Below are 461,373 nucleotides of genomic sequence, written 5' to 3' on the forward strand. Positions count from 1 at the left end.
GGATGCAGATGCTCTGAATATTCTGTCAAAAACATCTGGAAATCTTAAACTGATTCCTCAAAAATCTATTATTACGCCTCATCCGAAAGAATTTGAACGACTGTTCGGAAGTACAGAAAATTCTTTTAAAAGACTTGAACTTGCTATAGAAAAATCAAGAGAGTTGAATATTTACATCGTACTGAAAGATCATCATACACAAATTATTACCCCTCAGGGAAAAGTGTATTACAATATTACAGGAAATGCGGGGCTTGCGAAAGGAGGAAGTGGTGATGTTCTTACGGGGATATTGACTTCATTGTTGGCCCAGCAATATTCTGAAGAGCATGCTTGTATCTTAGGAGTTTGGCTTCATGGAAAAGCGGCAGATTTGGCTTCCGAAAAGTATTCCAAAGAATCGATGCTTCCAACGGATGTTATCCATGAATTGGGCGGTGTCTTTGCAGAACTGGATCGGAAAAAGGCCAGAAACCTTTAAACACGGAAATTATGAATTGAAAATATCAGTCTGAAACAAAAAAAGGACAAATTCGCAGCTTGGCAAATTTGTCCTTTTTTATTCGCTTTTTTCGCCTTATCAGCGATGTAAGCAATATTTTAAAATTTATTCCGGTTTTCCGTTCTCTTCTTCAGTGATTTTGAACTTCTTTGAAACAATCATAATAACTACCCCTGCAATCATAAACGGAATAGAAAGAACCTGTCCGGTGTTTAAGTTTCCTATCTGGATAAATTCATCTCCCTGTGGTTCTTTAAGGAATTCAACAAAGAAACGGATGGCCCAAAGAATGATGAAGAACAGACCGAATAACCATCCTTGCTGATATTTTTTATCCGTTTTTCTATATAAGATCCATAGCAGGATGAAAAGAGCAACATATCCTATTGCCTCAAATAACTGGCTTGGATAACGAGGTACAGTAAGACCGTATTCACTGCTCTGCTGAGGGAAAAGTAAAGCAAAAGGAGAATTAGCGTCTGCAGGCTTACCTAAGATTTCAGAATTGAAAAAGTTCCCCATTCTTACAAATGCACCTCCTAAAGCTACAACAATACCCAATCTGTCATATACCCAGAAAGGATTTTTCTTAATGATTTTAAAAGAATAATAAAGAGTAGTGAAGATCAAGGCGATAGTAGCTCCATGGCTTGCTAGCCCTGAAAACCCTGTAAATTTAAATCCATTTTTAGTACTGATAGGTAAAAATACACTCCAGAAGTCCTGCTTAAACAATTCCGGCTGGTAAAAAATAACGTGGCCTAATCTTGCTCCCAGAATGGTTCCTATCAAAGTCCATGTGAAAAGAGGTTCCAGGTATTTTTGATTTACATTGTCAATCTTGAAAATTCTTGTCATGAGAATATATCCGAACCCAAAGGCAAACACAAACATGAGGCTGTAAAAATGCAGCGTGAAACCACCTATTTGGATTCCTTTAGAAGGATCCCATATTTTAAATGGAGTTTTAAGTTCTACTTTATCAGAATCTGTAATCGGTTTTGCCGATTTTACAGCATATTTAAATGTCGTGATGTTATCTTTGTTAGCAGCAGTTTCAATCAGTTTGAAATTTTTATCAAAAAACTGATACTTTGAATCCTTGAATTTTGCCAAAGTCGAAATCCCATAATTGTAATAAGCCGTCTCAAAATTAGCCTCATTCAGGATAACGACAACATTATTATTGATAGCTCTGTCCGGAAAAGCAGTAAGATCTCCAAACTCTGTAGTAGAAAAGATCTTTACAGGAACATTATTTCCGTTGATATCCAAAGTTCCATCAGATAAACCTCCGGGGTATTCCTGTGCTACAAGACACTGCGTAATCAATGCAAATAGTACCAGATAAATTCTGAAAAAAATAGTATTCATTTTTCTATTGATTTAATCGTTTGATTTTTTAATGATGATGTTTCGGCGGAACAGGGTCGTATCCGCTTCCTCCCCAGGGGTGGCAGCTCAAAATCCTTTTAAATCCCATCCAAAAGCCTTTAAATAAACCATGAACCTTAAGCGCTTCCAGCATGTAGTGTGAGCATGTAGGTTCGTAACGGCAGTTTTTGGGAAGTATAGGCGAGATAAACCACTGGTAAAATTTTATCAAAATTACCAAAGGAAATGTAATGATTTTATTGAATGTAAGTTTCAAAACAATGCAAAAATAGCGTAAAAAAATGAAAATTAGTTTAATTTTGTTAGAAGTTTCGGAGTTCGAAAATCTGAAATATGGATCCTAAAAAATAAAATTACTTTGAATCAAAATATTCCATTAGCTGAAAAATTAAGACCCAAAAATCTGAGTGAGGTACTGGGACAGGAGCATCTTACCGGCGAAAAAGGAACCATCAGGAAAATGATTGAAAATGACACCCTGAATTCCTTAATCTTTTGGGGACCTCCCGGAACAGGAAAAACAACGCTGGCAGAAATAATCTCTGAACAGTCAGGCAGAAAGTTCTATAAACTTTCGGCTGTTTCTTCCGGAGTAAAAGATGTGCGTGATGTAATTGATGATGCTAAAAAACAGAACTTATTTTCTGGTAAACCTCCTATTTTATTCATAGATGAGATTCACCGTTTTAATAAATCCCAGCAGGACTCATTGCTTCATGCAGTAGAAAAAGGATGGATTGTTCTTATAGGAGCAACTACAGAAAACCCAAGTTTTGAAGTGGTTTCCGCATTGCTTTCCAGAAGTCAGGTCTATGTTTTAAAAGCATTAAGCTATGAAAAGCTTGAAGAACTTGTTGACATTGCTTCTGCGAGATATAATAAAGAGGAGGGAACCGATTTTAAAATTCTTGAAAAAGAAGCCTTCATTCAATATTCTGGAGGAGATGCCCGAAAACTGATCAATTCGGTAGAACTTGTTCTGAACCAATATAAGAATTCTAAGGTAGAGGAAATCATCAATGCAGATGTTCTTGAGGTGCTTCAGGAAACCATGGCTCTTTATGATAAGAATGGAGAACAGCATTATGATATTATCTCAGCTTTTATCAAATCGATGAGAGGAAGTGATCCAAATGGTGCCGTTTATTGGCTGGCAAGAATGATTGCGGGTGGGGAAGATATTAAGTTTATTGCAAGGCGAATGCTTATTCTGGCTGCTGAAGATGTTGGACTGGCTAATCCTAATGCTTTGGTGATTGCGAACAATTGTTTTCAGGCGGTAAACGTTATCGGAAACCCTGAGGCAAGGATTATTCTCAGTGAAACAGCGGTGTATCTTGCGGTATCTCCTAAGAGTAATTCGGCTTACATGGCTATTAATGATGCCCTGGCGTTGGTGAAGCAAACCGGGAATCTTCCGGTTCCTCTTCATTTGAGAAATGCTCCAACCAAATTGATGAAAGATCTTGACTATGGAAAAGAATACAAATACGCCCATTCTTACGAAGGTAATTTTGTAGATCAGGATTTTCTTCCCGAAGAAATTAAAAATATTAAGTTATATGAGCCCGGAAACAATTCTACGGAAAAGAAAATCTATGAAGAATTAAAGAAAAAATGGAATCATAAATATTAAAATAAAAAAGGCTATCTCACTTTTGAGACAGCCTCTTTTGTTTATATCTTGATTGGAAATTACTCAGTGGTGGAAATGAATAACGTCTTTTTGCCATTATAATTCTTTTCCTCAGTTTTTTTCTTGATTTGTGGGTAGATTAAGGTTTTTGTATCATTAACTTCCACACCGTCAATAAAAACAGGAGTATCCTGTGAAATTCCATACTGAACATTGATATCTGCCAATGACATGATGTCAAATATATTTTTTCCGTCCTTAAATTTATATTCAGCCACTCCTTTGGTAAATAATTTACTGTATTTTTTCAGATTCTGAGGAAGACTTGCCGGGGTGCTATATACTTTCGAAACCTGTACTAAGGATTTTTTTGTATTGAACATATCCACTGTTCCGATAACATTATCGGCAATAGCAAACTTTGGAGCAACTTTTTGCTGTGCTACTAAAGCCACAGACGATAGTAGTAAAAAAGAATAGAGTAATTTTTTCATAATCAGAATAAGTAAATATTAAAAACGAGATAAATATAGTTATTTTTTATAAAATGTGAACGGAATGTTCCATTGTTTTAGGTTCTGCTTAGTAATAAACTTATTTTCTATTGATTATGAGTCTTTGTGGTCTTCAAATTCCTTCTTTTTGTCAACCATGTTTTTAATGATATTTTTAAGGCGCTGAAAAGTAAAAGAGCTTAGTAATAAAATAACTCCAAGGGCAATAAATGCACTGATTCTTGAAATATTGTCCATCTGCCATACGTCGTAAGCATAAAGTTTTAAGATCATTAGTCCTATCAGTGCAAAACCAATCTTGTTGTATTCCTGAATGTCTTTTTTCAACCCTATATAAATAAAAATACTGGCAAGAACAGCCCATATTATCGGAAGGTAAAGAATATTAAAATGTTCTTTGGCTGCATAAGAATGAAGAACGTCCTTAGAAACTGTTATAACATAGGAGTGATGAAGTTCACAGCTTACAGAAATGATGGTTGCCAGAGAAAGTATCCAGTAAGAAATGGTACGTTTATGAAATTCTGAGGAAGGAATAATACGGAAACATACATATATAAAAGGAATCCATTGAAGCAAATGCAGCAGATAAAAACCGGTAGATAATTTCCCGGATAGAATAGTGTCCACAACGTTTGAGGTGGCTATTGATATATTGATTGCGGCAAGAAGGAGCAAAACATAGAGTAAAACCGTTTGAACTTCACTTCGGATCTCCAGTCGGTTTTTAAAAGCTAATAATACGAAAATATAATAAATGCTATATAATAATCCTGTAGTAAGAACTGCGGACCATGGCATTTCGGAAAGATGACATATAATTTCCAGAAGGAAGGTTGTGTAGATGACTCCGTAGCTGGCTACGGTAATAAGATCTTCAAAGAAACTGTTCTCTTTTTCCTTTGTACTGTTTTTTAGTAAATATAAATTAATAATACTTGAAGCGATGGTAAATGAACTCGTAAGGAAGACACGATTAAAGATAATAGTATAATGTTTTACCCCAAGATAATCTGTCCATGTAATAGTTTGAGCGATCAATACCAGAGGAAAAAGAATATAAAAACAGATTTTGAAAATCTGGTGACAGGTTTTTTTCCAGATGAAAAGAAGTAAAGTAGCTTCTATTGCCCAAATGCTGGTGATGAGGTGAGTTTTGAACTGAATAGCAACAGCTGCTGTGATCAGACTGGTTGTGATTCCTGCAAATACTGCATACGGTATTTCGAAACTTTTTCGTCCGTATTCTCTAAAAATAAGAATAGAATTGATTACTGCAAGAATAAGAGGGAAAATAATCGCAGGTTCATACTGTAGTTCATTAAAAATATAAATCGGACCTAAAATACTTGAAAAATTAACGAAAGCAAGCATTAAAATATCAGCCGTTGAAAGCTTACCTTTCTTAATATAATCCTGTAAAGCAAAAATATAAAAGATGGCATAACTGATCATATAAAAAACAATCGCTAAAATCTCAGGATCATCCGTGGTCCAGTAAAGAAGATAACAGGTTGTAAAAATATAAGCGGTCAAGCCAACACTTTTCCAATGTTGAAGGAAAGATATGATAAGCATTCCTATATTTAAAAGACTCAGGTAAATAAACAGGAAAGGATAATTGCTCTCTCCCGTGCTGATCATCAATGGAGCGGTAAACCCACCAATCAACGAAAAAATAATGAGAACTTCACTTTTATAATAATAAGATAGAATGATAGAAGCGGCCGTAATCAAACTTGTGATGACAAAAGCTGTGTTCTGAGCAAAAAGATGATATTCCCGGAATGCGATGGTTACAGTGAAATAGAGAACAGCAATTCCACCTCCCGTAATAATAGAAGCAAAAGTTGTATAATTTTTTCTGAGGAAATGCCCAATAAGGATGATGACTGCTCCGGTAAAGAATCCAATTCCGGCTCTTGCAATTTCTCCGATCCAGTTTTTGTCTATCGCGTACTTTACAAAATAACCAATTCCGAGAACAAGAGTGAAAATACCAATAATGGTAAGTGCATTTTGTTTTAAAAAATCAAATAGGGGAGTAATCCAATCTTTTTGAGGAACAGTCTGAGGCGGATCATTTTCAGGGAATCTTATATTTTCTCTTTCGTCTTCATGAGGTAGTGGCTGTTCAGGAGCAATAATATTATCTGGCAGAATATTTTCTTTGACCGTTTTAGTTGTTGAAGGGGGGGTGTTGATTTTAGACCTAAGATCAGATATTTCCTTCTCAAGCCTTCTGATTTTTGAATTCAGATTGTTAAAAATAATGATAATAACTATGACTAATACGGCTGCGAAAAATTCATTCATGCTATAGTTTTTATCAAATATAAAGAAATGTGTTCAAAAACACGGCCAAAAATTAACCCATCACAGTATAGCGATGGGTTAACGGTATAGATAACTAACAATATGTTTTTTTAATTAGATACTTTATAGATGTAGAAAGAGGCAACACTGGAACCAAGTAAACCTACGTCTAATGCTGTTGATCCTGTAAGACCTAAAGAAATTTTATCTCCAGCCTGGAACGAATACAAAGAGTTGATTGTTGTTTCAGATATGGTCAAGCTTAACACAAGAAGGTTTGCTCCACTGAAAGGGCGGGAGTCAATAGTAGTAGCTACTCCGGCTCTTGTTCTTACAATACCTATTCCCGGGCTGTTGGCTAATATGGAAGCCTGTAACCCTGTTCCATAACGGAAGCTGAACGATATAGCATAAACGCCCGTAGAAGGAATAGTGTAGGTATTATCTGTGTCGGAGAACAAGCTGGCAGATCCTATTGTTCTTTCAGCCTGTAGGAAATTTACAGATCTGAAACCCGTTGGGAAAAGACCTAGTGATAAAAGGCTGATTCCAGCTGTTTTTTTTGCGGCATACATAGTGGTATTGGTTCCGGAGGCTGCGATTATAAGCTGAGGATCCAGTGCAAAAACTTCTGTAGTGGCCACATCTTGAGCTAAAACCTGATATCCAGTTACAGTAGCCGCAGATGGAGTAACCCTAACTCTTAATGTTCCATTAACGTCCAAAGTGGCTGTAGGTGTGTCTGTATTAATACCAACTTGTGAAAATAAAGGCAATGAAGCGAACGCTAATATTAAGCTGCAAATTTTAGTTTTCATGATCAAGATTTTTAATTAGTTGTTAACAAATATACAATAAAAATCATATTCTTTATTATGGATTTTTCATTTTTAACGTTAATATATTGTAATATATTTAAACATATGTTTGTTTTTTGGTGTAAAATATTACATAATTAATTTACGAGTTATTATTGTTATTTATCGATTAAAAGAGTGTTTGTGAATGGTTTGAAAAAAATAATTCTCCCTTTTAGGTGGGTTATTTTTTAGTGATTTAACCTGTTGTGAGTTAGGTGATTATTTTTGTTTTTTTCTTTATTTTAAGCATAAAAAAAGCACTGTTTTCCCATAACAGTGCTCTTTTTTATAGATTTTAGCCTACGTTTTTTAGCTTTCAAGAAGGAATTCTTTATAGTTTCCAAGAAAATCGACATCGGCATTAATAGATTCCAGTTCTTTCAGAGAGTTTCCATGTAAAACATCCTCCCAATGTCCTTCCACATTTATAAAGAAAAAATAATTACCCAGACCTGTTTTCAATGTTCTGGATTCAATTTTGCTGAGGTTCATTTTTCTCCAGGCAAAAACAGACAAAACCTGATGCAGCCCTCCAGGGTGATCTTCAGGAAGAGTGATCAACATTCCTGATTTTTCTCCAAGAATTTCCAGATTCTGGTTTTCATATTTTTCCTGATGCTTAGAGATTACAATAAATCTTGTGTGGTTCTGTTCAAAATCCTGAATATTTCGGTCTACGATTTTAAGGCCATACAAATTAGCTGCAAACTGATTGGCAACGGCAGCAATTTTAGTCTCCGGATTTTCCGAAACAAATTTAGCGGCTGCGGCTGTAGAAGAAAAATCCTGCTTAGGAATCTCTTTATAATGCGTATCCAGGAAATGGAAACTCTGCGCCAATGCCTGAGGGTGCGAATATATTCTTTCGATATCTTCTATCGTATTTTCAGGATGAATCATCAGGTGATGGGCAATAGGCATTACCGCTTCCGCTTCGATTTTGATGGACGGGGTCTTATATAAATAATCCAGCGTCATAGAAACAGTTCCTTCAATAGAATTTTCCAAGGGAACAACGGCCTTTAGCGCTTCTCCGTTTTCCACTGCATAGAAACAATCCAGAATACTGGCTTGTGGTAAAAGCTCTTCGTTAGGGAAAAGCTGTGCAGCGGCAAGTTGGGTGAAACTGGCATGAGGCCCCAAAAATGCAATCTTCATAAATAATAATATATATAAGGTATGATAAACAAATACAAAGGTGCGAATTAATTCACAAATAAGACCCAACAGTAAAAGTTAAAAATAGAGCATGAAAAATTGAAAATTGACATTTAAATAATAAGCGATTGGTAACTTTCCACTTTCAGTTTAATCATGTAAAAATTTCTATTTTATATTTTGAACTTATATAGGATTCTGGTTCGGAATATTTCTTACTCCTTGCCATTTCTATTAGTCACTGGTAGTCTCTTTCCAGTTCTTCTCAATGAGTTCCATTAAAAACTCCGGACATTTAATAACTTTATTCGTTTTGGAGTCTAAAAAGAAGAGTGTAGTGGTAGCTTCTGTAATTTTAATATGTTCTTCATTGTAAATTTCATATTCAAATTCAATCCTAACTCCCGGGATTTTTTTTACATATGTATGAATTTCTAAATTTTGATCATACAAAGCTGGTCGCAAATATTTAATTTTGTAGTCTGAAACCGGAAGCCAAATTCCTTGGTTTTCAATTTCATCGTATGAAATTCCTATGCTTCTGAAGAGTTCAACCCGGGCAACTTCGAAGTACTGAGCATAGTTTCCGTAGTATACATATTTCATAGGATCTGTTTCGGCGTAACGTACTCGTATTGAGTGTGTTGTGTGTATCATTTTAGGTCTTAAATTATACATACAAATATATTTTTAAATAATCAATAGGTGCAATATTTTTTTTTGAAAAGAAAATATTGGACCTTTGTCTTCCTTCTAAAAACAGTACAAACAAAGAATAATCGGGGCATAAAAAATGGATGATAATTTAATGATGTTATGGCAGAAATGCCTTCAGTTTATGCGTGATAACTTAAACGCGGCTGAAGACAATTCTGACTTGAAAAAACTTGAAAAATCTTTCGATATGTTATTTGATAAGGTTGAGCCACTTTCATTAGTTGCGAACAACCTTACACTTATCGTACCGAGTGATTTTTACAAGGAATATATTGAGGATAATTATCTGTCCTTACTTTCTGCTGCCCTGAAGAAAAATATAGGAAAAGGAGTAAAATTATGGTATTCTGTAATGGAAAACAGACCAAAAGGTCTTGAAAAACCCGTTACTATGAACATGAAGGGACAAAGCGTTCCTACTCCAAAAACACAGGAAACAATGCCACAAGGATTTTCAGCTAATATTGTAAACCCATTTGTGGTCCCTGGAATAAGAAAAGTAAACATAGATTCTAACCTTAAACCTGACTATTCTTTTGATAGTTATGTAGAAGGAGAAAGCAATAAGTTTGCTGCAACAGTAGCAAGATCTATCGCTAAAAGACCAGGAGCTACCGCATTCAACCCATTATTCTTATATGGAGGGTATGGAGTTGGAAAAACGCACTTGGGGCAGGCTGTTGGTCTCGAAGTGAAAAACCAGTTTCCGGATAAAGTGGTTCTTTACCTATCATCTGAAAAATTCATTCAACAGTTTATTTCTGCCGCTAAAGCACATAAGCAGACAGAATTTGCCAATTTCTACCAAATGGTGGATGTTCTTATTATTGATGATATCCAGTTCTTATCAGGAAAATCTGCTACGCAGGACAGTTTCTTCCATATTTTTGATCATTTACATCAGAATGGAAAGCAGATTATCCTTACTTCAGATAAAGCTCCTGCCGATATTATGGATATTCAGGACAGAATTGTTTCCCGTTTCAAATGGGGACTTTCTGCAGAAATCAAATCTCCTGATTTATCTACAAGAAGACAGATCATTGAAGACAAATTAAGCAGAGACGGAATTGTTCTTCCTGGTGATATGTTGGATTTTCTTGCTGCAGAAGCAAAAACCAATGTAAGAGAACTTATTGGAGTGATCAACTCGGTAATTGCGTACTCTACAGTATATAAGAGAGACCTGAGTCTTGAATTGTTAAAAGAAACCATCAATAGAATTGCTGCTAACCAGAAAAAGGTAATCAACATTCCTTATATTCAGGATGTGGTATGCGACTATTTCGGAATCAAGAAAGAACAGCTTCTATCTAAAACAAGAAAAAGAGAGATTGCATTACCAAGACAGCTTGCCATGTATTTCTCAAAAGCATTTACCAACTCTACATTTACCAAGATTGGTGAAGAAATGGGAGGGAAAGATCACTCAACGGTAATGTACGCCTGCGATACCATCAAAGACGTATCAAAAATTGATAAAGAAATCAAGAAATACGTTAAAGATCTTACCGAAAGAATCAAACAGTAGATATCCTGCTAAGCTAAAATATTTGAAATGAAGAATCGTTGTATTCTTCATTTTTTATTTAGTTTTGTCCATACAAATAAACCTTTTTCTTTTTAATAATAGCCTATGAAAATATTAATGGTCTGTTTAGGTAATATATGCAGAAGTCCGCTGGCAGAAGGAATAATGAAAACAAAACTTACTGAGGATTTTCTGATTGATTCTGCAGGAACCATTTCGATGCATGAAGGGGAACATCCTGACAGAAGAGCTGTGAAAACGGCTGCTAACCATACTATTGATATTTCCCAACAAAAATCGAGACCCATCACAAAAGATGATTTCAGAACTTTTGATAAAATCTACTGTATGGATGCTTCGGTATATAAAGAAGTTGTTTCCAGGGCAGAAAATCAGGAAGAACGTCAGAAGGTTTTATTATTTTTAGAGGCTGCGGGAACTCATGGAAATACAGATGTTCCGGATCCTTATTGGGGTGGAATGGAAGACTTTGAAAAGGTTTACCAGCTATTAGATAAAGGATGTGATGCTATTGTAACACAGATTGTCGTCTAATATGAAAAAACTGCTGTTGCTGTTTATATTGGTGTCTGTTTTTGTTTCCGCACAACAGCAGGATGAAGTTACTCTTCGCCAGCTTGCCAACAAATATACAACCTTGCTGAATGCAGAAGGAAAGGAAGAGGAACTTTTCAAAATGTTTTACGGACCGGTTCAGGTAAATGGTGTTTTTACCGCCAGGAGTTTTGCCAAACGAACAGATAGGGTGGCTGAAGCTTCTCAGATACACACAGAAGACTATAAAACTTTTATTACGGGTTTTAAAAAATATAGGTCTCAAAATAAAACAGACAATGTTCAGGTCATTACTGACGGTGAAATTGCTTCAGTAACTTCAGACTACAGCTGCTTTTATAAAGACGTTATGGAACATTGGGGAAAAGAAATTCTTACCTTTGTGAAAATAAACAACGATTGGAAGATTTCATCGGTAACCTTTTCCATGGAACTCGCTCATCATTTCAAACAACCTTCTTTACAAGAAAGAACAAAAAAATAATACAATGCTTTTTTTACTTCCAGCTTATCTTTCAGAAAATACTTCTATCACTCATTTTTCACCTGTGATCAAAGAATATATTATGCAGACCGATTACTTTTTCGTGGAAAATGAAAAAACAGCCAGAAAAGTGGTTAAGTTTTTCGCTCCTGAAAAAAAACAGTCCGATCTGAAATTATTCCTGTTGGATAAATATACGGAAAATGCAGATATCAAAGAGGCTCAGGAACTGATGTTGAAAGGTCAGGATTTTGGACTGCTTTCAGAAGCGGGTTTGCCTTGTATTGCTGATCCCGGAAATCTTATCGTAAAATGGTGTCATGAGAAAAATATCAGAGTAATACCCATTTCCGGTCCGTCTTCTATTATTTTGGCTCTGATATCAAGTGGGTTCAATGGGCAGGAATTTACTTTCCATGGGTATCTTCCGATTGATAAAAGTGAGAAAAAGAAACAGATCATGAATCTCGAAAGTCTTGTTCAGAAAACGGGGTATTCACAGATTTTCATGGAGACGCCTTACAGAAACAATCCGCTTTTTGAAGATTTGTGTAAGTTTTTGCCACCCAATACCAAGCTTTGTATTGCTGCCAACATCAATGATCCCGAGCACGAATTTATTAAAACCAAGACCATAAAAGACTGGCAGAAACAAAAGCCAGAGCTTCATAAAATTCCTGCCGTATTTGTGCTGGGGAAATAAACAATACTCCTTCTAGTTAATAAATTATTAGGAGTATTTTATACTTACAAGCTGGGTATTGGTCATGAGGATCAGTCACCCGGCTTTTTTATTTATAAAAATTTTCATTAATTCCTTAGAAATCATAGAACTAACATTGTTTTCAGTTTCATCTTCTCTCTTCCAGTTTTTTTATCTTGATTTAAACTAAATTTATTTCAATAATATGTGATTAATTTACTTGAATTTTCATATTTTTATGTTTTAAAATGTTATGATTATATGTTAATAATAATATGTTATGAATTGTTATTTTGTGTTTTAACTTCAAATATTAACTAATTTATTTTGTTTAATTTAATTTTCATTAAGTATTTTATAATTTAAAATGCTTTAAGCCAACACCCTTTATATTTCTTTAGTTATTGAGAGTATAAATAATTTTAAATTCATTTTTAAACAAAATTGATCCAATAAAATCAACACCAAATATTTAAATATGATGACACGTAAAATTTTTTTTCCGGTATTGCTCATGCTGGCGATGCTGGTACCTTCTTTAATTCATCTGTCTGCACACGGATATGTACTAAGTCCTGCCTCAAGAGGATATCAGGGAAGTCTTGATAAGGCTTCACTTGGCTATTCTGTAGCATTCGGAAAATATGGTTCTGTCATTAATGAGCCCGGTTCTCTGGAAGCGCCAAAAGGCTTTCCTGCATTGGGTCCGGCAGATGGAAAGATTGCTTCTGCTAATGGAAGTATTGGGGGAGACACTATGCTGGATCTCCAAACTGCTGACCGTTGGAAGAAAACCAATATTACCACGGGTGTCAATGCCTTTATCTGGAAATATCTGGCTTATCATGCGACTGCAAAATGGCATTATTACATGACAAAGCAAGGATGGGATCCTAATAAACCTCTTTCCCGCCAGGATCTTGAGCTCATTGGAACAGTTACGCATAATGGTACACCACCGCAGGATAATGTTTCTCATCAGATTACAGTTCCTGCTAACCGTACGGGTTATCATATAATTTTAGCGGTTTGGGATGTAGCTGATACTACAAATGCATTTTATAATGTTATTGATGTTAACGTAACGTCTGGAACAGGAGTTTCAGCACCTGCCACTCCTACAGGATTAACACAAATAGGAGTAACAAGTTCTTCTGCTAAAATGAGCTGGATTCCACAGCCAGATGCAGTATCTTATGCTGTTTTCCGCAACGGACAAAGCATTCAGCAGGTAAGCGTGGCTGCATTTGAAGATACCGGCTTAACTGCCAATACGGTTTATATGTACGAAATACAGGCAAAAGGTTCTTCGGGGCTCACTTCAGGAAAAAGTACACCACTCAATATAAAAACGAACAGTGAGGGTATACAGGAAAAACCCACAGCACCATCAAACCTTCACTCAATGGGAGCTACTGAAAACTCCGTTTCATTAATGTGGATGGCTTCGACCCATACACAAGGTATTAAAAACTATCAGGTATTTGAAAATGGGATTAAGGTAGGAGAAACTGTACAAACAAGCTTTTCACGAGTAGGATTAGCACAAGACACGGAATATCTTTATACTGTAAGATCTGTTGCGATGAACGATCAGATTTCTGAAATGAGTAATGAATTAAAAGTCCGAACTAAGAAAATTACACCGGGGAATGGTCAGACGTATTGTGGAGCAGAACAGTATAATCCTGCCAATGCATATCCTACAGCTGGAGCAAAAGTTTTTTATGCCTGTAAAATCTGGAAAAATAAATGGTATGCTAATCCGGGAGAGCTTCCGGGAACAGATATGGTATGGGAGGAAATCAGTGTATGCACAGAAGGTCCCGGGTGTCAGTCAAGCGGTCCGGTTACCTATTGTGGTGCACAAGAATATAATCCGGCAAAAACTTATCCAACAGCAGGAACAAAGGTTTTCTATGCCTGCAAAATATGGGAAAATAAATGGTATGCTAATTCAGCAGAAACTCCGGGAAGTAATCCTGTCTGGAAAGTAATCGATACCTGCACTGAAGGTCCGGGTTGTACATCCGGTCTTACAAGTAAAGAAGGCGGTCTTTCAGTAATTGTGTCTGATCATATGATCAGTTTTTCACCGGAAGACTATTATGGAAAAATGAGTAGAGTGGATGTGATTAATCCTGCTGGAATTCAGATGCTTTCTTCTGTTAACCCAACAAAAAGCAGTATTAATATAAGTCATCTGCAAGCCGGAATTTATTTTGTGAGAATTCATTATAAAGATGGAAGCAGCATAACGAAAACGATCCGAAAGTAATAACAAAAATTTAGAATAAGAACAAAAACCACCTTGCCATCAAGGTGGTTTTTATCCTGCGAAAAGCTAATCCTTTTTTGGCTCTTTCAATATGAAGATTTAACAGGCCTTAACACGGTTATTGCATTATTTTTGTCCTTTAACGCTGTACTGGAAACAGTACAATTAAATTGTTGATAATGCAGTAGAAATCCGGGCATCGAAGATGCCCGGATTTTTTAATACATTAGTTTTTATCTTTTTTTCCAGATTTCCATTTCCTCCATAATAGCACCATAAATGGAATGATTAAAAAGAACGGCCATAATGAAACCATTCCCAGCAGAAAACTTACAAAACTGTTCCAACCTTCAGTCAGGGAATCAATAAAGCGACTTCCAAAACCGATTTTTGAGGTAGCTGAACTTCTCACTTTCTCTTTATATAAATTCAAATTCAAGGTACTGTAATTCACACGGTCATCAATAAAACGAAGCCTGCCCTCAGCCACGTCAATCTCATCTTCAAGTTCTCGGATATTTTCCTGAATTTCAAGCATATCTTTCGTGGTAGCAGCACTTTTAAGCATGTCCCTGTATTTTTCAAGATATATTTTTTTGTTAGCCAGCTTAATGGCTACATCAGTATATTCCTCTGTCACATCACTGGATGAAATATTTTTAGACAAAACAGATCCTACTCCATTTGAAAATGAGCTGATCAATGCATCGAAATTTTTATGAGGTACACGGATAATCAGAGTAAGATTATCATCCATATCCGTATTTTGAAACTCTTCTTTTTGGATATAAGCATTGTTTTTCCTGATGATCTCATTGACTTGGTTCTGCGTTTTTTTAATATCACCCACCTGAATTTTCATATCTCCGTTTTTGATGATTTTTTTGGAGATCGTATCTGTTTTTTTGGGGGTATAAACTTCTTTGTTGGTTCCATTTTCACCGGAGGCTGCCTTCTCAGAAACAGAAAATGGAGGAGGTGCAGGAGCAGATGAAGAATAAGGTGTTTTATCTTCTGTCAGAACTTCCATTAGGTCGGCTTTCACTTCCTGCTTTTCACCACCTGATTTGCTGCAATTGATTAGAATAAGACCAGATAATAAGAGAATAATTTTTTTCATGGGTATGTTAGTTTTTTATGGATATGATCAAAAAGCGTGCTCAAAAATGATCATTTGTAAGATAAAACGAAAGAATATTGAATGTTAATTCCATAAATAGCTTTAAAACCGACCTGAAAAATACGTATCCCAAAGCTGAAATCTCTAAAACATGAAAAAGAGTTCTATAAAGATTGTTACCTGGAAATACCCATATAATATGCCAGTTAAAATATAAGGTCACCTTCAAAAGAATGCAATAGACAGGATGAGAAGTAAAAGTCCTTACTCATTAATATTTGATTCCGGTTTTCTTTAGAATAAATCCGAGGAGCCATATAGGGCCTACCAGTAAAAATTGAATATCTTGTATGAAAGTAGGCTTTTTCCCTTCAATTTTATGCCCGATAAACTGGAAAACCCATGTGATGACAAAAACTAAAAGGTAGAGGATCCAGGATTGTTTTCCCAAACTGATATTGGTAAGATAGATAAAATGTTCTGCCAAAAACATCATCAAGATCATAATAATACTGATTCTGAATGAAAGCCTTATATAAAATAGGGTAATCAGAACAACCATGATGATGCTCACAATACTGATGCATCCGAAATACGAAATACAAAAATGAGGGGCGGGGACAAGAGATACAAACCCAAGTATAGTCCAGAAAATTAAGGGCACACAGATCCAGTGAATCATTTTATTGATGGCGTTTCTGTGACTTTTACTGTATTCTGCAAATAATAAATCTACCTTTCTCATCGTAGCGGAAGTTGATAATTGCTAAAATAATAAAATTTTGTAATCACTGATAAGATTGCTTACATTTGTGCTATGTCTGCCCTAGAAAAGTACGGAGTTGAGATTTTTACAGAACGTAATATCTTTGAAAGAATCGCTGTTGATAAGCCTTTCCGGCCAGATAATCCTGCATTTATTTTTATTAAATCAGGGACCATAAAGCTTCGCCAGCATTTCAGTGATCTGGAAGTTTCTGCCAATATGTTTATGGTGACCGATCCGCAGACGATCTATGAAGTGGTTTCTGTGACCGACGATTTTCAGTCCAGAATGGTTTCTTATAAAAGAGAATTTATTTCAGCTTTATCGCTAAAGTTCAATCGTCTCATTACTTACCGCTATTTCAGACAGCAGATGAATAAAGGGGTTCCTTTTCCCGAAAATGAAATGGAGGTAGTATGGAAAAGCGTTAACTTCCTTAAATATATCCTGGATTCTGAAACAGAAATGTTGTATAAAAAAGAAATGGTTGAACATCTTTTCTCTGTTTTCTGTTATCAGATGGCGGGAATTATTTCTAAAGAAGACAATAATTCTATGAACCAGATGTCCAGACAGGAAGAAATCGTATTTGTATTTCTTACAGACCTTGCCGAACATCACCTTACAGAACGAACTGTTGAGTTTTATGCCGAGCGGCAGTCGATTACAACCAGACATCTTTCCTCAGTAGTTAAGTCGATTACAGGTAAGTCTGCCAGTCATATCATTGCTCTTATTGTTATTAATGAGGCAAAAGTGCTTTTAAACTCTTCCAATAAACCTGTTTCAGAGATTTCTTCTATCCTTGGTTTCAGCGATCAATATTCATTTTCTCACTTTTTTAAAAAACATATTGAAGTGAGCCCTACACAATACCGACATCAGTTCGAAATTTAAAATCTTACATTTGAACATCTTTTTCCAAAAATCAAACATTTGATTGATTTTGTTGTTGACCTAACTTTGCATCTGTAAAACAAGGTAAAATGACAAAGAAAATAAAAACAGCACTATCTATTTTGATAGCAGCTTTTCCTGCGCTGTTTTTTTCGCAACAGATCAAACAGATGACTGCAGGTGAGGTGGCCGAACTGGCTGTACAAAATCATCAGCAGTTAAAAGTTTCTGCTCAGAACGTTGATATTGCGAAACAGAGCATTGCTATTACAAAGCTTCAGAAATTACCCACAATAACGGCATCTACAAGTCAATTCTATTTAGGGGATGCAGTTGCTATTGATAAAGACTTCTCAAACTCTACAAAAGTTCCGATGCCTCATTACGGAAGCTCTTATGCTGTACAGGCTACCCAGCTTATCTTCAAAGGAGGATTGGTGAACAAATCTATTGAAATGGCAGGGCTTCGTGAGCAGCTTTCTGAACTGGATCTGGAGAAAAACAAACAGGATGTGAAATTTTTAGTGATTTCAAACTATCTGGATGTGTATAAAATCATCAACCAAGAGGAGGTTTTTCAGAATAATAAAAAACTGGCTCAGGAACGTCTTAAAAATGTCCAGAAATTCTATCAGCAGGGTATGGTGACCCGAAATGAAGTGATTCGTGGTGAATTGGCGATTAAAAACCTTGATCAGGGTATTCTTACTCTTTTCAACAACAGAAAAATCTTATCCTATAATTTAGATATTGCATTGGGATTACCTACCGATACAGAAATTATTCCCACAGAAAGCTTAGGAAATAAAGATGCCGGTATTGGAATGGAATACTACACAGATCTTGCCCATGAAAAAAATCCTCTGCTGAAATCTGCCAAAAAGAATAGGGATGTAGCGGATAAGAATATCGAAATCATTAAAACAGATAATATGCCTACTGTAGCAGGTTTTGGAGGATATACCTTGCAAAGACCTATTACGACGAGAAATCCTGTTTTGGATATGTACTCAGGAGGATGGCAAACCGGTGTTTCTCTCAGTTACAATATAGATAATCTGTACAGAACAAAAGAAAAAGTAAAATTAGGTGAGCTGCAGAAGAATCAGGCGAATGATGCAATGACTTTGACACAGCAGAACATTGATATGGGAGTAAATGCTGCCTATACCAAGTACCAGGAAGCTATTCAACAGGCAGATATCCTTAATGATTCTAAAAAACTGGCAGAAGAAAACTATAAGATTACAGAAGCCAAATATCTGAATCAATTGGCAGTACAGGCGGAAATGATTGATGCCCAGAATCAGAAGCTGCAATCGGAACTGGATTATGCCAATGCGGAGATTAATGTTTTGTATCAATACTATAACCTTTTGAAATCTACCGGAACACTTTAATTTTTAAAACTGAAAATCAACACAATGGAAAACAAGGAACAAACCACTCAAAATACAACATCTGCAAATTCTGCTGCAGATCACAAAAAAAAGAAAAATAAAACCAATAAGATCAGAGCCATTATTTCCAATATTATCGTCTTTTTGGTGATTGGTTTTGGCTTATTCTGGCTGATTCGTGAATACTTTCACATCGGAAACAAAACCTATACGGAAGCCGCTCAGGTGGAGGAATTTATCAATCCGATCAATACAAGAGTTTCTGCTTATATTAAAGAAATTAAGTTTATAGAACATCAGAACGTGAAAAAGGGAGATACTTTGGTGATTCTGGATGACCGTGAAATTCTGACACAGCTTGGCCAGGCAGAAGCCGCTTATCAAAATGCACTAGCTCAGAAGACGGCAACAGGTTCTTCGGTAAATACAGTTTCCAATAATATCAACGTAATGGAATCCAATATTGCAGGTGCAAAAGCGAGACTTTGGAATGCTGAACAGAACCTGAACCGATACAAAAATCTTTTATCTGCAGAAGCCGTAACAAGACAGCAGTACGATCAGGTGAAGACAGAGTATGATGCTCAAAAAGCAGCTTATGAAACTTTAGTTAATCAAAAACAATCCGCTAACCTTTCTACAACAGAAGTAAAAAGCAGATTAGGAATCAACGATGCAGAGATCAAAAGAACAAAATCTGCATTGGATATGGCAAGAATAAACCTTTCTTATACGGTGATTACAGCACCTTATGACGGGGTAATGGGAAGAAGAACAATTTCTGAAGGGCAGCTGATACAACCCGGGCAACAGGTTGCTACCATCGTTTTGAACGGACAGAAGTGGGTGACGGCTAACTTCCTTGAAAGCCAGATGCCGAATATTAAAGTAGGTGAGAAAATAATGATGACTGCCGATGCTTTGGGAGGGAAAAAATTCGAAGGAGTGGTAACCGCCGTTTCTGCAGCTACCGGATCAAGATACTCAAGTGTACCGACGGATAATTCTACCGGAAACTTCATTAAAGTACAACAACGAATACCTGTAAGAATAGAGTTTACCAAATCTAACAACAAAGAAGATCTGAATAAACTGAGCGCAGGGATGAACATGAATGTAAATATTAATAAAGACTAAAAGACAGAAGATATCAGATGTCAGAAATTATGAATAAGGAAAGCTAAGGCTGAATGTTGAAGTCTGTCATCTGATATCTGAAATCTATTACTTAAAAAACATGTACAACAAAGGATTATATAGCGATTGGGTGCCCAAACCTGTACAGCTGCTGCTGATTGTATTGCTGCTTGCAGTAGTAATGCCGATTGGTGGAGTGTATACAGGAAATATAAGCCATTTGGTAAGTGGTACCGGAGCAATGACGGAATATTTTATGTGGGCAAATTATGCTACAACCATAGGGATGGGAGCCTGTATGCCTGTTGTTCTCAGAATTAAGATGAGATTTAAGGTAAGAGATAAAATGGTATTATTACTGGTGCTTTTAGGGTTGTTGAGCTATGTGAATGCAACCACGTTACAGCCGATGATCTTCGTATTCACTTCTTTATTGATTGGGTTTATGAAAATGATGGTAACCATAGAACTGTTTCTTCCACTGATGGTAATGATCGGAAACCGGGGAATGTTTTATGGAGTATTCTATACTTTTGTCTTGGCGATGAATCAGGTGGCGGCTTATTATGCGGCAGATTTTTCATTACTTTATAACTGGCAGCAGTTTTATATTTTTACCTCGGTTCTGTGTTTTATTTTGGCACTGATCCATTGGATTTTTATGCATGATAAATATTTTGCATTAAAAGTTCCCCTGCATTATATCGACTGGCTGAGCATTTTGCTTTTTATATCAACATTTATGTTTTCAGCCTATGTATATTCATTTGGACGACAACAGGACTGGTTGAATTCTAAAAATATCATCAATGCAAGTATTGCTGCCTTCGTGAGTTTTGCTCTGCTTGCCATTCGCCAGCTCACCTTAAAAAGACCTTATCTTTCCTTCAAAATATTTACCAAAAACAATGTGCAGCATGGGTTATTTATGTTGTTCTGGCTGGGAATGTTTTTAGGAACGGCTTCCATTCAGACGTCTTTTGCGGTAGGTGTACTGGGATATGATCAGGTTACAAATGCCGGACTTAATATCCTCATGATTCCCGGGATTATTATAGCCGGAATTATTGCCGTATTCTGGTTTAAAAAAGAAAAACCATTGAAGATGTATATTTTTTCAGGGTTTGCCGGAATGATTGGATATGCAGTTATTATGTATTTCTCTATGGTACTGGAATTCAGTTATGACAAGTGGTATCTGCCCATGTTCTTAAAGGGATACGGAATGTGTTCCCTGTTTATTTCCGTATGGTTTTATACGCTGGATAAACTTGAAATGGATGAAATGCTTGCAGCGATCGGATTGGTATTGGTTTGGAGAACATTTCTGGCTGTAGGTATTTTTTCAACCCTATATTCATGGTTTCAATATCGTTTCCAGATTACTGCTGTAGGAGATCTTGCGGTGTATATGGATGGAATGACGGTTACCCCTCAGAATGTAGCGGCGAACATGAAAGCCATCCAACTGAATGCTATCATTATCGCCACGAAAAAGATTTTCGGATATATCATTGTAGCCGGGTTGGGAGTTTTATTCTATGTAATCACCCATCATTTTGGAGCAAAAAGATTCCAGTATTTCAGATTTGTACGGGTATTGGGTGGCAAATCTGTGATTGCGAGAAGAAGACTTCGCGAAAGAAAAAAATTATTAGAAGAAATTAAAGACGCAGCTGGGCCTGTAGTATAAAAAATAACCTTGTTTTTACCAGTAAAATCCTGAACCTTATATGAAAGGTCGGGATTTTACGTTTTTTAAGAATGAGTGTTCTGGTGGTTCTTAAGATTATGCGGATAATTAGGTGTATTTTATTCCTTTTCTCTCTTTATCAGCAGTAAGTTTCATCAAACCAACTTGTTGATTCCTTTCTTTGCGCTCCTTATATATAAGACAATGAATATATTCCTTTGCGTCAAAAAAGCGGTTATTTTCTTCCAAATTAGCAAATCATGAAAGATTTCATATTTCACTATTTTTATTTAGAAATAATAAAAATTAAATTTGTAGAATTATAAAACTTTGATTAGAAATAATGAAAAAGCAGTATGCATTCATAGGTCTTTTGGCATCGGGAGTACTATTTTCCCAGACCGCTAAAGATTCTATAGTCTCCAAAGGTATTGATGATGTGGTAATTGTCGCTTCCAGAAAACCTACAAAGATTTCCGAAATTCCAGGAACCGTTTGGGTTGTTCAGAAAGAAAAAATTCAGGAACAGGCTAAAAGTGGAGTTCCCATTAAAGAAATGCTTTCTATTTTGATTCCAAGTATGGATATTGGTCCTCAGGGAAGAACCAATTACGGACAGAACATGAGAGGACGTTCGGCTTTGGTGATGATTGATGGAGTTTCATTGAACAGTATCCGGGCGATCAGCCGTCAGTTGGATGCTATTGATCCTTTTAACATAGAAAGAATTGAAGTCCTTTCCGGGGCCAGTTCCATCTATGGTGGAAATGCTACCGGAGGTATTATCAATATTATCACCAAATCTCCTTCCAAAAAAGGAATCAGCGGAGAAACTGAATTGGGAGTACGTACAGGTTTTATGGGGAAAGATGACCATGATTTCCGTGCAGCTCAATCTATAGCAGGAAAAGGCGAAAAGTTTTTCGGAAGATTAGGAATTGCTTATCAGCAGAACGGTGGAGTATATGGAGCAGATCAAAAGCAGCTTTTTACAGATATTACCCAAACCGATCTTCAGTACAACCAATCGATCGATATTTTGGCTACAGGAGGATATCAGTTTAATAATAAACATAAAATAACAGCTTCCCTTCAGTATTATAACTCTAAATTTAACGGTGATAAAAGTTTATTTTTAGGTGAAAATCTAAGTGCTTTTACAAAGAAAGATGCTTCATTGCTACAAATGAAGGATGGTTTTTCGTCTGACAAAAATGTTGGTACAGAAAGGTATATGGGAACTGTAGCCTATACAGGAAACGGAATCCTTGGTGGCCAGGATTTGTACGTACAGTTTGCTACCCGCGCTGAAAAACTAGGATTCTATCCATTTCCAGGAAATGTAACCTTAAAAAGTGGAAAAATTCCTTACATGTCTTCTTCCCAACAGGATACGTATTATTCCGGGATTAAAGCGTTATTGTCAAAATCATGGAGAGGTCTGAATGTGACTTATGGAGTAGATGTAGACTTTGAAAAATTTGAAGGAACTCAATCGGTTTATGATATTGCTAAGACAATGTCAAGTGGTGGACTGATCAATGAAACAAAATACAGCTTAGGAAGATATCCTACCAACCATTCTCAGAGTTATGCAGGATACGTTCAGGCAAAATATAACATCCTTCCCAAACTGCAACTGAATGCGGGAGTTCGTTATCAGAATATCACCGTTAAAATGGACGATTTTGTAGGTTCTGAACAGCAGACGCAGGTAGCTATGGGATACGGTAACTCAGCATCTGCAATACCTGGAGGTAAAAGCTCTTACAATATGACTTTAGCCAATGCAGGATTGTTGTACAAATTAAACGAGCAACAGCAGATTTGGGGAACTTTTTCTCAAGGAGTAAGTCTGGCTGACCCTGCTAAATTTTATGGAATAGGGTCTTATACTCTTAACGGAACCAATTGGGATGTTGTTTCAAGTATCAACGTAAAAGAACAGCCTTTGCAGGCTATTAAAACCAATCAGTTTGAGGTAGGATACCGTATCAATAGAGGAGGATTCCGAGCGCAGGCTGCCGGATTCTTGAGTAAGTCTGATAAAACGGTGACGGTAGATAAGAAGACTTTTCAGATTTTGGTAAACGATTTGAAACTGAGAAATATGGGAATCGAAGCTGAGGTTTCCTATTCTTTAAACAATGGTGTTTATTTCGGAGCGAGCGGATTGTTGATCAAATCTGAGGTTGATAATAAAGGAGAATGGCAGAAGCAGGAGATTTATAACGCTTCACCTTCCAAATTGGTAACCTATATTGGATATAATGTCCAAAACTGGTCATTCAGATTCCAGTCTCTGCAAAACTTCAAGCAGAAAGATGAGCTGAATAATGTGATTGAAGGATACAATACTTCAGATGTAATGATTGGCTACCGTTTCAATTGGGGTAAATTCAATTTGGGAATTCAAAACGTGTTCAATACAGATTATCAGACAATCTGGAGCAAGCGTTCTCAGGTGTTGTATTCTACTTATGGTCTTCCGGAATTGTTTAACTATAAAGGAAGAGGAAGAACATTCAACCTTTCTTATACTTTTGATTTTTAAAAATTAAAAGTACTATAAATTAAAAGTTGAGAGTTGGGAATGAGAAAATAGGAGAATGGATCACCAGATCTGTTTATTGCCTGTTTTCCCGTTTTCGGCTCTCAATTTATATTTTCATGAAAGTCGGGAACTGATAATTTTACGTGTTCTCCTTTCAATTTTCCATTGCTAAACCCCTATCTTTGCCATTATGAAAGATTTAATGGGCAGAGCGATCTGGGATTATTACCACAATGACAATCCTGAAGATCTGCAGACTGAAACGTCAATTTCTGAGCTGGATGAACTTCCGGTAGCGTATTTATTCAGAGATTTTGAAGAAATGAATGATATAGAGCAGAAAGCACTGCATTTATCTGAAGGGAAAGTTCTGGATATTGGAGCGGGGGCAGGTTCTCATTCTTTATACCTTCAAAACGAAAGAAACCTTGAGGTGACGGCTCTGGATATTTCCCCAAAATCTGTTGAAGTCTGCAAACTAAGAGGAATTAAAAAAGCAGTTTGTGAGAATATGCTTGATTTTTCCGGGGAAACATTTGATACCATTTTATTATTGATGAATGGCACCGGAGTTTTTGAAAAACTGGCTAAAATAGATACTTATCTTCAGAAACTACACACTTTATTGAACGATAATGGACAAATCCTGATCGACAGTACGGATATCCTTTATATGTTCGATCGTGATAAAGATGGCGGAGTATACATTCCTGCCGGAGGATATTACGGAGAACTGGAGTATGTAGTTCATTACAAAGGAGAATCTGAAGAACCCATCACCTGGCTGTACCTAGATTTCAATACTTTAAAAAATGCCGTCGAAAACAACGGGTTTACAATTGAAAGAGTGTTGAAAGATGAAGATTCTTATTTGGCGAAACTCACTAAGAAATAACCTGAAAACCATCCTTGGTCATTGGTAATCATCAAAGCCAACATGATTAAGGAGATAAGAATAGGGAAAATATACGAAGCTGCTCTGTAGGGCAGCTTTTTGGGGGTAAATAATACCCAGAATACAAACAGAATTACAGCGCCAGTTGCTCCCATTAGAAGTTCCGGGCTTTTTCTGTGGGTAAAAAAATGTTGAGAATTGTGCTCATACATAAAAGGAACTGCAAAATTCTGAATAGGGACAAAAATAAATCCAAAAACAAAAGTCAGAACAGCTGCTCCGTATTTTTTGAGTTTAAGAAAGTTTAAACCTAATAACAGCGAGCCAGGAATGGTCGTTAAAAGTAAACTGATAATCAATATAAGTTCTCGTGGAAATAACTTGACGGCATTAGGGTCTTCAGTAATATAATCCTGCCATATTTCTCTTTCTGCATTGAGTTTTGCCTCTTCTGCTTCTTTTTTACACTGAATCAGTTGTTGAATGGTCGATTTTTCCTGCTCATTGAAAATACGTCCTCTTTCTTCCAGAATTTCAAAAGCCATCTGAACAGCTTCCGGAACAAAGCGGTTGCCTTCTTTTAAATAAGCCTCCAATTCCTGATTAGAGAGTTTTCTTAAAACACTTTTATTAACCATAAGATGTATACAAAATAAAGGCTGCTTCTAGTGAAACAGCCTGTTATCTTTATCATGATGTTGATTATCCAATCTCAATACCATTTTCAACATTGCTGTCATCCGGTGTTACGAAAGATAATTTTCCGTCTGGTTTTGTTGTTAATAATAACATTCCCTGAGATTCAATTCCTCTGATTTTTCTTGGAGCAAGGTTCAGAAGGATCATTACCTGTTTCCCGATTACGTCCTCAGGAGAGAAACTTTCTGCAATACCAGAAACAACAGTTCTTACATCAACTCCTGTATCTACAGTAAGTTTTAATAATTTGTCTGCTTTTTCTACTTTTTCAGCTTCTATAATAGTAGCTGTTCTAAGGTCTATTTTAGTAAAGTCATCAAAAGTGATCTCTTCTTTCATAGGTTTTGCGTTAGGGTTTGTTTTTTTATTGTTTTGTTTGGTGTCTTCTAATTTCTGAATCTGAGCTTCAATAACATTATCTTCAATTTTGGAGAAAAGAAGTGATGATTCATTGATTTTATGCCCCGTTTCAATTAGTACGGATTGATTTTCAATAGTATTCCAGTCTTTCTTTTCAACGTTGAACATATTCAATAGTTTTTCCGAACTGAAAGGCATGAAAGGTTCACATAACTGAGCCAATGCTACAGCTATCTGCGCTCCAACAAATAAAGATTGAGCTGCTTTTTCCGGGTTATCTTTAATTGTTTTCCAAGGCTCTTCTGTCTGAAGATACTGGTTTCCAAAACGGGCAAGATTCATTAATGCCGTTAATGAATTTCTGAACTCATAATTTTCAAGGAATCCGGAAATTTCTTTTGCTGATTTACTTATTTCCTGCAATTCAGGACTGTTTACATCTCCTTGTGGAACTACACCATCATAATATTTATGAATAAGAACCGCAACTCTGTTGATGAAGTTTCCGAAGATACCTACCAATTCAGAATTATTCTTAGTCTGGAAATCCTTCCATGTGAAGTTGTTATCCTTTGTTTCCGGAGCAGATGAAAGAAGAGCATATCTTAATACATCTTGTTGTCCAGGGAAATCTTCTACATATTCATGAGCCCATACTGCCCAGTTTCTTGATGTTGAGATTTTATCATTCTCAAGGTTCAGGAATTCAAAAGCAGGAACATTAGCTGGCATAATATAATCTCCGTGCGCTTTCATCATTGATGGGAAAATAATACAGTGGAATACAATATTATCTTTACCAATAAAGTGTACCAGGTCACTGTTTTCACTTTGCCAGTAATCTTTCCAGTCTTTTCCGTTTTTCTCAGCCCATTCTTTCGTGAAAGAAATATAACCGATAGGAGCATCAAACCAAACATACAATACTTTTCCTTCTGCGTTCGGAAGAGGAACCGGAACACCCCAGTTAAGGTCTCTGGTCATTGCACGAGGCTTAAGACCGTCATTTAACCAAGATTTAACCTGTCCGTATACGTTAGTCTTCCAATCATCTTTATGACCTTCAATGATCCATTCATTTAAAAAGTCTTCGTATTCATTTAATGGAAGATACCAATTTTTTGTTTCTTTAAGGATAGGAACATTTCCGCTAAGCATTGATTTCGGATTAATCAATTCAGAAGGAGAAAGGGTAGAACCACATTTCTCACACTGGTCTCCGTAAGCATTTTCGTTACCACAATTAGGACAAGTTCCTACAATGTAACGGTCGGCAAGGAATTCTCCTGCCTGCTCATCAAAATACTGCTCAGAAATTTCTTCTGTGAATTTTCCTTTTTCGTATAAAACCTTAAAGAAATCCTGACTGGTTTCATAATGTTTTTTAGACGTTGTTCTTGAATATTCATCAAATGAAATCCCAAGGTCAGAAAAAGATTTTTTAATGATCTCGTGATATTTGTCCACGATATCCTGAGGCGTTACTCCTTCTTTTTTAGCTCTTATGGTAATAGGAATCCCGTGCTCATCCGAACCACAGATAAACGCTACATCTTTTCCTAATCTTCTCTGAAATCTTGCGTAAACATCCGCAGGAATATAAACACCTGCCAAATGTCCTATATGAACCGGACCGTTTGCATAAGGCAAAGCTGCCGTAATCATCTTTCTGTTTGACATTTATAGTAAAGTTTTAACCGCAAAGATAAGGATTATCTGCCGAATACTACTATTAGTAGATTTTTTATACTCCCAAAGGCTACTTGAGCGACTTGGAGATGAAATAAAGTTAAACAAATGTTTAACAAATTATTAAAACACAACACAATGTTATGCATTGCATACTATCGAATAAATTATTGTACTTTAAAGAACTAACTTTTTTTCGTTTCGTAATATACAGAATTTTAACTTAAATTATATTAAAATTATGATAATTCTAATTTTTTTTTAAATTGCACGCATGGCTAGGGGCCAAATTATGACTGAAAACGAAACTATAAAAATAAGATTGTGAAGAATTTTACAACAGTATTAAAAATCGCACCCGCTTTTTTACTGGCCAGCACAGTAATGCATGCGCAGAAAAAGGACTCTCTCCCTCAAGAGAAAAAAATTGAGGAAGTTGTACTGATTGGGTATGGTAAACAGAAGAAGACAGACCTTACAGGGTCGATATCTTCGGTTAGTTCCAAAGACTTTAATGGTGGAGCAGCTACTGCAGACCAATTAATAGTAGGAAAGACACCAGGGGTTCAGATAACTGGAAATAGTGGTGCTCCAGGAGCAGGTTCTACTATTAGGGTACGAGGAGGCTCTTCCTTTATAAATAATGACCCCTTAATTGTTATTGATGGTGTACCCATTGACTTTAATAGTTTAAGTGGTGCCACAAATCCATTATCATTAATTAACCCTAATGATATTGAAACTTTTGATATTCTAAAAGATGCTTCTTCAGCAGCTATTTATGGTAACAGAGCTTCGAATGGGGTAATTTTGATTACAACAAAGAAAGGAACTGCAGGTAAGTTTAAAGTGAATTTTAACACCAATTTTTCAGTTTCTACTAAAATGAACAATGTTGATGTTTTGAATGGAGATCAGTTTAGGCAATTTGTAAATACTTTTGGAACTTCATTACAGAAAAGTTATTTAGGAACTTCAAATACAAACTGGCAAGATTTAATTTATCAGCAAGCATGGGGAACAGACAATAATGTCTCTTTTTCTGGTGGCGTTAAAGGTCTTCCTTATCGAGTGTCTTTAGGATATAATGAACAAAATGGAATTGTAAGAACGAATGATTTTAAAAGAACATCTTTAGGATTAAACTTCTCTCCTAAGTTTTTTAATAATCATTTAACTGTTAATGGTAATTTCAAAGGAACTTTTACTGAAAATAGATTTCCTGATAAGGGCGCCATTGGAGCAGCTACATATTTTGATCCAACACAACCTGTATATTCTGGAAACTCTAACTATGGTGGATATTATGAATGGCTGGATCCTCAAAATCATGCAACAGGTCTGAATGTAAATGGTACTAGAAACCCACTAGGTTTATTATATGGTAAAAGAGATCTTTCTTCTGTTTTTAGAGTTATCCCAAGTTTACAATTGGATTATAAATTCCACTTTTTACCTGATTTAAGATTAAATGTTACAGGATCTTACGATTATGCTAAAAGCGATGGATCGGTAAATGTATCTAAGGATTATGCTCAAGGAATCGGAAGTTTAGGTTCTTATCGTTCCTATTCTCAGGAAATCAAAAGTAAATTATTTGAATCTTATTTAAATTACGTAAAAAAGATTGAGGCTATTAATACTAATGTAGATGTTATTGCTGGGTATTCTTATCAAGATACTCATTCAATAACACCGGAAGCTCCAACTTATTATGGTAATCAGAAAACAGATTTTTCTACGCCAGGTGATACACAAAGAACATTGGTGTCATTCTATGCTAGAGGTATTTTTACGATTGCTAACAGATACGTTATTAATGGATCGATAAGAAGAGATGGATCTTCTACATTCTGGAACGGAACAGACAGAAATAACCTTTGGGGGAATTTCCCGGCGGTGTCAGTTGCCTGGAAGATTAACGAAGAGAGCTTCCTTAAAAATATTTCAAGTATAAATTCCTTAAAAATAAGAGCAGGATGGGGTAAAACAGGACAACAGGAAACGGGTAATTTTTATCCGGCTTTTGGTTCTTATTCATATAGTAATAGTAGTACTGCTCAGTATCAACTTGGAAATAGTTTTTATACTTTGCTTCGTCCTGATGTCTATAATCCAAATCTGGTTTGGGAAACAACAACAACCAAAAACTTGGGATTAGATTTTGAAATTCTTAACAGTAGAATTAGTGGATCAATAGATTATTTTGACAAGAAATCTGAAAATTTGATAGCGAAAGTTCCAACCTGGGCTGGAGATTTAAATAACTTTAATATTAAAAATGTTGGAATTATATCCAACAAAGGTTTTGAAGCGAACCTGAATATTATTCCGATTAAAAATCAAAATTTAACTTGGGATGTTAATTTTAATGCAACCAAATTTAATCCTAAAGTTACAAGCCTTTCACAATATGTAGATTCTGCCTATAAAATTCCTGCGGGAAGCATTTCTGGAATCAATAACTATATTCAGGCAATTACAGTAGGCCAACCATTGAATGCTTTTTATGTTTATCAACAAGTTTATGATGCTAACGGAAAACCATTAGATGGTGCTTATATTGACAGAAATGGAGATGGAAAGATAACTGAAGATGATAAATATTTTTACAAGTCGCCTACACCCGATATTATTTTAGGATTTTCTACAAAGGTGAGATTTAAGAAATGGGAGATTGGAACAGCTCTAAGAGCTGTGTTGGGTAATTATGTATACAATAACTCTGCATCTAACAGTTCAATAGCAAATATTCAAGCCAATAATTTCTTAAGCAATACCAATTCAAGTGTTTTGAATACTCAATTTGCTACTACACAACTATTCTCGGATATGTTTATTGAAGATGCATCGTTCCTAAGAATGGATAATCTTACAGTTGGTTATAATGCCGGTGAATTAATAGGAAAGGGAACTAATTTAAGAATTAACGCTATGGCTCAGAATGTATTTGTCATTACAAAGTACAAAGGTGTAGATCCTGAAGTTTTTGGTGGAATTGATAATGGATTTTATCAAAGACCTAAAGTTTATTCAGTAGGGTTTAACTTTCAATTTTAATCTATTATGAAAAATAAATATTTATATAAAAAACTAATTATTGGGTCAATTACATTGTCTACTTTAATTTCGATAGGATCTTGTACTCGAGATCTTGAAAGAGAACCAACTTTAGGGTTAACCTCTACAGTATTATACAAAGACTTTAGTAACTATAAACCTGCTTTAGCGAAAATCTATGCAGGCTTGGCAATTGGTGGACAGGGAGATGAGAATAATGGTGATGGAAATACAGACATCGGAGGTATTGATGGAGGGTTTTCCAATTATCTTCGTCAAATGTACAGCATGCAGGTTTTAACAACCGATGAAGCTGTTATTGCCTGGAGTGATGCAGGTCTTCCGGAAATGCATAATATGACCTGGAACTCTTCAAATCCATTTGTTGCTGCTATTTATTACAGGATATATAATGTTATTGCAGTAAGTAATGAGTTTATCAAAAATACAACCGATGAAAAATTAGCAACCAATGGAATTTCAGGAAGCAATCTTACTGAAGCAAAATATATGAATGCAGAAGCTAGATTTTTGAGAGCTCAATCTTATTATCATGCTTTAGACTTATTTGGAAATGTTCCATTTGTACTGGAAACTACTGATGTTATTAATAATCCACCACCAAGAATTACAAGAACTGAACTATTCAAATTTGTAGAAACAGAATTGTTGGCTTGTGCTAATGACTTAAAGGATGCTAGAACTAATGAATATGGTAGAGCAGATAAAGCTGCAGCATGGGCTTTATTAGCAAGATTATATCTCAATGCAAAAGTTTATACTGGTACAGAAAGAAATACAGATTGTATTACTTATTGTAACAAAATAATTAACACAGGGTATGCTTTAAAATCAAATTATGGGTCATTATTTATGGCAGATAACAATTTGAATAATCCGGAAGTAATTTTATCTGTAAATTATGATGGTATGCGTACAAAAACCTATGGAGGTTCAACTTTTATGGTACATGCTGCTATTGGTGGATCTATGCCTGCTGCACAATTTGGAGTTAATGGAGGTTGGGGAGGAATAAGAACAACAAAATCTTTTGTTAACTTATTCAATGGAAACCCAAGTGATCAGAGAGGTAATTTTTATACAAATGGACAGAATCTGGAGATTAATGATATAACTGCATTTACTGATGGATATGCCTTCGTTAAATATAAGAATATAAAATATGCGGATAACACTCAGGGCTCAGATCCTACAGGTACTTTTGTAGATGCAGATATTCCTCTTTACCGTTTAGCTGATATTTATTTAATGTATGGTGAAGCGGTGTCCAGAGGTGGTTCGGGAGGTAGTATTGGTACAGCTCTTGGCTATGTAAACTCTTTAAGAACAAGAGCTGGAGGAAATCAGGTGACATCCGTGAACACAGATTTTTTCTTAGATGAAAGAGCTAGAGAAATGTCTTGGGAAGCAACCAGAAGAACAGATCTTATTCGTTATGGAAAGTTTACTTCAAGTTCTTATGTATGGCCATGGAAAGGAGGTGTAAAAGAAGGTAAAGGTGTAGATGAATATAGAAACCTCTTCCCAATACCAGCTAATGATATTGTAGCTAATCCTAATTTGGTTCAAAATCCTGGATACTAATTTTTAAACAAAATCTAAAAATGAAACATTTCTTTAAAATATTAGCAATAGCATTCATTGGAATTTTTATCATTTCATGTGAAAAAGACGAGGATCAGGCTGTTATTACTGAAACAATAAAAAGTAAGATTACACCGGATAAGACAACTATTGTTTTAGATAAGGCGAATCCCGATAATGTAGCTCTGAATATCACTTGGAATAAATCAACCTTTAATATACCTGTAGTTTATACACAACAAATACAGTTTGGAATCAAAGGCAAAAATTTTAAGGATGCCTCTACTACAGAAGTGACAACTTCACCACTAGCCTATACTAATAAACAGCTTAATAATATAGCGCTGAGCTTAGGGGCAGCTACCAATGTAGCAGCTGAGATTGAAGTTAGAATAAGAACTTTGGTTGGGGCGGCGCCTTTTTATTCTGCTGTTACAACTTTAGTAGTAACTCCATATCTTTTAGGACCTACTTATAACTATACAGATCTATATTTAATTGGTGATGCTACATCAGCCGGCTGGGATAATTTGGCAACGAATACCAAATTTAGTCCATTGCAAAAAACAGCTACAGCTGGAGTGTACTCTTTTACAGGGTATTTTGCAAAAGGAGGATTTAAATTGATTAAAACTCCAGGTTCTTGGGATAATCAATATGGCTTGGGTGGTTCTGCTGGAACTTTAAGTGCAAGTGGTACTTCGGGAAATATTTCTGTATCGGCAGCAGGATATTATAAATTAACAATTGATACCAATGCTTTAACCTATACTTTTAATGCGATACCGGCTCCAACAGTTACTTATACTACAATTTCAATGATAGGAACAGCATCCGGAGATTGGAGTACTGACGTAGATCTTCAAAAGTCCACTTTTGACCCTCATATTTGGGTGAAGAAAAATGCGGCAATGAGTTCAGGAGAATTCAAGTTCAGAGCAAATCATGATTGGGGAACAAACTGGGGGAAAGCTCAGGAGTTTTTTGGAGTGGCAGAGCTTGGTGGAGGAAATATTCCAGTAAGTGAAACCTTTAAATATGATGTGTATTTCAATGATATTACCGCAGAATATTCTCTAATTCCGGTATTTTAAAAACAATAAAAATCAAATTTAAAATAAAGCAAAGTGCTGCTTTACTGCGGTACTTTGATATTTTAAGTTAATAAATAGTCATTATGAAGAAAATTACAGTTGGAGCGTTATTGCTCTCAATGATGTTTGTAGGTGTGAAAGCACAATCTTTAAAATCTCCGGACGGGAAGTTCGAAATGAATTTCCAGCTGAAAGAAGGAGTACCTTACTATAACCTGAAATACAACGGGGGAGTAGTGGTTGAAGATTCTAAATTGGGATTGAGATTATTTAAAGACACCGCCATAAAATTCGCTTCCGAAATTGCCAAACCGGAAGATGCAAAATATGACCTTAACAATGGTTTTGCAAAGGTAGATGAAAAAAGAGACTCTAAAAACGAGACCTGGCAGCCGGTTCTTGGAGAAAAGAAAAATTATATCAACAATTACAATGAATTGGCGGTTACGCTGAACCAGGCTTCTACAGACAGAAGTATCGTAGTAAAATTCAGACTGTTCAATGACGGTCTTGGATTCAGATACGAATTCCCACAACAAAAGAACCTCAATTATTTCGTCATCAGAGAAGAAGATTCTGAAATTGATTTCCCAACCGATATGAAAGCTTGGTGGATTGTTGCAGATTATGACTCTCAGGAATATCAGTATCAGGAAACAAAAGTTTCTGAAATTCCGTCGCAGTGGGACAAAGCATATGATGCTAATGCCTCTCAGACGTTGGTGAAAAATGCAGTTCAGTCTCCATTGATGCTGAAAAAAGAAGGAAAATCACCTTTATATATCAACGTAGCGGAAGCAGCTGTGCTGGATTATCCTGCTTCACATCTGGAAGTAGATGCAGCGAACTTTAAGTTCAAAACACACCTTACAGCAGACAGACAGGGAGCAAAAGGATATATTCAGACACCGTCAGTAACCCCTTGGAGAACCATTATTGTCGCTCCAAAAGCAGAAGAAGTGATGGATTCTAAAATGATTTTCAACCTGAACGAACCTACAAAATATACAGATACCTCTTACATTCACCCAACAAAATACATGGGAGTTTGGTGGGAGATGATCATCGGTAAATCTCAGTGGGCGTATTCTACAGCAGAAAATGTTCATCTGGGTAAGACAGACTTTAGTAAGTTGACTCCAAATGGAAAACATGCGGCTAACAATACAAAAGTTAAAGAATATATCGACTTTGCAGCAGAAAACGGATTTCAGGGATTATTGATTGAAGGCTGGAACATTGGTTGGGAAGACTGGTTTGGTCATTCCAAAGAATTTGTTTTTGATTTCGTTACGCCTTACCCGGATTTCGATATCAAAATGTTGAACGACTATGCTCATTCAAAAGGAATTAAGCTGATTATGCACCATGAAACTTCAGGTTCTGCAACGAACTACGAAAGATGGGCAGACAAAGCTTTCCAGACCATGAATAAATATGGATATGATGCCGTAAAAACAGGATATGTAGGAGACATCATTCCTAGAGGAGAACATCACTACTCTCAATGGACGATCAATCACTTTTACAGAATTGCTGAAAAGGCAAACGATTATAAGATCATGGTAAATTCTCACGAATCTGTGCGTCCTACAGGAGAAAGCCGTACATATCCGAACTACATTTCTGCAGAAGCTGCCCGCGGAACGGAATATGAAGCATTTGGAGGAAACAAGCCCGACCATCAGACGGTTCTTCCATTTACAAGATGGATGGGAGGTTCTATGGATTATACTCCGGGAATTTTCCAGACAAAACTGGATTATTATTTCCCAGGAGATACCCGTTTCGTAAAAACTACTTTGGCGAAGCAGCTTGCTCTATATGTAACCATGTACATGCCGCTTCAGATGGCAGCAGACCTTCCTGAAAACTACAAAAAACATATGGATGCATTCCAGTTTATCAAAGATGTAGCAGCAGATTGGGATGATACTAAAATTTTATCTGCAGAACCGGGAGATTATGTGATTACAGCCAGAAAAGCAAAAGGAACAGAAAATTGGTTCGTAGGAGGTATTACCGATGAAAACAAACGTGATTACACGGTAGATTTCTCATTCCTGGATAAAGGAAAGAAATATGAGGCAACGATTTACGAAGATGGAAAAGATGCAGACTACATCAACAATCCTCAAAGCTATAATATCTACAAGAAAGAGATTACAAGCAAATCGAAAATTAATTTTAAAATGGTAAGAAGTGGAGGTTTCGCAGTCTCTATCAAACCAGTAAAATAATTTGAAGATACACTAAGGTGCCCCGGCTCATTGGATTTTTCCATGGCCGGGGTATTTTTTTATAATAAAGTGAAAAGTAAAGAGATCGGAGGCTTGAAAAAAAAGGGAATGATCCAAATTATGATTACTGTAAGCTGTTTTGTAGAATAAAATTAGCCTTTTAATAAAATAGAAAAACAAGAGACGGAAAGTTACTTTATTCATAAAGAACAACTTTTCGTCTCTTGTTTTATAATCATCATCATGTGAAATGATGTATTTACTTATCCTCTGTTTGTTGGCTGAGTTGTGAATACTGATACTCCGGTTCTTGTACCTGCTTTTTTATTTTCGCAGCAGTGCCATTTTTGATCTTTTCTTTATATTCCTTCTGGAACTGCTTTACCGTTTTTCCGGTACCGTCATGTCTCCATCCCGGTGAGTAAAAAAGATACTGCAATCGAGTTTTAAAAGAAATTCCCGGCTGCCTGATATCTTTACCTATTCTTCGCCATTCATAGAATAGAGTCGTTGCCGGATCTTTAGATTCCATCTTAGGATAGATACCATATTTAACAGGAACTTCAGGATCTTCTTTTTCAAAGGTTCCAAAAATTTTATCCCATATAATTAATCCCATGCCCATATTACGGTCCAGGTATTTGATATTACAGGCATGATGAACTCTGTGATGAGACGGCGTAACCAGAATATATTCCAGAAAGCCCATGCTTTTAATAGACTGAGTATGTACAAACGTTCCGTAGATCTGTATAGAAGAATACGCTACCAGAATATGCCACGGATGAAAGCCCATGAAAGCTAAGGGAGAGAAAAACAGATATCGGTATAATGGCTGGAAGACAGGACTTCTGAATCCGGTACTGATATTGAAATAGTCAGAATTATGATGGGTGATGTGCACTGCCCAGAAAACCCTGGAGTGATGATCTACATAGTGATGAACATAATAGGCAAAGTCCTGAGCTAGAAATACAGCAATCCAATACCATATTCCTTCCTGCCAGTCGAAAATACGATGCTGATAGAAAAACATCATGACAAACAGAGAAAAGCCCTTCATAACAATGTCTAATCCATAATTGAGTAGGGCGAAAAGAACATTTGTTGCTACATCTTTAGTTTCATAAATCTTCTCTTTATTAAAATGACTGTAAGCCATTTCTATAAAAATGATAGCCGCAAACACAGGAATGGTCCATGTGTAAACAACATCTGGCCCTTCTGTTTTGAACATACTGCTGAAATCAAACATTTTTTCTGTAAAGCTAAAAATAAAACATATAAAAAACGGCTTTTTTGCATGAATTATTTGTGACTGGGCGCATAATCTTTAGAAAAATAAAAATAAGAGCTTAAAATGTTAAAATTTTAAAGGAAATGTGACAAAAAAACAGATGTTTCAATACTCCATTTGAAAATTTAATGCTAAATTGAACACTAATATGAAGACAATATATGCCGCATTAGCCCTTTCTATAGCTTCTGCCGCTTTTTCCCAAAAAACGTTGGAAAGAGTAGAGCCTGCTTTCTGGTGGAAAGGAATGAAAAACCCCGAACTTCAGATTCTTGTATATGGTAAAGGAATCGCAAATAATGAGGTTACCCTTTCAGATGGTATCAAGATTAAAGATATCCAAAAGGTTGAAAATCCTAATTATCTTTTTATTACCGTAAATACTAACGAAATAAACGTTCCAAAATTTACCATTAATATTAAAAAAGATAAAAAGAATCTTGGATCTTATCCTTACGAACTGAAACAGCGTACTCCCGAATCTGCGAACCGTGAATCCTATACATCAAAAGATGTCATGTACCTGATTATGCCCGATCGCTTTGCTAACGGAGATGAAAAGAATGATTCCAGACCGGAGCTTACAGAGAAGGCCGACCGCAGTTTACCGAATGGCAGACATGGAGGAGATCTGAAAGGTATCATCAACAATATTGATTATATACAGAAACTGGGAGCTACCACTGTTTGGCTGACTCCGGTAAACGAAGATAACGAGAAAGTATACTCCTATCATGGGTATGCACAAACCGATCTTTACAAAATTGATGGCCGCTACGGAACCAACGAAGATTACAAAACACTGTCCCAGGAATTGAATAAGAGAAATATGAAACTGGTGATGGATTACGTGACCAATCATTGGGGAATTTCTCATTGGATGATGAAAGATCTTCCCACCAAAGACTGGATCCACTGGTTCAGTGATGGAGAAAAAGGTTTCAAAAGATCCAATTACAAAATAACCTCTCAATTCGATACCAACGCATCTGAAATAGATAAAAAATATGCTCTGGACGGATGGTTTGATACTACAATGCCCGATATTAACCAGAAAAACCCTTTGGTGCTGAAATATCTGACCCAAAATGCAATTTGGTGGATAGAATATGCGGAATTAGGAGGTTTCCGTGTGGATACTTATCCTTATAACGATAAAGAAGCGATGGCTAAATGGGCCAAAGCTATTACAGACGAATATCCCAAATTCAATATCGTTGGAGAAACATGGCTTTCTACTGCCGGACATATTTCAGCGTGGCAGAAAAATTCCAAAACAGGAGAAGCGGCAGGATACAACTCCAATTTACCTTCGGTGATGGATTTCGTATTATTTAGCGAAATGCCCAAAGCCTTTAACGAAAAAGAAAGTTGGAATACAGGAATCAATCGGATTTATGATTCATTTACCAGCGATTTCCTTTATCCTGATGTCAACAATCTGCTGGTTTTCTTCGAAAATCACGATACGGAAAGATGGAACGAGATCTTTAAGGCAGATCCCAAAGCCTATAAACTGGGATTGACTCTTATTTCAACCGTTCGCGGAATACCACAAATCTATTATGGTTCAGAAATAGGAATGCGGGGAGATAAGCAGAAAGGCGGGGACGCAGATATTCGTAGAGATTTTCCGGGTGGCTGGAAATCTGATCCGCAAAATGCATTCAATATATCTTCTCAAACTGTTGAACAAAAAGAGTTTTTCCAATTCACGCAAAAACTTCTGAACTGGAGGAAAGGGAAAGAGGTTATTCATACCGGGAAAACGAAAAATTTTGTTCCGCAAAATGGCGTTTTTACCTACTTTAGATACAATGATAAAGAAAGCGTAATGGTGATGATTAACAATAATGAAAAAGATCAGACGTTAGATCTGAAGTACTTTGAAGAATCACTTCACAATTTTACAAAAGGAAAAGATGTTATTTCAGGAAAAGAATTTACATTGCAGAATAATATAACCATACCAGCGAAAACTTCATTAATTATTGAACTTGAGAAATAATTTTGATCTATGAAAAAGATAATAACCTTTTATACACTTATCGTCTTCTTATTGTGCTGTTCCTCTCTTTCTGCACAGTCAAAAACATTTGAAAAAGAAAAATCAGAGATTGGTAAAATGCTTGATGCTTTCAATGTTGCGGCTGCCAAAGCAGATTACAATACCTATTTCAATTTTTTTGCAGATCAATCTACTTTCATCGGTACAGATGCTACGGAAGTCTGGAATAAGAAAGAATTTATGGTTTGGGCAAAACCTCATTTCGATAAAAAGAAAACCTGGAATTTTACTGCTCTTAAAAGAAATATTTATTTCAGCAAAGACGGAAAACTAGCATGGTTTGACGAATTATTAGATACCCAGATGAAGATATGCAGAGGTTCTGGTGTGGTGGAAAAAATCAACGGAAGCTGGAAGGTAAAACAGTATGTACTTTCTATGACAATTCCGAACGATGTTGTAGACAAAGTAGTCGCTGAAAAAACCGCACTGGAAGATGTCCTTATTCAGGAATTAAAAACAAAATAACAGCATAAAACAGCAATGGCTAAAAAAATAAAACCGGAACTTTCACTTACTCAGATTATCAATATGAGTATGGGATTCTTAGGAATTCAGATGGCTTTTGGGCTCCAAAACGGAAATGCGAGCCGTATCCTTGGAAACTTGGGAGCTGATGTTCACGAACTTTCCTGGTTCTGGCTGGTAGCACCTGTTACAGGGCTTATCGTTCAACCAATCATCGGACATATGGGAGATAACACCTGGAGTCCGTTGGGAAGAAGAAAACCGTACTTTTTGATTGGAGCTGTTTTGTGTGCCATAGGTTTGGTGCTGCTTCCAAATGCTGCTTCGGTTACTCAGATGTTTGCTGCGAATGCTTTATTGCTGGCGGTAATATTCCTTGCCATGATGGATGCTTCTGTTAATATCGCTATGGAACCCTTCAGAGCTTTGGTGGGAGATATGCTTCCAAAACATCAGGGAACAATAGGGTTTTCTGTACAGACTATTCTTATCGGAATTGGTGCGGTACTCGGCTCTTATCTTCCGGATTGGCTAACCCAACTCGGAATTTCCAACGAAGCACCCAAGGGATTTGTGGCAGATAATGTGATTTTTTCGTTTTATATTGGAGCAGGATTGCTTATTCTTTCTATTCTTTATACGATCATAACAACAAGAGAGTATTCTCCACTGGAGTTTGAAGAATTTGAAGAAGATAAAAAAGAAAGTGAAGAACCTTCCAAATTCTCAGATATATTTAAGGATTTTGGGAATATTCCTATTCAAATGAAGAAATTAGGAATAGTACAGTTTTTTTCATGGTTTGCATTGTTTACCATGTGGGTATTTACAACCAGTGCATTGGCTACCCATCATTTAGGACTGTCTCCGGAAGATACTCATTCGAAAGAGTTCAATAATGCCGGAGATTTAACAGGTAAACTGTTCGGAATGTATAATCTTTGGGCAATTCCATTCGCTTTTTTACTGACGCCTATTGCAAAATGGATCGGTAAAAAACAGACCCATGCTTTGGCTTTATTCTGTGGAGGGTTAGGGTTAATCTCCATGTATTTTATTAAAGGAACAGACAATTTGTGGATTTCCATGATTGGATTAGGATTTGCCTGGGCAAGCATTCTGGCAATGCCTTATGCCATGCTGATTGAAGTGATTCCTCAGAAGAAAATGGGGGTTTATATGGGAATATTCAATTTCTTTATCGTGATTCCGCAAATTATCAACGGATTATTTGGTGGCCCAATTGTAAGCGGCGTTTTTGGAAAGCAGGCGATGGATTATATCGTAGTAGGAGGTGTTTGTATGCTGATAGGTGCATTGGTGACTTTAATTTTTGTAAATTCTGAAGACGAAACTCCTAAGGAAATTGAAGGGGAAATCAAACAGGTCCATTTTTAAAACCGAAAGAGAAAGTAAAACAGAAACTTTAACAATAATATGATCAATACGAGCGGGCTAAAGCCCGCTTTCATTTTTTACACGTAATACGGCAGGCTTTAGCCAGGATTTTGAATGAAATAATATTCAATCATCTGAATGATGATGAAATAAAATCTTAGGGTGTATTTACAATTGATTCAGATCTTCTTCGTAATAGATCATGTTTGAATTCATTTTTGATTAAAAAGATAAAGGCAAAGTTTGTGAATAATTTTGCTTTACTTTATGCATACAAAATGATGCGACTTTATCACTGATGAAGGGGTATTCTTATCCATAAAGCTTTGACGAATCAATGAAGTTGATTCTATCTTTTGCTCTCTTAAAATCAACAGTTTCAAAAATAGAAAACTTTGTGTCAGAAAAATACATCATTAAGTAGATGAAAGCATTCTAAGCAGATTTATAAAATATTTACTTTCTACTTACACAATCAATTGAAATTTAACATTTTGTTAAGCAGATGCTATTTTTTTAATCTCTACATTAGATACACCAAATTGTAAAGAATGTACGATATTATCATTATAGGAACCGGTGCAGGAGGCTCAACAATGGCCTATAAACTGGCAGACAGTGGAAAAAGAATACTGATCCTGGAAAGAGGAGACTATGTTCCGGTGGAAAAAGAAAACTGGGATTCACTAGAAGTTTTCGAAAAAAACAGATATACCACTACAGACTTATGGCTTGATAAACACGGGAAAACATTTAGACCTGGAATGCATTATAATGTTGGAGGAAATACCAAATTTTACGGATCGGCACTCTTCCGTTTAAGAGAAGAAGATTTTAATGAAATTCAGCATTACGGCGGAGTATCACCAGCCTGGCCTATTCAATATGAAGATTTAAAAGACTATTACCTTGAAGCAGAAAAGCTTTTTCACGTACACGGAAAAAGAGGGTCTGATCCTACAGAACCATTTGATGCTGAACCTTATCCTCATCCTCCGTTACCTCACGAGCCGAGAATTCAGGAGATTTTTGATGAGCTTACAACTTACGGACTGCATCCCTTTGAGTTGCCGATAGGGGTTAATTTTAAGCCTCATAATACGGCCAATGCACCATATACATTAGACCGTTTTGATGGTTTTCCAGATGCTTCAGAAAGAAAAGGAGATGCTCATCTCTGTGCCTTGTCAAAAGCTTTGGAATACCCGAATGTGGAGCTGATGACCCAGGCAAAGGTGATAAGACTCAATACAGACGGATCAGGTAAAAAGATTAGTGAAGTAGTGGTTGAGCATAAGGGAGAAATAATAAATATAGAAGCCCCTCTTGTAGTACTTTCTGCAGGCGCTGTCAACTCTGCGGCTATTCTTCTGGAGAGTAAGAATGATCATTTTCCGAACGGCCTTGCCAATACATCAGATCAGGTAGGTCGGAATTATATGTTTCATCAGAATACGGCACTCATCGCATTATATACAGAACCGAATTCCACTAAGTTTGGAAAAACCTTTGGTATTAATGATTTCTATCACGCTGCCAGAGGATATGAATTTCCTTTAGGGCACGTACAAATGCTGGGTAAATCGGATGAACACCAAATCAGGGCCGACAGTCCTGTTCCGGCTCCCGGGTTTACTTTCGAACTGATGGCTAAACATGCGGTTGATTTCTGGCTAACCTCCGAAGATCTCCCGGATCCCGAAAACCGGGTAACGGTTGAAGAGGGAAAGATTAAAATCAGTTATACAGAAAACAATCAGGAAGGGCACGAACTTTTAAAAACTGAGCTGATCAAAGCTCTAAAGGCATCCGGTAAATTTCAAAGCTTCCTGTTTAAAGGCTATTATTTCAGTAAAGGAATGGATATCGCCTCACCGGCGCATCAGAACGGGACAACAAGAATGGGGCAGGATTCTTCAACATCTGTTGTTGATGCTTACTGTAAAGCCCATGATCTGGAAAACCTTTATATTGTAGATGGTGGCTTTTTTGTCTCCAGTGGTGCCGTAAATCCTGCGTTAACTATCATTGCTATGGCATTGAGAGTGGGCGAGCATCTTAAAAATACCATGTTGAAATAAAAAATGAACAATAGGAATCTTATTGTATTGATTGTCTTTCTGTTAGCTTTTCTGACTGGAGTTAATTTTGTGATTTTTCCGTCATTGGGAACAGCGTTTACAGATGCTTTTTTATTTGGACTATCTTCCTCACAATTTGGAAATCTGTTTATTCCTCAGGTGATATGTATTATTGTTGCATGTCTGGGAGCTCCGGTTCTGGTTAATAAATGGGGCCCTAAAATCGTTCTTGCAGTTGGAATAGTATTAATGCTTATTTCTACAGGTTCTTTATGGTTCCTGCATTACTTTCTTGCTGAAAAAGCGATGCTGTTTCTGGTATTGATGGTGTTAGTGGCCTTCACGGGAACGGGTTTTGGCCTTTCTATCACCACATTGAATCCTTTGGCAGCCAGTTTATTTGAAAAAGGGAGTGCCAAAGCGATTTTAATCCTTCAGTTTTTGGTAGGGCTGGGCACATCCACCTCTCCGTTAATGATGAATCTGATAGGAGATCCCAAAAACTGGATGTATCTTCCCGGAAGTATATTTGTAACAGTAGTGGTAGTACTGATCGTGTTTTTATTTTTAAAAATTGAAAAAGGATCATTCTTTAAGCTTCCCGGTCATTTCAGAATTCCTGAAAAGTTGTGGGTGTTTTTCATTGCGATTATTTTTTACGGCTGTGTAGAAGGAACATTCGGAAGTTTTGGAGGAATTATTTTAAAAAATAAAGGGCTTGATAATGGTGAAGCAAGCATTGGACTTTCTCTGTTTTGGGCTGGGATTGCTTTGAACAGACTTCTGTTTGGCATATTTTCAAAAATGGTTGACCTTTCTTTGGTATTCCTTTGTGCTCCGATTGCAGTCGCAATAACGATTGTTTTGTTGTTGGTTTATCCTGATGTCCATCTTCTTGTATTCATGATGTTTATGATCGGCTTTTTCATGGGAAGTATATTTCCAGGTTCAATTGGATGGGGAACAGTAGAATTTCCGACTTATTCTGTGCTGGTGTCCGGATTTCTAATGGCAGCCAATCAGATAGGAACCGGTGTTGTTACAAATGTTCTAGGGCGTTTTTCTGATCATCTTAACGAAGTTTTACAAATTCTGGTTGTTCTGATGACTATCATTAGTACCTTGTTTTTCTATCTTAAAAGAAATTCAAAAATCAAAGATGCTTTTTGATTTAGCCATGCCAGATTTTCAAACCTTGATAGGGATGATTGGCTAAAAGGGGCTTTACTTTTAATCCTGCATTCTAACTCAATTTCCTTTCTTAACCTACATCAACGATTCTCACCGCTATATGCTGTACATTTGTACCATAAATAATCACAAAAATGAAAACAGTATATCATAAAGCAGATTCAAGAGGCCACGCCAATCATGGCTGGTTAAATTCTTACCATACATTTAGTTTTGCCAACTATCAAAACGGAGACAGAACGAACTTTGGAGTATTAAGAGTATTAAATGATGATACCGTTTCTCAGGGAATGGGCTTCGGAACACACCCTCACAGAGACATGGAAATTATTTCCATTCCTTTGGAAGGAGATCTGGAACATAAAGATTCAATGGGAACTACTGCGGTGATCAAAAAAGGAGAAATCCAGGTGATGAGTGCCGGAACCGGAGTAAAGCATAGCGAATACAACAAAAATAAAGATGAAGAAGTAAAATTCTTACAGATCTGGGTTTTCCCGAGAGAATTGAACGTAGAACCTAGATACGACCAGAAAAGTATTAAAGAAGGAGAAAAGATCAACGGATTTCAACAGATATTATCTCCCAATAAAAATGATGACGGTGTTTGGATTCATCAGGATGCATGGTTCAACCTGGCTAATTTTACAAAAGGAAATGGCAAGAACTACATGCTGAACAAAAAAGGAAACGGAGTGTACGCTTTCGTTTTAAAAGGAAGTGCAAAAGTGGGAGACCGCATTCTGAACGAAAGAGATGGATTAGGAATCTGGGATACTCAGAGTTTTAATATTGAAGCCGTAGAAGACACCGAAATATTATTAATGGAAGTCCCTATGGAATTGCCATCTTATCTTAAATAAAAAACTAAATTTGTAATCTTAAAAATAAGTATCGTATATGAAAATTTTAGCAATAGCAGGAAGCAACTCAGAAGTTTCAATGAACAAGCAGCTGGTAGCTTACGCATCAACATTATTCGAAAATGCAGAAGCAGAGGTGATTGATCTGAATCCTTTTGAAATGCCAATCTATAAACATGAAAGAGAATTAGAGAATGGGGTTCCTCAGGAGGCTCATGATTTTGCAGCAAAAATAGATGGTGCAGATGTATTATTGGTTGCTTTGGGAGAGCACAACGGAACCTATTCTACAGCATTCAAAAATGTGTTCGACTGGGTATCGAGAATTAAAGACAGAACTGTTTGGAACGAGGTGCCAATGTTATTGATGTCTACATCCCCTGGCGGTAGAGGTGGAGCAGGAGTTTTGGAAGCGGCATCAAAGCGTTTCCCTTTCCACGGAGGAAATGTGGTGGAAACTTTTTCACTTCCGTTCTTTAATGATAACTTTGACAAAGCTGAACAGAAAATTTCTAACGAAGAGAAAAACAGCGAATTAAAAGAAAAAATCAAGAAGATTGCAGCCATCGAAACCATCCTTGAAAAATAGAATTTGAATATTCATTTAAAATTACTATTTTTGCAAAAAGAAAAGAGATGAAAATTCAGACCTCCTATAAACAATGTTTTTCTCATAAAGGGAAAATTATGGGCTCTGAAATTCTGAGATAAAATAACGGCCGATAATCTGAAAAGATTGTCGGCTTTTTTGTTTTCTAAAATCGAGTATAAAAAGTAATTGAAATATTAAAAGATAAGAAGACGCAAGACATAAGATGCAAGACAATTAATCATCTGAAATCTGAACTCCGATATCTAAAAATCTAAGCAGACATGAGCAACACTTACAAATCAGCAGGAGTAGACAAAGAAGAAGGATACAAAACGGTTGACAAGATCAAAAAAGCGGTCGGTGAAACCCACAATTCCAATGTATTGAATCATTTGGGAAGTTTTGGTGCATTCTATGAAATCGGAGGATATAAAAATCCGGTCCTTGTTTCAGGAACAGACGGAGTAGGTACCAAGCTGAAAGTAGCTTTAGATACTAAAAAATATGACTCTATCGGAGTAGACTGTTTTGCAATGTGTGCCAACGATATCCTTTGCCACGGAGCAAAACCTTTGTTCTTCTTGGATTATTTAGCTTGTGGAAAGCTTGATTCTGAAATTGCAGCTGAAATCGTTTTAGGAATGGTGGCAGCTTGTAAAGATAACAACTGCGCCTTAATTGGTGGAGAAACTGCTGAAATGCCGGGGATGTATCAGCCGGGAGACTATGATGTTGCAGGATTCTGTGTGGGAATCGTAGAAAAAGATCAGATTATTGACGGTTCTAAGATCAAAGCGGGTAACAAGATTATTGCATTACCAAGCTCAGGATTCCACTCAAACGGATTCTCTTTAGTAAGAAAAGTATTCCCGAATTTCGAAGAAGAATTTGAAGGAAAGCCTTTATATGAAACCCTTTTAGTTCCTACAAGACTATACTATAAAGATATTCATAAAGTATTAGAAGAAGTAAAAGTAGAAGGAATTGCTCACATCACAGGAGGAGGTCTTTACGAAAACGTTCCAAGAATTATTCCTGAAGGACTTTGTGCTTCTATCGACGAATCAAAAATCAGAATTCCTAGCGTAATGCTTGAGCTTGAAAAGAGAGGTGGAGTGAAACGTGAAGAAATGCACGGAACATTCAATATGGGTGTAGGGATGGTAATCGTTGTAGATGCTCAACATGCTGAAAAAGTATTACACCTTTTAGATGATGCTTACGAAATCGGAGAAATTACTGAAGGAGCAGAGAAAATCAATTTGAAATTTTAGAAGCTTACTCCCGCTTTCCGCTATATCTTTTTTGCCAGTGCTTTTTTGCAAAGCCATTTCCAAAAAGGATGCCGCTGCAATCGGGGCTAATTAAAGAAAGCCTTGTCAAGGTTCTAAACCTTGACAAGGCTGCCAAAAAAATATGAAGAATATCGTTGTACTCGTATCCGGTTCAGGAACCAATCTGCAGAGAATCATTGATACTATTGAAGCTGGAGAAATCCAGAATGCAAAAGTAACATTGGTAGTAGCTGACAGAGAATGTTTCGGACTGGAAAGAGCAAAGAATCACAATATAGAAAATAGACTCATTCCGAGAGGAAAGAACTTCAGCAGTGAATTGGTTAAAGTAATCCCTGAAAATACAGATTTGATCGTATTGGCAGGATTTTTATCCATCTTAAAATCGGAGTTCTGCGAAAACTGGAATGGTAAAATAATCAATATTCACCCGGCATTGCTTCCGAAATTCGGAGGAAAAGGAATGTGGGGAATGAACGTTCATAATGCCGTTATTGAAGCAGGAGAAAAAGAAAGCGGAGCCACCGTACATTTTGTAACTCCTGGCATTGATGAGGGAGAAGCTATTCTTCAGAAATCTTTTGAAGTGACCGCTGAAGATACGCCTGAAACACTGGCACAGAAAGTTCATCAGATTGAATATGAAATATTTCCAATAGCGATCAATAAGGTCCTGGGAAATTAATAAATACAACAATGTACCAGTGTACCAATTTACTAATGTTGAAGGTATTGTTACATTGCTAGACTGATACATTGCTGCATTAGCAAATAATCTAAGTAAAATAAAAGTAAGTTCGGAGGTGAAAGACCCGAGCACAGTTTGAAATAGCTGTAAAAAGTAAAAAATTGAAAGTAAAATGAGTAAAAAGAGAGTTTTAATCAGTGTTTCTGACAAAAGTGGATTAATTGAATTCGCGCAGTTTTTGGAAGCTCAGAATTATGAGTTGATCTCTACAGGAGGAACGTTCAAACATTTGAAAGACGCTGGTTTAAATCCTATTCAAATTGATGAGGTAACCAATTTCCCTGAAATGCTGGATGGAAGAGTGAAAACTTTACACCCGAAAGTTCACGGTGGATTATTGGCTGTTCGTAACAACGAAGAGCATATGAAAACTGTTCAGGAGCACGGAATTGGTCTGATAGACATGGTGATCGTAAACCTTTACCCTTTCTTTGAAAATGTGAACAAAAACATTTCTTTACATGAGAAAGTAGAGTTTATCGATATCGGAGGTCCATCAATGCTTCGTTCTGCAGCCAAAAACTTTGATTCTGTAACGGTAATCACTGATGTTGAAGACTATGCAGCCGTGAAAATTGAAATGGAGCAAAACGGAGATACCTACATTGAAACCCGTAAAAAGCTTGCAGGAAAAGTATTCAACCTTACTTCGGCTTATGATGCGGCAATTTCAAGAATGCTTTTAGATGAAGAATATCCTACTTATCTTAATGCTTCTTATAAGAAAGTGGCTGATTTAAGATACGGAGAAAACCCTCATCAGACAGCAGCTTACTACGTTTCCACTTTCGAAAACGGAGCAATGAAAGACTTCGAACAGCTTGGAGGTAAAGAGCTTTCTTTCAATAATCTTCGTGATATGGACCTTTGCTGGAAAGTAGTGACTGAGTTCAAAGAAGAAATGGCTTGCTGCGCAGTGAAGCACTCTACCCCTTGTGGAGTGGCCATCGGAACTTCTGCATTGGAAACGTATCAGAAAACTTTCGAATGTGATCCGGTTTCAATCTTTGGCGGAATTGTTGCTATGAACTATAAGATCGATGCAGCAACAGCTGAGGAGCTCAACAAAACTTTCCTTGAGATTGTAATGGCTCCAGACTTTGACGAAGAAGCTCTTGAAGTTTTAAGAAAAAAGAAAAACCTTAGAATCATCAAAATCGTAAACCCGGTTTCTGATAAACAGACATGGGTGAAAGTAGACGGTGGGATCTTGGTTCAAGATAATGACCTTCATTTCTCTGATGATATTAAAGTAGTTACTGAAACTCAACCTACAGAAGAGCAGAAAAAAGCATTGCTTTTCTCTCAGAGAGTCGTGAAATATGTGAAATCTAATGCTATTGTGGTTTCCAACGGAATCCAGGCATTCGGTATCGGTGGTGGACAGGTGAACAGAATCTGGGCAACACAACAGGCAATCGAAAGAGCAAAAGAAAAATTCTCCGGAGATTTAGTATTAGCTTCAGATGCATTTTTCCCTTTCCGTGACGTGGTAGATTTCTGCGCTCAGGAAGGTATCAAAGCGATCATTCAGCCAGGTGGAAGTGTAAAAGATCAGGACAGTATAGAAGCTGCAAACGAGCACAATATACCAATGATGTTTACAGGTGTTAGACACTTTTTCCACTAATTAAAATAGAATTAAAAAATAATTAGGGATTGTATTTATAGCATTCAAAATTATATATTTGTAAATTAAGACTAGATAATAAATAAAGTATGAGAATATTAATCATAGGTGAAGGCGGTAGAGAATCTGCTTTAGCGGCAAAGCTTCAGAATGACTCAAGAATTTCTAAAATGTTTTTTGCTAACGGGAATGCTACTACCGATGTAATAGGGAAAAATGTTCATTTATCAGAAATCAAAGAACTTAGAGATTTCGCTATTAAAGAAAAGATTGATCTTACGATCGTAGGTCCTGAGGCTCCTCTTGTAGCAGGTTTAAAGGACGAATTTAAAAAACACGATCTTAAAGTTTTCGGTCCTACTCAGAAAGTGGCAAGCCTTGAAGGGAGTAAAGCTTTCTCTAAGAAATTTATGCAGACCTATGATATCAAAACAGCAAAAGCTGTTGTATTTGATTCCTATAACGAAGCTAAAGAATATGTGCAGACACAGCAATATCCTTTAGTGATCAAGGCAAGTGGTTTAGCAGGTGGAAAAGGAGTTGTTATCTGTGACACTCTTGAAGAAGCTGAGGCTACCATCCACGATTTCATGATCAGAAGAATCTATGGAGATGCCGGGATCCGTTTAGTTATTGAAGAATATTTACAAGGTTTTGAAGCTTCTATAATTGCTTTCTCTAACGGTGAAAAATTATTCCCTTGTGTAGCAGCAAAAGATTATAAAAAAGCCGGAAACGGAGATACAGGACCCAATACAGGAGGTATGGGATCTGTAGCACCAAGCCCGGAATTTACTCAGGAGCACTATGCGGATTTCGAAAAAAATATCTTAGAACCTACCATCAGAGGTCTTAAAGCAGAAGGTTTTGGATTTAAAGGAATCATCTTCTTCGGATTGATGGTTACGAAAAACGGAACTTACCTTCTTGAATACAACATGAGATTTGGAGATCCTGAAACTCAGGTGTTGATGGCTCTTATGGAAAACAATCTTTTGGATGTGATCCAGGATTGTATGGAAGGAAAAGACATTGAGCTTACATTTAAAGACGAAAAAGCAGTTTGTCTGGTAATGTGCTCAGGAGGTTATCCGAGAAACATCGAAACAGGTTTCGAAATCACAGGAGAAGATAAAGTAAAACACAGTAAACTTTTATACGCAGGAGCAATCAGCAAAGGAGACAAAGTGGTTTCCAATGGAGGTAGAGTTCTGAACATCGTGGCTACAGGTGCTACTTTTGAAGACGCTCGCAAGAAAGTTTATGAAGATGCAAGTCATGTACATTTCGATTACGGCTTCTACAGAGAAGACATCGGAAAGTTTTAATAAAAATCACGAAAAAAGATTTGGAGCCATTCCAAGTCTTTTTTTGTAAAACAGTTAAGTAAGCAATAAGCTTTATGCTACAGGCATTATGCTTATTGCAGTATAGAAAGCTTATAGCCTAGCCTATCGCTTAAAGCTTTTAAATTAATCATCATTTATCAATTATCAAACATGAACAACGGTATTATTATTTTAGATTTCGGATCTCAGTACAACCAGCTTATCGGAAGAAGAATCCGTGAGATGGGGGTATACTCTGAAATCTTACCTTACAATACACCATTACAAGATATTTTAGCAAAACAGCCAAAAGGAATTATCCTTTCCGGTGGACCAAGCTCTGTAAATGCAGAAAATGCTCACCTGGTTGAAAAAGCATTATACGAACAAGGCGTTCCTGTATTGGGAATTTGCTATGGAATGCAGATGACAGCTCACCTTTTAGGCGGTAAAGTAAACAAAGGAGAGAAAGGAGAATACGGAAAAGCTAATCTTGAAATCGTTAAAGAAAGTTCTTTATTGAAAGGGGTAACTCAGAACTCTGTAGTTTGGATGAGCCACTTTGACGAAGTAGGAGAATTGCCTGCAGGCTTTGAACTCAATGCAAAATCAGGAGTAATTGCTTCTATCTCTAATGAAGAAAGTAAAATTTACTGTGTTCAGTTTCACCCTGAAGTTTCCCATACAGAAGAAGGAGGGAAAATGCTTGAAAATTTCGTTTTCGGAATCTGTAATGCAGAGAAAAACTGGAAACTGACCAACTATATTGAAAAAACCGTTGAAGAAATCCGTGAGAAAGTAGGAGACAACAAAGTAATCCTTGGGCTTTCAGGTGGGGTAGACTCTTCTGTAGCTGCTGTTTTGATCCACAAAGCAATCGGTGATCAGTTAACATGTATCTTCGTAGATACTGGATTGTTGAGAAAGGATGAAGGCAAAAAAGTAATGGATCAGTATGGAGAACATTTCCATATGAACATTAAAATGGTGGATGCTCAGGATAGATTCCTTTCAAAGCTTGCAGGAGTAGATGATCCTGAAGCGAAGAGAAAAATCATTGGAAACGAATTCATTCACGTATTTGACGAAGAATCTCACAAAATTGAAGGGGCTAAATTCCTTGCTCAAGGGACTATTTATCCTGACGTTATCGAGAGCCAGTCTGTAAACGGACCATCTGCAGTGATCAAGTCTCACCACAACGTTGGAGGACTTCCTGAAGATATGGAATTCGAATTATTAGAACCATTAAGAGAACTTTTCAAGGACGAAGTAAGAAGAGTAGGAGAAGAATTAGGTATTCCTCATCACATGGTATACAGACACCCTTTCCCAGGTCCTGGATTAGGAATCAGAGTATTGGGAGCAGTAGATGCAGAGAAAGTAAGAATCCTTCAGGAAGCTGATGATATCTTTATCGAAGAATTATACAAAAACGATCTTTACGAAAAAGTATCTCAGGCATTCGTAGTTCTTCTTCCTGTAAAATCTGTAGGAGTAATGGGAGACGAAAGAACATATGAATACACAGCTGTAGTTCGTTCTGCCAACACCATCGACTTCATGACAGCAACGTGGAGCAGACTTCCTTACGAATTCCTTGATACTGTTTCCAGCAGAATCATCAACGAAGTAAGAGGAATCAACAGAGTAGCTTACGATATTTCAAGCAAACCACCTGCAACAATTGAGTGGGAATAATTTTTGACTTGAATTTAAATATAAATCCTGCCCGTTTGGGTGGGATTTTTTTGTTTATATTGGAAATTCTTCTAAAAATTTTAATGCCTCCATTCCAAGTTTTGTTTTCTGCAGGCAAAAGCGGTGAACTCCCTCATCATTAAATAGTAAAACTTATTATTTTTATCTGAGGTAAAAGAAGGGAATGAAACAATATCTTGTCCTTTGTCTAAAGTTTTTTTACAAATAGGGCATTTACTTTGATTCAGAAAAATTATTGCCATTCCTAATGGATGTTTTGGTTAATGTTTTGCTTAGTAATAGTCTATTAAAACAAATTTTTGTCTAAATTTAAGTAAAATTACATCAAATGCAAATAGAAACAAGATCCCTGACCGTTCAGGATTATGAAGAACTGGCACAAACCATGAAGAGAGCATATCCTCAAATGTCAGAATCCATATGGTCTAAAAAAAGTATTGAAAAATTAACGAGAATGTTTCCGGATGGGCAGATTTGTATTACTGTAGATGGGAAACTGGCTGCAGTGGCACTGTCTATTATTGTGAATTACGACGAATTCGGTGATGATCATACTTATAGCGATATTACGGGTAATTATACCTTCAATACCCATACCTCAAAAGGAAATGTACTCTATGGAATTGAGGTTTTCGTGGATCCTGAGTTCCGTGAACTGCGATTGGGAAGAAGGCTCTATGACGCAAGAAAAGAACTATGTGAATTGCTGAACTTAAAGTCAATAATTCTTGGCGGTAGAATCCCAAATTATCACAAACACAGTCACGAACTTTCTCCAAGAGAATATATACGAAGAGTAAGAGATAAAGAAATTTATGACCCGGTCTTGTCTTTTCAGCTTTCAAATAATTTCCTTCCGATCAGAGTATTGAAAAAATATCTTCCTGAAGATGAGGCCTCTCAGGAGAATGCAGTTCTTTTGCAGTGGAACAATATCTATTACAGCAAAAACCCGAATACCATGCAGGACAGTATCATCCGTCTGGGCTTGGTGCAATGGCAAATGAGACACTTTAAAGATATTGAAGCGTTTTATGAGCAGGTGGAATTTTTTGTGAATGTAATGGGCGACTACAAATCAGACTTTGTACTTTTCCCGGAATTGTTCAATACGCCTTTGCTGGCTCCTTTCAACAACCTGTCGGAAAGAGACAGTATGATAGAGCTGGCCAAACTTACGGAGCAGATCAAAGAAAAAATTTCAGAACTGGCGATCAGTTATAATGTGAATATTATTTCCGGAAGTATGCCGGTTTTTGAGAACAATGAACTGTATAATGTCAGCTATCTTCTTCATCGTGACGGCCGCAGAGATGAATACCGAAAAATTCATATCACTCCCAACGAGAAGAGATATTACGGAATGAAAGGAGGAAGTGAAATTAAAGTTTTTGATACCGACTGCGGAAAAATCGGACTTGTCATTTGCTATGATGTAGAATTCCCGGAATTACCAAGAATTTTGGCTGATCAGGGAATGAAAATCCTTTTTGTTCCTTACCTCACAGATACTCAGAATGCCTATATGAGAGTTCGTCACTGTGCCGCAGCAAGAGCTATAGAAAATGAATGCTATGTTGCCATTGCGGGCTGTGTAGGGAATCTTCCAAAAGTAAATAATATGGATATTCAGTTTGGGCAGGCAGCCGTATTTACCCCTTCAGATTTCGCTTTTCCATCCAATGCGGTGAAAGGGGAAGCAACCCCCAATACCGAAATGACGTTAATTGTGGATGTAGATTTAAATTTACTGAAAGATCTTCATCACAATGGTTCCGTTCAGGTAATGAAAGACAGAAGAAGAGACCTTTATGATACCTATCTTAAATAACAAAACAGAATGCTAATGCATTCTGTTTTTATTTTACCTAAAATTTTTTAAAACAAATTAATCGTTGTGAGGGCATACCACTGCAGGGCAAATCAGCCTTGGACATCTTGGTCTTCCGTCTGTTGGACAGCACTGATTAGAGCAATTAGGGATCTGAATGTCGATAAGACCACTTCCTGAAATGCTTTTTAGCTGCTCTCTCGAAAGTTTGCTACGTAAATTTTTCATGTTGTAATACTTTTATTGGTTTGTTTTAATTTGTAAGACGTAAATATATTAAATTTTATGAGAAATGATGGTTTTTATTATTATGGCTGATTTTTATTCTTTAAAACATTGATTATGTGTTGTTGTTTTTAATTATTGCTCTCTGTGCATTTGGCTTTAGAAATAACATCATCAATCTCTTTATTCCCTAATTGTTTACTTTTCAACAGACTTTTGCACGCTTTTTCTTTCTGTCCTGAAGATAATAATACTTCTCCCTGATAATAAAGAACCAGAGGATTATTTGGATTGTATTCCAGAGCCTTTTCAAAATCCTGTAATGCAGAATCATATTTTCTTAATAAAGCATAAGCGGTACCTCTGTGCTCATACCCTTTTTCTGATTTTTTTATCGATAATGAAGTGGTGAGATCTTCTATTGCATCAGCATATTTGTCGATACGCATTTTGACATATCCACGGTTCAGATACCCACGGTAATTGTTAGGGAGCTTTTGTACCGAGATATCTGTGTCTTCAAGAGCTTCAACATATTGGCCTACTTCAGCCTTGGCAGCCCCTCTTTCACCATATAATCTATAATCATCGGGCATTCTTTCCAATGCAGTCGTATAGCTTTCTATAGCTTGATCAAACTGATTGGTTAACGCATAATACTTTCCGTAAAAAGAATATACCTTAGAATTTTTTGGATCTAATACGAGAACTTTGTCGAAATCTTCTTTAGCTTTTTGCGCATCATATAAGTAGAAATAGGACATTCCCCTGTACAGGTAAGCATCAAAAATATTTTGTTTTTTACTAATTGCTTTGTCAAAATAAGAGATGGCTTTTTGAAAATTTTCTCTGTCATATTCTTTATAACCTAAATCATAGCTGGATTGAGCGAAAAGGAAGTGGAAATTGATCAGGCACAATAATAAAAACAGAATTTTTCTCATGGTAAGGTTTATTAGTTATAAGTTTCCGAATTTAATAAAAAATAGGAATAATTTTTGGAGTAAATTGCACCACTATTAATATATTATGTTCGACAAGCAGCAAAGAAAACTGAAAAGGTCCGCCAGATTGATTTCCGTATTGAGTAAATATGGTTTTAAAGATCTTTTGGCAAGAATGAATGGAGGAAATAAGCAGGAAGATGCTTCAGGAAATTCTGATGAGATTATTTCAAAAGGAACCGTTTATGAAAGGATCAGATTGGCTCTGGAAGAATTGGGACCTACTTTTGTGAAGCTTGGCCAATCATTCAGTAATCGGGAAGACCTTCTACCTCCCGAGCTTATTCAGGAGCTTCAAAAACTTCAGGACAAGGTAGAAATGATAGAAATGGATGTTGAAGAAGCGTTGGAAAGCGAATTCAATATCTCTGTTAAAGATTACTTTCGGGAAATTCAAAAGAAACCTTTGGCTACAGCTTCCATTGCGCAGGTGTACAAAGCTTTTTTGCTGGATGGTTCACCTGTTATTTTAAAACTCAAAAAACCGGATGTACAGTCAGTCATTGAAGACGATTTGCTGTTGATTAAAGATATCGAAAAACTGATCTCCACGTACTCGGAAATAGGAGAAAAGCTTAATCTGAAACAGGCAATTTCTACCTTTGAAAAATCATTGCTGGAAGAAGTTTCCCTGATCAACGAGAGAAATAATATTCAACAGTTCCGTCTCAATTTTAAAAATAACAAAGAAACATACGTTCCGAAGGTCTACGAAGAATTTTCCAACAACAATATTCTTTGTATGGAATTCATTGATGGCGTAAAAGTAACCGATAAATCAGCCCTTCTGGAGAATGGAATCGATCCCGTGAAAGTCTCAGAAGCAGGATTGAGACTCTTTGTCTCACAGATCTTAGATTACGGATTCTTTCACGCTGATCCGCACGCGGGTAATATTTTGGTGAAAAAAGACGGTAAAGTTGTTTTCATTGATTTCGGTGCAGTGGGAAAAATTCAACCCAATGATAAAGAAATTCTCGAAAATCTCATTGTAAGCTTCGTCGCCAAAAATCCCCATAAAATTGTGCGTTATCTCAAAAAGATGGCGGTAAGCTATGAAATACCCGATGAAAGAAGATTTGAAGGAGATGTGGAAGACATCCTAAACTTTGTTCACAGTTCATCCTTACAGGAAATCAACGTTCAGGTGATCATTAATAAGATGAAGGATATCCTGAAGGACAACAGTCTGTATATGCCGGATTATTTTTACCTTCTCTTCAAAGGAATAAGCCTCATAGAAGGGGTGGGCAGAACCATCAATCCGGATTTGGATATTGTTAAAAGTCTTCATCCTTACACCAAAAAGATTTTTACAAAGAAAATAAGCCCGAAAAATCTTTTAAAAACAGGAATGGACCGAATGATGAATTTCACAGATAATGTAGATGAAATTCCCAAAGAGCTCCGTTCAGTTCTTCAAAAATTAGATGAAAATAAATTTACAGTATCCAGTGAAATCAAAAATATTGACAAAACCAACCAGCTGATCAAATCCAGTGTTGTGAATTTAATTTTAGCCATGGTTTTAGGTGCCAATATCATCGCAACATCTATTGTTTTTACATCGGAATCGGGACCCAGAATTGGGGAACTGTCTTTGGTTGCGGTTCTCGGTTTCATTTTTTCAGTTGTTTTAGTCCTGATCCTTTTACTAAGAGTCACCAGAAAATAACGAAGAGACAGAAAATAGTCTAATAAATTTTTAAACAAAAAAACTCTAAAATTCTCCAATTCTAAAGCCTAATACTTTTCAATAAAAAATAACAATGAAAGCCCTTATTATAACATCTGCAGTTCTGCTGGCTTCCTTTTATAACGCCCAGGAAGGAAGTTCAGAAAAAATATCCGGTGATTTTGACGGAAATGGGACAAAAGAATATGTTTCTGCAAAAGTGACCGATTGCAGTGACGAATGCGATGGGAAATGTGATACCATCATCTCTTTCAGCGATACAAAAATACCTTCCTTTACTATTTCTCCTGCAAAATCGGGAACGCTCTACAATCTGGGAGACCTTAATGGAGATGGGAAAGATGAAATTGGTTTTTATCCCGATTGGTGTACAAGCTGCTGGCATCCATTTTATGTGTATGCTTTAAGTAAAACGGGCTGGAAACCAATGGTTTCTCCTATATCTACACACTGTAACCAGTGGGAGGAAGATCAATTTCCCATTAAAAAAGATCCGAAAAAGAAAGGCAATGTTATTATTACTTCCAGCAAATGGGAAGATGATGATATCAAAATCAAAACTCAAAGTGTCAAGGTCTACTAATAAGGTAAAGGTATTGAGTACTAATGGTATAGTTGTGAACAGAATATTTAAGGATTTACATGTTGTTTATCCTTTAAAAAGGTGTTACTAACTAATTTCCAACCTGTAATTTTTAACTTTTAATTAAATACGTATCTTTGCAAAATGGAAAAACTCACTTTTGCAGATTTTGACCTACCGGTTAAAATTCTTGATGTTTTGGCGGATCTGGAATTATTTGAGCCTACTCCTATTCAGGAGAAGAGCTTAAAACCTATTCTTTCTGGAAGAGATGTAATGGGAATTGCACAAACCGGAACCGGAAAAACATTAGCTTACCTTTTGCCCGTTCTTAAAACCTGGAAATATAGCAAATCAGGAAATCCAACTGTTTTGGTACTTGTTCCAACAAGAGAACTGGTGGTTCAGGTAACTGAAATTCTTGAGAAACTGACAGAAAATATTACTGCAAGAGTTATTGGAATCTATGGAGGAAAGAATATTAATACCCAGAAATTATTGTTCAATGATGGTTGTGATATTCTGGTAGGAACTCCGGGTAGAGTAATGGACCTTGCCATTGATAATGCCATCTCTCTGAAAGAAGTACAAAAGCTGATCATTGATGAGTTTGATGAGATGCTTAACCTTGGTTTCAGACCACAGCTTACCCATATTTTTGAAATGATGAAAGAGAAAAGACAGAATATCCTTTTCTCGGCAACCATGACAGAAGCTGTAGATGAAATGCTGGATGTTTATTTCGCCAGCCCGGTAGAAATTTCACTGGCAAAATCAGGAACTCCACTTGAGAAAATTGAACAGACAGGATATAAAGTTGAAAACTTCAATACAAAGATCAACCTTCTTGAACATTTGTTGAAGAATGATACAGATATGTCTAAAGTTTTGATTTTCAATAATAATAAAAAACACGCAGATTTACTCTTTACTAAAATAGACGAACTTTTCCCGGAACAGTTTGATGTGATCCATTCCAACAAGTCTCAGAATTACAGGCTTAAGGCAATGAAGAGATTTGAAAATGAAGAGATCCGAGGTTTGATTACCACTGATGTAATGGCTAGAGGTCTTGATATTTCAAATATTACCCACGTAATCAACTTTGAGACTCCGGATATTCCTGAACAATATATTCACAGAATCGGTAGAACCGGTAGAGCAGATAAAGAAGGGAAAGCGGTTACGTTTGTAACTAAAAAAGAAGAAGCTTTAATTCTGGATATCGAATTGTTGATGGACAAAGATTTGAAGTTTAATGACTTCCCTAAAGAGGTGAAAATTAATGCTAAAAAGATCGCTGCAGAAGAAGATCAGGTGGTTATGAAAAATCCTGCACAGGTAAAACTGAATGAAGGAGGAGGAGCTTTCCATGAAAAGAAGGCAAAAAATACAAAAGAAAACTGGGGTGGTCCTTCGAAGAGAAAGGCACCTAAGAAATTTGGAGCTAACAGAGCTCAACAGAAAGCAATCTCTAAATCAAAGAGAAAGAAATAAAACAAAAAACTCCCAGACTCAACTGGGAGTTTTATTTTTAATCAAATTTAATATTATTGCTCTTTAAAATTTCTTTAAACTTATCTATCTTGTTTTCCTCTTTCATATCCTTGTAGATACGACTTATTACAGCTTCTGCATCAGAACGGTAAGGAGATTTCTGTTCATTGTAAATTCTGTACGCCTTACAGGTATAATCAAGCGCTTTTTCATGATCTTTAAGATTAGCGAAGTAGATTTGTCCTAATTCCGTAATAAACCTCCGGATCATTGGGATATATTTTATCAAAATCATTGTAAGCATCAATAGCTTTCTGATATTCTTTTTTGTAAATATAGGCTATAGGTATATTTTGTAAAGGCATTTTACCTTTTGGATCTACGGCTAATGACTGTTTATAAGCGTTCAGTGCTTTATCATATTCTCCAACTCTTCTGTAGCAGATTCCCAAATTATCCCATGCATAAATAAATGTTGGATCAGCCTTTACAGCCTGCTCATAATTCTGAATGGCATCTTTCCACTTCTCTTTTTTAGAGGCATCTACCGCTTTCTGATAGAAATCAAGCGCTGTATCATTCTTTGAAAACTTATCGTAACTGGTTTCTGAAGTCATAGTGGCCCTTTTTACACTTTCGCAATTTTGCATCAGATAGCGCTCAATTCTGTTATAACTCTCTTTGTACTGCTTCGAATCTTTATTTGTATTGAACGTTAAATTAATCTGCTTTTTCCCGTTCACCTCAGGGGCTTTTTGGGATAATTCTTCCGCTCCTAGCAAAAGGGTAGAAACCTGTAGAGCTCCTGTACGTTTATCAATACAGTCATGTACATCTTTCAGGATATCTTCTTTCTTTTTGTTAGATAATTTAATAGAATCTGTACATTTACAGGCTCCATCTGAAATTTCTTTTAACACAGCTTCATTGTCTGGTTTGTCATTTTTTTTCTGAGCAAACAGTAAAGATGAAAGTAAAATAAAAGTTAAAATGGTTATTTGTTTTTTTATCATGGTTGGAGGTTATTTCAAATAAGGAGTAAGCACCTTTGCCCAGATTTTGTATCCTTCAGGTTTGAAGTGAAGCATATCTTCCACAAAAATGTCTTTCCTTACTTTTCCGTTTGAGTCTTCCATAGCCTTGGTGACATCAATGAATTTAGCGTTGCGTTGTTTTTTCATAAAAGCGGCAATTTTTTTATTGCTTTCCTTCATTTGAGGCCAAAGTTCTTCTCTGCTCGGAGAGTACTTCATAGAAATATAATCTACTTCAATAGTAGGAAATTTCTCACGTATTTTTTTGTAGAACTCTTTGTATCTGTTGACAACTTCATCCGCTTTTAGATTATGATTGTCTGCAAAATCATTCTCACCACAGTAGATAATGATCTGTTTAGGCTGATAAGGTGACAGAAGATCATTCGCAAAATAGTTCAGATCCATCAGTCGTGAGCCACCAAATCCTCTGTTGATAATTGTTTTTCCCGGAAAATAATCAGCTACGTCTGTCCATTTTGTAAAGGATGAACTTCCTATAAACAGAATGGCATCTTTAGCCGGAGGATTTTGCTGATCAAGTTTTTTGAATTCCTGAATGTCCTGCCAGAACATAGGTTTCGTTTCCTGTGAAAACGAAATGGTAAAATACAGCAATAGAAATGCTGATAGAATCTTCTTCATTATTTTCAAATTTAAATTTCATATAAAAGTAATAAAAAACTCCCGATCAGCGGGAGTTTATCATTTATCTTTTGTAAGTAACATAAGGAATATCCGGAATTTTATCTCCATTGATATCAATGTTTCCGAATTGTTGAGCCATTCTCAGGTCTTTGTTTGTTAGAACCTCAATTTTGTAGTTGGAAGGCGCTTCTTTATCAAATTTAATCCCTAAAACTTTTGAGTCAGCACTGTACGTATAAGTTCCTTCGGTTTTGTCGGTAGGGTGACAATCTGCTCCGGTTCCGGTATAAGCAGTATAACTTACGTAATAATCTGTTCTTAGGAATAGCGTGTTTTTAGTTTCGCAACCAGTTAAAACCTCACTGTAAAGCACTGTTTTATTATCTTTTCCGGAAATTATTTCTCTTTTTACTTCCTTCCAGTCCCCTTTCATGATGTCCATTTCGTATGCATCGAGATTATCATCTTTACAAGAAGTAAGTGCCAGGGCTGAAAAGGCAAATAAAAGTAGTTGTTTTTTCATTTTCACAAATTTAAGAATATGCTAAAATATAAATAAATTTGAAATATCCGTAATGAAATAACGATTTTCTAAACGAATGTTTATAAATAAGGAGATTATTGAAAGTGTGCCTTAGATTTGGAACGGTTAAATGTAATAAAAAATATATTATTGAAGATGAATCGTGTGGGTGAGGATACCTAAAAACTATTCAAAAGAAGCGGGCCAAAGCCCGCTTCTGATATACATTGAGATCCGGTTCAAAGTAACGAAACCGGAAATATACTATTTAAAAATCTTGAGCAGATTTTATTTTAATAGCTCATCTCTACAATCTTTAAAGCATCTTTTGGAGTCAGTTTTTTATATTCTCCAAGTCCAAGCCAGTTTCTGTCTGTGAAAGCTTTTTCAACTCTTTCAGCTGTTCCTTTATAATCTTCTGTGTATTCAGAAAGTTTTGTTTTGATGTGAAGGCTGTGGAAGAATTCCTCAAGTTTTTTGATTCCCAGTTCAGCTTTTTCTTCTACGGTTCCGTCTTTAATTCCCCAAACTCTTTCTGCGTATTGAGCCAGTTTTCCTTTCTTATCTTCAAAATTGTAACGGTAGTGAGAAGGAGCGATAATCGCAAGAGTTCTCGCGTGGTCTATACCGAAGTAAGCTGTAAGTTCGTGTCCCATAGCGTGTACAGCCCAGTCTGTTATAACTCCTTTCTGAATCAATCCGTTGAGAGCCATTGTACAGCACCACATAAAGTTTCCTGCAGCATCGTAGTTGAAATCATCTGCCAATACTTTAGGCGCTGTTTCCTGTAGACTGATCAGGATGCTTTCTGCAATTCTTTCCTGTAGATCAGCGGAAGAAGGGGCTGTCATATACTGTTCCAATACGTGGGTATAAGCGTCAGTAATTCCATTTACAATCTGGTTCTTAGGAATAGATTTAATTACTTCCGGATCCAACACTGAAAACTGAGGGAAAAGTCCCGGACCTCCGGAAGCCAGTTTTTCATTAGTTTCTCTCCTTGAGATCACATATCCCGAATTCATTTCAGATCCTGTAGCAGGCAGCGTTAAAATACTTCCGAAAGGCATTCCTTCTCCTTCAAAAGTTCTTACCGGTTTTTTCAGAATTTCCCAAGGTTCTCCATCATAATTTGCTGCTGCAGAAATAAACTTGGTTCCGTCAATTACAGATCCACCTCCTACAGCAAGAAGGAAGGTAATATTTTTCTCCTTGATAAAGCTTAAAGCATTAACCAGTACTTCATATTCAGGGTTGGCAGGAACTCCTCCAAATTCATGTAGTTCATGATCTTTAAGCGCTTCTTTTACCTGATCATACACTCCATTATTTTTAATGCTTCCACCACCGTAGATCATTAATATTTTAGCATCCTTTGGAATTTCACTGGAAATCTTAGCAATTTCACCTTTTCCAAAAAGTATTTTAGTCGGATTTTTAAATTCGAAATTAAGCATTGTTCTAAATTTATTTTAACCCAAATTTACGGAATGAAAAAAGAAAATTGAGTTAAGGAAATTTTAAAATTACTATGATTGATTTTCATGAAAGCTATTGCACAATAATTGCTTTTCTGAACTTTTAATTAATTGCTTAAGAGATAAGCCTTAGCACGTTTTACAAAGTCTTCTTTATCTTTTTTAATATCTTCCAGAAGCTTTTTCCTGGCATCAGGAATCGTCAGATACTTATCACCCCAAAGATTGATCTCTACAATTACAGGGATCAGATCTGTTCCTTTTTCAGTAAGATGATAGAGTATCTTTAACTTGCTGTCCGGATGATCTCTTTTATCAATAATTCCGCTATCCAGCAAATTCTGAAGCCTTGAAGCCAGAATATTGGTGGCAATTTTCTCATCTGCTTTCAAAAAATCCCCATAGGTACATTCTTTTTTTATCATTAGATCGCGGATGATGAGCAGTGACCATTTATCACCCCATATCTCCAGGGAGCAGCTGATGGGGCAGTCTGATCTTTTCTTATTCATTTTGTTAATTTTTATACAATACTTGCAAATTGAAAGTGTTTTAATTAAATTTGCTTTTGTTTTGCAAGTAAAATTAATTATAAAAAATGAATAAATAAAATGGAACAATATGATATTGCCGTTATCGGCTCAGGACCTGGAGGTTATGTAGCTGCTATAAGAAGCGCACAGCTTGGCTACAAAACTGTGATTATAGAGAAATATGATACCTTGGGAGGAACTTGTACAAACGTAGGATGTATTCCTACAAAAGCTTTATTAGACAGTACTCATCATTATGCAGAAGCCCATCATAAATTTCAGGAACATGGTATTAAACTGGATCAGATAGAACTTGATTTTTCTCAGATGTATAAAAGAAAGGCCGAAGTGGTTTCAAAAAATACTGGAGGGCTCGATTTTCTGATGAATAAAAACAAAATTATCCGTCTGAAAGGAACTGCCGCTTTTGTAAATAATACTACATTGAAAATTACAAATGAAGCTGAAGTCATTCATATCACAGCTCAAAACTATATTATTGCAACGGGATCAAAACCTTCAACAATTCCAGGAGTGGAAATTGATAAAAAAAGAATCATCACTTCTACAGAGGCTTTATCTCTGAATGAAAAACCCAAATCTATGGTCATCATTGGCGGTGGAGTGATTGGGGTAGAAATGGCTTCTATTTTTAACCGTATAGGGACACAGGTAACAATTCTTGAATATGCTGATCATCTGATTGCTGCAATGGACCATGATTTAGGAAAAAATTTACAGAAAATTCTGAAAAAAGAAAGAATAGACATCCGTTTGAATCACGCTGTATACAAAACCGAAAGTTCAGATAACGGGGCTAAAGTCTTTTTTAAAGATAAAAACGGAGCCGAAGATCAACTGGAAGCGGAATATATTTTAGTTGCTGTAGGAAGAAGTCCTTATACAAAAGGTCTTGGACTTGAAAATACAGAGGTTCAGACGGACGAGCGTGGATTTATCAAAGTTAATGAAAACAATCAGACTTCTGTTTCCCATATTTATGCAATTGGTGATGTGATTGGAGGGGCAATGTTGGCTCACAAGGCTGAAGAAGAAGGTGTTTTGGTCGCAGAAACAATCAATGGACAAAAACGTCATATCCATTACAGCCGTATTCCATCTGTAGTGTATACATGGCCTGAAGTGGCTTCTGTAGGGTATTCTGAAGAATATTTAAAGAAAAATAATATTCCGTATAACGTAGGGAAATTTCCGTTTTCTGCCAGTGCAAGAGCCAGGGCTTCCATGGATATGGACGGGTTTGCCAAAGTATTGGTAGATCCTAAATATGGAGAGGTTCTGGGAGTGCATATTATTGGAGCAAGAGCTGCTGACCTTATTGCACAGGGAGTTATTGCACAGGAATACGAAGTGACGGCTGAAGATATGTTCCGTATTTCTTACGCCCATCCAACCTATTCAGAAACGTTGAAGGAAGCCTATCTGATAGCATCCGGACAAGGCGCAGTGAATATATAAGAACTATCAGGTAAAATATATGAATCATTAAGATCAATAGGAAAGTAAGAAGAGTAATGAAGCTTTTTTGAATAAAAGAATGAGGTCTATAACTGAATAAAAAGCAATATTTTCATTATTAATCTAACAGCTAAAGATCTTAATGGTTTTATCAATTGTCCTGCATTTCTAAAAATGAGCGCAGTCTTCACTTTTAGAATAAATACCATTACTTTTTGATTCCAGTTTTCCGGTTTTTCTGTTAATTTTCACCCAAAAGGATTCTTTAACCACAGGGCAGCCTCTGGATTGTAAAACATACATCGAGATATGGCGGTCGTCCATTTTATAGGCTCCTGTAAAAAGGTTTTTAGTATCGATGGTAAATCCATACGTTTTGGCAATCAGTAGTGCTTCGGGAAGATTATCTACTGTTCCGATAAAATTTCTGAGTTCCTGTTCGTTGGAAAAATAAGATGCTCTATCTTTTTTGCAGGCCAGAATATAGGAAAAGCAATTATTTCCAACACATTTCTGGAAAAACCCCCTTTCAGGAACTGGTTCATTGATGGTCATAAAATCCGGAGCCTGGCTTTCGTAGATAACGGCTTTGTCAGGATCTGTGTCATTGCTGAGAACCCTCCAGTATTCATATCCTTTGTCCGGAACAATAAAAGGGTAGAGGTAATCTGTAGTATCCAGGATATCAGGAATTTTTTTATAATCATCAGGAACCTTAATCTGGCTGTACATCAGATTGGATAAGATAAGGCAAAATGCGATGATTACTTTCATGGAAAATGTGTTTACAGTGCAAAGGTAAAGAGAATTATTTCAGTACAATTCTATAATGTCCTTTTTCATCTGTTACATCAATATTGATGCCTGTAAATGTTAATTTATTAATTTGGTAGCCATCACAACCTCCTTTAAATTCGGATGACTGTATTGAAAAATCAAAAGGCTTAACATTAGAAGAAAAAGAATACTTTTTCACCCCATTATAAGCTCCCACGTTTTCCAAAATAATCATATCATCAGTAGTTTTTGTTAATGATATGCTGACGTTATTTTCGTCTTTAATAAAATAAGATGTCAATGTCCCGTTGGTAATAAGGTTTTCATTATTGGAATTTACAAACTCAAAAACGATGGGCTGAGGAGCGTTATAGCATTCTTTTTCACAAGAGATGAACAGAGCTGCTATGAGGAAGAAAGTGTATATTTTTTTCATGGATTATGGATGAGGTAGAGAACAAAAGTAATTATTAATACTTTTATAATCAAATGGGTAAGCCCGAATTATTAAAACGAGCCCTGAATATTTTCAAAACCTGTGCAAGCTGATAATCTGTAATATCAAAATCATCGATGTTGATTTCTATTTTTTCGTCGTTATGAAAAAAGTATAAGTAATTTATTTCAGGTTTGTAATCATTTTTAGGTTCACGGCTTACTAGACGTTTTGCAATAATCTTTTCAAGTTGAATTTCATTCCACAAATATCTTGGATTGTTTTTGATCTGAATTCCTTTTCCATTGATGGAGATGATAATTTGTGACATATTTTTGACCTCTGAAATTATTTTAAAAATAAAATAGCCAGTAAGTCCAAGAAGTATAAATAATACAAACATTGCCGTTCCATTGAATTTAAACTTAAGACCCAAAAGAAAAAATAGCCCCAGAGTTACAAATATACTGTAGGTAGCAATCGCAATAATTCTCCCGGAACGCGAATATTTCACTATAATCTCCTCAGGAATAGAATGGTCAGTATATTCAATTTTATCACTTTTATGAAGAGAATATTCTTTATGAATGAAAACGATATTGATAAATACACCAATGAAGAAAATAATAGATAAAGGAATGAAGTATTGTAATAAATAAACACCTAAAAAGAAGGCTAATATTGCAAAAATCGCATAAAAAATAATTCCGAATTTCATTTTTAATTAAAGTTTTTGCGAAGATACATTTTAAACTTAATGTAGGATGAATTCGTTGAAATATTCCTGTGATAAAGCTGTTCGTATTAATTTTTGTTCCGGTGTTAAGGCTTTAAAGACTAACTCGAGAATATTCAAAAAGTATCAGGCTATCATATTTCAGAACTTCATGGGATATCCCGTCGTGATGTTTCCGGAAGCAATCTTTTTCAGCTTAGATTCCATCATCTTTTTGGTAAGAGGTTTGAGGCGGTCTGTATATAAAATACCCTGAGTATGATCATATTCATGCTGAATGATTCTTGCAGTAAGTCCGGAGAAAGTTCTAGTCTGTCTGATGAAGTCCTGATTCAGATACTCGATCGTAATTTCCCAAGGTCGCGTTACCTTTTGAGAAAGGCCGGGAATACTCAAACATCCTTCATAATCGTCCCACGTCTCTTCTGATTTGTGAATGATCTTTCCATTGATAAAAGTTTCCCTCATTCCTTTATCATCTTTTTCAAAATAAAGAATCTGATCTTCTGAATCCAGGTTTTCAAATGCAATCTGGCTGTCGGCAACAAATAGCTGTAACGGTTTCCCGATTTGAGAAGAAGAAAGCCCGCATCCATTAGCGTTTTCCATGGTTTCCCACATATCCGCAATAAGAGTTTGGATTTCAAAAGTATTCTCGTTGATCTTTGTGCATTTTTGTCTTAAAACAGAGCTGCCATATGCGGAAATAGGTAATTTCATTATCTTATTTTCCTGCAAAGTTCTGCAGAATTGGAAAAGTGTACAATGAACCTATGTTAATTAATCTGTCTGCGGATTCTGCTTAAAGCCTGCGGAGTAATTCCAATATAAGAAGCGATATATTTCAGAGGAACACGTCTGATCATTTCAGGCTGTTCAGTGAATAGTTTCAAATACCTTTCTTTGGCCGTAAGTTTCAATAAAGAAAGTTCTCTTTTGCTTTTGGCTAAAAACAGTTTTTCAGAAGCAAATCGTCCCAAATGATTTCCCACATTCGTCTGACTGTAAATTTTCTGTAAATCATCATAAGAAATCTGCCAGACTACCGTTTCTGTTAAAGCCTGCATTTCGTATTCTGAAGGCGTTTGTGTAAGAAAAGAATCATAAGCACACGTAAATTGTTTCTCAAAGCTGAAACTGAATGTGTACCCATATTCATCGTCAGGAATATAAAATCTTACTAATCCTGATTCTATGAAAGACAAAAAATTTTCAGTATCTCCGTGTTGGGTAATGATTTCGTTCTTGGCAAAAACTTTTCGGTGGAAATGTCCTGCAATAAAAGCCCATTCTGATTCCTGCAGCTTGACAATCTGTTCGTAGTATTCTCTAATGTAGCCCATAGGGTTGAATTATCTTACAAAGGTAGTGAAATTCAATTCAAATAGAGAGAGGCTTAATTTGTTGGTAATGATTAGATTGTATATTTAAAACTAATAAAAAATGACGTGCTCTACAAATTGAACAATTCGGTTACCTTCAATCTTACCTTTTATATAAAGAGAATCTCCGTTTTTAAAAACATATTCATTCACCAAAATATTGTTAGGTCCGCTGGATTCCCCAAAGGAATTGACTAATGGATGCTTGCCTTTAAGTGTGGCTACTTTTTCGTTTTCAACAGGTTTATAGTCTCTCAGACGATATGGGGTTTTATAGGTCCTTCCATAAATTCCTTTTGTAAGATGATATTTTCCATCTCCAAGACTGTCCATAATACACATTTTAAAATCTATATTATACAACTTGCCATTTACAGAAAGTTTTGTTCCTTCAGGATAATCTGCGGCCATACTGTAATCGAAATTCTCATATATGCGGTAAGAATTTTTGGAGTATATTTTGGCGTTTCCGAAACTTAACAGAGATAAAGCGGCTTTCTGCCCAGACAAAGGTGCGGAAATTGTTTTATCAGCATAAATAACACATTTTAAAACAGGAAGTGATAGAACATATTCCCTTTGTCTGTTGTGTTCTTCCGACTGTTTTTCCATAGAAGTAATGGTACCCGTTATAAAAGAAGTTATTCCTATGACGGATGAAACGCAAATAAAAATAAATACACCAAATACAATCAGGATGATTTTAATCCCTTTCTTATCAATGGACGATCTCTTATTTTGAATATTTACATTCGCATTGAAATTGAATTTAATCATAGAAGTTTACATGGACGCCAAAACTAATCAAATTTTAAACAAAAATTAATATAATTTTTTGCTTTTTGAACCGAAATTTTGTCATTTGTCAATTCAACTCATTCCAAAATCTCCTACATTTGTTATTATGAGACATGACCAACGCACAGAAAAGTTCAGGCAGATTGTGGAGAACAAATTCCAGATCTACAATTCATTATTTATGAGCCTGCCCTATGATAAAATGACGAATATCGGAATGCTGCTTCCGTTTCTTTATGAAGAAAGCAGAACCGGGTATGATGCAGGAAAAACCCCTGAAGAAATCGTCGAAGAATTTTTTAAAAACCATACAGATCTTCAAACGGAAGACCAGAAACTGGAACTTCTTTTCAAGATCATCCAGTATATAGAAAGGCAGGTGGTATTGTTCGACAGTATCGAAGATGCTGCATTTCCAAACCTACACTCCGAAAGTGACAGCGGAACAGTAACCAATTTATTTGAACGCTCTTTTCAGGATCATAAGATTGAAAAAGTACGTGAAAAACTAAAGGATTTCAGTGTAAAAGTAGTCTTTACGGCACACCCTACACAGTTTTATCCAAGTTCTGTGCAGAGGATTATCCAGGATTTGAGAGGAGCCATTACCAGCGATTCTGTTACCCAGATTGATATGCTGTTGCAGCAATTAGGGAAAACACCTTTCGTGAATAAAGAAAAACCCACTCCAATAGACGAGGCGCTGAGCATTATTTCATACTTAAGATATGTATACTATGATACCATTGGAGAACTGTTTACCAAGATTAAAAAGACCTTTGGAAACGGAAATTTCCACCTGCATGAAGATATCATTCAGTTGGGATTCTGGCCGGGAGGTGACAGAGATGGAAACCCTTTCGTAACAGCAGATGTTACCAAAAGAGTAGCCGAAGAATTACGCTCAGCTATTTTAAAATCATATTACAGCCATTTGAAATTTATCAGAAGAAGATTAAGTTTCAGAGGTGTTTCTGAAGTATTGACTCAATTGAGTGAGGAATTATACACGGCAATTTTTGAAGGAAAAAATATTACAGCAGAAGATATTCTGAAAAAAACCGATGAAGCAGAACACATATTGATCAACGAGCATAACGCTTTATTTCTTGATTTGCTGCTTAATTTCAGAGATCGTGTGAAGATTTTTGGAACCCACTTTGCCACTCTGGATATCCGCCAGGACAGCAGAATTCATCAGAAAGTAATCGATGAGGTTTTTGCCAAAGTATTTGGAAATGAAGAAGCCGATTATGAGCAGAAATTTACCAGACTTATTCAGGTATCAGACAAAGTGAGTCCGGAAGTTTTTGAGGATATTGTAAAAGATACATTGCTGACGGTTTCTCAGGTTTCAGAAATCCAGAAACTGAATGGGCCGCGAGGAATGAATAGATACATCATCTCTAATTCTGTCGCTGTAAAAGATGTGATGAATGTATTCGCATTTTTCAAAGTGTGCGGCTATCAGGATGAAGAGATCAAGATGGATATTGTTCCCCTTTTTGAAACCATGGAAGGGCTTGCCAATGCTGAAAATGTAATGAACGAGCTTTATCAGCATCCGGTCTATAAAAAACATCTTGAAAAAAGAGGAAATCAACAGACCATTATGCTTGGTTTTTCAGACGGAACCAAAGATGGCGGCTATTTGAAAGCGAATTGGGAGATCTACAAAGCGAAAGAAGTATTGACGAAATTATCCGAACAGAATAGTATTAAAGTAGTATTCTTTGACGGCCGTGGAGGACCGCCTGCGAGAGGAGGAGGGAAGACTCACGATTTCTACGCTTCCCAAGGGAAAACAATAGCTAATAATAAGATTGAACTTACTATTCAGGGACAGACTATTACCAGCATCTTTGGAAATAAAGAGCAGGCTCAGTATAATTTTGAACAGCTTTTGACGGCCGGTGTTGAAAATGATGTATTTAAAAATGCAAAAAAAGATCTTACCGAAAAAGAAAGAGCTTTAATTATTGAGCTGGCAGATATCAGTTATCAGAAATATTCAGACCTAAAGGCTCACCCAATGTTTGTTCCTTATTTGCAGGAAATGAGTACGCTGGAATATTATGGAAAAACCAATATCGGAAGCCGCCCTTCCAAAAGAGGAAACGGAAGCGAATTGAAATTTGAGGATTTAAGAGCAATTCCGTTTGTTGGATCATGGTCGCAGCTGAAACAGAACGTGCCCGGATTTTTTGGTTTTGGATATGCCATGGCCAAGATGAAAGAACAGGGAAGATTTGAAGAAGTAAAAGAATTGTACAAAGGCTCCGATTTCTTCAAAACACTGGTTTTGAACTCTATGATGAGTATGAACAAATCTTATTTTCCTTTGACCTATTACATTAAAAACAATCCGAAATTTGGTGCTTTCTGGAATGTTCTTTTTGATGAATATGAGCTTTCAAGAGATATCATGTTGGAGCTGACCGGATTTAAAATGCTTCAGGAAGAAGATCCGCTATCCAGAAAATCTGTGAAAATTCGTGAGAAAATAGTGCTTCCGCTGTTGAGTATTCAACAATATGCTTTGATGAAAATTCAGAAAGGAGAAGGCAATAAAGAGGCATATGAAAAGCTTGTTACCCGCTCTTTATTTGGAAATATCAACGCAAGCAGAAATTCTGCTTAAATGATTTTGCAGAAAATCTTTACATGCTAAGTCTGTGATAACTTAACCACAAAAGTCACAAAAGTTATTAAAAAACACACTTTAGTACACTTAAGAAAGCGTAAAATACTACAGCATACAAGTACACGGAAGAAAAAAATAAAGATTTTTTTAAACTTATATGTGGACTTATTCTGTACCAGGATATTCTCTTAAGCTCACTTAAAGTGTTTCCATATTTTGTGGCGTTTAAATTCATTGAATCTTCGATTTGTGGTTTAATAAACACACATAAAAGAATGATAATTTCTAAGGCTGGATTCCTTCGGAATGACAAACTGGACGTTGAGTGTATCCGTACACTTTGTCATTCCGAAGGAATCTAAACATTATATAATTTTCAAACACTTTAAAAAGGGTAAGGAAATACCGCACAATGAATTTCATAGAGGATGAAAATCTTTGATTTTCAACAAAAATTTGGTGTACTTCTTATACCCAAAGTATATAACTTCAATAGCTTAAGTGTTTAAAAAAGCTTTTGTGACTTACGATTTAATAAAAAAGTTTAAACAGCTTTAATAACAGATCATAAAAAAACGGGCTTTTGCCCGTTTTTTATTCCTTTATAAATTTCTCATAGTATACCTTATTCTGGGTCTGAATTTTCAGATAATAGATTCCTTTTGCAAAATCCTCAACCTGCACTGATTTTTGAGAGCTACTTTTTTGGATCAGTCTTCCCAGATTATCATAGATTTCTACAGAATGAATGTTGTCTTCATACGCTATATTCAAAACATTTTTAACCGGATTTGGATATATGCTCAACTTTTCTTTTTTCCCAACCTCAGAAGTGTTTAAAATCAAATTATACAAACTTCCAAAATTAAGAATACCATATCCTGTCTGGTCACTATGATTAGGATAAAGGGACGCTGTTTGTCGTAGTCTTGTTTTAATTTGCTCTCTGTTCATGGTAGGAAAAGCCTGAATAAGACAAGCAACACCACCCGCTGCAATAGGGGTGGAAATTGAGGTTCCACTTACTGTAACGGTTGCATTGTCATAAACGGTGGTCGTATTGGAGCCCTGAGCACTTCCATCGGGTTTGATGATGCCAAGAGAATTGGGTCCGAAAGACGAAAAATCAGAAGCATTTCCTGCAGCATCTACAGAACCTATAGAAAATACTTTAGCATTATCAGAAGGGGTCAAAAGATAATGCCATGCAGCCGCCCCGGAATTTCCGGCAGCAGCCAGAACAAAAATACCCTTCTCCGCAGCAATCTGTGCTCCTCTGGCGATGAAAGAAGTCGTTCCATTCATGTCTGCGTAAGTATAATTATATCGGGGATCATCAAATTCACCATAACCCAATGATGAGGTGATAATTTCTACGCCTTTTCTGTCGGCTTCTTCTGCAGCCTCAATCCAGTATATTTCTTCTTGGGGAATCTCTACAGTGGCATTTTCACTTCGGTAAAGATAAAAATCAGCATCAGGAGCAGAACCTACAAAAGTGTCTTCCAAAAAACCTGCGATAGCACCCAAAACTACAGATCCGTGCGGACTTAGGGTTGTATTATAAACGTCATTGGTTTTCGTTACAAAATCATATGTTGCTTTGATATGATTGCCTGTCCATAATCTTGAAAAGGCAGATCCTGTATTTACCATAGGAAATCCGGCATCAATCACAGCAATAGAAATACCCGTTCCTGTGTATCCTGCCAAATGGAGCGGGCGGATGTTAACCTGGTCAATCTGTGTAGTTCCCTGGCCATAATTAAAACTGGTAAGAGTTTTATCAGTAATAGTCTGATCTTTCCCTTTTTTCAGAGTTGTTTTTACTCCTGTTGAACTATTTCTGGCAAAACTTTCTACAGCTAAAACAAAAGGCTGGGCCTGAAGGATTACTTTCTGTGATGGTGTGGCTGTTACAGCAGCTCCGTTGAGCCATTTGGAATAATCCGTAACCGTAAAACCCAGATTCTGGAGATTCTGAAGGTACGACTGCTCAATAGGGGCATCCTGATCATTCAGCGAAATTCCCAGTGTGGTACGTCTGTTGAGCGACTTTTGAGACAGTTCAGAGAGCGGATTTGCATAGAATGCAGCTTTATTGGGCTTATCTGTAAAGTAAACAAAAACAAGTTCTGTTTGTGCAGAGAGGGTAATATAACCAGTTAGGAAACAAATGAGTAAAAGTTTTTTCATGAGATTATTTTGTATAAAGATAAAAACAAAATCAATAAAATTTTTGATAGGATTTTAAATTCCTTATTTTTACAGAAATATTTATTTATATGAAAAAAATTCAGATGGTTGACTTGCAAAGTCAGTATTACAAAATAAAGAATGATGTAGACAATGCAGTGTTGAATGTAATGGATTCTGCAGCATTTATTAACGGTCCTGAAGTAAAGTCTTTCCAGAATGAATTGGAGTCTTATTTAGACGTAAAACATGTTATTCCATGTGCCAATGGTACAGATGCATTACAGATCGCCCTTATGGCGTTAGATCTGAAAGAAGGAGATGAGATTATTACCGCTGATTTTACTTTTGCTGCTACAGTAGAAGTGATTCATCTATTAAAATTAAAATCGGTATTGGTAGATGTAGATTATGATACTTTCACAATTTCTACTGAGCAAATAAAAAAAGCGATTACGCCCAAAACAAAAGCGATTATTCCGGTACATATCTTCGGACAGTGTGCCAATATGGAAGAAATTCTGAAAATTGCTGAAGAGCACAATTTATATGTTATTGAAGATAATGCTCAGGCAATCGGTTCAGAATATACATTTTCGGACGGAACAGTAAAGCAGGCAGGAACAATGTCTACGGTAGGAACTACCTCTTTCTTCCCATCAAAAAACCTGGGATGCTATGGAGATGGAGGGGCTATTTTTACCAATAATGATGAACTGGCACACCGTTTAAGAGGAATTGTAAACCACGGAATGTACGAAAGATACTATCATGATGAAGTAGGAGTAAACTCTCGTTTAGACAGTATTCAGGCTGCTGTTTTAAGAAAGAAACTTCCTCACCTTGATTCTTACAACGAAGCAAGAAGAAAGGCTGCAGATTATTATGATGAGGCATTTGAAGGAAATCCTAATATCCTTACTCCGAAGAGAGCTGAAAATTCTACACACGTATTCCACCAGTATACATTAAGAATTCTAAACGGAAAACGTAATGAACTTCAGAAATTCCTTACAGAAAAAGAAATCCCTGCGATGATCTACTATCCGGTAGCACTTAGAAAGCAGAAAGCCTACTATCAGGAAAGCAATGCTGCAGACTTCGTGAATACAGATAAACTTCTGGATCAGGTAATTTCTTTACCAATGCATACAGAATTAGACGAAGAGCAGCTGAAGTATATTACAGATGCCGTGCTTGAGTTTATGGGATAATGAAGAATACAATATTTAAATATAGAATAATTGGAATAGTCATATTTTTATTCCAATTGTTTTTATTCTTCTTTTTTTGCTTTGGTACCTATAGATCAGCTTTGGAGATCAATACAGAGAAAATATTTTCCATGGAGAATTTTATCTTTCTTTTTACTTCAGTCATATTTTTGAGTTCATTGTTAAGTGCCATTACTTTTTTATTGAAGAGCAAAAAAGCAATACTATATTTAAATACAAACTATATTTTAGTTTTATTATTTTTTATTTTTGAATATATAAAGTTGAGGACAGAAACCTCTTTTGAGGGAGTTGATGTTTTGATATTCTTTATTGTTTTTTTTATAACATCAGCTTTTCTTTTGATGACGAATATTTTTAAAAATAAAAAAGTGCGATTTCTAGAATTAGATGATATAGGAAAACACATAGAGTAAGAAAAATACAAAGAATAAAAATAGAAATGGCAATACTTGTTACCGGAGGGCTTGGATATATTGGTTCTCATACCGTAGTAGAACTTCTGAATAACGGCTTTGAAGTGGTTATTGTAGATGATTTATCCAATACAGAAAGGTTTATTTTAAATAATATAGAAGAAATTACAGGTAAAAAACCTGCTTTTTATCCTTTTGATTTAAGACGGAAAGAACTGCTTACCCAGGTTTTTGATGCACACCCGATTGATGGATGTATCAATTTTGCGGCTTCTAAAGCTGTAGGAGAGAGCCAGGTAAAACCTGTAGATTATTACGAAAACAACTTGTTCTCACTGATCAATATTCTTCAGGAATTTAAAGAAAGAAAGATCTCCAATTTCATTTTCAGCTCTTCCTGCACCGTATACGGACAGGCAGATGTAATGCCGATTGATGAAAATACACCTTTAAAGCTTCCTGAAAGTGTTTACGGGAAAACAAAGCAGATGGGGGAGCAGATCCTTATCGATTTTGCAAATGCCTACCAACGTAAAATATCTTTATTGCGATACTTTAATCCTATAGGTGCGCATCCGTCAGCTAAGATTGGAGAATTGCCTATTGGTATTCCTAATAATCTGGTTCCTTACGTTATGCAAACCGCCGCAGGTGTTCGCGAAAAACTGAATGTTTGGGGAGACGATTATGCTACGGAGGATGGAACGGCGGTTAGAGATTATATCTACGTGGTTGATCTTGCAAAAGCTCACGTTGCCGCACTGAAAAAGCTAATGGAAGATTCAGAAGAGCATACGGTAATTGATACTTACAATCTGGGTGCCGGAAAAGGTTCCTCTGTATTGGAAGTAGTAAAAGCTTTCGAAAAAGCCAATAACGTAGAAGTTCCTTATCAGATCTGTGCGAGAAGGGAAGGGGATATTACCATTGCCTATGCCGATCCGCAAAAAGCTCAGAAAGAACTTCACTGGAAAGCGGAGACCTCTTTGGAAGAATCTTTAAAAACAGTCTGGGAATGGCAAAAATATTTAAACACCAGAAATTCATAATGTAGAGGATTGAAAAACTTTCCTTATCATTATGAAATAATAACTAAAAAACGACTATAAAAACGAATTACAAAAACACCTTACAAAAACACCTTTGCTGAGAATAGAACCTTTTATCTGTTTAAAAGATTTTTTCAGTAAAGTTTTAATTTAAAATTAATATGAAGACACAAAGAATAGGTATTACATTTTCCTCATTTGATTTATTACACGCTGGGCACATCAAAATGCTTGAAGAAGCGAAAACCGTATGTGATTATTTGATCGTAGGACTTCAGATCGATCCGTCCCACGACCGTCCTAACAAAAATAAACCAAGTCAGACTATTGTAGAGAGATACATTCAGCTGAAGGCCGTAAACGCCGTAGACGAAATTATTCCTTACTATACAGAAGAAGATCTGTTGGATATTTTAAAGTCGTTTGTAATTGATGTAAGAATCATCGGAGACGATTACATGGACAGAGATTTTACCGGTAAACAGTACTGTGAAGAAAAAGGAATTGAAATTTTTTTCAATAAGAGAGACCATAGGTTTTCCACCAGTGATTTGAGAAGAAGAATCTACGAAGCAGAAAAAGAAAAAGATGCACGCGCAGAATCTGTAAAATAAAACAAAACATAAAAAAATCCCGAAAAGTACTTTTCGGGATTTTTTTTGTATTACATCGGGCTACCTTGTTGGTCGTCACCGGCTGCATTAGAGTTAATATCTTTTTTCTTTTTAGGCTGATCCACCTTCTCTCCCTGTTTGAATCTATAGGTAAGGGATAACGCGAATTGTCTCGGCTGCCACTGCATGTAGCTGTCTCTTACGTAGTTCGATCCATAGGCTGTTGATCTCATAGCTCTTGTATTGAAGATGTCTTGAATGTTAAAGCTTATTGTACCATTTCCGCTCCATATCGTTTTGGAGGCACCAAGGCTTAGCGCATACATATCTTTTCTGTCGATACTTTGCGTTTTTTGGGCTCCTCTGTAGAATCCCTGAAGCTGGAAACTGAATGTTTTGTCGACCTTAAAGGTAGAAGTCAATCTTGCTCTTGAAGAAAAGCCTTTACCTTCAAAAGAGGTTGGTTCTTTCATGATATCCGGGTCAAAGTAAACACCATCTGTTTTATATCTGAACACATCAACATTTCCTAAGAATTTTAACCATTTCGTAGCGTCCCAGCTAAAGTTAAGGTCCATACCTATACGATCATCTGTTCCAAGGTTGATAGGTTTTGTATGGAAAGTTGTTAAAGTCTGGTTAACACCATTTATAGTAGTTGTCGCTTCCTGATCATATACCAACATTTTTACATCATCAGTAGTGTGTCTGTAATATAATGTAGGATTGATATTGAAAGTCTTTTTGGAAAAGTTATATCCTATCTCATAAGAATCCACATAAGAAGGGTTCAAATCAATATTCCCGTCAAAGATGTTCTGGTTGTCGCTATAATTCGGATTAGGAATTAGGAAGAAAGAACGCGGACGGTCAATTCTTCTGGAGTAGTTAACTAAGAATTGGTTATCTTTTGCAATGTCATAGCTTAAAAATACACTTGGGAAAAGATTATTGTAATTTTTAGACTTGATGATAGCATCACCATCACGGTTCAGATAATTGATATCTACATTAGATATTTCATCCCTAAGACCAAGCTGATACCCTAATTTCCCTATCTTGCTTTTAAACTGAAGATAGAAAGCATTGAACATTTCTTTATACGTAGCATCATATGTATACTTTTTAAGATAATCCAGACCAGGCGCTGCCAGATTATTAGTAGTACTTTGCAGAACCTGATTGCTGTAATCATTATTATTGGCATCCAACCTGTAACCTGCTTCCAGTTTGGAATTTTCCCCAAGAGGAAGCTCATAATCAGCCTTGGCAATAACAGACTTATTGATTGTATTTTGATCTATAATATTCAGAAGCTGGAATGCGCCATCTTTAGTGTCATTGATGTTGCTGTCTGTATTGGATCGGTTTCTCTGTAAACTTAATGAAAGAGATAAGTTTTGACCTTTATCATCAAATTTATGATCTAAGCCGAAGTCTCCCTGAAAAGCAAGATTATTTCCATTTCCTAAACTTGTTCTCTGTCTGAAAATAGTTCCTCCCGCAAAAGGATTATCAAAATAATTGATATTTCCTTTATTATCGCTGTCGAAAGTTCTTACTGTTCCGGATGCATTTACCGATGTTTTCTCAGAGATATCATAGGTAATTCCTCCGGTAGCATTATAATTATCATTTTTATTTTTGCTGATGGATTCATTATGAGTCTCTTTGTTTATACCACTGTTAAATAATGCATCATTTCTATTGGTATTCTTTGACTCTCTGTAGCCACCACCTCCATTCAGGAACCATGTGAATTTACCTTTTCTCCAGCTTAAGTTGGTATTAAGTGCAGTCTGTGGAAGATAACCTAATGTTCCGGTTACACTTCCGTTGAATCCTGTCTTTTTATTTTTCTTTAAAATAATATTCAGGATACCTGCTGTTCCACTGGCTTCAAATTTGGATGAAGGGTTGGTAATAACTTCAATTCTGTCGATCTGATCCGCAGGAATACTCTGTAAAGCATTGGCTCCATCGTCAATACCCAATAATGCTGAAGGTTTACCATTAATAAGGAACTTCACATTAGAACTTCCTCTCATAGAAACAGTTCCGTCTGTATCTACAGAAACTGAAGGAACATTGGTGAGGACATCCTGTAAATTTCCTCCTTTACTTACGATATCCTGAGAAGGGTCATAGGTTTTTTTGTCAAGCTCTACTTTATAAGGTTTAGTGGAAGCGGCAGTGATTACAATTCCTTGGATTTCATTAGTCTTGCCATCAAGAGTTGTCGTTGCTTCAGGCTCTATAGACAATGCTCCGATATTACCGGATGCTGCGATGCTTTTATTAACGATACTCTTTTTGTAGTCAATAGCTTCTACCGCAATGTCATAATCACCGGGAGTTAACTGAATTTTGTACTGCCCTTTTTCATCGGTAAGTACAGCATCACTTAAAGATTTGTTGGCCTTGTTGCTGAAGGTTACAGAGGCATAAGGAACCGGCTGATTTTTCTTGTTGACAATAGTTCCTGAAACGCCTGCTTTTTCCTGAGCAAAAGCCAGTGCCGCTGCCGAAAGTACGAAGGTAAGTCCTAAAGTTTTTCTTGTGAAAATATTGACAATTTCTGTCTTATTCTTCATAGGTTATTTTTTTGTATAAAATCGTGAAAGGATAACCCTTAATATTTTGAATTTCAGTATTTGCTTGATTTTCAAAATATTATGATCTTTTTATTTTTTCTAGCTGTTAAATTTTTTTAGGTGCTTTCTAAGCTTATTTTATATTCTTTGAATTGAGCCAGTCCTGATACGCTTTAGCATTAATAGCGTGTTCTTCAGCACTTGCTGTAAACTTATGATATCCCAGTCTTGCAGGGTCAGCACACATGAATATATAATTGTTATTTTCCGCATCCAAAACAGCATCCACCGAATTTTTATCTACTACGCAGATAGGTCCCGGAGGAATTCCTGCATTAGCATACGTATTATAAGGTGATGGAGTAGACAAATGCTTATAAAATACTCTTTTAATAGTTTCTTTAAAATTAGTCTGTTTATTGATTGCATAGATTACCGTAGGATCAGACTGAAGCTTCATGCCTTTTCTGTAACGGTTTAAATATAATCCTGCAATCGTTCTCATTTCATCTTTTTTTCCGCCGGATTCTTTATATACAATAGAAGCCAGTGCATAAATCTGCTCTCTTGAAAGTCCCGACTGTTTTTCTTTACTTTCTCTTTCGCTCGTCCAGAAATCATTATACTGATTTTCAAATTTTGCGAAAAACTCTCTCGGACTTACAGTCCAGAAAAAGTTGTAGGTATCAATGAAAAAATATTTTTTCAAATCTTCTACATCTTTATAGCCTTTTTCTTTTGCTACAGCATCAAGATCGTTTACAAAATGTAAAGAGTCCAGTTCTGTTTTTTTAGTCACTTTGCCAATCATCTGGTACATATCTCCAAAATCTCCGATTCTGAAAGAATTAGCAGTCTGATTTCCAGCTTTAATCATATTCACAAGGTCTTTATTTCCTTTTCCGCTCTGAATATGATAACGCCCAGCCTTAAAATTGGTATCAAGACCTTTCTCTTTAGCTACTGCTTCAAAAGATTCCCTGTCTTTGACGTAAGGAGCAATAGAATCCAGAATCTGTTTGAAACCTGCTTTATGAGGAATCAGAACATAGCCTTCTTTTTCTACGTTACTTCCTAAATATTTATTATAAAATCTCAAACCAAAAAATCCTGCCACTACAAATACAAGCAGAATGATAATGAGAATTGCTTTTTTCATTCTTAAATATGTTGATTAAAAGTTTTCTGTTTTTAAAGAAGATCTGCTTTACCTCTAAAAACTTGCTTTGCCGGACCTTCCAACCATATTTTCTGGAAAGAATCTCCGTTTTTTTCAGCATATACCTTAAGGTTTCCACCCAGGGTTTTAACTTTTACAGAGGTTAGATTATGTTTTTCAAGAAAAGTTAAAGCAGAAGCTGTAACTCCTGTTCCGCAACTGTAAGTTTCGTCCTCAACGCCTCGTTCATAGGTTCTTACGAAAATTTCATTATCGGAAATTTTTTCCACAAAGTTGACATTGATGCCTTTTTCTTTATAATTTTCAGAATTTCTGATGGCATATCCTTCATCATATACGTGATAATCTTTAAGATCCTGCACATATTTTACGTAATGAGGAGAGCCGGTATCCAGAACAAAATCACTTCCATCATGAGATACAGTATCTACGTCGATCATTTTGAGTTTGATGATTCCATTATGAATTTCAGCTTCATGTTCTCCGTCTATGGCGATAAACTTGCATTTATCTTCAAAAATATCAAGAAAAAAGGCAAAAGCTACAAGACATCTTCCTCCGTTACCACACATCGTACTTTCGCCACCGTCAGAATTATAATATACCATTTTGAAATCGTACTGAGGATCGTTTTCAAGAAGAATAAGACCATCGGCACCTATTCCGAAACGTCTGTCACAAAGTTTTTCTATTGTATTTTTGTCTTTAGGGAATTGAAGATCACGGTTGTCTACCATTACAAAATCATTCCCGGTTCCCTGATATTTATAAAATTCCATATTTTTTTGTCTAAAATGAAGCAGCAAAATTACTATATTTAAAATGAAAAACGAACAGTGTTAGCTGTTCGTTTTGTTATTTATAATCGTTTTATCTAAAGCCTCGTCCGCTGCTCTGTTGTCTGTTTGATTCAGTGCTTTGGGTGCTTGTGTTATTTCTAAAACTGCCGGAAGATTCTGATCTTGTGCTTTCAGAACTTCTGAATCCGCCACTGTTCTGAGTTCCCTGGTTGTTCTGGAAACCACTGCTTTGGTTTCTGAAGCTACCGTTGTTTTGAGATCCCTGGTTGTTCTGATAACCACTGTTCGAATTTCTGAATCCGCCACTGTTGTTGCTTCCGCTGTTTTGGTTTCTGAAACTTCCAGTGTTTTGATTGCCCTGGTTGTTCTGATAACCGCTGTTTGAATTTCTGAACCCGCCGCTGTTGTTGGGTCTGTTGCCATTATTGTTATAAGAATTTCCACTATTTCGGAAACCATTATTTTCTCTCTGTGTAGTAATGGTGTTGGATCTTCTTTCTACATATACTTTTCTTCTGGTGTTATTATAGTTGTAGTAATAATAAGGAATGCCGTTGTCATAGTAATAATTCACATTATTTCTGTAATAGTAGCCGTCATTGCCCCAATATCCACCACTTCCGTAATATCCGGAAGGTGCGTAGTAGTATCCGTTATTATAATAAGGATCTCCATAGCCACCATTGCTTCCATATCCGTCGCTATATGCTAAACAAGATGTTAAACTGGTAATAGCAAAAATACTGAGTGCTATTTTTAATAAATTTTTCATGACTTTATGTACTTTTTTTCTTTAAAACTTTTTTTCCAATTGAGGTATCCTACGATAGCCATTATAGTAAATACCAAATATTGAACCGAAGTGATTCCAAGTCCCTTAAAAATCATCATAGGGATACAAATAAGATCTCCGATAATCCAGAAAATCCAGTTCTCAATGCGCTGTTTGGCCATAAACCACATTCCAACTAAAAATATGGAAGTAGTGAAGACATCCATCCAATTGGCCCAATCCAAATGATACAGTCCGAGACTGGTTCCTTTCATTGAAAATTGATTATCTATATAAGGTTTGTAATAATAAATAAGAGTGACAAGTCCCAAGCTCAGAATGAAAAGAATCACTGCAAAAAACCATTCTCTTTTGCTGGCCCAGGTAACATCCACATGCACATGATCTTCGGAGTTTTTTGCCCAAAGAACCCAGCCATAAATACTCATCACGGAATAATAAACATTGATGAGGCAATCACCCAATAAACCAAAGTTGAACAGAATATAAACATAAATCAGTGTAGAGATGATTCCGGTAGGGTATACCCAGATATTTTTTCTGATAGAGAAATAAACACTCAGAGTTCCGAAGATTGCTCCCGAAGCTTCCAGTATAATCTGTAAAGCAGTGTAGTTTTCATAGGGCTTTACAAAAAGATCATATACATTCATGCAGTCAAAATTAAACAAAAATAAAGACTCTGAGAAATACTTTTCAACCAAGTGTTAGTCAGGTTTTTGAACCTTTAATGTAAAATAAATGACTAAAATTTGCCGATAAACGTGAGAGTTTCTAAAATTTTTATATTTTCGTAAATCCTTAATAAATAAAAAAACATGTCGAAAATTTGGGTTAAAAAGCCACTAAGTGCCTATGAGGCAGATATGAAGAAAAGTGAGCTGAAAAAAGTCCTTGGAAAATGGAGTTTAACAGCAATTGGAGTGGGCGCTATTATTGGTGGTGGAATTTTTGTTCTTACGGGAACAGGAGCCTATTATCATGCAGGTCCTGCACTTGCAATTTCCTTTATCATTGCAGGGATCGCCTGCGTTTTTGCGGCATTGTGCTATGCTGAGTTTGCATCTATTATTCCTGTAGAAGGTTCTGCCTATGCTTATGCGTACGGAACTGTAGGGGAAATTTTTGCCTGGGCCATGGGTTGGTGCCTCATTCTGGAGTATGCCATGGCGAGTATGGCAGTTTCGGTGAGCTGGTCCGGATATTTTAACAAATTTCTGAAAATCTTCAATATCCATTTGCCGGCCTATCTTACTTCTGACCCGGCGAGTTATACGGGAGACGGTTTCTCTATGAACCTGCCTGCATTTATTCTTGTTCTTTTGATTACCGCATTATTGGTAAAAGGAACTAAAGAAGCTGCAGGAGCCAATAACCTGATCGTTTTAATGAAAACGTCTGCTGTAATCTTCGTGATTATTGCAGGAATATATATTATTTTCTCTAATACAGATCTTTATAACGCTGTTGACGGAGTGAAAAACTGGAAACCTTTTATTCCTGATCAGATAAAAATTAAAAACTCTGAAGGAGATCTGGTGTCTGCTTACGGTATTAAAGGGATTATTTCAGGAGCAGCGGCCATTTTCTTTGCTTATATCGGTTTTGATGCTGTTTCTACACAAGCGGGAGAGGCCATCAATCCTAAGAAAGATGTACCTTTCGCGATTATTGCTTCATTGTTGGTATGTACTGCGCTTTATATCTGTGTATCTCTTGTTTTAACTGGGATGATGCACTATACAGATTTTAATCCTGAAGGAAAATATCCTGACGCTATTAAAGCTCCTGTAGCGTATGCATTTGAAATCGCTGGAAAACACTGGGCGAGTAATGTAGTAACCATTGCTGCTACTGTAGGATTGATTTCCGTAGTAATGGTAATGATGATGGGACAGTCAAGAATCTTCATCGGAATGTCTAAAGATGGTTTGATCCCGAAATTCTTCGGACAGCTTCACCCGAAAACTAAAACGCCTTACAAAGGAATCATCCTATTAGGAGTTGTTGTAGCATTTATTGCAGCTTTCACACCTATTTCAACACTAGCTGATATGACAAGTTTCGGAACCCTGTTCGCATTTACCCTGGTATGTATTGCCGTTTGGGTAATGAGAAAAAAGGAACCTAATTTGATCAGACCTTTCAAAGTTCCTGCTTATAAGGTTGTGGTGGCATTAGGTGTTGTAATCAACCTATATTTAATATTGAACCTAAGTGCTCATGCTTTGGAATTGTCTGCAGTATGGCTATTCTTAGGAGGATTGGTTTATTTCCTTTACGGAAAATCAAACAGTAAATTGAACAACCCTGAAAAATATCAGAACCAAGATTAATAATATAAACCGCTTCGGCGGTTTTTTTTGTCCTAATAAATAGTATATGAAAAAGATTTTCTCCGTTTTATTTCTGTCCGTAGGATTTACTGCGTTTTCTCAGCAGGTAGAAAGTTTTAAGACAATTTTTAATGATAAAATAAGTATCCGGGCTCTTGAATTGTATGACAACAAAGTCTGGTATAGCGGAACGGATTCCAAATTTGGATTTGTAGATCTGAAAGATGATAAAAACCAAAAGCAGATAAAACTATCTGAAGAAAAACTTCAGTTCAGAACATTGGCACAGAATGATGAGTCTTTTTATATGATCAATATCGAAAGCCCTTCCTATTTTTTTAAAATTGATAAAAAAGATTTAAAATCGCAGATTGTTTTTAAAGATACTGTTAAAACGGCTTTTTATGATGCGTTACATTTTGTCAATAATAAGCTGGCCTATACTTTTAGTGATGCAGATAAAGATCAGATGTTGAAGTTGGTGGTGTACAAAAATGGGAAATGGAATATATTTAATAATAATATAAAATTAAATGAAGGTGAAGCTGCTTTTGCTGCCAGTAATACCAATATTTCATCCTCTAAAAAATATCTTTGGGTTGCAACGGGAGGAAAAGCTTCAAGAATCTTAAGAATGAATCTGATCAATGAGAAGATTGAAGTTTTTAATACTCCGTTTATTCAGGGAGAATCTTCCCAGGGAATGTATTCTGTCGATTTTTATGACGATCGTTTTGGTATTGCCGTGGGAGGAGATTATACCAAACAGGACGCGAATGTCAACAATATTGCGACTACCTATGATGCTGGAGAAACCTGGCAGATCCAGGCTTCAGGACAGAATGCGGGATATATGACCTGCGTTAAAATCAAACCTGGCTCAAAAGGGAAGGAGATTATTGCTGTAGGTGACCAGTATATCAGCTATTCTTCAGATTTCGGAAAGACCTGGAAGAAAATTTCGGATGAAAAGGGTTTTTTCGTCTGTAAATGGATCGATGGAAATCACGTTGTTTTTGCAGGAAAAGATAGAATAGCGGTAATGACATTAAAATTTTAAATATCAGGAATAGAATTTATCACTATTCTGCAAAAGACTGATCATACGTATTTAGACTGATTATAAAATAGAACCTAATATAATTCATAGGCTAAAATTCATAACTAATGGTTAATTTTGTAGGATTGAATTTGATACAGTTAAATTCCATACCCTAAAATTTTAATTTTCAAAATGAACTCTTTAATAGATAAGTATAATATTCCCGGGCCGCGTTACACCTCTTATCCTACCGTTCCGTATTGGGATGAAGCAACATTTTCACCGGAAGGATGGAAGGAAAGTGTAATCAGGTCTTTTCATGAAAGTAATGCAGAGGAGGGAATTTCTATTTACATCCATTTGCCTTTCTGCGAGGCGTTGTGTACATTCTGTGCCTGCCATAAGCGTATTACAAAACAGCATAGTGTTGAAGTGCCTTATCTGGAAAGTGTTTTAAAAGAGTGGAGACTTTATCTTGAGCTTTTCAATGAAAAACCAAAATTAAAAGAATTACATCTTGGAGGCGGTACTCCTACGTTTTTCTCACCTGAAAACTTAAGAACATTGCTGGAGGGGATTTTTTCATCCGTAGATATTGCAGAACATCCTGAGTTTTCTTTTGAAGGACATCCAAATAATACAACAAGAGAACATCTTCAGACTTTATATGATCTTGGTTTCAGAAGAGTAAGCTTTGGCGTTCAGGATTATGATCCGAAAGTACAGAAAGCCATCAACAGAATTCAACCGTTCGAAAACGTTAAAAATGTGACAGAATGGGCGAAGGAAATTGGATATAGAGGAATAAGTCATGACCTTGTTTTTGGACTTCCTCATCAGACCTGGGAGGCGATGGAGCATACGATCAGAAAAACAATGGAGCTGAAGCCGGATCGATTGGCTTTTTATTCTTACGCACACGTTCCATGGGTGAAAGGAGTAGGACAGAGAGGGTTTGATGAAAATGACTTGCCAAGTGGAGAAGAAAAACGCCGTCTGTACGAAGATGGTAAAAAACTGCTTCAGGATTTAGGATATATTGAGGTGGGAATGGATCATTTCTCTTTAGAACATGATGATCTTTATCAATCTTTGATTCATAAAAAACTTCACAGAAATTTCATGGGATATACCTCAAGCAATACTCAGCTGATGGTAGGTCTTGGAATGTCAGCTATTTCAGATTCATGGTATGCTTTTGCACAGAATGTGAAAACGGTGGAGGAATATCAGAAAATGGTGGAAGAAGGACAGATTCCTGTGGTGAAAGGACATATTCTGAATCAAGAAGACTTAACAGTAAGAAGACACATCCTGAATTTGATGTGCCAGCTTGAAACCAAATTCGATGTCAACAATTCTTTCCCCGAACTTGAAAACGCATTGGATATGCTGAAAGAGATGGAAAATGACGGATTGGTGGAGATCAACGGAACTGAAGTGAAAATTACCGAAGCCGGAAGAGCATTCACAAGAAATGTTGCTATGGTTTTTGACCTGAGAATGATGAGAAATAAACCGGAAACGAGGATTTTCTCAATGACAATATAAAATAAAAGCGGTTCAGTTTTGAACCGCTTTTTTATTGATTTCTTTTTAAAAAATAATGTTTCGGTTATGCAACTGTTATTTGATGATTATTTTTTGACTATAGGATTTCAATTCCCCGGATTTTAAATTAATATAATAAACTCCCGCAGGAATTCCTGAAATATTAATTCCTTTGCCGTTAATAATTTGATTTACTTCCCGTACTTTTCTTCCTTCTGCACTGATGATTTCCAGCGTTGCTTTTTTATCTTTAATTCCATCAATAAAAATCTCTTTTGAGGCAGGATTAGGATAAACCTTAATACTCGCTAATGCATTTTCCTGGGTGCTTAAAGTACCTGTTGATATTTTAAAAATTTTTCCACTGGTTACAGCAGCTACATATAATTCTTTCTGATAATCCTGCCCAAAGGTTGAAAAATTGTTTCCACTGTAAGCAGAAGTCCATGTGATGGCATTATTAGAATCCAACACTCCGATTTGAGTAGAACAGTAATCTGCGAAGAAATATTTCCCCTGAAGTGCTGGGTATTGTGTCCCACGGTACACATAGCCTCCCGTAATGGAACATTTTCCCCCTGAATGGTCATATACCGCAACAGGGAATGTCATCGTAGCCTGTGCTGGACATCCTCCAATAATGTTGGGCGTATTTCCTTCATAGCAGCGCCAGCCATAGTTTAAACCAGCCTGTGTGATTGGCATTTTGTTGATTTCCTCTATAGCTCCTTGCCCTACATCTGCAATCATAGCATTTCCTGTAGTAAGATCAAACGAAAATTTCCATGCGTTTCGTAAGCCGTATGCCCATATCTCGTCCAAACCATCTACACCTGCTCCTGCAAAAGGATTGTCTGGAGGAATATTGTAAGGACCCGTAGCGTCTACATCGATTCTTAACATTTTTCCGAGGAATGAATTTTTGTTTTGAGCATTATTATTCGGATCATTTCCACTTCCTCCATCTCCGGTGATGATCCATAGTTTTCCGTCAGGAGCAAAATGAATGCTGCCGCCATTGTGATTGTCAAATGGTTTGGGAATGTTCAGAAGTATTTTTTCAGAATCAGGATCGGCTACGTTAGGATCTGTAGCACTTACACTGTACCGGGCAACAATAATGTTTCCAGAAGGGTTGTTGTAATACACAAAAAAATACCCGTTGGTAGAGTATTGTGGATGAAACGCCAGTCCCAAAAGACCTCTTTCGCCGCCAAAAACAATTTTCGAACCAATATTCAGGAAATTAGTCGCGTTAATAGTCCCGTTGGGTTGAATAATCTTAATAATACCGTTCTGCTGTACAACAAAAAGCCTGCTGTCATTAGCGTTCGTAATCTCTACAGGACTGGTAAGCCCCGTAACAAATTCTTCCAAATTAATGCTTTGAGAATTAACAATTAAGGAAGAAAAAATACTAATGGTAAAAAGTAGTTTTTTCATAATATCTTGATGATTAGTGTGTTGAATTGTGAATGAAAATTTTATACCAATCGGATTTTGAAAACTTCATTATGATATTATAGAAAAATTGTTGAATCTTAAATCGAAATCAGAATACCAATATATCTGAAAATAAACCATTTCTGTTGCCAAAAATTCATAAAATACAAGAAAATCATTATATTTGCCGACTTAATTTAACGTAGTTATAACAAAATGCAAGGAAAAGGACTTATTACAATTGTCGCTATTGTACTAGGGTTGATTTGCTTAAACGAGCTATTACCAACATGGTACGCCAGCAAAATTGAAAAGCAGGCAACTGCTATTGCAGGAGACAATCCGGAAAAGTATCAGAAAGAAATTGCAAAACTTTCTAAGGATACTTTGAATCTAGGATTCACAAAACTTTATTACACTAAAGCCAAAGACAAAGAAATGAAACTTGGTCTTGACTTGAAAGGAGGGATCAACGTTCTTTTGGAGATCAACCAAAGAGATCTTGTGAATGATTTAACCAATTATTCTACAAACCCCGTTCTTATCGAGGCTTTAAACAAAACGGATGAAGCACAGAAGAATTCTACAAAAGCTTACATTGATAATTTCTTTGAGCAATTCGATGTAGTAAACAAAGCTAAAGGTACCAACCTGAAGTTGGCAGATCCGGAAATCTTCGGAAATACCACTCTTACTGAGGTAAAGTACAACACACCTGATGAGCAGGTAAAAAGCATTGTTAAAAGAAAAATCGATGCATCTGTAGGAACAGCTTTTGAGGTAATCAGAACGAGAATTGACAAAATGGGTGCTGTGCAGCCAAACGTTCAGAGAGTTCCTGGTACTGCTAGAATTTCTGTAGAAATGCCTGGTATGAAGGACATCGATAAAGTGAAGAAAATGCTTCAGACTTCTGCAAAACTTCAGTTCTGGGAAGTACAGCAGGTTCCTGAAATTGCGCCTTATTTCCAGACTTTGACAACTATGGTTGCTACAAAGGGGGATTCTATGGGAGTGGCAAAGAATGTAAACTTCATGAATCTTTTACATCTTGACAAATTAAGAACAAATGGTGTTGCTAACGTAAAACTATCCGATACTGCAGCTGTAAACAAAATTTTAAACAGCAAAGTAGGTCAGTCTTTACGTCCTGCTAACATTAAATATACACAGTTTATGTGGGGTTACAAACCTGAAGCTACCGATACTGAAAGTTTAGTATTGTACGCTATCAGAGGTAACATCAACCAAAAAGCTCCGGTAGATGGTGCTGTAGAAACCGCAAACATCAGCTATGATGAGTTGAGCAGAGTGGTAGTAGATATGCAGATGGACTCTAAAGGAGCAAAAGAATGGAAAACATTAACTGAGAAAAACGTAGGTAAACCAGTTGCTGTAACGCTTGACGGTAGAGTATATACTGCCCCTAACGTTGTAAATGCTATCCCTAACGGTAGAACTCAGATCTCTGGTAACTTCTCTCAGGAAGAAGCTAAAGAATTGGTTGACGTTTTAGGAGCGGGTAAATTACCTGCAGGTGCAAAAGTAGTTCAGGCTACGGTTGTAGGTCCTTCATTAGGACAGGAATCTATTGATGCTGGTGTTCTGTCATTCGGTATCGCTTTCTTATTAATTATTGGGTATATCATTTTCTACTACGGTGGAGCTGGTGTTTATGCAGTAATTGCAATGATCATTAACTTGTTCTACATTTTCGGAATTATGGATTCCGTAGATGCTACACTTACGCTTCCTGGTATCGCGGGTATTGTACTTACAATGGCTATGGCGGTAGATACCAACGTTATTATCTATGAAAGAACCAAAGAAGAACTTTTCGCAGGAAAAAGTATTCTTGAAGCATACAAAGACGGTTTCAAACATGCATTAAATGCAATTGTTGATGGTCACTTAACGACATTATTAACAGCAGGGGTGTTATTCCTTTTCGGAACAGGACCTATCAAAGGTTTTGCATTAACATTGGGAATCGGTATCTTGATGACATTCTTTACTTCGGTATTGATTTCAAGAGTAATGATCTTCTCTAGATTAAACAAAGGAAAACACCTTTCTGTTTGGACGGGTGCTACAAAAAATCTTTTCAGAAATACTTGGATCGATTTCATTGGAAAAAGAAAATATGCTTACATCGTTTCTGGTATCTTAACAGTTGTATGTGTTGCCTCTATTGCAATCCACGGATTTAAATACGGTATCGACTTTACAGGAGGTAGAAACTATGTGGTAAGATTTGATAAGGCTGTAAATGCTGAAGATGTTGAATCTAAGCTGACAAAAGTATTCCAGACTGAAGATGGTAAAAACTCTTCTGTAGAAGCAAAAACTTTTGGTAACGACAAGCAGTTGAAAATTTCTACCGATTACCTTATCGAAGACGAATCTTTGAAAGCTGACCAAACTGTTGAGCAGAAATTATACGAAGGATTAAAATCCAGCTTACCTGGAAATATGACGATAGCTGAGTTCAAATCTGCAGATAAAGACCACGCAGGAATCATTTCTTCCGAAAAAGTGGGACCTACCGTTGCAGACGATATCAAAACTCATGGTATTCTTGCTGTAGTTGCAGCACTAGCGGGTATTTTCATCTATATCTTGGTGAGATTTAGAAAATGGCAGTTCTCTTTAGGAGCGGTTGCTGCTCTATTCCACGATGCGGTTATTATCTTAGGAGCATATTCATTGCTTCATAAATTTATGCCGTTCAACATGGAGATCAATCAGGATTTCATCGCTGCGATTCTTACAGTATTAGGATATTCAATCAACGATACGGTAATTATCTTCGACAGAATTAGAGAATATCTGAAAGAGAAAAAATCATTAACATTGGCAGGTTTATTTGATGACTCTATTTCAAGTACATTGGGTAGAACATTCAACACCTCATTTACTACGATCCTGGTTATCTTGGCAATCTTCATTTTCGGTGGAGACAACTTGAGAGGATTTATGTTTGCGATGTTAATAGGTATTGGATTCGGTACTTATTCATCCATCTTTATTGCATCAGCAATTGCTTATGACTTCCTGAAAACAGGAAAAGAAGATGAAGTACACGGAAAAACTACTTCTGATAAAGAAGTACTTGCTTCAAAGTAATACGAACTACAATAAATTAGGAAAGGCCGTTTCGAAAGAGACGGCCTTTTTTTGATCAGTCTCTAAAATTGTGAGCCCAATTCTATTATAAAATATTGTCTATTGTTTTTACATAAGGTCAATTCTCTTGAATAAAAGAATGGATTTTATTTTGAGTGGACTTTATAAACCTCACAGGTTTTTTTTAACCTATGGGTTTGGCTCATTAAAAAAGTGCAGATTCTTCTTTTCAGATTTACATTAACTCTTCATAATTTAGAATCATTATTTTTCAGATTTGATTAATTTTGCACCATCATGGAAAATTCAAAGAAAAAAGCGGCTATCGGCTTTATATTTATTACCCTACTGATTGATATTACCGGATGGGGAATTATCATTCCTGTTGTTCCTAAACTTATTGAGGAACTTATTCATGCAGACATCAGTGAAGCAGCAAAATATGGAGGTTGGTTAGGATTTGCTTATGCATTTACACAATTTATATTTTCACCGCTTGTGGGAAATCTAAGTGACAAATATGGGCGGAGACCTGTTATTTTGATTTCACTTTTTGGATTCGCTGTAGATTATATTTTCCTGGCATTGGCGCCCACAATTTGGTGGCTGTTTTTAGGAAGAATTATCGCAGGAATTACTGGGGCAAGTGTCACCACGGCCAGTGCCTATATTGCGGATATCTCTACCGATGAAGATCGTGCCAAAAACTTTGGTCTCATTGGAGCGGCATTTGGACTTGGATTCATCATAGGACCGGTTGTTGGCGGTGTTTTAGGACATTATGGCGCCCGAGTACCTTTCTATGCGGCAGCAGGGCTTTGTCTGCTCAATTTCCTTTATGGATACTTTATTCTTCCTGAAAGTTTAGATAAAGATAAAAGAAGAGAGTTTGACTGGAAACGCGCCAATCCTATTGGTTCATTCAAGTTTTTAGGAAAGCATCCGGAAATTTCAGGATTGATTGTTTCATTAATACTGATCTATATTGCAGGCCATGCCGTACAAAGTAACTGGAGTTTCTTTACCATGTACAAGTTCAACTGGACAGAAAGAATGGTAGGAATCTCATTAGGCGTTGTAGGACTATTGGTGGGCCTTGTACAGGGAGGACTTATCCGATGGACGACTCCCAGACTTGGAGAGCAGAAAAGCATCTATTACGGGCTGGCTTTCTATGCCGTAGGAATGCTTCTGTTTGCATTTGCTTCAGAAGGGTGGATGATGTTTGTATTTTTGGTACCTTATTGCCTGGGAGGAATTTGCGGCCCCGCTTTACAGTCTGTTATTACCAAAAGTGTTCCTTCCAATGAACAAGGAGAACTTCAGGGAGCATTAACAAGTTTAATGAGTGCAACTTCCATTATTGGGCCTCCCATGATGACGAATTTGTTTTACTTTTTCACTCATGATGAAGCACCGTTCAAATTTTCTGGAGCACCGTTCTTTTTAGCATTTATCTTAATGGCAATAAGTGTGGTGGTTACTTACTCTGCATTTCAGAAAAAAAGAAAGTTATAATACGATCCATTCAGGATTAAAATAAGTAAGGTTAAGGTGAATGTACATCTTAACCTTATTTTTTACCTTCCTGTTGTAATTTTATGTAAATTGTAATGAAGTTATCTTCTTAAAATTGATCATATGGATGAGCTAAAATTAAAACAATACCTGAATCGTATCCATTATTCAGGCGAAGCTAAAGCTGATTGGGAAACATTGTCTAAAATACATCAGCTGCATCCGCAATACATTCCCTTTGAAAATATAGATCCTTATACAGGTGTTGTCCCCTCTTTAGATCTGGAAAATGTTTTTAAGAAATTGGTTACCGATTGTAGAGGAGGGTATTGCTATGAGCAAAATCTTCTTTTAAGCGAAGTGTTACAATACCTGGGATTCAAAGTTAAACTACAGCTTGGAAGGGTAGTCTGGAAAAGAGATGAAAACAGCAGTGCTGCACAGACACATTTATTACTCATTGTAGATTATAACGGAGAAAAATATATTACAGACTGCGGTTTTGGTACAGTAACTCTCACTGCTCCCATTGTATTGAATGAAGAAAATCAACAGCAAACTCCCAATGGTTTATTTAAAGTCTCCAGGCATGAAGAAGTATATATCCTTTGGACGTGGAAAGAAAAATGGCTTCCTATTTACCGTTTTAGACTGGAATTTGTAGAGCCTCTCGATCTGGAAATTGCCAATTGGTATCTGTCTACACATCCGGAGTCCAATTTCAGGAAAAATCTTGTTCTTTCAAAAGTAGATGCCAATGCTCGTTATACGTATGCAGATTACACCCTGAACATACGATCCAATGATGGAATAAAAGAATCGATCTCTATAAAAAACGAGACCCAATTGTTTGAAATTCTTACCAGTACTTTCGGACTCAAAGAAAATGCAGTTGAAGCTCTGAAAAGAAACTCTGAAAATTAAAAGTGGCTGTTTCTTTATGAAATAGCCACTTCGTATTTTAAAAACTCATTCTCTATAAAATTAAGGATATAATGATTTGGTGCCATTGCTTACGATATTGCTTCCCAGTCCTGAGAATGATACCGAAAAATTACTGGAATTAAAACTTAATGAACCTGTAGGAGTGCAAAGCCCCAATGCATATTGGCACTGTCCGTAAGCTCCTGTTTTCTTTAGAATTTTACTTTCGCTTTTTGCTTTTCCTAAACTGATAGATCCCCAATCGCTTACATCAGCATTAGAAACCGTAGATCCTGAATAGTAGATCGTGATTTGATAGCCTGTTTCCCCTCTCTTAGATCCCCAAAGCCAATTGGCGGTCCACCATTGTTTATACCAGGTAGAAAGTACTTTTGAAGCTCTGTCAGCATGAGATGATTCTGTATTTCCCCGGGTATCCATCATGACCATCCCGCCAAGGATATTGTCCCAGATAATTCCGGTTTCATTATAGAAGCATACTGTTGAGAACTTTCCGTTTTTACTGTTCCAGGTAATTTCCAGTGCATTGGTGCCGGATTTTATTTCCTCAGAAACAGTTTCTTTTAATCCTTTTTGAGCCGTTGCTAAATTCTCACCGGTATACAGATCACCTATTTTTCCGATCTTAACAGAAGAAGGATCCAGAATATTTCCCATGGCAATAAACTGATCTTTATTGGAAACCAGATTTTGTGAAATTTCAATTCCTTTTGATGTAGAAATTTGGCCCATTACCTGTAATTCTGCGATTTGAAGATCGTTTTTCAGGTAGGTTTCAAGATTTTTTTTAGACTCATCCAACTGCTTTTGTACAATCTCAGGAACAACTGAAGAAGGAAGTGGAGTCATCTCTTTTCTGAGATCTGATGCTGTTATTTTTGCCTGAACTGCGTCCTGCTGAAGAATCTCACTGTCTTCACTACGACAGCTGTTAAGTGCCAATACCGAGAGTAAGGCAACAACTTTAAAAGTAGTTACTAGTTTTTTCATATTAAATTTTATTTAGGTTGTGTGTAGTAAATATACAGAATCGTTACTTAATTCTCAATATTTTGAATTAAATATTTGTTAATTTGAAATGTAATGCTTGTTAAAATAAATCAGGAAATAGGTTGAAGTGATAAAAAAATTAAAATTGATCCTCAATCTTCATTGTTATAATCTAAAACTTTACCTTTTCAGTTTTCGATTAGTCGTTTTCACTGAATAAAATTCTTAAAATTTGTTTAAATTTTTACTTTACCTCAAATAAATGTATAATCTTTCGTAATTTTACCGCATGGAATTAAGCATTGGAGAAATGGCACTCATTGCCATTGCAATCGTTGTATTATTCGGACCGGATAAACTTCCTCAGATCGCACGTGACCTAGGGGCAGGTGTTAGAAAAATGCGTGGGGCTGTAGAAGATATCAAAACGGAGATTATGAAAGAAACAGATAACCCTGTATCTGAAATTAAACGTGAAATTGAAAAGGTAAAAGATGCTGCCAAGGATTTTAATCCTATGAATGATATCCAAAAAGATATTCTGACAGAACCGGCTGCAACCAATGAACCTCCAAAACCAAAACCTTCAGAAGACGAGACTCACGAAGGACCTGTAAGCAGATAGGGTATGGAGGAACTCATTCAGGAAGATAAAAAGGTATTTCTTTACCTTAATAATTTGGGAGACTCTTCTTTCGATCAGTTCTGGATGTTGATTTCCAGTACGTGGATCTGGGTTCCCCTGTATATTATATTCCTTTATTTTTTATACAAAAATTACAAACTAAGATCTTTAGTTTTCATTCTTATATTTTTGGCACTTGGGGCAACGGTTTCAGATCAGTTGGCGAGTGTCTTCAAATATGGTGTGGCAAGGCTGAGACCCTGTCACGATCCTACACTGGAGCATCATATGAGGATTGTAAAATGTGGTGGGCAATACGGTTTTTATTCCGCACATGCCTCCAATACATTCTTTTTGGCCTCTTTTTTAAGTATTTTACTGAAAAACAAGCTAAAATGGTTTCCTTATGCTATATTTGTGTGGGCTATAGTTGTATCCTACAGCCGAATATATTTAGGAGTGCATTTTCCAATTGATATTTTGGTGGGAGCGTTTGTTGGATCTTTATTGGGAGTGTTATTTGGTGCACTCGCCAGGAAAGTGATCAACAAGCAAACTATAAACTCATGAAAAAATCTTTATTACTTGTAGCGTCTATTTGTTTCATATTCAACGCTAAAGCCCAGGACAAAAAACTGGCCGAAGAATGCTTCCAGAAGGCAGATTATAAATGTGCCGAAGAGCAATACCTCAAACTGGCAGAAAAAGAACAGATCCAGAAATTTCAATCCGAATATTACGATTATCTGGGAACTTCTCAGAGAAGGCTTGGAAAAACGGCTCTTGCTTTTAAATCCTATGAATCAGCTTTAAAGGCAAACCCAATGTCGGTTTCCGTATATGCCAATCTTGCCTCTCTGTACAGCCAGAAAGGAAATAAGGCCAAAGCATTGGAATACGTAGAAAAAGGGCTCAAAGTGAATGCCGAAACCCCTGATTTGTATCTTACACGATCCAAAATTTATGATGGCCAGGGAAAAAAAGATCTCGCTATGAAAGATCTTAACCAGATCCTGACTTTTGCACCAGACAATATTTTTGCAAAAACCGGACTTGCCAATCTCAAAAAAAATAATGGAGATCTTGAAGGAGCTTTAAAAGACTACAACAAGCTTATTGCAGAAAAACCTGAATCATTGCTGTACAACGGTCGCGGAGATGTTTACTTTAAAATGAAAAAATATAAAGAAGCTCTTACGGACATTAACAAAGCCCTATCTATCGATTCTAAATTTGCACCATCTTATGTAAGCAAAGCGTTGATCCTGTTTGAAACGGCTAAATCTAAAGAAGCCTGCGAAAATCTGGATAAAGCTGTTGCATTAGGATATGAAAAAGCTGTTTTGACAGAATATTACGCCAAATGCATAAAGAAATAATTGAGAGTTTTTAAATAATATGTTTTTACTGACGAAGTAGAACTTTTATGAAAAAATGCTCTGATCATCAATACTCATACTAAGTCACAACTTAGTATAAATGTTTTAAAACTCATAAAAATGTTGAATGTTGTTCTTGTAGAACCCGAAATACCCAATAACACCGGAAATATCGGTAGATTATGTGTAGGTACAGAATGTAGGCTGCACCTGATTCATCCATTTGGATTTGTCATTAATGATAAAAACCTGAAACGCTCCGGTTTAGATTACTGGGTTCATCTGGATGTTACAGAATATGCCAATGTTGAAGAATGGATTGAAAAAATTCCGGATATGTCACGGGTTTTTTTAATGAGTTCACACGCTGAAAAATCGTATTTAGAGACCGATTTTCAGGATGGAGACTGGCTGGTTTTCGGAAAGGAGAGTGTGGGGCTGAGTAAAGAGGTTTTAGACCGTTTTGAAAATCATCTGACTATTCCGATGTCAAAACTCATCCGAAGCTTTAATATTGCTAATTCTGTGGCTTTTGTAGTAGGAGAGGCGAAAAGACAGATCGGTTTGAAAATGTAATATATATATTTACTGCCATATTCAAAAATAATAAACGAATAATATAAAAAAGAAGCCTTCTGAAAACAGAAGGCTTCTTTAGTCATTATGATAAGGTTTTCCCTGTAAAATCTGGTCAGCCCGATACAGTTGCTCAACGATAAATAAACGGATCATCTGATGGGTGAATGTCATTTTAGATAAAGACATCTTTTCATTGGCTCTGCTGTACATTTCTTCTGAAAAACCATAAGCTCCTCCAATCAGAATATGTACTTTTTTCACAGAAGAATTCATCCAGGTATCAATTTTTTGGGAAAACTCACGGCTTGTAAACTGTTTTCCTTTTTCGTCAAGAATCACAACAAGATCATTTTTATCAATATGATTCAGAAATAATTTTGACTCTTCCTTTTTAAGAAGATCCGAAGATAAATTTTTAGCATTTTTAACATCCGGGATTTCCGTAATTTCAAAATTCCAGTGTTTGGGTAGCCGGTTGAGGTAATAGTTGATTAAAGAAGTGATTTCCTTGTCGTCTGTTTTTCCGATACAAAGTAAACTGATGCGCATTTATAAGAGGTTTCAGAATGCAAAGATAGGATTTCAAAGGGTAAAGGTCAAGTTTTGGGTGTCGGTTTATGATTTCGGGATGCGAGTTATCAGTTGTTGGTTGCTTGGTTGCTGATTGCGTGGCATGAGATGTGGATTGTTTTTCCACAACGTTATCCCTAAAACCATCCCCTTCTCAAACTCTCTAATCTCTGCCGCCTAACACCTGCCCCCTTATTGCCTCTATTTAATTTAATTCCCCTACATTTGTATTAAACAAACAAATAGATGGGTATAAAGATTCCTAATTTTATTTTGAAGATCCAAGAGTTTTTTGATAACATTCATATTCCTGTTTTAGGAATATCGCTTTGGCAGATGTTTCAGATCTATATCTCGGGGATTTTCAAAGGTAAAATAGGACGTAAAGCGGCTGCCATTTCCTGGAGCTTCACCATCAGTTTATTTCCTTTTATTTTGTTTTTGCTCTCAGTACTTCCTTATATGCCGCATTATGATAAATTGCAGTTCTACATTTTTGACGTTCTGATGCATAATGTTTTTCCTTCGAATATGGAAGGCGATGTAAGAGGATATATAGAAAACAATATCATTCCCAATATGAGGGGAATCAGTAATCTTACGATTGTTCTGGCGCTAATCTTCGCTACCAATGGTACTTTTTCCCTGATCAATGGCTTTAATGAAAATACAGAAGAGAAGCTTAGTGATGTAAAGGAATTTATTCTTTCGTTCTTTATTACAATAGGATTTATTACCATCGTCTTTTTAACACTTTTCGGAGTGTATTATGTGGAAGTCGTTATGAAGCTTTTTACTCCCGCCTACGATATTACATGGTTGGTAGACAACCTTTCCAGTATTATCGGTTTTGTGTCATTTCCGTTGTTCTATTTTATTCTTCTGACTTTATTTTATTGGTTGGGAACGGTAAAGATTACCAGATTCAGACAGGCGGTCCCCGGAGCAATTCTGACGACTGTACTGTTTTTGGTTACGACTTATATTTTCGCCATTTATGTAAAAGACATCGCTCGCTATAACGTTCTTTACGGTTCCATCGGAAGTATGATTTTACTGATGGTCTGGGTAAATGTAAACGTCTACCTTCTGTTATTCGGAAACGAACTGAATATGGCTATCCGAAAACTCAGAATAGAAAAACTTCTTTCCGACGAAATAGAGAAAGGAACCACTCAATATCATCAAATTGCAGAACCGGATTTTGACAATAATGAAGACCATCGCAGAAAATTGAGTGATCTGAAGAAAGATTAGTCTTCCTCCGGTTCCATATTTCCTTTGGAACTTATACTTAAAATCAGATATCCCAAAACAGCGGCGATAAAAGAAGCAATAAGAATAGCAAATTTAGCTTCATCCTGAATAAGAACTTCTTCTTTAAAAGACAATAATGCAATAAAGATAGACATGGTAAACCCAATTCCGGCCAGTAAACCTACGCCAATCATCTGTGTCCAGTTACTGTTTTGAGGCAAGGAGCTGAGCTTTAATTTGATAGCGATCAAAGAGAATAAGTTGATCCCGATAAGCTTACCTAATATCAAACCGCAGATAATTCCCAGACCCAACGTGCTGGTAACACCTGTTACCATATCATTGGAAAAAGTAATATTGGTATTCGTAAGGGCAAATATAGGCATGATCATAAAACTTACAGGAATATGAAGCTTATGTTCCAGTTTTTCCAAAGGAGATATTTCTACATTTGATGCATTGGTCGGAATAGAAAATGCCAGTAAAACACCTGCTATTGTTGCATGAATCCCGGAATGATGAAGAAAATACCACAAGAACATCCCCGGAATAATATACAATATAATTTTGGTGACTTTTAAAAAATTCAAAAGAAACAACAGTGCCGTAACTCCGAAAGATAATAAAAGATAAGTCCAGTGAATCTGTTCGGTGTAGAAGATCGCGATCACAAGAATTGCTCCCAGGTCATCTACAATGGCAAGAGCAGCAAGAAATATCTTGATAGAGTTTGGAATTCTCTTCCCCAGCATAGAGATGATGGCGAGTGAAAAGGCAATGTCGGTGGCCATAGGAATTCCCCATCCGTTGCTGTATTCCGTGCCAGCATTAAAAAGAGTATAAATTACAGCCGGCACAAGCATTCCGCCTACCGCTGCAAAAATAGGCAGTGAAGCATTTTTAAAAGAAGACAGTTCTCCTTCCACAAGCTCTCTCTTTATTTCAAGTCCTACCAACAGAAAAAATACAGCCATCAATCCATCATTGATCCATATGCTGACAGGATAGTTCAATCCGAAAAGATGAGTGCCAACCTGTTGATCTAAAAACCGTTGAAAACTTTCAGCGGCAGATGAATTGGCAATGAATAATGAAACGAGCACACAGAAAATAAGGATAATTCCTGAAGACTGGCTGTTGTTGAAAAATTTTTTAAAATAAAGAGATAAATTCATGTTTAAGATTGTAATCGCCTCACTCTTGAAACGCCATTAATACTTTTAAGTTTTTTGAAGGTCTCTTCAAGCTGACCTTTATTCTTTACTTCCAAGTTGATGTTTCCGGTGAAAACGCCGTTGTTGGATTCAATAGACATACTTTTCATATCCATTCCCATACTTCCACTGATGACGGTCGTAATATCGTTGATCATCCCCATTCTGTCTAATCCTTCAATCTCAATTTTTACTCTGTTTTTGAAGCTTTCAGCATTTACCCATTTGGCAGGGATGACACGATAATCATACTGTGCTCTAAGGTTAATTGCATTAGGACAGTTGTCGCTGTGTACCTTGATTCCGTCTGAAATCGTAATAAATCCGAAGATTTTGTCTCCAGGAATTACAGTGCAGCATTTTGCATAGGTATAATTCAGTTTTTCCTCATCCTTTCCGAAGACAATCATGTCAAGATTTTGCTGTTTCGGTTCTTCGAAATGAGTATTCTTCGTTGGAGATTTTCTGAATCTTGAAAGTAAATTATTGAAAACGTTTTTACTTTCTATATATTTTCTCAGACTGCTTGCATCCAGCTCATTGCTCTGGAATTTCAGGAACAGTTCCTGAGATGATTTTAAATTGAAAAACTTCTGAAGCTTATTTACTTCTTCATCATTGAAATTAATTTTCGCATGACGGAGTTTTCTCTGCAAAGTCTCTTTCCCTTCCTCTACCAACTGGTTTTTCTGAGAGTTCAGATAACTTTTTATCTTTGACTTTGCCTTTGAGGTCACCACAAATTCCAGCCAATCAGATTTGGGCTTCTGATTCTGAGAGGAAAGGATATCTACCTGATCTCCATTTTGAAGAACGTAGGAAATAGGAACCAGTTTTCCATTGATTTTTGCACCCAGACATTTCATTCCTAAATCGGAGTGAACCGAAAATGCAAAATCTAAAGCAGTTGCATTGGTCGGAAGAATCTTAATTTCTCCTTTCGGAGTAAAGACAAATACTTCTTTGGAATACAGATTCAGCTTAATATTATCTAACAGTTCAGACGTGGACAGGTTCTGTTGCTGTTCAAGAACTTCACGGATTTCTGTTACCCATTTTTCGAAATTCCTGTCATCAGAACTTTGCTTGTAGCCTTCTTTGTATTTGTAGTGTGCTGCCACCCCTTTTTCGGCAATTTCATCCATCCTTTCGGAACGAATCTGTACCTCAATCCATTTTTTATCGGGCCCCAGAACAGTTAAGTGGAGACTTTCGTAACCTGTAGAACGGGGCTGAGTGATCCAGTCACGCATTCTTGACGGATTACTGTGGTAGACATCTGTAACGATAGAATAGATTTTCCAGGCAAGAAATTTTTCATTTTTAGCATCAGATTTATAAATAATTCTGATCGCATAATTATCAAAAACTTCTTCAAAAGAAACTCCCTGCTTCAGCATTTTTCTGTAGATAGAAGAAATAGCTTTTGCACGTCCTTTGATCTTAAAATTCAATCCTTCTTCACGAAGTTTTTCAGATACTTCGGTCTTAAATTCTTCAATATATCTTTCACGGCTTTCTTTGGCCAATTCCAATTTTTCCGTGATTTCGTTGTATACTTCAGGACTGTTATATTTCAATGAAAGATCTTCCAGCTCAGATTTGATGTTATACAAACCAAGACGGTGCGCCATTGGAGCATAAATATAAACTGTTTCTGAAGCAATCTTTTTCTGCTTGTCAGGAGCCATGCTTTCCAGCGTCCTCATATTATGAAGACGGTCTGCAATCTTGATCAGGATAACTCTGAAATCCTCAGATAAGGTCAGCAAAAGTTTTCTGTAGTTTTCAGACTGTACAGAAATGTTCTGATGATTCATAATGGAAATCTTGGTGAGTCCATTCACGATGTTGGCAATCTTCTGTCCGAAGATTTTCTTGAGATCTTCGTAAGTATAATCTGAATCTTCAATTACGTCATGCAACAGTGCACAGGCGATAGACGTTGCCCCCAAACCAATCTCCGTTGCTACAATTTTGGCAACAGCAATAGGGTGGTAGATGTAGGGTTCTCCGGATTTTCTCCTTTGATCTTTATGGGCATCTAAAGCAATATCAAATGCCTTTCGGATAAGTTTGTTATTTTCCTCATCCAAAGTCCTGTATGTATTCGAAATCAGATCCTTATATCTTGCAAGGATCTCCTTGTTCTCTTGTTCTAAGTCGTAACTCATTTGTGCTAATGCCTATAATTAAACGAAAATACGAAAATTTTTGCTTTTTTCAAACATAAAAAATCCGCAGAAGGTTCTACGGATTTTTGAGTATAAGTTTTAGTGCAGGTTAGAATTTCACTTCTGAATTCATGCCATCACTGGATGTTTTGATTTTTACATCAGGGCTGTTGTGTATTTCTGCCCTGTTTCTGGCGTCTATGTACTTTTTGATGGTATCATAATTGGTTTCTTTCACATTCATTCCTTCAAATAAATAGGCTTTTAAAGCTGCATTCTGATGAAAGATATTTTTAGCATTTTCAACCTGGTCGTTATCTTTTACCGTAACACTGGCCAGATATTGAGAATTACCGGAATCATTAATGTAGATCACATAATCTGAATTGGCAAAACCTGAGTTTTCCAGATCACTTTCAAGCTTTTTGTAGTCGCTGTGGTGCTCAAATAGCCCCGCTAGTATATTTGACATAGTTAATTGGTTTAAAGTTATGATTAAAGGTAGTTATTATTTTTCTATTTTATTGTGTTTTCTGTCGGTAAAGTTTGTTAATTAACATTTCATTTATACAATAATGGGTTATTGTTTGATGATATTTATTGAACATTTGTTTAATTTTGTTAATTTGGTAAATTTGCAGTAGGGCTATTGGTCTATTCTAACCTTCGCAATTGCTCTTCTATAAAAGAATTATTTAGTACGGAGTTTATTTAACTCTAATTTTTTGTAGATAAGTTGGTATTTGGCCTTGACATCTGATTACAACAAGGGTCTTATTGGGAAAATGAAATTTTAGTTAATAATTATAAAAAAAGAGAGACAGAACTCTTCGGGACTGCCTCTCTTTTTAGGGTTAATTAAAAATTGCTTAAATTTTTTCGTTCTTAATTTCCTCTACAATTTCTGGATTTAATAACGTGCTGATATCTCCGAAATTACTAAAGTCTCCTTCTGCAATTTTTCTCAATATTCTACGCATTATTTTTCCTGAACGTGTTTTCGGAAGCCCGGATACAAACTGAATTTTATCCAGTTTCGCAATAGGACCGATCTGGTCAGCAATGAGTTGGTTGATTTCCTTTTTAAGATTATCCTTATCGCGGCCTTCCCCGATCTCTTTCAGCATTACATAACCATAAAGAGCATTTCCTTTAATGTCGTGAGGATAACCGACAATAGCCGATTCTGCAACAGCTGGATGCTGGTTGATGCTGTCTTCAATAGGTGCCGTTCCCAAATTATGACCGGAAACAATAATGACATCATCTACACGACCTGTAATTCTATAATAGCCTACTTCATCTCTCAAAGCGCCGTCACCCGTGAAATATTTTCCTGGAAATGCGGTGAAATAAGTTTCTTTATATCGTTGATGGTCTCCCCAGATGGTTCTCGCAATTCCTGGCCATGGAAAGCGGATGCAGAGATTTCCTGTCACCTGATTACCCGTAATCTCGTTACGCTTATCATCCATCAAAACAGGCTGTATTCCCGGCAAAGGCAAGGTCGCGTAAGTAGGTTTGGTAGGCGTCACAAAAGGAAGTGGTGAAATCATAATGCCTCCTGTTTCCGTCTGCCACCAGGTGTCTACGATCGGACATTTCTTTTTTCCAACATGATCGTTGAACCAATGCCAGGCTTCGTCATTGATAGGCTCTCCTACGGATCCAATTACTTTTAAGCTACTCAGATCATGTTTATCTACCCATTCTGCACTTTCTTTCGCTAAGGAACGGATGGCTGTTGGTGCTGTGTAAAACTGAGTAATTTTATGTTTTTCTATAACTTCCCAAAAACGGTCCGGTTCCGGATAAGTAGGAACGCCTTCAAAAATAACGGTGGTAGCTCCATTTAATAACGGACCATACAAAATATAAGAATGGCCTGTGATCCATCCGATATCAGCGGTACACCAGTAAATATCATTTTCTTTATAGTTGAAGACATTTTTGAATGTATAAGCAGTATATACCATATAACCTGCACAGGTGTGAAGCATCCCTTTTGGTTTCCCTGTAGACCCTGAAGTATAAAGGATGAAAAGAGGATCTTCAGAATCCATGATCATCGTCACAAAGTCAGGAGATGCTTTTTCATAGAGATCAGCCAGCCAGAAATCTCTTCCTTCTTTCATTTTGATCTCGTTATGAGTTCTTTTTACGACCAATACTTTTTCAATAGTCGGTGTTTTTTCCAAAGCTTCATCCACGATGGTTTTTAAATCTAAAACCTTGTTTCCACGATAGCTTCCGTCTGATGTAATGACCATTTTAGCTTCACAGTCATTCACTCTCGAGGCAACTGCAGAAGCGGAAAATCCTGCAAAAATAACAGAGTGAACAGCTCCCAGTTTTGCACAGGCAAGCATGGTAACAGCTAATTCGGGAATCATAGGAAGATAGATGCATACTCTGTCTCCTTTTTCAATTCCCATATCCCGAAGAACATTGGCTGTTTTGTTGACTCTTGTGTATAGTTCATTGTAGGAAATATGCTGAGCTTCTTCTTTCGGATCGTTCGGTTCCCAAATGATGGCTGTTTTGTCACCTCTTACGGCAAGATGTCTGTCTATACAGTTTTTGGTAATATTGAGTTTTGCATTTTTGAACCACGTAATTTTTGCTTCATTCATATCGTACTTAACAACCTTGCTCCATCTCTGATACCACACAAAATTTTGATCTGCAACCTTATCCCAGAATTTTTTAGGATTCTTGATGGATTTTTTATAGTCTTCGAAATACTGTGGTAAATCTTCTATTAAGTAATTTCTCATATCCCTTTCGTTTTTTTGAAATTTGAATTTATTATATTTTAAATTTATGTTTAATTTCCCGTTCAGGCCTTATATTCATTGATTTTTTCCTGAATTTCTTCAATGATTTTTTCATCGTCAATAGTGGACGGAATCTGAAATTCTTTTCCATCCAGCAGAGTTCTGATGAGTTTTCTTAAAATTTTTCCGGATCTTGTTTTGGGTAAGCGTTTTACAACCATTGCATTTTTCAGAAAGGCTACCGCTCCGATTTTGTTGCGAACCATCTGGATAATATCTTTTTCAACATCCTCTTCAGAAGTCTCAGAACCATTTTTCAAAACAACTACAGCGAAAGGAACCTGTCCTTTTAGCTCATCATCTACCCCTACTACAGCGCATTCTGCAACATCAGGGTGGGAAGAAACAATTTCTTCCATTTCAGAAGTGGAAAGTCTGTGTCCGGCTACATTAATAACATCATCAACTCTTCCGGTAATGAAAATATAACCGTCTTCATCCTGTATGGCTCCGTCCCCTGAGAAATAATAACCATTGTACTGGGACAGATAACTGTTTTGAAAACGCTCATGGTCTTTCCAGATTCCTAACATTGCCCCTGGAGGAAGTGGTAGTTTGATAACGAGATAGCCTTCATGATGTGGGTCGAGTTCCAAACCGTTTTCGTCAAAGATCTTAATGTTATATCCGGGAATAGGTTTTCCTGCTGAAGCTCTTTTGATGGTATACTGATCATCAAAAGTCATAAGCCCAAGCATTGGCCATCCGGATTCTGTCTGCCACCAATGATCAATTGCAGGAACTCCGATATGTTCTGCAAACCAGTCCAACGTGGCTACGTCGCATCGTTCACCTGCCAGAAACTGTTTTCTGAAATGAGACAAATCGTATTTTTTAACCAGTTCACCGTTAGGATCTTCTTTTTTGATGGCTCTAATGGCGGTAGGAGCAGTGAACATCACTGAAACTTTATATTCTGAGATAATTCTCCAAAACGTTCCTGCGTCTGGAGTCATAATGGGCTTTCCTTCAAAAATGATGGTGGTATTTCTGTTGATCAGCGGTCCGTAAACGGAAAAGCTGTGCCCTACAGCCCACCCGAAATCAGATGCTGCCCAGTAGGTTTCTCCGGGTTCTACTCCGTAGATGTATTTCATAGAAAATTTCAGCGCTGTGGCGTATCCTCCAGTGTCGCGAACAATTCCTTTCGGTTTTCCGGTAGTTCCTGATGTATATAATAAATACAGTGGGTGAGTAGAGGATACGGAAACACAATCAACAGGCTGGGATTTTTCAGTCAATTCTTCGTAATCAAGTAATCCTTCAAACATTTCGTGCTGATTGTCAACGAGCTTTCTATTATAAACAACAATATGTTCCACTTTATCCTGCGCAAGCTCGATCGCTTTTTCCACCAGAGGAAGATAGGGGATTCTTTTGGCAATCTCTATTCCTGCTGTGGCGGTGATGAGTGCTTTGGGCTTACAGTCGTCAATTCTTACAACCAGTTCATGAGGTGCGAAACCTCCGAAAACAACATTGTGTATCACTCCAATTCTCGCACAGGCCAGCATTGCAAATAGCGTCTGGGGAATCATAGGCATATAAATAACAGCTGTGTCACCATTTTGTAGTCCCAGCGATTGTAATCCGCCTGCGAATTTTGAAATTTCTTCTTTTGCCTGACTGAAAGTATACATTTTCTTCTGTTGAGTTACAGGAGAATCATAAACAATAGCAATCTGATCTCCGAAACCATCTTCAATATGTTTGTCAATACATAAATAACACATGTTGAGCTGTCCGTCGGCAAACCATTGAGGGTAGCCATTTTCATCTGTAGAAAGAATTTTTTCCGGAAACTCAAACCATTGTATTTGTCCGGCCTGTTCTTTCCAGAAATCTTCTTTGTGTTCTATGCTTTGTTTAAATAAAGTTTCAGTATTCATATCAATAGTCGTGTGTTTGTTTTCTAACCTTGAAAGGGTTAATTGGGAAGTGGCATCTTAAAACATTTCTTCAATCTGCTGCATCAGTTTTTTGATGGAATAAGGTTTGGTTACATAAGCGTTTGCTCCCATTTCCAATCCTTTTTCAATATCCCGTGGGTTGTTTTTGGCGCTCAAAAAGATAACTTTGGTATCTTTCAGTTTTTCATCCTGCCTTATAATATCCAAAGTGCTGTATCCATCCAGATTGGGCATCATAATATCAAGGAGAATTACATCGGGAACCATGGTCTTCAGAAACTCGAGAACTTCCGTTCCGTCTCTGGCAATATAGACGTCATAGCCGTTTTTCTTAAAGCTGTACTCCAGTGACATTAATATTTTGTGTTCGTCATCCGCAATAATTATCTTTTTCATAGTTCGTTTTTAATGATGTTCAACTTCATTCTTGGTTTCTTGTATAATTTTTTCAGGAATGCTGATCGTGAAGGTGACGCCCAGCCCGCTGTTTTCGGCTTTTATGCTTCCTCCATGTGCCTGTACAATTTTTTTGGAAATTGCCAGTCCCAATCCGCTTCCTGTAGGTTTTAAAATGTTCTGGTTTTTGGATTGATAAAATTTGTCAAAAATCATTTCAAGATCTTCTTCCGGAATATGCTTCCCGGTATTGAAAATGGTAATGATCAGATGTTTGTCTTTTTCAAATAATTTCGTTTGTATCGTTCCCTGTTCGTCTGTAAACTTCAGCGCATTTCCCCAAATATTCTGGAATAATTGGATCATTCTTGCTTCATCATAATCAAAAATGAATTGATTTAATAGATCAACTTCGCTTAAATGAATGTTTTTCTGCTGTATGAGATGAAGAATAGGGCTTAATGCCTTTTTATAAGTTTCAATAATGTTGTAGGACTGAATATGTAATGAAATTTCACCATGCTGAAGTTTATCGAGGTAAAGAATATCATTAATAATCTCGCTCAGCCTGTCGGACTCGGTGATGATGTTATTCAAAAATTCCTGTTTTATTTCGAAAGGAATATCATCATCATCTGCTAAAATTTCTCCGGCAGAACGGATGGCAGTAATGGGAGTTCTCAATTCATGTGCCACTGAATCCAGAAAATCATCTTTTTGACGGTCTTTAATAATAAGACTTTCGTTGGCGTTTCGAAGGTCATCGGAAAGCTTTTGCAGCTCTTCGGACTGTTCTGTAAGCTTTTTATTAAGAGTGATGTTTTCCTTTGATTCTTCAAGAATATTTAAAACTTCTTTTAATGAAATTTTATCCTCTTTTGTTACGCCTTCAATTAGGATTTTGGCGGAAGCGGTTCCTATTCTGCCTGCAAGGAGGTTTTCCGAGAATTTTATAAACCTTGAATCAGCCGTTTCTGTCTTGGAATCGATGTTGTATTTTAAATTGAAGATCCTTAGGGCCTGTTCGGTTTTATTTTTTCCTAAAAATCTTTCCAAAATGTTCTGAATATCCGAAATATAAGCTGTTCCGCGCCAGATAAAAGCATTTTCGTGATTTTGAATGTATTTATCAATATCTACATACAGTTCAGCGAAGTTTCTTTCACGGTAATTTCCTTTGGTGCTTACCGAAACAATCGTGAATAAACTGGTGTTCACTAAAATAGACCAGAAAAAGATCTGTGGGATTCTGTCAAGATAAGGGATTGAAAAGAATCCGAAAGCATTGTACATCTCTCTAAGAACGCCCTTCAATTCTTGATTGTACGAGAAATAATACTGCGGAATAATCAATCCGAAATAGCAGATGGCAAGTCCGGCAGCAAGTCCTGCAAGAGCCCCTTTGTAGCTTCCTCGTCTCCAGAATATGGCTCCAAAGAAAGCAGGAGCTAATTGGGCAATTATTACAAAAGAAATTAAACCAACAGAATCCAGAGACGTTTTCAGAATGAAATATTTGTAAAAAGCAAAAGCCATGATGATCAGAGCGAAAATGCTGAATTTTCTGATAGTGGTAATGCTTCTGGTGTTTTGTTCTTCATTTTCAGATTTGAGCTTCCCAAGTAATCCATAAGGAATGATAAGGTTGTTGGAAAGCATTATGGATAGGGTGATGGCAGAGATAATAATCATCGAAATACATGAGCTTAACCCACCAAGAAATACCAGTACGGTGATCAGGGTGTTGTCAAAATGTTGTGGAATTAAAATAGAGTAGAACTCCGGATTTACTTTCTGTCCGTCAAAAATCAATCTTCCGCCCCACGCAATCGGAAATATGAATAAAGTGAAAATTAAAAGATAAAGCGGGAAAAACCAAACAGCAGTTTTGATATGCTTTTCCTGCCTGTTTTCAATAATAGCAGTGTGAAATTGTCTGGGAAGAATGCAGATTGCTGTTGCTGAAATCATACAGAGCACCATCCAGTTCATAGCACCTTCAATCCCGTTGAAGGTATTTTTAGCTTTGAAATCCTTAAAATGACTGGCCTTTTGGTAAATGTCGGAAAAGCCGTCAAATACATAATAGATTACAAAAAGACCTAAAATAATGATAAAGAAAAGCTTCAGAAAGCTTTCTAAGGCAATAGCAGAAATGATTCCCAGTCGTTTTTCTGAAGCATCAACATATCTGGTTCCATAATAAGAAGAAAATAAAGCGATCAGAATCACCACGAATGTTGCATTGTCTGTGAGAATATCCTGCGACATCGGGGTTTCTGTTACCAGGTGAAAAGTTTCGGAGATCGCTTTTATCTGAAGTCCGATGTAAGGGACAATAGCTAAAAGGCAGACTATCGTTATAATGGCGCTCAGGCTTCTGCTGTTTCCATATCGTAAAGAAATAAAATCGGCCAGACTGCTTATTTTATTAACTCTCGAAATTCTTACAATTCTCATGTTGATATAGATCCATGCAGGAATAATCATGATGGGACCAATATATATCGTCAGGTAATCTAATCCGCTGGTGGCAGCCACTCCAATACTTCCGTAATACGTCCATGCTGTACAGTATACAGCAAGAGAGAGTGCATAAATGTAGGGATTGTTGATCCAAATTTTACTTCTTTTCTTCTCTGCCAGATGGGCAACTAAGAAAAGAAGGGCCAGATAGAACAAGACTACAAAAAATAATGAAACACTACTCATCGTATCTTTTTACAATTACTAATGAAACCACAATAGAGAACATCCATACAGCGAACAGGTAAACTAGGATCATAGGATAGCCTAAAACTTCTTTGTCACTGTTGAAAAGAAGAGAGATAGGAATGCTGAAAGCAATCATGAGTCCGATGCTTAAGATGATCAGTTTTTGTTCGTGTCTTTTTTTCATAAATGATGATCAAAAGATAACTGATGAACGACAGATATGATATCATCCGTTCATCAGTCATCATTTTTTTTAAAATTATATTTTGTCGCCAGAATATTCTCCTGTTAAGGCATAGTATCCGAAAATAGCCATCCCGCCGGAGACAATAGGCATCAGTACAAACAAAATAATGATGCCGAAAACCAGATCTTCTTGTTTTCCGGAAGTAATCTTAGGAATTCCCAACACTGTAATTCCGAAATATCCTACAATCACCGCTACGGCGATCCAGAGTATACCTAATATTTTTTTTAGTCCGTTCATTTTAGTTGTTTTAAAATTAATAAAAATTTAAGTGATTGAATGCTTAATCGTGAAGATTATTGTTCTTATTTTTAAGATAAATCAATCCAATGATCAAACACACAGCGGCGACTCCAATAGGATACCACAGTCCTTCAAGATACCATGTCGCGTGGCCGGCTTCTTTTCCTGTGGTGACAAGATAAGTGGCCACAGCAGGCAATAATCCTCCAAATACCCCATTTCCAATGTGATAAGGTAAAGACATGGAGGTGTAGCGTATTCTCACCGGGAACATTTCAACCAGGAAAGCAGCGATAGGTCCATATACCATTGTTACAAATATAACCTGAATAAATACTAAGAATACCAGATACCATTTCGTATTGTCGCTGAGGGTAACGCTTTGGGAAACTTTTGCTTCTTCGGGTTTTCCGTTTTTCAAAGCAGGTCCTGTGGGAGACCAGTGAACAGTGCTGTCTTTTTTGATTAACGTTCCGTCTGTATAAAGAATTTCATGGTGAAAAGTAACAAGGCTGTCTGTTGTAATGCTATTGTGAATTTTGGCTGTTCTTTTCTCTGAAATTCCGTTGGTAGCAATTGTCTTGTTTTCCAGATTTACACTTTTAAACATGCTGTCGTAAATAGGGCGGTAGGCTAAAATTGCAACCAGCATACCCGTCATCATTACAGCTTTTCGTCCAATTTTGTCCGAAAGCCATCCGAAGAATACAAAGAAAGGTGTTCCCAGGAAAAGGGCGGTTGCCATCAGAGAATCTACCTGTGCTGATTCTACATTCATTACTTTTTGCAGGAAACTCATAGCATAGAATTGACCGGTATACCAGATTACCCCTTGTCCCATGGCTGCCCCAAATAAGGCAAGAAGAACAAATTTGAAATTGTATTTGTTTCCAAAACTTTCTTTTAAAGGATTTTTAGACGTTTTTCCTTCACTTTTAGCTTTTGCAAAAAGAGGAGATTCCTTCATGTTTTTTCTGATGATGTAAGAAACTCCCACCATTAAAATAGAAATCCAGAAAGGAACTCTCCATCCCCAGTTATCGAATTCGTCATGAGAAAGAGAATTCTTGGTTACCAGGATGACAATGAGGGAGATAAAAAGTCCTGCTGTTGCGGTTGTTTGGATCCACGATGTCCAGTACCCTCTTCTGTGAGGTTGTGCGTATTCTGCAACATACGTGGCTGCGCCTCCATACTCGCCTCCAAGAGCCAATCCCTGTAATAATCTTAAAATTAAAACCAGAACAGGAGCCATAAAACCAATCGTTTCATAGCTGGGAATACATCCAATGAGGAATGTAGAGAAACCCATGATTAATAAAGTGACAAGGAAGGTATATTTTCTTCCGATAATATCTCCCAGTCTTCCGAAAAATAAAGCTCCGAAAGGTCTTACAACAAATCCGGCGGCAAAAGTAGCCAGAGTAGACAAAAATGCAGCGGTAGGATTATCTGCAGGAAAGAATTTGGTGGCCAGTACGATGGCTAAACTTCCAAAAATATAGAAGTCGTACCATTCTATCAGAGTTCCGAGTGATGATGCAGTAATAACGCTCCAAATCGTGCGGTTTTTCTGCTTGTCGGTCATATTCTCGTAGCTTTCGTGATGATTTTCGCTCATATTGATTAGTTTTGATGTTTGTGGAATAGGATATTAATTCATTCGCTGAAATGTTATACTTTTTTTATAGATAAATTTGGAACTGTACAATAAATTCCCCTTTTGAAGATGGACTTTCCGTAGGGCTTGTATAAACCGGTCTTGTTGAATATTGAGTCGTGATTTTTGCATGATGCCCGTCTATGAACCAATTGGCTCCGACATCAAACTGGGATGACGATTTATCAAATGCCTCAAAACTTTTGTGGGTATAGGCTGCAAAAGGTTGTATTCTTATTTTCGGTTTTTCGGCTTGGCTGGGTAATAGTAATCCTGCCTGCGCGTAGATAATATTACCTGTTCCGATGGTAGGTTGTAGATTTCCTGGTCCTGCAATTGCTTTATTGCCGATGAAATTGGGGTCGGATGCCGCAATGTTCATGGTTGCCAGATTTCTTATATAGTTTGGACCGAAATTGTAGTTATAATATCCGGCATATGCTGAAACCGCCATTTTATTTTTTGCTTCTCCCAGTGGAATATCTGCAAATGCATCTACGGCAAAAAGAGTTATGTCATGCTTTTCAATATTGGAATTAACAGACGTTCTGGTTCCATCTGCCTGATGATAAAATCCTGCTCCGACGTTGAATACTTTTTTAGTCCCCAGATAAGAACCTACTTTAAAAGGAAGCGTATTAGATTCTTCATCAAGGAATTGATATTCAACATAACCGGCTTTTGAAAAGCTTGGATTTCCGTTATTGTCTACTGCAACTGCTTTTGAAGGGTCGGTAACGTTTAATGGGGTTAAATCTGTTGCGAAAGGTTTGTTCAGGCTGAAGCGATATTCAAGTTTACCATATTTTCCTTTAGCAAACATTCCGAGCTGTCTGGCAAATTGATCGGAATGATCAATCAAAGGCCAGGAAAAAACCGGAGAATCTACAGTAAGAAAATTGAGAGTGGACGCCATTGTCATTCGGGATAGTCCCATATAATAATGAAGCCCTGCCCCTAAAGATAAACTGAATTTTCCCGCTTCTCCAGGTAAAATCACTGCATATTCATTCCAGGCATCATGAAAAAACAATTGTGTTTTCTTTCCGTTTCCGTAACCGCCTGTTCCTGAAGTTCCTGTAGCGCCTCCGTTGATAAAGGTTTGATTGTTGATTCCAAAATGCAGGAGAATCATATATCTTTTAGAGATCTGAGCATAGGTGAGGGCCCGTAATCTCCTGTTTCCAATACTCCATGAGTTGTCGGTAGGTTCTCCGCCAACCATACTCCCCGGGTTCATGGATGTATTTCTCAGCCACAGCTGGTCCCATAAAATAAATCTGATGAATTTGTCTCCCTCAGGGTTGAGGTTTACTTTTAATCCACTGCCATAATCAGGAGAACCTTGAGAGTATAGAGAACTACTGATTAAGGCAAATCCAATGAATGTAAGTAATTTCTTCATAAATTATCAATTTTTGGCGTTGTTTTTTGTGAATGCCAAATTGTAATTAATAATTTATTTACGAAAATTTAATATATATTAGTGGTAATACTATAGCTAAAAAAACTTAAAAGCTCCATAATCTTTGTTTTGATGCTATATATAGCCTGTTATCTGCCTGTCTCTTATCTTTTTTAATCCCTACTTTTTAAATCTTTCCCATTTGATCAGCATATACTTATCTGCAAATTGCGTAATGATAATTCCTGAATTTTTAATGTTTTCTTCCTGGGCAATATATTCAATGAGCTCGCTCTGTTTTAATATTTTATATACCGGATGGAAATCAGAATGGGGAGGCCTAGTAATATTGTATTTTTTTATCCATGAACTGATGGTAACATGGGAAACACCTATAATACGCTCTATTTCACGGTAACTTAACCCTTCCAGGTAAAGCTGAAGAGCTTTTGTTACGTAATAATCATCAATCTGTTTTCCCAGTTTTTTTACGGTAAAATAATAGTTGCAGTTTTTACAGTGGAAACGCTGTTTTTCATTCACAATACCGCTTTTTACTACTTTGTTACTGTGGCATTTTGGACAAGTATTTTCCATAACTATAGTATTTTAGCAAATATATAATAAATTAGCAAATATACATTTTTGATTAAAGATAATTTTACCTGTGTAAATTTTTTAAACAAAAAAAATATCTTTTTTATTTGGTTTTAAAAGAAAATATATTTTAAATTTGCCAAAAAATTTAGATAAATAAATGGAAATAGAAATTTCCTCATGCGAACATCTAATGTATGTGAGTGAAATACAGCAGGAAATGTATGATTCTGCACAGCGTAGAGGAACGGGAATCGCAAAACGTTCCATCGAATATTTGAGTAAGAAGATTTCAGAGGGCAATGCTGTGGTGGCCACTGAAAACGGAGAGTGGGTAGGTTTCTGTTATATAGAAACCTGGTCACATGGGAAGTTTGTTGCCAATTCGGGACTTATTGTGTCACCGAAATTCAGGAACGGGGGAGTAGCGACTCAAATTAAGCATAAGGTTTTCCAGTTATCTAGAGATAAATATCCGGATGCGAAAGTATTTGGGCTTACAACAGGTCTTGCTGTTATGAAAATTAATAGTGATTTAGGATATAAGCCAGTGATTTATTCAGAACTGACTCAGGATGAGGAATTTTGGAATGGCTGTAAGAACTGTGTGAATTATGAGATTCTAATGATGAAGGAACGTAAAAACTGTCTTTGTACAGCAATGCTTTTCGTTCCGGAAAATAATAAAGTAAATGGTGCTGTCAATAAGCAGCCGGAAATTAAATATAACAATGAACAAGAAAGTCATCTTAGCGTTTAGCGGAGGTTTAGATACTTCCTACTGTGCTAAATATCTTAGTGAAACACTAGGATATGATGTGTACGCCGTTACTGTAAATACAGGAGGTTTTTCAAAAGAAGAAGAAAAAGAATTAGAAAGAAAAGCTTTAAATCTTGGAGTAAAAGAGTACAGGTGCGTAGATGCTCAGGAAGACTACTATAATTCTTGCGTGAAGTATTTGATCTTCGGAAATGTGCTGAAAAACAATACCTATCCTCTTTCTGTAAGTGCCGAGCGTACCATTCAGGCTCAGGAAATCGCAAAATATGCGTTAGAAGTAAATGCAGATGCTATTGCTCATGGAAGTACAGGCGCAGGAAATGACCAGGTTCGTTTTGATCTGATCTTTCAGGTAATGTGCCCAAGTGTAGAAATCATTACGCCGATCAGAGATATGGCGTTGTCCCGTGAAGAAGAAATTGAATTTTTGAAGAACTACGGATATGAAATGGAGTTCCATAAAGCTCAGTATTCTGTCAATAAAGGCCTTTGGGGAACTTCTGTGGGAGGAAAAGAAACGTTGACATCAAGAAACTATCTGCCGGAAGAAGCGTTTCCTTCACAATTGAAACAAACACAGCCTTCAGAATTGGAGATTGAATTCAGAAACGGAGAAGTGATTTCGGTGAACGGAGAAAGTTTTGAACACTCTGTATATGCGATTCAAAAAATAGAAGAATTGGCTTCGGCTTATGGTATTGGACGTGATATTCACGTAGGAGATACTATTGTGGGAATTAAGGGAAGAGTAGGATTTGAAGCTGCTGCAGCTTCAGTAATCATTAAAGCTCACCATTTATTAGAAAAGCATACATTGTCAAAATATCAGCAGATGATGAAATCTCAGTTATCCGACTGGTATGGAAACTGGCTTCATGAAGCGCTTTTCTTAGATCCTGTGATGAGAAATATTGAATCTTTCTTAATAGATTCTCAGAAAACAGTAAGCGGAAAAGTTTTTGTAACCCTTCATCCATATAGATTTATCTTAAACGGAATTGAATCCGATCATGATTTAATGTCGGATAAATTCGGAAGCTATGGAGAAGCGAACAGAGCATGGACAGGAGATGATGTAAAAGGATATACAAAAATTGTAAGCAATTCTTTAAATATATATCACCAGATCAATAAAAATATCAACTAGTTCCAAAGGAGCGATTTAACAAAAGATAGAACATGGTTCTATTCATTACGATATGAAGAAAACAGTAGGAATTGTAGGAGCAAACGGTTATACAGGAAGTGAGTTGATACGCTTACTGGCTTTTCATCCCCATGTGACATTGAGTTTTTTATATAGTCGTTCGAATTCGGGTATAAAAATATCAGACTTGTACCCGGATTTAGCGACAGTTTGTGATCAGGTTTTAACAGATCAGCCGGAAGAGGTAGATGTTCTTTTTCTGTGTCTTCCTCATAAAGAAAGCCAGAACTGGTTAACGCAAAACTCTGTTAAAGAAGAAACCCTGGTTATAGATTTGGGAAATGATTTCCGTTTGGATGGAGATTTTGGAAACAGAGAATTTATCTATGGATTGCCTGAAATTAATAAAAAACAACTGGAAGGATCAAAAAGTATTGCCAATCCGGGATGTTTTGCAACAGCTATTCAGCTTGCGCTTTTACCATTAGCGGAAAAAGGATTGCTGGATGAGGTTTTTACGACAGGAATTACAGGATCTACAGGTGCAGGGCAGTCTTTGCAGGCTACTACACATTTTACATGGAGGAATGATAATATATCAGCCTATAAAACTTTGACCCATCAGCATGTAGATGAGATTTTGAAACATATAGTTTTGTTTAACCATAAAGAAGTCAGCCTGAATTTTGTACCATGGAGAGGAGATTTTGCGAGAGGGATTTTTACAAGTTCTACAGTGAAAACAGATTTAGGAATTTCTGACATCTATCAATTGTATCAGGATTTTTATGCAGATGAACCTTTTGTAAAGGTAAGTGAAAAAGCAATTGATTTAAAGCAGGTTGTCAATACCAATCGCTGTGTGATTCAGATTGAAAAAAGTGGAAATGTAGCGGTTATTCACTCAGCGATTGACAATTTGTTAAAAGGAGCTTCAGGTCAGGCAGTACAAAACATGAATATTGCCTTGGGTTGGGAAGAAAATGCAGGATTAAACCTAAAGCCGTTAGCATTTTAAATTGACAATAAGTAATTGATAATTTTAAACAATAAGTAAATCCGACTTAGGGAAGTGGAGCGTTAAGAAAATTAATTCTACGAACGTTAAGAAAATTCTACTGTTGCGAGGTGCAACATAAATACAGAACCGAAGAACAGGTTTTGGTTTCGCACAAGTTTTAGAATTTTCAGAGAATAGAACTAATTTTTAGTGGAAGTTTCCAGGTCTTTAACTTTTGTTTCTTTTGTTTCAGGACAAAAGAAAAATAAAAAAACAACAAAAATGAATTTATTCAACGTATATCCATTATTCAACATAAATCCGGTAAAAGCTCAGGGATCATTTCTTTGGGATGAAAAAGGAGAACAATATCTTGATTTTTACGGGGGCCACGCAGTGATTTCTATCGGGCACAATCATCCGCATTATCAAAATAAATTAAAAGACCAGCTGGAAAAAATTTCTTTCTATTCCAATTCCGTTCAGAACGGATTGCAGACTGAGCTGGCAGAAAAACTAGGGGAACTTTCAGGTCATGAAGAGTATAATCTTTTCCTGTGCAATTCAGGAGCTGAGGCTAATGAGAATGCATTGAAACTGGCTTCTTTTCATAACGGGAAAAGCAAAGTTCTTTATTTCTCAGGATCTTTCCACGGAAGAACATCAGCAGCTGTGGCTGTAACAGATAACCCAAAAATTGTTGCTCCGGTTAACTTTTCTGAAAGATTTATCAAATCAGAATGGAATGATGTACAGCAGCTAGAAGAAACCTTTGCTACTCATGGAAACGAAATTTCTTCAGTCATTATCGAAGGAATTCAGGGAGTAGGAGGAATTATGATTCCAACCGCTGAGTTTTTGTCTAAAATCAAAGAACTGTGTGAAAAATACAACACGGTACTTATTTTAGATGAAGTACAGTCTGGATACGGAAGAAGCGGATATTTCTTTGCCCATCAGGAGTTTGGAATTGAAGCAGACATTATTACAATAGCAAAAGGAATGGGTAACGGATTTCCAATCGGAGGTGTTCTGATCCATCCTAAATTCGAAGCAAGTAACGGCCTGCTAGGAACCACATTTGGAGGAAACCATCTTGCTTGCGCGGCTGCTATTGCAGTTCTAGACGTAATGAAAGATGAAAATCTTGTTGAAAACGCTCAGCGAATGGGCGAGTATATAGAAAATGAAATTAAAGATTTACCACATATCAAGTCAATCCGAAGGAAAGGTTTGATGATCGGAATAGAGCTCGACAGAGACTGTTCAGAAGTAAGGAAAGAATTACTTTTTGATCATCATATTTTCACAGGAAACTCAAATGATAAGACGGTGCTGAGGATTCTTCCTGCACTGAATATCAAAAAAGAGGAAACAGATCTTTTCATCAATGCCCTTAAAGTGGTATTGGAGAATATTTAACCTGTGAAAATTCATTCTGACGAAGGAAGAATCTATTACTATGATAAAAAAGAGATTCTTCACTACACTTTGTTTCGTTCAGAATGATAAACATGACTTTCAATTGGTGAGTGAAACGCCCTTGCGAATGAAAATGTTTTCAAGTTAAAATAAAAAAAGACTTTGCGATCATAGCGTTAAAACTCACATAATATGTAAGATAAAAATCTTTAAAATCAATTTAAAATGAAAAAATTCACCTCTGTAAGTGATGTAGAAAACTTACAGGACATCATAAAAAAAGCTTTACAGATAAAAGCCGATCCGCTTACCGAAACAGAAAAAGGAAAGGGAAAAACAATAGGACTTGTATTTTTAAATTCTAGTCTGAGAACCCGTTTAAGCAGCCAGATTGCCGCTCAAAACCTGGGATTGAATGTGTTAACATTAAACGCTGCACAGGAAGCCTGGAATCTGGAATTTGCCGATGGAGCCATAATGAACGGAGATACCGTAGAGCACATCAAAGATGCAATAGAAGTATTAAATCAATATTGTGACATCATTGCGGTACGTTGCTTCGCTGGAATGAAAAGCAAAGAAGACGATGTCAACGAAAGCATTCTGAGTCAGTTTGAGCAACATGCGAAAGTGCCGGTTATATCTTTGGAATCAGCAACCCGCCACCCTTTACAAAGTTTGGCAGACTGCATTACTATTACAGAAAACTGGAAAAAAGACCATAAGCCGAAAGTTGTATTAACCTGGGCTCCTCACATCAAGCCGATCGCTCAGGCTGTAGGAAATTCTTTTGCAGAATGGATGCAGGAAATGGACGTAGATTTCGTTATTGCTAATCCGGAAGGATATGATCTTGATAAAAACTTCACCAAAGATATAAAGGTAATTCACGATCAGGATGAAGCATTAAAAGATGCAGATTTTATCTATGTGAAAAACTGGTCGTCTTTTGACGATTATGCACAAATGCCGGAAGTGAAAGGAAATTGGATGCTTACCAATGAGAAATTGGAAAATACCAACAACGGAAAGGTAATGCACTGTTTACCCGTTCGTCGTAACGTGGAATTGAGTGATGAGGTAATGGACGGAGAAAACTCTATCATTTACCAGCAGGCAAAGAATCGTATTTTCTCAGCACAGGCTGTGTTCAGTGAAATTTTAGATGAATTAAAATCCTGATAACGATCCTTGTCAAGGTTTTCCATCTTAACAAGGATAAAAAGAGGTAAATATCTCAAAAGTTTACAATGAAAGAAAAGTTATACATCATAAAAATTGGCGGAGCTTTAATTGATGATGAAGAATTATTAAGCCAATTCTTAGAACAGTTTTCTGAAATCCAGGAAAAGAAAATTCTTGTACACGGAGGAGGAAAATTGGCTACAACGCTTGCTGATAAACTGGGGATTGAGCAGAAGATGATCAATGGAAGGAGGATTACCGATAAAGAGACTCTCGATATTGTAACAATGGTATACGCTGGAGGAATCAATAAAAATATTGTTGAAAAGCTACAGCAGAAGAAATGTAATGCCATAGGATTCTCCGGAGCAGATGGTAATCTGATTAAAGCCAAAAAAAGAGAACATCCTGAAATAGATTTCGGATTTGTGGGTGACATCAGTAAGAAAAGTGTTAATAAGAAATTACTTTCAAAACTGATAAAACTCAATCTCATTCCGGTATTTTCAGCGATTACCCACGACAAAAAAGGAAATCTCTTCAATACCAATGCCGATACCATTGCCTCTGTAATGGCGCAGGCTTTATCAGAGAAATATGAAGTGGAGTTGCTGTATTGTTTCGATAAAGAAGGCGTTTTAGAAGATATTAATGATCCGGATTCTGTGATAAAAAGTGTTTCTGAAGAAGAATTTTCAGCACTTAAAGAACAGGGAAAACTTCACAAAGGGATCTTACCCAAACTGGAAAATGCTCTTGGAGCAGTAAAAAATAATGTAAATAAAGTGTTTCTGATTAAAGAAACCGAACTTAAAAATCATATAGAAAACCATCATGCAGGAACTGAAATCTGTTTATAATAAAGAAGAGTTGCTAAACAATGCGGTGCAGTTGCTTAAAAACCTGATTGAAATTCCTTCATTCAGCAAAGATGAGTTCAATACATCGGTAGAAATTGAAAATTTCTTCAGCAAACATCAGATTCCGACCAAACGTTTTAAAAATAACATTTGGGCAGTCAATAAAAACTTTGATGTATTCAAACCGTCTGTTTTACTGAATACCCATCATGATACCGTAAAGCCAAATAAAGCGTACACGCTTGATCCGTTTGTTCCCGTTGAAAAAGACGGTAAATTGTACGGATTGGGAAGTAATGATGCTGGTGCATCGTTGGTTTCTATGGCACAGGTGTTTTTATATTTCTATGAAAAAGAAGATTTAAAATATAATTTAGTTATTGCTTTGACAGCAGAGGAGGAGATTTCAGGTTTTGACGGAATTGAAGCCCTGTTTCCACAGCTTCCCAATATTGAACTCGCCATTGTAGGAGAACCCACGCAGATGAATCTGGCGATTGCAGAAAAAGGGCTGTTGGTGATAGATGGGGAAATGAAGGGGACTCCTTCTCATGCTGCTCATCCTAATGATGATAATTCGATTGTGAAATGTATGCAGGATCTGCAGCATATTTTAGACTTTAAATTTCCAAAAGTATCAGAATATCTGGGAGATGTTAAAATTACCCTTTCAGGAATCCATGCCGGAGTACAGCATAACGTAGTGCCCGAATCCTGCAACTTTACACTGGATGTAAGAGTTACAGATGAGTATTCTAACAGGGAAGCCTTCGAAATGATTCAGTCCCAAATGAAATCAACCCTTACGGCGAGATCTTTCAGGCTGAATTCTTCAAAAATTGAAATGGATCATCCATTTGTGAAAGCAGGGTTGGAAATAGGCAGGACCACTTACGGTTCCCCAACTTCTTCAGATCAGGCAATTATACCATGTACCTCCGTGAAAATGGGACCTGGAGACAGTAGGCGCTCTCACACTGCGGATGAATTCATCTATATCAATGAAATAGAAGAAGGGATTGATATCTATATCCAAATTTTGGAAAAAGTGTTATAAAATGGAAGGTGAAGATAGGGTAAGGGAGTTATCATAGTTTGTAATTTACTTCCGGCCTCCAATCTCAAACTTCCGACTCAATATGTGTTTTGACTCCGCTCAGCAGGCAAAAAGTTGACATTTTTAATAAAGATTTATGCAAAAAAGAATATTAAAAAGAAAAACTTTTAATGAGGAGATGTTTTTTTATAGTTAATAATTAAGGAATGCCTTGCTGGGCAAGTCAAAACCAATCAAATATTTTAAATCGAATCAATATGAAAAAGATATGGCAGAAGGATGACCTTGCCACCAATATATTAGTGAATACATTCACTGTCGGGAAAGATCTCGACTTTGATGAACGTCTGGCAAAATATGATGTCAAAGGTTCAATGGCACACTGTACAATGCTTGCAGAAGCTGGGATTATCTCTCAGGAAGAATCAGAGCAGATGTTAGCTGTTTTAAATACTGTTTTACATGAAATTGAAAATGGGAGTTTTGAAATTGATAAAGAAGCTGAGGATATCCATTCTCAGATAGAAGCTATCTTAATTGAAAAATTAGGAGATACAGGAAAAAAAATTCACACTGCAAGATCAAGAAATGATCAGGTTTTGCTGGATATCAAGTTGTATTTATTGGATGAGATCCGTGAAATTACAGCACTTACAGACGATTTTTTCCAGATTTTAATTCAACTGGCAGATCAACACAAGAATGTTTTACTACCAGGATATACCCATCTGCAGATCGCGATGCCTTCATCTTTCGGATTGTGGTTTGGCGCCTATGCAGAAGCCCTTTTAGATGATGTTGAAATGCTGTTTTCCACCAAAAATATCATCAATAAAAACCCATTGGGTTCTGCTGCAGGATATGGTTCCTCATTCCCGATTAATCGTGAAAGTACCACTTATAACTTAGGCTTTCAGACAATGAACTATAACTCTGTGTATGCGCAGATGACCCGCGGAAAGTCGGAAAAAATGCTGGCAATGGCAATGGCCACTTTAGCAGGAACACTTGGAAAGTTTGCTTATGATGTTTGCTTGTATTTGAGTCAGAATTTTGATTTCATTAGTTTTCCAAAAGAATTTACGACGGGAAGCAGCATTATGCCCCACAAAAAGAACCCGGATATTTTTGAACTGGTTCGTGCACGCTGCAACAGAATTCAGTCACTTCCGAATGAACTGATTCTTCTCACCAATAATCTGCCTTCAGGATATCACAGAGACGTGCAGCTCACAAAAGAAATCCTTTTCCCGGCGATAGATTCGTTAAAAGAATGTCTTGAAATTCTAAGCTATACTTTACCCAACATTAAGGTAAAAGACGGAATTCTTGAAGATGAAAAATACAAATACCTGTTCAGCGTAGAAAAGATTAATGAAGAAGTAAAAAACGGAAGTTCTTTCCGTGATGCTTATGTGAAAGTAGGACAGGAAATCGAAAACAATGCATTTGATTTTGAACCTGGAAATCTGGATCATACTCACCAGGGAAGTATTGGGAATCTTTGCCTGGATAAAATAGAGTATCAGTTCAATAAGCTGAAAAACAAATTATTGGGTTAGAATCTAAGCCATTAAGATTGAAAAAATAAAGCAGAACCAGTAGAGCCTAAAATTATTTTAGCTTTCTGCCTTGCATTCGTTTGTGAACCCCTTAATCTTAATAAATCTTACCTGCTTAAACAATCTTAATGGTGGGATTCTATTTCGTTCTTTGAATTTGATGATTGATTTTGAAACTATTAATATAGTTGAAAATTAATATTTAATAAGCTGTATACCATTTATTTTATCGGAGATAAAACCTTAGTGCCTTAAAGCATAAAGATTATAAACTTCTTTTGTGTCTTTGCGTTTCTCAACAAAATAAGAGATTAGGATAAATCTGTTAGTAAACACAAAGGCGCAAAATGACAATAATGTACATTATAATAGTACGCAAGAAAATCAAAGATTTTCAGCAAGTAAGATGAGAACTAATAATGAGGTTAAAAGTAAAAGGACTTATTCCAGATCAATTTTAAACTTCGTTGATTTTTTCACCTCGTGCAATACTATAGAACTGTGATATTGCCCAATGTTGGGAAGATTTGAAATCACATTTACCGCAAATTCATTATAAGAATTGATGTCTTTTGCAATAATTTTCAACATATAGTCATATTCCCCGGAAAGGCTTGTGATCTCCTGAACTTCATCATAATTTCCGATGTTTTTCTCAAAGGTTTCCAATACTTTTTTGGATTGTTCTTTAAGGCGGACATTACAGTATACGATGATATTCAGGCCCAGTTTTTCACGGTTTAAAAGACCGACATATTTTTCAATGATCCCCTGTTTCTCCAGTTGTTTGATTCGTTCATACGTAGGAGTAAAGGTAAGACCTATCTTTTCTGAAATTTCTTTAACAGATAATGTGGAGTCTTCCTGAATAATACTGAGAATCATTTTGTCTTTTAAATCCATAAACTAATTTGAGTTGTAACAAAAATATTAATTTTAAATGAGAATAAGGAAATACTAAAGTTTTTAATTTATTTCAAACTTAATTTTTGTAGGTTCATAAAATTGTTGTATCTTTGCACCTAATGAATAAAAAAGCATTTATATCATTAGATTTACCGGGCGAAAGCGCCCTTTACGATATTTATTGTTATTAAGCGAAGATTGTTGTCTTCGCTTTTTTTATGCTCAAAAATTAAGAATTATGTTTACGATTACAGAACTAAGCACCGAGAGAATCAACAGTATACTGACAGAAGCACTGGCTTTTGCAAATGGTAAAACTGCCAAAATTGAAGGAGAAGTTTTTTGCTCAAACCTTTTCTTCGAAGACAGTACAAGAACAAAGACAAGCTTTGATCTTGCAGAACGAAAACTGGGATTACAGGTTGTTCCTTTTGATGCATCGCACAGTTCAGTAAACAAAGGCGAGAGTCTTTATGATACAGTGAGAACGATCGAAAGCCTGGGAGTAAACCTGGTGGTGATCCGAGATAAAAAAGACAGATACTTTGAAGAATTGAAGAACATCAACATTCCGGTAATTAACGGAGGAGACGGCACAGGAAACCATCCTTCACAATGTATGCTGGATCTGATGACAATCTATCAGGAGTTTGGAAAATTCGAAGGATTGAAAGTAGGGATCGTAGGAGATGTAAAACACAGCCGTGTTGCCAACTCAAATGCAGAAGCATTAAGAAGACTGGGCGCAAAAGTATACTTCTCCGGACCAGAGCAATGGTTTGACGAGGGAGCCCTGATCAACGGAACTTATATGTCAGTTGACGAGCTGATCGCTGAAGTGGATGTTCTGATGCTATTGAGAATTCAGCATGAAAGACACGATGCAGCCATGAGCTTTACTGCCTCAGAGTACCATAAAAGATATGGATTGACGAAAGAAAGAGAGCAGGGAATGAAAAAAGAGGCAATCATCATGCATCCGGCACCCATCAACAGAGATGTGGAAATAGATTCAGATCTTGTAGAATGCAAAAGATCAAGAGTCTTTAAGCAAATGCAGAATGGCGTTTTCGCAAGAATGGCCATTTTGAAAGAAGCATTAGAAAGTAAAGGGTATACCTTTAAATAAAAATAAATAAGATTCGGGATTCGAGTTCCGAAATTATAGACACCGCAAAATTCCCCTCCTTTGGAGGGGTGGCGAAAATTCAAAGAATTTTTGTCGGGGTGGTTTAAAATAGAATAGAAAGTATAAGAAAATCTAAATAGAAAAAATGAAGAAAAAATTAATACTGGAGTCCGGTGAAGTGTTTCATGGAGAAGGTTTCGGAGCAGAGTTGGAAACTGCAGGGGAAGTAGTTTTCAATACCGGAATGACAGGGTATCAGGAATTGATCTCTGACCCGTCTTACTGCGGTCAGATAGTTTGTATGACCTATCCGCTTATCGGGAATTATGGTATTAACCGTGATGATTATGAAAGTATTGAGCCGGCAATTAAAGGACTTATCGTAAAAGAACTTTGCGATCTTCCTTCCAACTTCCGTACTCAGATTACTTTAGATGAATTATTTAAAAAGAAAAACCTTTCAGGAATTTCAGGAATCGACACAAGAAGATTAACAAGGATTCTTCGTAATTCCGGAGTGGTAAAAGGAAAAATCGTAAATGCAGATGCAGATGATGCGGCTGTCGCTTCAGAACTGAAAGCAACGACTTTCCCAACCAATCAGGTAGAAGAAGTTTCTACTAAAACACCTTATGCAAACCCAAACAGAGGTTTCAAGGTAGTATTGGTAGATTTCGGAGCAAAATTGGGAATCATCAGAGAGTTGTCTCAAAGAAACTGTGATATCATCGTCGTATCTCAGGATACAACAGCAGAAGATATCCTGTTGATGAATCCGGACGGAATCATGCTTTCTAACGGTCCTGGTGACCCGGAAGATGTACCGCACGCTCTGGATATGATCAGAGGATTGCTTGGAAAAGTTCCTATCTTCGGAATCTGTTTAGGACACCAGTTAATAGGTCTTGCCTGTGGAGCAAAAACGTTCAAACTGAAATTCGGACACAGAGGAGGAAACCACCCTGTATTGGATTTAGAAAAAAATACAGTAGCTATTACTTCTCAAAACCACGGGTATGCAGTAGATCAGGAAAGCTTAAAAGGAACAGACCTTATCGAAACGCACATCGCTCTGAATGACAGAACAAACGAAGGATTAAAACACAAAATCTACCCTTGCTTCTCCGTTCAGTATCACCCTGAAGCGAGCCCTGGCCCAGAAGATGCAAACTACCTGTTTGATGAGTTCATTCAAATGATGGAGGACTTTAAAAAGTAAGACACTCCAATTGTCATTCTGAAAGAAGCAAAAGCGGAATGAAGAATCCCAACAGTAAAACGAGATTCCTCGATTCCTCGGAATGACAAAATACAAAAAACTTAACCTGTCATTCTGAATGAAGCAGTAGCGTAATGAAGAATCTCAACTATAATAAGTTAGATTTCTACGGAATGACAAAATACAATCGTAAGTTTTATAAAAGTAAAAAATACGAAGTTTAAGAATTTTGATTCTTGACTCTAATAAAAAAAGAAAAATGGCAAAACGTACAGATATAAAAACAATTTTAGTAATCGGTTCAGGACCTATCATTATCGGTCAGGCAGCTGAATTTGATTACGCAGGAACGCAGGCTTGTCTGTCTTTGAAAGAAGAAGGCTACAAAGTAATTTTGATCAACTCAAATCCTGCGACGATCATGACGGATGTGGAAATCGCTGATAAAGTATATATTGAGCCGATTTCATTACAGTTTGTAAGCCACATCATCAGAAAAGAACGTCCGGATGCATTATTACCAACATTAGGAGGACAGACAGGTCTTAACATGGCGGTAGAATTGGAAAAATCAGGAATTCTTGAAGAATGTAAAGTGGAAGTATTGGGAACTAAACTTTCTGCAATCAACAGAGCAGAAGACAGAGACCTTTTCCGTGAGTTGATGAGAGAATTGAATGAGCCGGTACCGGAATCTGATATCGTAAACACGGTAGAAGGAGCACTTGCTTTTGCTGATAATATCGGATATCCTGTCATTGTTCGCCCTGCCTTTACAATGGGAGGAACCGGAGGAGGTATCGCTTCCAACGAAGTAGAATTGAAAGAGATTGCTGAATTGGGACTGAAGCACAGTCCGGTTACCCAGTGTCTTATTGAAAAATCAATCGCAGGTTTCAAAGAAATTGAATACGAAGTAATGCGTGATGCAAACGACAATGCCATTGTAGTTTGTAACATGGAAAATATAGATCCGGTAGGAGTTCACACAGGAGACTCTATCGTAGTGGCTCCTTCTCAGACGCTTTCAGACAGAGAGTATCAGTTGCTGAGAAATGCTTCCCTGAAGATCATCAGAGCATTAGGGATTGAAGGAGGATGTAACGTACAGTTGGCCTTAGATCCACATTCATTCGAATATTATATCATCGAGGTAAACCCTAGAGTTTCCCGTTCATCTGCTTTAGCAAGTAAGGCAACAGGGTACCCGATTGCAAAAATTGCTGCAAAAATTGCTGTAGGATTAACGCTGGATGAAATCATGAACCCGGTAACAGGAAAAACATACGCTTGTTTCGAACCGGCTCTTGATTATGTGGTAACAAAATTCCCAAGATTCCCATTCGATAAATTCGAAACAGCAGACAGAAGACTTTCTACTCAGATGAAAGCTACTGGTGAAGTAATGGCGATCGGAAGAAACCTTGAAGAATCTTTACAGAAAGCGATCCGTTCATTAGAAACAGGAATCAAGCATTTAGGATTAAAAACTAAGCAGGCTCAGGCGCTTACAGCTGAAGAAATCGAAAGAAGAATCAGAGTATGTGATGATGAGAGATTATTCATCATTGGAGATGCTTTAAGAAGAGGATACGACTGGGAGCAGATTGTAGAATGGAGTAAAATAGATAAATTCTTCATCTGGAAACTTAAGAAATTAGTTGATTTCGAAAAAGTAATCGCTGCCAACAAATTTGACAAAGAAACATTAATCGAAGCTAAGAGATTAGGTTTTGCTGATATTAATATCGCAGTTCTTTGGGATGTAAAAGAACGTGAGGTTTTCAACTTTAGAAAAGAAAACGGAATCATGCCGGTTTACAAAATGGTAGACACATGTGCTGCTGAATTTGAAAGTGAAACCCCATACTTCTACGGAACTTATGAAGAAGAAAACGAAAGTGTAGTTTCTGATAAAGAAAAGATCATCGTTTTAGGATCAGGACCTATCAGAATCGGACAGGGAGTTGAGTTTGATTATGCTACAGTTCACTCTGTTTGGGCGATCAAAGAAATGGGTTACGAAGCAATCATCATCAACAACAACCCTGAAACAGTTTCTACAGACTTCTCTATCTCAGACAAACTATACTTCGAGCCGCTTACAGAAGAAGATGTAATGAACATCATCGAGCTTGAAAAACCAAAAGGGGTTGTAGTACAGTTCGGTGGACAAACAGCGATCAACCTTGCAGATAAATTAGCTTCTCACGGAGTACAGATCTTAGGAACTTCTCTGGAAGATCTTGACAGAGCTGAAAACAGAGATAAATTCGAGAAAGCTTTACAAGAAATGGGTATTCCTCAGCCAAAAGGAAGAACATCCACTTCAAAAGAAGAGGCTATCAAAATTGCTAACGAAATCGGATACCCGGTATTGGTTCGTCCAAGTTACGTTCTTGGAGGTAGAGCAATGGAAATTGTATATGCAGAAGCAGAATTGGCACACTACATGGAGCATGCGGTAGAAGCAAGCCCTGAGCACCCGGTTTTGGTTGACAAGTATATGGTAGGAAAAGAAATTGAAGTAGATGCCATCTGCGACGGTGAAACAGTAGTGATCCCAGGAATTATGGAACACATCGAAAGAGCAGGGGTTCACTCCGGAGATTCTATTGCAGTGTATCCACCGCAGAATCTTTCACAAAGTGAAATTGAGACTTTAGTTGATTATACTCAAAGATTAGCAAAAGGACTGAATGTAATCGGATTAATGAATATCCAGTACGTTCTTTTCGAAGGAAATGTATATGTGATCGAAGTAAACCCTCGTTCTTCAAGAACAGTTCCTTTCTTATCTAAAATCACAGAAGTTCCAATGGCAAACCTTGCAACAAAGGCAATCCTTGGACAAAAACTTAAAGATTTAGGCTACGAAAACGGATTAGTTCCAAACAAAGAAGGAGTATTTGTAAAAGTTCCGGTATTCTCTTTCTCTAAACTAACGAAAGTTGATATCTCTTTAGGCCCAGAAATGAAGTCTACAGGAGAAGTAATGGGGAAAGATACAACCCTTGAAAAAGCACTTTACAAAGGATTGGTAGCAGCAGGAAGAAAAGTTCCTATGCACGGTTCTATCCTTTTCACAGTAGCAGATAAACATAAAGAGGAGGCAGCTGCTCTTGCAGCAAGATTCCATGAAGTAGGATTCAGAATCTGGGCTACAGAAGGAACAGCAAAATTCTTCGAAGAAAAAGGAATTCCTTGCAAAATCGGATACAAAATCGGAGAAGAAAGTGTAAATCTTATCGATCTGATCCAGAAAGGAAAAGTTCAGTATGTTGTAAACACCACTACAAAAGGTAAACAAGCTGAAAGAGACGGATTCCAGATCAGAAGAATGAGCGTAGAGAACGGTGTTCCTTGTTTAACTTCAATGGATACAGTAGAAGCGATCTTAAAAGTAATCGAAAGCATGAGCTTCAAAATGGAGACGATGTAATTTCGAGCTTGAATAATATTCCCAACCTCATAGATTTTCAAAATCTATGAGGTTTTTTTATTAAGGTAGCAAGCTATTTTAAAGGTATAAAATACATAATCAGTCATTTTGTTCACTTCCTTTTCAATATCACACAATAGAACCCGATATTAAGCGTTTGGGATATTTTGACATGAATGATTAAATCATGACATTTGCAAGATGGAATGGTATACTTTGTTTTCAAAATACATGAGAAATACTTAAACAATAGAATATAATGAAACAAATCCGATTTCTTTTAGTAATGGTTTTCCTGTTTGCTCTATCAGGATGTTCAATATCAACAGATTTTTATCTTCAGAACTTAACCGACACAAAAAAGACGGTCACCATCAATTATAAGAAAAAATTATTAGATGATCTGAAGAGACCTTTTCATAAAGATTTAAATTTTAACTATGAAGATGAGGTCTTGTCTCCTAAAGATTTTAAGAAAATAAAAAATCTAAAAACTCTTGAAAAAATTGAAATTAAAGATTCAGCCATTACAATGGAGCTGAACCCACATTCAACAACAAGAATAGATCAAACTTATAATAGCAGTTGGTATAGGAGAATAAATTCTGTAGATATAGACGGAAAAAAATACAGCATTCAGGAGTTGGAGAAAAATGCTGAGAGAATCAGAACAGATTATGTTTATACAATTAAATGAAAGATAAATTACAAATTATTTACAAGCCATTTCTGTTAATAGCCATAGGTTTTATTATCATATATACCTTCCTACATTGGCTGCTTTTTATAAAAATGGGTATCTCCATAAAAAAGGATATTATAGAGTTTTGGCTTCCTTTCGGGCTTCCTTTTGTTCCTATTTTGATCTGGTTGCGGCCTAGAATCAAATTATTTAAATTCAAAAGAGACGATACCTCTTTTTTTTATCAGTTTTTAGCATGCATGGCTATTGCATTACCTACTATTATTGCTCAGCAATATTTAACAACGGCTACAGGAAAATTAACCAGGCTCAATACTATTTCAGAATTGTCTGAAAAAGAACAGACTGCTTATTATTCGCTTAAACATTTTTATATAGATAAAAAGCATCTTGCATTACAAAATACAACGTCTGTAGAAGGAAGAAATAACGAGCGTATCAATATGCTTATCTATGTTGCAATGCCGATTTTAGAAAAAGCTTCGGATACAGTTAAAACTCCTTACCGGTATTGGCTTGGTAAAAGATATTCTGAGGATATAAGCATGGGCCTTTCTAACGAGGAAAAAATGAGAAAATTTAAATTGTTTGCAGAAAAATCGCAGAAAGAATTTAATGCAACCAATTTTAATACATTCTCCTATCTGGAAGTTGTCGGAAATACTAATGACCACGATGAATATAATAATGCATTAAAAAATATTAAACAAAATCCGTATGTTAAAAATATTATTTTTGAAGCGAAATCAGGGCCGTTTGAAACCAGAGCCGGAAATAAAGGTTTATGGATTCTGTACTCATTCGGAATAGGACTTTTTATCTATCTGATTGCATTAGTATTTCCAAAATTCCAGGAAGATAAGCTGAAAAACTTTAAAAATGGGCAGCTTGAAAAAAATTCAGATCTCAAAGATATGTTTGAAATCTTTATCCCAGCAGAAGGTTTCTTTATAACTCCAATTATTATCAACTTAAACGTTTTGATTTACCTTATTATGGTATTTTCAGGATTAGGATGGTTGTCATTCAAAGGAGAAGATTTGCTGAACTGGGGAGCTAATTATAAACCGCTCACAGTAAGCGGACAATGGTGGCGATTGCTTACCTGTATGTTTTTACATGGTGGTTTAATACATATTTTAACAAATATGATGGGGCTTATGTTTGTCGGAATATTCATTGAACCTTTATTAGGAAGGTTAAAATTTACATTAATTTATCTCATCACAGGTCTTATAGGAAGTCTGGCAAGCATAGCATGGTATGATGGTGCTATAGGTGTGGGAGCTTCTGGAGCAATATTCGGGCTTTATGGCTTTTTTCTGGCTTGTATGCTTATGAAAATTTTTCATCCGGATTTCACTAAAGCATTTTTATTCAGTACAATTATTTTTATGGGCGTTAATCTGCTTATGGGCGTTTTAGGAGGTATTGATAATGCCGCTCATATCGGAGGTTTGGTAAGTGGATTTATTATTGGAGTCATCATAGCGTGGCTTTTGAAGAAGAGGGCTGTTCCTGCCATTGAAAATAAAGAAGAGAATACTGAAAGCAATACAGATCACCTCCATTAAACATCGTATTTTGATAAAGAAAATCGCCAATTTCACCATTATTTCTACGCCCGATAAAGTGGTTGTTAACCGCGGAAAAACTTTTAAGTATTGGTTTGATATCCTGATTGCAACTGCTTTGGGACTATTTTTTTCCGCTGTCACTTACTTCTTCTTAATGGAAGCCCTTGAAATTAAAAGTTTCAAATCTATAGCCCTTGTATTCGTCATGACATTGTTAGCTTTATATCCGTTGGCGATGAGTGTCTCGTTACTGATTCAACCGGCAAAGAATATTTTGGTGATCGATAAAAAAGCCAATATACTCGTATCAAAAAAGACTGTTTTTTCGTCAAAATCGTTTTCTATGGAAGACATCAGGAATTTCGAAATCAGTAAGCATAAGAAAAGGATTTCTTCTGGTGGAAGCAGTTGGAGAACATTTATATTTTGTACGATAGGCACCAAGATTAATAAAAATGAAGAAGTTTTTTTGACTGTTGGCAGTACTCGGTTTTTCACTGTTTCCAATCAGAAACTTGAAAAGGAATTGTATAATATATCTAAACTGATTTCTGATGAAATATATAAACGTTGGAAATCAAAAAGGTAAGAAAAAATCGTTATCAATATCAAAGTTGGATAGATTATCGTGAGTTATGCTAAAATTATCTGATTTTTTGCGGAAATATTTATAAATTAGAGCGTTACAAATAAAAGCTTTAATAATAAAAACAGCCATGTCGGAATACTACGCAAAATCCAGTAATTCTTTAACTTTTGAGGTAACCAAAGAGGATCAGTTGATAGGGAAACTTACCTATAGAAGCTGGTTTACATTTAATGCTGAGTTAGAAGCCTTAGACCATATTTTTCAGATTGAGCCCAAAGGGTTTTGGGGAACAACCATAGAATTGAAAGATCAGGAAAGAGTTTTTTTGAAGTTTCGTATGAACTGGAATGGGGAAATTGTTATTCAGACCTATTTTGATGGGTTAAAAGAAGGCTACCTTTTTAAACACAGAGGCATATTCAAAGATGCATTTGTACTTGCAGATCAGCAGGGAACAGAACTTTTTGTAATGAAACCCCATGTGAAATGGAGCTCTATGAACTATGAGTACCAAATCACAACTACTGAAGAATTTGAAGCTATTCCCAATAAAGAAATCGTACTCATCAATGCCTTACATTGTGCCAATTACTACATGTCTATGATGGTGGCTGCTATTGTATAAAAACTGTATCTATAGCATATTTAATAACTTTTTTTGCACAGAAAATAAGTACATTTATAGGGTTATACGATTGTGTAGCACAATGATCTTTTGAAAAAAACTTGTAAATTATGTTGAACGAAGAAGAAAAAAGTCTGCTAGCACCGCAAACCATTCAATACAAAATCTCAGACAGAGATAAAGAAAGAGAAACTACTTTAATGAAAGAGATCATCTCTTTTTTTGGAAACCATAAAGGAAGTCCTAAGGAAGCATATAATGATCTCATAAGCCAAACTCCAATACAGGACGGAACTGAACTCAAAGAAGTCAATATAGATACAATTAAAGGATGGTGGTGTATTCCGGCTCAAGCTGCGCCGGATAAAGTTATTTTGTATGTCCATGGTGGTGCTTATGCCTTAGGATCTGCAAAGGCATTTCGTGGATTGGGAAGTAAAATAGCAAGTTTAACAGGGATGGCTCTTTTTTTGGTAGAGTATCCACTCTCGGATGAGGCCAGTTTTCCCGCTGCTCCGAATGCCGTAATGAATGCTTATCAATGGCTTTTAACGCAAGGCGCAAAATCAATTGTAGTGATGGGAGATTCTGCAGGTGGAGGACTTACTTTAGCGACTTTACAGCAACTCGCTGCAACCCCGGAAATAACCCAACCCGCGGGAGCCGTTGTTTTCTCTCCCTGGACCGATCTTACGCTAACGGGAGCTTCCTGGACCGATTCTGCTATTTCAGATGCTTTGATTAACTATGATACTTTAAAAGAATCCGCAGCAGCATATGCTGGAGATATAGATATTAAAACTCCGGGAATTTCTCCTCTATATGGCTCAATGAAAGGCTTGCCCCCTTTGCTTATTCAGGTAAGTGCCAACGAACATTTGTTGGATGATTCAGTTAATTTGGCGAATGCCGCAGCAAAAGAAGGGATTCAGGTTCGTTTAGAAATTTGGGAAGCCATGCATCACGTATTTCAGAATGATTTTGAACATCTGGAATGTGGTAAAGACGCTCTTGAAAAAGCCTCAGAATTTGTAAAGGATATCTTTAAAGATTACTATTTTCAAACTAAATTGTAAGAATTAAGTCCTTATACAGATACAGCAATCTTACCTTTCAAAAATAAATTGTAGCTCTTAAAAACATTATAATAAGTAATATATCAGGGTTTTCGATCTTCGGGAACCCTTTATTTATGCACTTTTGCAAGGTAAATATTTTATGATTTTCATCATATTTTTATTTAGAATTAATAAAAATAACGTAGTTTTGCATCATTAAACTTTATTATACAAATGGAAAAATGATTTCCGCAAGATAAAAAAGATTTAAAAAAATAATTAATTGCTGGACAACGCAAGGTCACTAAAAGGATTAAAACGTTTTCTAAGAGGTAGGAAAATCGAATACTTTTAACAAAGTAAATATATTTAGTAATTAGATTTTAACACGCATCCATAAATTTGATCAATTTCAAATTCTTACTTCTTACTACTCAAAACAGAATACCACTTTTTGCGATTTTGCGTATATCCAGCGTCAATTTTTACTTAGCGAAAATCATTCATCGAAAAAAGTAAATATAAAAATATCCACATCGAAAAGAAAGATATAATGAATAGCGGATTAAAATTTTTATCATGTATTCTGTTATTACTTTTTACCATAGGAAGAGCCCAGGAAAAAATAGTAATAGGAGAGAAGCATGCTTTGTTTTCTAAGATTTTGAATGAAAACAGGGAAATATGGATCCATTTTCCTAAAACCTACAACGATCCTACAATCAGCCCGGCAAAATATCCCGTTATCTATCTTTTAGATGGTGAAATCAATTTTGAGTATTACACAGGAATGAGCGATTTTCTGGCAAGACCTCCGTATGCAGATATCCCGGAATGCATTGTCGTAGGAATTAAAAATACAGAAAGAACAAGAGATCTTACTCCAACGAAGTCTCAAAAGAAAAGTCCGGTAAACCCAAATCTTACACTTTTCTCAGACAGTGGTGGCAGTGAAAATTTTGTGAAATTTATTCAGGAAGAGCTAAAACCATTCGTCCATAAAAACTACAGAACCCAGGATTATACAGTATTGGTTGGGCATTCCTTTGGAGGTTTATTTGCCATTAATACATTTCTTACCCATCCGGAATATTTCAATGCTTATGTGGCCAACGACCCAAGTTTATGGTGGGACAATAAGGTAATGATTTCAAGAACAAAAGAATATCTGGAGAAAAATAAACAGTTTCCGGCAAAGAAATCTTTGTACGTTTCTCAGGCTGATAATGAAGAACAGCAGAAAAACTGGAACTCTGATATGACACAGGCCATAGAAGAATTTAAAGGAATTGTTGAGCAAAATAGCTCATTACATTATAAGCATAGCTTTTTTCCCGGAGAAGTTCATGGTACCGTTTCTTACCCTGCCAATTATGAAGCATTGAAATTCATATTCAAAGGATTTAGAACCGATATTAAACAGCTTGCCAAAAATCCCGGACAGCTTGAAGCAGATTACCGAAAACTGTCTGACAGAACGGGAACAGAATTTCTTCCCTCAGAAACTTACCTGAATACAGTGGTGAAGTTTATGAAAAACAACGACTTTAAAGAAACAGAAACCTACTTTATAAATTTTAAAAATAAGCTTTATCCTAAAGTGAAATAGTAGACTTTGATTATTAATTATTGGGGTATAGGGCGGATTGTAGACATACAATTCGCCCTATTTTTATGAAGGAGAGAAAAAAATATTTCAAAATTCTTGTCCATGAAAAAAACATATCGTAATATTGCGATATAAAAATATAAGAAAATGGGACTTACTAAAACAGAGATATTTACAGAAGAACAGAACAGATTATCTGCATTATTTAAAGTATTGGGACATCCTGCAAGAATTGCTATTCTTCAGCATATCATTAATCAGAAGGCTTGTATCTGTAATGATTTGGTGGAAGAGCTGGGATTGGCCCAGGCAACCATTTCACAACATCTGAAAGAACTTAAGAATACTGGAATTATCAAAGGTTCCATTGAAGGGAAATCTGTATGCTATTGCATAGATGAGAAGATCTGGAAGACCATACAATCTCAATTTAACTTTTTCTTTGATCAGGAAGTCAATACTAATCAATGCTGCTAAAGCATTTTTTACACTTTTTAACATCGTTATATTGCAATATATAAATAATAAATACAATGAATGCAAGCGTATCTAAAACAATTGAACAGGTTTTACTTTTAAAATCTGTAAGCGAAAACAGAAAGAAAATTCTGCAACCTCTGATTGATTTTATTCAGAAAAAAGTAGCTCAAAAAGAGGAGGTCTCTATCAATTTTATCTGCACTCACAATTCTCGCCGGAGCCACTTTGCTCAGATTTGGGCGCAGACCGCAGCGGCCCATTTTGGGATTGATCTGGTTTCCTGCTACTCGGGAGGTACTGAAGAAACCGCTTTATTTCCAAAAGTTGTCGAAATATTAGCCAATCAAGGGTTGATTATTTTGAAAATTTCTGAAAATCATAACCCGGTGTATGCTGTGAAATATGATGATAATGCGCTGCCTATTATTGGCTTTTCTAAAAAATATGACAGTCCGTTCAACCCCGTTTCAGGATTTGCCGCGGTAATGACCTGTTCACAGGCCGATGGCGGATGTCCTTTTATACCAGGCGCAGAAGCAAGAATTCCCATCACATTTGAAGATCCAAAGTCATCCGACAACTTACCGGAACAGGATGAGGTATACCATCAGCGAAGTATAGAGATCGCTTCAGAAATGTTGTATGTTTTTTCAATGATTAAAAGATAAAAAAATGAATCCCCGACTCAAACTTCTCGACAGATATTTAACTCTTTGGATTTTTCTGGCAATGTTGGCCGGAATTGGCCTCGGCGCAATATTTCCTGGAATTTCCGAGATCACTAATACGTTCAGCATCGGAACAACTAATATCCCGCTGGCTGTAGGGTTGATCCTCATGATGTATCCTCCATTGGCAAAAGTGGATTATTCTTTACTGCCCATCGCTTTTAAAGATAAAAAAGTGATCAGTATTTCATTGCTGCTCAACTGGATTATAGGACCGGTTTTGATGTTTATTCTTGCCATTATATTTCTGAAAAATGAACCGGATTATATGGTGGGCTTAATTTTAATAGGTCTGGCAAGATGTATTGCCATGGTAATTGTCTGGAATGATCTGGCCAAAGGAAACCGTGAATATGCCGCTTTATTAGTCGCTCTGAATTCTGTTTTTCAGGTAATAAGCTACAGCTTTTTTGTATGGATTTTTATTAATGTGCTGCCGGAAAAACTGGGCCTGGCAAGTTTTAATGTAAAAGTCTCAGTAAAAGAGGTCACCCAAAGTGTGATGATTTATCTGGGAATTCCCTTTCTCAGTGGCTTTCTGAGTAGATATGTCCTGATTAAAAAGAAAGGAGAAACATGGTACAACAGAGTATTTATTCCGGCCATATCTCCTGTTACACTATACGCATTGCTGTTTACAATTGTTTTAATGTTCAGCCTGAAAGGAAGTCAGATTCTGGAATTACCCATGGATGTATTGAAAGTGGCCATTCCTCTGACCATTTATTTTGTTCTGATGTTTTTTATAAGTTTTCTGATCAATACAACATTAAAAGTTCCTTATGATAAAAATGTCTCTATAGCCTTTACCGCAACAGGAAACAATTTCGAACTGGCAATTGCTGTTTCTATCGCTGTTTTCGGGCTTCATTCTCCACAGGCTTTTGTTGGGGTTATAGGTCCTTTGATTGAGGTCCCGGTTTTAATCCTATTGGTTAAAGCAAGTTTATGGCTCAAGAAAAAATACAATCTTTAAATCCTGTAGACAAATGAAAGAATGCTGTAATCTGGATGAAATTGTAAAAGAATTTTATACTATTTTACTGTTCTATACCATAAAAAAGACAGGAAATAGAGAAGCTTCTGAAGATATTGTTCAGGAAGTGATGTCCAGAATTGTTCAGGCTCATCAGAAAGAAACAGAAATCAGTAATATCCGTGCGTGGCTGTTTCAGATCACGCGATTTGTAATCGCTGACTTTTATAGAGAAAAATATAAAATGCCGGATTTTCATTCGGATGAATTTCCAGAAGTTGCAGATGATGATGTATATGAGCTTTCAATCTTTGATGATCCCATAACACGGATGATACATCTTTTACCAGATCAATATGCCGTTCCCTTAGTATTGAGTGATATTGATGGTATTCCCCAAAAGAAAATTGCTGAGCAGCTTAACTTGTCGCTATCTGCTACAAAAATGCGCATACAAAGAGCCAGGCAGAAGCTTCACGATCTGTTTATCGATTGCTGTGATATTACCTATAATAGAAATGGAGCCTTCATTTCATGCACGGTAAAACCTACCTGCAAGTCTTTATTTTAAACAAAAACAATAATACAACAGAAAAGATACATGAAAATGTGTCTTTTTTTATTTTCATCCGACTTCTTAATAAAAGAGAATACAATGAATACACAGTACACCGTAACGGTTTTCGAAATAGGAGGCTGCTGTTCAACCAGCCTTATGGATCCTGCTCATTATTCCGAGCTTAACGAACTTGAACAACTTACTCGAGAATTGAAACTTTCAGGAATTTCTTTAATCAGAATTAATGCAGCATTAAAGCCTCATTTACTCAACGCTGTTCCGAAAATAGACGATTACCTTCAAGATAAAGGAATGGAAATATTTCCCCTTACAGTCGTTCAGGGAAAAATCGTAAAAGAGCAGAAATATCCAACCCGTGTGGAAATTGATGAATGGCTGAATATGAATACAACAAAAAATAATCAAAACAAAAAATAAAGATCATGACAAGAGAACAATTGCAAGCTTATATTCCTCAGGATGTTCAACTGACAAAATATATGTTTTTTACCGGTAAAGGTGGAGTAGGCAAAACATCATTGGCCTGTGCTACAGCGGTTGCTTTGGCAGATAATGGTAAAAAAGTTCTGCTAATCAGTACAGATCCTGCTTCAAACCTCCAGGACGTTTTTAATACTTTCATTGATAATAAAGGAGTTCCGATTAAAGAAATACCCAACCTGAGCGTCATTAATCTCAACCCGGAAGAAGCGGCAGGAGCGTACAGAGAATCTATTATTGGGCCTTATCGAGGAAAAATACCTGCCATGATGATCAAAAATATGGAAGAACAGCTTTCCGGATCATGTACCGTAGAGATTGCCGCTTTTAATGAATTTTCTGAGGTGATTACCAGCAAAGAAAAATCAGAAACCTATGACTATATCCTATTTGATACCGCTCCTACAGGGCATACCTTAAGAATGCTTGAGCTTCCATCAGCCTGGGATCATTATATAAGCAACGAAAATCCTTCCGAAAATTATATGGGGCAGCTTTCCGGAATGAAAGAAAAGCAGGAATTGTATAAGGAAGCGGTAAAACGTTTGTCAGATCCTACACAAACGACCCTTGTGCTGGTTTCAAGACCAGATGATACCCCTTTGAAAGAAGTGGCCCGTTCTTCTCAGGAACTTTGGGACATTCAGATAAAAAATCAATGGTTTATCATCAATGGGCTGATGGAAAAACCGGACTCTGAAGATCTCTCAGAAAATGAATATTATAACAAACAGAGCCTTGCATTAGAAAATGCTCCGGATATTCTGAACCATCAAAAAAGCTTCTTTGTACCACTACGTTCCTACAATATGACGGGGATAGAAAACCTACGGAACTTACTAATCAAAGATCATCTCGAATCTTATTCAGAATTTAAAAAGGAGACTCATTATAAGAGTTTAAAGGTTTTGGTGGATGAACTTTATGAAAGTAATAAAAAGGTAATCTTCACCATGGGAAAAGGAGGAGTGGGAAAAACCACTATGGCAGCCACTCTTGCATTAGGCTTGGTGGGTAAAGGGAAAAAAGTTCATTTAACTACGACTGATCCTGCAGACCACCTGAAATACATTATTGATGAAAGAGAAGGACTACGAATTACCAATATCAATCCTGAAAAAGAATTGGAGAATTATACCTCGGATATTATTTTCAAAGCAAGAAGCCAGGGAAAAACAGAGGCTGAAATAGCCTATGTTACAGAAGATCTACAATCTCCTTGTACCAAAGAAATCGCAGTATTCAGGGCATTCGCAGATATGGTGGCAGATGCGGATGAAGAAATTGTAATTATTGATACAGCGCCTACAGGGCATACCTTACTATTGTTAGACAGTACTCAAAGTTATCATAAAGAAGTAGAACGTTCACAAGGGGATATTCCTCAATCGGTAAGAAATCTATTGCCCCGTTTAAGAGATACCCAGGAGACGGAAGTTTTGATCGTCACTCTTCCGGAAGCAACTCCTGTTTTAGAAGCGGAACGATTAAAGTCAGATCTTTCAAGGGCAGGGATCGATAATACTTGGTGGATTGTGAATAACAGCATGAGCAATACAAATACTAAAAGCCCATTACTACAGGCAAGAGCACACGGAGAGCAGAAGTGGATGGAGAAAGTAGATGAATTGACTGATGGAAAAAAGGTTGTCGTTTCATGGACTCCTCAAGAGCTGAAAGGCGAAAATTTAAAAATATTATTAAACAATAACTAAACCTGATTCTTATGGAAAATAAAAAATCAAAAAAGTTTTGGGAAAAGCTGGAAATTTTGAAAAATCAAAGCTGTTGCTCAACTCAATCTGAACCCAAAACGAAGTCAATCCCTCAAAAGAGTAATGATACAGAAGAAATACCGGAGCCATGGCGCGTAAAACAATTAAAAAATAACAATAATTGCTGCGGCTAGATATAAAAGGTGAAGAATTCCTTCACCTTTTACGTTTTTTAAAAGAGAAGGATTAACAAAAAGATGTTAATTTATTATATAGTAAGGTTCCGAATAATATTTGCTGGGCTTAATGTATGCCGTTTCCCTGTCTGCATCGAAAATCCAGATAAATCTACGCAGCATGTCGGCTCCCAGATAACTCACATTCTGCGTTTTAAGATCCCCAGCAAAAAATCCTACGGAAGCATCTTTAAATACAAAATTTCCCAGCTTAAAAAAAGGAAGAATTGCCTGTTTGGTAATCACACTTTTTCCTTCAGAATTTTTCAGCGTTTTTTCTCCGGTTACTTTCAGTTTTTTGTCCAATTCCTGTTGGTCTGCAAAATCATTGCTGTATAATACTCCGCCCGAATAGCCGGATTGAAGCGCAAAATAAGCTTCCTTTTGATGGCTCTCAACAACATTGTCTGCTGCAATATAAAGAGCTTCATGATCCAGAATCGTTTTCACAGGAAGAAATCCTTTAAGGTCAGGTTTTTGCTTTTCATCAAAAATAACAAACCTGTTGTTGTCATAATCAATCATAAAGGTTTTTCCCTCAAAGATTACTGTTCCCACCTTTCCATCTGCTTCATGACCCGTTAGCTGATTGTCAATAAAACGAATGTCTTTCCAGGACATTTTGCCGATATTCAGGGTGTTTTGATCACTTATTTTCTCTTTATTAAAAATAATATGATCTGCTTTTCTCTTGCGGTCAGGAGAAATAGAGCAGTCTTTCATGGCAATCTGAAACATCAGATCCAGAGAATCTTTTTTGTTGACCAGCGCTTTTACAATGATGTTATTGTGTTTGGTGATTCTGAATGGGATCGTTTGCTGCGCTTTTACAAGTGAAAAACTTATGAAAACAAAAAATATAAAAATTGCTTTTTTGAACATGGATGATTAGGATATCGGTTGATAATTTGAGATAAGTAAATTACCTTTTATTTTTGATATAATAATATGCAAAAATACTTGTCCATTTTTCGGTTGTTCACCAATTCCCTAAAAGATTAATTTTATCAAAAAAATAGAATGAAAAATATTCAAATATTTAAAGAACTACATCAAAATAGCGAACCATTATTATTGGGTAATGTCTGGAATCCGCAGAGTGCCAAAGTGTATGAAAAATTAGGGTATAAAGCGTTGGCAACTTCAAGTTCGGCCGTTGCTAACAGTTTAGGATATGAAGATGGAGAAAATATGAGTTTTGATGAATATCTTTATATTATTGAAAGGATTTTAAAATCAGTATCAATACCATTAACGGTAGATCTGGAAGGCGGTTATGGAAAAACTTCTGATGAAATTGCAGCAAATATTTCCAAACTTGCTGAGATTGGAGTGGTTGGTATTAATATAGAAGATAGCGTTATCACCAATGAAACCAGAATGATTGTAGATAAAGAAGTTTTTTTTGAAAAGTTAAAACTTATTATTTCAAAGCTAAAAGAAGCTAAAGTTGAAATTTTCTTTAACTTAAGAACGGATGTTTTTTTATTAGGACTGGAAAACCCTGTCGAAGAAACATTACAGAGAGTTAAACTTTTTGAAGAAGCGGGAGTTGATGGTATTTTTGCTCCCTGTATTACTTCTGAAGATGATATCGAAGTCATTGTAAATTCAACGAAACTCCCTGTAAATGTAATGTGTATGTCCGAGTTGCCCGATTTTAAAACTCTTCAGAATCTAGGCGTAAAAAGAATATCATCGGGTAATTTCCTAAATGGATATATTTATAGAAATTTAGAAGGAAAAAGTAGGGAAATTATAAAAGAACAAAGTTTTTTACCAATTTTTGAATCATAATGAAACTTACAGCAGAAAGAATGTATCAGGCATCGCTGGATAAAGATTCTTCGTTTGAAGGAACTTATTGGATGGCTGTAAAAACTACCGGAATATTCTGTCGGCCGACTTGTACTGCAAGAAAGCCTAAGAAAGAAAATGTAGAATTCTTTCTAAATGCAGAAGAGGCCATTAGAAAAGGGTACAGAGCATGTAAAATATGCAAACCTCTTGAAAAATTAAATGAAACACCTCAATATATTCAGGAATTACTGGCTGAATTGACGCAAAATGAATCTGTGAAGATCAAAGATGCAGATCTCCTGAGAAGAAATGTTGAACCGGTAACGATCCGTCGTTGGTTTCTGAAAAATCACGGAATGACATTTCATGCTTTTCAGAGAGAATTCAGAATGAACACAGCTTTCAAAAAAATAAAAAATGGCGAAAGTATTATGGAGACAGCTTTAGATTCAGGATATGAAAGTTTAAGTGGTTTTAATGAAAGTTTTAAGAATATTCTGGGAGTTTCACCAAAAAAGAGCAAAATACAAATGATTATTGATGTTAAAAGAATTGAAACTCCCCTCGGAACCATGTTTGCCTGTGCTGTCGATAAAGGAATATGCCTCTTGGAATTCACCGACCGAAAGGATATCGAAAAGCAGTTCAGTTCATTATCCAAAGCTCTTAATGCAGAAATTGTACAAGGTGAAAACAAATATTTCAAGCAATTGGAAGAAGAGTTAGCAGAATATTTTGAAGGAAAAAGACAGAAATTTGAAGTTCCGTTATTGGTAATCGGAACAGAATTTCAGAAAAATGTTTGGCAGCTTTTACTCGAAATTCCGGTAGGAGAGACCAGAACCTATAAACAACAGTCAGAATTTCTAGGAAATCCTAAGGCGATCCGAGCGGTAGGAACCGCTAATGGAATTAATAAAATTGCCATTTTAATCCCTTGTCACAGAGTGATTGGTTCAAATGGAGAATTGGTGGGGTATGCAGGAGGAATCTGGAGAAAACAGAAACTACTGGAGCTGGAAAAAGCAATTCTGTTGTAAATCATGTTATCAGACTCAGACAAAGAAAAATATCAAAAAAATAACCTTTTTAACTGTTGAAAATCTCTACCAAATGATCATTTTACCATAAACCTGATCGAAAAAAATCTAAAAATTCTTGGAACCGGAGAAAGATATTTTATTTTGATTTTTGTAATTTTAAGCAAAAATTTACACGTGAAAAATTTAATAGCAGCAGTTTGCATTTCAATTTCAGCATTCAGTTTTGCACAGGACTATTCTGTACCTGCAGTAAGTCCCCGCCAGAAGGTAGAGCAGCAGTTTTCTATGTCTAAAATTTCTATAGACTATGGAAGACCGGGAGTGAAAGGGCGTAAGATTTTCGGAGATTTGGTTCCTTATGGCCAGGTTTGGAGAGCAGGAGCTAACTCTTCCACAAAAATTACATTCGGACAGACCGTTAATTTTGGCGGGAAAAATGTTCCGGCAGGAACGTACGGATTATTCATTGTTCCTACTGAAAAAGAATGGAAAATAATCTTGAATAAAGATTTCCAGCAATGGGGTGCCTATACTTATGATCCTAAACAGGATGTAGTAGATGTTACAGTACCGGTGAACAAATTGGCTGACAAGCAGGAATGGTTTGAAATTACCCTGAATCCGACAGATGAAAATTCTGGAAACCTTGTGATAAAATGGGATACCAATCAGGCTGAAATTTCATTGAAACCAGCAAAATTAGACACTGTAATCAAGATTTCTGATAAGTTGAAAGAAATCCAGAGAATAGAATCAGATTCTAACAAAAAAGGGTAAGCATGAATTTTTCTGTTCAACCTGTTTTAGAGAATGAAGAATATCAATTAATCCCCTTACAGCAAGGGGATTTTGAATCTTTATATGAAGTGGCTTCCGATCCTAAAGTATGGGAACAACATCCTAACAAAGACCGCTATCAAAGAGAAGTTTTTGAAAATTTCTTTAAAGGAGCCATAGAAAGTAAAGGCGCTTTTAAAATTGTTGAAAAAGCTACCGGAGATATATTGGGAAGCAGCCGTTACTATGATTTTGATGAAGGGAATAACCATATTTTCATAGGATATACCTTTTATGGAACAAAGTCTTGGGGAAAAGGAATCAATCCACAAGTGAAAAAGCTGATGCTGGATTATATTTTCCAATATGTAGATAAGGTACATTTCCATGTTGGAAAAGAAAACTTCCGTTCTCAAACGGCTTTGGGAAGAATCGGGGGTAAGAAAATCGCCGAAGAAGAAGTGGCTTACTTTGGAGAACCTACACGAACTAATTTTGTATACGAAATCAGGAAAGAAGATTGGCTATGAAAAAATATAAAATTCAGCAGTCACCGTTTGTAGTCCCCACTACTGATGGAAAACTTATAGAAGAGCATTGGGGAAATTCTACAGGAAATTCCCAAATTTCTATTGCCCATATGATTGCCCCTCCAGACTGGAGTGAGCCCCATCAAACTCCCGAGTTTGATGAATTTACCTATATTATTTCAGGTAAAAAACAATTTGAAATAGACGGAGAAATAGTTGTTCTTGAAAAAGGAAGCAGTATCCTTATTGAAAAAGGAGCGAGGATTCGTTATAGCAATCCGTTTTCAGAGCCTTGCGAATACATGGCGATCTGTCTGCCAGCCTTCTCTATGGAGCTGGTGAATAGGGAAGAAGTATAGCTAAAAATAGTAAATTATTATAAACATAAAATTAAAATAATCAATTCAGACTTTTAAAACTAATGGCCAATAGAATATTTGAAACGGTCTTTGACCGGAAAATTGAAAATTTTGCATCTATTTTTATAAATGATAGTGAATCAATCTTCTTTAATGAAGAAAATAAGCTAATTCACCCTGGTGAATATGGTAAATATAGAGAAAATGCCCTAAAGGACCTGTTAGGGTATATTACAAAACATAAAATTTCTGATGGATTTATACTTACACCTGAAAATGTTAGTTTTCAGTTGGATATTGTGATATATAAAAATGATGAAGCACCTATTTTAGAAAAAAATTATATTGATTTCTTTTCTATTGAAAGTGTTGTTGCAATAGGAGAAGTAAAATCTACTTTAAATAAGAGTTCTTTTATAGACACACTAAAAAAATTAGCCAGGAACAAAAAATTAAATGAAGAGAAAAGAGGGAAATGTATAAAAAAAGAATATAAAGGTTCTGAACATGATGAATTAATTTCTTTTTTAGTATGTAAAACAACTTCCTTTGATATTAATACTTTAGATTTTGATGAAATATATAAAGGAATTGAAACTAAGTATAGACATAACTTTATCTTAGACTTGGAGAAAGGTTTAATAGGATCTGAATTTGCCTATAATAATTTAAATGAAATTGATGCTAAATTATTTATTGAGAGAAATGGTAACATAGATGCTATTTCATATTATGGATATCCTATTTTTACGTTTAATGAAAATTTATACGATACTCAATCAGTAATTCATAAAACAGATCCCGCAAGAAAATATGACCATATTAAATTGTTTTTAACACAATTAGCCTCGGCTCTTAATGATAAAAATCTATATTCAACGGAGTTTGTACATTATTTAGGTTTTCCCCTTTCACCAATATTTAGAGATTAAAAATTATTTGTGTTATATTTGTTTTGGTATGAAGTTTTCTTCCCAAGTTTTTACTATGAAAAATAAAAAGGCAAATCTACAGATTTGCCTTTTATATTTTACTTCAAAATTTCTTTCAAAAACAAGAGCGTGTGGTTCCAGGCTCTTTTGGCCATTACTTCATTATAATCCGGTGATTTTGGATCGGTGAATGTATGTTTTGAATGGGCGTAGGTAATAATCTGCCAGTCCGCATTACCTTCATTCATCTCTTTGATGAGGTTATTATAGTCATCAGGAGTTACACTTTTATCATCGGCTGGATTTTCAACCAGAATTTTAGGATTTAATTTCTCATTTTTTCTACTCTGATCTCTTCCAAGACTTCCATGAATAGAAACAACTCCAGCAACAGGCATATTTCCTCTTGCAGATTCTAATGCTCCTGTTCCGCCAAAGCAGTATCCAATAACTGCGGTTTTATCAGAAATAGCACCTGCCTTCTTTAATTCTTCCAATGCTAAAGAAATTCTGTTTTGATATTCTTTATAGTTCTGTTTGTAATATCCGGAACTTTTCGCGGCAGACTCATTATCGGCCGGAATTTTTCCTTCGCCATAAATATCAGCAATAAAAGCAATATAGCCTTGCTTTTCAAGTTCAAGAGCAGCGTTCTTTGCTTCTTCATCAATTCCTTTCCAGGCCGGAAGAATGAGAACCCCGGGAAGTTTTTTTCCTGCATTGGAGGTAACCAAACCATTCAGTTTTTGAGCTCCGTCCTGATAGGTGACTGTTTTAAGTTTTTGGCTAAAAAGAATTCCTGATGCCATAATACAAGTAGTTAGTAAGATTGAACGTATCATATTTTTAATTTATTTCTACACTTTTTATTTCCAGGTTGGACAGCCATTCAGATTGGCGATTCCGGGAACTGTAGGACAGTTATCATCTTTATCCAAAATGCCATCACCATCCGTGTCTGGCCATTTACACCCGTTGTTTTCTGGAGGACCGGCTATTTGAGGGCAAGCATCATCTTTATCCAGTACACCGTCTTTATCTGCATCAGGCCATAAGCATCCGTTATTTTCAATTGGTCCTCTTTCTTTAGGGCATTTATCCAGGTAAAAGAGAATGTCGTCCTGGTCTTCATCCGAAAGACAGATCTTTTTACTGAATTCTTTATGGCACTTTTTAAATGCTTCTTTATCTTCAATATTCTGAGCCTGAAAATAAGTAGCGGCAAATACCAGAAGGAAAATAATTTTATTCATATTAATAGTTGATCTAAGTTAATGAAAAATAAATTGTTATAAATTTTACTCTTTGATTAATTCCCAATTGTTATTTTTATATTCATAGATTATAATAATATTTTTTTTAGGGTCTTCAACTTTGATTTGGTAGGGGGTTATAAAAGTGATAACGTTAGGTATTGATTGACTGGCACTCATTACACCTTTATGGTTACCCGGTATTTTTATTTTCATGGTCTCCCGATCATAGTATTTTGTGATATAATCAAAAGTTTCTTTACTCATCCCAATGTCGTGGTACAATTTTAAATCTTCAGGTGGAATTTTGGTTGAAAGATAGATATCCTTATTATATTTTTTACGGGCATATTCAAGAACGTTTTTATTCCAGAATTTTGAAATTAAAAAGTTGTATTCCGGATTACTTCCGTCATCGCAGGAATTTTGATCAAAATAGGCGGTATTATTTATATATTTGAGGAAAATAAGAGATTCTTTGTTAGCCAAAGCTTTGATATATCCCTTTTTAATAATAGCATCCAGAGCTATTTTGTTGATTTTATCATAAATAACTTCAATATTGGCATAATCTGTTTTGAATTTCTTAAATCTTAGGTCTGCCTTTTCCCTGTACTCCTTGCAATCTTTTTTTTTACTGGGACATCCATTCAGTTCAGGAAGTCCTGGAATCGTGGGGCAGGCATCATCTTTATCCAAAATTCCATCACCATCATAATCCGGCCATGGGCAGCCGTTGTTTTCAACAGGACCAGATAGTGGTTCAGGGCATTTGTCATCCTTATCCAATACTCCGTCTTTATCTTTATCAGGCCACGGACAACCTTTATTTTCTAATGATCCTCCTTCTTTAGGACATTGATCCAGATAAAACAAAATACCGTCTTGGTCTTCATCCGAGAGACAGATCTTTTTACTGAATTCTTTATGGCACTTTTTAAATGCTTCTTTATCTTCAATATTCTGAGCCTGAAAATAAGTTCCTGCAAATATCAGGAAAAAAATAGCTTTCCTCATGTCCTGCTTAAATGATTATTTATTTTTCTGTAGTTGCCATTCGTTGTTTTTATATTCATATGTTATGCTCGCCTGGTTGTAGCTAATCTGTATAATATAAGGGGTAACAAATTCTATTGAAATAGTAATAGGATTTATAGGAGTAGGACTTTGTTTTCTTTGTATCCTTATTCTGCCGATTTTTGGATCATAATATTTCATCATATAATCAAACGTTTTGTCACCTATTATTTTATGATCGTTTTCAAGGGTATCAGATGTTATTGCTGTTGAAATATAGATGTTCTTTCCGTATTTTTTCTGAATGTATTCAAGAATATTTTTATTCCAGAATCTGGTGATCAGAAAATTATATCCTGGTGATGTTCCATCATCAGGTGTATTTTCATCAATATAAGATTTGTGATCTATATAATTGATATAAAAGAAAGCGTTGGGATCTGTAAAATCCTTTTTCGGAATCTTTTGTACAATATTATCAAAAGCTTTTTTATTGATGAGGTCGTAGAGTGTTTCAATATCCTGAACATCCATATCGATTTTTTTCATACGGATATTGGGGTCCTTACCGAATGTACAGGAAATTACAGGACAACCATTGGCATTGGCAGGACCAGGAACGGTGGGGCAGTTATCATCTTTATCCAAAATTCCATCACCATCTGTATCTTCCCATGGGCAGCCTTTATTTTCAATGGGGCCAGCAACTGTAGGACAAAAGTCATCTTTATCTACTATGCCATCTTTATCAGTATCAGGCCATGGGCAGCCAAAATTTTCTAGTGAGCCAGATTCGGTAGGGCATTTGTCAATATAAAACGGAATATTGTCTTTATCTTCATCTGCAAGACAAATTTTTGTATTGAACTCTTTACGGCATTTTTTGAATGCTTCCTTATCTTCAATATTTTGAGCATAAAAATAAGCACCTGAAAAGACCAGCAAAAAAGCAATTTTCTTCATGTTTTTTACATAGGTTTGGGGTTCTGTTCACATGGAAATGAGGTGTTTTATCTGAAATAACGTATTTACAACATTTTTTGAAGGCTTCTTGGTCTTGGATGGTCTGAGCATTATATCCTACACTACAAAATAGTAATAAAAGTAAAATTTTTCTCATATTAATAAAAAATCCTCAGCCAAATTAATGAAAATAATCCATCATAGGGGTAGGTAGTATATATTTAACCAACTTGTATTCCTAAGCGGGTTAATTCGTGCTCCAGATCAGTTTCAGGGGTTACCTGGACCGTAATAAAACCTAAGGACTTTGCCATTTCAATATTCTTGGGATTATCATCAATAAAAACAGATTCTTCTGCTTGGATATTATACCTTTCCATTAAAACGTGCCATATTTTAGGATCAGGTTTAATCAGCTTTTCTGTTCCTGAAACTACAATCTTTCCTTCAAAAATCTGGAAGAAATCATAATTTTCCAAAGCATAAGGGAAAGTTTCCTCAGACCAGTTGGTTAACCCGAATAGCTTATAATCCGTATTTTTAAGTTTTCTTAAAACATCAACATTCTGAGGAATATCACTTTTCAGCATCACAGTCCAGTTATCATAAAAGGCTCTGATTTCCTTTTCCCACTCTGGGAATTTTTTCACCTGAATTTCGGTTCCTTCCGAAAGGCTTCTTCCTCTGTCCTGTTCAATATTCCAGTCATCCTGAGCAATATTTTCCAGAAAGTATTCCATTTTTTCATCATCATTGAAATAGGTTTTAAAATAATATCTTGGATTCCAATCCATCAATACGCCTCCAAAATCGAATATAATGTTCTTTATCTTCATATTGTAAATTATACTTTAAATGTAGTTAATTTTTGTTTTTTGTCTATGTTTTCTTTGTTAAGTAAACTTTACTATTGATTATAAAAAACCGGAAGATGTCTTCCGGTTCAGCTTGTTATTTTATCCGTGATGTTCACGATGATGATCATCGTGGTGATCATTAAACCTTCTGTCATAAGGCATAGATCTGCCACGGTATTTTCTGTAATCATTATCATATTTCAGTCTTGGATTTAGCCCTTGATAATACCGTGCGTAAAATCTTCTATATTGTTCAGGGGTCATTATTTTCTCCATGGCATAATAACGGTCTGTGTACCATCTGTTAGGCTCTCTGCCGTACATGTGGTTCCAGGAATTATAATCAGGATAACGGCTGTTCAGTATCGTAAGCTGATTGATCTGGGCTTTATTCAGTCCAAGGTAGATGGCTACCTGTCCCCAATTGATGGAAGCGATGCTTCCTCTGTAATCATTGTAATAATTTTGTGAAAAGCCTAATGTGAATATACCTAAGGCGACCACAATTAATAACTTTTTCATGACTAAAAACTGTATTTTAAAACTAAGTAGAGAATACCCAAAAGCATACCATTGCAATAGTTTTAACATACAATTATAATTGTGTTATTATCTTTACTGAGGTCTGTAAAATTGGTATTGCCCGTCTTCGTAATAGGCATTAATATGCTGAAGTCCATTCGTTAAAATAATTTCTTTAGCACCAATAATAGAATTGTATCTTGCGGTTTGTTCAAATGTTTTCTCTGTAAGCTTAATTTGTGGGGCTTTACATTCAATCAGGATGATAGGTTCTGTTTTTTCGGTGATTAAAAGATCAACTCTTTTGGTTAAACCATTGAGAACGATCTTTTTTTCAGTGATCAATGCCGATGTAGAATAAGACTTTACTGTAAGATAATAGTGTATCCAGTGCTGTCTTACCCATTCCTCGGGAGTGAGTAGAAGATAAGTTTTGCGAACCAAATCATAAATAAAAAACTTATCTTTGTCTTTCTTGAATTTAAAATCAAAAGTTTCCTGAAAATTCAGTTTTGGAAGTTCCATTTATAAGATGAAAGAATTAGATTTAATCCTCAAAAATATTAAAAATAAAGAAGTTTTACCTATTTATTTTTTCCACGGAGACGAAGCCTACTTTATTGATGTTGCTGTGAAAGCCCTTGAACACAACTTTTTGGAAGAAGATGAAAAAGCTTTCAACCAAACCGTTACCTATGGTAAAGATACTTCCTATCAGGAGATTTTATCCTTAGCCAGACAGTTCCCCATGATGGGAGATAAGCAGGTGATTATTGTGAAAGAAGCTCAGGATTTAAAATTCAATGAAGATGAAAACAGAATTTTGGAAGCGTATGTAGAAAATCCTGTACCTTCCACAGTATTGGTTTTTGCTCATAAACATAAAAAGCTGGACAGCCGAAAAAAGGCAGCCAAGGCTTTGGATAAAGCAAAAGCTCTTTTCCTGAGTGAATCTGTGAAGGAGAACAATCTTCCCAAATGGATCGCGGATGAATGTGTAAGTCTTAAGATTAAAACTGCACCCAATATTTCTCACCTTTTAGCCGAATATTTAGGAAACGATCTTTCAAGGATTGCCAATGAGCTGAACAAATTAAAAATGATTCTTAAAGATGGGGAGGTCCTGGACGGAACAATCATTGAAAATCATATCGGGATCAGTAAAGAATATAATGTTTTTGAACTTCAGAAAGCTTTAGGGACTAAAAATGCCAATACAGCTTTTAAAATTGCTCATTTTATGGGTAAAAATCCCAAAAACAACCCTTTTGTAATGATGCTGGCAAGCCTTTATAACTATTTTTCCAATGTTATCATTTATCAAACCATGGCTGGGCAGCCTCCACAGGCTATTGCTTCCCAAATGGGTGTGAATCCTTATTTTATTAAAGATTATGCAGAAAGTGCCAGACTTTATCCATTGAAACATGCTACAAGAGTCATTTCTATTTTAAGAGAATTTGATATGAAAGGAAAAGGATTGGGTGCCGTCAATATGAGCGAAGCTGAGTTGATCAAAGAGTTGGTGTATAAGATAATTAATGTTGATAAAATTAAAATGAAAGTGTAGGGAGGGAGCCTGAGAAATGAAGAGCGACCAATGAAGAATTAAGCATGGTTTTAAAATAATTTTTTTTTGATGCTAAAAAGTATTTTTCTGATTGTTATTTCTGTATTTTCTCTGAGTTGTACTGCGAACAGATCAGAGCCTAATGTTGTTAAGAGAAAACATTATGAATTGAATAGATCCGCGGATCAAAAAGCGGTTCTGGTTTTATTTCCCTGTTTTCCTTGTGATATCGAAAATACAAAAAAGGAAGCCGGTTTTCTGAAAGATTTGGAAAAAGAAGGGATCACAACTTTACTTTTAGACTACAATCAAAAACTTTTTTTAACCGAAAGTGAAAAACAAAAGTACTCAAAGACGGTAAACTCTATATTGGATCAACATCATATTGATAAAAATAATATTTTTATCGGAGGTTTTTCAAGCGGTGGAAATGTTGCATTTTTATTATCAAGCTATTTGGTGAAAAGTAAAAATTCTATTCAGCCTAAAGGTGTATTAGTAGTAGATTCTCCCATAGATTTGGAACAGCTCTATCTAAATGCCCAAAAAGATGTTGCCGCTAATGTTAATCCGGATGCCGTAGAAGAAGGAAAATTCCTGATATCGCTTTTTGAAAAAGAATTAGGAAAACCGTCTGAAAATGTTCAAAAGTATCAAAGTGTTTCACCTTTTCTCATGTCTTCAAATTCAACTGAGAACCTTCAGTATGTAAAAGGAATCAAAACAAGGTTTTATTGTGAACCCGATCTTCAATGGCAGAATAAAAACAGAAACAGAAAATTTGAAGACCTGAATGCCTTTTTTCTTAAGAAAGCCAATGAATTATTATACAATCTGGGCAGCCGCAAAACAGAATATATAGAAACCCAAAACAGAGGAATAAGAGCCAATGGTCAAAAGCATCCCCATTCCTGGAATATTGTGGAAAGAGAAGGTCTCATAAGATGGATATTAGTGACAGAAAGATGATGGCAGTATAAAGGATAGAGAAAGGTATCGTAAGCTCTCTATTTAAAAACTAAAATAGATGGTACCGAAACAATAGTATTCCCAATTGAAAACTCACATATCTCTTATTGACAAGTATCATTAAAATTACTTTAAAAAGCCGGTAAAAATTCCGAAATTAGCAGTCTTAATTTAATTAAATCTTTTCGAACAAAGTAAATTATGGAGCAAAACATTTTAGATTGTGTGATCGTTGGATCTGGGCCTTCTGGCTTTACCGCTGCTATCTATGCAGCAAGAGCGGACTTGAAACCTGAATTGTATACAGGTTTGGAGCCGGGCGGGCAATTAACAACCACTACTGAAGTTGATAACTTTCCAGGGTATCCAGCCGGGATTACAGGTCCTGAAATGATGATGGATCTGCAAAAACAGGCAGAAAGATTTGAAACCAAAGTACACTATGAGATGATCACCAAAGCCGAATTTTCTAAGGAAGTTGGAGGTGTTCACAAATTATACGCAGGAAATAAAGAAATTCTTGCAAAAACAGTAATTGTTTCTACAGGAGCTACAGCCAAGTATTTAGGTCTTGAAGACGAGAAGAAATATGCAGGAGGAGGTGTTTCAGCTTGTGCTACTTGCGATGGATTCTTCTATAGAGGAAAAGATGTCGTAGTTGTTGGTGCAGGAGATACCGCTGCTGAAGAAGCCACTTATCTTGCTAAATTATGTAAGAAAGTGACTTTATTGGTAAGAAAAGACGTTTTCAGAGCTTCCAAAGCGATGGTTCACAGAGTAGAAAGCACTCCGAATATCGAAGTGAAATTCAACCACGAGCTTATTGGTATTGAAGGTGAAAACAGCTTGGTAGAAAGAGCCGTAATTATCAACAATCAGACTCAGGAGAAATCTACTGTAGATGTGGAAGGAATTTTCATTGCTATCGGTCACAAGCCCAATACAGATATTTTCGCAGGTCAGGTAGATCTTGATGAGAATGGATATATCGTTACCGAAAAAGGATCTTCAAGAACAAATCTTCCAGGAGTATTTGCTGCAGGGGATGTTCAGGATCATATCTACAGACAGGCTATTACAGCTGCGGGAAGCGGATGTATGGCTGCGATGGATGCAGAAAAATATTTAGCGGAATTACACTAAAAACTCAGTTTTAAAATAGACTATAAAGCGTGCCCGATGGGTGCGCTTTTTATTTTCTCATTCTTTTAAAATCTCTCTTTCAGGGAATAGCTTATCAAAAAAATCAGTCAGAATAATGAATTGCTTAACAAAAACATTGATATATTTGTGAAAGTGCAATACCATTTGAGTTTGCCTATAAAGAGACAATAAACTGAACAAAAAACGAATAAAAAATGAAAAGAGTAACCGCCATTGGAGGAATATTTTTTAAATGTGAAAACCCGGAACAGGTGAACGAATGGTACAAAACCCACCTTGGAATAAAAACCAGCCCGTACGGAGCGAAATTTGACTGGAAAGATGCCGAATCCAATAAAAAAGGATATACTTTATGGAGTCCTTTCAAAGAATCTACCGAGTATTTTGAGCCTTCTAAAAAAGAATTTATGATCAACTATCACGTAGAAAATATTGAAACGCTGGTAGAAGAACTGAAAAGAGAAGGCGTAACCGTTTTGGATGAGGTAACGACTTACGAATATGGTAAATTTGTTCATATTCTTGATCCTGAAGGAAATAAAATTGAACTTTTTGAACCGGCAGGAGAGTAAAAGATGAAGCGTATTTGTCTTTCAGAGCAGAACAAGGTACGTATGAAATCTGAAATATTTCAACAAAGCTGAGAATCTTGCGGAATAACAAACATGATTGTCAATCTGACGAAGGAAGAATCTCATCAAGATTCTTCTTTCGTTAGAAATTATAGTCAATGACAGTTTTACAGGATTTTGAAGGCCTAATCCAGAATATAGATTTTCTTTTCTTTAAGATTGAATCCCAGTTTTTTCCCCAGCCAGTTGATGCTTGTTTTTCCTTCATAAATAAGACCTTCCACAAAGAACACACCAGGTTTTTCTACAGTAGCAAAAGAAGTAGAAATAGAGCCGATATCACCCTTATAAAATTTCGTCGTCACATCAGGGTTGAATTCACTTTTTTTCTCCATTACCTGAAGGCTCTCTTTGTTAATGCCCAAAGTCTTCATCAGGTTTTCACTCAGCCAGAAAGAATCTTTTCCCGCGCCGGAGTCCAGCAGTACGTTGATCTTGTATTTATTGTTCAATAATATATAAGTAGTAATATCCAGCGACTGATCTGCATTGGTAGACAGCTGAATATCCATTGCTTTCTTACTGCTCAGTTTTTCTTTGGGAAAGATCAGCTCGTTGGTTGTATAATTCAGGATAAACTCTGTATCGTAGAGCATGGGAAGAGAAATTAAACCGTCAATTCCTTTGATCTCCATATCGTGAGTGGCATACCAGGTATCTTTAAATTTTTTACCGTTAAAAACAATCTCTTTGGATTTGAAAAGAGGAATCGTCATCTTCTCACCGGTAGCCCGGAAAGCCGTAAGATAATTATACGTTTCTTTCGGTCCCAAACCTTTGGAAAAATTTCCCAGAAAGAGATTGATTCCTCCTCCGGTATCAAATATAAAGTTTCCGTTTTTTCCTTCTATATCTGCCTTTACAACCAGATGACCGGAAGGAAGAACAGACATAGGCATTTTCTGGGCAAAAAACATAGAAGAGAAAGCCAGAGAGGCCGTAACCGTTGTGTTTTTGATAAAGGATTTAATAAACATAGGATATTAGTTTTTTAGTTCGGTTATAGTATTATTCGAATCTTTACAAATATACTCTATTCTTATTACTGGTTGGGTATGTAGGCCTTTCTAAAACGGAGAGAGGATGTTGCATAAAACGGTATGGAGATATTTATATAACCCACTGAAGTGTCTCGAGAAGAGGGTAAATAGATTTTTGTAGATTAAAAATAAAAAACGACTTCTCATAGAAGTCGTTTTTGTTCTGTATGCAGAGTAAATTATTTCTTTTTTAGTTTCGCATTTTCTTCTTTTAAAGCTTTTATCTGCTCTTTCAGAAGATTAATGTATTCCTGCTGGCTCTCCAATATATACTCTGGAATATTGCAGTACTGATTGTAATTGATACTTGCATTATCATTGAGAATAGGTTTGTCATTGTGCTGTATTTGAGGTGTTCTATCTTCCTTAATATCTTCTACAGAAACGTCCAATGCCTTTGCCAGCTTTTCCCACTCATCATCAAATATCTTAAGATCTCCACCTTCTTTTCTGCTGTAGTTGGAGACATCGGTTGCAATAATATCTGCAATCTGTTGTTGCGTAAAGCCTTTCTGCTTTCTTAATGTTCTTAGTTTTTCCATTGTCATGGGATATCTGTGTTTTTACAAATATAGAAAAAATGTGTGGTCTGTGAGGAGCAAAAATTGTAAAATATAGAATTGAATAAAGGGAATTGAATAGTTTTAATTTTAACGATCTGTTCACCTATTTTTTGAATCATTGTTAAAGAGCTTCTGATCAAGATAATAAATATATCTCTACTTAAGTAAAATTCCTACATTTAAGGACTAATCAAAAATAATATGGAAACAAAAGTCATCAAAATAAAACATGTTACCGGAACCTACATCATAGAAGCTCCGCATGGGAAGCTCAATGACCTGAAAAACCAGTTGGACAAATGCCTGAACGATGAACAGGGAGCTATTGTGATAAAGGGAGAGGATGGAGACCTGTTCGTATATCCGTCTCATCTTTTAAAAAACAGCTTCATCGCCATAGTAGACAAAGAATAGGAGCATATTTATTAAAAATAATTCCCCTGATTCCTAGTCTATTATTAAGTTTTGTTAAAATTTGTGTGGGGAAAGTTTTGCAGAAACTAAAAATCATTCTATATTTGCACCACTGAAAACAACGGTATAGCCGGGGTTTAAGGAGAGTTGGCAGAGTGGTCGATTGCGGCAGTCTTGAAAACTGTTGACTGTAACAGGTCCGGGGGTTCGAATCCCTCACTCTCCGCAGAATATTAAAACAAAACCTACTGATTTCAGTAGGTTTTGTTTTTTTTATTAAATTTCTCTTCTCTACATTTCTTATATAATAACCACTTATCCTAGTTCTTCATTTTGTCAATTTTCAGGAGTAAAGCTGCTGCTATATTTCTCGACCCAAAAAACTAAAATATTTTATCTTTTTCCAGATAAATAAAGATAGGTCCGATTTCAAAAAGAGAAACATTCTCAAAATTAAAATAAAGAGAGTGGATTGTTATGTATATGGGTAGTCAAACTGCATATCAAAAGCTGGTTCAATTGTTAACATAGACTTCAAATTCTGAGTAAAATCGAATTCTCAAAATCGAATTCCAAAAATAGCTTAGCAACAATTTCTAGTTAAACAAATATTACTAAAAAATGCGCAAGTAGATATATAAACTGTAGAAAATGAGGGTTTTAACATAATAAAGTTTTTCTCTTTCGCTTGAATTATATACATATATTAGCCATTCAAATTTTAAATATTTTAACACAATGAAGAAATTAAAAAAATTATCTCGTAATGACCTTAAAGAAGTAAAAGGAGGTCAAGTTTGGTATGCCGAAACTAAATGTGGTATAACAGCTACAACTACTCAAGATTGGACTCCGCAACAAGCTAACGAATGGCGTGAGAGGGTTGAAGCCATTAATTGTCGAACACCAACTCATGTAGGGGCTAGTGACAGCTTAGCCTAAATACTCTAAATTCATGCACTTATGGTAAATCATATCCACTATAAGTGCAATTTTATAATGAAAAACATCTATGCATTACCATAAAAATATATTTCAACTATTCATTTTATTGTATAGTGCTTTATCTTTTGCTCAATCACATAAACAAGATACCTTGCGTGGCGAGTTCACTTATCGGTTAAAAGCTAAATTTAATTTACGTACTGATTATAGACATGAAGAATTTTTTACTTTATTGATAGGGGAAAGCCGTGCATTTTTTGCAAGTCAAAATTCTCTTAAAAAGGATTCTATATTAGAAAATTCAAGAGTAATGACAAATAACTCAGACGGAAGCATTACCCTCAGTATTAAAAATGGAACTTCAACTCCAGAAACAAATTTTTACTTTACTATAATACAATCTAGTGAAGCTATACAGTATTTTGCACCAGTTGTCATGTCATTACTCACCTATAAAGAGCCAGTAATAAAGAATTGGAAATTGAGTAATGAGACAAAAGTAATTAACACAATTAATTGTAAGAAAGCAGAAGCTACCTTTAAAGGAAGGAATTGGATCGCGTGGTATTCTTCTGATATTCCATTGCCCTATGGTCCTTATAAATTTAGTGGATTACCTGGTTTAATTGTTAAAATATCGGATGATAAGGGAGATTACGATTTTGAATTGGTAAAATCCATATCTGATTCCAAGTTGAAGGGAAAATTAATCACCATTAGGAAAAGCAGATATACTGAAGCAATAGAAACAACACAGCCGAAACTTAAACAAGCATTAAGAAATGCAGATGCCAATGCTACTGCCGTGCTTGCAAGCTATGGAACCACAATCATAAAAGGACAGGATATGGTAAGACAAAGAGAAAAAGAAAGACAAGAAAATCTGAAATATGAAAATCCAATAGAGCTGTCGGAATAATATTCCAGTAATTAGGGAAGTTTACCTAAACAATGTCCGCAAACATTTTCGGTAACTGCGGAAACAATTTTGACGCAGTTAAGATGATGTACTTCAATCATAAATTTATTGTTATTTAATCATCAAATTTAGCCATTGTATTTCTAAGTATTACAGTAGCATATCAGCATTTAGTTTCTACTATAAATCTAAGTTAGTAACAAAAAGAGGCAGTTCATTAAAGCTGTTTAATATATAAACCTACCATAAAATTCTATTTTGTCCAAAATAGAATTTTATTAATAATGTTTCTTTTGAATTTAAAAAAATGAATATTTAAAAATTAAATTAAAATAAGTTAATCAATTGAAGAAATATTGATAATGTTCATTTTTTATTTTTAAAAAAGGTTTTTAAAATAGTTATTATATAATATATTAATTATTTGATAAAAATATAATTCTTAATAAACTGAAATGTTTTTTGATTTTGTTTTTGGTAATATGTTTATTTGTTGAATGATTCACTTTGAATTATTAGTATTTATAGTGATTTAAATAAAAAATAACATTTAAAATTTATTTGATGGAAACAAAATCATTACAAAAATTAGGAAGTTTTAAACTTCAAAATGAAAAGTTAATAACAATTTTAGGAGGACAGGGAGGGCCTGCTAAACCAAGCTTTGGGGTAACGCCAACAGTTACTGGTGGAGGGGAAGCTGAGTTGCCTTCAGGACCAGGTGGGGCGTGTGTATGTACGGGTTATACAAGTGATTTGGACTTTCATAACGGGGGTATGGGATATAATGGAACATATCCAATAAATAAACCTTGTAACCCCTAAAGTAAGAGAGAAGTAACTATGCTTCTCTTTTACAATTATATAATGTTAATGAAGAAAATATTCTTATTTCTACTTATAGTAGGAAATTTGACAGCTAATGCTCAGGATTTTGAATTGACAAATCGGCATCTCGTTAAATATTACGAATTAATAAATAAAGCAGAAGAAAAAATTATTCATATTGATTTAGCGAGTGCAAATAATCTCTACAAAGAAGCCTTTAAGGAGTTTCAATATCCTCATGCAAAAGATTTGCAAAATAGTATGAATGTAGCTTTAAAAATAAAAGATCTGGATGAAGCTTTTTCTAACTATCAGTCATTGAAATGTTTGGGGAAAGATGTTAATGATGATTTTTTTTCTGAAAATTTCAAAAACGATAAGAAATATAAAATAAAACCTTGTGTAAATAATATTGATTTGAGTTATAAAAAGTCTTTGGATTCTTTATATGAAATTGACCAGTATTACAGAAAATTATCGGGAGGAAACTATGAAGCGTATAAAAACGAGCTTACAAAAAGTGATAGCATCACGTCTACAAAATTAATTAGCTTGATTCAGAAAAAAGGATTTCCTAACGAGTATAATATAGGACTAACTTCAGCAGATAACATGTTTTATCAGAAGTTTTATTATATTATATGGCATCAGTTAGCAAATAATCATTATAGCAGTCAAAAAGTTAATTTTTCTAAGGAAATACTAATAGCTTTAAATGAAGGAAAAATAAGACCAGACATAGCGGGGCACTTATTTGATCTGAATAATGGTACACAGAACTACTCATTTTTTAAGGTTTATCAACTTATTTTGAGTAAGGAAAAACTGGATTGTTGTTATATATCTGAAGCAATTTTACCTGAGAAAAGGACAGCAGAAGTAGGTGTTAAAATAAACGAGATTAACAGAAAAAGGAAACTAATAGGTTTGTCAACAACTGAAGAAGAAGTTCATAAAAATATCTTTTTTCTAAGTGATAAGAAATATCTTTTTTCAAATATTGCGATGGAAGGTTTTCAGTTTAATAATAATAAGGATGCTGAACGATTTAAAAAGTATTTAATTAGGTTAGATGATATTACTCATTAGTGTTGATAATGATACTATGACCGATGAAATATGTAGTTGGTTATCTTATCAAAATAAAGAATTTGTTCGTCTAAGTGAGAATCAACATATCAACAAAGTTTTTTTCGATTTTAAAAGTAGTATTTTCAAAATTTCCATTGGCGAAATTGAGTATAAATTAGAAGACTTTAAATCAGTATTCTATAGAAATGGAGGAGTTTATTATGATATAGTAACAGGTGAAATTGATAGTAATTTAGTTGATTTTTATAATTCAGAACTCAAATCTATATCGGAGTTTATATACTATTATTTCAAAGTAAATGGGGCTCGTGTCTTTGGAAATCTCTTTACTAAAGAAGTTAATAAGTTAGAAGTTCTATTTTTGGCAAAATCTCTAGGGTTAAAAATTCCCGATACTTACATTTTATCAGAATTAAATGACTTTGAGCAGGTTAAAATGTCTGAGTCTTATATTACAAAGGCAGTTTCTGAAATGAAACCTATTATCGTTGAAAATGACCTGTATCTGAATTACACACATGAAGTAGACCTAAATAATATTCATGATAAAAAAGAAAATATTATACCTTCATTAATCCAAAGAAAGATTGATTGTCTTTATGAAATACGGGCATTTTTTTTTGAAAAGCAAATTTGGGCAATTGCTACATTTGATTTTTCTGACAATGTTGATATTAGGAACATAAAAGAGAGAGATAAAAGGTACCTTCCTCTTGAGCTTCCATCAGAACTGAAAAGGAAAATATTAAAATTAGCAAAGAAACTGGATTTAAAATGTGGGACGGTTGATTTGCTACAGTCTAATGATGATTATTATTTTTTAGAAGTGAATCCATTAGGACAGTTTCATCAAGTTAGTCATTATGGAGGCTATCAAATAGAAAAATATATTGCAGATTTATTATGAAAGAAGAAAAAGAATTATACCTAAAAGGAATCGAATTTTCTCTACAGGAATGGAAGAGAAGTAACAGTGTGTCTAAAGTTAAATATTCTGAAAATAAAGATAAGAAAAGTAGAAAAACAAAGATTTTCCGTTCACAAAAACATTATTCCCTATTGTATTAATTATGTTTTTAAAGTTATTTGATTCGGTTAAAATTATCAGAGGAGCCAAAAATTCTATTATTTTGGATGCAAGTACTGGGTTTTTGCAACTCATTCCGATTGCTTTTTTTGATTTACTATCAAATGAGCATCAAAATTATTCTGTATTAAAAAAGCAATTAGATAACGAGAGCGTTGAAGCATTAGAAGAGTATCTTAATTTTATTGTAGATAATAAATTAGGGGTCATTCTAAATTCTAAGAAAGAATTATCAGCTTTTCAGAATGCATCAGAATTTCAAGAAATCCCTTCTTATGTTGACTATTTAATTTTGGATGTCAACAATTCAGATATCTTAGATGATGTGCTGGTAGAACAAATTTGTGATTTGAGAATTAAATATTTACAAATCAGATTTTCAGAACTGGAATTAAATGATATAATAAAGATAATTAGTAAATTAAATTTACTCAATGATTCTTGTATCAATGAAGTATCAGTTGTTGCAAATTATGACTTACAATTGGTTACATTTATCAAAGAGAACCACTATAGTATTTCGAATAAATTGCTCCATTTTATATTGCATTCATCGGATGAACAAGATTCTCAAAATTTAGAACATATTCAGGTAAGTATCATTAAAAATAAAATTAATATCCCTTTAAGTTGTGGATTGATTGATTTAAAAAATATCAATCTTAATCGTAACTTTTATCTTGAAGCTCAACAGTACAACACCTGTCTTAATAAAAAAATATCAATAGATGTAAAGGGCAACATTAAAAATTGCCCCTCCATGCCTCGAAGTTATGGAAATATCCAGGATACAACATTAGAAAATGCTTTAAATCATCCTGAATTTAAAAAATATTGGAACTTAACCAAAGACAGTATTGAAGTTTGTAAAGATTGTGAATTTCGTTATATCTGTACTGATTGTAGAGCTTACACCGAACTCACAAGTTTTAACAATGGACTTGATACTTCCAAACCTTTAAAGTGTGGCTACAATCCTTATATTGGTGAATGGGAAGAATGGAGTACAAACCCTCTGAAACAACAAGCAATTGATTATTATAGAATGAGAGATTGGATGAGAAAATAAAATATACAATTTTTTGAAGTATAATGGTCCGTTACTTTGCGAAAAATATCCAATATTGAATAAAAGAACAATAAAATTTAGTTGATTTTTAAAAATCTCATGAATTTATTTTTTTAGAAGCCAGCGAGTTGGTTTAAAAAGTTGCAAATTGGTCTGAAAAATTTGGAGGAAATTAAAAATCACACTATATTTGCACCACTGAAAACAACGGTATATCCGGAGTTTAAGGAGAGTTGGCAGAGTGGTCGATTGCGGCAGTCTTGAAAACTGTTGACTGTAACAGGTCCGGGGGTTCGAATCCCTCACTCTCCGCAAGGTTAGAGACCAAAAATTTAAAACGCTGTAAGCATTATTGTTTACAGCGTTTTTTATTTTTGTGCCAGTATCAAAAAAAAATCCGAAGAAAATACATACTTCTCCGGATTAAATATTGTCTAATTTTATGTCAGCCTAATGTAGGACGACTCAATTTATTTTAACTCTATAATGTTTTGCTATCAATAACAAACCTATATCTCACATCGCCTTTAAGCATTCTCTCATAAGCCGTAGAGATATTTTTAATATCAATAAGTTCAATGTCTGAAACAATATTGTTCTCAGCACAGAAATCCAGCATTTCCTGAGTTTCTTTGATTCCTCCGATTCCGGAACCCGCTACACTTTTTCTTCCTCCTAAAAGTGGGAAAATACCCAATTGCATTGGGGTAGAAGGTGCTCCAACACATATATGAACCCCGTCAGTTTTTAATAATGAAATATAAAGGTTCATATCATGTTCTGCGGAAACGGTATCCAAAATAAAATCAAAAGAACCTTGTACTGCTTTTAATTGTTCCGGATCACTCGTTACTACAAAATGATGGGCGCCTAATTGTTTTGCATTTTCTTCTTTTGAAGGAGAAGTGCTTAAAACTGTCACTTCAGCACCAAAAGCAACTCCGAATTTCACAGCCATATGTCCTAATCCTCCTAATCCTAAAACAGCCAACTTATGACCTTTGCCCACTTTCCAGTGACGAAGAGGAGAGTAGGTCGTAATGCCTGCACAAAGCAATGGAGCAGTAGCTGGTAAATCTAATTTTTCAGAAATATGCAATACAAACTCTTCTCTTACAACAATGCTGTCAGAATAACCTCCGTAAGTTGGATTCCCGCTACGATCAAGATTGTTATAAGTTTGTGTATTTCCGTCTAAACAGTATTGTTCCAGATCGTGTTTACAGTTTTCACATTCCTGACAAGAGTCAACCATACATCCAACTCCTGCAAGTTCTCCAACTTTGAAATTTTTTACGTGGTCGCCTACTTTAACGATTTTACCTACAATTTCGTGTCCTGGAACCATGGGGAATAATCCCGGAAACCAATCATTTTTTATTTGATGCAGATCCGAATGGCAAACTCCACAATACATAATTTCAATCTGTATGTCGTGTGCGCCGACTTCTCTTCTTTCAAATTCCCAAGAAGCTAAATCAGAATTAGAATCTTGAGCTGCGTAACCTTTTGCTTTAATCATATTAATAAGATTTGTTTAATAATTTTGTATTTGAATAATTGTATAAAGATAAAATAACTTCTAACTAATAATTTAAGGTATTCAAACATTTAATTATAAATTTCAAATATTTTAGAATTTTTGCTAAAGAACTATTTTGAAAATTTTTAATTTTAAAAAAAATAAAGGCATTATATATTTGAACGTACCCAATCAAAAATATAAAATTATAGATTAGGTTGTTGATATCTGGTAGTAAAAGTGATGTTTTTAAATAAAAGTTATATCCAGTAGATATAAGGATATTATCACCACATTACATGGGTATATGAAAGTATATTGTTATCTTTAATTATTATAAAATGGAAAACTATTATATTTATTTTTACTCGAATTAATAATGTATGCGATTTCCAGCACAATAATTGTAAATCTTGAAAAATCAGAAAAGCCTCATTAAACAGTTTGAACTCTCACCTAATTCAAAGGCAGGAATGTTCATTACAAATATGGAAAACAGAGAAGAAGATGAGCACGATGTTTCAAGGCCTCACCGTGATAATCACTGTCAGTTTATGTTAGCCGTGAAAGGTGAATTTAAGTTAAATATTGATTTTGAAAATATTGAATTTAAAGCCCCTGCCATACTTTTTGTTTTCCCAGATGAGGTACACCATGTCATAGAAGTGCAACAGCCAAAAGGTTGGATGATCAGTTTTGATCCATCACTGGTGGATAAAGATGTATTGCAATTATTAGAAAATAATATCAGTAATCCGCTGATGCTTCAAAAAGAAACTGTCTTTTATAAGGAGATTATAATACTGACGGACCTGATTGAAAAGATGCAGTTACATAATACAAACAATTATATTCAAAAAAGCATTCATACATTATTAAATAGTCTTTTGAGTCTCATTGCTGGAAATCTTGCAAGTGTATTACCTAGTAATAAAGAGAAAGAAAAGCGAAGTTTCATCATTAAAGAAGCTTTCATTAAGCTTTCCAAAGAAAATTTTAAAATATGGAAACAGCCTGCAAAGTATGCTGCTGCACTTTCCATTTCGACGGCACATCTAAATGATACCATAAAATCATTGACCGGTAATCCTGTGTCCGTACATATTCAGCAAGCTTCGATTATGGAGGCAAAAAGATTATTATATTTCACGGACAGTACGGTACGGGAAATTGCTTATGAAGTAGGGTATGACGAGCCCGTATATTTCGGAAAACTTTTTAAAAAATTAACCAGCCTCACTCCCCTTGAATTTCGGAAAAAATTCCGTGATCAGGACTATCATTCCCCTTTTTAAAACTACTGCCAGAACCTTTATCGTATGTAAGTTTGCATTGTAATTAATAAACAATTGATATGCAAAACCAAACAAATGTCCAGGTTATCTTGGATGCAGTACGAAAAATAGGCGATGCCTTTTTAAAAGATTATAAAAAAAATCCCATACCACAAAGTATGGATGAGCTATTAAAGCAGTTGGATGATATTGACGACTTATGTCTGACATCATTAAAACAGGATTTGTCTCTGGAATTTCCGAATACATTTTGGCACATTGGTGATGAGTTTGATACAAATTCACAGAGAAGACCAGCAGAACAAAATGAATATTGGCTTTGTGATGCGATGGATGGGGCAATACAATACCTTCAACATATCGCAGGATGGACCATAAACCTTGTCCTTATCCGCAAGGGAAAACCTATAGTATCTGTTATCTATGATCCCCTTGCTGAGGAAATGTTCTGGGCAATAGATGGTGAAGGTGCTTATATGAATGGTCAATTGCTCAAGATTAGTCAAAAAACTGATTTTTCAGTTATGGTGGCCGTTTTTGAATATGGTCATCAGGATAAGTCAGATAACCAATTGAATGAAAAAATTGGTTCTACCGTTACAAAACTGCTTCATAATTTTGGAATCGTTAGAAACTATGGGCCTCACGGGTTACAATTAGCCTATGTGGGCGCAGGAAGAATAGATTTATTTATTCAGGAGGATATCGATACCTATAACTGGATTGCGGGGTTATTAATTGCTAAAGAATCTGGTGCAGAATTAATGACTACTCATGGAGAACCATGGAATTGGGGGAGTGAAAGTCTATTGGTGGCTTCGAAAAAGACTACTGAAAAATACCTGGAAATTAAATCTGCAATATAAATGAAAATAGCAATTATAGGTGCTGGTGCTGGAATTGGATTACAATCCGTCAACAAAGCACTCAAAAGAGGACATACCGTTACGGCATTATCAAGAAATACCGGTGATATTCCGGATCATCCGAATTTAATTAAAATTAATGGAAGTGCTACTTCGGTGTTTGATGTAAGAAATGCTCTCATAGGTGCCGATACTGTAATGATAACAGTGGGGACAAAAAATAAAAAGGCAGTTACACTTTTTTCTGAGATCGCAACAGTATTAACTGAAGTCTGCAAGGAACTTAATTTCACTTCTCCAGTTTTAGTTATTACCGGTTTTGGAGCTGGAGAAAGTGAAAAATATTTGAACTTTTTTATGCGGACAGTCATTTCTTTATTCCTTAAAAGTCAATACGCAGATAAAACCAGAATGGAGGAACTCATTACAAAAAGTTCCATAAAATGGGAGATTGTAAGACCAGGAATGTTGACCAACAGTTTAGATTCATCAACCTACCGGATTTTAAAGAGTTTATATACAGGAATGAAAGTGCGTAAAATTTCAAGAGCGGATGTGGCAGATTTTCTTGTAAACGAAGCTGAGAATCCAAAAATGCTGTATCAATATGTTACACTTACTAATTAATTAGCTATAATATCTGCATATTCAGCTGTTCCTGGCGATAGTATTTCTTATCGTGAAATTAACTTTTAGATGGGTTTTACCTTTTGATAAGGTTTGTTCACCAGAATAAGTGGGCTGTTTTTCCCCAATTTTAGTGTAAGATTTTAACCCTTCAGGAAGCTATTGGTTGGTTAGATTAATCGTATATTTTACCAAAATTAATTAAATGAAGTCCTGAACTCTAAAGGCGTAAGTCCCGTTGCTGTTTTAAACATTTTACTGAAAGACTGCGGATGTTCAAATCCGAGTTCGTAAGCTATTTCGGATACTGTAAAATCTGTATTGATGAGTCTTTCTTTTCCTTTTTCAGTAAGTTTCTCCCGTATATACTGTTGGGTGTTTTTTCCGATAAGTGTGCGCAGGACATCACTCAGATAGCCAGGTGAAATGTTTAGCTTGTCTGATATGTACTGTACAGTGGGTAGTCCTTTACGTAGTGTTTCCTGATGGTTGAGATAATCATCAAGAATAGTTTCGGTTTTTTGGAGGATATCATTATTGACAACTTTTCGGGTAATAAACTGCCGCTTGTAAAATCTGTTAACATAACTCAATAGCAATTCAATCTGAGCAATCATTACTTCTTCGCTGAATTCATCTATTCGACTGTTAAGTTCTTGTTCCATGATCTTAAAGATGGAAAGGATGATTTCTTTTTCGGATTCTGAAAGATGCAGTGCTTCATTATAAGAGTATAAAAAGTAACCATATTGCTTTATTTTTTTTGCTATAGGATGACCAAGCAGAAAGTCCGGATGAATGAGCAATATATAACAATGGGTTTCACTATTGTAATCAGTACTTCCTGCTAATTGATTGGGTGCTAAAAACAGCATGCTGCTTTCATCATAATCATAATAGTTTCGCCCATACTTTAATCTTCCTCTGTTTTTTGTGATAAAGGTGATTTTATAGAAACTCAAAATATCGTAGATGGGAGCCATCGTCGTATTGAAAGGATTGTCTTTATTGAAATGAACAAGACTTATCATTGGGTGTTGAGGTGCCGGTAACCCAAACGCCTGATGAGTTTCCGATATTGATATAAAGCGGATCAGTTTATCGTCTTTACTTTTCATACTATAAATGTAAATAAAAAACCTATGAAATTTGTTCTCATAGGTTTTTAATCCTGAAACAATTTACCAAGGGAGAGTGGTTTCAGTTCTTCCAAAATTTGCCGGCCCCGTAAAGCTTCCTGTTGGAAGATCTTCTGCTAAAGCAACTCTGATGGGTTCTATAGAACCTTCCTCAACGGTGTCGGTACCCTGAAAGTTATTAAGTGCCGTTGCTGTAAATCCCGGACTTACAAGATGAACTTTGATATTCGTACTTTCCAGGTCGATTGCCAGGGAAAGAAAAATACCGTTTAGTGCAGTTTTTGAGGCACCATAGACAGCATCAAAACTTGTGCGAAATGGATTTTCCGGATTAGAATTAATAGTTAATGATCCAAGAGCACTGGAAACAGTTACAATCCGTGCACTTTCTGCTTTCTGTAACAAGGGAAGAAAGGCCTGCGTTAAGGCAAGTGTCCCAAATACATTGGTTTCCCAAACCGCTTTCAGTTCATGGATCGGGACGATTGAGGCACGTTGTGAATTTAAAATATCTTCCATGGTACGACCTTGTTTACCAACATGAGAAACTGCTGCATTATTGACCAACAGTGTCAGATATCCATATTCAAGTTCTATGGTTTCTACTGCTGCTCTTATAGATTCATTGTCAGTAATATCCAGTTGGAGTGCTTTTGCTGATCCTCCGAGTTGCGTTATAGCCGCATCTCCTTTTTGTTTGTCACGAGATCCTGCATAAACGGTATAGCCATTTTCTACCAGAGCTTTAGCGATCTGAAATCCGACACCCGTGTTAGCACCAGATACTAATGCTACTTTATTTTCATTGGTCTGCATAATTTGAATTAATTTAAAATGATACAGCAAAGTTGGATATTTAAGAGGCTATAGTTGTATCCCAATTGAGACTGTTTGTAATCCAATTGAGGGTAATTTCATTGTATCGCTGATGAAATGTATGACGTATTAGCTGATGAGTAAAATTACTGATTAATAATCTGCAAATCAGTGTTGTATTGTTGATTGGCCTTCAGACATCATTTTTATAAATTCCTTTATCGATTCGTCAGTCGGAGATGCAAAGTCCGCTATTCCTTCCACTGTTTCCCGAGATAAACCTGCTGCCCGTTCAAACATGATGTTTTCATAAGCTGCTGTTGCAGTATGAAGATCATTGAATGCAGTATTTGTAAGGCATTCGCTTAAGTCTAAGGCATCCAGCATGGCTAAATTTACTCCCTCACCGTTAGGAGGCATCAGATGCGCCGCATCGCCGATAAGGGTAAGACCTGCTCTTGTGGTCCATTGATGTTCCATCGGAAAATAATTCAGGGGGCGGAGTACAAAATGTTGACACGCCTCAAAAAGGGTAAAAAATACCTCGTTCCATTCTTTAAAATGATCGTTCAGATAGCTGCGTACTGCTCCGGCATCTTTAAAATCAATACCATTTGTCTCTCCCCAGTTTTCGGGGTGCATCGATGCAGCATAAAAAGTTAAACCGCCGTCGCCACGGAGTTGTACAGCGATTGTTGAGCCTGCTCCCATTGCCATGAGGTTGGCTTGATCTACCCATTGGAAGATTTCCGGGCATTCATCCTTTGGATGATTTATTTCTCCTTGTATAATTGTAGCACCGGAATATAAAGCTTTAATATCTGTTAGGATAGGACGAACCAGAGATCGGTATCCATCTGACCCAATTACAATATCTGCAAATGCTGTATTGCCATTTTTGAAATGAAGTTCCCACCCATTTTTAACTTCGTGCATGCTTACAAACTGGCTATTCCATATCACAGTGTCTGGCAGTAATGAGGCCAGCAGAATATCCCGTAGTTTTCCCCTATCAATTTCAGGTCTGAAATGCTCATTGCCAAAGTCTGCTGTCCCTTTCTGATTCCCATCATCTAATAAAATATTGCCTTTAATATCAAGCAAGCGATATTTATCAGCACCGGGCATATAGTTTGCGGCAAATTCTTCTAATAAACCTGCAGCGTTGATTGCCTTGAGTCCGGAATCGAAATGCAGGTCTACTATGGAGCCTTGCACTCGCGAAGACTGACTTTTATCCCTTTCATACACCTGTACATTGACCCCTTTTTGCTGTAAAAGTTTTGCGAGTGTCAGTCCACCGGGACCGCCGCCAACAATTGCAATCTTTTTGCCTGTTAATAAATTTATCTCCTGCGAGGTTTCCATTTTGATATCTTTTTTTGATAAGCAAAGGAACATCCATTTCAGAAACGTTACAATAATAGATGGAAGTAAATATAGGACTATTCACGGTTTAACTCTCGGAAAGCGGCAGGCGTGAGGCCGGCAACTTTCACAAACAGCCGAATGAAATATGAATAATCATCATAGCCCAAATCTCCTGCGATTTCTTTAACGGACTTACTTGAATGAAAGAGCATACGTTTGGCTTCCAGTATAATTCGCTGTTGAATATGGAATGTCACAGATTTTCCTGTTGTAGCCTTAACGCATTCATTTAAATACGATGTTGAAATATGAAGAAACGAAGCATACTCGGAAGGGGAGGAGGTTTTTCTGAAATTAGCTTCTAAAACGTTGCGAAACTCTTTGGTTATGATTTCAAATCTGCTGTGTAGGCCTGCTGATTTGTTCTGAGATACATATTGTGATGCAAATAAAGTGACTAGCGTATTACAACTTTCTTTAAGAACAGTGTGATAAAGTTGGGTGGATTTTCTTTCGGATATCCTCATACAAAGATGGAAAGCTTCGGAAAGAAGAGACTGTGATGTTTCATCTAATGTTAGAGGGGTAATCGGAACCAGATCCTCCAACAGGTTAAGATGTTCGGGTCTTAGATTTTCTTTTGTGACAATCCAGGTACTGATGAGCGCCTGATTAAATGCTATCAGACGGTGCACTTGATCGGGATGAATGAAAATGATTGAAGATGCCTGCAGATCATAAGTTTGAAAATCTATCTCTATACTTGTAGTTCCTTCTTCCTGTATGATAAAGGTATAACCACTATCTCGATGAGACCGTTCCACTTCCTCAAAATTGGGTGATCCGTGGAATGAATCCCTCATCAACATAATTCCTCCGCAGCTTTCTTCATGTAGCATATTGACAGGAATATTTTCACTCTTTCTCGACATTGTTTAAAATTACAAAGTTTTCTCATATATACATAGCAGTACTTCTGGATTTTCTATATCAATGAATGGGATGGTAATTAATTGAAAATCAAAACATTATTTTTTGAATCACGTTTTTTAATTTAAGAGTTGTATATTTACCATGTTAATAGTAAGATTTATAATCTTATTATTTTGCTGCAGTTTGTCTTAAATTAATAAGTACTTTTATTCGGAACTGTAAACGAAACCTGATTGTTTAGGCGGTAGTCTTACTACTTTTAGTCTCTTAACGGATTTTTGGAAGCTCCCTATCTGAATGGACTTATTAAAAATATATAATTCCAGAATGTGACTTTAATTTATAAACCTTTATGTTTTTTCAGCTCTAAGTCTAAATATTCTGTAATAACTCCAAGGCTTTCATCATATCGATACCTTTTCCCAGCACGGGCTTAAACAAATCTTTTTTCTTCTTAATTCTTTCTAGAGCGTTATGTATATTAAAATCTGTTGGTTTTAGTCCTTTTTTTAATTCCTCCCATTCTAAAGGCATCGAAACAGAGGCTCCTTCTTTTGGTCTTACGCTGTAAACGCTTGCTAACGTTTGTCCCGCTCGGTTTTGAAGATAATCGAGATAAATTTTCTTCTCGTCTCTTTTCTGTAAACTTCTTTCTAAAGTCGTAGTTTTTGGCAATTTTTCATTCACTTGTTTCATTAAAATATGGGCAAAATCTTTTACCTGGTCGAAATCATACTTTCCCCCCATCGGAATATAAACATGAATTCCTGTACTTCCAGAAGTTTTACAATAACCTGTAACTGTAATGGATTTTAAGATTTCATTCACTTGCTGAGCAGCTTCAATGACATCATTGAAAGTATTTTTTTTTGAAGGATCAAGGTCTAAAACCAAAAAATCAGGATGCTCCAAATCGGGAATCGATGAATTCCATGGGTTCATATCAATACAGCCTAAATTATTCAAGTAAGTTAAAGTTGCTTTGTCATTGCAATAAATATAATCGATGTATTTATCGGTAGATTCCGAATAAACCTGTGTCGTTTTAATCCAGTCAGGAATATGGTCACCCGCATCTTTCTGATAAAAACCCTGCTCTTCAATACCGTTTGGAAAACGGTTTAAGGAAAGCGGGCGGTTTTTCAGGTGCGGTAAAATATACTCCGCCACAGACTGATAGTAATCGATCACCTCACCTTTTGTAATGCCGTCCTTGGGAAAATACACTTTATCCTGATTGGTAAGTTTTACTTTATGTTTATTTAATGTAACTTCTTTCTCTTTTTCTGGTATTTCGGTTTTTGTTTTCATTTCTTTAGGTTTTTCATTGATGTCTTCAGGATTTTTATCTTCGCGAATAGTCACAAATACAGGATGTCGGAACATTCCATCGTTGGTAATTTCAGAATATTTTATCTCGCAGACTAATTCAGGTTTTGTCCACGTTACGGGCATATTGGTCTTAGGAGCGGATTCAAAAGGTGAAGTTTTTATCACCATTTTTTTTAATCTTCCATGAATTTGCTTGATCGATTCTTTATTAAATCCTGTTCCGGTATGTCCGGCGTAAATCAGTTTTCCATTGCTGTATTTTCCTAAAATCAAGGCTCCGAAACCCTCTCTGGAACCGCGCGGTTCAGTAAAACCACAAATAATGGCTTCTTCTGTGTTGGTGAATTTTATTTTAAGCCAGTCTGAACTTCGACTATTTTCAAGATAAAGACTGTCTGATTTTTTTGCAATCATTCCTTCCAGCTTCATTTTTTGCATTTGTTTAAAAAAATCAATACCTTTTTCAGGGATATGGTCGCAATATTTAATGATATCCGTCTCCGTTAAAGCTTCTTTCAGAAGTTCTTTTCTTTGGATTAAAGGGATTTTCTCTGTCGAATGGCCATTCAGCCATAAAATATCAAAAACCTGATAAGCTAAGGCTAAATAGGGTTGGTCTCCAATCTGTTGCAATAACTGAAAATTAGGTCTTCCGTTTTCATCATAAGCAACAATTTCACCATCTAAAATCATTTTATGTTTTTGATTTTTGAAATCCTGTGAAATTTTTTCAAATTTGGATAAAAAAGAAATTCCATTTCGGGAATAGAATAAGGGGTGTTTTTTGCTGAGATCGGCAATGGCGCGGTAACCATCCCATTTTATTTCAAAAAACCAGTTTTTATCGTTGAATGCCTTTTCGTAAGGTTTTGCCAGCATCGGCTTAATGAAATTTTTTAATTTTTTCTCATCAACTAAATCATTGAACCGTTGAAACTTAGGCTTCGTTTCTGAAGTTATAACTTCTTTTTGTTTGTTTTTAGGCTTTTTTTTTCTTCTAAAAATTTTGTAACCCGGGAGTTTTTGGTGGTATTTTCTTCGGCATCGTAATGTTCTTCTGCAAACTGATCGTTGTGCTTAATCAAAAGCCATGCATTATTTTCAGCATTTTTCATTTTAACTAAGGCAAATTCTCCTTTTAGTTTTTTGCCGTGAAGAATAAATTTTAACGAACCCGCTTTTAGTTCCTTTAACAGTTCTTTTTCATCCGAAAGTTTTGAATTTTGGTCTAAGGGTTCATAGGTTCCACTGTCCCAGATTTCAACTTGCCCCGCTCCGTAGTTTCCTTCAGGAATATTTCCTTCAAAATCTTTGTAATCGTAAGGATGATCTTCAACTTCCATTGCCAAGCGTTTATCCTTTGGATTTAAAGAAGGACCTTTTGGAACTGCCCAACTTTTTAAAACACCTTCCATTTCCAGTCTGAAATCATAATGAAGCCGTGAAGCCGCATGTCTTTGAATCACAAAAATAAGCTGGTCTTTGCTCTTTTTTGTTTTTCCCTTCGGTTCGCTCGTTTCGTCGAATTTCCGTTTTGCGTTGTAATCTTTTAGAGCCATTATGATGCGTTTTTAGATTTAGGCGTCTGTAAACTGGCTTTTAACTGAGCCATCAGATCAATCACTTTACCTTCTTTGGCAGGTTCTGTTTTTTTCGTTTTAATACCTTTTCCTTTCGCTTTCTGTTTGATAATTTTCATTAAAGAATCGGAGTAGGTATCTTTGTACATTTGAGGATCGAATTCTTGCGAAAGTTGCTCTATAAGGCTTACCGCCATTTTCAGTTCGACTGGCTTGGGAGCTTTTTTAGCGGGTATTTTTAAGTCTTTATAGTCGCGTATTTCCTGAGCGAATCTTAAACGGTTTAAAACCAGAATATCATCATTATAAGGGCGAATTAAGCCGATGGCTTCGCTTTCTCTGAGGACAAAGGTACCGACGCCGACCATTTTTGTCTTTGCTAGAGCATTGAGCAAAAGTCTGTAAGCACTTTCCCCATTTTTCTGAGGTTCGAGATAGTAAGGATTTTCAAAATAAACAGAATCAACTTCAGCTTCCTTTACAAACTGGTCGATGGATAAAATTTTGGATTTTTCGGGACTTGCGGCTTCATAATCTTCTTCGTTCAAAACAATGTATTTATCATCCATAAGATAACCTTTTACAATGTTTTCCCACTTAACCTCCTTGCCTGTTTTTTCGTTAACTCTCTTGAATTTAATATTCGAATAATCGGATTTATCAAGCATATCCAAATCCAATTTACTAGTTTCTGTGGCGGAATAAATCTTTATAGGAATATTGACTAAACCAAAGCCAATGGCGCCATTCCAAATTGCTTTCATTGTACTTTATTTTGTATTAATAACTTACAATGATTGTGCCGTATAAAAAAATCAATTATATTAATTTAATAGGAAATATATAACAGACATGAAATGTTGTTCTTATTCTGGAAATGATTAGGGGAAAATTAATCGCTTTCTTTATTTCACCTCTTTCTGATTTCATTTGTAGTGATGTACACTTTGTTAAATTTCATTTTAAACCCAAACTGGGAGTTCATTCAGTGGCATGGCCGGGAAGCACAGAAGATTTCAGGGAATGATCCTTATTTTCATCGTCGCGATCTTTGGGAGCTTTCCCGGAATGGGGGAGTACAAATTGTTCCTGAAAAAGATGAATGCAAATTTGATTTTGATCTCCTTGATCTGACAAAAATAATCCCTGAAGAACTGGTCCCCGTAGAAATTGTTGGAACCTTAACTTTAAACAGAAATCCTGACAATTTCTTTGCAGAGACAGGACAGGTAGCCTTTCATCAAGGTCATATTGTTCCCTGAATAGATTTCACTAATGACCCACTTTTACAGGGATGGCTTTTCTCATACACAGATTAAAATCTACCTGACATCCTTCCATAATATACAATCATGGTTTAACAATTCCATAGTATTGTTGAACTGTGTAATTTGTTGTTTTTCGATAGTAGAATGAGTACTAAATGGTTTAATCCTTATTTGTTTTGGTAAGGTTCTGCACCGGAAACCACTTCTGAAGAATCTTCCCTTGATACGGCTTGCGGACTCCATTTTGCATGTTTTGAAGGCTTAAGTTCATGGCCCATCTTTTTGGCATACACCTTAGTGAATTCTGCACCAAAGAAAATAATCTGACAGGTATAATAAATCCAGAGAAGCAATAAAATAACAGTACCGGCTGCGCCAAAGGCAGAACTTGGATTGAAGGTTTCAAAATAAAAAGTCAGGATGTATTTGCCAAGAGTAAAAAGAGCAGAAGTTACTGCTGCACCTACCCACACCGACTTCCAATGCAACTCAACATCGGGAAGGATTTTGAACATCGCTGCGAAAAGGAATAAGGTAACTATAAAACCGATCACGACATTAATAATATTCACAGCAACTAAAGTTTCGAGTCCGAAACGATGGATAAACCAATCATTAGCAAGACCGATAAAAGAGCTGAGCAACAATGTAATCAGCATAAGAAATGCAATAACAATGATCATCCCCAAGGAATTGGCACGATCCAGAAGGTATTTTTCCCAAGCTTTTTTCGGAGCTGCAACAACATCCCAAAGCTTATTTAAGGATTTTTGAAACTGGAAAAAAAGCGATGTTGCACCAAATACAAGGGTAGCAATACCAATAATTTTCATGAAAACATTCTTTTTATCCACCATCCCGGCAACCACTATTTCTTCAAGGCTTTTCCCAACATCTTTTCCCATCATGCTTCCGACAAGCTTTGTTATTTCCCCACGAACAGCCTCTTCCCCAAAGAAAATTCCGGTAACCCAGATAACTATAATGAGAAGTCCCGGAATTGAAAAAATGGCATTATATGCTAAGCTTGCTGCCTCAGTGCCTAGATCACGTGCACTCCAGTCCTTATAAGTACCTTTAAGTATTTCCCAAAAATTATTTACTGTTTTCATGATGTATTCGATTTACAGGTAAAAACCATTAATGAAATTACTACCGGCAAAACCTCCTTTTATGACGACAATATGTTTTTCATAAAAGGATATTTTTGTGATTGGTGTCTTAAAATGTATCCAATAATAAGACCAATAACCATAAAAATTGAATTTGTGGTATTTTTTATAAAATAGGTAAATACACAAATACTAATCATCAGAATTTAGAATTTGTGAAACCGATTGATTCTAAATATTGGCCTTTGTCAAAATTAGTAGGTGAAAATTTGGATGAATGTATAATGTATTTTAAAAATTGCACATCTGGCACAATACATGTTCTATTTGTTCCTGAATTCAAAAAAAAGTAAACATGAGACAAGAAGAACAATTTCAACAGACTCTATTACGAAAAACAGTCGTAATAACAGGATCTAGCAGTGGAGTAGGAAGAGCTGCTGCAGAGGCTTTTGCTTTGGAAGGATGCAATATAGTTATTGTAGCCAGAGGGCAGAAAGGTATAGATGAGGTGGTTGAGCTCTGCAAAGGATTGAGAGTAGAGGTATTGGGGATTTCCGCTGATACATCGGTTGCGGCAGATATAGAAAGGGTAGCAGAAGAAACACTCTCAAGATTTGGGAGAATTGATATCTGGGTAAATAATGCAGGGGTTATGGCGAGTGGAAAATTCGAAGAGATTCCAATGGAGATTCATGAACAGGTTATTAAAACTAATCTATTTGGCTATATGCATGGAGCTTATAATGCTATTAAAATTTTCAAGAAACAAAATGAAGGGATCTTGATCAACAATGTTTCTATAGGAGGGTATATGCCGGCCCCTTACAGTTCTGTGTACTCAGCAACGAAGTACGGGATTAAGGGGATGATGGATGGTCTTCAAGGTGAGATTTCAAATTATGCAAACATTCATATTTGTAATTTGTACCCTCAACTGCAAAAATCTACTGGGAATCTTCATTCTGCAAAATATTCTGGATTCAAGATGGGGATCTCCTTTATTGCTTCAGATCCACGAGATACCGCTGCAAAAATGGTTGAATTAGCCAGAAAGCCGAAAAAAGATTTATTTCCTGATTTCAGAGCGTATGCAATAACTTCAATTTATAGACTTTTCCCCAAAGCAGTAATCAATACAGCATCCGCCGGTGTACGTTTCATGATGAAAATGAAAAATGGTCCTGAAGTATCCGGGAATATCCTTGAGCCTTCCCAAGAACCACTTCAAATATATGGCACTCCTCCTTCAAATACTTCCAAGAATGTAAAAGTAGCTATAGTCATAGGGGTTGTTGCTGGTTTTGCTATAATGGGGTTAAAAAAGGGTCTGGTAAATAAGAGTAGTTAGGAGCATTGGATAAGCATATATTTGAATTCGGAGAGATAACTCCTCTCAGTTTAATTAATCAGCTATAGTTACAAATTGTTCTTTAAGTTTTTCTTTGTTATATCTTGTGATTAATTTTTTAGATAGTTGTTAAATAAAAAACCTTTATCAAAATAGATAAAGGTGTGTATTCTATATTTTTATGACTTACAATATTATTCTTCTACAAAGCTCTGAGCAGACTTTACAATGGAGATTTTACCACCAACAGAGCATTGGCATATAGAGATGTCTAACAGCTCTTTTTTGCCTTCAATTTCAAAATCAGAAGTATTGCACCACTTAACAGGTGATGGAGAACAGGAAGACCTTAAAACACTACACATTCCAAAAGGTTTGATGTTAGTATTGGGTTGTTTATCTTCTTCAGTAGCCTGTAGCTTTCCTTCAATCTTCATAAAAGACTGGCTTGTTACTGTGAGTGGAGTTGGTGAGGCTCCTTTGTCACATTTTAGTTGTGTGGTATCTGTGATGTGTTGAGGCATATTGTCATTTTTTTGAAGTTTTCTTTTTTGGTGTCACTCCAATAAGCTTTCTTATATAATTATCTAACTCTTTAGATTCATAGAAGTCCATACAATGCCAAAAGATATAGTTAGCTTTACTATCCTCAAGATTTTCCGTAATTCCCATTTTATAGTAATCTGAAGTTGTTTTCTCTATATGCTTATCTAGCAAATTCAGTTTACTATAGTCGGCACTTTTAATTTGGAACATATATGATGCTGAATAATCATGACTGATAAATGAAGGGTCAGCATTTTTGTAATTATTCGACAAACACTTATGTAAGGCATATTTTTTAAGAATTACACTTTCAGTTTGTGCTGTTATTATTGTACTAAAAAATATACATAAAACTGTACTAATTATTTTAATTCCCATACTCTTATTCTATTAGTCTGAACAAAGTCAAGTTCATTTTTTTTATTTATTTTTAAATAAAGCATACTGAAATAATATTTTGTATTTGTAGGGTCATCATGCTGTGGATTTCCGGGATATATTAAATGCTGAGTATCCCATAATGTGAAATGTCCAGTTGCATCATCCCATCCAGAAACATCAAATACTATGACACCTTTTGTTTTTCTTATGGTAGTCCATTCAGCAGGGCTTATTGCTTTTTTCATTGCTTTTAATTGTTGCCACTCAGTAGGGTTTACAGATTTTCTTTTTTTATATGTATCGGGCATTTTTATTTCGTCTAACTTAATATCTATTTCAGGTTTACCCAAGTGTTCTGCAAGATACGGACTTAGCTCTCTAACTCTTAGCCAATAAGACTGATTTTTATCTCCACTCATTACTCCACCTTTTGTTCCATAGCCTGAATTGCTTTTAGGTAGTTTAAAACCACTTAAATTTAGTCCTCTACTCATCCGTATAGCACAAGAATTTGCCAAATAAGAGTTTAATAACTCCTCATCAGTCTTAAATTTTGGAAAATTGCCACCAATATCACTATATTAATCTTTTGATTTAATAGAGCTGTTAGGGTAATTTTTAATCATATCTTTCCAGCTTGGTCTTAAAACCTGAATGGGTCTTGTTTGTTGATTTCCACACGTGGCACAAAAACGTCTTGGTTCCTCTAGTAATATAGGTATAAAGTTATTAATATTCATAATAGTATATTTATGTGTTTTCTGTTTCTTCTGTCATAAGCTCAAGAGTGTGAGCTTTTAATGGCTCTTTAAAGATTGCTATCCCATCTTTATCTACTGTCCCTGATAAAGTTAATTCATTTAGTCCCTCTGCTAAAGGTTTCCCATCCTCGGATTTTATAGTAACATCAATACTTTCTCTCTCTTCATAATTTCATGTTTGTACTACTAAACTCATATCAACATAGAACCTTGAGTCATCCATTAATGGCGTATTATCTTATCCATACACCCAGAACATTAATACAATTTAATGGTGTAGTATCAGTGATGTATTGTGGCATATTATCACTTTTTTGAGGTTTTCTTTTTTGGCGCGACTCCAATGAGCTTTTTTATATAGTTGCCTAATTCTTTGGATTCGTAGAATCTTAAACAATCACAAAATATTACATTTTTATTACCAGATTCAAAATGTAGATTGTTATCTCGAGAATAGTATTTTGATGTTTGGGTTGTAGTAAAATTATTAATTTTACTAGTTAGTTCTTCATTTTCAAGAAAGTTTCCATCTATTGAAATCTGAGTTGAAGAGGCATCTTTGAATTTATTATAAAATGTAGAATCAATAGCTGAATAATTGCCGACTAAGCAGTAATTGAAGGCTAATTTTTTCAAATTAGTAACTTTATTTTGACTAAATATTCCAATTGGAAATATTAATAGCAATAGAAATTTTATTTTAGCTCCCATAATCTTATTCTATTTGTTTGTACAAAATCTAAATCACTCTTTCTATTTATAGTTGGATAAAGCATGTGAAAATAATACTTTGAATTTGTAGGGTCATCGTGTTCTGCCTCACCAGGATATATTAAATGTTGTTTATCCCATAAAGTAAAATGACCTGAAGCATTTGTCCAACCAGATACATCAAAAGTTATTATTCCTTTTGTATTATAAATTCTAGACCATTCGGTTTGTGAAACTTTTTTTTTACTATCCCATAATTGAGTCCATTCTTGTTGTGTAAGATTACTTTTTTTTCTCAGATTAACTGGCATTTCAAGCTTATCTAATTTTATATCAATTTCTGGTGTTCCTAAATGCTCAGCTAAATATGGAGCTAACTCACTTACTCTATACCAATAGTTCAATTTATCATCTCCTACATGGACTCCGCCTATTCCTCCTTTCGCTCTATATTTTGAATTGTTATAAGGCAATTTAAATCCACTATAATTCAATCCTTTACTCATTCTAAATGAACAAGTGTTTTCCCAGTTATTTCTTGTTTTAGGGTCATTATAATGATTTATTAATTTATTTCCTATATCATTATATAATGTAACTACATTAATAGATGTATTTGGATAGTTTTTAATCATATCTCTCCAGCTTGGTCTTAAAATCTGAACAGGTCTTGTCTGTTGATTCCCACTTGTTGCAACAATACCTCTCCGTTGTTCAAGTAATGTTGGTATAAAACTATTAATTTTCATGATAAGATTTCTATGTGTTTTCTGTTTCTTCTGTCATAAGCTCAAGAGTTTGAGCTTTTAATAGCTCTTTAAAGATTGCTATCCCATCTTTATCTACTGTCCCTGATAAAGTTAATTCATTTAGTCCCTCTGCTAAAGGTTTCCCATCCTCGGATTTTATAGTATAATTTCTTGTCTGAACAATGAGATTCATATCTCTAAAAAACTTGGAATCATCTATCAGAGAGGTATTTTCTTCTTCATAAGCCCAGTTATTGCCTTAGGTAATCCTCTGCTTTGGTTCCGATGTTCCATCATTATAAAATCTCAGCTTCTTAGATTTTATAGTGATGGCTTCAGGGGCAGTAATGTGGATATCGCTTCCTTTATAACATTTTAATGGTGTAGTATCAGTGATGCATTGTGGCATATTATCACTTTTTTGAGGTTTTCTTTTTTGGGTGCACTCCAATAAGTTTTCTGATATAGCTATCTAATTCTTTGGATTCGTAGAACCCAAAACAATTGTAAAATATTATATTCTTGTCCCCTGTTTCAAAGTGTAAACTGTTTTTCATTGAATAGTATTGACCTGTTTCATTAATAGTGTAATCTATTATTTTATTTTTCAATTCATCATCTTCCAAAAAATTTCCATTGATAGAAAACTGAACTCCTGAAGCATCTTTATATGTATTATAAAAACTTAAATCAATTTTTTGATAGTTATAACTTAAGCATTTGTTAAATGCATACTTCTTAACTTCCATTAGTTTATTCTGTCCTAAGACTTCTATATTAGAAAGAATTAAGAATGCAAATACGTATTTAATTTTTTTTATTTTAATTCCCATAGCTTTATCTCGTCTGTTTGTACAACAATATTGGTCCTTTTAATAGAATGATATTGTTCGTATTTCATTTTAAAGTAGTAGTATTGACTATTGGGATCATCGTGTTGGGGGAGTCCTGGATATATCAGGTTATTTCCATCCCAAAGTGTAAAATGCCCAGAAGCATTTTCCCATCCTGAAACCTGAAACATAACAATTCCTTTCATTTTATGGAGCTTATCCCATTTTTCTTTAGATAACCCTTCTTTTACTCCTCCCAATTCTGCTTTTTTTAATGTCTCATCAAATTCAGGTTTACCCAGGTGTTCTTCCAAATATTTACCCAATTCCTTAACTCTGTACCAGTAATTTAACTTATCATCACCTTTATGAACTCCCCCTTTTGCTCTTTTTGCCTTATATTTAGAATTATCAAAAGGTAGCTTGAATCCACTGTAATTTAATCCTTTGCTCATTCTGAAAGCACAAGTATTTTCCCAAACGAGCTCCTTCATTTTAGTGAGTTGCTGTACATCCAATCCGCCATATTTGCTTTTCCATTTGTAAAATGTCGGCTGGCTGATGCCATGTTCACGGCAAATCTCATTCACTGTTTTACCTTGATTTTGTTCAGATAGAATCTTAATGATCTGAACTTCTGAAAATTTACTGTTCTTCATACTCTTCCAATTTTAAAAAACTATATTTTTAAATGCTTAGTTTTTTGGGGAAGATTACAGGTTTTTAGTTAAAAACTATACTATTTTTTACTCCTCAACAAAGCTCTGGGCTGACTTTACAACTGATATTTTACCCCCAACAGAACACTGGCATATAGAACTGTCTAACAGCTCTTTTTTGCCCTCAATTTCAAAATCAGAGGTGGTTCTCCCACTTAACAGGTGAAGGTAAGCAGGAAGACCTTAAAATACTACATACACCGAAAGGTTTAATGTTTGTATTAGGTTGTTTATCTTCCTCTGTAGCCTGTAGCTTCCCTTCAATCTTCGTAAAAGACTGACTTGTTACTGTGAATGGAGTTGGTGAAGCTCCTTTATCACACTTTAGTTGGATGGTATCTGTGATGTGATGAGGGGTATTGTCATTTTTTTGAAGTTTTCTTTTTTGTTGTTACTCCAATAAGTTTTCTGATATAGCTATCTAATTCTTGAGATTCATAGAGATTTAAGCAATCTGCTACGATTGTATAACTTCTACCTGTTTCAGAATGATAAGATGATTCAAGAGTTGCAATGTCTTTAGATTGCTTTTCAGTAAATTCTCTAATTTTAGCACTTTCATTATTAGAAATTTTACCTAAATCAATAAATAGCTTTTCAGATTTGTCACTTAATTGAAACTTATCGTTTAGATAAGTAGCATCTAATTTACTATTGTTTACATATATACAATTACAATAAGCATATTTCTTCATATACTTAATTTTATCATCTTTTGTTTGACCAGCAATTAGATTGTTAAAGATAATTAAACTTATAGTTATTAATTGTATTATTTTAGTTCCCATAGTCTTATTCTATTTGTTTGTACAAAATCTAACTCGTTTTTTTTATTTTTTACTGGATAAAGCATGTGAAAATAATATTTTGAACTTTTAGGGTCATCATGTTCAGCTCCACCTGGATAAATTAAATGATTGCCATCCCAAAGTGTAAAATGACCAGAAGCACCATCCCATCCTGAAACATCAAAAGTGATTATTCCTTTAGTACCGTGTATTTGTGTCCAATCAGTTTGTGAAACTTTTTTCTTACTATTCCACACTTGTGTCCATTCTGCTTGTGTAAGATTGTTTTTCTTTCTCAGATTGGCTGGCATTTCAATTTTATCTAATTTTATATCAATTTCTGGTTTTCCTAGGTGGTCGGACAAATATGGAGCTAATTCACGTACCCTGTACCAATAATTCAATTTATCATCACCTTTATGAACTCCTCCTATTGTTCCTTTTGCTCTATAATTTGAATTATTATTTGGTAATTTAAACCCACTATAATTCAGACCTCTGCTCATTCTAAATGCACAAGTATTTTCCCATGCACTATTTTGTTTCAACATACCCAGTAATCCATTTCCAATATCGGTATATAATGTGTTTACATCAACAGAGCTATTAGGATAGTTATTAATCATATCTCTCCAGCTTGGCCTTAAAACCTGAACAGGTCTTGTCTGTTGATTTCCACACGTGGCACAAACACGTCTTGGCTCCTCAAGTAGTATAGGTATAAAGTTAATATTCATAATAGTATATTTATGTGTTTTCTGCTTCTTCTGTCATAAGCTCAAGAGTGTGAGCTTTTAATGGCTCTTTAAAGATTGCTATCCCATCTTTATCTACTGTCCCTGATAAAGTTAATTCATTTAGTCCCTCTGCTAAAGGCTTCCCATCCTCGGATTTTATAGTAACATCAATACTTTCTCCTTCTTCATAGTTTCTTGTCTGAACAATGAGATTCATATCTACAAAAAACTTGGAATCATCCATCAAAGAGGTGTTTTCTTCTTCATAAGCCCAATACATTGATGCTATTTGCTTCTCTTTGGTATAATCAAACTCACCATTTTCAGGAAGCTTATTCATTTGAGGAGCTTTATACTCAATTTTATCTTTTGCAGTTAATAATGAGTTAGCTCCATAAACATGCATTCTGTCTTTGGCTCCGAACTCTGTCTGGCCATCTGTATAACCTATGAATTTTTCTTTACCATAAAGGTCTAAGTGTGCTTTTGCTGATATTTCAGTATTGGTTCCGGCGTTAATGATGGTCTTCTTACCACTGTCCTGGCTGATCTCCTGCTTGGCAATAATCTTGATATTCTGTCCAACATGGGTATCTATATTCTTTCCTGCTTTGGTCTCGATATTCTCTTCAATATCAAACTTCAGGTTCTTTGATTTTATAGTAATGGTTTCAGGGGCTGTAATGTTGATGTTACTTCCTTTTGTATCAAACCTAAGTTCATTGCCACTTTTATCAGTCAATACAATACTTTCGTCTTCTGTAAACACTAATCTGTGCCCACTTCTGGTCTGTAAAGATTTTACCCGGTTATTCATTCCACCTCCTAAACCTACACCTCCGTGAAACATTCCTCCCATGGCAAAAGGGAAGTCTGGATGATGATATTCAAAATCCACCATTACCTGGTCCCCGATTTCTGGAACAGCTACAAAGCCTCTATTCTGGCTTACAGCATCTGTTCCCCCTGCATCAGGACTCATCATTCTGATAAAATGGGTGGTGTCATTTAATTGCCAGTCAAATCTAACCTGTATTCTTCCTTGGTTTAAAGGGTCAACGTTGGAGATAACCGTTGCCACTTGTGGCTCAGCTTTTGGAACGGTAAAATTAGGTTTAGGCATGAAGCCTGTTCCTTCAGCGATAGCCTTAAAGCTGCCTGTATAATATCCTCTGGTATCCACTTCGTGTCTTATTTCTGTCATCATTAATGTTGTGAAATGGGAAGTCTGGTTGCTATCCTGATTTCTCATGTCTATATCTGCCACACAACCCACATATAAAAAAGGAACTGTTGTATTTCCTGAAACCGTAAAAACTTCTACGGCTTTACTTCCTCTTGCACTTTTTTGGGAGTCGTCCACATCCAGAAACATATTGGCATTGATAGGAGCAGGAGTGAGTGATCGTGTTTTGAAAATATTATCATTCAACTCATAGGCTTTGGCTGATAAATTTCCTAAGTGTTTAATGTTATTATTAGAGCCAAGCATTTTTGCATGACTATCACTATTATATCCAAAATATTCGGGTTTAGTGTGAATAGCCTTTAACTCTACCTTTATATCTGTAACATTACTTCCATAGATGAGTTGTATAGCCTTTTCAGATGGAGGAAGTTTTCCAAAATGTAAAATATATCCATCATAATAAAATTGCTCTCCATAGGCTTCTGCCAATCTTGCAAGATAATTGTAATGTGTTTCACAATACTGTGCACTGTAATTGATGTAACCTTTATTTTGAGTTTCTATTCTGTAATCAAACTTACTGGTTCCCAGAGATTCTTTAATGATCCTGTCGGCAATAATAGAGGTGTTTACCGATTGATTTCCTCCAAAACTCTGGGTATGCGGGGCCGAATCCATTAAAATTGTTGGGCTATATCCTTCCAGAACAATATTACCAAGACTCATTTGCTTTTGGCTAAATGCAACCTGTGTAATAACCCCTACAAAAGTTCTTTCAGGACTTTCATCTTCAAAGTCTTTGTATTTGAAAGTTACTGTAATGCGTTTCCCTAAAAACTGCCTCGCTTCTTCAAGGTTATGATTCTGTACTTCATCTAAAGAATCATGGGCTAAAGTCAGTTCAAAATAATGATGCGTTCTGGCGCTTTGCTGTAAACGGAAGTGTTTAAAATGGCTGATGGATTTTCCTTCAATCACAATATCCAGCTTAACCACACGGTTAATTCCAGGCATATGATTCTCTGAAATCCTTTCAGAATTAGAAAGATTTTTTTTCATCGATAAAGAGTGATTTGTGTTGGCATCAAATATAGATAATTAGACAATACCAACAATATAAATTTTGAAAAAATCAAAAAGTGTAGTAAAACTACGATTGAGGTGGAAATATGTTCAAGGTGTTTTGGCGAGTTTTACATTAGAATTATAGTATAAGATGGAAACAAATCATATTTATTTAAATAATTCATTTTATACCACTAATAAATTTCCCTTTTGAATTTTCTTAGAAATTTTCTCAAATAAATGTTTGCTCATTGAGCTGCCGAAACTGTATAAACACATTGTAAGTATCTGTATAGGGAGAACTGGTTAGGCCACACAGATATTATATAGGTGTTGGAAGGTGAGTTGGAATCTATAATTTGAAGGGAAAGTTATTCATTATAAAAATGGCTGTCTCATCCAAAATATCTCACATCAACCGAAACTAAGACAAAAAACCTGGACAATAAAGCTGCCCAGGTATAATCTGCATCAATTCATTGAATACAAATTTTAAACATATATAAAATAAACGATTGGATAATAGAGGCTACAGTTATTCGCGCAATAGCCCTCACATCCTAAACTGAAAACTATCTTGGCATATGTTTTTGTAATTCGTTCATATCTATTCGCAATCCTCGGGCAACTCCCATTCCTAATTGTACGCTGGCTCTGAACCAGTGGCACAGCTGTCTCAATATAATCTCTTCCCTTTTAGGTCCTTCTATTCCATTCATGGCTCCAACAATATTATTAATCGTATTTGCTCTGTCGGTATCGTTCATTACCTGATCAAACAGAATCCCGGGTTGGGTGTAATGGTCGTCATCATTTTCGTTTCTGTCAAAATACTCTGCAACATTACTTTGAAGTACCTGTGGTTTTGTTTTGTATGAAGGATCTTCAAAATTTCCGTCAAAGCTGTTCGGGAAATAATTCGGAGAATCCCCACCGTTATCAGTAAATTTCATGGCACCGTCTCTATGATAGTTGTTGACCATAAACGGGCAGGCATTTACAGGTAAATCCTGATAATTGGTTCCTATTCTGTAGCGTTGAGCATCAGGATAGGCCAAAATCCTTCCCTGTAACATTCTGTCTGGAGAAAAACCGATTCCGTCAACTATATTTGTGGGAGAAAAGGCAGCCTGTTCAACATCTCGGAAATAATTAGGAGGAATTTGATTCAACTCAAAATAGCCTACTTCAATTAAAGGATATTCTTTTTGAGACCATGTTTTTGTCACATCAAATGGATTCCATTGAAATTTTTCTGCCTGCTCTTCTGTCATTACCTGGATGAACATATTATATCTCGGAAAATCTCCTTGCTTGATAGCGTTCACAAGATCTCTCTGAGCATGATCAGGATCTTCACCCTTGATTTTTACAGCCTCGGAATCTGTGAAATTCTGTATTCCCTGTGCAGTTCTGTAGTGAAATTTTACATATACAAGATCATTGTCGGCATTGATCATCGTAAAGGTGTGGCTGCCATATCCGTGCATATGACGATAAGAGCGGGGGGTTCCACGATCAGACATCACAATCAGTACCTGATGCAATGATTCAGGATTTAGCGACCAGAAATCCCAAGTCATTGTAGCACTTTTATAGTTGGTATGGGGATCTCTTTTTTGGGTATGGATGAAATCTGGAAACTTCTTCGGGTCCTTGATAAAGAATATAGGAGTATTATTACCGACAATATCCCAATTGCCATCTTCAGTGTAAAATTTCACTGCAAAACCACGGGGATCTCTTTCTGCGTCTGCTGAACCTTTTTCGCCACCTACAGTTGAAAATCTCACAAACATTTTTGTTTCTTTTCCTACTTCTGAGAATACTTTTGCTCTGGTGTATTTCGTAATGTCATTGGTTACTACGAATTTTCCAAATGCTCCGGTACCTTTTGCATGTACGATACGTTCCGGAATCCTCTCACGGGTGAATTGGGATATCTTCTCATGAAGGAAATAATCTTCCAGTAATACAGGACCTCTAGGGCCCACTGTTTTCGAGTCTTGGTATCCTTCAACGGCAGAACCGGAGTTGGTTGTTATTTTTGAATTGCTTTTCATTACGTTGATTTTTTTGTTAAAACTTTTGTCAAAAGTATTTAGAAATTATAATTGATAAAAACGAATATTTCAATATATTTATTGATAAAATAGATAATTGTTGTTTTTATGAATTTTCATCAGTTAGGATATGTGATGGCAGTGTGTGAAGAGAAAAACTTTATGGAGGCTGCCGAGAAGTGTAATGTGACGCAATCGACCTTGAGTACGATGATTTTGAAACTTGAAGAAGAAATCGGAATCTCAATTTTTGACCGAAAGACAAAACCTGTGCAGCTGACAAAAGAGGGAAGTCTGTTGGTGGAGAAAATGAAATTAATTATAAAGGAAGTGGATGATTTTAAGGAAGTGGTTAAAGAATTAAAAGGAGAACTTACGGGAGAATTGAAGATAGGTGTAATTCCTACTGTGGCTCCTTTTGTTTTTCCATTGTTTCTGTATGAATTTTCGAGAAAATTTCCGATGATAACCCTGACAATTCGTGAAGATGTCACTGAGAACATAAAACGGGATATTCTGAACAGAACCTTGGATATCGGTTTTTTGTCTCTACCCATCGAAAATAATGACCTTGTACAGATGCCGCTGTATGACGAACACTACAAATTATATAGTTATGTGGAAAATGAATTGATAGAAAAAGAAAAGATAGATCTTAGAGACATCAATAAAGAAAAGCTTTGGCTACTGGCAGAAGGGCATTGCATGCGTACCCAGATTGAAGAACTGTGCTCCATGAACAGGGAAGTAAAGGAGTGGGAGAACTTACATTACGAAGCCGGAAGTATAGACACCCTGGTAAGACTTGTAAAACAGACAAAAGGCCTTACGCTCTTACCCTATTTGTCTACGATTGATTTTACGGAAGAAGAAAAAAAATATTTATTTTCATTCATGGATCCTGTGCCTGCCAGAAAAATCGGTTTGTTGACGCATAAGCATTTCGTGAAGCAAAAGCTCCTGAAAATCATCAGGGACGAGATCCTCAATGCAGTTCGCCAACATATCGATATTAATAATTGATATAACGTACAAATAAGCTTCCTGTCAAAAAGTATTTTTCCCTAATCCCTAATCCCTAATCCCTAATGTGATAATGTTGTTTCTAAGAAGATTCTTCCTCCTAGAAGCACCTTATTTGTTGTCGTTTAGAGAGAATTTTTACTTGAAAGATAAACGACCAGTAAGGCTGCTCCGCTCCAAAATAACATTTGGATCAGGGCAAGATTCCAACCTCCCCATGACCAGCTGAGAAGTCCAAAGAAAGTTCCTATACCTGCACCAATGAAATAAGTAGTCATATAAACGGTATTGAGCCTGCTGTGAGCTTCTTCATCAAGAGAATAGATCCGTGTAAAATTGGTGATCTGTGTAGCCTGCACCCCGATATCCAGAAATAAAATAGCACCAATAAGCACATACAAAGAGCCAGGAAATATACGCATCGCTAAAATGCTTAAAAACACCATACTCACTGTTAAAAAGAGGTTTTTAAAGACTTGTCCTTTATCTGCCAATTTTCCAAAATAAGGAGCTACCAAAGCACCTCCGATTGCTATAATTCCAAACAAACCTATTTTCGAGGCGGTATAATGGAAAGGTTCACTACTGAGACGGAAAGTCAGAGTGGTCCAGAAAGAACAGAACACACCAAAAGTCAGAGAACCTAAAATAGATGCCTGTCTCAATGTTTTGTACTTTCCTATCAACGAAACCGTAGATTTCAAAAGACCGGCATAGTTTCCCTTGAATTTGATGGGAACTTCAGGTAATATAAAATATAACAGGATACTGCTTATAAATACCAGAATGGCTGAGAAGATAAAAACACTGTGCCATCCCCAAAGATCTGTAAGCCATCCGCTGATGAGGCGCGAACCCAGGATGCCACAAAGAATTCCGCTGAAAACAATCCCTACATTTTTTCCCCTGTTTTCTTTCCCTAAAGTCGCTGCCATAGGAAGAATGATCTGCGCCGGAGTTGAACATACCCCAATGATAAAACTTAACGGTAGTAGCACGGAAAGGTGGGTTGAGTTCGCTAATATCAGAAGCATGATCACTAACAAAGCACATATTGCTACAATCAATTTTTTTCGATTGACTTTATCTCCGAGAGGAAGCAGAAAAAACATTCCCAGCCCATAACCCAATTGTGACAGCATTGCAATTTTTCCAACCGCATTTTCAGAGCTTCCCAAACTGTCTGCAATATCTTTCAGAATAGGCTGGCTATAATAAACATTGGCGACAATGGCTCCTGCAGAGAAAGCCATTACCGGAATAACAAGCCCACTTTTTTGAATTATTTTCATTACATTTTTTTCTGCAAACTTACATTCCGTAAAAAATCAAAAATTGTATTTTTCGATATATTTTTTGTAATTTTAGATAAAATATATCAATGAAACTCATTCAGTTTGAGGCTTTATTTATCAGAGACTTTAGTACTGTAGTTTGGCCATTTCCTTTACATAGTCATAACCATTTTGAACTGATGTACATAAGACAAGGCAGAGGAGTCCATATTTTAAATGGTAAAAAATCAAATTACTTTTCCGATTCAGTATTTTTTCTGCTTCCTGAGGATGAACACGATTTTCAAATTGAAGAAGAAACCCATTTTAGTGTTATAAAATTTCTTCCTGGTATTCTGAAAGGAGGAATAAATACCAGCAATACTGATTTTTGGGATAATCTTCTGCATGGTCTGGCGAGAAAATTAAAGCTGAATCTTGAAAGTCATATTCCGTCATTTCAACTGGAAAAGCTTAGATCTATGATTGAAGTTCTTATTTTAGATTGGAGGCAGCGCGGCGAAAAAACAAGTGAATTACATACACACCTTTTGCGCAGTATTTTATTGATTCTGAATAATTCTTTTGAAGATAACAGAGAAAAAGATATTCTGAGACTGGAAGACCCATTAATAGACAGGATACAGAATTATATCCATGCGTACATCTCTTATCCAGACAAACTTTCCGTAAAGGAGCTGAGTGAAGTTTTTAGAATGTCAGAATCAGGGCTAAGAGTCACTTTCAGAAAGAAAATGGGCATACCATTGCGGGAATATATTTATTCTTTGAAGTTACAGCTCATTAAAGAGCGTATTGTCAACAGCAGTTCTACCTTTTCCGAAATAGCCCGCGATTTCGGGTTTACAGATCCAAGTCATTTTCATCGGTTTTTTGTTCATCATACGGGACATACTCCCATGTTTTACCGTAAAGAGAACCTTATTAAGTAACCTTTGATTGTCAATGATGTAAAAAAAATATTATCCGGCAGCCTGTTGATAATTTTTTCTGAAGGTTTGCGGAGATACTCCTATATTTTTCTTGAAAAACTGGCTGAAATTAGGTTGATCGGCAAACCCTATGCTATACCCGATTTCCTGAAGTGTCAGATTAGTTTGTATGAGCATAGCTTTTGTTTCCTCCAGAAGCCGTGCTTTAATATGAGTGCTCACATTCTGGCCTGTATGCCTTTTTAAAAGGGTATTAAGCTGGTTGGGGTGTATAGACAGCGAGTTGGCAAATTCTTTTGCAGTTTTAATTTTAATAGGATTGTTGATATTGATCTGCGAAGTTTCATCTTCCAATAATTGGAAAAAGTCATGAACGTATTTATACTCTTGAGATACCATACCCGGAGCAGGAAAATTACCGACTTTAACACCTTCAATCATCACCATCTGTATATAAGTTTGAAGCCTGTCTTCAGTAAAAGAGTCATTTGTTTTCATTTCGCCTATCATCTCCTCAAGCCAGCGATCGAATAATGGAATATGCTCATTTTTCAGCTGAATAACATTTTTTTCAGATTTTGAGAACAGTTCATACTGTTCCATAGCCAGTTTCAGTATGGGCTTTGATTCGATAAATTTCTTTTTAAATAAAATAAAATATCCCTCAGCGTCTTCACCCAGGTTTTTCCAGGATACGATTTCATTGGGATGTAAGAAAACAATAGCAGGATGATCCAGGTAATAGGTATTCATGCCAATGGTCAGTACACTTAACCCTTTTGAAAAGTAAAGGATCTTATAAAAATCTCTGCGGTTGGGAGAAAGGTAGTTTTTACATGGGTCGTCTTTTCGGCTGACTACCTGTATATTGCTGTCATTGAAGGACTCATGAAATATGGGTAAAATATCACTCATATTTTTTAGCAGATCTATTTTTCTATTTTCGGAAGACTGTGCCATGACCTATTATTTTAATAATTACAAAGTTAAAGAATTGCCATCTGTATTTTTTTATGAATTATCTCGTAGAACTTATGAAAATCAAATTGGTTTGTATTGGTGTTTTAAGATGAGAAGAAAATATATCTGGGTAGTCAGATCTAAATACTGCAGTTTGATTTTCATAAGTGATCTCATGTTTTTAATAAGGCCTGGAAATCTTAAACTGCCTAATTTTGACCTGTCAAGTTGAGGATATATGATGATCCTAAAACACAATAATAATTTAAATACAATAAAAATATGAAAAATCAAAAAACATGGCTTATTACAGGAGCCTCACAAGGATTGGGATTGCTAACTGTGAAATATCTCTTAGCAAAAGATCAGATTGTCATTGCAACGACAAGGGACCGAAATACATTTGATTCATCAATATTAGAACATGACAATCTAACAGTAATCAGTCTTGATATTACTAAAGAAAATGATGTGGAAGTCGCAGTGAATACCATTATTAAAGAACACGGAAAAATTGATGTTCTGATCAACAATGCCGGTTATGGCTTCCTTGGGGCTGTTGAAGAAGCTTCTTCATCGGAAATAGAAAAGGTTTTTGCTGTGAATGTAATGGGAACGCTTAATCTATTGCGTTACGTTCTTCCTTTTATGCGCCAGGCGAGAAGCGGGCATATCATCAATTTTTCATCTGCTTCAGGTTTGGTAAGTTCTTCAGGGTTTGGAATCTATAACGCAAGTAAATACGCTATTGAAGGATTAACAGAGGCTTTAAAGCTTGACGTAGAAGGATTGGGAATAAAGGTTACATTAATAGAGCCTGGTGCATTTCGTACCAATTTTTTAGGGAGCTCCCTGGGTATCGCAGAAAATGAAATCCCAGATTACGCGGCCACTGCGGGGAAATATAAAAATATTTTCTTAGGAAATAATGGAAAACAACCCGGAAATCCGGAAAAAGCTGTTGAAGCAATCGTAAAAATTACACAAATGGAAGAACCTCCATTACGTTTACTTTTAGGAACTGACGCTTATAACAGGGTTCAGACTAAAATTCAACATCTCAATGAAGAGTTTGAACGGTATAAAGAAATTACATTTTCAACAGATTTTATAAATTACAATGAATAAAACAATTTATGCACTCTCACTTGGTGTATTTGGCGTAGCCACAAGTGAATTTTGTGTCATAGGAATATTGCCTGTCCTGGCTAAAACTTTTAATGTTTCTATTGATACGGCAGGTTGGCTGATGAGCGGTTTTGCACTTACAGTAGCACTCTGCGGCCCTTTTATTACTGCGCTGACAAAGAACATCAACAGAAAAACAATATTGCTTCTCGTTCTTGCAACTTTTGTGATTTCCAATATGATGTCCGCGTTATCTACCAACTTTACAGTTTTATTAATCTCCAGAATCATACCAGCTATCTTTTATCCTGCTTTTTGGGCTATTGCTCTTACGTTGGGAATGAAACAGGTGGCTCCAAAGGATGCTCCCAAAGCTATATCTGTGGTCATGATGGGGCTTAGTATTTCCACGGTGATAGGAGTACCGCTGACGACTTACTTTGCTGATTTATTTAATTGGAAGGCATCATTTATCATTTCCGGAATTGTCAATATTATTGCTTTTCTGAGCTTACTGCTGGTCGTACCATCTACCCCGGTTGAAAGAAAGAAGAACAATACCCAAAACCTGACGATATTGAAAGAACCATTTGTATGGATCAATTATCTTTATATACTGCTGAAAATAGCAGGAATGTTTGCCACCTATAGCTACCTTGCCGATTACTTTACCAAAATAACGCATATGAATGGGGCACAAGTTAGCTTAATGTTATTGCTGTTTGGAATTGCCGGTATTCTGGGGAATTGGATAGTAGGTAAAATCGTAAGTAAAAATGTGCATTTAGGATTTCGCTATTTTCCTGTGGCTCTTATTCTGGTAGAAGTTTTAGCGTATTTCTTTGGAACCTGGTTTATCCCAATGACGGTTATTATTTTTATTTGGGGATTTGTACATACTTCAGGATTTCTGATTGGTAATACTCGAGGGGCATATAAAATACCCAGAGAAACATTGGAATTTACCAATAGTTTTGTGCCGTCTTTTTTTAATTTAGGTGTAACCTTTGGAACCATTGCCGGGGGATGGGTAATTAAATCTACCGGAGTTCACAACATCATCTGGATTAGCGCAGCATTTTTGCTGTCTGCATTTGCTTTAACGTTCATTCATCCCAGAGTAAGAGGGAAATATCAGGAAAATAACTTATCAGAAAGTGAAGAATCTTACTTAAGTCCTGAGCAGTTCGCACATTAAAGAATAATCTAAAGGCTAGATTTCCCTACTTAGATAATTAAAAATACCCCATAGGATTTGCAAAGAATTTTATGGGGTATTTGATATTTTATAGAACCATATATGAAATATTAAGAAATTTTAAATAAATGTAGAATAAAATATGTTAACAATTTATAAATTTAAGCAATTGTGTACTGATTTTTCAATTTGAAAGCTGCTTGAATTGGAGTTCTCTATATAAAGCTATAGTTTAGCAAAAACTTAAAAATGAATTATAAAGCCAAAAGGCAGGCAACAAAATCTATTGAAAGGGCAGATTCCTCTTATTTGACCGTGGGAATAAGTATATTTCTGATGTTCGTTACTGTATTTATTGTTCTTTTTAGTTAAATACTTACTTCTTCTATCATAACTTCTGCATATAAGTTCAATCTTTTTCTGCTTAGATTTTCCTTAATATCTACAGTGTATCAATTGGAAATTGATTAATTCTGTTCTACTATATAAATTCCTCATTCAAATTCTTTTATTGGAGTAAATAATTTATAGAGATCATTTAAAATTAAGCTTTTGATTTTTACACTTGCCTCAGAAATTCTCTTTTATTAAAGTAATTAATCATTATTTTTTCCCCCTTCACCATCCCATAAATTTTCATATAAAATTTCATTTTCCCCAAATAGCTCCTCGTTTTGTGAATTGACCTTTCAGCATTTTTAAGAAAAGAAAGGAGGCTATATTAATAAAGATTAAAAATCAAAACGAACCATTTTTTTTAGATTTATGCTTCTTCATTGAAATTTTTAAAGTAGTTTTTTTCAGTTTTATTTTATTAAACACTAGTACTTTACAAGGGGTAGGAAATTCACGTTTATGTGACTATTGTTATGTTTAGAATAGCATCAATGTAAAAGCTTTATAATGAATAAAATAAGTGATATTTCTTTATTTGTTATGGGTAATTTAATTAAACATCCTAATAAATTAATATTATTTTAATGATGTTTATATTAATAAAAGACTTACATTAGCATATCACCAAATTGAGACATAGATAACGAAAAACCATTAAAACTCCCTAACCATGGGGAATTCGTATATTAAAACTAAATGAACAAAATTAAACTTCTATGAAAAATGTGCCTACCCGCAAAAATCTTAAACACCTGTTCAGGATGGATGAGATTTTAAATCCCAACCTAAACAAATTTTCCTTTACTTGCCAAATCGGCTCTTCCCAACTATTGAGTATTAAAAGGCATTGATCATTTACTCCTAAACAAACAGTAGAATTCACCTAGGGTGAGACTATTCTTCATCATACCCAATGATTGTATAATCAGTTGGGCGGGATAGCTCATTTCTATTTTTAAAATATAAAAACATGGAAGAGAATAATTCAAAAACTCATCTTCAGCTGGATGATCAGCTTAAGAATAATGATATAGCTGTTATTGGAATGTCATGTAGGTTTCCCGGTGCGGATAATTACCATGATTTTTGGGAAAACCTCATGAATGGAACCTTTAGCGTAACAGAAATTCCAGAGTCTCGCTGGGATTGGCGTGATTACTACGGAGATCCCGCTTCAGATATCCCTAAAACCAATAGTAAATGGGGCGGATTTATCAATGATATGGATAAATTTGATCCGCTGTTTTTTAATATATCGCCTAAGGAAGCTAAATATATTGATCCCCAGCACAGGGTATTTTTAGAAGCGGCGTGGCATGCGGTAGAAGATGCAGGATACAGCACAGAAAGTTTATCAGGCAGAAAAGTAGGAGTATATGTGGGGGTTTCCAAAAATGATTATGCAGAAATGCTTCAGTCTACTCATCAGGAGATCAGCTCGTTTGTTTCTACAGGTACAGTGCATTCTATTTTGGCGAACAGGGTTTCTTTCTTCCTAGATATCAGAGGAAAAAGTGAGGTAGTAGATACAGCGTGTTCAAGTTCTCTTGTGGCACTGCATAATGCCATTCGTGACATCCGTTCAGGAAATTGTGAATCTGCACTGGTAGGAGGAGTAAATGCATTGATTACTCCTACAATGTATCTGTCTCATGGAAAATCCGGAATGCTTTCTTCCGAGGGAAAATGTAAAACATTCGATGAAAGTTCAGATGGATATGTACGGGGGGAAGGCGTAGGTTGTATTTTTATAAAACCTTTGACAGCAGCCATAGCAGATAATGATCATATTATCGGAGTGATTAAAGGAACTGCAGTTAATCATAACGGCCGTTCCAACTCATTGACGTCTCCCAGTGTACGTGCACAGGCTGAAGTTGTAAATGCAGCGTTGGAAGATGCAGCTTTAGAAGCCGGAAACATAAGCTATATTGAAGCCCACGGTACTGCAACTCCTTTGGGAGATCCCATCGAGATCAGTGCTTTGAAAAAAGTATTCAGCGAATACGGAACAGAAGAAAATATCAATTGTACTCTGGGCGCATTAAAAACCAATATCGGCCACCTTGAAAGTGCTGCCGGTATTGCCGGACTTATTAAAGTTTTACTGTGTATGCAGCATGGGAAAACGCCAGGAATTTTACATCATCAAAAATTAAACCCTTACATCGATTTAAAAGGAAGTCCTTTTATAATTCCTACTGAAACTAAAGAATGGAAGCCTTCAGAAAGCGGAATTCAAAGTGGAGCATTGACAGCCGGGGTAAGTTCTTTTGGAATGGGCGGAGTAAATGCACACGTGATTTTGCAGGCATATGAAGGAGAGCAAACCAGAAATATAGAGAAAGAAGTAAAGAATTATACCATCCCATTATCAGCAAGAACCGAAAAACAATTAAAAGCATATGCTGAAAGAATTACAGACTTTATAAGAAAAAATAATACAACATTACGCATTCAGGACATTGCATTTACCCTACAAAATGGTAGAGATACAATGGCTGCTAAAGCTGTTTTTGTTGTTTCTGACGTGGAAAATCTTATTAAACAACTAGAGGAGTATATTTCCACAGGAAAAATTAACAAAACCGAGACGGATGTTGAAAATCAATTGGCTGATGGTGTGAGAATTTCTTTACCGGGCTATCCTTTTGAAAGAAGAAGATGCTGGATGGATGCTGCTTCTGTTTCAGTGTCCACTTCAAATTCACCAATTGTTCAGGAAGTAGGATCACCATTGATGCAGTTTTCAAATAAAGACCAGCAGCAATGGGAATATGAAACACTTTTAAAACCAACAGATTATTTCATTCATGATCATGTAGTACAGGGAGAATGCATGATGCCGGGGGTTGCCTACCTCGAAATCGCTAGATCTGTTGCAGAACAAGCAAGTGGCCGTACGGTTCATGAATTGAATGATGTTTGCTGGATGCATTCAGTAAAAGTATACGAAGAAAATGTTTCTTTACAGATTAAACTTACACCAGTAAATACAGGGTTTTCATTTGAAATCACGACAAAAGAAGGAGTTCATTCCAATGGAAATATTTCCCTGAAAAGTAACACTGATGTCGCAGGATCTATTGATTTACAAAAGATAAAACAACGTTGCTCTATTCAAAAAACATCAGAAGAAATCTATGAGGAGTTCGCTAAAGAAGGCTTGTCCTACAGAGAAACCTTTCAAACGATAATCAATGGTTTCTTTACAGATGATGAAGCAATATGCCTATTAAAACCCACTACAAAAGAAAATCCGGTCTCGTCAAAAGTCTGGGAACCCTCTTTATTCGATGGAGTTTTTCAAACCGTGGTAGGGTTATGTATTTGGGGAAATGTTGATAAACAGCATCAGTTGCTGCCATTTTATTTAAAAGCAGTTCGTTGTTATGGTAATCTGTCAGACGCTCATTACGCCTATGTTAGAAAATCAGATACCTATCACAGCGGAAACCGATTTTCTTTTGATATGTTCTTGTGTGATGAGCAGGGAAATATCATTCTGGAATTTAATGAATTTGTAAAAAGATCCTACAAATCCGGAACAGCAACCATCGAAGAAACGGCTGTACCTGTAGTAGAAAGTCTGCATTATACAGCAGACTGGCTGGAGAGGCCATTGGGAATTCATGCAGAAAGACCTGCTTCCGTTATTATTTTTGATACCGACGAATCCTTGTATCAAAGTATAAAAGAGAAACATTCTTATACAACACCGGTTTTAGTTTTGCCGGGAAGCTCTTACGAGAAAAAAGATCAATATACTTACCAACTGGATGGTACAGATGCCGCTTCTTTCAAAAAACTAACTAAAGATTTGGCAGAAGACGGAATTGTTACAGATACCTGGGTCTACAAATGGGGGATGAGCCGTGGTGAGCAGGTAGCCGAAAATATGCAGGATATCTATGCATTATTATATCTGTCACAAGCTTTAATTACCGCTGAATATTCAGGACGTATTAAGCTGCTGTTTGCTTACAATCATAACGATACAAAATCTGCAGCGATACAACAAATGGCTGGAGGGTTTGCCAGAACATTAGCGTATGAAAACCCAAGAATTTCCATTCTGACACTGGGGATCAGCGAAGAGGATAAATCTTCTTATCAGGAAATTATAATTCAGGAGATGACTCATTATGTGATGGCTCCTCTTCTGGAAGTAATTTACCGTAACGGAAGAAGGCAGGAGAGAACCATTGTTCCGGTACAACAATTTAACAGCACCTCATCAGAGCTGTTGTTAAAGGAAAAAGGATGCTACATCATTACCGGAGGAACCGGAGGTTTAGGAATGGTATTCGCGGCTTATCTGGCAGAAAACTATAAAGCAAATATCATATTAATCGGTCGAAGCGCGAAGAATGATGTCATTGATGAAAAACTTCAGAAACTGCAACAACTTGGAGGAAATGCAATCTACTACAGAGCGGATGTGGCTGATAAAAGAGCACTTTCGGCAGCTATTTCCAGAGTCAAAAAGAAATATAAAGCCATCAATGGGGTTATTCATGCAGCGGGGCTGATTGAAGATTCTTTCATCATCAATAAAAAAGCAGATTCATTTGAAAGGGTGATCACTCCAAAAGTATATGGAACCATCCATCTGGATGAATGCCTTCAGAAAGAAAAATTAGATTTCTTTATCGTATTTTCTTCAATTGCTTCATTAATGCCTAATCAGGGACAATGTGACTATGCTTCCGCCAACAACTTCCTGGATCATATGATGGAAATCAGAAACAGAAGAGAAATTGCAAAAGGAAATCAGGGAATCAGCCTGGCCATCAACTGGCCTTTGTGGGAAAGTGGAGGAATTACCGTCTCCGATGAAGAACGAGAACATTTATGGCAGGTTTTCGGGATGAAACCAATGCTCAATGAAGATGCATTAAAAGGCTTCCTGAAATTATTAAGCACAGACAATACCTCAAAATCTGGTCAGGCAGTATTGATTGAAGGAATTGCTGCTAAAATAGAATCCCACCTTAGCGTAGAACATGTATTGAATAATGTTCAAAGTGAAAACAAAGATGCTGAAAAAGGAGATTTCTCATCCGTATTGAGAAATATGGTTGCTGATATTTTGCCTAAAAATTCAGTCATAACAAATACAGACAGCTTCAATAAACTAGGACTTGATTCTGCAGGATTAGTAAAGCTTTCTGCAAAATTGACTGAATATGTGGGAGCAACAATCAATCCGGTTTTATTGATTGAATACAATACCATCAAAAATCTTGCTGCCAATATTGCCACTGAGGTTCCTTCTTTTGATCCTGAAAAGGTGATGGAATTTCCAGCAAACGACACTGCAAAAAGTTATATAGCAACGGCTTCACTGGTAGATGCGGAAAGGTCAGACCTAAGCAGTTTATTATTTAGAAAACGCTACAGCAACGAAGAATTCTTCATGCAGGATCATGTCGTAGACGGAAAATACAATGTTCCGGGAGCCTGCTATATTGAAATGGGAAGACAGGCTGCGACATTGCTTGGGAAAAGAATATCCAGTTTATCCAATAATTACTGGCCGGAGGTATTATCTTCTGCCGGGCCGGCCATCAATGCTTTTATCCAGATGGTACCGAAAGGTTCTCTGTATGCTTACGAAATATTCAGTGAGGATACAGGTGGTCGAAAAACGGTACATGCAATGGGTGATGTGAACATGGAAGCCGTTATTGAACCTGGTGAACTGGGAACTTTCGATATTCAGGCTGCCAAAGAAAAATTTAACATACCCATAAGCAGGGAAACGGTTTATGAACAAATCATCGCGGAAGGATTACATGTAGGACCTTCTTTTATGCCGATGAAGGAATTGTGGACCAACAAAGAAGAAGCACTAGGACATCTGATCCTGCCTTTACACGTTGCAGAAACGTTACCAGATTATATTTTGCATCCGAGTATGCTAACGGGTGTATTCCAAACCGCTATTATTAATAATAAACCTAATGGTTTGGAAAACTCCAAATACATTCCGGTGGCCATCGATGAGATTGTATTTACAGGTCAGATTCCTGCTGAGTGTTATGTACATACGGTAGCACATGAGGCGAACAAAACCAAAAGTGGAATCAGAAAATTTGATGCACAAGTAATAGATACTGAAGGGAATATTATTGCTAAACTTAATGGGTTTTCAATCAAAGAGACAACCAATGCATCCAATATAATAACTTCAGCTCAATCAGCAGCTCCAAAAGTGAAAGTTGCTGAAAGTGGTGAACTTGCAATAGAACGTATTGAGAATTTATTGAAAACATTGTTACACGAAGGGGTTGGTTTGGAAGAAGAAGAAATGGATGCTGAAACTTCCTTTGAAGAACTGGGAATTAACTCCAGAATGATCATCGATCTGAATAGATTATTGGCAAAAACTTTCGGAAATTTATCCAAGACTCTGTTTTTTGAATACCGCAATATCAATGAGTTGGCAGGATATTTCCAGAAAAAACATGCGAGTGTATTAAAGGATCTTTTAGGAGAACCGGAAGAAATTGATTCAACACCGGAAAGGGTAGAAGAGATTGCTCCTGTTGGTCATTCAACAGAAAAAAGCACTGACAAAGACATTGCTATTGTTGGAGTGAGTGGAAAATATCCAAAATCGAATACACTTTCTGATTTCTGGGATTTGATGAAAAAAGGAGACGACTGCATTGAAGAAATTCCGCAGGACCGCTTTGATTATAAAGATCATTTTGACGAAGACAGAGAGAATGGCTTGTTATATGCGCGTTGGGGTGGCTTTATCAATGACGTAGATAAATTTGATCCGCTATTTTTTAATATCTCTCCAAGAGAAGCTGAGAAAATCGATCCTCAGGAAAGATTATTCCTGGAAGTAGTTTGGTCAACATTGGAAGATGCCGGAATTACCCGCGAAAAATTGACAGAGCAGTCTAAAAAAGTAGGCGTTTTCGTAGGCGCATTATGGCAGCCATACGTTAATCTTGGAATTGAAGAAACAGCCAAGGGAAATCCTGTCGCACCAAGCGGACTTTTATACAGTATTCCTAACAGAGTATCTTACTTCTTTAACTGGACAGGGCCAAGTATGGCTATAGATACTGCTTGTTCTGCATCATTAACGGCTTTACATTATGCTTGTGAAAGCATCAGAAGCGGAGAATCAGACAGCTGTATCGCTGGAGGAGTGAACTTATCGCTGTCATTGAGCAAATATTTATTCCTGAGTCAGAATAATTTCTTAGCCAGTGATGGTCGTTGCAGAAGCTTCGGGATCGGAGATGGCTATGTACCTGGCGAAGGAATAGGTGCCGTTTTGCTTAAACCTCTGGAAAAAGCAATTGCTGATGGTGACCAGATTTATGGCGTCATTAAAGGATCCACCGTGAATCATAATGGAAGAACCAATGGATATACCGTACCAAGTCCTAATTTACAGGGAGAGTTGATCCAAACCGCTCTACAGAAAACAGGAATCGATCCGCGTACCATATCTTATGTAGAAGCCCATGGAACAGGAACTTCTTTAGGAGATCCTATTGAAATGACAGGCCTTTGTAAAGCTTTTGATGAATATACGGAGGACAAGCAATTCTGTGCCATCGGTTCTGTAAAATCCAACATCGGACACCTGGAAGCTGCAGCCGGTATTGCGGGACTGACAAAAATTCTGTTACAGTTTAAAAATCAGCTTTTAGTACCATCTATTCATTCTGCGACACTGAATCCGAATATCAGTTTTGAAGATACACCTTTCTATGTTCCTCAGAATTTAGCACTATGGAAAAGACCTGTGATCATTAATCAGAACGGACAATCTGAAGAATTGCCATTAAGAGCGATGCTAAGTTCTTTTGGTGCCGGGGGAAGCAATGCTCATCTTATTATCGAAGAATTCAGAGCACCGGAACAGACTCCTAAAAATGAATTAGAACAGGATCCTGCGATTATTGTCTTATCAGCTAAAAATGAAGAACGCCTTCAGGAACAGGTGTTTAACTTAAAATATAGTTTAGAAAAAGATAACAATTTATCATTGGCGGATATCGCTTATACTTTACAAACAGGAAGAGAAGCCATGGAAAACCGGGTAGCTTTTGTTGTGAAGGATATTCCATCATTAATAAGTGTACTGGATGACTTTTTAAAAGATACAGATTCTCAAAAAACATATACAACAGGAATCTGTAAAATAGGAACTAAAGGAGAAGAAAAATCTACCGAAGTTCAGAATAGGATCAATGCCGGAGATTGGGCTGGAATTGCTGATCTATGGATAAAAGGATTCTTATTCGACTGGAATTTGCTTTACGCTGGAAAACAACCTCGTAAGATCAGTCTGCCTACCTATCCTTTTGCAAGGGAACGTTATTGGCTTCCTACTGCTGAAGGAAAATTGAACCCAACAGGGAAAACGATCGAAAGAACACTACATCCGTTGGTTCACCAGAATACTTCGGACCTGGATCAACAACAATTCAGCAGCACTTTTAGTGGCGAAGAATCATTCTTAGCGGATCATCAGGTACGCCATAAAAAGATCTTGCCTGGAGTTGCTTATCTGGAGCTGGCAAGGGCTGCGGGCAAATTCAGTACCCATCAGCAGGTTACCCAACTTAAAGAAGTGAGCTGGATCAATCCTTTCTGGGTTCATCAATCAGAAACACTTCACATAGGATTACACCGCGATCAGGAAGATGTGGTTTATGAAATATACAGTGGTCATGAAGACACCCTGATTACACATAATAGCGGAAGACTTTCCAATATTTTAATGGCTGCTCCTGCAAAAATGAATATTCAGCAGCTTAAAAAAGACTGTGTCAATGAAATCACAGGATCACAATTATATAACGCTTTTGATTTAGAAGGATTAAACCTGAAGAGTAGTTTTCAGCAGGTAGAGACTTTATATGTGGCAGAAGAATATGCTTTGTCAAAAATAAAGTTGGTGAATAATGAAGGTTGTGTATATCCACCTTGTATTATGGATAGCCTTCTTCATGCCATTTATGGTTTAATGGATTCTTACGCATTGGTATTGCCTTTTTATGCAGGAGAAATTAATTTTTATAAAGGACTTGAAGAAGCTCAGGAGCTTTGGGGGTATGCGGTGAGAAAAAAAGAAGGAGATAACGACAAGGTTGTAACTGCTGATTTTTATTTATTAAATGAAAATGGAGAAGTATTATTATCCTTTAAAGACTTTATTTTCCTGCCTTTGGGTAGCAAAGATTCTGATCATTCGGGAAGAAAAATTTCCTTAAATGAAAAAGGAAAAGTGTCCTACTATCAACAGGAATGGAAAGAAGAAGCTTTAAGCTCAGAACAACTTGAAACCACCAATCAGATGATTCTTATTGCCGGCGGTGCCATTGATTTGTGCGATAAACTGCAGGAAGAACTGGGACAGGAAGTTATAGCCATCAACCAGGAAAAGCCAGTGGCTTTCTTCAATTCTGTATTATCTAAAATAAAAGAAAAAATAAAGGAGAAAGGGCGTACTCAAATTACAATCGTCTGTCAGAACAGTGATTATCCGGAATATGGTTTTGTATCCGGATTGCTTAAAACAGCACATCTTGAGTATCCTGGAATTACAGGTAAAGTACTTTCTGTGGATCATTTATCCGTTAAGAATCTTGAAGAACTTACTTCAATGATTGAAGCGGAGCAAAATAATAAAGATGTTGAGGTGTCCTATTCTGGAGGGGTAAGAGCAGTGAAAAAATCAGTGTCTGTAACTTTTGACTCCCAAAATACAGAAGGTATAACCTTTAAAAAAGGAGGGGTTTACCTTTTAACGGGTGGTGCAGGAGGCTTAGGTTTGAAGATCGCAGAGCATATTTGTAGTAAAAATAATATTACACTGGTACTGACAGGAAGAAGTGTATGGTCTGAAACCATTAAGACTTCATTGTCTAAAATACCTGGAGCTGTTTATCATCATTGTGATCTAAGCAATTTTGAAGAAACCCAGAAATTGATACATCTTATTAACCAGGAATATGGTCCGTTAAATGGGGTTATTCACAGTGCAGGTGTCCTTAAAGATAGTTATATCGTCAACAAAACATCTTTACAGGTGGATGAGGTTTTTGCTGCTAAAGTAGAAGGAACGAAAAATATTGATGAAGCCACCAAAGATCAGCCACTAGATTTTATGGTATTCTTCTCCTCTATAACGAGCATTAAAGGAAATGCCGGACAGGCGGATTATGCTGCTGCCAATGCTTATATGAATACATATGCGACTTACCGAAATACAGAAAGGAATGGTAAAAAAGCAAACGGTAAAACCTTAAGCATCTGCTGGACCTTATGGAAAGAAGGCGGAATGCAGGTGAATGAAGAAGACATAAAGCATTTGGAAACACACCTGGGATCACTTTCACTTCCATCCACAGAAGGTCTTAAAGCTTTTGATACTTTACTTAAAAATGGAAAAGGAGAAATTCTGGTTACCTACGAAAGTATTCATGAAGATGTACAGGTTTCTAAAATTAAGGTAGACCATGCTCCAATAGCTCAAGTAGCTATTGATCAATCTGAAATAGCAGAAAAAGTTTCGGGCAAAATTATCGAAACAGTAGCAGCATTGTTGAAATTAAATCCTTCGGCAATTAAAAGAGACAAAGCATTTGGTGATTACGGTTTTGAGTCTGTTTCATTAACCAGATTTGCCCGCCAGTTAAATGCATTTTATGAGCTTAAATTATTACCCACTGTTTTTTACAATTATCCGACGATCAATGATCTGAAAGATTTTTTAATGGAAGAACACTATGCGTCAGTAGCTCAACAACACAGCTCATCTGTAGTTGTAAAATCAGAAGAGGTTCAACCTGCTGCTATCACACACAAACGAGTTGCTTTCAATAATGAGGGACGTACTTCATTACCAAAAACACCTGTGAATGTCATCAGTAACAATACCGATACAACACAAAAAGCAGTTGCTATTATCGGGATTAGCGGACGTTTCCCTGGGTCAGATGATTTAGATGCTTTCTGGAAAAATATCAGTCAGAATAAAGATCTGATCACTGAAATTACCCCAGACCGATGGGATTGGAAAGCGTATTACGGAGATCCGTTAAAAGAAAAAAATAAGACCAAAGCAAAATGGGGTGGACTGATCTCCGACATTGATAAATTTGATCCGTTATTCTTTAATATCTCTCCGCGTGAAGCTGAATTGATGGATCCACAACAAAGGATCACTCTGGAGGCTGTATATCAGGCTCTGGAAGATGCAGCAATTGCACCGGATAAGATCAAAGGAAGTGACACCAGTATTTTTATTGGAGTTTCCACTTCCGACTATTCTATGTTAGTGAATAATCAGTCTGATTTAACAGGACAGGGGCACTATGCAACCGGATCGGTACATTCTATCCTGGTCAACAGAATATCTTACTTATTGGATATTAGAGGAGCCAGTGAGCCGGTTGATACGGCGTGTTCTAGTTCACTGATTGCCATTCACCGTGCAGTAGCACACATCAGAAACGGAGATAGCAAAATGGCAATTGCCGGAGGGGTGAATGCACTCCTTTCCCCGGAACTGACTCTTTCATTCAGTGAATCCGGAATGCTAAGTGTAGACGGGCGTTGTAAAACATTTGACGAAAGCGCCAATGGTTATGTACGTGGTGAAGGAGTAGGAGTGGTGATCTTAAAATCATTGGAACAGGCCGAAGCAGATGGTGATCATATTTATGGAATTATCCGTGGAAGCGCAGAAAACCATGGTGGAAAAGCCAATACACTGACTTCTCCAAACCCGAATGCTCAAAAAGAACTGTTGGTTAAAGCGTATACCAGAGCAGGAGTTCATCCGGCAGATGTAAGCTACATAGAAGCTCACGGAACAGGAACTTCGCTGGGAGATCCCATTGAGATAGAAGGATTGAAACTTGCTTTTAATACTTTATATAAACAAAGAAATCAAACTCCAACAGAAGCTGCCTATTGCAGTATTGGAAGTGTCAAAACAAATATTGGCCACCTGGAAGCCGCTGCAGGAATTGCAGGGGTAATGAAGGTCATCCTGGCGATGAAACATAAAACACTGCCTGGAAATCCTCATTTGATTCAGACCAACCCATACTTAAATCTGGATGGAAGTCCGTTCAGGTTACAGCAAAATACAACCGATTGGAATGTTTCTAATAACAAGCCAAGAATCGCTGGAATCAGCAGTTTTGGTTTTGGAGGAGCCAATGCCCATTTAATTATAGAAGAATATATTCCTGCTAACAGAAAAGAAACTGTGGAAGGACAGCCTGCTGTTATTTTACTGTCTGCAAAAAATGCAGACCGGTTAAAAGCTAAAGTATTGCAGTTGAAAATGTTCTTGCAAGCCCATCCAGATACTGATTTACACGAACTGGCTTATACTTTACAATCAGGGCGTGAAGCAATGGAAGAACGTCTTGCATGGATTGCAGAAAGTCAGGAAGACTTACTGACTCAGTTAGAAAATTATACCAATGGCAATAACTTCGGATTCTATCAGGGAAATACCAATCAGGAGCAGATCGGTTTCCTTCTCGAAGGAACTGCGGGTAAAGCCTATGTGGAAACAGCCTTCAAAAATAATGAAATCAAAAGCCTTGCCCAGCTGTGGGTAAAAGGAATTGATGTTGATTGGAAACTATTGTACACAGATATATTACCAAAACGCATCAGTCTCCCTGTTTATCCATTTGCGAGACAACGATACTGGATCCCTGATTCTCCTAAAAGAGTACTGCATACACAAATAACAGAAAATCATCTGCATCCTTTGTTACATACGGATGAATCTAATGATAAACAACAGCAATACGCGGCAGTATATAATGGAACTGAATCTTTCCTTGACGATCATATCGTAAGGGATGAGAAAATACTTCCTGGAGTAGCCTATCTGGAAATAGCTAGAGCAGCAGGGGCTTTGAGCTCCCAAAAACAAGTGGTAAAATTGAAAAATGTGAGTTGGCTGAACCCGTTAAAACTGGAAAGTGGAACAGTTTCTATTGCTATTGCATTGGAACCAGAACAAACAGGTCTTAATTACAAAATTTATAATCAGAAAAATAGCCAGCTTCTTTATGGAAACGGTTTGATCATGACCGGTGAAGCAGAACCTCTGGGAAGATATGATCTGGAAATGATGAAAGCGGCCTGCACAAAGGTGATTCCGGGAGCAGAAGTTTATCACAATTTCAAAGAAAACGGATTGAACCTTGGGAAAAGCTTCAGAGGAGTTGCCAAAATTAACGTAGGAGAAGGTATCGCTTTATCAGAGATCCGTCTTGAAGAACTGGAAGGCTGCATGTACACACCAGGTATTATGGATAGTCTCTTGCATACTATTTATGGATTGGTTATTTCCGGAGGAGAAGCCTATTCATTGGAGTTACCCTATTTTGTAAAGGAAGTACATTTTTACCAGCCTATAACAGACGCTTCGGTATTGTGGGGCTATGCCAGAAAAAGTGAAAATTACAAAGACGGTGATCAGGTCGTTGCATACGATCTGGATCTCCTGAATAATGAAGGAGATGTATTGTTGAGCTTCAAAGATTTTGTGGCACTTCCTCTGGATGGTCTTGAAACTACTATACAGGAAGATACTAATGACGAAACTGTTGAAGGATCGGTTGAAGAGCAAATAGCAGCTCCTGTTGAAGCGAGTCTGCTAAAGAAAAAAGCAACCGATAAGATCATCAGTATTGTTGCTGAATTAGTAAGAATGGAACCTGCCGAAATTGAAAACGATAAAAAGTTCGGAGATTATGGATTTGATTCCATTTTATTAACCCGTTTCAACAATGAGCTCAACGGTTATTATGATCTGGATCTGATGCCAACGGTCTTTTATAATTATGCAACCATCAATAAACTGGCTGCATTTATGACAGAAGAATATACGGAGGCGCTCACTGCATTACACGGAGAAGCTCCTGCTGCTCCAATAGCTAAGCCGGTTGAAAAGATCACTATAAAAAAGACTGCTTTTTCAACAATGGTGGCAACACCTGTAAAGCAACCTGTAAAGCAGTTCAATCCTTATCAACCAAGACCACAATCTGCCAATGAACCTATTGCCATTATTGGGATGAGTGGACGCTTTCCGGGATCACCGGATCTGGATACTTTCTGGAAAAATATCAGTGAAAATAAAGACCTGATTACAGAAGTTCCTGCAGATCGATGGGATTGGAAAAAGTATGACGGAGATCCTCTAACGGAAAAGAATAAAACCCGATCCAAATGGGGAGGTTTCCTTACCGATATCGATAAGTTTGATCCTGCATTTTTCAGTATTTCTCCAATGGAGGCTGAGCTAATGGATCCACAGCAACGTATTCTCATGGAGTCAGTATACGAGGCGCTGGAAGACGGTGGAATTGCTACAGAAAGCATTAAAGGAACCAATACCGGAATATTCATAGGGGTTTCTGCCTCTGACTATCTGATACGCCTTCGCCATGAAACTGATTTAGCAGGGCAAATGCATACCACTACAGGCTCCGTACATTCCATGATGGTGAACAGGATTTCCTATTTACTGGATATCAACGGACCAAGTGAGCCGGTAGATACGGCCTGTTCAAGTTCATTAATTGCCATCCACAGAGCGGTTGAAAATATCAGAAGCGGGATGTGCAATATGGCCATTGCAGGAGGGGTGAATGCGTTGCTTTCTCCTGAACTGACCCTTTCTTTCAGCCAATCAGGAATGTTGAGCAAAGACGGGAGATGTAAAACTTTTGATCAAAGTGCCAATGGGTATGTAAGAGGAGAAGGAGTAGGAATTATTGTCCTTAAATCATTGAAACAGGCCATTGCAGATGGTGATCCTATTCATGCGGTGATCAGAAGTACCGCAGAAAATCACGGCGGAAGAGCGAACACCTTAACTTCACCTAACCCGATTGCACAAAGAGATCTTTTGCTGCATGCTTACCGCAGTGCCGGAATCGACCCGCGTGATGTGAGTTATATTGAAGCTCACGGAACCGGAACACCTCTTGGAGATCCAATAGAAGCAGAAGGATTGAAGCTTGCTTTTAAAGATTTATATACAGATAAAGGGCTTCAACAGCCTTCGGAACCGCATTGCAGTATCGGAAGTGTAAAAACCAATATCGGACACCTGGAATCTGCGGCAGGTATTGCAAGTACCATTAAAGTACTGTTGTGTATGAAGCACAATACATTGCCAGGAAATCCACACTTAAAAAATCCTAATGAATATCTGAAATTAAATGGAAGCATCTTCCAGCTGCGAACAGAGACAGGTCCGTGGCTCACATCCGATAACCGCCCTAAAATTGCAGGAATCAGCAGTTTCGGATTCGGAGGGGCCAATTCACATATTGTCATTGAAGAATACCGACCGGCTCAGATAAATCCTTACCAGGAAGAGACTGAGGCAATCATTATACTTTCAGCAAAAACTAAAGATAATCTAAAGCAACAGGCGAGTAATCTTTTAGATTTTGTTCAAAAAAATCCTGAAGCGAATCTCTCTGATATTGCCTATACCCTGCAAACGGGAAGGGACGAGATGGAAGAGAGACTGGCGCTGGTCGTAGCCAATACAATCGAATTGATGAGCAGGCTGACAGACTATATTTCAGGAAATTCAGAACATGGATTTACAGGAAATATAAAACAGGATAAAACGGGTTCCGGAAATGCCTATATCAGTATTGCCATTGACAATAAAGATTTCATTTCATTGGCAGGTTTGTGGGTAAAAGGAGCATCTGTAGATTGGAACCTGTTATATATCAACGGACGCCCTTCGAAAATCAATTTACCAGTGTATCCGTTTACCAAAAACAGATACTGGATTCCTGTCAGTTCATTCCTGCTAAAAACAATGGCAAATACCAGAATTCATCCATTACTGCATATGAATGAATCGGATTTAAATGAACAAAAGTATACCAGTATTTTTACAGGAGAGGAAGTTTTCCTGAGCGATCATAAAGTAAGAAACGAAAAGATATTGCCGGGAGTCGCTTATCTCGAACTGGCAAGAATTGCCGGAACATTGAGTACAGGCCAAAAGGTAACACAACTAAGGAATATCAGTTGGGTCAATCCGATTTCCATCGTGGATGACTATGCAAAGATTTCAACCGCGATTTATAGGGATGGTGATCAGCTTTGTTATGAAGTCTACAACGATGAGGAAGTTATACATGGTAACGGTCAGATATTGACCGATAAGCTGATCCAGCCGGAAAATATGGATATCAATGCTTTGAAAGCAAAAGCAAATAAGGTACTGGATGGGAAAGGAATGTACAATGAATTTTTGGCTGCTGGACTTGATCTCGGTACTGCCTATCAGGGAGTTCAAAAGATGTATGCAGATGACTATGGCTGTTTAGCTAAAATTAATCTGACCAGCCTTGAAGGCTTTATGTATACTCCTGGGATTCTTGATAGTATGCTCCATACCATCTACGGTTTCCAACAGCTTAGTGACGAAACTTACGCATTAGCACTTCCTTATTTTATGGGAGAGATGAGCTGCTACCAGACATTGGAAGGCCAATCATTGTGGGCTTATGCACGAAAAAATAAACAAACCAAATCAGAAGATAAACTAGCAGCATATGATATTGATCTGATCAATGATTATGGTGTCGTTTTAGTGAGTTTCAGAAACTTTGTAGCCCTTCCGTTAGATGGTTTTAAACCCACAAAGTCTGTTAAAAAAGATACTGATACATTTATCTATCAGCCGGTTTGGGAAGAAATGGTTGCAAAAGACTCCTCCAAAGTACTTGAAACTGAGAAACAGTTCATTTGGCTTGCAGGAGGTACAGATTCATTGGCAGAAAAATTAAAAGAAAGATTGGGAATCCCGGTACAGACCATTGCAATCGATCAGCCAATCGAATATTTTACTACAATACTTGAACAGCTTAAAAGTTATCTGAAGAAAAATGCTTCAGTGCATATCACAGTGGTTTACCCAAATCATCAATATCCACAGGCAGGATTTATTACCGGTTTGTTAAAAACGGCAGTTCAGGAAAATCCTGGAGTTACCGGACAGACCATCGGTGTGCATAGTTTAGATCCTGACTTCCTGGCAGAATTATTGAAAAATGGATCAGGTAAAAATGCTGAAATCCGTTATGATCAGGGTATTCTCAAAACAAAACAGTTCAGACCGGTAGTAAAAGATATTCTAGCCGTAGATCAAATGGCGATTCGTGAAAATGGAGTATACCTTATTACAGGTGGTGCAGGTGGTCTCGGACGTATTTTTGCGAAGCATTTAAGCAAAACTAAAAATGTAAAAATTATCCTGACAGGCAGAAGAACTGCAGATCAGGAGATAGAAAAATTACTGTCTGAAATTCCGGGAACGGTATATTATCCATGTGATATTACAGACTATCAGGATACAGAGCGATTGCTTACAACCATCAAACAAACCTATCAGGGATTGAACGGAATTATCCATAGTGCCGGAACCCTGAGAGATAGTTTTATTCAGAATAAAACCCAGGAACATTTCCAACAGGTACTCCATCCTAAAATTACAGGAGCGCAGGTATTAGATGAAGTAACAAAAGATGAACCTCTTGATTTTATGATGTTCTTTTCATCTGTTTCAGCAGTTACAGGAAATGCAGGGCAGGCAGATTATGCATCAGCTAACACCTACCTGGATCATTATGTTGAATACCGAAACGAAGCCACTGCCAAAGGACAGAGATCAGGAAAAACGATCAGTCTGAACTGGCCATTATGGAAATCTGGTGGAATGCAGGTAAGTCCAGCGGGAGAAAAATATCTTGAAAGCCAGTTTGGGATGATCCCAATGGCAACAGAAACAGGTCTGGAGATGTTTGATCTTATTCTGAAAGCTCAGTCAGGACAATATGCAGTGTATTTTGGCAAAGAAGAAGGAATTTCCAGAACGACAGGTAATGCAGTGGCAGGAACCACTCAAAAAAATGTTTCAGTACCTAAAAGTACAAATGAAAACGCAGGTGGTTCAAAAACGGCGAAAGATAAGATCGTTAGAGAAGTGAGTGGAATTGTAGCCAAACTACTTAAAATGGATGTTTCTACGGTTGACCAGGAAACAGAATTTGGTGAATATGGTTTTGATTCCCTTTTAATGACCCAGTTTACCAGTGCTTTGAATAATTTCTACGATCTTACATTAATGCCAACGGTATTTTACAACTATCCGGCTATCGGGGTGTTTTCAGAATTCCTGATCAAAGAATATCCAAACCTTGCAATAGAAAGTGAAAGTGCTTCTAAGGTTGGTACTCCAGTTCAGTATTCAACTCAGTCTGATCAGTTTTCCGGACGTAAAAACAGAAAACATTCTTTACAATACAACAGCTCACCAGTAAAGGCAGCTCAAAAGCCAGCTGAGGAAGGAATTGCTATTATAGGGATCAGCGGACGTTTTCCGGGATCACCTGACATCAATACTTTCTGGGAAAGGATTAAAAACAATGAAGATCTGATCACAGAAATCCCTGAAGACCGATGGAGCTGGCAGGAATATTACGGAGATCCTCAAAAAGAAAGCCGTAAAACCAAAGCGAAATGGGGTGGATTTATCAGCGATATCGACAAATTTGATCCTTTATTTTTCAATATTTCGCCTAAAGAAGCTGCTTTAATGGACCCGCAGCAAAGGATTACCCTTGAAGCGGTATACCACGCTTTGGAAGATGCAGGAATAGCCACTTCCGCATTAAGAGGAACCAATACCGGAACCTTTATCGGAGTATCTGCGGTGGATTATTCCATGTTATTGAATAACGGAACCGATCTCACGAGTCTGGCACAATTTTCTACCGGTGCCGCTCATTCTATATTGGTGAACAGAATTTCTTATCTGTTGGATATTCATGGACCAAGTGAGCCGGTGGATACTGCGTGTTCAAGTGCATTAATTGCCATTCACCGCGGTGTGGAGCACATCAGAAACGGACATTGCGATATGGCAATTGCAGGTGGAGTCAACGCCATACTATCTCCGGAACTGACACTTTCCTTCAGCAGTGCAGGGATGTTGAGTGAAGATGGAAGATGTAAAACTTTTGATCAGCGTGCCAATGGCTATGTTCGTGGAGAAGGAGTAGGAATTGTGATCCTGAAATCTTTAAGTAAGGCTGAAGCTGATGGTGATCATATCTACGGAGTGATCCGTGGAACGGCTGAAAACCATGGTGGAAGAGCCAATACGTTAACCTCTCCGAATCCCAATGCACAAAGAGATCTATTGGTAAAAGCATACCGAAATTCAGATATCGATCCACGTGATATCAGCTATATAGAAGCACATGGAACAGGAACAGCACTGGGTGATCCTATAGAAATTGAAGGTCTTAAGCTTACATTCAATACATTGTATGAAGACAAAGGACTTCAGCAAACGCAAAAAGCATATTGCAGCATTGGTAGTGTAAAAACAAATGCTGGACATCTTGAATCTGCAGCCGGAATGGCCGGACTCGCAAAAGTACTGATGGCCATGAAGCATAAAGTTTTACCTGGTAATCCGCACTTGCAAAATCCAAATGCGTACTTACAGATGGAAAATACTCCATTCCGTTTACAGAAAGAAACTACAGAATGGACTAGCGAAGGAAATAAGCCAAGAATTGCCGGGATCAGCAGTTTCGGATTTGGAGGAGCTAATGCACACATCATTATTGAAGAATATCAGCCATCAAAAATGGCTCATAAAATAGAAGGCAGTGCTATTATTCCATTATCGGCAAAAACAAAGGATCAACTTCAACAACAGATTATCAATCTTAAGAACTATCTTGAGTTGAATCCTCAGCTTGATGTACATGATGTCGCTTATACTTTGCAAAATGGGCGTGAAAAGATGAAGGAAAAAGCGGTATTTATAGCGGCTGATACTAAAGATCTTATCAACCTTCTTTCTGAAAAAAAAGATCTGAATACTCCTGTTTGCAAACCGGAAGAAAATAATACGAGTTTAATTTCAATGGCAGAAAACTGGTTAAGCGGAGCATTAAAAGAATGGTCTGCGTGTTATCCGGGTCAAAAACCTGCCAAAATAAGTTTACCAGTGTATCCGTTTGCACGTAACCGTTATTGGATTCCGGAAGGAAAAAAGACAGTAGTTGTTTCTGTAAAAGAGTCAGATCAGGAACTATTTGAATATTCTTCAGAAAACATAACAATAGAAGATACAACTGAATCTGCTGATCTAAAGACTAAAACAGTTCAGGATAACAGCTGGCTGATGGCAAAATTAATTCAGATCGCAGCAGCAACTATTGTATTGCCTGAAGAAGATTTTGATACGACCACTCAGTTTAAAGACTATGGTTTTGATTCCATTATGGGTGTTGAACTGGTAAACAATATCAATTCCGAACTGAATATCACCATCAAAGCAACTGATTTATACAGTTATCCGAACATTAATTTAATGACGGATTATGTGTTAAAGAATTTCTCCGAAGAATTGCAGGCTCCTGTTGAGGTTCATCACTATGCTGTTGCAGATAAAAACATATTAACCGAAAAGAAAAGTCAGGCAGTTGAAAATAAAACCTCAACGCATTCTGATTCCGCCGCTGAAATTGCGATTATAGGAATCAGTGGACAATTTGGAACAGCCAATGATCTGAATGAATACTGGAAAGTATTGGCAGAAGGGCAGTGCCTTGTCAAAGAGATAAAGGATGAGAAATGGACGAGAGATCATAACAGTGTTGAAGGACAGACAAGATGGGCAAGCTGTTTGGAAAATCCGGACTATTTTGATCCTTTATTCTTTAAACTTTCAGGGTCTGAAGCAGAAATGATGGATCCTATGCAGCGGTTATTCCTTGAACATAGCTGGAAAGCTATTGAAGATGCAGGAATTGATCCAGACTCCCTTTCAGCCTTGAAATGCGGCGTATATGCAGGAGCAGGACACAGTGATTATATCGCTGGAACTGAAGGAACTTTACCTTCGGCACTTTGGGGAAATTCAAGTGCGATATTGGCCTCAAGAATTTCTTATTTCCTTAATTTAAAAGGACCTGCAATAGCAGTCAATACAGCTTGTTCAAGCTCTTTGGTTGCAATGGATCTTGGATTTAACAGTCTTCAAAGAGGCGACACAGATCTTGTTTTAGCGGGTGGTGTTAATATTATCAATTCTGCCCATTCACATGATATGGCGGTAAGAGCGGGTATGTTGTCTGCAGATGGACGATGCTACACATTTGACAGCAGGGCTAATGGTTTTGTGATGGGAGAAGGTGTTGGTGTTGTTGTTTTAAAAAGGCTTGCAGATGCAGAACGGGATAATGACCGTATTTATGGAGTGATCAAAGGAAGTTTAACTAACCAGGATGGAACAACCAATGGTATTACTGCTCCTAGTGTAGTATCTCAGGAAGAACTGGAGAAAGAAGTGTACGATCGATTTAATATCAATCCTGAAACCATAACTTATGTTGAAGCTCATGGAACGGGTACGGGATTGGGAGATCCTATAGAATTTGAAGCTTTAAATGCATCATTCAGAGCGTATACCAATCAACAGAATTTCTGCAGTTTGGGAAGTGTGAAAACCAATATCGGTCATGCATTGGAAGCTGCCGGAGTGGCCAGTGTTTTAAAAGTACTTCTGGCAATGAAACATAAACAATTGCCACCTAGCATTAATTATGAGACGCCTAATGCATTAATCAATTTTAAAGGGAGTCCATTTAAAATACAGGATACATTAACCGATTGGAATACACCGGCTCATACAAAAAGAAGAGCGGCCATCAGCAGCTTTGGCTTTAGTGGAACCAATGCGCACATGGTGATTGAAGAATACATCCCTCTGGAAAAGAAAGAGGTTAAGCATAGTGGAGAAGTATTGATCATCTTGTCAGCTAAAAGCAGAGAACAATTAATTGTACAGGCTGAACAGCTTGTTAAACATATCAAAAATGAACCATTGATCAGCTTGTATGATATTGCCTACACCCTGCAGGTCGGAAGATCAGCGATGGAAGAAAGATTGGCTGTTCCAGCGAAAACAATTGAAGATTTAGTTAACCGTCTTACTGATTTTACAACCGGAAAAGGAGGACATTATTTTACTGGAAATATTAGACAGCATAAAAAAGAAGTAAACAGATCTTCTGAAGCATCTGCGATTCAAAATGCTTTAGCAAATAAAGCCTGGACGGTTGTAGGAGAATATTGGGTAAAAGGATTTCCCGTAAAGTGGAATGTACTATATCAGGAAACTAATTGTAATAAAGTTACTCTGCCTAATTATCCTTTCGCAAGAGAAAGATATTGGCTGAAATTTGAACAGAAAATAGCTACAAGTTCTGCTATTACACATCCTTTATTGCATCAGAATAATTCCAGTCTAAAGAATTGTTTGTTTAGCAGTCTGCTCAATGGAAGTGAATCTTTTTTAAGAGATCATAAGGTCTTTGGAGAGCAGGTTCTGCCTGGAGTAGCTTATCTTGAAATGGCTCGTGTAGCAGGTGAGCTGGGTGCTGAGGTTTCAATAGCTCAATTAAGAGAAGTGAACTGGTTACAGCCTGTAAAAGTTAATGCTGAATCCGTACAACTTCACATTAATATTGAAACTTTACATGATGAATGGACTTATAAAATCTATTCAGGTCCAGATGAGAAACAACTGCACGGACAAGGAATAATGGGATCGGTTTCCAGCTCAGTTCCTCAGATTAAAAACATCAATAAGTTACGAAATAGCTTTATTTCAAAAATGGATAAAGCGGCCTATTATGAACTGTTCAGATCCATTGGATTGGACTATGGAACAACCTTCCAGGGAGTTCAGGAGGTTTGGTATAATGCGGAGTCTGCATTATCAAGAATTGAACTCACTCCCGAAGCTGGATTTACTTTATCTCCTGGAATGATGGATGGGGCATTACAAACCTGTATGGCGATCAGTCTTTCTGATCAAAGTCAGCAATTGATGTTGCCATTCAGTGTAAGGGAAATCAATATCTATAAGCCTTTATCCGAAGAAATCTGGTGTTATGTTAGAAAAAACAGTTCAGGTAAGCAATCCAGCAGTTATGAGATTGAAATGCTGAATAAGCAGGGAGAAGTTCTCATCAGTTTCACTGAGTTGGTGGTTTTAACATTAGAAAACAACAACAGTACATCTTCGGTGACTCATGAGAATAAACGTCAGAATACGGTAACCACAGAGAATGGTATTGGATTACACCTGTATGCTAATGACTGGCAGGAAGCAGGTGTAGAGGAATTTAATTCAAAAAGAACAAACTCATCAGTTGCTCCTTTGGTATTTCTGGCGGGTGGTTCTGCGGTATTAGCAGAGAAGCTGGAAGAGAGTCTGGAATGTGAAGTAAAGATCATTCACGAAAATGCTCCGGAAGAAACTTTTATTCAGATTCTTGAAGAAATACAGCAAAGAAAACCTGTAGGGCAGATGATTCAATTGGTATATCCTGCCGGAGAAGGAATCGACTATAGTTTTCTTTCAGGATTATTGAAAACAGCTGTACAGGAAAGCTTAGTGTCTGCAGGAAAACTAATTGAAGTAGAAAATCTGTCGATTAACGGATTGGATGAATTAGTAAGGATCTTACAAATTGAACAGTACAATACAGATGCTGAAGTTCGGTATCACCTTGGAAGAAGAGAAGTTAAAAAACTGAAAGCTTTAAACAAAACCGACAATCAAGAGGTAAAAACAACCATTAAAGAAAATGGTGTCTATCTGATCACCGGAGGTGCAGGTGGATTGGGATTATTATTTGCAGATTATTTCAATCAGATTGCAGGGACAAAAGTAATATTGGTCGGAAGAAGTGAGCTTAATGTTTCACAAAAAGGCAGATTAAGAGAATTATCCAACACTGCTTACGAACGATGTGATATTACTGATCTTGGAAGCGTAACAGCTTTAATTGGAAAAATTAAAAATGAATATGGCCACATTGATGGTATCATTCATAGCGCTGGGGCAACCAGAGATAGCCTGATGATCCATAAGACAGCAGCCGAGGTTAGAGATGTTTTCTCTGCTAAAGTGAAAGGAGCTAAAAACATTGATCTGGCAACCAAAAATGAAAATCTTGATTTCACGGTTTATTTTTCATCATTAGCTGGGATATTCGGGAACACCGGACAGTCAGATTACGCATCAGCTAATTTGTGGCTGGATCATTTTGCTTCCCATCGCGAAATGGAACGTCTTCGTGGAAAAAGAACAGGAAAAACAGTAAGCATCAATTGGCCATTATGGAAAGAGGGCGGAATGCAGATCAGTGCAGAACAGGAAAAATATATGGCGCATCATTTTGGTTTATGGCCAATGCTGACAGCTGATGGACTTCATGCTTTTGACACTTTATTGAACAGCAATTTCAATCAGGGAATTGTTATCTATGGAGATCCTGAAAAACTGGGAATAGAAAAGGGAAGTTCACTGCCTCAAAAAGAAATAGCAAAAGAAACCCCGGTTTTCCAGGCTGATGACGATTTATATGAAGCATCTATAGAATATATCGGGACACTGATAGCCGGAACTTTAAAGATCCCTGTAGCCAAATTACAGCAGGATATTCCTTTCGAAGAATTCGGTATCGATTCTACCATAGTCGTAAGATTGACCAACCTGCTGGAAGAGAAATTGGGTAAGGTTTCAAGAACCGTATTTTTTGAGTGTCAGACCTTGGGTGAATTGGTTTCTTATTTCCTGAAAACCCACCGAAATGAACTTCTGAAGCTAACAGGATCTGCAGTTGAACATAAGAAAGTGGCTTTCACAGACCAGGCAAAAAATATACAATCTACAGCATCGAATAAGGCAGTAGATCAACGAACAGAAACTCCTGAAAAAGAACTTCCTAAATCAGCCATATTATCAGAAGATATAGCCATTATCGGATTGAGTGGAAAATATCCTGATGCTAAGAATCTGGATGAGTTTTGGGAGAACCTTAAATCCGGAAAAGACAGCATCAGAGAAATTCCGGAAGACCGATGGAAGATCAGTGATTTTTATGATCCTGTAAAAGGTAAAGAAGGTAAAACTTATAGCAAATGGGGTGGATTTATGGAAGATATCGATCTTTTTGATCCTCTATTTTTCAATATCTCTCCAAGAGAAGCAGAAATCATGGACCCTCAGGAAAGACTTTTCCTACAGACAGTATGGGAAACCATGGAAGATGCAGGGTATACAAAAACCAAACTTCAGGGGAAAGTAAATGAAATAAGCGGTATGTCAGGACAGGTTGGAGTGTACGTGGGAGTCATGTACGAAGAATATCAGTTATTTGGAGCAGAAGAAACCGCAAAAGGAAATCCTACCGCTTTATTGGGTAATCCAAGCGGTATTGCCAACCGGGTATCTTACTTTTTCAATTTCCACGGACCTAGTATGGCAGTAGACACCATGTGTTCTTCTTCTTTAACGGCAATTCATATGGCTTGTAAAGATTTACAGTCAGGAGAAATAGAAATGGCAGTTGCTGGAGGAGTCAATTTAAGTCTGCATCAAAACAAATTTTTAATTTTAAGTGAAGGCGGATTCGCTTCCAGTAAAGGAAGATGCGAGAGTTTTGGAGAAGGAGGAGAAGGCTATGTGCCGGGTGAAGGAGTTGGAGCAGTACTATTAAAACCTTTAAGCCGTGCTGTTGCTGACGGTGATCGTATCTATGGCGTGATTAAAGGTACCGCAGTAAACCATGGCGGCAAAACCAATGGATATACAGTACCGAATCCAAAAGCTCAGACTGCAGTCATTAAAGCAGCCATGAAAAAAGCAGGAATTCAGCCTGAAGATTTCAGCTATATCGAAGCACATGGAACAGGAACAAGTTTAGGAGATCCTATAGAATTGACAGGATTAAAAAATGCATTCGAATCTGATACTAAACAATTTTGCAGCGTAGGTTCCGTAAAATCGAACATCGGGCATTGTGAATCAGCAGCAGGAATATCAGGATTAACAAAGGTCTTGCTTCAAATGAAGCATCGTCAATTGGTTCCTTCTCTGCATTCTGAGGTGCTTAATCCAAACATAGATTTTGAAAACAGTCCGTTCAGAGTACAGCAGTCTCTGGAAGAATGGTCAACACAAGATAATAAGGCACGGATCGCTGGAATCAGTAGTTTCGGTGCAGGAGGAAGTAATGCTCACATCATTATTCAGGAATATGTAAACTCTCAGCCTGAGAATCGCAACGTTTCCGGACCGGCAATTATTGTATTGTCCGCTAAAAATGGAAACAGACTCCGGGAGAAGGTTTCAGATCTGAAGGATTTTGTTGAAAGACAGACAGAAATTAACCTTTATGACCTTGCCTACACTTTGCAAACAGGAAGAGAAGCGATGGAAGAGCGTTTAGCATTTTTAACAGAAAACAAAGCTGATCTGATCACCCAGCTGAATAACTATCTTAACCATCATTTTGAAGGATTGCTTACAGGAAATGTCCGTAAAGATGATGCTGGAATCATGCTGGAAGGAAAAGCTGGAAAAGCCTATCTGGAAAGTGCTCTTCAGGAAAAAGAAAGCCATTCTCTGATTCAATTATGGATAAAAGGAGCCGTTATCGATTGGAATCTGCTGTATCAGGACATTCAACCATCCATCATTGGTTTGCCATCTTATCCTTTTGCAAAGGAAAGCTACTGGTTTGCCAAAAAAGAAGAAAATTCTGTACATCAGACTATTCAGGTACAACCTGTAATACAAGTTCGGGAAGAGCAAAAGCTGCATCCTCTTTTACACACCTATAAAAAAGAACCTACATTTTAAATGATAGTATGAAACACCCATATCGCAGCTTCTTACTACACAGGGAAACGAGTATGGGTGTTCCATCAGACCACCAAAAAAATTAATATAAACAGATGAAACAACACCAATTCAACAGTATATATAACGGAAAAGAATTTTTTTTAACGGACCATAAAGTGCTCGGAACAAAAGTGCTTCCTGGGGTTACTTACCTTGAGATGGCCCGTGCGGCAGGAGAATATGTTGCAGGAAAAACCATTACTCAACTCAGAGAAATCAACTGGTTACAGCCTGTCACAATCAGTGACGCACCCGTTCAGCTTCATATGAATGTTACAGAAACGGAAGAGGGATTCGCCTATGAAATTTTTACCAGCGAGGCAGATATACAGCTACAATTGCATGCCGAAGGAATTTTGGACACATCTGAGCAGCAAATTCCTGGAATAAAAAATATCGACAGTCTTATTGATCTTTTTAAAGATTCAGGAGACTATAAAAAAGGATCAGATTATTACCAGATCATGAATTCCATAGGACTTGAATATGGGAAAACCTTTCAGGGAATTCAGGAAATTTATTATGATGGAAAAGCAGCTTTATCAAGAATTGCTTTTCCAGTTGCAGAAGGCTTTGTATGGTCTCCCGGGACGATGGATAGCGCGTTACAGACATGCTTAGGAATCAGTCTCGCAGATCAGAATCAACAGCTTATGCTTCCTTTCAGTGTCAGAGAAATGAATATTTACCAAGCCCTTCCGGAAGAGATTTGGTGCTATGTTACGAAAAATAGATCAGGTAAGCTGGCGAATAGCTATGATATCGAATTATTGAACAATATTGGTGAAACGATCATCCGATTTACTGAATTTGTTGTCGTTCCTTTAGAAAAGGATACCACCCATGATTCAGACAAAAATTACTCAAACGGAACTCCTCAACTCCATCTGTACCATTACCACTGGAAACCTGAGATTTTAACTGGCACAGAGTTCTCAAAAAATGAAACAGGAGTTGCTCCATTGGTTTTATTGGCTGGAGGATCTGCTGTACTGGCTGAGAAATTAAGCGAAAGATTAGAATGTGAAGTAAAAACAATTGCCGAAGGAACCCCGGAAGCTGTGTTTACTCAGGTTTTAGAAGAAATACAAAATAAGAAAACAGCTCAGCTGAAAATTCACTTTGTTTATCCTGTGGCAGATGAGCCTGAATATGGCTTCATTTCAGCGATGTTAAAAACTGCTGTACAGGAAAATCAACTTTCACAGGGAAAAACAATCGGAGTAGAAAGCTTTTCGATCAATGAATTAGACACACTATCAGAAATTTTAGTTGAAGAGCAAAAAGGTAAGGAACCGGAAGTACGTTATCAATCCGGACAAAGAGAAGTTCGAAGTTTAACAGGAATTTCTGATGAAAATCCGGGATTAAAAACAGAGATTAAAGAAAATGGAGTGTATCTGATCACAGGTGGAGCTGGCGGACTTGGATTGATCTTCGCAGATTACTTGAATAGTATACCGGGAACACAATTAATCCTGACAGGCAGAAGCGAATTAAACCCGACACAACAGGAAAAAATTAAAGGATTTAGAAATGCACGATATGAGCGTTGTGATGTTACGGATTTAAAGTCTGTGACAGATTTAATTCAAAAAATAAAAAACAACTATGGCCAGCTGAATGGCGTCATTCATAGTGCGGGAATCACACGTGACAGTTTAATAATCAATAAAACAACAGGAGAGATTCATGAGGTTTTCTCTGCTAAAATTACAGGGGCTCAGAACATAGATCTGGTTACAAAAGATGAAGCGCTTGATTTTATGATGTTTTGTTCATCAGTAGCGGGAGTATTTGGAAATACGGGTCAGGCAGATTATGCAGCAGCTAACGCATGGTTGGATCACTTTGCAGAATACCGTGAGAAAGAGCGAAAGGAGGGAAAAAGAACCGGAAAAACGTTGAGCATCAACTGGCCTTTATGGAAAGATGGTGGAATGCAGATCGATGATGAACAGGAGAAATACATGGCCAACCATTTTGGATTATGGTCTATGCCTACTGATGACGGGATTTCCGCGTTTGAGATGCTGTTAAACAATACTGCATCACAAGGTGTAGTGGTATATGGTGAAGAAGATAAATTAAACACTTGGATGAATGGATCTTCGTCTCCTAAAACCAGCCAAAGGAAAACGGTTGCGAATGATAAGGCGTTGTATGCAGCGTCTATGATTTATTTGGGAGATGTAATGACAAAAGAACTCAAAATGAAGAATCATAAACTGGATCCCGATACTCCTTTTGAACAGTACGGAATTGATTCTATCATGATCACGAAACTCACCAATCGCCTGGAAAGTATTTTCAATAACATACCCCGAACTTTATTTTTTGAATGTCAGACATTGGCGGAAGTAACCGCATTTTTCGTCGATGCTTACTCTGAAAAATTAATCGGGCTTACTGGTGTAAAAACAGCATTGACAGAAGAGCCGGCTGTTATTTCTAAACCTGTTGGTGAAAGCTTTAAAAATGCTCTGAAGACTGTTCCTCAACCAATAGAAAAACCCATGATAAGAAAAAGTTCAGACGCTAACGAGCCTATCGCTATTATCGGACTTTCAGGGAAATATCCTCAGGCTAAAACCCTTTCAGAATTTTGGGAAAATCTAAAATCCGGAAAAGACAGCATTACAGAAATTCCGGCAGATCGTTGGGATCTTACCGATTTTTACGATGAAGAAAAAGGAAAAGCAGGAAAAAGCTACAGCAAATGGGGCGGATTTATGGATGAAATAGATCATTTTGACCCATTGTTTTTTAACATTTCTGTTCGTGAGGCAGAATTAATGGATCCACAGGCTCGTCTTTTTCTTCAAACTGCCTGGGAAACATTCGAAGATGCAGGATACACCAGAAAGAAACTGGAAGGCGGAAGAGATAAGAACGAAATCCAGCCACAGATAGGTGTTTATGTAGGAGTGATGTACGAAGAATATCCTTTGTTTGGAGCTGAAGAAAATGCAAAAGGTAATTTCGTAAATCCTGGCGGAAGCATCAGCAGTATTGCCAACCGGGTATCTTACTTTTTCAACCTGAACGGACCTAGCATGGCCGTAGATACCATGTGTTCATCCTCTCTCACAGCAATACATCTTGCCTGTGAAAGTATTCAGAATGGAAGCTGTACAATGGCGCTGGCCGGAGGGGTAAATGTAAGTGTACATCCAAATAAATACCTGATGCTGAGCCAGGGAATGTTCGTTTCCAGTAAAGGAAGATGCGAAAGTTTTGGAGAAGGAGGAGAAGGCTATGTTCCTGGAGAAGGAGTAGGTGCTGTATTGTTGAAATCTTACAGTCAGGCATTAGCAGATGGAGACCGTATCTATGGTTTAATTAAAGGGACTGCTCTTAATCACGGAGGTAAAACAAACGGATATACCGTACCGAATCCAAAAGCACAGGCTTCCGTCATCAAAGCTGCCATGAAAAAAGCAGGAGTAAAGGCTGAAGATTTTAGTTACATCGAAGCTCACGGTACCGGAACAAGTCTTGGAGACCCTATTGAAATAGCAGGTTTAAATAAAGCTTTCGAGTCTAAAAATAAACAATACTGCAGCATTGGCTCCGTAAAATCCAATATAGGACATTGCGAATCGGCAGCAGGAATATCGGGATTAACAAAGGTTCTGTTACAAATGCAGCACCGTCAGTTAGTACCATCTTTGCATTCTGTGATACTGAATCCTAACATAAAATTTGAAAATACACCATTTAAAGTTCAGCAAGAACTTGAAGAATGGCTGGTTGTAAATAATAAACCAAGGCTTGCCGGAATCAGTGGATTTGGTGCAGGAGGAAGCAACGCACACCTGATCATAGAGGAATATGTAGGTGAAAATGTTTCTTACAGACAGCAAATGCCATTGTTGATTGTATTATCAGCCAAAGACGAAGAGAGATTAAAGGTTATTGTTAAGAACCTCAAAAAGCATATTGAAAACCATTCCGAAATCAATCTTGATAATCTTGCTTACACCCTTCAAACGGGAAGAGAAGCAATGGAAGAAAGGCTGGCTTTTATAGCAGAAGATGGAGAAGATTTACTTTCACAATTGTCTTCTTATCTGGAAAAGAATACACAGAATTTATATATTGGGAATATTCACAATGACCAACTGGGTATCTCTCTGGAAGGGAAGTCTGGGATGGCTTATCTGGAAAGCATCATCAGAGAAAAGGAGAGTCATTCTTTAGCACAGCTATGGGTAAAAGGGGTAAATATCGACTGGAATCTGATCTATAATGACGAAAAACCCTCTCTGATTAGTCTGCCATCTTATCCTTTCGCGAATGAACGTTACTGGTTTCCAAAGGCAGAAGGAGAATTATCATTAAAAACCAGATCAAAACTTCACCCTTTACTGCATAGCAATACTTCCAGCCTTAAAGAACAGCAGTTCACAAGTATTTTCACAGGTAAAGAATCTTTTTTAACCGATCATCAAGTACATCATGTGAAAACATTGCCAGGAGTCGCTTATCTTGAATTGGCAAGAGAAGCAGGAGAACAATCTGTACAGGAAAAAATCACGAAATTAAAAGAAATTAGTTGGCTCAATCCCATCCAGATAAAAGATAAAGAACAAACTGTTTTTACCAGTTTATTTACTACAGAAGAAGCCATAGAATTTGAAATTTATACCCATGAAAATGAAGAGCAAATCCATTGCAAAGGTATTGTATCAGTTGAAGAACTCATTGCTCCAGAACAGAAAGATATCAAAACGATCAAAGCAAGACTGGCTCATACAATAAGTGGAGAAAACTGTTATACGCTATTCAGTGAAGCAGGATTGGAGTATGGTAAAAGTTTCCGTGGCATCTTCGAAATGTATTACAGTGAAAATGAAGTTTTATCAAGGATATCTTTACCTTCAGATCATACCTTTGTTTTAACGCCAGGCGTTCTGGACAGTGCATTACAAACCTGCATGGGAGTACAGCTGGGAAAAAGCAATAAAGAAACCCTGTTGCCATTCAGCGTAACTGAAATAGAACTGTATCAGGATTTACCTACTGAATTATGGTGCCATGTGAAGAAAAATAATTCAGGAAAAAGAATAAGCAGCTATGATATCGATCTTTTAAATGCTGAAGGACAAGTTGTTCTTCGTTTCAGAGAGTTGGTATTACTGCCTGTGAACGGCTTTACAGCCACCGATACTGTTACAGCTAATAATCATGAAATAGCTCCAAAAGGTCTTAGTCTGCTGGCTGATCATTGGAAATCGGAACCGGAATCTGTACAGTCTCTTACAGAAGCAACTCCTGTTATCATATTGGCAGGTGGCTCCGGGACCATGGCGGATGATCTTTACAATCATTTTTCATTAACGACGACCGCTATTAATACCGCTAAAGAAGAAGATTTCTTTATGGAAATACTTTCGCTGGCAAAAACGGTAATGCCTCATAAAAAAGCAACCCATATTGTAGTGGCCTGCAGCAGAGATCAGTATTATCAGTATGGATTTATCACAGGATTACTGAAAACATTATCTCAGGAAAATCCAAAGATTACCGGAAAACTGATCAGTATAGAAGACGAAGCATTTCAGGATCTTGAAGAACTGGGCACTATTCTGATGAACGAACAGCATAATGCAGACCATGAAGTACGGTATTCAGCAGGAAAACGTGAGGTAAGAACAATGGAAAGCCTTGTAGTGGATGCTTACTCAACTCCTGTACAGATCAAATCAGATGGAGTTTATCTTATTACTGGCGGTGCCGGCGGATTAGGATTAATTTTTGCAAAATATCTTAACCGGAAAGCCGGAGCTACTATCATTCTTACGGGCAGAAGTTCTCAGTTGAATTCTTCTCAACAAAGTGCTGTAGATCAATTAAATGATGTTTCGTACTATCCTTGTGATATCAGTGATGAATCAGCAGTTAATGATCTTATTCAACATATTATTGAAAAACATACAAAACTTGATGGTATCATTCACAGTGCAGGAGTGATCCGTGACAGTATAATCCTTCAAAAGACAAAAAAAGAAGTAAAAGAAGTCTTTGCTGCCAAAATAAAAGGAACCAGAAATCTGGATATCGCAACGAAAGATCTTCCTTTAGAGTTCATGGTCACTTGCTCTTCAGTAGCTGGAGTTCACGGAAATGCAGGGCAGTCTGATTATGCTTCAGCCAATGCCTGGATGGATAATTATATGCAGTACAGAGAAAGCGAACGCATAAATGGCAGACGTCAGGGAAAAACGGTAAGCATCAACTGGCCACTTTGGAAAGACGGAGGAATGCACATTAGTACTGAAGCTGAAATCTTTATGAAGCAGCATTTTGGCTGGGCTCCGATGCCAACGGATGCAGGAATTGAAGCATTTGAAAACTTAATGAACAGTGGAATTACTCAGGGAATGGTATTGTTTGGAGTTACTAAGGAAGAGAGAGCCGTATCACAGCAATCAGAAGAAGTGTATACTATGTCATCAGTAGAAACTTATGCTAGCAAAGAAACTCTGTATGACGCATCTATGATCTATCTGCGTAACCTTCTCGCAAAAGAACTGAGAATGCCGGAAGAAAAATTGAAGGCTGAGGTTCCTTTTGAACAGTACGGAATTGATTCTGTATTGGTCATCAGACTTTCTAACTGTCTGCAGGATGTGTTTGGTAAATTACCCCGTACATTATTCTTCGAATACCTGACCTTACAAGAACTTTGCGGATACTTTATGGAAAGCCATCGCTCATTACTGCTAGAATTGACAGGATTAGCGGCGGTTAAAACTTCAAATCCTGTAGAAAAGGAAATTATACAGACTGAAAGACCAGCAGCTGATCTTCAAAACAGACGTCAGCGTTTTTCAATGGTTCAGCATCAACCGAACCATCAAAATACCAACGAGGATATTGCGATTATCGGGGTCAGCGGACGCTATCCGAATGCTGATAATCTCGAAGAATTCTGGGAGAATCTTAAAACAGGAAAAGACTGCATTACACAGGTGCCGACAGACCGTTGGAACGCTGAAGAAATGTATCATGAAGAAAAAGGACATCCGGGAAAAAGCTATAGTAAATGGGGAGGATTTATGAATGATATAGATAAGTTTGACCCTTTATTCTTCAGCATCTCACCAAGAGAAGCAGAACTGATGGATCCTCAGGAACGTCTTTTTCTGCAAACCGTTTGGGAAACCATAGAAGATGCAGGATATACCCGTGAAAGCATCCGTTCAGAAGATGCTGAAACAGGAACGGCCAGAAAAATAGGCGTATACGCAGGAGTAATGTATGAAGAATATCAATTATTCGGGGCTGAAGAAAGAATGAAAGGGAATTTTGTGACACCGGCTGGTATTGCCAGCAGTATTGCCAACAGGATTTCTTACTTCTTTAACTTCAATGGCCCAAGTATGGCTGTTGACACCATGTGTTCTTCTTCATTAACAGCTATTCACTTAGCATGCAATGACCTGATTGTAGGAAACACCGATATGGCTATTGCCGGAGGAGTTAATATCAGCGTTCATCCTAACAAATATCTGATGCTGAGTCAGGGACGTTTCGTTTCCGGAGCAGGCCGTTGTGAGAGTTTTGGCCAGGGAGGTGATGGATATGTACCTGGAGAAGGTGTGGGAGCCGTATTACTGAAACGTGTAAGTGAAGCCATCAAAGATGGTGATCATATTTATGGGCTGATCAAAGGAACCGCGTTGAATCACGGAGGTAAAACCAATGGATATACAGTTCCAAATCCGAAAGCTCAGGCAGCAGTCATTAAAAATGCCATCGAAAAAAGTGGAGTTAAGGCAACCGATATAAGCTACGTAGAAGCCCACGGAACAGGAACCAGTCTTGGAGATCCGATAGAGATAGCAGGTTTGAACAGAGCGTTTGAAACCACCGATAAACAATTTTGCAGCATCGGATCTGTCAAGTCAAATATTGGCCATTGTGAATCAGCAGCAGGAATTTCAGGATTAACGAAAGTGATTTTGCAGCTTAAGCATCAGCAGTTGGTTCCTTCTTTACACTCAGCAGTTTTAAATCCGGATATTGATTTCGAAAACAGCCCTTTCAAAGTACAGCAGCAGCTTGAAATATGGCCAACCTTGGAAGGAAAACCTCGTATCGCAGGAATCAGTGGATTTGGTGCCGGAGGAAGTAACGCTCACATCATCATTGAGGAATATCTGGCTCAGCCATCCCGAAAATTAGGGTATCAAATGCCGGTAATCATTGCATTATCAGCAAAGAACACCAGTAGGATCGCCATCCAGGTAGAGAATCTTAAAAAGTTCTTAGAAAAAAATAACCAGGCTGATCTGTATGACCTTGCCTATACTTTGCAGACTGGTAGAGAAGAAATGGAGGAAAGACTGGCATTCATAGCTGCGGATAAGGAAGATTTAATGATTCAGTTGAACGATTATCTGGAACATAAAATCATAAATCCAATCAGAGGAAATATCCGCAAGAAGGATGAAAATTATATTCAGCATAAAAATGACCTGCTTTCTATAGCAATGGCTTGGGTAAATGGAGTGGAAACAAACTGGGAATCTCTTTATCCAAACGGATTACCTTCAAGAATCAGTTTGCCGTCCTATCCATTTATGAAAGACCGCTACTGGATCCCGATAAAAGACAGTGAGATCATCCAAAATGGACAGAGCAATCTTCATCCACTATTGCACAGCAACGATTCTGACCTGAATGAGCAGAAATTTATCAGTACCTACACGGGGAAAGAGGATTTCTTAACGAAATGTGAGATCACCAATTATAAAGAATTACCTGCGTCTGCTTTACTGGAGCTTGCAAGAGAAGCCGGAGAAAGAAGCTTACGCCAACGCATTACACAACTGAAAAATGTATCATGGGTGGATCCGATCAGAGTAAACGGAGTTCCTGCGAACGTTCAGATCAGTCTTTTTAATGCAGGAAATGAAATCGCTTATGAGATTTACACAAAACATAAAGAAAATAAACCACAGCTAAACGGTCAGGGAGTACTGAATACAGAATTTCAGCCACCTCATGATCAGAAAAATATTGAAAATCTGATTCAGCAATATCAGTATTCTCTTGAAAAAGAAACACTTTACAGTCTGTTTGCTAAAGCAGGTAAATATTATGAAATTGATTTTCAGGGAGTAGAACAACTGTACTTTGATAAAAACGGAGCACTGGCTAGAATTGTACTTCCGGTTACTGAGGAGTTTATCCTTTCCCCGGGCGTATTGGATAATATTGTACAGACCGGTACAGGCTGGCTGCTGACCCAAGGAGAAAAATCTCTTTATCAGCCTTCAGATGCTGCGGAAATAACAATTTTTGGAACATTACCTTCCATGATCTGGTGTCGGGCAACGTTTGATAAAAAACAAAACGGAACTTTCTGCTGCCAGATGGATATTATGGATGATGAAGGAATTGTTTTACTGCATTTCAGAGATTTGGTTTTGTCTCCTCAGGTGACACCTCAAAATACTTCAGGTAACACTTCATCCATTGCTCATAAACCAATGTGGGAGAGAGTTATTACTCAATCGGAAACCTCAGCCGAAATTCAGGGAAAACACATCCTGGTTACTGGAGATTCAGACCTTTTATTCAGTGAAGAACTTGGAAAGTGGCTAAAGAGCTGCGGAGCAGAAGTAGACATCACAAAAACTTTAGATATCATTCCAGACGGTACGGAAGCTGTTTATCTGCTGCAGGGGTTAGCTAAAGAAGATGATAATCCATTAAAAGATGATCACTCTGCAAGAGAATTGGCCGTATTTGCAAGCATAAAACAATTATTAGAAACCGAAGCCCAGGGCCTGAAACTGACGGTCTTCACTTCCAATACGCAAAAGGTTTTACCCAATCATAAAGTAACCTCAGCAGGAAGCGGCATTATAGGCATGACAGGAGCGTTGGTGAAAGAACAGCCTCAATGGTCGGTTAACAGAATTGATCTGGATCTTTCTGCTGTAGAAAATCCTGCAGGAATCAATTGGAAAGAGCTGTTCGCAGTAAGTCTCGATAATAAAGAAAATGCAGTTACGGCTTTGAGAAATGGCCATTACTACAGACAATATTTATACCCTGTTGCATTACCTGAAGTAAATGCTTCAACATTTAGAAACGGAGGTACTTACATTTTGTTAGGTGGTGCGGGCGGACTAGGAAAAGCAACAACAGAATACCTGGTGAAAAAATATCAGGCGAAGATCATCTGGTTGGGAAGAAGAGTCGCTGATGAAGCTATTATGATGGCTCAGGAAGAAATTGCCAAACTGGGACAAAAACCTGAATATTACTCATGTGATGCTACAAATACTGAACAGGTTGAGAAAATCTACAGAATAATTAAAGAAAATCACAGCGAGATCAATGGTATTTTCCATTCCGCAATTGTACTGCATGATATGTTGCTTAAAAACATGACCGAGGATGATTTTAAAAAAGCATTCATGCCTAAGTCTCTGTCTAGTCAGAATTTGGTACAGACGTTCAGAAATGAGCCTCTGGATTTTATCTGCTTCTATTCTTCAGCACAATCGTTGGTTCATGCTCCGGGGCAGGCTAACTATGCGGCAGGATGTTCTTTCAAAGACAGTTATGCCCTTAGTGTAAACCATTTGTTGAATATCCCTGTTAAAATTATCAATTGGGGATATTGGGGAGAGATCGGTATTGTGTCAGCTGATGGTTATAAAGAAAAAATGAAGCAGGCAGGTATTGAAAGCATTGAGACTGAAGAAGGAGTGCTCCTGCTGGAAACCGTATTAAACAGTAATGAACAACAGATTGTTGCGCTTAAGCTCTCTGTAGCAACTGCCGTTGCTATGCCTACTATGCGCCACAACAAGGAGAGTTCACAAGTTGAATTCAGCTCAATATTACAATGGGAAAGCGCAGATTCCCTTATATATCCTAATGCAGACGAAGAAGAGCAGCTATTTGAAATGCTTTGCTGTAAAGGGATATTAAAAGTATTACTTCAACTGGGGCTGGAAGACAAGCAGACTACTGGACAAACAATCAGAAACTTAAGATCTCAGCTTTCCATTAGCGATAAGTACGAACAGCTATTTTTTGTTCTGATTGATTTATTAGCATCAAAAGGATATATCAACATAAAAGACGCTCAGATTCTGGTATCAACAGACATGAAAGAAGAACTTTCTAAGTTTGATTTTGAACAGCAAATGAGTGAACTGGTGATCCAGCAGCAGGAATACCGCCCTCATGGAACACTGCTTCAGATTTGTCTGGAATCTTTTATAGAAATCATTACAGGAAAACTGCAGGCCACCTCAGTAATGTTTCCGGGAGGAAGCATGGATTATGTAAGCGGAATTTATAAAGGAAATGCCCAATCGGATTACTTCAACGATCTGTTGACGGGAATTATCAAAAATAGCGTCATAGCAAGTATTCCTTACCTTAAACCGGGTGAAAAGATCAGAATATTGGAAGTAGGTGCAGGAACAGGAGGAACCAGCCAGTTTGTATTTAAAGCACTCGAGCCTTATAAAGAACATCTTTACTATCTGTACACAGATCTGTCACACAGCTTTCTTCATTATGCTGAGCAACAGTATAAAACAATGGCACCGTATCTGGAAACTGCTATTTTGAATATAGAAACAGATCCTTCCGGTCAACAGATAGAAATAGGAACTTATGATATTGTGATTGGAGCGAATGTAGTGCATGCCACTAAAAACATGGCGGTAACCCTGAATAATATCAAAGCTTTATTAAAACAGGACGGTTTGCTGATCATGAATGAAATAGCGCGCACAGAAATATTTACCACATTAACCTTCGGATTATTAGACGGATGGTGGTTGTACGAAGACGGCGGAATCCGATTAAAAGGAAGTCCGGGACTATCATCAGAAAGCTGGCAGCATGTTCTGAAAGAAACAGGATATCGGAACCCTGTAAGCTATCCTGAAGGAGAATATTTATCGCAGCAGATTATATGCGCTACAAGCGATGGAAAAATCATTTCCGGATTAAAACAATCAGAAAACCACCCTGAAATTAAGACCATTTCACCAGTTACCCAACAAAATACAACGGCACCCAAACAGAAAATGCCAGTTATGAAAAAAACGATAGATAATAATAGCCTGATCAGTCAGCTTACCAAAATAGCTGCGGATTTAATTAAACTTCCACCAGGCGACTTCGATATAGAATGCCAGTTTATGGATTATGGTTTTGATTCCATCCTCAGTATGGAGCTCATCAAAAACATCAACGCAAAACTGAACGTAGATTTGAAATCCACAGATATTTTCAGCTACGGAACCGTTCAGCAGCTTGCAGAACATTTGATGCAGAATTACAGCGAAGCATTACAGGTTGAAGTCCCTTCAGAAACGCTTGTATTTGATGGTATTTCTGAAACGGCAGCGCCTGTGAAAACAAGATTTACTTCTACAGTTAAAGCTTCAGAGCCGGAATACCGTTATGAAAATGATATTGCCATCATTGGAATGAGTGGCCAGTTTGGAGCAGCCAACGATCTGGATGCATTCTGGGAAGTGCTGAAAAACGGGAAAAGTCTGATCGGGAATGTGCCGGCAGGTAGATGGAAGGGATACACCAACAATGATAACGCAAAATGGACGGGCAGTTTCTTGCTGGATATCGATAAATTTGATCCCGTATTCTTTAAAATATCAGGGAACGAGGCCGAAATGATGGATCCACAACAGCGTCTATTCCTTGAGCACTGTTGGAAAGCTATTGAAGATGCAGCCATCAATCCGAAAAATTTAAAAGGAAGCAAATGTGGCGTTTATGCCGGAGTGGCTCCAAGTGACTATAACATCAGAGAATGTGAAGAAGCTTCAGTAATGTGGGGAAATTCCAGTGCAATATTAGCCGCAAGAATTTCTTACTTCTTAGATCTTAAAGGACCTGCCGTTTCTGTAGATACAGCATGCTCAAGTTCTCTTCTGGCAATGGATATGGGATGCAGCAGCTTACAAAAAGGAGAAACTGACCTTATTATTGCAGGAGGAATCAATATCATGACCACACCTGGCTTTTATTCTTTGGCCAACAGAGCAGGGATGATGTCTTCCACCGGACAATGCCATACTTTTGATAAAAAAGCAGACGGATTCGTGCCGGGTGAAGGAGTAGGAGTCGTGATCATGAAACGTCTTGCCGATGCAGAACGCGACGGAGACCAGATTTATGGAGTGATTAAAGGCAGCTTAACCAATCAGGATGGGGCATCCAACGGGATTACCGCACCAAGCGTCCTTGCTCAGCAGGAACTTGAAAAAGAAGTCTACAAAAAATTCAACATCAACCCTGAAACAATCAGCTACGTAGAAGCACACGGTACAGCAACAAGCTTAGGAGATCCTATTGAAATGGATGCCCTTACCAATGCATTCAGAAAATATACAGAGAAAACACAGTATTGCAGAATTGGGAGCGTTAAAACCAATATCGGACATACACTGGTAGCCGCAGGAATAGCAGGAGTTTTGAAGATTATGCTTTCTTTAAAACATAAACAATTGGTCCCTACCCTGAATTTTGAGGAATGCAACCCTTTAATTGATCTAGCCAACAGTCCTTTCCATGTAGGAAGTGATTTAAGTGATTGGAATACTGAAAATAATGCACCGAGAAGAGCTGCTATCAGCAGTTTCGGCTTTAGTGGAACAAATGTGCATATGGTGATTGAAGAATACTCGGAAAACAATGTGAAAACAGCCTCTACAGAACCTGTACTGATCGTTATTTCTGCAAAAAATACCGAGAGACTAAAAAGTCAGGTAGGTAATCTGGTATCATGGTTAGAAAGAAATCCGGGAGCCAATATGCGTGATGTTGCTTACACATTACAAATCGGAAGAGAACCGATGGAAGAACGTCTTGCCGTACTTGCTGCAGATCAGGCTGATCTAATGCTTCAGCTGAATGACTTCCTGAAAGGGAATACAGAACTCCTGATGACCGGAAATATTAAAAAGAATAAAGCCGACTTTTTATTGGAAGGAGGAGCCGGAAAGGCATACATCGATTATGCCATTACCCACGGTGAAATAAAATCTTTAGCCATGTTATGGACCAAAGGAGTAGCCATCAGCTGGGATTTGTTATATCCAAAACAGCGTCCGAACAAAATAAGCCTTCCTTCTTACGCTTTTGCCCGTCAGAGTTATTGGATTCCGGAGGTGAAAACGGTTGCTGTCCGTCAACAAACGAGCTTTTTACACCCGCTGATCCATCGTAATACCTCAACGGTTAAATCGTTCCAGTTCTCCAGTACTTTTACCGGAAATGAAGAATTTTTAAAAGATCATACAATACAAAACCAGGTTATATTACCAGGAGTCGCTTATCTTGAAATGGCTAGAATTGCAGGGGAAGAACTTCTGTCTGAGGAGGTAACCACAATTAAGAATATGGCTTGGATGAGTCCGGTACGGATCAATGGTAAATCTGAAGAAGTACATATCCGTTTAAAAAGTATTCATGATGATTTGAGCTATGAGATTTATTCAGTAAATGGACAAGAGCAGCTTCACAGCCAGGGACGTATTTCAACACAATCGTTACCGGTGAAGAATTCATTCGATCTGAAAATGATTCAAAACAAACTATCAGAAAATGTGGATCGAATGACCTGTTATGATATTTTCAGACAGATAGGACTGGACTATGGAGACAGTTTCATGGGGATTGAACAAATGTATTACTCATCTTCAGAAGCATTATCGAAGATCACATTGCCAGAGCTGGAAGGGTTCGGCGTTTCTCCGGGACTTTTAGACAGTGCATTACAAACATGTATGGGAATGGGCTTTATCGATAAAAAACCGGTTACTCAGCTTCCTTTCAGCGTCAAAGAAGTCGTATTCTATGAAGAATTACCTTTGAGCATCTGGAGCTATGCCCGAAAAAGTAAGACCAATCAGGGAAATGGAGCTGTGATTACCTATGATGTTGATATTCTGAATGATCAGGGGAAAGTATTGATGAGTTTCCATGACTTTGTGACCCTTCCAATAGATGGAACTGAAAAAACAGAATCATCAGATACTGCAACTGATGCCTGCATATTTACCACAAACTGGGAAGAATGTGACGCAGAAAACCTTGCAGGACAGGAAAATGAAGCGATTCCAATGGTCTTATTGGTAGACAGCCCGGCACAATTAGCGGAAAATCTTAAAACCGAGTTGGGAATTGAAACTACAACGATTGACGGACAGATTGCCGAAGATTATTTGATTGATGTAATGTCGGTGATTAAAAAAAGAATGGCAGAAAAGAATGCCTCTCATATACTGATCGTTTGCTGTATCGCAGATTATCTTGATTATGGTCTTATCTCAGGACTGCTGAAAACAGCCAGTCTTGAAAATCAGGGAATCACAGGGAAGATCATTAGCGTAGATCGACTTTCTGTAAAAGATGCGCCGGAACTTACTTCGATCCTACAAAGAGAACTTTCCACCGTAGATACAGAGGTTCGTTATGAATCCGGACTTAGAAAAGTGAAAAAACTGAACGAGATCACTATTTCAGATAATGACGGATTAAAAATTAAAGAAGGCGGAGTATATCTGATCATAGGCGGAGCTGGAGGAATAGGAAGATTATTCGCTACCCACATCAACAAAGTACCACAAACGAAGGTGATTTTAACAGGTCGTGGAGAATTGGATCAGGAAAAAGAAACTTTCATTAAAAGCCTTACGCATGGAGCATATTTCAGCTGTGATGTAAACAGCAAAGAAGAAGTGGTTCATTTGGTGAATCAGATCAAGGAAAAATACCATAGAATAGATGGAATTATCCATAGCGCAGGAGTTACTCAGGATAGTTTGATCATCAATAAAATTCCTGAAGAAGTGCAGACTGTTTTGGCATCTAAAGTAAATGGCGTTAAGAATATTGATGAAGCTTCCAAAGATGAAGCCCTTGATTTCATGGTACTGTTTTCAGGATTGGCGGCAATCACAGGTAATGCGGGACAGGCAGACTATTCATCAGCAAACGCGTATTTAGATAATTATGCGGTTTATAGAGAAACTGAACGCAATAAAGGAAAACGACAGGGAAAAACCATCAGCATCAATTGGCCGTTCTGGAAAGAAGGCGGAATGGTAATGGATCAGACAAGCCAGGAATATTTAGACAAACAATACGGATTGTCTCCTTTACCAAATGCCGTTGGAATCAATATTTTTGATCAGTTATTGGGAAGCAGCTATACACAGGGAATTGTAACCTACGGAAAGGTAGATAAAATACGATCTCAATTCCTGAACAAATTGGTGCTGAAACAGAAGCCTATACAGGAGCTTTCTATACCTGAAAATGCTGAATTGCAGGATAAAGTGGCTTCAAAATTATTGGAAATCACGGCGCAACTGTTGAAATTATCAGAAAATGACATCGAAAGAGACGAAAAACTAAGTGATTATGGTTTTGACTCTATTTTACTGATCAAGTACTCCAACGAACTGAATGATTTCTACGATACAGATCTTACACCGGCCGTTTTCTATAATTATCCAACGATCAATGACCTGGCGGATTTCCTTCTTGTAGAATATCATGAGAAAATAACAGCCGTTCATCTGCCTGAATCGTTATCGGATAGTACCATCACTGAAACAGAAGTAGTTCAGGAGGAAGAATCTCCAAGATATCCGCTTTCAGAAGGTCAGAAAGGACTTTGGTTTATACAGCAGCTGGAACCTGAAAATGCAAATTATAATGTTCCTGTATCGTTTATCATTCCGGGAACGATTGAGCATGAATTAGTAAAGAAAGCATTCCAGTTGACACTTGATGAATATCCGGTTCTTAAATCCCGTTTTCTTACCGATGAAACCGGAGAGATTTATAATCAAATTCAAAATGTATCAGAAGTTAAAGTGGATGATCAAGAGCTTGCTGAAGGTCAGAACATCAATGAAGTTTCATGGAGTCTGGTAAGAAAACCATTCAATCTGGAAACAGAATTGCCTGTGAGACTATACATAAGAAGAGACCTGACTGCTGGTAAAAATTATATTCTGCTGGTATTTCATCATATTATTTTCGATGGAATGTCGAGCTCTGTGTTTATAGCTTCTCTTTTTGAAAAATGCCAGAAGCTTTTAAACGGAGAAAAAATAGTGGCCAAAGAACCTGATTTAGCCTATTTCAGTTACGTAGACTGGGAAAAGAATTTCATTCTAAGTAAGAAAGGAGAGAAAAGTCTGGCGTATTGGAAAAAGAACCTATCAGGAACATTACCCATACTCAATTTGCCTTATGATCTGTACAAGCAGAACAGTACCAAAACAACTACGATTGGCATTGAAAGAATAAAGCTTGGTCAGGAGAAAGTAGATCAGCTCAAAGAATTAGGCAAAAAGCTGAAAGTCAATCTTTCTGCTTTATTCTCAGGGATCTATGCAATGTTGCTTCATAAGTTGACCACAGAAGAAGACCTGTTGATCCTTATGCCGACTGCAGGACGCCCTAAAAAGGAGTATGAAAACAGTATTGGCTATTATGTCAATATGATGATATTGAGAAACAGAGTGTCTGGAAACCATACTTTTGCAGAGTTGGTGAAAAATATTCAGAAAGGAATGATCAATGGAATGTCTCATGCAGCGTATCCTTTGCCTAAATTATTATCAGATCTGAATTTAGACCGCTCCGGTAATAGAGAAACGCCATTCAAAGTATCATTCATTTATCAGAACATCTTTGATGAAATATTAACCGGTGGTGGTTCCGGTATTGAAATTTATGATGAAGTATATCAGGAAACGGCTCACGTGTATTCTTTGGAAATACAGGATCTCAGAAAAGAAATTATTGTAAGCTTAAAATATGATCAGGATGTATTCAGTCCGGGTATCATTCGCCAACATATGGGATATTTCATGGAATTAATGAATGGCGTTCTGGAAGATACAGCAAAGCAGATAAAAGCCTATGAAGTCTTATCTAAAGAAGAAATCAACTACTTCCTACATGAAAGAAATGATACGGCCGTTGAATATCCGCAACATAAAACATTAGCGGACCTTTTCGAAGAACAGGTTCTTAAAACTCCGGATCATATTGCAGTAGTACACGATGGAAGACGAATTACCTATGCAGAACTGAATGAAATGGCCAATCGTCTGGCGGGAGCCCTTGTAGAATCCGGCCTTCCTGCAAATGTTCCTGTAGCAATGGTTTCCCACAAAAGTCTGGAGCAGGTTTGGGGAGTTCTTGGGATTCTGAAAGCAGGAGGACATTATATTCCTGTGAAAGGCAGCCTTCCTGAAAATCGAATGAATGAACTGATCCAACAAACTGAATCTACTATTGTTCTGGTACAGCCGGATTATAGGGAAAAAGTAAATTGCTCGGAAGAAGTTAAAATAATCCTTTTGGAAGAAAGTACTTTTGCAGACGAATCAACGGAATTCGAAACCGTAAAAGTTCCGGATACAGAATTGGCGTATATTATTTTTACTTCAGGATCTACCGGAAAACCGAAAGGAGTAATGATTGACCACCGTGGAGCTGTTAACACCCTGTATGATATGAATGCGAGATTCGGCATCACCTCGGACGATAAAGTATTTGGAATATCAGATCTCAATTTCGATCTTTCCGTTTATGATATTTTTGGAACATTCGCCTGTGGAGCAACACTTGTTTTACCTCTTGAAACAGAAGGACTGAACCCGGATATCTGGCTTCGTTATGTCAAAGAAGAACAAGTGACCGTTTGGAATTCAGTACCTCAGATCGTGAATCTGTTGATAGAAAGACAGGAGGATACCGCTGAAATGCACCTTGCCAGCTTAAGAATGTACTGGATGAGCGGAGATTGGATTCCTTTGGATGTACCGGAAAGAATTAAAAAGATAAATCCTGACAGCAGCGTAATCAGTCTTGGAGGGGCAACAGAAGGATCTATATGGTCTATTCATTATCCAATCGGTGAAATAGATCCGTCATGGAAGAGTATTCCTTACGGATATCCTTTAGGTAATCAGGAAATGTATGTATTAGACGCTAATCTTTCTCCTTGCCCTGTAAACGTTCCTGGAGACATCTATATTGGAGGAATTGGGGTGGCCAAAGGATACCATCAGGATCCTGAAAAAACCGCTGCCAGCTTCATGATGCATCCCGGAATGCAAAAACAATTATATCGTACCGGAGACATTGGCTGCCAGCATCCTGACGGATTTATTGTATTCCTTGGAAGACAGGACGGACAGGTGAAGATTAATGGTTTCAGGGTAGAATTGGGAGAAGTAGAAACTATTTTGCAGTTATCTCCACTCGTAAAACAGGGACTTGTACTGACTGTGGAAGATGATAACCGAAACAAGAGGCTGGTTGCCTACGTGGTAGCTAACGATGTTTTTGATAAAGAAGAACTTCAGAAACACCTCAGAGTACATTTACCAGAATATATGGTCCCTTCCATATTTATTGAAATTGATAAAATTCCATTGTCTTCTAATGGTAAGGTTGATCGAAAAGCACTGCCAAGTGTAGATCCCAATGATATGATTGAAAGAGAATTTACAGCACCATCCGATGAAACAGAACACACTCTTGCTGAAATATGGATTCAACTGTTAAAACTGAATAGAGTAGGCATTCATGATGATTTCTTTGAAGTTGGCGGAAACTCTCTGACGATGATTCAGCTTGCTCATAAGATCAATACGACATTTGATAAAGATATTCAGCTGATTCACATCATGAAGAATCCAACGATCGCAGGAATTAAAATACTGATCAATGGTAATGAAGAGTCCGGTGAAGAATCTGTTTTAACCTTGAGAGAAGGCAGTTTGGAAGACGTTACTTTTATCATTCCTGGAGCATTGGGATCTACAGAAGGCTACTTTACCCTTGCTGGTAACGTGCCGGGAGAAGGAGCTGTATACGGATTGCAGATGAAAGGAATTGCTGCAGACGAAGCTCCGAATAGCAGTATCAAAGATATGGCAGCCTATAACCTGAAACAGATCAAAGAAACAGGAGTGATAGGGGGAATCACCTTACTGGCACACAGTTATGGAGGAATCGTAATCTATGAAATGATAAAACAGGCAAAAGAATCCACTGTGGAGATCGAAAAAATTATTTTTCTGGATTGCTTCACAGATCCGCTTTCGTCTTTCAATTCTTTAGGAGAAACTGAAAAACTACGCACCTATTTCAGATCACTGATCCAATTCAGCCAGCCATGGCTGAATGACGAAGCCGTAGAAGAACTTGTTCAGCAACTTCCGGAAGAACATTATATGCAGTTTATCTGCGATACCGTTAATACACTTCCTGCTAAAACCGTTGCCAGAATGTGGGAAGTATTCCGTGCTTCAGTTTCAGCAGAATACCGTCTGGAAGAAAAGCTGGATCAGACCCTGATTTTTGTAGAAGCAGACAATACACAGCTTTCAGGAGAAAACTGGGGCGATGCCGGGGCAGCAGCAGGTTGGGACCATTACTTCAGCGACGTGCAGATCATCCCTACAGAGGCCAATCACTTTACCATCGTCAATACACCGTATTGCACAGAATGGTTAACCCAAATGAATACAGAGGAAAATATAAAACAAACCCTTTAATACAAACTAAACACACTATAAACAATATGAAACACCCATGTCAAAAATTATTTTAACACACAAGAAAATGATTATGGGTGTTCCATATGATCATAAAAACAATAAATATTAGCATATGAAAGCAGTAATGTTTCCAGGTCAGGGATCCCAATACAAAGGAATGGGAAAAGGACTTTTCGATCAGTTCAGAAAAGAAACAATCTTAGCATCAGAAATTTTAGGCTACGACCTTGAAGAATTATGCATCAAAGATCCGGAACGCCAGTTAGGCAAAACACAATTCACACAGCCTGCGCTATATACGGTAAATGCATTTACCCATTATGCAAACCAATCAGGAAGCAAACCGGATTTCTTCATTGGGCACAGTTTGGGTGAATATAATGCCCTGTTAGCGGCAGAAGCATTCAGTTTTGAAACAGGATTAAGACTGGTTCAGAAGAGAGGTGCATTAATGGCGGCAGCATCCGGAGGCGGAATGGCAGCGGTATTGGGGCTTAAAGTGGATGCCGTACAAAAATTGCTGTCAGAAGGAGGATACGGAGATATAGATATTGCCAATATCAATACGCCAACGCAGATTGTCATTGCCGGCCCTCAGCATTCGATTGATAAGATCGTGCAGGAATTTGAAGAACGTAAAATTAAAATATTTCCGCTTTTTGTAAGTGCTCCATTCCATTCAAGATATATGAAACCTGCAGCTACAGAATTTAAAGATTTTCTTCGAAACTTTAGCTTCTCAGCTTTACAGACTCCCGTAATTGCGAATGTGACTGCAAAGCCTTATCCTGAAGGACAGATCATCGATCTTCTGGCTCAACAGATTGAAAGCTCTGTACAATGGACAGATACCATCAGAACTCTTATGGGGAAAGGCGTTACCGAATATGAAGAAACAGGAAGCGTTATTTTGACTAAAATGGTGAATGAAATTAAAGATACCTGCACTCCGCTGATCCACGAAGAACAGATAATAACCGAAACCGTAAAACCTCATATTAACGGTTCTGTGAATGGTAAAGTAAATGGAGAAACATCCAAAAAAGAATGCCTTTCTACCAAACTCGGAAGCCACGAATTCCGCAAAGATTATGGGCTTAAATATGCTTATGCAGCAGGATCTATGTACAGAGGAATTGCTTCTCCGCAGTTGGTAATCCGTTTGGCAAAAGCCGGGTTCATGGGATTTTTGGGAACCGGAGGAATGCCTTTGGCAGAAATAGAAAAGAATATCATTAAAATCCAGGAAGAACTGACCAATGGAGAACCTTACGGAGTCAATTTCCTGCATAATTTAAATGATACGGCTTCGGAAATGAAGGCTGTTGAACTTTTACTTCTTTACGGAGTAACCAATATTGAAGCTTCGGCCTATATGCAGATGATGCCCGCTTTGGTATATTACAGATTAAAAGGTTTACAGAAAGGCCCCAACGGTGAAGTAATATGCAAGCATAATATTATTGCTAAAGTTTCCAGACCGGAAGTGGCGGAAGTCTTTATGCGTCCTGCTCCCGATAAAATCGTAAGAAATTTATTGGAAGAAGACCTTATCACTGCAGAACAGGCAGCCCTTTCCAAAAAAGTCCCTATGAGCTACGATATCTGTGTGGAAGCAGATTCAGGCGGACATACCGATCGTGGTATTGCCATGGTTTTACTACCATCTATTCAGCGTTTAAGAGCCGATATTATGGCGGAATATGCTTATGAGAAAGAAATCCGTGTTGGATTGGCAGGCGGAATTGGAACTCCTCAGGCGGCAACATGCGCCTACATTATGGGTGCTGACTTTATCGTAACGGGATCGGTTAATCAGTGTACCGTAGAGGCAGGAACCAGTGATGCCGTAAAAGATCTTTTACAGGACATCAATGTTCAGGACACGGATTATGCGCCGGCAGGAGATATGTTTGAAATAGGAGCAAAAGTGCAGGTGCTGAGAAGAGGAGTTTTGTTTGCTGCAAGAGCCAATAAACTGTACGCTTTATACAATCAATACAACAGCTTAGAAGAAATTCCTGAAAAAGTAATAACGCAACTGGAGAAAACCTATTTTGAAAAAAGTATTGCCGAAATTTGGAATGAAGTGCGTGAATATTGCCGAAATACAGGAGCAGAAGCTGAGATTACCAAAGCAGAGCAGAATCCCAAAACTAAAATGGCATTGGTCTTCCGTTGGTATTTTGGTTATACCAATAAGCTTGCTTTTGAAGGAAATATCGAAAACAAAGCTAATTTCCAGATCCATACAGGTTCCGCATTGGGAGCATTCAACCAGTGGGTAAAAGGAACCCCGATGGAAAGCTGGAAAAATCGCCATGTGGATGAAATTGGACTCAATATCATGGTAGGGGCAGCTAAATTATTAGAGAACACTGCATTAATGATAAATAATTAAATGACAGAAAACGAATCAAAAAATATTGTATTCTTATTTTCAGGGCAGGGAAGTCACTATCGTGGAATGGGACGGGATTTGTATGAGCAGCATCCAACATTTAAAAGCTGCCTCGAAACGCTGTCTCAAATGATAAAAAAGCAACTGAACTATTCTTTGATCGATGAGTTGTATACCAGCGAAGAAGAATCTTTCGAAGAATTACTCGTCACCCATCCTGCGATTGTTGCCGTTGAGATCGCCCTCTATGAAACAGTTTTGGAGATGGGAATTCAGCCACACTTTATATCGGGGAACAGCCTGGGAGAATTTGCTGCCGGTGTGGCGGGGGGAGTATGGGATGCTGCTACTGCGGTGGAAGCGGCCGTAGAACAGGCTAAATCGATCTGCCGTGCTGATATTGAAGGAGGAATGCTGGTGGTATTTGCCGAAGAACAAAAACTGAAAAGTCTTTATGGGAAACATCAGTTATTTCTCGCGTCAGATAATTTTAGCGGACATTTTACTTTGTCAGGAGCTACTTCTCATTTAGAAGTATTTGAAAATGAACTGGCTGAGCAGGGAATTAACTTCTTTCGCTTACCCGTCAATGTTCCTTTTCATTCTCCCTTAATGAAGGCTGCAAAAGCGGATTTTGATCAGTACATCAGTTCCTCAATCGCTTTGAACGCTCCTGCTGAGGGATTGATATCAGGTTTTGAAGCAAAAGAACTCAATGCGCTTGCCGATGATTATTTCTGGCAGGCCGTAAGCCGATATACTAATTTTACGAAAATAATTGATCTTCTGGAAGCCAAAGGTCCCTGTCTTTATATAGATATGGGACCTTCGGGAACCAGTGCTGCATTTGTTAAATATAATCTGAAGCCTGATAGCCATTCTGAAACTTTTACGATTATGAGCCCTTACAGAAGAGAGATGAGCCAATTAGATAAATTACAGAACAGAATAAAGAACACAGTAGTATGAAACACCCATGTCGAAAATTTTTTGGCACACAAGGAAGTGATTATGGGTGTTCCATCTGGCTGTTGAAAAAAATAAATATAAACAGATGAAAGTAGAAGTTTTCCGTGTTTCAGGGCAGGGTATTAAAAACCAATGTTACCTGATTCATAATGACCATTCCGGAATATTGATTGATCCGGCCTGGGATTATGAGCTCATCAGCCACTTTTTGACAAATAATCATATCGCATTAACAGGGGTTTTATTGACGCATTCCCACCACGATCATACAGACCTTGCCGAAACTTTTGCAGAATATTACGGAGTTCCAGTGTATATGTCAGCCATCGAGATCCGTCAATATGATTTTAAATGTCCAAACCTTATTGCAATTCAACATCTGCAGGAGGTCATGGTAGGAAATTTTAGCGTAACAGCTTTACTGACTCCCGGACATACGAAAGGAAGCGTCTGTTATCTGATTGATGGAAATTGCTTTACCGGAGATACTATTTTTATCGAAGGAGTAGGAATCTGCGATCAAAATGGAATAAACGCTCTTTATGACTCTGTACAGTTTATCAAGCAGTATCTCCCTCAACAGACTTTAATTTGGCCGGGCCACTCTTTTGGAGAAATCCCAGGGCAGGAATTAGGCTTTTTACTGCATAACAACATCTATTTTCTGTTGAACAGAAGAGATGCTTTTACCGATTTCAGAATGCGGAAGAATAAGCCAGACCCATTTTCTTTCAAATAATATCGTTACTTTTATATCTTCATTGATGATGACCTTAGTGCTATGAAACTATTCTTACAAAATACAATTGTGGTTGAAAAATTATTCTTACAGAGAGCTGATGGTTTACACCCTGCCGCTATTGCAGCAGTACGAAATTCTCTGGATCAATTAAGAGAAATAAGACAGTCATTTCTTCACGAAAAAGAACTGGAATTTTTTGATACATTGAAATTTCCAAAAGTACAGCACAGCTATTTGTTGGGTAGATATGCCGCTAAAATGGCATTAAAAACATTTATGAATGATATCGTGGTAACAGAAGCAAGAGTAGGCGCTGGAGTATTTCAGCAGCCTGTTCTTTATTTGGCCGGAACCGGGAATATACAATTGAGCATTTCCCATACCACAGAAATGGCCATTGCGGTTATATTTCAGGAAGGACATCCGATGGGAGTAGACGTTGAAGCTGTGAATACTGAACAGGCAGAAACCATCAAAGGAATTATTACAGATGGTGAAAAAAATAAACTTTCTAAGATTCATTCCGATGAGCATACAAGCCTTACCATTTTATGGACTATTAAAGAAGCTTTATCAAAAGTCCTCAAAACAGGTCTTATGACACCTTTTCACCTCTATGAAATTGAAGATATAGAGCATCGTGAAGACGCTATTATTTGCCGTTTTATCAATTTTCCTCAGTATCAATCCATATCCTGGATCTCGAACGGACATGCATGGTCTTTGGTTCTTCCTAAGAAAAGTATCTTAGATCTTACCATACTCAAATCGTTATATTTATAAAAGTTATTATCTTTTTAAATTCCTTTCTAAATTCTCTTTTTGATCATTTTATGATTTAATATATTCAAGAATTGTTACTTGTTTTTAATTCTCTTTCTTGTGATATTTTTTTTGTTTTGCTGTTACTTTTGTTTTAAATTTGATAAAAATTTCACATATTAATGAATTATATAAACCATTAGATATTTATTCTTAATACATAATAGCCATGAAAAACAAAAAGAAAATCATTATCATTGGTGCTGGTGTATCCGGTCTTACCACTGGGTTGTCCCTTTTGGACGAGGGATATGAAATAACAATAATTGCCGAAAAATTAGCCCCCGATATTGTCTCTGTTGTTGCAGGAGCTCTTTGGGAATGGCCACCGGCAGTTTGTGGGTTTCATCAGGATGTTGCCTCTTTAGAACGTTCGAAAGACTGGTGTATGAATTCGTATGAAAAATTTTTTGAACTCGCCGAAAAGAAAGAGACAGGAGTAAAAATAAAACCTGTTATCTTTTATTTCAAAATGCCGGTAAATAGTACTCCTTCTTACCTGAACAAAATGAACGAACTAAAAGAGAAGGTGAAAGAATTTAGACACGATGCAGCGATGATAAAAGAAGAAGGAGTAAATGAAGATATTGGTTTAGTAGATGCCTACTCTTACCTTGCTCCGATGGTTGATACGGATATGTATATGGATTGGCTGTTAACGAAGGTAAGAGAAAAAGGAGTTCAAATTATCCAAAGGAAAATTACAGGAGATATTGTAAAACAATCCCAGAAATTATTGGCAGAATATAATGCAGATTTTATTATTAATTGCTCCGGACTGGGAGCAGCAGAGCTTGCCAATGATGAGATGTATCCTCTGCGTGGAGCTTTGGTAAGAATTCATAACTATGGAACTACGATACCTTATATTGATAAGGCATACTGTATTTCACATGATGAATTTTCCAGTGGAAGTAATTTCGTATTTATTGTTCCCAGAGGTAATCATATGGCCGTAATTGGGGGATTGGCAGAAGAAAATGAGTGGGATACTTCCATTGGATTAGATAATTATAAACCTATACAGGATATGCTGGATAACTGTGTCACATTCCTTCCTATGCTGAAGAATGCCACAGTAGATAAAAAAGAACCGGTTCGTGCAGGCTTACGACCTTTGCGAAAAGGAAATGTAAGGTTAGAAAAAGATCCGCAAGCGCCTGTAATTCACAATTACGGACATGGAGGTTCCGGTGTTACATTCTCCTGGGGATGTGCCAATGAAATCATTAGCATGTTAAAACAGGAAATTCCACAAAATGTGTAAATTACATTAAAAATAGATTGATGTTACACTAAACATTACAGAATCCGAAGAACGTCTTTTCTTCGGATTTTTCTTGGACGGCGGTAATTGTTTAATCATTAGCCGGTTGAAATTTGAGTAATCAGCAGAGTAGATTTTGTTTTCTCAGTGTTGCTCTTTTAGTCCGTCTAATATTTTTTGTAGTTTATACAAATTGGGACTTTTAAAAGCATAATTTGTAAACGAGAATTTGGATTTTGTTACCATTTTTTCATCCGGAATAAAATCCCAATGAGGAGGTGGCGTTTTAGAAGCGTCTAATGTTTCGTTTAAAGAAATAATCATTTCATCGCGCTCATAGATAAAAATAAATAGTTCTACCTGCCTGATTCTGGGCTTAACATTTTGTCTGTAAGTCCAGTAATATTCATATTTGAAAGGATAATTAACGGTAATTTGATGGTCTTTCATCTGTATTGTCAGATCAATGTCTAGATTACTTTTTCTAACCAATCTAAGAGAGGATTTTGTAGATTTTTGTCCCTTGATTCCAACAATTATTAATAGTGATAAAAGAAGTGATGGGGTAGCCCAATATAATATCAGATCATTATTATAGCGATGAATGATTAAAAACATACAGAAACTTATGGCTCCAAGCATTCCTATAACGATAGCGAGTCTACTGAGAACAAAGCTTTTCTGGATAACAGAAAAATCTGCCTTAAAATATTCACCACTGTTTAAACAGTTTTGAGCAAACTCAATATTTGAAAAATATTTTCCAAACAGATTCCTTTCAAAATCCTGAATAGTTTCCTGTTCCAATTCTTCCTGTTCAATATATTCTAATTCTTCTTCCTCTATAGCCTGTTCATACAGATTTCTGCTTTTCAATATCTCAATTAACGCTTCCTGGGCCTCTTTAACATATCGATTTCGATCTCTGTAAATTTCTAAAACCTTTTCGTCAGATTTAAGGTTTAAAGTATCATAGTATTCATTTTTCATGGTTCGCTTTTCTCAATACTGAATGTATTTTTATATCGGTTATTGTAGGGAGTTAAAATTAAAAAAACGGATTAATACACACAACCTGAAAATAGCTCGGAAAACAGTTGCAAGAGATAATACCTTTTGAAAATATTTATGAGCTATTATTTATATAAAAGCCTTAGAATCTTTGATTCCAAGGCTTTTTATTTCCTATCAGTGTTGATACTATAGTGCAGACATCATGATAGTACCCATTAACCCTGATTTTAACTTGTTACAGGACAAGGCACAATGCAGATTACCCATGGGCATTTTTTTATTCCCGGAGGAGGGCAGCACGCTTCGGAACAGCCTATTGCCCCACCGTTGATAGTCTTCAGTTGATCTCTTGAAATTTTTTTTGAATTTTTCATAATATAGTAATTGGGTTAAACTTAAAACTTAAGGTTGATTTCCGCCACCACATCCGTCGTAGGGCATGCATACCCATTTTCCACTGATTAAACATAGTTGACCCCCTGTACAATTGATGCCGCCATTAATGGCTTTCATCTCCTGTCTTTCGATTTTTTTTACATTTTTCATAATAAATTTACGTTTAGTTTTATCCTAAATTAATGAATTTTTATCAATCAAATTGAAATTATTTTAAAAATATTTTCGACTAATGTCTTTATGTTTGATTTTTGTGAGGTTTGCTGTTTGTGCAAAGCTTAAGAATATCTATTAATGGGAATATGTTCTTGAACTTCGATCTGTTTTGTAATACGATTTTAAAGTTCTTTTTTGAATTATGAGGTTTTACAGATCGATCACGAAAAACTAACGTGGAAATTTCGGTAACATTTGATTTTGAATATGAAGAGATAGGTTTCAACAATGAGGAGATCGTTACCATTATCGAACTTGATGTGAAATAGAACAATTATAAACATTACCCTATAAAAAAGAGTCGGCTTCAAATGAAGCCGACTCTTTTATTTTTTACTAAAAATCCTTTTTAATTGCGCAAAAACTGTCCGATTCCTGCAGAATCAAAAGTAAATGCAGACTGATTTTCAGATTTATCGATTTTACTGCTTATGGTCAGGGCCCACAATACCAGTTCTTTGCAGAAGTTTTTGTCTTCTGTACTCAGATCTGAGGCATTTTCTTCTACAACAGTTACCAGAGGAGTTATCTTGTTGAGTTTTGCGTAAAATTCCTCATCTGTATCATTATAATTAAGTTCAAGATGATTTTTATTGAACCATCTGATAAGGTCGGTATATGGTGTTTTAATATCTTCTTTTTCCAGTTTAGGAATGCGTGGAAAAAGACTTTCAAACTGTCTCATTACTGCTTTGTCGATCAGTATTTTGGCTACATAATCGGCTCCTTCCTGCTCACCCTCGTATACCAGTTCAATTTTCCCTGTGATAGATGGAATGATGGACATAAAATCCACCAAACGAACTGTCGTTTTTTCAACACCGGATTCTATCAAGCGTAGTTTTGCTGCAGCAACCAGGTTTTCCATCGCACTGATGGTTAAACGGGCACTTACTCCGCTTTTAGCATCTACATACTCACTGTCGCGGGCTGCAAAGGCAACTTCTTCCAAAAGGTTTCTTGCGAGATCGGAAATTTGTATCTGTGACTGATCTTCTGCTGAGATGATTGCTTCCTGTTCCGTAATCTGGCGGGCCAGGGCAATGGTTTTTGGATAATGGGTGAAAATCTGAGAACCAATTCGGTCTTTCAATGGCGTTACAATGCTTCCTCTGTTGGTATAATCTTCCGGATTGGCTGTAAATACAAATTGAATATCCAAAGGCATTCTTAACTGAAATCCACGGATCTGAACATCACCTTCCTGCAGAATATTAAACAGAGAAACCTGAATTCTGGCCTGTAGATCAGGAAGTTCATTCAAAACAAAAATAGAGCGGTTGGCGCGGGGAATCATTCCGTAATGAAGGACGCGCTCGTCAGAATAAGGAAGTTTTAAGGTTGCAGCTTTGATAGGGTCTATATCTCCGATGAGATCAGCAACATTTACATCAGGAGTTGCCAGTTTCTCAAAAAAACGGCCGGAACGGTGTACCCACGAAATAGGAGTGTTGTCGCCCAGTTCTTCAATAAGATCTTTGGCATATTTTGAAATAGGATGGAATGGACTGTCGTTAATTTCTGATCCTTTTACAATAGGCATATATTCATCAAGAAGATCTACCATACTTCGGGCGATTCTGGTTTTGGCCTGACCTCTTAACCCAAGAAGGTTGATATGGTGTCCGGCGAGGATGGCTTTTTTTAGCTGTGGAATTACAGTGTCTTCATATCCCCAAAGTCCTTCGAATACAGGTTTTTTATCTTTAATTCTTGAGATTAGATTAGCCTGGATTTCTTCATTGATCGTTTTATGGGTGTAACCGGAGTCTTTTAATTCTTTGAATGTAATATCGTTTTTCATTGTCTTTTAAGTAAAAATAATTATCTGATGAGATGCTTTAAAAGTAACGTTTGTAAGATCAGTCTTATTTCTTACGTTATATTAAATTCTCTTTATTCTGTTTTTTTCATAATCTTCAAAAATCATCTGCCCTAAGCCTGATAAGCCGGTCAGAAAAGCTTTTCCTTTGTTTTGAGCGGTAAATGCTTCCACAAACTGACGCAGATAAGGATCCTGTGCAATCATGAATGTTGTAATAGGAATTTTCAGTTTTCGGGCCTGGGCAGCTCTGTTGAGACATTGGTTGACAATCATTTCATCCAGTCCGTAACTGTTGGTATAAAATTCCCCTGTAGGAAGCTGAATGCAGCTTGGTTTACCGTCGGTAATCATAAAGATCTGCTTGTTGGTATTTCTCTTTCTGCGCAGAATATCCATAGCAAGCTCTAATCCTGCCACAGTATTGGTATGATAAGGACCCACCTTTAAATAGGGAAGGTCTTTTATTTTGATGGGCCACGCCTCGTTTCCAAAGACAATAATATCGATGGAATCTTTAGGATATTTCCTTTTAATAAGCTCTACGAGGGCCATTGCTACTTTTTTGGCAGGAGTGATACGGTCTTCACCATATAAAATCATGGAATGGCTGATGTCGATCATCAATACGGTACTCATCTGAGCCTTATGTTTGGTTTCTTCTACAATAAGGTCATCTTCTGTAAGGTGCAGATTTGAAATTCCGTTGTTGATCTGTGCATTTTTTAAACTTTCGGTCATATTAACAGCGGAAAGATCGTCACCATATTGATAGGACCGGCTTTCTCCGTCCCGCTCGTCGCCAATTCCTGTTTTTGTAGTGCGGTGATTTCCCGTGCCGCTTTTTTTAAGGTTCCCGAAAATCTGGTCTAAAGCATACTCCCGTAAGGCTGCTTCCAGTTTGGGCGTCAACATATTTTTACCTTTTCCTGGCCCTGAATTGCCATCTTCCGGTTCTTCTTCTTTGATATAGCCACGTTTTTTTAAGTCTTCCTCAAAATCCTGAAGCGTATATTCATTGGTGAAAATTTCATATTCCTTGTCTAGCATATCGAGCCATTCGAAGGCTTCTTCAATATCCCCGGACGTATGGGTGAGCAGATCTTTGAAGATGTCAAAGACCCGGTCAAAATTCGATAATTCTTCCGGGATATGTTTACTGAATGTAAAACCTCGCTGAGAATTAAAATCTTTATTGGTCATAAGATGATGAAGCTGTTTTGCTGTTAAACCTTTTAGAATAATATCACGACTGTTTTAAATGTCTATTTTTCGATACAATCGGATAATCTGTATAAGGTTTTATTTCTTCTTTTTTAAAGAGACAAGTTAGCAAAATATAACGGCAAGAATTCTTACGAAAAATAGAAAATACTAATGATGGCGATATGAAAAGAGAATATTATGGTAATTACAACAAATGCACAGATTTTTTAATGAACCCAAAATGTAAACAGAGAAGATACACTTTAGAATAGACTCAGTAAAAAACGTGTGCATTCCTGATAATAAGAATAAAATATAGGAGGGAATTCTGTATTCCCGAATAAAGTTAGACAAGTGCAATCATTGTTGCAGTCATTTTTGCAATGAGTTTTTCTTCGTTTCGGTTGTAGACATACCCTTCGCAAATGGTAAGGGTTCTTCCGGCTTGCAGAACTTTTCCTATAGCCACCAACTGATCGGTTTTGGCAGGTTTCATAAAGTTTACCTTAAACTCTACCGTTAAAACGTTGGCATTTTCCGGCATGGTTGTTAAGGCTGCGTAGCCACAGGCGCTGTCTACAATGGTCGTGAGCACTCCCGCATGGAAGAAACCATTATGCTGAGTAAGTTTTTCAGAAAATTCACAGGTGATTTTTACTTTACCCTTTTCTACTTCCGCGAGTTGGGCACCGATTGTTTTCATGATTCCCTGTTGGTCAAAACTCTGTTTAATTCTGTCGTACATAATATTGAAGGTTTATTCGTGATATTTTAATCCATCCAAGGCTTTATCTACTTTTTTATTCTCGCCATACACAATGATTCCCACAAGATCCAACTGATCGGCGGTGTGTTTTGCTATCTCAAGAACATTTTCTTCTCCGGAACGGGTATCAAAAAGCTGTTGGGTATATATTCCGATGGCAAGCTCCCGATCTTTTGCACGTTGGAAGGCTCTTTGCAGTTTCTCTGAACTTTCGGCTTTATAAACAAGAGTTGGATGTTTTATAAATGGCAAAAACGTTTTATGGTCTGCAGTGATGAATTTTTCCCCATGAGTTTCCGGAAATTCAATCGCAATGCTTCCTGCAAGAAAGGCAACAACATTGAGCTTCTGCCAAGGTAAAAGGTCGTCTTTAATGACAACAGCTACTTTTTTATTGTACATTTTTTTATCTTATAAGGTTAATTCCATTTGAATATTACAACGCTGGTAAGGAGTAGAGCGGCCTGTTATTTTTTTAAATCCAAGTTTGTAATAGAGATTGATAGCAGGCTTCAATACCGTGTTACTTTCAAGGTATAACTTTTTAGCCCCCATTTCTATTGCGGCCTGTTGGATAGCCTGACCGAGCAGCCAACCGATATTTTTTCCCTGTGCTTCTGGTGATACGGCCATTTTAGCCAATTCGAAATCATAGTCAGGGTCGTCCATTTTTATAAGAGCGCACACTCCCATGGGTTGGTTATTATAGAGAGCAACCAGTATTTTTCCGCCTTTGTTGATAATATATTCTTCAGGATTGTCCAGTGCTTTATAATCTGCTTCCTCCATTTCAAAGTAAGTGGAGATCCATTCTTTGTTGAGTTCTTTGAAAACCGATTGATACTTAGGTTCATATTTCACAATCTCTACATTTTTACTTTCACGGATTTTCTTTTGTTCTTTTACTCTTTCCAGCAGAGATTTTTGTTCAAATAAAAGTTCCCATTCTGCAAGTGCTTCCCAAAGATTATGCTCTGCCTCCTTGATGATTTCATTAATAGCATGATCGATATCTGTACATTGAATCCTTATTTGGGATGAAAGTGCTGTTCCTTTTTCCGTAAGGTCTACCATATTTCTTCTTTTATCTTCAGATTTAAGATTGTCCTGCACCAGACCAGCTGCGGTCATTTCTTTGATAATTTTGGTGACGGAAGGCTGTGAATGTCCTATTTCACCTGCGATTTCAGTAATTGTTTTGGATCCTTCTTCTGCTAATACAAAAAATACGGGAAACCATTTTGGTGAGAAGTCAACATTGTACAACTCATAAATCTTTGCCGCTTCGTCAGTAACATTTGAAGCCATATAACGTAATCGGCTGCCTAACGCTATTTTTCCTGTTTTTTCAAATAAATCCATAAAGTATAATTAATTATATAACCAGTTATGCAAATGTACTCATTATTTTAAAATCAAAAAGAAAGCGGTGCTAAAAATTAGGTTATTTTATAAGGTTTTAATTATATAGTATTGAAAATTAACGGAATATATTTTATTGATGATGAGCGAAAGTTGATGCGAGAATACTTTTTTTATGGAATGGGTCTAACATAAAAAACTCCGGATTGCTCCGGAGTAAGGGTAAACACTTTTTTATAATATACTTACCACCCTAAATAATAATCTTGGCTTAACCAATCAGGGCGGTGTAGGTCAAAATGTTCTTGCAGCATTTTCTCGGCTTAAGTCTGCTTACTCAGCATTTCAAAGTAACAAAGAAGGCGGGAGGTATTTCATAGTGTAAATTACCAATTATTGTTTTGAGTATAAATACTGATTATGATTAGTAAATCATTAAAGTTGAAAGAGGTTGATGTATGATGTAGAGTAGAATGTGATGATATCAATAGCTTTTATCCGCTTTTAATAGTCATTAGCCCCGATAGAAACGGTTACCCCGGAGCATACGGCGGACATTGCAGAGCCTGAGCGGTGGAAAAGGCGGGCGTGAGGAGTAAGAGTGGATAGCGGGATCAAGCTTCTGATCGTGGATATCAGGAACTTTCGAAATATTTTGTGGGTACCCGATTTTTGCATCCAATCCTGAAGATTTCCATAGACAGGAAGGAATTCGTAAACGGTAAAAGCATTTTGATACAAAATAGTATTGAATTTATTTGATTTACCTGATAATTAGTATTATAAAGAAGCAAAAAATTACTTTAAATTTGTAAATTGTATAATATATGCCTATTGTTATATTTTTTATAATAATAAAATATTATTGAATAATAATAATCGGTAAAAGCAAGATAATCAGAAAATTAAACTAGCTGACGCATAAATATGAAAAATAAATTCTTAAATTTTAAATTGAGGAAGGTTGTTCATTACTCTTTAATCATATGTATTTTATTGATACAGGTAATTATCGCCATCTTTTTTTATAACGAATTTGTCAACGGAAAGAAGCTTCAGTTTATTAAAAACCAGTTGGAAGACAGCCGTGCACTGGGAAAACTGACTGATAATTCGAGAAAAGATTTTCTGGATGCTCAGGAATATCTTCAGAAATATATGGTAAGCCAGGATGATAAGGATTTGCAGGCATATTTTCAGTCTCTTACAAAACTTAAGATTAATTTTGATAAGATTAATGATTATGAGAAGACAAGCCCGAGATTGAAAAAGAATCTTTCCCGACATGTAAAAGATACGGAGCAGACAACCAAACTGAAAAATTTAATAGATTCGGTTTACCAGTCTTCTCTGAACCCACCGGCAAAAGCACAGGACAAAGAATACGAGCCTCCAAAATATAAAAATGATTTTGATGACATTAAAATAGAAACCCATAAGTATGCAGATACGATAAAGAAAAAGGGGCTTTTCGGACGATTGAAAGATGCCGTTAAAGGGAAAGTGGATGTTCAGAAAGAAAGCACCGTGATTACCTTAACGAATAATAAGACCATAGATATTTCTCAGGTGAAAACTAAGATGGATAATACCATCAAATCTATGGATAAACATTATGCTGCTGAAGTAAAGAAAGTACAAAGGTACGCAGCTCAGAAACAGAAAGATAATCTTCAGTTTTATAGTAATTTCAGTAAACTTCTCGTGTACAGCAATAGTTTGATAGAAGTATATGAAAGTGCGATCAGGGATTTTAAATCCGAGCTTGAAAAAGAATACAACCAGCAAAGTTCAGACAATAATAAAATCAGAACCTATCTTGTACTGGGACTAATGATTTTAATGTTCATTGTCTCCATTCTGATCATGTATTTTACCAGAATGGCCTTTATTTATGAACGTAAGCTGAACGAAGCGAATGGAGAGATCAAAAAGAATCTCAACTTCAAAAACAGGATATTAGGAATGCTGAGCCATGATCTGAGGTCGCCGCTTAAGATCATCAATATCTTTATTGACAAGATCTACAGATCTACGGAAGATGAAACGATAAAAGATTATCTTAAATCGATAAAATTTACCAACAGTACACTATTACTTCAGTCTAACCAGATTCTGGAATATACTAAAAATCAGGATGCTGAAAAGAAACTGATACAGAGTGAGTTCAATCTTAAAAATGAAATCGGCTCTATTGTAAAAGTAATCACTCCTTATCTGGAGACGAGAAATAATAAGTTTGTGATTACAGACAGGATTCCTGAAGATAGGGTTGTATTCTCGGATAATATCAGAATCAATCAGATCTTTATGAATATCCTCGGAAATGCCAATAAGTTCACAGAAAACGGACAAATTGATCTCACGCTGGTAACAGAATCTATTGATAAAAATACCATATCACTGATTACGACAGTAGCAGATACCGGAGTAGGAATTTCAGAATCTGACCTTGCTAAAATCTTTGATCCCTACTATCAGGGTATTGTATCTGATGAAGTAGACAATCTGGGAGCTGGGCTGGGATTAAATCTGGTGAAAGAAATCGTAGAACTTTTCAACGGAGAAATATCGATTGAAAGTAAGTTGCACAAAGGAACAAAAATAACATTCAGGATCAATTTAAATAGTAATAATAATGGAAATACCAATTGAAAATAAAGAAATCATATTTCTTTTAGCAGATGATCACAGTATTGTGCGACAGGGAATGGAGATCGTCATCAATGATATTGCTCCAAATGCTAAAATTTATCAGACTTCCTCATTGCAGCAGGCTATGGAACTGGTGGAGTCTAAAGGAATAGAAATGGCGGTGATGGATGCTCATTTTCCGGAAGGAAACAGTCTGCATATTCTGCCACAAATGAAAGCTGTAAATCCCAATATGAAAATCTTAATTTTTACAGGTCTTGAGGAAGATCTCCATGCTCTTAAATTTATTAAAGCGGGAGCCAATGGATATCTTAGCAAATTAAGTGAAGAAGATGAAATAAGAGAAGCACTTATTGCCTTTATTCAGAAAGGGGAATACTTTTCCGATCTTTCCAGAGATCTGCTTTTACAATTTGTCTATAATCCCAATTTAATCAGTCCGCTCAGTACCCTTACCAAAAGAGAAATGGAAATTGCCGAACTCTATGCCGAAGGATACGGAAATTTGGAAATTGCCAATAGCTTGGATATCAAGCAAAATACAGTAAGTACAATCAAAAAAAATATCTTTGAGAAATTGAAAATAGAAAACCTGGTTGAGTTGGTGGATCTTGTTAAAACTCATCATAAAATATAATGTACCAAAGATTATTTTTTTACATTTTTTTATCAACCGGACCCTGTTATCGATAAATATCTATAAACACTTCGATATGTATCGATCCCTTTTATAGAAGACTTTACCCGGCAATGTCGTTACTTTGCACTATAAGATTTACGGAAAGAAAAAATAGAAGCACTTTTTTCAGATGTATATTTTATCTAAAAAAATTAATAATTATAGCGGTACAAATAATAAACTATAATTATATAAAAACACAAATGATGAAACAATTATAAACTGTATGAATAACCTTTAAAAAAGTTCTTCTTGATAAAAAAAACCAAATGATAGCAAGAATATAAAAAACACAAATACACATAGAGAAGTTCAATTGGTAGGTTATTAGTACAAAAAAGGGAGAAGCATTTGCTTCTCCCTTGCTTTTTGATAAAAGGCTATTTTTGATAAGGAGTACCTTTTCCGGTTTCCAAAAACATTTTCAGGCTTCCCAGAAATTGCTGCCATCCACCAATACAAAGCTCATAACATTCAATCGAGGGATTCAGCCCAATGTGGGTAAGATGGAGCAGCGCTGCATTTTTTTCTTCTTTTATTTCCCAGACGATGGTAGTTCCTATCCATTCTGACTGATTTTTCAGTGAGGAAATAGCAATCAGAGCATCTTCCACCTCCCAAATGACTCTTGAACTGGGCACAGATTCTTTTACGCGCATTGTTTTGTGTACCTGATCTCCAAATCTTATGGTAAATCTATCATTGGTTTTTAGCGAAGAACCTTCGTACATTTCTGTCCACCAAAGAGGAATTTGTTCTGTCAGAGCTTTATATATCATCTCTGTAGAGGTTTTTACTTCAGTAGTATGGCTGTAATTATTCATAGACTTTGTTTTTTTAAGAATTTAACGAAAATGAAGAACGGTTCGGATGGTAAAAAATGGCACAATAAATTTATTTTAAAAAAATAATCTACTAATTGTTAATGAGATATATTTAAGTTATGATGACAATACAATATTACCTAATCTATTTCTGAATGATCTTTGCATAGGGCAAGAAATACTGTTAAAGCAACCATTAACGGTTGATCTTCATTTTTTATCAAATGATAAATAAATCCCGGAATCTATACTTTAGTTTTGCATAAAAAAGATGTCAGGAGAAAAAGATCTAGCGGTTCTGCTTCAGAATATGGAACCTGTATTGAATCCCGGAGAATATGTGTTTTGTACTGTTGAAACACTGAACCAGATCCCGGATATAGAGAAAATTCTGTTTTTCTTTAAAGAAACGGAAGCTGTTACTGTGGTGTTAGACAGAACAATTGCAGACGAATGGCATTTGAAATACACTTATATTTCTTCGTGGATTACGCTTACAATCCATTCCTCACTGGAAGCTGTAGGCCTTACCGCTGCTTTTGCCAATGCTCTCAAAAAAGAGAATATCAGCTGTAATGTAGTTGCGGCTTATTTTCATGACCATATCTTTATTGCACAACATGATGCCGAAAAAGCAATGAATGCCCTCCATTCTTTAAAAGGGAACAGGGGAATACAATAAGCTCTTTTTACAACTGATACTGTCTTTCTAAATTTTTTATATTCGCAAAAACAGGAGTTCATGAAAATCTTTTTAACCTTGCTATGGATGGGAATGTACCAGATTTGTATAGGGCAGTCGTTAATCGAACATATCAAATTCGACGATCTGAAGGTTGAAGAGCAGCTACAGATTGAAAAACTCAACCAACTCTTACCGCAGGCTGAAAAGATTCGGGAAGAAAAATGCAATGAATATGTGACAAAGTATTATGGATGTATCATGGAATATAAAATGATATATGTTTACAACAACCAGCCGATTATGATGGATGAAAGTAATTTTAACAGAATTACCAATATGCATTCTGATGGAAGTGAAAAAGCCAGTAATTTTATGAGCAATACAAGAACCTACATTCTCGACTGGAATGAAAAGAAATATGTATCAAAACGTGCGTCACTCAGCCGGGATGGAATTTCTGTTGATAGAACATACTTTCTGAATCAGTATGAAATACGGCGGTTAATGGATAAAAAATAAAAAAGGTTTTAGTTTTCCCCACCAGAATTGTCTAATTAAATCGGTAAAAAGTCCTGTTGAGTAACCTTTTGGGTGTTCCGCCTTTTATTGTGTTTTAAGTTTGCACCATAATCAAACAAAAAAATAAACAACAATGAAAGCAATTAGAAAAATCTCAGCAGTAAGTTTACTATGTTTAACTCTATTTACAGTAGTAACAGTGTCTTGCACCGAGGAAAACGAACCTCCCACGGTACAGGAGATACAGAATAACAACCACCAAAACGCCAAAACCCAATTTGTAAATGTAAAAGGAAATACGATTGCCTATCGTACACTAGGAAATGAAAGCGGTGCCCCTTTAGTATTATTACCAGGGCTCGGCGGCTCAATGGATGATTGGGACCCTGCAATAACAGACGGTTTATCTAAAAAATACAAAGTAATCATTTTTGATAATAAAGGAGTTGCCTCTTCAAAAGGAACAACCCCCAACACGGTTCAGGCGATGGCAAATGATGCTATAGATTTTATCAAAGCATTGAATTTGAATAAAGTAAATATCATGGGATTCTCCATGGGTGGATTTGTGGCTCAGAGAATTGTTTTAACGGAACCTTCGCTCATCAATAAAGTGATTTTAACAGGAACAGGACCACAGGGAGCCATCGGATTGTCTAATCTTCCCAATATTATTGCCGGAACAGCAGGATTGAGCGCTGAAGCCTCTTTTCTGAAATTTGGATTTACAGAATCCAGCCAGAGTATTGCTGCAGGAAAAGCTTCTTTTGCCAGAATTCAGCTTCGTACGACAGATAGGGATCTTCCGTTGAGCGATAATACCTCAAATGCTCAGTTTACAGCCGTATTAAGTTGGGCACAGCCTGATGCAGATGCACTTGTGACACTTAAAAAGATCAAAAATCCGGTACTGATTGTTCATGGTGAAAATGATCTTCCGGTTTCAGTGCAGAATGCTAAGAATATGGCGCAGGTATTAGAACATGCCGAGCTTTTAATCTTTCCGGATTCTGGTCACGCTTCTTTCTTCCAGAACCATGAAACATTTGTAAATAAGGCAATTGATTTCTTAGGTAATTAAAAATAATAAAAACCAGCTTGTTACTTATTTCAGGCTGGTTTTTTATTAGTTAGGGCATTGTTACAATTTTTTCAATTTCCGATTCAATGTCCTCTTTTCTTATTATAGCTTCAAAATAGGAAGTTTCAGTTTGTTTTTTTTTCCAAAAAGGATAGAATAAAATTCCGACAACTCCCAGGCTTTCTGTTGTAGAATCAGAAATTTTAATTTCTGTAACTGCTTTATAAATGGTGTTACCTTTGATGTATTTTGTAACTCGTATTTCATGGGTCAACAGTTTAAAGGCTTCTTCAATGCCCTTTTTTAAATTGTCATATTCTTCACTGAAATGCGTATGATTGAACCCAAATCCTACTGTGAATTCAGAATGATCAACGGAAAGCCAATATTCAGAATCTTTAATTTGAAGAATTGTGGTTCCATGCTCTTCGTCAATAACAATTTTTTCGCCCAATTTTGAGATCAACAATTCTTTTATTTCGTTGAATTTCTTTTGATGAAGTTTTATATCTTTCATCTGGATAGGTTATATACGATTGTCTTTTCCATATAGAATAGCATTTCCTGACCCTTTACGCGAAATTTGTAATAAAGCTTTCCGAAACTCATCAATGGCGCTAGGCTCTACAACAATCTCAAACTGGATTTTACATTGATCTTCATCCCGAAAATGAGCATCCGTTACCATTGTGATCTGAACCCCAATATGAGAAAGAGACTGCGTAGGATAAAGGCTTATTGAGAAATAAGAGAATCGAGAATCTTTATGTCCCATTTCAAAAAACAGCTTCTTTTCATATTTAGGAAAATCAATAAGGCTGTTGGCAAAATCAGCAAGAGATCGGCTGTCTTCATCAATGTATACTGTTCCCGAAAATTGAATGTTTGAACCGGTAATGGTAAATGCTGACAAATATTCCTGATCATCTACTTTTAATTCCAGATACGATTTTAAATTCATCATAAAGTATTGGTGTTTTTCGAAGCCAAATATAAAAAATCAATAGCGTGTTGGAGTAGTGTTTTTGGGAAAATCTAAAAATATTGATCATTAAAGCTTCAATGATGATATAAAACAAAAATACCGTTCTGAAAAAACGGTATTTTGTATTCAAAAATTTTTAATTAAACTTCTGGATCGCTTCTGAGCTTACAGGAGTAAAAAAGTTGATCATATTCCCGTCCGGATCACAGAATAAAAGCGATCTGTTCCCCCAAGGCATTGTTGTTGGTTCCTGAACGATATCTGAAGTAATCAGTTTGATCCTTTCATATTCTGCGTCTACATCTTTAACCATAAATTCTATAATGGTAGATTTTGTACCGGAAAACTCGGTAAGTCCTTCGGAAAACATTTTCATGGTTCGGGTGCTTCCAATGGCAATTGTAATGGTACTTGTAGAAAGTTCTGCAAAATCTTCAGTATACCAATGGCTCGTTGCATTCATTGCTTTTTCATAGAATCCGACAGATTTTTTGATGTCTTGGGTGATGATTCTTAAGGATGTTAATTTCATATTGTTTTAAATTGTATTGTTGAATAACTTTAAAACAAAGGTAAAATAGAGTGGTGACAACAGTCTGTCAGTAAGTAAAGGATGATTGTATAAAAAAATGAAATGGTCCAGATGAGACCACTACAAAAACTCGACAAGAGGAGGGGGTATCTCACTTTTGAGACAGCCTCACTGATACTACTTTTGAAAACAAACAGGAGAGAAGCGAAACTTTACATAAGTCTACTCCCAACAAAACAGAATCACAGAGGAATAGTAAGAACGGTGCTGATTTTAAAAAAAAAGCTAATAAACTATACAGAATTCAAATGAAAGAAATACTTCGGAATGGATCTATGATAGATAGTGGAAAGACTTTTAGTGCAGGTGTAAATAATGACAGGCAGGATGAAATTATTAAATATATATACTTGCAAATAAAGAGGGTGGTTGTAGGGATGTTGGTAGAGGAATTATAGTGTACGAAAATACTCAAATTCGTGTGCTTGAGAGTATACACGAGCCAGGCCAATCTCAGCTATCTTTTGAATAAGTTAATTGAAATTTTATAGTTAGAGAAAGGTTCTCTTTTAAAAGTGAACTTTCTTAGATAATGCATAGCAACAGGTATAGATCAATTTATTCTGATCGTAGTTTTACTACACTTTTTGATTTTTTCAAAATTTATATTGTTGGTATTGTCTAATTATCTATATTTGATGCCAACACAAATCACTCTTTATCGATGAAAAAAAATCTTTCTAATTCTGAAAGGATTTCAGAGAATCATATGCCTGGAATTAACCGTGTGGTTAAGCTGGACATCGTGATTGAAGGAAAATCCATCAGCCATTTTAAACACTTCCGTTTACAGCAAAGCGCCAGAACGCATCATCATTTCAAACTGACTTTAGCCCATGATTCTTTAGATGAAGTACAGAATCATAACCTTGAAGAAGCGAGGCAGTTTTTAGGGAAACGTATTACAGTAACTTTCAAATATAAGGATTACGAAGGTAAAAGCCCCGAAAGAACTTTTGTAGGGGTTATTACACAGGTTGCATTTAGTCAAAAGCAAATGAGTCTTGGAAATATTGTTCTGGAAGGATACAGCCCTACAATTTTAATGGATTCGACCCCGCATACCCAGAGTTTTGGAGGGAATCAATCGGTAAACACTTCTATTATTGCCGACAGAATCATCAAAGAATCTCTGGGAACCAGTAAGTTTGATTACAGAATAGAAACTCAAAATAAAGGTTACATCAATTACAGTGCACAGTATTGTGAAACACACTACAATTATCTTGCAAGATTGGCAGAAGCCTATGGAGAGCAATTTTATTATGATGGGTATATTTTACATTTTGGAAAACTCCCTTCATCTGAAAAGCCTATCCAACTCATCTATGGAAGCAATGTTACAGATATAAAGGTAGAGTTAAAAGCTATTCACACTAAACCCGAATATTTTGGTTATAATAGCAGCAGCCATGCAAAAATGCTTGGATCCGATAATAAGATAAAACACCTCGGAGATTTATCTCAAAAAGCATACGAATTAAATGATGGTATTTTTAAAACAAGGTCTCTAATCCCTACTCCTATCAATGCTAATATGTTTCTGGATGTGGATGATTCCCAAAAAAGTGCAAGAGGAAGTAAAGCTGTAGAAGTCTTTACTGTGTCTGGAAATACTACTGTCCCTTTTCTATTCATAGGGTGTGTGGCAGATATAGACATGAGAAATCAGGATAGCAACCAGACTTCCCATTTCACAACATTAATGATGACAGAAATAAGACACGAAGTGGATGCCAGAGGATATTATACAGGCAGCTTTATATATTTTTTTACTTTCATATTTGTTGGCTGTCAAGCTCAACAGAATGATAGAATTTTGGTTATGAAAAAACTTAGTAATGACCAAAAATCCTTTGAGCAATATACATTTTATGGTTTCTCAAATTGTTTAGATGAATCTCTCCATCTTAAGACTTTTGATGAAAACTATACCTCAACATTTAATAATTTGGAGCCCTTCCCAAGATTATTTGAAAAGGAAGATATCTTAAAGTCAATTAAGAAATTTCAAACTCCTTATAATTTTCAGTTGAAAAACCTTTCAAAAGAAATGAAAAATGGATATTTGATTGTTGGAAAATGTACTGAAATATACACTGTTAAAAATATAAAATTGAAAACCTCATATTTAGAACTAGTGAAAAAAATTGAAGAATATAAAGTAGAGAATGATTCGGATTTAAAAAACTATATGAAAGATTATCTGAAATACTATTTTGTAAAGATTCAAACAGAGTAAGAGTCCTAAAAATAGAGTAGTACTAAAGAATAAAACATAAAGAAATGATAACATGCCACAACACATCACAAATACCATCCAGCTAAAATGTGACAAAGAAATTTCACCAACTCCACTCACAGTAACAAGTCAATCTTTTATGAGTATTGATGGAAAGCTACAGGCTACAGAAGATGACAAACAGCCTAACACTAACATTAAATCTTTTGGAATGTGTAGTGTTTTAAGGTCTTCCTGTAAGCCTTCAACTATTAAGTGGGACAATAAATACTTCTGATTTTGAAATTGAGGGTAAAAAAGAACTGTTAGAAAATTCAACATGCCAATGTTACATTGGTGGTAAAATTTCTGTTGTACAGTCTGCCCAGAACTTTGTTGAAGAATAAAAGTGGCAATGAACTTAGGTTTGATACTGAAGGAAGTAACATCAACATTACAGCCCCTGAAACCATTACTATAAAATCAAAGAATCTGAAGTTTGATATTGAAGAGAATATCGAGACCAAAGCAGGCAAAAATATGGATACTTATGTTGGACAGAATATCAAGATTATTGCCAAGCAGGAGATCAGCCAGGACAGTGGTAAGAAGACCATCATTAATGCCGGAACCAATACTGAGATATCAGCAAAAGCACACTTAGACCTTTATGGTAAAGAAAAATTCATAGGTTATACAGATGGCCAGACAGAGTTCGGAGCCAAAGACAGAATGCATGTATATGGAGCTGAACATGATGACCCTAAAAATTCAAAATATTATTTTCATATGCTTTATCTAATAAAAAATAAAAAAACGACTTAGATTTTGTACAAACAAATAGAATAAGACTATGGGAACTAAAATAATACAATTAATAACTATAAGTTTAATTATCTTTAGCAATCTAATTTCTGGTCAAACAAAAGATGATAAAATTAAGTATATGAAGAAATATGCTTATTGTAATTGTCTATATGTAAACAATAATAAATTAGATGCTACTTATTTAAACGATAAGTTTCAATTAATTGATAAATCTGAAAATCTATTTATTGATTTAGGCGAAATTTCTAATAATGAAAGTGCTAAAATTAGAGAATTTACTGAAAAACAATCTAAAGACATAGCAACTCTTGAATCATCTTATCATTCTGAAACAGGTAGAAGTTATACAATCGTAGCAGATTGCTTAAATTTCTATGAATCCCAAGAATTAGATAACTATATTAGAAAACTTATTGGAGTGACAACAAAAAATAAAACTTCAAAAAAATGATAACATGCCCCAATACATTACAAATACACCCAACTAAAATGTGACAAAGGAATAGCTATGACACCTATCCCGGTAACCAGTCAATAAAAAAGGAGTTGTGATAGGGAAGAAACCTGTTTATTCCAAAAACCAGAGTTCAAAGGTACTTCCTTCCTCCAGCGTTTTATAATTAAGATAGCCTCCATGAGCTTCCATAATGCTTTTGGCAAGAGTAAGTCCAATGCCAGAGCCGTTGGTTCTTGTGGTAAAGAATGGCAGGAAAATTTTATCTTTAATTTCAGGAGTAACCCCCGAGCCGTTATCTGTAATGCTTACAATGATACGGTTATTGTAGGATTTTACAGTAGTGGAGATTTGTCTATATTCTTTTTCCGAAACAGCATGAATCGCATTCAGATAAAGATTGATTAGGCTTCGTTCAATCATTTTTTTATCCGCAGATACAGTATAATCTTCAATATTCTGGAGGATCTGAATATGATTTTTTTCAAACTCAGATTTCAGGAATCCAAGGGCCGACTCAATCGCTTTTTTTAAAGAAACAGGAGCGAGATGAGGTTTGGGTAATTCGGCAACCTGGCGGTAATGATCCACAAAATTTAAAAGCTGTTTAGATTTGGAATTAATGATCATCAGGCTTTCCTTCATTTCTTCCTGATCTCCCTGGTCAATGGTTTCCTGATTACTGATATATTCCAGGTTCTGAATCAGGCTGTTCACAGGGGTCAGCGTATTCAAAAGTTCATGAGAGATTACTTTCATAAGATTATTCCAGGCCAGCTTTTCTTTCTGCTCGATAATTTTCTGAACAGATTCCAGCGTAATGATATAGAAAAGGTGCTGTCTGTTTTTTACCTGTTGAGTTCTTAGAGAAAAAGACTGTTTAGAATTACTGTTCACGGAAATATCAAAAAACTCCTGTGAACTTTGATAATTTGTTTCTTTGATAATGTTATAAAATTCAGGAACTTTCGTCGCGTAAAGATCCCATTGGTTGTATTTGGGAACCTGCAAAATATTGAGAAAAGCATTATTTACATAAAAAACTTCCCAGCTGCCGTCTTTTTCAGATAAGATGATAAGACCAGTTTCCATATGATCCAGAATACTTTCGTAGAGTAATTTATAAGACGATAACGAAAATTGTTCCTCCTTGCTCTGATAGTATAAACGGATGCTGTGGTCCAGCAAATAATCACCCTCTTCCTGAGGAAATAATGAAAAATCTTTTTTACTTACAGAAGTGATAATCTTTTCAACTTTTGATGCTTTTGTTGATAATGAAAAATAAATCAAAACGGTAAAAACAATCGATAGCAGTATAAAGAGAGCAGCATTAAACCATTTTCCTTCTGTAAAAAAATGATAAGCTGTAATTCCACTGGCAATGGAGAGCAGATTATATAACACCCACAGACTGTAATTTGTATTCATGTAGTTTTCAGTACTTTTTATTCAAAAACAAAAGTTGTTATTTAAAGATACTTTTTTACGGTTAATATTCGGATTCAAAAGATGAAATTTGATTGTCAATTTTAAATTACAGTCCAAATTTCTCCATTCTTCTGTACAAAGCAGCTCTGGATAGTCCCAGATCTTCTGCCGCCAGAGAGATATTTCCGGTATGTTTTTTTAACGCTTTTTTGATGAGAAGTTCTTCCATTTCTTCAATATTTAAATTGATTATGGTATTTTCCTGTTCTTCCAATTGCGGGATCAGTAGCTGAAGGGTATGGTCATTAGACAGGATAACACTTCTTTCCAGGCAATGATCGAGTTCGCGGATATTCCCCGGCCACGGAAAATGGGTAAGACTTGCCATAATATCATCCGTAAGTTCCAGATTGGGTTTATGATATTTCTGTTTATAGCGATCCAGAAAATAATGTGCCAGTAATCCAATATCCTCGTGCCTGTCACGCAAAGCCGGAATTTGAATTTCTACCGTATTGATCCTGTAGTATAAATCCTGCCGGAAACGATTTTCTGCAACCGCTTTTTTCAAATTTTCATTGGTAGCAAAAATAAAACGGACATCCAGTAAACGTTCTTTAGATTCTCCTAATCTGGACAGTTTCCTGTTTTGGATCAGGCTTAGTAACTTGGTCTGAAGCTGTAACGGCAGATTTCCGATTTCATCAAGAAAGACAGTTCCGTTCTGTGCATTTTCAATTTTCCCTGCATAATCCTGATGGGCATCGGTAAAAGCACCTTTTTTATACCCAAACAGCTCCGACTCAAAAAGGCTTTCGGAAATACTTCCGAGATCAATATGTACAAAAGGCTGGCTATTTCTTTCGGATTGTTGATGAATAGATTCTGCCAATACATATTTTCCGGTTCCGTTTTCACCTAGTAAAAGAATGTTGGCATCTGTAGGAGCCACTTTTTCAATCTGTTCCAAAACTTCCTGCATTTTGGCGGAGTGACTTTCCAGTTGGTACTGATTGCTTTTCTGGTTCACATTTTCCCATTGGCTGAGTTTTTTGTTCTTTCTGGAAATATCTACGGCCAAATTAACAGAAGCATATAGCTTTTCATTGGTCCATGGTTTCAGAATAAAATCGGAAGCTCCGTTTTTGAGTGCTTCTACAGCAAGTTCTACTTCACCATAGGCTGTCATCAGGATAATAGGAAGTTGAGGTTCCAGAGTTTTGATCTCGTTCATCCAGTAAAGACCGTCCTGTCCTTTTTCAAACCCTTTTCTAAAGTTCATGTCCAATACCACAGCATTCACCTGGTTTTCAGTCGTGAATTTTAAAATTTCACCCGGTTTGCTAAGGCAGCTTACCTCCGTGAAGAACTTTTTTAGCCAGACTCTCGCAGAGAACAGGATATCTTCATCATCATCTACAATCAGGATATGGGCTTCTTTTTTACGCATGGTATGGTTTCTACTGTTAAAAATGAGTTTTTAATACTAAAACTGTTCATTTTCGCACAAAAAGTGTCCGATAATGAACAGTGCTTTCTGTACTGGTTACAAAAGAATTGCAGATTTTCAATGACTTACAGTGTTATAATTTTCTGGCATCTGCATTGTGTAATCTATTGTAATAAAATGAGTTATCTTTAATATGGATACGAAAATAGTAAAAAAGAAATCGAAATTAAAATTTGTTTTAGGCGGATTGGCGATATTGGCAATAATATCGTTGTCCGGTGTGTACTTTATCAATGAGAAAAAAACATATAATGTTTCCGCTGCAGATATTCAGATGGATGAGGTTACCCAGGGGAAATTTGAAGATATGGTTATGGTAACAGCACAGACCCAATCTCTTAATTCCTCACTGGTAAATGTACTGGAAGGAGGAGCGGTGAAGGAAATTTTTGCAGAAGACGGTCAGATGCTCACTAAAGGACAGCCTATTGCGAGAGTATATAATCCTAATACCGAGTTTACTTATATGAATCAGGAAACAGGAATTATGCAGCAGATCAGCCAGATGAGAAGTACCCTTCTTGAACTGAAAAACCAGGAACTGGCTCAGGATAAAGAATTGCTGCAGGCTCAAAATGATTATAATACAGCGTTGCAGAATTTTAATCTTCAGAAACGGCTTTATGATGCTGAAATCGGGAAAAAAACAGATTATGATATCAGTACGCAAAATCTCACCTATCAGAAGCAGAGGAAATCTATTGTAGAGAAAGGATTTTCTACAGAAAAAAACTCCAGGAATGCTCAGATGGCGTCTATAAACAGTTCAATCGGGCAGATGGATAAAAGCCTTCAGATCTTACGGTCCAATAAAAATAATTTCCTGATTGTGGCACCGGCTTCCGGAAGACTTTCGTCCTTCAGTATCTCAGTAGGAGAAAACCTTACCAATGGACAAAGTATAGGGAAGATTGATTTGATGGACGGCTACAAAATGGTTGCCAAAATAGATGAGTATTATATCAATAAGCTTCAGAACGGAATTAAAGGAATTCTAGATAATGATGGGAAACTTTACGATGTACTGATTACCAAAATCCTGCCGGAGGTAAAAGACGGACAGTTTTTAGCAGAACTTAATTTTAAAGATAAAAAACCTGAAAACCTGAAAATAGGAATGACTTTCGGGCTAAAGCTAAAACTTTCGGCAGATACCCGGAGTATGATGATCCCAAAAGGTAACTTCTTTAAAGATACTAATGGAAAATGGGTATTTGTAGTCAAAGGAGATAAAGCAGAAAAAAGAACAATCAGTATCGGCAGAGAAAATCCAATGTATTATGAAGTAATATCAGGACTGAAAGAAGGAGAGACCGTTATCACATCAGATTATTCAGACTTAAAAAAATATGAAATCCTTGAGATTAAAAAGTAAAAAGATGAATATTTTTAACCTCTTGTAATCAACAGCCATAAAAAGGCTTTCAATAATATCAATAACCATAACATTAAACATATACTACAATGATCAATATACATAATCTTTCAAAAATTTATAAGGCAGAAGATGTACAGACCAATGCTTTAAATGAAGTAAATCTCCGTATTAAGGAAGGCGAGTTTCTTGCGATAATGGGACCTTCAGGCTGTGGAAAATCTACATTTTTAAATATTCTTGGACTTCTCGACGCTGCTTCAGTAGGTTCCTATCAATTTGAAGGAGTTGAAATGATCGGGCTGAGTGAAAGAAAAAAATCAGACGTCCGTAAAAAGAATATCGGTTTCATCTTCCAGAATTTTAACCTGATCGATGAGCTGACCGTGTATGAGAACATTGAACTTCCATTGATCTACAACGGCTTTTCATCTTCCGATAGAAAAAGAAAAGTAGAGGAGATTCTGGAGAAAATAAATATTGCCCACCGTGCAAAACATTATCCACAACAGCTTTCGGGAGGGCAGCAGCAGAGAGCCGCAGTAGCAAGAGCATTGGTAACCAAACCCAGGCTGATTCTTGCGGATGAACCAACAGGAAATCTGGACAGTTCCAACGGAAATGAAGTGATGAACCTTCTGGCAGAGCTCCACAGAGAAGGATCTACCATTGTGATGGTAACGCACTCATCCTATGATGCAGGTTTTGCTTCAAGGATTATTAATATGAAAGATGGTGAAATCTTTAGTGAAGAACACGCTTCTCAGAGAAAAGATGTCTTTGCAAAAGCAGATGCAGGAGTATTTGAATAATCCAGATGCACTTCATCACCTATCATTAACTATAACACTACTATTATGCTTACCAACTGGATCAAAATTGCCCTGATCAATTATAAAAAAAACTGGCTGTCCACATTCATCAATCTATTTGGACTTACTATAGGATTAACCGGGTTTATGCTCATTCTTATGCATTGGAATGATGAGGAATCCTTTGAAAGATGGAATCCTAAAAAGGAAAATATCTACTATTTCCAGACGTATCACAAGAAAGAAAATTCTTATGGAAATAATATTTCTATTCCAATGGCAAGGCGTGCTAAAGACGTTATTCCGGGAGTTCAGGATTACGTTTTGTTTAATGGTTCCGGAATAGGATTGAAGATGACAACAAAAGATAAAACGGTCTATCAGCAGGATGGAATGACCTCTACAGAAAGTTTTTTCGACTTTTTCCCATTTAAACTGATTGCCGGAAGTTATAAAAATGCACTGAAAGGAGGGAATGTCATTGCGCTTTCTACCACTGCTGCCAAAAATCTGTTTGGGAGAACAAATGTAGCAGGAGAAAGTATCAAGTTTGATAACCACAATTATATTGTTACAGCAGTGTATGAACTGCCTAAGGGAAATACTCAGGTAAAACCGGAATTTATCATCAGTCCTGTTGAACAGATTAAAAATGATGAAAAGAACTGGGGGAATTTTAACTACGCCTGTCTTTTTATGTTAAAAAAAGGAACAGACCCTCTTATGGTACAGCAAAGATTCAGAAAAGATGTTTTAGAATACCGCGCCAGCCTGGAGAGTGATTCTGCCGGATTAACCATTCAGCAATATCTTGATTTGTATGGTCCTACCGATAGTTTACTGACGCCATGGGATGAGGTAAAGCTCCATGCAAAAGCATCATGGTTTGGGTTTCCAGATTTCAAAACACTGATGATTCTGTTTACGCTTTCCGTTCTTATTGTGGTTTTATCAGCGATTAATTTTATTAATCTTAAAACGGCGCAGGCTTCTCAGAGAGCAAAAGAAATTGGCGTCAGAAAAGCAATCGGAAGTACCAAATCCAGTCTTGTGCTGCAGTTTTTGCTGGAAACATTTGTGATTTGTATTGCTTCATATTTGCTTTCACTGGCATTAACAGAGCTTCTTTTACCAAGCTTCAATAAGTTTTATGGTAAAGAAATGAAGATGGATGATTGGCATATTTTCTTTTACTCTTTCCTGATGGTCATTATGGTCACTTTGATTTCAGGGCTGATTCCGGCCATGTATCTTTCTAACTTTAAGGCGATAGAAACCCTTAAAGGTAACTTCGCAAGAAGTAAACATGGGGTTTGGCTGAGAAACGGAATTCTGACACTGCAATTAGTCATTTCTTCATTCTTTATTATCTGCGGATTAATTGTTAACAAACAGGTGGAATATATGATGAACAAGGACCTGGGCTATAGTGGTAAACAGATCATGATGATCAGCTTCAATGAAAATAATGCAAAACCGTGGCTGAAGTATGAGAGACTTAAAACCGAGATGAGAAAAATACCCGGAGTTACTGATATTTCTTATGGAGAAGTAGTTCCCGGAAGTGGCAGATCCAGCAGTTCTAATGTCGACTTTATGGATAAGAGTATACAGGGACAGCATGGTTCTATGGACTATGATTACCTGAAATTCATCAATGTAAAACTTAAAAAAGGGCGCTGGCTGAACCCTAATCTTTCATCAGATACGATCAATAATGTTTTGGTGAATGAGGCTTTTGTAAGAAAGTTTGGATGGAAAGATGAGGATGCTTTAAAAAATGAAATTAAACCGGGATTTGATAACAAAAATTATAAAATTGTGGGTATTGTAAAAGATTTCAATATCCGGAATCTGAAAACGGAAATAGAACCTATTGTATTTTTTCATTACAGAGAAACACAGTGGAAGAGGTACAATGTATATAATATTCAGCTTAAAATAGATCAAAATGATATTGCCGGAACTGTAAAAAGATTAAAAACATATTGGCAAAATAAAGTAGAACCGGGCTATCCTTTTGATTATTATTTCCTTGATCAGAAATTTGCCAAAACTTTTGAAGTATATCAGAAGCAACAGACATTATTTGCTATTTTGAATGCCATGGTATTGATGGTGGCTTTACTGGGACTTTTCGCACTATCGTCATTAATGATTGAACAGAAACTGAAAGATGTTGCCATCAGAAAAACATTGGGTGCTTCAGACTATACTCTGATTTTCGGACTGACGCGTCAATTCCTCTGGATTGCTGTGATAGCTGTTTTGATCAGTATTCCCATCTGTTATTATCTGATGAATGAATGGCTTAAAGATTTTGCTTACAGAATTAATATGCCGGTGTGGCCGTTTGTAATCAGTTTCTTAGTGTTGTTGGGACTTACTTTCGCAGTAGTAAGTATCAAAGCTTATAAAGCCACAAAAGTGAACCTTGTAAAATACCTGAAATATGAGTAACTGAGTGTATTGCTCACCTTATTTTTAATTTATTCAAACCAGAAAGTACTCATGAAGAATTTCATTTTCCTATTTTTTGTTGGCCTTTATCCGGCTCAGCAAACATGGAACCTGCAGGAATGTCTCAACTACGCAATGACGCATCATCCTTTGGTGAAACAGGCTACGGTGAATGTTGCGAAAAATGACCAATTGATAACCGGATCAAAAGGAATGTTGTTGCCTTCCATAGACGCGGGAGTGAAGCATACCTATAGTTTTGGCTCTTCCATTAACCAGTTGAGTAACCAGAGAGAAGCGCTCAATACCCAATATGATCAGTTTACGGCTCAGGCAGACTGGAGCCTTTTCAACTGGACAAATATTCTCAATATATCTCTGTCTAAGCTGAATAAAGAAACCAGTACCTATAAACTGAAACTGGCTCAGAATAAGGTGAAACTGAATGTGATTCAAATGTTTTTTGCCTATCAAAACAGCAAAAGTTGGCTCGAAGTTCTGGAAACTCAAATCACAGGAATGCAGGATCAGATCAAGCGCACGGAAAAAGAAGTAGAAATTGGAAACAGGCCCAAAAGTGATGTGTACGATATCAAAGCCAATTTTGGAACCTTACAGGAACAGTGGGTGTCTGCCAAAAATCAGCGGGACCAGGCGAAAATCAATCTGCTTAATGCATTGGCTTTCACTCAGGATTCAGTGGATTTTGTAATGACTGATGAGAACCTTTCCTTTGAAGAAGAATTTCACGATCCGGACTTTACCAGAAAACTGCTCGAAAAAAATCCGGCTTATCAATCCGCTATTGCAGAAATTAAAGCACAGGAAAAGAGAGAAGATATTGCCAAATCTGCTTATCTGCCAACTTTGAACGGAAGCTACAGTTGGTCTACTTTTTATAATAAAGTGTTGGGAAAAGATGAGGGCTTCAATACCCGTTTCTCTGATCAGTTTTCTCAGAATAAAAATCAGACGGTATTTTTTGGACTTAATATTCCAATTTTTAATAAGTTACAGGTAAAAACCAATGTAGAAATAGCAAAACTCAATATTATTAACTCCAATTATGATAAAGAATTGGTGATTAATGATCTTACGCAGAATATCAACTCCATTAAGGCACAGTTTTTAAATGCTCAGGAAAAATACAATCTTTTGAATACCAATTTTGAAAACCAAAAGCTGTCATTCCAAAAATCTGAAGAAAAATATAAAGAAGGGCTGATGGACGCTTATACATTTTTTGTAGTCCGCAACGGTTGGCTTCAGGCCAATTATAACCTGATCAGCAGCAAAAATGACGTTGTTCAGCAGACCGAACTTTTAAAGGTTTTGGAATCAGGATATTAATTAAAAAACATTCATACATTTCCAGAAAGCGGTCTTCATTCTTTTGAAGGCTGCTTTTATTTTAATGTACTCATATATCAATACAGCAAATTAAAATTTAATAAAAAAGGATATTCCAAAACGCTGGAATATCCTTTTTTAAATTTATGGAGTTGTCAGTTGCTGAATTACAAAGCTGTCTTTATTGACGGTATGGGCTGAAAAATATCCTAAAGCTCCATTGCTGATATTGCTTGGTGGGTTGGTTGGGGTTACGCCGCCACCGTTGCCACCGGAAATTTGAAGAAGGGCACTGTAATACGTAAATATATTGGTACTGATGCACTGCATTTCTACATGAATCGTATCTCCTACCACTACTTCATGGTCTCTTCCTTTGTTATCATCATTCGGAAGGATCAAAGGCTGCTGATTAGGCAATCCGTTGTTGACATTGTCCGACATAACTGTCATGTATTTCTTCGTAAGATTGTTGATGGTAAAAGTGAAAAGATATCGGTTGCCTAGCGGAGCAGGATCTGTAAAAAGCGGTAAAAGGGTATAAGTATTTTTATCCCCAAATTTGAATGAACTCTGCTGTAATCCTGTAAGAAGCACAGGTTCAGGCATTGTACTTTGGGCGGTGTATTCCTTTCCTTCAACCTGTACTTTCAGCGTGTAGGTTCTGCCGGGATCACCATAAAAAGTCGTAGTTTGGTACATTCCGTTTCCTACATAATGAAGGGCTTCCGTCTGTCCTGTATTATCACTTAAAATAACCTGGGCCCCGGTAACTGCCGGATATTGATTCGGTTCCGAAAAACCAACGGATTTTGTAATTTTCACAGTGTAAGGACCTACCTTATCGGTTACATTTCCTTCAATGACGATATTTCCGCTTTGGTCGTTAAGATCAAGGTCGATTTCTTTTTCACAAGAAGTTAATGCAAATAGGGATAATATGATAAAAAATGATTTTTTCATGATTTAGAATTTGAAGTTATAAGTGATGTTAGGTACCCAACGGAATAAAGAAACCTGTGTAGCGCGGGTAGTTCCCTGGCGGTCAGGATTATCCTCAAAGTTGATGATATAAGCGTTCTCACGGCCATACAGGTTATAAATACCGAAAGTCCAGGAACCACGGAAACGTTTGTTGGTGCTTGGCTCATAAGTGGCACTTACATCCATTCTGTGATAAGCGGGCATTCGGTCTGCATTTCTGTTACTGTATTGGAATACGGTCTGACCATTCAGCTCATACTTTCCAGTAGGGAAGGTAACGGCATTTCCTGTACTGTAAACAAACAGTCCGGAGAAAGTCCATTTTGGATTCAGCTGATACGTTGCTACAATAGAGAGATCATGGGTTTTATCCATTCTCGCATTATACCATTCGTTGTTGTTGATTCCGTTAATTTTTCTTTCTGTTTTAGATAACGTATAAGAAATCCATCCTGTAAGCTTTCCGCTTTTCTTTTTTGCAATAAGTTCCAAACCGTAAGCTCTTCCTTTCCCGAAAAGCAGTTCACTTTCTACATCAGCGCCGGCATCAAATCCAATCTGGGCTCCATTTTTGAAATCGATCTGATTCTGCATAGATTTATAATATACTTCAGCATTCAACTCATAATTATTATTGTTGAAGTTTCTGCTGTATCCTAAGCTGATCTGATCTGCAATTTCAGGTTTTACCGTGTAGCTGCTTCCAATCCACTGGTCGGTAGGATTTCCACTGTTACTATTACTTAAAAGGTGAAGGTTCTGTGTATTGCGGGAATAACCTCCTTTCACACTGCTTACTTCATTGATTCGGTAGTTGGCTGAAACTCTCGGTTCAATATTCACATATGTTTTCCCGAATTTTCCTTTTTCTAAAAACTCACTGTCTGTAAGAACTCCCTCGTTATACATGTTGAAAGTATCTCCACCCAATACGCTGAACATCGAAAGCCTAGCTCCATAATTAATGGTCAACTTTTCTGTAGCCTTAAAATCGTCATTGATGTACAATGCATTCTCCCAAGAATATCTGGGATTTCTTGGATAACTGCTCACACTCGTTCCGGAAGCACTGCTTGGGATAATGGTGTGATAGATAGACTGGAGACCAAAACGTACAGAATGCTTATTTCCGGCAAACCAGGTGAAATCCTGCTTCAGGTTCCAGTCTTTTATTTTTGAATTAAGATCGAACACATTATCATCATTTTTCAGGCTGATCTTATAATCATAATCACTGTAAATGAATGAAGTGTTGGAAAATAATTTACTGCTGATGATGCTGTTCCATCTCAATGTAGCGGTTGTATTTCCCCAATCTGTATTGAAGGTATCACCAAGGCCCAATACATCCCTTCCAAAATATCCTGAAAGGTAAATACGGTTGTTTTCATTGATCTGATAATTCGCTTTCAGGTTAAGATCATAGAAATAAAGCTTGTTGTCTTTATAATCTTTGGTAGTTTTAAGGAAAAGGTCAGCATACGTTCTTCTTCCTGAAACAATGAATGATGATTTTTCCTTTTGAATAGGACCTTCTACGCTTAGTCGGCTGCTGATCAGACCAACACCTCCATTCACGTTATAATCTTTGTTATTTCCGTCTTTCATTTTCACATCCAGTACAGACGAAAGTCGGCCACCATATTGGGCCGGGCTGTTTCCTTTAATAATGCTTGCATCTTTCAAGGCATCACTGTTGAATGTACTGAAAAAACCAAGAAGGTGGGAGGCATTGTATACAGGAGCTTCGTCCAATAAAATCAGGTTTTGGTCTGTCGCACCTCCTCTTACACTGAATCCACTACTTCCTTCACCGCTACTTTTGATGCCGGGTAACAGTTGGATGGTTTTCATGACGTCTTTTTCTCCGAACAGAACCGGAAGTTTTTCTATACTTTTAATGCTTAAGGTCTCTGTTCCCATTTGAGCGGAAGTGAGATTTTTATCCTTTTTAATCCCTGTAATAACCACTTCATCAATCGCTTTTGAAATTTCCTCCTGAGGAAGTAGCGGAAGATCCAGTTTGATGTTTTGATCTACTTGTATCTGCTGTTCAAAATCTTTATATCCTGGATTGGAAATAATGATGGTGTAATTGCCTTCTGGTAGCGAAAGAGAGTAAAATCCATATTCATTGGCAACAACATTGATGGCAGGGTTTTCACTTACTTTTACGGTGACTCCAATCAGTAATTCACCGTTTTTTTTGTCTTTCACGGTTCCGCTTACAGAATAGGTTTGTTGGGCAATGGCCAGGGTACTGAAACAGAGAGCAGCGGTGGCTGCTGTAATTTTAAAAAAGGATGTTTGCATTAGTTTATTTTAAAGTAGTAGAGCTTTTCTATAAGAATAGTTGTTTTTATGTGACGCAATATTAGTTGAATAAATGAGGGATTAGTTACACCTAAAGCTTTAATTATGAAAGAAATCCATCAAAAATAGAAGCTATTATACTGTTTTTCCAATGTATGTGAAATAATAATAAAACATAATTGTTGCGGAAAAAATAATATTATGCTTGGGATATTATTTAATTCATCTGTATGTCTTTATTATGGGGATTAAATAAATTATTTTAATTACTAGGAAGAATTTTATTTCAAATACACAGAAAAAACAGAGGTTTTTAATCATGAAATTGAATAATAGACGGCTGAAGGAAGATCAATTGTGAACAAAAAGAGTTGAAAATTGTAGTGATTTTGTGATTTTTCATGGTTATTTTTTTAAGGCAAAACCGCAAATTTAGAGGTAAATAAGCAGTCATACACCAGTTTCTTCTTCTGATTTTTGATTATTATTAGAACTCAGAAGCGTCTGAAATATTGTACAGAAAATTATTTTAAATACAACCCGTTATACTTTCACCCGCTAAAAAATTACAATCATCTGCTTCCCACTTTGCTCGGCAATATATTGTATTTCTTTTTGAAAGCTGCGGAAAAGTGCCTTGGATTCTTATATCCGATCATATCTGAAATTTCACTGATATTCATATCGCTGTCTAGGAGCATTTTTTTTGCAAGTTCCATTTTAGTATCATTCCAGAAACCAAAAACGGTGGTACCGAAAAGCTCTTTAAAGCCTTTCTTTAAAGTAAATTCGTTCGTGCCTACCTGATGAGCCAGGTCATTGAGAGAACAGTTGGCATCCAGATTATTGGCGATATAATCTCTTACGGCATAGATTTTTTCTTCATCTTTTTTGGGCAGCGTGGAGGTTGCAGAATCATTTTGAAGAATTTGCTCCATCTGTAAAAGGAGAAGTTCACTTACTTTAGCTTCAAGGTAGATTCTTTTGAAAATGCCTTTTCTGTCACAGTTCATAAGATCATTCAGAATCTGATACATTTCCAGGCTGATGCGGCTGTGATGAGGATTAATGAGCGATGACCGCTGTTTTTCAATAGCATTTCTGAATGTTTCAAAGAGGCCCGAATAATCCGGCAGGAATTTTTTGAAGAAAGAAGGAGCCAGATTAATTTCCAGTATATGAAGATCCGGACCATAAAAATCCATCTTTCCCTGCATTTGATGAGCATAGATAATATTGTGCTGATAGCTGTCAAACTGTACTGTTTTTCCAAAATTTTCAGAATTGGCGGCGCTTTTTCCTTTTAAGGCAAAATGCATTTCCACTGTATCAAAATCACTTTCAAAATACAGCTGAATTTTATGATCCAATGCAATATTCCCAAAACTGATATGTACGTTTTCGAAACATATTTCATGGTAAAACCCATTACCATAAGGAGGTTCCAGCTGTATAATACACTCCTGGATATCTCCGTCTTTTACGTAATAGGTATCAGGATAATTTCGCTCCATGAGCATTTTTCCGATACTTTCGTCATATAAGCGTAATGTCATTGTCTTTCCTTTGGTTAGATTTTCCTTTTTGCGGACTTTTTATTCCGTTCTGCATACCCAAACTCTTGGCTGTACACTCTACTTTTGCACAAAGGTAATGATTATTTAGAATCATTCTTAATAACTAAGTCTGTTTTTCATGAAAGAATCTAAGAAAAGAAAGAACGGTATCGCAAGGTTGCTGGAAATAGCAGGAAGAAGAAAGATATTGTTGTTTCTGTCCGGTTTGCTAGCCGTTATTCATGCATTTTTGAGTTTGGTTCCTTATATACTTGTATTTTATATTATCCGTGAACTGACCAAGGAAAATGTAGATTTTAGGCTGGCTCGTGAATATATCATCTATGCAGTTGTTGCAGCTGTAGTCAGTATGTCGGTATTCTTTCTGTCCGGAATTTTATCACATATCGCAGCGTATAATGTTTTGTTTGAATTAAGAAGATTCATTGTCGATAAAGTAGGAAAACTTCCTATGGGATATCTCAACAACAGAAACTCAGGAGCACTGAAAAAAATTCTGTCTGATGATGTTGAGAGAATAGAAAACTTCATTGCTCACCAGATTCCGGATTTTGTAAAAGGTGTGGCTTTGCCTGTGGTTACTATTATTTTTCTCTTTTCACAGGATTGGAGACTGGCGGCCATCAGCTTTGTTCCTTTAATCATTTTGGGAGTTTGGATTCCGATTATGTTTGGAGGCAAAAAATCAAAAGCCCTAATGAAAAACTATCATCAGTCGTTAGAAGATATGAATTCCGGAATTGTAGAATATGTACGGGCTATGCCAGTGATGAAGATCTTCGGTCAGTCTGCAGAAACCTTTGACAAATATGGAAATACGGTGAAACAGTTTAACGGCTTTGTTAATGATTGGGTAAAATCCAGCACTCCGGCATTTGCTGTATTTATGAGCTTTATCAGTAATGCAATGCTTCCTGTACTGGCTCTTGGGTTGTATTTATACTTTAAAAATGGAGTTACACTGTCAACCCTATTGCTTTTCCTGATCTTGGGAACCGGATATATTAAACCACTTTTTGTACTCAGTAATATGGGAATACAAATCTCGGTAATCAACCGTGGAGTAGAGCAGATAGATAACCTTTTGTATCACGAAAACTTAAAAGAAAACCATGAAAATCATCAGGCCAAAGATCTAAGTATTGTCTTTGAAGAAGTGAGCTTTGCCTATGATGAGAATAATCTTGTATTGGAAAATGTAGATTTTATGATTAAAGAGAAATCCATTACAGCACTGGTAGGTCCTTCAGGAGCAGGTAAAAGTACAGTAGGACAGCTTTTAGCCCGCTTCTGGGATACCAGTAAAGGGAATATAAAAATTGGAGGGATTAACATTAAAGATTATCCCCAGCAACAGCTGATGAAGATGGTTTCCTTTGTATTTCAGGACAGTTTTATGTTTCAGCAGACCATGTTTGAAAATATAAAAATGGGAATGGATAAAACCTATGAAGAAGTAATAGAAGCGGCTAAAGCGGCACAAATTCATGATTTGATCTTATCTCTTCCTTATGGCTACGAAACCCTATTTGGACAGTCGGGAGTCCATTTGAGTGGTGGAGAGCAGCAAAGATTTCAGCTGGCCAGAGCAATCCTTAAAAATGCTCCAATCCTTATTCTGGACGAAGCTACGGCTTTTGCAGATCCCGAAAACGAATACAAAATCCAGCAGGCTTTCAGTCGTTTGATTAAAGATAAAACTGTATTGATAATCGCCCATAGGCTTAGCACCATTACCGATGCAGATGCCATTCTGGTTTTTGACAAAGGAAAGCTTATTTCGGAAGGAAAGCATGAAGATCTTCTCGAAGAAAGCAAAATATATCAGAGAATGTGGAACGCCCACATCAGAGCGAAAGAATTTGTAATGTAAAAGAAAAAATACCCTTAATAAAAGTACTATGAGAAATTTTAAAGCAATACAGGCAGAATTTACAGTAAGCAGAAAAGAATACATCACACCACATTATATAAGGATTTTCTTAACGGGAGAACAGGTTCCATTAATAGAGAATACCACGATAGGGGTGAACAATAAAATACTTATTCCACCAAAAGGAGTGAATCAGATTCATTTTCCTGAATTTGATTATGATACAATGCAGTGGAAACCTCAGCCTAAAGAAACCCGTCCCAGCATAAGAACTTATACCCATCGGGGAATTGATCTCGAAAGGAATGAAATATGGATCGATTTTGTAGCTCATGGAGATGAAGGTCCAGCTTCAGCGTGGGCTATTGAGTCCAAACCCGGCGATTTGTTGGGGGTATTGATGAAAGATGGAAAAACAGAACTCTATGGCAAAGCCGGTCATTATTTTTTGGCTGCAGATGCCACAGGAATTCCGGTTTTGGCTGCAATTCTTGAAGATCTTCCCACAGAAGCTAAGGGAATATGTATTATTGAGGTTTATGGCAAAGAGGATGAGCAGAATCTGCAAACCAATGCTGATATTCAGTTTATATGGATTCATAATGAGCACCCTCAGCAGGGCAGTAAACTGGCAGAAGTAGTAAAAGAGCAGGTACTGCCTGAAGGTTCTCGCTCTGGTTATGTAGCTGCAGAATTTTCCTCTGTTAAAGAAATCCGTAGATATCTCAGAAAAGAAAAACAATGGAAACAGGAAGAACTTTATGCCTATTCCTATTGGAAATCCGGAGTGGCCGAAGATAAATCGGCAACAGAAAGACACGAAGAAAATGCAAGTGCTAATGTTTAATATTGAGTTGTTTATCTACAGAAAAATTTATGAATTATTCAAATAAAATAAACTGGGCTTTTGCTGCAGCAATTGTTGTATCCATTTGCTGGCTTATCGGGGATATTTTTGTGGCAGGATTTGACCCCAACCCCGCTGAATACCCGTTGTTTTCAAAAACCTATGCAGAGCAGGTCAATATTGAATTTGCTACATTAATGTTAGAAGGTTCAACGGCCCGACTGATGTTTGGTGCGTTAATTGGCGCTCTTACAGGTCCATTGCTTATTCCGGCAAGCTGGCTGGTATATCAGTTTTTTAAAGATAATCAGAAATGGTATGCTATATTGGTGTACTGGGTTCTTTTGGCTGGTGCAGTTCTGTCTCCGCTAGGTCATGCGGGATTCTTTTATGTTGGGGAAATTTATAAAGCAGTTTATCATACAGATCCCGCTTCCCATCCTTATCTTTTAGAAACAGGAAGAGGATTTATGAAAATGCTGAATATTGCCTGGGGAGCAGCCATTGGAGTTTTGGCAGTCGGTTGGATTTCTTTCGCCGTGTGTATTCTTTTAAACAAAACACTTCTTCCAAGATGGATGGCTTTGCTGACTCCATTTGTGTTGACATTGCTTATTATTCCTGTTAAAAGCATGCTGCCATTACCTTATTCAGGATGGGTTGGCGGTGCGATATTCAATATTGCGTATTTGGTATTTTTCAGCTCACTGCTGTTCCTGTTCAGAAGAAAATTATTGGCAGAACATAGAACTTCTAAAAAAGTTTGATCATGATAAAAAATTTAAAATATGTCACTTCTTTTAACCCGAAAGACACCCGAAAAGTAGCTTTCACGGAAGTGATACACAGTATGTTTATCGCGGCTCCTTCAGGAATTTTGCTGGTGGTTGTGTGGGAGCTTTTCTCAAAACAGCCGGATCTGACAAGAGTTTGGACGGTAGTGGCCTTGATGGCTGTGATGCTGCTTATTCAATTTTTTGTGGCATCCCGTTCTATGGTGCAATCGAATATTTTGGTTTATGATCTTTCCACAAAACTGCGCATTAAACTGGGGAATCATATTCAGAAGTTTTCTTTGGGGTTCTTTAAGCAGAGAGATCCGGGAGAGATTGCATCCATTGTTTTGCAGGATGTTGCCAATTTTGAAGGGATATTCGGACACAGTATCGGAAATCTTGCTTCAGCAGCATTTGGAACAGCTTTATTATCTGTATTTCTGTTCGTGTATGACTGGAGGCTGGCTCTTTGCCTATTGTTGGCGTTACCATTAATCTATCCCTTTTTAAGGATTGCGAATTATTTTGTAAGCAGTTTAGGGAAAAAACAAATTGCGGCCAGAAATACAGTTGGAGCAAAATTTTTAGAATATGTACAGGGAATCCGTCATTTGAAATCTTATGGATTAACTGGGCAGAGACATAAAGGTCTTGAAGATTCTTTTGATGATCTTCGTCGTAAAAGCATTCAGATGGAAGCCATTCCAGGGCCGTTTATTGTAACAGCAGGAATTGTATTTGAGATTGGTTTTATAAGTATGGTCGCGCTTGGATTGTATTTTCTTCTCCATCAGTCCATCACAGTTCCGGTGCTCATAACTTTTCTCATCATGGGGTATAACCTCTATAATCCGTTGAAAGTTGTGATGGTAGACTATCTGGTTCTTCGATATATGAACGAAAGTCTGAGCCGCATCATCGGAGTGTTAGAAGAACCTACCATGGAAACCGAAAAAAATGAAATTCCTCAGAATTACGAGATATGTTTCCGTAATGTAAGCTTTGGATATCAGGATAAAATGACTCTGCAGAATATCAATTTTACCGTTCCTGAAAACTCCATGCTTGCTTTGGTAGGACATTCAGGTTCAGGGAAAACAACTATTGCTTCTTTAATTGCCAGATTTTGGGATGTGAATGAAGGAAGTATCACCATTGGAGGTATAGATATCAGAAATATCAATCAGGATGTTTTTTATAAGCAGATCAGCGAAGTATTTCAGGAGGTTTATCTTTTTGATGATACGATCTATAATAATGTTAAAATAGGAAACCCCGAAGCTGAAGATCATGAAATAGAAAAGGTTTTGGAAAAAGCGCAATGTCTTGAATTTATCAACGATTTACCGGAAGGTATTCATACCAAAGTAGGAGAGGGAGGAAGCAAGCTGTCCGGAGGTCAAAAACAAAGAATAAGCATTGCGAGAGCTTTACTGAAAGATGCTCCCATTGTATTACTGGACGAAGCTACAGCCAGTCTGGATCCTGAAAATGAAATCTATATTCAACGCGCTATACAGGAATTAGTAAGATCCAAAACCGTTGTGGTTATTGCTCATAAGCTATCTACCATCCAAAACGCCAATCAGATTCTGGTTTTGAATGAAGGTGAAATTTCAGAAAAAGGAAATCATACAGAACTTTTAGAAAAAAACGGAATATACCGCAAGATGTGGGATATCCAAAAACAGTCAAACGGATGGAAGGTAAAGTACACAAATGAAATTCTTGATGTATGCTAAAGATGGAGATGTGTTTTTTTTCTCGGTAAGATAAAACACCATGCAGAGGCGGCCTTTAAATCCTAGGATTTAAAGGCTTTTTTTATAAAGAAGCCTCTTCAATAATATGCCTGATCCGAATATAAGCCCTATATTGCTATAAAGAATTACCAGAAAAAAGAATATGGAAAAACTGAAAGTATGGTTGATGAAAAACTGGTCTACAGCAATTTTAGCCCTTCTCTTCATTATATTACTCGTAAATCCGGATGCCAAAGCATGGCTGATGAGGCAGATTGCTTCTACCGGAATCCTCAACTCAAGGATATCGGATGCAAAAAAAGAAACCAGTAAAGACGCTTCTGTATCATATGCAGGATTTACATTGAGAAAAGAAGACGGAACCATTATTGATGCTGCTTCTTTACAAAATAAAGTGGTTTTTATCAACTTCTGGGCATCATGGTGTCCTCCCTGTAGAGCAGAATTTCCTTCTGTTCAGAAACTCTATGAAAAATATAAAACAAACCCGGATATGGTATTTCTTACCGTTAATATGGATGATAATACCCAACTTGGTAAAAGTTACTTAAAGGAAAAAGAGTTTACAGTCCCATTTATCATTCCGGCAGGTCCTATTCCCAATGCTCTCTATGAGGGTTCATTGCCTACTACCGTTGTTCTTGACAAAAAAGGAGAAATTCGTCTTCACCATACAGGAATAGCAGATTACAGTAAAAATTCTTTCTATGAACAGATTGATGAATTATTGAAATAAAGGTCTGATGAGGAAAAATTTTTTTACGATCAATGATTAAACTTGACCACAAAAGTCACAAAAGATTTTTAAATACTTAAGCTATAAATTTTGTAAAAACGAAATATCACTTTTTTCGTACCTTTAGTATACCAAATAACAATCACTACAATCCTATGAATATTCAACTTTTTTCAAAAAATGCTTTAGTGGGAGCAGCCACACAGGGTATTGGGGCAGGAATAGCTTTAGAACTGGCAAAATGTGGAGCCAATGTTACAGTGATGGCCCGCAATGAATCCAAATTGAAAGATATCGTTTCGTCATTACCCATAATCAATACAGAACAGAAACATCAATATCTGGTAGCCGATTTTTCAGATTTTGAAAACTATAGAAAAATTATTACAGAATATTTCCAAAGGAACGCTGTAGATATTTTGGTCAATAATACCAACGGACCGGAACCTGGTCTGGCACTCGACAAAAGTGTTGATGATTACCAGAAAGCATTTGATTTGTTATTTAAAACAGTTTGTGAAACCACATTGCTCGCCTTACCCAATATGATCAAACAGGGCACAGGTCGTATTATCAACGTTTCCTCCCTCTCAGTAAAGGAACCGATCGGAAATTTGGCACTTTCCAACTCGATCCGCTCCGCAGTAATTGCCTGGGCAAAGACTCTTTCCAATGAAATTGCGCAGCATAATATTACTGTGAATAATGTTTTAACAGGGTATTTTGATACCGAAAGAATTCAAAACCTTATCCGCCATGAATCCCAACAAACCGGAGCTTCGCAGGAAGAAATAAAAAAAGCCAGAGAAAATAAAATTCCGATGAAAAGATTAGGAAAAACAGAGGAATATGGCCATCTCGTCGCTTTTTTGGCTTCAGATTATGCATCTTATCTTACCGGAACAAGTATTCCTTTGGATGGAGGACTCAATAATACTTACTAAGAAGATATCATTCAACAAAACGATTAAAAAGATCACTGTATGCAGAAGCTAAAATTTTCATATAGAGTTGAATTGCCCTAATTATAATAAATAAGTGTAAATTATCTTTTTTGCATAAATGTAAGCTTTCAGGTGAATCATCTGAAGGTTTTTTAATTTAAATACACGAAATATTCAATTTTCATGTAATAAAACATTTCTTTCAATTGTCTTATAAAGTATTGGAAAATATTATATGAAAAATTGGTCTTTTAAAAAACGGAACACCGCATTGGGATGGTTCCTTTTCGCTATTGCACTTATTACTTATCTTTCAACCATAGAGCATTCTCTGAGTTTTTGGGACTGCGGGGAATATATATCCTCAGCAGTAAAACTCGAAGTGACACACGCTCCCGGAGCTGCTTTGTTTCAGATTATGGGTGCAGTGGCAAGCATTTTTGCATTAGGGAATGCTGAGAATTATTCTATCGTCATCAATGCGATGTCTGCGCTGTTCAGTGCATTTACTATTTTGTTTCTATTCTGGACCATTACTCATTTTTTAAGACGTCTTGTAAAGAAAGATTTCAATGACTTAATAAAACATCAGGAATTTTCTATCCTTTTTGCAGGAGTCATCGGGGCTTTGTGCTTTACATTTTCAGATACATTTTGGTTTTCAGCTGTAGAGGGAGAAGTATATTCTATGGCTTCCATGTTTATTGCATTATTGATGTGGCTGGTTACCAAATGGGAGAATGAGTATAAAGCAGCAGACAGTGAGAGATGGATTATTCTTATCTTCTTTATCATAGGACTTTCTGTGGGAGTACATATGATGTGTATGCTTGCTATTCCGGCAATATGTCTGATGTATTATGCCCGAAATTATACATTTTCATGGAAATCCTTTATCTATGCGAACCTCATCACACTGGCAATTCTTTCATTTGTTTTTAAAATCATTTTCCCTCTTATTATGACTTTGTTTGGGAAGCTGGAGATTTTCTTTGTTAATGGATTAGGATTTCCATTTCATTCCGGAACCATTGCTGCATTTATTCTCATGACCGTAATCAGCTATCTTTTAATTCAATATACCAGAAAAACAAAAAGAAAATTATACCAGACCGCTGTTTTATCCCTTGTTTATATGATTATCGGGTTTTCCTGCTGGCTGGTGATTCCGATAAGAGCCAATGCTAATCCTCCCATGAATCTCAACGATCCGGATACCGCCATCGGGATGAAAGATTACTACAATAGAGAACAATATGGAGACTGGCCAACTATTTACGGACAGAATTACACCGCTTTTCTTGATAAAAATGGAATCGAAAAAAATGAAGACGGCAGTTATAAAAGACAGATAACAGGAGATATTTACGAAAAAGACGAAAAAACGGGAACTTATAGAAAAACAGGAGAACGTTTCAATTACGTTTTTAATAAATCTCATATAAGCTTCATGCCAAGAATGTTCAGCAGTGATGATGATGTAATGGCTAATTATATTGCCTTGTATGGTGCTCCCGACTTTACATTTAATGATGATAATGAAGATGTGGCAGACAATCCTCAAGCCAAACAAATCTTCGAAGAACTGAAAGCCAAATACGAAAATGATTCTATTACAGCCTCAGATTATCTTAAGGTAAAACCTTATGACCTGATCAAAGTTCAGCGTCCTTCATTGGCCCAGAATATGGATTATTTTATCTCCTTCCAGAACGGATATTACTTTGTAAGATACCTGATGTGGAACTTTGTCGGAAGACAGAATGATCTTCAGGGGCATCTGGAAAATACCCAAGGAAACTGGATTTCAGGATTCTCTTTTATAGACAATGCTTTATTGGGAAATCAGGATCATATGCCTGCCAAATTTAAAAATGAAAGTACCGTCAAATTCTTCTTTTTACCTCTTATTTTAGGACTTATCGGTTTCTTTTTTCAGTTGAACAGAGATTTTGGAAGATTCTATGCTCTTCTTTCACTTTTCATCATTACCAGTATGGGAATTGTTTTTTATACAGGAGTGAAACCGTTTGAAGTAAGAGAAAGAGATTATGCAATGGTAGGATCATTCTATGCCTTTGCCGTTTGGATCGGTTTGGGAGCCGGGGCTGTTCTCTGGTTCCTTCAGTCTAAAATAAAATCCAACATAGTGAACGTTGTTTTTGGATTGATATTATTAGGAATCCCTTTTATGATGGGCTTTCAGAATTATACTTCCCATGACAGAAGTAAGAAAACAGCGGCCCGTGACTATGCTTATTCATTTCTCAAGCCTTTGCCCAAAGATGACATTATCTTTATATACGGTGATAATGATACGTTTCCGGTTTGGGCAATTCAGGAAACGGAAAGGTTCAGGGATGACGTGAAAACAGTAAATTTTACTCTTTTAGCGACTCCTTGGAATATTGATCAGGTAAAAAGAAGAACCTACAACGCAAAAGGAATTCCTGGAGAATTAACCCATGATGAATACCGTGATGGAGTAAATGACCAGGTTTATCTGATGAAAAAAGAAGACTGGGAGGGTTTATTTGGAATGCTTAAAGAACAGGGAGCTCCGGAAACCGAGTTTCAGGAATTTAGAAAATATTTGACAGAGGATTCGATGACGATGAAAGAAGCCATTCAATTCCTGAAAGTAAAATCTCCGGCAAAAGATGAACTTTTGAAGATGTATTTCGGTGAAAAGGAATATGAAAAATACAACATCATCCCGGTACACAAATTTATCCTTCCAGTGAATAAGCAAAATGCTGTACAGTCGGGAATTATTAATCCAAACGACCTTCCGAATGCTGTAGATCAGATAACAATTAAATATGAAGCCAATACCTTATACAAAAGCAATCTGATGATGCTTGATATGCTGGCTAACTTTGACTGGAAACGTCCTATTAATTTTTCTTCAGGAGGAATGTATGATAGCGAAAATATATTCTATCTTGATGATTATTTACAGTTTGATGGTTTTAGCTACAGATTGGTTCCTATTTATACTCCTCAACTTCAGGATGGAGATAAAGGAAGGGTAGATGCCAACTCGCTGTACCAGGTAGTGAAAAATTTCAGATGGGGGAACTTCAAAGATCTTAGTATTTATTATGACGAAACTGCTACTTCTAATATTTTGGGTTACCGAATGTCTGTAAGCAGAGCCGTTTCAGCATTGATCCTGAGTGGTCAGAAAGCAAAAGCCCTGGAACTTCTGGATCTTGCGGCCAGAGAAATTCCTGTAGAAAAATATAATGATCCCCGTTCACTAAGCTCAATAGTTACAGGATATATTGTTGCCGGACAGGAACAGAAAGGTTTAAAACTGGCAGAAACCCTTAAAAAAGGAATTTTTGAAGAGTATGATTACTACCGTAGCCTTTCCCCTAAATTTCAGGCTGCATCCAGAAAACAGATGCGTTCCAAACCTATGGAATATGCACTTGTAGTTTCCGCAGTTACAGAAGCTTATAAAACAATAGGCCAGAATGAAAAAGCCCGTGCTTACGTATTACAATCAGTGGAACCAATTGATAAAAAATTCAACACTTTTATAAAAGGCCTTCAACAGATGAATAAAGAAAAAGCGATGAAAGAATCTGAAAAAGTTCAGCAGATTGCTCCGTTTTATCAATATTTATTCAACGTAATGGAACCTTTCGATTCTACCTATTCAACAAAAAAAGAGAGTCAGATTACTTCAACACTGATGAAAGCAACACAATAAAGAATACATAAGTGATGAGAAAAAGATGTAATTTCAAATCAATTGCAACCTGAGTTTAGAATAAAAATATCTTCTCATAAACAAATACGAAGCGGAAAATTTTTGTTAGATCTAACAAAAATTTTCCGCTTCTCTTTTTCCTTTCAGTTAGTAATTACTATGCTTACCAACAGTAGCCATCACACACTTCAATATATACGCAATCATCTGCGAAAATCTGTGTCATCTGTGGTGAAAAAAAATAACCAATCACCCTCCTCAATTTTACCCATATGACTTATAATTCCATCCACTAAAACAGAGCTTAGTTTACACCCAATTATCTGCGAAAATCCGTGTTATATGCGGTAAAAATAAAATCCAATCAGCATTTAACTTTTCGACATCCCAGAACTTCTTGAAGTCTTGCTGCTTTTTCTTAAATCCGAAGGCCGCGATTGCGTAAACTCATGAAACGTATCACTGAATGCACTGATAGAACTGTATCCCACATCATCCGCTATTTCATTAATGGGTTTATCAGTATTCAAAAGTAGTTCTATCGCTTTGATGATTCTTAATGTTTTCAGATATTGAAGAAAAGAAATGTCCATATCAGATTTGAATAAACGGGACATAGAACGCTCACTCAGTCCGAATCTGGCACTTACATTGGCGAGAGTATGCTTCTCTCCAATATTCCATTCAAGATAAGAAGTTATCCTTTGCATCTGCTTATTATGCGTTGCTGGAAGAATAATAGGTAAAGGCTGTTTGTGGGTTTTGGGAAGAATTTTTTTTAAAGCAATCAGAAACTCAAAATTTTCATCTTTTTCGGTAACGTGTTTTTCGTCCCAAATTTCAGTATATCGAATCATTTGAATTAAGAGTTCTGACGCAGGATAAATTCCCAACCTTCCATAGAAAGGATCAGAATCATCATCATAAGCATAAAAATACAGAGAATGCAGAACGGTAGCCGTATGCCCAATTTCCAGAATATGTTCCATTCCCTGTGGAATCCAGAAGAAGTGCCGGGCGGGAACCACATAGGTTCGGTTATCAATTGTAATATAGGCAATTCCCCCTTCTATATAGCTCAGTTGTCCTTTAGTATGATTATGAAAAGGAATCAGTTTCTCAGACTTTTCGTGCATTACAAACACACTTCTGTCGTGTTCATCTATATGTGGAAGTGTTGCGATGAGTCCCATTGTCGTTCTAAAATCATTATGAATAAGCAAATATAATCATTTGGCCGGAATCATGTAAAACTTGACTATTTTAGATAAAAATAATCTCTGGATTGCCAATAAATTTGCAGTGCAATAATTCGAAAAATTCAGATGAAAATTTATCTCACCGGACTGCTGATGCTGGGAACATTCTACACTATTTCAGCCCAGGCAGGCAGCTCCAGAATTGATACCATCCGTCTATCCCTAAAAGATGCATGGCATAGAGCTGAAGAAAACAGCCGTCATATTAAAATCAATACCCTAAGTACAGACATCGCTGAAGCTGAGGTAAAAGATGCCAAAAGAGAACGACTTCCGGAAATTGGGGTTAAAGGATCCATTGAAAAAGCTTCCAACATTCCTATCTATGAAAACGGAATTTTTTCAAAACCTACACAACACGAAGTGATCCATACTCTGTATAGAGCCGGAGCCGATTTTTATCTGAATATTTATGAAGGAAACAAACTCAACCTTAAAATCAGAGAAAATCAGACCCTTCAGAAAATCAAGACTATTCAAAAAGAGCAGGCTGTTTCTGATATTCACTATAAAACAGCATCATTATACCTCGATCTTCAGAAAACATTAATTTTCAGAGATCTTATTAAAAAAGATATTGCAGATCAGAAAGTTCAGTTGAAAGAAATTCAGACACTTTATAAAAATGGAGTAGTCCTGAAAAGTGATGTTTTAAGAGTAGATCTCGAACTTTCCAAAAGAAAAATGGCGTTGGTTACCATTGAAAATGATATTCTTATTGCTACACAGAAACTGAATATTATCCTTGGAATTCCTGATGAACAGATTGTTATTCCTGAGGCTCCCTTTAGCGAATGGGATGAAAAAATGACGTACAACGAATACCTGAAACAGGCACTGGATCACTCTTTTAACTACCATGTTTCAGAACAGCAGACAGAATTGAGTAAACTGAAACTGAAACAGGTGAAAGCGAATGTAAGTCCTAAAATAGGCCTATACGGAGAATTTTATTATGCAAATCCTCAGATTTTCCTATATCCTTACAATCCGTATTGGTATTCCTTAGGAATTGTAGGTTTGAAAGCATCATTTTCCATATCGTCACTCTATCACAATACTCAGAAAGTAAAAGCGGCTGCTTTGGAATTTGAAAAAGAAGAAGAAGTACATAAAGACACTGAAGACAAAATAAGACAGCAGGTAAAAGAAGCGTATCTGCGGTATCAGGAGGCTCTTGAACAGATAAAGGTGGCAGAAACCAATGTCGTCCAGGCCAAAGAAAACGCAAGGATCATGAAAAATACCTATTTCAGTCAGACTTCCCTTATTACAGATCTGCTGGATGCAGATATACAGCTTTTACAAACCAAATTTGAATTGGAAGCAGCGAAAATTATGGCACAAAACAATTATTATTTACTACAAAATATTACAGGCACTTTATAATACAATGAAAAAAAAATATACTCCCACAGACCGACTGATTACAAAAATTACAGGATGGATTTCAGTTTTAATCGTTGCAGCACTTATGGTGTGGGGCGGTTTTACCCTTAAAAATTATTATCGATATGAGCAGACCAATGATGCTCAGGTTCAGGAATACGTTAACCCGATTATTTCAAGAGCAGGCGGATTCATTGTAGAAGTGAAATTTGAAGAAAATCAGGAAGTAAAAAAAGGGGACACTCTTTTAGTGATTGATAACCGAGAGTATGTTCTTCAGCAAAAACAAACCCAGGCCGCTCTTCAGAAAGCGTATGCAGAATTGAAAGTTCTGGAAAGTAATACCGGAACTACATCCAAAGAAGCTGCCGCAGCACAGGCTCAGGTGGAAGCCAGCAAAGCAAAAGTCTGGAAACAGGAGCTCGATTATAAAAGATATGAGAAACTTTACAACGAAGAATCCGCGACCAAGCAAAGACTGGAAGATGCAAAAGCTGCCCTGGATGTGAATGAAAGTGATTACAGATCATCACAGGACAATTATGCTGCTTCCGTTTCCAAAATCAAAGATATTCAGGCAGAAAGAACAGTTGTGCAGGCAGAAATTGCAAGGCTCAAAGCTTTATTGGACCGCCATACACTTGATGTAAGCTACACTGCTGTTACAGCTCCATATGATGGAAGAATGGGAAGAAGAACCGTAGAAGCTGGGCAGATGATTGATGCCGGGGAAACGCTCGCATTTATCGTTAATAATGAAACAGACAAATGGGTAGTGGCCAATTATAAAGAAACTCAGATTAAAGATATGCATATTGGTGATCATGTGAAAATTGTGGCCGATTCTTATCCGGATCAGGAATTTCAGGGAACCATTATTTCGCTTTCACCGGCAACAGGATCCAGTTTTTCATTGCTTCCGCCTGATAATTCTACCGGAAACTATGTGAAGATTGTACAGCGTATCCCTGTGAGAATAAGGGTAGATGGAAAAAGAAACGAAATCAACGTTCTTAAAGTAGGAATGAATGTGAATGTATATGCCAATAAAAAACATTCCAATGGTTAAAAGAAAAATGCCCTTTTTCAAAAGATGGGCTCCTGAATGGTTGGTAAAAATCATTCTTTTTTCCATGACGTTACCGGGGATCATTATCTTTTTTCTGCCTTTATCCAATATCAATGCAGCAGCAGGATATTATGGATGTGAACCTGCGGATATTCAGTTTTCCGTAGCTCTGTTCTATGCCGGATACGTTGGTTTTTACAGTCTTGAAAGACGGTTTTTCAGTTTTCTCGCGGCAAAAGAGTATTTTCTTTTATTCACCACTTTGCAGATTCTGGCGTGCCTCATATGTTATTGTACCCGAGAGATTTATATTCTCTTTCCCATACGTTTTCTGCAGGGGATGCTGTTTGCTGGGAATGTTAATCTTTCTCTTACACAGATATTTACCAGACTGAGCAGTGAAAGAGGCCGTGAAATAAGCTTCTCTGTATTTTTTGGAATTCTGCTTTGTGCTATGCCGTTCAATAACCTGATTACCGCAAATCTTATTGATTCTTATAATTTTAATATCGTTTATAAAACAGCAATTTTTTCTTATCTGCCGGGACTTGTTTTTCTGACTCTTGCGATGAGCAACTATAGAAGTCACGCAAGATTTCCACTCTATAAACTGGATTGGCAGAGTTTTGTACTTTTCAGTATTCTGCTTGTGTTGGTTGGTTATATCACCATTTTCGGACAGGAATATTATTGGCTGGAAGACAACCGAATTGCAGGAAGCGTTATTGGAATTGTAGTAGTGGGGTGGATCTCTGTTGTTCGCCAACACACAATTAAAAGACCTTATATTGATTTGAGGATATTCAGATACAGGAATTTTAAAGTAGGTTTACTGGTTCTTTTTGTGATGTATATCTGCCGTTTTGCTTCCGGAATTACCAACAATTATTTTGCTGCAGAACTGCATTTAGATCCTTTTCATATCTCATACATCAATATTTTTAATCTTTCAGGGCTTGTTGCAGGTGTAATTATCGCCTGTTGTATGGTGTTGCAGAAGAAGAGAATTCAGTATATCTGGGGACCTGGTTTTCTGATGCTGTTGCTGTTTCATGTATTGATGTATTATTCTTTTGATATTCAAGCAGATGAGTATAACTATTACATTCCTTTATTCATTCAGGGATTGGGAGTTGGGCTTATTATGGTTCCTACTGTTATTTATATCATTTCCTCAGTTCCCGCTTCTATTGGCCCTTCGGCCGCTGCGACAGCTTTGGCTATCAGATATTTTGGATTTTGTATCAGCATTGCATTAATCAATTTCTTTGAACTTTTCGAGAAAAGTCGTCATTATAATGCCTTTCAGGATCATCTGACCGCTGTTGACCCGGATGTTAAAAACTTTCTTCATCGTCAGGGCTCTAAACTGATTGCCAGAGGAATGCCTGAAGATAGAGCGGCAAAAGCAGCCCATAAATTATTGGTGGGAAGAATGAATGTTCAGGATCATGTTCGCTTTGCGATGGATTATTATGAAATAATGGTGTGGCTGCTGGCTGGTTTTCTATTGTTGATTTTTCTTTTCCCCTATCTGAACCGTACGGCTCTTTATTTAAAATCCCGCAGGCTATCACCTGCATAAAATGAGAGGTTTAGATTCTACTAAAATGAAAAGAGTATAGCTGTTTGAAGCTTGTTTTTATAGTTGAGTGGTGAGAGGCTGTCTTTTTATAAAGGCAGTCTCTTTTTGTTTTTAAAACGATGATAAATTTGGCCGAAACTGTATTTTTTTTTCATTGCAGCCAGTCGTCACTCTCTGTACATTTGCATCATACAAGTCAATATAGAAAATGCAGAAAAAGATATAAAAGTGAAAAATATTGTCCTTTTAATTTTACCACAGGTACAACTATTATATGCCTCATACTTTTCAATAAAGTAAATTCTTTCCCGGAAGCCAAAAGATAGATGTTTAAAAGAAATAAAAAATTAAATGAGCCGACTGCATTTAAAAAGTATTGATGAATACCAGAATCTGTTTTCCCTTTTTAATCGGGAAAAGATGTTACCGGAATTTTTTATGAAAAAATATGATAACGTAATTTATTTATAAACAGATGTTTGCTGATAATGGCAAAGAAAATTCAATAAAAACCTTCAGAAAAGCTTGGATTTAAAAAGGAAATTTCTATCTTTGCAGTCCCTTAAACAAAGGGTTTTACTTGAAAAAGTAAGTGACCGACTCGGTAGCTCAGCTGGTAGAGCAATACACTTTTAATGTATGGGTCCTGGGTTCGAATCCCAGCCGGGTCACAAACAGTAAAAATCATTTGATTTGTGATTTTATTACCTGCTAAATAATTTTTTATTCGCAGGAACTGTAAAGAAAATCGTAATTGAAATGAGGTACTTTAAGTATTCGTTTTAATTGAAAACGTGGCCGACTCGGTAGCTCAGCTGGTAGAGCAATACACTTTTAATGTATGGGTCCTGGGTTCGAATCCCAGCCGGGTCACAAACAGTAAAAATCATTTGATTTGTGATTTTATTACCTGCTAAATAATTTTTTATTCGCAGGAACTGTAAAGAAAATCGTAATTGAAATGAGGTACTTTAAGTATTCATTTTAATTAAAAACGTGGCCGACTCGGTAGCTCAGCTGGTAGAGCAATACACTTTTAATGTATGGGTCCTGGGTTCGAATCCCAGCCGGGTCACAAGATTTAAAATCAAAATACACCAAGGGCTGTTAATCGTATGATTAACAGCCCTTGGTTTTGAATAGAATGTTCAAACTGCACTCATTTATTGTTTTCTTTACAAATATTTTTTATACATTGTCATACTCAAATACGCTGCACTACTATGTCCAATGAATTAATCAATTACTTAGAATCTTTCATGCCTATTGATGATAAAGATAAGCTGTGTATAGAAGAGGTATTTGAAAGAAGAGTATATAAAGAAGGTGACTATCTTTTGTATCCCAACCATATTTGTAGAGAGCTTTTTTTTGTTTGTAAAGGAGTATCCAGAATTACGGTTTTAAAAGAGAAAGGCAATATAGTCACTAATTTCTTCTTCAAAGAGAATCAGTTTTGCACAATTTTAAAAAGTTTTACCAATCAGACAGAGGCCATTGAGGGCATTCAGGCAGCATGTGATCTTGAAGTAGTAGTCATAAGCCGGGAAAAACTGTTGCTTCTGCATAAAAATTTACCTCCTATAGCAAAGCTTATTGATCAGATTATACAACAGGCAGTATTGGACAAAGTAGAATTAAGAAACAGTTATCTGGGCCTTGATTCAACTGAGCGATATCAACTATTTCTTCAACAGCAGTCAGAGGTAGCTAAACTTGTTTCTCTGAATAGTATTGCTTCTTATCTTGGGATTACCCAGCAATCATTAAGCAGAATTCGTAAGAATATTCATTAATTACAGTTACTTAGCAGCGGGTTATTTATTTTTTCGAATGATGAGTTGTTGAAAGTTCGTTTTTACCAAATGGTAAATATAATTTTTTCAGGACCAGGTAATTTTGTAGAGTAATTTTTAACAGAATATATCATGGAAAATGAACTAAAAACAAGTGGCGTATTAAACCATAAAAAAATTGTCGTTTTAGGAGGAAGCTCAGGGATTGGATTAGCAACAGCCAAGGCAGCAGCAAGGGAAGGTGCAAAGGTTATTATAGTATCCAGTAACCCACAAAGAATATCTGCAGCATTAGAATTATTACCCGCTGAAAGTAGTGGTTTTTCTGTCGATTTAAGTAAAGAAGAAAATATTAAAACATTTTTTGAGCAGGTGGGAAACTTCGATCACCTGATATATACGGCAGGTGAAAACATCAGTATGGATATGATAGAGGAGATGGATATGGAAAAGGCTAAAAACTTCTTCAATATACGTTTTTGGGGTGTTCTTTCAGCCATTAAATACGGAAAAGCAAACCTAAACGAAGGAGGATCCATAACACTCATGAGTGGTAGTTTTGGACATCGTCCCAGCAAAGGTTATAGTCTTGGTGCCAGTATCTGTGGTGCTATGGATGCTTTTACAAGAGCAATGGCCGTTGAATTGGCTCCCATAAGAGTAAATAATATTGCAGCCGGAGTCATCAAAACCAATTTATGGGATGGTTTAAGCGAGGAAGAACGTAATGGATTCTACAAATATATGGAGGACGCATCATTATTAAAAAGAGTTGGAGAGGCTGAAGATATTGCCCAAGCTTTTATTTATCTTATGAAACAGCCCCATACAACTGGACAATCTCTCCTTATCGATGGAGGATCAGTATTAGTTTAAGTTAAAATCATCATAATGAAACAAAAACCGTGAAAGATCTCACGGTTTTTTATTGGTGAAAAACTAGACAAGTATGAAGAATATTCTTTTAGATTTTTTTTGAATAAAAAATGTAACAATTCTACGGGAATGTCGTCTTATTGAAAAGGGAAAATATACATTAAAAATTCAAAAAACAGTAAAAGTAAAAAGCTTTTCTTTAGAGGAAAATAGCCTTTAGAGCGGGATAAATATAGATTTTAAGAGTAAAAAGAAAGTTTTTTTAACAAAAAAGATATTTCATCGGACTTAATAAATTATGTATATTTATATCATAGATTGTAAAAAAACAGCACTTTTGAAGCTCACTTTTTACAGTTTGTTTTTTTAATGATGTATAGGTAGGAATGTGAAAAAATACCTGTACCGCGATGATGAATAAAATATAATGATTATTAAAAACACTGAAACATATTCAATTTTCATAAAGAGGTTGATCTGTATATTTTGTATAGGTTTACTATTGTTTACAATGTCCTGTAGGCAAGATTCTAAAAATAAACAGAGAGAAGATTTTGATGTTTCACTAAGTAAGAAAAGTTCTGAATTGCAGCTTTCCGGGCAATATGAGGCACTTATCAAACTTAATGTAGAATATTTGAAGAAGGCTGCCAAAATAAAATACAAAGAGGGAAAAGGGCTTTGTTACCTCAATATCGCAGGAGTGAATGTATCAGCCGGAAACTATGAAAAAGCACTGTTTTTCTTTAACAAAGCCGCAAAAGACCTTCTGGATTCTGAGAATACCTACCATCAGGCAACATTTTATGATGATTACAGTCAGTATTACTCCCACCTCAAGCAGTATGATAAGGCTATAGACTGTAATAACAAGGCATTTATGTACTTAAGCAAAGCCCAAAAATCAAGCCTGACTACAAAGCTTCTTCCAAGGCTGTATGTGAATAAAGGAATTTATTTTGCATGGAAAGGGTGGTGGGGAACTTCCTTACAATCTTTTATGAAGGGAAACAAGCTTGAAAATTCACCATATACCAACTGTATGGTGGGGCAGTATTATTTATTTACGCATCAGGCAAAAGCAGCGGAACCTTATATTTTAAAAGCTGATGAACTGATGCTGACCCATAAAACAAGTGATGTAGAATCCCTTTGGGTATATTATACAATGGGATACTATTACAGTGAGATCAATGATAATGAAAACGCTGAGATAGCTCTCAAAAAAGCTCTGGAAATCAATATCAAAACTAGACGTACCTATTCTTCCCATATCAATGGAGTATATAAATCTTTGGCAGAACTTTACAGGAAAAAAAATGATGGTGGTAAAGCCTATTATTACCTGAAAAAATACATGGAAGAAGAAAACCGTCTGGATGCAGCAAGAGTAGCCAGTATGAATAAAGCCACAGAAGATTTTATCTCCGAAATAAAAAAAGATTCAGACTGGCATAAAAATGAACTTCCTTTATATATTGCTTTATCTACCGCGGCAATCACGATATCAGGGATTTACATTCAGAAAGTAATACAAAAGCAGAAAAATAAAAAAACAACCCTAAAACAGGAAACAGAACAACTAAAAGATCATGTTCAGAACAAAATGTTGCAGGAAGTGACAGAATTGGCTAGGAAAAATGATTCTTCATTCTTAATGAAATTCAAAGAATTAGACCCGGATTTCATCAGTGCTCTTTTGAAAATCAATCCTGATCTTGAAAACTCAGAACTGGCATTTTGTGCTATGCTGAAACTGCATTTTTCCTCCAAAGAAATTGCAGAATATACTTTTGTGCAGCATAAATCTGTACAGCAAAAAAAATACAGGATCAGAAAAAAACTGAATATCCCAGGAGAAGAAGATATTTATGAGTTTTTCGATCATTTGAAACAGTGAGTCTGTTTTAAACTTAACCACAGAAGTCACAAAAGATTAAGTTACTTAAGTTATAAACTTTGTATATAAGAAACACACTAAAGTTGTGTTAAAAAAAATGTTTCTCTTGTTATTTAATGAGAAAGTTTAAAGGCTATAATGAGAGAATTGCTGATGATTGTCTACCAAAATTAAAAAAACATAATACCATCTACTAAAGAAAACTAATTTTAAACCATAATTTTTACAAACTAAGTCTAAATGGAGAAAGCATTATGACACGTATATTTTTTTATGTTTTATTAATTATTTTAATTTCATGTAATCCGGATTCCAGGGACTATGAGAAAAGTTTTGATATTCCTTTAATGAAAAGCAACGAAGAATTTAGGCTCTCCGGAGATTATGATTCTCTTGTCAATCTCAATAAAAAGTATTACAAAAAAGCAGAGCAGCTTGGCTATGAAGATGGAAAGGCATTATGTTATATCAATCTGGCTGAGGTTAATATCTCACTGGAAAACTATCAGAAGGCCCAGACATTTTTTGAAAATGCAGAAAAAATCCTGAGACATTCAAAAAATAATATTCATCAGGCCATATTCTATAATGTTTATGGTCGTTTTAATATGGAACTCAAGAGACTGGACAAAGCCTTCCTGTATAATAAACAATCGTTGGATTATATAGAAAAAGAAAAGAATCACACACTTAAAGATAATATCCTTTTTAATATTTATCTCAGACAGGCTACTTATCTCATCCAGAAAAAGCAACCGGAAAAAGCTCTGGAGTTTTTCCAGAAAGCCAGAAAGCTGGATCATTCCGGGCTGGCAGAGTGTGCGATAAGCGATTACATTTATATGCACAAAAACAAAGATTCTGCTTATCAATATATTACCAGTGCTTATCAAAAAGCGAATGCGAGAGGTAAAGAAGATGGTATTAACCTCTACACCAATACCATTATGGGAGAATATTACATTGCTGATCAACAGTATGAAAAGGCAGAAGAATTTCTTCACAAAGCATTGGAAATAAATGGGAAAACAAAACGTATTTATGCTTATTATGGCAAATATATTTATAACGACCTCCGAACTGTATACGATCATTTAGGAGATAAAGAAAAAGCATATTACTATCTGAACGCTTATACCGAAGCTAAAAATAAGACCAATACAGCTTTATTGGCAACCATCAATCAGGATATGGAATCTTTCATTTCAGAAACAAAAGAAGATTCAGAAAAACATAAAAACAATATCCAATGGACCCTTATTTTTTCCTTAACAGGTTTTTCGTTGCTGGGAATATATTCATGGAGAATTATCAGTAGATTAAAGAAAAGAAAAGCACTGTTGAGAACAGAAGCGGAGAGCCTGAAAAACCAGATCAATGACAATACTCAGGATGAGATTATGGAAATGGCAAAAAACAATGATCCCCAGTTTTTCAATCGTTTCAAAGAAGTGTATCCCGATTTTACAGATCTGCTTCTTATGATCAATCCAAATCTTGAAAGCTCAGAACTCGCCTTTTGTGCGATGCTGAAACTTCATTTTACTTCCAAAGAAATTGCCAGTTATACTTTGGTTCAGCACAGAACTGTTCAGCAGAAGAAGTACAGGATCAGAAAAAAACTTAATATTCCTACAGAAGTAGATATTTATCAGTTTTTTGATGATTTGAATTAATCAAAAAAAAACTGTCTGATCATCACATCAGACAGTATTCGAAATATTCTCCTTTCACCACTCATCATTTCTTAGTGGTCTTGTCCCCAAATTTGAAAATTTTTTCACAAAGTAGAAAAAATACTACTACTACACGGGTACTACATGTGAATTTGAATAGTTCAATGTATTGATATTTAGTTGATTATTGTTTGTGTTGAGGTTTTCTGCTTTTTTCAAAAGAAAAGATCAATTTTATACATAGAATGTATTCTGAGTTACATTTAATCCGAATTATGAAGGATGGAAATCTGGAAAAAAACGAAAAAGAGAAATATAAAGCAATTGTTAAGTAAGTGATTTTTCAGATAGTATCCACAACCCGGATAAATCATTTTAAGGTAACTGCGTCATCAAATTGTAATGAGATTGAGCCAATCTTAAAACCGCCTATTTTTTTATTCTCTATTTTATCTGTTGACTTTATGGGGTATCATTTCCACTATTAAGTGCTGTTGTCTTTTTTGCTATTGATATACAGTGCATTAGGAAGGTGTTGTATGAGTGTAGTAGGTGATTTTTTTATGTTGTTAAAATTTTAATCTAGATTTATGGAGGTATACGAAAATTAACATTTAAAAGTTGTGCTAAATATAATCAGAAACTAACACAATTTCTTCCGGAATCACGTTGAATGGGAGACATTTTTTAAGAGGGAAAAAGGCTGTTTCAAATTTGAAACAGCCTTTTATGATGAGCATATTATTGTAGAGCAGAAATTTGAGATTAATGTCATTTATTTTTCTTCCTGTTCCTCAGAATGTCCGTTGAAGAATTCCAGCATGGCTTCCAAAGCTTTTTCAGAGTGCATACGCTCTCCGTTTTCAAGTGATTCCTGTGTCGCAATAGCCGCTCTTTTACGCATTTTTATTTCGTAGGCAGCAATAGCTTCTTTCAAAGTGGTATATTGAGGATCCATTAAATATTCACTCAGTTCCAGAGCATCAAGCATGGCCATATTGGCTCCTTCTCCTGCAAATGGCGGCATCACATGGGCAGCATCTCCGATCAGCGTTACATTCGGCATCGTTTCCCAGGTTTGATCCAAAGGCATAGAATAAATAAGACGGGGGATAAAAGGTGTTGTGGCATTTTCAAACAGTTCAGTCCAAATCTCACTCCAGTCAGAATACTTTTCCCTAAACCACTGTAGAAGCTGCGCTTTATCAGAAAAATCCAGACCACTGTCAGCGGGCCAGTTTTCATAAGCTTTAAAACTGGCATAAAAACCAAGATCTCCATTCCCCTTTTGCCCTATCAATATATTTTTTGTATTCCCGAAAGCCATTATTTTACCTCCCTGGATCAATGCGTCAATATGGGGCGAATTTTCTTTGGAAACATTTCCTTCCAGCATAACCACCCCAGAATAGATGGGTTTATTATTCGTAAGATAAGGACGAATCTTAGAATTGGCCCCATCCGAAGCAATCACAAGATCTGCATAAGCGGAGGTTCCGTTTTTAAAATGGAGAAGCCAGCCTGTACCTTGAGGTTCCATGGATATAAAATGACTGTCCCAAACCACCGTTCCAGGATGCAGAGATCCCAGAAGCATATTTCTTAAAGGGCCACGATCTATTTCAGGGCGGAAATGTTCGGCACCAAAATCTTCTTCAGGCTTTGTTTCGTGATCACTGTATAGGATTTCTGCCTGATCATTCATAATCAGTGTTTTATCTGCGCCGGGACGAAAAGTATTTTTAAATTCATCCAGAAGTTCAGCTTTTCGGATGGCAGCTAATCCCGAATCCTCATGCATGTCAAGCGGTGAACCCTGTACACGGGCAAATTGATTGACATCTCTTTCATATACTTTTACACTTGCATTTTTCAATTGTAAAAGTCTCGCCAGGGTAAGTCCGGCTGGACCTCCACCAACAATTGCTATTGATTTATTATTTATCAGCATTTTTAATTTAAATTTACAGGACAAAATTACTTTCCCTTCAACACTGATAATAGTATAAATCGGTCGTTTTGATTTTTTGATAATTCTTTCGGTGCCACTCCTGAAAATTTTTTCACTTCCTTGATGAAGTGATTCTGATCAGTATAATTAAGCTCAGGAAAAAGTTTCCCCTGTGCAATATGCTCCAATGAAGCTCTGAATCGTAATATTGTTGAATAAGCCTTTAAAGACAACCCCAGATGTTTGGTAAAATAACGGTTAATTTGCCGGCTGCTCCAGCCAATATTCTCTGACAGTTCCTTTACGCTCAGTTCGCCTTTTGATGAGTATATCAATTCAAAAAGTCTGCGCTTTCTTTCGTCCAGGTCTGAAGGAAGTTGCTCCTTTATTTTTCCGGTAGCCTTCGCGCAGAATGTTTCGAAATTTTGAATATCAGATAATTCAAATTCCCAGAAACCTTTCGGAAGATCTTTTCCGGTATTGAGAAGATCAGCAATAGAGGTCCTTAAAATATATTCAACAGCAAGAGGTTTAAAACTGATAATAAAAGCATGAGTATGCGGTGGAATAAATCTTTGCTCAGGATAAGTCTCCAATCCGATCAGAGTAGCGTGGAACGGCTCGGAAGGGGATTGTGAAAAGAAAAGATCCACCCTTCCATCGGGAATAATGACAACTTCCTTAGGTTCATCAGACAGATTGTGAAATGTTCCCAGATTTTCTACAAAATCAGCAATAACCTCATCCGGCTCTATAAAATTGAAGTTAAAATCATTATGCATCACTGTCAGAATTTTACGGTCTTACAACAGGTAATTTACAAAAATAGACCAACTGCGGCAACTTATCTGAAAACAGAATTTTTATCATGAGGAAAGAGCAGTCATGGGTGAAAGTTCCTCTTCTTAGAAACAGAGCATTGGTGATGAATTTTTTATTTTTTCATGAAAGAAGTAAATTTTTTATAAAAATAATCAATGAAAGTCTTATTTTTATAAGAATGAAATAAAATAGTAAGTTCCCTGATATTTTTATTTTATACAATCACATTTATATGAAAAAAGGCAGATATATCTCTCTATTACTCGTTATATTGTTTTCCTGTACTAAAAAAAAGCCAGAGAAGACTCCAGATATTCAAAGTTACCAGGTGCTTACTTTAGCACCAAGAGAAGTTACGGTTTTTAATGATTTTCCGGCCTCTGTTCAGGGGCAGAACGTAGTAGAAATTAAGCCTATGGTTTCCGGATATCTTCAGGATATTTATGTTCCTGAAGGAGCTGCTGTAACGAAAGGACAATTATTATTTCGAATCAAAAATCCACAGTATGAACAGGATATTCTCAGTGCAAAAGCAGCTATAAAGATTGCTGAAGCGAATGTAAATACCGCCAGAATGAATGTTGAAAAGGCAAGACCCTTGGTTCAGCAGGAAATTGTCAGTAAATATGAATTAAGCTCAGCCCAATATACATTACAGTCTCAGGAAGCAGCACTGGCACAGGCAAAAACCACACTTGCCAACGCACAGACCAATCAGGGGTATACTTATATAAGGAGTCCTCAAAGTGGAACCATTGGCCTTATTCCTTATAAAATTGGAGCTTTGGTAAGCAGTACGACTACAGATCCGCTCACAACCCTCTCCAATACGACGAATATATTTGCTTATTTTTCTCTCAGCGAAAAACAATTACTGGCCTTTTTGAATACGATGAAAGGCAGTACTACCGCAGAGAAATTAAATAATATGCCCCCCATTACCCTTGTGATGGCAGATGGTACAATATATCCCGAGAAAGGTAAAATAGAAACCGCCAGTGGTGGTATTGACAGCAGTACAGGAACTGCAACATTTAAAGTAATATTCAGTAATAAGCTGGGGATAATTCAAAATGGAGCAAGTGCTACGATCAGGATACCTGTTAATTTGGATAATGCTTTATTGGTTCCACAGACGGCTGTATATCAGATGCAGGATAAATCATTTGTATACCAGGTAATGAGCGGAAACCGTGTAATGAGTGAAGCCGTTACAACTTCACCTACAGATGATGGCAATTTTGTTGTTGTAAAAAGCGGAATCAAAGCCGGGGACAAAGTAGTACTGAATGGACTTAATATTAGTGACAGTACGGTTATTAAACCCATGCCTGCCAATACGGCTGAGGTTTATCGTACTATGAAATCTAAATCCAACTGATTGTCATGCTGAAACTATTTATAAGAAGACCCGTACTGAGTACAGTGATTTCAGTAATTATTGTGGTATTGGGTGTGCTGGGTATCAATGGTTTACCTGTTGCTCAATATCCGGATATTGCTCCTCCCACTATTCAGGTATCTGCATCATATCCCGGAGCGAATACTACAACACTTATCAACAGTGTAGTTTTCCCTCTTGAACAACAGATTAATGGGGTGGAAGGCATGACATATATGACTTCTTCAGCAAGTAACACGGGTTCAGCCAGTATCAGTGTTTATTTTGCGGTGGGCGTAGATCCCAACCAGGCGGCTGTAGATGTTCAGAATAGAATCAGTACCGTTCTTTCTAAGCTGCCACAAGCGGTTACCCAGGCCGGAGTTACGGTAAGAAAGCAGCAGAGCAGTAATGTTCTGATCGTAGGATTATTCAGTGAAAAAACTCAATATGATCAGAAATTTTTGCAGAATTATGCAGCCATTAATCTTGTTCCTCAACTGCAGCGAGCAAAAGGAGTAGGAGGTGCTAATATATTTGGAGGTGCAATGACATATGCCATGCGTATTTGGCTGCAACCTGATAAAATGGCAGCTTATGGTCTGGTTCCTGCCGATATAACTTCTGCCTTAAATGCCCAAAACTTTAATGCGGCACCCGGAAAGATTGGTGATAATCTCGCTCAGGCGTTTCAGTATGACATTACCTATTCTGGAACTTTGGTTTCTCTGGATCAGTTTCAGAATGTCATTATAAAATCGATCGGAAACGGACAGTATCTTTATTTAAAAGACATTGCCCGGATTGATCTGGGAACTCAAACGTATACCAGTGCCACAGCGATTAACGGTAAACCGGCTGTTGCTATAGCCATTAGCCAGACGCCAGGTTCTAATGCGCAACAGGTAATCACAGGGGCTCAAAAAGTGATGGCGGATGCTTCCAAAAGTTTTCCTTCCGGAATTAAAATGATAGAGCTTGTAAATATCAATAACTTCCTCAGTGAAAGTATTTCAAAGGTTCTGCATACGCTTGTAGAATGTTTTCTGTTGGTATTTCTGGTTATTCTTATCTTTTTACAGGATGTACGTTCTACTATTATTCATGGCGTTTCGGTGCCGGTATCTATTATTGGTACATTTTTTTTCCTGTATTTATTTGGGTACAGTCTCAATTTACTTACTTTATTTGCTTTAGTTTTGGCAATTGGTATTGTGGTAGATGATGCGGTTGTAGTGGTAGAAGCTGTTCACAGTAAACTGGAACATGGTTATACCTCTCCACGTAAAGCAGCCATTGATGCCATGGGTGAAATTGCCCCTGCTATTATTTCTATTACCCTTGTAATGGCGTCTGTATTTCTTCCCGTAACTTTTCTGGGAGGTTCTGCCGGAGTATTTTATAAGCAGTTTGGGATCACTTTGGCAGTAGCCATCATGATTTCTGCTATAAATGCTCTTACTCTGAGCCCTGCTTTGGCCGCCATGTTCTTGCGCCCTCCCAACCCTGAAAAGGAGGCTGAGAAAGCAGGAATATTACAAAAAATAAAGTCCGGTTTTAATTCCAATTATGAAAAACTGATTAATAAATATACAGAAACGGTTGGATTTCTGATAAGGCGAAAATGGCTGACGGTTGTATTGGTACTTCTCTTTAGTGGCCTTTTTTATGTAACAATTAAAAGTGTTGCTTCCAGTTTTGTTCCTTCAGAAGATATGGGAACTATATTTGTAAACGTCACTCTTCCGGCGGCAGCAACCAAAGAAAGGGTACAGGCGGTTAACAAACAGATCGACGGTATTGCCCATACAATTCCGGAAATTCAGGCTTCTATGACCACACTAGGGCAAAACCAGTTGGGAGGAAGCGGAAGTTCTTATGGAATGCTTATTTTGAGACTTACACCCTGGAGCCAGCGCCCTGGAGTTACTGATAAAGATGTGATACAGCAGCTAACAGAAAAAACAAAACATATACAGGGAGCTTCGATTAACTTTATGCAGCAACCTACAATTAGCGGTTTCGGGACAAGTGGAGGATTTACTTTTCAGATTGAAGACCGGGGAGGGCATACCATTGGTGACTTCTACAATGTCGCACAGAATTTTCTGGCAGCTCTTAATAAAAGAAGTGAAATACAGTACGCGGCAACTGCTTTCAATCCTAACTTTCCTCAATATGAAGTGGATGTGAATGTGGCAAAATGTGAAGATAATGGAGTACAACCATCTGATATTTTAAATCTTATGAATGTGTACTATGGAAGCTCATACATCAGCAACTTTACAGAATTCGGACAGCAGTATCAGATTATTCTTCAGGCCGATAACCCATACCGGGGAACGGTTGAACAGATGAATAACATTAAGATAAGAACCAAAAGCGGTACAATGAGCCCCATTTCGGAATATATTACCATGAAGAAAGTCTATGGTCCGTCTTCCGTTTCGAGATTCAATATGTATAATGCCATTTCGGTGAGTGGTTCTCCTAATGCCAGTTATAGTACAGGGCAGGCGATGCAGGCGATTAATGAAGTGGCAGATCAGACACTTCCTCCGGGATACAGCTTTGAGTACAGCGGAATCAGTAAAGAAGAACAGAGTTCAGGTTCTCAGGCTGTCGTTATATTCTTATTGAGCCTGTGCTTTGTTTATCTTCTTTTAAGTGCTTTATATGAAAGTTATATTCTCCCGTTAGCCGTTATTTTTTCCTTACCGGTAGGGTTGAGCGGTATTTTTGTTTTTGCCAAGTTATTTGGAATTGATAACAATATTTATGTGCAGATCTGTATGGTTATGCTGATCGGACTTTTAGCCAAAAATGCGATTTTAATGGTAGAATTCTCTCTGGAAAAAAGACATGAAGGAATGAGCCTTCTGGATAGCGCTCTGGCGGGAGCTAAAATCAGAATAAGACCTATTCTGATGACTTCCCTTGCTTTTATTTTTGGATTGATGCCTTTAATGTTTTCAACAGGAGTAGGTGCCAACGGAAATAAATCGATCGGAATAGGTTCTATTGGGGGAATGCTGTTTGGTACTTTACTGGGGATCTTCGTGATCCCGGGACTTTACGTGATTTTTCAGGGACTGCAGGAAAAAGCAGGTACCAATAAATATGACGAGAATGATGAATTGATTGTTGATCATAAAAATAACCCTCCCACAAAAATATGATACGTTGGAAAAAACAATATAGCCTTTTTGTACAGGTATTCCTATGGTCGGGGGTGCTTTTCAGTTGTGATGTTACCAAACCTTATACAGCCGGTCAGTCGGTTCCTGATGATTTGTACGGAAAGATATCTGCTGACTCTGCAAATAATATCGCTATACTTTCCTGGAAGGAAATTTTTAAAGATCCGTTACTCCAGGAATTGATTAGTGAAGGGATAGCCAATAATCTTGATTTAAAAACTGCAGCGGCAAACCTTAAGGTCGCTGAAGCAAATTTTATACAAAGTAAACAGTCCTTTTTACCTTCACTTTCAGGAAATGCTTCTGCGGGAGCTTACAATCCTGCCAGCTCACAGGCTTCTGCCTCTCAGATTTATCAGCTTTATGCACTGTCTTCATGGCAGGTAGATATTTGGGGAAAGCTTAAAAGTACCAAACGTTCTCTGTATGCTGCGTACTTAGGAAGTGAGGCTTATCGCCAGGCAGTACAGACTCAGCTGGTGGCTAATATTGCCGCAACTTACTACCAATTGCTTGCTTATGATGAGCAATTGAACATTGTACAACAGTCTCTGGAAGTATATGCTAAAGATACGGAAACAATGAAGGTGCTAAAGAACAGCAATGTTGTAACAGGAGCCGCTGTGGTACAAAGTGCAGCCAATTATTACGCGGTAAAATCTACCGTACCCGATATTAAAAATAATATCAGGCAGGCAGAAAATACAATGTCTTTACTTCTTGGCCGAACCCCTGGACCCATCAAGCGGGATGCGATTTTTAACGAAACAATTTATAGTGAATTGTCGGTAGGGTTGCCCGCTCAGTTACTGGCCAACAGACCTGATGTGAAAGAAGCGGAGCTACAGCTCAGAAGTAATTTTGAACAGATTAACGTCGCCAGAACAGCATTTTATCCGGCTTTAACGATAACAGGGCAGGCGGGGTTGTATTCTACGCAGCTTAATTCTTTTTTTAATGCTGGGGCTTTCTTTGCCAATATTGTAGGAGGGCTTGTACAACCCATTTTTAATAATGGCTTGAATAAACAGAAATTGAAAGTAGCACAGGCTAATTATGAAGTTTCAGAATACAATTACAGAAAAGTTTTATTAACTGCCGGGCAGGAAGTATCTAATGCTTTGTACCAGTATCAGATGGTAGAGGAAAAATTTTCTTCCCGTAAAGAGCAGATTGCCAATCTCGAAAAAGCCGTATACTTTACCAAAGAACTTTTAAAATATACCAGTGCAACCAATTATACAGACGTTTTAACTTCAGAACAAAGTCTTCTCAGTGCCAGACAAAATGCTGTTACAGATAAACTTCAACAGTTGCAGGCGATGGTTAATCTGTATGCGGCTTTAGGAGGAGGCTGGAAGTAAATATTCTGTTATGAAGTTAAATAAGAGGTGAATTATGTAGATTTTATCTTCATGGTATTAATTATTAGAACAATTCAGAATACAAAAAACCCGGACTGTTATCAAACGGTCCAGGTCTTAACAAGAGTAAAAAAATAAATTAAAAAGAATATCCTACAGAAGCCATTACATTCCTTGGAGCTCCGGGGAAGGCACGGGTATAATCAAACCCACCCAGGAAATAGTACTTGTCAAAAACATTATTGATGTTTACTGACATTTTCATTTTTCCAATATGATAATAAACGGCTGCATTAACGGTTGTATAAGATGGCCATTCACCCCAAAGTGCATTTCCTGCACTGTCTTTTCCAATGCTGTTATCCATGCGTCTTGTGTCGACATAATAGACACCGGCACCAAAACCAAGTCCCTTTAAAGCGTGCGCTGAAAACACATACTTCAGCCACATACTCGCCATATTTTTAGGCGCCCCAGGTAAAGCCTGTCCTACTTCAGAAGCAATAGAAGAAGCTTTTACCTCTGTATCGTTATAGGTATAATTTGCCATCACCTGAAATTCTTTAGTCAGCTGTCCGCGGATGTCAAGTTCAACACCTTTTGAAACCGCATTCCCAGATTGTCTATACACAGGAAACCCAGTCGGACTTATTTCCCCTGTTGCAATCAGCATATTTTTTCTTTCAATCTGGAAAAGAGAAAGATCCATTTGAAGCTGATTTTTGAAGAATCCTGTTTTAAGACCTGTTTCGATCTGGAAGCTATGCTCCGCCGTGAAAGGTTTGTCGGCACCATAATCCTGATAGTTCTGGATGAAATTAGCCCCTACAGGAGCAAACCCTTGTGAATAACTTGCAAAATAATTGATCTTGTCATTGATCTGATACGTTAATCCAATTCGGGGTAACCATGCGTTTTGGGTACCACTGTAACGGGTGGTAGCGCTGCTTATCGTCTCAGAATAATAGTGTTCGTGGCGAAGTCCCAGAATTAGTTTCAGCCTGTCAAAAGATATCTGGTCCTGAACATAAATTCCGGTTGTTTTATAGGGACTTAAGAAAGGGTAACTACCTTGTGGCAGCCATACATAATTGCTTAGATCATGAATCGTATAAGTAGGATTATTAAGATCAAATGTCAGCGGAACAATCTTTCCGTCGATCTTTTGTTGTCTGGCTTCACGCTGCTGATTGTTGCTGTCTCCTTCATACTGTGCATAATCTACTCCCGCGATGATATGGTTTTCAATGGCTTTTCCGGTAAGGTCCCACTTAAAGTAAACTACCGAATTATCCGTATAATCCTTTCCATGACGGTCGAAGAAACGCATATTCATAATTGTATTGTTGGGAGCATCTGCGTAACTGTTGAGAGTACGGTGCTCGTTCACATCTTCCTGATAAATAGATTTCATGTAACTGGCATTCAAAGACAGGTTATGAGTAAGTTTCTGACTGAGTCTGGCACTGAACGACAATGTTTTGGTATTATAGAAATCTGATGGCTGACTTAGGGTGAAAGAGCGGGGCAGGGCATAAAAATCATTGTTTCTCAAACCCATCCCACGGTCCAGATATCCATGAAATTGATCATATACCAGATCGATATCTACCTGCGTTCCTTCAAAAGGCTTAAAAGTAAGTGAAGGAGCAATCATAAAGTTTTTCTGCTGATTGACATTTCTGAAGGTTTTGGTGTCTTCATATCCGGCATTCAAACGGTACAGTACTTTCTTTTCCTTATCTAAAGGGCCTGTCAGATCAATGCTTGTACGGATTGTCTGAAAACTTCCAACAGAGAAGTTAACAGATCCTTTTTGCTGATCCAAAGGTTTTTTAGTGACCATATTGATGGTTCCTCCAGGTGTAATATCTCCAAATAATGAAGCTCCGGGGCCTTTTAAAACAGAAACACTTTCCAGATTGATAGTTAAAGGGGAACGGTAATAACTGTTCCCGTAGCTATACCCTGAACGCAAGCCATTTACAAGACGGATTCCGGTCTCATAACCACTTTTAAAACCACGGATAATAAGGTCATCATAGGATGAAGCCGTTGTTACTCCGGCGAGATCCTGAGCAACCTCACGGGTGGTATAAGCCTGCTTATCTTCCATAAATTCACTGCTTACAATAGAAACCGATTGAGGCAGGTCCTTCAGATTTCCCGAAAATTTACCTCCTAATTCTAAATTATTGGTGAGATAAGAATTATTTCTGCGCGCTGTGATCAGAACTTCCTGAATATTAGTCTGATTTTCTGCCAATCGGATGGTTATTCCATTTTTATCATTATAAGAAAGAGAATCCAGGGTAATATTTGATTCTGAATATCCTTTGGCGTTAATCATAAGCTGAACAGGATATGGAATAGGAGTATCAAACTGAAATTTTCCATCTTTACTCGTTATTGTTGAGCTTCCCTGCTGGAGAGAAACTGTTGCATTGGAGATAATTTTCCCCTCCTGATCCAAAACTTTTCCGAAAATAGAATGGGTTTCTTGTGCGGATAAGGCCAACGGAAGGAGGAGCATTATACCATTGATGCATAATGCTTTTTTAGTTGTGTTCATGTATTTTTCTGTGTATTATTTATTCTTGTGTAGGAATCATCAGTTCCATATGTAATGTTGGATAGGTTCCTTCATAACAGGATTTTAGAAGTCTGAAACCTTGCTTTAACCAATAATCATAAGCTCCCTGAAGGAATGGATGCGTATGAAGGTATAACCGTTTTATATTTTTTTGTTCTGCAATATTGGCCAGTTCCTGAAATAATCGTGTGGCAATACCTGTTCTTCGATATTCCGGATTGACGAATAATCTTGCCACTTCTACTGTGGTGTTTTCATCTATATCGAGATGAGGAAAACGGTAGTCATATGGCATCATACCGATGGCGCCGATCAGTTTCCCGCCTTTTGTTCGGGCCTGCAGAAATGCTCCCGTCAAAGACTGCAGATAGTTTTGTTCGAAATTAACCAGATCTTTGGGAATAATTAAAGGATCAAGCAAAGGATAGAGCTGCCGTCTGAATTCCATAACGTAAGGCAGTACTTCGAAAACATGGTAATCTTCTACCAACGAAATAAGTATTTCTTCATGATTTTTCATATTTTTTATTTTAATAGAGGGGTGAATATTGGGGTTCCCTGATTGTTCAGTGCCAATAAAGACAATTCATAAGTGTCTTCCAGAAGTTGATGTAATTCCTCTTTTTCCAAAGATTGAACAGACACAAGATTATGATTCTGCATGATGAAGAACTCGTCTCCAAAAAGAAAAGCCAGATTAGGGTCATGCATCACGCACAAAACCGTAGTACCTTCCTTTACCAATTGGCGTATTGCTTGCAAAACAGCGACCTGATAATGCAGGTCCAAATGATTGGTAGGCTCGTCCAGCATCAGAATATCAGGTTTCTGAACCATTACCCGGCATAGAAGAACCAATTGGCGCTCTCCGCCAGAAAGAGATGTGTAAGGTTTATCTTTGAGATGGATTAGATTAAATTTCAACAGGATGTCTTCCACTTCCTGATAGTCTGATTTTTTAGGAGAAAATCTTGAAAATGAAGCTCTTCCCGTTAATATTACATCCAATACCGTAAAGGGAAAAGTAGTTTGATGAATTTGATTTAAAAAACCGAGACGAACAGGAGAAGAAGTTCCTATTTTAATTTTTCGTCGTTCTTTATCTCCAATCCATACATTTCCCCGGTAGTTTTTCTCAAGACCGGCAATGATTTTAAATAGGGTAGATTTACCACTTCCGTTCCTTCCCAGGATGACAGATAATTTTCCTTTTGGAAACTGAGCTCTTATATTCTGCAGCACTTCATTGTTGCCATATCCGAAAGAAAGCTGTTCGATTGAAATAATTGAATTCATGAGTTCCAGTTTATAGCATTTCGCCGCATTAAAAAGATGAAAACCGGAGCTCCAATAATCATGGTAAATACTCCGATCGGAATTTCAAAAGGCAATACGGTACGGGAAAAATCATCAATCAGGAGCAAAAAAGTTCCACCAATACTGATGTTGGCCCATACTGTAATCTTATTATTAGGCCCAAAAATCATTCTGCTAATGTGAGGGACAATCAATCCAAACAGACTGATTACTCCTACTGCAGCCACCGCTGAAGCAGTGATCATTGTTGCTACTGCCATGAAGACCAGTTTTAATACAAAAGGGTTTACTCCCACAGCCATTGCTTCATGATCTCCTAATGCCAGAAGGTTTAGCTTCCAGCGAAATATAATGATGATCAATAAGCCAGCAAGGATCGGGAACAATGCCGTATACACTTTCTGCCATGAAGCGGTATGGAGGTTTCCCATCGTCCATTGTACAATCGCCTGCAACTTATAAGGGTCGCTGAGGTATTGTAGTACAGTTAGTAAAGCAGTGAACACTCCTGAGACAATCATCCCTGCAAGAACCATGCTTACAATGGAGGTTTTGGCGCCTGCATATGAAACCAGATAAGTGATTCCCACTGCTGCCACTCCAAAAATAAAAGCAGAAACATTAACGGCCATTACAGGAAACAGCATGGCCAATGCTGCCCCGAAAGCCGAACCTGAAGAAATTCCTAATGTAAAAGGATCTACAATTGGATTTCTGAAAACAGCCTGTAGTACGCCTCCTGCAGAAGCCAGTGAGGCACCTACCAGAAAAGTGAGAATAATTCGTGGTAAGCGGACCTGCCATAAAATAGTATGTAAACTTCCCTGCAATGAAGCCTGGTCTCTAGAGAGACCTGTTTCCAGCGCGATATGATGAAAGAGTTCCCCCAGGTTGATATTCTGGCTCGAACCTATAATGAGCGAAACGATGATCAGCAGGAGAGGAGCTATAATTAATAAAGACCCTTTTTTGATGGTACTTATCATCAGATCAGTCCTTTTTTACCATAAATTACCTCGAAAGCCTTTTTTACATCCTGATCCAGCTGTTCCTGAGTATACTCTGGCATACACCAGTGACGAAGCTGTTTGGCGAACAGCATGAACTTTACCGTATGCGGGTCATAAGGAAAAGAAGGAGACATTACAAATACCTGTTTGTTTTTTACTGCAGGAAGTGCTGCCAATTCTTTAAGACTGTATACATCAGATAATTTTGAGTTCCATAATACAATAAGGTCCGGGTTCCATTTGTACATCGTTTCGGCACTGATATTGGGTGCTTCCACCGGAACCGGACAGGCATTCTGAGCTCCTGACAGGGTTATTGCCATATCAATAAGGCTTCCTTTTCCTGAAGTAGACATGATACGTCCTTTAGACCATGCATAGTAGATCTTCTTTGGAGAACTGCTATGAGAAGCTTTCATTTTGTTTACTTCTTGGGCAACATATTGAGTGATTTCTTCAGCTCGTTTTTGCTTTCCCAGAAGGTTCCCTACATTTTTAAGTTCATCCAGGATTTTTTTATCATTTAAAGACGAGAAAGTAAAGACAGGAATTCCCAGGTTTTCAATTTGTGTGATATTATCTTCATCCGTACTGAATGTAAGTACCAGATCAGGTTTTAGCCCTATAATACTTTCTGCATTGCTGGACTGTCCTCCAAAAGTAGGAGTGGCGATGCTTTTATTTTTAATCCTGCTGTCCAGTTTGGAAAGAAAACGGTAAGTATCTTCAGTTTCATAAATCTGCTGCGGAATACCGACAATTTTTTCTCCTGCCTGCAGCATATAAACATCATCTACAAGTGCGTTATAGAGAATCACAATCCGCATAGCTTCATGAGGCAGCGTAATTTTTTTACCTCTGCTGTCCGTTGCTGTTACTTCTGTGTGGGTTGAAGTTTCTGTTGAAGGCGAATTCTTTGGTTTATTACAACTTTGCAAAACCAGTAGAATAGCAGAAAAAGTTGTAATTAATAAGGTTTTAATTTTCATGTGCTCTTTTTTGGGTGAGATAACGTAATGATTGGGCAGATAAAAGTTGTGCATCCTTAAGTTCTAGACGGGGGCCATATTTCACCGATAGCTGTTCATACAACCGGCCGTCATAAGGAACGGCGAAATGTTGGTCTGAAATGACAAACACAGGAAGGTGTTGATTTCCTATGAAATAACAGAAATCTGCAGCTTCTGTATCATTTTGAGGAACAAAACATATGGTAAGGCAGGTTTTAAAATAGATCGTGGCAACTTGCTGTTCATGACTGTATAGCCGGTCTCCCTGCTGCCATTCTTTAAGATTTCCCAGTCTGAGTTCCAGAACTGTCCCGGATCTGGTGATCCGGGTCAGTTTTTGTTTTTTATTTTCAAACCATTCGAGTTCCAGAATGTCAGGATGAGAATCATTCAGGTTTTCTCTTGACTTTACTTCATCTATTACGATGGGCTGTATTGTTTCCATACATTACACCTCTTGAGCAACGCTTTCTTTTTTCAATTTTACCTTTTCTTTCAGCCAGTTGCACCATTCTTCAATACCGTCTCCGTTTAAGGTGCTGATGGTCATTACTTCAAGGTTAGAGTTTACTTCATGGGCATCCTTTGTTACGGCTTCCACAGAGAAAGGAACATAAGGAAGAAGATCAGCTTTGGAGACAAGCATCAATTCGCTGGTTAAGAACATCCGGGGATACTTTTTCGGTTTATCATCACCTTCAGTAGAAGCCAGAAGGGTAACACGGTAATCTTCTCCAAGATCGAAAGCAGAAGGGCATAGAAGATTTCCTACATTTTCGATGAATAAAAGATCAACTCCTTCCAGATCAATATGATCCAAAGCCTGCAAAATCATCTGCGCTTCAATGTGGCACATTCCTCCGGTTACAATCTGAAGTGCATTGATTCCTACTTCGCGCATTCTGATGGCATCACGTTCAGTTTCCGGATCACCAACAAGAATCGAAATATTAAGATCCTGAGCCAGGCGCTTTCCGGTTTCCTGCATCAGGGTTGTTTTTCCTGATCCCGGAGAGGAACATACATTGATGACACAAATGCCTTTTAAACGGTCTCTGATGGCTTTAGCTACAAAATCGTTCGCTTTTAATAAATGAAGAGTTGTGTTATCACATTGAACGGATCCTACGCGGTTACCTAAACTTTTTGGGTTAGCTGTTGACATATTTTAATGATTTTTTTGTTTAAAAATTACTTTTGAAATGAAGAGTTCGTTACCCTGAACAATATTCGGCGAAGCCGTTCCACAGTCATCACAGACAAACCGGTGATACCTGACATTGAAGTCTTTCCTGCACCGTTCACAATGGGCAATAATATCATTCACCAGAACTTCAAGTTCCATTTCCTGATAATGGGGATGATCGGTAATAAATGCATCAAATGCATTCTGAATGAGGACAGGCTGTACATTGGAGAGGAGCCCTGCCGTTACCTGAACCTGTTGGATATCTTCAACTTTAGCATTATAATGCTCTTCCAAAGTGTCAAAAATATCCTTCACTATACTCAATTCATGCATAGCTTATATTTTTATAGGTGAAAACTGATTATCCGGTGTTTTCCAGATAACCTTTATGAGAAATTGGCTGCAAACTGTTTAAGAATATATTTGCTGCCTGAATTATAATGGCAAAGGATCAGACTGTGATCTTTAAATTATGAAATAAAAGATACCGGGGAAGATGATAATCGTGTATAGACTCTGAAACAGAATGTACTGCTGGTTTAGAGTGGAATGATATTCCCCACAAAAATGTATTTTTTCCAAAAATAACAAAAGGAACATCCCAGAAAGTCTTGTCGATATCAAAGTCGTTTTCTGTAAGAGATGCTATCAATGAAACGTCATGCTGCTGAAGAGATTCGGAAACATTTACACCCATCTTATTTGGTGAAGAATATACATTGCCGATACTTTTTTTGCTGCTGACAAGTCCCAGTATTACAGTGAAAAACGGGATAAGCAGAAAAATAAGTGATATGTGAAAGGACTTCTTCATCGATACAGCAAATGTAGAACTTTTATCTGCTCAGGTTCTAACCAAAAACCTCTTAAAAATGTTCAAAATCAGGATGAAATTTAACCTTTTTCCACAAAAATTAAATAATATTTATCAAGTATAATTTGAATTTATATGCTTGAATATCATTATTTTGTGTTGTTTTGTTTTTATTAGTGCAATGGGATGCATTATTTCAATAATGTTAAAAATAATGACTTTACGACGCTGGAAAAGTAAAGGTTTTATTGAAAGTGGAAAAGTCGGTTGTTTATGTTGAATACCGTTACGGTTTCCCATAACTGATTAAATGATTTTTTACTTAATATTGAACATTATTTAATCTCAAATTGACCATGGAAATTGTATTGATCTTTATTTTGCTCTTACTGATAATCTACATATTTGGATCTTCATCAAAATTTAAAAAAGAATCAGATCGGAAAGATGCAAAAATTGCAACGCTGAACACAGAAAATGATCAGTTAAAAACAGAGTTATCAAATCTTGATAAGAAAAATAAAGAGATAAGAACTCATAATGATGCTTTAAGAAAATACCAGGATATTATAGATATTAAAGCGGAATGTGAATACCTTTTGCAAAAAGCACAGAGAGATAGTCTGAAGCTGAAAGCAAAAGCTGAGCTGGAATTGTCCGATGCTCAGGAACAGGCCAAAGAATTGCGTAGAAATGTAAAAGAACTTACGGAGAAGAAATCTGCAGAAATCGGGTTGTTATATGAAAATGCTGTTAATGAAGCAAAACGTATTGTAGAAAATGCTGAAACCAGAGCCGAAAATATTGGAGGAGACGCTTATCGAAGCTTAAAAGAAGCCGATCAGATTGCTGACCGTATCAAAGCTATGAAAAACGTGATTAAAGGATATGGAAACGAATACTTAATACCAACGTATACTTTACTGGATGAACTTGCCGAGGATTTTGGCCATAAAGAAGCAGGAGAAAACCTTAAAAAGCTTCGACAGAATAATAAATTGATGATCGTAAACAGACAGGCTGGTATCTGTGATTATATGGATGAAGTAAGAAGAAATACAGCCATTGATTTTGTTATTGACGCCTACAACGGAAAAGTAGATTCTATTTTGGCCGGGGTAAAGAAAGATAATTTCGGAACATTGAAACAAAAAATGGATGATGTTTTTCAACTTGTTAATTTCAATGGACAGGCTTTCAGGAATGCAAGAATTTCGGAAATCTATCATAGCGCAAGATTGGAAGAGCTTAGATGGGCTGTGGTAGCGCAGGAGCTGAAATGGCAGGAACAGGAAGAACAGAGACAAATCCGTGAACAGATCCGTGAAGAAGAAAGAGCACGCAGGGAATATGAAAAGGCAATGAAAGATGCAGAAAAAGAAGAGCTGACATTGAAAAAGTTAATTGAAAAAGCAGAATCTCAGGCAGCAAAAGCGAATGAAGAGCAAAGAATACTTTATCTGCAAAAACTGGAAGAGCTACAACAAAAGCTTACACTGGCAGAAGAGAAAAACCAAAGAGCAATCTCTATGGCTCAGCAAACCAGAACAGGAAATGTGTATATTATTTCGAATATTGGTTCCTTTGGAGAAAATGTTTATAAAATAGGAATGACCCGACGTTTGGAACCTCTTGACCGGGTTCGTGAATTGGGAGACGCCAGTGTTCCTTTTGAATTTGATGTTCATGCTATGATCTATTCTGAAGATGCTCCGGCTTTGGAAAAACAACTTCACAGAAAATTTATGAAAAGCCAGCTGAATAAGATTAATCCAAGAAAAGAATTCTTTAAATTAAACATTCATGATATTAAAAATTATATGGATACACTGGAAATTGGCTGTAAATGGACGATGATGGCCGAAGCAAAGCAATATCGTGAAACCTTGAAACTGGAAGAAGAAATGATAACCAACAAACAGCTTGAAGCAGAATGGGAGCAATATCAGGAAGTTACAGATCCAGTTACCTATGATGAGGTGATGAGTGAAGAATAAAACCTTAACTTTTTCCCTGCATAGTAAAACCAACAGTCACTTCCGTTGCCCTTCTTCAAGCTTCCTGCTCAATATTCCTGTCTTTCTCCGGTTTTCATCTTTTTCAAAGAATTATCACTATTTTAGATCACTTAAACAGATTTATTATTGGATAAATGAGGGATAAATCATCAATCAATAACTATTTTCATTCGCTATTCAGCATCAAAGATGAGGTGGTTGAAAAGATTACGGAAACATTCGGGTATTTTGAGTTGAAAGCCAATGCTGTGCTGTTGGACAAAGACGTTGTCAGTACCAAAACATTCTTTCTGGAGAAAGGGTATGTAAGATCCTACATCATCAATGAAGATAATGAGGAGATTACCACTCATATTTATGCGGCACCATGCTTTGTAAATGATTTTTTATCGTTTTTCAGACAACAGCCTGCAAAGGAAGTGTATCAAACCGTCACAGACTGTATTTTCTGGGAAACAGGTTTGGAAAATGTTCAGCATAACTTTCATAATATCCCGGAATTCAGAGAATTCAGCAGACTTCTTTTTGTTCTTAATTATTATAACATTCACGACAGACTGATCGAAATGGCCAGTCAAAAAGCTTCTACCAGATACGCCAATCTGATGAAAAAAGACCCGGATATATTCCGCCATGTTCCGCTGAAAATTATTGCATCCTATCTGGGAATTAAAGACAGTTCTCTGAGCAGGATTAGGCGGGAGATCCATAAAATGTAATTTCTTTTCATTTGTCAAGTGATCATTTGCTATTTCTCATTCATCTTTGTCAAAAATAATTTCATGAACAAAAAACATATTGTAGTTGTAGGATTAGGTGGTGTAGGAGGATATTTTGGATTTAAAATAAATCAGACCAATGAAGTTTCCGAAAAATATAATATCTCTTTCATAGCCAGAGGAGAAACTTATAATAAAGTAAAAGAAAACGGACTTATTCTTCTGTCCCCGGAGCATCTCAATGACAGAACGCATCCCAATGCTATAGCAGAGCACATCAAAGATATCAAAAATCCTGATCTGGTTCTTATCTGTGTGAAAGAATATGATTTAGAAAATGTCTGCAGACAGCTTTCAGAAGTGATTGATACAGATACTGTTTTGCTTCCGATGATGAACGGAGCCGATATCTATGACAGAATTCGAAAAGTGATCCCTGAACATACGATCTTACCTACGTGTATCTACGTAGCTTCTCACATTAAGGAAAGAGGAACGGTAGAACATAAAGGAAAAGCCGGAAAAATGATTATTGGGAGAGATCCCCAGAATTTTTCAGTAGATGTAAACTGGATCACAGATATGCTGGCTGAAAGTAAAATTGATTTTGATTTTAAAGATAATTCGCTGTCGGATATTTGGACCAAATTTTTCTTTATTGCAAGTTTCGGGTTGGTAACAGCAAAACACAATTCATCTATAGGAACCGTTTGTTCAGATGAAGAGCAAAAGCATGAAGCCACTGCAATTATGAAAGAAATGAAAGCGATTACAGACAGAAAGGGAATTTCGATTGAAGAAGATATCATTGAGAAAACATTCGAAAAAGCGGCTACTTTTCCTTTTGGAACTCCAACCTCCTTACAGTTGGATATTAATTCCGGGAAAAAAGATAACGAATTAGAATTATTTGCCGGTGCTATTTTGCAGTATGGCAAAGAGTTGAATGTTGAAACACCTTTTACTCAAAAAATATATAGGGAGTTGAAAGAAAAATAAACTTTCACTGACTAGTAAATCAGTTAGTTATAGGATTTCGACGGGCTGAAAGCCCGCCGAAATTGAAGTTAAAATATAATAAATTCTTTAAGGTCTTTGTGGAGGCTACTTTAAATCATCAAATTCAATATAAATTTGTTTAGAATGATACAGGTTCAGTTTTTCACCATTTAATAATATTCCTGATTGCTTTTTCAAATATGTTTTTTTCAGATCAAGCTCAGGAAGTTGAATCTCAACAACCTTTCCTTTCTTCAATGAATCAAGAACTGCCGTGTTTCTCGTCTGTAGGCTTAGCAGTTCATCAAAATCAGGCCGTGCTTTGATTGAATGGGCTATAAATTGTTCGTTCTGATCCCCAAATAATAAATAAGTAGGGAGTTTATCCTTTGTTGCTAAGGGATTTAATTTTCTGAAATAAAGCAACTTATCGATATGCACTTCAACGTTTTTCAAAATTTCTACTCCGCCGCGTTCAAAATGTCCTCTGTAGATATTTCCTTTGAAGGATTTTCTGTTTTCAAGAATTTCCGGTAATACAAAAACCTCTGGCTCTAAGGTATATACATTCTCGTTGGGATGATCGAATCGATCTTTAATATAGGCTTCTTTGTCTTTATTGCTAATACTTAACTGTAATAAAACCTGATAATCGTGCGGGCTATGGAACATGGGTAAATGAGAACCATACAGGGAGCTATTCCCAAGCAATAACATGCCATGTACAGAGGGACGGTCCATTTTGTGTTCTTGAGCTTTCAGTAAATTAATGCTTAAAAAAAGTAAGAACGTGCTTAGTGCACAGATAATAAAATGTCTGTAATTGTTCATTTATATCTCAATGATATCAGTTAATATTAAATTTTATAGGATCGTAATCTTTTGAATATGCTCTCTTAATTAAAGTAATATGGAGTCTTTTTAATTGAGAAATCTTCCTTCTTATATGTAAAAAAGCAACTCAACCGGTTGGCAAATTTATAAAATAAAACGCAACACTGAGCTTCGTTATCAGTTTTGAGTCTTCCTAAGATAAGAGCCAAATTGCGTTTAATGATAAATGTGTTGAAGAATCTTGAGAAAAGTTTTTCTTCTTTCGTTATTTTTTGAAAAGATAAAACTAAGAGCTCTATTTTTTTGATTACATATTTTTGGGAAATTTATGATCTCAGGATTGTAAACAGCAGTTTATAAATTAAAAAGACGGATTCACATCCGCCTTTTCTGTTGATTAGAAATAAAAATATAAAATTTGGAAAAGTCTACCCCAATAATATAGACTTAGTAGGGGCATTTATAGGATTAAAATTCACGATCCCGGTCTTTGATGGTCCTGAATTTTGTTTTGAAAAAAGTATCCGCCTTTGTATTGAACTCATCCGTATACACAATTAAAGTACTGTGCCCGGAATTCGGTAAGATCCATAAGTTAGCTTTTGGAATATTTCTGAAAATTTCCAGGGTATGTTCCGGCTTTATGACATCATGATCTCCTCCCACAACCAAAACAGGAATTTTAATACGTTGAAGATCTTTCGGATCTATATTAGGTTGCTCACTCAATAATCTTTTATATTTGAGAACTTGATAATCCAGGTCTGTTTTATCTTTTTTGGCAGCAAACAGGTCTTTGAATTTTGTGTAATTAGCACTCACTCTTTTGAAAACATCAGCCTGTACCGCAGAAGAATCGGGTCGTAAATTAGCTCCTGTGACAATCAGTTTTTTTACCTTTTCCGGGTGTCTCATACTAAGCAGAAGCCCATTGATTCCTCCATCACTCCAGCCAATAACCAAGGCTGAATCAATCTTCATTTTCTCGAGAAGCTCTGCATAATCATCAGCCATCATTTCATAAGTAAGCGCCTCTTTTTTATCTATTGATTTTCCATGCGATCTGCTGTCGGCAACAATCACTTTATATTTTTTTGAAAAAAAAGGAATCTGTTTTGAAAAATCTACAATCGAGCCACCATTTCCATGGATGAGAAGTAAAGGTTCGCCCTGGCCATAGGTTTCACAATACATTTTTATTCCATTGATATCGTAATAGGTACCGGTTTTGGAGTTGTTTCCATAACTGGATTTCTCTACCAATTGGGCATATTCGTTTTTGATGTGTTGAACATCTGTCTGGCTCAATAGGAAAACAGGCAACAATGCGAGAAAAAGTAATATCGGTTTCATAATTTATAATAGGATGTTTAAATTATTAGTGATATTTTGTTTCCCGATAAGTATAGAGTATTGAATTATTGTTACAGAAAATTATTTATTTTGGCTAATTGCGTGTTGTTTTTTATGCTTCATGCATGAATTTTTGTCGATTTAGCAATGTTTCTTCGCTTTCCCGGTGATCAGGATCATCTACACAGCAGTCTACAGGACATACTGCTTTACATTGTGGTTCTTCATGGAACCCCTTACATTCAGTACATTTTCCTGAAACAATGTAATAAACATCATCAGAAATGGCTGGGTTATAGGCATTAGCGTCTGCTTCTGTTCCGTCCGGGAATGTTATATGTCCGGAAAGTTTTGTTTTATCTTTCCAGCGCCAGTCGATCGCTCCTTCATAAATGGCAGAATTGGGGCATTCAGGTTCACAGGCTCCACAATTGATGCAGGCATCTGTTATTTTTATAGCCATATTATTTGTTTTTTTAATTGTTTTAAAAAGGGACTTCTTCAATAAGATACTGCAGAAATCCCTACTCAACTTAATTAAAGCAGTTTCAACAATTTAGATATATCATAAACTGTGCAAACTTTTATTTTTAATGGGTTAATCTGCAACAATTTGTACAGAAATTCCATCCATCTGATTGGTAAGGTAGATCTGGCAGGCTAATCTGCTGGTTTTTTCTGTATTGAAAAGTTCGGAGAGAAGGGCTTCTTCAACCTCATTTTTTTCAGATAGCACTTCATTTTCATCGGGAATATAACAATGACAGGTTGCACACATGGCCATTCCTCCACACATGGCTTCCATGGGAAGATCATAAGCTTTACAAATGTCTTTTAAAGTAAGCCCCATATCTGTTGGGCAGATCAAAGGATGTTTGTTTCCCTCCTGGTCTGTTACGATAATTGTAATTTCATTCTTCATAGGATTAGTCAATCGTTGCTACTACTTGTTTTTCCGCTTGTTTTTTGGTTCCGTCAAAACCTTCAATTCCGCTTACGGTTGTATATTTTAAAACAAACTTTTTATGAGGATTAAGTCTTTGATAGATGCTCTGGCAGGCAATAGCTGCTTCATGAAAACCGCAAAGGATCAGTTTCATTTTATAAGGATAGGTATTAATATCTCCTACAGCGTAAACCCCTGAAATATTGGTCTGAAAATCTGTACTGTTGTCTACTTTTATTGCATTTTTTTCAAGTTCCAGCCCCCAATCTGCGAGCGGCCCAAGTTTAGGAACCAATCCGAATAAAGGAATCAAATAATCGGTTTCTATAGTTTGAATAGTACCTTCTTTTTCAATAACAATTGCTTCTAACGAATCATTTCCTTTCAATCCAATAACCTCTGCCGGAGTAATAAGATTGATCTTTCCTTCCTGTTTTAATTTCTTTACTTTTTCTACTGAATCCAACGCCCCTCTGAATTCGTTTCGTCTGTGAATTAGCGTTAGTGAAGACGTTATTTCCGCAAGATGAATGGCCCAATCTAGGGCAGAATCTCCACCACCTGCAATGACAACACGTTTGCCGGCATAATCTTCAGGATGTTTTACAAAATAACTGACTCCTGAGTCTTCATAATCCGAAATATTTTCAATGGGTGGTTTCTTAGGTTCAAAACTTCCCAGGCCTCCGGCTATGATAATCGCTTTTGCTCTATGTTTCGTCCCTTTATCGGTAATAACTTCGAATAGATTTTCTTCAAGCTTCAGGAGATGAATCGCTGTTTCATTGAAGGTAAAACCTGGTTCAAACTGTTTGATCTGTTCATAAAGATTATCAACCAGCTCTCCGGCCAGTACACTAGGAAATCCGGGAATATCAAAGATGGGTTTCTTGGGATATAGTTCCGATAACTGGCCGCCCATTTGTGGTAATGCATCAATGATGTGACAACGCATTTTAAGGAGCCCGGCTTCAAAAACTGTAAATAACCCTGCAGGGCCGGCACCAATGATCAGTATATCTGTTTCTATCATGTTAAGAATGGTTTATCGTGATTTTTTCTATTTTTTTAGTGGTGGCAATATTGATGAGCCTGTCAAACTTATCCGCATATAAAGACGAAATGGTCTTTCTGTCATCATCGAATAAAGAAGATCGAACAATAGGAACGCTGAAGGGGAGTGGCCATGCTCTCAGGGATTTTGTCACCGCATCCATCGCATTGATTCCCTGCATAGCCTGAAGACCGTCTGCCCAACAAACAAGTCCTACAGTTTTATCAGTAAGATAAGGATCATAATTGTTGGCGGTTACTTCAAGCCAGTCCAGGCAGTTTTTCATAACGCCCGGTATTCCGCCATGATAAAGCGGAGCCAGCCAAAAATGAAGTTCGGCATCCCGAAACATTTGCGTCATACGCTCTACTGCCAATGGCGTTTTGGTAAGGGTAACATCGAATAAAGGAATTCCGGAGTCGGCAAGAGTAAAGATATCAGCCTGAATTCCCAGTGCTTCCAGACGTTTTGCAAAATATGAGGAAATAATTCCTGAAGTAGATTCAGTTCTCCTTTCCAGTGATCCGTTGAATATGATTGCTTTCATGTTGTTTATGTTTTGAAAATTACTTTCGGAAGACCTATTTCTCCATACATCAGACTTTTAACCAAAGGTTTCAAAAGTCCGGCTGCCAGGAGATAAAGGGCAGGATCATGATCTGCATTAGCCCTTACTACCACCTTCTGATTTTTAAAATGTTTAAGATCTGCATAAATGAGGCGGCGCTTCCAGAGATCAAGAAGAATGGTTTCAGCATTGTTTAAATCTACGTACGCGGCATATAGAGATAATTTTTCCATCAGAAACATATAGGCCCATGGCGGGATGATTGCTTCAGTAGAACAGATAATGCCCACTGCTTTTTCGTTGTAAATGGAAAAATCCACCTCTGCAATAGATGCCTTAAACTCCTTCTCCTTGACAATCATTCCCATAAAAAGATGGTCTTTAATATCCAGCTCCACTATCTCTGTCGTAGGTTTGTAGTCTAAAAGATCAAGAGCAATAATGCCCGAGGTTTTTGCTTTGTTAATGAAAATTTCCTGATTCATAAGAGGATGATTATTATCGTACTTTTAAAAGCGCTTCTTCATATTTTTTTTCTACGGCAGACCAATCCAGTACAGACCAGAACCTATCCAGATAATCTGCTCTTTTATTTTGATAATTCAGATAATAGGCATGTTCCCATACATCAATTCCAAGAATCGGAAAACCTCTGTTCATAGAAAGTACATCCATCATAGGGTTATCCTGATTGGGTGTAGAGCTTATCGCCAGAGATCCGTTGAATTTTACATACAGCCAGACCCATCCGGAACCAAACAGAGCCAGTCCGCTTTTTTTCATTTCGGCTTTAAGATTTTCAATACTTCCAAAATTGGATGAAATGGCATCACCGAGTGGTCCTTCAGGGTATGATTTAGGGCTTGGAGAAAGGATTTCCCAAAATAAAGAATGATTGTAATGTCCACCGCCATTATTTCTTATCGCTGGGCTGTATTCACTGATTCTTTGCAACAAAAGCTCCAAATCGGGATTAGACTCATTGGTTTGCTCTAAAGCTGCATTCAGATTATCAACATAAGCCTGATGATGACGTTGATGATGGATGGTCATTGTTTCTTTATCTATAAATGGTTCCAATGCATCATAAGCATATGGTAACTGAGGTAATGTAAATGGTTTCATTGCATTTATTTTTTTGATTAATGTGTGACAAAGGTAACAATATATTTTAATAAAACAACTTTTTAGTTGTTTTATGTATTTTAGAAAAATGCTTTATAAATCGCTGTAAATAATTGATTTAAAGTGTTTGGGTAAAGATTATAGAAAATGACTATATTTGTTGTTGAAAAATAAAACAACTTAAAAATTGTTCAAATGAAAAAGCCGGCAGCGGATCGCATTCTGATGTTTTTGAAGATGAGGGGAGAAGCTACATCACTCCTTATTTCCGAAGAACTGTCCATTACAAAGGAGGGTGCGAGAAAGCATTTACTCAACCTGGCGGAAGAAGGACTTATTCAGCCTTCTGTAAAAAGTGAGGGAGTTGGCCGCCCAACCACCTATTATACGCTTACAGAAAAAGGATTGGCGCAGTTTCCGGATACCCATGCAGATGTTACTGTTCAGCTTTTAAGATCAGTAAAAAATCTGCTGGGAGAAAATGCATTGGACCTATTAATAACCGACCGGGAGAAAAATACACACGATCGCTATGAAAAGGCACTTTCAAATGCAAAATCTCTGGAAAAACGCCTTGAAGTACTTACCGAAGCCCGAACCAAAGAAGGATATATGGCAGAATGGAAAAAAGAAGGAAAAGAATATTTTCTGATCGAAAACCATTGCCCAATATGTGCTGCTGCTACAGAGTGTCAGGGATTCTGTCGTGCAGAACTGTCAAATTTCCAGTCATTAATTGGGCCGGAATATACTGTGGAAAGGATAGATCATATCATTTCCGGAGGACAGCGTTGTGTATATAAAATTAGTCAGTAATCCATCATGTACTTGTATTGAAAGATGACTTTGAAAGCGATAATTTTTGATATGGATGGTGTGCTTGTAGATTCTGAAGGATTTTGGGCAAAAGCAGAACTGGATGTATTTTCATCATATGGCGTTCAGATAACGGATGAATTAGCTGCGCAAACCAAATATATGACCACTCAGGAAGTGACTGAGTTTTGGTATGATAAATTTCCATGGGAAAACCTGAATGTAAGTTCAGTAGAACAGGAAGTTGTTTCAAGAGTGATTGAAATGATACATTCGGAAGATTGTGCTATGGATGGGATAAAGGAATTTATCAAAACGATTAAAGATAAAGAATACAAGGTCGGATTGGCTACCAACGCTCCTTTACGGGTGGCTGATGCTGTACTGGAAAAACTTCAGATTCGTGATTATTTTGATGCTGTTCATTCCTCAGAATTTGAAAAGCAGGGAAAACCACATCCTGCTGTATATCTTACGTCAGCAAAAAAACTTGGAGTGGAACCCAAACATTGTATTGCTATCGAAGACAGCTATTCCGGGTTGAAAGCCGCAAAGGAAGCAGGAATGAAGACGGTTGTTTTTACCAATGACAATGAAACTCTGGATTTCGAAATTGCCGATTTTAAAATATTGAATTTTAAAGAAGCTCTGTTACCCGTTTTATAATACATCTATGAACTTTAATGAGACTGAATTTTCTGATTATATCAATCTGTTTGGGCAGTTTTCATGGCCTCAGTGGATCATATTCAGTCTTATTGTGAATGTTTTTTTGTATCTTTTTTCAATAGGTTTATATGTCTTTATTGATAAAACCTGTCAGAAAAATCAGTTACAGGAAAAGAATCATCCGATTACAAAGCCAGACTTTTACCTCAGTCTTTTTACTGTATTCTGTAACAGCCTTGTGATGCTGGTCGGAGCTTTTCTATGGAAAAATGGCTGGATTAATCTTGGATATAACGTATCAGTAGTTCATATCTTTCTGGAAGTAATAGCATTGTTGTTATTGATGGATCTTCTGATGTACTTTTTTCATTACGCAGCTCATTTGCCTTTTGTATACAAAATACTGCACGGGAAACATCACGAACATGTAAGTACCAATTTTCTGAGTCTTTTTGTCCTTCATCCTTTCGAAACAATTGGTTTTGGGTTGATGATGCTGGTCGTATTAATGACACATGATTTTTCGGTTATTTCCATTACCGTTTATCTATTGATCAATTTGGTATGGGGTACTGTTGGACATTTGAACAGGGAGTTTTTTCCTGCTTGGTTGGATCGTTTTTTCGTCGGAACGACAAAATTTCACAATGATCATCATCAGGATGAGACAAAGAATTTTGGATTCTATACTTCTATTTGGGACAGGTTATTCGGAACTTACAAATAAAGTGTCCTTTAATCCTTAAAAAAGAAAATGGCTACAAATTCACAAGCAGAGAAGCGAATTTGTAGCCATTGAAAAGTAAAATTTATTTTGGCTGTTTTGAATTCTTTATTTCTGACTGAATTCTTTTTTCGATTATTCTCCAGTCATAAAAATGAAATACCCTACCGTTACTCATTGCAACAAATACACCTTTAGGAAATTGAGGGCCTAAGTTGATGTTTGTTACCTCAGAACCGTCACTTTCCAGAGTAGAAACAGGTATTTCTGCAATTCTTCCTTTTGCAGGATTTTCTCTTAAATAAACATTGAAAGTATCATTCTGTTGGTTGGATACCAGAATATATCCTGTTTTTTTAGAAGTGGGATAGATGGAAATACCTTCCACATCGGACGTAAAGTCTTTATTTCCGAAAACAAGAAGCTCTTCATTTCCTTTGGCCGGATCTGCATAATACTGATGAACTCCGAATTGCTCATCAGAATAATAAATATAACCCATTTCGTCATCTACAGCAATGCTTTCAATTTCTTTCAGTCCGCTGTATTTTCCAAACTTACGAACAACTTCTCCGGTTACAGCTCCATTTTTTTCAGAAAGTTTATACTGCCAGAGATAGCCTTCTTTAGGACCTGATTTTCTTCCTACAACAGCAAAAATTTCCTTCGTTGCAGGGTTCTTATACATGGAAATTCCCATAGGTCCGCGTTCTGTTTCACCGTCAAATACCGAAAACTCACCGATTTCTTTCAATTCAGGAAGAGAGTAGAGTTTTACTTTGTTGGTTTCACGTTCTGTAACAGCTGCAATGTCCGTACTTTTTCCGTTCAGGATGAAACCATATTCAATATCAACATTGTTGGGACGTTTAAGGCCGGAAACTTTACGAATAATTTTTCCCTGAAGATCAAAAGCATAAAGCCCGCCATCTGTGTCTTTATCTGTTCCGATGATGATACTTTTAGAAGCGTCTTTTGGATTGATCCATATTGCAGGATCGTCTGTATCATGAACTACAGTTTCTGTAATAACGGTTGGTTTTAGTTTTTCTCCTGCCTGATTCTGCCCTTTGCAGTTCATCACAAAAGGAAAAATGGCAAATGCTGCTATATAATAAGTTATTCTTTTCATGTTTTTTAAAAATCAAATTTTACTCCCAGTGTAAATCTTGGTCTGTAGTATTCTGCCTGTGCTGTTCTGCTTGGGATTCCCTGATAGTATCTTAACGGCTGATTGGTCAGATTATTGGCTTCTGCGAAAACCCTCAGCTGGCTGGTGATTTTATAGGAAGCGTTGGCGTCAAGGAAAAACTGTTTGTCATAATAACGGTCGTCAAAGGCTTTTCCACCTAATTCGTCAATATAATGAGAAGCGTAGTTCATCGAAATTCTGGCTGAAAAACGTTTGTTTTCCCATGAAAGCGATCCATTGAACATATGGGGAGCTGCTCCCGGAAATCCTACATCTGATCTTTCAACTCCTTCTTCGTTCGTAATTCCTTTTGCTTTTGAATGGGTATAAGTATAGTTCACATACACTCCCATTCCTTTCCAGAAGGCTCCGGGAATAAAATCCAACTGCCTTTGTAAAGCGACTTCAAAACCATAGATGTCTACATTGTTACCGTTACGCTGTTGGGTAAATTTCCAGTTGCTTTCTCCTGCAGGAATAGGGTTGGACTGTCCCGCAAAGTCATTGGCAAAATCACTGGCCGTATAATTTCTTCGGGAATAGGTATAAATAAAATCATTCAGATTTTTATAGAAAATTCCTCCTGAAAGAATCCCTACAGATTTGAAGTACTTTTCCGCCATGAAGTCAAAATTATAAGCATAGGTAGCTTTTAGATTAGGATTTCCTGCGGAGACAATTTCGTCTTCTGAAATAACATTCAGATAAGGAACCAATGAATAATAGTTCGGACGGGCAAGAGCGGTGGTAAATGCGGCACGAAGCACAAGATCCTGCACCGGAACATACTTGAATGAGATATTCGGAAGTACATTGGTGTAGGTATTGGTATTGCTGATCTTTCCAACCAGGTCACTTTCGTTCAGGACATAATTTCCGGTATAATCAATCGTAGTGCTTTCAATACGGGCTCCCACGATCATGGAAAGTTTATCATTGAAATCCTGATCCCAACGGATATATCCTGCATAAATTTGTTCCTTGGCTGTATAATTATTTGAAAGGAATTTTGAAGGTTTCAACTTACCGTTAAATAAACCTGAGTTGAATAAATCCAACCCTCCCAGATATGCAGGGTCAACAAACGTTCCCGGAACATAATTTCCAGCCTGGAAGTTTGTTCCATCATGATAAACTGTAGGCACAGAAAGAAGGCTTCCCATTCCGCCGATAGGTTCGAAGGCGTAAAAATCATTATTTCTTTCCTTTTCCTTCAAGCGCATACGGAAACCGGTACGAAGTCTTCCTTTTTGATCTTGGATAACAGAAAGAGGAAAACGTACGTTTACTTTAGCTCCAAATTCTTTTTCCTGAGTAAAGCTGTTGGCATCGGAAAGATCACTCAGTTTATAGCTTCCCAGATTATCAGCTGCAAGAAGATTAATCATAGGTTTTCTGGGATCACTAAGATCCGGTGAAAAGTTCATCTTGCTGTTTTCAAATTCTATATAACGTTGGTGAGGTTTGTCTTCACTGGCTGTAGCGTAGTTCATGGACCAGTCAAGATCTACTTTTGAACCCAGTAAATGTTCTCCTCTTAAGGCATAGTTCTGAACTTTCTGCTTCTCAAGACGTGTATTGTCGTTGTCTGCATCTCCGCCTTTAATTTGTCTTGTAATACTTCCTTTCCAACCTGTAATTTCAGATTCATCAGTATTATAGACCGGTTTTATTTTATAGCCAAGGGCAAAACGGTTTTCTTTATCATTTCTGAAGTTGTACATGGCTGAGGCGTAGATCTTGTTTTTAGAATTGAATTCATAATCCATATTAAGATCAAAGCTGTGCCTGATACGGTGTTCATTATAATAGCGGACTCCCATTTTGCTTATATAAGCTGTCTGAGCTTTATCATTCGCCTGGCTCCATACAGGTTCTATATTGTCTGAACCAAAATTATTGTTGTTATAAGAAAAACTGAATACTGCTCCCAGTTTTTTGTTTAGAAAACGATTGCCATATACCAATCCGGCAGTATAATTTCCTTTTTCTCTGATCGGGTTATATCCTCCGGCAAGGGTTGCGGAAATTCTCTGTCCATTAGGAGAAGCTCTGGTAATAAGGTTTACAGAACCTCCGATAGCATCGGCATCCATATCAGGGGTTAAGGTCTTATTCACTTCTATGGTGGAAATCATATCGGAAGGGATAAGGTCCATCTGAACATTTCGGTTATCGCCTTCAGCAGAAGGAATTCTGTCACCGTTCAGTGTTACAGAGTTCAGGTTGGGTGCAAGACCTCTGATGATAAGGTTTCGTGCTTCTCCCTGATCATTTTGAATGGTGATTCCGGGAACACGTTTCAAGGCATCTCCAATATTGGCATCTGGAAAACGGCCTATTTGGTCCGAAGAAATGACATTGGTGATATTGGCGTTGCTTTTTTGCTTATTTAAAGCTCTTGCCTGGTTTTTTAATGTCGCTCCGGAAACCACGATGGCAGCAATACTTGTTTCTTTTTTATCAAATACAATATTTTGCTGGGTATTTTTTTCAGATTCTATGGTAACATTATATTCGTGAACGCCGTAGCCAAGATAATCTACCTTCATGGTATACTGACCGGGAGGAACGTTCAGGAAAACAAAATTTCCGTGTTCGTCAGAAGTAGTATAAATATTTCCCGGACTTAAAGATATTTTAGCTCCCGGAAGGGCAATTTTAGCGTCATCATTGATGTTTCCTGAAAGAGTTCCGGTTTGTGCGTAGAAAAATAGGGATGCACAAAACAAAACAGATGTAAAAATTTTCTTCACTTTCTTTTGATTAGATTAAAAACGTCACAAAATTAAACGTCTGTTTGGAGAAAGACTTGAAGCAGAGATTAAGGTTATTTTAATAATTGTTAATATAAAGCAAAAAACATGAATTTCAGGGGCTTTTTAGATGTTGTCATCTTCTGCAATAGTAAAAAATCCTGCAGTTTTACACCGCAGGATTGGTAAAGTCATTATTTGGTTTTTATTGAAGGCAGGTTTGTGATGATCCGCCACTTTCCCTCTTCCTGTACACAGGTTATGAGAGAAGAGAATTCATGAGTTGGGCTTTCCAGAGAAACCGTTGCATAGGCAATATTATTTTTCTGTTCTATGGAATGATAAGTAATATCACGGGGTTTCCCTCCAAATACCTTATCGCGGACTAATTGAACGTAATTTTCTTTGGAAATAACAAATATTCCCGGTTTCTCAAAAAATCCATCCTGAATGTTCTGATACTGCGGATGAAGAATTTCTTCAAGAGCTGAAGGATCACTGTTATCACCCCCTTTAATAAATTTTTCAATGGCTTGTTTAATGTCTTCTATCATTCATTGAATTGTTTTACAATTTCAGCCTGTTGAAAATTTACCAGCTCAGCGATTCTGGTTTCAATTACGGTTCCGTCTAATGGAAAATAGGAGATGTCAGTAACTCCCATATGATTAAGAAGCTGCGTGATATGGATTTCCAAAGGATTTCGTTTTTCCTGAAGTATACCGCCCATAGAAGAGATCACATAAGCCTTTTTGTTCTCCAGTAATCCTTTGCGGGTAATATTTTCTGAAAAGGTTTTCTTTGTTCTGACTACCAAATCAAAATAAGCTTTTAATGAGGACGGAATTCCAAAATTGTACATAGGAGAAGTAATGAGGATTTCATTAGCCTGATAAATTTCATTAATCAGCTCATCCGAAAGGCATGTGCTTTCAACATCCGGAATTTCGCTAAAAAAGGCATTTACCGTCTGCTCATTAATGTGAGGAACAGGTTTTAGGGTAAGGTCTCTTTCAATAATGACTCCTTCCGGATTTTTTTCTTTCCATTGTTGAATAAAATAATCACCCAATGCTCTGGAAAAAGAATTTTGTGTTCTAACGCTGCTGTCGATTCTAAGAAGTGTGTTCATACTTTTTTTTCTTTAAAGACACACCGCTTTTCGGGAATGTGACAATTATTGTAGTCTTTTTAATTTTTCGGGATCTACAATAGAATAGATTTCACGGATAAATCCGTGAGAATCAATATCCAGGATGTGACAATTGTAAATGCGATCTTCACGCCAGAAACAAATGGCAGGCTGATGATTAAAGATATGAAAAGTATAAGGCTTATTGCCAAGAAACTGTTGCTGTACATAGGAAAGAAGTTGTGCCGTTGCCGATTTTCCTACTTCTACCGCTTTGACTACGCGAATACGTTTTCCGCCATCTGCTGAAAGTTTTATATCATCAATCAAAAGCTTTTCAATATTAATGATATTTCCTTCACTTAATGCCAACTGATACTTCTGCAGGATATCCGTACCGGAAGCGGGATCTATATTGTCCGGCTTATATTGTATATTTTCTAATTGTTTGGCGGCCCGGCTCAATAGCTTTCGTGAATTTTCTGCTGAAATTTCAAGAGTTTCGGCAATTTCCTGATGAGAGTAGTCGAATGCCTGTTTAAGAATGTATACGGCGCGTTCCCTTGCATTCAGCTTTTCTAAAAGAACCAGCAGCGTATAACGGGCAGTTTGTTCTTTGATGAGTTTATTTTCTGCATTTTCAAAAGAAAGTGGCTCGGGAAGCCATTCTCCGTAGACCATCTTTTTGGTGTGTCTGTTTTTGAAATTGATTGCGTGATTAATGGTGCTTTTTATCAAAAAATTAGTTTCATTTCTAATTTCAGATTTATCTAAAGAAATATATTTTTCTATTACATCCTGTACCAGATCTTGTGAGTCTTCATAAGATCCTGTGATATTATAAGCATAGGTGAGCAGCCTTTTGTAACTTTCCTGCATGATATTTCTTTTTAAGACAAATTGAGTAAAGAAAATGTGACAAAAAATAGTAAGTGATTTATAAATTCCATTTTAAACAAACCCTCTGGCATAGTAAATCTGTATAACGAAAAAAAGTAAAGTGAAGAACCACACGACATAAGGATGATAGCGAAAATTTTCTTTCAGAATGTAGTGCAGTGCTTTAAATAATTTCACCAAACCAATAAGCCCAATAATAATAAATACAACAAAAACCAGAAAGAAGATATCATCTTTTGCTCCATAGGTTTGTAGTGTTTCGATATGTTTTAGATAAGATAATACGTCAATAGTCTGTCCCAGAAACATGGTAGAAAGTATTAATATAAAGAATGGAGTAGAAGTGTATACTGTAGTATAAATAAAGGAAAACAACAGGGTTCGGAAAGTTGTACTGTTAACTTTTTCTTTTTTATACCCTAATAAAAGCACACTGAATAATACCGCAGTAGAATTGTTGATCAAAAAGATAAATAATGCTTTTTCTACCATACTCAGCCCTTTGATCTTGGAGATAAAGCTCTGTTGGCCGCTGTAATCCATCAAAAGAACAGAGATAATCACGGAAGTATACACCGAAAGTTTGATTGGAGACAGATAATCCCTAAAGCGTTCTGTTTCCTCCTTTTCCATTTCATTGATAGAAAAATCATAACAACGGTGTGGCTCCTGAAACAATTTAAAAATAGTTACGGGAACCAGCAGTATTTCAATAATGATCTGCAGGCAAAGCTTCTCAAAGCTGTCAATCAGTTTTTCGAACATACATAGTGTATTAAGAGAGCGGGTTCACTATGCAATTTAAATAAAATTTAGATGCATATGTTTATGCAAATGAGAAACTTAAAAAAAATGTCCTGTCATAATAAGACAGGACACTTGATTTGTTTGCTTGTTTTTTTATTTGGGAAGTCCCTTTTTCAGTGCAATATTCGCTCTTTCAACGGCTTTTCTTTCCTTCCAGTCCATATATCTTTTTTTGTATCTGCCTTTCATGAAGTTGTCAAAATTACGTTGAACAGTCAGGTTCCAAAGAGAATGTGCTTTTACAGCCCAGCTTTTGTCCCATGCACGAAGAGAAATAGAGAACGATCCGTCCAGATATTTCATCCAGTGCCACCAGCCTGTTGGCATGAAAAGGGTATCTCCATGTTCAAGGAAGCATTCAATACCTTCAATACCATCCAGTGCCGGGAATTTTTCAAAATCCGGATTGGCAATATCATAATCTTCTAATGCATAAGTGGCATAAGGAAGTTTGTAAAGACGCGTTTTCCACTTGTATTCGAAAAGAAGGACGTGCTTTCTTCCGTTAAAATGAGTATGGAAGATATGAGGCATATCAATATCATAATGAAGGAAGGTTACAGAACCTTTTCCTCCAAAAAACATACTTGGATATTTATCTAAAAATCCTCCCATAAGATTTTTGGGTGGCACATAATCTTCCAATAACTTCGGAGCAAATTTAATAGGGTCGAAAAAGAAAATTCTCAAGTCTGTAGGCTCCTTTTGGATAAGGTCTACATAATCTTTGAACTTCATTTTCGTAGTCGGAGTATTGATGGGAGCTGCAGGATCGGCTTTCGCACTATCATATAAAGGAACCTCCACATCGCCTACCACCTCTTTCATGTACTCCATTGTCCATTTTTGATACGCAGGCCACTTTCTAGCCATATTCTTGATTACCACTGGCTTGCATGGCTTTAGATATTTTTCACGGAAGTCTTCTTGTGAAATATCATCTACAACATCAATTGGTTTAAGGACTATTCCCATTCGTTTAAATTATTAAGCTAAAGTATTAAATATTTATGAAAATTAATAGATAGAATTTAAATTATTTGGAACTAATATAAATAATTGAAAAAATGGGTTATTTTATCAATATTATATACCAATATAAGGTGGTTTTTTAAGCTTTATAAAATGAATAACAATAATATTTTCACGGAAAAATAAAATTTGTACACAAGTATATTTCTGTGTATACTTGCTGAGCCTAAAAAAAACCATGAAAAGAATTACTTCCTTTATTTTCGCACTTGCATTTGCAGGAGTGCACGCACAGAATTCAAATACCATATTTACTTCAGATATTGATAATTTCTGGAATGCCTATGACCAGATTAAAAAAACTGACGATTTTTCTAAAAAGCTCAACCTGATCAACGAATTGTATATCAGTAAAGGAACAAAAGGACTTAAGACCTTTATGGAGGTAAGAGAATATTCGGATACTGTTTTTGTAAGAATCATAGATGAATATCCAAAGTTCTGGAATTCCATCAGACCCAATACGCTGAAGGTAAAAGAGAAAATGGGTGAGCTCAATAAATCTGTTGCAAGATTAAAGGAAATTTATCCCCAACTGAAAGATGCTGAAATGTATTTTACGGTTGGAGGTCTTAATTCGGGTGGAACGGTGAGCAAAAATATGGTATTGGTAGGTACTGAAATTGCAACGGGAACCCCCGATACTGATGTTTCTGAATTTAAAGGAGGATGGCTTAAAGGAGTGTTTGCCGATCAATCACTGGATAATATTGTCTCTTTAAATATTCACGAATATATCCATACTCAGCAAAACGGAAGAAGCAAAAGAATTTTGAACCATAGTATAAAGGAAGGATCGTGTGATTTTATTACCGAATTGGTGATGCAGAAACCTCTTCGTACCAAATATTTATCTTACGGAACGGCTCATGCAGACCAGCTTAAAGCTTTATTTAAAAATGATATGTTCAGTACCAATTCTACCAACTGGTTATATAATGGAAGAAAAAGACCTGATGCCGCAGATCTAGGCTACTATATAGGATATGAGATCTGTAAATCCTATTATCAGAATGCTAAGGACAAAAAACAGGCAATAAAAGACATTATTGAACTGAATTATAATGACGATAATGCTGTAGAAGATTTTCTGGCCCGATCAAAATTTTTTAAAGAAAAAATAAACAAAGAAAAGCTGCTTAAAGAGTACGAAAAAAATCTGCTTTATGTAGTGAAAACAAATCCTGCAGTGGGTTCAGAAGCAGTGAGTCCTGATACTAAGGAAATAAAAATTACCTTTTCAAAAGAAATTGTGCCCGATCATTATTCCATAGAAACTTCAGCAAAAGGAAAAGAAAGCTTTCCGCTTGCCAAGGTCATAGGATTGGAAAATAATAATACCACATTGGTTTTGGGAATGGATCTTCAACCCAATAAAACCTATGAGTTTGTTCTGTCAAACAAGAAATTTGAATCTAAAGATGGCTATCCTTTGAAAGACGAGAAGTTTCTGGTGACATTTAAAACGTCGGAAAAATAGGACGCTTATTCCTGATCCAATGCTTATATTTGATCTATGAAAACAGGTGTATTAGCATTATCTTTTGTTATTTTCAGCAGCGGTTATTTTGCGCAGACAAAATTTCAGACGAAGATAGAATCCGGGGTGTCATATGAACTGGCTCAATGGAGAAAGAGCACATTAAGTGATATTAAGTATGATCTCAATCTGAAAATCCCCGAAAGCAAAACCGATAGGATCTCAGGAGCAGAAATCGTTTCTTTTCAATATAAAAAGAAGAGCAATTCTCCTTTAGCTTTAGATTTTAAAGAAGAAACCACTTCGCTGATCTCTGTGTCGGTGAATGGGCAGACCATAAAACCTGTTTTTGAAAACGAGCATATTATCATTGATGCTCAATATCTGAATTCAGGATTTAATCAGATTCATTTTAATTTTCTTGCGGGAAATGCTGCATTGAACAGACGTGATGGTTATTTGTATACCTTATTTGTTCCGGACCGCGCACGAACCATGTTTCCGTGCTTTGACCAGCCCAACCTGAAGGCAAAATATACTTTATCATTAACAATTCCTGAAAAATGGAATGCTATTGCGAATGGAAAACTTAAAAATACAAAGACAGAAAAAGGAACCAAAGTGCTGGATTTTGAAGAATCGGACCTGATTCCAACCTATCTTTTTTCTTTTGCCGCAGGAGATTTTAAAGCTTTCACAGAGAAAATTGATAAGCAGGATTCTAAAATTCTGTATCGGGAAACAGATTCCGTCAAAATTAAAAATAGCATGGATTCTATTTTTTCACTCTACAGAAATTCTCTGAACTATTTTGAAAAATGGACTCATATTCCGCATCCTTTCCAAAAACATGGAATGGTGGCTGTACCTGATTTTCAGTTTGGAGGAATGGAACATCCCGGAGCTATTTTATTTCAGAACTCTACCTTGTTTTTGGATCAAAATGCAACCCAGAATCAGTTGAATAACCGTTCCAATCTTATTGCTCATGAAGTTGCCCATCTTTGGTTTGGTGATATGGTGACCATGGATTGGTTCAATGATGTATGGATGAAGGAGGTTTTTGCCAATTTTATGGCTGATAAAAGTACGGGTGCTTCTTCTGATAAAAGTGTTTATAATCTGAAATTTTTAACGACACATTTTCCCGCGGCCTATTCTGTAGACCGTACTCTGGGAGCCAATCCGATTCGGCAGATTTTGGATAATCTTCAGAATGCAGGGATGATGTATGGCCCTATCATTTACAACAAAGCTCCTGTTATGATGCGTCAGCTGGAGCTTTTAATTGGTGAGGAAGATTTCAAAAAGGGAATTGGAGAATATCTTAAAAAATATGCGTACAGCAACGCAACATGGCCGGATTTGATCGATATTCTGGATCAACATACCCAACAGGATCTAAAGGCCTGGAATAAAGTCTGGGTGAATGATCCCGGAAGACCTGTCATTAATTATAATGCTCACTATAATGGTGATAAAATAGAAAGTTTCACCATTTCTCAGCATCCGGAATATGGAAAAGAACAGAAAATATGGCCACAGGAGTTTGAACTCAGCTTATTTTATCCCAATAACAGGATCGAAAAAGTGAATGTAAAACTATTGAAAAACGAGCAGGAAATCTCTGCATTGAAAGGGAAAGCAAGACCACTTTTTGTGCTGCAGAATTCATCAGGAATTGGTTATGGAGTTTTCAATACCGATGCAGCGATGATGTCTGATTTTTCTGTGGTAAAAGATCCTATCAATAGGGCGAGTGCTTACATATCTTTATATGAAAATATGTTGGGAGGTTCAGGAACATCACCTCAGGAACTCTTGATTTTTTTTACCGGACAGCTTCAAAAAGAAACGACAGAGCTTAATTTACGACTAATCACGGGTTATATTTCTACGATATACTGGGATTTTTTATCCGAAAATAATAGATTGAAAATATCCGAAAACATAGAAAATACAATCTGGAATGCCTTACCCAGTCAATCCTCCAAAAATAATAAGAAAATTTTATTCGACTGTTACCAGGGTATTTTTCAAACCCGCCGGGCGTATGATAACTTGCATACTATCTGGAAATCCCAGACTCCGCCACAGGGTGTATCGCTTAATGATGATGATTTTACAAATCTTGCCCTTGCGTTGTCACTTAGAAATGCAGACAACCGTGATCTGCTACAGGAACAGCTGACGAGAATCAAAAACCCAGATCGTATCAACCGTTTTAAAATTATTATGAAAGCAGCTTCTTCAGATCAGGAGATCAGAGATGTATTTTTCAAAGGGCTTTCAGAAAAGCGGAACAGATCCAATGAATCGGCTGTTGGAGCAGCACTAGGCTATCTGCATCATCCTTTGAGGCAAAAGACTTCTATAACTTACCTTCCCAAATCTTTGGAACTTTTACAGGAAATTCAAAAGACCGGAGATATTTTCTTCCCGGATAATTGGTTGCGTTCTACATTCGGTACCTATCAAAATTCAGAAGCTTTGGAAATGGTTAAGAAGTTTTTAGATCAAAACCCCAATTATAATTCGATCCTGAAGAATAAAATCCTACAGGCAACGGATAATCTGAAACGAGCTCAGGTATTAGTCAAGTAAAATAGAAATAGTTTGTATTGAGACATTCTAAAATAGATTGACATAAAATTAGACAGTATTTAATCCGAAGAAGTATGTATTTTCTTCGGATTTTTTATACACTTTATCGGGAGTTTGCTTATTAAGACTTAGGTGGGACTTTTTGTATGTCATAAAAACTGTTAAATAAAACCGTGTTTTTTTCAAATAGAGTTCCAATTTCATATCTTGTCAAAGCGAACATAGTAACCCTTTTGAAAAAATTAATCAACCATTTAAAATTCAGACTTCATCAGAGTTTTAGACTCTTAAACCTGAATCCGAGAGCAAGTATTCCGGCTTTGGCTTTTTTTATTGCTTTAATCATGATAAAATTGCCGGAGAAATACTATTACCCGCCTATATTTTTTATCCTTACACTCTTGTTTCACTACGAAAGAAAAGATATTCCTTTTCTTAGGAAAGTATTTGTAAATAGGTGGCGATGGATTATCGTTTTGGAGGCGTTTTTCATCTACACTATTTTGCTGCTGGGAAATATAAATTATACATTTGATGAAGTAGGTTTTGGATGTTATATTTTGATTGTATTATTGGCTTTTATCACTCCAAAAAACAATCCTTGGAAGGCATTACAATGGAACTTCATCCCCAATGATCTGTTTGAGTGGAAAAGTTTTTTGAGGAAAAATACGTGGGTGGGCATTTTGGGGCTCATTGTTGTTATGGCTTCTGCCTATACCCCCGCTACATTGATCTTTGTGGGATTGTTTATTCTTGATTCTATATCACATATTTACGAACCTAACGAAAATAAAGAAATGCTGACTATGTATTTCAAAAAGTATCGTTTAAAAGAAAAAATCAGAAGGAATTCTCTGTTTTTTAATCTTATTCTTTTACCTGCTTATTGTATATTCCTGATCCTGAATCCTGCCGAAAGTTTCTATCTCCTGTATTATTTTGTATTTATGAATCTATACTTTCTGATGATTCTTACCAGAAAATACGGACAGTACCATTACAAAGAAAAAAATAATTATTTCAATATGGGAGTTTATATAGAATACTCTATATGCAGTATGACGATCCTCCCAGCAGTATTTTTACTCAGAAAAAATATAAAAGACGCTACCCAAAACATCAAGACCTATGTTGGAGATTAAAAATATAAATGTTGATTTTAAAAATCAAAAAGTTTTAAACAACCTGAATTTATCTATAGAAGAAGGATGTATATTGGGAATACTTGGTAAAAACGGAGCAGGGAAGACTACTTTGTTTGAATCCCTTTATAAAAGTGTTCCGTTTTCAGGGGAGATCAGCTGGAAAAACGAACGATTGCAAAGGAAAATGATTTCCTATCTGGAAACAGAAAATTATTTCTATCCCTACATTACCGGAGAAGAGTATCTGTCCTATTTTGCTTCAGAGAAAGAGGCGGAAGTTGCCAAAATTATTGAAAAGTTCAATATTCCCTTAAAAAAATATGTACAGTACTATTCCAGTGGAATGAAGAAAAAACTGGCCCTTATTGGGATGCTGATGTTGGATAAACCTATTAATATCCTGGATGAACCTTTCAACGGAGTAGATTTTGAAGGGGTACATATTCTGTATGATATTATCCGCGAGCTGAAATCGGAAAACAAAATTGTGATCATCAGTTCTCATATTATTGAAACCCTTTTTCATACCTGCGATAAAATAGCCTTTCTACAGAATGGTGCCATTGAAAAAATATACAACAAGGAAGAATTCAGTCAGTTAAGTACACTTAAATTTTAATAAGAAAAAGATCACAGTGGTACTCCAATTATCCCGAATTCAGCACATAAAGGCTTTTGTTTCTATTGATGATTTTTTTGCAAATTTGCAAAACGAGCTATTAGAAAAGTATATACTTACATTTTAGAAAGTGTTCAAACAAAAAAACAGTTCTTATGCCTCAGTTTTTTCATGATAAAAGACTTTATTACACCCCTATAGAATTCGCTTTAAGTCACATTGGCGGAACGTGGAAAATGCCCATTTTGTGGAGATTGCAGGAAAAACCACTTCGCTTCAGTGAACTGAAAAAAGACATCCCGCACATTACAGATAAAATGCTCACCAGCCAGCTTCGTGAGTTGGAAAGCAAAGAGATGATTCATCGTGAAGTATATCCCGTTGTTCCTCCAAAAGTGGAATACAGTCTGACGGAAAAAGGCAAGAAATCTATTCCGGTAATTGAAACTATTATGAACTTCGGCTACGATCTCATACAAGATGAAGGAATCGTTTTTCCACCAAAGGAAGATCAGAAATAATTGAAGAGCTACCTTTGTTATTGTATTTTCCAATCTTTACATCAGATGATTTGAGTTAAGAATATTTTCGGACGGTTCTTTTTTTTCATAATTTCACATTACCTGAATATAAATTAGTCTCAATATGATGAAGTTGAAATTAGGAATACTGGACCAATCGCCGATCGCAATGGGGAGTGATGCAGAAACAGCATTGAATAACAGTATTCAGCTTGCTTTATTCGCAGAAGAAATGGGATTTCATAGTCTTATGTACTCTGAACACCATGGAGTAGAAGCATATGGAAGCTCCAGCCCGGAATTGCTGTCTGCCATTGTTCTTGGCAAAACAAAACACATAAAAGTAGGTACGGCCGGTATTATGATGAGGAATTATTCTGCTTATAAAATTGCAGAATGGACAAAAATGTTGGGGACTGTGTATCCCGGACGTTTTATTCTCGGATTGGGAAAAGCACCAGGAGGTTTAAAAGATGCGGTGATGGCGCTCAATAACCATAAGTTAACTGTTCTCTCCAATCAGGAAACCAAACTGGAAGAAGCCATTCAGTTTTTAAAAGAAGAAAAAGGGGTGTATGAGGGACTTGTTGCTCAGCCAACGCATGTAAAGATTCTACCGGAAATTTTTTGGCTGGGTTCCGGGATAACTTCTGCTAAGGAAGCCGCAAAACATGGCATAGGATATTCTTTTGCCGCTTTTATGAATAGTGAAGCAGGCATAGAAAATACAGAAACATACTTGAAAGAATTTGATTCTGACCAATACAGTTCCCAACCCACATTACAGATTGCAGTAGCCGTTTCTGTCGCAGATACTGTGGAGCAGGCAAAACGTAATGCGTATGGAATGGCCTATCAGTTTCTACAGTCGAGACAACTGGTGAGCCCAGATGTTCTCCTTCCTCCTGAAAAGGTTGAAGAAAAGATTTTGGGAACTCAAGAGGAAGAGGATTTTTTTACTGTTCTCAACAGGATTATTATGGGAACTCCTGATACTATTTATGGAGAAATTCAGCAGATTGCAGAGCAGTATAATACAGATGATATCCTGATATTATGTAATATGTATAAGGAACAAGACAGGATCAATACGTACAGAAATATCATTATTCAAAATAAATAACGCATATCATTATTAAGAAATAAGGGCAAATTCTTGTTGAGGTGAGGCTGTGCGTATTCGAACCATTATGTAACCCCAATGAAAAAATTATGCATTATTACCGGTGGTCCTGGAGCCGGGAAAACAACACTGCTCAATGAACTGCATCATCGTGGATGTGTAACTGTTCCAGAAGAAGGCCGCAGGATCATCAAAGAACAAATAGCCATTCACGGAGAAGGATTACCATGGAAAAATAAAGAATATTTTGCAGAATTAATGTTTGATGCTTCTGTGAAAACATTTCAAAATATGAGAGATTCTTCATTTCCGGAAATCGTATTTTTTGATCGTGGAATTGTAGATACTTTAGGATATCTCAATCTTGAAAATATTCCCATTCCCAATGAAATGAAAGTAAAAGCCGAAGAAATGATGTATCATAAAAATGTTTTTATTCTCCCACCATGGAAGTCTATTTATAGAAATGACGAGGAAAGAAAACAAACATTTGAAGTCGCACAATCTACTTTCAGCCATATTAAAAGGATCTATCAGGGATATGGTTATAATCTTGTGGAAGTTCCTAAAGCAGAAGTTAAAGAAAGAGCAGATTTTATTCTTGATTTTATCCGGACGGAAGTTTTTTGAATCAAATGTTTTTGTAATTTGGATCACTGAAAAATGAATTGGAGGATATCGCTGGGTCCAATTTGATGGTAATATGCAAAAGAAAGGTCATCAGTTGTTATTATAGGCAGACTTTGTAGAATCATGCAACTATCTTTAAAAAACTATAAAAATGAACGATAGACTGGCCCAGGAATTAATGAAACTTGCCAACTACGATCTGGAAGTAAGAGAAAAGCTTTCACTCGAAGGAAAACTTTCAGGAGGTTATCATCCCGATATGGAAAAAGTTCATAAAAATAATGCGCAGCGGCTGCGTGAGATGATAAAAGAGATAGGATTTCCTACCATTTCAAAAGTTGGTGATAAGGCAAGTGATGCCGCCTGGTTGATTATTCAGCATTCTATTGGAGAACCGGATTTTATGAAACAGTGTTATGAAATGATGAATGAGAACAGAAGTGATATTAATCTTAAAAATATTGCTTATCTGTATGATCGTATTCAGGTATTTCAAAGCAGGCCGCAAAAGTATGGAACGCAGCTTATTCCAGAAGGAATTTATCCTGTTCAAAACAAAGAGAACCTTAATAAGGAAAGGGAAGCTGTGCACCTTCCTCCCTTGTCTTCTGAAAAAATGAGTAGAATCCTTTCCCCGGAAAATATTCCCGAAATAGATGCAAAGGATGAAGGATATACGATATGGAGAAAAAAAGTAGGCTGGGTATAAATGATCCCTATGCTGTACTCGTTCGTGGCTCACTGTCAATATAAATTCGAAAATAAGACAGTAAATACAGTTTTTTCGTTTTAAAAACAATATCTCTGCTGAATTATTGTTATTGAGTAAGCAGAAAAACAATACCCTATGAAAACCAGATATTTTACTTTATTATTGGGCATATTATGTGCTAAATTATTCGCACAGGCTCCGGAGAAAATTACATTTAAAGATACTCAAAATCATTATTTAAAAATGGTTCCAAAAGGAAAACCAGAGGGAATTCTCATTATCCTTCCAGGAGGAGGAGAAACAGGGGAGTCTGTTATGAATCAGGTTAACCTCGATGATCTTGCATTGGAGAAAAACCTGATTGTTTTGTTTCCAACATGGGAAGATAGCGATTTTGGATTTCATATTGAACAGAAATTTCTGGACAGAATCGTGAAAGACACCGTAGAAAAGCATAAAGTTTCTAAAGATAAAATCTCTATGGGAGGGCTTTCCGGTGGTGGAATGCTGGCTTTTACTTATGCAGAAAGAGCTCTGAGAGACAACAACACTTACTTCGTCCCCAACTCAATATTCGCTCTTGATGTTCCTTTAGATTATGAAAACATCTATTACAGGATGCAAAGGGATATTGAAAGGAATTATTCTGATGTGGCAACCAACGAAGCCAAATATTTTACCGAAGAAATGGTGGCAGCGATAGGTACTCCCGATAAAAACAGAGAACAATATATCAAGGAATCTATGTTTTCCTATCGTGAAAAAGATGGTGGAAATGCTAAATACTTGCTCAATACCCCGATGCTTATTTATACAGAACCCGGCATTCTCTGGCAGATTGAAAACAGAGGACGGGATATCTATGATCTTAACTGTGTAGATATTACAGCAATGATCAATTTATTAAGATTAAAAGGACATAAAAATGCAGACCTTGTCATTACCAATGACCGGGGAATCCGCCCGAATGGCATGCGCCATCCTCACTCATGGAGCATTATGGATTCCCAGGAATGCCTGAACTGGATTTTGAAACACATGAAAGCATAATCTTTAAATCTGCCAGAGACTGTTATTTGATTGCTGCTAAAGTGGTTATTCTTTGTTTGGCATATTCAATCTGTTGCTTTTCTTTTTCCTGATCAGGTTTATTTTTAAGATACATCTGATAGGAATTGACTGCATTTTTGGTCTGTTTTAGATTAAGATCATAAAGCAGGGCCATCCGGTAGTAAATTATGTTGTTTTGAGAAAAGGTGAGTCCTCTTTTATAAGCAGTCAGTGCATCATTGTATTGATTTTTATCCTCGTAAATGCCGGCCAACGCAGCATAATAAAGGGGGGTATGGTCTGAAATAGCTTCATCAATCGTTTTCTGGGCGTATAGGGCTGCTTTGTCATAATCTTTCAGTTCCCGGTAGCTCAGCGCCATATAATATAAAGTTCCTTCATTCTGAATTCCCAGATCTTCCAGGATTTTATACATATTAATGCATTTTTGGTAATCTTTTACATAAAAATAAGCCTGCCCTATATCATTGATTATATTGGGATCCGCATTTATTTTCAGGAGCTTTTCACCAATTTCAATGACTTCCAGATATTTTCCCAGCAGATTGGATATGGGAAGTTGAGCCTGCTGCAGTATGAAATTTTCAGGATCAGCTGAAATGGCTGTTTTGAGTACGCCATATGCTGTTTGATACTGTTTCAGTTCACGGTAAACTTGGGACAGATCATAAGCAACATCAGGATCAGTGGCTTTTAAGGTATTTGCTTTTTTGAGATACTTTAATTTTGCTTCGGAATTGTCTTCATAACCGGCCAGCTGTTTATAAGCGTTGAAATTCAAACTGTCCAGCCCAATGATCTGTTGAAGGTAAGATTTTGCTTTGGATGCGTTTCCCCGTCTGGAATTAATACTTGTCAGACTGAACAGCGTAGATATATGATCAGGTTGTAGGGCGTTGATTTTCAGGTAGCTTTTTTCTGCTTCAGGAAGTTTTCCTGCCATCATATTACAGTAGGCAATTTGGCTTAACGCTTTTATGTCCTGTGTATTTTCAGTATAAAAACTCTGCAGATAACGGGCCGCATCATCATAGCGCTGATTCTCATAATATTCAAGGAGTTTTTCTGTATCAATCTTGGCAGACTGGGCGTGTATGTTCTGATAGCTCAATACTGCCGTACACAAGCAAATCCAAATTTTCATCAGTATTATTTTTTTAACTAAAATATCAGATTTTTCATACGTTTCCAAATTTAATACTCCCTTATATGTGATTTTTAAACAATTTGAAGAATTTGTATTGAAAATGCGAATGTTCTATTCGGTATTTCTTATATTCACTTCAACAAAAACTGAGTGTTAATTTGATTAATAGTAAAACAAATGGAAATTAAAACGGTGAAATCATTCCTCGATTATTATGAAAAGATCAGAGAAAGAACAAACAGAATTATAGAAGTAGTTCCCCCGGAGCATCTCGATTTTTCCTATAAACCTGGGAAATTTACCATTGGAGATCAGATCAGGCATATTGCAGCTATTGAACGGTATATGTATGGTGAAACAATTTCAGGGAGAAAGAGCGCTTATCAAGGGTGCGGAAAAGAACTGGCTGACGGATATGAAAATACGGTGAAATTTTTTAATGAAATGCACAGACAAACGCTGGAAATCATCAGTAATCTATCCGATGAAGATCTTACCCGTAAATGTTTAACACCCGCTAACAGCCAAATTTCAATCTGGAAATGGCTCAGAGCGATGATAGAACACGAAATTCATCACAGAGCAGAAATATATATTTACCTGAATTTGCTGGATGTAAAAACACCTCAAATCTATGGGTTTTCAGCAGAAGAAGTACAGGAGATGAGTGTAAAAATGTAACGTTAAAAAAAATAGAGGAATTCCGCCTACCAGGCTTAATTTGTATATTAGCGATATAAAAAACGACAATGACCAAACCCTTTATTATTCCTCTTTTATTCCTTGTCAATTCTGCATACGCACAAACCAATACTGAGCTGAAACCGGGAGATACCCTGAAATATTCTCCCCGTTCTGCTCAACCCGCCTGGATTGCTGTTCAGTCCGGTGATGCCAATCTGTCGGTATCTTTATTCATGGACGGGAAAAAGGTAAAGGAACAGGATGATTCCCGAGGAATAAAAAGTGTGGAAAGATTATATTTTACTCCGGAAAAAGGCAGAAAATATGAACTGAAGGTCTGGGCTAAGTCCTATCTTGAAAAAAGTAAACCTGCTCAAGTTTCGATTGTTGAGTCTAAGAATATTCAGGTTCTGAAAGATCAGTTTACCCCAGACCAGTTTTTGGAAGATCTTCATGTTTTCCGCTCTATAAGAGAAAAAGCTAATTCCGGATTGTATGTTTACAGAAACAAAAAACAGATCGACAGCATTTACCAACAGGCAGAAATTGAAGCCCGAAACTGTAAAACTATCTTTGATTTTTACAAAGTAATCGCTAAGTTAACTGGCTTTGAAGGGAGTTGCCACAATTATACGGATCTTCCCAATCACGCGTCTTATTATCTTACCCAGAAACAGGAATATCTGCCTGTTACATTGAAAAATATAGACGGACGTCTGCTGCAGGATTCAAAAGAGGTTGCAGTGCCTCTTGGTGCACAGGTGTTGTCAATTAACGGAATTTCTGCGAAAGAAATGATCACCCGTTTTTCCCAATATTATTTTTCTGATGGATTTTCCGCGACTTATAAAGAAACAACAGGATTTGAGAGGGGAATGCTGGATAAGTTTTATATCGAATTTGGAACTCATAAAAATTATGTAATCAGTTATCGCTGGAATGGAAAAGTAAATGAAATTTCCTTACCGGGAATATCATTAGACAGGGTGAAAAAACTTCAGGAATCACGTCATTCACTTTCCTTCGACAAAAAACTTTTGTCAGAAAAATATAGCTTTACTAAAGAAGGAGAGGGCATGTACCGTTTGTCAGTTAGAGGATTTGATTTTGCAACAGGTAAAGAGGATCCTGCATACAAAAAGTTTAGTATTTTTCTTGATGAAATGATCAATACTCTGGAAAAAGAAAACGGTAAAAACCTGATTGTTGATTTGAGAGGAAATACGGGTGGAACAGGAGCTCTTTATGAAAGAGTATTTTCCTCTCTTTCATCAAGACCTTTTCGCGACAGTCAATATGCTTATACCAACTTCAATGAAGTTCCGATGGAAGAAAAACTCATCATCACGCCACTATTTCTTTCCAATGGGGTAACAGATAAAAAAGGTTTGAATACCTATTTAAGAGATCTCTATCCTAAAGATATTCAAGGAAAATATTACTGGGCGGATGATAAAAACCCTTCAATTCTTCCTAATGAAAAAACATTTAAAGGCCAGCTTTATCTTTTGGTAGATCAACGGGTAGCTTCAGCAGCTTCCCATCTTGCTTCTCTTATTAAATCGTATACCAATGCTGTTGTCATAGGTAAAGAAACGGTGGGTGGATATTACGAGCATAACGGACACCTTCCTTTGGTGTATGAGCTTCCAAATACCGGAATACAGACTGGTTTCTCAATTGTTCATGTTATTCAGGATGCACAAAATCTTCCGGATCAGAAAAAAGGGCAAGGGGTGATTCCTCATGTTGAGGTTCATCAGACCGATCAGGAATTTTTAGATCAAACTGATGTTTATTTGAAAAAAGTATGGGAACTCCAGAAGTCATCGGTAATGTAAAACAAGCTGTAGTTTGCAGTAAATCAAATATCTATTTTGAATATTTCCTTTTGTATACAATAGAAATTCTCATTGAATAAAAATAAATTTAAATTTTATTAAAAATATTTTGCCAGTATTAGAAAACTTTCTATATTTGCACCACTGAAAACAACGGTGCAGCCGGAGTTTAAGGAGAGTTGGCAGAGTGGTCGATTGCGGCAGTCTTGAAAACTGTTGACTGTAACAGGTCCGGGGGTTCGAATCCCTCACTCTCCGCCAGTTGGGAAACCAAAATAAGCTAAAACGCTGTAAACATCAATGTTTACAGCGTTTTTTGTTTTAGCACTAGTATCAAAAAAAATCAAAATAGGTCACTATTCATATGGGATCAGGTTCAAAAGTTGGGGGCTAAGCAAAAAGTTTGGTTAATCTGAATAGAAAAAATGTTCTGTCTTTCACGCCTCTGAGCTGCATCCTGAAGTTTTTAATTTTAGCATTGAAAGATTCAGCCGCTGCATTAGTGCTTCTTTTATCAAAATAATTTAGAATATCTCTGTAATGTTGCATTATAGTCTTTCTTAAAGTGGAAAAAGAGGTAAAATCTGCTTCTTCCACATTTTTAAATCAATGAGCTAGTTTAGTCATAGCTACAGATTTTGTAATGTGCTGATTATAGATTTTTCTTAAGCTGTCAGTTAGCCAATACGCTTTTTCCAGGTCAGGATAGTGAGTAAAAAGGATGGAAGCTCTTTGTCTCTGGGACAGCGTCCATTTCTCCCGGCTCTTGTAAAGCAAATATCTGCTTCTTGCCAAAAGCTGTTTCCGGGAATCTCCATTTTCAAAAACTTCTGCCTTTAGAATTTGATCTCCATAGGCTTTTACAAGAGCATTATTTTCCATTTCAATGGCTTCCCAACGATGTTTGATCCTGATTTCCTGAAGGGCTTCCAGGGCAAGTTTTTGAACATGAAAGCGGTCGATCACCTGGGCAGCACAAGGAAAGCATGTTTTGGCAATACGCTTCATGGAACCTGCCATATCCAGGCTAATCTCATTCACCTTCATACGAAGTCTTCTGCTGATTTTTAAAAGATGGGCAATGACAAAATCACTCTGAGTCCCTTTTATAATTGCAACAATACTTCCTTTTCTCCCTTTGGCTCTTTTGGAGGTAAGAACCGTATAAAGTTCTCCATCAGAAAGTGCTACTTCATCCAGAGATAGAGATTCTGAAAGATTTTCAGGATAAATGATCCAGTCCTTTGCGTGAGATTTTTGCCCCCAGCTATGATATTAGGTTATTCTTGTATTGTCTCTGAAAAGTCTTGCCTTTGATACCGAAAAATTCGGATATAACTTTTAGAAAGAGCTTTAGTATCGGCTAATTTTTTTTAAGAAACCTGCAAAGTCCTTGGTCATGCGTGTTCCTTTGGCTACAACGCCCCAATCTCTCTGTAGGATTTCACCTGAGTGCTTATCAGTCCATCTTCTTCTTTTCACATGTAATTTGACAATTTTACCTCTTAATGGATAATCATCTACAATAATTTCAGGCAGAAAACCTTTAGACTCTAATAATCTATCTTGTAATTCATCAGGAATGCTGCTTTTTTCTTCAAAATAAATATGAAGTTCACCATTATGATCCTGGAATTTGATGATATCAAAGTGCTCAACTAAAAATTCCGGAAGTAATAATTTAAGAAGTTCGTGATCGCTTACCATAATACAAAGATACACCAACTAAACAGTTCCCCCCAACTTTTGAGACTGATCCTCTTTCAGAAGCATAATGACAAAATGGAGGCCTTGGTAGGTTACGATTTTGCCCCCGGTACATTGGAGCGTTACAAGACATCTTTAAAAAGTTTGTGATATTGATATCACGGAAATTGATCATGGTTTTATCAGTGATTATGACTTCTGGCTGCGCAGTGTAAGAAAATGTGGAAATAATACGGCTGTGAAATACCTCAAAAATTTTAAAAAAATCATCCGATTATGTATGGCACATGGATGGCTCACCAAAGATCCTTTTCTAGGTTATAAAGCAAAGATCAAAGCTGTGGAACGGCATTATCTTATTAAAGAAGAAATTCAGAGTATCTACGAAAAGGAATTTGTATCAGATCGGTTGACGCAGGTCAGGGATATTTTTCTATTCAGTTGTTATACCGGATTAGCTTATGTGGATGTCAAGCAATTATCAAAATCAAACCTCAATATCGGAATTGATGGTGACCAATGGATTTTTACCCATCGTCAAAAGACCGATACCTCAACGAGAATTCCTCTATTACCTGTAGCTCAGGAGCTAGTATTAAAATATGAGAACCATCCGCAGTGCGTAAATTCAGATTCCCTGTTTCCTGTTCTGAGTAACCAGAAAATGAATTCTTACCTCAAAGAAATTGCGAGTGTTTGTGGTATTAATAAAGATTTAACGTTCCATATTGCAAGACACACATTTGCCACTACTGTTACTTTGTCTAATGGTGTCCCAATTGAAAGTGTAAGTAAAATGCTGGGACATACGAGTATCAAAACTACACAGCATTATGCAAAAATATTAGATAAGAAAGTGAGCCAGGATATGTTGAGTCTACGAAGTAAACTTCAAGAAGAAAAAAATAAGCGCCTTTATAATTGTTCAAATGCTAAGTAGAATAGTTGTTTTTAAAGTAAAGTGTAGAACTATTCCTGTCAAGGGACCTTGACGAGCGTATCTTCAAACACTTTTATAGATGATTTGGTTCGTTTGAGCCAAATTAAAAAAGAACTACAAAATTCATTTTTATCAAATAAACTCTTTTAGTTTTTGTTTATGGCAATTTAATTCTAAAAATTAATTTACAAGCAGCAATGGAATAGTTAGTCTTAAGTTGGCTTCAACTGTCCTTTACTTTTTAATAAAGATTTAATTAAGTAATAGTATGATTTTAGTAGATAGTTAGATTGGAAAATATAGTCTGGTAGGTTCAAATATATTGTTGTCTATTTTATTCTTCTGTTCCTAAATGATACATGTTACTCATTCTTAGTTGCTTAAGTCATAGATTTTAAAACATTGAATTTGGAGGTCCAGAGGTCAACATCATCTTCGGGGACAGCTAATTGGAGTACTTTTCTTGGTCTTGTCATCCCAACATAGATAATTCTCAATTCTTCCTGTTCCTTTTCGCTGAGAGCAGTTTTATCTTTTTTGAGCATAGTATCGTAATTAAAACCTGATTTTTTGGATAGTAGAATTAGAACTGCATCAAAAGATCGTCCTTTAACCGAGTGAATTGTACCATGATAAAATTCAAATGGCTGAACATTCGTATCTGTTTCACCAAAATACTCTGAAATTAAATCTTGCCCAGTTCCAGTCTTGATGACGAGTGGTTTTTTCAAATTACGATTTGCTTCCTCTATCCATGCTGAAATAGTTTTGTCTTTTGTTGCTGGTAGTTTATCCATAACCTGATGAATTCCTTTCCGATATGTCATGAATCCTTTTTCATTAATTATCGTTTGAACGTACTCATTATTAGCAATAAGACTGTTTGTGTCATTTTGTCTTTTGTACTCTATCAACCCCCTTTCCATGAGTCTGTAACCTTTTATAAAAAGCCCTGAATCATATAAGAACTTACCTCTAATAATTGTTTTTACAAAGAGATTTTTAGATTCCCAGCAGTCCATACTATTGTCATAATTAACAGGAGTTAATCCGAGAAAATTCACTTTTGCTTTGCCACGATATAACACTGCAACATTTTTTTGTGATATTTCAATGCCATTCTCTGTACATTGCCTTAAGAAAGTTTCTAAAACACTGTTGAAAGAAGCTATACTTTCCTCAATGGTGACTACGGTAGGATCTTTTTGGGATGCTTTCTTCTCTTTCAAGTATCCATTAATGGAAGGTTCAACGGTGAAATCCAGGATCCCTGGAGTTATTGCTATTGTTGAATTAAATGATGACAGATATCTGGTAAAATCACATATTAACTGGGAACTTCTTCTGTTCTCAATCAATTCAATTTTGTTCCATGCAAGATACTTTTGGTCAAAAAGATGGGGCTTGGCATTGTTCCATTCAAAAATAGCTTGATCTCTGTCACCAATCAACATAATGTTTTCAGCTCCTTTTGAATTAAAAATATCGATTATTGCCATTAAAATTTCATCAGTATCCTGAGCCTCGTCAATTATAAAATATTCAAATTTCTTTGCTATAGACTCAGCTATTTTCGGATACTTTATTAATATTTTTAAGGACAGGTAATTAGCATCCGCTTGAATTGCATAGCCCTTTTTGAAAAACTCTAATTTTGAGTTAATAATGTTTTGAATATTACCATTGATAGCACCTGAGTTGTTATAATATTTCCACTCAAAATGAAAGGATTGGGCAGGTGCACGTTGAATTAATTTATCGTTTATATCGAAAGTTGTTTTATCAAAATATTGAGCGTAATCTTGAGGATATTTTTTGATGCTCCACGTAGAATGTGGTTCACCAACCAGTTCTGGCCGATTGGGACATTCCATAATTAAATGTCCAAAAGGCAGGAAAATGAATTGATTGATGAAGCTATCTAAGGTTCCTATAAAATGAGGATGGCTAATTCCATTCAGTGAGAAGTTATGCGATAGTTTTTCTCTGATTTCATCAACGGCAACGTTCGTAAATGATAATGCGGCGATTCCTTTTTTGCTAAAGTGATTTTTAGACAATAATAATGCAATTCTCGATGCAACAGAATAAGTTTTACCACTACCCGGGCATGCTCGAACAACACAAAGCCCCTTATCAAATTGAGCAATTTGCTTTTGTTCCTCAGATAAATTAGATAAAATCTCAGCTTCCTTATCCATCTATCAACCAAGTTATTCCATCAATAATATATTGAGGAGCTACAAACCCATTCCAATCGGGTTCAAACTCAATATTGTACGCAATTTGCTGAGCCAATTCAGATTTATCCTTAAAATTATTTAAGAGAATAAGAATCTCTCTTGCACGTTCTTCTTTCGAATGAGTTGAATTCAAGAATGTCGTACCAGTATGCATAGAGGCATAGAGATTCGATATGAGATTAATATTGTTTCCAGAAATCATTAATTCATATTCAAAAGTAATCTCAGCAGTTACTGTTTTGAGATTGTTTTTTTCAAACCCAGTGGCTTTGATTGCTCTTGCTGACGGATTGTTTATTTTAGCTTCTATTTGAGCTCTAATAAAAGTCATTTTTGTCTCCAACCCCAGAATCTCCATTTCAGAAAGGTTCGCACCAAGTACAATTCTATTAGTTGAATCTAATAAATCGAGAGTTTGAAGATGCTTAATAATTGCTTTAGAAGTAATTTTATCTATTCCTTCTTCGATAGATTGGAAATCAATTGCTGATATAATTCCTCTGTCGTCGTCTGTAACAATAAGACATCTTGTAGCAAGCCGATTATCCTCATCATCTGGATTATATAGTTTGGCAAAAGGTTCGAACGCAACCCCGTCAATATTGACTAATTCAATGCCATTTTTTTCGATACTATATTTTCCAGGCGGTGCCATTCTCTTTGAAAGAATAGGAAGTAAGAGTGCTTCAGAAATTCCTTCGACTAATATGGTTCCATTTGAAAAGAATAATTGTGATTTAGTGACATCGAGAAACTTTCCCAGATAACTAGTGTTCTTAGGTTCTAAATTTATATTTTTTACACTAACCACTTTTACTTCATGATTTAGATTTTGAAGAACATGAAGATTTTGGATAGATGTTTTGGCAGTTATTGTAGGTGAATGACATGTCATAAATATTTGAACTCCAAAATCCTTTAATTCATTGAGATAAGTAAAGAATGTATTTTGTCTTTGAGGATGAAGATGTGCTTCAGGTTCCTCAATAAGCATTGCATAATAATGCTCTTTCTTTTCTATCCTTCTATTTTCAATATCGCCAAAAACTGTTGCAGAAAAAATTATGTTGTTTTCTCCCAATCCATTTTGAGATATATCAAAATATCTTTGTTTAGTCAAGTCCGCAGCAATAATGGAATCTGAGTAAATCTGTTTACTAGTTACAACTCCTTTGACGATATTATTATACTTGAAGTTAGTCAGCCCAATTTTAACTTTTGGGTTCTTGTTTGCTATATCAGATTTCTCCAAATGCTTGTTTACTAAATTTTCTCCTGATTTAATTAAACCAGACCACTCGTCATCATTCACTACATTTTCAAGTTTTGTAGCTAGAGCAACTTTATGGTCATCGTCTAGGATTTGGTCAATTATTGATGGATTACCTTCTACGATTTGGGTCTTTGAATATTTCGACATTTCTCTGAATAGAGAAGATACTTTATTGTCTTTTGAATAAGGGCGAAGCTCATATTCAGCATTTCTCAATGGGGCTAAATAAGTATAATACAACAACTGTAGCTCATTTGAATCTAGTGTACTTGATTCACCTCCCCAATGTGACCATTTTAAACGTTTTCCATTTGCATTAGGCTCTAGCCAATAGGTTAAATTTAATCTTAAGTCGACTTCTTCCGGAATATCGGGATTTTGCCATAACAAACTAGTAAAGTACTGACGGTCTTCTGCACATTCAATTTCAAAGATTAACTGAAATTCAATTGGCTCCAATATGTAATCTGGGTTAGATGTATCTAAATAGAAATCCTCATCATTTTTTATCCCAATTTCTCTGATTTGACTTCCTAAACCTAAACAAATTCTCAAAGCATCAATAATTGCGGTTTTTCCAGCGTTGTTAGGACCAATAATGACATTTACTTCTTTGTTGAAAGATATATTTAGTTCCTTTATAGAACGAAATCTTTTGATTGATAGGTGCTTGATATACATTTAATAGGGTAGTGTTTAATGAAATGGATATTTCTTTTTCTTTGTAAATAATCTGATTTCAATAGTTTGTTGTTTGATATTATATTTAATTATTGTATTTAATCAATAAAATGTTGAAAAAGGGGCATCAGCAATAAGTTTTATTCCTAAGGAAAATTTAGTTATATCCCTACATTCCATCAAAGACTTAATTACCAAATCGTTTGGCAGTACTTGATTTTTTGTAGGTCTAATTCTAACGCGATTTGTTTCTACACCTAAAAAGCTTTCGCATTCTAGATTCCTAATAATTAACATGATTACTCTTCAATGGTTATTATCTAAAATTATAATTATTTTTTGAAATAGAATTATTCTTATGCATGAAAATTTTACGTTTAATGTAAATGATAACAGTAATTTCTAAAATGTGTTTTTTTGCTAAACTCTTTATTTGAATAAAAAGAGTTTGGTGATTAATATTGTTCTTTTAAATTCTGATTTAAAAGCCAAAGAGTACTCACTATCCGCAAGCTTAGATGTACCCAAAAGTCTTATTTTTTTTCTTGTATTTGTTAAAATCGCTATTATTTTATAAAAATCCTAAAATATGTGTTTAATGGTTGGTATGGAGATTAAGGTAGATTTGTATATATTTCCTAAACAAATGAATAGACGATCTGGCTTAAAGAATAATAGAAATTCATATACTTCGAAGATTTGATAGAAAAGTTTTGATTATATTTGAATGAAACTAGATCATAAAACTATTTATACGATAGATATGTATAAGTTAATATTTTTCAAAATTTGGCTTTACTTATTGTATATCAAGAAAACTTTTAACATGAATAAATATTTTGGACTTTTGAAAAAGGTCAGAAAAAAAGTTAAGCAGGAACATGAAGATCTTCATGACAGATTTTTAATTGTATGTAAACATGTTTTAATTAATTTTTTGTCAGATCGAAATAGTTATTTTTTCATACCTATTATCGTGATCGGATTATTTTGTGCACCATTGGTATTGGATTTTGAAGTATTAAAAGTTTTCGATTTCAATATAGAAACGGTTAAAGTTTTAGTTGATCAACGAACTACAAATATTGCTACAATAATTAGTATTTCATTAGTGGTTGTTGGATTTTTAATTAATAATTTGGCGGTTAAGTCACCAACGACTTATAAATTATTATTTAAAAAATCACTTTTATATTTCACTATATACCTCACGCTCTCAACTATTTTTTTCTTTATTATTCTGTCTACCCTACGTGACAGTTTTGCTGAAGTTATTTATATCAAACTTGTGTTGGCTGGTACGTATATTTCTCTATTTATATTGATTTTAATAGGTATGCTTTTTAGACAGATTATTTATTTCACAAATGAAAAAGAAATAAGCAATATGTTGTTTAAAGAATTAATGAAAGAGGGTAAAGTGCGTATGAAGATAATTCTAATGAAAAAATATAGTCCGGAGCTCTATCAATCTTTTATGGAGGAACGAGGAATTAATTTAATAGAAAGACGAATAGACTTGGCAACTCTGCAGAATTCTAGAATGATTTTGAGTGGGGACGTTTTGGAAATTGATAATAACAAAGACGTGCGCTATCTAAGAAATATTAATTTGTGGCTTTTAAATATAATTTTAAAATTAAAAATTATAGATGGTTATGATTCTCTTTCATTAGATGATGCAGTAAATTTAAAAACAGTTCAACATTTACGGATAACAAATAAAAAAAACCTACCCATCAAATTGTGGCTTTTAAGAATGTGCTATTCAACAGGTAAAAAACCTTGCTTTGAATATGTTTCAGATGTTTATAGAAAAGAATTTGATAGTAAAATAATACAGCTAGCTGAAGAAAACAAATATAGGAATCTCGCTGATCCTTTAAAGGCTTATCTTGAGTTATATAAAATTCAAATGTTAAACAAATGATGTATCAAGATAAAAACGATATTACAGAAGGTATTGATGGGGTTATTTGGCAGTCAATTGAAAAAGCGATTGACAGCAACAACCTTGAAACTTTTAAAACTCTGAATGATTTTGTTGTGGATGTTCTGCTTTTAAGCAGTAGAAATAAATCACTTGAACATTACAGCAGGTATATAAATTTTTTCAGCTCTTATTATTACAATAGCTATCTTAAAAAAAAAGATAGTATAACTTACAATAAGTTTTATAGGTATGTTACTACAAATTCAGCTAGGCACCTTAATGAATTCATCAGTTATATAGTACCATACAATGAAAAAGATATTGAACAAGCTAATGAAGAAAATTTAAGCATTAGTAATGTATTTCTTTATAAGTCCTATTGTACTTTTAGTAGAATGATTTACATGATGATCAGGAATTCAGATACTGAGCTTTTTGATTATGTTATAAATGAATACGATCGTATTGATCCACTTAATAAATATCTTTTTTACAATTTAAAATTTGAGATCAGGACTAATTCTTCAAGGCTATCGCCAGCTGAATTAGAAAAGAGTAAAAGGCTGTACGGTTGTGTCAAATATTTTGACGAATATAAGAGACATGGAATTCTTGGTTTAAGATACTGGGCAATTTATTTATATAAGCTGAAATTAAATGATTTAGCATCAACAAGGAAATTTCTCGATGGGCTTATTATGAAGGTCGATTCTCAGGAGATTGTGAGTGATCTTCTTTATCTGCGGCACAGTCCAAATTATAATTATTTTGAATGGAGCAGCTGGGATTATAAAGAGCGACTAAGCGGTAAAATTTATAAACCACCAAACGTAAACGATTGGCTAACATTTGGATTTGTTGTTGATCTTTTAAAAGAAAAAGAAATACCTCTATATATTAATGATTTAAAACGTTTGGAATTAGATGAAATTCAAATAAATGACATCCCATTTTTTGCAGATAAAGTGCGCGAAAATATTGCAATTATTAAAAACGATACCGAATTCTGGAAATCCATTTTAGGATATGATAATGAGCTTGATTTTGAACGAAGAGCTGATAAAATAAACAATTATTTTGAAGATCTAAGGTATGAAACTATTACTAGTAAAGAAAGATCAATTGCAGAGGAGCCTCTGGATTTAGATAAAATTAAAGATTTTGAAAATTATATTGGGGAAGTATGGAAACAGAATTTAGCTATTGGAGCTTTATTTTTATCTCGTGGAAACGTCGAGAAGTCGAGTGAAGTCATAAATTTTATTGGTCAAGAAATATTTCCCAATAATCTTAAAAGAATTTTTTTAAAGAGTAATTCAGATAGTATTTTTAATATTGGAGATGTTAGCGGTATGATCGCTAGATGGGTAGATGATGCTTTTTTTAGTTTGGTTTTCGTGGAAGAAATCGATCCAATAGTAAATGAAAATATAAAAAAAGTGATTGATGATTCAATCAACTGGCTTGAAAGTAAAGGGCAAAAACCAAATGTAATTATTTTGTCATCATTCGATGGTCATTCAGATGTATTGGTGTTTGACGAAGATTTTAAATGGAAACAGCAACTTGATCATGAAGCTAAAAACAAATACCTTTTAGGAACGTACAAAGATATAGATATATATACATCTTACAGTGAATTGATCAGCAATAAGATCATAGTTGCGGATTTTGAAAAAGCATTTAAAATGAGATTCGCTACGGCAAATCAATGGTTTGATAATATGCTAAAAGTAGATGTAGAAATGATTACAGATATAGAGGCAGAAAGAATTTATCAATCCAATCCCAAAAGATGGATGAGAGGGAATAAAAATGTTGAATTGAGTAAAGAAGAATCAATTATATTAATTAAAAACTCAGTTCATTTAGTAATTGGTTCATTTAATGAATTTGACATTATTGACAAAGATGCTTTTATTATTGGGACAACACAAAGTAGTATTCAAACAGACTTGTCAAAAGTATAGTTTTACTACTTTTAAATAAGTTGAATATAAGCCATTAATATAAAGTTAATGATTTTTTATACATTCTATTCAAAATTAATGAAAGGATTATTGCATAGTATCATCAAATGACAAATGGAATTCTGGAGTTGCTAACTTTGTTAGGACACAATTCTTATACTCTTTAACTTTAAGAGTATGAAAATGATCAGAAAAAATTACATTTTAGATTTTAAGATTCAAAAATATTATATAGATTTTTGACTTTAATTACTTTTCAATTTATCTGGTTTAGATTTCTCTTTTTCATTCAGTTTTAATAAAGATCAAATATTTAACGGATCAGACAAATGCATAAAAGAAAAATAGACTATAGTTTTAAGAATAATAGAAAGTGGTACTCTATTTATCTAAATCTTTTATTGCTTTACACTGGTAAATAATGTATTAATGTATTCTATCCAATTATCTTTATTTAAAATTTTGTTTAATGGTAGATAAGTTCTCGCAACAAATTTAATATCATTTTGATCGACTGTTTTATTGTACTCTTCAAAAATATTTCCAATTTTTCCAGTTAACCATTTTTCTGCGAACTCTGCACTAATTTCATCATTTTGTACGAGTTCGTTTGCAAATTTCTTTTGGGAGAACTTGTCTTTAGTTTCTCTTAAATATATTGACAAATAAAAATCCTTAAAATCTTCATTTATAGCTATATTTTTCCAAATAGGTTTAATAATATCTGTAATATAATTTTCTGAATTCCAATCCGAGTTTTTAAAGGCTAATTTAAATTTATTTATTAATTTATTTTCAATATTATCTTTATCTTCTTTTGAAAGTTGGATGTAAAATTTAGAAAAAGTATTGGAGAAGAAATCTCGGTGATAAATAGCTAAGCTTTTAAATATTAATTCTTTATAGTATTCTTTAGCTGTGGTTTTTAAAGTCTCTTTACTGGCGTGGAAAAGTTTTAAAAATTTATCGAAATTTTCAATGATTGTCAAATCAAAGTTAAGATTTTTAAACCTAGCATTAAAAATGTCGGAGTACATTAAAATAATTTTTTCAAATATTTTATTATTTAAATTGGGATCATTTTCATTAATTTTTAATAATAAATCATCTTCAGAGATTGGCTCATTCGATAAATTATTTCGGATAAATTTAATTGACTCTTCATTAAGACTATGAATTTCTTTAATTGAAGTATTAGGCTTATCTATGTTAAGAAATTTTTTGACTGGAAAATGTAAAATATTATCATATGAACAAACCTTAAGTGTATAAGAAATGTATTCCTTAATAGATATGTTATTTTTTGAGTCGAATAGTAATTCAACATCTTCCCCATGGATGACAATAACAACCTGTCTTCTACCTTTGTTAAGTGCATTAATAAAGTTTTCTGATAATTTTTCTTTGGATATAAAAATTCCTAATGTTCCAAAGAACTTGTTTTCAATTTTTCCAATAAAGGAAAATAAATCAGAAGCTGCCAATTTTGATTTTACCCATTTGGTCTCAATTAAAAATATTCTATTGTCTATTTCAATTGCTCCATCAATTTGTTCGGACTTACGATCAGAAGAATGAAATCCTTTCTTTAGCAAGACTCCTTCATCTTGAAACACATTGTTTATTAATTCTTCAAAATCTCTTCCTCTTTGTTGGAGTAACTGTTTGTCCTTTGGAACTTTTTTTAGAGTGTTAAATTTTTCTATAAATTCAGTTTTCATTGTAGTTCATGGTTTATTATATCAATTGACAAATATAAAAATAAGTAGGTAATTGTATTTTAGAAGACGGTTTTTATAGGTATTTTAAATTTAAATTGATGAATAAAAATAATTTTAAATTTTATAAGAAGATAGAATTTTAATTCATCTTTCCTCTGGGTAAGCCAATCTCATGTTGCTGAGGATAGGGCTTACGAAAAGTCATACTTACATCCTCCCGAAGGCTTCTTTGAATTTCCTGAGATTTGTCTTTATCCATTGAATATCGGGGATCAGGAATAAGTGGCATTTTAGCCATCTTTGTAATAGTAACAGTAGGAAAGTGATAATCTACTTCGACTGTACCAAGCAAGAGATAAATGCCTCCTTCTTTAAATGGAAATTTTCTAAGGCTGTCCGGAAAATGAGCCGTATCAAAATACTGTCCTTCTGCATCAATCCAAGTTCCAAAGTACATATCGTCTTTTTGTCCCGGATGATTTTTCTTTTGGATGGGGACGTGTTTCCTTGAAATAAGATAAGCAAGCATTTTGACTTGCTTCTTATGGTATTTCAGTAGATCTTTAACTAGGACATGACCTCTATATTTTGTTTTCAACAAATCAAATATGGAGTAGGAAACTGGAAATCCGAGTATTTCGATTTCATCAAAAGCATCTTCAAAAAGATCCTTTTGGATAACAGGTAATTGATAATCTTTTTGGGGCTGATCAAATAATGAAATGGTTTTGGTTCTGTATTGATTCTTTGACAACAGAAATCTGGCTTCTATCAATAGTTCATGTTTTTGTTTACCGGTAAACCTGAATGCTCCTACAAAAATAAGTATCTGGAGTGTTTCTATACCAATGGGAATTCTTTTTACAAAATCTTCCAATGATTTATAATTTCCGTTTTTATTTCTCTCTTCAGGAATCAATTCCTTAATGAGGCCTTCCAGTCTTTCAATATGCATTAAGCCTAGGTATACCTCCTTTTCATAGAGTGTTGTTTGATACTCACTAAGATTTACACATGGATTGTGAATGACGGCTCCTGACATTTTAGCTTCATGGATATATACTTCTGTTCTATAAAACCCACCTCCATTATTGATGGCTGATACCATAAATTCAATAGGGTAGTGAACTTTTAAGTATAAGCTCTGATAGCTCTCTACAGCATAGGACGCTGAATGGGCTTTACAAAAGGAATACCCTGCAAAGGATTCAATCTGCCGGTATACTTCTTTGGATAATTGTTCAGGATGTCCTTTTTTCTTACAGGATTCAAAAAAATCATCTTTTAACTTCTGTAGTGCAGACAATGATCTTCCCTTACCACTCATTGCTCTTCGTAATACATCTCCATTGGCAGCAGATACACCACCGAAATGCATGGCAATTTTTATCACATCTTCCTGGTATACCATGATGCCATAGGTTTCACCGAGCTCTTTTTCAAAGACCTCATGAAAATATTCAAAATGACCGGGATGATTATGTCTAAAAATATATTCCCGCATCATACCACTTTGGGCAACGCCTGGGCGGATAATAGAGGAGGCAGCTACCAATACTTTATAATTATCACATTTAAGTCTTCTCAATAACCCTCTCATAGCTGGTGATTCAATGTAGAAGCAGCCTATGGTTTTTCCAATACTTAAGAATTCGTTGCATGTGGCTTCATCTTTTGACAGATTTGTATCCTGAATATCAATGGTAATACCTCTTTTTCCCTCAATGAGATTAACCGTATCTTTTATGGTTCCCAGACCTCTTTGAGATAGGATATCAAATTTTTCAAGACCAATATCTTCAGCGGTATGCATATCAAACTGAACAATCGGAAAGCCTTTTGGCGGCATTTCCAATGCAGAATATCGGGTGATGGGTTCTTCAGAAATCAAAATCCCACAAGAGTGCATACTCCTTTGATTGGGAAAATTTCTTAAGAGTTCTTCATATTTGTAAATCAGCTGGACAACTGAGTTTTGATCATGCTGATTTTTCGGTTTTTTGGAGAGTTCATCCAATTCATCTTTAGGCAGACCAAATGCTTTTCCAAGTTCTCTGAACCTAGATCTGCTTTTAAACTCTACGTTGGTTCCGCAGAAAGCCACATGATCTTTTCCATATTTTGAAAATATATATTCCAAAATCGTATCCCGGTTTTTCCAGCTCCAGTCAATATCGAAATCAGGAGGTGTTTTTCGGTTGAGGTTTAAAAACCTTTCAAAATACAGATCCAGTTCCAGAGGGCATATATCGGTAATCCCGATGCAATAGCTGACAATGGAATTTGCTCCGCTTCCTCTACCAACGTGCATGAATCCCATACGATTGCTGTATTGTATGATATCCCAGGTGATCAAAAAATAGGCGCAAAAATTAAGCTGGTCAATTACTGCCAGTTCTTTCTCGACTCTTTTTTTAGCCTGAAGATGATTGGTACCATATCGTTTATGCAAACCTTCATAAGCCAGCTGTTTTAAAAGCAAGAAATCATTCTCCTTGCTGTCAGTGAAGTGTTTTTTGTTTTTTGGAGTTTTAAAATCAAATTCAAAACTGCTTGCCTCAACAATATATCGGGTATTCTGAATAATTTGAGGATAGTATTGATATTTTTCTAAAAGCGTCCTTTTATCGATAAAGGTTTCATTGCTCTTGCAGTAATCATTTTTTGATAATTTGGTAATCAATGTATTGCCTGCAATAGCTCTAAGGAGCTTGTGAAGTTGATATTCTTCTTCTGTTTTGAAAGTGACAGGCTGCAGAATTACCATTTTAGAAATCAAACATTGCCATTCCGGTTTTATCAGAAGGTTTAATTCATCTGTTCTTATCCCTATAAATTCATGATCAAGGAGATTTTCAGGAGTATTGTGCAGGGGATAGATTACAAAAGTATTTTTCAAATCAGGATTTGTTTTTGGAATTTCTATTCCCTCACAGTTGTAATCTGTCAAAAGCCTGTTAACTTCGGCAATACTCTCCTGGTTTTTGGCAATGCATATATAATATAATTCATTTTCAACTCTTATTTCTACCCCTACAATCGGTTTGATATTCTTTTCCTGGCATAATTTATAAAAATCATAAATTCCTGTAATGGTGTTGATATCGGTCAAGGCCAGTACTTTTAGTTTATAGTCAACAGCCTGCTGAACCAGATCTTCCAGAGATAAGGTACCGTATCGCAAGCTGTGATAAGTATGACAATTGAGAAACATAATTAATAAAAACTAGCCTAATATTCCTGAAGCCCTTCCTACACTGGAGGAGCCAAATCTATTTTTAATCTTATCCAATGTCTGATACAGAGATATCAATTCCTCAGTATCTTCAAAAAGATCCATTTGATGGCAGCCATGAACAAGCCCTGTAAATCTTACCCCAATAAGTCTAATTCTCATTCTTCGAGTATAGACTTTCTTGAAAAGCTCAAGGACATATCGTAACAAGGTATGATCTGCTGAAGTGTAAGGGATTTTGCATTGTTTGGTTTCCGTATCAAAATTGGCATACCTGATCTTTACCGTAACGGTTGAGGTCAGCCATTTTTCCTGCCTTAGCTGATAGCAAAGCTTTTCCACCATTCCAGAGAGAATGCTTTGAATATTTTGTATATCAATAGTATCCTGTGAAAAAGTATTTTCAGTGGATATAGATTTTCTCTCAGAGTAGGGCACAACGGGAGTTTCATCAATCCCATGGGCTTTTTTCCATAGAACGGTTCCGTTTTTCCCAACCAGCTGCTGCAGGATATCAACAGGCATTTCAGACAGTGTTTGTATGGTCTTTACACCCAGTCTTGAAAACAGTTGAAAAGTTTCAGGTCCTACCATCGGAATTTTCTTTACCGACAATGGGTTTAAGAAGGGTTGTATATGCTGTGCCTTGACTTCCAGTCTTCCCGGTTTTGCTTCCCCGGTTCCAATCTTTGAAACTGTTTTATTGGTAGACAGCGCAAAGCTTATCGGTAAACCTGTGTTATGGGTTACTGCATCAGCAATATCATTTGTCCATTGGTAGCATCCGAAAAACCTGTCCATTCCGGAGAGATCAAGATAAAATTCATCAATGCTTGCTTTTTCCAAGACCGGAACTTTTTCCCTGATAATATCTGTTACGGTATGCGACATATTGGAATAATATTCCATGTCACCTTTTATGACCAAAGCTTCAGGACAGAGTCTCAAAGCCATTTTTATGGGCATTGCACTCCGCACCCCAAATTCTCTTGCCTCATATGAGCAAGATGCTACCACGCCACGGTCTCCACCACCTATGATAACGGGCTTTTTCTCCAATACAGAGTTTTTAAGCCGCTCACAGGAAACAAAGAACGTATCCAAATCCATATGTGCAATTGCTCTTTCCATGTTACAAAATTAGTCACGTTTTGAAACTAATTTTGTATTTTTGTTGTCTAAAATTGTAACAATGTCAAAATTCTCTGATAACATCGTGTTTTTAAGAGGAAAGAAAAATATGACTCAGCAAGAACTGGCAGATCTATTATTTCTTACCCGATCCAGATATGTTGCCTATGAATATGGTAGAACAGAGCCGCCTATTGAAATATTGCTTAGAATTTCAAAATTCTATAACATCAGCATCGACCTATTGTTGACTGTAGATGTCAGAAAATTTTCTATCGATGAACTCATGGAGCTTCCTGACAATCGAATCGTTCTGCCTATAAAGGTTGATCAAGATGGAAACAATCAAATTGAGATTATTCCCCAAAAAGCTTCAATGGGCTACCTGAATGGCTACGGAGATCCGGAATACATAGAAAGTCTGGAGACCATATCATTACCTTTTTTAAAAGGGGGTAAGTTTAGGGCATTTCCAGCTGATGGAGATTCAATGCCCCCCTATAAGAACGGAACCTATATCGTGGGAAAATATGTAGAAAATCTTTCGGATTTGAAAACGGACAGAACGTATGTTTTCATTACCACCAATGATGGTATCAGTTATAAGAGGTTTCAGTTTCATGAAGCAGATGGTATATGGGTTAAGGCTGACAATCAATTTTATGAGCCTTATAAAATTCCATTGCCTGAAATTAAAGAAATCTGGGAATTTGCCTGTAGTATTAATACCAAAGAATATGAGCCTGATGAATTTGCAGAACATCATATTCAAAACTTTATCACAGAAATTAAAACTGATATCAAACATATCAAAGAAAAAATGGGAGATAAGAATTGAATTCATTTTAAGTACATGGCATAATCAAAAAACTTCCCCGAAGGGAAGTAAAAACACAAATGATGAAAAAAAATTATTCCGTAGAAACGGAATGAGACAAAGTTAAATGTTTTACATACAAATTACAATGACCCAGCTGAGTTTATTTGATACAGAAGAATTCTATGAGTTTCCAAAAGACCTTTTGGAATACAGAGAGAATTTCCTGAGCCGGGAAGAAGCTGACCTGCTTAGAAACAAATTATTGGAAACTGCACCCTGGGAACAGCGTACCCAGAAAATGTACGATAAGATGATACTTACTCCACGGTTGACTGTTTGGTATGGCGATGCAAAATCCTACGATTCAGCCGATAATAATACCACTAAAAGAAATGAATGGACTCCCGAACTGTATGCTTTAAAAGAAAGAATAGAAAAAGAGTTCGGTTATCAATTCAATGGCGTATTACTCAATCTTTACCGTGATCATAATGATTCCGTCGCCTGGCATCGGGACAAGGAAAGCCGTTATGGTAAACGTCCAGTCATCGCATCCATCAGCCTTGGACAAACCAGAAACTTTGATTTCAGAAAAAAAGACTACCATCAAAGCAAATACAGCCTGCCACTTCCTCATGGATCATTACTCATTATGAAAGGAGATCTACAAGAGAACTGGGAGCATCGTATTGCCAAATCGTCTATCCCTATGAAAGAACGAATAAATCTCACGTTTAGATTGATTCAAATTGCTTAAATTTTGGACTTTTCTGATACGATCTTACTAAAAGATTTTTTTTCCATATTATATCATTATCTTTAACGTAATATTATAGCCATAAAACTTGAATGAAAACTATTGATTGGTCTCGGTTTAATTCCGATATTTTCACACATTTTTGTAACGCATTACTTTCTTTTGAATTAGGAAATAAGTTTGTACCATTTAGTGCGCCAGGAAAGGACGGAGGAATTGATGGGCAAATGATTACAGACAACGATCATTGGCGTTTTCAATATAAATTTAAAACAACACCTACCAAAACTGCTTTATCAAGTTTAAAGAGTGATTTGAAAAATGAATCATCTAAATTAACTTCGGATGTATCTCATTATTTTTTATTAACAAATGTAGAGTTACTTCCCAATTCGATAGCAGAACTTACGAGTTTATGGAAAGAAATAACTGGTGGAAATGTTTTATTTGAAATTTGGGATGGTGCTAAATTAAATACCAAAATTATTGCATATCCATTGCTTCGATTATGGCTTGACGAAGGATTTGATACAGCTCAGCTAACCAATTATCGTGATTACTTTAGTTAACAATTAGCGAATAAAGATCCATTATCTCCTATAAGTCTAACAAACTATTATGTAAAGAATCAGAGTTTAGAAAATGCTCTTTTTGAATTTATCAAGTCAGATAAAATAGTATTTAATTTATTTGGTGAAGCGGGATTAGGTAAAACAAGGGCCATATTAGAATTTTTTAAAGCTTTAGAGACTTTGAATGAAAGATGGGTGTTACTTGTGCTTAATAGTCACAGTATAAATTATGATAGTGTTAATTATGCGATTTCAGGAGATACAAATCATATCATTTTAGTAGACGATGCCCATACTTTTGAAGATAATATCATTTATGATTTATTTTCATTGGTCTCAAAAAAAAGAGATAAGGCTAAACTTATTATGACGAGTAGACAGAAAGGAATAAATAGTCCAGATCTACCACTAAAAGAATTTAACTTAGATTTCGTTTGGAACTATCAAATAAATGCGTTGAGTATTTCTGATACAAAAAGCTTTTTTTTACATTATCTAACCACTTCTACTTTTAAAGCATTTATTGATGAACTTGTGCATTTCTCATATGGTAAACCTATTGTAATTGTTGCCATGATTAATGCTATAAAAAATAAGAAAGAAATTACCCAATTAAGGAATGATAACTTTCTAAAAAAATATGTAACAAACCATTTTAATGACTTTATATCAAAAATTAATTTAGAATTTAATTTCTCAATAAATAAAATTCTAAATGTCATTTCTGTTTTAGCACTAATTGAGCCTATAAATATTCATGATTCTGATGAGTTAAAACAAATTGCTGAAGTAACAGGAGTAGATGTTGAAGAAGTTGAAGAAATAATTTTTTATTTAAAAAACAGAGGTGTATTTGATGGTAAATCATCAATTTCAATTAAACCTGATCTTTACAGTGATATTTTAGTCTCTAATATAGAGAGTAGAAAGCTGACAAAATATATTGAATATTTCAAAAACAAAATTAATAATATATTAATTAATCTTAGTAGTTCTATTTCAAATAATGAAACAGAAGAGGTGTTAAAAGCATTATCAGATGTATATTTAAATTCTGTAAATTTTGTATCAAATAAATTTGATTTTTTAGATATTAGTTCTACTATCTTTAAAATTGGAGGACATTTTCCTGAAATAACTAAAGGTTTGATAACTATATACATTAAAAGTTTAACAGATACAAAAAGTGTTTTTTTTCAAGAACTTGAAGAACTAAATCAAAATAAAGATTCTCAGAGTGCTATATCAAGCATTATAATAACCAACATTTCGAATCACCTTTCCTACCTATTAATAAATAAAGAAAATTATAGTTTTGTTTTTAATGCTATTTTTGAAATACAAGATAAATATAATATATCTTCGATATTAGGATCTATTTATAGTTTTACAAAAGTAGATTATTATGATGGCTTTAAGATGGAAAGACAAATTGATTTTCTTGATCGATTGAAGTTTGAAGAAAAATTATTGAATGAAAATGAAACTTTCTTACTGATCCAAGTTTTCAGCTCATTTATGAAACTGGAATTCATGACTACTGAATCTTCTATTGACCGAAAGTCAATTAACATTACTACATACAGGGTTCCTGAAAATGAAAACGTCAGGTTTGTCCGGAAAAAGGTAATTGAAAATCTTTTAAATCTTTTTCAAAAAAAGAATGTTGATTATCGACTAATTATTCTAAAAATTTTAATTGATATAGCGAGAGATATCTTTAGTAATTATAAGAATTTACCACATTATGATGGAGAAAAAGAAGTTAGTAAAATTCTATCTTTTCTTGCGTTAGATTCAACAGAATTTAGTAGCTCCGAAAAATTTTTTTTAAATGAACAGCTTAGATTTTTTAGATTTTGGGATAAAAAGAATCAACATGTAGATCAATTACAGAATATTAAAAACAAATTATCAGCAACATCACTCGTTGAAGAGCTTGTCCACATTCTTTCAAGAAATTTTGATTTGGATAGAAGTAAGTCTTACGATGAGGTTAGAAAGGAAGTAAGCAAAAGAATAAATGAATTATTAACAAAAGAAAACCCTAGTGAAATTGCAAATTCACTTATTCAAGCATACAAACTAAAAGGAAATAAATTTATTAATCTATATGTATTTACTCAGCAGTTGATATTGAAAGATGATAATTTTTTAATGGAGTTTTATGATGTTTTAAAAAATGGAGTTGATTCTTTTTTATTTTCTCGAATCGCTCCAGATATTCTACAAAAGTTAAGGAATAATACTTCTGACCTTAAAATGTATATTAGCCTTGTAACAAATCTTTTAGAATTAGAAGACTCACAAATGGATAATGTATTTTTAAGTATATTTTCTAGTTCTACAGATATATATAGTAAGGAAATCTTTGATTTTGAAATTACATTTCTAGAAAAAATACTTATTAAAAAATCTGAAAAGAATGGTTATCAAATTGCTGAAATGATACCCACAATTATGGCTTATGATCCGACACTGGGGACCCGTGTAACGTTAGATTTTTTTGATTACTGCCATCAAAGTCATGCTGAATATACTTTTATGTATTTGAATCGTTTTGGTTCTAATTATAACTTGACCAGAAATTTGCTTTTACAACATAGTTTGAGATTTTCTATATCATATGAATTTGAAATGGTTATGAATGTAATTCTTAGAAATGAAGGATGTAAAGTTATTATGGATTATTTTGATGAAAGATTCTTAAGATTGGTAAATATTCTCAAAACAAATGAAGTATATGATAGTTATGTCTTTGTTCCTTCAAACAATGCTTCTGCATTATTTGAAGACTTAGAACATTTAAGACCTGTATTATTTAAACATGCTGTAGATTGGTTTTTATCTTTGAAAGATAGTACAGTATTGTATTTTGCCAAATCATTATTTGAATATTTGGCTGATTCTAAGGAGTTAGCACCTTCATTAGCTAAAGTCATTAACGATTTGGCAGATGATTATAAACCGAATTACGAAATACAAAATAGATTACTTACCGTTTTGCAAGAATTTATTGCCCAAGATGAAAGATTTATAGACCTTATTTTGAGAATATTTGAAAATGCTAACTCAGTTAAAACTGAAAATGATAGTCTAGAAGACCTTACGTCAAATGCCTATGTGGCATTGACTAATACAGGAGTTAAAATTGGAACTCCAGGAGAACCATTTTCACAAGATATTATATTGATGGAAATTTTAAAAAGAAAAATATCTAATTATTCGCTGTTTTCTAACACATATGAACTACTTAATAATGCAATAAAATCAATTCAAAGTAGCATTGATCGTAGTAATGATAATATTTTTAACAACGAAACTTGGATATAGTATGGCCCCAGATAAAACAATTGAACTAGTTGATCTATCTTCAGAAATTAATCATTTACTTCAAAAAGTTAATGTACACGAGGTATCAGCAACAATCACCTCTATAAATTCAGATTTTGATTCAATCTATGAAATAAAGTCCTCGCCCAATCTGAAGGAATTACTGAATAGTATAAATTCAAGATTAAGAAAAATACAAACTATTTATCATGTTTATTTTGAAGATCTAGACGATCAAATAATAAATGGAAATGCAGCGACTTTACCTCTAGAGATTTCATGTGAGTTTTACTTTGACACAAATTCGTTTGTTAAAATGATGAACTTTGAATCTCCAGAAATCTATAAAGAATTAATAGATAATGAATTTCAAACATTTGTGCTTACAACTGCCTCAATATTTGAAAATATAGTTCGATTAATCGAAATATTAGGTAAAAAAGTTATTATTCATAAAACTAAAAATAAGCCTTTAAGTATGCCTCTTGGAATGTATTTAGATTATTTATCTTCACTATTAAGATTAAATTATCTTAATATTACCCCTTTTATTCAATGTATTCAGAATTATGAGCATTTTTTTAATATGTACTTAGAAACTATAAATTTACTGAGAAATGCCTATATTCATGGATATAAGACTAATTTATTATTTAACTCTAACGGCTACATGATAACGCTTTTTTGTAATAAAACTTTTTCAAGTAATTCACCACAACTTGAACTTAAAGTATTTACTCAAACTATTGTCGAGCAATTGAGTTCATTTGTTAGCGAATTAATTACGACATTGATTAATGAAGTTACTACAAGTCAAAATTTACCATTTTAATTCTTATCATATTTATAAATCGTGATCGATAATGATTTCCTTTAACTTTTTGGTGATATCGAATCTAGTATGTTCGAATGAGAGGTCTTGAAAAAGTTGTATCATTAGTTCGGTTATAAAATCAATTTTTATTGCAACTAAAAAGCCTTTATCTTTATGATTTTCGGTCATAATCCCGACAAGATAATATTTGGGAATTCCATTATCATCTTTGTCATTAAAGTCAGGAACATACCAAAGACCACTGCCACTAATTCCACTTAATTCTTTTGTTATCTGCGGTAAATTAGAATCAAAAGGTGCTGCTTTTCTCTTATATTTGACTAGAATGAAATTATCTTTATTAAAACCGAATTTATCATAAACTTTTTGATCGACAGTTTCTGTAATAAATTTAACGGGTTGTGGTTTAAATTCAGCTTTACCTGAAATCTTCTTAACACCACTTACAGGATATCCAGAAATGAAGTAATATCCCTCATCATTTAAAATGTGACTTGTAATGATTTGCTCAGGAGTAATAAATTTCCATTGTTGATCATCAAAGTGTTTATTCATTCGTGGTGAGAATTTAAATAGAGAAAAGTCTACATCATCCGATTGATTACCTTTCTGAAAAGTGGTGGCTAGCACACCATTTAAATTTAAAACTTTAGTTCCTCCTGATGGTACTATCAAACCTTTCCAATCCTGGATATTTAAAAGATGTCCAGCACTAATTAGATATCGGGCTTTTTGTGTTTTTAAATATATTCCACAACCAACTGGTTTAGCTGATGGAGGGATAGGTAACATAATTATTGGGGTATGGGTGAGAATTGAATTATTAATGCTCGGGAATAGTTTTACTAGGTCTTTGTTCATTTCAATGATTTAATATTATTTGATTTGCAAACAAGGGACTAAGAGTTATTTTAATTAATTTCTTTCTACAGCAATATAGTCCCGCTCTTCTCCAAATTTTCCACCTTTCATAACTCCTTGATTGTATAATAAAGAAATCGGATCACGGAAAGCATATAAGATTACGGAATGATAATCCATATTAACAAGATCATTGTTTTGAGGAAAGGAGTGATAAAGAATCTTATTGTATTGAGGTTGTAGATGTTTTATTAATGCTTTTTCAGCATCTAATGAAACCGTTTTATCACTAGGGAGTTGATAGTTTAAGATAAAGTCAGCCATTTCTTCCGGAGTGGCTTCTTTACCCCAGCTAACAATACTATTATTATCACATATCCTCATAAGAAGAACCATAATCTCATTTGATGGAATATTACCATAACTGAGCGGAGTTTCATTGATTAATATTTCCTGAAAAGTTGAATGATTTGATAATCTTTTGCAAATATTTTGTTCAGTAGATTTGCCTACATAATGTATCTTGAAATTCAGCATATCACGATAGTCATCGGAAAATTTAGCGATAAGATCGCCTTTCCAATGATGATAAAAAAGTTTATCAGGTGAAACCCAAACTGCTAATTCACTGTTTTGGGTTAAGGGATCCGTTCCTAGGATAGAAAATGCCTGCATTCCATCAAAAGGATATTCTATTTTTTTTTCTAAAGTGTTTCTTCTATCATGTACTCGAAACTGTATATCTTTTTTTAAATCTAGCCTAAAACCATCTTGGTCTAACGGAAGCTCACAGTTAATAATCTTATCATTATCTTCCTGATGGATTTCAAATTTTATACTTTTCTTTGAGTAAGATAATTTATGAAAAGTGATTTCTTTTCTTTGTGCAATAATATATAAATGACTATCTATAAAATTCTTATAGAAATTTTTGTTCCGTGTTAATAACCCTAGATGATAAGAACTAATTGGAGAATATCCCAATTCGATATCGTTGTATAAGATTCCTATATGCATATTTGATTTTAGAAGTTTTCATTGGATCGTTTTATAATACCAATTGATAAAACTTTAATGCCAGAAAAAAAGGAAGATCATGTTAATTCTACCCATAAGTATTGGCTTAAAATTACGTATAATCTTTTGATTAATTCTTTCTTTATCCCTCCTTTTTTTACAATCATTCCAAATAAATATTATAAAAATTGGCCAATTTTTGTGTGTCAGATGTATAACCACTTTTTAATTATTGCTTTTAAGATACCATCACAATATAAGAACTTGCAGAACAGCCAATTTTCAATATGTGAACTATTTATACAAGAAATTAATACTTAACGGATCTAAGGGAGTGTGAGTGAAAATATATCACAATGTAAGCTCAAGCTTTGCTAAAAATTATGAAAAAATTTCGTTACTACGAAAAAGTAGTGATTTTATATCATTCCTGTTGTCCAATTTTACATCACCAACAATCATAAAAATCACAGTTATGAATATTGAGAGAACAGAATTTATAGCCTGGATGGAGAGAATCATGGAAAGATTTGATATTCTAAAAGAACAGTTGATTAAGAACCATTCCAGATTTATAGAAATAGACGGGGAGCAGCTTTTGGACAACCAGGATGTTTTACAGCTTTTAAAAATAAGCTCCAGATCATTACAACGATATCGAACGGATAAAAAGCTGCCTTACTATACCATCAGCGGAAAGCTGTATTATAAGCTTTCGGATGTTCATCAACTGATCAGAGAGTGCCTAAGTTCTTCATTATGATCAAGACTTCAACGGCCAAATACACTACTGTAATTCCAAGTTTTATGAATTCGTGATCGACTAAATACCTTCATCCCATTAAATAAAATAAGATGGAAGATGAAATAATAAACTCTCAGGAAACCGGTGAAATCAAACCATCAACAGACACACTCCTTGTCCTGAACATTCATACCAATCAGGTTGAAATGGTCAAAGGAGTTGATCAGGAAGGCAATCTGCAAAAGTTTGCTCCCGAGGGTAAAAAGGAAAATGATGAGCTGATCAAGGTTGATAAACATGGAGATATTTTCTCCAACTTCTTTTCTAATTTTTACCGACAACTCAAAAATCCCTTTCATTTCAACTTTTTCAAGGTTTCAGAATATGATGCTGTCAATACCGCCAAGGATCTTCAAAAATATGTTGATCGGGCATCTCCTGAAGAAAAAGAAAAGCTGAAAGACTACGAAGTTTTATCGAAAAATAATAACAATCCCAAAAATCAAAATACAATGGACAACAACACAGAAAATCAGGAATATCGTTTTCAACCAGAACAGATCGACTGGAAAACGATGGAAAAGTTCGGACTTAATCAGGAGAAGCTTGAAAAGATGAACGCTATGGATTCATTACTCAGAGGTTTTAAAACCAATACATTGATTCCCATTACCATTAATCTGGGAACGGCGATCAGTAAGATGGATGTTCGACTATCCCTTCAAACAGGAGATACCGGACAGGTTGCTGTTCATTTGCATGGTATCCGAAAAGAACCTAACCTCAATATGAAATTCCTCGGACATGAATTCAGTGATGAAGACAAAAAGAATCTTAGAGAAAGCGGAAATATGGGTAGGGTAGTAGATCTGGTTAATCCTAAAACCGATGAAATCATTCCATCAGTCATCAGCCGTGACCGTTTAACCAACGAATTGGTTGCTTATAGAGCGGAGTACATGAAAATTCCTGATGAAATCAAAGGAATACAACTCGATGAACATCAGAAACAAATCCTACTAGAAGGAGGACCACTATATCTTGAAGGCATGACTTCTAAAAAAGGAGAATCCTTCGATGCCACCGTACAATTCAATGCAGATAAGCGTTATGTAGAGTTTCTGTTTGGCAATAACCAGGCACCGCAACAAAGTCAACAACATCATCATAATCAACAACAAACTCAACCTACGGATAAAGAAGCTCCCCGAATATTCAGAGGAAAAGTGCTGGACGATTCACAGTATGAAAAATTCAAAGCCGGACAAACCATTTATATCGATGGACTCCAGGATGCTAAAGGCAAAGCCTATCAAGGCTATATTACCTTCAACAAAGAAACTTCCAAAACTGAATTCTCATTCAACAATCCTAATAAACTTAAAGAAGAGGCAAAACCTACAGAAGATCATAAAACTCAGACTGCGGTTAATTCTCAAGGGAAAACCAATGAAGCTACTAAAAATGTGAAGGAACCTTTAGAATCAAAACAGCAACAACCTGCCCATAAACAACAGGAAGATCAGCAAAAAAGGGTTAGAAAACCAAGAAGACAGAAATTATAATTAACATTTAAATCCATCATATGAAAGCAATCATCGCGGAAAAACCGAGCGTTGCAAGAGAAATCGCACAATTGTTAGGAGCCCATGAAAAAAAAGAGGGTTACCTTTCCGGTAACGGATATTGTGTCACCTGGGCATTGGGACATTTGATAGTATTAGGAATGCCGGAAGATTATGGTATAAGAGGCTTCAATAAAGCCTCATTACCTATCTTTCCAAATCCTTTTATTCTGACTCCCAAAAAACTAAAGAAAGCAAAAGGCTATGAGCCTGATCCTTCAGCTTTAAAACAGCTCAATATCATAAAGCAAGTCTTTAATCAATGCAGCAGTATTATTGTCGCCACAGATGCGGGAAGGGAAGGAGAACTGATCTTCCGCTATATCTATCATTACATACAATGCAATAGACCTTTTGAAAGACTCTGGATCAGTTCCCTTACCGAAAAAGCAATACAGGACGGATTTAAAAACCTTCAGTCAGGCGATGCCTTTGACGGTTTATATCAGGCAGCAAAAGCAAGAAGCGAAGCCGACTGGCTTGTCGGAATCAATGCCACACAAGCATTAACCATCGCAGGGAACCAAGATATTTATTCATTAGGCAGAGTGCAGACCCCAACCCTTGCTTTGATCTGTCAACGATTTCTTCAGCATCAAAACTTCACCAAGCAAAAGTACTTTCAAATCCAGCTGAGTCATAGAAAAGAATATACAGACTTCACCAGTCTTTCACTATTACAATGGGAAGGAAAGAAGCAGGCAGAACAAGTCCAAAAATCCATAGAAAGGGAAGGTAGAGCTGTTGTAGAAGATGTATCTATTACAAAAATACTGGAACAATCTCCATTACTTTTTGATCTGACCGAACTCCAGAAAGAAGCCAACCGAAAATTGGGTCTTTCTGCAGATGAGGTTTTACAGATTGCCCAAAGCTTGTATGAAAAGAAGTTTATAACCTATCCCAGAACCGGCAGCAAGTATATTCCTGAAGACTTATGGACAGAGATTCCTGAACTGGTCAGAATCCTCAATACAAACGATCAATTTAAATCAGCCATATCTACTTTAAAATTCGGAAATTTCAACAAGAGAATCGTTAATGATGTAAAAGTAACGGACCATCACGGTTTACTCATCACTACGAAAGTTCCATCCGCACTTACTGTAACTGAAAAAGCTATCTATGATATGATTGCTTACCGTTTATTGGAATCCCTTTCCCATGCGTGTATAAAACAAGTCAGCCATATCATGATAAAAGTACATCATTATGAATTCCAGATCAAGGGATCAAAAATACTCAACAAAGGCTGGCGAGCCATAAAGGGAATGCTCACTGACAATGAAAATACCCTTAATGCTGGTGAAACCCTGACTGAGCTTCCGGAATTCAAAATAGGAGATGAGTTGACGATTCCAAAAACCGAGTTATTGGAAAAAACCACACAACCACCTAAACTTTATACAGAAGCCGATCTTTTATCAGCCATGGAAAACGCAGGAAGTTCGATTGAAAACAAAGAAGAAAAGCAGGCACTCTCTACTATCGGCATCGGAACCCCAGCCACCAGAGCCTCCATTATTGAAACGCTGTTTAGCAGAAGCTATATAATAAGGAAAAGCAAAACCCTGCATCCCACCGATAAAGGTTTACAAGTCTATAGCCTTGTCAAAGACAAAAAAATAGCCAATGTCCAAATGACGGCAGAATGGGAAATGGCACTGGATAAAATTGAAAAAGGCGAGCTCAATAGAACTCAATTCATCAACGACATCCAAGAATACACAGCAGAAATCACCAGCGAACTTTTATCACTTCATATTCCACAAGAAAACATCCCACAACTCAAATGCCCCAAATGCCAACAACATACTCTTATCATCAAAGATAAAATCGTAAAATGTCCCAAGGAACAATGCAGTTGGATTCTATTCAGAACTATTTGCGGAATACAACTCAGCATTAAAGATCTTACTTTACTGTTAACTCAAAACAAAACATCATTAATCAAGAATATGAAAAGCAAAAATGGTAAAAAGTTTGATGCTTTTATCATTCTAAAAAATGATTTCAGTACATCATTTGAATTTGGAAATAAGAATTAATTTCAAAATAATAATATAGTAAAGAAGCAGCCAATGAGCTGCTTCTACATTTTATCCAAGTCTAATCCCCTCTTTCATGTTCGTGAGGTTTTAGCTTTGGATGCTTTGGTTGATTGGGTGGGTTTACCCTTCTTCTTCTGTCGGGTTCTCCATCTGGTTTTTTAGGCTTGGGTCCTGGCTTGATTGCTTCGATTGTATTCATAGTACAATAAAGATTAATTAATAATTATTTTGATATCAAAACAGATTAATACCAGATCAAAAGTAAATTTTTGGTCATTACTTTCATTACGGAAATCCGTAATCATTGCTTTCTAAAGGGTTGAAAAAACAATTTTGATGGCAACTTTATCTCCTTCTGGGAGCACTCCTTGTATGTGGCCTAACATAAGTTCCGTCTTTTCGCGTATAACCTTTAACATGTACTGAACCGCCTGAATTTGATTGAGAACTGTAACTAGAGGATGATCTTACTGATGGAGAAGAATACGATGATGTTTTAGAATAGCTGCTGTAAGTGGTGTAGCTGGGCTTATTAGCCCACCCGTAATAATTTCCCCATTTAAGCTTTCTATAATTTTTCTTATTGACTTTTGATGATAAATAAACTTCTGTATCTTTAGGAATAATGGTAACTGATCTACTGCTGTCACTGCTGGAATAAAGATGTGTATCTTCCTGTAGCCGAACAGTGTAATAGTTGGTACATGAAATAACGGAGAGAAGTAATACAAGATAAAGTAATGATTTTTTCATTGTAGTTAATTTTATATCTGCAAATCTAAATGAACTTTAAATGAACTAATTACGGTTTTCCGTAGTCTTGTAAATCTTGAAATTATAGCATTGTTAAGCCGTAATCTACCTCTCTTTCAAAATGTGTAGCGTGATGCCTGGCGCAACATTATTCTTCAGGACTTAATCTGGAAAAATCTAATAACAGATTTCTAAGAGGGTGATGTAGAATGACTCCATATAGAAGCATTACGGATAGCCGTATTTTATCAATGACAACGCTATATATTTTTGCAATAAATAATATATCGTAAAATGAAAAAAATAATTCTACTATTAGCTTGTGTCATTATTTTGGTTTCTTGTGATGGCAATTCAGGATGTTCTTATAATGGTCATACTTTACATGTGGGAGATAAAGGAGGCTGTTATTACACTAACTCATCCGGTAATAAAGTATATGTTGATAAAAGTAAATGTAAAGGGTGTTATTAGATAAGATAGAATTCTATTGATTTTGGAAAAAAAGTCTGCCTGAATCCCAAGCTTAATCATTCGGGATTTTTTCTCAGATATTTAATAAAAAAAGCATTAATTGTTAGCTATTTCTTTTAATTCACTATATTAGAGATCAGGACCTGTGGCGTTCCTATAAGATTATGGAATATAATTATTTTCATGGAGCTATTTTAATAGATAGAGATTATGACCTTTCAAAGGATTTCATAATACGAGAAATGATTAAAAAGAAATACTATTATTTTCACCCGAATATTTTCTCATTAGGAGAAAGTGAATATCCTTATTTTTACGAAAACATATTGATTTCTTTTGGGCGAACAGCAAAGTATTTTGTTGATAATGAAATTGAGCTTAAAGCATTTTTGAAAGAATTTGAGGACATTTTAAGCAATTTGGACTTTGAAACTGCACAAATAACAGTTCAGGCAAGTTATGCTGACTACAAATTGTTTTGGATCAACAAAGAAAAACTAATAAATCGTCCTGGGGATGCTTTAGAAACCACATTGCTCTATTTTGAGGAGAACCAGGTTAGATATTACGAAACTGAAAAGCTGTACTTCGGTTTGGGTGAAATAGATTTGTTCACGGGATACGTTTTTGATAAATATGACGATGAAAGAGTATTAGATTTCGATAGGAAATATCCGGGTTTTGTTTATCCATAGCCAGCTAGCGTAAATCAAAAATCTAAAAAACGATAATATGACAGAAAATTATATTCAATATGCAGGCGGTTATCAAAAAGACAATATAGATGAAAAGGATTTTGTACAGGCTATATCAGATATCCAATTGATGGATGAAGAACATGGAGCATTTTGGGTCTCAGTTATTACCGATGATGAAAATGTAATTGAAGTAAATAAAGATTTATCACTTATTGTAATTTTTGCAGGGAAACAAACTAAATATCAAGCTAAAGATTGGAATGAGGTTACAGAACTTTATAAGTTATTATTGGCTGGCAAATCCGATATAATACTCGAGAGAGTAAAATAAAGAATTAATATGTCTTATAAAAGATATATAATGGCGAACCATCAAAGGTAAATGTGCTAATAGATTGCGTAGTCATAATACTTAATCTATTCTAAAGTTATTCAATTTGATTATAACTGTCAGATTAAGTATTGACTCATTCAACTAATTCAATCTTAGCTATTACAATTAAAATAATCTTTTAATGGAATTCTTTTTATTTAAAATTTCATTTATTTTACTATTATCGAAACCTATTAGTGAAAGTACGCAGCAAGTTAGTAAAATTCGTAATTTATTAGTTTCCTCCAGTAGTTCTTGCCCTGCTAACTCATTTCCTTTACGATCGTAAAAATGAGAATAATAATTTCTAGTTTTTACTACTTTATCAACTTTAATATTGCTATTTAGAATAAGGTGTACGGCATTGAAATTATTTATTAAATCGTTTATTCTCTCCTTTAGAATCTTATCAGTACCTATAAATCTCTGATGATAACCTTCCAAAGACTGTATAATAGTTAGGAAATCAAGACTTGAAAAGTATCCTTTTTGTTGAATACTAGCTATTAAATGATTTCGAATTGGGGCGAGGCGATCACTTTCTTTAAACCATTTTAGTATTACTTCAGGGAAAATATCAGAAATATCATCATAAGTAAATAAAAAATTTGTAGAATCAACTTTTTGGGTAGACTTTTTCTTACTTATGAAATATAATTTTATAGGATCAGAATTCTGAGGAATATTTTGTTGATTATATAAAAAAAGTTCTGTTATTAGAACAGGAATTTGTGTTGCTAACGTTATAAATTTACAAGTAAGAAATACCTTTTCTAATAAAACTGAAAAACTCTTCTTTTCTTTACATACTATTGATAGAGCCGTGGTTTGGTTAAACTTAAATTCTGTGTTTTCAAAATTTCCATTAAATTGACTCTCCCCGCTAAGGGTCAATTGATATCCTTCTGTGATATCAAAATTCTTTTTCCAGTAGGAATCTTGATCCGTAGAAACTTCTACTTTTTTCACTTTATTATTAAGTTCACCAAAATAAAATGATTTTTCAATAATGGCAGGCTGTTTCCATTGAGAAAAAATGGGAGAGAATAAAGAAATTTTATCAAAGAATTTATCTTCAGTAGAATTTAAATGTAAACCTTCTAAGGTGTATAGGCATTCATAAGTACTTAAGTGGACAGAATTCAATGAATTTATATTTAATGACTCTCGACAATTAAATAAGGTTATTTTTTTATTATCATTAATATCACCATATATTGTTTCTATAGTTGATACCTTATTTTCCAATATTCTTTTTATACTTTCTGATTCTGTATGATAGCAACCAAATAATTCTAACACTATCTTTTCAGACTTGATTATTAATGTTCCGCCAATTTTGTTTTCTGGATTGCTTGGCAAGTACCAAAGTCCTTTGAATTCTTTATTTTTTTTCATGGATTTATATGACTGAAAATATTCTAATAAATTCTTTATAATAGAGCGTTACTATAGCATTCTGATTTGTATATTAATTTATTCTTTACCATTCCCATCTATTTTTCTTCTTGATTTCTAACGAGTTTTTATCAACGTCTTCCATTAAATTGTCTTCTGTATTTTTAGCCGGATTGTACCAATCGAGTTTTTTTTCAGCCCAATCAAGCCATTCTTTGTCTGTGGTATTAGTAGATTTCAAATGCTCAAAATACTCCTTTAGAATCATAAACTTCTTCCATCGATGGGCATCATTATAGAAATAAATAAATTTTGTAAGCTCTTCATCCTTCAATTTTTGTTTTGCTTCTTCAATCTTTCTAAGCTCCTCTCTCTTTTCACTTTCAATTTTCCACACTCTTCTATTTTCAGCCATTCTTTGAAACTCAGTTTCAACTTTTATCAAAATTTTTTCAATTTGATCTTCGACAAGTAATTTATCTGTGTCTGCAAATTCAGTCGTTCCGTATTGCACGATCTTAACTGCTAGTTTACCATTTGCTATTAAATCTCTGCTTTTCCATCCTCTTTCATTCGTTGTATCTTTAATATTGCTTTTTTCTCTAATGCATAATGTAATTTTATCTTGGTATGCGGTGAATCTTAATCCTTCGGAATCGACACTTACTCTATATCCTAAAGTTTTAAAATTCTTTATTAGATTATCTAATATTCTTAATGAACGCGAGACATTTTTTGGAGAGACAACAATATTGGGTAACCCTCCATCGGTATGAATAGTTCCTTTAATATTGGCATAATTATTAACTTTTTTCTTGCTAAGGTTATCTTGCACTTTACTGACGATTTCGTCAGGTTTGCTTAATCGTTCAGAAACCTTTAAAATTAGTGCTGAATTATTTTTAATCTTTTCCGTAGCAATCTGTTTTAATAAATTTATAGGATTAGGATCATTTTTATTTTGATCTACATAAATTTTTATCTCTTGCTCATTTTCTTGCTTAGGTAATGGTGTCTTTATTACTTTTTTTCCATACTGTAATTTTTGCCAGTATCCCATGGGTGGCAAAGGGATATCAAATTTTATACAGATTTTTCTTAGTCCGTTATCAGACAAATAAAATTCTTTAGATAATGTAGTTAGAGGTGTAGTCCATACCTTATCATAGAGTTCTGTACGTGTAAGTTTAACGACATTATTCATTATAGCTTAAATGATTGTATTAATTTTTGAAGTTTATTACTATTAAAAAATATGTATTTTAAGTATAGTTCGTTACTCAGGAAATTCATCAACATTTCTAATCTGTTCATTGTACTCTGTAAACCACCCAAGTTCTTTAATATTTGCTTTTATAATTTCTTCATCTTCTGCATCAAATTTTCCATAATTTTTATGCATTTGAATTATAAAATATGGATCTGAACTTACTCCTATTAATATAAAAGTTTGATGTCTATATTGATAATGAAAAGCAAATGTTTCAAAAATTAAATCAAACATTCGTAATAGGGAATCTTCACCCCATTGCGGGAAAAAATTGAAAAAGACAAGAGCTAAATTACCATGTTCTGTAAAGCGTCTTTTAATCATTCCTTCATTAGCATTACGAATATCATCGAAGAATTCTTCAAAGCTGATACCTACAGCTCGGCGCTGTAATCTATTTAAAGATAACAGTTCCTTTGCTATTTCCTCCATTAATGGTTCTTCCCGATTTAGAATCTCATTCATTACAAGTTCATCAACAAAATAACTTGAAGAATTTGCAAATTCTTTTTTGATTGCATTTGGTGAGCTTTTAAATGTTTCCCAGGCAGATTCTATATCAATAACTATATAGTTCTTCTCAATGTTATCAGAAATAATTTTAGGAAAGCTCCGGGTATTTGTGAAAAAGTAAGCAAGGAGATCCTTTTCAGTACCAATAATTTTTATTGAATTTTCAACAGCTTTCTTAAGATATTTGTTGTCATTTTCGTTCAAATCTTTTGGAAATGCAGGTGAAATGACTTGGACAGTTTTATTTTTAAAAAGCAATTCTCTTTTCTCCAAATAGTCAATGAAATCGGGAACAGTATTCAATTCTTCTGCGATAGTTTGAAAAGTTTCTTTATCAAAGATTGTTATAAAATTTGAGTTGCTTTGGGTTCTTGTTATATCATAGAAATCTACACCTTCTCCAAGATTGATTATTATTTTAAAAATCTTTTTGATCTGATTTTTTGGAAATTCTTCTATATATCTGTCAGGGTGCTTAATCTCTACATTTTCTTTTTTGAATAATGTTTTGTAGGCTCCATTTAACTGCCTTATAGCCTTTTCAATAGTATTGTTGAAATAGCGAAGGTGATTGCCTTTGAATTCGTAGTTCTTTACAGAGAAAATAATACATACGTCATTAAAGACAATAAGTAAATCACAAATTTCTTTCTTGTCTCCATTTTCATATCTCGGTCCTGGATAGCACCAATATTTGAAAAAAGATTTGTAAGCAATCTCGTTTACAAAATTTTCTCCTTCATCTCCTCTTATTTTGCTGTCAACTGCCATTACTTAATCTTATTATTTTACAGGTTTTTTATACATCAATTTGCTGTTACGTCATATTTTAAAAAGTTAGCAAGCACACCTGAAGGGGTTTTAGCACTTTTATTAAGAATCTTTGTATTAGCAAAAACGATAAAGTTATCTTTTGCTCTCGAAACGGCTACATTGAGCATGTTAGGTTTGTTGTCTCTATCGAAAAACAGTGTGCCTTTATCTTCATCACCATAGACCATTGAGAATAAGATAATAGGGCGTTCTGCACCTTGTAGGGCGTGAACTGTACCTATTTTAAAGTCATCAACCTTAAACCCCGCATCTTTTAAAGCCGATTTTAAGCTGTTTTTTTGTCCTGTAAATGGCGTAATAATACCAACAGCATGTTCAATCGACTTATATTTCTTTTCAATTTCTGATTTATTATCTACCAGCCAATTGATAATTGTCTTGACTTCTTCAATATTAAACCTGCTACCATTTGGGTTTCTTGTAGATTGGCCTTCAACATGAATGCAGTGCATTGGAGGGAAAAGTAAATCTTTTTTTGCTTTTCCTCTTAATGGAATAAGTTTTCCGTCATAAGCTAATATATTACAATAATTAATAATTTCATCATAACATCTTCTATGTTCTGTTAGCAGGACCCCTTTTTCATGCAAGTTTGGCTCTTTAAATCCTGATGCATTTTGAGCCATTTTCATAATACTTCCGGTAGAAGATAGAAAACCTTTAGGATCAAATTCTTTTTCGTAAATAACATCATCATATTCCTCGATAATTTCACACTTTTTAAGGTTACCGATATCAATTTTATGGGTAACGTTCCAAATGGGTTCTATCTGTTTTACATCTCCTACAACAACAGCCTGTTTAGCTAAAGAAAATGTGGCAATACCTACTTCAGGAGAAACCTGGCCTGCTTCATCAACAATGAGAAGATCAATAAAATTAAATAAGGGCGGATTATCATGTATTTTGTTGCCTTCTCCGCTCATCCTTAAAAATTTATAAAAACTGAAAAACTTTGGCGCCATGAAAAATGTACTGACAAAGCATGGTGTAAGCATTGCATGTCTTTTCCATCTGTTAATCATAGGTTCTTTCCCTTTCCCATTAAATTTGGGATCAAGAAGTTCTGCTTCAAGTTGTAGTAGATACCTTCCTTCCCAGTAATGTAAAGCCAATTGAAATGCTTTGTGGCGCAGTGAAATATCAAGTTCATCATGAAAACAGTTAGCACTTATTTTTTCTTTTATTTTTAAGTGCTCACTTTCCCAATACTTTTCTTCTGAACGTGGAGGGTTACCTTTAATTGAATTGTTATTCTTCCATAGTTTCCATTTTTCAATGGAACCAATAATCTTTTTAGCGGTATTTATCTTAGAATCTATTGTATCAAGAATTTCATTTTTCTTGAACACAAAATTTTCAGGAATTGCAATTTGGGAATCTCTAAGAATTATTTTTACTTCCGAAGCTCGGTTTTTTAGAGCAGACTGTATTCCCAGAAAGCAAAAAACTTTTCTGAAAAATGGTTCATTGTTAAAATATGTAATAATATTTTGTTCAGTTTTAGTCAGGTCCTCAACATCATTTTTGAGTACATCTTCATTGAGCAAATCTTCCTGATAATAATTGGAAACTTTCGAATTATTGAGAAGGTAATTAGACGTAAATACATGTTCGGATTGTAAGTAATCCTTCCACGTATCACCAGAGTCTTTAAGGACCTGTTCAATGTCTGAAATCTCTGTTTGTAATTTTTGTACTACAGAAGATATACTGAGGGCGGTAGAATTAAAGTATTCGTTACTTTTTTCTAAAAAATATTCTTTAGCATCTTGTAGAAACTCTAAATTTTCTATGTCGTTAAAAAGGCCGTTACCATTCAGTTTTTTATAATTAATACCTTTTAATTCAGTTTCTTTTTTACTGGTAGAGGGAAGGTAAGTAGCATAACCATCAACATCTGGAATCCATCTGCCTTGTAATTTTCCTTCTCTTGTGTTGGATCTTGAGAAACTGTCTATAATATTGGTAACTGCCTGGTTGTTGGTAGAGCATGCTAAAATAATTGGCGCATCTTCACCCCTAAGTGCGCTTTCAACCATCTTATTGGCAACTATACTTTGTAATAGCGTTGTTTTTCCGGTACCTGGTGGACCATTGACTGCAAAAACCTTTTCATTAGATCCTAAAAGAGTATTTAAACTTTTTCTTTGTGAAATGGAAATAGGAAAATCAAAACCCATCTGCCCGAGGTGCAAATCATTAGTGTTTATTAAATCAGGGACAGTGATAGGTAACTTTTCCTGATTGTTGTTTAAGGTTATGAAAGATTGTAAAAGTTCGGGAAGATTCTTTTGGTGAAGAATTTTTTCATACAGCTCTATGATTCCCATTGCTGCATTCATTTCTTCTTGTGGAAGCAGTACTATAGCATTAAAGATCGTTTCATAAGCTCCTGATTGATATTTATATAGCTCCTGACCGATAACTTTTTTAAATACATCCTTAACGTATTGTATATACTCAGGATATTTTGAATAATTTTCTTTTCCCAGGGTAGTAGCTAAATCTACTTCTTCAATATTCCCAAAAATAAATTCAGTACGTTCATCAGCAAGGGGTTCCAAATATTGTCTTTGAAACAGGGGAAACATTTCGTCAGGAATATAGAGTTTTCCATTTCTGTCTAAATAAGCAGAGTACCAGAAAGGAAATTTAGGTTTCTTATCTTTGAGATGAACAAGATGGTCTGATGCGTGCTTAAGCTTAAAGGGTGCTATTACTACAAATATATGGTCTATAGTGATCCACTCTTCATCATCTTTATTTTTAATCCCTCTTTTTTCATTGATTCTTCTTTCTTCAAAATCAATGAGCATATTGACTTTTTTAAGATCAGCAATAGAATTGTCTTCAATTTTGAAGTCTTCAATTTCAAAATGCTGGGAACCGTCAATTTCAATATTGGTATTAAGGGAGTCTGCTAAATTCTTTTTCCAGTAGGTGAGCCATTTATGATGTTCTTGATTCATTTGTGATTGGTTCGTAAAAGTCATATCAAGCTAAAATAAGATATTTATATGAGATTTTTTTATGGGAAACCGTAAAATGATTGATGGATAGAGTAATTTTTTCGTAAAATTAAATAGTAAAGATAAGGGAGATATTGGCTACTAAATATTTTTAAGTAGTATTTTCCTTTCGGAGAAAATGTATGGGAACAGCTATTAATAGATTTTTTAAAGATAAGAAATAAACTGTTTTTTACATTTGCATGGAATACCTCTGAATATGTTCTTTACAACGATTTTTAAAATATGTTTAATAAATAATTTATTACCTATTAAATAGAAGAAGCTTCATTTTATCTTTAATAAATGGTTAAAATGTCAAACAATTATATTTTTAAAATATAAGTTGATAATAAAATTTGACCAGATAATCAGCATTATAAATTTAATAGCAAACCCATCCCCAATTAACTTATTATATATCAACATCATTAAGTTACAATTTTTTTGATGTTTATTTAAAACTGATTTCCAAAACCAGAAGACTTTGGAGGATAGAGATATTTAATAATTAAAAATAATTTAAACTCTCTCGTCATAGATATTGATTCCTTGGTCAACATCATTTCTTTTATTAGACATAACCAAGTCTAAAATTACAGCTTCATCTGTTTCAAAACCACAAAATTCACATTTTAAATTTTGAATCAAAAATCCGGTGATAACTTCTTGAACTTTTCCTGAACTTATATACTCTTCTCTTACAGGTTTAAAGTACATTAATGCAGTATTTCTACATGCTGGACATTTATATTTAAATTTATTCCCAATATCATATATTTCTTCTGTCTTCAGGATTTTGGATTCTGTGTAACCTGCTATTTTTTTTAATAACTTCCATTTTCCCTTAAACTCATCCTTCATAATTGAAAATTTCATATTTAAATCTGTTTGTAAAGCACTTGAAATACTGGATAATTTTATTTGATTCGAGTTAAAAAAAGCATTTTCATTTATTTTTAATTCTTTAGCAAATGATTTTATCATTGGATAGAAATCACGGGAAATAATTTGTTTAGTTTCAACTTTATTTAGTAGCTGTAAGTCACAATGTGCAAGAATATCTCGTATGTTAGATATTGCAAATAAAATATTTTTATGATTGTAAACAGTATTTGATACAATTTGCGCCCTTAGAAGACTAGTCTTAAATGTTATGACATCTTCATTGAATTTGTCTGGTAATTCTTTGGTCTTTTTATTTTGAATAATAATTTTTTCACTGTAAATATGTTGTATAGAGTGATTAAAATTTGGTTCAATCAAAATATATAAAGGATTTACTTCAAACAATATACCTTTTAATAATCTTTCCATTCCCAGTGAGAGGTTAATTGCTATTTGTATAACATCATTATCAGAAAGTTCTTCTGTAATTTTATCTGATACATAATTCAGAAATATTTTAGAGTCTTCAATATACTTGTTCATGTATTTTGTTATTTTTTTTATTAAAAATACTTTTTTCATTTATATTTCTGATAATAACTTTAAAATTAGGTTTGTGTATTCAGATGTTTTTTGAATAGCTTCAATTTGAAATTCCGATGATACAGAATTATCTATAATGTAAATCCAATAAAATTGGATCATCCTTTTTATTGTCTATTCTGGTGCTAACTCAAATTTTTCTTTTACAAGTACATTAGGTGAGGAAAATGATGAAGATTTAGGAAGTAGTGATAGTAAAGAAGATAATAATTTTACTGACTACAAATTAAAGTTATTGGAACACTATCAAACATTTAAAAAATGTCAGATAATTTTAAAAATCTTCTTTATCCAATTGCTCCAAATAAAACAAGAAAAGATTGAAAAAATTCTACAGATACGCCATCTCTATGCCCATCGAAATAGGATTGTAGATGATAAGTTTATTAAATTTTTCCTATCAGATTTTGCGTACTGATCTGAACATCAATTGTCAATTGATGAAATTTTAAATAAAATATTTATCAGAAGTCATTGAGCGGATTGATAATGCTGCAATTAAAAAATATAACCTATCGACAATATAATCTAACTATCAGTACACATTTGGATAAGGCATTTTACGAATTTGAACATGTTTCTCTGTAATTTCTAGGATTTCAACCTTATAGGTAATATCCCGAATGACCATACCTTCTTTGAGGTACTTATTGACCTGGAATATTTTGTCACCAAATTCCTCCCTCAAGATTGTAAGGAATTTGATCAAATCTTTCTTGAATTTATCTTCCAGGAACGTGAGTTGTACCACTTCATTATTAATAGTTTCAAAATGATCAAATCTTTCATTATTGAAAAATAAGGTTGATAGAATTATCTTATTTATAGATTCTCTGGAAACTTGTAAATTCCTTGATTTAAGATCCTCTTTTTCTTTTTTGCTTTTTTCTGCAGAAATAATGTTTTCAGGACGGGAGACGGGAGAGAAGTTTTTATCACGAATTATCAGTCTCCATTCCTTTTCATAATTCCAAAACCCTTCCTTATTGGCTAGTGTATAGAATAAGGGAATATTTGCATCAACACTTATCCTCTTGCCATTTGTTTGAGTCTTGATAATATGTTTTTCGAAATCTATTCTTTTCAATTCCCCATAATTGATTGGGAAGAAGTAGGATTGATGTGCTTTGAAGCTATTAAGCAATAATTGGGTGTCAAACTCAATACAATATCCCTTTTCGTTTGTGTAATGCGTCCAAAGTAAATCATTCTTATGGGTTTCACACAGACAGAAATACCCTATGTACTGTAGGAAGTCTTTTGATATTTCGTTCAGTAAGTAATGACGATAATTCTCCTTTTGTTGCATTGGTAGTTGCATTTCATGCATATAGGTATCAAGAAAACCATCAAAATCCCATAGTAAGAAATTACCATCCATTAGGTCGTTCATTCGGTAAGAATGCCCAAAATGTACTGTTGAGTTTTCAAGAGATTCAACTGCAAAATGAGATAATACGTAATATTTGTATAAAGTTTGGGGAATTTCTATATTATCATTTATTTTGATATTAACATTCTTATCTATTGTCTCAATTGAGATTTTCTCAAAGTTAGTTTTCATGGGATGGATATAGTTTTAAGTGCGTTAAATATACATTTTTTCTTTGGATAGCATTACGAGAAACCGTATTATGTGAAAACCTATTAATGCTCCATGATTTTTTCAAAAGAATTGCTTTCTCATTTTATTGCTGAGTATATAAGTAAAATAATAAAAGAGCTTTTAAAAATATCAGTACATTATGAATTTTGATTTTGTTTCCTGAATTGTATCTGGAAAAATTTAATTAGAGTTTTTCATTTACAAGTATGTCAAATGAAGAAAATGATGAAGGTTTAGGAGGTAGTGACAGTAAGGAAGATGATAATTTTACTGACTACAAATTCGAAGATGGTATTTATTCTATTACTTTTGATGGTGAAGATGAAAAAACTTATCAAATTTAAATAGATAATTAATAAGTCAATCCAAAATGATTAAAAACGATGATATCATCTCAAACCGAAGAATTGATTTGACAGTTACATGATTTTACTCAAAAAGTTTTCACATTATTGGAACTACTTTCTTTTTGCTGTTTATGTTTAGAATGTATCCAAAGAAATAATATACCCAAAACTAAAAAAGCAATTGCAACCCATCTTCCTATCCATTCTGTTAATCTTACAAATATGGCTTTTTCAATTCTTTCTATAAATTGTATGATTGATAAACCCATAATTTACATAAATATATTTACGTTTTCCCGTATTTACGATTATTTTTGATGGTTAGGAAGTCTATTATACCATTTAATAATTGAATAACTGGCTTTATGCATAAAGCTATTTAATTCCTGAAGTTCAGATTCAGCACATTCTAAACCATTTGATACATAGTTTGATTTTGCATGTACAATTTGATTCCGTGTAGAATATAATATATCACCAAGTAAATCAATTATTCTTTCTAAAGAATCTTTATTAGTTTTATAATTAATATTTTCGGATTTTATCTTTTGCTTTTTAATTGATAGAGGCAAATATTGATAGACATCTACTAAGTCAAAAGCATTATTAAGTAAAGATTTAATTAAGTCTTTATCTCTTAAACTTCTACTGTATTTAGTTGCAAGGTCAAAAAAAGAAGCTAAATATTCTGGATCATTACTTCTTAAATTAACATTGTCTAACTTCTTTCTTAACATATCATACGCTTCAATCTTAGAACAAATAGGGGCAAAATATTCAAAAATTTTATAATAAAATAGATATTTTAAGTCTTGTGTAATAGATTCATTTGCTTGTATAAATAAGTCCATTCCGTAGTTATAGTTTTCTAATTTATTAAGATTTAAATGAGTGATATCTTCCTCATCAAAAGCATCATTATCTAGATGGAATGAGGAATAATTTATGGCTATTTCAAAAGAATTTGCTATTTCAAAAAAATATGAGCTCAGCATTTTATCTTCCTCATCCGGGGTAAGCCTAGCTTCTTTTGTAGGATATATTATTTCAACTGCGAGATGCCTACTACATGGTGGATTATATTTATTGTATTCTTGAGTTTTTGTACATGCTAATCCAATTAATAGCGGATTATCACAAATCCTCAAAACAATACCATCTTGCAAATTATGTTCAAATAATCCCAAATATAAGTAAGGGTAATAGTTATTACTTATATATATAGCTTTCTGAGTTATTGTATTTGTTATAACCTTGTTGTCATCTTTTATTTGTAATGATTCGATTTCATTTAAGCAGATTTTTATATAATCTATATCAAATCCAATATAATCATCTTCAATAGGAAAACTTAAATCAATAATTTCTGTGTTATGACCTATATCATCTTGAAAGCTTTCCAACCCAAAATCTGCACATAATTTATTAAGTGATAATTTTATTTCTTTAATCTGTTGTTTATTCATAAATATTAGTCTTTTTTACTAGTATATAAAAACTAAAACTATTTGTAATAGGTCTTTTTTGTTATACGAAATTTTATGTGGAAGGTGATAATTCTAGAAGATACAGAAATCCTTTCAAATTAAAATGTATTACACTCTTTCACTATTAAAAGAGGTGCTTTTGTCATTAAAGACAGTGGAGGTGAGAGATTGTGTTAAAATTTTATAAAAGTGGAAATGTTGAATGTTTCTATGTATCTCATTCTGAACTAATTTTACATTTGTGTTTAATCAATACCTCGATAATCTATTAGCATTTAATCAGGTATATTGATGCCTTTTGCGTTTTCAAATTCTTTAAAGAATTTTTCTAAAGAATAGCGTTCATGTCTAAGTATATTATAGATTGTGGACATTGGTACATCATAACCTTCAGGTAGCTTCAATTTTGAAATTGTGGAAGACGTAATTCCACATAGTTTAGCATATTTATTTTGTGAAACAATATTACCCTCCTGATCATAGTATTCACGGAGAAATTTGCTTTCAATAAAATTGCATAAATGTTTGTTTACTAAAGCATTTTTGCTATTCAAAACATCTTTATTTTGCATATTCACATTAATAATTATTCAAAACAAAAGATTTAAATGAAATTTACTGTTCGCTATAGCGAATGATGTTCTTTTTTTTACTATATTTGTAAAATAAGTTACAATAAATGTAACTTTGCGATACTTCAACGTAATATTAGAAGCTATTGCTTAGAATCTCACTATTGAAAACTGGTAATTTTTAAACATACGAGAGGATAGGCAGGAAGCTCACGACCTAGGCGTGGGCTCTCTTATCTGTATGTAAGGTATACCAGTACCTCAATGGTAGATATGTAGAGTCCCATGCCGTTTTTTATTTATGCAGTTCTGCTTTTCTACAATTATCTTTTATTCTAAGCCGCTTCACAAAATAGAGGTATACTGATACGGTACAATAGGAATGTACAACCTATTGCGGCTTAAGGGCTTTCACGGGAACACAAATTCATTCATATTCACATTTGGCCTTGTAGGGAGGAGCATTATGATTTCTCCTACATGGTCTTTAAAAACTATTATTTACAGTAAAACAACCATTGAAAAACAAAAACAAAGCTGTTGGAACAGTTAGAAAGAATCGTAGAAAACTACAGTGTATTGAAACTTTCTTTCAGACCCATGACCTTGTTACAGCTAAACAGATGCTCAGTTCCATCATGCAATATGCAGTCAACGGCAAAGACCGGCTAAAGAAAGAACCTTCTGTCATTTTGCAGTTTCATCAATCATTGTGCATATTCATCCATGAAGGTTATATGATCAGTAAAAAGGCAAAGAAATGGAAAGTAAATGCAGCGCCATACATCAGTTCTCCAATGATGAAAGGTTCTCTGTCTGATAAAGAATATGAAAACCCATTCTTGGTTTTTAGTAGAGCCTTTAAGGAATACAGCATTCAGGAGTTTGACTATTTTATATCCGGTATTGTCTATTTCTCACAGCAAATGTACAAATATGGACCGGAAAGCAATTTGGTAAGACCTTATATCCATCTTTCAAAGATGCTGGATGCAACTTATCTCATCTTGGAAAGAGGACTACAAAAAAGTAATAACAAAAAGATAAAATAAGAAACAGAGACAAATAAAAAAGCCCTTTTCCATACAGTTTGCAGACCTATAGAAAAGAGCACAATTAAGTCATTAATTAAATTAAAAACCTTTACAAATCTATGAAAAATTCCTATTACAATATAGGAGGCATTTTCTTTGGGCTCATGTTTACCACTGTAAGCATTACTACAAAAGCCCAGACACGCACCATTTCCGGTACCGTCACCTCATCAGGTAAACCACTCTCAGGAGTTATAATCTCCCAAGAGGGTAGTGATCAGGTAACCAGAACCGGCAACAATGGAACCTATACATTACAGGTTTCAGCAGAAAATACCGTCCTATTGTTCAGACACCCTGATTATGCAGAAGAAAAATTTACACTCACTAATCAGACCGTCGTTAATATCAGCTTAGAACAAAAAGTAAAGGGAATCGAAGAAGTTATTCTCAACGCTGGCTACTACAAGGTAAAGGACAAAGAAAGAACCGGTAGTATTGCCAAAGTTTCAGCAAAAGATATCGGAAATCAACCCGTCACCAATGTGCTCTCAGCAGCTCAGGGAAGAGTAGCGGGAGTAAATATTGTGCAGAACTCAGGAATACCTGGAGGAGGGTATGATATTCAGATAAGAGGGAAGAACAGCCTGCGTGCTCTGGGAAATAATCCGTTGTATGTCGTGGACGGGGTTCCGGTAGGAGGAGAAATGGCTTCCCAGTTTTCAGGAGCGGTACTACCTGCCAGCAGTATCAACCCACTAAACAGTATCAATCCTTCGGATATTGAGAGTATCGAGATTCTGAAAGATGCAGATGCAACCTCGATCTATGGATCAAGGGGGGCTAATGGAGTAGTACTGGTCACCACAAAGAAAGGAAAATCAGGAAAATCCTCAAGCCTAGACTTAAATGTTGGAATGTCCTATTCAGTAAGTTCTGTGATCAATAACCTCACCATGATGAAGACGGAAGATTATCTCAGGATGCGAAGGCAGGCTTATCAGAATGATGGAATCATTGTTTATCCTGCGAATGCTTATGATATTAATGGAGTATGGAATCAGACAAGACATACGGATTGGAAGAAAGAGCTCATCGGTAATACCGCAGATACTTTTACCGCTAATGTATCTCTAAGCGGAGGAAATGAAAGAACCTCCTTTCTGGTAGGCTACGGACATCACTTGCAGTCTACTGTGTTTTCCAAAGACTTTAAGTACAAAACGGATAATCTCTCTGCCAATATCAGCCACAGTTCTGAAGATAAACGTTTTCAGCTGAATGTTTCCAGCAGGTTCTCTCTTCAGAAGAACAATGTACTGAGTGAGGATATCACTAAACAGGCTTTCCTGATGGTACCTAATGCTCCTTCTTTATACCTGTCTGATGGAAGCCTCAACTGGGAGAACAATACCTTTAACAATCCGGCAGGCCTCTATAACAGTTCCTATTCCTATGAAAACAAACAGTTTTTAACCAATATGAACTTGCAGTATGAACTGCTGGAACATTGGTTTCTCAAGCTTAGTGGAGGACTAAATTATCAGTCTTTTGATGAAAGGTCACTAAAGCCTAATACCATGTATAATCCTTCATCTTATCAGGGACAGTCCAGTGCCAGTTCACAGTCTTACACCAGTGGCCAGGACCGTTTTTCATTTATTCTGGAACCTCAGCTCAATTGGCAGATGAAGAAAGAACGTCATTCACTGGATGTACTGGTAGGAATAACCTTTCAAAAGGAAACAGCTTTGCTCGGGTCCATGATAGGAATTGGATTTGAGAGCAATGCTTTTATAGAGAATATAGGAGCAGCAAGGACCAAGATCATTACCGATCAGATTAAAACAGAATACCGGTATGCAGCTTTCTTTGGAAGAGTCAATTATCAGTATGCAGGAAGATATATCCTGAATGTAACCGGAAGACGGGATGGAAGCAGCCGCTTTGGTCCCAGCAATAAGTTTGCGAATTTCGGGGCGGTGGGGGCCGCATGGATATTCTCTCAGGAACCTTTCCTGAAAAATAAGAAATGGCTGAGTTTTGGAAAACTCCGTACCAGCTACGGAACTACCGGAAGTGATAACATAGGGGATTACGGGTATCTGGATACTTATGATCTCTCAGAATACCTGTATAACAATACCGCAGGACTGAATCCGTCAAGGCTTTATAATCCCAATTACAGCTGGGAGAAAACTACGAAACTGGAAGCTGCTTTAGAGCTGGGGTTTATAAAAAACAGAATCAATCTGACCACAGCATGGTATAAGAACCGTTCTTCCAGCCAGCTGGTAGGCTATCAGCTACCCTCTATAACAGGGTTTCCAAGTGTGCTGGCCAATCTGGATGCGGTAGTGGAGAACTCAGGCTGGGAACTGGAACTCTCGGCAAAACCTTTTTCTAGCGGATCTTTTCAGTGGGAATCAAGTATTAATATCAGTTTTCCTAAAAACAAGCTGGTTTCTTTTCCGGGACTTGCAGGCTCTACCTATGCCAATACGTATGTCATAGGACAGCCTATTACTTCGGTAAAGGTATACCAGTATGAAGGGATTGATCCTGCTACAGGATTGTATCGCTTCAAAGATTTTAACGGCGATGGGAAGATCACGGCTCCTGATGACAGGCAGACTGTTGAGAATATCGGAGTACGGTACTTTGGAGGCTGGAATAATACCCTTCGGCTAAAGAACTGGAACCTGTCCTTTCTTTTTCAGTTTGTCAAACAGAGAAACTGGAACTATAACAATATCATGCCCATTCCGGGAACGATGAATAACCAGCCTCAAGAAGTACTGGATGTATGGTCCCAGGATAATCCTGGTGGAAGCTACATGCCCTATTCCTCGGGGAGTAACGGAATCAAGAATCAACTCCATGTCTTTTTTATGAACAGTACGGCAGCGGTGTCTGATGCCTCTTTTATAAGGCTTAAGAATCTGGAATTGGGGTATCAGGTTCCTGTAAAGGGAACATTTAAAAGTGTGAAAGTCTATTTTCAGGGTCAGAACCTATTAACCTTTACGAAATACTTCGGGCCTGATCCCGAGTTTAGGAATATTGGCTACCTGCCTCCTTTAAAAACCTATTCACTGGGTGTTCTGATTTCACTGTAATTGCTAAAAAAAATAATAATGAAAAATTCTAACATTAATATAAATCAATATCGTAGGGTAGTGAGGTTCTGTAGGAATATGGGAATGATACTGCTGTTTTTTGTGCTTCTTCTCTCCTGCGAAAAGCTGCTGGAAGTGGAAACCCCTTCCAATCAGATTGGAAAAGACAAAGTCTTTACAGATGTTCAAACGGCTAATGCGGCATTGGCTGGGCTGTATGCTGGGCTAAGGGATAACTCACCGCTGTCAGGTGAATCATTGGGACCACTGCTTGGAGTCTATACCGATGATATGGATTCATATGCCTTAACGGATACCAATGGTATTTTGGCCCTTTATCATAACCAGCAGACCGATACTAATTCCACGGTATATTCAGTATGGTCAACTGCCTATCAGCATATCTATTCGGCCAATGCCATTATAGAAGGAGTTAAAGCATCTGCTTTACCGGTCAATGAAAAGAATAGGATAGAAGGGGAAGCTCTTTTAGTAAGAAGCATTCTGCTATTTTATTTGCAGCAGGTCTTTGGAGCAGTTCCTTATCCGGTAACAACGGATTATACAATAAATCAGTCGTTACCAAGGGTGGCAACGGGAGAAGTACTTTCAAGACTGGAAACGGATCTTTCCCGATGTGCTGAGCTGCTCTCAGATCAGTACAGAGATGAGGAAAGGGTGTATCCTAACCGGAAAGCAGCAGAATTGATGCTGGCCAAGGTTTATATGCTGGAACAGGAGTGGGCTCAGGGAGAGACTATACTCAAAACAATTTTGAGAAGTCCGCTGTACAGTTTTCAGAATGATCTGCCAAAAGTGTTTCAGAAAGATTCAAAACATATCCTATGGCAGTTAAAGCCAGCAAATCTCGGTGATCCGGTTAAAGAAGCGATGCTGTATTACTTTTCAGGGGCAGCTCCTACCACTTATGCACTTTCTGAAAGTCTTTTGAATTCCTTTGAAGCGGGAGACCTTAGAAAGCAGCAGTGGATGATTCCGGTAATGGTAGGAGGAACTACGTGGTATCGTGTGAATAAGTATAAAAATACAACCATCAATAACACAGAGGACTCTATAGTGTTTCGTCTGGAAGAAGTGTATTTACTGCTGGCCGAAGCGCTGACTCAGCAGAATAAAACAGCAGAAACACTACTGTATATTAATCCGATAAGGCAGAGAGCAGGACTGAGTTCTTTAGCGCCGGTTTCAAAAGAAGTTCTGCTCAGTGAAATTCTTTTGGAAAACCGGAGGGAGTTTTTTACAGAAATGGGACACCGGTTCCTGGACTTAAAACGTAATAACAGACTGGAGGATTTACAGGCGGTAAAACCTAACTGGCAGTCCTTTCACAACGTTTGGCCTATTCCTCAGAAAGATCTGTTACTTAATCCCAATCTTAATCCACAGAATCATGGCTATTAATATCAGTAAACTTCTGATTCTTTTTTTTATTCTTTTAGGAATGGTCTGTTATGCGCAGGCTCATCAGGATTCAGTTAAAGACGAAAGTTCAATCTATTACAATATTGCTGTTAACAAGGTGTCTGATGATGGTAAATGGGTGGTGGCCACAAAGGTCTACAGGCAGAATTATGATACAGCTGTGGTGTTGGCTACAGGGAAGTCAGGATCCCAATCCCTGATAGGGACGCTTATTAAAAAATACCAATACTCCTTTGTAAAAGACAATCAGTTGTTGGCATTGGGACAGGGAAAAGCGGTTTTGTGGAATTTATTGACTGGAATGAAGAAAGAGCTGAAGACTGTTAAGGATGGAACTGAAGCAGAAAATATAACCCAGAGCGGGACGATGGAAAAAGGGCAGAAATATTTTTTTCAGACCAGTGACAGTATTATTCATATCTATAATACAAAATCTAAACTGCTGGAAGAGATAAACCGGGTGCAGTATTTCAGAGTCAGCAGTTCTGGATCTGTATTATATATCGTAAAAAAGGAAGGAAAAGAGATCCAGCTGGTCAAATATTTTGGTAATAAAGCAGATGTCATCTATTCCACACCGGGAATGATCCGAAGTTTTGAGGAAACACCTTCAGGGAGTTTCCTAATTCTTAAGGAAGAAACAAAGAGAGCTGGAGATACAAATAGCTCATCTCAGAAGCTTGTATTGTTCGATACCAGTAGAGGAAAGCTGATATTTCCTGATATGGATGACATGAGGCAGGATGAATATCTGCGTTGTACGGAAATACAAAACGGAAAGGCCATTATGATTACGGGAATCACCCATATTCCGGCAGAAAAATCAACAGTTGATATCTGGTATGGCAATGATGGTAATCTGGAGGCCAAGCAGGAAGGGGCCTTTGTAAAACGGTACTGGATATGGAAAAAGGAAGGGAATAAGGTGATAAAAATTCCTTCTGACCGTTTTTCAACTGTGGTAAGCCTGAATAACCCTGATTACTTTCTGATGTTTAACAAGGATGAACTGCAAAATTATTCAACCCTGTTTCCACCGGTTCATGGTTTTCTCTATGATCTTAACAAGGGGGCATATGAAGATCTTGGCATCTTGCAGGCAGAGGTTTCGGTGTCAGACTGTGGAAATCATTTTATATATAAAAATAGGGAGGACTTATGGGTATTGGTGAATACAGAAACAGCAAGAGGAGTGGTATTGCCCCAAAAGGATTTGAAAAAAGGCTATTTTAGTCCGGATAGCAAAACAATCTTTTTTGAGAGCAGCAATGATCTTTGGAAGTATGATGTAAAGGCAGGGAAGCTTACAGCACTTAATATCGATCAGGAAAACGAAGTAAATGTAGTCACTAAAGATGAAACTGATTTATATCCTGAGTCAGGTTATAATTTTAGAAAGAGTATTCTCAATATAAGTGCTCCGGTGCTCTTGTCAGTGACTCAGAAAGGAAGTATTGAGAAAACCTATTTGAAATGGGATAGAGGGAAACTTCAAACACTTATGGCTTCATCAGCTTCCAATATAACATGGTATAAGACTGATGAGTCTTTTAGTAAGGCTGTATATGTTGAAGAAAGTCTCAATGAACCACCGAAGATTGTCTATAAAGAGATAAGAAAGCAACAAGGGAAAGTTGTATTTAAGAGCAATCCTCAGGATAAAATATCAAAGATAATAAGGATGGAAACAATCAGTTTCAAAAATAAGGAAGGAGTATCTTTAAAAGGACTTTTGTATTATCCTATCGGATATGCCAGTGGAAAGAAATATCCGATGGTTGTTCACATTTATGAAGTACAGAGCAGGAATCCCAATCAATATTTATCCCCACTTAATAACTTTCCGGTAGGGTTTTCTATCAGGAAGCTTCTGGAAGAAGGGTATTTTGTGTATCTGCCGGACATCGTAAATGGATCTTCAGGAGTTGGCTTGTCAGCGTTGGACTGCGTAGAAAGTTCTTTGGATGCTTTGCAGAATCATGTGGGTATCGATGGTAAGAATGTTGGGTTGATAGGCCATTCTTTTGGAGGATTCCGAACTGATTTCATAGCGGGATATTCAAATCGTTTTAAGACTTATATTTCAGGAGCGGGAGCCAGTGATCTGACAAGAATGTATTTTTCTTATAATGAGACCTCATTCACCCCTTTTTACTGGCAGTTTGAAGAAGGACAGTATAATATGCATGCTTCATATGTGGAGAACAGGAAAATCTATAATGAAAATAATCCCATTGAAAATGTTCATAAAGTAAATGCTCCCATACTTTTATGGACTGGAACAGAGGATAAAAGGATTGTATGGGACCAGACTATGGAATTTTATATTGGGCTGAAAAGGAATAAAAAAGATGTCGTGGCATTGTTCTACCCGGGAGAAGCCCATGTTTTTACCATAGGTTCAAAGGCAGAGAAAGATTTAGCACTTAGGATACAGGATTGGTTAGATTATTTTCTGAAAGGAAAAAGAAATATTTCATGGATAGAGAGACAAATAAAAAAGGATGCACTTTAGCATCCTTTTCTATGTTGCTATTTACGTAATTAAGGAGGTGATAATACTATTGATTAGAAAAAAAAATAAGCCCATAGTTGTGACTAACACGCCTGCGTGCAAGAGATTCCCTTTTCAGTAAGCTTTCAGATAATAATAATTAATACTTTTTACTAATGTCGAAATTGTATTATAATTTGAAAGTTTTGAATAAGTTGGTGAATAGATTTTTTTTCTACTTTGGTTTCCTAAATAATAACAGGTAAATATTTTAAAAAAAACAGTGAATTTCTTTACTCACATCTCTATATTCTATATAAAGCATCAACGGAAATCTTTTTTTCAATCAGGAATTTCAGCCTGTTTACTATAACATATGTCGCCAATACTTATTTTATATCCGATTTTGAAAATAATTCGTTACAAATTTTAATTGTGTAATCAAAAAAGAAAAGCTAATAATCAATGAAAAAAATCTATATCAGTGCAGTATTCTTATGCACTGTTGTGTGGACTTCTGCCCAGGAGGTGGTGTGGCAGAAAGACATAAAATCCTCTACGCAGGATTTTCTAAGTCAGGTCATTTCCACAATTGATCAACAATACTTGATCACAGGAAGCTCAATTTAGAGCAGTAAGCTCCAGCAAAATAACAAACAAAACAGCGGCTATGATTTTCATTTGGTAAAATTAAACCAGCAGGAAGAAGAAGTTTGGGAGAAATACTTTTCAGGATCCAATCATGATTATCTGTCTGCTACAGTTACGACACAGGACGGAGGTTTTTTAGTAGCTGGAACCAGCTATTCTCCCAAAGGTCTGGATAAAAAAGATGATTCCAAAGGAGGATCTAATATATGGCTCATTCGAATCAATGAATTTGGAGATCAGTTGTGGCAAAAAACACTTGGAACAACAGCTGATGAAGAAGCAAGAGCAGTCATTCAAACTACTGATTTAGGGTTTTTTGTTGCCGGCAATATATAGCTGCTAAAAATTTGAATTTAAAAATGGATAGCAATGGCAAGGTGACCGGTAGTGTTAAAAAGGGAGCTATTGCAACATTAGCAGAATCAACGTTGTTGACAGCCACGAGAGACAGAAGTGTACTAGTAGAGGCTATAGCTCAAAGTAGTAATGTTGTAGAATCAGATAATACTGCAATATTTGGAGGAGCGTTCAGAGGAAGTAAAATTACTTCTTCAATAGATTCTTCGATCGAAGGTTCACCAAATAAGCTAACTCATGCAACACAAATTATTAATCCAACAGATTTAGGTATTATGGATGTATTTTATGATGCTATTAAAGGTGTTGGTGTTTTTCATGAAATATTAGAGGCTTATAACGGAACTGTAGATAGTCCCGTAACAGTTAATATGGTTGGAGCTAGAAACAGAACTATAAGCTATGATAGTTATATTTCAGCACATGAGAAAGCAAATCAGCAGGATCCTAGAATAAATTATAATTTAAGATCTAACAATGGGCCTGTGTCACGTTCAGCTGATGGGACTATAAGAATTAATAGAGAAATTTATAAAGATGTAAATGGAATTAGACAAACAAAACCATTAGGAGTGGTTGAAATTAAACCTAAAATAAAATAGATGAGAAATACCGTAGTTTTATTTATTGTTCTGTTGATAAGCTGCTCTTATAGTAAGCTTTCTAGAGATACTCGTTTTGATAATACCTATAAAATATTAAAAATAGATAGTACAAAGAGTATGTATTTGATTCAGTTTCAAAATGGAGCCCTTAAGGAGCTGATTTTATCTGAGAAAAACTGTAAAAAGAAATCACAGAATAAAAATAAAATAATTGTTGGAAAAAAATACGACTTAAAATTTACCGCTTTAGACTCATACTTTAATGATGACGATTTTGAAAAAATGGGATTTAAAGTCGATGATGTAGATGTTAAATCTTATACAGAGGGGAGTATATATTTTAGCAACAATCTTTGCGGACTCCATATTTGTGAGAAAGAATAATTATAATTGACATTACTTTGACCTAAGTATTTATCAGAATTGTAGTGTATCAAAAGAGTCTATATTAAGAGAAGGATGCCTGTTGGCATCCTTCTCTTTGTTAATAGATTTCAAATTACGGTAAGATTTCAAACAAATCTCCAAAACACTGTGAGCCACTCATTCTTTTCAAGTTATGAGGACCCGTAGCATCTGTGTAAGTGCAGAGTACCCCTGTGTTTACTGTTTCACAGTTTTTAACTGCTACGCAGGTGGGCTCTCCGAAATTTCCGACTCTGTATCCAATAGTAACAACTTTGGATGAACTTTCGATGTTTGATGCTAATGCACCTCCTGTGCCCATAATCACCAGGGCAGCAGGGATAAGAAACTTTTTCATAATAATTGAAGTTTTTGGTAATGCTTACTCTTTTTCCAGGTTTTCAGCTTCCCCTGTCGTAAAATATTTTACATTAGATGTTCTGTATTGGTAGCGGACAAGCTTTTTGCCAGCTATAGCATAGAGGTACTGATCGGTGACCATAATCTGAGAAACAGGTTTATTATCAATATGATCTAAGTAGAAGCTCCCAACATATTCCTGTTTATCTGTCCTGTAAATGTCAACAATGACTGCATTTCTCCATTGCTCGGCGCTTTCATGTTTCCCCATAAGATGAGATCGATTAAAAAGAAGCGGACCGCTGGCTGCTAATACAGAGTTAACCTTTAGAGGACGGGATTTTAATTTTGTATTTCCATCCGCAAGCTTAACGGGCTCAATCTGGGCTCTTGAGATCGTGTCAATGGTTTTGAATCTGTTCTTTAGCTGAAGCTGGTTATTCATAACCAGAAACTGATTTCTGTAAGCGTACATGTAGGTGATGCTGTTGTTTTTTACATCAGCAACCAGCTGTCCGTCAGCATCAAATATCCCGTCAATCTGCTTTTCCAGCAGTCTGTCATAAAGGGTGAACTTCGGATATCCAGTAAGCTTTAATAATCCTAATTCATATTCTCCTGTTTTACTGCTGCGTATTCTTACTGCGAAATTTGAAGAATCAATTACAGTTAGTTGGCTAAAATATACCTCATTATGACTGATGGTATGGGCTGCAGGATTTCCTGTTTTTCCTTTGTAAATAATAGGAACACTGCCATCATAGAGATAATACTCTGAATCTTTTACTCTTAATTGCAGATTAGTATAGGTAAAGTCTGTTTTATCGGGATATATCTGCATTTTTTGTAATGAGTTAAAACTATTGTCAACTGATGCGAGAACCAAAGGATTAGATTTGTTTCCTAAAAAAACATCGAATTTACTGTTTCCGGCAAAGTAATAATGTTCATTATCAAGCTGCAGGGTTTTATCCTTAATCAATGGGTGAATGAGAAAACGACGGGTAAAATTATTTTCTCTCTTAACTGTATGTTCAGAACTGATATAAAGCAGAATAACAATGAAAGAGCCAGTTAAAATAGTAGCGGATAATTTTATATAAACTTTATAGCTGTTTTTTTTGCGATTATCATAGAAACAAATCAATGCAATAACTGCCAGGAGTACGCATATAAGATTGAAAAAAAGATGCTCATTCCAGCTCATTTTTTCCAGGATTCCTCCACAGGAACAAGGAACGGATTCACTGTAGTGAAGGATCATATAGATATAGACAGTAAAACCGGTCATTATTCCTAATGAAAAAAATAAACCTACACCTCTAAAGCGTGGAATCAGCAACAGAATAACAATCAATAATTCAATAATAATTACCAGATAAGATACCGCTCCTGCATAAGCTGTCAGAAGAGGGGATTGTGCAATCTGTACCTGGAAATTTTCAAAATCAAGAATTTTACTTACCGATGCGTAGATAAACAACAGCACAAAAAAATAAGCAGTGAAAGTGGGGAATTGTTCAATGAGCTTTTTCATGGTATATTTTTTAGCATTGGTACAAAAGGATCCATATAACTTTTTGTCCGCAATAATCCGGCATTGCTGATTTCTCAGCAATAATGATCGTTGTAGTGAAAGTTCCTGTGTTTTTCCATAATCCGCTAACCGGACACTTTTGCCCTGATCTTACCGTAAGCGATGGAATTGATTCACTGTTCATTTGTTGTGGTTATTAGTTTCATTGGGTCTCCAGTGGTCACGATCTTTTGGAGGGTCTGTTTCCATAAACTCTATACTATCTGATATTGCAGATAAAATATTACTATGTAGGATGTTCTCCTTTGGATCTTCCATTGATAAAGGCTGATCCGGATGACAGGAATAAAGCATTATGGCAATTAAAATTCCTGTTGAAATGTAAATTAAGGTTTTCATGATCTGGGATTTAAAGGTTAACAATCCCGGCCGGTTTATATTAGAATTCTGAGAACGAATTTAGAGGAGAAATAGCCCGAAAAAAAAGGTGTATGGGCTCGATTTATAAATTATTGCGGTACGTTTTGTAAATTAAATCAAAATATAATTGTATTTTAAATAACTGATTGTCAGTATGTTTAAATTGGTGTTTAGATTCATTAAATTCCCTTTGTGTTGAAATAATATTGTTCTTGTTTCAATTTGTGTAATTTTGAATAATATTCATGTTATTTTAAAAATCCGTTATAAAAACTTTTTTTATTTTGAAAAAAGCAATATTTATTTTCGTATTTATTAGTCTTTTAATGAATGGTCAGAAGTTTTCTGACTATAGGGCCCGTTATGATAATTTTGATGAAAATGATGGGCGCGCACTCGAATTTGTTAATCCTTACATAAAAAAGGCTAGAAAAGAAGAAAACTATAAAGAATTATCCCAGGCCTACCGGGATGCTGTGTATTTTACTAAAGATAAAAAACTTGTTTATGCTGATAGCACAATATGGGCTGCGTTATTGTCAAAAGATTCTGATATTATAGGAAATGCTTATCTCACGAAGGGAAGTATCTATTATTTCACTTTACGCAAATATCAGAAAGCATTAGATGAATATTTAAAGGCCTGGACTTATCTTAAAGATTCAGACAACTCTTATCTCTATCACAAAAATATGTATCATATAGGGGTCGTCAAGAGTTATCTAGGATATTATGAGGAGGCTCTCAGCATCTTTTCAAAATGTAGAATATATTACAATAAACCCCATACTTCAGAATTGCTTTCCAATCTTCGACATAACAGAAAGAAAGGATATTTGAACAGTCTTAACCAGATGGGTATCTGTCTGATCTTTCTTGCCAGATATAAAGAAGCATCAGAACTGGTTGAGCAGGGAGTAAAACAATCTGCGAATGATAAAAATTTTGACCTTGAAAGAAGCTATTTTTACAAGCTTAGAGCCGTATTAAATTATATAAAGAAGAATGATAAAGAAGCTGTAGAAGATTTTAATACAGCTCTGGCAGGAATTCTAAAAGTTGATGATTTTACTAATGCTTCGGTCATTTATTTTCTGAAAGGAAAAATTTTACTGAGAAGCAAAAAGGATAATGAAGCGGTTTATTATTTCAAAAAAGTGGACTCAATTTTTGTAAAGCGTAATTTTGTACTGCCTGCGGTAAGAGAATCCTACGAAATGCTAATCCATTATTATAAAGATCATAACGATAATATGAATGAGCTTTATTATACCAAGCAGCTGCTGGCTTTTGATAAAATACTATCAACTGACTTTAAATACCTTTCTACAAAGATTCATAAAGAATATGATACTAAAGCTTTGAACGAATCAAAAGAAAGATTGGAATATTCATCTTTATATGGTTATGTGATTGCTTTTATATCATTTATTATTCTCTCTATCATCTCTGGCTTTAGATACCATAAAGTAAGGAGAAGCAGAGTAAAGGAAGTGGTTCATGATTTACCATTAGGTTCAGATGATGTGGTAGAACCAAAAGAAATTAATCATTCGGTAACTTCTAAATTACCGGAGCAATTGGTCAATGAAATTTTAGGCAAGCTGGATAAAATGGAAGAAAAAAGATTTTATCTTGAAAAAGGGTTAACACAGAATCAGTTGGCTAAAAAATTAAAAACCAATACTACTTATCTCTCTGCGATTATAAACCTACACAAAGGCTGTAATTTTAACAGCTATGTCAACCGGCTCAGAGTTGAATATGCTAAAGAAATGATTGCTAATGATAGTGAATGGCGCAAATATTCTATTGATACTATTTCAAAAGAATGCGGTTTTTCCAACCGTTCTAACTTTTCTAAATTTTTCTTTGAAATAACTGCTGTAAATGTCGTTGATTTTATCCAACAGATGAAACAGGATCAAAAATAAAGTGTTGATAATTCATTTCAACCTTACAGCCTTCCGATAGGGATTCATTTAAATTTTGTATTTTTTACTTAAAAATATGGATACAATACTGTTTTTTAAAAAATGTAAAAAATTACAAAATGGATTGGAACAAAAATTAGAGTTGATTGAATTTGAATGTTTCGACAATAAGGTAGAGTATTATGAAAAGTGCTTAATGGCTATTGATATTGGGATTAGAGAGATAAAATCAATGGTAAGTGATTTTGATTTTTCGACAGCAGCGAATGAAATCTATTTTTTTAAAAACCTAAAACCTCTGTTTATTTCTCAATTTATCTATTATTCAAAGTTATTGTCGATGGAAGCAGCCAAGCCCAATGCAGGACAGAAGAGTCTGAAAGAATATTATAGTGGTGAGCTGGAAATGATCAAATCATTTTATCAGGAACACATAGATTTTTACCAATATTATAGACTCAATGCTACTTTTCTGGATCAAAAGTATTTTATAAGAAATCAATTTGATATAAAAATGAAACTGAAAACAGGGATGTATGATTATGATGAAAAGTTTGCCACTTCTCATGATTCTATTGTTGCTCAGATTTTAGCCAACGACCGTTTGGAGAAGTATCTTTTGAAATCTATAAAAGAGAGTGAGGAACATGCTTATCAGAAGCTCACCGATCAGTCTTCTTTAACTTGGTCTGCATCTAAAGTAAATCTGATAGAACTGGTTTATGCACTTTATCATATGCACTGTTTTAATGGCGGAAATATTGAGTTAAGTGAGGTCATTAAATCTGTAGAGAAATTTTTAAATACTGATCTGGGAAACTTTCATAAGACTATATTCGAAATCAGAAATCGAAAACAAGGGCCTACGAAGTTTTTACATTTAATTACTGACAATCTTAACCAGCACTTTATGAATAGGGAAGGTGAATGATATCTATCTTAAAGCCTCAATAAACCGCTTCAATTACTGGGGCTTTACATTAAACTATTGCTGCTGGATCAGATATTGTAGATTGGGATCATTTTTAATTCTTTCTAATTCATCTGTGATGATACTAAGAATATCGGTTTTAACCTTATTGTAGTTATGGTTTATTTCTGTCTTCATATGATCCTTACCATCTTCATCATCAAAAGAACGAATTTGCGGTATAGGATGATAATCTTTCAACTCAGCAGAAAGTTTTGCATTATCTACAACAATTTCAGAATGAAATATTTTCTGTTCTATCCTCTGATCAAAATTATCTGAAACAGCACCCACAAAAAATCCTTGGGTTAGGGTGGAGATTTTAGAAGCGGGAATTAAATTATCTAACTGTGTTGAAATTGATGTCGAAGTGTCGTTTCTGTTAATGGACAAACTCTGTCTTTTTTGAAGTACTTTTCCGAAACGCTCCGATAGGCTTTTTGCGGTTTCACCCACAACCTGGCCGCTGAAGATATTTCCAACGGTGTTTTGAATAACCTTGCTTTCCTTATCCCCATAATCTCTAGTCAGTTGAGAAAAGTCCTGGAATCCCAGGCAAATTGAGACTTTATTGCTTCTTGCTGTTGCAATCAGATTATCAAGCCCCCTAAAATAAATAGTTGGTAACTCATCTATTATCACTGAACTTTTAAGTCTGCCTTTTTTATTAATAAGCTTTACAATCCTCGAATTATACAACCCCAAAGCTGCAGAGTATATATTCTGGCGATCAGGGTTATTTCCGACACATAATATTTTGGGTTCTTCCGGATTGTTAATATCCAGCGACAAATCATCTCCAGTCATCACCCAGTAAAGCTGTGGAGATATCATTTTCGATAATGGAATTTTTGCAGATGCAATCTGACCCTGAAGCTGATCCTGCGCCCCTCCTTGCCAGGCATCCATGAAGGGAGACAAATAGTTTTCCAACTCTGAATATGAAGTTAATATGGTAAATACATCTTCATATTTCTTATTCAAAAGCTCAATAGCGTGTGGGAAAGTACAATACTTACCTCCCTCATAAATTTTTAAAAACCAGATGATCGCTGCTAGCAATATAATGGGACTTTCGACAAAGAAATCTCCCTGCTTTTGTATCCAGCTTCGATTGAGATTCAACATGATGGTGTAAGCAGCCTCATAAGCATCGGAGATATCTGTCATGAAATTTGGATTTAACGGATTACATCGGTGGCTTTTTCGTGGATCATCAAAATTAATGAGGTAAAATTTCGGCTTCACTTTATATTTATCGCTATGCTTGAGCAGGTGATTGTAGGCAATGGATGAAAGGTCATCGAATTTAAAATCGTAGATATACATACTAAATCCTTTCTGTATATGCTGTTTAATATAATTGTTGATAACAGCATACGATTTTCCAGAGCCTGGAGTACCCAGCACAATGGATGCTCTAAAGGGATTCACAATATTGATCCATCCCTTATTCCATTTTCCTCTGTAATAAAACTGAGTAGGGAGATTGATGGAATATTCATTTTCTACCAGTTTGGTTTCTTGCCAAAAACTCTCATTTTCGTTATTAAAAACATCGTCCATAAGATTGGTACGAAGCAATCGGCTCATCCATACGCCGGCCATGAGCAAAGTGAGATAACCTAACGAGATCGTAAGGATATACAGCAATGTACCTATTGTGGGAGACAGTTTCAGTAATGGGGTATTCAGGAAGAATAGCACAAAGCCTACACTGAGTGCTACGTAAATTTTAGGCCAGGTTATCTTATCATTCTTTACGCCTTTAGTTCCTAAGCAGCTTAAAGCTATTAAAACCACAGCGAATGCTTTGGTGTAAGAGGTTTGTGAAAACAAACCTGTGGTCCGGTTGAAATTGGATAGTATTTTATTGATGAGCTCTAATGTCCAACCTTGTTTTAAAAAGAATTCGTAACAAAACCAGTACAGGTGCATCAGCATCAAAAGGATGCTTACACTTCTCATGAAAGCCATAATTTTGGCTAAACCTCTTAAATCGTCTTCTCCCTGCATATCTCAATGAATTTAATTTTTGCAAGTGAATGTAGAAACTATTGAGAGTGACTATAAGAAGGTGGCAGTATGTAGTGGCAAGTGGAAGTGTTTGACCATAATAAAAACTAAAAAATAAGAGATGAATGGTAAAAATAATAGGTGTCTAAAAGCAGTATAATTTTAGTCTTCTTTATTTCTAATATTGCTTTTACACAAAGCAATTTGTTTTTTCATTGTCTTTAATTCTTTTATCTTTTGATCAATTTGTACTAACTTAAGATCAAGAACTTCAATTTGTGCTTTTTGGGAAATTTCTTTTTTATACCAAACATCAACAACTTCTTTAATTTCTGACAATGTAAATCCAACCGCTTTTGCCATTTGTATAAATCTAAGCTTTTCTACAATTTCATCTCCATAATAAACATAGTTATTAGTGGTTACTTCCTTTTTTATTTCTCCTCTAAAAAGACCGCTTTTTTCGTAGAAACGTATTGTTCCAATCGGGATACCCGTTTCTTTGGAAAGTTGATTTATTAATTTCATATGTTAAATTATCTTAAATGTATAAACTATGTAGTATACTGTATACTTGTGTGTTGTAAAATTAGTACATATTTTTGCATATCACAAGCTGGCAATTAAATAATTACTGTATTGTACAGATTAGAAATAATTTAATAAATAGCTTTTCGATTCTAATGACAATGCTCTTTTAATATGATAAATACCAAAAATTTTGCTCCCGATGAGCTCATTAAATTAGTTCCAAATTTCACTAGTCATTATGCTGATGTAAATGGAGTAAAACTCCATTATGTAATGGGTGGACAAGGTGAACCTTTGATATTGATTCCGGGCTATCCTGAAACCTGGTGGGCATATCATAAGGTAATGCCCCTCCTTGCGACTAAATTTCATGTTATTGTTGTGGAAATGAGAGGAATGGGAAATTCAGATAAACCGACAGATGGGTATGAAAAAAAGAACATGGCAAAAGACATCTTTGAACTCGTAAAAAAATTAGACTTTGAAAAGGTTTATGTTGGCGGACATGACATTGGTGCGCACGTAGCATTTAGTTTTGCCATGAACTATCCAGAAACAGTTTCTAAATTGATTATGCTGGATACCCCGCATCCGGATACAGGAATGTACCATTTGCCAATGTTGCCTGTATTGGGCGCCGACTATCTTTATCCTTGGTGGCTTGCATTTAATCAAGTAAAAGAACTTCCTGAACAACTTCTTGAGGGGCGTATGGATATCGTCATTGAATGGTTATTTAAAAACTTATTGAAGGATCAAAAAAGTATAAGTGATTTTGATAAGTCTGTTTATACCGCTGCCTATAATGACAAAAATGCAATTCGAGCGTCAAACGCTTGGTATCAAGCATTTCCAAAAGACATTGAAGATAGTAAAACGTATGATAAACTTACAATTCCCGTAATTGGAATCGGTGGTAGTGGATATGAAATATTACAAATGGCGTTACCAAATAGTACAACAAATCTCCAACTAAAAAAAATAGAAGATAGCGGACATTTTATACTTTCTGAAAAACCAAATGAAACAGCTGAATTAATGATGAATTTCTTAATGAAGTAATACTGATAAAAAACAAATATCATTTCAGTAATTCGGTACATTGAACATTTAAGGCTTTATTTCTCTATGAATAGAGCCTTTTTAATATAAAAATATTTAAAAATAATTACAGGTTTAAAGTCTACTAGCGAAAACCTCTTTTCCTGTTCTTCTTCATTTTATTAACAAAATCCTGTTCTTCATAATCTTCTCCCTGCGATTGGGGCAATAGACCTCCCAGTGCTTCAATCCAATTGTCTTCTTGTTTGTCAGTTGTTAAGAATTCGAACAGATGGAGTGGATTTTTTACAGGCATATCAACAGGATGTGATGTTGATAGTTGAGGGCTTGATATTCCCGGATCTTTTATCTCTGGCTTAATATTCCTATTCCAACAATCATTAAAGTTATTGGCATAAAGCTCTTTTCCTAATCGTGATCCATTCCAGACTGTTTTAGAATGATGATCTATGAATGTTACCCCATAGATTCTTCCTTGTTCATTTCTCCGAATGACAGTATCAATATGATGCATCGATAATTGTCTTTTAAAATCAGACTCATTATCTGTGGACTGAAAAGTTTTAAGAATAAGAGATTTTAGAATTTTTTGTGCAGGATTATTTTTCAGATTGAGTTTGCATTTCTCAAAATGTAATTGTAAGCTTTTAAGCCCGGCTGTTTTCCAAAATAAAGAAGCTTTAAGTGCATGTCCTGTCTTTTTTCCATCATCAGATAAAGGAAAATATAATAAACCCCTTTTCAATTTCCCATGCAATTCACCTTCTATCTGTTTGGTAGAGTTTTATCCCTTTGTTAAGGATATTTTGGATAAAATGCAGCTGTTGAATAAAGGAGACATTTTATGGGATAAAACGAAAGGATTTATAAATTTTCAATGTACTCTTTTGTCTTCACATCATTTAGAATATCTGGTGATCCCTTTTAAATTTTTATTTAATTACATAGTTTTCTGGACAACCTTTTGTATTCTGTTGGGATTATCTATTTTTATTTTATCTTATCTTATCTTATCTTATCTACAGTTGATATCACCCAAGAAACATGGTCAATTGAAAAGATTGCATTATTATATCTTCCAACAATTATTCTGCATGAACTGGGGCATATTGCTGCTTGTAGAAAATTTTCAGGAAGAAATGGAGAAATTGGTTTTGGAATCTATTTTATCTTTCCTGTACTATATTCTAATATCTCTGCACTTTGGCATTGTAATAAGCAGGAGAGGATTATCGGAAATCTGGCAGGAGTTCATATGCAGTTGCTATGTATGTTGTTATTTTATATTATTTATTGTTTTACTGATCTGCATGGCTTTGCAACAATGGCATATATAATCTCTCTATATTCTTTAGTACAATTAATCCCTTTTATCAGATCTGATGGATATTGGCTTTTAATGGATATATCTTCTACTCCAAATCTTCACTTGAGATCTTTTACTGAATTCAAAAATTGGGTAAGGAGCCCATTGAGCTGGTTTAATGGAAAATGTAAAAAGGACTATTTTATTCTTTTCTATGGAGTTTTTAACCAAACTGTTTTTGGATATTTTATTCTGTTTCAGTTAATTTATAATTGGAAAGAAATTATTTTTTTTCCGGAAAAATTAGCAAAAATGATTAGCAACATTTTCACATCTGATTTTTCCCTATCGTTATTGTTTGAATTTCCTTTAACTATTGTAGCTTTCTATATCATTTGTTTCAGACTGTTATGGAATTTAATCAAGAAAATGACTTTTAGCAGACAATAATTGAAAGTCGTTTTTGATAAGAAAATTAAAAACGACTTTCCAGAATTGTAAATATAAATAGATTGTTTTTTTACATACGAGCCTACAATACTTAATATTCCAAAGTCTATCGATCTACCCTTTTTCTAAAGTCTAGATGGTTTCTTTCCCCCTCCATTTTCTACTTTTCGATAGTGTTTTTTAATCAATAAAAGGGGGATTTTAAAACTAAAAGACAAATAGTGACAGTATTATGCTGTTTAACAAGATATTATTGCAGAAAGTAGAAAATGTGTAACTCAAGATCGTTGTGAAAATTAACATACAAACATTTTATTAAACGTATAATATTTTTGAAATGAAAAAAATGATAAAAGAAAATCTTGAGCGGCTATTGATAAAATGACTTGGTCAATAGAAATCTTTTTTACTCAATTTATAATGAATTAAAATATAAGATCCAAATGGTTACCACTGTATTTATTTTTATAAATATCGCGGATTTTTATAAGCAACATTTTTCAAATTAACTTATCCCCCTCATTTTATAATGTTGCTTTCATTTTCGTTTTTTTAAATTAGGGAGGGGGATTATTTTATACACAAATTTTGTGATCGATGTTTTTGTGAGGTTGAGTAAAATAACGTATTTGAGAATAGTTTAAAATTGTTAATTTCGTAGGATGTTGGGCTTAAAATTTCAGTGAAGCCCGGATTTCGTAAATGTTTGGAATATGAGACACTGCAAAAGATTACCCAACCGCAATATAGACAAATACAGCCTATAGCAGAACTTCAACCTTATCAACAATAAGCTGCCTCAATTCTTTACACATAGCTTAACGACATCGAATTCTTAAAAAACAACCAACGGAAAGTATCGCAATCTGGGAGTTTATTTTCAGCCTAATGCAATGGGTACAGGCTGATATTTCGGATGAGCAAAGTCTTTGCAACAATGGAAAAACAGTAAAGCGGTTTTTCTGCTTTCTTCCCCAGAACCTGATTTTATTGAAGGACAAAAAAATGTAATTAAAGTAGCAAAACAATTGGGTATAAAACACATTGTGAAACTTTTATCAGGTGATGCTGACAGCAATTCACAATTTTACATTCCTAGGATACACGGAGCCGTTGATGATTATTTAATAAAATCAGGAATTAATTATACAATATTACGGCCAATGGGTATAATGCAAAATTGGCCAGGCGACATTGCCAAAAGTGTAAAAAAGGAACGAAAATTTTACGAAGCAACAGGAAAAGGTAAAAGGGTGCACGTAGGCCTAAGAGATATTGCTTAGGTTGCTTTTGAATGCCTGACTGAACCACAGAGAAGCATTATAATAAAACGTATCTCCTTACCAGCGATAGAGCAGTAAATTATTATGATGTTGCAAGAATAATTAGCAAGACAATCCACGATAAAACTGAATATGTTCCCATTTCATTAGAAGAAGTAAGGCACGACATGAAAAAACACGGGATGCCTCTTCCATTAATTGAAACATTTATTTCGTATGATGCAGCACAACGAAACGGTGAAAAGGAAGTAGTTACTGATTGTGTTCGAACTATTTTAGGAAAACCGTCACGAATGATAGAAGATTTTCTTAAGGATTATAAAAAGGCCTTCTGTTGAAAACGAAATAAAAGAAGACAGCTCAAAAAAATTAATAAATAATGAAAATGAGACTTGATTGATCGTAAAAATCCCCAAACTTTATTTTTATGTAACGTTTCAAAAGAGCTAGATCATTCATTTTATTGACAAAAACTATAAAAGATATCTGAAAATTAATTGTGTACTGATTAGTACAAATTAATATCTTTGCGGTATCAAAATATAAATCATGGCAGGCAGACCAAAAATATTTAGCGAGCAGGAAGCAATAGGAAAAGCCACTGAAGTCTTTAGAACAAAAGGGTATGATACAGCCTCTGCAGATGAGTTGCTGGCAGCCATGGGAATAGGAAAAGGAAGCTTTTATCTGGCTTTTAAAGGGGGGAAAGAAGAGTTATACGTCCGTTCTATCAAGCAGTTTGCTGAAAATTTTAATCAAAAAATAGGCAAGGCTGTGGAAGATTCAGAAGATCAGATTGAATTTATAAGACAGTTTTTTTTAAGACTTGCAGATGCCACAGAGTGTGATATTGAAAGAGGCTGCTATCTTGGAAATGCCCTGGTTCAGCTTTCTGAAAAAGATGACGAGATAAAAAAAATAACCGCAGAACTATTGAAAGGCTTACAGAAAATCTTCGCTAAAGCCATTAAAAAGGCCCGTGAAAATGGACAGATAAAGAACCAACAAGATCCTGAAATTTTGGCTTGGCATCTTACCAACCTCTGGAACGGAATTCATGTAACAAGACGAATGGAAAGCTCACCTGAAATGCTTCGGGCGCTCATTGAAATGAATCTGGAAATGTTAGCGTAGTCTGAAATCAATGAAATAGAGAAAAGAGGAAAATTTTTAATCAATTTTGTACTAAATGGTACAATATAAATAAAGCAAATTATTATGAACATTACAAACAATACGATCCTGATTACCGGAGGAGGTTCAGGGATTGGTTTAGCAATTGCGAAAGCATTAAGTCCTGCGAATAAAATCATCATTGTAGGAAGAACAAAAGAAAAATTAGAGCAAGCAGCGAAAGATTTGGAAAATGTTTTCACCGTGCAGGCAGATATTACTGATGAGGCCGATGTAAATAGGTTATACGAAGAAGTAAAGACAACTTTTGGCGGCATCAGTATTTTGATTAATAATGCGGGGAATGCATATGCTTATAATCTGGCAGATGAAGAAGATATTTACAGCAAAGCATTGGCTGAGTTTACTACAAACTATTTTGCGCCTATTCGTTTGACAGATAAATTTCTTCCTCTTTTAAAACAACAGAATGAAGCAGCTATCGTAAATGTTTCATCTATTGTTGGATTTGTTCCCGGTTCGCATGTTCCAACCTATTCCGACTCGAAAGCAGCACTTCACTCTCACACCAGGCTGTTGAGATATGAACTGGCAAAGAACACAAGTGTAAAAGTTTTCGAATTGATGCCCCCGTTGGTCAACACAGATTTTTCCGTAGAAATAGGAGGCAGAGAAAATGGAATTCCGGCTTCGGATGTTGCCAATGACTTACTAAAGGCTCTTCAGGAAGATATTTATGAAATTCGTGTAGGAAATACAGAATTGATTTACAACAGCTTCTTTGCTGCTACAGAAGGTGCTTTTACCACTTTTAATAATTAAAAAATTCCATAAGCCCTTTCTGGGGCTGAATCCATATATTTTATCTCTCACAGGTTTTCTTGTGAGAGTTTTTGCGTAATTGAAATAGGAAGTATATCTGTCGAAGAGAATATCAAAAAAATACTTCGAATATAATGCCCGTAAAAAATTATCTAATGTACTTTTTCTGTAAGCCTGATTGTTCGCACCACATATTTCCCTGTTTGGCCGTGAATATGTCTATTTGAAACGATTGTTTATTGAGTACGAAACACTGTAAGCATACATTTGTCGCAGCAAAATCAAATAGATTATCAACTCAAAATCAAAAAACAATGAAAACAAAAGTAACACAAATCCTTACGCTAGCTATTTTCGCACTAAGTACTCCTCTCAGTATAAATGCACAGGCTACTCAAACAACTCATCAAGTTTCGAAATCAGATGTAGGTATCAGACCTTTTAAGATCAATATTCCACAAACTAAACTTAATGAACTGAAAAGACGTATCCTGGATACACGTTTTCCAGATAAAGAAACAGTGAAAGACGAATCACAGGGAATTCAGTTGGAGCAATTAAAAGAATTGGTCGATTATTGGGGAAATGGCTATGACTGGCGTAAGCTTGAAAATAAACTGAATGCTCTTCCACAATTTGTTACCAAAATTGACGGTCTTGATATTCAGTTCATTCATGTACGTTCAAAAGAAAAAAGAGCATTGCCAGTAGTTCTTACCCATGGATGGCCTGGTTCCCCTTTGGAATTCATTGATGCTATCGGTCCGCTTACCGATCCTGTTAAGTATGGAGGAAAAGCAGAAGACGCATTTGACGTTATTATTCCTGCTATTCCCGGTTACGGATTTTCTGAAATTCCTAAAGAAACAGGTTGGAATCCTGATCGTGTTGCCAGAGCTTGGGATACACTTGTAAAACGTCTTGGTTATACAAAATACGTATCTGAAGGAGGAGATCACGGATCAGTAATATCAGATGCTTTGGGAAGACAGGCTCCTTCGGGATTACTAGGTATTCATATAACGATGCCGGCAACAATTCCAGCCGAATTGGTAAAACCGATCAATGCTGGAGATCCCGTTCCTGTAGATCTTTCAACAGAAGAAGCCAAAGCCTATAAGTCTTTGAGTACATTCTTTGGCAGAAATGCAGCTTACGGAGGAATGATGGTAACAAGACCTCAGACCACGGGTTATTTACTTTCTGATTCTCCCACTGCGCTTGCCGCATTTTTGTATGAAAAAATTGCGGAATGGACGGAAAGTGATCTTAAACCAGAAAAAGTAATCAGCCGCGATGCAATCCTGGATGATATAACATTATACTGGCTAACGAATACAGGAGCATCATCATCTCGTTTCTATTGGGAAAATAATAACAATAATTTTAGTGCTGAACATCAGAAAACTAAAGACATAAAGGTTCCTGTAGCGATTTCTGTTTTTCCTCACGAAATCTACCAGGCTCCTGAAAGCTGGTCAAAAGCAGCATATCCGTCATTATATTATTATCATAAAGCCTCTAAAGGTGGTCATTTTGCGGCATGGGAACAGCCTCAGGTTTTTACAGAAGAGCTTAGAGCAGCATTTAGATCTATTAGATAACAGTAAATTCTTCATCATTTAAATAAATCCAGACAATGAAAAAGAAGATTATAACAGCTGTATTTTTAGCAGCATTTACCATAGCAACAACGCCGATAAGCTATGCACAAACCTCCTTGAACAATACAGTGAAAACCAACAAGGATGAAAGTATAAAACCATTTCATATCAAGATACCTGAATCCAAAATAGTTGATTTGAAAGCACGTTTGCAAAATACAAAATGGCCTGATCGTGAATTGGTGAACAACGAAACTCAAGGTGTTAAGCTTGAGACCATGAAATCACTGGCGGATTACTGGAGTACCGGGTACAACTGGCGGAAAATTGAGTCCAAATTGAATTCATATCCGCAATTCATTACCAATATTGACGGTGTGGATATTCATTTTATCCATGTACGTTCGAAAAATAAAAAAGCTTTACCCATGATTATTACTCATGGATGGCCTGGATCAGTTATTGAACAGCTGAAGATCATTGATCAGCTTACTGATCCGGAGAAGTTTGGAGGAAAAGCGGAAGATGCATTTGATGTGGTTATTCCTTCTATTCCGGGGCACGGCTTTTCAGGAAAGCCAACTGATCTGGGCTGGAATCCTGTTCATATAGCAAAAGCATGGATCAAACTGATGGACCGCTTGGGTTACAATAAATATGTTGCACAGGGTGGCGATTGGGGAAATGCAATTTCTGAGAATATGGCTCTAATTGCTCCTGAAGCTCTGCTTGGAATTCATACCAATATGGCAGCTGCAGTACCTCATGACATTTCTGACGCACTGGCAAAAGGAATAATGCCCCCGAATCTGGATGCTGATGAAAAGAATGCATTTGAACAGCTTGATTTCTTTTATAAAAAAGGATTGGGCTACGCTCAGGAAATGAGCCTGAGACCTCAGACATTGTATGCGATTGATGATTCACCCATAGGGCTTGCAGCGTGGATGCTGGATCACGATGACAGGAGCCAGAAATTGATTGCCAGAGTGTTTTCCGGAGGACAGGAAGGGCTCTCAAAAGACGATATCTTAGACAATATTTCGCTATACTGGTTTACCAATACAGGGGTTTCGTCTGCACGTCTTTACTGGGAAGCTTCCCAAGGTTCCACTGCAGGATTTTTTGATCCACGCGGGCTTAAAATTCCTGTAGCAGTCAGTGCTTTTCCTGATGAGATTTATGCGACACCAAAATCATGGGCACAGCGTGCTTATCCAAAACTGATCTATTTTAATAAACTAGACAAAGGAGGGCATTTTGCAGCATGGGAACAGCCCGAACTTTTTGCCCGTGAGATGAGGAATGCATTTAAATCATTACGTGTAAAGTTATAAGAACACCCAAAAATACAGAATCCAAAGAAATCAGGAAATTAACAATAGAGACGTAATTAACCCAGATACACTGCTTATTCAGACAATTGATAGTGTGTACGTAGCTGAGTTGTAAAGAATAATAAATATCCTTCAATATTTTTATGAGCCAATTGGCAATAATACTGAAGAGACGGTTTAGAAACTGTAAGGTTGTCTTGAATAGCATCAGTATCCAGTTTAATGCTACTACATAGAGTATTTCATTGTATTTGTTTGATTGTGTAGGACTGCTCAAAATTATTGAGCAGTTTTTTTATGTTTTTTTGATAGCATTTTCTTTAGGGCAATGGATGTCTGTTTCATGTTTCAAAATGTCTAATTCAACTATTTTTCACTGGTGAAACCTGTATAATTATGGTCTATTTGTAAAAGAAAATGTAAGGTTTAACGAATTAATCAATAAAAAATGAACAAATTAATATTTCTAATGGCGGCCGTTTTTATGATATTCTGTGGATATGTGAATGGGCAGACCACAATAAGTCAGTTAACAAAGGAATACACACTTAAAAGCAAATTCCTTACTGAAAATAGAGTTTTTATAAAAAGAAACATTACATCCAGCTGGGAGAATCAAACGTTGGGCAGTATTTTGAAAAGTACAGACAATGTAAAACTGACATTTCAGCCAGAAAGATCTTATGAACTTGTGGAAAGTATGAATCAAACCACATCAATTCGAATGGCTGAGAAGCTTTTGCATATTCCTACTACTTATTTTGAAAATGATATTGATTTAGAACAGGCCATCAAACTCAAAAGTAAGAACGGAGTGGTAAAGGGAACGATTCAATTGATGCAATGTAGAGATCAGTTTAATGTTCCAGCTCAGGATTTTGGTTTTGCATTGAAAATATTTAAATAATAATTTGCAAGGATAAAGACTATAAAAACAGCAGATTTAAAAGAAATAACAATACTTCAAATAGTGACCCTCTGAAACTTATTTATTAATTAAAATTCTTTAAAACAAATACAATGAATATGATATTAAATTTTAACAAAAAGACGCTTATTGCACTCTCTGTAATAATGCTTTTGGGAGTAGGCAGCTTATTATTACATGCTCAGCAGCCTTCACAGGAAAAAAAGGAATATATAGATCCTTCGGTAAGTTTGGCATTTCAGAATACAAAAAAAATTCGTGCGGGACTGCTTGACGTAGGGTATGCAGAGGTTGGGCCAAAAGCAGGGAAACCTGTTATCCTGCTTCATGGATGGCCATACGATATTCATAGCTTTGAAAAATCTTCTGAACTACTCGCGGCAAAAGGATATCGGGTATTGATTCCCTATTTGAGAGGCTACGGAACCACCACATTTGTCTCTTCAAAAACGGTGCGTAACGGGCAACAGTCTGCAGTAGCGCTTGATATTATTGCGTTTATGGATGCTCTGAAGATCGATAAAGCCATTGTCGGTGGCTTTGACTGGGGAGCAAGGACTGCTGATATTATGGCAGCTCTTTGGCCGGAGCGTGTATCTGCATTGGTTGCCGTAAGTGGTTACCTGATCGGAAGCCCTGAGGCCAATCAGAATCCACTTCCGCCTAATGCTGAATTTTTGTGGTGGTATCAGTATTATTTTTCAACGGAACGAGGATATAAAGGATACAAAGCCAATACAAATGCTTTCAATAAACTCATCTGGAAAACGGCGTCTCCAAAATGGTCTTTTGATGAAGAAACCTATCAGCGTTCTGCCAAAGCTTTTGAAAACCCTGATCATGTTAATATTGTTATTCATAATTACCGTTGGCGTTTGGGGCTGGCTCCGGGAGAGAAACAATATGATAAACTTGAAGCTAAACTTGCCCAATTACCAGATATTACTGTACCTACTGTAACCCTTGAAGGGGATGCTAACGGAGCGGCATTTCCTCTTCCTGAAAAATATGCTTCCAAGTACAAAGGAAAGTACATGCATCATACTTTAACAGGGGGAATTGGACATAACCTGCCACAGGAAGCACCTAAAGAATTTACGGCGGCAATTATCGAGGCAGATTCATTGTCTAAATAATATTATTCGGGAATTTACCTCTAAATTATTTTAATGGATGACACATTAAAATTTCGATTTCATGAAAAACTAAGCTTGTTCAAGTGTTTGATTTGCAGTAAGTTTAATGGTGTCATTGTCGTTTAGACCAACAGGTAGTTAGAGTATTCTTAATGGGGTCGGTCAAACAGAAGACTCTTTCAGTTTATCAGCTTTTTGGAATCTGGATAATTTAAGGTGTAGAAACAAAAAAACGGGAACCAGAAGTTCCCGTTTTTTGTGTTGATAGGTTTTTATTAATGCACTATAGCGATGCATTCGATTTCTACCAGTCCATTTTTTGGCAACTTTGCTACCTGTACAGTAGAACGTGCCGGATTATTGGTGAAATATTCACTATAAACACGGTTTACTGTAGCATAATCAGCCATGTCAGTCAGAAAAATTGTTACTTTAGTTACTTTTGATAGATCAGAACCGGCACTTTTCAGTATACTTTTAATATTCAGAATAGATTGTCTTGTTTGGCTTTCTACTTCATGGCCAGACAGTTCTCCTGTGACAGGTAAAAGCCCCAATTGTCCTGAGCAGAATATCAGGTTGCCGGCTTTTATGGCATGCGAATAAGGACCGATAGCCTTTGGTACATCCAATGAAGTGATTTTCGTTATTGCTGCGTTAGGAGCACAGGCAGCAAAAGACAACCAAAGAGGAATAATGGTTGTCCATTTGTATATTGTTATTTTCTTATTTCTCATTTTTTTTAAATATGTTGAAGGATTCAATCGTAGAACTGCTCAAGAAATAGAGCAGAATTAAAGAATTCTGAGAAAGAAAATATCTCTGAAGATTTAATAGAACGCTTTAAATGTATCTAAAAAAAATTGAACAGCAAAAGGACTGAACCTGATTTTTAACTTTAAGATAGTGAAAGGTTTTTTTCGTTCAACATTTAAAAATCGAATTGTCAATTTCAATATTTTAATTGTCTACTTTACCCCTTTATATGTCCATTTGAGCCATTTTGAACTGTGATCATCTGAAATTTTACACTCTCTTTGTATCATTAAATAACGAAAATAAAGAATAGCGAAAAGAAAATTGACAAACTATTTTATAGAACACACAAAAACATAGTAAACAATAAAACAATACAAAAAATGGTAATAGAAAAAGTACTTTATACGGCTAAGACTCGTACAACAGGTGGAAGAGAGGGAAATGCAAAAAGCAGTGACGAGAAACTTGATATTTTATTAACTCCTCCCGGGTTGAAAGGAAAAGGGACCAACCCTGAACAATTGTTCGCAGCAGGATGGTCGGCATGTTATATCGGAGCCCTGGGACTAGCTGCTAAAGAAATAGGAATTTTACTTCCAAAAGATACTTATGTAGACGCAGAAGTGGATCTTGGAATGACAGGAGATGCTTATTTTCTACAGGCAAGATTGTTTGTGAGTATGCCGGGAATCAGAAAAGAGACCGTAGAGCAATTTATAGAAATGGCTCACAGGATTTGCCCATATTCAAAGGCAGTACAAGGGAATATCAATATTTCAACAACGATCATCTAATACATCTCGTCATGATTAAAAAAATTCACCTTACACTTTTACTGGTATTAACGGTAGTTTTTGGTTTTTCAAACTTAAAAGCACAGAAGAAAGATAATCCTGCAAAAATCAAAAATGTAGTTCTTGTACATGGAGCTTTTGTAGATGGCTCCGGCTGGAAAGGGGTTTATGACATCCTGACAAATCGTGGATACCATGTGACGGTGGCTCAGATTCCTTTGACTTCTTTAAAGGATGACAACGCAGCTGTTCGCAGAATATTGGATAAGCTTGATGGGCAGGCGGTTTTAGTGGGGCATTCCTGGGGAGGAACGGTAATTACGGAGGCCAGCTCCCATAAAAATGTAGGATCATTGGTATATGTTACGGCATTCCAACCTGATAAAGGAGAAAGTACGGATACGTGGTATTCTTCACAGCCAGGTCTTCCTGAAGCCGGTATATTGCCGCCAGATAATGAGGGATTTGCATATTATGATGTTGATAAATTCCATGCGGGATTTGCTGCGGATCTTAGCCATGATCAGGCTACCTTTATGGCTCACTCACAAAAGCCTATATTGGCGTCATCTTTTACTACCGTGGTTACAGCTGCTGATTGGCACACCAAACCGACTTTCGCAATTGTACCAACGTCCGATAAAAGTATCAATCCCATTATTTTGAGAAATATGTATAAAAGATCGGGGGCAAAAGTGACTGAAATCAAAGGAGCCAGCCACGCCGTATTTATCTCACATCCTCAAGAAGTTGCGAACGTTATTATAGCAGCTTCAAAATAGGGGAGATTTTAAAAATTTACATAACAAATTCAATTATTTCATCTCAGTCAGAGGGTTATGGCAAAAAAACTATAACCCTCTTTTTTATGTATCAATCTTTATCTACTGCGTTATCTATTGTTAAAGAGGGATAATTAGAATTTTTAGAAATTAGCTAGTCCTGAAAAGAAAAACAACCAACCAATATATTCCGGACAAGATTTTAATAAATTAGTATAAAATAAAAGAACATGTCACATTTTACAACAGATATTTTAATGGTAATTGAAGAAACAAAACCAAAAATTATTGTTGAATTTATACATCAGATTTTACGACAAAATAATTTTAATATACAAACAAATGATTTATCTTTTTTTTGTTTAGATGAATTAAAAAACGATGAACATCTTGAAAAAGATTATGATATAGGTCGAGAGGTTCAAGATCCGATAGAAGATTTAGAGAAATTAAAATCTCATCCCGGCGGAGCAATTAGCTATGAAACTACAAAAAAAGAAAGATTGTTAGTTGGTTTTACTTCTACGAATGATATAACAATAAATGGAATTACTTTTTATATAAACCCTTATTTTGCTGAAAACAATAAAGATTTATTCGATAATATTAAAGCTGTTTAAACTTTTTTATTAAACCGTAAAAATCACAAAAGCTTTTTTAAACACTTAAGCTATTGAATTTATATACTTTGGGTATAAGAAATACACCAAATTTTTGTTGAAAATCAAGGATTTTCATTCTCTATGAAATTCATTGTGCGGTATTCCTTATCCTTTTTAAAGTGTTTGAAAATTATATAATGTTTAGATTCCTACGGAATGACAAAATGTACGGATACACTCAACGTCATGTTTGTCATTCCGTAGGAATTCAGCCTTAGAAATTATCCTTCTTTTGTGTGTTTTTATTAAACCACAATTCGAAGATTCAATGAATTTAAACACTTTAAGTGAGCTTAAGAGAATATCCTGACACAGAATAAGCCCACATATAAGTTTAAAAAAATCTTTATTTTTTTTCCGTGTACTTGTATGCTGTATTATTTTAAGCCTTCTTCAATGTACTAAAGTGTTTTTTTTAAAACTTTTGTGACTTTTGTGGTTAAGTTTAAGACTTATTATTAAAAATATAAAAAGAACATTTAATATTCACGGGATAATAAAAGGGAATGATATTTTTGATAACTTAAGTGAAGAAGAAGAAATTGGAAATATCTTAAATGGAAAAATTAATGAAAAATATAAATATTTCATTGATTGAATACTACAACCTTACAAAAAGCGAAACTTCTAATTGAAGCTTCGCTTTTTTATTAAAGGATTATCTTTAAGCTCTCAAACCGAGAAATTTCAAAATAACCATGAAGGATTTTATAAAAAAACTGGAAAAAGAGTTTAATACTCAAATTATCCATTCTAAGAAACATATCTGGGAAAACTATTATGATGTTGATGAAGATGGCAATATTAAAACATTATATCTGTATGAGGTTGATTTAAAGGATTTAGATGTATTATTACCAATAGCAAACAGTCTTGTTAAATTAGCCCTTCCATACTGCAATGTGAAAATGTTACCTCCATTAAATGCTTTTTCACGGTTAGAAACATTAGATCTAAGCGGCAATGAATTACCGGAAAAATCATTCAGGTATTTAGGAGATTTAAAAAGTTTGAAGAATCTGGATTTGGCAGCAACTGAACTTAAAGACACTTCTTTGTTGGGCGATTTAATTAATTTGGAAATATTATATATTAGGTGCAATCCGTATCTCGAAGTAAATGGTTTGGAACATTTAAAGTTCTTACAGCGGTTAGATGTCAGCCTGACTGAAATTGATCATATTAAAAAGATAAATGTTAATGAAAATATACGCTCTTTAAATATTGGAGAAACTAAAATTGAAAAAATAACCGATTTGGAGCGTTTTCCCTATTTGGAAGAATTGAGAGTAAATGGAAACCGGGTAGAAAAAATTGAGGGTTTGGATACCTTACACAATCTCAAACAACTTTTTATTTCGGCTACTCATGTAGAAGAAATTGAAGGATTGGATAGCTTGAAAAATTTAGAAGTACTAGACTTAAGTTATAATGAAATTTCAAAAATCAAAGGATTGGATAATCTGAAAAACTTGAGAGAACTAAATTTAAATGAAAATAAGATAACCAAAGTTGAGAATTTAGATCATCTCATAAATCTTGAGTATTTAATTTTTGAGGCGAATGAAATTAAAGAGTTTGATACGTCTTTTTTATCTAATTTGGTTTCCAAATGTTTTATTTCTCTATGTTTTACAGGTGATTATATTAAAGAGATTAAAGATGTTCCAAAGAATGTAACAATTAAGTTTGAAGATGATCATTTTGTACCGAGAACATTATACAGGTCAAAAAAATTGTTTCGATAATATAATAAAGTGGTGTTTTGAAAAAAATAGACAATATTGTTGTTTTAGACGGTCTAATTTATAAACTTGAAACTCTACGAAAATATTCGAGTGGAAGGGAGAGAAACAGGATCAAACCACAAAGAAATATATGAATCAATTATCGTTTAGTTTAACATTAAAACAAAACCCATACAACGGGGAGCCGGATTCTGAATATGAAATCTGGGGTCAGATTATTCTAAAACTGAATCATAACCCATCAAAAACTATTGAAATAGTAAACCATCAATGGGATATTATTGAAGTGTATGAATGGTTTCAAAAAAGTAAAGACCTATTACCTGCAGACCCATTTCCTTTCCGTTTTGAAAATGAAAAATGTATTGCAGAATGTAGAGATGTTTTATATGAAAAGGACGATTTTAAAGACTTAAATGAAGAAATTGAGTACTACGATCACATAGAAAATTATTTCTCAAATCATCATTTTAAATTAAAAGGAACGGATACTCCCATGCTGTTTATAGGGCTAAAAAATAATACCGGAGAAATATCCTGGTTTGAGACTGAAAAGAACAGGTATACGTATTTTTCTTTTAATATGGATTATTTTATTGAATCTACTAAAAATGAATTTACAGCATTATTGAGTAAGTGGCAAAATAGTCCCGAAGGCAAAAAACCGAAAGTTTCGGAAAGAATTAAAGAAATTGAAAATACTTATGGCTGCTATCTTTAAGCCTACAGACAGAAATTTAGAAAAGAGGAATGTTAACTGAATAAAAAACAGATAATGGCATTGAATTATATTGAACTGGAAAACTTCAGAACAAAGATAAGGTTCTGAAGACTTAAAGATCAATGAATTAATTTAAATAAAAAACAGGATCCAATACGTTATGAAAAGGTAAGATATGAAGCTTATATTCTGAAAAGAAGCAGAAAAATAAAGTGACGACTGAAAAAGAGTAGTTCAGTTTCGTTTTAGAAGACTAAAAAAGGCAGGGAATATGAAATACATCATTCTCCCTTACCTTTTGATTAAAAAATAGTTTATTCTAGATGAAAATATTGACTGCCGGATTTATTTTCGGACGTTCCGTCTGATGCCAGTAAGGATAAGGTGCTTTTGTTTTACTTGCTTCATTAAGTCTTTGCATCTGCTCTTCATTTAATTTCCAGCCTGTTGCTCCCAGGTTATCTTTTAGCTGTTCTTCATTACGGGCGCCAATAATCAGGGTTGAAACAGTAGGTCTTTGCAGCAACCAGTTTAGCGCTACCTGAGGAACTGTTTTTTCTGTTTCCGCAGCAATAGCTTCCAGAACATCCGTGATGCGGTAAAGGTTTTCTCTTTCAATACTGTCTTCATGAACGGGGCTTCCACCTTCTGCAACACGCCCTGAAGTAGGCCATTCTTTACTTCTGCTGAATTTTCCGCCAAGTCTTCCCCCTGCAAGTGGTGACCAAACGATAGCTCCAACTTTTTGATCCTCCGCTAATGGCATCAGTTCCCATTCATAATCTCTATTGGTTAAAGCGTAATATACCTGATGGGCTATGTATTTATTCCAGCCATATTTTTCAGAAATACTTAACGACTTCATCAGGTGCCATCCTGAAAAATTGGAACAGGCAATATAACGGATCTTTCCTGCTTCAATAAGATCATCCAAGGCTCTTAAAGTTTCTTCTACAGGCGTCACCGCATCAAAACCATGCATATGATAAACATCAATATAGTCCGTATTCATACGTTGTAAACTTCCTTCTACCTGTTGAATAATGCGGTGGCGGGAAGATCCCTGATTGTTTGCCCCTTCACCGAAAGGAAATGTAGATTTTGTAGAAATGATAAGATCTTCTCGCTTTTTCCCTTCGATAGCTTTTCCTAAAATTTCTTCCGATACTCCCTGAGAGTAGATGTCTGCCGTATCAAAGAAGTTGATTCCCGCTTCAATGCAGATATCAATGATTCTTTTAGCATCGGCTACCTGAGTGCTTCCCCATGCTTCAAAACCATGTACACCTCCAAAAGTTCCGGTTCCGAAGCAGAGTTCAGATACATATAATCCTGAATTTCCTAATAGTCTGTATTCCATAATTGTTTTTTTTAATGAATTTAAATGTATTGGTGATGACCTATAATGTCATTTTTAGAAGTATTTTCTCTTAAAGATGGAGCTTATATATTTTATAAGATCCTTTACGCTCACTTTTACCTTGGTGAAACTGAGGTTGTTCATCGATGCGTGAGCAACTGATATATAACCAGCCCTCTTTTGTAATGTGATAACTGTCGGGCCACGCAAGTTCTTCGTTGGCCGGAACTACGGTTTCAGTTTTTAATGCCGGAGTAATGCGAATGATTTTTCTCGCTTCCAGATCTCCCAAATATAAATTGCCTTTAGAATCAAAAGCCATTCCGTCAGTCGTTGTAAATTTTCCGTCAAAGACCACCTTTTTTTCCAGTTCAGCTTCAGATAATGATTCATTATTAAGATCTTTTGTGGAAATATGGTAAAGAGAATTGTCGGTTAACGCCTTGAAGTAAAGTTGTTGGCCATCAGGACTTAAAGCAATCCCATCCGACTGTACATGAAAAGGCTGGCCGTCTTTGAGTAGTGTTTTTCCGTTTCTCTTAAGCTGATACGAAGGATCGGTTTGAGTTACTTTAGAATTATTGAGAACCTGACGGGCCTTTCCAGATACCAGATCCACAATTACGATTCCTCCTTCATTGGAATTGGTAATATAAGCCAGCTTTTTTTGAGTGTCGATGCGTGTATCATTCATATAACTCTTCCCATCGGTAGCTCCTGCCAACGGATAAACTCTTTCTACAGTATTGGTGGTAAGATTGATCTTGACCAATTTCTGACCTTTATCGCTATCCTGTGAAGGTTGTGTAGAGCCGGCATCTACTACCCACATGGTATTCTGATCATCAATGACTACAGCTTGTACACAAAGGAAATGTTGCATTTTATCACCAGTACCGTTCCATTCATTCCAAGATTGATTCGGGAAAGGAACGGAGGTTTTGGCACCTGTTACTTCCACTAAAGCATATCGGTAAGGTTCTCCCCAGCGGGGATAATTGGTAAATACTCTTTCGGAAGAAGATACCGCAACTCCGGTCAGTTGGTGATCCTGATCCTCAAAAACGGTTGTTAATTTCTGAAAATGCTTTTGCTGTGCAAATAATCCTGTATATCCGAAACTTAGAAATACAGCGAATTGAATTATTTTTTTCATGTCTTATTTCTTGAAGAATGCGTGATTGCGCTTCAACAAATATCAGACATTACAATAAAAAATATTGTACTAAAAAATTCAAATTACTTGACTTTTAGTTTCACTGGGACTATATCCGAAGAAGCTTTTATACAACCTTGAAAAGTGAGATACATTTTCGTAACCGATTTCGTAGCATACTTCTGTAATTTGAAGTTCTGTAGTTAGAAAGAGCTCACGAGCCTTTTGCATACGTTTCTCCTGAATCCATTTTGCAGGTGTTGTACGAAAAGTGGTTTCAAAATCCCGGCGGAAACTGGATAAACTTCTTCCTGAGATCAGGGCAAGATCACTGATCGAGTGGGGTTCAAGATAATGAGTTTCCATCGTCTGCAGTAGATCAGCGGGTTCATGTTGGTTCAGCCTTATCAACTGTTGCAGAAACTGCGCATTGGTTTGGGAAAGATCATATAACAGTTCAAGGATTTTTAATTTGAATAATCCCATTTTTACCTCTTCATTGTCATCGAAATAAGGTTTGAGCGACTCCAGGAAAGTCTGAAGACGGGCACCATAAGGATGAATGAGGATTTCATCGTCCGCTGAGGATGAAGTGTTAACATAGCCGTCAATTTCAATAAGCTTTATAAAGTCAACGATGATGCTTTTCTTTAAAGAAAAAGAAACACTTTCATAAATGAAATCATTGTTCGGATTGCCACGTTTTACAAACTCTACATAAGTTGCTTTTTTGAGAAGTACCATTTCTCCTTGATGAACTAAAAAACAGTCATTTCCCAATCTTACTTCATGAGTACCCTGGGTAACAAATAAAAGGAAATGATCCTTCAGCATCTTTTGTTTATGAACAGGTTGAGGATGTTCCTGTCTGCATATTTCAGTTGTCGCAATGTTCTCTGCGGTTAAAATGATGTGTTCCCCCGGATGTACCTTTTTTTCTCCTGTATATTTGTCGACGTGCATATACTATATTATATAACAAAAATAAGGAAAATAAAATGTTGAATCCTGCTGCCTGGATAAAAGCAGGAAAGTCTTCGTGGAAATTGGTATAATGATAAGTAATGTAGTATATTAGCAAGCTTCAGTACGTAGTAAGTGTAACCATGAAACAAATTATTATAATAGCTTTACTTTTTTTAGGAATAGAGAGCATAAAAGCACAGGAACGGAGACGTTTAAAAGACAGCATCTCTATTTTTTTTGATGATATTAAAACAGCTTCAAAAAAGAATATCAGGCTTTGGAATAAAGATTTGTACGGACCCATGATGATCGTCAATCCCAAAACTAGAGAAATTTTTGCCAATGAATCTGATACCGCCAATACATTGAAACTGAACGGTGGTATTTATTCAGGAGCTTTACCTGCCCGTATCAATATTGCTAATACCGCTATTAACTGGAATGGTAAAAGGTGGGCAATGATAATGCTTCCTCTTCCTGAGCAGAAACAAAACAGAATTAATCTACTGGCACACGAATCTTTTCATCGCATACAGCCTTCCCTAGGTTTTACGCTCAACAATACTGAAAATAACCATCTGGATCAAAAGAATGGTAGAATATATCTTCGTCTTGAGCTTGAAGCATTAAAAAAAGCTATTCAGGCAAGATCTAGAGGAGATCAGCAGCAATATCTAACAGACGCACTTACCTTTAGGAAATACAGGCATGCACTTTATAGTAATTCAGCAGAGACTGAAAATTCATTGGAATTGAATGAAGGAATCGCCGAGTTTACCGGAGTAATTGTAAGCGGAAGAAACAAAGCGCAGACAAAAGCTTTTTTCCTAAACGGAATAGATGATTTCTTTAAAAATCCAACATTTGTACGATCATTTGCCTATCATACGGTTCCTGTTTATGGTTATTTGCTGTATAGAAAAAATTCAGACTGGAATAAGAAAGTTACGGCCAAAACAGACCTGACGGATGTATTTATTAACGAATTCGCAATTAATATTCCAGCTAATCTGGAGACGAAAATTGATGAAATTTCTAATCGTTATAACGGAGCAGCCATCATAGATGAGGAAACAGTAAGAGAAGAAAAAACGAAGGCGCTCATTGCTGAATATAAAGCCTTATTCATAGATCGTCCTCATTTTGAAATAAAATTTGAGAAAATGAATGTCTCTTTTGATCCGAGAAATATTGTTCCGATAGACAATAAAGGAACGGTATATCCTACTATAAGAGTTACGGATTTATGGGGTGTTCTTACGGTGGAAAAAGGAGCATTAATGAGCCCGAATTGGGATAGGATTTCCATCTCAAATCCTGTTGCCATAGATGGTAAAAAAATATCAGGTGACGGTTGGAAACTAGACTTAGCAGATGGTTATTCGGTGAGTAAAGATGAGGCTACCGGAAATTACAGGATCGTTAAAAATAAATAAAAGGTCTATAAAAACAAAATGAGACAGATATCTGTCTCATTTTATATTAAGGTAAATTGATTTTTTTGCCTTGTTCCGGGAAGATATAATTAATCTGTAAAGGATTATTTTTCAGCAATTCCTTTTTTATAATCTCCGGATTATCTTTTGTCGGTTTTCTGTGAGTGACTACAATGTTCAGGTTTTTCAGGCTGTTTTGCCCTGTTTTATCTTTCAGTTTTTGAAGTTCTTCTAAGAGTAGGTTAGGAGTAAGATGTCCGAATAAAAGATGCTCAGGCTGGCTGTTTGGGAAAGAAACTTCTATAAGTATCGTATTAAGCTGTCCTTTTTTGATAAGGGGAGCTACACTTTCCCAAAGTTTGTCCAATTGGTTGGACTTCTCGATACGGTCAGCACCTGTATCTCCCAGATAAAGCAAATAATGATCATCATATCTTACAAGAGCAGCGCTGCTTTTATAAGGATTAACATGGCTTAGCTCATAGGCTTTCAGGAAAAATGGAGTATCCTTTGCGGGAGTTTCCGTTTCTTCATGCAGTTCATTATAATGGTATTTTCCAAGAATGGGCTGTTGCCCTTTATCAGCAAAATTGATCCACGTATCTGTAATGAAATAATGATTCTGTAGAATCTGAAGCACCGGTGCAATTCCGAAGATATCCTTTTTAGAGTCGGCAGGAGAGTTGATAATAAGCCCGGATAGGTGATCCAAATGACCATGAGAAATAAAATACCCTTTAATCTGATCTTTCAGAACAATATCTTCCGGACCGTTTAAGCTTTTCAATTCAATAGCTTTTCGTATTCCTGCATTTACTGTTCCTGCATCCAAACAGATAAATGCGTTGCCTTTCGGAGTTCCTACCAGATAAGCCGATAAATTATCTTCCTGTTCCCCACCATAAATTCCTAATGGAATAACATCAAAATTCTGCGCCTGACAAAAAGTATGTACAACGAGAGTCAATAAAGTAAGTGCTGCTTTTTTCATTCTTTTTAACTAAAAACCTATCCTTAGCGATAAGATAAAGCAAATTTACGTTATTTTTTTCCGAGTAAAGGCTTATATGGCAAATGTTGATCTCTTGTTAATAGAGTCGTTTTACTGCACTATTTTATTTCCGGCCATTTAAATTCTTTGTTGTAAAGCAGAGAAACGATGTTTTTGACGAAATTTTCTTTGTTAATTCGCTCTGCATTCGTATTATAAGCAATTGACAGATTTTGTTCAGGATTATAAATAAGAAGAGCGTGAGAACCTAATGTATCGCCACCATGACCATAAAATGTTATTCCATCAAAATCCCATAAAGCAATTCCTCGTCCCCAACCTTTACCGGAAGCAGGAATCATCTTTTCCATAGAGTCTTTTGTGAGGATTTTATTGTGAAATAGATTTTCATTGAAAATATTTAAGTCTTTTGATGTAGATACGATGTCGCCTACTCCAATAACATTTTCAGGGAGAATATCCTTCATGTCACTCCAGTGGTTGTTTTCATAATGGTGGGGCTTAAATACATTCTTCGGATCCGATTTTGTGGAAGCAAAGTTTTTTAGTGCAAGAGGAGCTGTTATTTCCCGTTCGACAATTTTGTGATAGGGAAGATTGTATTTTTTTTCAAGAATGTCTGTCAGAAGATAATAAGCCGTATTGGAGTAGGCTACCTTTTCATCAGGCTTAAAGCTTGTCTCTTGTTTTTGTATAACATCAAAAATCTCTTTTCGGGTGGCTTTGTCCGTTACCCATACTTCACCGTCTTTTACAACATAGCTTCCCAATCCGCTGGAATGTTCCAGAAGATTTCTGATTGTGATGATATTGGCATTGGGTACTTCCGGGAAAAAGTCTGACAGCTTATCCTCCAGATTTAATTTTCCTTCTTCAATCAGTTTGAAAATTAGCGTGGCGGTAACCATTTTAGTAACAGAGCCTACATGATATTTGGTATCTTTATTATATACTTTATCCGGAAGGTTTTTTTGTCCGAAACTTTTACTGTAAACCTCTTTTCCATCTTTGAAAATTGAAATACTTCCAATTCCCAGATTGCTGTTTCCAATATAATTGAGATAGTCATCCATCTTTTTTCGGTCGATTGTTTGCGAAAAAAGCCCTGCAGAAGCCAGTAAGAATAAAGCTATTAGTTTTGATTTCGTCATATCAGCGTATTGTAAAGTTCAGGATCATGAACCTTAGGTTTCATAAGTTATTATTTTTTTGGAAGATAGATAATTTATACGAAACTTAGCTTTATTTATTTAAAATGGACAGATTATTTACATTGAAAATTAATAGTGAATTTGAAAATTTAGCTTTTAAGACAGATCTTTACTTTGTAGAAGCTCTGAATATAAGTTCGGCATCCATTAAAACTGTCCTGCTGGCTTTTGAAGGATCTTTGATTTTTTCTAAAATCAATTCCGCAGCCGTTTCACCCATCTTTACCAAGGGTTGCTGTACACTGGTCAGTTGAGGATAAGTCATGGTAGATAATTCTGTCCCGGAAAAACTGGCAATACCTACATCATTGGGAATTTTGATACCGCGCTCAAAAAGATAATTCATTGCCCCAATGGCCAATGTATCACTGAATGCAAAAATGCCATCAAACGCTATGTTTTTCTGTAATAGCTGTTGTGCCGCATTTCTACCGTGTTCAAAGGTCATTCCTTCCGTTTTTACAATCAGTTGTTCATCAAAAACCTGATACTTGTTAACAATACGTTTGTAGCCGTTAAGCCTTTCTATAACATTCCTTATCGTAGGCGGCCCCATGATGTAAGCGATTCTTTTTCTCCCGGTTTTGATGAGGTATTCCACCATCAGAGACGCTTTAATATTATCATCCACAATTACTTTGGAAACATCCAGAGATTGATCCGGAATTCTATCAAAAAAAACCAACGGCGTTCCGTGATTGATGATGCGTTGGTATATATCATTGTTATACGTTTCGTGGCATAAATTCATAATGATTCCGTCGACATCAAAACTTTCCAAAAGCTGTAGATTTTTCCTCTCGATGATCGGGTTTTCATCACATTGGGTAATCACCAGCCTGTAGCCAAGAGGGTACATGATATTCTGAATTCCCTCCAGTACTTTTGCTGAAAAAGGAGTGATCATTTCCGGTACTACAACGCCTATTGTTTTGGATTGGCCAGACTTTAAACTTAAAGCCGTAAGGTTGGGTTTATACCCTAATTGATCCGCTGCTTGAAGCACCCTTTTACGGGTTTCTTCATTCACATTTTTATCATTAAGCAGCGCACGGGAGATGGTAGACGTAGATAATGACAAAAATTTAGACAGATCTTTTATAGTTATGCGCTTCATCGGGCCAGGATTTTCGATAAAATTAGTAAAAAAAACGGCAATTGGGAACGTGCCCGGATTTTTGAGAACGTTCCCAGTGGAAATTTTGAAAAAAAAACAAATGATGAACAGATTGTTAATATAGTTTTAACACATTGACTAACCTATTAATCATTCTTTACATTATGAACCCAATTTCTTATCATTACGATGCTCAAAAAATAACGGCAGGAATCTTACATATCGGTGTAGGAAATTTTCACCGTGCCCATCAGCAGTTTTACACAAATGCCTTACTCGAATTTGAAGACCAGAAAAAATGGGGAATTTGCGGAGTATGCCTGCTGCCTTCCGATGAGAAGATCGTTCATGATCTGAGAGCTCAGAATTTGAGCTATACACTTACCGTATGTGGAAGAAACGGAACAGATGAGGTTTACAGGATAGGATCATTAAAGGAACTTATCTGGGGAATTGAAGATCCGGAAGCGGTGAAAGAAAAAATTGCAGACAGTAATGTGAAAATAATCACCTTAACCATTACAGAGGGCGGATATAATCTGGATAAAGAAACAGGAGCATTTCTTTTGCACGACGAAAAGATTCAGCACGATCTTCAAAATCCGCAAAACCCGACTACTGTTTTTGGATTTATAGCAGAAGGGTTGCATCGCCGAAAAATGAAAAATAATGGAGGAATTACAATACTTTCCTGTGATAACCTTCAGCATAACGGTAATACTGCCAAAAAGGCTTTTATAGCATTCATAGAAGCCAGAGACAAAGAACTTGCGGAATGGGTAAAAGAGAATGTTACTTTTCCTAACAGTATGGTAGACCGAATTACTCCTTCCACAACCCCTGAAGATATTGTTCGACTGAACCAAAATAGCGGAGCCGATGATTTTGCACCCGTTTATTGTGAAGATTTTGCACAATGGGTAATAGAAGACAATTTTATAGCCGGAAGACCTGCCTGGGAAAGAGTAGGAGTAGAGTTTACCGATGATGTGACTGCTTTTGAGAATATGAAGCTAAGCCTTTTAAACGCATCGCACACTCTGTTGTCTTATCCTTCTTTTTTGATGGGGTACCGAAAAGTAGATCAGGCTATGGAAAACTATGATATTGTGAAGTTTATTCGTGATTTTATGGATATCGATAGTACTCCTTTTGTTCCTGCTCCAAAGAATACCAATCTTGAAGAATATAAAACAACTCTTATTGAGAGATTCTCCAATCATAGCGTGAGCGATCAGGTAAGCCGTTTATGTTTTGATGGAATTTCAAAATTTCCGGTTTATATTATTCCTAATCTGGATAAAATGATCAAAGCTGAGGCAGACCTTACCAGACCTGCTTTTCTGATCGCTTCTTACAGACATTATCTGAAATATAAGACGGATGATAACGGCCTTTCTTATGAAACAGCAGAACCATGGCTTACTGCAGATGATGAAACCATGATCAGCAGTGAGGAACCACTTGATTTCCTGAATTTATCGGCTTTTAAAGGAACAGATCTTAAAGCTTCACAACAGTTTGTGGATCTGTACATTCGATTGGTAAATCAGATCAAAAACGAGGGGAGTACTGCTGCTCTGCAATCAATACTATAATTACCGCCATGATAATACAATCCGATTTACAGACGTCAGGAGGAAAATCAAATAATCCCGTTCTTCCTTTTGCGATAATCACGTTTATTTACTTTATCGTAGGTTTTTTAACCACGGTGAATGAACAATTGCAGGCTCCTTTGAAATTTACTTTTCTCAGCCATGCGGGAAGCCTTAAAAATACATTTACAACCATGATTACCTTCTTTTTCTTTTTGGGATATCTTCTGAACGGAACATTGGGAAGCAAATGGGTGAATGCATTCGGTTATAAAAATACCATTCTGCGAGGCTTGTTGTTTATGATTTCAGGTTTGTTTATGTATCTGTTATCATCATGGTTTGGATCACAGTTTCCCGATTTGAAATTCAGCATTAAAGATGCTGTTATTCCCTTTGGGTTTCTGATTTTTGTGGCCGGATCATATTTGATGGGTACTGCAGCAGCAATTATTCAGGTGGTTGTAAACCCTTACGCGGCATCGTATGAAATGAAAGGAACCCAGCCTGTTCAGCGTCTGAATATTTTAACAGCGATTAATTCAATAGGAACCACTTCAGCACCTTTTTTTGTAACTGTCATAATGTTCAGCGGCATTTCCATAGAAAGTATCGAGATCAGACAGCTGATGTTACCTCTTTCAATGCTTATCCTTTGTATTCTGGTCATTATTGTAATCACCAAAAAACTTCACCTTCCGGATATTGAAAATACAAGAGCTGTGGGCGGAGAAAAACTGGAAAGAAGCATCTGGTCATTCCGACATTTTGTACTGGGAGTTCTTGCGATTTTCTTTTATGTAGGAACAGAGGTTGCCATTGGAGCCAATATTAATCTTTACGCTTTTGAACTGATGGATTCAGGACATCCGATCAGCTTCTTTGGAAAGACCGATATTATTATTGGAGGGGTAGACCTTGGAATTCACGCGCTCTTGTCTACATTGTATTGGGGTGGATTTTTGATAGGAAGATCTGTTTCAAGCTTCTTCAATACCATTTCTGCAAGAACACAATTGATGGTCACAACTGTTTTGGCAACCATACTGGCTTTAATTTCCATGATCACGCAGAATCTCTGGTTTCTTGTAGCCATAGGTCTTCTTCATTCTTCGATGTGGAGCTGTATTTACTCATTGTCTATAAAAGGATTGAATAAGTATACCTCAAAAGCCTCCGGAATATTTATCTCCGCAGTATTTGGGGGTGCTATTTTCACTCTTATTCAGGGAGGTTTGGCAGACATTTTCGGATCATGGAGATGGACTTGGTTTCTTACCGTTATCTGTGAGCTGCTGATGCTGTGCTATGCCTTGTTCGGTTCCAAAATCAGAGAAAAAGATTTTATCAACTGATATTTATTCTTTAAAAAACATACCATGATCAACTTTAAATTATTACCTGCTTTTTCCCTGCTTGTTGGTAATCTGTTGGTGGATGCACAGGAAATACATTCTGCTTTACAGCTACGAAACAGTCACCTCTGGAGAGGACTGGAGGTTTCAGCGGGATTAATATACACCGGAGATCTTCATTTAGATTTCAAAAATTTCTATGCCGGTTTTTGGGCTGGTGGCAACGTAGATGGCTCTTACAAAGAATTCAACAACTATATTGGTTACAAAAACAAACATTTGGTGATGGAACTTTGGGATATTTACAATTTTTCTCCTGCGGCAGCATATAATAATAAAGAGTTTTTCAATTATTCTGCTGCAAATACCGGAAGGTTTTGGGATCTGAGGTCTTATTATACCATCAGTGAAAGATTTCCTCTGATCCTGAGTTGGAATACCGTTGTTTTCGGGAGAGACAGAAACAGCAGCAATACGGAGAATAAATACTCTTCTTTTGTTTCGGGTGAATATCCTGTCTATAAAAAAGAAAATCTGGAAGTACGCGGAAGGATGGGGTATGGTTTTGCACTGAATAACAACGGTGAAAAAAACAATTTCTTTGCAAAAGAGGCAGGATTTAATGAAATAAGCCTTATTGTTTCAAAGAGCTTTACTATTGAAGGATATAAAATACCTATCGGAATATGGGGAATGTGGAATCCTGTTAATAATAATGCATTTCTTCAGTTTTCAGTTCAGGCCTATTCATTTTAAAAATAAAATAATTTTCATCTAACGAATTTGAAAACACAAATGATGATAAAAAGGATACTTGGGGATATGAAGATTTTACCTTATCATTGTCAGAAGGTCAGTATATTATCCTTGAGTATCTTTAGGTTATCAAATTTTAATATATAATTTAATTAATAATGGAAGAAAAAAAACATAAGATAGTCTCTTTTGGAGAAGTTCTCTGGGATATATTTCCGGGAGAGCAGAGAAGAATTGGTGGTGCGCCTTTCAATGTGGTCTATCACCTTTCTAAGATGGGGCTGGATGTAGAGATGATCAGCAGTGTAGGAAATGATGAACTGGGCCGTGAACTGCTACAGAAAATTAGAAGTTGGCAAATCTCAACAGATCATATCCAGATAACGGATCAGTACCCTACAAGTACCGTTGTAGCTAATGTAGACGAAAATAATGATGCTCATTATGATATTATAGAAAACGTAGCCTGGGATTTTATTGAAACAACTTCGAAAGATCAAAATTTGGTAAAAAATGCAGACGCATTAGTCTTTGGAACCCTTGCTGCCAGAAACGGGAAAACAAAAAATACATTATTTGAACTGCTTGAATCGGGTACATATAATGTTTTTGACATCAATTTGAGAGAACCTTACTATGATATCAATAGTATTAACGAATTACTGCACAAAACCCATCTGGCAAAATTCAATAAAGCAGAATTGAGGATGGTTCTGGATTTCCTAAGTAAAGAATACCAGACCGAAGAAGACAGTATTCAGTATCTGCAGGAAAAATTCGGGATTCGGGAGATAATTATTTCTAAAGGAAGTAAGGGAGCTTTATATTGTAGAGATAATGAATTCTACCTTTATCCTACAATACCGGTTGAGGTAAAAGATACTGTGGGTAGCGGAGATTCATTTTTAGCAGGATTTCTTTCCAAAAGAATCGGCAATGAAGCATCTGCTCATGAAATCATGACTCAGGCGGTTTCCTTAGGTGCCTTTATTACTTCACAGGAAGGTGCGTGCCCGGAATATACTTTGGAGGATTTTATAAAATTTAAGGATCACCATCCTGTAATGGCTCTGGGCTAATAAGTTTTGCAGAATCAAAATATATCCTATTTTTCAGATATCCGTTTTTGTGTAATTTAAAAAGCTAAATCGGGCCATTGCTAAAAGCAGTGGCCCGATTTTAATGCAAACTTTGTAAAAGCTAATGTAATTCTATAAAAAGCTCTTCCTTAGCTCTTCTTACTCTTTCCAGTTTTCCCCACCAGTCTGTTTCTTCATCTTTATAACCAAGAGCCATCATAACAGTGCTTTTTAATCCCTGTGCAGGCAGATTGAGCAATTCGTCAACAGCTTCACTGTCAAAACCTTCCAAAGGAGTTGCATCTATTCTAAGATCTGCTGCCGCAAGAAGCCCAAACCCTAAGGCAATATAGGTTTGTTTGGATGCATTTTCAAAATGTTGATCCTTGGTTTGTTTACCCAGCCTCTCTAATAAAGTTAGACGATATCCATCCGTACTGCTACCCGGTAAATTACGCAGCTGATTACTGAATTCAAAAAAGGAATCTACTCTTTCCGTGGTATACTCGTCCCAGGCTGCAAAAACCAATATATGTGAAGCCTTTATGATCTGATCCTGTCCGCAGGAAATGGGCTGTAACTTCTCTCGTAGTTCTTTATTTTTAATGACTAAAACTTTAAATGGCTGTAAACCCGAACTTGAAGGAGAAAGGCGTATCGCTTCCAATATCTGATCCAGTTTTTCATCCTCAATAGTTGTTCCGTTGTAACCTTTTGTTGCTGATCTCCAATTAAGTGTTTCTTGTAATGACATAACTTTAATATTTTTTATTGTACTTTATATCATTTTTTCAGTTGCTAAAGTACGGAGCAAAGTTACAGGATAAACAGTTGCATTTGTATACCTGTTACCTGTTGGTAACCAGTTTCCTAGAGGTAACCAGGTGGCTTTTTTGACGAATAATTTTTTAATTTTACATTCTAATTGTAAGAATATGAAAAAGGAAAGAACAGAACTGGCCCCGGAATGCAAAAACCATATTCGAGGAGTGAGAGATACAGTCTATCTGCTTGATGGAAAGTGGAAAACAATTATTATCAGCCATTTATATTTCGGTGGAAAAATGCGTTTTATGGATCTGAAAAGAGAGCTGGACGGAGTGGCTGCAAAAACTCTGTCAAAAGAACTGAAAGATCTTGAAATGAATAATCTGGTGAAAAGAACGCAAAACAACACAATGCCGGTAACAGTAGATTATGAGCTTACCGAATTTGGAAAAAGTTTGCATGATATCATAGATACAATGGCAAAATGGGGAATAAAATACAGAGAAGAGCTTTTAAAATGTGAATAAAATATACTGGTCATACAGACGAAAAAGGAATGAACATTATCATATAACAAGACAAAAATTCCACATCATTCTTAAAAAATGGGGGAAGAAAAAGATATACAGATAATGAAAACTTTCGGTTGTAATGATACAAAAAAGTACATTTCCGATAAGGCTTTTTATACCTGAAAATTCCTGAAAATACTTTTACAAAAAATGACTAAAAATCTCTCAATAATAATGGTTGTTTGCGAATGTCAATCAAAGGTAAAACGAGCTTTTTCTTTAGGCGTGTTTAATTTTTTGCAGCTATATCTTATGGATTTAGTAACGAAAAATTAATGTTATTGACTAAATTACAATGTTTGATTGGTGAATTATGTTTTTTTAATGATAACATTTACAGTAGGTTATATTGAAATAATTATTGTTTGCATAAAATCTCTTGGTCGTTTTTATAAAATACTTATATTTACCACCAAGGAGTTCTTAACACCTTCTTTATCAACCGAAAATGGTTGCACTTAGCTGTGTATTAAAAGGGAATCGTGTGCAAATCACGAACTGTCGCGCAACTGTAAGTAACATATAGGTTTTTATCAAAATAGAGGTCCACTGTATACCTGGTTATATGGGAAGGACGATAAAAACTGTTACAAGTCAGGAGACCTGCCTATTTCGAATTGACGATGCTTTCGCGGTCTGAAGCTTATAGTCAGGTATGATACGATATGGATAACAGTTTGGTAAAAATCTTTTGTTATTTTGTGAGATGAGTTTTTAGTGGAGCAGTATGCTCTTTTATTACACTGTCTTGTACCGTATTTTCCTTTCCCATATTTTTCTTCCCACACAGGCATTGTGAAGTTTACCGAGAACTTTTTATAAGGATTTATCAATGTAAAAAGTTAGAAAATGTACCCATACGACCTTGATTATACATGCAGAAGTTATAGCCTTTACCACGGTTATACGGGAATATTTTTATCACATTCAAAACTTCAGGAAACGGCCCAAACGCATCAGTCTTCTTCTGAGTATTCTATTTCTGTTGTCAGGATATCAAATCCGGATAGCTATCGCCGTGACTATTTTTCATTAACGAACAAATTTCAACTAAACAATAAATATTAAAATGACTAAAAGTGAAAGTTTGAAGTCTCCGGGTAGTAAATTTCGGGAGGCCATGCAAAAAGAAAGTCCACTTCAGATCGTTGGAACTATTAATGCCAATCATGCATTACTTGCTCAGCAGGCTGGTTTCAATGCTATTTATCTTTCCGGCGGTGGAGTAGCAGCGGGTTCCTTAGGAGTTCCGGATTTGGGAATTACTACTCTTGAAGATGTTTTAATAGATGTTCAGCGCATTACCAATGTTTGCAACTTGCCATTGATGGTAGATGTAGACACAGGATTTGGTCCTTCAGCATTTAATGTAGCCAGAACCGTAAAGTCTTTGATAAAGGCAGGAGCAGCTGCATTACATATTGAAGATCAGGTAGGTGCAAAACGATGTGGGCACCGCCCGGGTAAAGAAGTGGTAAGCAAGGATGAAATGGTTGACAGATTAAAAGCTGCTGCCGATGCCCGTACTGATGAAAATTTCGTTATTGGAGCAAGAACAGACGCTTTCGCTAATGAAGGTCTTGAAAAAACATTAGAAAGAGCCATTGCCTACAAAGAAGCTGGAGCAGACTTCATTTTTGCAGAAGCAGTTCCGGATCTGAGCTTTTACCAAAAATTTGTAGACGCTACAGGAATTCCGGTTTTGGCCAACATCACTGAATTCGGAATGATTAAAATGTATACCGTAGAAGAATTGAAGAATGCAGGTGTAGGATTGATTCTTTATCCGCTTTCAGCTTTCCGTGCTGCCAATAAAGCCGCTCAAAACGTATATGAACACCTTCGTAAAGACGGAACTCAAGCCAATGTATTAGATACCATGCAGACCAGAGAAGAACTTTACAAAAGCATTGGGTATTATGACTATGAACAAAAATTAGATAACCTTTTTAAACAAAATTATTGATATGTCGACGAGCACTGAACCAACATTTAAACCTAAAAAAAGCGTTGCGCTTTCAGGAGTAACAGCAGGTAATACAGCACTTTGCAGTGTAGGGAAAAGTGGAAATGATCTCCATTACAGAGGATATGATATCCTTGATCTGGCAGAAAAAGCAGAATTTGAAGAAGTTGCTTACCTATTGATATACGGTCAGTTACCAACAGCAGCACAGCTGAAAAACTATAAAGCAAAATTAAAATCTTTAAGAGGGTTACCCCATTCCGTAAGAAATATACTGAAAAGTATTCCTGCCGCAGCTCACCCAATGGATGTAATGCGTTCCATGGTATCTGCAATCGGAAGTATCCAGCCGGAAAAAGATGATCATAACATTGCGGGAGCCAGAGATATTGCTGACAAACTATTGGCATCATTTGGATCAGGTTTATTGTATTGGTATCACTATACTCACAATGGTAAAGAAATCAATGTGGAAACAGATGATGATACTATTGGAGGACATTTCCTACATCTTTTGCATGGCAAAAAAGCACCCGATTCATGGGTAAAGGCAATGGAAATTTCCCTTAACCTCTACGCTGAGCATGAATTTAATGCTTCCACCTTTACGGCCCGTGTTATTGCAGGAACGGCATCCGATTTTTATTCTTGTATCACAGGAGCAATTGGTGCTTTAAGAGGTCCAAAGCACGGAGGAGCCAATGAAGTGGCATTTGAAATTCAGAGCCGCTATCAGTCTCCTGATGAAGCAGAAGCAGATATCCGCCAACGTATTGCCAATAAAGAAGTAATCATTGGATTCGGACATCCCGTATACACTATTTCAGATCCAAGAAACGTTGTGATAAAAAAAGTAGCCAAAGAACTTTCTGAAGAAGCGGGGGATATGCTCCTGTATAATATTGCAGAGAGACTGGAAAGCGTAATGTGGGAAGAAAAGAAAATGTTCCCGAATCTTGATTGGTTCTCTGCCGTTTCTTACCACCTGATGGGAGTTCCGACCCTGATGTTCACTCCTTTATTTGTAATCTCAAGAGTTACAGGATGGAGTGCCCACATCATAGAACAGAGACAGGATGGAAAAATCATCCGCCCAAGTGCCAACTATACAGGCCCGGAAAACAAAGAATTTGTATCCATCAACGACAGAAAATAATAAAATCCTGAAAACTTGAAAGCTGTTTTCAATTTTCACACGCTATTTTCAATTAATAAAAAATTTTCAACGATAAAAAAATGAGTTCACACATTTCAAACGAAAGACCACAACCGGACAAAGTATTAGTAGACATTGCAGATTATGTATTAAACTATGAAATTAAAAACGATTTAGCCTGGAAGACCGCTCACTACTGTCTTTTAGACACAATCGGGTGTGGTTTGGAGGCATTAACGTACCCTGCCTGTACAAAATTGTTAGGCCCTGTAGTGAAAGGTACGGTAGTGCCAAACGGAGCAAAAGTTCCTGGTACACAGTTTCAGCTGGATCCTATTCAGGCTGCATTCAATATTGGAGCAATCATCAGATGGTTGGATTTCAATGATACCTGGCTGGCTGCAGAATGGGGACACCCGTCCGATAATCTTGGCGGAATTTTAGCGACGGCTGACTGGTTGTCCAGAACCAATATTGCAGAAGGAAAAGCGCCTTTGAAAATGAAGCAGGTTTTAGAAGCAATGATCATGGCTCACGAAATTCAGGGAGTGATGGCTTTGGAAAACTCGTTCAATAAAGTGGGATTAGACCACGTATTATTGGTTAAACTTGCCTCTACTGCGGTAGTAGGAAAACTGATAGGATTAAACCGTGATGAGATCATCAATGCCGTATCACTGGCTTTCGTAGACGGACAATCTCTGAGAACTTACCGCCACGCCCCAAATACAGGTTCTCGTAAATCCTGGGCGGCAGGAGATGCTACATCAAGAGCTGTACGTCTTGCTCTGATTGCTAAAACAGGAGAAATGGGATACCCATCCGTTTTAACAGCAAAAACATGGGGATTCTATGACGTTTCTTTCAAAGGAAATGAATTCAAATTCCAGAGAGACTACGGCTCTTATGTAATGGAAAATGTTTTGTTTAAAATTTCTTTCCCTGCAGAATTCCACTCACAAACAGCAGTAGAAGCAGCAATGACATTACACTCAACATTGAAAGGCCTTGGAAAAACAACAGATGATATTAAAAAAGTAACCATCCGTACGCATGAAGCAGCGATCAGAATTATTGATAAAAAAGGACCATTGAACAATCCGGCAGATCGTGATCACTGTATTCAATATATGGTTGCTGTACCATTAATTTATGGAAGACTTACAGCAGCAGATTATGAGGATAACATCGCTTCAAATCCTGGAATCGATATTCTGAGAGACAAAATTGAATGTGTAGAAGACGTTCAGTTCACAACAGATTATCACGATCCGGAAAAACGTTCTATTGCCAACGCAATGACGATAGAATTAAATGACGGAACCATTCTGGATGAAATCGTTGTAGAATATCCTATCGGTCATAAACGCAGAAGAGAAGAAGGAATTCCTGAACTTATCAGAAAATATAAAGTCAACCTAGCCCGTATCTTCCCTGAAAAACAGCAGAAAACGATTCTTGAACATTCATTGGAGTATGATACATTAGTCAATCTGAATGTTAATGAATTTGTTGATCTTTTAATCATTTAAAATGAAAAATGGAGAGTAAAAGGTTGAAAATGAAAAGGAAACGTCTCATGATGAATTCTGCATTTTCAACTTTAAACTCTTCGTAATCAACCAGAAAAATATGTCACAAAAAGTAAAAATATTAATCAATGGAAATTTTACAGAAAGTACAACTAAAGAATATCTTCCTGTAGAAAATCCGGCTTCCTTAGAAATTCTTGCAGAAGTTCCCCTTACCGAACTATCTGAGATAGACGAAGCCATTGAAGCCGCTAAAGAAGCCTTCAAAACCTGGAAAGAAGTAGCCACTCCCGAAAGAGCCCGATTATTTCTGAAATACCAGCATCTTTTAAAAGAAAATCAAAAAGAAATCGCAGAAATCCTATCCAAAGAAAACGGAAAAACCTTTGCTGATGCTATGGGTGACGTTTGGAGAGGAATAGAAGTAGTGGAACACGCCTGTAATATTCCTACCCTGATGATGGGAGAAACGGTAGAAAATGTAGCCAGAGGAGTAGACACTTACAGCTATATACAGCCTCTTGGAGTGTGCGCGGGAATTACTCCTTTTAACTTTCCTGCGATGATTCCTTTGTGGATGTTTCCTATGGCAATTGCCTGTGGTAATACATTCATCCTGAAACCTTCGGAGCAAACACCTATGACTTCCATGAAAATGGCAGAGCTGTTTTTAGAAGCAGGTTTCCCAAAAGGAGTTCTGAATATCGTTCACGGTTCCAAAGATCAGGTGAACCATATTCTGAATCACCCTGAAATTAAAGCTATATCTTTCGTGGGTTCTGTGCCGGTTGCAGAACATGTGTACCGTACAGGAACAGACAATCTGAAGAGAGTTCAGGCTTTTGGGGGAGCAAAAAATCATATGGTTGTGATGCCGGATGCCAATAAAAATCAGGTGATCAATAATCTGGTAGGAGCCTCTTGTGGAGCGGCTGGGCAGCGTTGTATGGCTATAAGTGTTGCGGTGTTGGTAGGAGAAGCTCAGAACTGGGTGGATGATATTAAAAAGGCGTTAGGAACTATCAAACCAGGGGTTTGGTCTGACGAATCAGCAGCATTTGGTCCTTTAATCAATAAGCAATCTAAGGACAAAGTACTGAGATTAATCAAAAGTGCTTACGATCAGGGAGCCGATGTTCTTTTAGATGGAAGTGATGCCAAAGTGGAAGGCTATGAAAACGGATATTTCGTAGGACCTACATTATTCAGCAACGTATCCGTAGATATGGATATTTATCAGGAAGAAATTTTCGGACCTGCATTGCTTTTACTGAAAGCTGAAACGCTGGACGAAGCCATCAGAATTATCAATGAAAACCCTTACGGAAACGGTACGTCAATTTTTACCAATTCCGGAGCTGCCGCAAGAAAATTCCAACATGAGATCGAAGTAGGACAAATAGGAGTCAATCTTCCTATTCCTGTTCCATTGCCGTTTTTCTCTTTTACGGGATGGAGAAAATCATTTTTCGGAGATCTGCATTCCTACGGAAAACAGGGAGTCCGTTTCTACACGGAAACCAAAACTATCACCGCCCGTTGGTTCGAAGAAGACGTGCCGGGAGGTAACGTGAATATGACCATCAGTCTTAAATAATTGAAAACGGAAAGTTGAACATTAAAAGCAATGTGCTTTCACCTTTCATAAAAGTTCAGCTTTCCCTTTTCATTCTCAACTTTAGTACATCAATAATATGGAGTTTAATCTAAGTCAAGATCAGCTGGCATTTCAGGATGCTGCAAGAAAATTTGCTGAAAAAGAGCTTTTTCCCTATGCTTCCGAATGGGATGCCGAAAAGAAATTCCCAAGAGAAGCTATTGCCAAAGCCGGAGAACTTGGGTTCTGCGGTGTTTATACCAGTGAAGAAGCCGGAGGATTGGGATTATCACGATTGGATGCTGCCATTATATTTGAAGAATTGGCTGCAGCTTGTCCATCCACTACTGCCTATATTACAATACATAATATGGTAGCTTGGATGATGGATGAATTTGGAAGCGATGAGATCAGAAAAGAACTGTGTCCTGATCTTGCCGCGGGAAAATTGTTAGGATCTTATTGTCTCACTGAGCCGGGCTCCGGTTCTGATGCAGCAGGTCTAAAAACTACCGCAGTAAAGAAAGGGAATAAATATATCATCAACGGAACCAAAGCCTTCATCTCCGGAGCCGGGGAAAGTGATATTCTGATTGTTATGGCCCGCACAGGGGAATCCGGAACAAAAGGAATCAGTGCATTTGCCGTTCATGCAGACGCTAAGGGAATCAGTTTTGGAGAAAAAGAAAAAAAGCTGGGCTGGAATACACAACCTACACGTTTTGTATTTCTAGATCATGTGGAAGTTGATGAAAAATACCTTCTGGGGACATTAGGGGAAGGATTTAAAATTGCTCTGAAAGGGCTGGACGGAGGCCGTATCAATATTGGAACCTGCTCTGTAGGAGCCGCTCAGGGAGCTGTTAATCAGGCCCAACGATATATGCATGAAAGGCAGCAGTTTGGTAAATCTCTGGCACAGTTTCAGTCGCTTCAGTTTAAAATTGCCGATATGGCTACAGAATTGGTTGCCGCGCGCCAAATGGTACAACTGGCAGCCTTTAAGCTTGATTCTAAGGATGTAAATGCCACCACTTATTGTGCCATGGCGAAAAGGCTGGCCACTGATATGAGCTTTAATATATGCAACGAAGCACTTCAGATATTAGGAGGATATGGCTGTACACAGGATTTTCCGGTGGAAAGGCTTATGCGCGATGCCAGAGTACATCAGGTTGTAGAAGGGACCAATGAAATTATGAAACTGGTGATTTCAAGAAAGATCCTTGAAGAAGGCGCTACCTTGCAAATAAGATAATCAATGGGTTGAAAAAACGTGAGTTAAAAATTTATGTATTTTAAATTCACAAATAGCTTTCAATTTCCAGATCAAACAAATTTTCAATTTAAAACATGAGTCTAATACTAACAGAAATAAAAAATAAAGTCGGAATTATCACATTACATTCTGAAAAAACACTCAATTCGCTGTCATTAGAGATGATAGAAGAACTGAAAGTTGTTTTAGATAGCTGGAAGATATCCGGCGATGTAGCCTGTATATTCCTTCAGGGAGCAGGTGAGAAGGCGTTCTGTGCAGGAGGAGATGTAAGAAAACTGCACGATGCGATCATTGCTCAGCGTTCCATTGATGCTGCAGAAGTTCCTCAGGACTGCCTCGATTTTTTCTCCAAAGAATATCAGGTAGATTATAGTATTCATACCTATCCAAAACCTGTTATTGTCTGGGGACACGGAATTGTAATGGGAGGTGGTATCGGTTTAATGGTGGGCGCATCCCATCGTATTGTTACCGAAAGAAGTAAGCTGGCCATGCCGGAAATCACGATCGGTTTATATCCTGATGTAGGTGGAACATGGTTTTTGAATAAAATGCCTTCTGCTTACGGATTATATCTGGGATTAACCGGGGCAAGACTTGACGGAGCCGACTGTAAATTTTTAGGATTGGCAGATTATTATATTGAATCATCTTCAAAAGAAGCAATTCTCGATACCCTTTTCAAAACAGAATGGAATGGCTCTCCTCATAAAACGGTTTCCAATATTCTTGAAAATATTTCGAAAGATATGGTCATTCCGGAATCTCAGGCATCAATGCATCAGTCTTTTATCCAGCAGTTTGAAGGAGTAGAATCTTTGAATGAATTCAGAGAAATTTTAATTCATCAGAAAGATAAGGACGAATGGATTAATAACGGGATAAAAAGTTTTGTAGCCGGGTCACCAAGCTCAGCACACATTATTTTCAGACAGCTGAAAGAAGGAAAAGACTTAAGTTTGGAAGAAATTTTTCAATCTGAGCTGAATCTTTCATGCCAATGCTGTATTCACCCCGATTTCGCAGAAGGAGTGAGGGCTTTACTGGTAGACAAAGATATGTCTCCAAAATGGACCCCGGTAACATTAGATGACATCACAGAAGAATGGGTAGACTCTTATTTCTATGAGTTGAAAGTTGAAAACGGGAAGTAGATTTTAAAACAATTGCAAAACGTATTTCATTCTTTATCATGTGATAATCATTTGAAATTTCAAGTAATGATTACCAATTTTTAACTTTTAATTTTAAACTAATAAAAATGTCAAATATAGCATTCATAGGATTAGGAAATATGGGAGGCCCAATGGCGGTTAACCTGATAAAAAACGGTCACAGCGTTGTTGGTTTCGATCTTTCGGAAACAGCGTTGCAAACCTTGAAAGAAGCCGGTGGGCAGGTTGCAGATTCTGCTTTGACTGCTGCCAGAGATGTCGATGTAGTAATATCGATGCTGCCTTCTGGAAAACACGTTGCAGATTTATATTCTGAAAGCTTTATAAACAGCCTGAAACCTAATACACTTTTGATCGACAGCAGTACTATTGATGCTGTTACTGCCCGTTCTGTTGCAGAGCTTGCCGTTTTAAAAGGGTGTAAAATGATTGATGCCCCGGTGTCAGGAGGAACCTCTGGAGCACAGGCAGGAACTTTAACCTTTATTGTAGGAGGGAAGCAGGAAGATTATGAAAAAGCCAGACCCATACTGAAGTGTATGGGACAGAATATATTCCATGCCGGAGAGTCCGGGGCAGGGCAGGTGGCTAAGATCTGTAATAATATGTTATTGGCTATTCATATGATCGGAACTTCCGAGGCGATCAATCTGGGAGTGAGACATGGTCTTAATCCTCAGGTTTTAAGTGAAATCATGCAGAAAAGCTCAGGAAAAAACTGGTCTCTCGAAGTATATAATCCTTATCCCGGCGTCATGGAAAATACTCCAGCGTCCAGAAACTATTCAGGAGGTTTTGCTGTAGATCTCATGACCAAAGACCTTGGATTGGCCGCAGAAGCCGGACTGGAAACAAAAACGTCCACTCCTCTTGGAAATACAGCCCTTAATTTATACAGAATGTGGAGCGGAGCTGGAAACGGAAAAATAGACTTTTCCAGCATTATTCAATTTCTGAATGCAGAAGCTTAAAAATTTTAACCATTAACGATCAATTAAAACGTGAATTTCGAAACATTACTATATCAGCAAAATGGTCATATCGGAACTTTGACGATCAACAGACCACAGGCATTGAACGCCTTGAATGAGCAGGTTCTAAAAGAATTAAAATCATTTGCCGACGAAATCAGGGCGGATAAAAGCGTACGGGTACTCATTGTTACCGGGTCAGGAGAAAAAGCATTTGTTGCGGGTGCCGACATCAAGGCGATGCAGGAAATGAGTCCTAAAGAAGCAGAAGTGTTTTCAAAAGCCGCCCAAAGTGCCTTTAACGCGATTGAAGAATTACCATTTGCCGTAATTGCTGCCGTAAACGGTTTTGCATTGGGAGGAGGATGCGAAGTGGCTTTGGCCTGCGACATCATTATCGCCAGTGAAAAAGCAAAATTTGGACTCCCAGAAGTGACTCTGGGATTATTGCCTTGTTTTGGCGGAACTCAGCGCCTGCCTAGAGCAATCGGCTTGTACAAAGCAAGAGAAATGGTTTTTTCAGGAGAATTTTATTCAGCGCAATCTTGTAAAGAGCTCGGTTTTGTGAATCATGTTTTTGCTCCTGAAGAACTTCTGAATGAAACGCTGAAACTTGCACAAACAATTGCTTCCAGAGGTCCTGTAGCGGTTGCAAAAGCGAAACAGTCATTAAATACAGGATTTGAAATGCACCTTACGGAAGGATTGCATCAGGAAGCTGTCTTGTTTGGAGAACTGTTTACTACAGAAGATCATAATGAAGGCATTGGTGCGTTTGTAGAAAAGCGCAGCCCAAGCTTCATAGGAAACTAATTCCGGTTGAAAATGGAAAATTGAATTTTAACAGCGTAATCCGTTTTATTTCATGTAGGTAAGGAAATCATTTTTCAATTTTCCATTTTCAGCTATATTGTTATTCCATGATTGTTCTTTACCTCTGCCATCACAAAAGTACTGTGAGTACTTCCTATAGAATCTACAGAACCTAATTTGTTAAATACAAAGTCTTGATAATGTTTCATATCCCGAACCTGAACTTTCAGTAGGAAATCAAAATCTCCGGAAATATTATAACATTCGGCAACTTCTTCAATTTCCAGAATTTCTTTTACAAAATCGTACCCTACAGATCGGTCATGAATTTTTAATTTGATCTGGCAGAAAATAGTAAAACCACGATTGAGCTTTTCCGCATCCAGAACGGCTGCATATCTTTTTATATATCCCTCCTGCTCAAGTCTCTTTACCCTTTCAAAAACAGGAGAAGGAGAAAGGTTTACTTCTCTAGCCAGTTCTTTTACCGTCAGTTTTGCATTTTTTTGTAGCAGCCTCAGAAGCTGTACATCTTTATCATCAAGTTGTTCCACAGAATGTTATTCTTTTAATTATAAAAACAGTCAAATTTATGGAATAATATTCTTTTATTAATTATTTTAAAAGTTTGATTTGCTTAATTTTTTACTTATGATTGTTGTTTTATTCTGTGTTGCTGATTTTAAATAAAATTACAAACTTTTACTGATGACATTTGTTGTGGGTAAAAATCCAGTTCTTTATACATATTTCATCCAACAGGAGAGGCTTTACTTAAGGTAAACCCCAGGCTAACAGTAAAATAATAAACATTTTATGAGGTGTGTTTATTTTATTGAATTTCTCTTGCTTTCTGAAAAGTATCCTCCATATTTTGAGTCAGTATTGCAGGAATATAATCTTCTCTTGGCGTTCCGTTAATGTGATAAAGTCTTTCTGCAGGAAACTGAAATCCTATTTTTGTCTCAGACATCTGAAAACTTGAAATAGCTCCTAAAAGGCCAGCCATTTGGGTACCTATCACCGTAGCTCTATTCATCCCATCAAAGCCTATGGCAATTCCTTCGCCCATACTTCCCGTCCAGTGGCTGACAAGAATATAAAGATTTCCTTTAAAGATTTCCTTTCTCGGACTTACATATTCTGTCCAGTGTCTTAAGGTTTGATATTCTTTCTCTGTAAATTCATGAGTTTGATAGGGTAGCTGCTTATCTGTAAATCTACCCATTATGGCTCGGGCCACTGTTGAATTTCCGCCACCCGGAGTCTCTGTGAGATCAATAATCAAGTTTTTATAAAGTAAAAAACCGTCAAGAGTTTTATCAAACTCAGCAATAAGCTGGTTGTTTCCCAGAGAATTATTGATTTTTATATAAGCGGTCTGAGGGTTCATTACTTTACTATAAAGCAACTGATCGCTATTTCCATAAGTGACAGGAGAAAAGGTCTTTTCTTTTCCATTGATCACAGCGGTTATCTCTCTCTTTTCATTATGTGTGCCTGCAAACAGCATATCAATAGCATATTGTTGCATTTTTTGATTGTATTTGTTGGTGAATTTTGGTGAAAACTGCTTTAGCTGTGGATCAATAGGTTTACCATTAAATTTGGTTACTTCCATTCCAATTTGTAATCCGGCCAAATCAGATCCAAAGCCTTTTCTGAGGTCTTTTATAAAATATTGAGTACCATTTTTCTCAATGTAGAGATCGGAGCCGGAAGGAACTAAGCGGTTGGAAGTATTTAAATTGGTATTAAGCGAAGAATGTCCATTGTAAAGTTCATTCAGTACTTTTTCAAGAAAATGGATAAATTCTTCACGGCTGGAAATTTTTTCAGTCTGAGGCTCATATATTTTTTTTACTTCTTTCCAGTTAATATGCTGCTGATCCAGATAAGCATAATGTTCATTAATATCGGACCAGAATTCTTGAAAATCTTTTTGATATTGATTTTGAGCAAAACTGAGATTTCCAAAAAGTAAGAGTACAGCCAGTAAGAAAAACTGCCACAGTTTTTTAGTGTTCATCGGGGTTATTATATTTTCGATCTAATATATAAAAACAATTTAAATCCGCATTTCATTACTTTATACAGATTCTTTTTATTTAAGAATCTAAATACATTGATTTTTCTATCGTCATTTTTGAAAATTGTAGATGAATAGCGTGTTTTGTTGTGTTTAGGAAATTAAAACAGAGAAAAACCTTATTGTTTTTACAAAATTTCTTACTTTTATCATAACCCAAAAAATAAATCGTTTTGAGAACGACTCTTAAACTTATTATAGCTTAATATCAGTCTTAGCAACCACAGGCTGATAATTCTTTCGTTCAGATAATTCTATCTGAGCAGGTTTTCATTTTCT

General features: G+C 36.2%; 365 protein-coding genes, 6 tRNA genes, 6 pseudogenes and 1 riboswitch (1 of these 378 running past the window's edge). Of the genes and pseudogenes, 212 read left to right on the plus strand and 165 right to left on the minus strand.

The window, feature by feature from the left end:
* Window positions 1-481 carry the 3' end of an NAD(P)H-hydrate dehydratase gene (locus ACQ76T_RS02145; protein ID WP_431341707.1) on the plus strand. It extends 1,037 nt beyond the left edge of the window, so the window shows 481 of its 1,518 coding nt (coding positions 1,038-1,518); its start codon lies beyond the left edge, outside the window; it ends in the stop codon at window positions 479-481.
* Window positions 482-607: 126 nt separating this feature from the next.
* On the opposite strand, the gene lgt is transcribed toward ACQ76T_RS02145, so the two are convergent.
* A complete protein-coding gene (lgt, locus tag ACQ76T_RS02150; RefSeq protein WP_431343706.1) occupies window positions 608-1,456 on the minus strand; it encodes a prolipoprotein diacylglyceryl transferase in 849 nt (282 codons plus the stop codon).
* A 448-nt stretch (window positions 1,457-1,904) separates the two neighbouring features.
* Window positions 1,905-2,153, minus strand: a complete 249-nt coding sequence (gene yidD / locus ACQ76T_RS02155; protein ID WP_431341708.1) for a membrane protein insertion efficiency factor YidD — start codon at window positions 2,151-2,153, stop codon at window positions 1,905-1,907.
* Between the two features lie 102 nt (window positions 2,154-2,255).
* Here yidD and ACQ76T_RS02160 point away from each other — a divergent pair, with 102 nt between their 5' ends.
* Complete coding sequence (locus tag ACQ76T_RS02160; RefSeq protein ID WP_431341709.1) at window positions 2,256-3,533, plus strand: replication-associated recombination protein A; 1,278 nt, start codon at window positions 2,256-2,258, stop codon at window positions 3,531-3,533.
* Window positions 3,534-3,592: 59 nt separating this feature from the next.
* Here the strand turns inward: ACQ76T_RS02160 and ACQ76T_RS02165 are convergent, their stop codons facing one another.
* The 5 genes from ACQ76T_RS02165 to ACQ76T_RS02185 form a co-directional block, all read right to left on the minus strand.
* Entirely contained in the window at window positions 3,593-4,027 is a 435-nt protein-coding gene (locus ACQ76T_RS02165; RefSeq protein WP_431341710.1) for a hypothetical protein, read from the minus strand.
* 114 nt (window positions 4,028-4,141) lie between these two features.
* Window positions 4,142-6,364, minus strand: coding sequence for a DUF2339 domain-containing protein (locus tag ACQ76T_RS02170; protein WP_431341711.1), 2,223 nt, complete (start codon window positions 6,362-6,364; stop codon window positions 4,142-4,144).
* A gap of 110 nt (window positions 6,365-6,474) precedes the next feature.
* Window positions 6,475-7,182, minus strand: coding sequence for a hypothetical protein (locus ACQ76T_RS02175; RefSeq protein ID WP_431341712.1), 708 nt, complete (start codon window positions 7,180-7,182; stop codon window positions 6,475-6,477).
* Window positions 7,183-7,533: 351 nt separating this feature from the next.
* Window positions 7,534-8,382: a prephenate dehydratase gene (gene pheA / locus ACQ76T_RS02180; RefSeq protein WP_431341713.1), complete on the minus strand. Its 849-nt coding sequence runs from the start codon at window positions 8,380-8,382 to the stop codon at window positions 7,534-7,536.
* A gap of 234 nt (window positions 8,383-8,616) precedes the next feature.
* Window positions 8,617-9,039 carry an acyl-CoA thioesterase gene (locus tag ACQ76T_RS02185; protein ID WP_431341714.1) on the minus strand — a complete coding sequence of 141 codons (423 nt, stop codon included), beginning with the start codon at window positions 9,037-9,039 and terminating at the stop codon, window positions 8,617-8,619.
* A gap of 136 nt (window positions 9,040-9,175) precedes the next feature.
* On the opposite strand from ACQ76T_RS02185, the gene dnaA reads away from it, so the two are divergent.
* The 5 genes from dnaA (at window position 9,176) to ACQ76T_RS02210 (ending at window position 14,671) form a co-directional block, all read left to right on the plus strand.
* On the plus strand, window positions 9,176-10,630 hold the full coding sequence (dnaA, locus tag ACQ76T_RS02190; protein WP_431341715.1) for a chromosomal replication initiator protein DnaA: 1,455 nt from the start codon (window positions 9,176-9,178) through the stop codon (window positions 10,628-10,630).
* A 105-nt stretch (window positions 10,631-10,735) separates the two neighbouring features.
* Window positions 10,736-11,185: a low molecular weight protein-tyrosine-phosphatase gene (locus ACQ76T_RS02195; protein WP_431341716.1), complete on the plus strand. Its 450-nt coding sequence runs from the start codon at window positions 10,736-10,738 to the stop codon at window positions 11,183-11,185.
* A 1-nt stretch (window position 11,186) separates the two neighbouring features.
* Window positions 11,187-11,690, plus strand: coding sequence for a nuclear transport factor 2 family protein (locus tag ACQ76T_RS02200; protein WP_431341717.1), 504 nt, complete (start codon window positions 11,187-11,189; stop codon window positions 11,688-11,690).
* Between the two features lie 4 nt (window positions 11,691-11,694).
* Window positions 11,695-12,393 carry an SAM-dependent methyltransferase gene (locus tag ACQ76T_RS02205; protein WP_431341718.1) on the plus strand — a complete coding sequence of 233 codons (699 nt, stop codon included), beginning with the start codon at window positions 11,695-11,697 and terminating at the stop codon, window positions 12,391-12,393.
* Window positions 12,394-12,871: 478 nt separating this feature from the next.
* Window positions 12,872-14,671 carry a lytic polysaccharide monooxygenase gene (locus ACQ76T_RS02210; RefSeq protein ID WP_431341719.1) on the plus strand — a complete coding sequence of 600 codons (1,800 nt, stop codon included), beginning with the start codon at window positions 12,872-12,874 and terminating at the stop codon, window positions 14,669-14,671.
* Between the two features lie 226 nt (window positions 14,672-14,897).
* Here ACQ76T_RS02210 and ACQ76T_RS02215 read toward each other — a convergent pair whose 3' ends face one another.
* Together ACQ76T_RS02215 and ACQ76T_RS02220 are read right to left on the minus strand one after the other, a co-directional pair.
* Complete coding sequence (locus tag ACQ76T_RS02215; RefSeq protein ID WP_431341720.1) at window positions 14,898-15,791, minus strand: DUF4349 domain-containing protein; 894 nt, start codon at window positions 15,789-15,791, stop codon at window positions 14,898-14,900.
* A gap of 271 nt (window positions 15,792-16,062) precedes the next feature.
* Window positions 16,063-16,536, minus strand: coding sequence for a DUF962 domain-containing protein (locus ACQ76T_RS02220; RefSeq protein WP_431341721.1), 474 nt, complete (start codon window positions 16,534-16,536; stop codon window positions 16,063-16,065).
* Window positions 16,537-16,608: 72 nt separating this feature from the next.
* Here ACQ76T_RS02220 and ACQ76T_RS02225 point away from each other — a divergent pair, with 72 nt between their 5' ends.
* The 6 genes from ACQ76T_RS02225 to ACQ76T_RS02250 all read left to right on the plus strand — a co-directional run bounded on the left by ACQ76T_RS02225 (window position 16,609) and on the right by ACQ76T_RS02250 (window position 25,133).
* Window positions 16,609-17,454 (plus strand): helix-turn-helix domain-containing protein, encoded by an 846-nt coding sequence (locus ACQ76T_RS02225; protein ID WP_431341722.1) that lies wholly within the window; start codon window positions 16,609-16,611, stop codon window positions 17,452-17,454.
* A gap of 89 nt (window positions 17,455-17,543) precedes the next feature.
* Window positions 17,544-18,854, plus strand: coding sequence for a TolC family protein (locus tag ACQ76T_RS02230; protein ID WP_431341723.1), 1,311 nt, complete (start codon window positions 17,544-17,546; stop codon window positions 18,852-18,854).
* A 24-nt stretch (window positions 18,855-18,878) separates the two neighbouring features.
* Entirely contained in the window at window positions 18,879-19,991 is a 1,113-nt protein-coding gene (locus ACQ76T_RS02235) for an HlyD family secretion protein (protein WP_431341724.1), read from the plus strand.
* A gap of 100 nt (window positions 19,992-20,091) precedes the next feature.
* A complete protein-coding gene (locus ACQ76T_RS02240) occupies window positions 20,092-21,684 on the plus strand; it encodes an MFS transporter (protein WP_431341725.1) in 1,593 nt (530 codons plus the stop codon).
* Window positions 21,685-22,027: 343 nt separating this feature from the next.
* Window positions 22,028-24,238 (plus strand): TonB-dependent receptor, encoded by a 2,211-nt coding sequence (locus tag ACQ76T_RS02245; protein ID WP_431341726.1) that lies wholly within the window; start codon window positions 22,028-22,030, stop codon window positions 24,236-24,238.
* Window positions 24,239-24,428: 190 nt separating this feature from the next.
* Window positions 24,429-25,133: a class I SAM-dependent methyltransferase gene (locus ACQ76T_RS02250; protein ID WP_431341727.1), complete on the plus strand. Its 705-nt coding sequence runs from the start codon at window positions 24,429-24,431 to the stop codon at window positions 25,131-25,133.
* Here the strand turns inward: ACQ76T_RS02250 and ACQ76T_RS02255 are convergent.
* Window positions 25,106-25,771, minus strand: coding sequence for a hypothetical protein (locus ACQ76T_RS02255; protein ID WP_431341728.1), 666 nt, complete (start codon window positions 25,769-25,771; stop codon window positions 25,106-25,108). The two genes, ACQ76T_RS02250 and ACQ76T_RS02255, sit on opposite strands and share 28 nt — an antisense overlap.
* Before the next feature lie 64 nt (window positions 25,772-25,835).
* Window positions 25,836-27,872, minus strand: coding sequence for a methionine--tRNA ligase (gene metG / locus ACQ76T_RS02260; RefSeq protein WP_431341729.1), 2,037 nt, complete (start codon window positions 27,870-27,872; stop codon window positions 25,836-25,838).
* A 333-nt stretch (window positions 27,873-28,205) separates the two neighbouring features.
* Here metG and ACQ76T_RS02265 point away from each other — a divergent pair, with 333 nt between their 5' ends.
* From ACQ76T_RS02265 to ACQ76T_RS02280, 4 genes are all read left to right on the plus strand, one after another.
* Window positions 28,206-30,941: a SusC/RagA family TonB-linked outer membrane protein gene (locus ACQ76T_RS02265; protein WP_431341730.1), complete on the plus strand. Its 2,736-nt coding sequence runs from the start codon at window positions 28,206-28,208 to the stop codon at window positions 30,939-30,941.
* Window positions 30,942-30,947: 6 nt separating this feature from the next.
* Entirely contained in the window at window positions 30,948-32,546 is a 1,599-nt protein-coding gene (locus ACQ76T_RS02270) for a RagB/SusD family nutrient uptake outer membrane protein (RefSeq protein WP_431341731.1), read from the plus strand.
* 20 nt (window positions 32,547-32,566) lie between these two features.
* Entirely contained in the window at window positions 32,567-33,640 is a 1,074-nt protein-coding gene (locus ACQ76T_RS02275; protein WP_431341732.1) for a SusF/SusE family outer membrane protein, read from the plus strand.
* Between the two features lie 83 nt (window positions 33,641-33,723).
* Entirely contained in the window at window positions 33,724-35,880 is a 2,157-nt protein-coding gene (locus ACQ76T_RS02280) for a glycoside hydrolase family 97 protein (protein WP_431341733.1), read from the plus strand.
* Window positions 35,881-36,139: 259 nt separating this feature from the next.
* Here the strand turns inward: ACQ76T_RS02280 and ACQ76T_RS02285 are convergent, their stop codons facing one another.
* Entirely contained in the window at window positions 36,140-37,135 is a 996-nt protein-coding gene (locus ACQ76T_RS02285; protein WP_431341734.1) for a sterol desaturase family protein, read from the minus strand.
* A 190-nt stretch (window positions 37,136-37,325) separates the two neighbouring features.
* Between ACQ76T_RS02285 and ACQ76T_RS02290 the strand changes: the two genes are divergently transcribed.
* The 13 genes from ACQ76T_RS02290 to ACQ76T_RS02350 all read left to right on the plus strand — a co-directional run bounded on the left by ACQ76T_RS02290 (window position 37,326) and on the right by ACQ76T_RS02350 (window position 54,392).
* The gene (locus ACQ76T_RS02290; RefSeq protein WP_431341735.1) at window positions 37,326-39,185 is read left to right on the plus strand and encodes a glycoside hydrolase family 13 protein; all 1,860 of its coding nucleotides are present in this window, start codon (window positions 37,326-37,328) and stop codon (window positions 39,183-39,185) included.
* Between the two features lie 9 nt (window positions 39,186-39,194).
* Window positions 39,195-39,713: a nuclear transport factor 2 family protein gene (locus tag ACQ76T_RS02295; protein WP_431341736.1), complete on the plus strand. Its 519-nt coding sequence runs from the start codon at window positions 39,195-39,197 to the stop codon at window positions 39,711-39,713.
* 15 nt (window positions 39,714-39,728) lie between these two features.
* Window positions 39,729-41,111: an MFS transporter gene (locus ACQ76T_RS02300; RefSeq protein ID WP_431341737.1), complete on the plus strand. Its 1,383-nt coding sequence runs from the start codon at window positions 39,729-39,731 to the stop codon at window positions 41,109-41,111.
* A 551-nt stretch (window positions 41,112-41,662) separates the two neighbouring features.
* Window positions 41,663-43,192, plus strand: coding sequence for a GMC oxidoreductase (locus ACQ76T_RS02305; RefSeq protein ID WP_431341738.1), 1,530 nt, complete (start codon window positions 41,663-41,665; stop codon window positions 43,190-43,192).
* A gap of 3 nt (window positions 43,193-43,195) precedes the next feature.
* Window positions 43,196-44,362: an MFS transporter gene (locus ACQ76T_RS02310; protein ID WP_431341739.1), complete on the plus strand. Its 1,167-nt coding sequence runs from the start codon at window positions 43,196-43,198 to the stop codon at window positions 44,360-44,362.
* A 155-nt stretch (window positions 44,363-44,517) separates the two neighbouring features.
* Complete coding sequence (locus ACQ76T_RS02315) at window positions 44,518-45,246, plus strand: pirin family protein (RefSeq protein ID WP_431341740.1); 729 nt, start codon at window positions 44,518-44,520, stop codon at window positions 45,244-45,246.
* A gap of 37 nt (window positions 45,247-45,283) precedes the next feature.
* Window positions 45,284-45,835: an NADPH-dependent FMN reductase gene (locus ACQ76T_RS02320; protein WP_431341741.1), complete on the plus strand. Its 552-nt coding sequence runs from the start codon at window positions 45,284-45,286 to the stop codon at window positions 45,833-45,835.
* A gap of 284 nt (window positions 45,836-46,119) precedes the next feature.
* Window positions 46,120-47,112 (plus strand): phosphoribosylformylglycinamidine cyclo-ligase, encoded by a 993-nt coding sequence (gene purM, locus ACQ76T_RS02325; protein ID WP_431341742.1) that lies wholly within the window; start codon window positions 46,120-46,122, stop codon window positions 47,110-47,112.
* Window positions 47,113-47,254: 142 nt separating this feature from the next.
* Window positions 47,255-47,818 carry a phosphoribosylglycinamide formyltransferase gene (purN, locus tag ACQ76T_RS02330; RefSeq protein WP_431341743.1) on the plus strand — a complete coding sequence of 188 codons (564 nt, stop codon included), beginning with the start codon at window positions 47,255-47,257 and terminating at the stop codon, window positions 47,816-47,818.
* Window positions 47,819-47,993: 175 nt separating this feature from the next.
* A complete protein-coding gene (gene purH / locus ACQ76T_RS02335; protein ID WP_431341744.1) occupies window positions 47,994-49,511 on the plus strand; it encodes a bifunctional phosphoribosylaminoimidazolecarboxamide formyltransferase/IMP cyclohydrolase in 1,518 nt (505 codons plus the stop codon).
* A gap of 89 nt (window positions 49,512-49,600) precedes the next feature.
* On the plus strand, window positions 49,601-50,839 hold the full coding sequence (purD, locus tag ACQ76T_RS02340) for a phosphoribosylamine--glycine ligase (protein WP_431341745.1): 1,239 nt from the start codon (window positions 49,601-49,603) through the stop codon (window positions 50,837-50,839).
* A 171-nt stretch (window positions 50,840-51,010) separates the two neighbouring features.
* Complete coding sequence (gene guaA, locus ACQ76T_RS02345; RefSeq protein WP_431341746.1) at window positions 51,011-52,540, plus strand: glutamine-hydrolyzing GMP synthase; 1,530 nt, start codon at window positions 51,011-51,013, stop codon at window positions 52,538-52,540.
* A 349-nt stretch (window positions 52,541-52,889) separates the two neighbouring features.
* On the plus strand, window positions 52,890-54,392 hold the full coding sequence (locus tag ACQ76T_RS02350) for a nitrilase-related carbon-nitrogen hydrolase (protein WP_431341747.1): 1,503 nt from the start codon (window positions 52,890-52,892) through the stop codon (window positions 54,390-54,392).
* 57 nt (window positions 54,393-54,449) lie between these two features.
* Here ACQ76T_RS02350 and ACQ76T_RS02355 read toward each other — a convergent pair whose 3' ends face one another.
* Entirely contained in the window at window positions 54,450-54,620 is a 171-nt protein-coding gene (locus ACQ76T_RS02355; protein WP_431341748.1) for a hypothetical protein, read from the minus strand.
* 128 nt (window positions 54,621-54,748) lie between these two features.
* Complete coding sequence (locus ACQ76T_RS02360; RefSeq protein WP_431341749.1) at window positions 54,749-55,561, minus strand: tetratricopeptide repeat protein; 813 nt, start codon at window positions 55,559-55,561, stop codon at window positions 54,749-54,751.
* Window positions 55,562-55,646: 85 nt separating this feature from the next.
* On the opposite strand from ACQ76T_RS02360, the gene ACQ76T_RS02365 reads away from it, so the two are divergent.
* From ACQ76T_RS02365 to ACQ76T_RS02375, 3 genes are all read left to right on the plus strand, one after another.
* The gene (locus ACQ76T_RS02365; RefSeq protein WP_431341750.1) at window positions 55,647-57,296 is read left to right on the plus strand and encodes an ABC1 kinase family protein; all 1,650 of its coding nucleotides are present in this window, start codon (window positions 55,647-55,649) and stop codon (window positions 57,294-57,296) included.
* 94 nt (window positions 57,297-57,390) lie between these two features.
* Window positions 57,391-57,900 (plus strand): hypothetical protein, encoded by a 510-nt coding sequence (locus ACQ76T_RS02370; protein WP_431341751.1) that lies wholly within the window; start codon window positions 57,391-57,393, stop codon window positions 57,898-57,900.
* Between the two features lie 144 nt (window positions 57,901-58,044).
* Entirely contained in the window at window positions 58,045-59,397 is a 1,353-nt protein-coding gene (locus tag ACQ76T_RS02375; protein ID WP_431341752.1) for a DEAD/DEAH box helicase, read from the plus strand.
* A gap of 37 nt (window positions 59,398-59,434) precedes the next feature.
* On the opposite strand, the gene ACQ76T_RS02380 is transcribed toward ACQ76T_RS02375, so the two are convergent.
* The 6 genes from ACQ76T_RS02380 to ACQ76T_RS02405 all read right to left on the minus strand — a co-directional run bounded on the left by ACQ76T_RS02380 (window position 59,435) and on the right by ACQ76T_RS02405 (window position 63,592).
* Window positions 59,435-59,668, minus strand: a complete 234-nt coding sequence (locus ACQ76T_RS02380) for a hypothetical protein (protein WP_431341753.1) — start codon at window positions 59,666-59,668, stop codon at window positions 59,435-59,437.
* Window positions 59,622-60,410 (minus strand): tetratricopeptide repeat protein, encoded by a 789-nt coding sequence (locus ACQ76T_RS02385; protein ID WP_431341754.1) that lies wholly within the window; start codon window positions 60,408-60,410, stop codon window positions 59,622-59,624. The genes ACQ76T_RS02380 and ACQ76T_RS02385 overlap by 47 nt, the downstream gene beginning before the upstream one ends.
* 9 nt (window positions 60,411-60,419) lie before the next feature.
* A complete protein-coding gene (locus ACQ76T_RS02390; protein ID WP_431341755.1) occupies window positions 60,420-61,076 on the minus strand; it encodes a GDSL-type esterase/lipase family protein in 657 nt (218 codons plus the stop codon).
* A gap of 64 nt (window positions 61,077-61,140) precedes the next feature.
* Window positions 61,141-61,602, minus strand: a complete 462-nt coding sequence (locus ACQ76T_RS02395; RefSeq protein ID WP_431341756.1) for a lipocalin family protein — start codon at window positions 61,600-61,602, stop codon at window positions 61,141-61,143.
* 293 nt (window positions 61,603-61,895) lie between these two features.
* Window positions 61,896-63,059 (minus strand): iron-containing alcohol dehydrogenase, encoded by a 1,164-nt coding sequence (locus ACQ76T_RS02400; RefSeq protein ID WP_431341757.1) that lies wholly within the window; start codon window positions 63,057-63,059, stop codon window positions 61,896-61,898.
* A gap of 128 nt (window positions 63,060-63,187) precedes the next feature.
* Window positions 63,188-63,592: a winged helix-turn-helix transcriptional regulator gene (locus ACQ76T_RS02405; protein ID WP_431341758.1), complete on the minus strand. Its 405-nt coding sequence runs from the start codon at window positions 63,590-63,592 to the stop codon at window positions 63,188-63,190.
* 99 nt (window positions 63,593-63,691) lie between these two features.
* Here ACQ76T_RS02405 and lpdA point away from each other — a divergent pair, with 99 nt between their 5' ends.
* Window positions 63,692-65,092 carry a dihydrolipoyl dehydrogenase gene (gene lpdA / locus ACQ76T_RS02410; RefSeq protein ID WP_431341759.1) on the plus strand — a complete coding sequence of 467 codons (1,401 nt, stop codon included), beginning with the start codon at window positions 63,692-63,694 and terminating at the stop codon, window positions 65,090-65,092.
* Window positions 65,093-65,260: 168 nt separating this feature from the next.
* Here the strand turns inward: lpdA and ACQ76T_RS02415 are convergent, their stop codons facing one another.
* The 6 genes from ACQ76T_RS02415 to ACQ76T_RS02440 all read right to left on the minus strand — a co-directional run bounded on the left by ACQ76T_RS02415 (window position 65,261) and on the right by ACQ76T_RS02440 (window position 69,200).
* Window positions 65,261-65,866, minus strand: a complete 606-nt coding sequence (locus ACQ76T_RS02415; RefSeq protein ID WP_431341760.1) for a hypothetical protein — start codon at window positions 65,864-65,866, stop codon at window positions 65,261-65,263.
* Between the two features lie 34 nt (window positions 65,867-65,900).
* Complete coding sequence (locus ACQ76T_RS02420) at window positions 65,901-66,305, minus strand: hypothetical protein (protein WP_431341761.1); 405 nt, start codon at window positions 66,303-66,305, stop codon at window positions 65,901-65,903.
* Window positions 66,306-66,354: 49 nt separating this feature from the next.
* Window positions 66,355-67,023, minus strand: a complete 669-nt coding sequence (locus ACQ76T_RS02425) for a hypothetical protein (protein ID WP_431341762.1) — start codon at window positions 67,021-67,023, stop codon at window positions 66,355-66,357.
* 159 nt (window positions 67,024-67,182) lie between these two features.
* Window positions 67,183-67,761: a peptide deformylase gene (def, locus tag ACQ76T_RS02430; protein ID WP_431341763.1), complete on the minus strand. Its 579-nt coding sequence runs from the start codon at window positions 67,759-67,761 to the stop codon at window positions 67,183-67,185.
* A 56-nt stretch (window positions 67,762-67,817) separates the two neighbouring features.
* Window positions 67,818-68,384 carry a Crp/Fnr family transcriptional regulator gene (locus tag ACQ76T_RS02435; protein WP_431341764.1) on the minus strand — a complete coding sequence of 189 codons (567 nt, stop codon included), beginning with the start codon at window positions 68,382-68,384 and terminating at the stop codon, window positions 67,818-67,820.
* Window positions 68,385-68,474: 90 nt separating this feature from the next.
* Window positions 68,475-69,200 (minus strand): hypothetical protein, encoded by a 726-nt coding sequence (locus ACQ76T_RS02440; protein WP_431341765.1) that lies wholly within the window; start codon window positions 69,198-69,200, stop codon window positions 68,475-68,477.
* Between the two features lie 127 nt (window positions 69,201-69,327).
* Here ACQ76T_RS02440 and ACQ76T_RS02445 point away from each other — a divergent pair, with 127 nt between their 5' ends.
* Complete coding sequence (locus tag ACQ76T_RS02445) at window positions 69,328-71,862, plus strand: phosphoenolpyruvate carboxylase (protein WP_431343707.1); 2,535 nt, start codon at window positions 69,328-69,330, stop codon at window positions 71,860-71,862.
* Window positions 71,863-72,459: 597 nt separating this feature from the next.
* Here ACQ76T_RS02445 and ACQ76T_RS02450 read toward each other — a convergent pair.
* Window positions 72,460-74,061, minus strand: a complete 1,602-nt coding sequence (locus ACQ76T_RS02450; protein ID WP_431341766.1) for a S8/S53 family peptidase — start codon at window positions 74,059-74,061, stop codon at window positions 72,460-72,462.
* 89 nt (window positions 74,062-74,150) lie between these two features.
* Between ACQ76T_RS02450 and ACQ76T_RS02455 the strand changes: the two genes are divergently transcribed.
* The 3 genes from ACQ76T_RS02455 to ACQ76T_RS02465 all read left to right on the plus strand — a co-directional run bounded on the left by ACQ76T_RS02455 (window position 74,151) and on the right by ACQ76T_RS02465 (window position 77,375).
* Window positions 74,151-75,275 carry a DegT/DnrJ/EryC1/StrS family aminotransferase gene (locus ACQ76T_RS02455; protein ID WP_422691667.1) on the plus strand — a complete coding sequence of 375 codons (1,125 nt, stop codon included), beginning with the start codon at window positions 74,151-74,153 and terminating at the stop codon, window positions 75,273-75,275.
* Between the two features lie 463 nt (window positions 75,276-75,738).
* On the plus strand, window positions 75,739-76,761 hold the full coding sequence (galE, locus tag ACQ76T_RS02460) for a UDP-glucose 4-epimerase GalE (RefSeq protein ID WP_431341767.1): 1,023 nt from the start codon (window positions 75,739-75,741) through the stop codon (window positions 76,759-76,761).
* A gap of 161 nt (window positions 76,762-76,922) precedes the next feature.
* Window positions 76,923-77,375: an adenylyltransferase/cytidyltransferase family protein gene (locus ACQ76T_RS02465; RefSeq protein ID WP_431341768.1), complete on the plus strand. Its 453-nt coding sequence runs from the start codon at window positions 76,923-76,925 to the stop codon at window positions 77,373-77,375.
* Window positions 77,376-77,425: 50 nt separating this feature from the next.
* On the opposite strand, the gene ACQ76T_RS02470 is transcribed toward ACQ76T_RS02465, so the two are convergent.
* From ACQ76T_RS02470 to pnuC, 5 genes are all read right to left on the minus strand, one after another.
* On the minus strand, window positions 77,426-79,969 hold the full coding sequence (locus ACQ76T_RS02470; RefSeq protein ID WP_431341769.1) for a TonB-dependent receptor domain-containing protein: 2,544 nt from the start codon (window positions 79,967-79,969) through the stop codon (window positions 77,426-77,428).
* Window positions 79,970-80,102: 133 nt separating this feature from the next.
* Complete coding sequence (mltG, locus tag ACQ76T_RS02475; protein WP_431341770.1) at window positions 80,103-81,128, minus strand: endolytic transglycosylase MltG; 1,026 nt, start codon at window positions 81,126-81,128, stop codon at window positions 80,103-80,105.
* 32 nt (window positions 81,129-81,160) lie between these two features.
* The gene (gene dapF / locus ACQ76T_RS02480) at window positions 81,161-81,928 is read right to left on the minus strand and encodes a diaminopimelate epimerase (protein ID WP_431341771.1); all 768 of its coding nucleotides are present in this window, start codon (window positions 81,926-81,928) and stop codon (window positions 81,161-81,163) included.
* Window positions 81,929-82,019: 91 nt separating this feature from the next.
* Window positions 82,020-82,721: a hypothetical protein gene (locus ACQ76T_RS02485; protein ID WP_431341772.1), complete on the minus strand. Its 702-nt coding sequence runs from the start codon at window positions 82,719-82,721 to the stop codon at window positions 82,020-82,022.
* Window positions 82,718-83,395 (minus strand): nicotinamide riboside transporter PnuC, encoded by a 678-nt coding sequence (gene pnuC / locus ACQ76T_RS02490; RefSeq protein ID WP_431341773.1) that lies wholly within the window; start codon window positions 83,393-83,395, stop codon window positions 82,718-82,720. The genes ACQ76T_RS02485 and pnuC overlap by 4 nt, the downstream gene beginning before the upstream one ends.
* A gap of 165 nt (window positions 83,396-83,560) precedes the next feature.
* Here pnuC and ACQ76T_RS02495 point away from each other — a divergent pair, with 165 nt between their 5' ends.
* The 3 genes from ACQ76T_RS02495 to hemN all read left to right on the plus strand — a co-directional run bounded on the left by ACQ76T_RS02495 (window position 83,561) and on the right by hemN (window position 87,671).
* Complete coding sequence (locus tag ACQ76T_RS02495) at window positions 83,561-85,078, plus strand: amino acid permease (protein ID WP_431341774.1); 1,518 nt, start codon at window positions 83,561-83,563, stop codon at window positions 85,076-85,078.
* A gap of 46 nt (window positions 85,079-85,124) precedes the next feature.
* Entirely contained in the window at window positions 85,125-86,138 is a 1,014-nt protein-coding gene (locus ACQ76T_RS02500) for a WD40/YVTN/BNR-like repeat-containing protein (protein WP_431341775.1), read from the plus strand.
* A gap of 174 nt (window positions 86,139-86,312) precedes the next feature.
* The gene (gene hemN, locus ACQ76T_RS02505; RefSeq protein WP_431341776.1) at window positions 86,313-87,671 is read left to right on the plus strand and encodes an oxygen-independent coproporphyrinogen III oxidase; all 1,359 of its coding nucleotides are present in this window, start codon (window positions 86,313-86,315) and stop codon (window positions 87,669-87,671) included.
* A 75-nt stretch (window positions 87,672-87,746) separates the two neighbouring features.
* Here hemN and ACQ76T_RS02510 read toward each other — a convergent pair whose 3' ends face one another.
* Window positions 87,747-89,114 (minus strand): PQQ-dependent sugar dehydrogenase, encoded by a 1,368-nt coding sequence (locus tag ACQ76T_RS02510; protein WP_431341777.1) that lies wholly within the window; start codon window positions 89,112-89,114, stop codon window positions 87,747-87,749.
* 216 nt (window positions 89,115-89,330) lie between these two features.
* On the opposite strand from ACQ76T_RS02510, the gene secD reads away from it, so the two are divergent.
* The 3 genes from secD to ACQ76T_RS02525 all read left to right on the plus strand — a co-directional run bounded on the left by secD (window position 89,331) and on the right by ACQ76T_RS02525 (window position 94,682).
* Window positions 89,331-92,240, plus strand: a complete 2,910-nt coding sequence (gene secD, locus ACQ76T_RS02515) for a protein translocase subunit SecD (protein WP_431341778.1) — start codon at window positions 89,331-89,333, stop codon at window positions 92,238-92,240.
* A 297-nt stretch (window positions 92,241-92,537) separates the two neighbouring features.
* Window positions 92,538-93,758, plus strand: coding sequence for a TCR/Tet family MFS transporter (locus ACQ76T_RS02520; RefSeq protein ID WP_431341779.1), 1,221 nt, complete (start codon window positions 92,538-92,540; stop codon window positions 93,756-93,758).
* A 123-nt stretch (window positions 93,759-93,881) separates the two neighbouring features.
* A complete protein-coding gene (locus ACQ76T_RS02525) occupies window positions 93,882-94,682 on the plus strand; it encodes an arylamine N-acetyltransferase family protein (protein WP_431341780.1) in 801 nt (266 codons plus the stop codon).
* A gap of 60 nt (window positions 94,683-94,742) precedes the next feature.
* Here the strand turns inward: ACQ76T_RS02525 and ACQ76T_RS02530 are convergent, their stop codons facing one another.
* Window positions 94,743-95,693, minus strand: a complete 951-nt coding sequence (locus tag ACQ76T_RS02530) for a hypothetical protein (protein ID WP_431341781.1) — start codon at window positions 95,691-95,693, stop codon at window positions 94,743-94,745.
* Window positions 95,694-95,982: 289 nt separating this feature from the next.
* Here ACQ76T_RS02530 and ACQ76T_RS02535 point away from each other — a divergent pair, with 289 nt between their 5' ends.
* From ACQ76T_RS02535 to ACQ76T_RS02550, 4 genes are all read left to right on the plus strand, one after another.
* Window positions 95,983-96,318: a Sec-independent protein translocase subunit TatA/TatB gene (locus ACQ76T_RS02535; protein WP_431341782.1), complete on the plus strand. Its 336-nt coding sequence runs from the start codon at window positions 95,983-95,985 to the stop codon at window positions 96,316-96,318.
* A gap of 3 nt (window positions 96,319-96,321) precedes the next feature.
* Window positions 96,322-96,888 carry a phosphatase PAP2 family protein gene (locus ACQ76T_RS02540; protein WP_431341783.1) on the plus strand — a complete coding sequence of 189 codons (567 nt, stop codon included), beginning with the start codon at window positions 96,322-96,324 and terminating at the stop codon, window positions 96,886-96,888.
* Complete coding sequence (locus ACQ76T_RS02545) at window positions 96,885-97,697, plus strand: tetratricopeptide repeat protein (protein ID WP_431341784.1); 813 nt, start codon at window positions 96,885-96,887, stop codon at window positions 97,695-97,697. Before ACQ76T_RS02540 ends, ACQ76T_RS02545 begins: the two co-directional genes overlap by 4 nt.
* Window positions 97,698-97,817: 120 nt before the next feature.
* On the plus strand, window positions 97,818-98,273 hold the full coding sequence (locus ACQ76T_RS02550) for a tRNA (cytidine(34)-2'-O)-methyltransferase (protein ID WP_431341785.1): 456 nt from the start codon (window positions 97,818-97,820) through the stop codon (window positions 98,271-98,273).
* 78 nt (window positions 98,274-98,351) lie between these two features.
* Here ACQ76T_RS02550 and ACQ76T_RS02555 read toward each other — a convergent pair whose 3' ends face one another.
* On the minus strand, window positions 98,352-98,825 hold the full coding sequence (locus ACQ76T_RS02555) for a 23S rRNA (pseudouridine(1915)-N(3))-methyltransferase RlmH (protein ID WP_422691686.1): 474 nt from the start codon (window positions 98,823-98,825) through the stop codon (window positions 98,352-98,354).
* A 267-nt stretch (window positions 98,826-99,092) separates the two neighbouring features.
* Here ACQ76T_RS02555 and ACQ76T_RS02560 point away from each other — a divergent pair, with 267 nt between their 5' ends.
* Window positions 99,093-100,103, plus strand: a complete 1,011-nt coding sequence (locus ACQ76T_RS02560) for a YihY/virulence factor BrkB family protein (RefSeq protein ID WP_431341786.1) — start codon at window positions 99,093-99,095, stop codon at window positions 100,101-100,103.
* Here ACQ76T_RS02560 and nhaA read toward each other — a convergent pair.
* The 12 genes from nhaA to ACQ76T_RS02620 form a co-directional block, all read right to left on the minus strand.
* Window positions 100,100-101,278 carry a Na+/H+ antiporter NhaA gene (nhaA, locus tag ACQ76T_RS02565; protein WP_431341787.1) on the minus strand — a complete coding sequence of 393 codons (1,179 nt, stop codon included), beginning with the start codon at window positions 101,276-101,278 and terminating at the stop codon, window positions 100,100-100,102. The genes ACQ76T_RS02560 and nhaA overlap by 4 nt on opposite strands.
* A gap of 2 nt (window positions 101,279-101,280) precedes the next feature.
* Entirely contained in the window at window positions 101,281-103,491 is a 2,211-nt protein-coding gene (locus ACQ76T_RS02570) for a RelA/SpoT family protein (RefSeq protein ID WP_431341788.1), read from the minus strand.
* A 109-nt stretch (window positions 103,492-103,600) separates the two neighbouring features.
* Window positions 103,601-103,963, minus strand: a complete 363-nt coding sequence (locus ACQ76T_RS02575) for a hypothetical protein (RefSeq protein ID WP_431341789.1) — start codon at window positions 103,961-103,963, stop codon at window positions 103,601-103,603.
* 397 nt (window positions 103,964-104,360) lie between these two features.
* Entirely contained in the window at window positions 104,361-106,316 is a 1,956-nt protein-coding gene (gene acs / locus ACQ76T_RS02580; RefSeq protein WP_431343708.1) for an acetate--CoA ligase, read from the minus strand.
* Window positions 106,317-106,330: 14 nt separating this feature from the next.
* Window positions 106,331-108,217 carry an AMP-binding protein gene (locus ACQ76T_RS02585; RefSeq protein WP_431341790.1) on the minus strand — a complete coding sequence of 629 codons (1,887 nt, stop codon included), beginning with the start codon at window positions 108,215-108,217 and terminating at the stop codon, window positions 106,331-106,333.
* A gap of 57 nt (window positions 108,218-108,274) precedes the next feature.
* Window positions 108,275-108,634: a response regulator transcription factor gene (locus ACQ76T_RS02590; RefSeq protein ID WP_431341791.1), complete on the minus strand. Its 360-nt coding sequence runs from the start codon at window positions 108,632-108,634 to the stop codon at window positions 108,275-108,277.
* Window positions 108,635-108,643: 9 nt separating this feature from the next.
* Window positions 108,644-111,346 (minus strand): ATP-binding protein, encoded by a 2,703-nt coding sequence (locus ACQ76T_RS02595; RefSeq protein WP_431341792.1) that lies wholly within the window; start codon window positions 111,344-111,346, stop codon window positions 108,644-108,646.
* Entirely contained in the window at window positions 111,339-111,533 is a 195-nt protein-coding gene (locus ACQ76T_RS02600) for a hypothetical protein (RefSeq protein WP_422691695.1), read from the minus strand. The genes ACQ76T_RS02595 and ACQ76T_RS02600 overlap by 8 nt, the downstream gene beginning before the upstream one ends.
* A 75-nt stretch (window positions 111,534-111,608) precedes the next feature.
* A complete protein-coding gene (locus ACQ76T_RS02605) occupies window positions 111,609-111,836 on the minus strand; it encodes a DUF6814 family protein (RefSeq protein ID WP_431341793.1) in 228 nt (75 codons plus the stop codon).
* A 43-nt stretch (window positions 111,837-111,879) separates the two neighbouring features.
* Entirely contained in the window at window positions 111,880-113,460 is a 1,581-nt protein-coding gene (locus ACQ76T_RS02610) for an MFS transporter (protein ID WP_431341794.1), read from the minus strand.
* 64 nt (window positions 113,461-113,524) lie between these two features.
* Window positions 113,525-114,904 carry a porin gene (locus ACQ76T_RS02615; RefSeq protein ID WP_431341795.1) on the minus strand — a complete coding sequence of 460 codons (1,380 nt, stop codon included), beginning with the start codon at window positions 114,902-114,904 and terminating at the stop codon, window positions 113,525-113,527.
* Window positions 114,905-115,084: 180 nt separating this feature from the next.
* Window positions 115,085-115,501: a transposase gene (locus tag ACQ76T_RS02620; RefSeq protein ID WP_431341796.1), complete on the minus strand. Its 417-nt coding sequence runs from the start codon at window positions 115,499-115,501 to the stop codon at window positions 115,085-115,087.
* A 160-nt stretch (window positions 115,502-115,661) separates the two neighbouring features.
* On the opposite strand from ACQ76T_RS02620, the gene ACQ76T_RS02625 reads away from it, so the two are divergent.
* The 8 genes from ACQ76T_RS02625 (at window position 115,662) to argH (ending at window position 124,515) form a co-directional block, all read left to right on the plus strand.
* Window positions 115,662-116,261: a GNAT family N-acetyltransferase gene (locus ACQ76T_RS02625; RefSeq protein WP_422691700.1), complete on the plus strand. Its 600-nt coding sequence runs from the start codon at window positions 115,662-115,664 to the stop codon at window positions 116,259-116,261.
* Window positions 116,233-117,429, plus strand: a complete 1,197-nt coding sequence (locus ACQ76T_RS02630) for an argininosuccinate synthase (RefSeq protein WP_431341797.1) — start codon at window positions 116,233-116,235, stop codon at window positions 117,427-117,429. The genes ACQ76T_RS02625 and ACQ76T_RS02630 overlap by 29 nt, the downstream gene beginning before the upstream one ends.
* Window positions 117,430-117,481: 52 nt before the next feature.
* Window positions 117,482-118,447, plus strand: a complete 966-nt coding sequence (gene argC / locus ACQ76T_RS02635; RefSeq protein WP_431341798.1) for an N-acetyl-gamma-glutamyl-phosphate reductase — start codon at window positions 117,482-117,484, stop codon at window positions 118,445-118,447.
* A 264-nt stretch (window positions 118,448-118,711) separates the two neighbouring features.
* Complete coding sequence (locus ACQ76T_RS02640) at window positions 118,712-119,851, plus strand: aspartate aminotransferase family protein (RefSeq protein WP_431341799.1); 1,140 nt, start codon at window positions 118,712-118,714, stop codon at window positions 119,849-119,851.
* 225 nt (window positions 119,852-120,076) lie between these two features.
* Window positions 120,077-121,033: an N-acetylornithine carbamoyltransferase gene (locus ACQ76T_RS02645; protein ID WP_431341800.1), complete on the plus strand. Its 957-nt coding sequence runs from the start codon at window positions 120,077-120,079 to the stop codon at window positions 121,031-121,033.
* A 68-nt stretch (window positions 121,034-121,101) separates the two neighbouring features.
* Window positions 121,102-121,896 carry an acetylglutamate kinase gene (gene argB / locus ACQ76T_RS02650; protein ID WP_431341801.1) on the plus strand — a complete coding sequence of 265 codons (795 nt, stop codon included), beginning with the start codon at window positions 121,102-121,104 and terminating at the stop codon, window positions 121,894-121,896.
* Entirely contained in the window at window positions 121,871-122,953 is a 1,083-nt protein-coding gene (locus ACQ76T_RS02655) for a M20 family metallo-hydrolase (RefSeq protein ID WP_431341802.1), read from the plus strand. The genes argB and ACQ76T_RS02655 overlap by 26 nt, the downstream gene beginning before the upstream one ends.
* Window positions 122,954-123,210: 257 nt before the next feature.
* Window positions 123,211-124,515: an argininosuccinate lyase gene (argH, locus tag ACQ76T_RS02660; RefSeq protein WP_431341803.1), complete on the plus strand. Its 1,305-nt coding sequence runs from the start codon at window positions 123,211-123,213 to the stop codon at window positions 124,513-124,515.
* Window positions 124,516-124,956: 441 nt separating this feature from the next.
* Here the strand turns inward: argH and ACQ76T_RS02665 are convergent, their stop codons facing one another.
* Window positions 124,957-125,418: an Lrp/AsnC family transcriptional regulator gene (locus ACQ76T_RS02665; protein WP_431341804.1), complete on the minus strand. Its 462-nt coding sequence runs from the start codon at window positions 125,416-125,418 to the stop codon at window positions 124,957-124,959.
* A 241-nt stretch (window positions 125,419-125,659) separates the two neighbouring features.
* Here ACQ76T_RS02665 and ACQ76T_RS02670 point away from each other — a divergent pair, with 241 nt between their 5' ends.
* From ACQ76T_RS02670 to ACQ76T_RS02745, 16 genes are all read left to right on the plus strand, one after another.
* Window positions 125,660-126,550, plus strand: coding sequence for an aspartate carbamoyltransferase catalytic subunit (locus ACQ76T_RS02670; protein ID WP_431341805.1), 891 nt, complete (start codon window positions 125,660-125,662; stop codon window positions 126,548-126,550).
* A gap of 145 nt (window positions 126,551-126,695) precedes the next feature.
* Window positions 126,696-127,769, plus strand: a complete 1,074-nt coding sequence (locus ACQ76T_RS02675; RefSeq protein ID WP_431341806.1) for a carbamoyl phosphate synthase small subunit — start codon at window positions 126,696-126,698, stop codon at window positions 127,767-127,769.
* Between the two features lie 259 nt (window positions 127,770-128,028).
* On the plus strand, window positions 128,029-131,211 hold the full coding sequence (gene carB / locus ACQ76T_RS02680) for a carbamoyl-phosphate synthase large subunit (protein WP_431341807.1): 3,183 nt from the start codon (window positions 128,029-128,031) through the stop codon (window positions 131,209-131,211).
* A 259-nt stretch (window positions 131,212-131,470) separates the two neighbouring features.
* Window positions 131,471-131,908 (plus strand): hypothetical protein, encoded by a 438-nt coding sequence (locus ACQ76T_RS02685; protein WP_431341808.1) that lies wholly within the window; start codon window positions 131,471-131,473, stop codon window positions 131,906-131,908.
* A 95-nt stretch (window positions 131,909-132,003) separates the two neighbouring features.
* The gene (locus ACQ76T_RS02690; protein ID WP_431341809.1) at window positions 132,004-133,488 is read left to right on the plus strand and encodes a rhomboid family intramembrane serine protease; all 1,485 of its coding nucleotides are present in this window, start codon (window positions 132,004-132,006) and stop codon (window positions 133,486-133,488) included.
* A 10-nt stretch (window positions 133,489-133,498) separates the two neighbouring features.
* Window positions 133,499-134,080, plus strand: a complete 582-nt coding sequence (locus ACQ76T_RS02695; protein WP_431341810.1) for a hypothetical protein — start codon at window positions 133,499-133,501, stop codon at window positions 134,078-134,080.
* Window positions 134,081-134,207: 127 nt separating this feature from the next.
* On the plus strand, window positions 134,208-134,705 hold the full coding sequence (locus ACQ76T_RS02700; RefSeq protein WP_431341811.1) for a hypothetical protein: 498 nt from the start codon (window positions 134,208-134,210) through the stop codon (window positions 134,703-134,705).
* A 110-nt stretch (window positions 134,706-134,815) separates the two neighbouring features.
* Window positions 134,816-135,781 carry an alpha/beta hydrolase gene (locus ACQ76T_RS02705; RefSeq protein WP_431341812.1) on the plus strand — a complete coding sequence of 322 codons (966 nt, stop codon included), beginning with the start codon at window positions 134,816-134,818 and terminating at the stop codon, window positions 135,779-135,781.
* Between the two features lie 535 nt (window positions 135,782-136,316).
* The gene (locus tag ACQ76T_RS02710; RefSeq protein WP_431341813.1) at window positions 136,317-137,372 is read left to right on the plus strand and encodes an alpha/beta hydrolase; all 1,056 of its coding nucleotides are present in this window, start codon (window positions 136,317-136,319) and stop codon (window positions 137,370-137,372) included.
* A 147-nt stretch (window positions 137,373-137,519) separates the two neighbouring features.
* Complete coding sequence (locus tag ACQ76T_RS02715; protein WP_431341814.1) at window positions 137,520-137,849, plus strand: ArsR/SmtB family transcription factor; 330 nt, start codon at window positions 137,520-137,522, stop codon at window positions 137,847-137,849.
* Window positions 137,850-137,905: 56 nt separating this feature from the next.
* Window positions 137,906-138,520, plus strand: coding sequence for a protein-tyrosine-phosphatase (locus ACQ76T_RS02720; RefSeq protein WP_431341815.1), 615 nt, complete (start codon window positions 137,906-137,908; stop codon window positions 138,518-138,520).
* A gap of 4 nt (window positions 138,521-138,524) precedes the next feature.
* A complete protein-coding gene (gene arsB / locus ACQ76T_RS02725; protein ID WP_431341816.1) occupies window positions 138,525-139,556 on the plus strand; it encodes an ACR3 family arsenite efflux transporter in 1,032 nt (343 codons plus the stop codon).
* Between the two features lie 13 nt (window positions 139,557-139,569).
* Window positions 139,570-140,127 carry a sigma-70 family RNA polymerase sigma factor gene (locus ACQ76T_RS02730; RefSeq protein WP_431341817.1) on the plus strand — a complete coding sequence of 186 codons (558 nt, stop codon included), beginning with the start codon at window positions 139,570-139,572 and terminating at the stop codon, window positions 140,125-140,127.
* 84 nt (window positions 140,128-140,211) lie between these two features.
* The gene (locus ACQ76T_RS02735) at window positions 140,212-140,553 is read left to right on the plus strand and encodes an arsenic metallochaperone ArsD family protein (RefSeq protein WP_431341818.1); all 342 of its coding nucleotides are present in this window, start codon (window positions 140,212-140,214) and stop codon (window positions 140,551-140,553) included.
* 5 nt (window positions 140,554-140,558) lie between these two features.
* Window positions 140,559-142,331 carry an arsenical pump-driving ATPase gene (arsA, locus tag ACQ76T_RS02740; protein ID WP_431341819.1) on the plus strand — a complete coding sequence of 591 codons (1,773 nt, stop codon included), beginning with the start codon at window positions 140,559-140,561 and terminating at the stop codon, window positions 142,329-142,331.
* Between the two features lie 11 nt (window positions 142,332-142,342).
* Entirely contained in the window at window positions 142,343-142,525 is a 183-nt protein-coding gene (locus ACQ76T_RS02745) for a hypothetical protein (RefSeq protein WP_431341820.1), read from the plus strand.
* A gap of 66 nt (window positions 142,526-142,591) precedes the next feature.
* Here the strand turns inward: ACQ76T_RS02745 and ACQ76T_RS02750 are convergent, their stop codons facing one another.
* Entirely contained in the window at window positions 142,592-143,449 is an 858-nt protein-coding gene (locus ACQ76T_RS02750; RefSeq protein ID WP_431341821.1) for a hypothetical protein, read from the minus strand.
* A gap of 138 nt (window positions 143,450-143,587) precedes the next feature.
* Here ACQ76T_RS02750 and ACQ76T_RS02755 point away from each other — a divergent pair, with 138 nt between their 5' ends.
* The 6 genes from ACQ76T_RS02755 to ACQ76T_RS02780 all read left to right on the plus strand — a co-directional run bounded on the left by ACQ76T_RS02755 (window position 143,588) and on the right by ACQ76T_RS02780 (window position 148,008).
* Complete coding sequence (locus ACQ76T_RS02755) at window positions 143,588-144,364, plus strand: isocitrate lyase/PEP mutase family protein (RefSeq protein WP_431341822.1); 777 nt, start codon at window positions 143,588-143,590, stop codon at window positions 144,362-144,364.
* Window positions 144,364-145,407, plus strand: a complete 1,044-nt coding sequence (locus ACQ76T_RS02760; protein ID WP_431341823.1) for a bifunctional transcriptional activator/DNA repair enzyme AdaA — start codon at window positions 144,364-144,366, stop codon at window positions 145,405-145,407. Before ACQ76T_RS02755 ends, ACQ76T_RS02760 begins: the two co-directional genes overlap by 1 nt.
* 177 nt (window positions 145,408-145,584) lie before the next feature.
* Window positions 145,585-146,187, plus strand: a complete 603-nt coding sequence (locus ACQ76T_RS02765; RefSeq protein ID WP_431341824.1) for a DUF2911 domain-containing protein — start codon at window positions 145,585-145,587, stop codon at window positions 146,185-146,187.
* A 2-nt stretch (window positions 146,188-146,189) separates the two neighbouring features.
* Complete coding sequence (locus ACQ76T_RS02770) at window positions 146,190-146,717, plus strand: GNAT family N-acetyltransferase (protein ID WP_431341825.1); 528 nt, start codon at window positions 146,190-146,192, stop codon at window positions 146,715-146,717.
* Window positions 146,714-147,076 (plus strand): cupin domain-containing protein, encoded by a 363-nt coding sequence (locus tag ACQ76T_RS02775; RefSeq protein ID WP_431341826.1) that lies wholly within the window; start codon window positions 146,714-146,716, stop codon window positions 147,074-147,076. The genes ACQ76T_RS02770 and ACQ76T_RS02775 overlap by 4 nt, the downstream gene beginning before the upstream one ends.
* Window positions 147,077-147,138: 62 nt before the next feature.
* Complete coding sequence (locus ACQ76T_RS02780) at window positions 147,139-148,008, plus strand: DUF6602 domain-containing protein (RefSeq protein ID WP_431341827.1); 870 nt, start codon at window positions 147,139-147,141, stop codon at window positions 148,006-148,008.
* A gap of 98 nt (window positions 148,009-148,106) precedes the next feature.
* Here ACQ76T_RS02780 and ACQ76T_RS02785 read toward each other — a convergent pair whose 3' ends face one another.
* The 7 genes and pseudogenes from ACQ76T_RS02785 to ACQ76T_RS02815 all read right to left on the minus strand — a co-directional run bounded on the left by ACQ76T_RS02785 (window position 148,107) and on the right by ACQ76T_RS02815 (window position 153,145).
* Complete coding sequence (locus ACQ76T_RS02785; RefSeq protein ID WP_431341828.1) at window positions 148,107-148,850, minus strand: dienelactone hydrolase family protein; 744 nt, start codon at window positions 148,848-148,850, stop codon at window positions 148,107-148,109.
* Between the two features lie 36 nt (window positions 148,851-148,886).
* Window positions 148,887-149,141 (minus strand): annotated as a pseudogene (locus ACQ76T_RS02790) (thrombospondin type 3 repeat-containing protein); the annotation flags it as partial.
* A 747-nt stretch (window positions 149,142-149,888) separates the two neighbouring features.
* Window positions 149,889-150,158: pseudogene (locus tag ACQ76T_RS02795) on the minus strand (thrombospondin type 3 repeat-containing protein); the annotation flags it as partial.
* Between the two features lie 708 nt (window positions 150,159-150,866).
* Window positions 150,867-151,121: pseudogene (locus tag ACQ76T_RS02800) on the minus strand (thrombospondin type 3 repeat-containing protein); the annotation flags it as partial.
* A gap of 341 nt (window positions 151,122-151,462) precedes the next feature.
* Window positions 151,463-152,077, minus strand: coding sequence for an HAD family hydrolase (locus ACQ76T_RS02805; protein ID WP_431341829.1), 615 nt, complete (start codon window positions 152,075-152,077; stop codon window positions 151,463-151,465).
* Between the two features lie 120 nt (window positions 152,078-152,197).
* Window positions 152,198-152,620, minus strand: coding sequence for a hypothetical protein (locus tag ACQ76T_RS02810; protein ID WP_431341830.1), 423 nt, complete (start codon window positions 152,618-152,620; stop codon window positions 152,198-152,200).
* Window positions 152,621-152,713: 93 nt separating this feature from the next.
* Window positions 152,714-153,145: a type I restriction enzyme HsdR N-terminal domain-containing protein gene (locus tag ACQ76T_RS02815; RefSeq protein ID WP_431341831.1), complete on the minus strand. Its 432-nt coding sequence runs from the start codon at window positions 153,143-153,145 to the stop codon at window positions 152,714-152,716.
* Between the two features lie 7 nt (window positions 153,146-153,152).
* Here ACQ76T_RS02815 and holA point away from each other — a divergent pair, with 7 nt between their 5' ends.
* From holA to ACQ76T_RS02835, 4 genes are all read left to right on the plus strand, one after another.
* Entirely contained in the window at window positions 153,153-154,190 is a 1,038-nt protein-coding gene (gene holA, locus ACQ76T_RS02820) for a DNA polymerase III subunit delta (protein ID WP_431341832.1), read from the plus strand.
* Between the two features lie 69 nt (window positions 154,191-154,259).
* Window positions 154,260-155,159, plus strand: coding sequence for a hypothetical protein (locus ACQ76T_RS02825; RefSeq protein ID WP_431341833.1), 900 nt, complete (start codon window positions 154,260-154,262; stop codon window positions 155,157-155,159).
* A gap of 201 nt (window positions 155,160-155,360) precedes the next feature.
* Window positions 155,361-156,302 carry a thioredoxin-disulfide reductase gene (trxB, locus tag ACQ76T_RS02830; RefSeq protein WP_431341834.1) on the plus strand — a complete coding sequence of 314 codons (942 nt, stop codon included), beginning with the start codon at window positions 155,361-155,363 and terminating at the stop codon, window positions 156,300-156,302.
* Between the two features lie 215 nt (window positions 156,303-156,517).
* A complete protein-coding gene (locus ACQ76T_RS02835; RefSeq protein ID WP_431341835.1) occupies window positions 156,518-156,895 on the plus strand; it encodes a VOC family protein in 378 nt (125 codons plus the stop codon).
* A 185-nt stretch (window positions 156,896-157,080) separates the two neighbouring features.
* On the opposite strand, the gene ACQ76T_RS02840 is transcribed toward ACQ76T_RS02835, so the two are convergent.
* Entirely contained in the window at window positions 157,081-157,932 is an 852-nt protein-coding gene (locus ACQ76T_RS02840; protein ID WP_431341836.1) for a hypothetical protein, read from the minus strand.
* 242 nt (window positions 157,933-158,174) lie between these two features.
* Complete coding sequence (locus tag ACQ76T_RS02845; protein WP_431341837.1) at window positions 158,175-158,537, minus strand: helix-turn-helix domain-containing protein; 363 nt, start codon at window positions 158,535-158,537, stop codon at window positions 158,175-158,177.
* Between the two features lie 222 nt (window positions 158,538-158,759).
* Here ACQ76T_RS02845 and ACQ76T_RS02850 point away from each other — a divergent pair, with 222 nt between their 5' ends.
* The 9 genes from ACQ76T_RS02850 to ACQ76T_RS02890 all read left to right on the plus strand — a co-directional run bounded on the left by ACQ76T_RS02850 (window position 158,760) and on the right by ACQ76T_RS02890 (window position 165,224).
* A complete protein-coding gene (locus ACQ76T_RS02850; protein ID WP_431341838.1) occupies window positions 158,760-158,972 on the plus strand; it encodes a glyceraldehyde-3-phosphate dehydrogenase in 213 nt (70 codons plus the stop codon).
* 141 nt (window positions 158,973-159,113) lie between these two features.
* Window positions 159,114-159,198, plus strand: a tRNA-Ser gene (locus tag ACQ76T_RS02855).
* Between the two features lie 512 nt (window positions 159,199-159,710).
* Complete coding sequence (locus tag ACQ76T_RS02860) at window positions 159,711-159,914, plus strand: bacteriocin-like protein (protein WP_431341839.1); 204 nt, start codon at window positions 159,711-159,713, stop codon at window positions 159,912-159,914.
* Between the two features lie 70 nt (window positions 159,915-159,984).
* A complete protein-coding gene (locus ACQ76T_RS02865; RefSeq protein WP_431341840.1) occupies window positions 159,985-160,836 on the plus strand; it encodes a GLPGLI family protein in 852 nt (283 codons plus the stop codon).
* A gap of 564 nt (window positions 160,837-161,400) precedes the next feature.
* A complete protein-coding gene (locus ACQ76T_RS02870) occupies window positions 161,401-161,661 on the plus strand; it encodes a hypothetical protein (RefSeq protein WP_431341841.1) in 261 nt (86 codons plus the stop codon).
* A 48-nt stretch (window positions 161,662-161,709) separates the two neighbouring features.
* Entirely contained in the window at window positions 161,710-162,753 is a 1,044-nt protein-coding gene (locus ACQ76T_RS02875; protein WP_431341842.1) for a hypothetical protein, read from the plus strand.
* Window positions 162,737-163,663, plus strand: a complete 927-nt coding sequence (locus ACQ76T_RS02880; RefSeq protein WP_431341843.1) for a hypothetical protein — start codon at window positions 162,737-162,739, stop codon at window positions 163,661-163,663. The genes ACQ76T_RS02875 and ACQ76T_RS02880 overlap by 17 nt, the downstream gene beginning before the upstream one ends.
* Window positions 163,664-163,826: 163 nt before the next feature.
* Window positions 163,827-164,912, plus strand: a complete 1,086-nt coding sequence (gene gwsS, locus ACQ76T_RS02885; protein WP_431341844.1) for a grasp-with-spasm system SPASM domain peptide maturase — start codon at window positions 163,827-163,829, stop codon at window positions 164,910-164,912.
* A 227-nt stretch (window positions 164,913-165,139) separates the two neighbouring features.
* Window positions 165,140-165,224 (plus strand) — tRNA-Ser (locus ACQ76T_RS02890).
* Window positions 165,225-165,393: 169 nt separating this feature from the next.
* Here ACQ76T_RS02890 and ACQ76T_RS02895 read toward each other — a convergent pair.
* A complete protein-coding gene (locus tag ACQ76T_RS02895; RefSeq protein ID WP_431341845.1) occupies window positions 165,394-166,434 on the minus strand; it encodes an NAD(P)-dependent alcohol dehydrogenase in 1,041 nt (346 codons plus the stop codon).
* A gap of 413 nt (window positions 166,435-166,847) precedes the next feature.
* Here ACQ76T_RS02895 and ACQ76T_RS02900 point away from each other — a divergent pair, with 413 nt between their 5' ends.
* The 3 genes from ACQ76T_RS02900 (at window position 166,848) to ACQ76T_RS02910 (ending at window position 169,222) form a co-directional block, all read left to right on the plus strand.
* Entirely contained in the window at window positions 166,848-167,729 is an 882-nt protein-coding gene (locus ACQ76T_RS02900; protein WP_431341846.1) for an AraC family transcriptional regulator, read from the plus strand.
* 158 nt (window positions 167,730-167,887) lie between these two features.
* Window positions 167,888-168,595 (plus strand): inositol monophosphatase family protein, encoded by a 708-nt coding sequence (locus tag ACQ76T_RS02905; RefSeq protein WP_431341847.1) that lies wholly within the window; start codon window positions 167,888-167,890, stop codon window positions 168,593-168,595.
* Window positions 168,596-169,222 (plus strand): NAD(P)-dependent oxidoreductase, encoded by a 627-nt coding sequence (locus tag ACQ76T_RS02910; protein ID WP_431341848.1) that lies wholly within the window; start codon window positions 168,596-168,598, stop codon window positions 169,220-169,222. It begins immediately after the preceding gene.
* Window positions 169,223-169,419: 197 nt separating this feature from the next.
* Here the strand turns inward: ACQ76T_RS02910 and ACQ76T_RS02915 are convergent, their stop codons facing one another.
* From ACQ76T_RS02915 to ACQ76T_RS02945, 7 genes are all read right to left on the minus strand, one after another.
* Complete coding sequence (locus ACQ76T_RS02915) at window positions 169,420-170,340, minus strand: helix-turn-helix domain-containing protein (RefSeq protein WP_431341849.1); 921 nt, start codon at window positions 170,338-170,340, stop codon at window positions 169,420-169,422.
* A 63-nt stretch (window positions 170,341-170,403) separates the two neighbouring features.
* Window positions 170,404-171,177 carry an SDR family NAD(P)-dependent oxidoreductase gene (locus ACQ76T_RS02920; protein ID WP_431341850.1) on the minus strand — a complete coding sequence of 258 codons (774 nt, stop codon included), beginning with the start codon at window positions 171,175-171,177 and terminating at the stop codon, window positions 170,404-170,406.
* A 168-nt stretch (window positions 171,178-171,345) separates the two neighbouring features.
* Window positions 171,346-172,545, minus strand: coding sequence for an FAD-dependent oxidoreductase (locus tag ACQ76T_RS02925; RefSeq protein ID WP_431341851.1), 1,200 nt, complete (start codon window positions 172,543-172,545; stop codon window positions 171,346-171,348).
* A 77-nt stretch (window positions 172,546-172,622) separates the two neighbouring features.
* A complete protein-coding gene (locus ACQ76T_RS02930; RefSeq protein ID WP_431341852.1) occupies window positions 172,623-173,480 on the minus strand; it encodes an AraC family transcriptional regulator in 858 nt (285 codons plus the stop codon).
* Between the two features lie 373 nt (window positions 173,481-173,853).
* Complete coding sequence (gene ligD, locus ACQ76T_RS02935) at window positions 173,854-175,692, minus strand: DNA ligase D (protein WP_431341853.1); 1,839 nt, start codon at window positions 175,690-175,692, stop codon at window positions 173,854-173,856.
* 77 nt (window positions 175,693-175,769) lie between these two features.
* Window positions 175,770-176,372: a DNA polymerase ligase N-terminal domain-containing protein gene (locus tag ACQ76T_RS02940; RefSeq protein ID WP_431341854.1), complete on the minus strand. Its 603-nt coding sequence runs from the start codon at window positions 176,370-176,372 to the stop codon at window positions 175,770-175,772.
* Complete coding sequence (locus ACQ76T_RS02945; RefSeq protein ID WP_431341855.1) at window positions 176,372-177,157, minus strand: Ku protein; 786 nt, start codon at window positions 177,155-177,157, stop codon at window positions 176,372-176,374. The genes ACQ76T_RS02940 and ACQ76T_RS02945 overlap by 1 nt, the downstream gene beginning before the upstream one ends.
* 182 nt (window positions 177,158-177,339) lie before the next feature.
* On the opposite strand from ACQ76T_RS02945, the pseudogene ACQ76T_RS02950 reads away from it, so the two are divergent.
* Window positions 177,340-177,652 (plus strand): annotated as a pseudogene (locus tag ACQ76T_RS02950) (catalase); the annotation flags it as partial.
* 176 nt (window positions 177,653-177,828) lie between these two features.
* Here ACQ76T_RS02950 and ACQ76T_RS02955 read toward each other — a convergent pair.
* Entirely contained in the window at window positions 177,829-178,776 is a 948-nt protein-coding gene (locus tag ACQ76T_RS02955) for a YihY/virulence factor BrkB family protein (RefSeq protein ID WP_431343709.1), read from the minus strand.
* 352 nt (window positions 178,777-179,128) lie between these two features.
* On the opposite strand from ACQ76T_RS02955, the gene ACQ76T_RS02960 reads away from it, so the two are divergent.
* Window positions 179,129-180,124, plus strand: coding sequence for an SDR family NAD(P)-dependent oxidoreductase (locus ACQ76T_RS02960; RefSeq protein ID WP_431341856.1), 996 nt, complete (start codon window positions 179,129-179,131; stop codon window positions 180,122-180,124).
* 194 nt (window positions 180,125-180,318) lie between these two features.
* Here the strand turns inward: ACQ76T_RS02960 and ACQ76T_RS02965 are convergent, their stop codons facing one another.
* The 14 genes from ACQ76T_RS02965 to ACQ76T_RS03030 form a co-directional block, all read right to left on the minus strand.
* The gene (locus ACQ76T_RS02965) at window positions 180,319-180,648 is read right to left on the minus strand and encodes a DUF4280 domain-containing protein (RefSeq protein WP_431341857.1); all 330 of its coding nucleotides are present in this window, start codon (window positions 180,646-180,648) and stop codon (window positions 180,319-180,321) included.
* A 4-nt stretch (window positions 180,649-180,652) separates the two neighbouring features.
* A complete protein-coding gene (locus ACQ76T_RS02970; protein WP_431341858.1) occupies window positions 180,653-181,048 on the minus strand; it encodes a hypothetical protein in 396 nt (131 codons plus the stop codon).
* Complete coding sequence (locus ACQ76T_RS02975) at window positions 181,033-181,569, minus strand: T6SS effector amidase Tae4 family protein (RefSeq protein ID WP_431341859.1); 537 nt, start codon at window positions 181,567-181,569, stop codon at window positions 181,033-181,035. Before ACQ76T_RS02975 ends, ACQ76T_RS02970 begins: the two co-directional genes overlap by 16 nt.
* A 549-nt stretch (window positions 181,570-182,118) precedes the next feature.
* A complete protein-coding gene (locus tag ACQ76T_RS02980) occupies window positions 182,119-182,523 on the minus strand; it encodes a hypothetical protein (protein ID WP_431341860.1) in 405 nt (134 codons plus the stop codon).
* Window positions 182,508-183,272 carry a T6SS effector amidase Tae4 family protein gene (locus ACQ76T_RS02985; protein WP_431341861.1) on the minus strand — a complete coding sequence of 255 codons (765 nt, stop codon included), beginning with the start codon at window positions 183,270-183,272 and terminating at the stop codon, window positions 182,508-182,510. Before ACQ76T_RS02985 ends, ACQ76T_RS02980 begins: the two co-directional genes overlap by 16 nt.
* Window positions 183,273-183,282: 10 nt before the next feature.
* Entirely contained in the window at window positions 183,283-183,465 is a 183-nt protein-coding gene (locus tag ACQ76T_RS02990; RefSeq protein ID WP_431341862.1) for a hypothetical protein, read from the minus strand.
* 66 nt (window positions 183,466-183,531) lie between these two features.
* Window positions 183,532-183,681, minus strand: a complete 150-nt coding sequence (locus ACQ76T_RS02995) for a hypothetical protein (RefSeq protein ID WP_431341863.1) — start codon at window positions 183,679-183,681, stop codon at window positions 183,532-183,534.
* A gap of 4 nt (window positions 183,682-183,685) precedes the next feature.
* Window positions 183,686-184,105 (minus strand): hypothetical protein, encoded by a 420-nt coding sequence (locus ACQ76T_RS03000; RefSeq protein ID WP_431341864.1) that lies wholly within the window; start codon window positions 184,103-184,105, stop codon window positions 183,686-183,688.
* On the minus strand, window positions 184,090-184,764 hold the full coding sequence (locus ACQ76T_RS03005) for a T6SS effector amidase Tae4 family protein (protein WP_431341865.1): 675 nt from the start codon (window positions 184,762-184,764) through the stop codon (window positions 184,090-184,092). The genes ACQ76T_RS03000 and ACQ76T_RS03005 overlap by 16 nt, the downstream gene beginning before the upstream one ends.
* A 196-nt stretch (window positions 184,765-184,960) precedes the next feature.
* Window positions 184,961-185,170 (minus strand): PAAR-like protein, encoded by a 210-nt coding sequence (locus ACQ76T_RS03010; protein WP_431343710.1) that lies wholly within the window; start codon window positions 185,168-185,170, stop codon window positions 184,961-184,963.
* Window positions 185,171-185,186: 16 nt separating this feature from the next.
* On the minus strand, window positions 185,187-185,612 hold the full coding sequence (locus ACQ76T_RS03015; protein WP_431341866.1) for a hypothetical protein: 426 nt from the start codon (window positions 185,610-185,612) through the stop codon (window positions 185,187-185,189).
* The gene (locus ACQ76T_RS03020; protein WP_431341867.1) at window positions 185,597-186,349 is read right to left on the minus strand and encodes a T6SS effector amidase Tae4 family protein; all 753 of its coding nucleotides are present in this window, start codon (window positions 186,347-186,349) and stop codon (window positions 185,597-185,599) included. The genes ACQ76T_RS03015 and ACQ76T_RS03020 overlap by 16 nt, the downstream gene beginning before the upstream one ends.
* Window positions 186,350-186,359: 10 nt before the next feature.
* Complete coding sequence (locus tag ACQ76T_RS03025) at window positions 186,360-188,597, minus strand: type VI secretion system Vgr family protein (protein ID WP_431341868.1); 2,238 nt, start codon at window positions 188,595-188,597, stop codon at window positions 186,360-186,362.
* Window positions 188,598-189,175: 578 nt separating this feature from the next.
* Window positions 189,176-190,666, minus strand: coding sequence for a catalase (locus tag ACQ76T_RS03030; protein WP_431341869.1), 1,491 nt, complete (start codon window positions 190,664-190,666; stop codon window positions 189,176-189,178).
* Window positions 190,667-190,774: 108 nt separating this feature from the next.
* Here ACQ76T_RS03030 and ACQ76T_RS03035 point away from each other — a divergent pair, with 108 nt between their 5' ends.
* Window positions 190,775-191,689, plus strand: a complete 915-nt coding sequence (locus ACQ76T_RS03035; protein ID WP_431341870.1) for a hydrogen peroxide-inducible genes activator — start codon at window positions 190,775-190,777, stop codon at window positions 191,687-191,689.
* Window positions 191,690-191,814: 125 nt separating this feature from the next.
* On the opposite strand, the gene ACQ76T_RS03040 is transcribed toward ACQ76T_RS03035, so the two are convergent.
* Window positions 191,815-192,981, minus strand: coding sequence for an MFS transporter (locus ACQ76T_RS03040; protein WP_431341871.1), 1,167 nt, complete (start codon window positions 192,979-192,981; stop codon window positions 191,815-191,817).
* An 89-nt stretch (window positions 192,982-193,070) separates the two neighbouring features.
* Here ACQ76T_RS03040 and ACQ76T_RS03045 point away from each other — a divergent pair, with 89 nt between their 5' ends.
* Entirely contained in the window at window positions 193,071-193,916 is an 846-nt protein-coding gene (locus ACQ76T_RS03045) for a helix-turn-helix domain-containing protein (protein WP_431341872.1), read from the plus strand.
* Window positions 193,917-193,946: 30 nt separating this feature from the next.
* Here the strand turns inward: ACQ76T_RS03045 and ACQ76T_RS03050 are convergent, their stop codons facing one another.
* On the minus strand, window positions 193,947-194,876 hold the full coding sequence (locus ACQ76T_RS03050; protein ID WP_431341873.1) for a helix-turn-helix domain-containing protein: 930 nt from the start codon (window positions 194,874-194,876) through the stop codon (window positions 193,947-193,949).
* 282 nt (window positions 194,877-195,158) lie between these two features.
* Between ACQ76T_RS03050 and ACQ76T_RS03055 the strand changes: the two genes are divergently transcribed.
* From ACQ76T_RS03055 to ACQ76T_RS03095, 9 genes are all read left to right on the plus strand, one after another.
* Entirely contained in the window at window positions 195,159-196,004 is an 846-nt protein-coding gene (locus ACQ76T_RS03055) for an oxidoreductase (RefSeq protein WP_431341874.1), read from the plus strand.
* Entirely contained in the window at window positions 195,997-197,202 is a 1,206-nt protein-coding gene (locus ACQ76T_RS03060) for an MFS transporter (protein ID WP_431341875.1), read from the plus strand. The genes ACQ76T_RS03055 and ACQ76T_RS03060 overlap by 8 nt, the downstream gene beginning before the upstream one ends.
* Before the next feature lie 1,366 nt (window positions 197,203-198,568).
* Window positions 198,569-224,392 carry an SDR family NAD(P)-dependent oxidoreductase gene (locus tag ACQ76T_RS03065; RefSeq protein ID WP_431341876.1) on the plus strand — a complete coding sequence of 8,608 codons (25,824 nt, stop codon included), beginning with the start codon at window positions 198,569-198,571 and terminating at the stop codon, window positions 224,390-224,392.
* A gap of 95 nt (window positions 224,393-224,487) precedes the next feature.
* Window positions 224,488-245,040, plus strand: a complete 20,553-nt coding sequence (locus ACQ76T_RS03070) for an amino acid adenylation domain-containing protein (RefSeq protein WP_431341877.1) — start codon at window positions 224,488-224,490, stop codon at window positions 245,038-245,040.
* Window positions 245,041-245,155: 115 nt separating this feature from the next.
* On the plus strand, window positions 245,156-247,444 hold the full coding sequence (fabD, locus tag ACQ76T_RS03075; protein WP_431341878.1) for an ACP S-malonyltransferase: 2,289 nt from the start codon (window positions 245,156-245,158) through the stop codon (window positions 247,442-247,444).
* The gene (locus ACQ76T_RS03080) at window positions 247,445-248,413 is read left to right on the plus strand and encodes an acyltransferase domain-containing protein (protein WP_431341879.1); all 969 of its coding nucleotides are present in this window, start codon (window positions 247,445-247,447) and stop codon (window positions 248,411-248,413) included.
* Between the two features lie 85 nt (window positions 248,414-248,498).
* Entirely contained in the window at window positions 248,499-249,152 is a 654-nt protein-coding gene (locus ACQ76T_RS03085) for an MBL fold metallo-hydrolase (protein ID WP_431341880.1), read from the plus strand.
* Window positions 249,153-249,194: 42 nt separating this feature from the next.
* Complete coding sequence (locus ACQ76T_RS03090; RefSeq protein ID WP_431341881.1) at window positions 249,195-249,938, plus strand: 4'-phosphopantetheinyl transferase family protein; 744 nt, start codon at window positions 249,195-249,197, stop codon at window positions 249,936-249,938.
* A gap of 208 nt (window positions 249,939-250,146) precedes the next feature.
* Entirely contained in the window at window positions 250,147-251,244 is a 1,098-nt protein-coding gene (locus ACQ76T_RS03095; protein ID WP_431341882.1) for an FAD-dependent oxidoreductase, read from the plus strand.
* A gap of 144 nt (window positions 251,245-251,388) precedes the next feature.
* Here the strand turns inward: ACQ76T_RS03095 and ACQ76T_RS03100 are convergent, their stop codons facing one another.
* The 9 genes from ACQ76T_RS03100 to ACQ76T_RS03140 all read right to left on the minus strand — a co-directional run bounded on the left by ACQ76T_RS03100 (window position 251,389) and on the right by ACQ76T_RS03140 (window position 258,767).
* Window positions 251,389-252,234, minus strand: a complete 846-nt coding sequence (locus ACQ76T_RS03100) for a hypothetical protein (protein ID WP_431341883.1) — start codon at window positions 252,232-252,234, stop codon at window positions 251,389-251,391.
* Between the two features lie 251 nt (window positions 252,235-252,485).
* Window positions 252,486-252,632 carry a bacteriocin-like protein gene (locus ACQ76T_RS03105; protein WP_431341884.1) on the minus strand — a complete coding sequence of 49 codons (147 nt, stop codon included), beginning with the start codon at window positions 252,630-252,632 and terminating at the stop codon, window positions 252,486-252,488.
* Between the two features lie 28 nt (window positions 252,633-252,660).
* A complete protein-coding gene (locus ACQ76T_RS03110; protein ID WP_431341885.1) occupies window positions 252,661-252,804 on the minus strand; it encodes a bacteriocin-like protein in 144 nt (47 codons plus the stop codon).
* 415 nt (window positions 252,805-253,219) lie between these two features.
* Entirely contained in the window at window positions 253,220-254,674 is a 1,455-nt protein-coding gene (locus ACQ76T_RS03115) for a sigma 54-interacting transcriptional regulator (protein WP_431341886.1), read from the minus strand.
* Window positions 254,675-254,755: 81 nt separating this feature from the next.
* Window positions 254,756-255,895: a vWA domain-containing protein gene (locus ACQ76T_RS03120; protein WP_431341887.1), complete on the minus strand. Its 1,140-nt coding sequence runs from the start codon at window positions 255,893-255,895 to the stop codon at window positions 254,756-254,758.
* A 349-nt stretch (window positions 255,896-256,244) separates the two neighbouring features.
* Window positions 256,245-256,643, minus strand: a complete 399-nt coding sequence (locus ACQ76T_RS03125) for a PaaI family thioesterase (protein WP_431341888.1) — start codon at window positions 256,641-256,643, stop codon at window positions 256,245-256,247.
* 12 nt (window positions 256,644-256,655) lie between these two features.
* A complete protein-coding gene (locus ACQ76T_RS03130) occupies window positions 256,656-257,066 on the minus strand; it encodes a DUF2000 family protein (RefSeq protein ID WP_431341889.1) in 411 nt (136 codons plus the stop codon).
* A gap of 9 nt (window positions 257,067-257,075) precedes the next feature.
* On the minus strand, window positions 257,076-258,026 hold the full coding sequence (locus ACQ76T_RS03135; protein WP_431341890.1) for a bifunctional helix-turn-helix transcriptional regulator/GNAT family N-acetyltransferase: 951 nt from the start codon (window positions 258,024-258,026) through the stop codon (window positions 257,076-257,078).
* A 504-nt stretch (window positions 258,027-258,530) separates the two neighbouring features.
* Window positions 258,531-258,767, minus strand: a complete 237-nt coding sequence (locus ACQ76T_RS03140) for a hypothetical protein (RefSeq protein ID WP_431341891.1) — start codon at window positions 258,765-258,767, stop codon at window positions 258,531-258,533.
* A 255-nt stretch (window positions 258,768-259,022) separates the two neighbouring features.
* Between ACQ76T_RS03140 and ACQ76T_RS03145 the strand changes: the two genes are divergently transcribed.
* Entirely contained in the window at window positions 259,023-260,681 is a 1,659-nt protein-coding gene (locus ACQ76T_RS03145) for an ATP-binding protein (RefSeq protein ID WP_431341892.1), read from the plus strand.
* Complete coding sequence (locus tag ACQ76T_RS03150) at window positions 260,665-261,318, plus strand: response regulator transcription factor (RefSeq protein WP_431341893.1); 654 nt, start codon at window positions 260,665-260,667, stop codon at window positions 261,316-261,318. Before ACQ76T_RS03145 ends, ACQ76T_RS03150 begins: the two co-directional genes overlap by 17 nt.
* A gap of 422 nt (window positions 261,319-261,740) precedes the next feature.
* Here the strand turns inward: ACQ76T_RS03150 and ACQ76T_RS03155 are convergent, their stop codons facing one another.
* Window positions 261,741-262,184 (minus strand): SRPBCC family protein, encoded by a 444-nt coding sequence (locus ACQ76T_RS03155; RefSeq protein WP_431341894.1) that lies wholly within the window; start codon window positions 262,182-262,184, stop codon window positions 261,741-261,743.
* A 271-nt stretch (window positions 262,185-262,455) separates the two neighbouring features.
* Here ACQ76T_RS03155 and ACQ76T_RS03160 point away from each other — a divergent pair, with 271 nt between their 5' ends.
* The 3 genes from ACQ76T_RS03160 to ACQ76T_RS03170 all read left to right on the plus strand — a co-directional run bounded on the left by ACQ76T_RS03160 (window position 262,456) and on the right by ACQ76T_RS03170 (window position 264,469).
* Window positions 262,456-262,866, plus strand: coding sequence for an ACT domain-containing protein (locus tag ACQ76T_RS03160; protein ID WP_431341895.1), 411 nt, complete (start codon window positions 262,456-262,458; stop codon window positions 262,864-262,866).
* Between the two features lie 60 nt (window positions 262,867-262,926).
* The gene (locus ACQ76T_RS03165; protein ID WP_431341896.1) at window positions 262,927-263,388 is read left to right on the plus strand and encodes a hypothetical protein; all 462 of its coding nucleotides are present in this window, start codon (window positions 262,927-262,929) and stop codon (window positions 263,386-263,388) included.
* Between the two features lie 133 nt (window positions 263,389-263,521).
* A complete protein-coding gene (locus ACQ76T_RS03170; protein ID WP_431341897.1) occupies window positions 263,522-264,469 on the plus strand; it encodes an alpha/beta fold hydrolase in 948 nt (315 codons plus the stop codon).
* A 49-nt stretch (window positions 264,470-264,518) separates the two neighbouring features.
* On the opposite strand, the gene ACQ76T_RS03175 is transcribed toward ACQ76T_RS03170, so the two are convergent.
* The 3 genes from ACQ76T_RS03175 to ACQ76T_RS03185 all read right to left on the minus strand — a co-directional run bounded on the left by ACQ76T_RS03175 (window position 264,519) and on the right by ACQ76T_RS03185 (window position 265,986).
* Entirely contained in the window at window positions 264,519-264,986 is a 468-nt protein-coding gene (locus ACQ76T_RS03175) for a hypothetical protein (RefSeq protein WP_431341898.1), read from the minus strand.
* A gap of 9 nt (window positions 264,987-264,995) precedes the next feature.
* On the minus strand, window positions 264,996-265,433 hold the full coding sequence (locus ACQ76T_RS03180; RefSeq protein ID WP_431341899.1) for a hypothetical protein: 438 nt from the start codon (window positions 265,431-265,433) through the stop codon (window positions 264,996-264,998).
* A 157-nt stretch (window positions 265,434-265,590) separates the two neighbouring features.
* The gene (locus tag ACQ76T_RS03185) at window positions 265,591-265,986 is read right to left on the minus strand and encodes a VOC family protein (protein WP_431341900.1); all 396 of its coding nucleotides are present in this window, start codon (window positions 265,984-265,986) and stop codon (window positions 265,591-265,593) included.
* 724 nt (window positions 265,987-266,710) lie between these two features.
* Here ACQ76T_RS03185 and ACQ76T_RS03190 point away from each other — a divergent pair.
* The 5 genes from ACQ76T_RS03190 to ACQ76T_RS03210 are packed head-to-tail and all read left to right on the plus strand — an operon-like array spanning window position 266,711 to window position 269,546.
* Window positions 266,711-268,288, plus strand: a complete 1,578-nt coding sequence (locus ACQ76T_RS03190) for a contractile injection system protein, VgrG/Pvc8 family (protein ID WP_431341901.1) — start codon at window positions 266,711-266,713, stop codon at window positions 268,286-268,288.
* A 52-nt stretch (window positions 268,289-268,340) separates the two neighbouring features.
* Window positions 268,341-268,565 carry a PAAR-like protein gene (locus ACQ76T_RS03195; protein ID WP_431341902.1) on the plus strand — a complete coding sequence of 75 codons (225 nt, stop codon included), beginning with the start codon at window positions 268,341-268,343 and terminating at the stop codon, window positions 268,563-268,565.
* 25 nt (window positions 268,566-268,590) lie between these two features.
* Window positions 268,591-268,674 carry a hypothetical protein gene (locus ACQ76T_RS03200; protein ID WP_431343711.1) on the plus strand — a complete coding sequence of 28 codons (84 nt, stop codon included), beginning with the start codon at window positions 268,591-268,593 and terminating at the stop codon, window positions 268,672-268,674.
* Window positions 268,661-269,092 (plus strand): hypothetical protein, encoded by a 432-nt coding sequence (locus ACQ76T_RS03205; protein ID WP_431341903.1) that lies wholly within the window; start codon window positions 268,661-268,663, stop codon window positions 269,090-269,092. Before ACQ76T_RS03200 ends, ACQ76T_RS03205 begins: the two co-directional genes overlap by 14 nt.
* Before the next feature lie 28 nt (window positions 269,093-269,120).
* Window positions 269,121-269,546 (plus strand): hypothetical protein, encoded by a 426-nt coding sequence (locus ACQ76T_RS03210; RefSeq protein WP_431341904.1) that lies wholly within the window; start codon window positions 269,121-269,123, stop codon window positions 269,544-269,546.
* Window positions 269,547-269,663: 117 nt separating this feature from the next.
* Here ACQ76T_RS03210 and ACQ76T_RS03215 read toward each other — a convergent pair whose 3' ends face one another.
* Window positions 269,664-270,980 (minus strand): sensor histidine kinase, encoded by a 1,317-nt coding sequence (locus ACQ76T_RS03215; protein ID WP_431341905.1) that lies wholly within the window; start codon window positions 270,978-270,980, stop codon window positions 269,664-269,666.
* Window positions 270,981-271,086: 106 nt separating this feature from the next.
* Window positions 271,087-272,430 carry a sigma-54-dependent transcriptional regulator gene (locus tag ACQ76T_RS03220; RefSeq protein ID WP_431341906.1) on the minus strand — a complete coding sequence of 448 codons (1,344 nt, stop codon included), beginning with the start codon at window positions 272,428-272,430 and terminating at the stop codon, window positions 271,087-271,089.
* Window positions 272,431-272,623: 193 nt separating this feature from the next.
* On the opposite strand from ACQ76T_RS03220, the gene ACQ76T_RS03225 reads away from it, so the two are divergent.
* From ACQ76T_RS03225 to ACQ76T_RS03240, 4 genes are all read left to right on the plus strand, one after another.
* Window positions 272,624-273,865 carry an efflux RND transporter periplasmic adaptor subunit gene (locus tag ACQ76T_RS03225; RefSeq protein WP_431341907.1) on the plus strand — a complete coding sequence of 414 codons (1,242 nt, stop codon included), beginning with the start codon at window positions 272,624-272,626 and terminating at the stop codon, window positions 273,863-273,865.
* Window positions 273,866-273,954: 89 nt separating this feature from the next.
* Window positions 273,955-274,677 carry an ABC transporter ATP-binding protein gene (locus ACQ76T_RS03230; protein ID WP_431341908.1) on the plus strand — a complete coding sequence of 241 codons (723 nt, stop codon included), beginning with the start codon at window positions 273,955-273,957 and terminating at the stop codon, window positions 274,675-274,677.
* Window positions 274,678-274,722: 45 nt separating this feature from the next.
* Entirely contained in the window at window positions 274,723-277,137 is a 2,415-nt protein-coding gene (locus ACQ76T_RS03235) for an ABC transporter permease (protein WP_431341909.1), read from the plus strand.
* A 51-nt stretch (window positions 277,138-277,188) separates the two neighbouring features.
* Entirely contained in the window at window positions 277,189-278,487 is a 1,299-nt protein-coding gene (locus ACQ76T_RS03240) for a TolC family protein (protein ID WP_431341910.1), read from the plus strand.
* Window positions 278,488-278,631: 144 nt separating this feature from the next.
* On the opposite strand, the gene ACQ76T_RS03245 is transcribed toward ACQ76T_RS03240, so the two are convergent.
* The 3 genes from ACQ76T_RS03245 to ACQ76T_RS03255 form a co-directional block, all read right to left on the minus strand.
* A complete protein-coding gene (locus ACQ76T_RS03245; protein ID WP_431341911.1) occupies window positions 278,632-279,450 on the minus strand; it encodes a DUF4249 domain-containing protein in 819 nt (272 codons plus the stop codon).
* A 3-nt stretch (window positions 279,451-279,453) separates the two neighbouring features.
* Window positions 279,454-281,784: a TonB-dependent receptor gene (locus ACQ76T_RS03250; RefSeq protein ID WP_431341912.1), complete on the minus strand. Its 2,331-nt coding sequence runs from the start codon at window positions 281,782-281,784 to the stop codon at window positions 279,454-279,456.
* Between the two features lie 572 nt (window positions 281,785-282,356).
* Window positions 282,357-283,340, minus strand: a complete 984-nt coding sequence (locus ACQ76T_RS03255) for a helix-turn-helix transcriptional regulator (RefSeq protein ID WP_431341913.1) — start codon at window positions 283,338-283,340, stop codon at window positions 282,357-282,359.
* 139 nt (window positions 283,341-283,479) lie between these two features.
* Here ACQ76T_RS03255 and ACQ76T_RS03260 point away from each other — a divergent pair, with 139 nt between their 5' ends.
* The 7 genes from ACQ76T_RS03260 to ACQ76T_RS03290 all read left to right on the plus strand — a co-directional run bounded on the left by ACQ76T_RS03260 (window position 283,480) and on the right by ACQ76T_RS03290 (window position 294,021).
* On the plus strand, window positions 283,480-285,234 hold the full coding sequence (locus ACQ76T_RS03260) for an ABC transporter ATP-binding protein (RefSeq protein WP_431341914.1): 1,755 nt from the start codon (window positions 283,480-283,482) through the stop codon (window positions 285,232-285,234).
* A 28-nt stretch (window positions 285,235-285,262) separates the two neighbouring features.
* On the plus strand, window positions 285,263-286,081 hold the full coding sequence (locus ACQ76T_RS03265) for a siderophore-interacting protein (protein WP_431341915.1): 819 nt from the start codon (window positions 285,263-285,265) through the stop codon (window positions 286,079-286,081).
* A 29-nt stretch (window positions 286,082-286,110) separates the two neighbouring features.
* Window positions 286,111-286,848, plus strand: coding sequence for a DUF6796 family protein (locus tag ACQ76T_RS03270; protein ID WP_431341916.1), 738 nt, complete (start codon window positions 286,111-286,113; stop codon window positions 286,846-286,848).
* Between the two features lie 2 nt (window positions 286,849-286,850).
* The gene (locus ACQ76T_RS03275; protein ID WP_431341917.1) at window positions 286,851-288,599 is read left to right on the plus strand and encodes an ABC transporter ATP-binding protein; all 1,749 of its coding nucleotides are present in this window, start codon (window positions 286,851-286,853) and stop codon (window positions 288,597-288,599) included.
* A 163-nt stretch (window positions 288,600-288,762) separates the two neighbouring features.
* A complete protein-coding gene (locus ACQ76T_RS03280) occupies window positions 288,763-289,356 on the plus strand; it encodes a TlpA family protein disulfide reductase (RefSeq protein WP_431341918.1) in 594 nt (197 codons plus the stop codon).
* Between the two features lie 155 nt (window positions 289,357-289,511).
* The gene (locus ACQ76T_RS03285; protein WP_431341919.1) at window positions 289,512-290,300 is read left to right on the plus strand and encodes an SDR family oxidoreductase; all 789 of its coding nucleotides are present in this window, start codon (window positions 289,512-289,514) and stop codon (window positions 290,298-290,300) included.
* 235 nt (window positions 290,301-290,535) lie between these two features.
* Window positions 290,536-294,021: a glycosyltransferase family 117 protein gene (locus ACQ76T_RS03290; RefSeq protein ID WP_431341920.1), complete on the plus strand. Its 3,486-nt coding sequence runs from the start codon at window positions 290,536-290,538 to the stop codon at window positions 294,019-294,021.
* A 371-nt stretch (window positions 294,022-294,392) separates the two neighbouring features.
* Here ACQ76T_RS03290 and ACQ76T_RS03295 read toward each other — a convergent pair whose 3' ends face one another.
* Complete coding sequence (locus ACQ76T_RS03295; RefSeq protein WP_431341921.1) at window positions 294,393-295,244, minus strand: helix-turn-helix domain-containing protein; 852 nt, start codon at window positions 295,242-295,244, stop codon at window positions 294,393-294,395.
* 102 nt (window positions 295,245-295,346) lie between these two features.
* Between ACQ76T_RS03295 and ACQ76T_RS03300 the strand changes: the two genes are divergently transcribed.
* The 10 genes from ACQ76T_RS03300 to ACQ76T_RS03345 all read left to right on the plus strand — a co-directional run bounded on the left by ACQ76T_RS03300 (window position 295,347) and on the right by ACQ76T_RS03345 (window position 305,571).
* A complete protein-coding gene (locus ACQ76T_RS03300; protein ID WP_431341922.1) occupies window positions 295,347-296,669 on the plus strand; it encodes a TolC family protein in 1,323 nt (440 codons plus the stop codon).
* Between the two features lie 4 nt (window positions 296,670-296,673).
* Window positions 296,674-297,738 (plus strand): HlyD family secretion protein, encoded by a 1,065-nt coding sequence (locus ACQ76T_RS03305; protein ID WP_431341923.1) that lies wholly within the window; start codon window positions 296,674-296,676, stop codon window positions 297,736-297,738.
* Entirely contained in the window at window positions 297,731-299,323 is a 1,593-nt protein-coding gene (locus tag ACQ76T_RS03310; RefSeq protein ID WP_431341924.1) for a beta-carotene 15,15'-monooxygenase, read from the plus strand. Before ACQ76T_RS03305 ends, ACQ76T_RS03310 begins: the two co-directional genes overlap by 8 nt.
* A 598-nt stretch (window positions 299,324-299,921) precedes the next feature.
* Window positions 299,922-299,994: transfer RNA gene (locus tag ACQ76T_RS03315), tRNA-Lys, on the plus strand.
* Window positions 299,995-300,123: 129 nt separating this feature from the next.
* Window positions 300,124-300,196, plus strand: a tRNA-Lys gene (locus ACQ76T_RS03320).
* A 129-nt stretch (window positions 300,197-300,325) separates the two neighbouring features.
* A tRNA-Lys gene (locus tag ACQ76T_RS03325) sits at window positions 300,326-300,398 on the plus strand.
* 148 nt (window positions 300,399-300,546) lie between these two features.
* The gene (locus ACQ76T_RS03330) at window positions 300,547-301,119 is read left to right on the plus strand and encodes a Crp/Fnr family transcriptional regulator (protein WP_431341925.1); all 573 of its coding nucleotides are present in this window, start codon (window positions 300,547-300,549) and stop codon (window positions 301,117-301,119) included.
* Window positions 301,120-301,251: 132 nt separating this feature from the next.
* A complete protein-coding gene (locus tag ACQ76T_RS03335) occupies window positions 301,252-301,995 on the plus strand; it encodes an SDR family oxidoreductase (RefSeq protein WP_431341926.1) in 744 nt (247 codons plus the stop codon).
* 511 nt (window positions 301,996-302,506) lie between these two features.
* Entirely contained in the window at window positions 302,507-303,895 is a 1,389-nt protein-coding gene (locus ACQ76T_RS03340; RefSeq protein ID WP_431341927.1) for a hypothetical protein, read from the plus strand.
* A gap of 254 nt (window positions 303,896-304,149) precedes the next feature.
* Window positions 304,150-305,571: a tetratricopeptide repeat protein gene (locus ACQ76T_RS03345; protein ID WP_431341928.1), complete on the plus strand. Its 1,422-nt coding sequence runs from the start codon at window positions 304,150-304,152 to the stop codon at window positions 305,569-305,571.
* 775 nt (window positions 305,572-306,346) lie between these two features.
* Here ACQ76T_RS03345 and ACQ76T_RS03350 read toward each other — a convergent pair.
* Window positions 306,347-307,522, minus strand: a complete 1,176-nt coding sequence (locus ACQ76T_RS03350; protein WP_431341929.1) for an FAD-dependent oxidoreductase — start codon at window positions 307,520-307,522, stop codon at window positions 306,347-306,349.
* A gap of 26 nt (window positions 307,523-307,548) precedes the next feature.
* Complete coding sequence (locus tag ACQ76T_RS03355) at window positions 307,549-308,304, minus strand: helix-turn-helix domain-containing protein (RefSeq protein WP_431341930.1); 756 nt, start codon at window positions 308,302-308,304, stop codon at window positions 307,549-307,551.
* 272 nt (window positions 308,305-308,576) lie between these two features.
* On the opposite strand from ACQ76T_RS03355, the gene ACQ76T_RS03360 reads away from it, so the two are divergent.
* From ACQ76T_RS03360 to ACQ76T_RS03370, 3 genes are read left to right on the plus strand one after another with little or no spacing between them, the layout of a single operon-like run.
* Complete coding sequence (locus ACQ76T_RS03360) at window positions 308,577-309,725, plus strand: efflux RND transporter periplasmic adaptor subunit (RefSeq protein ID WP_431341931.1); 1,149 nt, start codon at window positions 308,577-308,579, stop codon at window positions 309,723-309,725.
* A 5-nt stretch (window positions 309,726-309,730) separates the two neighbouring features.
* Entirely contained in the window at window positions 309,731-312,904 is a 3,174-nt protein-coding gene (locus tag ACQ76T_RS03365) for an efflux RND transporter permease subunit (RefSeq protein WP_431341932.1), read from the plus strand.
* Window positions 312,901-314,289, plus strand: a complete 1,389-nt coding sequence (locus tag ACQ76T_RS03370) for an efflux transporter outer membrane subunit (RefSeq protein ID WP_431341933.1) — start codon at window positions 312,901-312,903, stop codon at window positions 314,287-314,289. The genes ACQ76T_RS03365 and ACQ76T_RS03370 overlap by 4 nt, the downstream gene beginning before the upstream one ends.
* A gap of 139 nt (window positions 314,290-314,428) precedes the next feature.
* Here the strand turns inward: ACQ76T_RS03370 and ACQ76T_RS03375 are convergent, their stop codons facing one another.
* The 9 genes from ACQ76T_RS03375 to ACQ76T_RS03415 form a co-directional block, all read right to left on the minus strand.
* Window positions 314,429-316,861, minus strand: a complete 2,433-nt coding sequence (locus tag ACQ76T_RS03375; RefSeq protein WP_431341934.1) for a TonB-dependent siderophore receptor — start codon at window positions 316,859-316,861, stop codon at window positions 314,429-314,431.
* Between the two features lie 19 nt (window positions 316,862-316,880).
* Entirely contained in the window at window positions 316,881-317,402 is a 522-nt protein-coding gene (locus ACQ76T_RS03380; RefSeq protein WP_431341935.1) for a GNAT family N-acetyltransferase, read from the minus strand.
* 5 nt (window positions 317,403-317,407) lie between these two features.
* The gene (locus tag ACQ76T_RS03385) at window positions 317,408-318,178 is read right to left on the minus strand and encodes an ABC transporter ATP-binding protein (RefSeq protein WP_431341936.1); all 771 of its coding nucleotides are present in this window, start codon (window positions 318,176-318,178) and stop codon (window positions 317,408-317,410) included.
* Window positions 318,175-319,185: a FecCD family ABC transporter permease gene (locus ACQ76T_RS03390; RefSeq protein WP_431341937.1), complete on the minus strand. Its 1,011-nt coding sequence runs from the start codon at window positions 319,183-319,185 to the stop codon at window positions 318,175-318,177. Before ACQ76T_RS03390 ends, ACQ76T_RS03385 begins: the two co-directional genes overlap by 4 nt.
* Complete coding sequence (locus tag ACQ76T_RS03395) at window positions 319,185-320,198, minus strand: ABC transporter substrate-binding protein (RefSeq protein WP_431341938.1); 1,014 nt, start codon at window positions 320,196-320,198, stop codon at window positions 319,185-319,187. Before ACQ76T_RS03395 ends, ACQ76T_RS03390 begins: the two co-directional genes overlap by 1 nt.
* Window positions 320,188-320,664 (minus strand): urease accessory protein UreE, encoded by a 477-nt coding sequence (locus tag ACQ76T_RS03400; RefSeq protein WP_431341939.1) that lies wholly within the window; start codon window positions 320,662-320,664, stop codon window positions 320,188-320,190. The genes ACQ76T_RS03395 and ACQ76T_RS03400 overlap by 11 nt, the downstream gene beginning before the upstream one ends.
* A gap of 3 nt (window positions 320,665-320,667) precedes the next feature.
* Window positions 320,668-321,384, minus strand: a complete 717-nt coding sequence (gene hypB / locus ACQ76T_RS03405; protein ID WP_431341940.1) for a hydrogenase nickel incorporation protein HypB — start codon at window positions 321,382-321,384, stop codon at window positions 320,668-320,670.
* Window positions 321,385-321,387: 3 nt separating this feature from the next.
* Window positions 321,388-321,741 (minus strand): hydrogenase maturation nickel metallochaperone HypA, encoded by a 354-nt coding sequence (locus ACQ76T_RS03410; RefSeq protein ID WP_431341941.1) that lies wholly within the window; start codon window positions 321,739-321,741, stop codon window positions 321,388-321,390.
* Window positions 321,742-321,859: 118 nt separating this feature from the next.
* Window positions 321,860-322,222 (minus strand): hypothetical protein, encoded by a 363-nt coding sequence (locus ACQ76T_RS03415; RefSeq protein WP_431341942.1) that lies wholly within the window; start codon window positions 322,220-322,222, stop codon window positions 321,860-321,862.
* A gap of 356 nt (window positions 322,223-322,578) precedes the next feature.
* Here ACQ76T_RS03415 and ACQ76T_RS03420 point away from each other — a divergent pair, with 356 nt between their 5' ends.
* The 3 genes from ACQ76T_RS03420 (at window position 322,579) to ACQ76T_RS03430 (ending at window position 325,958) form a co-directional block, all read left to right on the plus strand.
* A complete protein-coding gene (locus ACQ76T_RS03420) occupies window positions 322,579-324,219 on the plus strand; it encodes a DUF4041 domain-containing protein (RefSeq protein WP_431341943.1) in 1,641 nt (546 codons plus the stop codon).
* Between the two features lie 155 nt (window positions 324,220-324,374).
* Complete coding sequence (locus tag ACQ76T_RS03425) at window positions 324,375-324,959, plus strand: Crp/Fnr family transcriptional regulator (protein WP_431341944.1); 585 nt, start codon at window positions 324,375-324,377, stop codon at window positions 324,957-324,959.
* A 63-nt stretch (window positions 324,960-325,022) separates the two neighbouring features.
* Complete coding sequence (locus ACQ76T_RS03430; RefSeq protein ID WP_431341945.1) at window positions 325,023-325,958, plus strand: ketopantoate reductase family protein; 936 nt, start codon at window positions 325,023-325,025, stop codon at window positions 325,956-325,958.
* Between the two features lie 105 nt (window positions 325,959-326,063).
* On the opposite strand, the gene ACQ76T_RS03435 is transcribed toward ACQ76T_RS03430, so the two are convergent.
* From ACQ76T_RS03435 to ACQ76T_RS03470, 8 genes are all read right to left on the minus strand, one after another.
* Window positions 326,064-326,789: a hypothetical protein gene (locus ACQ76T_RS03435; protein WP_431341946.1), complete on the minus strand. Its 726-nt coding sequence runs from the start codon at window positions 326,787-326,789 to the stop codon at window positions 326,064-326,066.
* 471 nt (window positions 326,790-327,260) lie between these two features.
* Complete coding sequence (locus tag ACQ76T_RS03440) at window positions 327,261-328,145, minus strand: alpha/beta fold hydrolase (protein ID WP_431341947.1); 885 nt, start codon at window positions 328,143-328,145, stop codon at window positions 327,261-327,263.
* Between the two features lie 112 nt (window positions 328,146-328,257).
* Window positions 328,258-328,608: a 4Fe-4S dicluster domain-containing protein gene (locus ACQ76T_RS03445; protein ID WP_431341948.1), complete on the minus strand. Its 351-nt coding sequence runs from the start codon at window positions 328,606-328,608 to the stop codon at window positions 328,258-328,260.
* A 135-nt stretch (window positions 328,609-328,743) separates the two neighbouring features.
* The gene (locus tag ACQ76T_RS03450) at window positions 328,744-329,067 is read right to left on the minus strand and encodes a 2Fe-2S iron-sulfur cluster-binding protein (protein ID WP_431341949.1); all 324 of its coding nucleotides are present in this window, start codon (window positions 329,065-329,067) and stop codon (window positions 328,744-328,746) included.
* A 4-nt stretch (window positions 329,068-329,071) separates the two neighbouring features.
* Entirely contained in the window at window positions 329,072-330,124 is a 1,053-nt protein-coding gene (locus ACQ76T_RS03455; protein WP_431341950.1) for an NAD(P)/FAD-dependent oxidoreductase, read from the minus strand.
* 1 nt (window position 330,125) lies between these two features.
* Complete coding sequence (locus ACQ76T_RS03460; protein ID WP_431341951.1) at window positions 330,126-330,692, minus strand: NADPH-dependent FMN reductase; 567 nt, start codon at window positions 330,690-330,692, stop codon at window positions 330,126-330,128.
* A 5-nt stretch (window positions 330,693-330,697) separates the two neighbouring features.
* Complete coding sequence (locus tag ACQ76T_RS03465; RefSeq protein WP_431341952.1) at window positions 330,698-331,198, minus strand: DUF2480 family protein; 501 nt, start codon at window positions 331,196-331,198, stop codon at window positions 330,698-330,700.
* A gap of 13 nt (window positions 331,199-331,211) precedes the next feature.
* On the minus strand, window positions 331,212-331,838 hold the full coding sequence (locus ACQ76T_RS03470) for a superoxide dismutase (RefSeq protein WP_431341953.1): 627 nt from the start codon (window positions 331,836-331,838) through the stop codon (window positions 331,212-331,214).
* A gap of 195 nt (window positions 331,839-332,033) precedes the next feature.
* Between ACQ76T_RS03470 and ACQ76T_RS03475 the strand changes: the two genes are divergently transcribed.
* From ACQ76T_RS03475 to ACQ76T_RS03485, 3 genes are read left to right on the plus strand one after another with little or no spacing between them, the layout of a single operon-like run.
* On the plus strand, window positions 332,034-332,654 hold the full coding sequence (locus ACQ76T_RS03475) for a helix-turn-helix transcriptional regulator (protein WP_431341954.1): 621 nt from the start codon (window positions 332,034-332,036) through the stop codon (window positions 332,652-332,654).
* A 24-nt stretch (window positions 332,655-332,678) separates the two neighbouring features.
* Entirely contained in the window at window positions 332,679-333,320 is a 642-nt protein-coding gene (gene hxpB, locus ACQ76T_RS03480) for a hexitol phosphatase HxpB (protein ID WP_431341955.1), read from the plus strand.
* A gap of 7 nt (window positions 333,321-333,327) precedes the next feature.
* On the plus strand, window positions 333,328-334,050 hold the full coding sequence (locus ACQ76T_RS03485) for a sterol desaturase family protein (RefSeq protein ID WP_431341956.1): 723 nt from the start codon (window positions 333,328-333,330) through the stop codon (window positions 334,048-334,050).
* Between the two features lie 82 nt (window positions 334,051-334,132).
* On the opposite strand, the gene ACQ76T_RS03490 is transcribed toward ACQ76T_RS03485, so the two are convergent.
* The 7 genes from ACQ76T_RS03490 to ACQ76T_RS03520 all read right to left on the minus strand — a co-directional run bounded on the left by ACQ76T_RS03490 (window position 334,133) and on the right by ACQ76T_RS03520 (window position 341,809).
* Window positions 334,133-335,128: a phytase gene (locus ACQ76T_RS03490; RefSeq protein WP_431343712.1), complete on the minus strand. Its 996-nt coding sequence runs from the start codon at window positions 335,126-335,128 to the stop codon at window positions 334,133-334,135.
* Window positions 335,129-335,184: 56 nt separating this feature from the next.
* A complete protein-coding gene (locus tag ACQ76T_RS03495; RefSeq protein WP_431341957.1) occupies window positions 335,185-337,995 on the minus strand; it encodes a TonB-dependent receptor in 2,811 nt (936 codons plus the stop codon).
* Window positions 337,996-338,189: 194 nt separating this feature from the next.
* Window positions 338,190-338,549: a nuclear transport factor 2 family protein gene (locus ACQ76T_RS03500; RefSeq protein WP_431341958.1), complete on the minus strand. Its 360-nt coding sequence runs from the start codon at window positions 338,547-338,549 to the stop codon at window positions 338,190-338,192.
* Entirely contained in the window at window positions 338,546-339,127 is a 582-nt protein-coding gene (locus tag ACQ76T_RS03505) for an FMN-dependent NADH-azoreductase (protein WP_431341959.1), read from the minus strand. The genes ACQ76T_RS03500 and ACQ76T_RS03505 overlap by 4 nt, the downstream gene beginning before the upstream one ends.
* Window positions 339,128-339,172: 45 nt before the next feature.
* Window positions 339,173-340,006, minus strand: a complete 834-nt coding sequence (locus tag ACQ76T_RS03510; protein ID WP_431341960.1) for a sigma-70 family RNA polymerase sigma factor — start codon at window positions 340,004-340,006, stop codon at window positions 339,173-339,175.
* A 72-nt stretch (window positions 340,007-340,078) separates the two neighbouring features.
* Complete coding sequence (locus ACQ76T_RS03515; protein ID WP_431341961.1) at window positions 340,079-340,792, minus strand: hypothetical protein; 714 nt, start codon at window positions 340,790-340,792, stop codon at window positions 340,079-340,081.
* 135 nt (window positions 340,793-340,927) lie between these two features.
* The gene (locus tag ACQ76T_RS03520) at window positions 340,928-341,809 is read right to left on the minus strand and encodes a cupin-like domain-containing protein (RefSeq protein ID WP_422691857.1); all 882 of its coding nucleotides are present in this window, start codon (window positions 341,807-341,809) and stop codon (window positions 340,928-340,930) included.
* A gap of 235 nt (window positions 341,810-342,044) precedes the next feature.
* Here ACQ76T_RS03520 and ACQ76T_RS03525 point away from each other — a divergent pair, with 235 nt between their 5' ends.
* The 9 genes from ACQ76T_RS03525 to ACQ76T_RS03565 all read left to right on the plus strand — a co-directional run bounded on the left by ACQ76T_RS03525 (window position 342,045) and on the right by ACQ76T_RS03565 (window position 351,753).
* Window positions 342,045-343,346, plus strand: coding sequence for an Ig-like domain-containing protein (locus tag ACQ76T_RS03525; RefSeq protein WP_431341962.1), 1,302 nt, complete (start codon window positions 342,045-342,047; stop codon window positions 343,344-343,346).
* A 36-nt stretch (window positions 343,347-343,382) separates the two neighbouring features.
* Window positions 343,383-345,950 carry a M1 family aminopeptidase gene (locus ACQ76T_RS03530; RefSeq protein ID WP_431341963.1) on the plus strand — a complete coding sequence of 856 codons (2,568 nt, stop codon included), beginning with the start codon at window positions 343,383-343,385 and terminating at the stop codon, window positions 345,948-345,950.
* A gap of 233 nt (window positions 345,951-346,183) precedes the next feature.
* Window positions 346,184-347,095, plus strand: a complete 912-nt coding sequence (locus ACQ76T_RS03535; RefSeq protein WP_431341964.1) for a hypothetical protein — start codon at window positions 346,184-346,186, stop codon at window positions 347,093-347,095.
* Window positions 347,082-347,717, plus strand: coding sequence for an ABC transporter ATP-binding protein (locus ACQ76T_RS03540; RefSeq protein ID WP_431341965.1), 636 nt, complete (start codon window positions 347,082-347,084; stop codon window positions 347,715-347,717). The genes ACQ76T_RS03535 and ACQ76T_RS03540 overlap by 14 nt, the downstream gene beginning before the upstream one ends.
* A 155-nt stretch (window positions 347,718-347,872) precedes the next feature.
* A complete protein-coding gene (locus ACQ76T_RS03545) occupies window positions 347,873-348,238 on the plus strand; it encodes a winged helix-turn-helix transcriptional regulator (protein WP_431341966.1) in 366 nt (121 codons plus the stop codon).
* 124 nt (window positions 348,239-348,362) lie between these two features.
* The gene (locus ACQ76T_RS03550; protein WP_431341967.1) at window positions 348,363-349,361 is read left to right on the plus strand and encodes an MsnO8 family LLM class oxidoreductase; all 999 of its coding nucleotides are present in this window, start codon (window positions 348,363-348,365) and stop codon (window positions 349,359-349,361) included.
* 78 nt (window positions 349,362-349,439) lie between these two features.
* Entirely contained in the window at window positions 349,440-349,991 is a 552-nt protein-coding gene (locus tag ACQ76T_RS03555) for an AAA family ATPase (protein ID WP_431341968.1), read from the plus strand.
* A gap of 151 nt (window positions 349,992-350,142) precedes the next feature.
* The gene (locus ACQ76T_RS03560; protein WP_431341969.1) at window positions 350,143-350,700 is read left to right on the plus strand and encodes a DUF6624 domain-containing protein; all 558 of its coding nucleotides are present in this window, start codon (window positions 350,143-350,145) and stop codon (window positions 350,698-350,700) included.
* A 138-nt stretch (window positions 350,701-350,838) separates the two neighbouring features.
* A complete protein-coding gene (locus ACQ76T_RS03565) occupies window positions 350,839-351,753 on the plus strand; it encodes a hypothetical protein (protein WP_431341970.1) in 915 nt (304 codons plus the stop codon).
* A 22-nt stretch (window positions 351,754-351,775) separates the two neighbouring features.
* Here ACQ76T_RS03565 and ACQ76T_RS03570 read toward each other — a convergent pair whose 3' ends face one another.
* Window positions 351,776-352,918, minus strand: coding sequence for a tetratricopeptide repeat protein (locus ACQ76T_RS03570; RefSeq protein ID WP_431341971.1), 1,143 nt, complete (start codon window positions 352,916-352,918; stop codon window positions 351,776-351,778).
* A 180-nt stretch (window positions 352,919-353,098) separates the two neighbouring features.
* Here ACQ76T_RS03570 and ACQ76T_RS03575 point away from each other — a divergent pair, with 180 nt between their 5' ends.
* The 3 genes from ACQ76T_RS03575 to ACQ76T_RS03585 all read left to right on the plus strand — a co-directional run bounded on the left by ACQ76T_RS03575 (window position 353,099) and on the right by ACQ76T_RS03585 (window position 355,707).
* Window positions 353,099-353,602: a DinB family protein gene (locus tag ACQ76T_RS03575; RefSeq protein ID WP_431341972.1), complete on the plus strand. Its 504-nt coding sequence runs from the start codon at window positions 353,099-353,101 to the stop codon at window positions 353,600-353,602.
* Window positions 353,603-353,670: 68 nt separating this feature from the next.
* The gene (locus ACQ76T_RS03580; protein ID WP_431341973.1) at window positions 353,671-355,446 is read left to right on the plus strand and encodes a S41 family peptidase; all 1,776 of its coding nucleotides are present in this window, start codon (window positions 353,671-353,673) and stop codon (window positions 355,444-355,446) included.
* A 173-nt stretch (window positions 355,447-355,619) separates the two neighbouring features.
* Window positions 355,620-355,707, plus strand: a tRNA-Ser gene (locus ACQ76T_RS03585).
* 129 nt (window positions 355,708-355,836) lie between these two features.
* Here ACQ76T_RS03585 and ACQ76T_RS03590 read toward each other — a convergent pair.
* Together ACQ76T_RS03590 and ACQ76T_RS03595 are read right to left on the minus strand one after the other, a co-directional pair.
* A pseudogene (locus ACQ76T_RS03590) lies at window positions 355,837-356,682 on the minus strand (ISAon1 family transposase).
* A 117-nt stretch (window positions 356,683-356,799) separates the two neighbouring features.
* Window positions 356,800-357,153, minus strand: a complete 354-nt coding sequence (locus tag ACQ76T_RS03595; RefSeq protein ID WP_431341974.1) for an ISAon1 family transposase N-terminal region protein — start codon at window positions 357,151-357,153, stop codon at window positions 356,800-356,802.
* Between the two features lie 202 nt (window positions 357,154-357,355).
* Here ACQ76T_RS03595 and ACQ76T_RS03600 point away from each other — a divergent pair.
* Window positions 357,356-357,421 (plus strand): annotated as a pseudogene (locus ACQ76T_RS03600) (hypothetical protein); the annotation flags it as partial.
* Window positions 357,422-357,433: 12 nt separating this feature from the next.
* On the plus strand, window positions 357,434-358,093 hold the full coding sequence (locus ACQ76T_RS03605; protein WP_431341975.1) for a site-specific integrase: 660 nt from the start codon (window positions 357,434-357,436) through the stop codon (window positions 358,091-358,093).
* Window positions 358,094-358,473: 380 nt separating this feature from the next.
* Here the strand turns inward: ACQ76T_RS03605 and ACQ76T_RS03610 are convergent, their stop codons facing one another.
* Window positions 358,474-360,294 carry a UvrD-helicase domain-containing protein gene (locus tag ACQ76T_RS03610; protein ID WP_431341976.1) on the minus strand — a complete coding sequence of 607 codons (1,821 nt, stop codon included), beginning with the start codon at window positions 360,292-360,294 and terminating at the stop codon, window positions 358,474-358,476.
* Window positions 360,287-362,290, minus strand: coding sequence for an ATP-dependent nuclease (locus tag ACQ76T_RS03615; protein WP_431341977.1), 2,004 nt, complete (start codon window positions 362,288-362,290; stop codon window positions 360,287-360,289). The genes ACQ76T_RS03610 and ACQ76T_RS03615 overlap by 8 nt, the downstream gene beginning before the upstream one ends.
* Window positions 362,291-363,116: 826 nt before the next feature.
* Between ACQ76T_RS03615 and ACQ76T_RS03620 the strand changes: the two genes are divergently transcribed.
* On the plus strand, window positions 363,117-364,220 hold the full coding sequence (locus ACQ76T_RS03620; RefSeq protein ID WP_431341978.1) for a hypothetical protein: 1,104 nt from the start codon (window positions 363,117-363,119) through the stop codon (window positions 364,218-364,220).
* On the plus strand, window positions 364,217-366,193 hold the full coding sequence (locus tag ACQ76T_RS03625; protein ID WP_431341979.1) for a hypothetical protein: 1,977 nt from the start codon (window positions 364,217-364,219) through the stop codon (window positions 366,191-366,193). The genes ACQ76T_RS03620 and ACQ76T_RS03625 overlap by 4 nt, the downstream gene beginning before the upstream one ends.
* 398 nt (window positions 366,194-366,591) lie before the next feature.
* Here the strand turns inward: ACQ76T_RS03625 and ACQ76T_RS03630 are convergent, their stop codons facing one another.
* The 3 genes from ACQ76T_RS03630 to dinB all read right to left on the minus strand — a co-directional run bounded on the left by ACQ76T_RS03630 (window position 366,592) and on the right by dinB (window position 372,280).
* Complete coding sequence (locus tag ACQ76T_RS03630; RefSeq protein WP_431341980.1) at window positions 366,592-367,914, minus strand: hypothetical protein; 1,323 nt, start codon at window positions 367,912-367,914, stop codon at window positions 366,592-366,594.
* A gap of 139 nt (window positions 367,915-368,053) precedes the next feature.
* Window positions 368,054-371,128 carry a DNA polymerase III subunit alpha gene (locus ACQ76T_RS03635; protein WP_431341981.1) on the minus strand — a complete coding sequence of 1,025 codons (3,075 nt, stop codon included), beginning with the start codon at window positions 371,126-371,128 and terminating at the stop codon, window positions 368,054-368,056.
* Between the two features lie 12 nt (window positions 371,129-371,140).
* Entirely contained in the window at window positions 371,141-372,280 is a 1,140-nt protein-coding gene (gene dinB, locus ACQ76T_RS03640; RefSeq protein ID WP_431341982.1) for a DNA polymerase IV, read from the minus strand.
* A gap of 61 nt (window positions 372,281-372,341) precedes the next feature.
* Here dinB and ACQ76T_RS03645 point away from each other — a divergent pair, with 61 nt between their 5' ends.
* The 5 genes from ACQ76T_RS03645 to ACQ76T_RS03665 all read left to right on the plus strand — a co-directional run bounded on the left by ACQ76T_RS03645 (window position 372,342) and on the right by ACQ76T_RS03665 (window position 378,594).
* A complete protein-coding gene (locus ACQ76T_RS03645) occupies window positions 372,342-373,118 on the plus strand; it encodes an XRE family transcriptional regulator (RefSeq protein WP_431341983.1) in 777 nt (258 codons plus the stop codon).
* A gap of 106 nt (window positions 373,119-373,224) precedes the next feature.
* Complete coding sequence (locus tag ACQ76T_RS03650; protein ID WP_431341984.1) at window positions 373,225-373,857, plus strand: alpha-ketoglutarate-dependent dioxygenase AlkB family protein; 633 nt, start codon at window positions 373,225-373,227, stop codon at window positions 373,855-373,857.
* Between the two features lie 92 nt (window positions 373,858-373,949).
* Window positions 373,950-374,426, plus strand: a complete 477-nt coding sequence (locus tag ACQ76T_RS03655; protein ID WP_431341985.1) for a hypothetical protein — start codon at window positions 373,950-373,952, stop codon at window positions 374,424-374,426.
* A gap of 183 nt (window positions 374,427-374,609) precedes the next feature.
* Window positions 374,610-377,762 (plus strand): hypothetical protein, encoded by a 3,153-nt coding sequence (locus ACQ76T_RS03660; protein WP_431341986.1) that lies wholly within the window; start codon window positions 374,610-374,612, stop codon window positions 377,760-377,762.
* Between the two features lies 1 nt (window position 377,763).
* Complete coding sequence (locus tag ACQ76T_RS03665; protein WP_431341987.1) at window positions 377,764-378,594, plus strand: hypothetical protein; 831 nt, start codon at window positions 377,764-377,766, stop codon at window positions 378,592-378,594.
* Between the two features lie 12 nt (window positions 378,595-378,606).
* Here the strand turns inward: ACQ76T_RS03665 and ACQ76T_RS03670 are convergent, their stop codons facing one another.
* Together ACQ76T_RS03670 and ACQ76T_RS03675 are read right to left on the minus strand one after the other, a co-directional pair.
* Window positions 378,607-379,458, minus strand: coding sequence for a hypothetical protein (locus ACQ76T_RS03670; RefSeq protein WP_431341988.1), 852 nt, complete (start codon window positions 379,456-379,458; stop codon window positions 378,607-378,609).
* 54 nt (window positions 379,459-379,512) lie between these two features.
* Window positions 379,513-380,475: a hypothetical protein gene (locus tag ACQ76T_RS03675; protein ID WP_431341989.1), complete on the minus strand. Its 963-nt coding sequence runs from the start codon at window positions 380,473-380,475 to the stop codon at window positions 379,513-379,515.
* Window positions 380,476-380,950: 475 nt separating this feature from the next.
* Between ACQ76T_RS03675 and ACQ76T_RS03680 the strand changes: the two genes are divergently transcribed.
* The 3 genes from ACQ76T_RS03680 (at window position 380,951) to ACQ76T_RS03690 (ending at window position 384,893) form a co-directional block, all read left to right on the plus strand.
* Window positions 380,951-381,238, plus strand: coding sequence for a helix-turn-helix domain-containing protein (locus ACQ76T_RS03680; RefSeq protein ID WP_431341990.1), 288 nt, complete (start codon window positions 380,951-380,953; stop codon window positions 381,236-381,238).
* A gap of 92 nt (window positions 381,239-381,330) precedes the next feature.
* A complete protein-coding gene (locus ACQ76T_RS03685; protein WP_431341991.1) occupies window positions 381,331-382,785 on the plus strand; it encodes a DUF3945 domain-containing protein in 1,455 nt (484 codons plus the stop codon).
* A 20-nt stretch (window positions 382,786-382,805) separates the two neighbouring features.
* On the plus strand, window positions 382,806-384,893 hold the full coding sequence (locus ACQ76T_RS03690) for a DNA topoisomerase 3 (RefSeq protein WP_431341992.1): 2,088 nt from the start codon (window positions 382,806-382,808) through the stop codon (window positions 384,891-384,893).
* Between the two features lie 61 nt (window positions 384,894-384,954).
* Here the strand turns inward: ACQ76T_RS03690 and ACQ76T_RS03695 are convergent, their stop codons facing one another.
* Both ACQ76T_RS03695 and ACQ76T_RS03700 read right to left on the minus strand, forming a co-directional pair.
* Window positions 384,955-385,095: a hypothetical protein gene (locus tag ACQ76T_RS03695; protein WP_167497828.1), complete on the minus strand. Its 141-nt coding sequence runs from the start codon at window positions 385,093-385,095 to the stop codon at window positions 384,955-384,957.
* Window positions 385,096-385,241: 146 nt separating this feature from the next.
* Window positions 385,242-385,649 (minus strand): hypothetical protein, encoded by a 408-nt coding sequence (locus tag ACQ76T_RS03700; RefSeq protein WP_431341993.1) that lies wholly within the window; start codon window positions 385,647-385,649, stop codon window positions 385,242-385,244.
* 638 nt (window positions 385,650-386,287) lie between these two features.
* On the opposite strand from ACQ76T_RS03700, the gene ACQ76T_RS03705 reads away from it, so the two are divergent.
* Together ACQ76T_RS03705 and ACQ76T_RS03710 are read left to right on the plus strand one after the other, a co-directional pair.
* On the plus strand, window positions 386,288-386,818 hold the full coding sequence (locus ACQ76T_RS03705; protein ID WP_431341994.1) for a hypothetical protein: 531 nt from the start codon (window positions 386,288-386,290) through the stop codon (window positions 386,816-386,818).
* Between the two features lie 37 nt (window positions 386,819-386,855).
* Window positions 386,856-387,152 carry a hypothetical protein gene (locus ACQ76T_RS03710; protein ID WP_431341995.1) on the plus strand — a complete coding sequence of 99 codons (297 nt, stop codon included), beginning with the start codon at window positions 386,856-386,858 and terminating at the stop codon, window positions 387,150-387,152.
* A 168-nt stretch (window positions 387,153-387,320) separates the two neighbouring features.
* Here the strand turns inward: ACQ76T_RS03710 and ACQ76T_RS03715 are convergent, their stop codons facing one another.
* The 6 genes from ACQ76T_RS03715 to ACQ76T_RS03740 form a co-directional block, all read right to left on the minus strand.
* A complete protein-coding gene (locus ACQ76T_RS03715) occupies window positions 387,321-388,592 on the minus strand; it encodes a HEPN domain-containing protein (protein ID WP_431341996.1) in 1,272 nt (423 codons plus the stop codon).
* An 85-nt stretch (window positions 388,593-388,677) separates the two neighbouring features.
* Entirely contained in the window at window positions 388,678-389,796 is a 1,119-nt protein-coding gene (locus ACQ76T_RS03720; protein ID WP_431341997.1) for a hypothetical protein, read from the minus strand.
* Between the two features lie 72 nt (window positions 389,797-389,868).
* Complete coding sequence (locus ACQ76T_RS03725) at window positions 389,869-391,146, minus strand: hypothetical protein (RefSeq protein WP_431341998.1); 1,278 nt, start codon at window positions 391,144-391,146, stop codon at window positions 389,869-389,871.
* A 35-nt stretch (window positions 391,147-391,181) separates the two neighbouring features.
* Window positions 391,182-394,181, minus strand: coding sequence for a DEAD/DEAH box helicase (locus tag ACQ76T_RS03730; protein WP_431341999.1), 3,000 nt, complete (start codon window positions 394,179-394,181; stop codon window positions 391,182-391,184).
* A gap of 561 nt (window positions 394,182-394,742) precedes the next feature.
* On the minus strand, window positions 394,743-395,690 hold the full coding sequence (locus ACQ76T_RS03735; RefSeq protein ID WP_431342000.1) for a hypothetical protein: 948 nt from the start codon (window positions 395,688-395,690) through the stop codon (window positions 394,743-394,745).
* A 556-nt stretch (window positions 395,691-396,246) separates the two neighbouring features.
* Window positions 396,247-397,275 carry a DUF2971 domain-containing protein gene (locus ACQ76T_RS03740; RefSeq protein WP_431342001.1) on the minus strand — a complete coding sequence of 343 codons (1,029 nt, stop codon included), beginning with the start codon at window positions 397,273-397,275 and terminating at the stop codon, window positions 396,247-396,249.
* 248 nt (window positions 397,276-397,523) lie between these two features.
* Here ACQ76T_RS03740 and ACQ76T_RS03745 point away from each other — a divergent pair, with 248 nt between their 5' ends.
* Window positions 397,524-397,661, plus strand: a complete 138-nt coding sequence (locus ACQ76T_RS03745; RefSeq protein WP_431342002.1) for a hypothetical protein — start codon at window positions 397,524-397,526, stop codon at window positions 397,659-397,661.
* A gap of 311 nt (window positions 397,662-397,972) precedes the next feature.
* On the opposite strand, the gene ACQ76T_RS03750 is transcribed toward ACQ76T_RS03745, so the two are convergent.
* Together ACQ76T_RS03750 and ACQ76T_RS03755 are read right to left on the minus strand one after the other, a co-directional pair.
* A complete protein-coding gene (locus ACQ76T_RS03750; protein ID WP_431342003.1) occupies window positions 397,973-399,130 on the minus strand; it encodes a hypothetical protein in 1,158 nt (385 codons plus the stop codon).
* A gap of 296 nt (window positions 399,131-399,426) precedes the next feature.
* Window positions 399,427-399,723, minus strand: a complete 297-nt coding sequence (locus tag ACQ76T_RS03755; protein ID WP_077416141.1) for a hypothetical protein — start codon at window positions 399,721-399,723, stop codon at window positions 399,427-399,429.
* Window positions 399,724-400,241: 518 nt separating this feature from the next.
* Here ACQ76T_RS03755 and ACQ76T_RS03760 point away from each other — a divergent pair.
* The 8 genes from ACQ76T_RS03760 (at window position 400,242) to ACQ76T_RS03795 (ending at window position 409,810) form a co-directional block, all read left to right on the plus strand.
* Window positions 400,242-400,775 carry a hypothetical protein gene (locus tag ACQ76T_RS03760; RefSeq protein WP_431342004.1) on the plus strand — a complete coding sequence of 178 codons (534 nt, stop codon included), beginning with the start codon at window positions 400,242-400,244 and terminating at the stop codon, window positions 400,773-400,775.
* Between the two features lie 101 nt (window positions 400,776-400,876).
* The gene (locus ACQ76T_RS03765; RefSeq protein ID WP_431342005.1) at window positions 400,877-403,876 is read left to right on the plus strand and encodes a SusC/RagA family TonB-linked outer membrane protein; all 3,000 of its coding nucleotides are present in this window, start codon (window positions 400,877-400,879) and stop codon (window positions 403,874-403,876) included.
* Between the two features lie 18 nt (window positions 403,877-403,894).
* Window positions 403,895-405,298, plus strand: a complete 1,404-nt coding sequence (locus ACQ76T_RS03770) for a RagB/SusD family nutrient uptake outer membrane protein (protein WP_431342006.1) — start codon at window positions 403,895-403,897, stop codon at window positions 405,296-405,298.
* Window positions 405,288-407,834, plus strand: a complete 2,547-nt coding sequence (locus ACQ76T_RS03775) for an alpha/beta hydrolase family protein (protein ID WP_431342007.1) — start codon at window positions 405,288-405,290, stop codon at window positions 407,832-407,834. Before ACQ76T_RS03770 ends, ACQ76T_RS03775 begins: the two co-directional genes overlap by 11 nt.
* A gap of 444 nt (window positions 407,835-408,278) precedes the next feature.
* Window positions 408,279-408,443: a hypothetical protein gene (locus ACQ76T_RS03780; protein ID WP_431342008.1), complete on the plus strand. Its 165-nt coding sequence runs from the start codon at window positions 408,279-408,281 to the stop codon at window positions 408,441-408,443.
* 51 nt (window positions 408,444-408,494) lie between these two features.
* Window positions 408,495-408,800 carry a hypothetical protein gene (locus ACQ76T_RS03785; RefSeq protein WP_431342009.1) on the plus strand — a complete coding sequence of 102 codons (306 nt, stop codon included), beginning with the start codon at window positions 408,495-408,497 and terminating at the stop codon, window positions 408,798-408,800.
* A gap of 23 nt (window positions 408,801-408,823) precedes the next feature.
* Window positions 408,824-409,423 carry a hypothetical protein gene (locus ACQ76T_RS03790; protein WP_431342010.1) on the plus strand — a complete coding sequence of 200 codons (600 nt, stop codon included), beginning with the start codon at window positions 408,824-408,826 and terminating at the stop codon, window positions 409,421-409,423.
* Complete coding sequence (locus ACQ76T_RS03795; RefSeq protein WP_431342011.1) at window positions 409,424-409,810, plus strand: hypothetical protein; 387 nt, start codon at window positions 409,424-409,426, stop codon at window positions 409,808-409,810.
* A gap of 115 nt (window positions 409,811-409,925) precedes the next feature.
* Here the strand turns inward: ACQ76T_RS03795 and ACQ76T_RS03800 are convergent, their stop codons facing one another.
* From ACQ76T_RS03800 to ACQ76T_RS03815, 4 genes are read right to left on the minus strand one after another with little or no spacing between them, the layout of a single operon-like run.
* A complete protein-coding gene (locus tag ACQ76T_RS03800) occupies window positions 409,926-410,189 on the minus strand; it encodes a hypothetical protein (RefSeq protein WP_310026126.1) in 264 nt (87 codons plus the stop codon).
* Window positions 410,190-410,213: 24 nt separating this feature from the next.
* Complete coding sequence (locus tag ACQ76T_RS03805) at window positions 410,214-411,728, minus strand: MauE/DoxX family redox-associated membrane protein (protein ID WP_431342012.1); 1,515 nt, start codon at window positions 411,726-411,728, stop codon at window positions 410,214-410,216.
* A gap of 10 nt (window positions 411,729-411,738) precedes the next feature.
* The gene (locus ACQ76T_RS03810; protein WP_431342013.1) at window positions 411,739-411,912 is read right to left on the minus strand and encodes a hypothetical protein; all 174 of its coding nucleotides are present in this window, start codon (window positions 411,910-411,912) and stop codon (window positions 411,739-411,741) included.
* Window positions 411,909-412,127 carry a hypothetical protein gene (locus tag ACQ76T_RS03815; RefSeq protein ID WP_431342014.1) on the minus strand — a complete coding sequence of 73 codons (219 nt, stop codon included), beginning with the start codon at window positions 412,125-412,127 and terminating at the stop codon, window positions 411,909-411,911. Before ACQ76T_RS03815 ends, ACQ76T_RS03810 begins: the two co-directional genes overlap by 4 nt.
* Window positions 412,128-412,432: 305 nt before the next feature.
* On the opposite strand from ACQ76T_RS03815, the gene ACQ76T_RS03820 reads away from it, so the two are divergent.
* Entirely contained in the window at window positions 412,433-414,082 is a 1,650-nt protein-coding gene (locus tag ACQ76T_RS03820) for a helix-turn-helix domain-containing protein (RefSeq protein WP_431342015.1), read from the plus strand.
* 76 nt (window positions 414,083-414,158) lie between these two features.
* The gene (locus ACQ76T_RS03825) at window positions 414,159-415,013 is read left to right on the plus strand and encodes an RteC domain-containing protein (protein ID WP_431342016.1); all 855 of its coding nucleotides are present in this window, start codon (window positions 414,159-414,161) and stop codon (window positions 415,011-415,013) included.
* A gap of 54 nt (window positions 415,014-415,067) precedes the next feature.
* Here ACQ76T_RS03825 and mobC read toward each other — a convergent pair whose 3' ends face one another.
* Both mobC and ACQ76T_RS03835 read right to left on the minus strand, forming a co-directional pair.
* Complete coding sequence (mobC, locus tag ACQ76T_RS03830; RefSeq protein WP_431342017.1) at window positions 415,068-417,068, minus strand: conjugal transfer protein MobC; 2,001 nt, start codon at window positions 417,066-417,068, stop codon at window positions 415,068-415,070.
* Window positions 417,069-417,230: 162 nt separating this feature from the next.
* Window positions 417,231-417,596: a MerR family transcriptional regulator gene (locus tag ACQ76T_RS03835; RefSeq protein WP_431342018.1), complete on the minus strand. Its 366-nt coding sequence runs from the start codon at window positions 417,594-417,596 to the stop codon at window positions 417,231-417,233.
* 174 nt (window positions 417,597-417,770) lie between these two features.
* Between ACQ76T_RS03835 and ACQ76T_RS03840 the strand changes: the two genes are divergently transcribed.
* Window positions 417,771-418,661, plus strand: a complete 891-nt coding sequence (locus tag ACQ76T_RS03840; RefSeq protein ID WP_431342019.1) for an alpha/beta fold hydrolase — start codon at window positions 417,771-417,773, stop codon at window positions 418,659-418,661.
* A 124-nt stretch (window positions 418,662-418,785) separates the two neighbouring features.
* On the opposite strand, the gene ACQ76T_RS03845 is transcribed toward ACQ76T_RS03840, so the two are convergent.
* Complete coding sequence (locus ACQ76T_RS03845) at window positions 418,786-419,406, minus strand: hypothetical protein (RefSeq protein WP_431342020.1); 621 nt, start codon at window positions 419,404-419,406, stop codon at window positions 418,786-418,788.
* A gap of 1,940 nt (window positions 419,407-421,346) precedes the next feature.
* Here ACQ76T_RS03845 and ACQ76T_RS03850 point away from each other — a divergent pair.
* From ACQ76T_RS03850 to ACQ76T_RS03880, 7 genes are all read left to right on the plus strand, one after another.
* A complete protein-coding gene (locus ACQ76T_RS03850) occupies window positions 421,347-421,700 on the plus strand; it encodes an NAD(P)H-binding protein (RefSeq protein ID WP_431342021.1) in 354 nt (117 codons plus the stop codon).
* Window positions 421,701-422,249: 549 nt separating this feature from the next.
* Window positions 422,250-422,834 (plus strand): TetR/AcrR family transcriptional regulator, encoded by a 585-nt coding sequence (locus ACQ76T_RS03855; protein WP_431342022.1) that lies wholly within the window; start codon window positions 422,250-422,252, stop codon window positions 422,832-422,834.
* A gap of 84 nt (window positions 422,835-422,918) precedes the next feature.
* Window positions 422,919-423,656 carry an SDR family oxidoreductase gene (locus ACQ76T_RS03860; protein ID WP_431342023.1) on the plus strand — a complete coding sequence of 246 codons (738 nt, stop codon included), beginning with the start codon at window positions 422,919-422,921 and terminating at the stop codon, window positions 423,654-423,656.
* A 314-nt stretch (window positions 423,657-423,970) separates the two neighbouring features.
* A complete protein-coding gene (locus ACQ76T_RS03865; protein WP_431342024.1) occupies window positions 423,971-425,260 on the plus strand; it encodes an epoxide hydrolase family protein in 1,290 nt (429 codons plus the stop codon).
* Window positions 425,261-425,295: 35 nt separating this feature from the next.
* Window positions 425,296-426,597 (plus strand): epoxide hydrolase family protein, encoded by a 1,302-nt coding sequence (locus ACQ76T_RS03870; protein ID WP_431342025.1) that lies wholly within the window; start codon window positions 425,296-425,298, stop codon window positions 426,595-426,597.
* Window positions 426,598-427,045: 448 nt separating this feature from the next.
* Window positions 427,046-427,504 (plus strand): hypothetical protein, encoded by a 459-nt coding sequence (locus ACQ76T_RS03875; protein WP_431342026.1) that lies wholly within the window; start codon window positions 427,046-427,048, stop codon window positions 427,502-427,504.
* Window positions 427,505-427,617: 113 nt separating this feature from the next.
* Window positions 427,618-428,661, plus strand: a complete 1,044-nt coding sequence (locus ACQ76T_RS03880) for an alpha/beta fold hydrolase (RefSeq protein WP_431342027.1) — start codon at window positions 427,618-427,620, stop codon at window positions 428,659-428,661.
* 275 nt (window positions 428,662-428,936) lie between these two features.
* Here the strand turns inward: ACQ76T_RS03880 and ACQ76T_RS03885 are convergent, their stop codons facing one another.
* Complete coding sequence (locus ACQ76T_RS03885) at window positions 428,937-429,398, minus strand: RidA family protein (protein ID WP_431342028.1); 462 nt, start codon at window positions 429,396-429,398, stop codon at window positions 428,937-428,939.
* A 402-nt stretch (window positions 429,399-429,800) separates the two neighbouring features.
* On the opposite strand from ACQ76T_RS03885, the gene ACQ76T_RS03890 reads away from it, so the two are divergent.
* The 5 genes from ACQ76T_RS03890 to ACQ76T_RS03910 all read left to right on the plus strand — a co-directional run bounded on the left by ACQ76T_RS03890 (window position 429,801) and on the right by ACQ76T_RS03910 (window position 434,127).
* Window positions 429,801-430,214, plus strand: a complete 414-nt coding sequence (locus ACQ76T_RS03890; protein ID WP_431342029.1) for an organic hydroperoxide resistance protein — start codon at window positions 429,801-429,803, stop codon at window positions 430,212-430,214.
* An 11-nt stretch (window positions 430,215-430,225) separates the two neighbouring features.
* Complete coding sequence (locus ACQ76T_RS03895) at window positions 430,226-430,996, plus strand: alpha/beta fold hydrolase (RefSeq protein ID WP_431342030.1); 771 nt, start codon at window positions 430,226-430,228, stop codon at window positions 430,994-430,996.
* Between the two features lie 230 nt (window positions 430,997-431,226).
* Window positions 431,227-431,616 (plus strand): hypothetical protein, encoded by a 390-nt coding sequence (locus ACQ76T_RS03900; RefSeq protein ID WP_431342031.1) that lies wholly within the window; start codon window positions 431,227-431,229, stop codon window positions 431,614-431,616.
* 740 nt (window positions 431,617-432,356) lie between these two features.
* The gene (locus ACQ76T_RS03905; protein WP_431342032.1) at window positions 432,357-433,406 is read left to right on the plus strand and encodes a leucine-rich repeat domain-containing protein; all 1,050 of its coding nucleotides are present in this window, start codon (window positions 432,357-432,359) and stop codon (window positions 433,404-433,406) included.
* A gap of 130 nt (window positions 433,407-433,536) precedes the next feature.
* Entirely contained in the window at window positions 433,537-434,127 is a 591-nt protein-coding gene (locus ACQ76T_RS03910; protein WP_431342033.1) for a hypothetical protein, read from the plus strand.
* Between the two features lie 319 nt (window positions 434,128-434,446).
* Here ACQ76T_RS03910 and ACQ76T_RS03915 read toward each other — a convergent pair whose 3' ends face one another.
* From ACQ76T_RS03915 to ACQ76T_RS03925, 3 genes are all read right to left on the minus strand, one after another.
* Window positions 434,447-435,487 carry an aldo/keto reductase gene (locus ACQ76T_RS03915; RefSeq protein ID WP_431342034.1) on the minus strand — a complete coding sequence of 347 codons (1,041 nt, stop codon included), beginning with the start codon at window positions 435,485-435,487 and terminating at the stop codon, window positions 434,447-434,449.
* Between the two features lie 70 nt (window positions 435,488-435,557).
* Window positions 435,558-436,643, minus strand: a complete 1,086-nt coding sequence (locus ACQ76T_RS03920) for an SMP-30/gluconolactonase/LRE family protein (RefSeq protein ID WP_431342035.1) — start codon at window positions 436,641-436,643, stop codon at window positions 435,558-435,560.
* 78 nt (window positions 436,644-436,721) lie between these two features.
* Window positions 436,722-437,606, minus strand: a complete 885-nt coding sequence (locus tag ACQ76T_RS03925; protein ID WP_431342036.1) for a helix-turn-helix domain-containing protein — start codon at window positions 437,604-437,606, stop codon at window positions 436,722-436,724.
* A gap of 143 nt (window positions 437,607-437,749) precedes the next feature.
* Here ACQ76T_RS03925 and ACQ76T_RS03930 point away from each other — a divergent pair, with 143 nt between their 5' ends.
* Window positions 437,750-439,045 (plus strand): hypothetical protein, encoded by a 1,296-nt coding sequence (locus ACQ76T_RS03930; RefSeq protein ID WP_431342037.1) that lies wholly within the window; start codon window positions 437,750-437,752, stop codon window positions 439,043-439,045.
* Window positions 439,046-439,091: 46 nt separating this feature from the next.
* Here ACQ76T_RS03930 and ACQ76T_RS03935 read toward each other — a convergent pair whose 3' ends face one another.
* The 3 genes from ACQ76T_RS03935 to ACQ76T_RS03945 all read right to left on the minus strand — a co-directional run bounded on the left by ACQ76T_RS03935 (window position 439,092) and on the right by ACQ76T_RS03945 (window position 442,385).
* Window positions 439,092-440,036, minus strand: coding sequence for a 3',5'-cyclic-nucleotide phosphodiesterase (locus ACQ76T_RS03935; RefSeq protein ID WP_431342038.1), 945 nt, complete (start codon window positions 440,034-440,036; stop codon window positions 439,092-439,094).
* A 119-nt stretch (window positions 440,037-440,155) separates the two neighbouring features.
* Window positions 440,156-441,208 carry a serine hydrolase domain-containing protein gene (locus tag ACQ76T_RS03940; protein WP_431342039.1) on the minus strand — a complete coding sequence of 351 codons (1,053 nt, stop codon included), beginning with the start codon at window positions 441,206-441,208 and terminating at the stop codon, window positions 440,156-440,158.
* Between the two features lie 169 nt (window positions 441,209-441,377).
* Window positions 441,378-442,385, minus strand: a complete 1,008-nt coding sequence (locus tag ACQ76T_RS03945) for a LacI family DNA-binding transcriptional regulator (RefSeq protein ID WP_431342040.1) — start codon at window positions 442,383-442,385, stop codon at window positions 441,378-441,380.
* Window positions 442,386-442,549: 164 nt separating this feature from the next.
* On the opposite strand from ACQ76T_RS03945, the gene ACQ76T_RS03950 reads away from it, so the two are divergent.
* The 4 genes from ACQ76T_RS03950 to ACQ76T_RS03965 all read left to right on the plus strand — a co-directional run bounded on the left by ACQ76T_RS03950 (window position 442,550) and on the right by ACQ76T_RS03965 (window position 447,173).
* Window positions 442,550-443,983, plus strand: coding sequence for a mannitol dehydrogenase family protein (locus tag ACQ76T_RS03950; RefSeq protein ID WP_431342041.1), 1,434 nt, complete (start codon window positions 442,550-442,552; stop codon window positions 443,981-443,983).
* Window positions 443,984-443,991: 8 nt separating this feature from the next.
* The gene (locus ACQ76T_RS03955; RefSeq protein WP_431342042.1) at window positions 443,992-445,338 is read left to right on the plus strand and encodes an MFS transporter; all 1,347 of its coding nucleotides are present in this window, start codon (window positions 443,992-443,994) and stop codon (window positions 445,336-445,338) included.
* A gap of 24 nt (window positions 445,339-445,362) precedes the next feature.
* A complete protein-coding gene (locus ACQ76T_RS03960) occupies window positions 445,363-446,094 on the plus strand; it encodes a hypothetical protein (protein ID WP_431342043.1) in 732 nt (243 codons plus the stop codon).
* Between the two features lie 158 nt (window positions 446,095-446,252).
* Window positions 446,253-447,173: a carbohydrate kinase family protein gene (locus ACQ76T_RS03965; RefSeq protein ID WP_431342044.1), complete on the plus strand. Its 921-nt coding sequence runs from the start codon at window positions 446,253-446,255 to the stop codon at window positions 447,171-447,173.
* Window positions 447,174-447,294: 121 nt separating this feature from the next.
* Here the strand turns inward: ACQ76T_RS03965 and ACQ76T_RS03970 are convergent, their stop codons facing one another.
* Window positions 447,295-447,927: an NAD(P)H-dependent oxidoreductase gene (locus tag ACQ76T_RS03970; RefSeq protein WP_431342045.1), complete on the minus strand. Its 633-nt coding sequence runs from the start codon at window positions 447,925-447,927 to the stop codon at window positions 447,295-447,297.
* Between the two features lie 181 nt (window positions 447,928-448,108).
* Between ACQ76T_RS03970 and ACQ76T_RS03975 the strand changes: the two genes are divergently transcribed.
* From ACQ76T_RS03975 to ACQ76T_RS04015, 9 genes are all read left to right on the plus strand, one after another.
* Complete coding sequence (locus ACQ76T_RS03975; protein ID WP_431342046.1) at window positions 448,109-448,468, plus strand: winged helix-turn-helix transcriptional regulator; 360 nt, start codon at window positions 448,109-448,111, stop codon at window positions 448,466-448,468.
* A 477-nt stretch (window positions 448,469-448,945) separates the two neighbouring features.
* Window positions 448,946-449,138: riboswitch (cobalamin riboswitch) on the plus strand.
* A 444-nt stretch (window positions 449,139-449,582) separates the two neighbouring features.
* Entirely contained in the window at window positions 449,583-450,479 is an 897-nt protein-coding gene (gene prpB / locus ACQ76T_RS03980; RefSeq protein WP_431342047.1) for a methylisocitrate lyase, read from the plus strand.
* Window position 450,480: 1 nt separating this feature from the next.
* Window positions 450,481-451,635, plus strand: coding sequence for a bifunctional 2-methylcitrate synthase/citrate synthase (prpC, locus tag ACQ76T_RS03985; RefSeq protein ID WP_431342048.1), 1,155 nt, complete (start codon window positions 450,481-450,483; stop codon window positions 451,633-451,635).
* Window positions 451,636-451,715: 80 nt separating this feature from the next.
* Window positions 451,716-453,167 (plus strand): bifunctional 2-methylcitrate dehydratase/aconitate hydratase, encoded by a 1,452-nt coding sequence (locus ACQ76T_RS03990; protein WP_431342049.1) that lies wholly within the window; start codon window positions 451,716-451,718, stop codon window positions 453,165-453,167.
* A gap of 100 nt (window positions 453,168-453,267) precedes the next feature.
* Window positions 453,268-454,764 (plus strand): CoA-acylating methylmalonate-semialdehyde dehydrogenase, encoded by a 1,497-nt coding sequence (locus ACQ76T_RS03995; protein ID WP_431342050.1) that lies wholly within the window; start codon window positions 453,268-453,270, stop codon window positions 454,762-454,764.
* 97 nt (window positions 454,765-454,861) lie between these two features.
* A complete protein-coding gene (locus ACQ76T_RS04000; protein WP_431342051.1) occupies window positions 454,862-456,022 on the plus strand; it encodes an acyl-CoA dehydrogenase family protein in 1,161 nt (386 codons plus the stop codon).
* Window positions 456,023-456,117: 95 nt separating this feature from the next.
* A complete protein-coding gene (locus ACQ76T_RS04005; protein WP_431342052.1) occupies window positions 456,118-457,200 on the plus strand; it encodes an enoyl-CoA hydratase/isomerase family protein in 1,083 nt (360 codons plus the stop codon).
* A 107-nt stretch (window positions 457,201-457,307) separates the two neighbouring features.
* Window positions 457,308-458,192, plus strand: coding sequence for a 3-hydroxyisobutyrate dehydrogenase (gene mmsB, locus ACQ76T_RS04010; protein WP_431342053.1), 885 nt, complete (start codon window positions 457,308-457,310; stop codon window positions 458,190-458,192).
* A gap of 30 nt (window positions 458,193-458,222) precedes the next feature.
* On the plus strand, window positions 458,223-459,005 hold the full coding sequence (locus ACQ76T_RS04015) for an enoyl-CoA hydratase/isomerase family protein (protein WP_431342054.1): 783 nt from the start codon (window positions 458,223-458,225) through the stop codon (window positions 459,003-459,005).
* 92 nt (window positions 459,006-459,097) lie between these two features.
* Here the strand turns inward: ACQ76T_RS04015 and ACQ76T_RS04020 are convergent, their stop codons facing one another.
* Together ACQ76T_RS04020 and ACQ76T_RS04025 are read right to left on the minus strand one after the other, a co-directional pair.
* The gene (locus ACQ76T_RS04020; protein WP_431342055.1) at window positions 459,098-459,559 is read right to left on the minus strand and encodes an Lrp/AsnC family transcriptional regulator; all 462 of its coding nucleotides are present in this window, start codon (window positions 459,557-459,559) and stop codon (window positions 459,098-459,100) included.
* 278 nt (window positions 459,560-459,837) lie between these two features.
* Complete coding sequence (locus tag ACQ76T_RS04025; protein ID WP_431342056.1) at window positions 459,838-461,034, minus strand: S41 family peptidase; 1,197 nt, start codon at window positions 461,032-461,034, stop codon at window positions 459,838-459,840.
* Window positions 461,035-461,373: the final 339 nt, after the last annotated feature.

Source organism: Chryseobacterium sp. JK1 (assembly GCF_050632815.1).
Taxonomy (GTDB): domain Bacteria; phylum Bacteroidota; class Bacteroidia; order Flavobacteriales; family Weeksellaceae; genus Chryseobacterium.

What these genes read in the sequence shown, in the direction of transcription:
- ACQ76T_RS02165 (WP_431341710.1), bottom strand. Translation starts at nt 4,027, where the DNA reads ATGAAAAAATTACTCTATTCTTTTTTACTACTATCGTCTGTGGCTTTA.
- ACQ76T_RS02170 (WP_431341711.1), bottom strand. Translation starts at nt 6,364, where the DNA reads ATGAATGAATTTTTCGCAGCCGTATTAGTCATAGTTATTATCATTATT.
- ACQ76T_RS02175 (WP_431341712.1), bottom strand. Translation starts at nt 7,182, where the DNA reads ATGAAAACTAAAATTTGCAGCTTAATATTAGCGTTCGCTTCATTGCCT.
- pheA (WP_431341713.1), bottom strand. Translation starts at nt 8,382, where the DNA reads ATGAAGATTGCATTTTTGGGGCCTCATGCCAGTTTCACCCAACTTGCC.
- ACQ76T_RS02185 (WP_431341714.1), bottom strand. Translation starts at nt 9,039, where the DNA reads ATGATACACACAACACACTCAATACGAGTACGTTACGCCGAAACAGAT.
- dnaA (WP_431341715.1), top strand. Translation starts at nt 9,176, where the DNA reads ATGGATGATAATTTAATGATGTTATGGCAGAAATGCCTTCAGTTTATG.
- ACQ76T_RS02195 (WP_431341716.1), top strand. Translation starts at nt 10,736, where the DNA reads ATGAAAATATTAATGGTCTGTTTAGGTAATATATGCAGAAGTCCGCTG.
- ACQ76T_RS02200 (WP_431341717.1), top strand. Translation starts at nt 11,187, where the DNA reads ATGAAAAAACTGCTGTTGCTGTTTATATTGGTGTCTGTTTTTGTTTCC.
- ACQ76T_RS02205 (WP_431341718.1), top strand. Translation starts at nt 11,695, where the DNA reads ATGCTTTTTTTACTTCCAGCTTATCTTTCAGAAAATACTTCTATCACT.
- ACQ76T_RS02210 (WP_431341719.1), top strand. Translation starts at nt 12,872, where the DNA reads ATGATGACACGTAAAATTTTTTTTCCGGTATTGCTCATGCTGGCGATG.
- ACQ76T_RS02215 (WP_431341720.1), bottom strand. Translation starts at nt 15,791, where the DNA reads ATGAAAAAAATTATTCTCTTATTATCTGGTCTTATTCTAATCAATTGC.
- ACQ76T_RS02220 (WP_431341721.1), bottom strand. Translation starts at nt 16,536, where the DNA reads ATGAGAAAGGTAGATTTATTATTTGCAGAATACAGTAAAAGTCACAGA.
- ACQ76T_RS02225 (WP_431341722.1), top strand. Translation starts at nt 16,609, where the DNA reads ATGTCTGCCCTAGAAAAGTACGGAGTTGAGATTTTTACAGAACGTAAT.
- ACQ76T_RS02230 (WP_431341723.1), top strand. Translation starts at nt 17,544, where the DNA reads ATGACAAAGAAAATAAAAACAGCACTATCTATTTTGATAGCAGCTTTT.
- ACQ76T_RS02235 (WP_431341724.1), top strand. Translation starts at nt 18,879, where the DNA reads ATGGAAAACAAGGAACAAACCACTCAAAATACAACATCTGCAAATTCT.
- ACQ76T_RS02240 (WP_431341725.1), top strand. Translation starts at nt 20,092, where the DNA reads ATGTACAACAAAGGATTATATAGCGATTGGGTGCCCAAACCTGTACAG.
- ACQ76T_RS02245 (WP_431341726.1), top strand. Translation starts at nt 22,028, where the DNA reads ATGAAAAAGCAGTATGCATTCATAGGTCTTTTGGCATCGGGAGTACTA.
- ACQ76T_RS02250 (WP_431341727.1), top strand. Translation starts at nt 24,429, where the DNA reads ATGAAAGATTTAATGGGCAGAGCGATCTGGGATTATTACCACAATGAC.
- ACQ76T_RS02255 (WP_431341728.1), bottom strand. Translation starts at nt 25,771, where the DNA reads ATGGTTAATAAAAGTGTTTTAAGAAAACTCTCTAATCAGGAATTGGAG.
- metG (WP_431341729.1), bottom strand. Translation starts at nt 27,872, where the DNA reads ATGTCAAACAGAAAGATGATTACGGCAGCTTTGCCTTATGCAAACGGT.
- ACQ76T_RS02270 (WP_431341731.1), top strand. Translation starts at nt 30,948, where the DNA reads ATGAAAAATAAATATTTATATAAAAAACTAATTATTGGGTCAATTACA.
- ACQ76T_RS02275 (WP_431341732.1), top strand. Translation starts at nt 32,567, where the DNA reads ATGAAACATTTCTTTAAAATATTAGCAATAGCATTCATTGGAATTTTT.
- ACQ76T_RS02280 (WP_431341733.1), top strand. Translation starts at nt 33,724, where the DNA reads ATGAAGAAAATTACAGTTGGAGCGTTATTGCTCTCAATGATGTTTGTA.
- ACQ76T_RS02285 (WP_431341734.1), bottom strand. Translation starts at nt 37,135, where the DNA reads ATGTTTGATTTCAGCAGTATGTTCAAAACAGAAGGGCCAGATGTTGTT.
- ACQ76T_RS02290 (WP_431341735.1), top strand. Translation starts at nt 37,326, where the DNA reads ATGAAGACAATATATGCCGCATTAGCCCTTTCTATAGCTTCTGCCGCT.
- ACQ76T_RS02295 (WP_431341736.1), top strand. Translation starts at nt 39,195, where the DNA reads ATGAAAAAGATAATAACCTTTTATACACTTATCGTCTTCTTATTGTGC.
- ACQ76T_RS02300 (WP_431341737.1), top strand. Translation starts at nt 39,729, where the DNA reads ATGGCTAAAAAAATAAAACCGGAACTTTCACTTACTCAGATTATCAAT.
- ACQ76T_RS02305 (WP_431341738.1), top strand. Translation starts at nt 41,663, where the DNA reads ATGTACGATATTATCATTATAGGAACCGGTGCAGGAGGCTCAACAATG.
- ACQ76T_RS02310 (WP_431341739.1), top strand. Translation starts at nt 43,196, where the DNA reads ATGAACAATAGGAATCTTATTGTATTGATTGTCTTTCTGTTAGCTTTT.
- ACQ76T_RS02315 (WP_431341740.1), top strand. Translation starts at nt 44,518, where the DNA reads ATGAAAACAGTATATCATAAAGCAGATTCAAGAGGCCACGCCAATCAT.
- ACQ76T_RS02320 (WP_431341741.1), top strand. Translation starts at nt 45,284, where the DNA reads ATGAAAATTTTAGCAATAGCAGGAAGCAACTCAGAAGTTTCAATGAAC.
- purM (WP_431341742.1), top strand. Translation starts at nt 46,120, where the DNA reads ATGAGCAACACTTACAAATCAGCAGGAGTAGACAAAGAAGAAGGATAC.
- purN (WP_431341743.1), top strand. Translation starts at nt 47,255, where the DNA reads ATGAAGAATATCGTTGTACTCGTATCCGGTTCAGGAACCAATCTGCAG.
- purH (WP_431341744.1), top strand. Translation starts at nt 47,994, where the DNA reads ATGAGTAAAAAGAGAGTTTTAATCAGTGTTTCTGACAAAAGTGGATTA.
- purD (WP_431341745.1), top strand. Translation starts at nt 49,601, where the DNA reads ATGAGAATATTAATCATAGGTGAAGGCGGTAGAGAATCTGCTTTAGCG.
- guaA (WP_431341746.1), top strand. Translation starts at nt 51,011, where the DNA reads ATGAACAACGGTATTATTATTTTAGATTTCGGATCTCAGTACAACCAG.
- ACQ76T_RS02350 (WP_431341747.1), top strand. Translation starts at nt 52,890, where the DNA reads ATGCAAATAGAAACAAGATCCCTGACCGTTCAGGATTATGAAGAACTG.
- ACQ76T_RS02355 (WP_431341748.1), bottom strand. Translation starts at nt 54,620, where the DNA reads ATGAAAAATTTACGTAGCAAACTTTCGAGAGAGCAGCTAAAAAGCATT.
- ACQ76T_RS02360 (WP_431341749.1), bottom strand. Translation starts at nt 55,561, where the DNA reads ATGAGAAAAATTCTGTTTTTATTATTGTGCCTGATCAATTTCCACTTC.
- ACQ76T_RS02365 (WP_431341750.1), top strand. Translation starts at nt 55,647, where the DNA reads ATGTTCGACAAGCAGCAAAGAAAACTGAAAAGGTCCGCCAGATTGATT.
- ACQ76T_RS02370 (WP_431341751.1), top strand. Translation starts at nt 57,391, where the DNA reads ATGAAAGCCCTTATTATAACATCTGCAGTTCTGCTGGCTTCCTTTTAT.
- ACQ76T_RS02375 (WP_431341752.1), top strand. Translation starts at nt 58,045, where the DNA reads ATGGAAAAACTCACTTTTGCAGATTTTGACCTACCGGTTAAAATTCTT.
- ACQ76T_RS02380 (WP_431341753.1), bottom strand. Translation starts at nt 59,668, where the DNA reads ATGATCCGGAGGTTTATTACGGAATTAGGACAAATCTACTTCGCTAAT.
- ACQ76T_RS02385 (WP_431341754.1), bottom strand. Translation starts at nt 60,410, where the DNA reads ATGATAAAAAAACAAATAACCATTTTAACTTTTATTTTACTTTCATCT.
- ACQ76T_RS02390 (WP_431341755.1), bottom strand. Translation starts at nt 61,076, where the DNA reads ATGAAGAAGATTCTATCAGCATTTCTATTGCTGTATTTTACCATTTCG.
- ACQ76T_RS02395 (WP_431341756.1), bottom strand. Translation starts at nt 61,602, where the DNA reads ATGAAAAAACAACTACTTTTATTTGCCTTTTCAGCCCTGGCACTTACT.
- ACQ76T_RS02400 (WP_431341757.1), bottom strand. Translation starts at nt 63,059, where the DNA reads ATGCTTAATTTCGAATTTAAAAATCCGACTAAAATACTTTTTGGAAAA.
- ACQ76T_RS02405 (WP_431341758.1), bottom strand. Translation starts at nt 63,592, where the DNA reads ATGAATAAGAAAAGATCAGACTGCCCCATCAGCTGCTCCCTGGAGATA.
- lpdA (WP_431341759.1), top strand. Translation starts at nt 63,692, where the DNA reads ATGGAACAATATGATATTGCCGTTATCGGCTCAGGACCTGGAGGTTAT.
- ACQ76T_RS02415 (WP_431341760.1), bottom strand. Translation starts at nt 65,866, where the DNA reads ATGAAAGTAATCATCGCATTTTGCCTTATCTTATCCAATCTGATGTAC.
- ACQ76T_RS02420 (WP_431341761.1), bottom strand. Translation starts at nt 66,305, where the DNA reads ATGAAAAAAATATACACTTTCTTCCTCATAGCAGCTCTGTTCATCTCT.
- ACQ76T_RS02425 (WP_431341762.1), bottom strand. Translation starts at nt 67,023, where the DNA reads ATGAAATTCGGAATTATTTTTTATGCGATTTTTGCAATATTAGCCTTC.
- def (WP_431341763.1), bottom strand. Translation starts at nt 67,761, where the DNA reads ATGAAATTACCTATTTCCGCATATGGCAGCTCTGTTTTAAGACAAAAA.
- ACQ76T_RS02435 (WP_431341764.1), bottom strand. Translation starts at nt 68,384, where the DNA reads ATGGGCTACATTAGAGAATACTACGAACAGATTGTCAAGCTGCAGGAA.
- ACQ76T_RS02440 (WP_431341765.1), bottom strand. Translation starts at nt 69,200, where the DNA reads ATGATTAAATTCAATTTCAATGCGAATGTAAATATTCAAAATAAGAGA.
- ACQ76T_RS02445 (WP_431343707.1), top strand. Translation starts at nt 69,328, where the DNA reads ATGAGACATGACCAACGCACAGAAAAGTTCAGGCAGATTGTGGAGAAC.
- ACQ76T_RS02450 (WP_431341766.1), bottom strand. Translation starts at nt 74,061, where the DNA reads ATGAAAAAACTTTTACTCATTTGTTTCCTAACTGGTTATATTACCCTC.
- ACQ76T_RS02455 (WP_422691667.1), top strand. Translation starts at nt 74,151, where the DNA reads ATGAAAAAAATTCAGATGGTTGACTTGCAAAGTCAGTATTACAAAATA.
- galE (WP_431341767.1), top strand. Translation starts at nt 75,739, where the DNA reads ATGGCAATACTTGTTACCGGAGGGCTTGGATATATTGGTTCTCATACC.
- ACQ76T_RS02465 (WP_431341768.1), top strand. Translation starts at nt 76,923, where the DNA reads ATGAAGACACAAAGAATAGGTATTACATTTTCCTCATTTGATTTATTA.
- ACQ76T_RS02470 (WP_431341769.1), bottom strand. Translation starts at nt 79,969, where the DNA reads ATGAAGAATAAGACAGAAATTGTCAATATTTTCACAAGAAAAACTTTA.
- mltG (WP_431341770.1), bottom strand. Translation starts at nt 81,128, where the DNA reads ATGAAAAAAGCAATTCTCATTATCATTCTGCTTGTATTTGTAGTGGCA.
- dapF (WP_431341771.1), bottom strand. Translation starts at nt 81,928, where the DNA reads ATGGAATTTTATAAATATCAGGGAACCGGGAATGATTTTGTAATGGTA.
- ACQ76T_RS02485 (WP_431341772.1), bottom strand. Translation starts at nt 82,721, where the DNA reads ATGAAAAATTTATTAAAAATAGCACTCAGTATTTTTGCTATTACCAGT.
- pnuC (WP_431341773.1), bottom strand. Translation starts at nt 83,395, where the DNA reads ATGAATGTATATGATCTTTTTGTAAAGCCCTATGAAAACTACACTGCT.
- ACQ76T_RS02495 (WP_431341774.1), top strand. Translation starts at nt 83,561, where the DNA reads ATGTCGAAAATTTGGGTTAAAAAGCCACTAAGTGCCTATGAGGCAGAT.
- ACQ76T_RS02500 (WP_431341775.1), top strand. Translation starts at nt 85,125, where the DNA reads ATGAAAAAGATTTTCTCCGTTTTATTTCTGTCCGTAGGATTTACTGCG.
- hemN (WP_431341776.1), top strand. Translation starts at nt 86,313, where the DNA reads ATGAACTCTTTAATAGATAAGTATAATATTCCCGGGCCGCGTTACACC.
- ACQ76T_RS02510 (WP_431341777.1), bottom strand. Translation starts at nt 89,114, where the DNA reads ATGAAAAAACTACTTTTTACCATTAGTATTTTTTCTTCCTTAATTGTT.
- secD (WP_431341778.1), top strand. Translation starts at nt 89,331, where the DNA reads ATGCAAGGAAAAGGACTTATTACAATTGTCGCTATTGTACTAGGGTTG.
- ACQ76T_RS02520 (WP_431341779.1), top strand. Translation starts at nt 92,538, where the DNA reads ATGGAAAATTCAAAGAAAAAAGCGGCTATCGGCTTTATATTTATTACC.
- ACQ76T_RS02525 (WP_431341780.1), top strand. Translation starts at nt 93,882, where the DNA reads ATGGATGAGCTAAAATTAAAACAATACCTGAATCGTATCCATTATTCA.
- ACQ76T_RS02530 (WP_431341781.1), bottom strand. Translation starts at nt 95,693, where the DNA reads ATGAAAAAACTAGTAACTACTTTTAAAGTTGTTGCCTTACTCTCGGTA.
- ACQ76T_RS02535 (WP_431341782.1), top strand. Translation starts at nt 95,983, where the DNA reads ATGGAATTAAGCATTGGAGAAATGGCACTCATTGCCATTGCAATCGTT.
- ACQ76T_RS02540 (WP_431341783.1), top strand. Translation starts at nt 96,322, where the DNA reads ATGGAGGAACTCATTCAGGAAGATAAAAAGGTATTTCTTTACCTTAAT.
- ACQ76T_RS02545 (WP_431341784.1), top strand. Translation starts at nt 96,885, where the DNA reads ATGAAAAAATCTTTATTACTTGTAGCGTCTATTTGTTTCATATTCAAC.
- ACQ76T_RS02550 (WP_431341785.1), top strand. Translation starts at nt 97,818, where the DNA reads ATGTTGAATGTTGTTCTTGTAGAACCCGAAATACCCAATAACACCGGA.
- ACQ76T_RS02555 (WP_422691686.1), bottom strand. Translation starts at nt 98,825, where the DNA reads ATGCGCATCAGTTTACTTTGTATCGGAAAAACAGACGACAAGGAAATC.
- ACQ76T_RS02560 (WP_431341786.1), top strand. Translation starts at nt 99,093, where the DNA reads ATGGGTATAAAGATTCCTAATTTTATTTTGAAGATCCAAGAGTTTTTT.
- nhaA (WP_431341787.1), bottom strand. Translation starts at nt 101,278, where the DNA reads ATGAATTTATCTCTTTATTTTAAAAAATTTTTCAACAACAGCCAGTCT.
- ACQ76T_RS02570 (WP_431341788.1), bottom strand. Translation starts at nt 103,491, where the DNA reads ATGAGTTACGACTTAGAACAAGAGAACAAGGAGATCCTTGCAAGATAT.
- ACQ76T_RS02575 (WP_431341789.1), bottom strand. Translation starts at nt 103,963, where the DNA reads ATGTCAAATATACTAGCGGGGCTATTTGAGCACCACAGCGACTACAAA.
- ACQ76T_RS02585 (WP_431341790.1), bottom strand. Translation starts at nt 108,217, where the DNA reads ATGAATACTGAAACTTTATTTAAACAAAGCATAGAACACAAAGAAGAT.
- ACQ76T_RS02590 (WP_431341791.1), bottom strand. Translation starts at nt 108,634, where the DNA reads ATGAAAAAGATAATTATTGCGGATGACGAACACAAAATATTAATGTCA.
- ACQ76T_RS02595 (WP_431341792.1), bottom strand. Translation starts at nt 111,346, where the DNA reads ATGAGTAGTGTTTCATTATTTTTTGTAGTCTTGTTCTATCTGGCCCTT.
- ACQ76T_RS02600 (WP_422691695.1), bottom strand. Translation starts at nt 111,533, where the DNA reads ATGAAAAAAAGACACGAACAAAAACTGATCATCTTAAGCATCGGACTC.
- ACQ76T_RS02605 (WP_431341793.1), bottom strand. Translation starts at nt 111,836, where the DNA reads ATGAACGGACTAAAAAAAATATTAGGTATACTCTGGATCGCCGTAGCG.
- ACQ76T_RS02610 (WP_431341794.1), bottom strand. Translation starts at nt 113,460, where the DNA reads ATGAGCGAAAATCATCACGAAAGCTACGAGAATATGACCGACAAGCAG.
- ACQ76T_RS02615 (WP_431341795.1), bottom strand. Translation starts at nt 114,904, where the DNA reads ATGAAGAAATTACTTACATTCATTGGATTTGCCTTAATCAGTAGTTCT.
- ACQ76T_RS02620 (WP_431341796.1), bottom strand. Translation starts at nt 115,501, where the DNA reads ATGGAAAATACTTGTCCAAAATGCCACAGTAACAAAGTAGTAAAAAGC.
- ACQ76T_RS02625 (WP_422691700.1), top strand. Translation starts at nt 115,662, where the DNA reads ATGGAAATAGAAATTTCCTCATGCGAACATCTAATGTATGTGAGTGAA.
- ACQ76T_RS02630 (WP_431341797.1), top strand. Translation starts at nt 116,233, where the DNA reads ATGAACAAGAAAGTCATCTTAGCGTTTAGCGGAGGTTTAGATACTTCC.
- argC (WP_431341798.1), top strand. Translation starts at nt 117,482, where the DNA reads ATGAAGAAAACAGTAGGAATTGTAGGAGCAAACGGTTATACAGGAAGT.
- ACQ76T_RS02640 (WP_431341799.1), top strand. Translation starts at nt 118,712, where the DNA reads ATGAATTTATTCAACGTATATCCATTATTCAACATAAATCCGGTAAAA.
- ACQ76T_RS02645 (WP_431341800.1), top strand. Translation starts at nt 120,077, where the DNA reads ATGAAAAAATTCACCTCTGTAAGTGATGTAGAAAACTTACAGGACATC.
- argB (WP_431341801.1), top strand. Translation starts at nt 121,102, where the DNA reads ATGAAAGAAAAGTTATACATCATAAAAATTGGCGGAGCTTTAATTGAT.
- ACQ76T_RS02655 (WP_431341802.1), top strand. Translation starts at nt 121,871, where the DNA reads ATGCAGGAACTGAAATCTGTTTATAATAAAGAAGAGTTGCTAAACAAT.
- argH (WP_431341803.1), top strand. Translation starts at nt 123,211, where the DNA reads ATGAAAAAGATATGGCAGAAGGATGACCTTGCCACCAATATATTAGTG.
- ACQ76T_RS02665 (WP_431341804.1), bottom strand. Translation starts at nt 125,418, where the DNA reads ATGGATTTAAAAGACAAAATGATTCTCAGTATTATTCAGGAAGACTCC.
- ACQ76T_RS02670 (WP_431341805.1), top strand. Translation starts at nt 125,660, where the DNA reads ATGTTTACGATTACAGAACTAAGCACCGAGAGAATCAACAGTATACTG.
- ACQ76T_RS02675 (WP_431341806.1), top strand. Translation starts at nt 126,696, where the DNA reads ATGAAGAAAAAATTAATACTGGAGTCCGGTGAAGTGTTTCATGGAGAA.
- carB (WP_431341807.1), top strand. Translation starts at nt 128,029, where the DNA reads ATGGCAAAACGTACAGATATAAAAACAATTTTAGTAATCGGTTCAGGA.
- ACQ76T_RS02685 (WP_431341808.1), top strand. Translation starts at nt 131,471, where the DNA reads ATGAAACAAATCCGATTTCTTTTAGTAATGGTTTTCCTGTTTGCTCTA.
- ACQ76T_RS02690 (WP_431341809.1), top strand. Translation starts at nt 132,004, where the DNA reads ATGGGTATCTCCATAAAAAAGGATATTATAGAGTTTTGGCTTCCTTTC.
- ACQ76T_RS02700 (WP_431341811.1), top strand. Translation starts at nt 134,208, where the DNA reads ATGTCGGAATACTACGCAAAATCCAGTAATTCTTTAACTTTTGAGGTA.
- ACQ76T_RS02705 (WP_431341812.1), top strand. Translation starts at nt 134,816, where the DNA reads ATGTTGAACGAAGAAGAAAAAAGTCTGCTAGCACCGCAAACCATTCAA.
- ACQ76T_RS02710 (WP_431341813.1), top strand. Translation starts at nt 136,317, where the DNA reads ATGAATAGCGGATTAAAATTTTTATCATGTATTCTGTTATTACTTTTT.
- ACQ76T_RS02715 (WP_431341814.1), top strand. Translation starts at nt 137,520, where the DNA reads ATGGGACTTACTAAAACAGAGATATTTACAGAAGAACAGAACAGATTA.
- ACQ76T_RS02720 (WP_431341815.1), top strand. Translation starts at nt 137,906, where the DNA reads ATGAATGCAAGCGTATCTAAAACAATTGAACAGGTTTTACTTTTAAAA.
- arsB (WP_431341816.1), top strand. Translation starts at nt 138,525, where the DNA reads ATGAATCCCCGACTCAAACTTCTCGACAGATATTTAACTCTTTGGATT.
- ACQ76T_RS02730 (WP_431341817.1), top strand. Translation starts at nt 139,570, where the DNA reads ATGAAAGAATGCTGTAATCTGGATGAAATTGTAAAAGAATTTTATACT.
- ACQ76T_RS02735 (WP_431341818.1), top strand. Translation starts at nt 140,212, where the DNA reads ATGAATACACAGTACACCGTAACGGTTTTCGAAATAGGAGGCTGCTGT.
- arsA (WP_431341819.1), top strand. Translation starts at nt 140,559, where the DNA reads ATGACAAGAGAACAATTGCAAGCTTATATTCCTCAGGATGTTCAACTG.
- ACQ76T_RS02745 (WP_431341820.1), top strand. Translation starts at nt 142,343, where the DNA reads ATGGAAAATAAAAAATCAAAAAAGTTTTGGGAAAAGCTGGAAATTTTG.
- ACQ76T_RS02750 (WP_431341821.1), bottom strand. Translation starts at nt 143,449, where the DNA reads ATGTTCAAAAAAGCAATTTTTATATTTTTTGTTTTCATAAGTTTTTCA.
- ACQ76T_RS02755 (WP_431341822.1), top strand. Translation starts at nt 143,588, where the DNA reads ATGAAAAATATTCAAATATTTAAAGAACTACATCAAAATAGCGAACCA.
- ACQ76T_RS02760 (WP_431341823.1), top strand. Translation starts at nt 144,364, where the DNA reads ATGAAACTTACAGCAGAAAGAATGTATCAGGCATCGCTGGATAAAGAT.
- ACQ76T_RS02770 (WP_431341825.1), top strand. Translation starts at nt 146,190, where the DNA reads ATGAATTTTTCTGTTCAACCTGTTTTAGAGAATGAAGAATATCAATTA.
- ACQ76T_RS02775 (WP_431341826.1), top strand. Translation starts at nt 146,714, where the DNA reads ATGAAAAAATATAAAATTCAGCAGTCACCGTTTGTAGTCCCCACTACT.
- ACQ76T_RS02780 (WP_431341827.1), top strand. Translation starts at nt 147,139, where the DNA reads ATGGCCAATAGAATATTTGAAACGGTCTTTGACCGGAAAATTGAAAAT.
- ACQ76T_RS02785 (WP_431341828.1), bottom strand. Translation starts at nt 148,850, where the DNA reads ATGATACGTTCAATCTTACTAACTACTTGTATTATGGCATCAGGAATT.
- ACQ76T_RS02805 (WP_431341829.1), bottom strand. Translation starts at nt 152,077, where the DNA reads ATGAAGATAAAGAACATTATATTCGATTTTGGAGGCGTATTGATGGAT.
- ACQ76T_RS02810 (WP_431341830.1), bottom strand. Translation starts at nt 152,620, where the DNA reads ATGAAAAAGTTATTAATTGTGGTCGCCTTAGGTATATTCACATTAGGC.
- ACQ76T_RS02815 (WP_431341831.1), bottom strand. Translation starts at nt 153,145, where the DNA reads ATGGAACTTCCAAAACTGAATTTTCAGGAAACTTTTGATTTTAAATTC.
- holA (WP_431341832.1), top strand. Translation starts at nt 153,153, where the DNA reads ATGAAAGAATTAGATTTAATCCTCAAAAATATTAAAAATAAAGAAGTT.
- ACQ76T_RS02825 (WP_431341833.1), top strand. Translation starts at nt 154,260, where the DNA reads ATGCTAAAAAGTATTTTTCTGATTGTTATTTCTGTATTTTCTCTGAGT.
- trxB (WP_431341834.1), top strand. Translation starts at nt 155,361, where the DNA reads ATGGAGCAAAACATTTTAGATTGTGTGATCGTTGGATCTGGGCCTTCT.
- ACQ76T_RS02835 (WP_431341835.1), top strand. Translation starts at nt 156,518, where the DNA reads ATGAAAAGAGTAACCGCCATTGGAGGAATATTTTTTAAATGTGAAAAC.
- ACQ76T_RS02840 (WP_431341836.1), bottom strand. Translation starts at nt 157,932, where the DNA reads ATGTTTATTAAATCCTTTATCAAAAACACAACGGTTACGGCCTCTCTG.
- ACQ76T_RS02845 (WP_431341837.1), bottom strand. Translation starts at nt 158,537, where the DNA reads ATGGAAAAACTAAGAACATTAAGAAAGCAGAAAGGCTTTACGCAACAA.
- ACQ76T_RS02850 (WP_431341838.1), top strand. Translation starts at nt 158,760, where the DNA reads ATGGAAACAAAAGTCATCAAAATAAAACATGTTACCGGAACCTACATC.
- ACQ76T_RS02860 (WP_431341839.1), top strand. Translation starts at nt 159,711, where the DNA reads ATGAAGAAATTAAAAAAATTATCTCGTAATGACCTTAAAGAAGTAAAA.
- ACQ76T_RS02865 (WP_431341840.1), top strand. Translation starts at nt 159,985, where the DNA reads ATGCATTACCATAAAAATATATTTCAACTATTCATTTTATTGTATAGT.
- ACQ76T_RS02870 (WP_431341841.1), top strand. Translation starts at nt 161,401, where the DNA reads ATGGAAACAAAATCATTACAAAAATTAGGAAGTTTTAAACTTCAAAAT.
- ACQ76T_RS02875 (WP_431341842.1), top strand. Translation starts at nt 161,710, where the DNA reads ATGAAGAAAATATTCTTATTTCTACTTATAGTAGGAAATTTGACAGCT.
- ACQ76T_RS02880 (WP_431341843.1), top strand. Translation starts at nt 162,737, where the DNA reads ATGATATTACTCATTAGTGTTGATAATGATACTATGACCGATGAAATA.
- gwsS (WP_431341844.1), top strand. Translation starts at nt 163,827, where the DNA reads ATGTTTTTAAAGTTATTTGATTCGGTTAAAATTATCAGAGGAGCCAAA.
- ACQ76T_RS02895 (WP_431341845.1), bottom strand. Translation starts at nt 166,434, where the DNA reads ATGATTAAAGCAAAAGGTTACGCAGCTCAAGATTCTAATTCTGATTTA.
- ACQ76T_RS02905 (WP_431341847.1), top strand. Translation starts at nt 167,888, where the DNA reads ATGGATGAGCTATTAAAGCAGTTGGATGATATTGACGACTTATGTCTG.
- ACQ76T_RS02910 (WP_431341848.1), top strand. Translation starts at nt 168,596, where the DNA reads ATGAAAATAGCAATTATAGGTGCTGGTGCTGGAATTGGATTACAATCC.
- ACQ76T_RS02915 (WP_431341849.1), bottom strand. Translation starts at nt 170,340, where the DNA reads ATGAAAAGTAAAGACGATAAACTGATCCGCTTTATATCAATATCGGAA.
- ACQ76T_RS02920 (WP_431341850.1), bottom strand. Translation starts at nt 171,177, where the DNA reads ATGCAGACCAATGAAAATAAAGTAGCATTAGTATCTGGTGCTAACACG.
- ACQ76T_RS02925 (WP_431341851.1), bottom strand. Translation starts at nt 172,545, where the DNA reads ATGGAAACCTCGCAGGAGATAAATTTATTAACAGGCAAAAAGATTGCA.
- ACQ76T_RS02930 (WP_431341852.1), bottom strand. Translation starts at nt 173,480, where the DNA reads ATGTCGAGAAAGAGTGAAAATATTCCTGTCAATATGCTACATGAAGAA.
- ligD (WP_431341853.1), bottom strand. Translation starts at nt 175,692, where the DNA reads ATGCTGGCAAAACCTTACGAAAAGGCATTCAACGATAAAAACTGGTTT.
- ACQ76T_RS02940 (WP_431341854.1), bottom strand. Translation starts at nt 176,372, where the DNA reads ATGGCTCTAAAAGATTACAACGCAAAACGGAAATTCGACGAAACGAGC.
- ACQ76T_RS02945 (WP_431341855.1), bottom strand. Translation starts at nt 177,157, where the DNA reads ATGAAAGCAATTTGGAATGGCGCCATTGGCTTTGGTTTAGTCAATATT.
- ACQ76T_RS02960 (WP_431341856.1), top strand. Translation starts at nt 179,129, where the DNA reads ATGAGACAAGAAGAACAATTTCAACAGACTCTATTACGAAAAACAGTC.
- ACQ76T_RS02965 (WP_431341857.1), bottom strand. Translation starts at nt 180,648, where the DNA reads ATGCCTCAACACATCACAGATACCACACAACTAAAATGTGACAAAGGA.
- ACQ76T_RS02970 (WP_431341858.1), bottom strand. Translation starts at nt 181,048, where the DNA reads ATGGGAATTAAAATAATTAGTACAGTTTTATGTATATTTTTTAGTACA.
- ACQ76T_RS02980 (WP_431341860.1), bottom strand. Translation starts at nt 182,523, where the DNA reads ATGGGAGCTAAAATAAAATTTCTATTGCTATTAATATTTCCAATTGGA.
- ACQ76T_RS02985 (WP_431341861.1), bottom strand. Translation starts at nt 183,272, where the DNA reads ATGAAAATTAATAGTTTTATACCAACATTACTTGAACAACGGAGAGGT.
- ACQ76T_RS02990 (WP_431341862.1), bottom strand. Translation starts at nt 183,465, where the DNA reads ATGAATCTCATTGTTCAGACAAGAAATTATACTATAAAATCCGAGGAT.
- ACQ76T_RS02995 (WP_431341863.1), bottom strand. Translation starts at nt 183,681, where the DNA reads ATGCCACAATGCATCACTGATACTACACCATTAAAATGTTATAAAGGA.
- ACQ76T_RS03000 (WP_431341864.1), bottom strand. Translation starts at nt 184,105, where the DNA reads ATGGGAATTAAAATAAAAAAAATTAAATACGTATTTGCATTCTTAATT.
- ACQ76T_RS03005 (WP_431341865.1), bottom strand. Translation starts at nt 184,764, where the DNA reads ATGAAGAACAGTAAATTTTCAGAAGTTCAGATCATTAAGATTCTATCT.
- ACQ76T_RS03015 (WP_431341866.1), bottom strand. Translation starts at nt 185,612, where the DNA reads ATGGGAACTAAAATAATACAATTAATAACTATAAGTTTAATTATCTTT.
- ACQ76T_RS03020 (WP_431341867.1), bottom strand. Translation starts at nt 186,349, where the DNA reads ATGAATATTAACTTTATACCTATACTACTTGAGGAGCCAAGACGTGTT.
- ACQ76T_RS03025 (WP_431341868.1), bottom strand. Translation starts at nt 188,597, where the DNA reads ATGAAAAAAAATCTTTCTAATTCTGAAAGGATTTCAGAGAATCATATG.
- ACQ76T_RS03030 (WP_431341869.1), bottom strand. Translation starts at nt 190,666, where the DNA reads ATGAAAAGCAATTCAAAAATAACAACCAACTCCGGTTCTGCCGTTGAA.
- ACQ76T_RS03035 (WP_431341870.1), top strand. Translation starts at nt 190,775, where the DNA reads ATGAATTTTCATCAGTTAGGATATGTGATGGCAGTGTGTGAAGAGAAA.
- ACQ76T_RS03040 (WP_431341871.1), bottom strand. Translation starts at nt 192,981, where the DNA reads ATGAAAATAATTCAAAAAAGTGGGCTTGTTATTCCGGTAATGGCTTTC.
- ACQ76T_RS03045 (WP_431341872.1), top strand. Translation starts at nt 193,071, where the DNA reads ATGAAACTCATTCAGTTTGAGGCTTTATTTATCAGAGACTTTAGTACT.
- ACQ76T_RS03050 (WP_431341873.1), bottom strand. Translation starts at nt 194,876, where the DNA reads ATGGCACAGTCTTCCGAAAATAGAAAAATAGATCTGCTAAAAAATATG.
- ACQ76T_RS03055 (WP_431341874.1), top strand. Translation starts at nt 195,159, where the DNA reads ATGAAAAATCAAAAAACATGGCTTATTACAGGAGCCTCACAAGGATTG.
- ACQ76T_RS03060 (WP_431341875.1), top strand. Translation starts at nt 195,997, where the DNA reads ATGAATAAAACAATTTATGCACTCTCACTTGGTGTATTTGGCGTAGCC.
- ACQ76T_RS03065 (WP_431341876.1), top strand. Translation starts at nt 198,569, where the DNA reads ATGGAAGAGAATAATTCAAAAACTCATCTTCAGCTGGATGATCAGCTT.
- ACQ76T_RS03070 (WP_431341877.1), top strand. Translation starts at nt 224,488, where the DNA reads ATGAAACAACACCAATTCAACAGTATATATAACGGAAAAGAATTTTTT.
- fabD (WP_431341878.1), top strand. Translation starts at nt 245,156, where the DNA reads ATGAAAGCAGTAATGTTTCCAGGTCAGGGATCCCAATACAAAGGAATG.
- ACQ76T_RS03080 (WP_431341879.1), top strand. Translation starts at nt 247,445, where the DNA reads ATGACAGAAAACGAATCAAAAAATATTGTATTCTTATTTTCAGGGCAG.
- ACQ76T_RS03085 (WP_431341880.1), top strand. Translation starts at nt 248,499, where the DNA reads ATGAAAGTAGAAGTTTTCCGTGTTTCAGGGCAGGGTATTAAAAACCAA.
- ACQ76T_RS03090 (WP_431341881.1), top strand. Translation starts at nt 249,195, where the DNA reads ATGAAACTATTCTTACAAAATACAATTGTGGTTGAAAAATTATTCTTA.
- ACQ76T_RS03095 (WP_431341882.1), top strand. Translation starts at nt 250,147, where the DNA reads ATGAAAAACAAAAAGAAAATCATTATCATTGGTGCTGGTGTATCCGGT.
- ACQ76T_RS03100 (WP_431341883.1), bottom strand. Translation starts at nt 252,234, where the DNA reads ATGAAAAATGAATACTATGATACTTTAAACCTTAAATCTGACGAAAAG.
- ACQ76T_RS03105 (WP_431341884.1), bottom strand. Translation starts at nt 252,632, where the DNA reads ATGAAAAATTCAAAAAAAATTTCAAGAGATCAACTGAAGACTATCAAC.
- ACQ76T_RS03110 (WP_431341885.1), bottom strand. Translation starts at nt 252,804, where the DNA reads ATGAAAAATGTAAAAAAAATCGAAAGACAGGAGATGAAAGCCATTAAT.
- ACQ76T_RS03115 (WP_431341886.1), bottom strand. Translation starts at nt 254,674, where the DNA reads ATGAAAAACGATATTACATTCAAAGAATTAAAAGACTCCGGTTACACC.
- ACQ76T_RS03120 (WP_431341887.1), bottom strand. Translation starts at nt 255,895, where the DNA reads ATGACCAATAAAGATTTTAATTCTCAGCGAGGTTTTACATTCAGTAAA.
- ACQ76T_RS03125 (WP_431341888.1), bottom strand. Translation starts at nt 256,643, where the DNA reads ATGTACGACAGAATTAAACAGAGTTTTGACCAACAGGGAATCATGAAA.
- ACQ76T_RS03130 (WP_431341889.1), bottom strand. Translation starts at nt 257,066, where the DNA reads ATGTACAATAAAAAAGTAGCTGTTGTCATTAAAGACGACCTTTTACCT.
- ACQ76T_RS03135 (WP_431341890.1), bottom strand. Translation starts at nt 258,026, where the DNA reads ATGGATTTATTTGAAAAAACAGGAAAAATAGCGTTAGGCAGCCGATTA.
- ACQ76T_RS03150 (WP_431341893.1), top strand. Translation starts at nt 260,665, where the DNA reads ATGGAAATACCAATTGAAAATAAAGAAATCATATTTCTTTTAGCAGAT.
- ACQ76T_RS03155 (WP_431341894.1), bottom strand. Translation starts at nt 262,184, where the DNA reads ATGAATAATTACAGCCATACTACTGAAGTAAAAACCTCTACAGAGATG.
- ACQ76T_RS03160 (WP_431341895.1), top strand. Translation starts at nt 262,456, where the DNA reads ATGTCAGGAGAAAAAGATCTAGCGGTTCTGCTTCAGAATATGGAACCT.
- ACQ76T_RS03165 (WP_431341896.1), top strand. Translation starts at nt 262,927, where the DNA reads ATGAAAATCTTTTTAACCTTGCTATGGATGGGAATGTACCAGATTTGT.
- ACQ76T_RS03170 (WP_431341897.1), top strand. Translation starts at nt 263,522, where the DNA reads ATGAAAGCAATTAGAAAAATCTCAGCAGTAAGTTTACTATGTTTAACT.
- ACQ76T_RS03175 (WP_431341898.1), bottom strand. Translation starts at nt 264,986, where the DNA reads ATGAAAGATATAAAACTTCATCAAAAGAAATTCAACGAAATAAAAGAA.
- ACQ76T_RS03180 (WP_431341899.1), bottom strand. Translation starts at nt 265,433, where the DNA reads ATGATGAATTTAAAATCGTATCTGGAATTAAAAGTAGATGATCAGGAA.
- ACQ76T_RS03185 (WP_431341900.1), bottom strand. Translation starts at nt 265,986, where the DNA reads ATGAAATTAACATCCTTAAGAATCATCACCCAAGACATCAAAAAATCT.
- ACQ76T_RS03190 (WP_431341901.1), top strand. Translation starts at nt 266,711, where the DNA reads ATGAAAAAAAATCTTTCTAATTCTGAAAGGATTTCAGAGAATCATATG.
- ACQ76T_RS03195 (WP_431341902.1), top strand. Translation starts at nt 268,341, where the DNA reads ATGCCACAACACATCACAAATACCATCCAGCTAAAATGTGACAAAGAA.
- ACQ76T_RS03210 (WP_431341904.1), top strand. Translation starts at nt 269,121, where the DNA reads ATGGGAACTAAAATAATACAATTAATAACTATAAGTTTAATTATCTTT.
- ACQ76T_RS03215 (WP_431341905.1), bottom strand. Translation starts at nt 270,980, where the DNA reads ATGAATACAAATTACAGTCTGTGGGTGTTATATAATCTGCTCTCCATT.
- ACQ76T_RS03220 (WP_431341906.1), bottom strand. Translation starts at nt 272,430, where the DNA reads ATGCGTAAAAAAGAAGCCCATATCCTGATTGTAGATGATGATGAAGAT.
- ACQ76T_RS03225 (WP_431341907.1), top strand. Translation starts at nt 272,624, where the DNA reads ATGGATACGAAAATAGTAAAAAAGAAATCGAAATTAAAATTTGTTTTA.
- ACQ76T_RS03230 (WP_431341908.1), top strand. Translation starts at nt 273,955, where the DNA reads ATGATCAATATACATAATCTTTCAAAAATTTATAAGGCAGAAGATGTA.
- ACQ76T_RS03235 (WP_431341909.1), top strand. Translation starts at nt 274,723, where the DNA reads ATGCTTACCAACTGGATCAAAATTGCCCTGATCAATTATAAAAAAAAC.
- ACQ76T_RS03240 (WP_431341910.1), top strand. Translation starts at nt 277,189, where the DNA reads ATGAAGAATTTCATTTTCCTATTTTTTGTTGGCCTTTATCCGGCTCAG.
- ACQ76T_RS03245 (WP_431341911.1), bottom strand. Translation starts at nt 279,450, where the DNA reads ATGAAAAAATCATTTTTTATCATATTATCCCTATTTGCATTAACTTCT.
- ACQ76T_RS03250 (WP_431341912.1), bottom strand. Translation starts at nt 281,784, where the DNA reads ATGCAAACATCCTTTTTTAAAATTACAGCAGCCACCGCTGCTCTCTGT.
- ACQ76T_RS03255 (WP_431341913.1), bottom strand. Translation starts at nt 283,340, where the DNA reads ATGACATTACGCTTATATGACGAAAGTATCGGAAAAATGCTCATGGAG.
- ACQ76T_RS03260 (WP_431341914.1), top strand. Translation starts at nt 283,480, where the DNA reads ATGAAAGAATCTAAGAAAAGAAAGAACGGTATCGCAAGGTTGCTGGAA.
- ACQ76T_RS03265 (WP_431341915.1), top strand. Translation starts at nt 285,263, where the DNA reads ATGAGAAATTTTAAAGCAATACAGGCAGAATTTACAGTAAGCAGAAAA.
- ACQ76T_RS03270 (WP_431341916.1), top strand. Translation starts at nt 286,111, where the DNA reads ATGAATTATTCAAATAAAATAAACTGGGCTTTTGCTGCAGCAATTGTT.
- ACQ76T_RS03275 (WP_431341917.1), top strand. Translation starts at nt 286,851, where the DNA reads ATGATAAAAAATTTAAAATATGTCACTTCTTTTAACCCGAAAGACACC.
- ACQ76T_RS03280 (WP_431341918.1), top strand. Translation starts at nt 288,763, where the DNA reads ATGGAAAAACTGAAAGTATGGTTGATGAAAAACTGGTCTACAGCAATT.
- ACQ76T_RS03285 (WP_431341919.1), top strand. Translation starts at nt 289,512, where the DNA reads ATGAATATTCAACTTTTTTCAAAAAATGCTTTAGTGGGAGCAGCCACA.
- ACQ76T_RS03290 (WP_431341920.1), top strand. Translation starts at nt 290,536, where the DNA reads ATGAAAAATTGGTCTTTTAAAAAACGGAACACCGCATTGGGATGGTTC.
- ACQ76T_RS03300 (WP_431341922.1), top strand. Translation starts at nt 295,347, where the DNA reads ATGAAAATTTATCTCACCGGACTGCTGATGCTGGGAACATTCTACACT.
- ACQ76T_RS03305 (WP_431341923.1), top strand. Translation starts at nt 296,674, where the DNA reads ATGAAAAAAAAATATACTCCCACAGACCGACTGATTACAAAAATTACA.
- ACQ76T_RS03310 (WP_431341924.1), top strand. Translation starts at nt 297,731, where the DNA reads ATGGTTAAAAGAAAAATGCCCTTTTTCAAAAGATGGGCTCCTGAATGG.
- ACQ76T_RS03330 (WP_431341925.1), top strand. Translation starts at nt 300,547, where the DNA reads ATGTCCAATGAATTAATCAATTACTTAGAATCTTTCATGCCTATTGAT.
- ACQ76T_RS03335 (WP_431341926.1), top strand. Translation starts at nt 301,252, where the DNA reads ATGGAAAATGAACTAAAAACAAGTGGCGTATTAAACCATAAAAAAATT.
- ACQ76T_RS03340 (WP_431341927.1), top strand. Translation starts at nt 302,507, where the DNA reads ATGTCCTGTAGGCAAGATTCTAAAAATAAACAGAGAGAAGATTTTGAT.
- ACQ76T_RS03345 (WP_431341928.1), top strand. Translation starts at nt 304,150, where the DNA reads ATGACACGTATATTTTTTTATGTTTTATTAATTATTTTAATTTCATGT.
- ACQ76T_RS03350 (WP_431341929.1), bottom strand. Translation starts at nt 307,522, where the DNA reads ATGCTGATAAATAATAAATCAATAGCAATTGTTGGTGGAGGTCCAGCC.
- ACQ76T_RS03355 (WP_431341930.1), bottom strand. Translation starts at nt 308,304, where the DNA reads ATGCATAATGATTTTAACTTCAATTTTATAGAGCCGGATGAGGTTATT.
- ACQ76T_RS03360 (WP_431341931.1), top strand. Translation starts at nt 308,577, where the DNA reads ATGAAAAAAGGCAGATATATCTCTCTATTACTCGTTATATTGTTTTCC.
- ACQ76T_RS03365 (WP_431341932.1), top strand. Translation starts at nt 309,731, where the DNA reads ATGCTGAAACTATTTATAAGAAGACCCGTACTGAGTACAGTGATTTCA.
- ACQ76T_RS03370 (WP_431341933.1), top strand. Translation starts at nt 312,901, where the DNA reads ATGATACGTTGGAAAAAACAATATAGCCTTTTTGTACAGGTATTCCTA.
- ACQ76T_RS03375 (WP_431341934.1), bottom strand. Translation starts at nt 316,861, where the DNA reads ATGAACACAACTAAAAAAGCATTATGCATCAATGGTATAATGCTCCTC.
- ACQ76T_RS03380 (WP_431341935.1), bottom strand. Translation starts at nt 317,402, where the DNA reads ATGAAAAATCATGAAGAAATACTTATTTCGTTGGTAGAAGATTACCAT.
- ACQ76T_RS03385 (WP_431341936.1), bottom strand. Translation starts at nt 318,178, where the DNA reads ATGAATTCAATTATTTCAATCGAACAGCTTTCTTTCGGATATGGCAAC.
- ACQ76T_RS03390 (WP_431341937.1), bottom strand. Translation starts at nt 319,185, where the DNA reads ATGATAAGTACCATCAAAAAAGGGTCTTTATTAATTATAGCTCCTCTC.
- ACQ76T_RS03395 (WP_431341938.1), bottom strand. Translation starts at nt 320,198, where the DNA reads ATGAAAATTAAAACCTTATTAATTACAACTTTTTCTGCTATTCTACTG.
- ACQ76T_RS03400 (WP_431341939.1), bottom strand. Translation starts at nt 320,664, where the DNA reads ATGGAAACAATACAGCCCATCGTAATAGATGAAGTAAAGTCAAGAGAA.
- hypB (WP_431341940.1), bottom strand. Translation starts at nt 321,384, where the DNA reads ATGTCAACAGCTAACCCAAAAAGTTTAGGTAACCGCGTAGGATCCGTT.
- ACQ76T_RS03410 (WP_431341941.1), bottom strand. Translation starts at nt 321,741, where the DNA reads ATGCATGAATTGAGTATAGTGAAGGATATTTTTGACACTTTGGAAGAG.
- ACQ76T_RS03415 (WP_431341942.1), bottom strand. Translation starts at nt 322,222, where the DNA reads ATGAAGAAGTCCTTTCACATATCACTTATTTTTCTGCTTATCCCGTTT.
- ACQ76T_RS03420 (WP_431341943.1), top strand. Translation starts at nt 322,579, where the DNA reads ATGGAAATTGTATTGATCTTTATTTTGCTCTTACTGATAATCTACATA.
- ACQ76T_RS03425 (WP_431341944.1), top strand. Translation starts at nt 324,375, where the DNA reads ATGAGGGATAAATCATCAATCAATAACTATTTTCATTCGCTATTCAGC.
- ACQ76T_RS03430 (WP_431341945.1), top strand. Translation starts at nt 325,023, where the DNA reads ATGAACAAAAAACATATTGTAGTTGTAGGATTAGGTGGTGTAGGAGGA.
- ACQ76T_RS03435 (WP_431341946.1), bottom strand. Translation starts at nt 326,789, where the DNA reads ATGAACAATTACAGACATTTTATTATCTGTGCACTAAGCACGTTCTTA.
- ACQ76T_RS03440 (WP_431341947.1), bottom strand. Translation starts at nt 328,145, where the DNA reads ATGAAACCGATATTACTTTTTCTCGCATTGTTGCCTGTTTTCCTATTG.
- ACQ76T_RS03445 (WP_431341948.1), bottom strand. Translation starts at nt 328,608, where the DNA reads ATGGCTATAAAAATAACAGATGCCTGCATCAATTGTGGAGCCTGTGAA.
- ACQ76T_RS03450 (WP_431341949.1), bottom strand. Translation starts at nt 329,067, where the DNA reads ATGAAGAATGAAATTACAATTATCGTAACAGACCAGGAGGGAAACAAA.
- ACQ76T_RS03455 (WP_431341950.1), bottom strand. Translation starts at nt 330,124, where the DNA reads ATGATAGAAACAGATATACTGATCATTGGTGCCGGCCCTGCAGGGTTA.
- ACQ76T_RS03460 (WP_431341951.1), bottom strand. Translation starts at nt 330,692, where the DNA reads ATGAAAGCAATCATATTCAACGGATCACTGGAAAGGAGAACTGAATCT.
- ACQ76T_RS03465 (WP_431341952.1), bottom strand. Translation starts at nt 331,198, where the DNA reads ATGAATCAGGAAATTTTCATTAACAAAGCAAAAACCTCGGGCATTATT.
- ACQ76T_RS03470 (WP_431341953.1), bottom strand. Translation starts at nt 331,838, where the DNA reads ATGAAACCATTTACATTACCTCAGTTACCATATGCTTATGATGCATTG.
- ACQ76T_RS03475 (WP_431341954.1), top strand. Translation starts at nt 332,034, where the DNA reads ATGAAAAAGCCGGCAGCGGATCGCATTCTGATGTTTTTGAAGATGAGG.
- hxpB (WP_431341955.1), top strand. Translation starts at nt 332,679, where the DNA reads ATGACTTTGAAAGCGATAATTTTTGATATGGATGGTGTGCTTGTAGAT.
- ACQ76T_RS03485 (WP_431341956.1), top strand. Translation starts at nt 333,328, where the DNA reads ATGAACTTTAATGAGACTGAATTTTCTGATTATATCAATCTGTTTGGG.
- ACQ76T_RS03490 (WP_431343712.1), bottom strand. Translation starts at nt 335,128, where the DNA reads ATGAACTGCAAAGGGCAGAATCAGGCAGGAGAAAAACTAAAACCAACC.
- ACQ76T_RS03500 (WP_431341958.1), bottom strand. Translation starts at nt 338,549, where the DNA reads ATGATAGAAGACATTAAACAAGCCATTGAAAAATTTATTAAAGGGGGT.
- ACQ76T_RS03505 (WP_431341959.1), bottom strand. Translation starts at nt 339,127, where the DNA reads ATGAACACACTTCTTAGAATCGACAGCAGCGTTAGAACACAAAATTCT.
- ACQ76T_RS03510 (WP_431341960.1), bottom strand. Translation starts at nt 340,006, where the DNA reads ATGCAGGAAAGTTACAAAAGGCTGCTCACCTATGCTTATAATATCACA.
- ACQ76T_RS03515 (WP_431341961.1), bottom strand. Translation starts at nt 340,792, where the DNA reads ATGTTCGAAAAACTGATTGACAGCTTTGAGAAGCTTTGCCTGCAGATC.
- ACQ76T_RS03520 (WP_422691857.1), bottom strand. Translation starts at nt 341,809, where the DNA reads ATGGGAATAGTCCTTAAACCAATTGATGTTGTAGATGATATTTCACAA.
- ACQ76T_RS03525 (WP_431341962.1), top strand. Translation starts at nt 342,045, where the DNA reads ATGAAAAGAATTACTTCCTTTATTTTCGCACTTGCATTTGCAGGAGTG.
- ACQ76T_RS03530 (WP_431341963.1), top strand. Translation starts at nt 343,383, where the DNA reads ATGAAAACAGGTGTATTAGCATTATCTTTTGTTATTTTCAGCAGCGGT.
- ACQ76T_RS03540 (WP_431341965.1), top strand. Translation starts at nt 347,082, where the DNA reads ATGTTGGAGATTAAAAATATAAATGTTGATTTTAAAAATCAAAAAGTT.
- ACQ76T_RS03545 (WP_431341966.1), top strand. Translation starts at nt 347,873, where the DNA reads ATGCCTCAGTTTTTTCATGATAAAAGACTTTATTACACCCCTATAGAA.
- ACQ76T_RS03550 (WP_431341967.1), top strand. Translation starts at nt 348,363, where the DNA reads ATGATGAAGTTGAAATTAGGAATACTGGACCAATCGCCGATCGCAATG.
- ACQ76T_RS03555 (WP_431341968.1), top strand. Translation starts at nt 349,440, where the DNA reads ATGAAAAAATTATGCATTATTACCGGTGGTCCTGGAGCCGGGAAAACA.
- ACQ76T_RS03560 (WP_431341969.1), top strand. Translation starts at nt 350,143, where the DNA reads ATGAACGATAGACTGGCCCAGGAATTAATGAAACTTGCCAACTACGAT.
- ACQ76T_RS03565 (WP_431341970.1), top strand. Translation starts at nt 350,839, where the DNA reads ATGAAAACCAGATATTTTACTTTATTATTGGGCATATTATGTGCTAAA.
- ACQ76T_RS03570 (WP_431341971.1), bottom strand. Translation starts at nt 352,918, where the DNA reads ATGAAAATTTGGATTTGCTTGTGTACGGCAGTATTGAGCTATCAGAAC.
- ACQ76T_RS03575 (WP_431341972.1), top strand. Translation starts at nt 353,099, where the DNA reads ATGGAAATTAAAACGGTGAAATCATTCCTCGATTATTATGAAAAGATC.
- ACQ76T_RS03580 (WP_431341973.1), top strand. Translation starts at nt 353,671, where the DNA reads ATGACCAAACCCTTTATTATTCCTCTTTTATTCCTTGTCAATTCTGCA.
- ACQ76T_RS03595 (WP_431341974.1), bottom strand. Translation starts at nt 357,153, where the DNA reads ATGGTAAGCGATCACGAACTTCTTAAATTATTACTTCCGGAATTTTTA.
- ACQ76T_RS03605 (WP_431341975.1), top strand. Translation starts at nt 357,434, where the DNA reads ATGGCACATGGATGGCTCACCAAAGATCCTTTTCTAGGTTATAAAGCA.
- ACQ76T_RS03610 (WP_431341976.1), bottom strand. Translation starts at nt 360,294, where the DNA reads ATGGATAAGGAAGCTGAGATTTTATCTAATTTATCTGAGGAACAAAAG.
- ACQ76T_RS03615 (WP_431341977.1), bottom strand. Translation starts at nt 362,290, where the DNA reads ATGTATATCAAGCACCTATCAATCAAAAGATTTCGTTCTATAAAGGAA.
- ACQ76T_RS03620 (WP_431341978.1), top strand. Translation starts at nt 363,117, where the DNA reads ATGAATAAATATTTTGGACTTTTGAAAAAGGTCAGAAAAAAAGTTAAG.
- ACQ76T_RS03625 (WP_431341979.1), top strand. Translation starts at nt 364,217, where the DNA reads ATGATGTATCAAGATAAAAACGATATTACAGAAGGTATTGATGGGGTT.
- ACQ76T_RS03630 (WP_431341980.1), bottom strand. Translation starts at nt 367,914, where the DNA reads ATGAAAACTGAATTTATAGAAAAATTTAACACTCTAAAAAAAGTTCCA.
- ACQ76T_RS03635 (WP_431341981.1), bottom strand. Translation starts at nt 371,128, where the DNA reads ATGTTTCTCAATTGTCATACTTATCACAGCTTGCGATACGGTACCTTA.
- dinB (WP_431341982.1), bottom strand. Translation starts at nt 372,280, where the DNA reads ATGGAAAGAGCAATTGCACATATGGATTTGGATACGTTCTTTGTTTCC.
- ACQ76T_RS03645 (WP_431341983.1), top strand. Translation starts at nt 372,342, where the DNA reads ATGTCAAAATTCTCTGATAACATCGTGTTTTTAAGAGGAAAGAAAAAT.
- ACQ76T_RS03650 (WP_431341984.1), top strand. Translation starts at nt 373,225, where the DNA reads ATGTTTTACATACAAATTACAATGACCCAGCTGAGTTTATTTGATACA.
- ACQ76T_RS03655 (WP_431341985.1), top strand. Translation starts at nt 373,950, where the DNA reads ATGAAAACTATTGATTGGTCTCGGTTTAATTCCGATATTTTCACACAT.
- ACQ76T_RS03665 (WP_431341987.1), top strand. Translation starts at nt 377,764, where the DNA reads ATGGCCCCAGATAAAACAATTGAACTAGTTGATCTATCTTCAGAAATT.
- ACQ76T_RS03670 (WP_431341988.1), bottom strand. Translation starts at nt 379,458, where the DNA reads ATGAACAAAGACCTAGTAAAACTATTCCCGAGCATTAATAATTCAATT.
- ACQ76T_RS03675 (WP_431341989.1), bottom strand. Translation starts at nt 380,475, where the DNA reads ATGCATATAGGAATCTTATACAACGATATCGAATTGGGATATTCTCCA.
- ACQ76T_RS03680 (WP_431341990.1), top strand. Translation starts at nt 380,951, where the DNA reads ATGAATATTGAGAGAACAGAATTTATAGCCTGGATGGAGAGAATCATG.
- ACQ76T_RS03685 (WP_431341991.1), top strand. Translation starts at nt 381,331, where the DNA reads ATGGAAGATGAAATAATAAACTCTCAGGAAACCGGTGAAATCAAACCA.
- ACQ76T_RS03690 (WP_431341992.1), top strand. Translation starts at nt 382,806, where the DNA reads ATGAAAGCAATCATCGCGGAAAAACCGAGCGTTGCAAGAGAAATCGCA.
- ACQ76T_RS03695 (WP_167497828.1), bottom strand. Translation starts at nt 385,095, where the DNA reads ATGAATACAATCGAAGCAATCAAGCCAGGACCCAAGCCTAAAAAACCA.
- ACQ76T_RS03700 (WP_431341993.1), bottom strand. Translation starts at nt 385,649, where the DNA reads ATGAAAAAATCATTACTTTATCTTGTATTACTTCTCTCCGTTATTTCA.
- ACQ76T_RS03705 (WP_431341994.1), top strand. Translation starts at nt 386,288, where the DNA reads ATGGAATATAATTATTTTCATGGAGCTATTTTAATAGATAGAGATTAT.
- ACQ76T_RS03710 (WP_431341995.1), top strand. Translation starts at nt 386,856, where the DNA reads ATGACAGAAAATTATATTCAATATGCAGGCGGTTATCAAAAAGACAAT.
- ACQ76T_RS03715 (WP_431341996.1), bottom strand. Translation starts at nt 388,592, where the DNA reads ATGAAAAAAAATAAAGAATTCAAAGGACTTTGGTACTTGCCAAGCAAT.
- ACQ76T_RS03720 (WP_431341997.1), bottom strand. Translation starts at nt 389,796, where the DNA reads ATGAATAATGTCGTTAAACTTACACGTACAGAACTCTATGATAAGGTA.
- ACQ76T_RS03725 (WP_431341998.1), bottom strand. Translation starts at nt 391,146, where the DNA reads ATGGCAGTTGACAGCAAAATAAGAGGAGATGAAGGAGAAAATTTTGTA.
- ACQ76T_RS03730 (WP_431341999.1), bottom strand. Translation starts at nt 394,181, where the DNA reads ATGAATCAAGAACATCATAAATGGCTCACCTACTGGAAAAAGAATTTA.
- ACQ76T_RS03735 (WP_431342000.1), bottom strand. Translation starts at nt 395,690, where the DNA reads ATGAAAAAAGTATTTTTAATAAAAAAAATAACAAAATACATGAACAAG.
- ACQ76T_RS03740 (WP_431342001.1), bottom strand. Translation starts at nt 397,275, where the DNA reads ATGAAAACTAACTTTGAGAAAATCTCAATTGAGACAATAGATAAGAAT.
- ACQ76T_RS03745 (WP_431342002.1), top strand. Translation starts at nt 397,524, where the DNA reads ATGTCAAATGAAGAAAATGATGAAGGTTTAGGAGGTAGTGACAGTAAG.
- ACQ76T_RS03750 (WP_431342003.1), bottom strand. Translation starts at nt 399,130, where the DNA reads ATGAATAAACAACAGATTAAAGAAATAAAATTATCACTTAATAAATTA.
- ACQ76T_RS03755 (WP_077416141.1), bottom strand. Translation starts at nt 399,723, where the DNA reads ATGCAAAATAAAGATGTTTTGAATAGCAAAAATGCTTTAGTAAACAAA.
- ACQ76T_RS03765 (WP_431342005.1), top strand. Translation starts at nt 400,877, where the DNA reads ATGAAAAATTCCTATTACAATATAGGAGGCATTTTCTTTGGGCTCATG.
- ACQ76T_RS03770 (WP_431342006.1), top strand. Translation starts at nt 403,895, where the DNA reads ATGAAAAATTCTAACATTAATATAAATCAATATCGTAGGGTAGTGAGG.
- ACQ76T_RS03775 (WP_431342007.1), top strand. Translation starts at nt 405,288, where the DNA reads ATGGCTATTAATATCAGTAAACTTCTGATTCTTTTTTTTATTCTTTTA.
- ACQ76T_RS03780 (WP_431342008.1), top strand. Translation starts at nt 408,279, where the DNA reads ATGAAAAAAATCTATATCAGTGCAGTATTCTTATGCACTGTTGTGTGG.
- ACQ76T_RS03790 (WP_431342010.1), top strand. Translation starts at nt 408,824, where the DNA reads ATGGATAGCAATGGCAAGGTGACCGGTAGTGTTAAAAAGGGAGCTATT.
- ACQ76T_RS03795 (WP_431342011.1), top strand. Translation starts at nt 409,424, where the DNA reads ATGAGAAATACCGTAGTTTTATTTATTGTTCTGTTGATAAGCTGCTCT.
- ACQ76T_RS03800 (WP_310026126.1), bottom strand. Translation starts at nt 410,189, where the DNA reads ATGAAAAAGTTTCTTATCCCTGCTGCCCTGGTGATTATGGGCACAGGA.
- ACQ76T_RS03805 (WP_431342012.1), bottom strand. Translation starts at nt 411,728, where the DNA reads ATGAAAAAGCTCATTGAACAATTCCCCACTTTCACTGCTTATTTTTTT.
- ACQ76T_RS03810 (WP_431342013.1), bottom strand. Translation starts at nt 411,912, where the DNA reads ATGAACAGTGAATCAATTCCATCGCTTACGGTAAGATCAGGGCAAAAG.
- ACQ76T_RS03815 (WP_431342014.1), bottom strand. Translation starts at nt 412,127, where the DNA reads ATGAAAACCTTAATTTACATTTCAACAGGAATTTTAATTGCCATAATG.
- ACQ76T_RS03825 (WP_431342016.1), top strand. Translation starts at nt 414,159, where the DNA reads ATGGATACAATACTGTTTTTTAAAAAATGTAAAAAATTACAAAATGGA.
- mobC (WP_431342017.1), bottom strand. Translation starts at nt 417,068, where the DNA reads ATGCAGGGAGAAGACGATTTAAGAGGTTTAGCCAAAATTATGGCTTTC.
- ACQ76T_RS03835 (WP_431342018.1), bottom strand. Translation starts at nt 417,596, where the DNA reads ATGAAATTAATAAATCAACTTTCCAAAGAAACGGGTATCCCGATTGGA.
- ACQ76T_RS03840 (WP_431342019.1), top strand. Translation starts at nt 417,771, where the DNA reads ATGATAAATACCAAAAATTTTGCTCCCGATGAGCTCATTAAATTAGTT.
- ACQ76T_RS03855 (WP_431342022.1), top strand. Translation starts at nt 422,250, where the DNA reads ATGGCAGGCAGACCAAAAATATTTAGCGAGCAGGAAGCAATAGGAAAA.
- ACQ76T_RS03860 (WP_431342023.1), top strand. Translation starts at nt 422,919, where the DNA reads ATGAACATTACAAACAATACGATCCTGATTACCGGAGGAGGTTCAGGG.
- ACQ76T_RS03865 (WP_431342024.1), top strand. Translation starts at nt 423,971, where the DNA reads ATGAAAACAAAAGTAACACAAATCCTTACGCTAGCTATTTTCGCACTA.
- ACQ76T_RS03870 (WP_431342025.1), top strand. Translation starts at nt 425,296, where the DNA reads ATGAAAAAGAAGATTATAACAGCTGTATTTTTAGCAGCATTTACCATA.
- ACQ76T_RS03875 (WP_431342026.1), top strand. Translation starts at nt 427,046, where the DNA reads ATGAACAAATTAATATTTCTAATGGCGGCCGTTTTTATGATATTCTGT.
- ACQ76T_RS03880 (WP_431342027.1), top strand. Translation starts at nt 427,618, where the DNA reads ATGAATATGATATTAAATTTTAACAAAAAGACGCTTATTGCACTCTCT.
- ACQ76T_RS03885 (WP_431342028.1), bottom strand. Translation starts at nt 429,398, where the DNA reads ATGAGAAATAAGAAAATAACAATATACAAATGGACAACCATTATTCCT.
- ACQ76T_RS03890 (WP_431342029.1), top strand. Translation starts at nt 429,801, where the DNA reads ATGGTAATAGAAAAAGTACTTTATACGGCTAAGACTCGTACAACAGGT.
- ACQ76T_RS03895 (WP_431342030.1), top strand. Translation starts at nt 430,226, where the DNA reads ATGATTAAAAAAATTCACCTTACACTTTTACTGGTATTAACGGTAGTT.
- ACQ76T_RS03900 (WP_431342031.1), top strand. Translation starts at nt 431,227, where the DNA reads ATGTCACATTTTACAACAGATATTTTAATGGTAATTGAAGAAACAAAA.
- ACQ76T_RS03905 (WP_431342032.1), top strand. Translation starts at nt 432,357, where the DNA reads ATGAAGGATTTTATAAAAAAACTGGAAAAAGAGTTTAATACTCAAATT.
- ACQ76T_RS03910 (WP_431342033.1), top strand. Translation starts at nt 433,537, where the DNA reads ATGAATCAATTATCGTTTAGTTTAACATTAAAACAAAACCCATACAAC.
- ACQ76T_RS03915 (WP_431342034.1), bottom strand. Translation starts at nt 435,487, where the DNA reads ATGGAATACAGACTATTAGGAAATTCAGGATTATATGTATCTGAACTC.
- ACQ76T_RS03920 (WP_431342035.1), bottom strand. Translation starts at nt 436,643, where the DNA reads ATGAAAAAAATAATTCAATTCGCTGTATTTCTAAGTTTCGGATATACA.
- ACQ76T_RS03925 (WP_431342036.1), bottom strand. Translation starts at nt 437,606, where the DNA reads ATGCACGTCGACAAATATACAGGAGAAAAAAAGGTACATCCGGGGGAA.
- ACQ76T_RS03930 (WP_431342037.1), top strand. Translation starts at nt 437,750, where the DNA reads ATGAAACAAATTATTATAATAGCTTTACTTTTTTTAGGAATAGAGAGC.
- ACQ76T_RS03935 (WP_431342038.1), bottom strand. Translation starts at nt 440,036, where the DNA reads ATGAAAAAAGCAGCACTTACTTTATTGACTCTCGTTGTACATACTTTT.
- ACQ76T_RS03940 (WP_431342039.1), bottom strand. Translation starts at nt 441,208, where the DNA reads ATGACGAAATCAAAACTAATAGCTTTATTCTTACTGGCTTCTGCAGGG.
- ACQ76T_RS03945 (WP_431342040.1), bottom strand. Translation starts at nt 442,385, where the DNA reads ATGAAGCGCATAACTATAAAAGATCTGTCTAAATTTTTGTCATTATCT.
- ACQ76T_RS03950 (WP_431342041.1), top strand. Translation starts at nt 442,550, where the DNA reads ATGAACCCAATTTCTTATCATTACGATGCTCAAAAAATAACGGCAGGA.
- ACQ76T_RS03955 (WP_431342042.1), top strand. Translation starts at nt 443,992, where the DNA reads ATGATAATACAATCCGATTTACAGACGTCAGGAGGAAAATCAAATAAT.
- ACQ76T_RS03960 (WP_431342043.1), top strand. Translation starts at nt 445,363, where the DNA reads ATGATCAACTTTAAATTATTACCTGCTTTTTCCCTGCTTGTTGGTAAT.
- ACQ76T_RS03965 (WP_431342044.1), top strand. Translation starts at nt 446,253, where the DNA reads ATGGAAGAAAAAAAACATAAGATAGTCTCTTTTGGAGAAGTTCTCTGG.
- ACQ76T_RS03970 (WP_431342045.1), bottom strand. Translation starts at nt 447,927, where the DNA reads ATGTCATTACAAGAAACACTTAATTGGAGATCAGCAACAAAAGGTTAC.
- ACQ76T_RS03975 (WP_431342046.1), top strand. Translation starts at nt 448,109, where the DNA reads ATGAAAAAGGAAAGAACAGAACTGGCCCCGGAATGCAAAAACCATATT.
- prpB (WP_431342047.1), top strand. Translation starts at nt 449,583, where the DNA reads ATGACTAAAAGTGAAAGTTTGAAGTCTCCGGGTAGTAAATTTCGGGAG.
- prpC (WP_431342048.1), top strand. Translation starts at nt 450,481, where the DNA reads ATGTCGACGAGCACTGAACCAACATTTAAACCTAAAAAAAGCGTTGCG.
- ACQ76T_RS03990 (WP_431342049.1), top strand. Translation starts at nt 451,716, where the DNA reads ATGAGTTCACACATTTCAAACGAAAGACCACAACCGGACAAAGTATTA.
- ACQ76T_RS03995 (WP_431342050.1), top strand. Translation starts at nt 453,268, where the DNA reads ATGTCACAAAAAGTAAAAATATTAATCAATGGAAATTTTACAGAAAGT.
- ACQ76T_RS04000 (WP_431342051.1), top strand. Translation starts at nt 454,862, where the DNA reads ATGGAGTTTAATCTAAGTCAAGATCAGCTGGCATTTCAGGATGCTGCA.
- ACQ76T_RS04005 (WP_431342052.1), top strand. Translation starts at nt 456,118, where the DNA reads ATGAGTCTAATACTAACAGAAATAAAAAATAAAGTCGGAATTATCACA.
- mmsB (WP_431342053.1), top strand. Translation starts at nt 457,308, where the DNA reads ATGTCAAATATAGCATTCATAGGATTAGGAAATATGGGAGGCCCAATG.
- ACQ76T_RS04025 (WP_431342056.1), bottom strand. Translation starts at nt 461,034, where the DNA reads ATGAACACTAAAAAACTGTGGCAGTTTTTCTTACTGGCTGTACTCTTA.